General features: G+C 40.4%; 361 protein-coding genes, 1 tRNA gene and 1 pseudogene (2 of these 363 only partly in view). 236 read left to right on the forward strand and 127 right to left on the reverse strand.

Annotated elements, in window-relative coordinates:
- The 5 genes from BV902_RS07480 to BV902_RS07500 form a co-directional block, all read right to left on the reverse strand.
- On the reverse strand, positions 1-1,212 hold the 5' portion of the coding sequence (locus tag BV902_RS07480; protein ID WP_075994665.1) for an alpha-L-fucosidase. 135 nt of this gene lie to the left of the window's left edge; only the first 1,212 of its 1,347 coding nucleotides appear in the window; its start codon is at positions 1,210-1,212; its stop codon lies beyond the left edge, outside the window.
- Between the two features lie 11 nt (positions 1,213-1,223).
- A complete protein-coding gene (locus BV902_RS07485) occupies positions 1,224-2,891 on the reverse strand; it encodes a RagB/SusD family nutrient uptake outer membrane protein (RefSeq protein WP_075991398.1) in 1,668 nt (555 codons plus the stop codon).
- 24 nt (positions 2,892-2,915) lie between these two features.
- Positions 2,916-6,398: a TonB-dependent receptor gene (locus tag BV902_RS07490; protein ID WP_216640439.1), complete on the reverse strand. Its 3,483-nt coding sequence runs from the start codon at positions 6,396-6,398 to the stop codon at positions 2,916-2,918.
- A gap of 181 nt (positions 6,399-6,579) precedes the next feature.
- Positions 6,580-7,683, reverse strand: coding sequence for a FecR family protein (locus BV902_RS07495; RefSeq protein ID WP_083663506.1), 1,104 nt, complete (start codon positions 7,681-7,683; stop codon positions 6,580-6,582).
- 58 nt (positions 7,684-7,741) lie between these two features.
- Positions 7,742-8,329, reverse strand: coding sequence for an RNA polymerase sigma factor (locus BV902_RS07500; protein ID WP_075991400.1), 588 nt, complete (start codon positions 8,327-8,329; stop codon positions 7,742-7,744).
- A 225-nt stretch (positions 8,330-8,554) separates the two neighbouring features.
- Here BV902_RS07500 and BV902_RS07505 point away from each other — a divergent pair, with 225 nt between their 5' ends.
- The 4 genes from BV902_RS07505 to BV902_RS07520 all read left to right on the forward strand — a co-directional run bounded on the left by BV902_RS07505 (position 8,555) and on the right by BV902_RS07520 (position 12,258).
- A complete protein-coding gene (locus BV902_RS07505) occupies positions 8,555-9,109 on the forward strand; it encodes a hypothetical protein (RefSeq protein ID WP_157625932.1) in 555 nt (184 codons plus the stop codon).
- Between the two features lie 362 nt (positions 9,110-9,471).
- Positions 9,472-10,362: a DUF6694 family lipoprotein gene (locus tag BV902_RS07510; protein WP_075991402.1), complete on the forward strand. Its 891-nt coding sequence runs from the start codon at positions 9,472-9,474 to the stop codon at positions 10,360-10,362.
- Between the two features lie 152 nt (positions 10,363-10,514).
- Positions 10,515-11,321 (forward strand): helix-turn-helix domain-containing protein, encoded by an 807-nt coding sequence (locus tag BV902_RS07515; protein WP_075991403.1) that lies wholly within the window; start codon positions 10,515-10,517, stop codon positions 11,319-11,321.
- Positions 11,322-11,472: 151 nt separating this feature from the next.
- Complete coding sequence (locus BV902_RS07520) at positions 11,473-12,258, forward strand: hypothetical protein (protein ID WP_075991404.1); 786 nt, start codon at positions 11,473-11,475, stop codon at positions 12,256-12,258.
- Positions 12,259-12,425: 167 nt separating this feature from the next.
- Here the strand turns inward: BV902_RS07520 and BV902_RS07525 are convergent, their stop codons facing one another.
- From BV902_RS07525 to BV902_RS07545, 5 genes are all read right to left on the reverse strand, one after another.
- Entirely contained in the window at positions 12,426-13,925 is a 1,500-nt protein-coding gene (locus BV902_RS07525) for a SusD/RagB family nutrient-binding outer membrane lipoprotein (RefSeq protein WP_075991405.1), read from the reverse strand.
- Positions 13,926-13,935: 10 nt separating this feature from the next.
- Entirely contained in the window at positions 13,936-17,292 is a 3,357-nt protein-coding gene (locus BV902_RS07530) for a SusC/RagA family TonB-linked outer membrane protein (RefSeq protein WP_075991406.1), read from the reverse strand.
- Positions 17,293-17,317: 25 nt separating this feature from the next.
- Complete coding sequence (locus BV902_RS07535; protein WP_075991407.1) at positions 17,318-18,343, reverse strand: FecR family protein; 1,026 nt, start codon at positions 18,341-18,343, stop codon at positions 17,318-17,320.
- A gap of 42 nt (positions 18,344-18,385) precedes the next feature.
- On the reverse strand, positions 18,386-18,916 hold the full coding sequence (locus tag BV902_RS07540; RefSeq protein WP_075991408.1) for a sigma-70 family RNA polymerase sigma factor: 531 nt from the start codon (positions 18,914-18,916) through the stop codon (positions 18,386-18,388).
- Between the two features lie 79 nt (positions 18,917-18,995).
- The gene (locus tag BV902_RS07545; RefSeq protein WP_075991409.1) at positions 18,996-19,361 is read right to left on the reverse strand and encodes a hypothetical protein; all 366 of its coding nucleotides are present in this window, start codon (positions 19,359-19,361) and stop codon (positions 18,996-18,998) included.
- A 327-nt stretch (positions 19,362-19,688) separates the two neighbouring features.
- Between BV902_RS07545 and BV902_RS07550 the strand changes: the two genes are divergently transcribed.
- A complete protein-coding gene (locus BV902_RS07550; protein WP_075991410.1) occupies positions 19,689-20,084 on the forward strand; it encodes a hypothetical protein in 396 nt (131 codons plus the stop codon).
- A gap of 128 nt (positions 20,085-20,212) precedes the next feature.
- Positions 20,213-20,398: a CsbD family protein gene (locus BV902_RS07555; RefSeq protein ID WP_046672091.1), complete on the forward strand. Its 186-nt coding sequence runs from the start codon at positions 20,213-20,215 to the stop codon at positions 20,396-20,398.
- A gap of 155 nt (positions 20,399-20,553) precedes the next feature.
- On the opposite strand, the pseudogene BV902_RS28025 reads toward BV902_RS07555, so the two are convergent.
- Positions 20,554-20,970 (reverse strand): annotated as a pseudogene (locus BV902_RS28025) (DUF5777 family beta-barrel protein).
- A 420-nt stretch (positions 20,971-21,390) separates the two neighbouring features.
- Between BV902_RS28025 and BV902_RS27260 the strand changes: the two are divergent.
- The 6 genes from BV902_RS27260 to BV902_RS07585 all read left to right on the forward strand — a co-directional run bounded on the left by BV902_RS27260 (position 21,391) and on the right by BV902_RS07585 (position 32,946).
- Positions 21,391-21,552: a hypothetical protein gene (locus tag BV902_RS27260; RefSeq protein WP_157625934.1), complete on the forward strand. Its 162-nt coding sequence runs from the start codon at positions 21,391-21,393 to the stop codon at positions 21,550-21,552.
- Positions 21,553-21,600: 48 nt separating this feature from the next.
- Positions 21,601-22,047: a nuclear transport factor 2 family protein gene (locus BV902_RS07565; protein ID WP_083663507.1), complete on the forward strand. Its 447-nt coding sequence runs from the start codon at positions 21,601-21,603 to the stop codon at positions 22,045-22,047.
- A 507-nt stretch (positions 22,048-22,554) separates the two neighbouring features.
- On the forward strand, positions 22,555-25,755 hold the full coding sequence (locus BV902_RS07570; RefSeq protein WP_075991413.1) for a SusC/RagA family TonB-linked outer membrane protein: 3,201 nt from the start codon (positions 22,555-22,557) through the stop codon (positions 25,753-25,755).
- A gap of 11 nt (positions 25,756-25,766) precedes the next feature.
- Positions 25,767-27,764, forward strand: a complete 1,998-nt coding sequence (locus tag BV902_RS07575; RefSeq protein ID WP_075991414.1) for a RagB/SusD family nutrient uptake outer membrane protein — start codon at positions 25,767-25,769, stop codon at positions 27,762-27,764.
- A gap of 157 nt (positions 27,765-27,921) precedes the next feature.
- Positions 27,922-29,676 (forward strand): family 43 glycosylhydrolase, encoded by a 1,755-nt coding sequence (locus BV902_RS07580; protein WP_075991415.1) that lies wholly within the window; start codon positions 27,922-27,924, stop codon positions 29,674-29,676.
- 87 nt (positions 29,677-29,763) lie between these two features.
- A complete protein-coding gene (locus tag BV902_RS07585) occupies positions 29,764-32,946 on the forward strand; it encodes a glycoside hydrolase family 2 TIM barrel-domain containing protein (protein ID WP_237242014.1) in 3,183 nt (1,060 codons plus the stop codon).
- Between the two features lie 73 nt (positions 32,947-33,019).
- Here BV902_RS07585 and BV902_RS07590 read toward each other — a convergent pair whose 3' ends face one another.
- The gene (locus BV902_RS07590; protein WP_083663508.1) at positions 33,020-37,081 is read right to left on the reverse strand and encodes a hybrid sensor histidine kinase/response regulator transcription factor; all 4,062 of its coding nucleotides are present in this window, start codon (positions 37,079-37,081) and stop codon (positions 33,020-33,022) included.
- A 323-nt stretch (positions 37,082-37,404) separates the two neighbouring features.
- Between BV902_RS07590 and BV902_RS07595 the strand changes: the two genes are divergently transcribed.
- The 4 genes from BV902_RS07595 to BV902_RS07610 all read left to right on the forward strand — a co-directional run bounded on the left by BV902_RS07595 (position 37,405) and on the right by BV902_RS07610 (position 42,074).
- Positions 37,405-38,520 carry a glycoside hydrolase family 88/105 protein gene (locus tag BV902_RS07595; RefSeq protein WP_075991417.1) on the forward strand — a complete coding sequence of 372 codons (1,116 nt, stop codon included), beginning with the start codon at positions 37,405-37,407 and terminating at the stop codon, positions 38,518-38,520.
- A 13-nt stretch (positions 38,521-38,533) separates the two neighbouring features.
- Entirely contained in the window at positions 38,534-39,775 is a 1,242-nt protein-coding gene (locus BV902_RS07600) for a DUF2264 domain-containing protein (protein ID WP_075991418.1), read from the forward strand.
- Positions 39,776-39,843: 68 nt separating this feature from the next.
- Positions 39,844-41,166, forward strand: a complete 1,323-nt coding sequence (locus BV902_RS07605) for a BNR repeat-containing protein (RefSeq protein WP_075991419.1) — start codon at positions 39,844-39,846, stop codon at positions 41,164-41,166.
- Positions 41,167-41,258: 92 nt separating this feature from the next.
- Positions 41,259-42,074, forward strand: coding sequence for a hypothetical protein (locus BV902_RS07610; RefSeq protein WP_075991420.1), 816 nt, complete (start codon positions 41,259-41,261; stop codon positions 42,072-42,074).
- Between the two features lie 38 nt (positions 42,075-42,112).
- Here the strand turns inward: BV902_RS07610 and BV902_RS07615 are convergent, their stop codons facing one another.
- Entirely contained in the window at positions 42,113-44,500 is a 2,388-nt protein-coding gene (locus tag BV902_RS07615) for an ABC transporter permease (protein ID WP_157625936.1), read from the reverse strand.
- Between the two features lie 253 nt (positions 44,501-44,753).
- On the opposite strand from BV902_RS07615, the gene BV902_RS07620 reads away from it, so the two are divergent.
- Positions 44,754-45,344 (forward strand): S41 family peptidase, encoded by a 591-nt coding sequence (locus BV902_RS07620; protein ID WP_083663509.1) that lies wholly within the window; start codon positions 44,754-44,756, stop codon positions 45,342-45,344.
- 46 nt (positions 45,345-45,390) lie between these two features.
- Here BV902_RS07620 and BV902_RS07625 read toward each other — a convergent pair whose 3' ends face one another.
- From BV902_RS07625 to BV902_RS28660, 3 genes are all read right to left on the reverse strand, one after another.
- Positions 45,391-48,027 (reverse strand): hypothetical protein, encoded by a 2,637-nt coding sequence (locus BV902_RS07625; protein ID WP_075991423.1) that lies wholly within the window; start codon positions 48,025-48,027, stop codon positions 45,391-45,393.
- On the reverse strand, positions 47,972-48,862 hold the full coding sequence (locus BV902_RS07630) for a TraB/GumN family protein (RefSeq protein ID WP_075991424.1): 891 nt from the start codon (positions 48,860-48,862) through the stop codon (positions 47,972-47,974). Before BV902_RS07630 ends, BV902_RS07625 begins: the two co-directional genes overlap by 56 nt.
- A 481-nt stretch (positions 48,863-49,343) precedes the next feature.
- Positions 49,344-49,460: a zinc-finger domain-containing protein gene (locus tag BV902_RS28660; protein ID WP_153847003.1), complete on the reverse strand. Its 117-nt coding sequence runs from the start codon at positions 49,458-49,460 to the stop codon at positions 49,344-49,346.
- A gap of 68 nt (positions 49,461-49,528) precedes the next feature.
- Between BV902_RS28660 and BV902_RS07635 the strand changes: the two genes are divergently transcribed.
- Positions 49,529-49,975 carry a nuclear transport factor 2 family protein gene (locus BV902_RS07635; protein ID WP_075991425.1) on the forward strand — a complete coding sequence of 149 codons (447 nt, stop codon included), beginning with the start codon at positions 49,529-49,531 and terminating at the stop codon, positions 49,973-49,975.
- A 494-nt stretch (positions 49,976-50,469) separates the two neighbouring features.
- Here the strand turns inward: BV902_RS07635 and BV902_RS07640 are convergent, their stop codons facing one another.
- Positions 50,470-51,381, reverse strand: coding sequence for a DUF6624 domain-containing protein (locus BV902_RS07640; RefSeq protein WP_075991426.1), 912 nt, complete (start codon positions 51,379-51,381; stop codon positions 50,470-50,472).
- A gap of 285 nt (positions 51,382-51,666) precedes the next feature.
- Between BV902_RS07640 and BV902_RS07645 the strand changes: the two genes are divergently transcribed.
- From BV902_RS07645 to BV902_RS07705, 14 genes are all read left to right on the forward strand, one after another.
- Positions 51,667-52,164: a hypothetical protein gene (locus BV902_RS07645; RefSeq protein ID WP_157625940.1), complete on the forward strand. Its 498-nt coding sequence runs from the start codon at positions 51,667-51,669 to the stop codon at positions 52,162-52,164.
- A 355-nt stretch (positions 52,165-52,519) separates the two neighbouring features.
- Positions 52,520-52,969: a nuclear transport factor 2 family protein gene (locus tag BV902_RS07650; protein ID WP_083663510.1), complete on the forward strand. Its 450-nt coding sequence runs from the start codon at positions 52,520-52,522 to the stop codon at positions 52,967-52,969.
- A gap of 228 nt (positions 52,970-53,197) precedes the next feature.
- A complete protein-coding gene (locus BV902_RS07655; RefSeq protein WP_075991429.1) occupies positions 53,198-55,750 on the forward strand; it encodes a tetratricopeptide repeat protein in 2,553 nt (850 codons plus the stop codon).
- 645 nt (positions 55,751-56,395) lie between these two features.
- Entirely contained in the window at positions 56,396-57,784 is a 1,389-nt protein-coding gene (locus BV902_RS07660) for a DUF4832 domain-containing protein (RefSeq protein ID WP_216640441.1), read from the forward strand.
- A gap of 28 nt (positions 57,785-57,812) precedes the next feature.
- Positions 57,813-59,534, forward strand: a complete 1,722-nt coding sequence (locus tag BV902_RS07665; protein ID WP_216640442.1) for a glycoside hydrolase family 2 protein — start codon at positions 57,813-57,815, stop codon at positions 59,532-59,534.
- 151 nt (positions 59,535-59,685) lie between these two features.
- The gene (locus tag BV902_RS07670) at positions 59,686-62,451 is read left to right on the forward strand and encodes a sugar-binding domain-containing protein (RefSeq protein WP_237242016.1); all 2,766 of its coding nucleotides are present in this window, start codon (positions 59,686-59,688) and stop codon (positions 62,449-62,451) included.
- A 38-nt stretch (positions 62,452-62,489) separates the two neighbouring features.
- Complete coding sequence (locus BV902_RS07675; protein ID WP_237242018.1) at positions 62,490-63,236, forward strand: hypothetical protein; 747 nt, start codon at positions 62,490-62,492, stop codon at positions 63,234-63,236.
- Between the two features lie 200 nt (positions 63,237-63,436).
- Positions 63,437-65,413, forward strand: a complete 1,977-nt coding sequence (locus BV902_RS27670; protein ID WP_216640443.1) for a ligand-binding sensor domain-containing protein — start codon at positions 63,437-63,439, stop codon at positions 65,411-65,413.
- A 4-nt stretch (positions 65,414-65,417) separates the two neighbouring features.
- Positions 65,418-67,502 (forward strand): hybrid sensor histidine kinase/response regulator transcription factor, encoded by a 2,085-nt coding sequence (locus BV902_RS27675; protein WP_216640444.1) that lies wholly within the window; start codon positions 65,418-65,420, stop codon positions 67,500-67,502.
- A gap of 129 nt (positions 67,503-67,631) precedes the next feature.
- Positions 67,632-68,810: a glycosyl hydrolase family 28 protein gene (locus BV902_RS07685; protein ID WP_172840654.1), complete on the forward strand. Its 1,179-nt coding sequence runs from the start codon at positions 67,632-67,634 to the stop codon at positions 68,808-68,810.
- A gap of 436 nt (positions 68,811-69,246) precedes the next feature.
- The gene (locus BV902_RS07690; protein WP_075991433.1) at positions 69,247-72,243 is read left to right on the forward strand and encodes a SusC/RagA family TonB-linked outer membrane protein; all 2,997 of its coding nucleotides are present in this window, start codon (positions 69,247-69,249) and stop codon (positions 72,241-72,243) included.
- Positions 72,244-72,254: 11 nt separating this feature from the next.
- Entirely contained in the window at positions 72,255-73,901 is a 1,647-nt protein-coding gene (locus BV902_RS07695) for a RagB/SusD family nutrient uptake outer membrane protein (RefSeq protein ID WP_237242021.1), read from the forward strand.
- A 123-nt stretch (positions 73,902-74,024) separates the two neighbouring features.
- Complete coding sequence (locus BV902_RS07700; RefSeq protein ID WP_075991434.1) at positions 74,025-75,239, forward strand: SusE domain-containing protein; 1,215 nt, start codon at positions 74,025-74,027, stop codon at positions 75,237-75,239.
- A gap of 44 nt (positions 75,240-75,283) precedes the next feature.
- Complete coding sequence (locus BV902_RS07705; protein ID WP_237242023.1) at positions 75,284-76,849, forward strand: DUF4832 domain-containing protein; 1,566 nt, start codon at positions 75,284-75,286, stop codon at positions 76,847-76,849.
- Positions 76,850-77,159: 310 nt separating this feature from the next.
- Here the strand turns inward: BV902_RS07705 and BV902_RS07710 are convergent, their stop codons facing one another.
- Entirely contained in the window at positions 77,160-77,978 is an 819-nt protein-coding gene (locus tag BV902_RS07710) for a hypothetical protein (protein WP_075991435.1), read from the reverse strand.
- A 432-nt stretch (positions 77,979-78,410) separates the two neighbouring features.
- Positions 78,411-78,752, reverse strand: a complete 342-nt coding sequence (locus tag BV902_RS07715; protein ID WP_075991436.1) for a hypothetical protein — start codon at positions 78,750-78,752, stop codon at positions 78,411-78,413.
- 342 nt (positions 78,753-79,094) lie between these two features.
- Here BV902_RS07715 and BV902_RS07720 point away from each other — a divergent pair, with 342 nt between their 5' ends.
- From BV902_RS07720 to BV902_RS07750, 7 genes are all read left to right on the forward strand, one after another.
- The gene (locus BV902_RS07720) at positions 79,095-79,541 is read left to right on the forward strand and encodes a nuclear transport factor 2 family protein (RefSeq protein ID WP_075991437.1); all 447 of its coding nucleotides are present in this window, start codon (positions 79,095-79,097) and stop codon (positions 79,539-79,541) included.
- A gap of 413 nt (positions 79,542-79,954) precedes the next feature.
- Positions 79,955-80,359 carry a hypothetical protein gene (locus BV902_RS07725; RefSeq protein ID WP_075991438.1) on the forward strand — a complete coding sequence of 135 codons (405 nt, stop codon included), beginning with the start codon at positions 79,955-79,957 and terminating at the stop codon, positions 80,357-80,359.
- An 86-nt stretch (positions 80,360-80,445) separates the two neighbouring features.
- On the forward strand, positions 80,446-80,853 hold the full coding sequence (locus BV902_RS07730) for a hypothetical protein (RefSeq protein WP_075991439.1): 408 nt from the start codon (positions 80,446-80,448) through the stop codon (positions 80,851-80,853).
- Between the two features lie 44 nt (positions 80,854-80,897).
- Complete coding sequence (locus BV902_RS07735) at positions 80,898-81,116, forward strand: hypothetical protein (protein ID WP_075991440.1); 219 nt, start codon at positions 80,898-80,900, stop codon at positions 81,114-81,116.
- Positions 81,117-81,496: 380 nt separating this feature from the next.
- On the forward strand, positions 81,497-81,943 hold the full coding sequence (locus tag BV902_RS07740) for a nuclear transport factor 2 family protein (RefSeq protein WP_075991441.1): 447 nt from the start codon (positions 81,497-81,499) through the stop codon (positions 81,941-81,943).
- A 311-nt stretch (positions 81,944-82,254) separates the two neighbouring features.
- The gene (locus BV902_RS07745; protein ID WP_075991442.1) at positions 82,255-82,524 is read left to right on the forward strand and encodes a suppressor of fused domain protein; all 270 of its coding nucleotides are present in this window, start codon (positions 82,255-82,257) and stop codon (positions 82,522-82,524) included.
- Positions 82,525-83,132: 608 nt separating this feature from the next.
- Complete coding sequence (locus BV902_RS07750) at positions 83,133-83,843, forward strand: hypothetical protein (RefSeq protein ID WP_075991443.1); 711 nt, start codon at positions 83,133-83,135, stop codon at positions 83,841-83,843.
- Between the two features lie 346 nt (positions 83,844-84,189).
- Here the strand turns inward: BV902_RS07750 and BV902_RS07755 are convergent, their stop codons facing one another.
- Positions 84,190-84,393: a hypothetical protein gene (locus BV902_RS07755; protein ID WP_075991444.1), complete on the reverse strand. Its 204-nt coding sequence runs from the start codon at positions 84,391-84,393 to the stop codon at positions 84,190-84,192.
- A gap of 797 nt (positions 84,394-85,190) precedes the next feature.
- On the opposite strand from BV902_RS07755, the gene BV902_RS07760 reads away from it, so the two are divergent.
- The 3 genes from BV902_RS07760 to BV902_RS07775 all read left to right on the forward strand — a co-directional run bounded on the left by BV902_RS07760 (position 85,191) and on the right by BV902_RS07775 (position 89,909).
- Complete coding sequence (locus BV902_RS07760) at positions 85,191-86,006, forward strand: GLPGLI family protein (RefSeq protein ID WP_075991445.1); 816 nt, start codon at positions 85,191-85,193, stop codon at positions 86,004-86,006.
- A 21-nt stretch (positions 86,007-86,027) separates the two neighbouring features.
- Positions 86,028-88,676: a hypothetical protein gene (locus BV902_RS07765; RefSeq protein WP_075991446.1), complete on the forward strand. Its 2,649-nt coding sequence runs from the start codon at positions 86,028-86,030 to the stop codon at positions 88,674-88,676.
- Positions 88,677-89,291: 615 nt separating this feature from the next.
- A complete protein-coding gene (locus tag BV902_RS07775; protein WP_075991448.1) occupies positions 89,292-89,909 on the forward strand; it encodes a hypothetical protein in 618 nt (205 codons plus the stop codon).
- Positions 89,910-89,994: 85 nt separating this feature from the next.
- Here the strand turns inward: BV902_RS07775 and BV902_RS07780 are convergent, their stop codons facing one another.
- Positions 89,995-90,798 carry a type 1 glutamine amidotransferase domain-containing protein gene (locus BV902_RS07780; protein ID WP_237242025.1) on the reverse strand — a complete coding sequence of 268 codons (804 nt, stop codon included), beginning with the start codon at positions 90,796-90,798 and terminating at the stop codon, positions 89,995-89,997.
- 251 nt (positions 90,799-91,049) lie between these two features.
- On the opposite strand from BV902_RS07780, the gene BV902_RS07785 reads away from it, so the two are divergent.
- The gene (locus BV902_RS07785; RefSeq protein WP_075991449.1) at positions 91,050-91,490 is read left to right on the forward strand and encodes a nuclear transport factor 2 family protein; all 441 of its coding nucleotides are present in this window, start codon (positions 91,050-91,052) and stop codon (positions 91,488-91,490) included.
- A 115-nt stretch (positions 91,491-91,605) separates the two neighbouring features.
- Positions 91,606-92,364, forward strand: coding sequence for an NADAR family protein (locus BV902_RS07790; RefSeq protein ID WP_075991450.1), 759 nt, complete (start codon positions 91,606-91,608; stop codon positions 92,362-92,364).
- A gap of 172 nt (positions 92,365-92,536) precedes the next feature.
- On the opposite strand, the gene lepB is transcribed toward BV902_RS07790, so the two are convergent.
- Together lepB and BV902_RS07800 are read right to left on the reverse strand one after the other, a co-directional pair.
- Complete coding sequence (gene lepB, locus BV902_RS07795) at positions 92,537-93,070, reverse strand: signal peptidase I (protein ID WP_075991451.1); 534 nt, start codon at positions 93,068-93,070, stop codon at positions 92,537-92,539.
- Between the two features lie 59 nt (positions 93,071-93,129).
- A complete protein-coding gene (locus BV902_RS07800) occupies positions 93,130-93,444 on the reverse strand; it encodes a DUF5683 domain-containing protein (protein ID WP_075991452.1) in 315 nt (104 codons plus the stop codon).
- A 423-nt stretch (positions 93,445-93,867) separates the two neighbouring features.
- On the opposite strand from BV902_RS07800, the gene BV902_RS07805 reads away from it, so the two are divergent.
- Positions 93,868-94,254 (forward strand): hypothetical protein, encoded by a 387-nt coding sequence (locus BV902_RS07805; RefSeq protein ID WP_075991453.1) that lies wholly within the window; start codon positions 93,868-93,870, stop codon positions 94,252-94,254.
- A gap of 399 nt (positions 94,255-94,653) precedes the next feature.
- Here BV902_RS07805 and BV902_RS07810 read toward each other — a convergent pair whose 3' ends face one another.
- Together BV902_RS07810 and BV902_RS07815 are read right to left on the reverse strand one after the other, a co-directional pair.
- On the reverse strand, positions 94,654-95,184 hold the full coding sequence (locus BV902_RS07810; RefSeq protein WP_075991454.1) for a hypothetical protein: 531 nt from the start codon (positions 95,182-95,184) through the stop codon (positions 94,654-94,656).
- A 405-nt stretch (positions 95,185-95,589) separates the two neighbouring features.
- Complete coding sequence (locus BV902_RS07815; protein ID WP_075991455.1) at positions 95,590-96,096, reverse strand: YfbM family protein; 507 nt, start codon at positions 96,094-96,096, stop codon at positions 95,590-95,592.
- A 493-nt stretch (positions 96,097-96,589) separates the two neighbouring features.
- On the opposite strand from BV902_RS07815, the gene BV902_RS07825 reads away from it, so the two are divergent.
- On the forward strand, positions 96,590-97,342 hold the full coding sequence (locus BV902_RS07825) for a carboxypeptidase-like regulatory domain-containing protein (protein WP_075991457.1): 753 nt from the start codon (positions 96,590-96,592) through the stop codon (positions 97,340-97,342).
- 48 nt (positions 97,343-97,390) lie between these two features.
- Here the strand turns inward: BV902_RS07825 and BV902_RS07830 are convergent, their stop codons facing one another.
- Positions 97,391-97,999, reverse strand: a complete 609-nt coding sequence (locus BV902_RS07830; protein WP_075991458.1) for a hypothetical protein — start codon at positions 97,997-97,999, stop codon at positions 97,391-97,393.
- Positions 98,000-98,352: 353 nt separating this feature from the next.
- Here BV902_RS07830 and BV902_RS07835 point away from each other — a divergent pair, with 353 nt between their 5' ends.
- A complete protein-coding gene (locus BV902_RS07835; protein WP_075991459.1) occupies positions 98,353-98,739 on the forward strand; it encodes a hypothetical protein in 387 nt (128 codons plus the stop codon).
- 105 nt (positions 98,740-98,844) lie between these two features.
- Here BV902_RS07835 and BV902_RS07840 read toward each other — a convergent pair whose 3' ends face one another.
- On the reverse strand, positions 98,845-100,077 hold the full coding sequence (locus BV902_RS07840) for a hypothetical protein (RefSeq protein WP_075991460.1): 1,233 nt from the start codon (positions 100,075-100,077) through the stop codon (positions 98,845-98,847).
- Between the two features lie 833 nt (positions 100,078-100,910).
- On the opposite strand from BV902_RS07840, the gene BV902_RS07845 reads away from it, so the two are divergent.
- Positions 100,911-101,207: a hypothetical protein gene (locus BV902_RS07845; protein ID WP_075991461.1), complete on the forward strand. Its 297-nt coding sequence runs from the start codon at positions 100,911-100,913 to the stop codon at positions 101,205-101,207.
- A gap of 534 nt (positions 101,208-101,741) precedes the next feature.
- Here the strand turns inward: BV902_RS07845 and BV902_RS07855 are convergent.
- Together BV902_RS07855 and BV902_RS07860 are read right to left on the reverse strand one after the other, a co-directional pair.
- On the reverse strand, positions 101,742-102,692 hold the full coding sequence (locus BV902_RS07855; protein WP_075994672.1) for a hypothetical protein: 951 nt from the start codon (positions 102,690-102,692) through the stop codon (positions 101,742-101,744).
- Positions 102,693-102,796: 104 nt separating this feature from the next.
- Positions 102,797-103,657: a hypothetical protein gene (locus BV902_RS07860; RefSeq protein ID WP_083663514.1), complete on the reverse strand. Its 861-nt coding sequence runs from the start codon at positions 103,655-103,657 to the stop codon at positions 102,797-102,799.
- Positions 103,658-104,017: 360 nt separating this feature from the next.
- On the opposite strand from BV902_RS07860, the gene BV902_RS07865 reads away from it, so the two are divergent.
- Entirely contained in the window at positions 104,018-104,464 is a 447-nt protein-coding gene (locus BV902_RS07865; protein WP_075991463.1) for a nuclear transport factor 2 family protein, read from the forward strand.
- Between the two features lie 454 nt (positions 104,465-104,918).
- On the opposite strand, the gene BV902_RS27680 is transcribed toward BV902_RS07865, so the two are convergent.
- From BV902_RS27680 to BV902_RS07880, 4 genes are all read right to left on the reverse strand, one after another.
- Positions 104,919-105,167, reverse strand: coding sequence for a hypothetical protein (locus tag BV902_RS27680; RefSeq protein WP_216640445.1), 249 nt, complete (start codon positions 105,165-105,167; stop codon positions 104,919-104,921).
- Between the two features lie 11 nt (positions 105,168-105,178).
- Entirely contained in the window at positions 105,179-105,832 is a 654-nt protein-coding gene (locus BV902_RS27685; protein ID WP_216640446.1) for a hypothetical protein, read from the reverse strand.
- Positions 105,833-105,883: 51 nt separating this feature from the next.
- Positions 105,884-106,741 carry a helix-turn-helix domain-containing protein gene (locus tag BV902_RS07875; protein WP_075991464.1) on the reverse strand — a complete coding sequence of 286 codons (858 nt, stop codon included), beginning with the start codon at positions 106,739-106,741 and terminating at the stop codon, positions 105,884-105,886.
- 90 nt (positions 106,742-106,831) lie between these two features.
- Entirely contained in the window at positions 106,832-107,737 is a 906-nt protein-coding gene (locus BV902_RS07880) for an alpha/beta fold hydrolase (protein WP_075991465.1), read from the reverse strand.
- 578 nt (positions 107,738-108,315) lie between these two features.
- Here BV902_RS07880 and BV902_RS07890 point away from each other — a divergent pair.
- Entirely contained in the window at positions 108,316-108,666 is a 351-nt protein-coding gene (locus tag BV902_RS07890; protein ID WP_075991467.1) for a DUF3024 domain-containing protein, read from the forward strand.
- A gap of 281 nt (positions 108,667-108,947) precedes the next feature.
- Here the strand turns inward: BV902_RS07890 and BV902_RS07895 are convergent, their stop codons facing one another.
- Positions 108,948-110,630: a S8 family peptidase gene (locus BV902_RS07895; RefSeq protein ID WP_075991468.1), complete on the reverse strand. Its 1,683-nt coding sequence runs from the start codon at positions 110,628-110,630 to the stop codon at positions 108,948-108,950.
- A gap of 354 nt (positions 110,631-110,984) precedes the next feature.
- On the opposite strand from BV902_RS07895, the gene BV902_RS07900 reads away from it, so the two are divergent.
- The 4 genes from BV902_RS07900 to BV902_RS07915 all read left to right on the forward strand — a co-directional run bounded on the left by BV902_RS07900 (position 110,985) and on the right by BV902_RS07915 (position 113,855).
- Complete coding sequence (locus BV902_RS07900; protein ID WP_075991469.1) at positions 110,985-111,431, forward strand: nuclear transport factor 2 family protein; 447 nt, start codon at positions 110,985-110,987, stop codon at positions 111,429-111,431.
- Positions 111,432-111,630: 199 nt separating this feature from the next.
- On the forward strand, positions 111,631-111,966 hold the full coding sequence (locus tag BV902_RS07905; RefSeq protein WP_075991470.1) for a hypothetical protein: 336 nt from the start codon (positions 111,631-111,633) through the stop codon (positions 111,964-111,966).
- Between the two features lie 110 nt (positions 111,967-112,076).
- Positions 112,077-113,255 carry a putative Ig domain-containing protein gene (locus tag BV902_RS07910; protein WP_075991471.1) on the forward strand — a complete coding sequence of 393 codons (1,179 nt, stop codon included), beginning with the start codon at positions 112,077-112,079 and terminating at the stop codon, positions 113,253-113,255.
- 153 nt (positions 113,256-113,408) lie between these two features.
- The gene (locus BV902_RS07915; RefSeq protein WP_157625942.1) at positions 113,409-113,855 is read left to right on the forward strand and encodes a nuclear transport factor 2 family protein; all 447 of its coding nucleotides are present in this window, start codon (positions 113,409-113,411) and stop codon (positions 113,853-113,855) included.
- Positions 113,856-114,249: 394 nt separating this feature from the next.
- On the opposite strand, the gene BV902_RS07920 is transcribed toward BV902_RS07915, so the two are convergent.
- The gene (locus tag BV902_RS07920; RefSeq protein ID WP_075991473.1) at positions 114,250-115,242 is read right to left on the reverse strand and encodes an ADP-ribosylglycohydrolase family protein; all 993 of its coding nucleotides are present in this window, start codon (positions 115,240-115,242) and stop codon (positions 114,250-114,252) included.
- 176 nt (positions 115,243-115,418) lie between these two features.
- On the opposite strand from BV902_RS07920, the gene BV902_RS07925 reads away from it, so the two are divergent.
- The gene (locus BV902_RS07925) at positions 115,419-115,865 is read left to right on the forward strand and encodes a nuclear transport factor 2 family protein (RefSeq protein ID WP_075991474.1); all 447 of its coding nucleotides are present in this window, start codon (positions 115,419-115,421) and stop codon (positions 115,863-115,865) included.
- Positions 115,866-115,988: 123 nt separating this feature from the next.
- Here the strand turns inward: BV902_RS07925 and BV902_RS07930 are convergent, their stop codons facing one another.
- On the reverse strand, positions 115,989-117,230 hold the full coding sequence (locus BV902_RS07930) for a hypothetical protein (RefSeq protein ID WP_075991475.1): 1,242 nt from the start codon (positions 117,228-117,230) through the stop codon (positions 115,989-115,991).
- 404 nt (positions 117,231-117,634) lie between these two features.
- On the opposite strand from BV902_RS07930, the gene BV902_RS27270 reads away from it, so the two are divergent.
- From BV902_RS27270 to BV902_RS07940, 3 genes are all read left to right on the forward strand, one after another.
- Complete coding sequence (locus BV902_RS27270) at positions 117,635-117,796, forward strand: hypothetical protein (protein ID WP_157625944.1); 162 nt, start codon at positions 117,635-117,637, stop codon at positions 117,794-117,796.
- A gap of 99 nt (positions 117,797-117,895) precedes the next feature.
- A complete protein-coding gene (locus BV902_RS07935; protein ID WP_075991476.1) occupies positions 117,896-119,581 on the forward strand; it encodes a tetratricopeptide repeat-containing sensor histidine kinase in 1,686 nt (561 codons plus the stop codon).
- 13 nt (positions 119,582-119,594) lie between these two features.
- Positions 119,595-120,260 carry a response regulator gene (locus tag BV902_RS07940; protein WP_075991477.1) on the forward strand — a complete coding sequence of 222 codons (666 nt, stop codon included), beginning with the start codon at positions 119,595-119,597 and terminating at the stop codon, positions 120,258-120,260.
- 243 nt (positions 120,261-120,503) lie between these two features.
- On the opposite strand, the gene BV902_RS07945 is transcribed toward BV902_RS07940, so the two are convergent.
- Both BV902_RS07945 and BV902_RS27525 read right to left on the reverse strand, forming a co-directional pair.
- Complete coding sequence (locus BV902_RS07945) at positions 120,504-120,692, reverse strand: tetratricopeptide repeat protein (RefSeq protein ID WP_172840655.1); 189 nt, start codon at positions 120,690-120,692, stop codon at positions 120,504-120,506.
- 16 nt (positions 120,693-120,708) lie between these two features.
- Entirely contained in the window at positions 120,709-120,993 is a 285-nt protein-coding gene (locus BV902_RS27525) for a hypothetical protein (protein ID WP_075991479.1), read from the reverse strand.
- Between the two features lie 404 nt (positions 120,994-121,397).
- Between BV902_RS27525 and BV902_RS07955 the strand changes: the two genes are divergently transcribed.
- The 16 genes from BV902_RS07955 (at position 121,398) to BV902_RS08030 (ending at position 134,105) form a co-directional block, all read left to right on the forward strand.
- Positions 121,398-121,973 carry a TerD family protein gene (locus BV902_RS07955; protein WP_046674360.1) on the forward strand — a complete coding sequence of 192 codons (576 nt, stop codon included), beginning with the start codon at positions 121,398-121,400 and terminating at the stop codon, positions 121,971-121,973.
- Positions 121,974-121,981: 8 nt separating this feature from the next.
- On the forward strand, positions 121,982-122,635 hold the full coding sequence (locus tag BV902_RS07960; protein ID WP_075991480.1) for a stress protein: 654 nt from the start codon (positions 121,982-121,984) through the stop codon (positions 122,633-122,635).
- 9 nt (positions 122,636-122,644) lie between these two features.
- A complete protein-coding gene (locus BV902_RS07965) occupies positions 122,645-123,307 on the forward strand; it encodes an HAD family hydrolase (RefSeq protein WP_075991481.1) in 663 nt (220 codons plus the stop codon).
- 3 nt (positions 123,308-123,310) lie between these two features.
- On the forward strand, positions 123,311-124,186 hold the full coding sequence (locus tag BV902_RS07970) for a phosphoribosyltransferase family protein (RefSeq protein ID WP_075991482.1): 876 nt from the start codon (positions 123,311-123,313) through the stop codon (positions 124,184-124,186).
- The gene (locus BV902_RS07975) at positions 124,120-124,674 is read left to right on the forward strand and encodes a TerD family protein (protein WP_075991483.1); all 555 of its coding nucleotides are present in this window, start codon (positions 124,120-124,122) and stop codon (positions 124,672-124,674) included. Before BV902_RS07970 ends, BV902_RS07975 begins: the two co-directional genes overlap by 67 nt.
- Before the next feature lie 3 nt (positions 124,675-124,677).
- Positions 124,678-125,289, forward strand: coding sequence for a TerD family protein (locus BV902_RS07980; RefSeq protein WP_075991484.1), 612 nt, complete (start codon positions 124,678-124,680; stop codon positions 125,287-125,289).
- A gap of 2 nt (positions 125,290-125,291) precedes the next feature.
- On the forward strand, positions 125,292-125,930 hold the full coding sequence (locus BV902_RS07985) for a vWA domain-containing protein (protein ID WP_075991485.1): 639 nt from the start codon (positions 125,292-125,294) through the stop codon (positions 125,928-125,930).
- 2 nt (positions 125,931-125,932) lie between these two features.
- A complete protein-coding gene (locus BV902_RS07990) occupies positions 125,933-126,571 on the forward strand; it encodes a vWA domain-containing protein (protein WP_075991486.1) in 639 nt (212 codons plus the stop codon).
- A gap of 15 nt (positions 126,572-126,586) precedes the next feature.
- Complete coding sequence (locus tag BV902_RS07995) at positions 126,587-127,630, forward strand: TerY-C metal binding domain-containing protein (RefSeq protein WP_075991487.1); 1,044 nt, start codon at positions 126,587-126,589, stop codon at positions 127,628-127,630.
- Between the two features lie 2 nt (positions 127,631-127,632).
- On the forward strand, positions 127,633-129,117 hold the full coding sequence (locus tag BV902_RS08000; protein WP_075991488.1) for a PP2C family serine/threonine-protein phosphatase: 1,485 nt from the start codon (positions 127,633-127,635) through the stop codon (positions 129,115-129,117).
- A 3-nt stretch (positions 129,118-129,120) separates the two neighbouring features.
- Positions 129,121-130,632 carry a helix-hairpin-helix domain-containing protein gene (locus BV902_RS08005; protein ID WP_075991489.1) on the forward strand — a complete coding sequence of 504 codons (1,512 nt, stop codon included), beginning with the start codon at positions 129,121-129,123 and terminating at the stop codon, positions 130,630-130,632.
- Between the two features lie 9 nt (positions 130,633-130,641).
- Positions 130,642-131,679 carry a TerC/Alx family metal homeostasis membrane protein gene (locus tag BV902_RS08010; protein WP_075991490.1) on the forward strand — a complete coding sequence of 346 codons (1,038 nt, stop codon included), beginning with the start codon at positions 130,642-130,644 and terminating at the stop codon, positions 131,677-131,679.
- Positions 131,679-132,266, forward strand: coding sequence for a thermonuclease family protein (locus tag BV902_RS08015; RefSeq protein WP_216640447.1), 588 nt, complete (start codon positions 131,679-131,681; stop codon positions 132,264-132,266). The genes BV902_RS08010 and BV902_RS08015 overlap by 1 nt, the downstream gene beginning before the upstream one ends.
- Positions 132,267-132,332: 66 nt before the next feature.
- Complete coding sequence (locus BV902_RS08020; RefSeq protein ID WP_075991491.1) at positions 132,333-132,569, forward strand: hypothetical protein; 237 nt, start codon at positions 132,333-132,335, stop codon at positions 132,567-132,569.
- Between the two features lie 34 nt (positions 132,570-132,603).
- Positions 132,604-133,653: a type I restriction endonuclease gene (locus tag BV902_RS08025; RefSeq protein ID WP_075991492.1), complete on the forward strand. Its 1,050-nt coding sequence runs from the start codon at positions 132,604-132,606 to the stop codon at positions 133,651-133,653.
- A gap of 11 nt (positions 133,654-133,664) precedes the next feature.
- Positions 133,665-134,105 (forward strand): hypothetical protein, encoded by a 441-nt coding sequence (locus BV902_RS08030; protein ID WP_157625950.1) that lies wholly within the window; start codon positions 133,665-133,667, stop codon positions 134,103-134,105.
- A 199-nt stretch (positions 134,106-134,304) separates the two neighbouring features.
- Here BV902_RS08030 and yidD read toward each other — a convergent pair whose 3' ends face one another.
- Positions 134,305-134,583: a membrane protein insertion efficiency factor YidD gene (yidD, locus tag BV902_RS08035; RefSeq protein WP_075991494.1), complete on the reverse strand. Its 279-nt coding sequence runs from the start codon at positions 134,581-134,583 to the stop codon at positions 134,305-134,307.
- Positions 134,580-134,807: a hypothetical protein gene (locus tag BV902_RS08040; protein ID WP_070570510.1), complete on the reverse strand. Its 228-nt coding sequence runs from the start codon at positions 134,805-134,807 to the stop codon at positions 134,580-134,582. Before BV902_RS08040 ends, yidD begins: the two co-directional genes overlap by 4 nt.
- Before the next feature lie 203 nt (positions 134,808-135,010).
- Here BV902_RS08040 and BV902_RS08045 point away from each other — a divergent pair, with 203 nt between their 5' ends.
- From BV902_RS08045 to BV902_RS08065, 5 genes are all read left to right on the forward strand, one after another.
- Positions 135,011-135,313, forward strand: coding sequence for a hypothetical protein (locus tag BV902_RS08045; RefSeq protein WP_075991495.1), 303 nt, complete (start codon positions 135,011-135,013; stop codon positions 135,311-135,313).
- A 236-nt stretch (positions 135,314-135,549) separates the two neighbouring features.
- A complete protein-coding gene (locus BV902_RS08050) occupies positions 135,550-136,344 on the forward strand; it encodes a type IV toxin-antitoxin system AbiEi family antitoxin (protein ID WP_075991496.1) in 795 nt (264 codons plus the stop codon).
- 71 nt (positions 136,345-136,415) lie between these two features.
- Positions 136,416-137,258 (forward strand): nucleotidyl transferase AbiEii/AbiGii toxin family protein, encoded by an 843-nt coding sequence (locus BV902_RS08055; protein WP_216640448.1) that lies wholly within the window; start codon positions 136,416-136,418, stop codon positions 137,256-137,258.
- Between the two features lie 356 nt (positions 137,259-137,614).
- Complete coding sequence (locus tag BV902_RS08060) at positions 137,615-137,959, forward strand: hypothetical protein (protein WP_075991497.1); 345 nt, start codon at positions 137,615-137,617, stop codon at positions 137,957-137,959.
- A gap of 172 nt (positions 137,960-138,131) precedes the next feature.
- Positions 138,132-138,578 carry a nuclear transport factor 2 family protein gene (locus BV902_RS08065; RefSeq protein WP_083663515.1) on the forward strand — a complete coding sequence of 149 codons (447 nt, stop codon included), beginning with the start codon at positions 138,132-138,134 and terminating at the stop codon, positions 138,576-138,578.
- A 131-nt stretch (positions 138,579-138,709) separates the two neighbouring features.
- Here the strand turns inward: BV902_RS08065 and BV902_RS08070 are convergent, their stop codons facing one another.
- Complete coding sequence (locus BV902_RS08070; RefSeq protein ID WP_075994675.1) at positions 138,710-139,165, reverse strand: macro domain-containing protein; 456 nt, start codon at positions 139,163-139,165, stop codon at positions 138,710-138,712.
- A 237-nt stretch (positions 139,166-139,402) separates the two neighbouring features.
- Here BV902_RS08070 and BV902_RS08075 point away from each other — a divergent pair, with 237 nt between their 5' ends.
- On the forward strand, positions 139,403-139,849 hold the full coding sequence (locus BV902_RS08075) for a nuclear transport factor 2 family protein (RefSeq protein WP_075991499.1): 447 nt from the start codon (positions 139,403-139,405) through the stop codon (positions 139,847-139,849).
- Between the two features lie 108 nt (positions 139,850-139,957).
- Here the strand turns inward: BV902_RS08075 and BV902_RS08080 are convergent, their stop codons facing one another.
- Entirely contained in the window at positions 139,958-141,193 is a 1,236-nt protein-coding gene (locus BV902_RS08080; protein WP_157625952.1) for a hypothetical protein, read from the reverse strand.
- 44 nt (positions 141,194-141,237) lie between these two features.
- Positions 141,238-141,849, reverse strand: a complete 612-nt coding sequence (locus BV902_RS08085; RefSeq protein ID WP_075991501.1) for a Crp/Fnr family transcriptional regulator — start codon at positions 141,847-141,849, stop codon at positions 141,238-141,240.
- Between the two features lie 262 nt (positions 141,850-142,111).
- Between BV902_RS08085 and BV902_RS08095 the strand changes: the two genes are divergently transcribed.
- The 16 genes from BV902_RS08095 (at position 142,112) to BV902_RS08170 (ending at position 157,849) form a co-directional block, all read left to right on the forward strand.
- Complete coding sequence (locus BV902_RS08095; protein WP_070565751.1) at positions 142,112-142,588, forward strand: c-type cytochrome; 477 nt, start codon at positions 142,112-142,114, stop codon at positions 142,586-142,588.
- 59 nt (positions 142,589-142,647) lie between these two features.
- Positions 142,648-144,636: a Sec-dependent nitrous-oxide reductase gene (nosZ, locus tag BV902_RS08100; protein ID WP_083663516.1), complete on the forward strand. Its 1,989-nt coding sequence runs from the start codon at positions 142,648-142,650 to the stop codon at positions 144,634-144,636.
- An 11-nt stretch (positions 144,637-144,647) separates the two neighbouring features.
- A complete protein-coding gene (locus tag BV902_RS27690) occupies positions 144,648-145,262 on the forward strand; it encodes a hypothetical protein (RefSeq protein WP_198386050.1) in 615 nt (204 codons plus the stop codon).
- Positions 145,249-145,698 carry a nitrous oxide reductase accessory protein NosL gene (locus BV902_RS27695; RefSeq protein ID WP_083663517.1) on the forward strand — a complete coding sequence of 150 codons (450 nt, stop codon included), beginning with the start codon at positions 145,249-145,251 and terminating at the stop codon, positions 145,696-145,698. The genes BV902_RS27690 and BV902_RS27695 overlap by 14 nt, the downstream gene beginning before the upstream one ends.
- A 10-nt stretch (positions 145,699-145,708) precedes the next feature.
- Complete coding sequence (locus tag BV902_RS08110) at positions 145,709-146,959, forward strand: nitrous oxide reductase family maturation protein NosD (protein WP_070565743.1); 1,251 nt, start codon at positions 145,709-145,711, stop codon at positions 146,957-146,959.
- Positions 146,956-147,669, forward strand: coding sequence for an ABC transporter ATP-binding protein (locus BV902_RS08115; protein ID WP_075991503.1), 714 nt, complete (start codon positions 146,956-146,958; stop codon positions 147,667-147,669). Before BV902_RS08110 ends, BV902_RS08115 begins: the two co-directional genes overlap by 4 nt.
- Before the next feature lie 7 nt (positions 147,670-147,676).
- On the forward strand, positions 147,677-148,444 hold the full coding sequence (locus BV902_RS08120; RefSeq protein ID WP_075991504.1) for an ABC transporter permease subunit: 768 nt from the start codon (positions 147,677-147,679) through the stop codon (positions 148,442-148,444).
- 29 nt (positions 148,445-148,473) lie between these two features.
- Entirely contained in the window at positions 148,474-149,400 is a 927-nt protein-coding gene (gene ric, locus BV902_RS08125) for an iron-sulfur cluster repair di-iron protein (RefSeq protein ID WP_075991505.1), read from the forward strand.
- A 14-nt stretch (positions 149,401-149,414) separates the two neighbouring features.
- On the forward strand, positions 149,415-150,242 hold the full coding sequence (locus tag BV902_RS08130) for a DUF2249 domain-containing protein (RefSeq protein ID WP_075991506.1): 828 nt from the start codon (positions 149,415-149,417) through the stop codon (positions 150,240-150,242).
- Position 150,243: 1 nt separating this feature from the next.
- A complete protein-coding gene (locus tag BV902_RS08135; protein WP_075991507.1) occupies positions 150,244-151,506 on the forward strand; it encodes a hypothetical protein in 1,263 nt (420 codons plus the stop codon).
- Positions 151,507-151,543: 37 nt separating this feature from the next.
- Positions 151,544-151,873: a metal-sulfur cluster assembly factor gene (locus BV902_RS08140; protein WP_070565732.1), complete on the forward strand. Its 330-nt coding sequence runs from the start codon at positions 151,544-151,546 to the stop codon at positions 151,871-151,873.
- 151 nt (positions 151,874-152,024) lie between these two features.
- Complete coding sequence (locus BV902_RS08145) at positions 152,025-152,471, forward strand: nuclear transport factor 2 family protein (protein WP_075991508.1); 447 nt, start codon at positions 152,025-152,027, stop codon at positions 152,469-152,471.
- Positions 152,472-152,595: 124 nt separating this feature from the next.
- The gene (locus tag BV902_RS08150) at positions 152,596-152,925 is read left to right on the forward strand and encodes a nucleotide pyrophosphohydrolase (protein WP_075991509.1); all 330 of its coding nucleotides are present in this window, start codon (positions 152,596-152,598) and stop codon (positions 152,923-152,925) included.
- A gap of 10 nt (positions 152,926-152,935) precedes the next feature.
- Complete coding sequence (locus BV902_RS08155; RefSeq protein ID WP_075991510.1) at positions 152,936-155,149, forward strand: DNA/RNA helicase domain-containing protein; 2,214 nt, start codon at positions 152,936-152,938, stop codon at positions 155,147-155,149.
- A gap of 107 nt (positions 155,150-155,256) precedes the next feature.
- Positions 155,257-156,906 carry an RNA-binding domain-containing protein gene (locus BV902_RS08160; RefSeq protein WP_075991511.1) on the forward strand — a complete coding sequence of 550 codons (1,650 nt, stop codon included), beginning with the start codon at positions 155,257-155,259 and terminating at the stop codon, positions 156,904-156,906.
- A gap of 403 nt (positions 156,907-157,309) precedes the next feature.
- Complete coding sequence (locus BV902_RS08170; RefSeq protein ID WP_075991512.1) at positions 157,310-157,849, forward strand: hypothetical protein; 540 nt, start codon at positions 157,310-157,312, stop codon at positions 157,847-157,849.
- Between the two features lie 199 nt (positions 157,850-158,048).
- Here the strand turns inward: BV902_RS08170 and BV902_RS08175 are convergent, their stop codons facing one another.
- The 5 genes from BV902_RS08175 to BV902_RS08195 all read right to left on the reverse strand — a co-directional run bounded on the left by BV902_RS08175 (position 158,049) and on the right by BV902_RS08195 (position 169,068).
- Positions 158,049-162,275, reverse strand: coding sequence for an NACHT domain-containing protein (locus BV902_RS08175; protein ID WP_075991513.1), 4,227 nt, complete (start codon positions 162,273-162,275; stop codon positions 158,049-158,051).
- 42 nt (positions 162,276-162,317) lie between these two features.
- A complete protein-coding gene (locus tag BV902_RS08180; protein WP_075991514.1) occupies positions 162,318-164,663 on the reverse strand; it encodes a restriction endonuclease in 2,346 nt (781 codons plus the stop codon).
- Positions 164,664-164,809: 146 nt separating this feature from the next.
- A complete protein-coding gene (locus BV902_RS08185) occupies positions 164,810-166,639 on the reverse strand; it encodes an ATP-dependent helicase (protein ID WP_075991515.1) in 1,830 nt (609 codons plus the stop codon).
- Positions 166,640-166,926: 287 nt separating this feature from the next.
- Positions 166,927-168,480: an AAA family ATPase gene (locus BV902_RS08190; protein WP_075991516.1), complete on the reverse strand. Its 1,554-nt coding sequence runs from the start codon at positions 168,478-168,480 to the stop codon at positions 166,927-166,929.
- 144 nt (positions 168,481-168,624) lie between these two features.
- Entirely contained in the window at positions 168,625-169,068 is a 444-nt protein-coding gene (locus BV902_RS08195) for a helix-turn-helix domain-containing protein (protein ID WP_075991517.1), read from the reverse strand.
- A gap of 673 nt (positions 169,069-169,741) precedes the next feature.
- Here BV902_RS08195 and BV902_RS08200 point away from each other — a divergent pair.
- The 4 genes from BV902_RS08200 (at position 169,742) to BV902_RS08215 (ending at position 176,851) form a co-directional block, all read left to right on the forward strand.
- On the forward strand, positions 169,742-170,116 hold the full coding sequence (locus BV902_RS08200) for a hypothetical protein (RefSeq protein ID WP_157625954.1): 375 nt from the start codon (positions 169,742-169,744) through the stop codon (positions 170,114-170,116).
- A gap of 126 nt (positions 170,117-170,242) precedes the next feature.
- Entirely contained in the window at positions 170,243-172,267 is a 2,025-nt protein-coding gene (locus BV902_RS08205) for a TlpA family protein disulfide reductase (protein ID WP_172840656.1), read from the forward strand.
- Positions 172,268-172,276: 9 nt separating this feature from the next.
- Complete coding sequence (locus BV902_RS08210; protein ID WP_075991520.1) at positions 172,277-175,495, forward strand: SusC/RagA family TonB-linked outer membrane protein; 3,219 nt, start codon at positions 172,277-172,279, stop codon at positions 175,493-175,495.
- Between the two features lie 3 nt (positions 175,496-175,498).
- Entirely contained in the window at positions 175,499-176,851 is a 1,353-nt protein-coding gene (locus BV902_RS08215) for a RagB/SusD family nutrient uptake outer membrane protein (RefSeq protein ID WP_075991521.1), read from the forward strand.
- Between the two features lie 56 nt (positions 176,852-176,907).
- On the opposite strand, the gene BV902_RS08220 is transcribed toward BV902_RS08215, so the two are convergent.
- From BV902_RS08220 to BV902_RS08235, 4 genes are all read right to left on the reverse strand, one after another.
- Positions 176,908-177,291, reverse strand: coding sequence for a hypothetical protein (locus BV902_RS08220; RefSeq protein ID WP_075991522.1), 384 nt, complete (start codon positions 177,289-177,291; stop codon positions 176,908-176,910).
- Positions 177,285-178,028, reverse strand: coding sequence for a MauE/DoxX family redox-associated membrane protein (locus BV902_RS08225; RefSeq protein ID WP_075991523.1), 744 nt, complete (start codon positions 178,026-178,028; stop codon positions 177,285-177,287). The genes BV902_RS08220 and BV902_RS08225 overlap by 7 nt, the downstream gene beginning before the upstream one ends.
- A 385-nt stretch (positions 178,029-178,413) precedes the next feature.
- Complete coding sequence (locus BV902_RS08230) at positions 178,414-179,499, reverse strand: hypothetical protein (RefSeq protein ID WP_075991524.1); 1,086 nt, start codon at positions 179,497-179,499, stop codon at positions 178,414-178,416.
- Positions 179,496-180,191: a hypothetical protein gene (locus BV902_RS08235; RefSeq protein WP_157625956.1), complete on the reverse strand. Its 696-nt coding sequence runs from the start codon at positions 180,189-180,191 to the stop codon at positions 179,496-179,498. Before BV902_RS08235 ends, BV902_RS08230 begins: the two co-directional genes overlap by 4 nt.
- Before the next feature lie 365 nt (positions 180,192-180,556).
- Here BV902_RS08235 and BV902_RS08240 point away from each other — a divergent pair, with 365 nt between their 5' ends.
- Positions 180,557-181,612, forward strand: a complete 1,056-nt coding sequence (locus BV902_RS08240) for a hypothetical protein (RefSeq protein WP_075991526.1) — start codon at positions 180,557-180,559, stop codon at positions 181,610-181,612.
- 39 nt (positions 181,613-181,651) lie between these two features.
- Positions 181,652-181,930, forward strand: a complete 279-nt coding sequence (locus tag BV902_RS08245) for a hypothetical protein (RefSeq protein WP_075991527.1) — start codon at positions 181,652-181,654, stop codon at positions 181,928-181,930.
- On the opposite strand, the gene BV902_RS08250 is transcribed toward BV902_RS08245, so the two are convergent.
- A complete protein-coding gene (locus tag BV902_RS08250; protein WP_075991528.1) occupies positions 181,912-182,535 on the reverse strand; it encodes an outer membrane beta-barrel protein in 624 nt (207 codons plus the stop codon). The genes BV902_RS08245 and BV902_RS08250 overlap by 19 nt on opposite strands.
- Positions 182,536-182,596: 61 nt before the next feature.
- Positions 182,597-183,313: a hypothetical protein gene (locus BV902_RS08255; RefSeq protein ID WP_157625958.1), complete on the reverse strand. Its 717-nt coding sequence runs from the start codon at positions 183,311-183,313 to the stop codon at positions 182,597-182,599.
- A gap of 370 nt (positions 183,314-183,683) precedes the next feature.
- Here BV902_RS08255 and BV902_RS08260 point away from each other — a divergent pair, with 370 nt between their 5' ends.
- The 11 genes from BV902_RS08260 to BV902_RS08310 all read left to right on the forward strand — a co-directional run bounded on the left by BV902_RS08260 (position 183,684) and on the right by BV902_RS08310 (position 199,211).
- Positions 183,684-184,226 carry a hypothetical protein gene (locus tag BV902_RS08260; RefSeq protein ID WP_075991530.1) on the forward strand — a complete coding sequence of 181 codons (543 nt, stop codon included), beginning with the start codon at positions 183,684-183,686 and terminating at the stop codon, positions 184,224-184,226.
- 36 nt (positions 184,227-184,262) lie between these two features.
- Positions 184,263-184,790: a hypothetical protein gene (locus BV902_RS08265; RefSeq protein WP_075991531.1), complete on the forward strand. Its 528-nt coding sequence runs from the start codon at positions 184,263-184,265 to the stop codon at positions 184,788-184,790.
- A gap of 140 nt (positions 184,791-184,930) precedes the next feature.
- Complete coding sequence (locus BV902_RS08270; protein WP_075991532.1) at positions 184,931-185,794, forward strand: AraC family transcriptional regulator; 864 nt, start codon at positions 184,931-184,933, stop codon at positions 185,792-185,794.
- A gap of 393 nt (positions 185,795-186,187) precedes the next feature.
- Positions 186,188-189,349, forward strand: coding sequence for a SusC/RagA family TonB-linked outer membrane protein (locus BV902_RS08275; protein WP_075991533.1), 3,162 nt, complete (start codon positions 186,188-186,190; stop codon positions 189,347-189,349).
- 45 nt (positions 189,350-189,394) lie between these two features.
- Entirely contained in the window at positions 189,395-190,870 is a 1,476-nt protein-coding gene (locus tag BV902_RS08280; protein WP_083663519.1) for a RagB/SusD family nutrient uptake outer membrane protein, read from the forward strand.
- 19 nt (positions 190,871-190,889) lie between these two features.
- Positions 190,890-192,032, forward strand: a complete 1,143-nt coding sequence (locus tag BV902_RS08285) for a DUF4859 domain-containing protein (RefSeq protein WP_075991535.1) — start codon at positions 190,890-190,892, stop codon at positions 192,030-192,032.
- Positions 192,033-192,112: 80 nt separating this feature from the next.
- The gene (locus tag BV902_RS08290) at positions 192,113-193,081 is read left to right on the forward strand and encodes a hypothetical protein (protein ID WP_157625960.1); all 969 of its coding nucleotides are present in this window, start codon (positions 192,113-192,115) and stop codon (positions 193,079-193,081) included.
- A 22-nt stretch (positions 193,082-193,103) separates the two neighbouring features.
- Positions 193,104-194,960, forward strand: coding sequence for a DUF4859 domain-containing protein (locus BV902_RS08295; RefSeq protein ID WP_216640449.1), 1,857 nt, complete (start codon positions 193,104-193,106; stop codon positions 194,958-194,960).
- Between the two features lie 230 nt (positions 194,961-195,190).
- A complete protein-coding gene (locus tag BV902_RS08300) occupies positions 195,191-197,416 on the forward strand; it encodes an outer membrane beta-barrel family protein (RefSeq protein ID WP_075991538.1) in 2,226 nt (741 codons plus the stop codon).
- Between the two features lie 4 nt (positions 197,417-197,420).
- Entirely contained in the window at positions 197,421-198,491 is a 1,071-nt protein-coding gene (locus BV902_RS08305; RefSeq protein ID WP_172840657.1) for a sensor histidine kinase, read from the forward strand.
- Between the two features lie 6 nt (positions 198,492-198,497).
- The gene (locus tag BV902_RS08310; protein WP_075991540.1) at positions 198,498-199,211 is read left to right on the forward strand and encodes a LytR/AlgR family response regulator transcription factor; all 714 of its coding nucleotides are present in this window, start codon (positions 198,498-198,500) and stop codon (positions 199,209-199,211) included.
- 131 nt (positions 199,212-199,342) lie between these two features.
- Here the strand turns inward: BV902_RS08310 and BV902_RS08315 are convergent, their stop codons facing one another.
- Together BV902_RS08315 and BV902_RS08320 are read right to left on the reverse strand one after the other, a co-directional pair.
- Entirely contained in the window at positions 199,343-200,653 is a 1,311-nt protein-coding gene (locus BV902_RS08315; RefSeq protein WP_075991541.1) for a hypothetical protein, read from the reverse strand.
- Between the two features lie 65 nt (positions 200,654-200,718).
- The gene (locus BV902_RS08320) at positions 200,719-201,177 is read right to left on the reverse strand and encodes a hypothetical protein (RefSeq protein ID WP_075991542.1); all 459 of its coding nucleotides are present in this window, start codon (positions 201,175-201,177) and stop codon (positions 200,719-200,721) included.
- A 257-nt stretch (positions 201,178-201,434) separates the two neighbouring features.
- On the opposite strand from BV902_RS08320, the gene BV902_RS08325 reads away from it, so the two are divergent.
- Positions 201,435-201,731, forward strand: a complete 297-nt coding sequence (locus tag BV902_RS08325) for a hypothetical protein (RefSeq protein ID WP_075991543.1) — start codon at positions 201,435-201,437, stop codon at positions 201,729-201,731.
- 226 nt (positions 201,732-201,957) lie between these two features.
- Positions 201,958-202,515 carry a hypothetical protein gene (locus BV902_RS08330; RefSeq protein ID WP_075991544.1) on the forward strand — a complete coding sequence of 186 codons (558 nt, stop codon included), beginning with the start codon at positions 201,958-201,960 and terminating at the stop codon, positions 202,513-202,515.
- 612 nt (positions 202,516-203,127) lie between these two features.
- On the opposite strand, the gene BV902_RS08335 is transcribed toward BV902_RS08330, so the two are convergent.
- Positions 203,128-203,673, reverse strand: a complete 546-nt coding sequence (locus BV902_RS08335; RefSeq protein ID WP_157625962.1) for a type II secretion system protein GspG — start codon at positions 203,671-203,673, stop codon at positions 203,128-203,130.
- A gap of 237 nt (positions 203,674-203,910) precedes the next feature.
- Here BV902_RS08335 and BV902_RS08340 point away from each other — a divergent pair, with 237 nt between their 5' ends.
- The 5 genes from BV902_RS08340 (at position 203,911) to BV902_RS08360 (ending at position 206,621) form a co-directional block, all read left to right on the forward strand.
- Positions 203,911-204,270 carry a hypothetical protein gene (locus BV902_RS08340; protein ID WP_075991546.1) on the forward strand — a complete coding sequence of 120 codons (360 nt, stop codon included), beginning with the start codon at positions 203,911-203,913 and terminating at the stop codon, positions 204,268-204,270.
- A 118-nt stretch (positions 204,271-204,388) separates the two neighbouring features.
- A complete protein-coding gene (locus BV902_RS08345) occupies positions 204,389-204,838 on the forward strand; it encodes a hypothetical protein (RefSeq protein WP_157625964.1) in 450 nt (149 codons plus the stop codon).
- 22 nt (positions 204,839-204,860) lie between these two features.
- A complete protein-coding gene (locus tag BV902_RS08350; protein WP_075991548.1) occupies positions 204,861-205,283 on the forward strand; it encodes a DUF5958 family protein in 423 nt (140 codons plus the stop codon).
- An 83-nt stretch (positions 205,284-205,366) separates the two neighbouring features.
- Complete coding sequence (locus BV902_RS08355; RefSeq protein ID WP_157625966.1) at positions 205,367-206,143, forward strand: hypothetical protein; 777 nt, start codon at positions 205,367-205,369, stop codon at positions 206,141-206,143.
- Positions 206,144-206,207: 64 nt separating this feature from the next.
- On the forward strand, positions 206,208-206,621 hold the full coding sequence (locus tag BV902_RS08360) for a hypothetical protein (protein WP_075991550.1): 414 nt from the start codon (positions 206,208-206,210) through the stop codon (positions 206,619-206,621).
- Positions 206,622-206,699: 78 nt separating this feature from the next.
- On the opposite strand, the gene BV902_RS08365 is transcribed toward BV902_RS08360, so the two are convergent.
- The 10 genes from BV902_RS08365 to BV902_RS08410 all read right to left on the reverse strand — a co-directional run bounded on the left by BV902_RS08365 (position 206,700) and on the right by BV902_RS08410 (position 220,256).
- Positions 206,700-207,737, reverse strand: a complete 1,038-nt coding sequence (locus BV902_RS08365; RefSeq protein ID WP_075991551.1) for a leucine-rich repeat domain-containing protein — start codon at positions 207,735-207,737, stop codon at positions 206,700-206,702.
- Between the two features lie 216 nt (positions 207,738-207,953).
- On the reverse strand, positions 207,954-209,351 hold the full coding sequence (locus BV902_RS08370) for an alpha-L-fucosidase (protein ID WP_216640450.1): 1,398 nt from the start codon (positions 209,349-209,351) through the stop codon (positions 207,954-207,956).
- Positions 209,352-209,368: 17 nt separating this feature from the next.
- Entirely contained in the window at positions 209,369-210,826 is a 1,458-nt protein-coding gene (locus BV902_RS08375; protein WP_075991553.1) for a hypothetical protein, read from the reverse strand.
- A 133-nt stretch (positions 210,827-210,959) separates the two neighbouring features.
- The gene (locus BV902_RS08380) at positions 210,960-211,991 is read right to left on the reverse strand and encodes a LacI family DNA-binding transcriptional regulator (protein ID WP_075991554.1); all 1,032 of its coding nucleotides are present in this window, start codon (positions 211,989-211,991) and stop codon (positions 210,960-210,962) included.
- Between the two features lie 242 nt (positions 211,992-212,233).
- Positions 212,234-212,587 (reverse strand): Ig-like domain-containing protein, encoded by a 354-nt coding sequence (locus tag BV902_RS08385; protein ID WP_083663520.1) that lies wholly within the window; start codon positions 212,585-212,587, stop codon positions 212,234-212,236.
- Between the two features lie 24 nt (positions 212,588-212,611).
- Positions 212,612-214,567, reverse strand: a complete 1,956-nt coding sequence (locus BV902_RS08390; protein WP_075991556.1) for a RagB/SusD family nutrient uptake outer membrane protein — start codon at positions 214,565-214,567, stop codon at positions 212,612-212,614.
- Between the two features lie 11 nt (positions 214,568-214,578).
- A complete protein-coding gene (locus BV902_RS08395; RefSeq protein WP_083663521.1) occupies positions 214,579-217,764 on the reverse strand; it encodes a SusC/RagA family TonB-linked outer membrane protein in 3,186 nt (1,061 codons plus the stop codon).
- A gap of 106 nt (positions 217,765-217,870) precedes the next feature.
- Positions 217,871-218,107: a hypothetical protein gene (locus tag BV902_RS08400; protein ID WP_157625968.1), complete on the reverse strand. Its 237-nt coding sequence runs from the start codon at positions 218,105-218,107 to the stop codon at positions 217,871-217,873.
- 151 nt (positions 218,108-218,258) lie between these two features.
- A complete protein-coding gene (locus tag BV902_RS08405) occupies positions 218,259-219,452 on the reverse strand; it encodes a FecR family protein (RefSeq protein ID WP_075991558.1) in 1,194 nt (397 codons plus the stop codon).
- A gap of 84 nt (positions 219,453-219,536) precedes the next feature.
- Positions 219,537-220,256, reverse strand: a complete 720-nt coding sequence (locus tag BV902_RS08410; protein WP_075991559.1) for an RNA polymerase sigma factor — start codon at positions 220,254-220,256, stop codon at positions 219,537-219,539.
- A gap of 348 nt (positions 220,257-220,604) precedes the next feature.
- On the opposite strand from BV902_RS08410, the gene BV902_RS08415 reads away from it, so the two are divergent.
- Positions 220,605-221,969 (forward strand): tetratricopeptide repeat protein, encoded by a 1,365-nt coding sequence (locus BV902_RS08415; RefSeq protein WP_075991560.1) that lies wholly within the window; start codon positions 220,605-220,607, stop codon positions 221,967-221,969.
- A gap of 6 nt (positions 221,970-221,975) precedes the next feature.
- On the opposite strand, the gene BV902_RS08420 is transcribed toward BV902_RS08415, so the two are convergent.
- Complete coding sequence (locus BV902_RS08420; RefSeq protein ID WP_075991561.1) at positions 221,976-222,977, reverse strand: energy transducer TonB; 1,002 nt, start codon at positions 222,975-222,977, stop codon at positions 221,976-221,978.
- 105 nt (positions 222,978-223,082) lie between these two features.
- Between BV902_RS08420 and BV902_RS08425 the strand changes: the two genes are divergently transcribed.
- From BV902_RS08425 to BV902_RS08435, 3 genes are all read left to right on the forward strand, one after another.
- On the forward strand, positions 223,083-223,472 hold the full coding sequence (locus BV902_RS08425) for a DoxX family protein (RefSeq protein WP_075991562.1): 390 nt from the start codon (positions 223,083-223,085) through the stop codon (positions 223,470-223,472).
- A gap of 339 nt (positions 223,473-223,811) precedes the next feature.
- Complete coding sequence (locus BV902_RS08430) at positions 223,812-224,063, forward strand: hypothetical protein (protein WP_075991563.1); 252 nt, start codon at positions 223,812-223,814, stop codon at positions 224,061-224,063.
- A gap of 53 nt (positions 224,064-224,116) precedes the next feature.
- On the forward strand, positions 224,117-224,716 hold the full coding sequence (locus BV902_RS08435) for a hypothetical protein (protein ID WP_075991564.1): 600 nt from the start codon (positions 224,117-224,119) through the stop codon (positions 224,714-224,716).
- A 95-nt stretch (positions 224,717-224,811) separates the two neighbouring features.
- On the opposite strand, the gene BV902_RS08440 is transcribed toward BV902_RS08435, so the two are convergent.
- Complete coding sequence (locus tag BV902_RS08440) at positions 224,812-225,201, reverse strand: VOC family protein (RefSeq protein WP_075991565.1); 390 nt, start codon at positions 225,199-225,201, stop codon at positions 224,812-224,814.
- Between the two features lie 75 nt (positions 225,202-225,276).
- Between BV902_RS08440 and BV902_RS08445 the strand changes: the two genes are divergently transcribed.
- Positions 225,277-226,446, forward strand: a complete 1,170-nt coding sequence (locus tag BV902_RS08445; RefSeq protein ID WP_075991566.1) for an MFS transporter — start codon at positions 225,277-225,279, stop codon at positions 226,444-226,446.
- 4 nt (positions 226,447-226,450) lie between these two features.
- Positions 226,451-227,200, forward strand: coding sequence for a DeoR/GlpR family DNA-binding transcription regulator (locus tag BV902_RS08450; RefSeq protein WP_075991567.1), 750 nt, complete (start codon positions 226,451-226,453; stop codon positions 227,198-227,200).
- A 166-nt stretch (positions 227,201-227,366) separates the two neighbouring features.
- Here the strand turns inward: BV902_RS08450 and cobA are convergent, their stop codons facing one another.
- Positions 227,367-228,128, reverse strand: coding sequence for a uroporphyrinogen-III C-methyltransferase (gene cobA, locus BV902_RS08455; protein ID WP_075991568.1), 762 nt, complete (start codon positions 228,126-228,128; stop codon positions 227,367-227,369).
- A gap of 200 nt (positions 228,129-228,328) precedes the next feature.
- Between cobA and nirB the strand changes: the two genes are divergently transcribed.
- The 4 genes from nirB to BV902_RS08475 are packed head-to-tail and all read left to right on the forward strand — an operon-like array spanning position 228,329 to position 232,504.
- Positions 228,329-230,845, forward strand: coding sequence for a nitrite reductase large subunit NirB (gene nirB / locus BV902_RS08460; RefSeq protein ID WP_075991569.1), 2,517 nt, complete (start codon positions 228,329-228,331; stop codon positions 230,843-230,845).
- 43 nt (positions 230,846-230,888) lie between these two features.
- Positions 230,889-231,236, forward strand: coding sequence for a nitrite reductase small subunit NirD (nirD, locus tag BV902_RS08465; RefSeq protein WP_075994676.1), 348 nt, complete (start codon positions 230,889-230,891; stop codon positions 231,234-231,236).
- A gap of 47 nt (positions 231,237-231,283) precedes the next feature.
- Positions 231,284-232,096 carry a formate/nitrite transporter family protein gene (locus tag BV902_RS08470; RefSeq protein ID WP_075991570.1) on the forward strand — a complete coding sequence of 271 codons (813 nt, stop codon included), beginning with the start codon at positions 231,284-231,286 and terminating at the stop codon, positions 232,094-232,096.
- A gap of 6 nt (positions 232,097-232,102) precedes the next feature.
- On the forward strand, positions 232,103-232,504 hold the full coding sequence (locus tag BV902_RS08475; protein ID WP_075991571.1) for a hypothetical protein: 402 nt from the start codon (positions 232,103-232,105) through the stop codon (positions 232,502-232,504).
- A 49-nt stretch (positions 232,505-232,553) separates the two neighbouring features.
- Here the strand turns inward: BV902_RS08475 and BV902_RS08480 are convergent, their stop codons facing one another.
- A complete protein-coding gene (locus tag BV902_RS08480; RefSeq protein ID WP_075991572.1) occupies positions 232,554-233,264 on the reverse strand; it encodes a Crp/Fnr family transcriptional regulator in 711 nt (236 codons plus the stop codon).
- A gap of 380 nt (positions 233,265-233,644) precedes the next feature.
- Positions 233,645-234,199, reverse strand: a complete 555-nt coding sequence (locus tag BV902_RS08485) for an SMI1/KNR4 family protein (RefSeq protein ID WP_075994677.1) — start codon at positions 234,197-234,199, stop codon at positions 233,645-233,647.
- Between the two features lie 233 nt (positions 234,200-234,432).
- Here BV902_RS08485 and BV902_RS08490 point away from each other — a divergent pair, with 233 nt between their 5' ends.
- The 3 genes from BV902_RS08490 to BV902_RS08500 all read left to right on the forward strand — a co-directional run bounded on the left by BV902_RS08490 (position 234,433) and on the right by BV902_RS08500 (position 237,488).
- A complete protein-coding gene (locus BV902_RS08490; RefSeq protein WP_075991573.1) occupies positions 234,433-234,957 on the forward strand; it encodes a hypothetical protein in 525 nt (174 codons plus the stop codon).
- Between the two features lie 8 nt (positions 234,958-234,965).
- On the forward strand, positions 234,966-235,775 hold the full coding sequence (locus tag BV902_RS08495; RefSeq protein ID WP_075991574.1) for a helix-turn-helix transcriptional regulator: 810 nt from the start codon (positions 234,966-234,968) through the stop codon (positions 235,773-235,775).
- A gap of 81 nt (positions 235,776-235,856) precedes the next feature.
- Positions 235,857-237,488 (forward strand): serine hydrolase domain-containing protein, encoded by a 1,632-nt coding sequence (locus BV902_RS08500; RefSeq protein WP_083663522.1) that lies wholly within the window; start codon positions 235,857-235,859, stop codon positions 237,486-237,488.
- Between the two features lie 21 nt (positions 237,489-237,509).
- Here BV902_RS08500 and BV902_RS08505 read toward each other — a convergent pair whose 3' ends face one another.
- Both BV902_RS08505 and BV902_RS08510 read right to left on the reverse strand, forming a co-directional pair.
- A complete protein-coding gene (locus BV902_RS08505) occupies positions 237,510-238,424 on the reverse strand; it encodes a helix-turn-helix domain-containing protein (RefSeq protein ID WP_070567478.1) in 915 nt (304 codons plus the stop codon).
- Positions 238,425-238,498: 74 nt separating this feature from the next.
- Positions 238,499-239,347 (reverse strand): SDR family NAD(P)-dependent oxidoreductase, encoded by an 849-nt coding sequence (locus tag BV902_RS08510; protein ID WP_075991576.1) that lies wholly within the window; start codon positions 239,345-239,347, stop codon positions 238,499-238,501.
- Between the two features lie 216 nt (positions 239,348-239,563).
- Between BV902_RS08510 and BV902_RS08515 the strand changes: the two genes are divergently transcribed.
- The 4 genes from BV902_RS08515 (at position 239,564) to BV902_RS08530 (ending at position 242,416) form a co-directional block, all read left to right on the forward strand.
- Entirely contained in the window at positions 239,564-240,115 is a 552-nt protein-coding gene (locus BV902_RS08515; RefSeq protein WP_075991577.1) for an antibiotic biosynthesis monooxygenase, read from the forward strand.
- 270 nt (positions 240,116-240,385) lie between these two features.
- Positions 240,386-240,847 carry a redoxin domain-containing protein gene (locus tag BV902_RS08520; protein WP_070567472.1) on the forward strand — a complete coding sequence of 154 codons (462 nt, stop codon included), beginning with the start codon at positions 240,386-240,388 and terminating at the stop codon, positions 240,845-240,847.
- 2 nt (positions 240,848-240,849) lie between these two features.
- Positions 240,850-241,359 (forward strand): DsbA family protein, encoded by a 510-nt coding sequence (locus BV902_RS08525; RefSeq protein WP_075991578.1) that lies wholly within the window; start codon positions 240,850-240,852, stop codon positions 241,357-241,359.
- Between the two features lie 235 nt (positions 241,360-241,594).
- Positions 241,595-242,416 (forward strand): alpha/beta fold hydrolase, encoded by an 822-nt coding sequence (locus BV902_RS08530; RefSeq protein ID WP_070567467.1) that lies wholly within the window; start codon positions 241,595-241,597, stop codon positions 242,414-242,416.
- 76 nt (positions 242,417-242,492) lie between these two features.
- Here BV902_RS08530 and BV902_RS08535 read toward each other — a convergent pair whose 3' ends face one another.
- The 10 genes from BV902_RS08535 to BV902_RS08580 form a co-directional block, all read right to left on the reverse strand.
- Positions 242,493-244,112 carry a sigma-54 interaction domain-containing protein gene (locus BV902_RS08535; protein ID WP_075991579.1) on the reverse strand — a complete coding sequence of 540 codons (1,620 nt, stop codon included), beginning with the start codon at positions 244,110-244,112 and terminating at the stop codon, positions 242,493-242,495.
- Positions 244,113-244,126: 14 nt separating this feature from the next.
- Positions 244,127-245,497: a sigma-54-dependent transcriptional regulator gene (locus BV902_RS08540; RefSeq protein ID WP_075991580.1), complete on the reverse strand. Its 1,371-nt coding sequence runs from the start codon at positions 245,495-245,497 to the stop codon at positions 244,127-244,129.
- A gap of 10 nt (positions 245,498-245,507) precedes the next feature.
- Positions 245,508-247,730 carry a tetratricopeptide repeat-containing sensor histidine kinase gene (locus BV902_RS08545; protein ID WP_075991581.1) on the reverse strand — a complete coding sequence of 741 codons (2,223 nt, stop codon included), beginning with the start codon at positions 247,728-247,730 and terminating at the stop codon, positions 245,508-245,510.
- Between the two features lie 81 nt (positions 247,731-247,811).
- Positions 247,812-248,477 (reverse strand): YoaK family protein, encoded by a 666-nt coding sequence (locus BV902_RS08550; RefSeq protein ID WP_070567461.1) that lies wholly within the window; start codon positions 248,475-248,477, stop codon positions 247,812-247,814.
- Between the two features lie 4 nt (positions 248,478-248,481).
- A complete protein-coding gene (locus BV902_RS08555; protein WP_070567458.1) occupies positions 248,482-248,955 on the reverse strand; it encodes a Dps family protein in 474 nt (157 codons plus the stop codon).
- A 4-nt stretch (positions 248,956-248,959) separates the two neighbouring features.
- The gene (locus BV902_RS08560; RefSeq protein WP_075991582.1) at positions 248,960-249,394 is read right to left on the reverse strand and encodes a DoxX family protein; all 435 of its coding nucleotides are present in this window, start codon (positions 249,392-249,394) and stop codon (positions 248,960-248,962) included.
- Positions 249,395-249,406: 12 nt separating this feature from the next.
- A complete protein-coding gene (locus BV902_RS08565; RefSeq protein ID WP_237242028.1) occupies positions 249,407-251,293 on the reverse strand; it encodes an amidohydrolase in 1,887 nt (628 codons plus the stop codon).
- Positions 251,294-251,302: 9 nt separating this feature from the next.
- Entirely contained in the window at positions 251,303-252,067 is a 765-nt protein-coding gene (locus tag BV902_RS27530; RefSeq protein ID WP_075994678.1) for a M17 family peptidase N-terminal domain-containing protein, read from the reverse strand.
- 4 nt (positions 252,068-252,071) lie between these two features.
- Positions 252,072-253,469 (reverse strand): alginate export family protein, encoded by a 1,398-nt coding sequence (locus tag BV902_RS08575; RefSeq protein ID WP_237242030.1) that lies wholly within the window; start codon positions 253,467-253,469, stop codon positions 252,072-252,074.
- Positions 253,470-253,507: 38 nt separating this feature from the next.
- Entirely contained in the window at positions 253,508-254,143 is a 636-nt protein-coding gene (locus tag BV902_RS08580) for a hydrolase (RefSeq protein WP_075991584.1), read from the reverse strand.
- 583 nt (positions 254,144-254,726) lie between these two features.
- Between BV902_RS08580 and BV902_RS08585 the strand changes: the two genes are divergently transcribed.
- Positions 254,727-257,963 (forward strand): SusC/RagA family TonB-linked outer membrane protein, encoded by a 3,237-nt coding sequence (locus BV902_RS08585; protein ID WP_070567450.1) that lies wholly within the window; start codon positions 254,727-254,729, stop codon positions 257,961-257,963.
- Between the two features lie 12 nt (positions 257,964-257,975).
- A complete protein-coding gene (locus BV902_RS08590) occupies positions 257,976-259,742 on the forward strand; it encodes a RagB/SusD family nutrient uptake outer membrane protein (protein WP_075991585.1) in 1,767 nt (588 codons plus the stop codon).
- Between the two features lie 106 nt (positions 259,743-259,848).
- Here the strand turns inward: BV902_RS08590 and BV902_RS08595 are convergent, their stop codons facing one another.
- Positions 259,849-261,258: an alpha-L-fucosidase gene (locus BV902_RS08595; protein WP_083663523.1), complete on the reverse strand. Its 1,410-nt coding sequence runs from the start codon at positions 261,256-261,258 to the stop codon at positions 259,849-259,851.
- A 130-nt stretch (positions 261,259-261,388) separates the two neighbouring features.
- Between BV902_RS08595 and BV902_RS27535 the strand changes: the two genes are divergently transcribed.
- The 5 genes from BV902_RS27535 to BV902_RS08620 all read left to right on the forward strand — a co-directional run bounded on the left by BV902_RS27535 (position 261,389) and on the right by BV902_RS08620 (position 265,194).
- A complete protein-coding gene (locus BV902_RS27535; protein WP_075991586.1) occupies positions 261,389-261,646 on the forward strand; it encodes a hypothetical protein in 258 nt (85 codons plus the stop codon).
- Entirely contained in the window at positions 261,627-262,805 is a 1,179-nt protein-coding gene (locus BV902_RS08605; RefSeq protein WP_075991587.1) for a sensor histidine kinase, read from the forward strand. Before BV902_RS27535 ends, BV902_RS08605 begins: the two co-directional genes overlap by 20 nt.
- Positions 262,792-263,502, forward strand: a complete 711-nt coding sequence (locus BV902_RS08610) for a response regulator transcription factor (protein ID WP_075991588.1) — start codon at positions 262,792-262,794, stop codon at positions 263,500-263,502. Before BV902_RS08605 ends, BV902_RS08610 begins: the two co-directional genes overlap by 14 nt.
- Before the next feature lie 26 nt (positions 263,503-263,528).
- On the forward strand, positions 263,529-264,113 hold the full coding sequence (locus BV902_RS08615) for a Crp/Fnr family transcriptional regulator (RefSeq protein WP_075991589.1): 585 nt from the start codon (positions 263,529-263,531) through the stop codon (positions 264,111-264,113).
- 271 nt (positions 264,114-264,384) lie between these two features.
- On the forward strand, positions 264,385-265,194 hold the full coding sequence (locus BV902_RS08620) for a helix-turn-helix domain-containing protein (protein WP_070567440.1): 810 nt from the start codon (positions 264,385-264,387) through the stop codon (positions 265,192-265,194).
- A gap of 2 nt (positions 265,195-265,196) precedes the next feature.
- Here the strand turns inward: BV902_RS08620 and BV902_RS08625 are convergent, their stop codons facing one another.
- From BV902_RS08625 to BV902_RS08685, 13 genes are all read right to left on the reverse strand, one after another.
- On the reverse strand, positions 265,197-266,321 hold the full coding sequence (locus tag BV902_RS08625) for an MBL fold metallo-hydrolase (protein ID WP_075994680.1): 1,125 nt from the start codon (positions 266,319-266,321) through the stop codon (positions 265,197-265,199).
- 232 nt (positions 266,322-266,553) lie between these two features.
- Complete coding sequence (locus BV902_RS08630) at positions 266,554-268,026, reverse strand: TlpA disulfide reductase family protein (RefSeq protein WP_075991590.1); 1,473 nt, start codon at positions 268,024-268,026, stop codon at positions 266,554-266,556.
- A 28-nt stretch (positions 268,027-268,054) separates the two neighbouring features.
- Positions 268,055-269,440, reverse strand: coding sequence for a RagB/SusD family nutrient uptake outer membrane protein (locus tag BV902_RS08635; RefSeq protein WP_083663526.1), 1,386 nt, complete (start codon positions 269,438-269,440; stop codon positions 268,055-268,057).
- A gap of 11 nt (positions 269,441-269,451) precedes the next feature.
- On the reverse strand, positions 269,452-272,802 hold the full coding sequence (locus tag BV902_RS08640) for a SusC/RagA family TonB-linked outer membrane protein (RefSeq protein WP_083663527.1): 3,351 nt from the start codon (positions 272,800-272,802) through the stop codon (positions 269,452-269,454).
- 24 nt (positions 272,803-272,826) lie between these two features.
- Positions 272,827-273,843 carry a FecR family protein gene (locus BV902_RS08645; RefSeq protein ID WP_075991592.1) on the reverse strand — a complete coding sequence of 339 codons (1,017 nt, stop codon included), beginning with the start codon at positions 273,841-273,843 and terminating at the stop codon, positions 272,827-272,829.
- An 83-nt stretch (positions 273,844-273,926) separates the two neighbouring features.
- Positions 273,927-274,517 carry an RNA polymerase sigma factor gene (locus BV902_RS08650; protein WP_075991593.1) on the reverse strand — a complete coding sequence of 197 codons (591 nt, stop codon included), beginning with the start codon at positions 274,515-274,517 and terminating at the stop codon, positions 273,927-273,929.
- A 582-nt stretch (positions 274,518-275,099) separates the two neighbouring features.
- Positions 275,100-276,686: a sulfatase gene (locus tag BV902_RS08655; RefSeq protein ID WP_157625972.1), complete on the reverse strand. Its 1,587-nt coding sequence runs from the start codon at positions 276,684-276,686 to the stop codon at positions 275,100-275,102.
- Positions 276,673-278,076 carry an alpha-L-fucosidase gene (locus tag BV902_RS08660; protein WP_075991594.1) on the reverse strand — a complete coding sequence of 468 codons (1,404 nt, stop codon included), beginning with the start codon at positions 278,074-278,076 and terminating at the stop codon, positions 276,673-276,675. Before BV902_RS08660 ends, BV902_RS08655 begins: the two co-directional genes overlap by 14 nt.
- Complete coding sequence (locus tag BV902_RS08665; RefSeq protein ID WP_075991595.1) at positions 278,063-279,541, reverse strand: RagB/SusD family nutrient uptake outer membrane protein; 1,479 nt, start codon at positions 279,539-279,541, stop codon at positions 278,063-278,065. The genes BV902_RS08660 and BV902_RS08665 overlap by 14 nt, the downstream gene beginning before the upstream one ends.
- 11 nt (positions 279,542-279,552) lie before the next feature.
- Positions 279,553-282,843, reverse strand: a complete 3,291-nt coding sequence (locus BV902_RS08670; protein WP_075994683.1) for a TonB-dependent receptor — start codon at positions 282,841-282,843, stop codon at positions 279,553-279,555.
- A gap of 158 nt (positions 282,844-283,001) precedes the next feature.
- Positions 283,002-284,177: a FecR family protein gene (locus BV902_RS08675; RefSeq protein ID WP_075991596.1), complete on the reverse strand. Its 1,176-nt coding sequence runs from the start codon at positions 284,175-284,177 to the stop codon at positions 283,002-283,004.
- A 45-nt stretch (positions 284,178-284,222) separates the two neighbouring features.
- The gene (locus BV902_RS08680) at positions 284,223-284,816 is read right to left on the reverse strand and encodes an RNA polymerase sigma factor (protein ID WP_075991597.1); all 594 of its coding nucleotides are present in this window, start codon (positions 284,814-284,816) and stop codon (positions 284,223-284,225) included.
- A gap of 146 nt (positions 284,817-284,962) precedes the next feature.
- On the reverse strand, positions 284,963-286,792 hold the full coding sequence (locus BV902_RS08685; RefSeq protein ID WP_075991598.1) for a right-handed parallel beta-helix repeat-containing protein: 1,830 nt from the start codon (positions 286,790-286,792) through the stop codon (positions 284,963-284,965).
- Positions 286,793-287,079: 287 nt separating this feature from the next.
- Between BV902_RS08685 and BV902_RS08695 the strand changes: the two genes are divergently transcribed.
- The 6 genes from BV902_RS08695 to BV902_RS08720 all read left to right on the forward strand — a co-directional run bounded on the left by BV902_RS08695 (position 287,080) and on the right by BV902_RS08720 (position 299,277).
- Entirely contained in the window at positions 287,080-289,683 is a 2,604-nt protein-coding gene (locus BV902_RS08695; RefSeq protein ID WP_157625976.1) for a hypothetical protein, read from the forward strand.
- A gap of 259 nt (positions 289,684-289,942) precedes the next feature.
- A complete protein-coding gene (locus BV902_RS08700; RefSeq protein ID WP_075991601.1) occupies positions 289,943-293,140 on the forward strand; it encodes a SusC/RagA family TonB-linked outer membrane protein in 3,198 nt (1,065 codons plus the stop codon).
- An 18-nt stretch (positions 293,141-293,158) separates the two neighbouring features.
- Positions 293,159-295,132: a RagB/SusD family nutrient uptake outer membrane protein gene (locus tag BV902_RS08705; protein WP_075991602.1), complete on the forward strand. Its 1,974-nt coding sequence runs from the start codon at positions 293,159-293,161 to the stop codon at positions 295,130-295,132.
- A gap of 10 nt (positions 295,133-295,142) precedes the next feature.
- Positions 295,143-295,874, forward strand: a complete 732-nt coding sequence (locus BV902_RS08710; protein WP_075991603.1) for a DUF3823 domain-containing protein — start codon at positions 295,143-295,145, stop codon at positions 295,872-295,874.
- 69 nt (positions 295,875-295,943) lie between these two features.
- Positions 295,944-296,924, forward strand: coding sequence for a family 43 glycosylhydrolase (locus BV902_RS08715; protein ID WP_083663528.1), 981 nt, complete (start codon positions 295,944-295,946; stop codon positions 296,922-296,924).
- Between the two features lie 97 nt (positions 296,925-297,021).
- Positions 297,022-299,277, forward strand: a complete 2,256-nt coding sequence (locus BV902_RS08720; protein WP_075991604.1) for a GH92 family glycosyl hydrolase — start codon at positions 297,022-297,024, stop codon at positions 299,275-299,277.
- Positions 299,278-299,463: 186 nt separating this feature from the next.
- On the opposite strand, the gene BV902_RS08725 is transcribed toward BV902_RS08720, so the two are convergent.
- A complete protein-coding gene (locus BV902_RS08725) occupies positions 299,464-301,950 on the reverse strand; it encodes a glycoside hydrolase family 95 protein (RefSeq protein ID WP_083663529.1) in 2,487 nt (828 codons plus the stop codon).
- A 3-nt stretch (positions 301,951-301,953) separates the two neighbouring features.
- A complete protein-coding gene (locus BV902_RS08730) occupies positions 301,954-303,198 on the reverse strand; it encodes a glycoside hydrolase family 71/99-like protein (RefSeq protein WP_075991606.1) in 1,245 nt (414 codons plus the stop codon).
- A 323-nt stretch (positions 303,199-303,521) separates the two neighbouring features.
- Between BV902_RS08730 and BV902_RS08735 the strand changes: the two genes are divergently transcribed.
- From BV902_RS08735 to BV902_RS08760, 6 genes are all read left to right on the forward strand, one after another.
- Complete coding sequence (locus BV902_RS08735) at positions 303,522-306,635, forward strand: SusC/RagA family TonB-linked outer membrane protein (protein WP_075991607.1); 3,114 nt, start codon at positions 303,522-303,524, stop codon at positions 306,633-306,635.
- 9 nt (positions 306,636-306,644) lie between these two features.
- Positions 306,645-308,261 (forward strand): RagB/SusD family nutrient uptake outer membrane protein, encoded by a 1,617-nt coding sequence (locus BV902_RS08740; protein ID WP_075991608.1) that lies wholly within the window; start codon positions 306,645-306,647, stop codon positions 308,259-308,261.
- 278 nt (positions 308,262-308,539) lie between these two features.
- Entirely contained in the window at positions 308,540-309,247 is a 708-nt protein-coding gene (locus tag BV902_RS08745) for a hypothetical protein (protein ID WP_075991609.1), read from the forward strand.
- Entirely contained in the window at positions 309,207-309,812 is a 606-nt protein-coding gene (locus tag BV902_RS08750; protein ID WP_075991610.1) for an erythromycin esterase family protein, read from the forward strand. The genes BV902_RS08745 and BV902_RS08750 overlap by 41 nt, the downstream gene beginning before the upstream one ends.
- 4 nt (positions 309,813-309,816) lie before the next feature.
- Positions 309,817-310,722: an ABC transporter ATP-binding protein gene (locus BV902_RS08755; RefSeq protein WP_075991611.1), complete on the forward strand. Its 906-nt coding sequence runs from the start codon at positions 309,817-309,819 to the stop codon at positions 310,720-310,722.
- Positions 310,715-311,485 carry an ABC transporter permease gene (locus BV902_RS08760; RefSeq protein WP_075991612.1) on the forward strand — a complete coding sequence of 257 codons (771 nt, stop codon included), beginning with the start codon at positions 310,715-310,717 and terminating at the stop codon, positions 311,483-311,485. Before BV902_RS08755 ends, BV902_RS08760 begins: the two co-directional genes overlap by 8 nt.
- 21 nt (positions 311,486-311,506) lie before the next feature.
- Here BV902_RS08760 and BV902_RS08765 read toward each other — a convergent pair whose 3' ends face one another.
- Positions 311,507-314,260 (reverse strand): hybrid sensor histidine kinase/response regulator transcription factor, encoded by a 2,754-nt coding sequence (locus tag BV902_RS08765; protein ID WP_075991613.1) that lies wholly within the window; start codon positions 314,258-314,260, stop codon positions 311,507-311,509.
- Positions 314,261-314,551: 291 nt separating this feature from the next.
- Here BV902_RS08765 and BV902_RS08770 point away from each other — a divergent pair, with 291 nt between their 5' ends.
- From BV902_RS08770 to BV902_RS08800, 7 genes are all read left to right on the forward strand, one after another.
- On the forward strand, positions 314,552-315,874 hold the full coding sequence (locus BV902_RS08770; RefSeq protein ID WP_075991614.1) for a sugar porter family MFS transporter: 1,323 nt from the start codon (positions 314,552-314,554) through the stop codon (positions 315,872-315,874).
- Positions 315,875-316,073: 199 nt separating this feature from the next.
- Positions 316,074-317,024, forward strand: a complete 951-nt coding sequence (locus tag BV902_RS08775) for a carbohydrate kinase family protein (RefSeq protein ID WP_075991615.1) — start codon at positions 316,074-316,076, stop codon at positions 317,022-317,024.
- 86 nt (positions 317,025-317,110) lie between these two features.
- On the forward strand, positions 317,111-320,236 hold the full coding sequence (locus BV902_RS08780) for a SusC/RagA family TonB-linked outer membrane protein (protein ID WP_075991616.1): 3,126 nt from the start codon (positions 317,111-317,113) through the stop codon (positions 320,234-320,236).
- 44 nt (positions 320,237-320,280) lie between these two features.
- Positions 320,281-321,963 carry a RagB/SusD family nutrient uptake outer membrane protein gene (locus BV902_RS08785; RefSeq protein ID WP_075991617.1) on the forward strand — a complete coding sequence of 561 codons (1,683 nt, stop codon included), beginning with the start codon at positions 320,281-320,283 and terminating at the stop codon, positions 321,961-321,963.
- A 43-nt stretch (positions 321,964-322,006) separates the two neighbouring features.
- Positions 322,007-323,119 (forward strand): hypothetical protein, encoded by a 1,113-nt coding sequence (locus BV902_RS08790; protein WP_075991618.1) that lies wholly within the window; start codon positions 322,007-322,009, stop codon positions 323,117-323,119.
- 77 nt (positions 323,120-323,196) lie between these two features.
- Positions 323,197-324,801 carry a glycoside hydrolase family 32 protein gene (locus BV902_RS08795; RefSeq protein ID WP_075991619.1) on the forward strand — a complete coding sequence of 535 codons (1,605 nt, stop codon included), beginning with the start codon at positions 323,197-323,199 and terminating at the stop codon, positions 324,799-324,801.
- Between the two features lie 66 nt (positions 324,802-324,867).
- Positions 324,868-326,373 carry a glycoside hydrolase family 32 protein gene (locus tag BV902_RS08800; RefSeq protein ID WP_075994685.1) on the forward strand — a complete coding sequence of 502 codons (1,506 nt, stop codon included), beginning with the start codon at positions 324,868-324,870 and terminating at the stop codon, positions 326,371-326,373.
- A 59-nt stretch (positions 326,374-326,432) separates the two neighbouring features.
- Here the strand turns inward: BV902_RS08800 and BV902_RS08805 are convergent, their stop codons facing one another.
- A complete protein-coding gene (locus tag BV902_RS08805; protein WP_083663532.1) occupies positions 326,433-327,581 on the reverse strand; it encodes an alginate lyase family protein in 1,149 nt (382 codons plus the stop codon).
- A 156-nt stretch (positions 327,582-327,737) separates the two neighbouring features.
- Here BV902_RS08805 and BV902_RS08810 point away from each other — a divergent pair, with 156 nt between their 5' ends.
- From BV902_RS08810 to BV902_RS08890, 18 genes are all read left to right on the forward strand, one after another.
- A complete protein-coding gene (locus BV902_RS08810) occupies positions 327,738-328,337 on the forward strand; it encodes an RNA polymerase sigma-70 factor (RefSeq protein ID WP_075991620.1) in 600 nt (199 codons plus the stop codon).
- 84 nt (positions 328,338-328,421) lie between these two features.
- Complete coding sequence (locus tag BV902_RS08815; protein ID WP_075991621.1) at positions 328,422-329,648, forward strand: FecR family protein; 1,227 nt, start codon at positions 328,422-328,424, stop codon at positions 329,646-329,648.
- Between the two features lie 253 nt (positions 329,649-329,901).
- Positions 329,902-330,432, forward strand: coding sequence for a DUF4974 domain-containing protein (locus BV902_RS27095; RefSeq protein ID WP_172840658.1), 531 nt, complete (start codon positions 329,902-329,904; stop codon positions 330,430-330,432).
- Positions 330,433-330,470: 38 nt separating this feature from the next.
- A complete protein-coding gene (locus BV902_RS08820) occupies positions 330,471-333,404 on the forward strand; it encodes a SusC/RagA family TonB-linked outer membrane protein (RefSeq protein ID WP_237242031.1) in 2,934 nt (977 codons plus the stop codon).
- Between the two features lie 17 nt (positions 333,405-333,421).
- Positions 333,422-335,182, forward strand: coding sequence for a RagB/SusD family nutrient uptake outer membrane protein (locus tag BV902_RS08825; protein WP_232475706.1), 1,761 nt, complete (start codon positions 333,422-333,424; stop codon positions 335,180-335,182).
- Positions 335,183-335,315: 133 nt separating this feature from the next.
- Positions 335,316-337,853 (forward strand): alpha-L-fucosidase, encoded by a 2,538-nt coding sequence (locus BV902_RS08830; protein WP_083663535.1) that lies wholly within the window; start codon positions 335,316-335,318, stop codon positions 337,851-337,853.
- Positions 337,854-337,882: 29 nt separating this feature from the next.
- Positions 337,883-338,848 (forward strand): SGNH/GDSL hydrolase family protein, encoded by a 966-nt coding sequence (locus tag BV902_RS08835; protein ID WP_075991623.1) that lies wholly within the window; start codon positions 337,883-337,885, stop codon positions 338,846-338,848.
- A 53-nt stretch (positions 338,849-338,901) separates the two neighbouring features.
- The gene (locus BV902_RS08840; protein ID WP_083663536.1) at positions 338,902-340,743 is read left to right on the forward strand and encodes an alpha-L-fucosidase; all 1,842 of its coding nucleotides are present in this window, start codon (positions 338,902-338,904) and stop codon (positions 340,741-340,743) included.
- Between the two features lie 108 nt (positions 340,744-340,851).
- Complete coding sequence (locus tag BV902_RS08845) at positions 340,852-342,135, forward strand: Gfo/Idh/MocA family protein (protein WP_075991625.1); 1,284 nt, start codon at positions 340,852-340,854, stop codon at positions 342,133-342,135.
- A gap of 831 nt (positions 342,136-342,966) precedes the next feature.
- The gene (locus tag BV902_RS08850) at positions 342,967-343,977 is read left to right on the forward strand and encodes a LacI family DNA-binding transcriptional regulator (RefSeq protein WP_075991626.1); all 1,011 of its coding nucleotides are present in this window, start codon (positions 342,967-342,969) and stop codon (positions 343,975-343,977) included.
- 195 nt (positions 343,978-344,172) lie between these two features.
- Entirely contained in the window at positions 344,173-346,758 is a 2,586-nt protein-coding gene (locus BV902_RS08855; RefSeq protein ID WP_075991627.1) for an alpha-amylase family glycosyl hydrolase, read from the forward strand.
- Positions 346,759-346,769: 11 nt separating this feature from the next.
- Positions 346,770-349,739: a SusC/RagA family TonB-linked outer membrane protein gene (locus BV902_RS08860; RefSeq protein ID WP_075991628.1), complete on the forward strand. Its 2,970-nt coding sequence runs from the start codon at positions 346,770-346,772 to the stop codon at positions 349,737-349,739.
- Positions 349,740-349,750: 11 nt separating this feature from the next.
- Entirely contained in the window at positions 349,751-351,346 is a 1,596-nt protein-coding gene (locus BV902_RS08865; protein ID WP_075991629.1) for a RagB/SusD family nutrient uptake outer membrane protein, read from the forward strand.
- A 166-nt stretch (positions 351,347-351,512) separates the two neighbouring features.
- Entirely contained in the window at positions 351,513-352,532 is a 1,020-nt protein-coding gene (locus tag BV902_RS08870; protein ID WP_172840659.1) for a SusF/SusE family outer membrane protein, read from the forward strand.
- A gap of 6 nt (positions 352,533-352,538) precedes the next feature.
- Positions 352,539-354,398 (forward strand): glycoside hydrolase family 13 protein, encoded by a 1,860-nt coding sequence (locus BV902_RS08875; RefSeq protein ID WP_083663538.1) that lies wholly within the window; start codon positions 352,539-352,541, stop codon positions 354,396-354,398.
- Positions 354,399-354,431: 33 nt separating this feature from the next.
- The gene (gene pgmB / locus BV902_RS08880; protein ID WP_075991631.1) at positions 354,432-355,079 is read left to right on the forward strand and encodes a beta-phosphoglucomutase; all 648 of its coding nucleotides are present in this window, start codon (positions 354,432-354,434) and stop codon (positions 355,077-355,079) included.
- A gap of 108 nt (positions 355,080-355,187) precedes the next feature.
- Positions 355,188-357,497, forward strand: a complete 2,310-nt coding sequence (locus BV902_RS08885) for a family 65 glycosyl hydrolase domain-containing protein (protein ID WP_075991632.1) — start codon at positions 355,188-355,190, stop codon at positions 357,495-357,497.
- A gap of 98 nt (positions 357,498-357,595) precedes the next feature.
- Complete coding sequence (locus BV902_RS08890; protein ID WP_075991633.1) at positions 357,596-358,921, forward strand: MFS transporter; 1,326 nt, start codon at positions 357,596-357,598, stop codon at positions 358,919-358,921.
- 226 nt (positions 358,922-359,147) lie between these two features.
- Here BV902_RS08890 and BV902_RS28030 read toward each other — a convergent pair whose 3' ends face one another.
- Together BV902_RS28030 and BV902_RS28035 are read right to left on the reverse strand one after the other, a co-directional pair.
- Positions 359,148-360,698: a hybrid sensor histidine kinase/response regulator transcription factor gene (locus BV902_RS28030; RefSeq protein WP_237242032.1), complete on the reverse strand. Its 1,551-nt coding sequence runs from the start codon at positions 360,696-360,698 to the stop codon at positions 359,148-359,150.
- Positions 360,667-363,105, reverse strand: coding sequence for a ligand-binding sensor domain-containing protein (locus BV902_RS28035; protein ID WP_237242033.1), 2,439 nt, complete (start codon positions 363,103-363,105; stop codon positions 360,667-360,669). The genes BV902_RS28030 and BV902_RS28035 overlap by 32 nt, the downstream gene beginning before the upstream one ends.
- A gap of 434 nt (positions 363,106-363,539) precedes the next feature.
- Between BV902_RS28035 and BV902_RS08905 the strand changes: the two genes are divergently transcribed.
- The 10 genes from BV902_RS08905 to BV902_RS08950 all read left to right on the forward strand — a co-directional run bounded on the left by BV902_RS08905 (position 363,540) and on the right by BV902_RS08950 (position 383,012).
- Entirely contained in the window at positions 363,540-366,524 is a 2,985-nt protein-coding gene (locus BV902_RS08905; RefSeq protein ID WP_075991635.1) for a SusC/RagA family TonB-linked outer membrane protein, read from the forward strand.
- A gap of 175 nt (positions 366,525-366,699) precedes the next feature.
- The gene (locus BV902_RS08910) at positions 366,700-368,280 is read left to right on the forward strand and encodes a RagB/SusD family nutrient uptake outer membrane protein (protein ID WP_237242035.1); all 1,581 of its coding nucleotides are present in this window, start codon (positions 366,700-366,702) and stop codon (positions 368,278-368,280) included.
- 422 nt (positions 368,281-368,702) lie between these two features.
- The gene (locus BV902_RS08915) at positions 368,703-369,230 is read left to right on the forward strand and encodes an RNA polymerase sigma factor (protein WP_075991636.1); all 528 of its coding nucleotides are present in this window, start codon (positions 368,703-368,705) and stop codon (positions 369,228-369,230) included.
- Between the two features lie 66 nt (positions 369,231-369,296).
- On the forward strand, positions 369,297-370,334 hold the full coding sequence (locus tag BV902_RS08920; protein ID WP_075991637.1) for a FecR family protein: 1,038 nt from the start codon (positions 369,297-369,299) through the stop codon (positions 370,332-370,334).
- Positions 370,335-370,338: 4 nt separating this feature from the next.
- Positions 370,339-373,437: a SusC/RagA family TonB-linked outer membrane protein gene (locus tag BV902_RS08925; protein ID WP_075991638.1), complete on the forward strand. Its 3,099-nt coding sequence runs from the start codon at positions 370,339-370,341 to the stop codon at positions 373,435-373,437.
- 26 nt (positions 373,438-373,463) lie between these two features.
- A complete protein-coding gene (locus tag BV902_RS08930) occupies positions 373,464-375,032 on the forward strand; it encodes a RagB/SusD family nutrient uptake outer membrane protein (RefSeq protein WP_216640451.1) in 1,569 nt (522 codons plus the stop codon).
- Between the two features lie 72 nt (positions 375,033-375,104).
- Positions 375,105-376,589 carry an aryl-sulfate sulfotransferase gene (locus BV902_RS08935; RefSeq protein ID WP_075991639.1) on the forward strand — a complete coding sequence of 495 codons (1,485 nt, stop codon included), beginning with the start codon at positions 375,105-375,107 and terminating at the stop codon, positions 376,587-376,589.
- Positions 376,590-376,751: 162 nt separating this feature from the next.
- Positions 376,752-379,757 (forward strand): glycoside hydrolase domain-containing protein, encoded by a 3,006-nt coding sequence (locus BV902_RS08940; protein ID WP_075991640.1) that lies wholly within the window; start codon positions 376,752-376,754, stop codon positions 379,755-379,757.
- 194 nt (positions 379,758-379,951) lie between these two features.
- Positions 379,952-382,792 (forward strand): DUF5107 domain-containing protein, encoded by a 2,841-nt coding sequence (locus BV902_RS08945; RefSeq protein ID WP_172840660.1) that lies wholly within the window; start codon positions 379,952-379,954, stop codon positions 382,790-382,792.
- Positions 382,793-382,817: 25 nt separating this feature from the next.
- Positions 382,818-383,012: a hypothetical protein gene (locus BV902_RS08950; protein WP_075991642.1), complete on the forward strand. Its 195-nt coding sequence runs from the start codon at positions 382,818-382,820 to the stop codon at positions 383,010-383,012.
- An 82-nt stretch (positions 383,013-383,094) separates the two neighbouring features.
- Here BV902_RS08950 and BV902_RS08955 read toward each other — a convergent pair whose 3' ends face one another.
- From BV902_RS08955 to BV902_RS08965, 3 genes are all read right to left on the reverse strand, one after another.
- Positions 383,095-383,874, reverse strand: a complete 780-nt coding sequence (locus tag BV902_RS08955) for a phytanoyl-CoA dioxygenase (protein WP_075991643.1) — start codon at positions 383,872-383,874, stop codon at positions 383,095-383,097.
- Positions 383,875-384,156: 282 nt separating this feature from the next.
- A tRNA-Pro gene (locus BV902_RS08960) sits at positions 384,157-384,230 on the reverse strand.
- Between the two features lie 160 nt (positions 384,231-384,390).
- Positions 384,391-384,954, reverse strand: a complete 564-nt coding sequence (locus tag BV902_RS08965; RefSeq protein ID WP_075991644.1) for a porin family protein — start codon at positions 384,952-384,954, stop codon at positions 384,391-384,393.
- 358 nt (positions 384,955-385,312) lie between these two features.
- On the opposite strand from BV902_RS08965, the gene BV902_RS08970 reads away from it, so the two are divergent.
- From BV902_RS08970 to BV902_RS08980, 3 genes are read left to right on the forward strand one after another with little or no spacing between them, the layout of a single operon-like run.
- Positions 385,313-385,846: an RNA polymerase sigma-70 factor gene (locus BV902_RS08970; protein ID WP_075991645.1), complete on the forward strand. Its 534-nt coding sequence runs from the start codon at positions 385,313-385,315 to the stop codon at positions 385,844-385,846.
- The gene (locus BV902_RS08975) at positions 385,843-386,811 is read left to right on the forward strand and encodes a FecR family protein (RefSeq protein ID WP_075991646.1); all 969 of its coding nucleotides are present in this window, start codon (positions 385,843-385,845) and stop codon (positions 386,809-386,811) included. Before BV902_RS08970 ends, BV902_RS08975 begins: the two co-directional genes overlap by 4 nt.
- A 47-nt stretch (positions 386,812-386,858) precedes the next feature.
- Positions 386,859-388,649, forward strand: a complete 1,791-nt coding sequence (locus BV902_RS08980) for a hypothetical protein (protein ID WP_157625978.1) — start codon at positions 386,859-386,861, stop codon at positions 388,647-388,649.
- 127 nt (positions 388,650-388,776) lie between these two features.
- Here BV902_RS08980 and BV902_RS08985 read toward each other — a convergent pair whose 3' ends face one another.
- The 3 genes from BV902_RS08985 to BV902_RS08995 form a co-directional block, all read right to left on the reverse strand.
- Positions 388,777-389,226: a KTSC domain-containing protein gene (locus BV902_RS08985; protein WP_075991648.1), complete on the reverse strand. Its 450-nt coding sequence runs from the start codon at positions 389,224-389,226 to the stop codon at positions 388,777-388,779.
- A gap of 55 nt (positions 389,227-389,281) precedes the next feature.
- A complete protein-coding gene (locus BV902_RS08990; protein ID WP_046674232.1) occupies positions 389,282-389,503 on the reverse strand; it encodes a VF530 family DNA-binding protein in 222 nt (73 codons plus the stop codon).
- An 82-nt stretch (positions 389,504-389,585) separates the two neighbouring features.
- Positions 389,586-390,104: an NADPH-dependent FMN reductase gene (locus BV902_RS08995; RefSeq protein ID WP_075991649.1), complete on the reverse strand. Its 519-nt coding sequence runs from the start codon at positions 390,102-390,104 to the stop codon at positions 389,586-389,588.
- A gap of 214 nt (positions 390,105-390,318) precedes the next feature.
- Here BV902_RS08995 and BV902_RS09000 point away from each other — a divergent pair, with 214 nt between their 5' ends.
- The 8 genes from BV902_RS09000 to BV902_RS09035 all read left to right on the forward strand — a co-directional run bounded on the left by BV902_RS09000 (position 390,319) and on the right by BV902_RS09035 (position 400,395).
- Positions 390,319-390,876, forward strand: coding sequence for an RNA polymerase sigma factor (locus BV902_RS09000; protein WP_075991650.1), 558 nt, complete (start codon positions 390,319-390,321; stop codon positions 390,874-390,876).
- A gap of 187 nt (positions 390,877-391,063) precedes the next feature.
- The gene (locus BV902_RS09005; protein ID WP_075991651.1) at positions 391,064-392,164 is read left to right on the forward strand and encodes a FecR family protein; all 1,101 of its coding nucleotides are present in this window, start codon (positions 391,064-391,066) and stop codon (positions 392,162-392,164) included.
- 169 nt (positions 392,165-392,333) lie between these two features.
- Positions 392,334-395,609, forward strand: a complete 3,276-nt coding sequence (locus tag BV902_RS09010; protein WP_237242038.1) for a SusC/RagA family TonB-linked outer membrane protein — start codon at positions 392,334-392,336, stop codon at positions 395,607-395,609.
- A gap of 12 nt (positions 395,610-395,621) precedes the next feature.
- A complete protein-coding gene (locus BV902_RS09015; protein WP_075991652.1) occupies positions 395,622-397,217 on the forward strand; it encodes a SusD/RagB family nutrient-binding outer membrane lipoprotein in 1,596 nt (531 codons plus the stop codon).
- Between the two features lie 68 nt (positions 397,218-397,285).
- Positions 397,286-397,768, forward strand: a complete 483-nt coding sequence (locus BV902_RS09020) for a hypothetical protein (protein WP_075991653.1) — start codon at positions 397,286-397,288, stop codon at positions 397,766-397,768.
- A 228-nt stretch (positions 397,769-397,996) separates the two neighbouring features.
- Positions 397,997-398,554 (forward strand): RNA polymerase sigma factor, encoded by a 558-nt coding sequence (locus BV902_RS09025; protein WP_075991654.1) that lies wholly within the window; start codon positions 397,997-397,999, stop codon positions 398,552-398,554.
- Entirely contained in the window at positions 398,544-399,365 is an 822-nt protein-coding gene (locus BV902_RS09030; protein WP_075991655.1) for a HEAT repeat domain-containing protein, read from the forward strand. The genes BV902_RS09025 and BV902_RS09030 overlap by 11 nt, the downstream gene beginning before the upstream one ends.
- A gap of 97 nt (positions 399,366-399,462) precedes the next feature.
- A complete protein-coding gene (locus tag BV902_RS09035; protein ID WP_083663539.1) occupies positions 399,463-400,395 on the forward strand; it encodes a DUF4097 family beta strand repeat-containing protein in 933 nt (310 codons plus the stop codon).
- Positions 400,396-400,448: 53 nt separating this feature from the next.
- On the opposite strand, the gene BV902_RS09040 is transcribed toward BV902_RS09035, so the two are convergent.
- The 3 genes from BV902_RS09040 to BV902_RS09050 all read right to left on the reverse strand — a co-directional run bounded on the left by BV902_RS09040 (position 400,449) and on the right by BV902_RS09050 (position 403,997).
- The gene (locus BV902_RS09040) at positions 400,449-401,159 is read right to left on the reverse strand and encodes a class I SAM-dependent methyltransferase (RefSeq protein WP_237242040.1); all 711 of its coding nucleotides are present in this window, start codon (positions 401,157-401,159) and stop codon (positions 400,449-400,451) included.
- Positions 401,143-402,324 (reverse strand): nicotinate phosphoribosyltransferase, encoded by a 1,182-nt coding sequence (gene pncB, locus BV902_RS09045; RefSeq protein WP_075991657.1) that lies wholly within the window; start codon positions 402,322-402,324, stop codon positions 401,143-401,145. Before pncB ends, BV902_RS09040 begins: the two co-directional genes overlap by 17 nt.
- Before the next feature lie 164 nt (positions 402,325-402,488).
- On the reverse strand, positions 402,489-403,997 hold the full coding sequence (locus BV902_RS09050) for a DUF6600 domain-containing protein (RefSeq protein WP_075991658.1): 1,509 nt from the start codon (positions 403,995-403,997) through the stop codon (positions 402,489-402,491).
- Between the two features lie 256 nt (positions 403,998-404,253).
- Between BV902_RS09050 and BV902_RS09055 the strand changes: the two genes are divergently transcribed.
- From BV902_RS09055 to BV902_RS09080, 6 genes are all read left to right on the forward strand, one after another.
- Positions 404,254-405,012 (forward strand): MlaE family ABC transporter permease, encoded by a 759-nt coding sequence (locus BV902_RS09055; protein ID WP_075991659.1) that lies wholly within the window; start codon positions 404,254-404,256, stop codon positions 405,010-405,012.
- A 6-nt stretch (positions 405,013-405,018) separates the two neighbouring features.
- On the forward strand, positions 405,019-405,792 hold the full coding sequence (locus tag BV902_RS09060) for an ABC transporter ATP-binding protein (protein WP_075991660.1): 774 nt from the start codon (positions 405,019-405,021) through the stop codon (positions 405,790-405,792).
- Positions 405,793-405,797: 5 nt separating this feature from the next.
- Positions 405,798-406,802, forward strand: a complete 1,005-nt coding sequence (locus BV902_RS09065) for an MlaD family protein (protein ID WP_070567326.1) — start codon at positions 405,798-405,800, stop codon at positions 406,800-406,802.
- 141 nt (positions 406,803-406,943) lie between these two features.
- Positions 406,944-407,645: an RluA family pseudouridine synthase gene (locus BV902_RS09070; RefSeq protein WP_075991661.1), complete on the forward strand. Its 702-nt coding sequence runs from the start codon at positions 406,944-406,946 to the stop codon at positions 407,643-407,645.
- Between the two features lie 27 nt (positions 407,646-407,672).
- Entirely contained in the window at positions 407,673-407,936 is a 264-nt protein-coding gene (locus BV902_RS09075) for a hypothetical protein (RefSeq protein WP_070567322.1), read from the forward strand.
- A gap of 109 nt (positions 407,937-408,045) precedes the next feature.
- The gene (locus BV902_RS09080; RefSeq protein WP_075991662.1) at positions 408,046-408,396 is read left to right on the forward strand and encodes a DUF983 domain-containing protein; all 351 of its coding nucleotides are present in this window, start codon (positions 408,046-408,048) and stop codon (positions 408,394-408,396) included.
- A 20-nt stretch (positions 408,397-408,416) separates the two neighbouring features.
- Here the strand turns inward: BV902_RS09080 and BV902_RS09085 are convergent, their stop codons facing one another.
- Positions 408,417-408,707: a DUF4286 family protein gene (locus BV902_RS09085; protein WP_070567317.1), complete on the reverse strand. Its 291-nt coding sequence runs from the start codon at positions 408,705-408,707 to the stop codon at positions 408,417-408,419.
- 177 nt (positions 408,708-408,884) lie between these two features.
- Between BV902_RS09085 and BV902_RS09090 the strand changes: the two genes are divergently transcribed.
- From BV902_RS09090 to BV902_RS09130, 9 genes are all read left to right on the forward strand, one after another.
- Positions 408,885-410,765: an alpha/beta hydrolase family protein gene (locus BV902_RS09090; RefSeq protein WP_075991663.1), complete on the forward strand. Its 1,881-nt coding sequence runs from the start codon at positions 408,885-408,887 to the stop codon at positions 410,763-410,765.
- A 12-nt stretch (positions 410,766-410,777) separates the two neighbouring features.
- The gene (locus tag BV902_RS09095; RefSeq protein ID WP_075991664.1) at positions 410,778-412,436 is read left to right on the forward strand and encodes a sensor histidine kinase; all 1,659 of its coding nucleotides are present in this window, start codon (positions 410,778-410,780) and stop codon (positions 412,434-412,436) included.
- A gap of 15 nt (positions 412,437-412,451) precedes the next feature.
- Positions 412,452-413,150: a response regulator transcription factor gene (locus BV902_RS09100; RefSeq protein WP_046674214.1), complete on the forward strand. Its 699-nt coding sequence runs from the start codon at positions 412,452-412,454 to the stop codon at positions 413,148-413,150.
- A gap of 143 nt (positions 413,151-413,293) precedes the next feature.
- Positions 413,294-413,767, forward strand: coding sequence for a transcription elongation factor GreA (greA, locus tag BV902_RS09105; RefSeq protein WP_046674213.1), 474 nt, complete (start codon positions 413,294-413,296; stop codon positions 413,765-413,767).
- Between the two features lie 237 nt (positions 413,768-414,004).
- Complete coding sequence (locus tag BV902_RS09110) at positions 414,005-414,421, forward strand: HIT family protein (protein WP_075991665.1); 417 nt, start codon at positions 414,005-414,007, stop codon at positions 414,419-414,421.
- 143 nt (positions 414,422-414,564) lie between these two features.
- Positions 414,565-415,215, forward strand: coding sequence for a DedA family protein (locus BV902_RS09115; RefSeq protein WP_075991666.1), 651 nt, complete (start codon positions 414,565-414,567; stop codon positions 415,213-415,215).
- Between the two features lie 8 nt (positions 415,216-415,223).
- Positions 415,224-415,766 (forward strand): inorganic diphosphatase, encoded by a 543-nt coding sequence (locus BV902_RS09120; protein WP_075991667.1) that lies wholly within the window; start codon positions 415,224-415,226, stop codon positions 415,764-415,766.
- An 8-nt stretch (positions 415,767-415,774) separates the two neighbouring features.
- On the forward strand, positions 415,775-417,088 hold the full coding sequence (locus BV902_RS09125; RefSeq protein ID WP_070567307.1) for a hemolysin family protein: 1,314 nt from the start codon (positions 415,775-415,777) through the stop codon (positions 417,086-417,088).
- Between the two features lie 17 nt (positions 417,089-417,105).
- On the forward strand, positions 417,106-417,822 hold the full coding sequence (locus BV902_RS09130; RefSeq protein ID WP_075991668.1) for a 16S rRNA (uracil(1498)-N(3))-methyltransferase: 717 nt from the start codon (positions 417,106-417,108) through the stop codon (positions 417,820-417,822).
- An 84-nt stretch (positions 417,823-417,906) separates the two neighbouring features.
- Here the strand turns inward: BV902_RS09130 and BV902_RS09135 are convergent, their stop codons facing one another.
- The 3 genes from BV902_RS09135 to BV902_RS09145 form a co-directional block, all read right to left on the reverse strand.
- Complete coding sequence (locus BV902_RS09135) at positions 417,907-418,383, reverse strand: hypothetical protein (RefSeq protein ID WP_070567302.1); 477 nt, start codon at positions 418,381-418,383, stop codon at positions 417,907-417,909.
- Between the two features lie 132 nt (positions 418,384-418,515).
- Entirely contained in the window at positions 418,516-419,910 is a 1,395-nt protein-coding gene (locus BV902_RS09140) for an ABC transporter permease (RefSeq protein ID WP_075991669.1), read from the reverse strand.
- A 47-nt stretch (positions 419,911-419,957) separates the two neighbouring features.
- Positions 419,958-420,599 carry an ABC transporter ATP-binding protein gene (locus BV902_RS09145; protein WP_070567298.1) on the reverse strand — a complete coding sequence of 214 codons (642 nt, stop codon included), beginning with the start codon at positions 420,597-420,599 and terminating at the stop codon, positions 419,958-419,960.
- Positions 420,600-421,045: 446 nt separating this feature from the next.
- Here BV902_RS09145 and BV902_RS09150 point away from each other — a divergent pair, with 446 nt between their 5' ends.
- The 3 genes from BV902_RS09150 (at position 421,046) to BV902_RS09160 (ending at position 425,906) form a co-directional block, all read left to right on the forward strand.
- A complete protein-coding gene (locus tag BV902_RS09150) occupies positions 421,046-423,814 on the forward strand; it encodes a TonB-dependent receptor (protein ID WP_237242042.1) in 2,769 nt (922 codons plus the stop codon).
- Positions 423,815-424,245: 431 nt separating this feature from the next.
- Positions 424,246-425,355 (forward strand): hypothetical protein, encoded by a 1,110-nt coding sequence (locus BV902_RS09155; RefSeq protein WP_237242044.1) that lies wholly within the window; start codon positions 424,246-424,248, stop codon positions 425,353-425,355.
- A gap of 107 nt (positions 425,356-425,462) precedes the next feature.
- Entirely contained in the window at positions 425,463-425,906 is a 444-nt protein-coding gene (locus tag BV902_RS09160) for a hypothetical protein (protein ID WP_075991670.1), read from the forward strand.
- A 106-nt stretch (positions 425,907-426,012) separates the two neighbouring features.
- On the opposite strand, the gene BV902_RS09165 is transcribed toward BV902_RS09160, so the two are convergent.
- The gene (locus BV902_RS09165) at positions 426,013-427,188 is read right to left on the reverse strand and encodes a hypothetical protein (protein WP_075991671.1); all 1,176 of its coding nucleotides are present in this window, start codon (positions 427,186-427,188) and stop codon (positions 426,013-426,015) included.
- A gap of 175 nt (positions 427,189-427,363) precedes the next feature.
- On the opposite strand from BV902_RS09165, the gene BV902_RS09170 reads away from it, so the two are divergent.
- The 3 genes from BV902_RS09170 (at position 427,364) to rlmB (ending at position 430,075) form a co-directional block, all read left to right on the forward strand.
- Complete coding sequence (locus tag BV902_RS09170) at positions 427,364-428,530, forward strand: DNA polymerase III subunit gamma/tau (RefSeq protein WP_075991672.1); 1,167 nt, start codon at positions 427,364-427,366, stop codon at positions 428,528-428,530.
- Between the two features lie 88 nt (positions 428,531-428,618).
- Entirely contained in the window at positions 428,619-429,209 is a 591-nt protein-coding gene (locus BV902_RS09175) for a hypothetical protein (protein ID WP_075991673.1), read from the forward strand.
- A gap of 77 nt (positions 429,210-429,286) precedes the next feature.
- Positions 429,287-430,075, forward strand: coding sequence for a 23S rRNA (guanosine(2251)-2'-O)-methyltransferase RlmB (gene rlmB, locus BV902_RS09180; RefSeq protein WP_046672182.1), 789 nt, complete (start codon positions 429,287-429,289; stop codon positions 430,073-430,075).
- A 59-nt stretch (positions 430,076-430,134) separates the two neighbouring features.
- Here rlmB and BV902_RS09185 read toward each other — a convergent pair whose 3' ends face one another.
- Positions 430,135-431,901 (reverse strand): AMP-dependent synthetase/ligase, encoded by a 1,767-nt coding sequence (locus tag BV902_RS09185; protein WP_075991674.1) that lies wholly within the window; start codon positions 431,899-431,901, stop codon positions 430,135-430,137.
- 179 nt (positions 431,902-432,080) lie between these two features.
- Positions 432,081-433,958 carry a DEAD/DEAH box helicase gene (locus BV902_RS09190; RefSeq protein WP_075991675.1) on the reverse strand — a complete coding sequence of 626 codons (1,878 nt, stop codon included), beginning with the start codon at positions 433,956-433,958 and terminating at the stop codon, positions 432,081-432,083.
- A gap of 263 nt (positions 433,959-434,221) precedes the next feature.
- Here BV902_RS09190 and BV902_RS09195 point away from each other — a divergent pair, with 263 nt between their 5' ends.
- From BV902_RS09195 to BV902_RS09220, 7 genes are all read left to right on the forward strand, one after another.
- On the forward strand, positions 434,222-434,836 hold the full coding sequence (locus BV902_RS09195) for an RNA polymerase sigma factor (protein ID WP_075991676.1): 615 nt from the start codon (positions 434,222-434,224) through the stop codon (positions 434,834-434,836).
- 131 nt (positions 434,837-434,967) lie between these two features.
- Complete coding sequence (locus BV902_RS09200; RefSeq protein WP_075991677.1) at positions 434,968-435,930, forward strand: FecR family protein; 963 nt, start codon at positions 434,968-434,970, stop codon at positions 435,928-435,930.
- Positions 435,931-436,093: 163 nt separating this feature from the next.
- Positions 436,094-436,810: a carboxypeptidase-like regulatory domain-containing protein gene (locus BV902_RS28040; protein ID WP_237242046.1), complete on the forward strand. Its 717-nt coding sequence runs from the start codon at positions 436,094-436,096 to the stop codon at positions 436,808-436,810.
- The gene (locus BV902_RS09205) at positions 436,734-439,448 is read left to right on the forward strand and encodes a TonB-dependent receptor domain-containing protein (protein ID WP_237242048.1); all 2,715 of its coding nucleotides are present in this window, start codon (positions 436,734-436,736) and stop codon (positions 439,446-439,448) included. Before BV902_RS28040 ends, BV902_RS09205 begins: the two co-directional genes overlap by 77 nt.
- Before the next feature lie 220 nt (positions 439,449-439,668).
- Positions 439,669-441,024: a hypothetical protein gene (locus BV902_RS09210; protein ID WP_075991678.1), complete on the forward strand. Its 1,356-nt coding sequence runs from the start codon at positions 439,669-439,671 to the stop codon at positions 441,022-441,024.
- 56 nt (positions 441,025-441,080) lie between these two features.
- Positions 441,081-441,884 (forward strand): hypothetical protein, encoded by an 804-nt coding sequence (locus BV902_RS09215; RefSeq protein WP_075991679.1) that lies wholly within the window; start codon positions 441,081-441,083, stop codon positions 441,882-441,884.
- Between the two features lie 78 nt (positions 441,885-441,962).
- The gene (locus tag BV902_RS09220; protein WP_075991680.1) at positions 441,963-442,277 is read left to right on the forward strand and encodes a hypothetical protein; all 315 of its coding nucleotides are present in this window, start codon (positions 441,963-441,965) and stop codon (positions 442,275-442,277) included.
- 5 nt (positions 442,278-442,282) lie between these two features.
- On the opposite strand, the gene BV902_RS09225 is transcribed toward BV902_RS09220, so the two are convergent.
- From BV902_RS09225 to BV902_RS09245, 5 genes are all read right to left on the reverse strand, one after another.
- Positions 442,283-443,641: a S41 family peptidase gene (locus BV902_RS09225; protein WP_075991681.1), complete on the reverse strand. Its 1,359-nt coding sequence runs from the start codon at positions 443,639-443,641 to the stop codon at positions 442,283-442,285.
- 206 nt (positions 443,642-443,847) lie between these two features.
- Positions 443,848-445,179, reverse strand: a complete 1,332-nt coding sequence (locus BV902_RS09230) for an OmpA family protein (RefSeq protein ID WP_075991682.1) — start codon at positions 445,177-445,179, stop codon at positions 443,848-443,850.
- 146 nt (positions 445,180-445,325) lie between these two features.
- Positions 445,326-446,660, reverse strand: coding sequence for an OmpA family protein (locus BV902_RS09235; RefSeq protein ID WP_075991683.1), 1,335 nt, complete (start codon positions 446,658-446,660; stop codon positions 445,326-445,328).
- A 90-nt stretch (positions 446,661-446,750) separates the two neighbouring features.
- On the reverse strand, positions 446,751-447,593 hold the full coding sequence (locus BV902_RS09240) for a universal stress protein (RefSeq protein WP_075991684.1): 843 nt from the start codon (positions 447,591-447,593) through the stop codon (positions 446,751-446,753).
- Positions 447,594-447,603: 10 nt separating this feature from the next.
- Positions 447,604-448,452: a universal stress protein gene (locus tag BV902_RS09245; RefSeq protein ID WP_075991685.1), complete on the reverse strand. Its 849-nt coding sequence runs from the start codon at positions 448,450-448,452 to the stop codon at positions 447,604-447,606.
- Positions 448,453-448,873: 421 nt separating this feature from the next.
- Here BV902_RS09245 and alaS point away from each other — a divergent pair, with 421 nt between their 5' ends.
- The 6 genes from alaS to BV902_RS09275 all read left to right on the forward strand — a co-directional run bounded on the left by alaS (position 448,874) and on the right by BV902_RS09275 (position 457,664).
- Positions 448,874-451,489, forward strand: a complete 2,616-nt coding sequence (gene alaS / locus BV902_RS09250; RefSeq protein WP_075991686.1) for an alanine--tRNA ligase — start codon at positions 448,874-448,876, stop codon at positions 451,487-451,489.
- Between the two features lie 232 nt (positions 451,490-451,721).
- Positions 451,722-452,819 (forward strand): TlpA family protein disulfide reductase, encoded by a 1,098-nt coding sequence (locus tag BV902_RS09255; protein ID WP_075991687.1) that lies wholly within the window; start codon positions 451,722-451,724, stop codon positions 452,817-452,819.
- A 103-nt stretch (positions 452,820-452,922) separates the two neighbouring features.
- Positions 452,923-453,618, forward strand: a complete 696-nt coding sequence (locus tag BV902_RS09260) for a response regulator transcription factor (protein ID WP_075991688.1) — start codon at positions 452,923-452,925, stop codon at positions 453,616-453,618.
- A 238-nt stretch (positions 453,619-453,856) separates the two neighbouring features.
- Positions 453,857-455,194 (forward strand): dihydroorotase, encoded by a 1,338-nt coding sequence (locus BV902_RS09265; RefSeq protein ID WP_075991689.1) that lies wholly within the window; start codon positions 453,857-453,859, stop codon positions 455,192-455,194.
- Between the two features lie 9 nt (positions 455,195-455,203).
- On the forward strand, positions 455,204-456,259 hold the full coding sequence (locus BV902_RS09270; protein WP_075991690.1) for a S66 peptidase family protein: 1,056 nt from the start codon (positions 455,204-455,206) through the stop codon (positions 456,257-456,259).
- A gap of 1 nt (position 456,260) precedes the next feature.
- Positions 456,261-457,664: a M14 family zinc carboxypeptidase gene (locus BV902_RS09275; RefSeq protein WP_083663540.1), complete on the forward strand. Its 1,404-nt coding sequence runs from the start codon at positions 456,261-456,263 to the stop codon at positions 457,662-457,664.
- Positions 457,665-457,737: 73 nt separating this feature from the next.
- Here BV902_RS09275 and BV902_RS09280 read toward each other — a convergent pair whose 3' ends face one another.
- Positions 457,738-459,207, reverse strand: a complete 1,470-nt coding sequence (locus tag BV902_RS09280) for a RagB/SusD family nutrient uptake outer membrane protein (RefSeq protein ID WP_075991692.1) — start codon at positions 459,205-459,207, stop codon at positions 457,738-457,740.
- Between the two features lie 17 nt (positions 459,208-459,224).
- Positions 459,225-461,373, reverse strand: partial view of a SusC/RagA family TonB-linked outer membrane protein gene (locus tag BV902_RS09285; RefSeq protein WP_075991693.1) — the 3' portion only. It continues 1,058 nt past the right edge of the window; only the last 2,149 of its 3,207 coding nucleotides appear in the window; its start codon lies beyond the right edge, outside the window; it ends in the stop codon at positions 459,225-459,227.

Consider the following 461,373-nt stretch of genomic DNA (forward strand, 5'->3'; position numbering starts at 1 on the left):
ATTTACCCAATTATTATCGATCCAGGCGGCTATGGTGTATTTTCGAATACGCTCGCCACGCTGTATTACCTCACCAAAGATGACCTGATTTACAGTTTTAGGCGTTTTCAGGTCTAGGGTAAAGTCTTTTGCTGCTTTGTTCTTAACGATTGCTATGGGATGGGATATGACAGTGGTCAATGCGCTACCAAACTCTGCTAGTCGATTAACATCCTCTTTTGGAACCAAGCCGCTCGTATCGACTACAATGCCCAGTAACATGTTGGAATTTCTGCCTACACTGGTATAGTAGGAATCCACCAGTTGATCCACCGAAAGGAGCTTCTGTCCATTTTCTTTCCAAAACCAGCCACCTTGCCAACCGGTACGCATTGGGAAATCGGCTTCCCCCGGACACCATATTGCCCCATTTGGATTGCCGTTCAAACCATCGATAACAATTGTCCCCGTAGCTGATGTCGTGAAATCCGAACGGCTCCAATTGGGATATGGTGCTCTTCCTTCTTCATTGCCTATCCATCGGATCAAATTTTTGGCATCACTTGGACCTTGAAAAACGATAGCATCAGGCTGTAGTTTTTTTAGTAACGGAGCAATATCCGGTCCGCCATCTTTTATGGGCAGTATTCCGCCATCAAACCAGATTTCAAACAGCTTACCATAATTTGACCATAATTCGGAAAGCTGCGTTTTCACCACCTCATTGTATTGCTGTTGCGTAAGTGGGCCTCCGGGTTGGACTTTACCTGGATTATTCACATGCAAATATCCATTGGCGGAAGCGCTGGCATAGATGCCAGGTCTGATGCCATATTTTTGACAGGATTGGATAAAATCCTTTACGATATCGCCTTTTCCTGCTTTCCAAGGTGATTTGCTGATATTATAGTCATGTGCTTTGGTAGGCCATAAGCTGAATCCCGAACAATGCTTTGCGACGAGCACAGCATATTTTGCACCTGCAGCTTTGGCAGCCTTGATCCATTGATCTGTGTCCAATTTGCTAGGGTTAAAGACTGAGGCAGGAGGGTGCGAGCCCCATTGTTGCCATTTATAGTCGGGGACATAGTTCACAACATCGAAGTGAAAAATTACCCCGATCTCTGCTTCAGCCCATGCTACATGGGCCGGAGAAGGGATCACTTCCTTTTGTTGGGCGTTACAAAGTAAGCCCAACAAAAGGAAGTGGATCATTAAAATATAGTTCTTCATTTTTATTAGTGTTATTGCCATCCTGTATTCTGTCCCAAAGCAGGATTTAAACTGATTTCCTCTAACGGGATTGGAAATAAATACATTTTGTCATTCCATGATCTTTTTTCTAGTGCAGTGTAGATTCGAATATAAAAATCACTATTGACAGTTATACCATTGACTTGTGCCGCTGGATATTTGGCTCTTAATGCAGGAGTAAGTTTCATCCCTAATATTGTTTCAGGACGTTCGATTCTTTTTCCTGCTTTCCAGCGTAACAGATCGTCAAACCTGAAACCTTCATCAGCGAGCTCGACTCTGCGTTCCCTTCTAATTTCGTCTATCAAAACCGGAACCTCTGGAAAGACCGAATTGGGATCTCTTTTTAGCGATGCAATAATCATATCTGGCATACCTACACGTCTTCGCAGCAGATTGATACTTTTGTCGATATCAGTTTGTTTGATATCACCCAGTTCGGCCCTGGCTTCGGCATAGATCAATAGTATTTCAGCGTATCGGAAGATAAAAAAGTCTAGAGTCGATTGATTGGCTTGCCACATAGCAGGGTCTGAGCTTCGTCCTTTAATCAACTGATACCCTGTATTGGCAGTGTTTGTTCCAATTCTGGGTAGATCAATAATGTCTTTCGATCCGTCGCTGTTTTGTAGTAATACAAAACCTTTGGTTGCAATTGTCTGTTTGGCCCTTGGGTCACGATCCGCAAATTCATCCTCAGGTGTATTGTCTCCTTTATATTTTGTGCTAAGCGCGGTAGGTAGTCCATCTGAACAAAGATAATTTTGGACGAAATCTTTGCTGTAGCCTGTCCCTGTCTCACCCAAAGTCCTACTGATACCATTCATAAGGATGCTTTGAAGGTAACGTCTTCCAAGAATAGACTCGGTGTTGCCATTGAGTTCCTGTTGGATAAAGAGATTGTAGTAATCCGTTGTTGGATTTCCGGTAGAGTATAAGGAGTATTTATTTGATCCCATGATAAGTTCGGCAGCACTGAGCGCTTCGCGAAGATATTTTTCGCTTCCTTCGACGCCAAAATATTTTCTTCGGGTTCCCTCCCATAGACATATACGGGCTTTTAGTGCTGCGGCTGCATATTTATGCAAGCGTCCGGCAGAAACGTTATCGGCAGGAATATTTTCGACAGCAAAATTTAGGTCGGCCAATACCGAATCCATGACGATATTACGAGGAGTTCTCGGCGCATAAAGTTCTTCACTTTTTTCCGTAAGATCCTTACTGTACCAGGCAACGTCTCCATAACGTTTGGAGAGCCCCCAATAAAAAAGCGCGCGAAAAAACCGAATTTCACCGGCATATTGATTTTTAATTGCTGCACTAGCTTCGGCATTGTTGTAGCGCTGTAAGAAATAATTTACATTACGGATATTTGTCCAGTTATAACTGGCATCTGTATTGGGAACAACATATTGACCAGCTAAAAAAGCGTTTATACTACTTGGGACTTTATCATCTGACTGATTGTCCTGGATAAAATTTTGGGTAGGCAGCGAAGTATAAAACTGATTCGCATAGAGCATCAGGTCATTTTCATTCTTGAAGAAGGTTGGTTCGGTGATCGAGGACAAAGGTAATCTATCCAGATAGCTGTCTTTTTTACAAGAAGTAATAAACGCTAATGAACCAAGTATGAGTAGTGTTTTTAAAGTTTTCATAATCTAAAAGCTAAATCTTATCAATTAAAATCCGAGTTGTAATCCAAATGCCACCGATTTACTCTGTGGAGCATCTTGAAAATTGAGGACTTCTGGATCGAAGGCATCAAATAAGCTCGTAAACGTTAGAAGATTCTGTCCTGAAATATACACGCGTGCACGACCGAGTTTGGCCTTTTCAGTCCATCTTTTAGGTAGTGAGTAACCAAGCGTAAGTTGTTTCACCCGAAGGTATGCCGCGTTTTGAAGGTATTTTGTCTGTTGTTGCGAGTTTCCACCATTACCAAATCGTAGCCTCGGAAAATAAGCATCTCTGTTTTCTGGTGTCCAATAATCTGTTGCATAGACAAAAGGGACATTCCATTCGCTCGTAAATCCCCAGAAAGCACTATTGCTGATCCAGGTATCGCGCTTGCCTATACCTTGTAAGAAAGCCGAGAAATCAAAGTTTTTATAATTCAATCCTATGTTAAGGCCAAACGAGTACCGAGGTGTAGAATTTCCGATAATTTTTCGGTCCCCAGGGTTACCGACCGTATTGTTGCCAAAGTCGATCTTACCATCATTATTTAAATCTGCATAGCGGATATCGCCCGGCCTCCAGGTGCCACCCCATACTTGGGTCTGTTTTGGTGCCGAATCGATCTCTTCCTGACTTTGAAAGTAGCCTTGTGTTTCAAATCCCCATATTTCGCCGTCTAATTTACCCTCATACCAGTTATTGAATATTTTGGTTGTATTCAGTGGATATTTCGTGAGCTTGGCATGATTGTCCGATAACGAAAGCATCACGTCATAGGAAAGGTCATCGCCTATGCGATCATTCCAACCTACACTAAGCTCCCATCCCTTTGTAACCAATGTACCTGCATTTTGGCTTGGAGCGGCTGTTCCCAGTACGGATGGGAGCGGAACTCCAGCAACAAGCATATCTCGTGTGCGTCTTTCGTAAACGTCAAAGCTACCTGTCAAGCGGTTTTTAAGTAAGGCGAAATCTAAGCCGAAATTGGTCGTCGCCGATTTTTCCCAGGTAAAGTTTGTGCTCACAAGCCCTGGAGCGCCTACACTCACACCGGTTTGATTACCAAAAATATAACCTACGCTATTGTTTACGGGCATTGTCGGTAGATAGGGATAGAAATTGGAAGCGGAATATAAATCATCACTATTGAAACCTTGGTTAGGTAATTCACCGTATGAACCTCTCAATTTTAAGTCATTGACAACATCCTTAATGCCTTCCATAAAGTTTTCTTCAGAAATTCGCCAACCTGCAGAAACAGAGGGGGTGAAGACATATCTTTTATCCGCAGAAAAACGGGAGGATCCGTCGTAACGACCATTTATTTCCAATAGGTATTTCTTATCGAAAATATAGTTCAATCTGAAAACTGTTCCAAAGAGTGCCCACTCGTTCTCGGCCCCGGTGACACTTGGTCGGGGATCATTATTTAGATTGATCGCTGGTTTGGTAGGGTCAACTAGATTGTTTGCGAATATGCCTAATCGTTTGTAGCGGCTACTTTCTCGATTAATACCAACCATTGCTTTGAAATAATGTTTTTCGGCGAAGGTGTTTTCGTATGTTGCAAAAGCATTTAAGGCAAAGTAATTATGGTTATCTGTTGTTTCTGACACGGATGAAGGGTTTGTCCAAGGAAATGTTCCGAGCAGAATCCCATTCACACCATATTCCTTAAAAGGAATCTGATGGCTTTGTAGAAAGTTGTTGTAAGCATTCCAGGTATAATCAGCGACGACCGAGACATGTTCGATAGGTTTGATTTTTACTCCTCCAGTCAGCCATAAATCATTAGAATATCGTTTTCTTTTTCCGTTGTTGGCCGCTACAGCGAAAGGATTGGTAAAACTGCCTTGTCCTGAAAAGTTACCGTCAGGATGTCGAATAGGCATAGTCGGTCTCAAGTCTCCGGAGATCCATCCAGAAGATGTTCCCCCCGTAACGACTCCGGCTGTTTCTTTATCGTCTATATGTGTGAGGGCGAAATTTCCTGTTAGGGTCAGCCAATCTGTAATTTCCGAGTTTACTTTCATCGATGGGTTCAAGCGTTGATACTTTTGACCAGCCTCTTTAAATAAGCCCTTTTGTTGTAGATAACCTAGGGAGGTGATCACCGAAGTTGCACCGCGGCCTCCTTGTAACGATAGATTGTGTCGCTGCATCGGCGCCCATCCTGGATATTGTTCCTTAATCCAGTCTGTATTTCCAACATAACGATACTTGGCTGGATTGGAAGGGTCTACATACACCGGAAGGTTGTTGATCGGATCATTAAAATAGGCATTGGCAAGAATTGAATCTTGTTCTGTAAAAGATTCTGTTGCTGTAGTTCCACCGTCTTGTCCATTTCGATTTGCCTGGCGGTGCATCCTAATGTAATCGATCGAATTGATGTATTTGGCCATTTTGGTAGGCCTGGAGACGGTGTATTCTCCTGTATAATTGATTTGTGGATTTTGGCTTTTCGGGTTTTTTGTCTGAATCAAGATGACACCATAAGCCGCTCTACCGCCATATATAGCTGCCGCAGCGGCATCTTTTAAAACGGTTACATTTTCCACATCCGAAGGATCAATAGAATTGGGATCACGTTGTACACCGTCTACTAAAATCAGGGGTCCTGCGGTACCGCCATTGATCGATCCTGTACCGCGGATGTTGAACTGAGAACCAGTTCCCGGTTTGCCATTGGCAGAGGTAATGTTTAAGTTTGGTACTAAGCCTTGTAATCCTTGACCCAAATTTGCAATTGGGCGATCTGCCAAACGTTTGGCACTCACGGTTGCGACTGCTCCGGTCAGATTCTCTTTCTTTTGGGTACCAAATCCGACAACAACGACTTCCTCGAGGTTACTGTTTGCTGCCTTGAGAACAACATTGATTTCGTTTTTCCCCTGCGTGGGTATTTCAGCTGTTGCATATCCAACGGAACTAATAATCAATAGGCTGTTTGATTCTGGTACAGTGAGGGAAAACTCCCCTTGGGCATTGGTACTTGTGCCGATGGCACTACCTTTTAAAAGAACATTTATACCAGGAAGAGCTTGCCCATTTTCATTTGTCACTCGCCCTATGATTGTCCTTTTTTGAATATTGTCATTGACGTTTTTAGCGATAGGCTGTATTGCTGGTTTGCGCCCTATCGCGATAGAGCGCCCCTTTATTTGATAATCCAACGATTTCTCAACTAAGAGTTCATCCAATAGAGAGGTGATCGATTTATTGTTTGCACTGATCGTGATCGGTTTAATATTTTTTAGGTCGTTCTCGTCATAAATGAACGTGTAACCCGACTGTCTACTGATCTCAATCAATATATTTTTCAGTTGTGCTTTATGCTGATTGAGGTTGATGCGCTGTGCGCGAACATTTCCCATAGCCACCATAATGGAAGCTAATAGTAGAACAAAGGTTAGTTTCATAGACAGATGTGTCTTGTAAGATTTCAGGTATTGGTAATAATACCTTGGATGATCTTTTTTCATATTCTTTTAAGTTTAATAAACAATGCAGGTTGATACCTATACAGTCCTTGGTTGCGGAGACCATATGAGTCAGATTTACATTGGCGGTTATAGGTTTTCGTTCCGGGTTTTGGCGGAACTAACACAATAATTGGTTTCGGATCTCTTCTCGAATGTCGATGAAAAAGTATTTTTTATCATGTTATCGCATAGCTAAAATCCTCCTTCCTTCTCTTGTGAATTTTACGTCTGACTTTAACTCAATAGCCTGCAACACTTCAGATAATTTGGCGTCCCTTGGGATAATGGCTGAAAATTTACGATCGCCATAGGGGCCTATGTCGACTTCAACATCATACCAACGTTCGATCTTGAGTGCATATTGGCTCAAAGGCTCCTCATGCAGTACATAAAGACCGTCCTTCCAGGCATAACTATCTTCAATACCACTGGTTGTTATTTCAATAGCATCTTTTCCATTGACAATTGCCTGTTGCCCCGGACTTAAGAGGGCCTGATGTTTTGTCTTTGTGTCTGTAACGCGCAGACTGCCACTGACAAGTGTCGTGTATGAACGGCCATTGTCATTATAGGTGTTGACGTTGAAACTTGTCCCCAGCACTTCAATACGCTGGTGTGCTGTTTGTATGACAAATGGTTTGTGTACATTTTTGGCAACTTCCAGATAGACTTCACCTGTCAGCTGGATTTGTCTTTCTTTACCAGTAAAGGCCGCTGGATAAGTGATAGAAGATAAGGCATTCAACCATGCTTTGGTACCATCAGGCAGCACGACTTCAAATTGACCGGCAGCCGGTGTTGAAAGCCGGATTGTTTTTACATCCTCCGTTTCAATGATTGTCGTTCCATTATTGTATCCCAATGAGCCTCCTTTTGAGATAATGCCGCTATTTTTTCCGTCTAGAGCAATTGCTGGTTGTCCATCTATTGATAATAACGCTTTGTTTTTGCCTGGCGCAATGTCATCAACAAACAATTCATGTTTGCTTTCTTGATTATTATTCCGTTGTAGATATCGTATTGTTCCAATTGTAAAAAAAGCGAGGAGAATTGCAGCAATTGCTATAATGTACCCTTTATTATAATAAGGCTGCTCTTTAGAGATTCCCTTTAATCTTTTTTGTAGTTCGATTACATCCGAAATTAGCTCCTTGTCAGATGGAATTTGGTCTTCACCTAGATTAAGATACCATTCTTCAACAAGCGCTTGTTCTTGTGTTGTACATTTCCCTTCCAGATATTTCTTAAGTAAGGAGGGGCCATTTGCATGCTCTTGGTTCATCATGATAATATAGTTGGTTACTTCTATATGACGGACGAGAAGGGGGGAAAGGGGGGGGCGATTAGAAAATTTTACAAAAAAACAGTAAGCTTACCCAAAGCAGGCTTCCTAATTTACTGCGAAGCAGACGTAGGGCTTCTTTCATATAACTGCGAACGCTATGTTCTGATAGATTAAGTTTTTTTGCGATATCCTTGTGACTGAGATAGTGCTCCCTACTCAGTTCAAAGACCTCTCTTACACGTGGGGAAAGTTTATTAAGCACACGATCTATTTGTTCCTGAAGCAATTTCTCCCTTAGGGAATGGTCTGTATCTTTGGTATGATGTGTTGTAATAGGAGGTAATGAAGCCAAATACTTGGTTTTTGATTGTTCCTTGGCGATATGATCTATTACACGGTAGCGTATGGCACTGTGGAGGTAGGCAGATATTTCTCCCTGGATAGCTAATGTATACCTATTTTGCCAAATAGAGGCAAATAAGTCATGGACGATATCTTTAGCGGCTTCGCGATCGTGCAACTTATTGGTTGCGTGAAGATATAATAAGGCAAAATAAGTGTTATAGAGTTTCTGAAAGGCAAGAGAGTTCCCATTCTTTAGCTCTTGCAGCAGATCCCTTTCTTCTATTTTTTGCTTATTGTACATGATCAATGGACAATATTAGTAAACAATGCATAGTTGAGCAAATCTATTCAGCTTTTGTTTGCATGCACACGATTGCGTAATATTTGATCTCCCAACGCTTTCCGATAATTTGATTAGAAAACGTTTATTTCGGTTCTATACGGATGTGTATATTACTAGATTATAAAATGAAATTGATAATTTTGAAAATAGCTAAACCACTCAAAAATCTGTAAATTATCAGCTATGAAAAGAATAATATGTTTTACCATTGGATGTCTACTTTTCAGTGCTATTTATCTGCAAGGTTGCATGAATAGTGGAAGTACTATAGAACAGCGGGGAAACGAGCCCTCAGTCCAGATACCATCTAATTTTGATTCACTGGAGTATTATTTTGTGGATATTGATTTATTTAAAATAGGTGAATTGGAGGACAAAAAGAATAAATCTGAGAAAGAGCGTCTTTTGTTATCAGTACTGGAAGATGATAAGTTGGATCTTTCCCTTTTATCTCATTTGAAGAATATAGGATATGTTAGAGGCTCACTGGATCAATCTCTCTATCGTGCTGTCGACTCACTATTTTTCTTAAAAACAAGAACAGATCATGTCGACACCTCTTGTATTTATGAATTTCGAGATATCCTTGTGTTCTATAAAAATAAGCAATGCATTGGGATCGCTAAGATCTGTTTTGATTGTAAAGCTATGGTTTCATGGAGCGAAAAACCAAATTTCGCAGGTTTCGGTGATTGGGAAGATTACGATAAATTGCATCTTTTACTCGGGAGAAAATAAAATTTCGCCTTTCGAATCCCTTTATTTTCCGATTGTTCTAAGGTGTTAGACCAAAATCCCTTGTACAAATTATCGCTGAGTCAGCGGGTTGTTACCAATAGCGACAGTTGGAAAGTGGCAGTTGGTTGCTACCTTGTGAAAGGTAGCTTTTTGTGTTGAATTAATTTTTAAGATAACGTTTTTTGTATATTTTTAACAGCTCATAAAAAAACTGAATGTTAAATTCTGCGTTCTTATGTTCAGCTTGAACGATATGATGGAATTAGCAGTAAGAGGACGTTCAATTGATTTAAGAACAGCGTTACCTAAGCATTAGCTTTATGCAAGCTTAGCCGATATCTTGTATACTAAAACTATTTAAAATGAAACAATGCATAAAAATCGCACTGATCGGACTATTCTTGACATTATCTATAAGCTCTTGTAGCGAAAGACTAAGTGGAAAGGACGAGTCGTCCTTTGACAGTTCCCGTAAAAAGGTAGAAGCAAAGCTGAATGACAAAGAAAAAGCGAACTTGGAAAAGGCCTTGCGAGTGGCACTATCCGAAGCGATGTGGCTCAAAATGAACGAACCTCAAAAATATAATGAGGAATCAATAAATCGTATTTCGTTGGGTATGATCGATGGAAAATCTTACGGTGCAGTATTGGACCTGGCCGATGACATCCTTCAAAAACAACAGGAAAGGAAAATAGCTCATCTTCAAAATGAGATCGATAGTCTACAAAAACATAAAACTGAATTTGAACAGGTAAAGAAAGAGCTGGCTGTTTTTCAGTTGGAACCGATTGAACTGGGACTCGAAGATTTCTTTGGCGAACCTGTTCCCAGAATTATAGTGACTATGAAGTATATGGGTAAAAAGCCGCTAAAAGGAAGTCAGGGCTTTTCGTATGTGCTGAAAAAACGTTCTTCACAAACTATTATCAGTAATGAGCAGGCTGTTTTTGGCGAATCTGACAGTGTGCTCCAGCCAGGTGAGTTTCGTGTCAATACGATAGTCTTCAATCAGCAAAAAAAAGATTATCCTAAACTCTGGAGCTTTCCTCGCTATCCCGTCAAAGGAATCAATCTGACAGATTACGATCTGGAATTAGTTGTGACGACGCAATCGATCAAATCGAATGACCGGGAGACAGTTCTTCCTGAAGGTAGTATAGCATTGATTGATGAAAACTTAAAAAAATTAGAAAAGGAAATTACTGAAGTAAAGAAAGAGAAAATTAGCCTTGACGATTTGGAATTGACGTAATTTGAGTAGAGTACGTAAAATCTTTTTTTCAAATCGCTGCCCAATTTCCCGTTTAATACATTTGTCGATCCTATTTTCGTAAAAATGTCCCTGAATTAAAAAAGGGACATGAATTACAGTTTTATTTTTGAGGAAAGTACCATTTTAAAAGCATGAAATTAGACTTTTATAAGCCGATTAACGAAACATTAAGAAAATACATTAAAGGATATTATTTCATTGCTAAAAATCAAGATAGTGGGCCTATTAAGTATTGGACTTTTCCAAATAACTACTGTATTTTAACAGTGAATCAGCAGTTTGAGGTGGAAGATAAAGGGGACCTCGTCACGATAAGTTCTTCTGAAACAAATAATATTATGACTTGCGTTGTCTCTAGGTATACCAAACCGATGCAGATTTTCTATAAGGAACTTGTTGATGAATTGACTATTTATTTTCATCCCTTAGGCATCAATCATTTCATTGAAGATCCTGCAAAGCTCTTTATAAGGAAAACACAGATTGATATAAATTTTTTGGATGGATTTAATGATAAAATGAGGACACTCTTTTCTTTGGATAGAACGTCTCAAATTATTGAACTAGAGTCTTACTTATTGTCTAAACTCAAAGCGGATAAAGATCTTACGATCTTTAGACAAATGCTGACAGATCTCGAAAACGAACTTACGGTCGATCAATTAGCTAAGAAGTATCATTTCTCCCGACAGTATATTAACAGATTATTTTTGCGGAATTTAGGTAAATCCCCCTCTGAATACAAAAAAATACATCGTTTTAGACAGGCCTTGAAAATGCAACATAAATCCAAGCGATTTTCACTTTTGTTAAATACAGGGTTTTACGATCAATCGCATTATATTAAGGACTTCAAGGCATTTACAGCTTTAAACCCGAATAGCTTTTTTAAAGATGTTGATGTGAATAAAGAAAATGTTTGGCTAATTGTAGAGTAGTTTCCATTTTTACAATTTTACTCTTTTCTAAAACCATAAATTTGATGATCAGATGTGCATCATCTGTTTTCACTTTAATTTAACCTCGTATTCCCACAACATGAACTGGAAGACACTACATCTTTATCTGTATACATTTTGCCGGTATTTTATGGCAACTGTAATCATTTCGTACGCTGCCGCTAAGCTCCTGGAAACACAATTTACCTCACAACCCAGCGTGTTTGATAAACCGCTTTCAGCGCTTTCAGGATTCGAATTGACATGGTATTATTTTGGCTATTCCAAATGGTACGGCAATGCAATTGCTGTTGCGCAGCTTATCAGCGCGCTATTGCTCTTTTTTCGCAAAACTGCCAGAATCGGTGTGATCCTTTTTCTGACCTTTATCGTCAATATTTTATTGATGGATTTTGCCTTTGACATTCAGGGTGCAAAAGGTATGGCAACCGTTCTTACCTTAATGGCTGTTTTCGTGCTTTTATCAGATTATAAAGCTTTTTATGCCTTTTTTATTGACAGCGCCCCTTTATTTACCGATGCAGATAGACCTAATTGGTTCAATAAAGTCAGTAAAATTAAATTCATCTATATTCCATTGGCAGCGATTGGAATTGTTACATTATTGGCGGTATTGAAAAACAAGTACCTCGCGAAAGATGAATTGTATGGAGCCTGGGAACATGCGATTACGAAGGAAAGATTATATTTTGAGGCAGCCCAGCATTTTCAGTCAAAATTACCCTGTTCGGTAAAAAATGCAACTGACGGATCTTATCGTGTTTCAGCGGACTCATTGTTGTTTTACCCTCCAAAGGGGAATGATGACTTGGGGAAAGACAGCTTAATTTATTACTCCGGAAAATTTTCCATCAGCGGTAATGAGTTGAAAATTATACAGCACAATAAAACGGAACTATTTAAGAGGATCCGATAGTATCGTTTGACTTATATTGTATTGGTATGACCTGACAACCATGCGAATTGGAGATGAGAAGAAATAAGTAGGGCCCTGATATTAATATCAGGGCCCTACTTATTAGCACTTCTTTGAATGATTGTGAACAGCTTTGTCTGTCTATAATCTCGGCTAAAAAAGTGCAGTTACTTCTTGTCCCACCAGACTTTGGATAGGAACGAGTCACCATTTGTCAAGCGTGCTGCAGCCTCTTTTAAATTTGCTGCGTTTAACTCAGCCTCTTCACTGGAATAAATAGCTCTACGCGGTATTTGTCCGTTGGTGGAACCTGGGTTAGGACCGGGGGTTAATCGAGGATATCCTGTACGTCGCCATTCGGCAAAGGCTTCCATGTCCCGGCCAAATAGGTGAATCCATTTTTGTGTCGCTATTTTCTCCATTTTCTGTTCGTCAGTCAAGCCGCTTAGATTGAGCACAGGTTCGTATGCAGAGGGGATTGCCGTCATATTGTATGGCGGAAGTGCCAGCGCAGCTTTGACCCCTTCTGTAAAGAACGTTTGGGTATTTGCAGGTGTAGCACCCCAGCCAAGAAGTGCAGCTTCGGCTTTGTAAAAACAGATATCCGAATAGGTAAAGGCATAGCTTGGGATCGGTGCAAATGAAAGGCTGAACCAAGTAGACTTATTCGCCGTTGAATAGTTGGCACGAATTAATTGTGACAGTTGGTTATCGGTCAACGAAACCCCAATACCTTGATAGGTTGCGACTCCATTGCTAATGACCGGTTCGGCAAGTAAAGGAAGCCTTGGATCATTGTATTCTTTGAGTTTTTCAACCAGGGTATTAGCCAAATAACGTAGATCGGCACTTCCGGTAGTCATTTGACGTAAAATTGGGTTCTGGTTTTCAGCCTGAGCATCGTTGTAGGTCGGTACTGCGGCATTATCACTGTTGCTGGAGAATAGACCTATAGCAGAAGTCATGGCTTCAGTAACCGTTTTCTGGGCCAAAGAAGGATTGGCGTACCGCATGCGCATGCCGAGCTTTAATTTGAGCGAATTGCCAAATTTTTTCCATTTATCAATACTGCCTTTGTAAAAGAAATCTGAAGAGCCGTAAGACAGGTCGCCGCTTGTAAGCTTTGCCATAGCTGCATCGACCTTTTGAACCAGTGCCGGATAGATCTCTTCTTGTTTGTCAAATTTGGGCGTACGGTTAATTTCCTTATTGGATTTTGTGATCTCAGAGTAGGGGATGTCACCAAACAAATCTGTAAGGCGCTGATAGAGGTATGCTTCATAAAGCTCGGCAATAGCCAGTTTACTTCTTCCTTCTGCATTGTCTTCCTTGCCGCTTAATTCCTGTTTGATCTGAACGATATTGCGGAGCAAGGTGTAGTGCTGCGACCAAATAAGATTTTCGGGTCCTTCAAAATATCGAGAAACAGGCACTACCGGTCCCCCGGCCCAATGTTGGATCCAAGAGCCGAACTTGTTGTTGGGTAGTTCCCCAGATTCCTGAAAAGTGCCATCACGTAGAATGCGGGCTATGAGTAAGGAAGGGTCTACAGTGGTGACCGATGTCGGCGGCGTATTGATCCGTTCGAAATCTTTGGTACATGAACCTAATCCTGCCACAGAAATAAGTCCGACGATGAATGTATTTTTAAATAGTTTCTTTTTCATGATAAAGGGTTTACAGACCAACAGTGAGATTAATACCGAATGTGCGCATCATTGGAAGTGAAGTTGATTCAATACCAATCGAGCTATTGTTTACATTGAAAGCAGAAGCTTCTGGTGAAAATCCATCAGTTTTCCGTTGAAAATAAAATAGATTCCGCCCATAGACGCCCAATTTTAGGGAGTTAACAAGTTTATGTGGCATCAGCTTTTTAGGGAAAGAATAGGAGAGACTGATTTCGCGCATGGCAATATAACTCATATCATTGATCATTTCTTCGGATACCATGACTTCTTTGTCACTCGCAACAATGTTCCAGTAATCTTGTGCGGCAACCTGCTTGCTGTTTTTTGTTCCTGTACTTGTCCAGTTCCCTGATCCATCTTTTTGTCCGACCATCCCTTCGGCAACGTAGGTGCCATCACGGCCTTCCAAGGTCTTTTTAGAAGTACCATAAATGATCTGCTCACGATTGGATTGGGAGAAGATCACGCCGCCCTGACGGATATCGACAAGTGCGTAGAGGTTGAAACCTTTATATTTAAAGGTATTGGCAAAACCACCCAGCCAGTCGGGTTGCGCATTTCCAAGATCGGTTTCTACACGTCCGGCTGTGCGCAAAGGGAGTCCAGTGGTAGGGTCGATCAACCTATTTCCCTGATCATCTTTGATCCATGCAAACTGTGTCCCAATTAGCTGGCCAAATGGTTTTCCGACCTCCGCAACAACATTTATCCCGCGGTCTGTAGCGAGTAAAAAGCTTTCTACACCGGGATAGAGTGATTCAACTTTATTTCTGTTGCGGTTGTAATTGAAGGTTGTATTCCATTCAAAACCCGATTCGCTTTTGATTGGTGTTGCTCCCAATACAAATTCAATACCTCTGTTGCTAATTTCTCCAGCGTTGATCCTGTTCTTTACATAGAGACTGGAAGGGGCGATTGGTACGTCCAAAATCTGATTCTTTGTCTTGGCTTGATAGTAGGTAAAGGAGAACGAAAGTCTGTTTTTTAGAAATCTCAGGTCTGCCCCAGCTTCGATCGACGTGGTCAATTCGTTTTTCAAATTCGGATCAGGAATAATTTCTGTATAAGAAGCCATCGGTACACCACCATGGGTATACTGGTTGAGACTATAAGCTCCTGTCAGTTGATATGGGTTTCCTGAACTACCGGCCTGGGCCCATGAAGCTCTGATTTTGGCGAAAGACAGTGCATCAGATTGCCATTTGAAGGCATCCGATAAGACTAAACTGGAACTTACACTCGGGTAGAAAAACGAATTGTTTTCCTTTGACAGGGTAGAAGACCAGTCGTTACGGGCAGAGAAATCAACAAACCAATAGTCTTTGTAACTGAACTGGCCCGATAGATAAGCCGAATTAATCTTGGACTCGATCAGGTCAAATATGTAACTATTTGTCGTGGTGTTATTGATTACAAAGAGATTCGGAACAATAAATTGATTGCCTGAATTTCCTGTCATACGCAAATACCGGCTTTGATGGCTGGCCCCTAAGTTGGCACTGAGTTTAATGTCATCGGTCAATTTGAAGTTGGAGCTAGCGAGGACGTCAAAATTGTCTTCGCGGGCTCTGATGACCTCTTCGCGAATATCACCCTTTCGGTTCAAGCTTTGGTAGGTGTTTATAGGACGGTAGCGAAACCGTTGATCGGTATAGAAGTCCGTACCCCCGGTCGCTGTGACCTTAAGCCAAGGAGCAAAGTCGTAGCTCAGACGGAGTAACCCTATGATGCGGTCCCGACGATCTTCATTGTGGTTTTCATGAATGGTCCAAAAGGGGTTGGCTGTGGAACTATTGGTGGCATAGGTTTTCTCCAATCCTTCCGTCAATCCCGAAAATCCGAGCTGTCTGCTGATCTCCTGTGCGGTCCATTTATACTGTGCCATGATGTCGTTGCCCAAGCTTCGCGGCTGGCTGATAAATAGGTAGGCAGGATTGTCTGCCGCATCGGCCAGTGTTGGCCGGTTTTGCCCCTTTTGTGCAATATAGTTCGCCTTGATGTCAATGTGAAATTTATCGGTTATTTTGGCTTGTGTGCGCAGACCGAAATTGTTTCTCTTCAGCGTATTGGTTGGGATATAACCCTTTACATCTGTATTGGCAAATGAAAAACGGTAGTTTACTTTGTCGGTTCCGCCATCGATACTAAGGTTGTTGACAAACTGTTTCTCCGTTTGAAAAAACGACGAGTAGGTATCTGGTTTCGGTGTTAACTGTAAGATGTTGCCATAAGCATCTTCATAAGTCTGGCCTTCCATTTTTGCACCCCAGCTTGCTCGTGTCGTACGGTCACGTCCGGCGCTCATTTTAGGCATACCACTGTAACCATTTTTCAGCGCTTCACTCATAGAAACAATGGTGCCGTCATCTTTTCTGAAATGTGTAAATGTTCCGTTCAATCCTTGTCCATAGGCATTTTGAAAATCCGGTAAGACCAGCCCATTGCCCAATGAAAAATCTGTACCATAGCTAAAACGGGTCTTACCAGCTTTACCAGATTTAGTTGTGATCAAGATAACTCCGTTACTTCCTCTTTGTCCATAAAGTGCGGCCGCATTCGGGCCTTTTAATACCGACATCGTTTCGATGTCTTCGGGATTGATGTTTCCGATTCCGTCGCCATAATCTGTTCCCCCAGATTGGTTTGGAGATGAAATGTTTTGATTATCAATCGGTACTCCATCAACAACATAGAGCGGCTGGCTATTACCGATAAGTGAGTTGTTACCACGTATCACGACCTTGGATGAACCTCCGGCACCGGATGCGGCGCGGCTTACCTGCACGCCGGCAACTTTACCCGATAAGGCATTCGCCACATTGGTTTCCTTACCCTGCGTCAGCTCGTCGCCTTTGAGTTCAGCGACCGTATAACCGAGCGCTTTTTTTTCGCGTTTGATACCAAGCGCTGTAACGACAACCTCCTGTAGGTTTTGCGCACTCGATTCCAAACTGATATTGATCGCTAGCTTGTCCCTGTCTGTAATGGTGTAATCCAACAGTTCTCTGCTTTTAAAACCGATAGACGATACGCTGATCTGGTAGCCCTGTCCAGCAGGAATCTGGTCGAGTGAAAAAGTTCCGTCAGGCCTGCTGGTTGTTGTTTTTTTCATTCCGCTCGTCGCATTACGTATGGTAACCGTCGCCGAGGGGATGGGCTTTCCTGTTTCATCTTTGATTACTCCGTTAATGGTCGCATTTTGTTGGGCATTAGCGAGAAGATAGCTTGTTGACAAAAGCCCCATGAGGCCAAGACGCAGTGCCCAGTTTACGTCGGCTCGAATGTTGGATCTCAACAATAGCATAGTCAGGATACTATGCTTGGAAGGTAAATAATTGTGCATAATTTGTGGGTTATGTGAGTGAATGTTATTCGGTTTGTACATGAATGGTTATTTTATGGAGTGCTTGGATATCAGCTAACATGTTGACGTATGCAGATGCTGTATTTTTATACGTTCCACTATAATATTTATTTTGTATATCTTTAGGTTCAACGCTTAGTTTAAGGCCATAATTATGACTGATGATGTGAAGTACATCTTGCAATGGGAGGTTTTTAAAGATCAGTTGTCCGCTAGTTTTTAAGTAAGATCCCCTTTTGCTGGATTGAGAAGTATTGACTCGGGTTTCGGCAATGATCTGTTGTAGCTTGCTATCAATGCTGATTTCTTCGTTGGGTTGAAACTGTAGATTTAAGGCCTGTTTATTTTCAGAATGCTGATTGCTTTTGACTTCAATACGGCCTTCATAGAGTTTTATTTTCGTAATCGCGCTACCACCTTCTTCCACACTGAAAACAGTGCCAAGTGCGGTTGTTGTCAAATCGGCCGTATGAACGCGAAAAGGCTTTGTCTTATCCTTTGCTACCGTAAATTTGGCTTTACCTTTTAATTGGATTTCCCGCGCTCTAATAGTTGTGAAATCTGAACTGAATTTTACTTCAGAATTGGGGTATAGGTCGATAGTAGAACCGTCTGGAACTGCAATTTGTTGAATGGTATTACCTGAATTGATATAATATAAATTACTTGGTTGCTCTTGTGGTGTGGGCTGGACTTTCTTTGCGCTACGATATGCGGTGTTATATTTAGAAGAATCGATCTGGTTTAATCCCAGCCAAGCTCCGATTCCAATGAAGAAGATAATAGCCGCATATTTTAACCAGTTGAAACGATCCTTATTTTTTTGCCCTATTTGTTTGAAAATATGCCCTTTTATTTCCTTTTGGTTTTTAAAATCCGAATCCATCTCATATGCTTGCCATTCCGTTTCCGGCATAAAATCCTCCCAATAAAACTCGTTATTGGCCAGCGCATTTTCTACTGCGGCAATTTCTTCCGCACTGGCCTTACCGCTTAGGTATTTGTCGATGAGTGTTTTTGTAATCTTCATGTATAAAGATTACGATTGAAAATGAGGTACCCCCCAAAGAAATTAAAAAATAATTTGCATCAGCATACCGAACAGTAAAGCCTTTCGAATGGTTTTTAGTGCTAGTGTCAATTGGTTTTCCACAGTTTTCGTTGATATGGCCAGCTTGTCCGCAATTTCCTTATGCGAAAGATTAGAAAATCGGCTTAGCATAAAAATCTCCTTGCGTTTCTCCGGTAGTTTATCGACAATTTCATGGAGTGTGGAGGTAAGTTGTTTGGCATAAAAATCATCCTGAGGGCTATGGCGTAAGACAAATGTCTGATCGTGATCCAAAAGTTTCTTACGGTTATACTCTGCCTTGACCAGATCGATCACCACTGTTCGGGTGATACAGAAAATCTGGGATTCTATGGTGGCATCGATATTTTTGTCACTCATATTTTTCCAGAGTTTGATAAATACACGCTGTACGGTTTCTTCGGCTAGATAAGAAGATTTGGTTTTATGGATTGCATATTGGTATACTTTGGAACTCCATAGGTCAAAATATTCCTCGAATCTTCGAACGATAAGCGCATAATTGATTTCCATAGTGTAGGCTTGGAATAAATGAATTTAGCGATAATGCGCTTTTGCTCCAAGTTTTTTTAAAAATATTTTGTCTCCTTTCTTAGTGGATGAGATTTGTTTTCTGAATGATCTTCGATGTATGGTTATAGACTCTCAATTGGATATTAGTTCCTTGATCGGATTGATTTAGGAATACGATGTTCCCTTTCTGGTTGACATTCAGTGTGTATGTTTTGTCCTTCTCCATCTCAATCTCCTCTGATTCATTCAAAATTTTTAGCCGACCGGTCGAGCTTTTTTTAGTCTCAATGGAAAATGGACTGGCATCTTCGGTTGAGATGGCTAAGGAACTATGTGCGGGGATTGATGTATTGATATACAAAGAACCTTTTTCTTTTTTTCCTATCCGCTGAACGGTGCAAGACTGGAGGGCAATAAAAAATAGAAAGACGGAAAATAATTTCATAAATAAGGCTGTTTTTTTTATATGGGATCTAATCATGCATTATACCGGAGGTTTTTCCCACTAGATTGGAGTTAGATTACTCCAATGTGGAGGGAAAAACCAGTTATGGTCTTAAAAATACAAAAAATCATAATGACTTATTAATAGAAATGGGGTATTTAACGGATATCTGCATACGATCGTTGTGTATTTATTCACTAGTTCGGTATTTATACCCCTTCTTAAGTGTTTGATACGGGTGTTTCTAAGGTTGCATTTGCACTGGCATAAAGTTTGAATTTTACCCAGCTGTAATAAAATATAATATTCACATTAACACATCAACGTATGAAAAAATTAATTCAAACACTGGGACTCGGTATGCTTATTTTAACGGTATTGGTAGGCTTTACATCATGTAGCAAAGACGATGATCCGGCCGACAACGATCTTTTTGTTGGTAAATATGAAGGCACTATCTCGTATGATGATATGAATAACAATGACAATGATGTTGCCGCTGCAGAAGGAACAGTTACCGTAACAAAAGTTGGCGATACCTATAATTTCGCTTTTGGAAATGGCATTCCAAATCTCAACGGCGTAGATTTTGAAAAAAAGGATAACGTCTTGGTCAACATTGGTTCGGCAGGTACAGGAGTTATCCGTATTGATGCCGGTAAATTGACAATTGGTTATACAAAAGACAGCAAGGTATGGACAGCCAATTGTAACCGGAAATAATACTAGGAAGAATAGAAAGCGCCTGTTTACCAGGTGAATGTTATAGAATTAACATTTTATAACATTATTTTTTAAACGATTAGCTGTAAGATACTGTTCTATTAATAAACAACGAAAGGAAAATAATTATGAGCGAATTAACATGGAAAGGCCGTTGGAACGAAATCAAAGGTAAGGTAAAACAACAATATGCAGATCTTACTGATGATGATCTATTATATGCCGAGGGCAAAGAAGACGAATTGGTAGGTAAACTTCAAAAGAAGACCGGTAAAACACAAGATGAGGTAAATAAGTGGTTAAATGATTTGTAGATTTAATATTGTGTGATAAAAAAGCGGAAACAGCATTGTTATCCGCTTTTTTGATTTAAGAGCATATCAACCGATGATGCTTTTAAGTATTTTGAATTCTTATTACGTTGGACAGATTATTTTGATTCCAAGTCCACGATGGAGCAATTGCTTTTTTATTTTTTGTTAAAATTGAAACGGCGTGCAATGCTGAATCCCCAACGGAATTGTCCCTTACGCCAGGAGCTATTTGTTTCGCTAATAAACTGAGATTCTTGTATTGCGGTTGCATTGGTAAAATTGAGATGGAAGATATGGCCTCCGGTATCCATTTCCAAACCGACACCTTATGCATTATAATAATGCTGTCCGCTTACATCTTCACGGTATTTTTTGTTCGACGACTTTCGGAAGGGTAATGTATAGTCTGCTACTAATGCGATCCTATTGCTGACCTTGGCCCGCTCGCCAATACCAAGAGCAAATACAGTATTCTGATCGTTATAAGCTGTATAGCTCCGGTGAAGAAAGGTTGGGACCACAACGAGCGATAGATTTGAGCTAAATTTACGGGTAATGATGAGCTGCGTCATATAACTCAATCGATCATTGAAGTCTTCAAAGCTTGCTGCCGAAGACTTATCGGAGCTGGCAGGAAATGTGGACCTGGAATCTAAAGGCGTCGCGTTTACCTTGGGAATGAGTTTGTAATTCCGATATATTCCCTCGAAGATGACCAGTTAAACCTATGTCTCGCGAGCTTGTACCGTGTTACTAGCCTGTTTGTCCCCCCGAAAAAATTTGATGCCTGATCTTTCTGATCAGGCAAACAAGTACGTTTCTTTTTTATTGTATATCGTCATTCACTTCAAAATGTATAGAAAATTAAACTTCTATTTCATTTTAATGTGCTGTACGTATGTGAACAATTCGGATAAGAACTGTTCGCATGCGTACATTTCGTTTTTTGAAGAAAATCTTAGATCGTCCATAATGGGCTTTAAAAGGCATAAATGAACCTTGGGGCCAACTGGTATGGTCTTTGGCACGGAGCTATTAAAATTGATCGTATGTTCTTTATGCATTTTGAAGTTTACTTTTTCATTTCAGTCATTCAGCGACTTCTGCTGGTTATTGATCTAAAATCCGTGGGCGACAAGCATTTGGAGCGATAATTTTGAGTCAAGAGATAAGCAAGGTAAAAAAGCACAAAAAAAGATAGTATGAAAACTCTCGTAAAAACATTCACATTAGCAGCTTTAATGGCCGTATCAACATTTGCTATGGCAGCTGAAGGACCGGGTTCAAAATCAAACCCGGTCAGCGTTAATCTATCAACCGCAGACTTTGCGCTAGAGCACTATGTCGCCGTGATCACTGAAGGTGAGTCGGCTGGAATAGAACAATTGTTTGCTGAAGATTTTAATCTAAAGGTCCAAACGGGCACCTTAAAGTCATATAGCCGCTATGAAGTGGTTAAATCCTTGAAAAAGCAAAAGAATATCCACCTGGATTGCGCGGTTAGCACAAATGTAGTTGAACAGTCTACAGATTATATGGTGGCCAGGGTTACTTTGAAATTTGAAAATTTCACCAAAACCGATCTTGTTACTTTAGTGCGTGAAGGTAAAGACTGGAGAGTATCCAAATCGATCAATTCCTATAAATAGAAGCTCATAATTTGCGGGCCAGCTCAGTTATACCAAAAGCTGATCCCTAGTGAATAACATGTTTATAAATTTAGTTCAGAAGCCACATCCGGAGATGTGGCTTTTTTTGTCTGCCTAAACCAGAATATCCTTTAATGAGGTCAAAAAGCCTAATTTGACGAATTTACCCCTTAAAATAAGAAGATTATACCCCCCTTCCTCTGTAACGTTTTTGATAATATTGCAAGTGTCAATACGACATTTTATTGTATTGACGATGTTAAATAACCAAGAGTGTTTGCCTAATTAGATGAATACCCTCTCCAAATTATATAAAAAATAGGTGTGGGGAAAGTAAGTTGGCTAAAGCTCAAAAACAGCTAAATAACCAAGTTTAATTATGATGAATTTACCAATCAAAAGTGGATTGTTTGATCCTTGAATTCTTAACGAAACGCAATATTGCTACCTCGTATTGCCATGTTACTCTTCATCAAAATATTATTTAATCACTAAACAGTTTTACTTATGAAAAGGAAAATAGTATTAACGCAGCGCTGGCTTTGTTCTATCTGCTTTTTACTTTTAAGCTTACAGCAGACTTATGCACAGTCAATAACTGTACGGGGCCAGGTTACCGAAAATAACAGGCCACTTGCTGGAGTGACCGTTAAAAATATCGGTTCCACAATGCAGGCGCAAACAGATACACAGGGGAAATATACACTCAGTGCTGCAACAGTCACGGCATTAGAATTTACCTTTCTAGGCTATGCGAAACAGCGCTTTGAATTCAGTCAGCTAAAACAGGTCAGCCAAGGGAACTACGAGCTTAACGTGCAGCTTGATGCTTCCGAAGGAGATGTTTTGGATGAAGTGGTGGTCGTTGGTTTTGGCTCGCAGAAAAAAACAAACCTGACCGGTTCTGTTGCGGTGGTAGATGCCAAGCAGCTGGAAAATAGACCTGTAAGAAATGCTATCCAGGCACTGCAAGGACTGGCCCCCGGCCTAAATATTTCCCAAAACTCGGGAACGATGGAAACCAATCCATCTATTAATATCCGGGGTACAGGTACAATCGGCACATCTTCTTCGGCACCATTGGTCCTAATTGATGGCTCTGAAGGATCTTTGGCGGCATTAAATCCACAAGATATCGAAAGCGTTTCTGTCTTGAAAGATGCTGGTGCTGCTTCAATTTATGGTTCTAGAGCCGCTTTTGGGGTTATTTTGGTCACCACAAAATCTGGAAAGGCTGGACGTACTTCGGTAAATTATAATAATAGCTTTCGTATGAACGCACCGACATTGATGCCTAAGATGATGGACTCTTACACTTTTGCTCAATATTTCAATCAGGCCGAAGTCAACGCAGGCGGTTCACCGCATTTCTCCGCGGAGCATCTACAGCGCATCTTGGATTATCAAAACGGAAGCCTGAAAAATTCGACCATTGTCGATCCGAATAATAAGTTGTATTGGGCTGAAGGATATGCCTATGGTAACGATAATAACGATTGGTTCGACGTCATGTACCGGGATCAGGCTTTTGCCCAGGAGCACAACCTAAGTCTCAATGGCGGAACCGAAAAAACAACCTATTACCTTTCTGGCAATTTCATGAAGCAACAAGGATTGATGGCCTTCAATACAGACCATTACGACCGTTACTCTGTTGCGGCTAAAATCAATTCTAAAGTATCTGACATCTTTCAGGTAAATTACAACGCTAGGTTGGTACGTGAAGACTATGACCGTCCTGCAGCATTGACCAATAGTTTTTACGATGATTTAGGAAGACAGGGCTGGCCAACGCTGCCACTTTATGATCCGAATGGATACTTGTTCAGTTCTCCTTCACCTGCACTTGCCATGAAAGAAGGCGGACAGGATAAATCCAGTAAGGATTACATTTATCAACAGTTACAGCTGATCCTTGAACCAATTAAAGGATGGCGTACAACCGGTAATTTTAACTATAGGACCACAACTCAATTTCGTCACTGGGATTCGCAGCGTCTTTACAATCATGACGTGAATGGTGATCCTTATTTGTATAAAAACTCTTCAAACGTCTACGAATTTGGTTTAAAGGAAAACTATTATAACATCAATATCTTTTCTGATTACGATAAAAGCTGGGGCGACCATCATTTTAAAGTTATGGTCGGTGGTCAGATTGAACATACGGCCTATCGCAATCTCGGTGTGCAACGTGACGGAATCATTATCCCGGATCAACCGGTATTGAATCTGACTTCCGGCACAGATATCAATGGAAAAGCAGTAGTACCTTCTGTATCTGGCGAATATCAAAAATGGGCAACAGCGGGTTTCTTCGGCCGATTGAATTACAATTATGCTGAAAAATATCTATTGGAAGCTAATCTGCGTTATGACGGTTCATCACGTTTCCGTAGCGATAGCCGCTGGGGCTGGTTTCCTTCAGTTTCTGCGGGATGGAACATCGCCAAAGAAAACTTCCTTGTAGAGTCGGCACCATTTATTAATATGCTGAAATTAAGAGCTTCCTACGGAGAGCTAGGCAATCAAAATACCGATGTCTGGTATCCGACTTATGTTACGCAACCAACGGGGACAGCCAATGGTGCTTGGCTGATCAATAATGCGCGACCAAATTCTGCATCGGCTCCAGGCCTCGTAAGTGCTTTATTGACCTGGGAATCTATCAATACGAAGAACTTAGGCGTCGATTTCGCCTTTTTAAATAGCCGCCTTTCTGGGTCTTTTGAGGTCTTCGAACGGAAAACATTTAATATGGTCGGCCCAGCTCCACAGTTACCTAATACATTAGGGACGACAGTTCCTCAAACAAACAACACCGACTTAAAAACAAGAGGATTTGAGGCTACCCTGGGCTGGAATGACCGTACTGCCAGTGGTTTTGCATATGGAGCAAAGTTCCTCTTGTCTGATTATACCACAACAGTAACACGCTATCCTAACGCAATAGGGTCATTATCAAACTATCGTGAAGGTCAAAAGCTGGGTGAAATATGGGGGTATCAAACCCTTGGTATTGCCAAGACAGAAGAGCAAATGAGCCAGCATTTGGCGAGCTTGCCCAATGGTGGACAAAATGCATTAGGAACACAATGGGGGGCAGGAGATATCATGTATGCTGATCTTAATGGAGACGGAAAAATAGATGGTGGAAGCAATACAGAGGCCGATCCAGGTGATCGTCGTGTGATTGGAAACAGCACACCGCGTTACTCCTTTGGATTGAATCTGAATGCGGACTACAAAAATTTTGACTTTAGCATTTTCATGCAAGGTGTCATGAAACGCGATTATTGGCAAGGGGGCTACTATTTTTGGGGCGCAACTTCAAAATGGTGGTCAACGGGCTTGGTCGATCATCTTGATTATTTCCGTACTGCAGATAATCCCCTGGGTGAAAATCTTGAAGCATATTACGCACGTCCTGTTTTTGGTACTGCTAAAAACCAGCAGACGCAGACGCGCTTTTTGCAGAACGCAGCCTATATCCGCATAAAAAATATTCAGCTGGGCTATACCTTGCCGAAAGAAACAACAAAACGTTTCGGTGTGGAGCGCTTGCGTGTATACGTTTCCGGAGAAAATATCTGGACCGGCTCAAGTGTAGCGGGAATGTTTGATCCCGAAACTATTGATGGCGGAAGCAACGGAACCGTTTATCCATTGACTAAAGTCTGGTCTGCAGGTTTAAGTGTTACATTTTAAGTCGATTCATTATGAAATTCAATAATACTATTTTTAGATTGATGCAATTAGGCCTTGTCGCTTTGGTAGGTCTAGCTTCCTGCAATAAATATTTGGATATTGCACCCCCTTCGTCCATTATACCTGAAGCTTATCTGGATGAGGAGTCACAACTAGCTGCTTATACCGTAAATCAATATGCGGGCCTATTTCCTTCACACGGCAACTGGTCATTTGGCACTTTCGGCATAGACGGAAATACAGACAATATGGCTATTCCAACACTCGATAACAAGTTTATTCCAGGCCAATGGCGCGTAGGATCGAATGGCGGCGACTGGGATTTTTCAAGTATTTATCAGATGAATTATTTTATAAATACGGTGGTTCCCAAATGGAAAGAAAATCGTATTCTCGGAAATTCAAGTAACATTGCACATTATATCGGTGAAGCCTATTTTTTACGGGCCTACGTTTACTTTGGGAAATTACAGGCCTTAGGTGATTTCCCAATTATTCGCAATGTGATGTCGGATAAGGACAAGAATATTTTGGTAGAAGCAAGTAAGCGTTCGCCAAGAAATGAAGTGGCTCGTTTTATTCTTTCTGACTTGGATTCGGCTATTACCTTGCTGAACCAAAGTTCGCCGGACGGCAAGAAACAGCGGATCTCAAAAAATGTCGCGCAACTGTTCAAATCCCGAGTGGCTTTGTATGAGGGTACATGGCTCAAATACTTCAGCGGAACCGCATTCGTCCCTAAAGGACCAAACTGGCCGGGTGCTGCAAAATCATACAATAGCAATTATGCATTCCCGACTGGAAGTATTACCGGAGAAATCGACTACTTTTTAACGCAGGCCATGGAATCGGCTTCTGCTGTTGCTGACAATATTCAACTGGAAAATAATACCGGAATTATAGAATCTGCCAACAACGAGAATCCTTACTTCAGCATGTTTGGCGCAGTAGATATGTCGAGTTATGGTGAAGTATTGCTGTGGCGTCAATATAATCAAAGCCTGGTGACACATAATGTGCCTGTGTATGCACAACGCGGAAATTATGCGGTTGGTTTGACACGCGGCCTTGTCGAAAGCTTTCTGATGTCCAATGGACTGCCTATTTACGCTTCGGGCAGCGGTTATGCTGGTGATAATTACATAGCAGATGTTCGGAAGAATCGCGATGGCCGTTTACAATTGTTTTTAAAAGAACCTGGCCAAAAGAATGTATTGGTCAATATTGGACAGGGTACTCACTACACGCTCATAGAGCCCACTCCGACTGTATACGATACCGATTGGGAACGACGTTACACAACAGGTTATACAATTCGTAAAGGCATTTCATACGACGGTTTACAAACGCTCAACGGTCAGGGATTTACGGGTAGCATTACCTTCCGAGCCACCGAGGCCTACCTCAATTATATGGAGGCTTGTTATGAAAAGAATCAAAATTTAGATACGAAGGCACAGGCCTATTGGCGCGCACTGCGTACACGGGCTAAAGTCGATCCTGATTTCAATGCGACCATTGCGGCAACGCAAATGGATAAAGAAAAGAAAGATTGGGGCGCGTATTCTGCAGGACAGTTTATATCACCAACATTGTACAATATACGTCGCGAACGCAGAAGTGAGCTTATGGCTGAAGGTCTACGTTGGATGGATCTTAAGCGTTGGCGGGCTATGGATCAACTGATTACAACAGCAGACCATTTTGAAGGTTTTAAACTTTGGGGACCGATGAAAGATTGGTATACACCCGAACAATTGATTTATGGTGCTACCAATGACAAATCTGTCGTTTCAGATCCCGCACGGAGTGAATACCTCAGACCATTGGAGATCCGAAGCAATGCCCTGTCTTATACCGGTGTAAAATTTGCCATGGCGCATTACCTCGCACCCATTGCCACAGAGCATTTCCAGTTGGCTTCGGATGACGGAACAGCAGAAAACTCTGTTATTTATCAAAATCCAGGATGGTCACTTATCAGTGGAACTGCCCCAACCGGACTGTAGAAAATATGAAAATAGATATGTGTCATCTCATTATTACACAAATACGAATATATCCCTCTTTTTGACTCAATATCCCCCTTGATCACGCAGAAAAAGGGGGATATTTTTGTTTACTGATCATCAAGAGCTGTTAGCTCAAAGAAACTTAAACTAAATCATGAAAAAACTTTTATCTGTCTGTCTTAGTTTGCTGTCAAGTTGTTTTGCCGCATATAGTCAAGAGCCCATCCCACCACAGTATAAATTGGTATGGTCGGATGAGTTTGATTATAATGGTGCACCCGACACGGCTAAATGGAGTTACGAAGAAGGTTTCAAACGTAACCGGGAAGAGCAATGGTATCAAAAAGAAAACGCTTCCTGTCGTAATGGCCTGTTGGTTATTGAAGCAAAAAAAGAACAACGTAATCATTCAGGTTTTATTCAGGGCAGTCATGATTGGATTGCCGGCCGTAAAAAGATAACCTATACTTCGGCTTCGATAAATACTTTGGGCAAGCAGAGCTGGAAATACGGGATTTTTGAAATCCGGGCGCGTATCCCAGTTGGTGAGGGCCTTTGGCCTGCATTCTGGACATTAGGCACCACCAAAGAATGGCCATCCAATGGTGAAATAGATATCATGGAATATTACCGTGGCAATATATTGGCTAATATCGCAACCGGTACTGACCAACGCTGGAAAGCACATTGGTTTGGTAAGACGAAAGCCGTCAAAGATCTTGGCGGAAAGGCGTGGGCAGATCAGTTCCATATTTGGCGAATGATTTGGAATGAAGACGCTATTACGCTTTATGTGGACGATATAGAAATGCTTCACGTTCCTATGGATCAACTGGTCAATCGGGATGGTACAGGATTCAATCCGTTTACCCAACCGCATTATCTCCTGTTAAATTTGGCCCTCGGCGGAATAAATGGCGGCACGATAGCTGATAAATTACTTCCTGCAAAATATGAAATTGATTATGTCCGGGTTTATCAAAAAAAGGAACATGCTGAGATGCATAGTTTTACGCCAGGGGAAATATGGAAAGACCAATCCGGTCATGTGATCAATGCGCATGGCGGTGGCGTACTTCATCAAAATGGGAAATATTATTGGTATGGTGAGAAACGTGGCGGAACTACGTCCCAGGGAGTCAATGTGTACTCATCCAATGATTTGTATAACTGGAAGTTTGAAGGATTGGCTCTCACACCTAGCACAGATTCTACAAGCGATATTGCTTGGGGCTGTATTATGGAGCGGCCAAAGGTTATCTATCAAGAACAGCTGAAGAAATATGTGATGTGGTTCCATCTTGAGTTGAAAGGGCAAGGCTATGCAGCAGCCAGGGCCGCCGTTGCTACCAGTGACTCTCCGCTTGGGCCGTTTCAGTTTGTCCATAGCTTCCGGCCAAATAACAATATGTCACGCGATATGGGTTTATTTGTAGACACTGATGGTAAGGCTTACCAAATCTATTCATCGGACGAAAACTATGCCTTACGCCTGGTTCAATTAACCGATGATTACCTGCATGTGACAGCGAAAGATTCCTTACTCTTCCGGAATCATAGGGAAGCCCCGGCTTTATTCAAGTACAAAGATAAGTATTATCTGATCACCAGTGGATGTACTGGCTGGGATCCAAATCGTGCAGAACTCCATGTTGCTACAAATCTTTTTGGCCCTTGGAAATCCCTTGGTGATCCAATGCAAGGACCGAATTCGGCTTTGACTTATGGTGGCCAATCGACATTTATCCTTCCTGTCGCAGGAAAAAAGGATTCCTTTATCTTTATGGCCGACCGCTGGAATCCCAAAGATCTTATGGATAGCAGATATATCTGGTTACCGGTTGATCTCCAGAATGAAAAAGTCCAGATAAATTGGAAGGATCAGTGGGATTTAAGTGTATTTCATTAGTTCGATCATATAGCTGTATTTAACCTAGATTCAGTTAAACAAATCAATCTTTTTTGAAATGATTTATTAATCGATAAATAATAAAAAATGCAATCTCTGAATAAATTAGTGCTTATTCTACTCTATAGCTGTGTCTTCACTTTGGGGTATGCGCAATCCAGTATTACCTTGACTTATGAGCGGAATAAAATGCAACAGCAAGATACTGTTGTCCGAAAAGGGATCCCTTGGTTAGATGAAACGATTACCGAAGAAAATCGGCTGCCCATGCATACAGATTTTGTGACCTTTCCGCATACGTCTCAGATCATCAACAGCGATTGGCGTGAATCCTCTGCGTATTTAAGTTTGAATGGTTCCTGGAAATTTAAATGGGTAAATAGCCCTTCAAAACTACCTGCTAACTTTGAATCATTAACTTATGACGATCGTCATTGGGATAATTTTCAGGTGCCTGCAAACTGGGAACTCAATGGATACGGTTTCCCGATGTATACTACCTCCGGTTTTGAATTTACCTATTTAATCGGGAAACCAAATCCACCAATTGTGCCGATGGATTTCAACCCTACGGCTGTGTATCGCCGTGAGGTAGTTATTCCCGAGGATTGGCAGGGAAAGCCCGTAATTCTCCATATTGGGGCAGCCAAATCGAATCTATCTGTTTGGGTAAACGGCCAATATGTCGGGTATGGGGAGGATAGCAAATTACCATCCGAGTTTGACATAACAGCATATTTGAGAAAAGGAAAAAATCTAATTACAATGCGTGTCATGCGATGGGGAGTCGCAAATTATTTGGAGGATCAGGATATGTGGCGCCTTAGTGGAATTACGCGAGATTGTTATCTGCTGGTTCGGCAACCAGTGCATCTACGTGATATTCAATTGTCGCCGACCCTCAATGATGCCTTTGATAAAGGACAGTTAAATACTAAGCTGATCTTTAACCAGGCCAGTCATGGGGATCTAATGGCAGAGGTTACACTTCATAGAAACGGTCGGCTTGTGTCAATTGCAACTGTTAAAGTCGACGGACAGGAAATGGATATTGAACAGACCATAGACCATCCTGAACTATGGTCGGCCGAAATGCCAAATTTATACCAGGTGACTGTTAAACTTACAGACCCTAAGGGCAAACTCAGCGAGATCGTTCCCCAGCAAGTGGGCTTCCGTAGGGTTGAGATCAAAGAAGGTCTGTTGCTCGTTAATGGACAGCCTATACTTGTCAAGGGAATAAACAGGCACGAAACAGATCCCGTTACTGGTCATGTGATCTCGAAAGAAAGTATGTTGCGCGATATACAGCTCATGAAAAAATTTAATATCAATGCTGTTCGTACCAGCCACTATCCCAATGCCGAATATTGGTTGCAGCTCTGTGACCAATATGGATTGTATGTAATTGATGAGGCTAATATCGAATCACATGGCATGGGTTATGACCTGTCCTATACGATGGCCAATAGGCCGACCTGGGAGAAAGCACATGTTGCTCGTGTTGAACGCCTTATTCAGCGCGATCGGAATCATCCTAGCGTAATTATTTGGAGTATGGGCAACGAAGCCGGAAATGGCTACAATTTCTATCGGGCCTACCTCCGGATGAAAGAGCTCGATAAAAGTCGCCCTGTACAATACGAAAGGGCAGTGAATAATTATGGGGAATTAAGATTTGACTGGAATACGGATCTGATTGTACCTATGTATGCAAGTCCATCCGCAATGAAAAATTATGCAGCGCGTAACCCAAAGCCTCAAAGACCCTTTATTCAATGTGAGTATGCACATGCCATGGGGAATTCATTGGGAAACTTTAAGGATTATTGGGACATCATTCGGGCAAACAAAGGAATATTTCAAGGCGGATATATCTGGGATTTTGTGGACCAATGTTTTGTTAAAACCAATGCTAAAGGCGATACGGTATATACCTATGGCGGAGATTATGAACCTAAAGAAGCCATAACGGACTGGAATTATGCTTCCAAAGGAATTTTTTATGCCAATAGAACACCCTATCCACATGCTTGGGAAATGAAAAAAGTATATCAAGATATCCATAGTAGCCTATTGAACGAGAAAAAGATACAGGTTTACAATGAACGTTTTTTTACTGGACTTGAAAATGTTGAACTTCAATGGGAGCTTATTGTTGACGGAAAAAAAACGCAATCTGGTTTAATCAAGCATTTGAATGTGTTGCCTCAACAATCTGCTGTACTATCGATTCCTTATAAAGCAGATATTCCGGGGGAAAAATTTCTGAATCTGACTTATCGATTGAAAAAAGCCGAGGCTTTACTTCCTATGGGGCATCTTATTGCAACTGAACAGTTACCTCTGGGGGGCTCTTTTCAGCCTAAAACAGCTATTTTGGCACAGGGCAAAATCAAGACAGCGCGAAAAGATGGAAATCTGATTGTCACGGCAAAACAGCTACTGATGGAGTTTGACCTTAAATCAGGATGGTTGGCGAAATATCATTATAAAGGACAGGATTTTTTGGATGAACATGCGCTATTTAAGACTAATTTCTGGCGTGCGCCGAATGATAACGATTTCGGTGCCAATACGCCGGAAAAACTGAAACCTTGGAAACTGGTTGCGGATTCGATTGAACTGCTTGAAATTAGATCCGAATTAATCGATAGCCTGGCCTATGTATATGCGACCTACCAGATGCCTCAGGTATATGGGCAACTAGAAATGAAATACTGCATTAATCAATTGGGTGAAATGCGTGTTTCTCAGTCATTCCTTGCCGACACCACAAAAAAGGTTGCAGTTCTGCCACGTTTCGGTATGCAATGGATTATGCCATCTGGCTTTGAGGCGATTAATTACTACGGTAGGGGACCAGAGGAGAACTACATCGATCGTAATTTTGCATCACATGTCGGAATTTATAAGCAGACCGTTGATCAACAGTATTTCCCCTATGTAATGCCACAGGAGACAGGCAATAAGACCGATATCAGATGGATGGAAATAAAAAATAAACAAGGTCGGGGATTGTTCTTTACGTCTGATTCTACATTTAGTATGAGCGCTTTGCATTACTTTGACAAAGATTTGGACGATGGTCTCAAGCGACAACAACGTCATGCAGCTGACCTTGTTAAAAGAAAGCAAACGCAACTTAATATTGACCTCAGACAAATGGGTGTGGGTGGAATCAATAGTTGGGGAGCATGGCCGCTGAATGAATATACATTGCCTTATAAAAATTATACATTCTCCTTTATCATAAAACCAGTCGAATAAATATAACGCCCTGTACAGCAACAGCTGTTCGTAATTGTTGTACAGGGCTTATTTTATTTTTCGGCAATTCAGACTAAGGCCGATCGACATGGAATTCATTCTGAAACGCTTTTCGATACTTTTTGACATAGTCGGAAGGTGTATGTCCAAACAATTTGCTGAACTGCTGTCTAAAGTAGCGTTGGTCGTAGAAACCTGTTAAGTTAGCTACTTCATTAATTTTTGAATCCGTCAATATGAGCATTTCGGCTGCTTTTTTTAGTCGTACCGACCTGATAAATTCATTGATCGATTTGCCTGAAATAGTTTTAATTTTTTTATAGAGTGAAGAATGACTCATGCCTGTTTTTTCGGCAAGACTTATTACAGTCAGTTCTTCCAACAGGTTCTCTTCAATAATCTCAATGCACCGTTCTATCAATAGCTTGTCTGTGATCGGTATCTTTAGCTCATTGGACTGTAGCGTAATCGCTTTAAAGAAAAAGTCCTGAAGGTTCTTCTTGTTCTGTAGTAATGTTTTGACCCGGAGCAACAATATTTCCGAATCAAATGGCTTATGGATATAATCATCGGCACCATATTGAATTCCGGCCAATTTAGTGCTGTCAGAGGTACTTGAGGTAAGTAGGATGATTTGAATATGGTTGAGTGCAGCATTAGATTTTACGGCTTTGCAAAGTGACAATCCATCCATCCCTTCCATGATAATATCACTTATTACCAGATCAGGTTGTTTTTGCTTGATCATATCGAGTGCCTGAACACCATTATGGGCATTATAGACCGAGTATTCTACCTTAAAAATGTCGGTAAGGTAGCTGCGGATAGCATCGTCGTCGTCGACCAATAAGACACTGAATTTTTTGCTTGATATCGCTGTCGGGAATAAGGGAACGGTTTCCGTCGCCACTTGCGAATCGTATAGCATTTGAATTCCCGACTCGTTGTAAAGCGCTACATCTGCCAAAGGTTCTTCGGCTGGGGTTTGTTTTGCTAAGATAGGCAAAACGAGGTCGAATGTTGTTCCCGCTGTTGCTGAACTCGTGTAACTTATTGTTCCGGCGTGCATTTCAACAAAAGTTTTGACAAGGTACATCCCAATCCCGAATCCTGTTTGTTTTTTGGGACCATTGAGTGGATCCGAAAAATATTTGTCAAATATCCTATCGCCAAGATGTTCGGGGATACCTTTTCCCGAATCTTTGATCTGAATGCTTAATTCCCGACTTTGTTGCGATAAGGCAATATGGATAGCACCATTGGAAGGCGTAAATTTAAAGGCATTTGATATGAGATTGCATAAGATGATCTCAATTTTTTCTTTGTCAGCATTGACATAAATCGGATCGGAATTTTCCAGAAACTGGTAATCTATATTTTGCAATTTTGCCTGAGCAGCGAAATATAGAAATATTTCTTTCATAAAGCTTTGGCAGTCAAAAATACTGATTTTGAGCTGTTCGGCACCGTCCTCTGTTTTTCTAAATACAAGCAGCTGATCCACCAAGCTCAACAGTCTTTTGGCATTTCTATGCACAATCTGAAGGGAAGCGCTGTCCTTGGACTCGTTTTTGGTCTTTAGCAGATCTTTAATCGGATTAATAATTAAGGTCAGTGGTGTTCTAAATTCATGCGATATATTTGTGAAAAATGCATGCCTCTTCTCATTGAGTTCTCTTTCTTTCTGAATGGTAAATTTTGAAAGCTGTATCTCGTAATTTAAAGCGATTTGCCTTTTCCGATAGCGCAGATACCATAGTCCTATATAGGCAATAGCCAGCGTGTAAAGCAGGTAGGCCCACCAGCTTCTATACCAAGGCGGAAGAATTTGAATCTCGAGTTTAATCTGTTTATTCGTCCAGTTGCCTTCCGAGTCGGTCGATTGAATATGAAGGATATAAGTGCCTTCATGCAGACCGTTGTAATTTATTGATCGGGTAGACCCTGCATCGTTCCATCCTTTGTCCAATCCTTCCAATAGATACCTGTATTTTATCTTTTGTGGGGAATCAAACTCCAGGGCTGCAAACTCCAGCGAAAAAGTGGATTGATTGTAGGGGAGCGTCAATTTATGAATGCTATGATCTTTTCCAATATCGACCCGGTCGCTCAGGTCGGCAATCTTTTTATTGTTAATTTTAAGGCTTGTGATAGCTAAGGCAGGTTCATAAATTTTCAGTTTAATGCTATCGGCGTCAAAGATGTTAAAACCGTTGTTCCCTCCGAAAAGAAGATGGCCGTCTTTGAGCTTAAGAGCTGCCCCATAGGAAAATTCGTTGCTTTGAAGTCCGTCAGTTTCTTCGTACCGTACAAATTTTTTAGTGGAAGGATCGAACTTCGAAAGCCCATTAAAGGTGCTTAACCACAATTTTCCAGTTTTATCTTCCAAAATATTAAGTACGGCATTGTTGCTCAATCCTTCATTTGTGGAATAATTTTCGACAATCTTTTTTAAACTGATATCAAATGCCAAGAGCCCCTTTCCTTCTGTTCCCAGCCAAAGTCTGTTATTTTTTCCGAGCTGAATGGCACGAACAGGTTTTCCGATTAAATATCTGGAGATTTTTTTCGTCTGCTTGTTTAGCTGTATAATCTCATTGTAATTCCCCATCCAGATATTACCTTTCTGATCATCAGTCATACAATTGATATCATAGATGTCTTCGCTGAATACTTCAAATTGGTCGCTTGTCGGATTATATGTATATACTCTTCCCTCGGAAAATGTCGCTGCCCAGATCTTTTCATCCTGATCCTTAAAAAGTAACTGTATACTGTTATTTAGAACCCCAGTTGGCGTTCTACAAACATAATATTTAAAACCCGAGCCCTTTATGTAACGCGCAATGCCCATTTCGGTTGCGATCCACAATTCTCCATTAGTTCCAGTCAAAAGATGGTTTACCGTATTGTCTGGCAATTGCTGTGGCCCTTTTTGAAATGACTGAACCTGATTGGTCTTGTTATCCCATGCATAAAGACCATTGCCTTCGGTACCAATCCAGATCTTGTTATCATATTCAACAAAAGAACGGACAAATTTGTGCGCCAAGTTAAATCCCGCATAATGTTTCTGCTGTAAATAATTAAATTTATAGCCATTGTTATCAATCGTCTCAATGCCGCCCTTTCCGGTGCCGATCCATATTTTACGCTGGGAGTCTATGTAAACCGTATAAATGGTCTTGCTATTCAGTGAAAATTGAACAGGCTGTAGATTACTTTTGTTTTCTGCATTTCCATGAGATAGGTTAAGTATAAAAATGCCATTGTTTTGGGTGGCTATCCAAAGTTTGTTTTGTCCTTCCAACGTCAGCATATTGATCTGACTCGATTTAAGCTCCTGCGGATACAATGTCGAAAGCATGCCGTCTTTGATTTTCCAAACAAATAATCCTTCGTAATTACCAATAAAGAGTTCACCGCTGTTTGTACTAACCATAGAGGTTGCACTGGTAATAACCTTTGATACAAGATGCAACTGCTGTGTTTTTTTATCGAAAGCATATAATCCGCTTCCCTCTATAAAAACCCATACCCCGCCTGCCGCATCAATATGTGTGGCGGATACATGGTAGTATAAGCTGGATAGGTTCGATTTATAATCTTTAAAAGCGATTTGCATGGCATATGCTTCTTTATGACTTTTGTAAAATAGCCCCCAGCCGTTTGTGCCTATATAAATATTATTGTCACTATCGATTTGAATGGATTTTGTGTCAGCGTTGAGATGATATAACCGTTTCGATTTTTGGTCTCTATAATTTAAACGGGAGAAGGTATCAAAATTTCGGTCGTAGGTTCCAATCCCTTGACCGGTTCCTATCCACAATTTTTTATTGTGGTCTTCTGCTATACAATAGATATAATTATGCGGAATGCTATTTTCGTTATTTAGCTGGTTTCTATAGGTTTTTATATCGTAACCGTCGAATCTGTTAAGCCCGTCGAAGGTACCGAACCACATAAAGCCCTGACTATCCTGAAATATGGATTTCACCGAACTATTGGATAAACCTCTATTCATCTCCTTGGGAAATTGTGCTAGGCTCAGCATACTTGAGTGAACAAGGATGAGAACGAATACCAGGATTAAGGCCTGACGAGAATATGGGAGTCTGTTGAAACTAGGCATGTTAGCAGTTTTGTTCGTATGGTATTTCCGATATCAGGTAAAATTATCGATTTATCCTTATCATAGGTTATTATCTTGAAAACGACTATTTGCAATTGAAAACAGTCAAATTGAAGATTGTATGGCTAAAGATACGATTGTTTTTTAAAATAAGTGTATATTGTACGTTTATATAAAAGGGCCTGTATTACAGCTAACATTGTTGCTTTATAAAGCAAAAAAAATCGAGAAGAAAGTAATGAGTGTATCCATTAAATAGTGTACAAACCAATTTAAAGTAGCTTTTGTGCTCGTTTATCAAAAAATACTATACATCTAAATATATGCGGATCAATTTAATCTTATGTCTATTGTTTGTAGGACATTTTTCATTTGGACAGCAACTGAACAAAGAAACCGTACTTGCTCAGCTAAGTAAGGCAAATCAATACTGGCAGTCTCATCATAAGCCCGAGGTTTGGGCTTTTTGGGATCAGGCAGCTTATCATACCGGAAATATGGAATTCTATAAGATTTCAAAATCAGCGGGCGACTTAAAATATGCTGAGGATTGGGCCAGATACAATGATTGGAAAGGTGCCAAGTCTACCAATACGCAACTTTGGAAATACAACTATGGGGAAACAGACGAACACGTTCTTTTTGGTGACTGGCAAATTTGTTTTCAAACCTATATCGATCTCTATCATTTATCGCCAAGCCCTGAAAAGATTGCACGTGCTCAGGAAGTGATGGAATATCAGATCCACTCCAATAAACAGGACTATTGGTGGTGGGCCGATGGTTTGTATATGGTGATGCCCGTGATGGCTAAAATGTACAAATTGACAGGCAATTCACTTTATCTGGATAAGATGTATGCTTATTTACAATATGCCGATAGTATCATGTTTGATCGGGAAGAGAAATTGTATTACCGCGATGCAAAATATGTCTTCCCCAAACACCAGAGTTTACATGGCAAAAAGGATTTTTGGGCTCGTGGCGATGGCTGGGTGTTCGCTGCATTTGCAAAGGTTCTTCAAGATCTACCTCAGGAGGATAAACATTATACCTACTATCAGGAGCGCTTTAAGGATATGGCGGCCGCTATCATTAATTGCCAACAGCAGGAGGGATTCTGGACTCGAAGCATGTTAGATCCCGAGCATGCTCCCGGCAGGGAAACAAGCGGAACGGCTTTTTTTACTTATGGGTTGCTCTGGGGAATAAATAATGGCTTGCTAAGCGATTTTAAATTTAAAGATGCTGCGGTTAAAGGCTGGAAATATCTTAGTGAGATCGCTTTACAACCCGATGGCAGAATTGGGTATGTACAACCTATTGGTGAAAAAGCTATCCCCGGACAGGTGGTGGATACCAACTCTACAGCTCCTTTTGGTGTAGGTGCGTTTTTATTAGCCGGCTCGGAAATGTATCGTTATTTAGCTCAAAAATAGATTGGATTTGAAAATGAAAAATAAGATTTTATTGTTCTTTGTTATTCTTCTGATAGGCCATACTGTCTTTGGACAGGGCGTGAAGAAGAAACCTGCATCAACAAAAGAGACGGATAGAGCTTTTTGGCTTAAAGAAATGGATCATATGCTGCGTCCCGTTCTCCGCAGTCTGGCCCATGATAGCCTGCGGTTAACTATGCCACAAATGACTTCTATACACGTGGATAATAAGGAACAGCGCATCAAAGTACAATATGTTGAAGTCTTGGGAAGGGTATTGTCAGGCATAGCACCCTGGCTTTCCTTGGATGGCGGTTCGGCTGAAGAGATAAAGTTACGCGATCAATATAGAGCATGGACTGTTCAAGCACTTAAAAATGCTTTGGACAGCAATGCACGTGATTTTATGCGTTTTGATCTCGGTGGCCAACAGCTTGTTGATGCCTCGTTTATCGCTTTGGGATTTATGCGTAGTCCTTGGTTGTGGGATCATATCGACAATCAGACAAAAAAGAATTTGGTAGCATCTATAAAAATTACGCGCCAATTTCGACCGGCTTATTCAAATTGGTTACTCTTTTCAGCAATGAATGAAGTTTTTTTAGCGAAATATTCGGATGATTGGGATGTGATGCGCGTTGATTATGCGCTGCAGCAATTGGAACAGTGGTATGTTGGAGATGGAATGTATATGGATGGTCCGCATTATGCGTTTGATTACTATAATAGTTATGTTATCCATCCCTTCTTGGCCGGAATTATGGATTTCATACAGTTGAAAACTAAAAACTATGATGGGATGTTTGCAAAAATCAAGCTTCGAAATGAGCGCTATGCCATTATTCAGGAGCGGTTGATCAATGCCGACGGTAGTTTTCCCCCGATAGGAAGGTCTGTAATCTATCGCGCGGCAGCTTTCCATCATCTTGCAGATATGGCGTTCAAGAGACGGCTCCCCGGGGAACTTAGCGAAGGACAGGTGAAGGCTGCCCTGTCTGCGGTATTGAAAAAATCGACCGAAAACCCAAATACGTATGAAAATGGCTGGTTGACGCTGGGTATGTATGGTAATCAGCCGGGCTTGGGTGATCCATACAATAATCAGGGGAGTCCCTATTTATGTTCAGTAATTTTTTTGCCTTTGGGATTACCCGACGGAGATTCTTTTTGGACAAGTGAAGCAAGCGACTGGAGTGCACGGCGTATTTGGTCAGGACAGGACTGGCATAAAGATCAGGGTAAAGCCATTCAATAACCCCAAATTCCGGGAATAAGACTCCTTTCAAAAGGATCTGGTGACTCAAGAAGTGTATAAAAAATTCAATGAAGCAATATCTAAATCAACTAGTAAGAGTGGGGATGCTCACTTGCGCGTGTCTCTTGTTTATTTATAATGCACAAGGGCAGAAAATTAAGAATACGCTTGTCGGAAATGGCTGGGCAAAGAACACGATCAACACAACCGTATTTCGTAAAAATTCATTAACCAGCAATGGTAAATACCAATATATCGCTTATTATGATGAAGCTGGATATGTAGTTTTAGGCCAGCGATTACTTTCTGGCAAGGTATGGAAGTTGCGACGTACCGGCTATACCGGGCATGTGAAGGATGCTCATAATGTGATTAGTATTATGGTGGATAAGGCTGGATATCTCCACGTTTGCTGGGATCAGCATGATAGCAAATTGAGATACGCACGTACCCTTCACCCCAATAGTCTTGTGCTGGGTTATGAGCAAGCCATGCTAGGAAAAAATGAATCAAAGGTAACCTACCCCGAATTCTTAAAGTTACCCAGTGGCGAGTTATTGTTTTTATATCGTGACGGCGGATCCGGCCACGGTAATCTTGTGGTCAATAAGTACGATAGTAAGCAGCAAAAATGGGAGCGGATGCATAGCAATCTGATTGATGGCGAGGGACGCAGAAATGCCTATTGGCAAAGTTATGTGGATCGCCGGGGGACGATACATCTTTCTTGGGTCTGGCGGGAGAGTCCCAACGTGGAAAGCAATCATGATATGGCTTATGCATGTTCAAAAGATGGTGGATTAACCTGGCAAAAGAGTAATGGAATGCGGTACGATTTGCCCATGAAAGAATCTACGGTCGAGTATGCGGCCCATATACCCCAGCAGCACGAATTGATTAATCAAACCTCTATCGCTGCGGATGAAAAAGGGAATCCTTTTATCGCTAGTTACTGGCGTGATGCAGGAACACAGATCCCGCAATATAAGGTAATCTATTTACAAGAGGGTGAATGGAAGATCCGGTCTTTTGATTTTAGAAAAACACCTTTTAGTTTGAGTGGTGGTGGAACAAAGGATATTCCAATCGCCAGGCCCCAGGTGTTGGTTCGCGGAAAAGACAATAAAATAATGTTGACGCTGGTCTTTCGGGATCAAGAGCGCGGTTACCGACCTTCGATACTGCGGTTGAATGGCATGCATCAAGAGGCAAATGACATTATTGATCTTTATGAGCAGTCCGTAGGGGCTTGGGAACCTACATATGATACCCAGTTGTGGCAAAAGAAACGTAAAGTTGCTTTATTTGTGCAGTCTACAGTGCAAAAGGATGCTGAGGGACTCGCTGATGCTCCCGCGACAGCAATACGGGTAGTAGAATGGCGTGATTGAGAAAGAGATTGCTGTTTTTTTTTATATTAGAGAATACTATTAATACCCTAGCGCTAAAATATTAAAAAATCATAAAAAGTTAACCGCACGTTATGAAACATTCAACCGTATTTGTTTTGTTATTTCTAATCTTTACACATGTGTTTGGACAAAAAAGTAAAACAGTCCTATATGTAATCGGAAATATTCACGATAGTGTTCCAAATTATAATGCTCAAATTTTGGTTGGAATTCTTAACCATATTAAGCCTGATATTATTCTTCATGAAGTAGACCGTGAAGGGATGAAGGAATATGAAACTGCTCAGTATAGCCCAGAGGGAAATGAAATAAAAGCAAGCAATCTTTATTTGATGAAGAATCCACAAACCCTGAGATTTCCATTTGATTTTGAAGGAAGAAACAAATACCGTAAAGAAAAAGGCATGGTACCTACTGATAACTTAACCGTTAAATTGATCGACAGTTTGTACCGTGCTCAAAAATTGACCGGCGGGCAAGCCAATATTTACCAAGAATTTCAACGTATCACGGGAGATTTAATAAAAATTGCCACGTTATCTCCCGAAAATTTCAATAATCATACTACGGATAGCATTGCTGAAAAAAGACAATATTATCAATATCAAGAATTACTGAAAATTACAGATGCAAGGTCTGAGTTTTCAGAAAGGTTTGTCACAAAACCCGATGGAGACAAGATCAGTTATAAAGATGGATTCAGATTAATGTCAGACTTCTGGGATTTAAGAAATCAAACAATGGCATCCAAGATCTATGAGCTAGCTCGAATATATCCGGGTAAAAAGATTGTCGTCTTAACGGGTTTTCTACATCGCTATTATTTGATAAGAGAGCTCAATAAGCTCAATAAAAACGATTTTGTACGCAAGGAATTTTATCAATAACAATCTCAACTACGCGAACGTATAGTGGATACAAATTCTTACTCCACTTTTAAGCTGTCGACCGGATTAGCTTTTGCCGCGGCTATTGCTCTGGTACATAGGGTTAGAATAGCAATGACCAGTGCGATCATCCCTGCACCTACAAGTATCCACCAGCTGACCGAAATGCGATAAGCGAACTCTTGCAGCCACTGATTCATCAATAACCATCCGAGCGGCAGTGCAATCAACAGGGCTATACCGACCAGTTTAACCATATCAGAGCACAGTAGATAAACGAGGTTGCTGAGTGTTGCACCTAATGTTTTGCGTATACCGATTTCTTTTATCCGCAATTGGATAGCGAATGTAATTACACCAAATAAGCCTAAACAGGCAATAACGATAGACAACAAGGCGAAAATTAAGAGAATTTGACCCTGTTTTATTTCCGAATTGTATTGCTGTTCAAAGGTCTTATCTAAAAATGTGTATTCTAAAGGATAATCGGGGACATATTTACGGTAAACTTTGTTTATATGCGAAAGTGTATGATCTACATTTGTCGATTTCATGCGAATATAAATATTGTCCATTTCCATTTTATTAGCTGGAAGTTCTAGGATAAGAGGCTCTATTTTGTGCTGAAGCGAATAAATATGAAAGTCGCCGACGACCCCGATAACAGATTTCAGGATGGATTTTCCAGTTGTGTCTCTTCCAAATTCGATCCTTTTGCCTATCGCGTTTGTCCAGCCTTGTTTTTTTGCAAATGCTGCGTTTATAATGACAGAGGCGCTATCTGTTGGCATGGTACTGTCGAAATTTCTTCCCTTAACCAGTTGAATATGCATTGCCGGGATAAAATTAGGGTCGATTTTTAGGGTATTGGCGAGTGTAAAGTTGGGATCAATTTTTCCATTATTTTCAACATTGAAAGTCCCCACGCCAATGTCGTTTTTCCCAATTGGATTGCTGGCGAACGCTACTTCTGTAATATGGCTATCTTCAAGTAAGCTATTTCTGAGCTCGTCACCTTTATTGCGCGTGGATTCATTGTCCAGATGGAAAACCATGACCTGATTTTTGTCGAAACCCAGGTTTTTTGTAGTCATAAAATTCAATTGTAGAAAAATGACTATGGTGGATACAATAAGCAATACTGCGATTACAAATTGAAAAACCACAAGTGATTTTCTCAGTAGATGTTGGAAGCCATGTGTTCCGATCTGATTTTTTAGCGAAGGAATAGTCTTTAGTCCAGCAAGTACTAAAGCTGGATAAATACCGGTAGTGAATACTAGAAATACGATAAATGGAAGTACAAACAGTAAGGTTTTCCCTATTCCAAAATGCCATAAATCCAATTGCTTACCGATCATTTGGTTTAGCCATGGAAGAAAAGCTGACGCCAGCAATATGCTTAACAATGCTGCACAAAAGATGATTAAAGATGTTTCAACAAGAAACTGCTTTGTTAGATTTAAAGTGCTGGATCCGATTACTTTCCGGACGGCAATTTCTCTCATCCTTATTGAAGCCTGAGCCGTTGTGATATTAATATAATTTACGATCGCAATTAAGAGTACTAATGCACCGACAATGGAAAAGATGTAAACATATTTGATATTGCTATTATTGCCAAGCTCATAACTTAGATTAGAATGCAGATGGATATCTGTAATTGGTTGTAATTCGATTTTATAATCAAAATCGAGGTCCCGTCCATGAATATATTTTTTTACGATGTAAGGAAGTTTTTTTTGAAGTTGGGGCAAGTATGACTGATCTTTTAATAGTACGTAAGTATAAAGGTAAAGTTGATTCCAATCAGGATTAAAGTCTTTTGAAAAGGAACGGATAGCTCTGAAGCTGAAATGTGTATTTTGAGGTACATTTTGTATAACAGCCGTGACAAGGCTGGGTTCAGATTTATTGAAATAAAGCGTTTTATTGACTGCTGTTTCTACGGATCCAAACAATTGTACGGCTAAGTCTTCTGTCAGTACAATAGACTGGGGATTAGCCAATGCCGTTGCAGGATTGCCAGCAAGAAAATTATAGTCAAATAGATTGAAGAAATTCTTGTCTGCGAGGAAGATTTCGTTGACTTTTGTTTGTTGATTATCAATGGTAATTATACCACCGCCCTCAATATCGAATCGGGTAGCTTCCTTTACGCCGGGAAATTCATCTTTAATAACATTCGCAAGGGGACCTGCAGTTCCCGTTATATCAAAGGAACCACCATCCCATTTTCCGTGGGAAACAACGCGATATATACGGTCTGCCTGCGTAAAATAACGATCATAACTCAATTCATCATTCACAAATAAGAGGATAATCCAGCATGCGGCTAGGCCCAACGATAATCCTAGTATATTGATTAAGGAGAAGATTTTGTTTCTGAACAATTTCCGCCAACCGACTTTTAAATAATTATACATGATTTCCTAATTTTAATCTTAAAAATTCATTGCATTTCATGTCATTTTTATCTCATACAACATGCTTGTGATCAATTGGTTTTTAACGCATCAATAGTTTTGCCCAAACTTTAAGTTTTTGATATTCAGTGTTTTGTTTGTTTTTTTAGCCGTATTAAATTGTTCGATTGTGAACAATACTGTTCGCTTGCGAACGGAAAATGGAAAATTGGATTACTTCTAGAAGATATGCTGAAAACAACCCAAGGCTTGGATTATTGATTTAACAGAGAATGAAGGTGGTAGTTGTGCTCCGATGATCATTCCCTTTCATGCTCTCATAGATACCACACAGACATTTTGTTATTTTGATGGAACATTGGACAAAGACGGAAAGGAGGTTTTGGTAGATAAATTTCAGATTCCCCAAAATGGTTTATATATAGACAATGATGTGGAAGCAAAGTATTTTAAATTTGATACTGTTCAAGTCTTACCGCTTGTAAATAATAAGATACCAGTAATTGTTTTGATTTCGGGAATAACGGGAAGCTCAGGAGAGATTGCTGCATGTCATTTTTTAGGACAAAAGAATGTGACCGTCATCGGAACAAAGTCAGCTGGTTTAACATCAGGTAATGAACTTTATTATGTAGATAAAGGATATTCCATTAATTTAATGACTGCCTTGTTGCACAATAGAAAAGGAAAATCGTATGATGTTGGAGAACGAATAAATCCAGATATAAAGATTACGTATCCGGAGAATATTCAAAGCCGTAAAGAACAACATCAATATATATTAGAAAATAAATCAATATTTATCAATAAGGCACTTGAGTTTTTAACCTCTGGAGGTATTTAACTTCTATTAGAACATTTTTTCGGTTTTTCGCTATCAGCTTATTGTTTTAATCTTCAATACGCATTTGTTGGATCAATTTGAGAGCTTGTTCTTTCCAGTCTCCGATAAAGGGCTCAAGATCTGAATAACAGTTTTCATAAGTATAAGACCATTCTTTATTTTGGTCATCTGGTAAATAAATTGAGAGATAGCTTTGCTCATCGTTCTCAGTTTTAAATGCATAAACTAAATACTTTTTATTATTCTCGGTCAATTGTCCCAGATAATCAATTTGTTGCGACTGCATATCCCATTCGGATTCCATGTAATCGTTTACAACAATTTTTCCAATTTCAATTTGCTCCTTATACCTGGGGGCTATCAAATCTTCGCGTTTTTTCTCTTTAAGCCCCCTCATCAATACTCCTCTTTGCGATATATTAACATTGATGCTATCCATTAATTTTTGATTCAATGGCAGACCGAGAACCAAAAATTCAGTTGCGGTGGAGGCTCGCAGATAACCTATTTGTGTATTAGCGAGCAACTGATGTTGATATTTTAGTAGTGAATCTTTTTGATCATATAAACCCAGTATTTTCACATAATCGCTTATCCAATAAGGATCGAAACTATCCTCTGATTCCTGTTCGGAAGCAAATTTGGACAGGTCTTTGGCTAGATATTTCATTACATTCGGCAGATAAACCTTTACCATTTCACGGCTATTGCGCACAGTGCTGTCCTTAGCGATTTCTAAACAAATATTCAATAGTGTAGGTCTGTAATTATCGATCGCAAATAATGGAATGACCTGTTCTAAATTCTCAGCTACGTATTTATGGGAAGTGCGTAAAGGCTGTAGTAATTGCCATACTTGGTAATCAACATCGGGTCGATGATGATTTAATGCCTGGAGATACCATTCAAGCTGTGTTGAATCTATTTCATAGATGGTCGGGAAGATTGCGATTTTGATCAGGTCTGGTGTTGTCGGATCCTTAAGTATATTTTTTAAAAGAGGTATGCTCCGTTCATCATGATTCTTTACCAAACTATAGATCAGGTTTCTTCGAAGCCCACTGTTCTGCTCGTCATCGACCTGTTTTCGGACCAATGTTTTATAAATTAGTGCTAGGTCATTTTTATCAAATTTGTAACTGAGCTCTAATGTGTTTTTTGCGTTTTGGCTAACGAGAGAATCAGCGCTATAGATATCTTCAAAAAGAGTTGCTGCTTTTGAGCTATATACGTCAAAGTTCGCTGTAGTACCTGTATAACGGACGGATTTGATAATCCTGTTTATATCTATTTTTTCAACTGTTTCTTGTGTGCCGATAGCATCAAATCCATAGGATATATTGCCTCTGATCCAGATCGCTTTTTTATGATAGTTAGCTGTTAATGAATCGCTACTTGTGTAGATTGCAGCGGTTATATTGTCGGATCGTAGTGTGTCGTAATGGACCATTTTCTCAGATTTCTTTTTTGCAGTAGCCTGTATTTCGGCATATAAACTGTCGGTTTTTTCCAGCCGATAATATTTAGGCAGTTTAGTGATTTCCAAGAGAAAGGATGTGCTTGAATTGCTGTCGGCTGCGGCATAAATATGAGATTCGCTATCAAGTTGCTCAGCTACATCCTCATTTTTTATCTTTATCAACGATGTAGCAGGAAGTTTTAGCTTCATACTGTTTACGGTGAAATCTTTCCAGTCGGCTTCCTTAAAAGGAACCATACGGAAGGAATTAAAAAAAGCGCTATCCATTTCTTTATTATTCTTATCTAGGTTTTCCTGAAGTACCTGATAAATTCGGTTCCCGCGGACCCATGTTTCTGCGAATAGGTTTGATTTGTTCAATTGGGCTTTTATTGCCATGCCCGTTATATTCTCCTTCTCCCTTGGCTCAACAGAGGTAACGGTAAGCGCTGGATTTTTTTTAAGGCTGTTTTTGAGCGTTTTCAGCATCAAGGATCTGTCAGTCATGATATAGCCAATCGGATAATCGTGATACTGAACCATATAATTTATTTTTCGATCCCTATCCATTGAAAAATAATTATGTATGCCATATTGGAGCTGTTTATCTCCGAGCTGCTCTGAACCTGTCTGGTAAAGGTATTGAATTTGCGTCGGCATTTTTATTGCAAAAGCACCAATGTCATTGACAGATTCATCTATTTCAGCGGGGCGGTCGAGAGGAAGGATTGTGAAGCCATTGAAAAAGCGGTCCGACAAATACCTGTCTAATGGACTTTTGCTGGTAAAGGCCGATAAGCTATATAATGTATTGTTCTTTAGCCAGAATTCCCATTTAACCTCCATGCCATTATTTGCGGTGATCAACTGCATACCTTGGGCACCATCTTTTTCAAGAAATTGCTGAGATACAATAGGGAACTTGCTTTTGGCAGTTTTTCTTTCGTATTCTTGTTTTAAAATTTCTTTCGCAGTAAGTCCATTCAGATCACCAACAAATTGAGCCGACACCATCAGTTCTGTTTCTGTGCTCAGATCACCATAGATGATGTTTGTTGCACCCAATGTATTTATCCTGTAGATATAACTTTTTGGTAATTGGACAGTATATCCAAAGATAGAGTCCTTTTGGGGCATCCATTCCATCGTACTGAAGTCTATTTTATATTTAGAAGCCAGATCTGTTTTTTTTTGTCTTAACGGGGCGGAGCTTATAGCCTTCATTTTGTAAAAGGTGGATGAGTCCTAGGTCACCTGCAAGATGAGCGGCCCCCACGACCGCGCAGAGCGTACCTTTATCGAGCTGCAAAATTATATTTTTTAGCATCGTGTTATTCCTTCTTTGCATTTCTTCAAGATCAATATGGGGTGAAATCGCGTTCCAAACACCAGCCAGGTCTCCAGAGCTATACAGTTGCATCATATCCTCCAGATACTTATAGTATTTTGTACTATCACTTTTGTTCGCGAGATGAACCAATTCGTTACTACCATCAACATCCAGTTGATTTTCTATTGGCTCGAGGCCAACAATATATTTTCGTTGTGATTTGGCTAGGCCATAGAGATAAGCATCCAGTACGGCGGTAATATCGTCCGGTTTATCGTTGCTGGGATTCATAAGATATTTAACAATAAGCGGAGAAGCCATTTGCTGGGAATCCGGCATCACACCATACTCCTTTTGATAGCGTTTTACAAACTCTTTTTTTTGTACTTCGGTAAGCGCTATCTTTTTAAGTGTTGATTTTTTGCTGTATCGAAAATCCCATATCTGTTTATACAGCGTATCGGGGTGTACTTCCAAAGCCAGTGCATCTGTATTAGCAATAGCCACAAATATAGAATCATTGCTATTGATCAGACGCCGGTCTTTTAAATGTACAGAGCCTAACAGGTAAGAAGGTTTAGTTAGCCCCTTTCCGGTAATCTCCCATAAAAAGCTTGTGTATTTTGTTTCTTGAGCATTAGCGTTGCTTATAAACGAAGTGAGACAGGAAAAAATAAACACCCATAAAAGGAGTTGCGTGTATTTTGTGGCGCTGACAGATTTATACATTTGGTTGATAGATCAATATTATGGTTCTAAGAAATGAAGCTAAAGCTATTTACTTGATAGCATATCTTACTATGGCTGAAAATTGAATTGATCATATAAGATTCAAAATCAAAATAATCTATTAAAAATAAATAAATTTCAGTAGATGCGCAACAGAACCTCCTTTAAAATCTTTTGTTCACAATTGTTGAATCCTGGTTTTCAGTTTTAATTAAATGAGCGTAATTCAGGAAGTATACAGGAAGTATAATTCATCTTTTAGCCCGCATTTAATAGGGTGTACGCATGTGAACAATATCGCTATAAACTGTTCGCTTCCGTACAGCGACTTTTTCTGAAAAAGATATGGAATATGCTTTAAGAGGCTATAGAAGCCGTTATTGAACGCACAGGACAACTGGTATAGTATTTGGCACGAAGCTAATAAAATTGATCTTATGTTCTTTATGCATTTTGAAGTTCACCTTTTCATTTCAGTCATTCACCGAGTTTTACCCGTTGTTGATCTAAAGTCTGTGAGCAAGAAGCATCTAGAGCAGTAATTTTGAATCAACAAATAAGAACAAAAACCATCATGAGCATCGATGGAAATGCTCATGATAGCTTCATCACAATTGAAGAACAAATTATTTAGATGAAAAACTTACACGATAAAATAAAGATATTATGAAAACGCTAGTAAAAACAATCGCAGCAGCAGCCTTAATCGCAATTTCAACATGTGCTATGGCAGCTGAAGGTCCCGGATCAAAATCAGCAAAAACAAACGTTAACCTATCAACAGCAGACTTTGCTTTAGAGCACTATGTTGCTGTAATGACTGAAGGTGAATCGGCTGGTGTAGAACAATTGTTTGCTGAGGATTTTAATCAAAAGGTCCAAACGGCAAACCTGAAGTCAAATAGCCGTAGTGAAGTGGTTAAGTCCTTGAAAAAACAAAAAGGCGAAAAGCTTAACTGTACAGTGAGTACAGATGTACTTGAAGAATCAGCAGATTATATGGTGGCCAGGGTGACCTTGAAATTTGAGGATTTCAGCAAGACAGATCTAGTGACTTTTGTCCGTGAAGGAAATGACTGGAAAGTGTCCAAATCGATCAATTCGTATAAATAGGAGTCATTTTAATTCAATATATAAGTTGTAGGGCCACATCAGGAGATGTGGCTTTTTTTATTTTATTGCGGACAGTTCGTTTTTCTAACTCTAACTTACGAAACGTGGGCTAACATTCAGCATCGTTATACGTGAATTTGCTAATCATCATTTGCTTCTTTCGGGACAAATGCTCACTTATGGCAGGAACCAAGTTATCTTATAGATACGTATCCCTTTGCTGTTTCTTTGCTTTTTTACCAATGAAACACCAATGAAACACCAATGAAACACCGAAGAAACACCGAAGAAACACCAAAGAAATAGCAGACGAAGCCCAAGCCAATCCCAAAGAAGACCCGAACAAAGAGCAAAGAAACACTAAAGAAAGACCAAGTAAGAAGCAACGAATATGTGCATATGATTTGCCTTGAGAGCTCAGTATTCGTTGATAGATCAATACAAGCATTTGCACTGTATTGTTCGGTCTTTTTTGTTTGAACCGAAATCATCTATTAGTTTTTATAATCCACAGGTAAATCATACCCTCTTTGGTTCCTTAAAAGACTTAGCGGTGGTAATCCAATTTCTTTTCTTCGTGCATCTACCTCATCAATGTTCTCAATCGGCGTAACAATTCTTTTGTTTTGTTTACCCATTTCCCAATACGATCCATAAATCTGTTTTTGACGGATTATGGCTCGGTGTCTATCGATAACTAAGGCCATGTTAAAAGGTGGATACTTGAGGTCTAATACCGCTTTTTTCATTAGTGGCGTCAAAATTTCAATATTTTTGGCATCCTCAATCCCATTATTCAAAGTATGTAATAATAATATAAAGATAGCGTTTACGCCATCCATGCCAACAGTTTCAAGATTCGGGAAACCTGTTCTCGAAATAATTTCCTTGATTACCCTCATATTAGCCGTGTCACTAGCAAAAATAAGAGAATCGGCTTTTTTGTATTCAATAACTCCCAATAAGGAACGCAATGCCTGATCCTTTTCCAACATATTGAGTAAAGTTGTACGGTCCTCCAAATGAGCTATTTTGCTTAGATGTTTTTGACGAAGAGAATCGTAGGTTTTTCTCCAATTGGTATGCTGTTTTAAAAAACTATTCACATTACTGTCAACCTCTAGCATTCCTAAAGAAGCACCGTTTAAAATAGATTGCTTTAAATATTTTTCTGCTGTTTTATTGTCTTTTACTTTTAGTGATAATTTTACCAATTCTATATCAATAAACGGATCTATATCACTAATCTTGACCATTTTTCGATATAACAAATAAGCTTCAGGTGTCTTCTTTTCAAAAATTAAACTATCTGCGGTATTCTTTAAATAAAAATAGGAACTGCTTTTTTGAGCTTTCACATGACAGGAAATAAAAATTAAGAAGAAGATAAAAAATGGCTTAAGCATATGTTATATTTATATACCTAAATATAATATATTGTCATTAATAATAAGAATGTGTTTTTTATTCATCTGGTTGGAAAAGATAAAATGTATTGAAAAATAACGATCCTATTAAAAATTCTCTTTTTTAACTAAATCTTGATCAATAGTGGTGTATCAGATTATTGTTATTTTTATTTATTATTGCTATCCGTCACATTGAAAGGCTATGCTCAAGAAGCATTTGAAGGCGAAATTATTTATCAAAATAGCTTTCAAAGTAAGAATTCAAGCGTCACTAGTGAACAAATGAAGATTCTTCTAGGTGATAAGCAAGAATATTTTATTAAATCGGGGAATTATAAATCGTGCACAAATGGTGTCGGTATAACAATGCAGTTATATATTGGTGAAACCAATAGACTTTACAATAAGACGAGCCGATCCGACACACTTTATTGGTTTGATGCCGATGTGAAATCAGATGCAGTTATAAGTTATGAGCTCGTTAAGAATAAAGAGAAAATATTGGGGGAAGATTGTGATGCCTTGATTTTAAAGACGCAAGGTGGGCAGACAACCTATTTCTACACATCAAAGTACCCTGTTGATTTTACGAAGTATCAGATGCATAGTTATGGAAACTGGAACTACTATTTATCAAAAGCCAAGTCTGTTCCATTGAAAATTGTGGTCGATAATGAGCAATTCAAAATGGAATCGGTAGCTCAAAAGATAGAAGCAAGGGAACTTCCTGACGATTTTTTTGCAATATCAGTCGATACACCGATAAAGAAAACCAAATAAATCAACTTGGTCAGCAGACAGTAATCATTAATCTTTTGCTAGGCTTTTTATGCGGTGTGCGTATGCGAACAATCTATATTGAAACTGTTCGTATGCGCACATTTTCTTTTTCGTAAAGAATCTCGAAAATGCCTTTAAATGTGCTGAGAGGCACAAATGTTTTTATTGTAGCCACTGGTATAGTATTTGGCATGCAGCAGCTAAGATGGTTGTTATATTCACCTTTACATTTCCGCCATTCACCGATATTCAAATACCGTTGGTCTAAAGTCCATAGGCCAGAGATATATTGAACTTTAGTTTTGGATCCCCAAGTAAGGGTATATAGACTAACACAATAGAACAAAAAGATAGTATGAAAGCATTCGTAAAAACATTCACGGCAGCAGCTTTAATCTGCTTATCGTCAGTTGCCATGGCAGCTGAAAAGCCAGCATCAAAACCAGAAAAAATTAGCATTAATCTTTCCACAGCAGACTTCGCTTTGCAGCATTATGTTGCTGTAACGACGGCTGGAGAATCTGTGGGTTTAGAGCAATTATTTGCGGAAGATTTCAGCCAAAGGATCCAGGCTTCCAATATACAGACCTACTACGGACGCCAGGCTTTGATTAAATCTTTAAAAAAACAGCAGGGAGAAATTCTGAACTGTAAAACGCATATCAAGATTGTCGAAAAATCCGCAGATTATATGATTGCAAAAATCGTATTGAAATTTGACAGCTTTAGCATGACTGACCTAGTGACTTTAGTTTATGAGAATGGCAGTTGGCAGGTATCCAAGTCAGTCCATTCCTATCAGTAAGAACCACTCTTTTATTTTTTCTTCTTGGCTCCATTATTGTATAAATTCAGTTGCCGATAGAGCAATGGAATAGCGTGTTTTGTTCTAAATCGTTGAAATGAAGCAACTATGAGGTGTAAATTACCGAATGTGCTTGGAATTCTTTAGTTTTGAATACACTAGTTAGGGATAACCCTATGTCTCCTCGGCAAAGGAACGTTTGGAACAATTCAGAAATACGGACGAACAATGATATTGAAAGAAAGAATCGGTCACAATTACCTGAAATACCTGTTTACTGGGACGCTTTCGGCTTTGCTGGTTACAGGTTATGCGCAGGAAGTGGGGAAACAACAGAAAGAAAAGAAAGAGAAACAACAGCAACAGCAACATAGTGTGCAAGGTGGCGGTGGAGAGGTTCAAACCATGGATTCGATTGATGTCGTACGCGACTACCGGCCTATGCTGGCCGATGCGGTCAAGGTGCGCCGCAGTCCGGATATGACGCATATCAACCGCGATGCTATTGAGACGGAGCTACGCCAGATTGCCACAGCCACCTATTTAGCGCAGCAAAAATATAAACAGGCCTATTATCACGAATTGATGAAACGGCACCCAGACGCTTCGCAAAGTAATATCGATAATTATCGCATCAGCTATCTGGCTTATGGCGCTGGCGAATATAAAAGAGCAAGCGGTATGCTGGAGGCCATAAAACCTTCGGATGCCTTTTATCAGGGGGCGATCATGACATTGGGCCATATCGCTCTGGAGACTGGCGACAAGCAAGCCGCACGAAATGCTTTTGTCAAAGCGACAAAACTGGATTTAGACCAGCAAGTGAAAGCCGATGCGCTATTTAACTATGCTAAAATCTTGTTTGCAATGGACTCCACCCAAGCGGCACAAAAAGTCCTCGAGAAATATATCGAGCAGGAAGTGCAACCTGTCGATCCGGGTTCAAAAAGAAAGGAAAGTGCCGAAACACTATCCGCTGAAATCCTACGTGGGACGACCAACTTCCATGCCGGTGTTAGTATGCTGGAATCGCTAAAAGAGCGCGGTCGGGAGGTCAATGCGATCTATCAAAAGGTCACCTACTACCGCGGACTGGAGTTTTATAACGAGCGTGCTTTCGAAAATAGCATATCCATGTTTATGCGATCTGAAAAGTTTCCGGTCAATGCTGAAATGGCCGCTCTTGCGACCTATTGGAAAGCAGAGGCCATGTATGAAGTGCGCAAATTTGGTGAAGCCGTAGAAAACTTCTCCCAATTTCTAAGCCTGCCCGTCGCTCGGAATAGCGACCTGTATAATTATGCAAATTATGGGCTGGCCTATGCGGCCTACCGAAACAACCGTTTTGAGTTGGCAGCCAATTATTTTGAACGCTTTCTGACTGCTGGAGGAAATGCGGTGGATCAAAATATACGCTATGATGTCATTGCACGTCTGGGCGATTCCTACCTGTGTCTGCGCGACTACAGCCGGGCCAACAAATACTACGATCAGCTGATCAACAGCAAAGCGCCCAATCAGGATTATGCCTTATTCCAGCGCGGTGTTTTATTTGGTCTGCAAGGCGACAATGAAACCAAGCTCAGTACGCTGCGGTCGGTGTTGAAACAATTTCCATCTTCGAACTATGCAGATGATGCGGCCTTTGAAATTCCCTATACTTATTTCACGATGGGTGATTATAGCCGTGCGATCGAAGGGTTACAGGCAATGGTCGAAAAGTACCCTCGCAGTAGTTATATTCCCCGCGCCTTAATGACCATAGGACTCGTGCAGTACAACAATGATGAGCCCGAAGCGGCGAAAGCGACTTTCCAGAAGGTGGTGGAGAAATACACCCGAACTGCCGAGGCGGAGCAGGCGATGCGTTTCATTGAAAACATCTACCTCGATCAAGGGGATGCTTCGAGCTATATTCGTTACGCTGTCGGTACCAATGTCAGTAATCTGAGTCCCGCAGAGCTAGATAACATGGCTTTCCAGGCCGCGCAATCGCTATTCGCCAGGGGAGAATACGGAGCGGCTGTAGAAGCGATCAACGCCTATTTTGATAAATTTCCAAAACCCAGACAAGAAAAATTCGCCCGCTATATCCGTGGAGTGAGTTCGTACCGCACCGGGCATCCACAGGAAGCACTGCATGATCTGAATATCATCCTGAACGACTGGACGAGTAAATATTCAGAGAATACCTTGCTGACGGTTGCTGCGCTATATTTGGATCTTAAAGAATACAATGAAGCCATTGTGCACCTCAAAAAATTGGAGCTCAACGAAGAATATAAAAAGAACTATGGCTATGCGGTAACGAACCTGATGGTGTGTTACTTCGAACTCGGCGATATGGAGCAAATGGCTAAGTATGTGAGTCTGGTCAAAAATTACAACGGGGCAACCGAGGAGGAAATAGCGAAAGCGCATTTGTACAGTGGAAAAGCTTTGTTGAAAGAAAAAAATGTAGCGTCTGCCATGAAAGAATTCAACCTGGCTGCGCTGAAGAGTCAATCGGCTATCGGCGCAGAAGCACGGTATCGCGTAGCGCTTTTGCAGTACGATAACAAGGAATATGATAAGGCGCTGGAAACAGCCTTTGATGTGATTAACAATAGGGAAGCGCAAGAATACTGGGTTGCCAAGAGCTTCCTGGTGCTTGCTGATGCCTATGCGCGCAAGGGCAATGCTTTCCAGGCGAAGAGTACCTTGAAAAGTGTGATTGACAATTATGACAAAAACGATGATATCGTGCCTGCAGCGAAAGAACGCTTACAGAAGTTGAAGTAATACTTCTGAAAATTTGGCATACGCCAGATGTGATAGAATTTTTCATTTCTTTCGAATGAAGAGGATCGTATGGAACATGAACCTAAAAAGCCCGAGAACAATCGGGCTTTTTACATTAAGTAGACTGCTATAAATCTGATAAAAAACCTCCCTAATAGTTATAAACGGTATAAGATCCAAGAAGAAGAGCCATTTCTTTATCACTTAGTCTCCATAAGTGAATGATTTTATTCACATCGTCCTTCATAGCGGATTAAATCCTAATTTTTGTACAAAAACGAACCATTTCTGAACAAATCAATACCATAGCGGTAGCCTGTCGTGGCTAATTTTGTACCGTATCCCAATAAATCAGTTTTGTTGAATCAGCACACTAAATGATAAACTATAGAAGTCGCTGGCACAACAGGAATAAAATAACCAATAGACTTGAAAATATGTTCAAAAACGAAATGATAAACAAACAGCTATTCTCAAATTGGATAATAAATTTTTTTTTTAACGCTTTTATTGTGCACTTCTGGATTGCTTGGTTTTTCTCAAAAAAATGAAGGGAAAAGCGGTTCGGGCAACACCGGGTATATTTTATTAAAGCCAAAATATGATGGTCATTCAGTCTTGCGCAATCCTTTAAATGGTTGGGTAATGTATGCTCCCCGTAATGCCGATGATACGTATTGGGATATCGAATATTTTGTACCAGCATTGGGTAAAAAGGTAAAGGTCATTGATTATGCTTCGGCATGTTATGTACGCACGAGCTGGTCTTCGCTGAATCCCAGTGACGGTGTTTATGCCTGGGATGATCCAAACTCTAAAATAGGAAAGCTCCTTAAAGGCGCACAAACGAGAGGGTTGCCCATAGCACTCCGTATTGTGGTAGATGGTCGCGACCAAGGTCAAAATACACCCAAATTTGTGTTCGACCTCGGAGCCAAATATTATTTGGAAAATGAAAATCATCCCGATAGGCAAACACCTTATCCTCAGGATGCGGTATTTAGAAAATACTATACCAAATTTATCACAGCTTTGGCCAAGGAATTTAATGATCCTGAAAAGACCTCTTTTATTGATGCCTATGGCTTGGGGAAATGGGGCGAAGCACATTATGTTGTCTATGAAGATCCCAAAATGGCAACACCTGAAAGTACTGAAAAAATAAAGGAAGAAACCCTTGAATGGGTGACCAGCTTATATGCTAACACATTTACAAAAGTTCCTTTGGTTATCAACTACCATCGTCTGGTCGGTCATCCCGAAAGTTGGGGAGCAGTCAACCCGAATAGTGAACGCTTATTGGATAAAGCTATTGATAAGGGGTATAGCCTTCGCCAAGATGCTTTTGGCATGACTGGCTATTACCAGAATTGGGAAAAGGATTTTGCCAAGAAATGGAATTTTAAGCGTCCTATCATCATGGAAGGAGGCTGGATTATTGCCCCAGGTAAGCACCGTTATTGGACAGACCCCAGTGGAAAATATAGAGAAGGTCATGATGAGGATGTGAGGAAAGGTGAGTTCGACCTGTCGGCCGAAGCCCATGTCAATATGATGGACTTTAGAGCGGGGGGAGAAACTGAATCCTGGTTTAAGTCCTTTGATTTGGTTCAACGGTTTATTACAGAAGGTGGCTACCGTGTATATCCAGATCAAATCAACCTCCCTCAAGATATCAAGTCGGGAAAGATAGCGCAAATCGCCCATCGTTGGCAGAATATGGGCTGGGGCTATTTACCTAATAATATTCCACAATGGAACTACAAATATAAAGTTGCTTTTGCACTGTTAGATGCCAATGGGAATGTTAAAAAGATTTTTGTAGATCGTCAGAGTGAACCGTCTGCTTGGTTGAAAGGTACTGCTGCGAGTTATAAATTAAATGCAAAAGTAGATCTACCTTCAGGGATATATAGCTGGGCAGTCGCCATTGTTGATACGACCAAGGAAAATAAGCCGGCAATTCAACTTGCCCTTGATGGAGATTTGACGGCTCAGGGTTGGACAAAGCTTTCGGCATTGCAGGTAAAATAGAAAATTTTATTAACAACTAACACCTATTATGATAAAGCTGATCAATCTATCTTTGATATTGTCCCTTTTTTTTAGCCTGATAACCTCCAACCTTGTTGCACAGCAAAATATGGCCAATGTGTATGGTAGGCGAGCTCAATCCTTAAATGGAAAGTGGGACGCTATTGTAGACTTGTACGACCAGGGAAGAAAAAACCAAATCTACCTGAATAAAAAAGCCGAAAGCAAGACTGATTTTTATGAATACGCTTTCGAGAATGGTCTCCGTTTAAATGTGCCTTCAGATTGGAACAGTCAAATGCCTGAACTTAAATATTACGAAGGTACCATCTGGTATGGGCGTAAGTTCGATGTAGTGAAAGAAAATAACAAAAGGTTGTTCTTGTATTTCGCTGCGGTAAGTTACCGTTGTCGCATATATCTCAATGGACAAGAGATTGCACAACATGAAGGTGGTTTTACCCCCTTTCAGATTGAAATAACAGATGCAGCTAAAGAAAACGATAATTTTTTGGCAGTTGAGGTAAATAATAGCCGGCAGGTTGATGCCATTCCGGCAATGGCCTTTGATTGGTGGAACTATGGCGGTATCACCCGAGATGTCTTTTTGGTAAGCACGCCAAAAGTTTTTATCGATGATTATTTTGTTCAATTGGACAAAACCAAAGCCGATAAAATCAATGCGAAGGTCAAACTTTCGGAAACGATGGCCAATTCCTCGGTAACTATCGAAATACCCGAACTACAACTAAAACAAACGCTTAAAACAGATGCTCAGGGGGAAGTAAAAACTTCATTCCTATCGAGAAAAATCAAACGTTGGTCGCCCACTTCACCTAAACTGTATAACGTGAAGATTTCAACGCGCGACGATCAAATAGAAGAGGAAATAGGTTTTCGCAATATTTGGGTAAAAGGGGAAGATATCTTCCTGAATGGCGAAGCTATTTTTCTCAAGTCCATTTCATTTCATGAGGAAATACCTCAGCGCAAAGGTCGTGCTTTTTCACAGGCAGATGCAGTGATGCTGCTTTCAGAAGCGAAAGCTTTGGGCTGTAATATGATTCGTTTGGCGCATTATCCACAAAATGAATATATCGTGAGAATGGCCGAAAAAATGGGTTTCTTGTTGTGGGAAGAAATTCCCATTTGGCAAGGCATCGATTTTGAAAATGAATCGACCAAAGAGAAAGCCGGTAAAATGATGCGGGAAATGGTTGCTCGAGACAAAAATCGTTGCGCACTAGCTTTTTGGGGAGTAGCCAATGAAACCCAACCATCCGAGCCTAGAAATGCTTTTATCAGGCATTTGATTGCTACATGCAGAGCCATTGACACGACCAGGCTTATAACCGCTGCTTTTGATCTTGTTCGTTTCAATAAGGAGAAGGAAATCTTTGTTATGGATGATCCTTTTACGAAAGAATTGGACGTCGTAGCTGTCAACAAATATTTAGGCTGGTACCACTCCTGGCCAGTTTCTCCTGATAAAGCAGTATGGGATGTGGCAAAAGGCCAGCCTTTAATTATTTCTGAATTTGGAGGCGAGGCGCTGTATGGCAAAACGGGCGAAAAGGATGTCGTCAGTTCATGGAGTGAAGATTACCAAGCGACTTTGTACAAAAACAACCTCGAAATGTTTAAGCATATTCCAAACCTGCGCGGAACTTCACCTTGGCTGCTATTTGATTTCCGTTCGCCGTTCCGTTTTCATCCGACCAACCAAGATGCTGGAACCGCAAAGGATTGATCTCAGACCAAGGCTACCGAAAGAAAGCCTGGTTTCTGATGAAGCATTATTATGATAATAAATAAGACTTCAATTACGAAACCGAGCTTAAAGAGGAGTATCACAGTGACACTATTTTTTCGATGCCTACAAAAATAATATACTGAAAAGAATGAAAGCACCTAAACTATCGAAACACAAAATGGATGAATACAGGACAAGCATCTATAAATACTTTAAAATGATGTGCCTAATGGGGCTTTTCCTGCAGGTAGCCTTGTTAAAGGCTCAAGATGCTATCGATTTATCAGGCACTTGGGGGTTCCAGACGGACGTGATGGATTTCCGTAGAGGATCGCTGTCCCCCCGCTATAATCATCTTTTGCAAGAAACAATTAAGCTTCCCGGTATTACCGATGATTATCAGATAGGATATAAAAATCCCTATAAATATATCGACCGCCTGACCCGAAAATACGAATACATGGGACCGGCATGGTACCAACGTGATATTGAAATCCCTGCCGAATGGAAAGGGAAAAAAATATTCCTATACTTTGAGCGTACCCACTGGTTGAGTTCAGTTTTTGTAGATACCAAGGAAGTCAGCAGTATTGATTATGTAAGTGTGCCCCACAACCACGATCTGAGCTCATTTGTAAAGCCCGGAAAGAAGCATCGCATGACCATTTGTATCGATAACCGGTTTCAGTATAATACACATAAATGGAACCATGCGCATACTGAATTTACGCAGATTAACTGGAACGGTATTCTAGGAGAAATAAAACTGCTGGCCATAGCCCCAGTTTATCTGGAAGATCTTCAGGTATATCCAAATATAGCCGATCAGTCCATAAAAGTAAAATTACGGGTAAATAATGCGACCAAAAAACAGATAAAGGGCAAAGTGTCTTTCGTCATCGAGGGAACAAACTACAGTCTTAAGGATGAAGTTGCACTGGTAAGTACCGATTCGGTGACCTTCGTAGAGACCACTATTCCATTAGGTAAGCATATCAAATTGTGGGATGAGTTTAACCCAAACCTCTATCGTATAAATTGTCAACTGAATACCTCCGACGGCAAAAACAGCTACCGACATGAAAAAGCGACAACCTTTGGTATGCGTGAAGTAAAACAAGGAAAAAACCATGTACTGCTCAATAATCGTCCCATCCATTTAAGAGGCAATGTAGAAAATGCAGTGTTTCCAAAAACAGGCCATGCTCCGCTCGACGATGCCTCTTGGGAACGAATCATGGTGCTGATGAAGGCGTATGGCATGAACCATTTACGATTCCATTCATGGTGCCCGCCGGCGGCGGCCTTTCGCATGGCAGACAAACATGGAATATATTTTGAAGTGGAAATGCCTATGTGGGGCAAAGATGCCGAACCCGACGAGTCTAGATATAACTTCTTCCGTAGGGAAATTAAAGCTATTTTAAAAGAATATGGCAACCACCCTTCTTTTGTTCTGTACTGCAACGGAAATGAAATTACCGGGAATTTCGACTTTATCGAGGAGTTGACTGCCGAAGGCAGAAAAGCTGATCCCCGTCATCTTTATAGCGGTTCTACGGCAAGAACACGGGTTAAATCGGATCAATATTACGTTTCGCAGCAAACCAATAAAGGACCGGTGAAGGTGTACGAAGGTCTGCCCAGTACCGATTGGGACAAGAATTTGGAATCTGATGTAGATGTGCCCGTCATTTCACACGAGTCAGGACAACGCTGTATTTATCCAAATTTTGATGAAATAAAGAAATATGCCAACAGTCCCGTAGAGGCCCGCAATTTTGAAGTATTTAGCGATCTATTACAAAAAAATGGCATGTTGGACCAAGCAAAGGATTTCTTCAGAGCATCTGGTGCGTTAACCGTGCTGGAGTACAAAGCCGTGATCGAAGCCCTGTTGCGATCAGGTAAATCTGCCGGATTTCAGCTTTTGTCGATGAATGACTTTCCGGGACAAGGGTACGCGCCCGTGGGGATCTTCGATCCTTTCTGGGATTCGAAAGGATTGGTTACAGCAGAAAAATTCAGCGAGTTTTGCGCGCCAACGGTCGCTCTACTGCGCTACGATAAAAGCAGTTTTTTCAACACAGAAACATTTAGGGGAAAAGCCGAAGTATATAACTTTAGCAATTCTGCACTTGAAAATGCGAAAATTAAATGGTGGTTGACCGATACCGCTGGCAACGTATTGAAAAAGGGAACACTGAAAAAGCAAACCATTGCCAACGAAAATGTATCGCCGGTAGGTGAATTTGAGATTTCCCTAAAAAACATCAGCACCCAAAAAGTTACGGTTCATCTTGCGGTGAACGATAGCATTAAGAATAGCTGGGACATTTGGGTATACCCAAAACATCAACATCTGATGCAGTCTACAGCTAATGTATTGTACACCGATGTCTACGATGATGTTGCAAAAAGGCAGTTGGCCCAGGGTAAAACCGTGGTTCTTTATCCTTCTCCAGACCAGGTGAAAGGTCGAAAGTCACTGTTTCACAATCATTTTTGGAACCCCATTATGTTTGCATGGGCACCGATGACCATCGGCAACCTGGTTCATCATAAGCAGGCCATGTTTAATGATTTTCTTACTTCATACCATACCGATTGGCAGTGGTGGGATATCCTGAACCATGCAAAAGTAATCGAAATGCAACATGCACCACAACAACTGCGTCCATTTATACAGGTCATCGACAGCTACGACAACAACCAGAAATTGGGTATAGGTTTCGAAGCCAAACTGCACGGCGGGAAATTGCTGGTACTGGCATTGGATACCAAAAATGATATGGATAACCGTCCCGCTACCCAACAATTGTTGTACAGTATCGATAATTATGTAAAAAGTGAGAAATTCTCGCCGCAAGTGGCCGTGGACGAAACTTTTATTCAATCATTTTTAGAGAAATAAGAAAGATTTACACAATGGTAAGAACAATGATATTATCTATGATGACTGTTTTTTGGGGTCAGCCCCTCATGGCACAGGAAATTAGGTTAGAAGAGAAAGCGTCTGTAAACCAGGTTTATAATAAGGCTGTCGAGGCGGAAAATGCATTATCTTTGAATGATTTGGACATCGAATCGGGCTATGTACTTTATCAGACCGAGATAAACACTGATGCCGAAAGCGAAGAGCTGGAATTGGAAAACGTACGCGATTATGCCGTGGTCTATGTCGACGGTAAGGTACAGGGTAGCCTGACAGATAAGAGTAAAAAACTAGCCATCAAAGCAAATCCAGGCAAACACTTACTTCAATTTTATGTCGAGAATATTGGCCGGATCACTTACGGACCAGAAATTACAGATAATTCAAAAGGGATATTTGGCACCATTACTTTAGACGGAAACGACCTTCAAGACTGGAAAATGATCCCCTTAACGGTGCGTAATTATCCACTGAAGGATTTGGTTTTTGAACAAAGATCAGTTAATGACAGCCCCGGTTTTTACAAAGGTCACTTCGAACACAATCTGTCCGGAAACAAGTATCTTAATATGACAGGATGGGGAATGGGCGAGGTCTGGTTAAATCAAAAATATTTGGGATCTTACTGGGAGGAAGAAAAACAGCAGTCGATATTAATTCCTTCGGAGGATTTAAAACCCGGAAAAAATGAACTTGTAATCTTCGAACTCAAAAATAATCAGCAAAAGAAGATAAGTTTGTCCCCAACGCCTGTTTTTAAGTAAATTGGTACTGTTGGCTTCGCATGGATCTGCACAGCTGAAAAAGAGCTAAGGCCAGAATTTCGACGAAGCTCATTGCCTAATAGTGTGATAATCGAAGGTTATAGAACCACTGATCAACAATTAGCAGCAGGGTATTTTGATTGAACCTGGCACGCGTAAATCTTGGATAGAAATTTAAACAGCTTTAGTAGCATCGGTAAATGAATAAATACAGTCTGATAATTTGTTTCGTCGTTTTTTGGGGGCAATGTGTTCTCGGTATCGATCTTTCGAGGTATAGGTTTCATCTGATGCCCGAAACTTCCTATTATGGCGGTATACAGAGCATCGCAAAAGATAGTTTAGGGCGTATTTGGTACACGGGGCCCGATGCGCTCTTCATGTACGATGGCAATAGTTTTTATCAGTTAAATGATATCGTCTCTGCGATCAAACCAGCGCAAAAATGGGGTTATGGTTCTTTAATTCGGGATAAAAAGGGAAATCTGTTTCTAGCTTCTGGGCAAGGCTTATTAAAATTCGATTACGAACGGTTTTCTTTTCATGTCGTGGTTCCCGGAATGATCCGTTCGCTTTGTGTACATAGCGATGGTCAGGTTTACATGCTGTCAGACAATAGCATACTACGCTATAATCCGCAAAATAAACAGACAGAAAGCTTTTTATTGCCCAAAAACAAGTCTTTCCAAAATATAATGAGTGCTAAAGATCAGGTGTTTCTAAGCCAAGGCGCTGTCGTGTACCAAGTTGAAATGACGAAAAAACGCCTACTCCAGTTTGCGGATTTTGGTAGTACGACAAATCAGGTGAACGATGCGGTCGCGTACGGGGGGGAATATTACTTTTTAACACAACGAGGGGGAATCCATGTAACAGATTTAACAGGAAACTTAAAACAGAAGATCCCAGTAAGCATAATGGGAAATTCAGCCGTGTTAACCAAAAAATTATATTTGGACCAAACCGGGGTGATCTGGGTGGCTACGCAAGCTGGATTGTATCTTTATGATCCATCCAATGAAAGCAGCAGCGCCTTGCAAATGAACTTGAACGATGCTTATTCATTACCGAATAACTCGATATGGACAATTTATCCGGATCCGGACCAAGGGGCCTGGATAGGTACTTACGGTGGTAAAATAGCTTATTGCTCGCTTTACGATTCCCGAGTACGTTACTTCAAGCCCAGCCCAGGGGGACTCAATCACCCCATAGTCAGTAGTTTTCAGGAAGATCATCTGGGAAATATATGGATCGGTACCGAGGGGGGGAGCCTGAATTACTGGAATAGAAAAAAGGATCAGTTTAACCCTCTAGAAAAATCGAAGGGTAGTTCGTCGAGTCCCCATATGATTAAACGCCTGAAATTTGACCGAACGAGCAAAAAACTGTTTATTTCAGCCTATAACGGCGGTATTGGTAGTTATGATGTGGACAATCAGCATTTCAGCAGTTTCAATTTCCGCTCTCCGGAGAGCCAGCAACCACTCACCGTTTATGATTTTGTAAACGATAAGGAAGGCACCTGGTGGATGACAGATCCCGATAAATTATTTTTATATCGAAAGAAGCCGCTAGATCCTATAGAGATGGTAAGCGTCCTTGATGCGCAGGGCAAAAAAATGAAACTCGAAGTCGAAGCATTATATGTGAATAACCAAGATCAGCTCTGTTTAATTAGCCATCAAGGATTTTTTGTTGTAAATCCCCATACGTTAAAGGTATTGAAACACTACGCGCTCAAAGATGCTTCCTATTCAGCAAATTACCTGTGTAGTTATACAGTAACTTCAAATGGCGAAGTATGGTTGGGGACATTGGGTAAAGGCGTAAATGTACTCAAAAGAGATGGGACATATGTCAACTATAGTGTAAGTAACGGATTCCCGGCGAAAATGGTATTTGGCATATTAGAAGATGTTGCCACGAAAAATATCTGGTTAAGTACCAGTGATGGTCTTTTTTGTTTCAATTGGAAATCCAGTAAATTTGAGAAAGCCAGGTTTTATCAGGAAAATAACATTGGTTCATTTTATATTCATGCCGCTTACAAAACTTCCAGGGGTGAAATGCTGTTTGGCGGTACCAATGGATTTCTACTTTTCGATCCGGCGTACCTCAATAAAAATCTGCAAAAACCGAAAGTTTTTTTTTACAGGATTTCTGGTCAACAATAAACTCGTGAAACCAGCGGATGGCTCATCAGTTTTAACGAAAGACATTGGCAGTCTTTCCAATCAAAAAGAAGACAAGATAAGGCTCTCCAGTAACCAGTCCAATGTAGAAATTAAGTTTTCGGCAAATAGTTATCTATCCGCAGAGAAGAACCAGTTCGCTTACCGGATGTTGGGGCTAGGTGAAGACTGGCAAATCAGTCATGCCAACCAGAAATCTGTACAGTTTCTCAACCTTCCGGGCGGAGATTATATCTTTGAAATCAAGGCTTCCAACAATGATGGGCTATGGGGCGATCAAATATCACGATTATATATCCATGTCGATCCACCATTTTTCTTGTCCTGGTGGGCATATTGCTGCTATGCCGCACTTGTTTTTGCTCTGCTCTTTTTCATAATGAGATATTACAGCAATAAAAGAGTGTTTAAAGAGCGATTAGCACTCGAGCGTTTAAAAGAACAGAATATGCAAGAGCTGAACCAGGCGCGTACCGACTTCTTTACCAATATCTCACACGATTTAAAAACACCGCTAACCTTGGTTTTACAGCCGCTTAAACAACTCAAAGACACTATTGTGGCCAATGATACCGCTTTGGTATACATGGATTTAATAGAGAAAAATGTATCCAGAATACAGCGGATGATTAGCCAATTGCTGCGCTTTCGCGAAATAGAAAGCCAAAAAATTACGCTCAATCCGCAGGTCGGTGATTTTATCAATTTTGTAAGGGATATATTTAGCCTGTTTGAGCTCTATGCCAATAAAAAAGGTGTTGAAACCAATATTTCCGCGTACAAGGACAATTTATATGTTGCCTTTGATTACGATGTTATCGAAAAAATATTGACTAATCTGTTCTCCAATGCCCTAAAATATACACCAGATAATGGGTATGTGGGCGTACGTATCTATAGTGCAACAGCAGAAGAAAAAGAACGGTTTCCTTCGTTAGATCCGAAGGAAGTCGAATACATCTCCATTGAAGTTATAAATACCGGTGATTGTTTTTCTGAAGAACAGATCGCGATGCTTTACACTTCTTTCAACCGCTTATCTTCTCATCGGCCAACTTTTGAAGAAAGTTCAGGACTTGGACTTGCCATTGTGAAAGAACTGGTAGATGTGCTGGAGGGTAAAATATGGATGGTCAATAAGACCGATAAAATTTCATTTACCATTTTACTACCGTTAAGGAAACAGGCCGGGGCAGGCGACATGCAGCCTAATGTGTATGATTACACCGTTTCTGAAATCGACGATATTATTACGCAGGATACTGCAGCCCCAGAAACAGGATCGATCCCTATAAAAAAGACAGATAATATCCTGCTCATTGAAGATGACCAACAGCTGCGTGTTTACCTGGAGCAGCGTCTGGCCGAAAAATATAATGTATATACAGCAAGTGACGGCGAAGAAGGCTTAATTAAAGCCGAAAAAATTTATCCGCAACTTATTATTACCGATTTGATCATGCCAAATCGCAATGGCTTGGAAGTATGCCGTAGCCTTAGGCAAAATTTTAAGACTAGCCATATTCCTATTATTATGATTTCGGGTACGGGAGATGACAACCAGCATAAAATAAAAGCATTGGAATATGGCGCCAATGTGTTTATTGATAAACCGTTTCATGTTGACTACCTGTTGCAACAGACGGAAACCATTCTAAGAAATCAGCGGGAACTAAAAGAAAAATACAGCAAACACGTTCAGGTAGATCCCTCCAATGTAACCGTGACCTCCATGGACGAGGAACTGCTGATTAAGGCTATTCAGGTCATTGAAGAAAATATTGACAATGCCAGTTATTCCGTAGAAGATTTTGTGGCTGATATGAACGTAGGCAGAACCATTCTTTATCAAAAAATACATGATATTGTGGGAATGTCCATCAAAGAATTTATTTTGAATATGCGGCTGAAAAGAAGTGCTTATCTGTTAGAAAAATCGGATTTGACGATAGCGGAAGTTGCTTACCAAACCGGGTTTAACAATGCCAAATACTTTAGCGTCTGTTTTAAAAAACAGTTTGAACTGAGCCCTTCAGAGTTTAAGAAAAAGGTTTCCAGTGGAAAGAAATAAAAATACAGCCAATAGTTGACCGATATACCCTTTCAGATAGGTGAAAGGCCATTCTATATTTTTGAAATCCTAACGATCATGAAAATGACAATTTTTAGAAAAACGCTTCTGCTTACATATTGCTTTTGCTTGTTTAACGTAATTTATCTGACAGCGGCTGTCGCCCAAAAGCTAGATGAAACTTACATCAGCCCCAATAAATACAAAAGTGGTTCCCAGTCAGAACGTATACAAAAAGCCATAAATGAAGCAAAAAAGTCGACTGGGAAAGTAGTGATCCCTAAATACGATGCGGTAACAAAAAAAAGTGTCTGGCTCATCGATCAGGCCATTTTGCTTCCGGGTGATTTTGAACTTGAATTGAATAACTGTACCATTAAGCTATCGGATAAATGCCGGGATAATTTTATTCGTTCTGCAAATGCAGGGCTGGCAATTAAAGATATAGCACCCACAAAGAATATCCGGATTATTGGAAAAGGAAATGTTCTTTTAGAAGGTGCTGATCATCCCAGAGCTACCGGTGACCATAATAAAATCTTGTCCTTAAATCCCAGCGGATTTGGACAATCTTATGGTACGGATGCAGGTAAGCCCGGAGAGAACCAAAAAGGTGGATGGCGGAACCACGCCATTATATTGGCGCACACCGATGTATTTGAGGTTAGCGGCATTACATTAAAGGATTATCATGGGCATGGACTGGTATTGGAACGCTGTACAAACGGTAAGGTAAGCGATATTACTTTTAATGTGAGGCAGGCAGTAACTGTTGATGGAGTAGACAAACAGATTTTGAACCAAGACGGCATGGGCATACGTTTTGGCTGCAAAAATATTATTATTGCGAATTGCAAAGGTAAAAGCGGTGACGACTTTATTAATATAGGGTTGACAGATACCGGAGTGGGAGCAGGTGAAGAAAATGTAAATGTGGTAAGTGGTTCGATTTATAGGGGCGAAATCGACAACATTTCAACTATTTATCTCCAGAACTGGCAGGACTTCTATTCAATTTCACACCGATCCATACGGATTATGCCTGTGGGTAAGCTCCGTATAAGTCATGTTTTTATCGAGAATATGGTCATCAGTCCGCTAGCACAACAAGGTTTGGTGGTCGAGTATGGCGAGCATGTCCAGGGCTTATTTGTACGAAATTTAATCAGTCATCAACCGATAAAAGCCAAAGGTATCTCGCAGGCCAGTTTCCGCGATATCATTTATAAAGGTCGGGGTGAAGCTATCGATGTGCAACCAAGCGATACGGTTATCCTAGATCATCTAATGTGTATAAAAAAAGAATAATAAAGCGCTTTCTAACCCCCATTTTACAGCGAAAAACACATGTTTTTGCCTTTTGTACAAAATCAAACCATTTTCGTACAAAAACGAACCCTACGAATTGGTGATGATTATAGTTTTGTCTTAACCAATTTTAAAAAAGCAAAATATGTGTATGAAAATTCCTCCCGACCACGTGATTAGGCTCACGCAGGGTAATCCGAACTCTACAAAAATCAATAGCAACGCGCAACGGAATTTTAGGTTTCGTCAATAAGGACGAAAACGAAGTCTTGCCGTCTGCATTGCGCATGCATTTGCAGCAATGAGATAGTATGTATCACAAAATTTAAATTAAAAATCCAAGCCTATTGAAGCAGACCTATTTTAAACTCATATTCTTTACGAGAAAGGGAAAGTAAAGGACGCAAGTAAATTTTAAACTAACCATTATAAATCAATGATACAAAAAATACATTTCTGGCTCAGGAGCTGGATAATGAGTGCTACCCTATCGGTGGTGGCGGCTAATTATGCTTATTCGCAAGCAACAGATCAAATAAATGTCAAAGGTCAGGTCACCAATGATGCAGGAGAAGGACTTAAGGGTGTTTCGGTCATGATTAAAGGAGCGAAAACCGGTGTTCAGACAGATGCAAATGGCCGTTATACCATTCTGGCGCCACGCACGGCTACGCTACTTTTTACCTACATTGGTTTTAATAACCAGGAATTAAAGGTCAATCCATCAGGAATCATCAATGTGAAGATGTCAGGAAATAATGTCCTGGATCAGGTAGTGGTCGTAGGGTATGGTACAGCCAAGAAGAAAGATTTAACAGGAGGTTTGGCCGTGGTTGGAAAAGAGCAGCTCAGCATGGTATCTACCTCAAACCTGATGGATCGCTTGGTGGGGCAGGTGGCCGGTTTTTCCATTACGACCGGAGAAGCTGCGCCGGGAGCATCACAGACCCTGTTGATACGGGGTGAAAATTCGATATCGGCCAACAATAGTCCATTGATTATTTTAGATGGTATTCCCTACAGCGGATCCCTGGCAGATATCGATCCCAACAACGTCGAAAACCTTTCGATCTTAAAAGATGCCTCGGCTTCGGCTATCTACGGTTCGCGTGCGGCCAATGGGGTTATTCTGATACAAACCAAAAGGGGGGCGCTGGGTAGAGCTCAGGTAAACTATAAAGGTTTGATCGGCATGGCCGAGCCTATGCAACGCATCAATGTTATGGGGCCAAATGAATATATCCGCTTTCAACAAGATATTGCCCGAATTAGGCAAGGCTATACTGGAGCGCTTTTAGATCCTATCGCCGGGGATATTATTAGCGTAACAGAGCGCGGTAATTATGCGAAAGGCATTACTAACAATTGGCAGGATTACGTCTTTCGAAAAGCCATGACCATGGATCATCAGCTGAGCATTTCCGGTGGTACAGAGAATACAAAATATATGGCTGCCCTTGCAGCTTTGGATCAAGAGGGTGTGGTATACAATTCTAAGTTGTCCCGTTTAAATATTACCACAAATGTGGATCAGACTTTTAATAAATGGTTAACCACTGGTGTTGGCCTGCAATATACCCGGAAAAGCGACGGTGGTATTACGCCAAATTTGGAACATGCCATAAAACAAAGTCCTTATGGGAGCTATAAAGACGAATCGGGGAAGTATGTGCCCGAGCCCATGGAGTATTCATTGATCGTCAATCCGATGCGCAACGTTAATGCGATTCAGGATAGGTATAATAACAACTTCTTTCTTTCTGGCTATGCCAATATTTTGCTGCCGGTGGAGGGTCTTTCCTTACGATCAAATTTTGGTTATAATTATCGGAACGGATTTACCGGAACCTATTACGGGCGCAATACCTTTGAAGGTAGGGATCAGGGTACGCAGGCCGGAGGTAGTGCTTCCATTAATAATTCCAATTATAACGATTATACCTGGGAGAACCTGCTCAAATACGAGCGGCAGATCGGCGATCATCGTTTTGATGTGACGGGTTTATTCAGTATGCAAAAAACGAAAAGCTGGTCAACAGCCCAGAGCGGTGCAGGTTTTGTAACCGATGATACCGAATACTTTATGATCGGTTCGGCCAGCCGTCTTGTTTCCAACAGCGCTTCCTTATCGGAATCTGCGATGCTGTCATACATGGGCCGGATAAATTATGCCTACAAAGGCAAGTATCTATTGACCCTGACAGGACGTACAGATGGAGCCTCTGTATTTGGTATTAACAATAAATATGCATTTTTCCCTGTCGCGGCGGCGGCATGGCAAATCGGAGAAGAACGTTTTCTGAAAGATAACGCCAAATGGCTGGACATGCTGAAAATCCGCCTTTCTTATGGTGCCAACGGTAACCAGGCGATTACACCATACCGCACGTTAGACCGCTTATACTCCAATGTAAAATATATCTGGGGCGATGATGGTACTGCCGTTACGACAGCCTATTTGGCCGGTGATGGTGTGGGGAACCCTAATTTGAAATGGGAAACCACCTATTCGACCAACCTGGGGCTGGACTTTCAGTTATTTAATAACAGATTGGGAGGAACTATCGATGCCTATATCTCTAAAACGAAAGATTTACTGATGACCCGCACTGTACCTATCATGAACGGGTATAATCGCATTTGGGACAATATCGGCGCCACCCAAAATAAAGGTATTGAAGTCACCTTAAACTCGACGAACGTGAAAGGGGAAAATTTTCAATGGAATACGACCGCTGTGTTTTCCTTAAACCGAGACAAAATTGTCGAGTTGAGGGGGGATGGTATCGATGATATTGCCAACAACTGGTTTATTGGTAAGCCATTACGAGTATTCTACGATTATAAAATGATCGGTGTATGGCAAAATGGAGAAACCATTACTGTGGATGGGGCAGCACCCGGAGCTGCCAAGCTGTACGACCGCGATGGTAACGGCAAGATAGAAGCGAGTGACAGGGTGGTCATCGGATCTAAAAATCCACGCTATACAGCATCTTTAGCCAATCGGTTTTCTTACAAAAATTTTTATGCATCTGCGTTGGTAACCGGGGTTTTTGATGTATGGCGCGATGATCACATGGCCAATCTTGGGGCCTGGACTTTCGGGATTACCAACTATGTACACGATGCCAATTATTGGACACCGGAGAATCCCAATGCGACGATCGTTTCACCCGGCTATCTCAATCCATTGGGGCACGGGTACTATAAAAAGGTGAGCTACGTACAGGTGAAGAACATCACCTTTGGTTATAAATTGCCACACAAAATTGCTAAAAAGGTCGGTGTAAATGGTATTGATATAAACGCCAGCGTCAACAATCTGAATACGATTTCTAATATCAGAGAGGTCCTCAATTACGACAACACCTGGATGGCCTCCTATCCGACGGCACGTTCGTATATGTTTGGCTTAAATGTAAACTTCTAATCGATTAGGACATGAAAATGAAAAATATTATCACAACAAGTTTAGGGCTTATCGTATTGTTCACCTTAGGAGGCTGTAAAAAGTTTCTGGAAGAAGAGCTAAAAACCGAACTGGCCCCCTCCAATACCTATACCAGCACCTACGGTTTCGAGGTGGGGAGTGCTGGTTTGTATACACTCACACGTTCAGAATACAATACCTATGGCGAAGGTGGCGCCTTCATCCATAATGGTGCCTGCCCATATGAAGCTTTACAGGTATCTACAGATATCGCCGATGCCATTAATAGCGATGGCTCACTGACGGCTTTTGCAAACCTTACACTTACTGCCTCAGAACGGTTTGTGGGTACTTACTGGAATTGGGCTTACAACCTCATTTCATCGGCAAACCTGATGCTGGTTTATTCCGAAAAAAATACCAATTGGGATACGCCCCAAGATAAAGCACGTTTTCAGGCTGAAGCCCGCTTCTTTCGGGCATATGCTTACCGTACCTTGGTTTATCTCTATGGCGATGTACCCTATGTAGAAACTATCCTGTATGATTTTCAGCTTAATTTTACCCGTACACCAAAGGCCGAAGTCATCGGCCACATGGTAGACGACCTGAAGTTTGCGGTGGATAACCTGCCTACAAATCCGGACGACGTAAAAGAAGGAAAGCTGACCAAATGGGCCGCAAGTCATTTGCTGAGCGAAATCTACCTATTGCAGGGCAATCATGCCGAAGCAGAAAAGGCCGCATTGGCGGTCATCAATAGTGGGTATTATAACCTTATGAAAAACAGATATGGCGTAAATGGCAGCAAACCAGGCGATGTATTTAGCGATTTATTTCTGGAAAATAACCAAAATAGAAAAAGTGGCAATAAAGAAAGTATCTGGGTATTGCAGTTCCAGTTTAACACGATCGGTGGTGGTACCAATTCGGATGACTGGACGCGTAGGGCTTGGATACCAAATTACTCGACGATTACAGGATTTGTTTTGGCTGACACATTGGGCGGCCGTGGTATTGCACAATTAGTGCCAATGAAGTGGTGGGTAGGCACCACAGGTACCAATGCTACAGGCAATGTCGCTGGTATTTTCGAAGCAAATGATATCCGTAATTCAGGTTATAACATTAAACGCAACTGGTATTACAACAACGCGAATGAGACCTCGCTATATGGTAAAAAAGCCAATATTACCGAACAGACCTGGTTTACGACAAAAAGCTTATTTCCAGCGATTACAAAATTCTTTTACGGACGTACTGAAAATTTAAGTTTGACCGGTAGTTATAAAGATCGTATGAAATTCCGTTTGGCTGAAACCTATCTGTTGCTTGCTGAAGCCTATTTGGGGCAAAATATGCCGGATAAAGCTGCCCAAGCCGTCAATGAAGTGCGGAAAAGAGCTGGAGCGTCCGAAATTACCGGCGCTCAGATGAATATGGATTTCCTGCTCGATGAGCGTATCCGTGAATTAGTTGGTGAAGAAAGCAGAAGATTTACCCTGGTGCGTACCAATACTTTGGTGGAGCGGGTCAAAAAATATAATAATGCGATCAAGGATAAAATTACGGACAACAATATCTTATGGCCTATTCCACAGGTGATCAGGGATGCCAATACAGGGGCACCGTTCCCGCAGAATCCGGGTTATAATTAATGGTTATGGGAGGCTGTCCGAATCCTAATCGTATTTTCGGCAGCTTTCCCATCTGATGACAAAAAAGCAGTTGCGCTAGTCAAGCGCATGATTCTATCCAAACGTTAGCAAAAATATAAATCAATGAAAATCATCAATTATTTATACAAAACCTTATTTTTCTTAAGCATGGTACTTTGCCAGTTATCCTGCAAACAGGAAATTCAGGATATACCCAAAGTCAATGAAACGATGGACCTTCAGCCTTCGTCGGAAAACATTACGCTGGACGAGGTCAATTTGACCAAAGATATCGTCACATTTAACTGGAAGCCCGCTAGGGTACAGTCAGATGATCATTTGGTCAGCTACAGTACGATGTTAGATGTGGTGGGGAACAATTTTGGTACCGGTACAGCCATATTTAACTATGAAGACGATAACGTATTGAGCAGAAGCTTTACTTCCGAACAATTACAAAATTGGGCAAATGAAAAGTGGGGCATACCAGCAAATAAGAGCTTTACGCTGGAGTTTAGAGTCGTTGCACAATGGGAGGGCGGTGCTACTTTTGAGGCACCCGAAGTACGTACCGTAAGAATTACAGTAAATCCGATCAAGACGGTTGTTTTTGATGCCGATAAAGTGTTCTTGAGCGGAAGTGCCGTTGGCGGGAGCAAAGTGGAGATGCCAAAAACATTGGAAAATCTGGATCAGTATGCTTATGTATTGAATTTGCAGCCTGGCGAACTGGAAATTCCGGTCGAATTTAACGGTGAAACCAATTATGTTGTTACCTCGGATGGAAGCGCTGAACTAAACGATGGAAATGCCGTTGGCATCAAAATGAGAGAAAACGTATTCTCCTGGAAAATAGCAACTGCGGGCGAGTATCGCGTTGTGGTCAATATGCAAAAAGCGACAGCAACCATTTATTCTCCAGCGAAAGCACTTGCTCCTAAAATAGTGACATGGACAGGGGACCAGCCTTATACGACCACGGTGACGGATTTGTGGATGCACGGAAGTATCAATGGCTGGGGAACTCCGGTAAAAATGGATTGTCAGGTAAGTTTGGCGGATCCGCAGGTTTTGGTCTATACCGGGGGTAAAGTCGGGACCACCAAGTTTATCGTGACCGGAGACAACAGTAATAACAAAAACCTGGCTTATGCTTTTAGTGCTCCGCCTACGACTGAAGGTGTGGCTCAGACCCTGACGCTTACTTTAGGAAAAGTAGCAGAATTGGGCGGAGGTACCGTTGGCGCCAACCGCAATTCTTATTTTACCATTCCTGCCACGACCAATGTGCTGATTTTTGATCTAAGGAACATGACAATTCTGGGGCTAAAACGGTAAGCAATTGTATCAAAGCATTTAAATTAACTTTAACATTTCTGAAAGTGAAAAACAATATAAACTATAAAAAAGCCTGCCTCAGCGCATTTGCTATCATGCTTTGCTTTCTAGCGGTTTCATGCAAGAAAGATAGTGCTGATAACGAAAAAGATATAGCAGGGACCTTGGTGAAACCCAGCTACAACCGCAGTTCCATGTTTCGTAACCCTTTAAACGGCTGGGTCATGTATGCTTCAGCTTCGGGGACTCCTTCCTATTGGGACACCCAATTCTATGTACCTGACTTAGGTAAAACGGTCAAAGCAATTGACTATGCATCTGCCTGTTATATCCGTACCAGCTGGCGAACTTTTAATCCTGTAGATGGCGTATATGCCTGGAGGGATCCCAGCACGGCAATCTATAAAATGATCAAAGGGGCACAAGATAAAGGATTGCCAATCGCCTTTCGTATCGTCGTCGACGGTCGCGATCAAGGAGCAAATACGCCGCAGTTTGTTTTCGATGCAGGCGCCAAGTATTATGTTGCCAATGCTTCTTTTCCGGATAGAAAAACACCCGTGCTGCAAGATCCTGTTTTTCGGAAATATTATAGCAAGCTGATCGAAGAGTTGGCGAAGGATTTTAATGATTTAAATAAAACCTCCTTTGTCGATGCCTATGGACTCGGTTTGTGGGGGGAGGGACATAGCGTCATTTACGAAGATCCTAATAATCCTTCCGGCCAAAATATTGAGGTAATCAAAGAAGAAGTTGTTGATTGGATTTCAGATGTGTATTCCAAGAACTTTACAAAAGTGCCCTTGCTGATCAATTATCACCGCTTAGTTGGCGACCCTGCGGGCAATGGAGCTCCCAATCCTAATTCGGAGAAGCTATTGAATAAGATGATCAATAAAGGGTACAGCCTGCGTCAGGATGCCTTTGGAATGACCGATTATTATCAAAGCTGGGAGAAGAATTTTGCCAAGGTCTGGAATTTTAAACGCCCGATTATTATGGAAGGTGGTTGGATTACGACTGGTACACACCGTTACTGGACTGATCCAAGCGGTAAATACAGGCAAGACCATCCCGAAGATGTTCGGCAGGGCGAATTTGACAGCTCCTTGGAAGCTGCTGTAAACATGATGGATTTCCGTATCGGTGAAATTGAAAGCTGGTTCACCAAATCTTTTACCTTATGCCAGCGTTTTATTTCTGAAGGTGGCTATCGTTTATATCCCGATCGTATTTATTTACCGGAGAAAGTCAATTCGGGTACTGAAACGACAATTAACCACCGCTGGCGGAATATGGGCTGGGGGTATTTTCCGAATAATATTCCTCAATGGAATTATAAATATAAAGTAGCTTTTGCACTCCTGGACGAAGAAAACAGGGTGAAAAAAGTTTTTGTTGATGATAAAGGAGAACCTTCCACCTGGCTTAAGAATAATCCAGTCGCATACGAGTTGAAAGCTAATGTCGATGTAGCTGCTGGAAACTATACCTGGGCCGTCGCCATTGTAGATACAACAAATGAAAATCAGCCGGGAATAAGGCTTGCCGTAAATGGCGATATAACTGATTCAGGATGGTTAAAACTATTGAAAGTACAAGTACAATAAATTTCTTGATGACTCTCGATCAAAAGCGAAATCATCGGATGTTTTTTATGTCAAAAGGGCCTGATAATTGATCAGGCCCTTTGTTTTAGTGTGTACTTGTACAGTAATTTTTATGATCCTTTTGCGCCCTCTTTGTAGGTTTATTATCCAATTTTTATATGCTAAGTCGCGAGTTATGGGCCTATATGTAGCTGAAATTTGAGGAAACAAGTTATGGTTTCTGTAATGTATTCTTTTTATAGCTTCAATAGAATTGACAGAAACAATAGCGATTAAACTTTGATCTAGTTTGCAAGATGATTTAGACCGCCTATCGTATCAGTGAAGAGGCGGTTGTGATATCAGAGTTATTTGACGAAATTATACAGGACATGACATATCCATCCTGTTTGACTTTGAGGTACAGATTAGCGCTTGTTACTTTTTTGCTTACGTAAGTGTATTTGATATTAAATTCGACTTTTCCTGAACCATTGCTGTTGGGTAGGACTTCGATCTGCTCATTTGGACTTTTTAATTGAAATGTTTGCGTAGCATCTAAATAGCCAGTCCCATTTTCAATTTTTTGTAGGGTGTATTTGGTTTTTACCAAAAATTCCTGTTGATCTGCTCCTAAGACTGGAAATGCCACTGTTTCTGTTTTTTCAACTGAATCACCAACTTTCATTGGTTTATTTGGCGTTTTATCTTCAAACTGATTCTGTTCCATTTCGGTTTTTAAATGTTGTTTTTCCAGGGAATCTAGCGTGTTGTTTACGATCGAATCAATCTTTGTTTTGCCATTTTCATCGTAATAGCCATATATCGTAGAGCCACTTAGCGGAGCCTTTAATGGAGTTATTTGCTCGTTAAATTTCATGCTAGTCTCTACAAAAAGTATTTCTGTCTTATAGGGAATTATCTGCTTGACTTCTGCGCCTGTAGCGGTGGTCGATTGGACCTTATTATTTCCTTCCAGATTCATTGTAAAGGGGAATAGTCCCTCCAATTTGCCTGCTGCTTTGGTTTGATATATACCCGTTGTCTCGTACTTTAATTGTGGTTGAGGAAGGTATTTAAAGACAAAGGATTCCTGTGCGTTAACGTACTGCAAAGCAACTAAAAATAATAATGTAAAATAGTAATTCATTTTTGAATTTGTTAATATTCACTAAAGTTAATCAATGGTAGTAGTATTTTTATTGCTTAGTACTGTATTTTTTTTAACGCTCGTTTTCGCTATTTTTCGAGTTTTCCCTATCATGGCTTAAGCGTTGGTTGCTTTTTTAGAGACTATTGAATTTTCACCGTACGATTCCAATTTTTATGTTGATTCTTCATTTTTGAAATGTAGCTAGTAGCCGTTTTGTATAGTAAGAACAACAGCAGATTTGAAGTGGTTTTGTTGAATTTTATTACTCAGTGGAGCAAATAAAGCATTGTAATTGGCTGGAATCTTTGAGCATAGTCCTGTTGGGTTAGCTGCTAACTTGTAGGAAATGATTGAGGTATTATACAAAGCGGGGCCTTGGCCCCGCTTATTTTACAGTACTTATAATTCGAATGAAATATAAGTTGCAGACTATATTCCTAATTCACCCTGGGCAAGCATATGTCTGTAAATCGTTCTGCAGTTGTCGAAGAATCCTGAACAGGAATTTTCAACATAGGTTTGCGAAGTGAAGGTGTCAATCACTTGGCCACTAGTATTGTAGACTGTTAGCGTGTAAACACATTTTCTTAGAAATTTTGCATTGCTTTCTTTTGTTGACTCGGTAACTTCAACTTTGTTGGTGGTTTCGGGTGCTGCCGAAGTACTTGTTTTTACTTCTGCATTTTCTTTGGGTGCTTTTGTGTCCGTGCCTGCAAAAGCCGCTGTCGATAGCGCAGCTAGGGCTACCAAACTCATCAATAACTTTTTCATTGTTTTTAAGTTTTATTTGTTAAATAATGTATGCCTTTTGGGCATGTTTTAATTATCTGAGAATAAAAGTAATCACAAGAAATTGTACTAGGCTGAGCGATTCGTATTCGTGAGAGTTGATCTCATATTCGCGCTTATTTAGTTGATATTTAGTTTTCCCAGTAAACTGAAAGCCGCTCAAAAATTAGACTTGGTATTCGTACATATTTTCACCTCCCGATTTCGGCTATTTACCGAGTTTTCCCGAGCGTTGGTCTAAAGCCCATAGGCCAGGGACCTATTGTGTCGTAGTTTTGAGTCAACAAATAAGAACAACAGAACTAACACTATAAAAAAGATATTATGAAAATCCTAGTAAAAACATTCGCAGCAGCAGCTTTAATCGCCGTATCAACATTCGCTATGGCAGCTGCAGGACCAGGTTCGAAATCAGAGAAAGCAAACGTTAATCTTTCCACAGCAGACTTGGCACTGGATCACTATCTTGCGGTAACCATTGCGGGAGAATCAGCAGGTGTAGAGCAGCTATTTGCTGAAGATTTTAACCAAAAGTTTCAAGCGTCCAATACGCAAAGTCATGGCCGTAGCGAAATCGTTAAATTCTTGAAAAAGCAAAAAGGAGAGCAGCTGAACTGCACCGTAAACACCGATATCCTTGAAGAGTCAGCAGACTTTATGGTCGCTAAAGTAACCTTGAAATTCGAAAATTTTACCAAGACTGACCTGGTCACCTTAGAGCGCGAGGGTAACAGCTGGAAAGTATCGAAATCAATCAATTCGTATAAATAAAATCTAATAGCTAGTGGTCTGTCAGTTCGGGTGGAGGACAAACCACTGGTGAATTATCTATTTAAGTTAAGTTTAAAAGCCACGTCGGGAGATGTGGCTTTTTTTCTGATATACAAGTATGAAACTTTTAAATTAACTTTAGGTATTCGCCATTCGTGCTGAGATTTCGTGCAAATAGCCTGTGGTCGCTAGATTATAGTAATTGATGGAAGAAAAGTATACTTTAATCGGACTGGGCTTAATAGGAACTGATCATTGTACCGATATTGTTCGAAAATCTTCAGTGTCGACCATGGTATAAACCGGAAATAAAATAAGATTAGAATCTCAAGAGTCATAACTATGGCCGATCATATTGTAAAAAAATAGAGCGGTCAGTTAATTAGATTATTGGGCGTAAAAAAGAATAAGTAATGGATATTAAAAAGCACCTACTGGCTTTAAAAAGTTTTGAAGATTCTTTATCCCAAGCATTAAATCAACTTCAGCGTGAAGTTGGTAACGACCTGTCGTTCCTGGAAAATTTTGATCAATTGAATAATTGCTATAAAATGGATTCAAGGTTAAGTCAGCTATTATTGAGCGCTATGCAATTATCCAAATCTGAGGATATATATTCAAGTTTCGAATTGTCGGATATCGAAAAGGCCTATGATTTTATGCTCGAAACGAATACTAATAATTTAAATATTTGGGTTGATGCGATCTATTTTAATGAAATTGTTATGGATAATAAAAGAAAAAGTGAGCTATTGAAAACTCGATTTTATTCTCTATTGGCTAATTTCAAAAAAGAAATTGAAAATTTGGATAGGTAGTCAGATGGCCCTGTAGGACTAACATCAGCGGCCCCATATTGAATTTGGACGAAAAAGTAATAGAAACAAAATTTAGATACTACACGATGAAAGATAAATATGAAAAATGGGCTATTGATTTATTCCTTCCTCAAGATTTATTTTTTTATAAAATGTATGTGGAATACAGTGAAATAGTTATTCTTTTAAAAAACTTAGTTGATCACACTCAAATTCTCGAATTAAAATTTGAGTATTTTGTTTCGTATAAAGTTACGATCGACTTGGCGCTAATGAAGATGGTTAACGAGAACGACGATTTTCGAGGATTTGCAAGATCTACATGCTCGGCTTATTTGGATTCAGTTATTGAGGGCAGCTATGATATTTTAGAAAGAAAAAATATTGAACATTTCGTTATTTATAATTTAGAAAATGCAATTGAGGTGCTTTCGGATGAACCTGCTACATTTCGCTGGTTAAGTAAGGAAGAGGTGAAAACGTTAGTGAGTTAACCAGTTAATAAATTAAAAGGAACAAAATTCAGGTATCAATAGTTATGAACAATTTTATAAAATGGGATCCAGTATCTCCTCCACCAAATGATCTTTATTTTGTTAATTTAACGGACAACGGTGGTAGCATAGAGATTCATCTGGCTGAAATGAAAGATGACCGAATATTAATCTTAAAATTTAAAGGTGTGATGTCTTATCAAGTGACAGATGAAGGTGCAAGATCAAGAGGCCTCTATGAGCACCCAGGTATAGAGGTTTAGTGGTATCGGATAATTCAGACTATTAGATTGGTTTCGTAGAGAAAGTCAAGAAATGTTTTCAGATTGGGATCTGAAACACTATTCTATAGGTAATGTAAATAATATTATCGACATCATAAGCGGTAATGAAATCGAAGTGGTTTGGCAGGCGGAAGTTTATAATTCTTTCATCTACAGATAAATACTTTGTTGCAAAATTTAAAAAGGGCATAACTTAGCCATAAGTTATCCATTTACATCCCCATTCCCGCCATTCACCGAGTTTTCCCGATCGTTAGCCTAAAGCCCGTAGGCTAAGGGCCTATTGTGTTGTAGTTTTGAGTCAACAAGTAAGAACAACAGTAAGAACAACAGAACTAACACAATAAAATAAAGACATTATGAAAGCATTAGTAAAAACATTCGCAGCAGCAGCCCTAATCGCAGTATCTACATTTGCTATGGCAGCTGAAGGGCCTGGAGCAAAAGCAACAAAAGCTAATATTAACCTTTCTACAGCAGATTTCGCTTTAGAACACTACGTAGCGGTAACTACAGAAGGCGAATCAGCAGGAGTAGAGCAGTTATTTGCAGCTGATTTTAATCAAAAGATCCAAGCTACCAGTGCGCAGTCTAACAGCCGTAGCGAAGTGGTTAAATCTCTGAAAAAACAAAAAGGCGAAAAGCTAAACTGTACAGTAAGCACCGACATCTTAGAAGAATCAGCTGATTATATGGTCGCTAAAGTGACGTTGAAATTTGAAGATTTCACCAAAACAGATTTAGTTACCTTGGAACGTGTAGGCAATGACTGGAAAGTATCCAAATCGATCAATTCTTATAAGTAGTATCCAATAACTGGTGGTTTGCCAATAATAAAAGACAAACCACTAGTGAATCATATGTTAAAGTTTAGTTTAGAAGCTAGATCGTGAAATCTGGCTTTTTTACGTCAAAAGACCTGATTATCATCAGACGCTTTCTCTTAGCGTTTATTTGTACAATAATTTTTATGTTTCCCATTGTTTCAATGTTTTTAAAAACTATTGGATTTTCACTGTACTAAACCAATTTTTATATTAAATCTTCTTGTCGAAATGAAGCTTGTTGCCGTTTTGTAAGGATAAAGGTTATATTGAAATAGTTTTATTGGAGTAGTTTGGGACATTGGCATACCATCAAGTGGGGAAGAGGATGGCGCATGGATTCTCCCTGTTCTTATGGCCTTATTGCGCTGCCTTATCTCGACGGACCCAAACTTGAAATTCTTACCTTTGATAACAATAAATCAGTCCATTTCTATTGGTTACTGCCTATCACCGAGGAGGAAGTAGCTTTTAAAAAGGGAAATGGTGCCGAAAAGCTTGAGGAAATATTTGAAGAACGAGGATTAAATTATTTAGATCCATTCAGGGACACGTTGGTTTGAATGAAATAATATCTCGGGATTTAGTAGTCAAAAATACCAATTTTTCTAAAAAATAGATAGCTATGAAACTACTACGAAATTTTGAATTAAACGATATACTGTTTGATTTAGAATCTGGCAAAGAGTTTGAAAATTCAACTATCCTGCGCCATTTGACCATCTAAATGATTTGGAACAGGACTGGGGATTATTCATTCAGGAAATCATTAATAATCCATTACGGAGGAGGAATATGATTTCAAATCTCATGGAATGAGTTAATAATAGGTAATACTGTCCTGCTATTAAAACAGCTTCCACTTCTAGCGACATAAAGATTGCTGCAAGAACATTTAGAATAGTTTAGTGATGAAATTTATCTACAAAAAGTAATTAAACCTAGCGATTTTTCAGCAGAAAACGGGTAAAAGGATTTTCATTATATAAATGCATAAATAGCTAGTCCGAGCATATATTTTAAACTTTTTTTAACCAACAAGTGATATAAAGGTAGCGAGATTGTTATCTTTCAATTAAATTCGTAAATATGAGTCCTCGTAAGGAAGATCATATGGTCCAAGATCTTATTAGTCGGGGGCAAAATATTATCAGTAATAACTTTATACCAAATGAATCAGAGATATTTTTTAGTACTACTTTTTCTCACAGTATGCCAGTTGGCCTCGGCCCAATTTGCAAAAATCATTGACAAAGACGGCTATGTAAATGTGAGGAAACAAGCTACAGTGAATAGTGCGGTTGTTTCAAAAATTGCTGCTGATAAAATTGTTTATGCATTTCCTGATGAAAAGTTCGGCGATTGGGTAATTGTTGATTATACCGACAACCATAACAAGAGCTTCACTGGGTATGTACACCATTCAAGAATTAAATATATCGAATCCTATAAGCAGATCCCTATAGTATTTGCTGATGAAGGCAGCGCAAAATTTATGGCAAAAGATATAACCGTGCAAATAAATTCCGATCGTTTCGATTATGAAAAAAATAAAGGTGATTTTTCATCGACTCAATATGATGGCTATAGCGTTGTAGACAAATTTAGAGGGCAGCAGGTTTGGGGAACAGATGGCGAAATCCCTACAAACCATTACACCTCTATTCAAGCTACTATAAAGGGAAGATTTATTCAGATCCCAGCAAAGGAAATCGAAAACTTATTTAATGTAAACAACGAGTTTGCAACATGCTACTATGATGACTCGAATGATATTTTATACATTACTGCTGTTAATGGCGATGGAGCTGGTGGGTATGCAGTTTTATTTGAGATTAAAAAAGGTAAATATAAAGCACGCGTGGTAACAATGCCATTTTAGCAATAGCAATAATCGTAAAATTACTCTTGTTTGGCTTTTACCTCCCAAAATCGTATTTCATAGAGCAACCGTTATATGAAGATTTTAAAGTTTTTTTTGAAGAATCTATTCCTTTTCGTTTTGATTTTACATTATTTGAATATTGCGTGGGTTTCCTATCAGTGAATGTAGATCGTTATAAAAAAGATTATTACTGTACAATGCCATCGATGCTAACGTTAAGCGATCCATCAAGTAGTTCATCACAGAAGAACTCGTTCTATGGCAATTCGACATATGGGAAAGTAGAGGGAACTAAAAAACTTCTACAACCTAATGTTCTATTAGGTTGTAGAAGCTATAACAATTAGATATATTTCTTTTTCTTAGCCTTAGATACTTCTTCGATACGAGACAGTTGTTGTGCAAAAAACACCCATAAAAAAGGAAATAAAAACATTAGTATAATACTCAAAAAAGGTATTCTCCCTTTTGATTTAGCTATTTGAACGACCACTACTATATAACTAATAAGCCAAAATAAAGCTATTAATATCAAAGAAAATTTCATTTTTAAAATTTTTTATAATTAAAAGTAATCAAAAATTTAATTATAAGCAAGTGTATGTAGCCGCTGCTAACATACTCGTGTGGCATTCAGGTGTCAAATCGAAAAGAGTATCACATGTTGGATCTGATTCACAAGCTTTTTATGTCATCTGCTAGACTCTATTTACACAGTCGGTATAACCTTCTTCTGGAGAGGTCTTTGCTATTTTGCTGGAAGCAACTTTTTTAGCAATACTCCTGTTATCTTCTCCATCAACAATAGTGCATCTAAGTGTAGCATAATAACTGGTGGTTTGCCTGTCGTAAATGGACAAACCACTCGTGAATTATCTATTAAGGCCACTTTGGGAAATGTGGCTTTTTTTCTTTTGTCATATCGAAACGATGCATCGTAAAAGATATGGAGACTATTGCAACATCGAAAAGAAAGAAGATCACTAAAATAGCTCGCCAGGAATGGGGTTTTCGTAAATTATTTTCCGTTTAAAATAACGCAATCGATTGATTTGATTTAATATTTTAATATTCGGTAATGTATATATAACTTGAAGTGTAAATGTGCATTCTGGTGACGCTAGTTAGTATGATTTGTAATTTTTTAACCAAACGAAACGCTTAATTTATGGGTAAATCTGCTCTTTTTAAAGGTAAAAATAGTGATCTAAATTATACTTCTGCATTTTTGCTAGATCCTATTAAGGTAACGTATGCTAAATTAAATGTTAACCCTACATCGGACCAAATAAGAACGGCCTATCAAAACTGTTATAATCCTCTTCAAGTGAATCCGTTTTAATTATGAAAATACTATTTTACCCACTGTTTTTTTTAATATTTCAATTTACCGTTCATGCTCAGGTCAAACCGGTGGCATTCGATATGAAGATCATGTATAAGTTTACTTATCAGAACGATAGTACGTCTAGTGCTTCGCGGAAAAGTATTTTTACACAATTGACGATCGGTGAGCAAGAAAGTCATTTTCAGACCCTATCAAAATTTAGAGCTGATTCAGCATTGGCACTCGAACATGGCAGTAATATGCTTTTCTACAGTTATGGTCGTATAGTACCCAATAACTTTTTAATTGTAAAACGGGGAGATGTCATTTCCACTTACGATCCTATAAACGGCGTGGGGTTTAGTGGAAATAATGAGTTGTCCTACTATGAGGAAAATAAGGCGGATATGCAATGGGAAATACGCCCTGACACTGCTCATATTAACCATTTTGTTTGTCAAAAAGCGACGACGGACTGGGGCGGGCGAAAATGGATCGCGTGGTTTACCATGGATATACCGATTTCAGATGGTCCGTATAAATTTTGTGGACTACCCGGTTTAGTGTTGTCCATATCAGATCAGGATAAATATTTCACATTCGATATGGCCTCCATAAGCAAAGTAAACAGTGTATCGGCCACTTTCGATCAATTACGTCCAGACCTTATTATCCAAAAGACAACAAAAGCTAATTTTTATAAGGAAAGGCAAAAATTAAGGGATAATATGATTGAATATGCGCTGTTGACCGGAGCTATATTATCTGACGAAAGTAAAATAAATATCCGTGCAGAAATGAAAACAGATAATAACCCTATCGAGCGGCATTAATGAGATGTGCAAATAGACGCTATGCTAGCTAAACTTTTTTTCACCATCATATTTATCTGGATAGGTGGCCATTCCTTTGCGCAAACCATTATTACAGGCAAATTACTCGACGAAAATCAAAAACCGATCGCCAATGTCACTGTGTCTTATAAAAAAATCGGTTCTGCAGCCTTGTTGAACTTTTCAAAAAGTGACGCTAGTGGAGCCTTCAGACTTACTGTTAAAGTTAGCGATGTAGATTCACTACAGTTGGATTTTAATCATCTCAGTTATGCCAAACGTAGCGTACATGTTGCCAATGCGACTGCAAACTATGCTTATATTTTAAAAAGTGAGGTGCGGAAAATACAAGAGGTAAAGGTGTCGGATGTGCCAGTGTACAAGCAAAAAGATACGATCAATTATAATGTAGCTTCTTTTACAGGAGCGCAAGATCGTGTAATAGGTGATATCATCAAGAAGCTTCCGGGCGTAGAGATGCGCAACGGTCAGATCTTTTATCAAGGCGAACCTATTCAACAGTATCGGGTCAATGGATTGGACATGATGGGCGGACGTTACGGGCTTATCAATCAAAATCTTCCAGCAGATGCGGTTATGAAAGTTCAGATCCTTGAAAATCATCAACCCATCAAAATGTTGGATAAGTTGGTCTTTTCAAACCGCGCCACCCTTAATTTACAGCTTAAGAAATTTACCACAACAGGTACCGGTAAACTAGGTCTTGGAGCAGCTCCTGCGCTTTGGGATGCTAATATTACACCAATGACATTTGCCAAGACCTTTCAAATGCTCAATTCATTTCAGACGAACAATGTTGGCGATGACGTGTCACAGCAGTTAAAACCATTCTATTCAGGTACTGGTTATTTTACAGCGCGATCTCGCTTTTCAGATGGACCGTCCTATCTCTCTATTCGGGAGGTAGCCACTCCGGGTTTCGATCAGAAAAAATGGTTGAAAAACCAGATCTTTCTAATGAGCAGCAATATGATTCAAAAGTTAAAGAACGGTTTGGAAGTCAAAGGTAATTTTTCTTATTTCCACGATAATCGAAAACTGCAAGGAACAACGTCGACACAATATTTTACAAACAACGAAGTGATCCACAACCAGGAGGTAGTGGACAATCGCTATGGTATCGATGAGTTGAATATTGGGATGCTGGTCGAAAAGAACGAGTCAAACGTTTTTTTTAGTAACAGCACCAATTATCGTAAACATTGGAACAACAGTGCCGGTAATATTCTTTTTAATGAAGACATCCCTATACAGCAGGACAAAAAATTCTCAGACGAAGCCTTTCTCAATTCCTTTTCACTCGGCCGTTTTATAGGCAAGCAGTTGGTCAATATCACGTCTACTTTAGAGTGGCACAGTACGCCTCAACGTCTTACGGTCAATCCCGGTCAGTTTGAATCGTTGCTCAACGGCGGGATGCCCTATGATCAGATGGGACAGATCGTTCGTTTTAAGAGCTTTAATTTTGAAAATGGCCTGAGTTTATCGCGCAAGATCAAAACATGGACTTTTTCACCTAGCATCAACCTGAATTACAACAGCGGTACGTTAAACAGCTATATCGAGCTGCATGATCAGCATGATATTCGCGTCCTGGATACTGGTTATTTCAATGCTATGAATAGCGCGCAGATGCAGCTGCGGATGGCGCTCCAAATTGGGAAAGAAGTGCGCAAGTTTAAATACAGTTTCAATCTACCGTTCAGTCAATATTACTATAATGTCAAACAGCAAGGCAAACAGCGTCTGAAAAATGAATTGCGGAGCAGTTGGAATCCCTCTGCTTCGATGAGCTATCTGTTTAACGGGAAAAATACGATCAGTACAAACCTGAGTGGAGGTCGAAATTTTGGTGGGCTCGACAATTTCTACAATGGTTACATCATCAGTCAGTATCGCAGTATCCAAAAGTATGATGCACGCTTACTTAAGAATGAAGAGCTGCGTACAGGAATACATTATGCGTATAAAAACACCTTGAAGGCAAGCTTTGCCAATCTGGGTTATAATTTTAGAAAAAGTTGGCGTGACTATATGTTCAGTACAGTATTGGATAGTATGGGACGTAGCACGACCAGTATTATTAATCAAAATGCGCAGAGTCTGTCGCATGGGATCACTGGTGGACTTTCCAAACTATTTGTCCGTATCAAAACTGTAGCAAAGTTAAATGGTAATTTCAGTTGGAGTACTTCAGATTATTTGCTGAATGAGCAGTTGGTGAAGCAACGTGTAAGCAGTCAGTCGTTCACACTTGAGCTGATCAATTCGTCTTCAGCGTTAATTTCTGGAGATTACCGGGTTGCCATGGGGCGGACCCACAATAGATTGGCTGCTGGACAGCGCAATGAGCTGTTATATAACAATCATTTTTTTAATCTGGTAGTTGCCCCCCATGATCGACATTTGATCACCTTGTCCAATTCATTATATGCAAATAATGTCAAGGCACAAAAAAGTCAGTATTTTATGGACGCAACTTATCGGTTCAGGCTAAGCCATTGGCGTACCGATTTAGAGCTGACAGCAACCAATATCTTGAACAATAAAAACTATCTGCAGCAATTTTCCTCAGATTATGAGCTTATACAGAGTTATTTCGAACTCAGGCCAAGACAGTTTTTGATTGCAATGCGATTTAAAATCTAGTGTTTAACTCCCAAAGAATTTGTTAACTTAAGGCTCTCAAATGACCTTTGATAATTTAGCTAATTCATATCTTCCAGTGAGGTGGTAGATGGACCTGTTTTCAAGTTATACAACGTACAAATCAATAAATGTTTAAGAAGTGAAAATTAATAAAAAAGTTGTTCCAACTATTTATATTCTGACCTATGTTTGTTTGATCGTGACGAATTTTATTGCGATAGAGCACCAGGCAATTAAAGGATGTTTTAGTCAGTTATTGGCTGATTTTTTTCATTTAGGGCATAAATTTGATGGCTTTCAAATTTTTGGAATATATCTTTTTGGGAATCCATGGATATTGGGATTATTCTATTATGGCTTTAAAATTAAGTGGATAGTATATTGTTTTATTGCCAGTAATATCTTAATTTTTGTATCGCTATTGCAATGTTATATGAAATTAACTTAATACACCTGTCAGTTATTTTACTTCTTTGATGAAATTACGGCTACAATGGAAAATTAGATCTAAACTGCGAGATGATTAGGAAACATTTGTTGTCAGATAATAATATTTTAGTACCCTTATATTAAAAGTGTGATCACTGTAATTGGTAGTGTGGTTATATTAGGTTTATGGTAAAAAGATCAGTCTTAGAAAAACTATCCAATAAGGACCTGTTGCGGTATACTTCAGAAGATACCCGATCAGTCCCTGAAGCTATAGAAATGGCTTTCGACATTCTCAAAAAAAGGGGCTATTTTTTTTCCGAAACAGAAATTGTTAAGATAAATCAACTTATCGCATCAAGGAAAAAAGAGGAACCTGATTACAAATCCCTTAACACATGGGATATTGATGAAGATGCTGAAAAAGCTTCCGTCAGTTTCTATTCACAAAAAGCAATATGGTATTTTAGTATACTATTCGGATTATTTACAGGCGCTATATTGTTAGCGATTAACTTATTCACATTATCCAAGAAAAAAGAAGCATGGGCAACACTCCTATTTGGATTTGGTTATACCTTAGCGTTAATTTTAGTATACAATGAATTTAAAGATTATTTTGATCAGAGTAGATTCACTGGTATTTTGTTGTATGGAATAGGTGCCGCCATATTGCAGTTTGGGTTTTGGGATCAATATTTGAAAGGAATAAAATATAAGAAGAGAAGCATCATTGCTCCACTTATGATCTGTTTAGTTGTTGTTGGTTTAATTATATTACGTATCATAATATTCTTGAGTTGATTCTCCGCAATAATATTGAAAGACCCTATGGTTTTTCAAAGGCCAATGTTGTTATCTTGAGAAGTATACCTTACTACTTACTTACTTACTTACTTAATGCCTTGACGATGGCCATGCCTATGGCCTTGGCTGATTGAGGATTTTGGCCAGTGATCAATCTGCCGTCAATGGTGACATGCGACTGCCAAGGTTCTGATTTTTCATAAATCCCACCTATAGCTTTTAGTTTATCTTCTAGTAGAAAGGGAACAACATTGCTGAGCTTTACAAGCTCTTCTTCTTCATTGCTAAAGCCATTGACTTTTTTCCCTTTTATCAAATATTCACCGGATTTCAGTTTGATATTGATCAAGCCAGCAGGACCATGACACACAGCTGCGACAACGCCGTTTGCTTCGTATATCTTGCTTGCAATCTTTGCGATTGTCGAATCGAAAGGCAGATCCCACATCGCACCATGTCCTCCGGCATAGAAAATGGCTTTATAATCTTCCGGTTTTACCTGAGAAGGTTTAAGGGAATGGGTGATTTTACTGTGGTAGTATTTATCCTCCCAGAATTTTTTGTTAACAGGATCAGTCAGGTCAAATCCATCCACAGGTGGATTCCCTCCCTGTGGACTAAGGAAATCAATCTCATATCCAGCCGCTGTTAAAACCTCCCAGGGATGTGAGACTTCCCCGAGATAATAACCTGTTTTCTCGCCTGTATTACCTTTTGTATCGTGACTAGTTACTACAAATAGAATTTTCGGTTTTCGATTTGTTGCATAGCAATGGGGTACTATTAGGGTGAATAAAGCCAAAAATAGTCCTATTTGTATAAAGAGTTGTTTTGCTTTCATATCGTTGAGATTTTCTTTTTGTTGGAACAAATCTCTCGATTTCATATCGTAATTTAACGTGACCTACATCACATAATTAAAATTCACCTTCCCATTTCCGCCATTCACCGAGTTTTCCTAATCGTTAGTCTAAAGCCGATAGGCTAGGGGTCTATTGTGTCGTAGTTTTGAGTCAACAAATAAGAACAATAGAACTAACACTATAAAAAAAGACATTATGAACCATCATGAGTGTATTCAAAAGACACTCATGATAGCTTTATCATCAAATAAAAAACAAATAATTTCGATAAAAAATGCTAGTAAAAACATTCACAGCAGCAGCTTTAATCGCAGTATCAACTTTCGCTATGGCAGCTGAAGGACCTGGAGCAAAAGTAACAAAAGCAAACGTTAACCTTTCCGCCGCTGATTTCGCTTTAGAGCACTATGTTGCAGTAACGACTGCGGGCGAATCAGCAGGAGTAGAGCAGTTATTTGCAGCTGATTTTAATCAAAAGATCCAAGCTTCCAATGCACAGTCTAACAGCCGTAGTGCCGTAGTTAAACTATTGAAAAAGCAAAAAGGAGAGAAGCTGAACTGCACAGTTAGCACTGATATTTTAGAAGAATTTGCAGATTATATGGTCGCTAAAGTGACCTTGAAATTTGAGGATTTCACCAAGACTGATCTTGTCACTTTGGAGCGTGTGGGTAATGACTGGAAAGTATCCAAATCAATCAATTCGTATAAATAAGAGCCATCCCTAACAAATATATAAGTTGTGAAGTCACATCGAGAGATGTGGCTTCAATTTTTTGCGTATCATTGTATGTCGATGGATAATAGGCGATCAATTTTGAATTGAGCATATGGTACAATATACTATCAAGTGGCTAACAGATAGATTTGAAAATGGAGATAGCTTCAAATTTCTCTTCTTTTGGGGGCATACAGCAAAGCATAATCAGGAAGTTGGAAAATTTGTTTTCAGTCAATGGTATGAGAGTCCGTTTACAGTAGATAATATTACCTATAGGACTGCGGAACATTGGATGATGGCCCAAAAAGCATTGCTTTTTGATGATAAGAAGAATTTTGAGAAAATCATCAACTGTATTAAACCGGGTGAGGCCAAAGAGTTGGGAAGGCAAGTTGTAGGCTATGATGATCAGATTTGGAATGAACGCAAATTTGAGATTGTTAGGAACGGAAACATCCATAAGTTTAATCAACATTGGACGCTGGCCGAATATCTGTTAAAAACAGAAAATAGAGTTCTTGTTGAGGCAAGCCCCGTTGATGCCATATGGGGTATTGGACTTGCACAAGATGACGTCGATATTGAAAACATCTATTGTTGGCGCGGTCAAAATTTATTAGGCTTTGCATTGATGGAAGTACGAGATTTTCTAGGTCAATTTGGACAATTTCGAGCACTTCAAAACGCTATGCCACCGCCTTGGTCGAAGTTTTCCGATAAGGACAGTAGGGATATGTTTTGGAGAATGGGATTGGGTGAGGAATATTTGAGCAAATTCCGTACTTATTATGATAATCTGTCTGAAAGGGAACAAAAGATATATCAACTGACCTATCCTCCTCCTTATTCATGGATGGATTTTTATTAACTTCGTATAAATGGAATTTTACAACTGGTGGTTTGCCAGTAAAAAGACAAACCACTAGTGAATAATCTATTTATTAAGGCCAGGTCGGGAGATGTGGCTTTTCTAATTTTGAAATCAGACAATCAGGTATACTCGGGCTCTTCTAAGTATATATCTGTGGCGTGCTTCCTTGTCAGAATTTTATATTCATTCTTTTGAACCCAGTCTTACCCCAATAACTGTATTTAATCTGTCCTGTAATTTGATTCTTAGCGATGCAACCTATATATCTGCTGTCAAGCGCATGATCTCTGCTATCGCCCAATACAAAAATACTATCTGTCGGAACAACGAAATCATTCATATTCATCATACCATCATCAAACTCTTCTTTACTTTTATAGATGCGATGACTGTGTCCATTTGGAAATGTCTCTTCCAATTCAGAAAAGTTTATACCTTCTATATTTCTGTCTGCAATAAATTTGGATTTACTTAGCTTGTTATTTATCGATACAATATTGTCTTTAAGTGAGATCGTGTCTTTCGGCAGACCAACTATGCGATACATGAATAACTGACCATCTTCTTTAGTAAACGTAACCAGATCTCCAGTTTTAGGTGGATTTTTTTCGTAGGCTTTTGTATCTGTTATAATCCAGTCGCCTTCCAGAATCGTTGGGTTATTGGCTGTTGTTTGAGCAATGTAAGATTGTATGCCTATCATTTTTTTTTATATCAAACACTAAGGTCGTTGTAGAGATAAAGATGGCGATCAATACGTAGTTATACCATTTGTTGTAAGGTTTGAGGATGTAAAATTTTTGTCTTTTTGCATTTATTATAGCATCCACTACCATAAATAAAAGGAATGAAATAGCAATCGTCAAAAAAAATGACCATTCCGGCAAAGGAGGTTGCCCAACGTGTAACAGCAAAAATCACAGGGATTAAATAACTTAGGGCGAAATAAAGAATGCCTTTCTTTATCTGTCCATTATAGACCTGCCCTAGGCCAGGAAAAACTAAAGAAAATACAGCTGCCTTAAAAGCATTTCTTGGATGTGACTGAGGTACATCAATTGTCGTTAGATCTTCCATAAAAGAATAATAGGTATAATATAATTATTAGGTGGTGATTGACTGCCTGCGTATAGGAAGCCTTTCCCTGCATTAAAATTAGTCATTTATTTTTTGAACGTGGCTGGCTATTCTAAAAACTTTATCAGGTATTCTGTGCCGGATTCGTGCTATACGTTCACCTCCGCATTCCAGCCACTCATCGAGTTTTCCTGATTGTTGGTCTAAAGCCAGTAGGCTAGGGGCGTATTGTGTTATAGTTTTGAGTCAACAAATAAGAACTAATAACTAACACAATAAATAAAGACATTATGAACCATCATGAGTGTATTCAAAAAGCACTCATGATAGCTTTATCATCAAATAAAAAACAAATAATTTCGATAAAAAACTTTAGTAAAAACATTCGCAGCAGCAGCTTTAATAGCAATATCAACATTCACTATGGCAGCTGAAGGACCTGGAGCAAGAGCAACAAAGGCAAACGTTAAACTTTCCACAGCAGACTTGGCACTCGATCACTATGTTGCGGTAACGACTGAGGGCGAATCAGTAGGAGTAGAGCAGTTATTCGCAGAAGATTTCAATCAAAAGATCCAAGCTTCCAATGCACAGTCTAACAGCCGTAGTGCCGTAGTTAAACTATTGAAAAAGCAAAAAGGGGAGAAGCTGAACTGTACAGTTAGCACTGATATTTTAGAAGAATCTGCAGACTATATGGTCGCTAAAGTAACGTTGAAATTTGAGAACTTCACCAAAACAGATTTAGTTACCTTGGAGCGTGCGGGTAATGACTGGAAAGTATCCAAATCGATTAATTGGTATAAATAGGAGCGATTTCAAATAAATATTAATGCTGTAGAGCCAGGTCGGGAGATGTGGCTTTTTTACGTCAAAAGGGCCTGATTCTCATCAGACCCTTTCTCTTAGCGTTAATTTGTACAGTAATCTTTATGTTTCTTATCGTTTCCTCTTTTTTGTTTCGTCATCCAATGTTTTTAAAGACTATTGGATTTTTACTGTACGACGCCAATTTTTATGTTGAACCTTTCATTTGAAAGGTAGCTTGTAGCCGTTTTGTATTGTAAGAACAATAGCCAATTTGAAATAGTTTTATCAAAGTGATTTTTTTTTATAAATTGTGTTGGCTTATTTAAACTGTATGAACATCTTGGTTATTCTAATGTCATTCTTTTTCCCTCATATTCCGCAAGCTAACGCTTATAATGACTAGCGGGTTCCTATCGCTGACAGATTGTCGATTGTACGTTGAATAAAAGCATCAGACGCTAAATTTTTAACCGTATTCTTATTGAGTATACCATTCTGTTCTTTTAAGATATATTCACTAGCTTTAAACCACTGCATCGGTATTCCATCTATTTCTTTGTCTGGTAAATAAGAATAAATGAAATTCAGTTTTTCGATGTCGGAGACCAATTTCTTTACTTCATCGGCGTAATTTTTCAGTTGTGACACGCTGAGGCTATCTTCAATCCTTTTTGTCAACAATCGGTCCTCATACAATCTCGATTCGGTGAGCTTGATGACTTCAATAAAAGAAGCGACCGACGAATCATCAAAACCATCCCACCAATAATCACGTAGTTGTTCATTTTCAGTGTCAAAATAAACCCTCCGTTCTTCTGTTGACATTAAGAAGCCTGGTCTTACATAACTTTCTGTTGGAATATCACCCCAAACGGAAGCCCATCGGGTTGTTTTGGAATAATAAAAACATCCAGTAAACTCACTCTCCATATACCTGTCAATTGTTAGTCCTAAGGATAAATAAAAGCCGTTTTCTAGCTTTTTTGAAAAAAAAACCTTGTGCGCTAGATATAGAGTCTTTAAAATAGAGGTACCCCAATGTCGCTAAAGGAGCCTTGACTTTAGTGATTAATTTTGCTTTTGTTAACTTCATTTTTTCAAGAATATTTCTCACCTCAAAAACTTCTCAAACAGTTCTCTTTCTTATCTGTACGCTATCAACATAATAGGTGTTCCTTTTGATGTCTTTGAGAGCTGCACTGTAGTCTGGGCATAACCTAACGAAAATAATGATGCGAAAAGGACAGTAAATATTAATTGTTTCATGTTGATTAATTCACATGAGTTGTTGTCAATATAAGTTATTTCTAAGTTTTGAATAAAACCTAATTATTTTTAACTCAAATACATCACCATAGCATCTCCATTCTCCGCAGCTTTTTTATAGAAGATTTTGAGATCATCGAAGTAATCGAGAAGATATTCCAAGGCATTTTCATCATCTTTCCAGATGTCAGGGTAGATACCTTCTTCTATCATCTTATTCGGATTATAGTTTGCTGAAAGCTCTTCCTTTGTAAGATCTTTTATCGCGCTATATATTTCTTTGGTTTGTTCAGCTGTACTATATGTTGCCGGGCCATAACCCATATCTTGATCGGGGTCAATTTCTGTAGGCCCCATAAGTATACCTAAAAGCGGTGCTTCTTCTTCAACTGCTTCTGCCAAGCTTTGTCCAGTAATTAGGAAAAAAATGCCTTCCCAAGCTTTATCTAAATACAGAAAGTTTTCGCTATCAATATTATTTTGTTTGAATGCAATATCTTCTAAACGTCTACTATCTGCGATAAAGTTATTAAGTGTTTCGTTATCTACACGTAGATAGCTTTGTGTCATTCCCATGGTATAATTTAAAGGTTAAAGTGTTTTTCTGATACCCATGTCTTGATATCTCATTTATATGGCCTTTGTTAAATTTTGTATCTCCATAAAAATAATGAACTACGCTATTTAAAACAATACGATAAATTCAATTATTTGAAATTTTCTTGATGGGCGTGTTATTATTCGACGTCTTCCTTTGTATCAGCAACCACTCATAAATCCAGGGCTCAGTTTCATAAAGGTATTGGGTGCCGTGACCTTCACCTGCGATGCGGTGAAAGATCATATTTACATTGCACTTCTTTAGAGATTCGGCTATACGTTCTGTTTCGTGTATGGCGATTTCGTTATCCGTTCCATGATACGTCAGGATAGGGATGTCTTTAAGTGTACAAATCCGAGTGGTGTCGCTATCGTTTACTCCTTCCTCTAAGCGTCGCGCGTTAAAAAGAGTTAATAACATTGCTAGATGTTTGGTTTTATAATATTTTTATTGTAAAACTAATTGAAAGTGAGTGGACTACAGTTGTTGTTGCTATTGCTCTTTATCGCAAACTTATCTTCTGCACAAGATCTGAAAGGCACGATTAAAGATAAGTATTCGGGTGATATTCTTATAGGTGTTTCGATCAAAGTAGCTTCACGCAGCACCTATTCCGATAGCTATGGCAAATTTATATTGCCAGGCATTAAGCTTGGAGATACAATTACCTTTTCTTCAATAGGATATCGCGAGGAAAAATATATAGTTGATAATAGCAATCTTGATAATTTGGTCATATATATGAAGCAAACAACGATATTGTTGGATGAAGTCAAGATCAATTCTTTAGGAAATTATAAGGCTGATTCCTTAAAGTTTCGGGAAGAATTTGCCAAGACCTTCAATTATAGCAAACCCAAATTTAAAGACATTTTCATCAGCAAAAATTATTCTTCAAATGTCCCGAGACACCCTAATCAAGCTAGCAATAGTACCGCCTCGCTGATTAGTGTTGATGTGCTTTCTGTTATTTCTATGTTAGGGAAAAATAGGACCCCTCAATCCAAGCTCCAACAGAAATTGATAAAGGAAGAAGAAGAACAGTATCTTGATAATACCTTTTCGAAGCGTAAGGTTCAAAATTTGACGGGCCTTAAAGGTGATTCTCTACAAACTTTCATGCAGTTGTACCGTCCGAATATTGACGCCGCTAAATACATGTCCGACTATGATATTATCCTGTACATCAAAAAAAGTTACCATGAATATATCGAGCCTTAAACTTCGCCCCATTAAGTCAATTTGTTAGAAGATATGGCACTTATTATTTTAAGATAAATAGAATAGCGCAATAGAAATTCCTAGTGATGCAATTAATGGTACAATGGAAGATTTGGCTCTATACTGTAGATCATTAGGAAACATTTGTTGTCTGATAAAAAATAGACCAGTTGCACCTATGCCCGAGAGGATGAAGTTAACATAAAATATATTCTGGCTCATTTCAGGATAATTATTTCGAATATAATTTATAATAATTAGTTGAATGCCTATATAAATAATACTATAAAAAGTAGTAATAACAGCTCCTTTTATATTTTTTATTTTTATGAAATTTAGCACTTGAAGTACACCACCAAAAAAGACACCAAATATTACGGAAAGCATCCAAATAAGTGTATTTGTATATAGTTCAATAGCGTTTACGTCCTCTGTGAGCCCTTTGTCCCATCCTTTGTCCACTACTTTTTCACTATCGTTTTTTTTGGCAATTAAAGCTTCGATTCGTGCTGTTTCGGAAGGAGTAAAAGTTCGCCCACGTTCCTGTAGAATCTCGTAGGCATATTTTACAGCATCTGAAACAGATCGACTATCTGGTTCTATATATTTTTCGAGTTCTCTATCTGATAGTTTACTAATAACATTTTTATTAACCATATTTTGAGAAGAATTTAAGATTGAATGCTTTATCAGTAAAGATCTAAATTTAATATTATTTTTAAATAAAAACCTACTGCTAACCTTCACCTCACCATTTCCGCCATTTACCGAGTTTTCCGGATTGTTGGTCTAAAGCAAGTAGGCTAGAGGCGTATTGTGTCGTAGTTTTGAGTCAACAAATAAGAACAACAGAACTAACACAATAAAAAAAGACATTATGAACCATCATGAGTGTATTCAAAGGACACTCATGATAGCTTTATCATCAAATAAAAAACAAATAATTTCGAGAAAAAACTTTAGTAAAAACATTCGCAGCAGCAGCTCTAATCGCAGTATCTACTTTCGCTATGGCAACTGAAGGACCTGGAGCAAAAGCAACAAAAGCAAACGTTAACCTTTCCACAGCAGACTTGGCACTCGATCACTATGTTGCGGTAACTACAGAGGGCGAATCAGCAGGAGTAGAGGAGTTATTCGCAGAAGATTTCAATCAAAAGATCCAGGCCTCCAATGCACAGTCTAACAACCGTAGTGCCGTAGTTAAACTATTGAAAAAGCAAAAAGGAGGGAAGCTGAACTGTACAGTAAGCACAGACATTTTAGAAGAATCGGCAGACTATATGGTCGCTAAAGTGACCTTGAAATTTGAGAACTTCACCAAAACAGATTTAGTTACCTTGGAGCGTATGGGTAATGACTGGACAGTGTCCAAATCAATCAATTCGTATAAATAGAACTTTACAACTTGTGGTTTGCCAGTAACAAAAGACAAACCACTAGTGGATCATCTATTTAATTTTAGTTTAGAAGCCAGGTCGTGAAATCTGGCTTTTTGATTGTTATTTACGAACACTTAATCTTTTTGTATTTACAATCTGATCATTTGTGTTTTTAAATTCAAGAATATAGTTGCCAGGCCTTAAATATAGAAATTCCTTTGTGTTTTTGATGAAAAGCTGGTCTGCTGGTATTCGATGTCCTTGTTTTTCGTCTGCATAATAAGCTTGAACAAAAATCCCTTTTTGTCCGTGCGTATCTAGCTGTATTGACTTTGTAAGGTTATTATCTGACAAGTATTCAGGGCGACTATTTGTAGTTAGATAGCGAGGGTAAAAAAGTGAAATATCCACGAAGTCATCATGCCAGGCTGTACCGTCTTTTAAAGCGACGACAGGTTTGCTAAAGCTAAACGAAACAAACTTGTTTACGGTAAGGAATTCGTCCGTTTCAAATTGGGAATAATATCGTTCAATATGTCGAGTTTGTGATATTGTTAAGGGGTCGATATTGGTCATTTCTTTAAAGAACTGAGCCATTTTTTTCCAGTTGGTTCGTGTATTTTCATGGATATGGTCATATCCTGCATACACAAGCAGTTTCGCATCAGGATCAGTTTTTAGCAATTTTGCTAGGTTGACGGCTTGTAATGAGTCGCGCATGCGATTACTATTTGTATTGTTGGCGTCATAATTTATCAATACAAAATTTTGTCGCAATGCTTCCCTGATCATTTCTGCGAAAAGGGGCTCATGGCTATAATAGCCTGTTGTATCTGTAACGGTTCGTGTCGTGTTAATGTTTTGATCAGCAAGGTCTTCAATAGCTAAATATTTAAAACCTAATTTGCGAAACCCATTTAATAATTGAGCTGCAAATGTGCGATGATAGGGAATATTATGAGCTTCGTTGATCATGACTACTTTTTCATTTTTGGCCTTTTTTAGGATGAACTTTCTGGCATCGACAAAGTCGTGCTGCTTATAAAATTTGCTATCATATTTTATTTCATCGTTTTTGAGCGCGTGGACATATTGCTGATCCCAATAAAATCTGGAGCTATCATAGTTGCCGATAAAAGAATGATAGGTAGATTGGAGTTGATAAAAAAGAGATTTCGTTCTTGCATCCATGCTATCCACTGTTAGCTTGTTGAATTCCTGGATAGCTATCTGGTAGTTTTCTGGATGCTTTTTAAAAAGTTGGTCATTGAGATCAAATAATTTTTGCGTTGTGATTTGTCCTGAGACCAAGTCGCTAATTATAAGTAGGAATAGCGTGAAAAATATCTTCATAACTAGTTTTTTAGTTTTATAACTAATATATTAGTTTGAATCCTGCTTTCAAAATTAATCTGTTAGAAATTGGTTTCCACCGCTGAATTTGCCTTCGAACACCATGTTGCGGTAAAGACCGAGGGAGAATCAGCAGGCGTAGCGCATAGTTACCTTGGAGCGCGAAGGTAATGACTGGAAAGTCTCCAAATCGATCAGTTCGTATAAATTAGGAGCCATCCCTTACAAATAGATAAGTTGTGAAGCCATGTCGTGAGGTGTGGCTTTTTCTATTTTATGTTGTTTTCAAGTCTGAGGTAAGTAGAAGACTTCTCTGCAAAATTGGAGGCTGAAATAGTTTAGAAAATTATGTATTATTGCTAGCGTACATATTATGCAAAGTAGTTTTACGATGAGACTAAAATTTCTCCTTGTTATTTTGGGGCCAAGCTTTTTTCTTGCAAAAACAAGAGTTTAACAAATTCCATTTGGAAAAATTGTGGCGATAATAGTGACCTACAGGATATCCTTGTGTTTAATGATACGAGTAATTTCGTACGGAATGATACCATCTATAGCAGGCTGGTTATTGACTCCCCAATCGCTGTGATTAACCGGATTGATAGCTATTATGGCGAAAGAAGGTTATATCTAAATAGGCTTTCTGATCAAAAAACCTATAGGTACTGTGAGCAATAATCGACCATATTAACATGTTTTAATTTATACAACTCAATAATGATCATCAGTATAATGTCGGTTTAAGAGTGAAAAAGACTAAAAATTGGCCGTTCTTATTTATTGTATTTTTATTGGTTTTGGCAATTGTATATTCACGGTTAATTACTCATTCGATGATTATAGGGAAATATTATTTTAAATATCACGAATGTACTGCTATGGGGAATTTACCGAATAGGGATGATATGCTTACTTTGCTTGATGAAAATAAATATAGAAGTTCTTACTGGGGAAATGGGGAATATCGTATAGAATATGAGTTTTTTAGAACAGTATTAGTTTTAAGCAATTCAGGTGGGACTGTCTCAAATGAGCTAGAAATAAAAAAAGTTGGAAATAAGATCAATATTGTTTTGGATGATACCTGTGATTTTTTTTATGAAAAGGCTGATTGGAAGATATCGGATTAAAGAAGATATCGGATTAAATAGGAGAAATTATATTACCATCAAAATCTAGTTAAAGCATATTAAATTAATCTTTTTTTCAATATTTTATTCTTCAGGGAGCTACGTTTTTTATCATGATATCGTTTGTCTTTTTATTTAACAGGCTGGCACGCTCGCTGAAAGAATATGTTAGCTATATGCTATCTTTTCTGATTGCCTATATCTTTTTAATGCTCCTGCTTGGGCAGATAAATGGCGGGGATCTGTTTGTATTTGTTCAGAAGTATCATAATAATAGAGATTTTTGGGCAATGGTTTTCCCTTTTGCTTTTTCCAATATTTGCATGATGATAAAATCGATGCTAAAAAAATGACGAATTATTTTTTGTGAAAAATATTAAGATTTTATGAATCTGGCTTTTTTATGTCAAAAGGACCTGATTCTCATCAGACCCTTTCTCTTAGCGTTTATCTGTACAGTAATTTTTATGTTTCCTATCGTTTCCTCTTTTTTGTTTTGTTATCCAATGTGTGTCAATAGTTGATGAACGATTATCAAACTTTAAATTCTGGCGCAATCATTACTTTTTCCTCTTTCACATTATTCAGGAAACCGCTATACTTTATGGGCAATTTCTTACGATGAAAATAAAAGTAGAAGTCAAATGAACCACCCACGATCCCTTTTCCCGGCACGTATACAAATCTGTCTATACCTCTATCTACCTCCAACTCATGGTCATGCGTATGCCAGTCTGTATAAGTCCAAAATTGATAACCCATTTTACCATTTTTAAACTTGACGACCTTAGATAAATATTCTCTTCGGTCTCTTAGATAATCGAAAGTGGGATAGTCGTAAGGGGTATTGCCGATAGTGTAAACAGGAAATTCTTCATGCGGATATCTCTTTTTAAAAATAGCTTCCATTTCAGTAATTTTAAGGGGCTCTTGCTCAATATTTATTGTTCCAAACATATTTTGAAAAATGGAAGGCCTATTTCTTATCGCAAAAAATTGTATTAGACAGTGTTTGGACGAATAGTATTTGTTGCCAATTTTCCGGATAATTTGATATTCGTCGAAATATTTAGTTTTTGCACCGTATGTTTTATCAAAATCAGCGTATGTATTGGCTCCTAATAGCCTTTTAAGGTATTGGTGGGGTATCGTATCATTTTTGATACTATCCAGATGAATTTCAGTCCAATCACGGTTCCCTTCCAAATCTGGAAGAACGGCAATAAGAATTAGATTAAGGTCTTTTTGCTGGTCCAATTTATTTCGATCTATAGCTATACCATCGATGAACGTCAGTGAAAATAGCTCAACGCTCTTCTTGATACCATACAAGTTATCTGTAGATAATTTGTAATTATCTAAGATACAGCCCTGTGGCTGATCGGCTAATAAGATATATTTGACGTTGGCAGATAAACTGAGCGAAACAATTAATAGTGGCATCAAAAGCCATAATCTGAACCGTTTAATTACATGTTGTTTCATCTTTTCTTTCGCTATGGTTAATAACTCTATTTTTCTCCGCTTCGCTAAAATCATTTAATGAACCGACTTTGGTGAATAGCATTTTTTAATGTGATGAGCGATCATTAAACTTTAAATTCTGGCGCAATCATCACTTTTTCCTCTTTCACATTATTCAGAAAGTCGCTATACTTTATGGGCAATTTCTTACGATAAAAATAAAAGTAGAAGTCAAATGAGCCACCCACGATCCCTTTTCCTGGCACGTATACAAATCTGTCTATACCTCTATCTACCTCCAACTCATGATCATGCGTATGCCAGTTGGTATAGGTCCAAAACTGGTAACCAATTTCGTTATTTTGGAACTTGATGGTTTTTGACAAATATTCTTTCCGATCTCTTAAATAATCAATAGCGCTACTGTAGGAATAAGGTGTGTCGCCGATCGTATATGGTGGAAAGTTAGTGCCGGGGTATATCTTTTTAAAAATAGTTTCCATTTCTGTAATCTTGAGCGGCTCTTGCTCAATATTTATTGTCCCAAACACATGCTGAAAAATGGAGGGCCTATTTCTGACGGCAAAAAATTGAATTAAACAATGTTTAGAGGCAAAGTATTTGTTGCCAATTTTCCGGATAATTTGATATTCGTCAAAATATTTAGTTTTTGGACCATAAGGGTCATCTAAACCTGAAAGAGTATTTATTCGGAATAATCTATTTAATACCGAAGTAGTAATAATGTCGTCTTTAATAGTATCGAGATTAATTTCTTTCCAATCTGCGCTCCCTAGCAAATCGGGGAGGACAGCAATAAGTATTATATTGAGCTGCGTATTGGCATTAATTTTATCTTTACTTATTGAGTCTGGTCCATTATGGAATGTGAGTGTAAATAACTCTACATTCTTTTCTATACCGTATAGTTTTTCTGTTGATAATTTGTATTGATCAATTGAATAGTTCTCCGGCTTATCCGGCATAACAAAATATTTTGGTCGGCTAAATAAACTAACATTGACAAATATAAATGACAATAAAAGTAAGAATCTGAACAGTTTAATTAGACGTTGTTCCATCATTTCCTTCGCTATGGTTAATAACTTTGTTTTTCTCCGCTTCGCTAAAATCAGTTACAACATCGACCTTGGCGAATCGCGTTTTTTAATTGTTGTTAAAAGATAATAAAAATAATTTCACTTTCCTCGCCGTTCCATTCCTGCCATTCACCGAGTTTTCCCAATCGTTGGTCTAAAGCCCGTAGTCTAGGGGCCTATTGTGTCGTAGTTTTGAGTCAACAAATAAGAACAGATAAAAAACTAACACAATAAAATAAAGACATTATGAAAACGCTAGTAAAAACATTCACAGCAGCCGCCCTAATCGCCGTATCAACTTTCGCTATGGCAGCTGAAGGACCTGGAGCCAAAGCAACAAAAACAAACGTTAACCTTTCCACAGCAGATTTCGCTTTAGAACACTATGTTGCGGTAACGACTGAAGGAGAATCAGCAGGTGTAGAGCAGTTATTCGCCGAAGATTTTAATCAAAAGATCCAAGCTACCAATGCGCAGTCTAACAGCCGTAGTGCCGTAGTTAAACTATTGAAAAAGCAAAAAGGAGAGAAACTGAACTGCACAGTTAGCACTGATATTTTAGAAGAATCTGCAGATTATATGGTCGCTAAAGTAACGTTGAAATTTGAGAACTTCACAAAAACGGACTTAGTTACCTTGGAGCGTGTGGCTAATGACTGGAAGGTATCCAAATCAATTAATTCTTATAAGTAGTATTCAATAACTGGTGGTTTACCAATAATAAAAGACAAACCACTAGTGAATCATATGTTTATTAAGGCCACGTCGGGAGATGTGGCTTTTTTACTTCAAAAGGGCCTGATTCTCATCAGATCCTTTCTCTTAGCGTTTATTTGTACAGTAATTTTTATGTTTCCTATCGTTTCCTCTTTTTTGTTTCGTCATCCAATGTTTTTAAAGACTATTGGATTTTCACTGTACGACGCCAATTTTTATGTTGAACCTTTCTTTCGAAAGGTAGCTTGTAGCCGTTTTGTATTATAAGAACAATAGCCAGTTCAAAATAGTTTTATAATTTTTTACTAACTGCAGTTTTAATTCAAAAAGCTTACGCTCTTAGTGAAGTACTGGTTGTACTAGTAAACATTTGAAACATCCTTTGATTATCAACCAGAGCTTACAACTCGCGATTAATCATGAAGGACCGCTAATCATAAAATACCTTCAGCTGCTCCAGCCTCTTTTTTACCAGCTTACTTTTCATCGGTTCAAAACTCATGATTTCTTTGCTGTTCTGTTTTACGGATACCCGAAACGGCTGGTTTAGCTTTGCTGTCAAATGATAGATAGCCACTAGCTCAGCGAGGTCTTCAAACCATGCAGCTGTACTGTAAAGTGACGCGAAGGGTGTTTTTTGAAGCTCTTTGTAAATTTTAGGTGCATCAGAAACCGGCACCTGCTTTCCGCTTAGGAGCGTGTGGTTGCCAGCAAAGGGCTAATGAACGCTTTCTCGGGCACATTCGCGGCATGCCAGATACCCCGGGTAAATGCTGTAGGTGCCGCAACTGTATCACTTTCGAAGGAGTGAGGTGTAAGAGCCAGCACCGCATCCACTACATGCGTTGCCTCGTGAAGCAATACGTACACCATAGCGTCCAGCTCGCCGGCTTCTATCGTTACCTTCAGTCCGCTGTCTTCAGGAAATGTGTAGTACGAATTCTCCTTCCATGTGGCCCATTGGGAAACAGTTTCATTAATAATCTCTGCACGAAAAGTGATGTTGAATTTTTGGCTTGAATCGGCTGTTTCAACCGGGGATGTAAGTGCCGTATTGGGCATATTATCCATGAAGCTTATACTGTGCAGATGTTGCTTCAGAATTTTACTATGCAGCGGCGACAGCATACTAAAAGCCTTTGCGACCTTGTCTTTTTCTTTTGCTGTCAGTACATGATCCACAGGCTGCATCCCTGCTTCACGAAATTTGTTGAAAACTTCGTCCGGTGCCGGTTGTATTCGTTCTGCCAATGCTGACAAGGACCGGCTTTCTGGACTTTGCGCGCGAAGAGCCATCGGGATAATAAGAGAAAAAAATAAGTAAGTAAAGAATCTGCTTATCATATTGAATTTGTTTTGGAGCAAAAGAGACTGAATTTACAAAAAAGACTGAATTTAATTTATGGCAAGAAATTTTGCCCGGAATGCTGATGGCGTTTCACCTGATTTCTGCACAAATAGCCTGCTGAAGTATGCTGGATCTTCATATCCCAGTTCATAGCCAACCTCTTTTGCCGTCAGATTGGTATGTACCAGCAGCCGTTTTGCTTCTAACAGAATTCTGTTCTTTATCACATCATTTGGCTGTGGCAGATTGAGCCTTTTAAATTTATGGCTAATCGTTTTTGGAGCCATAAACAGCAGTTCGGCATAGTCGGCAACATGGTGCTTTTCCTTATAATGTTCGTCAACCAACAAGGTAAACTTCCTGAAAAACTCCAGGTCGCTGTTCTGTTCAGTAAGTTCTTTATCGAGATTTTGCTTTTTCCACAACCGTGCGGATTTGATGAACAATTGTTTGAGATAGGTACGAAGCATCTCTTCCAGCGAGGTATCGTTCAATCCGAACTCATCCGTAATCTGTCCGAAAATATAGCTAAAGAAAGGAATTTCGCCATTATCCAATTCCACCATCGGCATATTGTAGATGTTACTGAACAGCAATCCGTTACAGGCTACTTCCTCATCGTGTATCTGGATACAATAAAAGTTGCGGTTGTAAAAGATGAAGTGTCCTTCTTCCTTTCCGAGCTTCTTTATATGCAGATGCTGATTGGGGCTTACAAAGAACAGGGAGGGCTGTTTTACGGAATATTCAGCAAGATCAACCTGTAACTCAGTTCCCTTTGAAAGAAGCAGTACTTTTATGTATTGTTTATAACCCGCGCTATTAATGGAGTCAACATTTTCTTCATGCAACGATATAAGTCCTATGGTTTTTAGGTCGTTTCGAAATACTTTTTCACTTGCCATATTGGTAAACTAATGGGGTTAAAAATACTAATCTCAGTTTAAATAGAAACAGGAGAACATAATATTCTTGCTCTCCTGTTTTGCAATTCATCATGATTTTGCAAATTTCTCCAGCTCGGTATTGAATTTTTCCATTTCTTCGACGAACAAAGCATGACCGCTGTTTTCAAAGCGGATAAGCGTTGCATTTTTTATGCCTTTCTGTAATTGTTCGGCCCAAACAAGCGGACAGTTTTTATCATACACTCCCTGAAAGATGGTCACAGGAATATTGATTTTTGAAAGCTGGGGGCGTAGGTCCAAATCGCGGAGTGCGGTGATCGATTCTGTCATGGCATAAGGAGAGGCCTGTAAGTTGATATTCTCCAACCATTTTTCTACGTTTTTAGAGATATTGCCCTCTTTCGCCACGAAGCCTGCACCGAAACTTGCGATCAGATCCTGTCTTTGTGTTTTGGTTGCGTTTATCAATCCTTGTACAGCTGCATCCGGCAATCCGTCAGGAAAACCTTCCCTTTGTTTCCACGATGGTGCTGCCGCTCCAAACAGCGCTAGCTTGCTTATATGGGCGGAGTTATATTTTGTTACATAATGCAGTACTATTGCGCCACCGAGCGAAAATCCTCCAAGCGTAGCATTTTGTATGTCCAGTTTTTCCAGAGCCACTTTTATATCATCGGAAAAAACATCAAAGTCATACTTTCCGTAAGGTTTATCTGATTTTCCAAAACCACGAAGTGTAATTCCAATCACTCTGAATCCTCTGCGGGATAGATATTGGTATTGGTATTCGTACATTTCATCGCTCAATGGCCAACCGTGAATCAATACAATAGGCTTACCTTCGCCAAGGTCGGTTACATGGAGCTTTACTCCCTTTTCTACTTCGATGTATTCTGCTCTTCCGGCAGAAGCTGGTACTCTTTTCCCTTGAGCAAAAATAGAAGTGCTCAATAAAGTCATCACTAAGCTGATTATTGTAATAATTGTTTTCATTTTTTTAATGTTTAAATTGTTTCAAAGTTATGATACAAAGGTATAATCAGCTTGGTTTGAATGGAATGGATAATGGTGGATATGTATTGTACTTTTTTCCCTAATAAAGAATTTGAGGATAATAACCTCGAATCAAAAGTAATGTTGAAATTTGAAGTTTTTACCAAGGCCGATCTCGTGAAACATCTATATATTAAGGTCATGTCGGGCGATCTAGCTTTTTTAGATCATTGTATTTCGATTCGGCGATAATGATAACTTTGAAAATGGTCGCATACTGCAGGAGACCAGATGAAGTAAAGTATGTAATGAAAGGGCTGGTTTAAGTATGGGAATGGTTAAAGAAAACAAGTGTGCCGAAGATTATCAAAGAATTTTAGGGAAACGCTATGCTGATTTTGATCTCATCAATCCATCGTGTAGGGATGAGTTAATCGATAAAATTGTATCGGAGTATCAGCCGTTTGTTTACAAAAAACAACTATAAATAAGCGCAAATAAAAATTTTAGTTCAGCAAAGTGTGTTAGATCATTGGTATGAGATGGAAAAATAAGCCGATAAATTTAAATTTGTAACTATGATGCATAAAAAAGAACTTATTTCAATGATTAAAATTCAGTTGAAAAGCTTTATAGATTCCAAAAGACCAAAAGATGCAGAAGTACGCAAAAAATTGGATTTTGGTTATTCGTGGGATGGGAAAACGGCTTTACTGTTTGAAATTAGACCACAATGGAATGACCCAACGAATATTGTAGAATTACCGTTTGCAAAGCTTCGCTTTGTGAAAGCAGCTAAAATTTGGAAACTCTATTGGATGCGAGGATCGGGCAAATGGGAGGCTTATGAACCGAAACCCGAGTGTACTAATCTGCAATTATTGTTGGATGAAATCGATCATGATGGATATGGATGTTTTTTCGGATGATATCCGGTCATCGAGGAATCGGCAGATTATATGGTCGCTAAAGTGACGTTGAAATTTGAAAACTTCACCAAGACTGATCTCGTTACCTTGGAGCGTGTGGGTAATGACTGGAAAGTATCCAAATCAATTAATTCGTATAAATAGAATTTAACAACTAGTGGTTTGTCAGCTCAGGCAGGCTACAGACCACTAGTGAATCATATGTTTAAGTTTAGTTTAGAAGCCAGGTCTTGAGACCTGGCTTTTTTGAGTCATTACTCCCCGTAGCTTTAATATCCCTATTAAAGCTTTCTTGATTTTTTGATCTCTTTTGCTATTTCCATTGCTTTCTTCATGTCAGGAATACCATAACCATAAGGGATAACCGGAGTATTGATTCGATCTCCTGATTTGCGTATTACATCCATTAGCTCTTTATTGCTCAATTGCGGATAAGCTTGCCATAAACAGGCGGCTAAGCCACAAAGTATAGGACTCGAATAGGAGGTTCCGCTACGTGTTTCACCGACGCCTGATTCCCCGATTACCCATGCTCCTCCACCTAGGGCCATAACATCCGGTTTCATTCTGCCATCTACTGTCACTCCCCAAGATGTAAAATATGCTACCCTACGATTATCATATACCGCACCTACTGTAAGTACATGAGGAGAGTCGGCCGGACTCCCTACCCAGCTTCTGTCATTGCCCGCACAATTGACAATTAAGATACCTTTACTGGCTGCTATGTTAGCAGCCCTTGTGGCAAATGTGGTCTTTCCATCCATCTCTTCAAATTTATAAGCAGGATTGTAGAAACTTTCTGGACCATAATAAAGTGACGAATTAATAATATCTACACCAACACTGTCCGCAAATTCAGCAGCGCTGGCCCAGTAGTCCTCTTCAACATGCTGTTCAGATGATTGATCTTCAGAGCGCAGCAGCCAGTAATTTGCCTCCGGTGCGGTACCCACATATGTTCCAGGTTGGTTGACAGCCATACAGGAACTTACCCAAACTCCGTGCATATCGACCGCATATGGATCATCGTTTTCATAGACAAAAGATTTAGCACCTTTGATATTCACATTTTTAAAAGCTGGGTTATTTTTAAGATTCAAAAAACCGGCATCGATGACAGCAATATCGATACCTGCTCCTTTAAAACCATTCTCGTGAAGCACCTGTCCATTATTTATGCTTATATTGGAGGCAGCTCCGCCATAGTCCAATTTATTATTAGTGGTATTGTTGGATACCCTTTGCGGGATATCTTTATACTTTCCTTTCTCGGTCAAGTTTTCCCTAGGCCCTTCCCATACTTTTTCTGCGGAGTGCACAAAGGGGAGATTTTTATAGTTGTCAATAAGGAAATAATCTACACAATGTACCGTGACGGTATTTAGCCATTTACTTTTGGAGACAATTTTACATCCTATCTTTTCAATTTGATTTAAATAGTCCTCCGAAATCGGAAGATCGGAATTGTCGATTGCGATGTTTCGTTTCTGCCGCCGCTGGATAGCCTTCTCTGATAAGAATGTTTCAGGATTATTCAACGTATGAGAAGATGTCCCTTTGTCCTTTAGTACTAACCTAAACTTGTAGTCATTGGCATCTGTTACAATGATTTTTACTTTTGCTGTTGCCTTGCCATTCGCGAGGGTTGCTATTGCATATGTTTCGCCAGCTCCTTCAGGCCATACTGAAGCTTCTTTTGTTTCTGGATTTTGTGTTAAACTTGCAATTCTTGTGTTCTCGACTGTCCAGTTTATTTCATCTGAGTCACCTACCGGCAGATTCTGTATTTCAGTTGACAGCCTGGCCCCTAAAAATTGTATTTCACGTTTTAAGTAAACTTCATCTGGTTTAATGACAATTCTTACAGGTTCTGGAATGATAGTCTCTTCATTTTTTTTGCATGAATTAAATAAAAAGCACAGTAAAAGTAAGTACGAGGAGATTTTGAATGAATGAAGCATTTATATGTTATAATTCAATTGATTTTTGTGGTATATATAGACTTATTTGTGTTACCAAATAAGTTTTTGTATTTGTAGTGAAATCGAGTGCAAATTAAATAAATATTGACTATTAATTCTCTTTATTTATTATTTAATTTTAGTTTTTGTGTCGATTGCCCTTATATTTCTTTAATTGTGAATATAATTCTCCGTAATCAGTAATTCGTAAACATTCACCTCCCCATTCCCGCCATTCACCGAGTTTTCCCGATCGTTAGTCTAAAGCCCGTAGGCTAAGGGCCTATTGTGTTGTAGTTTTGAGTCAACAAATAAGAATAGATAAATAAACTAACACAATAAAATAAAGACATTATGAGAACACTAGTAAAAACATTCGCAGCAGCAGCCTTAATCGCAGTATCAACTTTCGCTATGGCAGCTGAAGGACCAGGTTCGAAATCAGAGAAAGCAAACGTTAACCTTTCTACCGCAGATTTCGCTTTAGAGCACTATGTAGCGGTAACTACTGAGGGAGAATCAGCAGGCCTAGAGCAACTATTTGCAGAAGATTTTAATCAAAAGATCCAAGCTACTAATGTACAGTCTAATAGCCGTAGCGAAGTGGTTAAATCCCTGAAAAAACAAAAAGACGAAAAGCTAAACTGTACAGTAAGCACAGCTATCATCGAGGAATCGGCAGACTATATGGTTGCTAAAGTAACGTTGAAATTTGAAAACTTCACCAAAACAGATTTAGTTACCTTGGAGCGTGTGGGGAATGACTGGAAAGTATCCAAATCGATCAATTCGTATAAATAGTATTTAATAACTAGTTGTCTGCTCGGTAGCAGACAACTAGTGAATCATATGTTTAAGTTTAGTTTAAAGGCCAGGTCGCGAGATCTGGCTTTTTTCTTTTGCTCAAGTATAAGGCAGACTTTTTGATTAACTTTAAGTATTCATGAGTGATGATGAGTTTTCTTTATGAAGTGAGTATTGCCACAAGGATATATTAATTATGACCGAAAAGTATTATTATAAACTTTATTTACAAATTGTTTTAAAAGGAGCCGATTACGTTTTTGGCTATTTAAATGTCTCTCATATTCCTTATGAAAAATTTTATGAACTTTTTCAGGATCAAGTGACTACTGAAACCTTCTTGTTTAAAGATGTCAGTTATTTTATAGACGAAGAGCTCTACCAGAAGAATAAGGTTTTTCTGGATAAGGAAGTTTCTTTCACATTTGATTTTGATTTATTTGAATATAGTATCGGTCTTACAGGAGATCCATTTAGTCGTTATATAAAAGATTATTACGAAGAGCTGCCACCCGCAATAAAACGGAAATAAAAATGTAGCTGTATTTATAAGAAGAAGAAAATATGCTAAGATGCGAGTACATAAAGATAATGGAATAGATTGGTTGGGCATGATTCCTGAGCATTCGTAAATTCAGATATATGACTAAAATAATCATTCCTCTTATTCTAATCTTTCTATTAATTGGTTGTAAATCGATTACCGATTCGGTAGATTATTTTGGGCAAACCTACCCTGATTCTATCCCTATTGTTTTTGCCCCAGGTACCATTTCAGTAAAAGGCCGACTGGAACATGGTATTTCATTTACACCTAATGGCGGGGAATTAGCATTTGGAATACTCGATAAAGAAGATTTCAGTGGAGCGATATTTCATGCTAAAAAAATCAACAAAAAGTGGACTAAACCTGTAGCTTTTGAACCATTAAGAAATAAGTGTGTCTATTTACCCTATTTTTCACCTAATGGTACATCCTTACTTTTTAGTCAAAGTAATGCTGGAAAGGACAACGCCTCCACAGATATTTGGATACTTGAGAAAGTTAAAGGTGAGTGGGGGATTCCAAATATGATACAAGCTCCAATAAATTCGGCAAGTAGGGAAGCAAACGCCTGCATGACTTATGACGGTACAATCTATTTTTCATCCAACAGAAATTGCGAGGGAAAGGAAAATTGCCACAACGCTGATTTATTCTATTCAAAGCTCGTGGGTAATGCGCATCCAAGCGCAGATATCATACCGGAATTTGCCTCCCCAAATGATGAGGAAAGTGTATTTATTTCTCCAAAAGAGGATTACATAATTTTTTGTAGATATACAAACGATGAAAGTAAAGTTGATCTATATATCAGTTACCGCGATATACACAATAATTGGATTGTGCCGCAAATTGTTCATTCAACAATAAATTCAAAAGATTGGGACAGAAGACCATTTGTAACTATTGATAATAAGTTCCTGTTTTTTACTCGATTGCAAATTGGAGAAAGCGGAGTAACCGAATCTGATATATATTGGGTTAATACTTCAAAACTGTTTAAGCCTTTTGTCTATAATTCTCTTTCTGATACAACAGTTCAAATAGGAAAGAAATTCGAGATATCCGTCCCAAAAAATTATTTTAAAGATATAGATGATGAACGGTTGGTTTACAGTATTAACCAAGACCAATTTAATTGGCTGCATTTTGATAGAGAACAAATGAAATTATCTGGGCTGCCAACTGTCGAGGGGGATTTTGAACTCACTTTTTCAGCAAGAGACCGATATTCAAATATGGCAGACGATAAGATTAACATAACCGTAAAAAAGTAAATACTGCTATAAGACTTTTCACCTCCCCATTCCCGCCACTCACCGAGTTTTCCCGATCGTTAGTCTAAAGCCCGTAGGCTAAGGGCCTATTGTGTTGTAGTTTTGAGTCAACAAATAAGAACAACAGAACTAACACTATAAAAAAAAGACATTATGAGAACACTAGTAAAAACATTCGCAGCAGCAGCCTTAATCGCAGTATCAACTTTCGCTATGGCAGCTGAAGGACCTGGAGCAAAATCGTCAAAAGCAAACGTTAACCTTTCTACCGCAGACTTCGCTTTAGAGCACTATGTAGCGGTAACTACTGAGGGAGAATCAGCAGATGTAGAGCAGTTATTTGCAGCTGATTTTAATCAAAAGATCCAAGCTACCAATGCGCAGTCTAACAGCCATAGCGAAGTGGTTAAATCCTTGAAAAAACAAAAAGGCGAAAAGCTAAACTGTACAGTAAGCACAGCTATCATCGAGGAGTCGGCAGACTATATGGTCGCTAAAGTGACTTTGAAATTTGAGAACTTCACCAAGACTGATTTAGTTACTTTGGAGCGTGTGGGCAATGACTGGAAAGTATCCAAATCGATCAATTCGTATAAGTAGTATCCAGTAACTGGTGGCTTGCCAATAATAAAAGACAAACCACTAGTGAATCATATGTTTATTAAGGCCAGGTCGAGAGATGTGGCTTTTTTACGTCAAAAGGGCCTGATTCTCATCAGACCCTTTCTCTTAGCGTTTACATGTACAGTAATTTTTATGTTTCCTATCGTTTCCTCTTTTTTGTTTCGTCATCCAACGCTTTTAAAGACAATTGGATTTTCACTGTACGACGCCAATTTTTATGTTGAACCTTTCTTTTGAAAGGCAGCTAATAGCCGCTTTGTATAGTAAGAACAGCTGTCGATTTAAAATAGTTTTAAAAATAAATGTTTCGATTTTTTAAATTGACATTTTTGAAATAAGCTCTTACTTGTTAGACATTATTATCGAATTTCTAATCCAAATATCTCTTCGCTATTTTTTCTATTAGCAATTTGATATCATCATAGCGGGCGATGCTCAAAAGCCAATCTTCAGGTATACTTTCCAGCCCATAGTACAAACCAGCTAATCCGCCCGCAATCGCAGCCCCGGTGTCTGTATCTTCACCAAGGCTTACAATAGATAATACAGTGTCTTTATAGTTGTCTTTTTCCATAAAAACCCATAGGCTTGATTCTAGACTATCGATCACATAACCGCTGGACCTTAATTGATTATGTGTCTTAGATCGGATGTCATGCAAAATGGTGCTATTAAAATGAGTTATTTCCGACTCAGGGAAATTGATGTCCGTCCAGAACTTTGAAACTTGATTCCGCATTTCAGCATAAGCCTGCTCTTTGGCCAAACCTAGCAAAATGAGTTCGGCTAATTTAAGATAGATAAAACATGCCATTGCAGCGCGTATGTGCTTATGCGTTAGGGCGGAAATTTCCCAAATTTTCTCGAATTGTTCCGACGGGCTAAGTCCTTTGATCTCAAATAAAAGGGGTAATATTCTCATTAACGAACCATTGCCGTTGTCTTGTTCTCTCGCCCGATATTTTAGCAAATGTAGCTCTCCGATTTGCCCGGATCCGATAATATCTTTAAGCTCACCGATCGATTTAGCCGTGGTGATGCCGATATCAAAGACTTCTCCTCTTGCTGTCCACAGCTTACCTTCCTTCCAAGCTATAAATTTTTTGGAGATATCTACCAAATCATATCCACCTAACAGCGAGTCTGCAAGACACAAGGTTAAAGATGTATCATCTGACCAGGTACCCATAGGTTGATTATGGCTGCCAAATCCGATCATTTCGGTAGCTGGATTTTTTAGCATTTCTTCTTTCGACCTGAATTCAAATGGTACACCAAATGCATCACCAACCGCAATGCCAAACAATGCTCCATACATTTTATTTTTCGCTTGATTAGCAGCTGTATTAGACTGTATATTCATAAATAATTTGATCGTTGATTCATATCAATATAATAAAAAATATTCACCTCCCTATTTCCTCCATTCACCGAGTTTTCCCGATCGTTAGTCTAAAGCCCGTAGGCTAGGGGTCTATTGTGTTGTAGTTTTGAGTCAACAATTAAGAACTAAAAACTAACACAATAAAAAAAGACATTATGAAAACGCTAGTAAAAACATTCGCAGCAGCAGCCTTAATCGCCGTATCAACATTTGCTATGGCAGCTGAAGGACCTGGCGCAAAAGCAACAAAAACAAACGTTAACCTTTCTACAGCAGACTTAGCACTCGATCACTATGTTGCGGTAACCACAGAGGGTGAATCAGCAGGAGTAGAGCAATTGTTCGCCGAAGATTTAAATCAAAAAATCCAATCTTCGAATGCACAGTCTTACAACCGTAGCGAAGTTGTTAAATCCTTGAAAAAGCAAAAAGGAGAGAAGCTAAACTGTACAGTAAGCACCGACATCTTAGAAGAATCAGCTGATTATATGGTAGCGAAAGTGACTCTAAAGTTTGAAAACTTCACCAAAACAGATTTAGTTACCTTGGAGCATGTGGGGAATGACTGGAAAGTATCCAAATCGATCAATTCGTATAAATAGAATTTTACAACTGGTGGTTTGCCAGTAATAAAAGACAAACCACTAGGGAATCATATGTTTATTTAAGGCCGCGCCGTAAGTCGCGGCTTTTTTTGCGTTTGGAAATTTGGAATTAAATAACGGTTATTGTTTTTGCATAATTCCATATTTCTTGTTTTGATCGCTTTTGGCGTTTGCCCCTGCGTAGCTATCTAAAATCCGCGTGGTGGCCGCCTTTAGGGAACGTCCGAATTCTGTGGGATGATAACCCGGTCCAGTAAAAAATTCCACCTCATGATTGATTTTTGAATACCATACTCTTCCTACATCCTTTGGACCTAGGGTATCTGGTCTCGTTATTTTTACAAATCCCTCGAGTTTGTTTTTATCTAAGCCTATCACTTGATATGGCTGTGTCTTACTCTGACAATCTACCTCAATATATTTTTCTCCATTCCAGCACATGCAATCGTTTAGAGGAGGATCAAAGATGATAATTGCTAATGCAGCACAAGTAAGTACACCTGCTCCACACAATAAAAGCTTTTGTTTTTTCTTTTTTAATAGGAAAATATTACCAGGAGTTTTTATTTGATCTTTCTGTCTGTCATTTTCATATTTTTTATCCACTGCGTCAGTTGGATTTATTGGGGACTTTTCAGTGTTTATAATATTTGAATCAGCAGATGTAGAGGGACCATCTTTTGTGCCATTAGTTGTTTCTGTACAAGATTTATTGATATTATTATCTTCGCTCAACTGAGCGCTGTTTTCTCCATATACAGCGCTCGATCCCTTAGTAATCGTATTACTGTTTTTGTTATCGTTCTCCTTTATTGGAAACTGATTGTCTTTTGGTTGGTTATATCTTTCTTCAAAAGAGTCTCTGCTATTTGTAATCTCAGGAGGTTCTACTGAAGGTTGATGGAGTTCGTTGTCTTGAGCAGCAATATCTATATTGACGGTTGCTTCATTTGGAGAGAAATTTTCTTCAGACGTCGTTATTTCAGGTTCGGTTGAACTTTCTTTCCAGTCCTCACTACAGTAAGGCCGGGGTTGGAAATCTATCAAAATAGCAAGTAGTTTTACGACATTTTCCTGTGCTCTATATGTGGTGCTGCCAATTATAAAGTTTCTTAAATTCCTCAGTTTATCTAAGTCGAAAGTATTAACTATACTCTCCAAATCCTTATCTGAATTCTGAGGATTGAAAAAACGATGGAAGACAATGAGATCTTCTCTTGCTAGCCCTTTTACTAAAATTTGATAGCTCCAATCTCTCAAATCTTTGGTTGATGGTCGTTCACGGCTAACAAACACAAGTTTGTTATTCAACTTTAAAACTAAATAGGCATTCCTTACTGCCTTCTGAAATTTCTCAAACATTTGAACAAAATTAAAATAACCCCACCATCGGAAAATACGGAAAACCGTAAGCAATAAATATTACTTCCTTTTTGGAAATTTTGGAAAACGATTCGATCTAGACTGGAAATTTTTGAAACATTGGAAACATCGGAAATCTATGATAAAAAGGCTGTTAACGGCTATAACTTTGTTCTCGAAGTCAGATGATAAATCGATTAAAATATAAACTAAGATACTAATCTGATTTCACAATGAGAAGATCTCGCGGTAGTCATTAGCCGGTTTGGGAAGCAGCTTCTGCCTCCCGCGATTGACACTCTTACTTCCCAAAAAATTCAGAAGGCCTTCTGAAAACATTTGTAGCAATCCCGTGCATGGTGCACGGGGCCTACCAGGTTTTTGACTTTTAAATTTTTTGAGTTATGTGGAGTTTAATATTATATTTTTTATTTGGAATCGGCCAACCGTCTAATGCACAACAAAACACTGGAACACCAACAGTGCAAACGGCAGACACACCACCACCAAATCCTGGTGATGATGGAGATGGGGGAGATAAAGGAAACCCACCACCGAAAGGTTAATTTTTAATATTAGAAAAAGAGAGTTGATGTAAATCACTCTCTTTTTTTTTTGTTGTTGATTTAGATAAGTTTTTTGGATAAATTAGAAAAAACTTAGCCGTGCGAAAACTCATTTTATTCCTATTTTTCATCTTAGGTATATTCTCCTGTTCTGAAAAGAAACAAGGCAAGGTAAAAGGGGAGAGTCGAAATTACTACCTAAAAGCGCTGTCATTCTATAACCTAGGGGTGTATGATAGTTCGTTCGTTTACCTTGAATTGGCAAAAGAACAAGCATTTAAAGAAGATGATAATTTGACGGTTGTAAGAAGTTTAATTCTTATTGGAATCAATGAGTATGATCAAGGTGATTTTTTTGGAGCACAAGAAACATCTCTAAAATCAATCGAATTTCTAGAGAAGAGTAATTTAAAACAAGACACATTGTTGTCCTTTGCTTATAATACTATTGCTAATTCGACCGACGAATTGAAACAATATAATAAAGCTATCCCTTATTATCATCAGGCTATAAAATATTCCACTAATCCCGAAAATACACTAATTTATATAAATAATCTTGCCGTCTGCCTAAGAAATGCAAAACGTTATGCCGAATCAATTAAGCTTTCCGAAGAAATCTTGTCAAAAGTCCCGAGTGGAACAACGGACTACGCCAAGTTTTTAAATAATTTAGCCAAAACAAAATGGATTGCAGACAACAGCTATAATCCCGTACCGGACTATCATAAAGCTTTAGCGATAAGGACTAGTCAAAAAGATCGTTGGGGTCAGAATTCAAGTTATGCGAGTTTAGCTAAATATTATGACCATAAAAACTCAGATTCATCTATTTATTATCTACATAAGCAATATGAAATAGCGAATGTAATAAATAGCGCGGATGATCAGTTGAATGCATTAAGAGGCCTAATTCAAACTAGTTCCTTCAATTCTCAACGGTATCTATCAACCTATTTGGCGCTCAACGACAGCATCCAGCAGGCCCGCGCCGCTGCCAAAAACCAATTCGCCCTTATCCGCTATGAAGTCGAAAAAAACAAGGCCGATAACCTGCGGCTAGAAAAAGAAAATTCCGAAAAGCAAAACCGTCTTGTCAGACAACGAGCCATTACTGGAGCAAGTATCTTTTTACTGCTGTTGGCTGTTGGTGGGGGAACCCTCTGGTACAAACGACGCAAGCAGCGTCTTGAACTCGAAGCCGAGAACAAGGTTAAAGAAACGCAACTTCATCTTTCGAAGAAGGTACATGATGTTGTAGCAAACGATATTTATCATGTGATGACGGAAGTTGAATATCGAGATGATCTGGATCGTGAAGTGCTGCTTGATAAATTAGAAATTATTTACAACCAATCGAGGGATATCTCACATAACGTTGAGCAACGGCCTACCGTTGAAGTTCCATATAATGAGCAAATTTCTACATTACTTAAGCCCTATGGCTCGAACAGTCGTCGTATATCGATCGTTGGAATTGATGCTGAGCAATGGTCCGATGTCAGTAAGCGTATTAAAGAAGAAATAAAACATGTACTACAAGAGTTTATGGTCAATATGAAAAAGCATAGTGGGGCCGAGCGGGTCGTCGTGCGCATTGAAAAATCTGACCAACAGCTTAAAATTTTTTATAAAGATAATGGTGTTGGCCTACCAGCAGAAAGACCTCAGGGAAAAGGTATGGCGAATACGGTTTCCCGTATTGAAAGTCTAGGTGGCGGAATTATCTTTGTCAGTGAACCGGGAGAAGGGCTCAGCATTACTGTCAATATCCCATTAATATAAAGATGATTGTTGTATGTTTAAAAAAGTACTTATTGCCGAAGACCACGATACAGAAAATTTTGCAGTACAAGTAACACTGCGTGACTTGGGAGTAGTTGATCCCGAATATGTTTATTATTGTGATCATGCCCTCGCTTGGATCAAGAATGCTATCCGTGCCGGAGAACCATATGACCTACTTATTACCGATATTAATTTTAAGGATGATGGTTCTGATCAGGAGATTCAGGATGGACTTTCGCTGATTAAAGCAGTTAAATCTATTCAGCCGGATATTAAAGTTGTTGTAATGACCGTGCAAGAGATCACGACAATAGTCCATGAAATGTTCAAGGAAAAACAAATTGATGGTTATGTTTTGAAGGCACGCCGCGGAAGAGAGCATCTAAAAGAAGCCCTCCAGATGGTGTATCAAGGTAGAACATATCAATCTGCAGATAATAAGAAGGCTGTCCAAGATCTAAATGCATTTGAATTCTCCCAGCTTGACTTACAGATTGTTAATTTATTATATCAAGGTATTCCACAATATCAGATGCCTGAAATACTCAAACAGTTAGGTGCTAAAGCTTCCAGCCTGAGCACAATCGAGAAGCGCCTTAATCTGATGAAAGAATCTTATGGTTTTACCAACAATGCCCAGCTAATTGCACACTGTAGAGATGCTGAGCTGATATAACTTTTTCCATTACGGTTTTCCGTAAAGAATCTTGAGGGTATCGTGCTACTTTTGTGAAAGCAAGGTAAATAACGAGGTTGGTTTACTTGCCGAAAATACGATATCTGATGCATTCAGGATATTTAGTGCCATATTTTAACCAATAAGATGATGAGAAAGGGCTATCCACCGATAGCCCTTATTTGTTTTTATGATCATTTGTAACAGCCGACTTATGAGAGATCCAGCTAAATGCGCGATCATTTAATCAGCCTGATTTGAAAAGGTATTGATTGAGTTTAGCGCATAGTAAGCGATTCCATTATCCGGATATTTTTCCAAGATCTCTTCGTAGAGCGCCTTTGCTTTTTCGGCTTGCCCAGTCTGCGAATAACAGAATGCAATATTACAGAGCGCCATTTCCCGATAGCTCATTTTTGAAGCGCTAAACATGGTAACTGCCCGATATTTATCTAACCATTCCTTTTTTGTAAAAAAAATCGACACTCTGTTTAAAATATTCAATCGCACCTTTAAAGTCATTCTGTTTGACTGCTTTCATTCCCTTTTTGTGACTTTTTGGAATGAGCTGTTGCAATGCTGTTACTAAAATGAAAAAAAGAACTGAGGCGACTATCATGCCCTCAAGTTGGAATAAGAATAAGGAAGCTACCACCAGGACCATCCAGAAGGCAATCAGTATTAAAACAGCTGGCCAGGACACTGACCTTACAATAGGAACATTTGCACTCATAGATTAATAAATTGCTGGTTGTTATTTTCTAAAGGTATCAAAATTTCTTAAAAAAATCCTCTTTCAGTATGTCGATTACGTTAAGTTTTAAAGCGGTATTTATCGTATTGCTGCTTATCTCTAGAATATAAGGTAATTGTTTTATCTAAAGTACTTCTGTTGACAAAACTATAAGACAAAATGATGGTAAAAATAGCTTGTAACATACTGAAATGTAGTTTACTATTTTTACGTAAAATCATATTTTGAATTTCATGTTAAGATTCTGATTTAATTTTTATGAGCTACGGTTTCCCGTAAAAAAGACTGCCTTAATCAAGCTAGTTTTGTTTTAAGCGAGTTAGCAATGTTTTAATCAAATGCTTAACTGCTGGAGTTAACGATACATTTATTAGCAGATTAATATGGCTATTAACCTACAAAAAGGACAACGTATTGAAGTTGGACTTACAAAAATTACCATAGGATTGGGCTGGGATCCTAATGAAGGAACAGGGAATGATTTTGACTTAGATGCATCCGCATTTATGATTGATCAATTCAAACAGATACCAGCTGAACCTTTCTTTATTTTTTATGGAAATACAGATTCTCCAGATGGCGCACTTCATCATACAGGTGATGATCCAACCGGTGGAAATAGTGCCGATGGAGATGATGAAAGTATTCAAGTTGATTTATCAAAAGTAGATTCACGAATTACAGAAATATCCTTTGTGGTTACCATCCATGATGCGATTGCCCGCAGGCAAAATTATGGACAGGTAAGAAATTCCTACATACGAATCGTAGATGATAGCAATGGACAAGAAGTTGCGAAATACGAATTAGGAGAAGATTTTTCTCTTGAAACTGCCGTTGAGTTCGGGCGTCTTTATCGTCGCAATGATAGCTGGAAATTTGAAGCTTCTGGTATGGGCTATAAAGAAGATCTAGCCTTCTTCCTGTCAAAATATTATAAAGGACAAATTATAAAATAATATAAATTATGGCTATTAACCTAGAGAAAATCACCCTTGAAAAGAAAGGTGACTCGCATTTTATTGACTTATCAAAAAAAGGTAATCCAATTACACAGGAGATCAATATCAATTTGAATTGGTCAAAAGGAACAAAAAAGGGAATATTTGGAAGTTTATTCAGTAAGGATATCGACCTGGATCTGGGATGTTTCTATGAGTTGAATAACGGAGAGAAAACCGTTATCGATGGTCTTCAGTTTTCCGGTGGCAAGGGAGGGACCAAGGATCGTTTGACCCGGCAAGGACGTTATGTGGCTGAACCCTGGATATGGCATACTGGTGATGATAGAGGGGCTAGCTCGGGTTCTGGAGAAAATATCATTGTAAATCCGGCTGGACTAAAAGACCTGAAACGGATGGTTATCTACTGTTTCATTTACGAAGGGGCAGCACGTTGGCAAGAAACAAATGGTGTTGTCACTGTAAAGGTCCCTGGTAATGCGGAAATAGAAGTACAGATGGGAGCACAATCCAGTCACAACAAATTCTGTGCGATTGCTGAAATACTCTTTTCTCAAAATTCAATCACTGTCAGAAAGCTGGTGACTTTCCATACTTCGCATGGAGACTGTGACAAGGCTTACCGATGGGGAATGCAATGGACGGCCGGATCAAAATAGGAAATCATTATGGTTATTGATACGTCATTATTTGAACACTATTCTTTTGATCTATGGCTTACACTCATCAAATCAAATCCTCATTTCAAACAAAAGAGAAATATGTTGCTACGGGATTTCTTTTGCGTCGATAAAAAGATCGGGGATATAGGTAAAGTCGTCCGGCATTACGATATTTTGAGTAATCAGATCAGTGAGATAACAGGAAAACATATAGATCGTGAGTTTATCTACTGTTTGATTTTAAGTGAATTAGGGGTTGATCTCGATACAGATCTCAAAGAGCGTTTGACGGAATTCACGAGGGAAGTCGATATTCTTTTTTGGGAATATAAGCCTGTTCTCCTGAATGATAATCAGAAAAGCGTATTCGAAGCAATAGTTTCCAAGGGGAAGACCCTAAGTCTTTTAAGCAATACTGCATTTCTAGACGGTACCGTGTTACGTCGGGTACTCGAATATTATGAGCTATCGGATTTCTTCTCTTTTCAACTTTATTCAGATGAAATAGGGGTTTCCAAGCCAAATAATACAGCTTTTGAACTTGTTTTCCAAAAAATAAGACAACAGCGAACGATCAAGAAAAAAGATATTGTCCATATAGGTGATAATCAAAAAGCAGATTATAATGGCGCTATCAATTATGGTTTTAACGCAATATTAATCCAATAAATTATGATGTACAGATATAGCTTACATCATGTTGAACATCAGCATGTATGTCCTTTTTCAGAAATGGAATACAGTCGCTTTAAGTTTGGAGAGACGATTTATGCCGAGAAGTTTGCGAAAGAACTGTGCATGGGTTTTTTGGCAAAGCATAAGAATTTGATTCTCGAACAAGAAGAGATTATTTTACTGCCTAGCCCATATAACTCCATTCCGACAGCATCCAATTTTTTATGTTCCTATTTCAAACGGGAGTTAAATAGATTTTTGTTTCAGCATGGCAAGGCCGCATGCAAAGAAAGTAAGATCCATCGCAAACAGACTTATGTGGAGGACTATGGAAATATGGACTCTGAACAACGCTTGAAACTTATTGCCAACGATACCTATCATTTGGATCGGAATTTTATAGCAGATAGGTTCTGTATTTTTTTAGATGATATCAAAATCACTGGAAGCCACGAACTGACAGTTGAAAAAATACTAAAAGATCATAACGTGCAGGGGACTTTTTTCTTTGTCTATTATGCTGAGCTCGTCAACCAGTCTATCCATCCCAATATTGAGAATAAGTACAATTACTTTGATGTCAAATCACCGGGCGACCTTGTACGGATCATTAACAGTAGTAGTTTTCACTTCAATACACGCTTGGTTAAATATTTACTCTTGTTAAATGAAGTAGATTTTTTCCAGGTCGTCAATCAAATCCCGGTAGAAAAAAGCTGTGAATTGTTCGATCTAGCAATTAGCAATAACTACCATACTATAGTGCATTACCAACAGAATATTATAAAACTAAAACAACATAAATCATGGCAATCAATTTACAAAAAGGGCAAAGAGAAAACATCAATGCACCCAAATTTACAATCGGCCTAGGCTGGGACACCAATAGTTCTTCCACAGGAAGCGCCTTTGACTTGGACGCTTCGGTATTTATTCTTGGAGAAGACAAAAAGATCCTTTCGGATCAACATTTTATTTTTTACAACAACCTAAAATCTCCAAATGAGGCAGTAGTTCATACTGGTGACAATCTTACGGGAGATGGGGATGGAGACGACGAGCAAATCATCGTAGATCTAGCGAAGATTGAAGATACAGCGACAGAAATATGCATCGTCATTACCATTCACGATGCAATATCACGAGGTCAGAACTTTGGACAAGTACGCAATTCCTTTATGCGTATTCTCGACACTGTTTCCAATGAGGAACTATTGAAATACGAATTGGAAGAGGATTTCTCCATAGAGACTGCTGTCGAGTTTGGCCGTATTTATAAACGGAATGGTGAGTGGAAATTTGAAGCTGTGGGTATGGGCATGAAAGGTGGGTTGGAAGATTATTTAACGAAATACAATTAAGAAATGGGAATTAATCTTCAAAAAGGGCAACGTATCAACCTTCAAAAGGGTAATGGTACAGTATTGCAAAATGTTTGTGTAGGTGTGAACTGGGGAGCTATTGAAAGGAAAAATTGGCTCGGCGGAACAGAGAAAGAAGCGGTAGATCTAGACGCCAGTTGTATTCTTTTCGATGAAGCTAAAAATAATGTTGATGTTGTGTACTTCGGGAGTTTACGATCTAGAGATGGAGCCATTAGTCACAGTGGCGACGATTTGACGGGAGACATGGATGGCGATGATGGCTTGGATAATGAAATCATTACGGTTGATTTTTCTAAGCTTAATAGTCAAGTAACTCATGTCGCGTTTGTGCTCAACAGTTATCGTGGGCATGATTTCGGGACTATTCCTTTTGCCTCTATCCGGATTTATGAGGGTACACCTTCCCGGGTCAATGAAGTATTTGCGACCTACAATATTGCTAAAGGTGAGGGCTTTTCTGGGCACGTCTCCATGGTATTGGGCGTATTTTATAAACGCAATGGTGAATGGAAATTTAATGCCATTGGAGAGCCAACTAAAGACCGTAAGTTGGAAGAGACTATTAAAACCGTTCAGCAAAAATTTTTATAGCCATGAGAAGACTTCCCGTATATCTATTATTGGATACTTCTGGCTCAATGACCGGAGAACCAATTGAAGCCGTTAAAAACGGTGTACAGATGATGATGCATTCCCTACGTCAAAATCCTCAAGCGATCGAGACCGCTTTTGTCAGTATTATCACCTTTGACTCTGACGCTAGGCAGATTGTACCCTTGACCGATTTGGCTTCCTTCCAGATGGTTGATATTAAAGCCTCTGGTGTGACTTCCTTGGGAGCAGCCTTGGCCTTACTTGCTGATAAACTGGAAACAGAGGTAACCACGACCACACTGGAACAGAAAGGGGACTGGAAGCCACTGATTTTTGTTATGACCGACGGTATCCCAACGGATAATTGGCAGCAAGGGTATAGCAAACTAAAGGCTGTTAATAAAGGGTTGATTGTCGGTTGTGCAGCAGGACAGGGGGCTGATGATGCTATTTTAAGACAAATTACTAATTCTGTAGTACGTCTTGACAGTGCAGATTCAGAAAGCATCTCAAAATTCTTTCAATGGGTAACGGCTTCCATATCCACTACGTCGACCAAAGTTGAGGAATCAGGCAAAGAGGTAACTGGATTGGATCAGCTACCACCACCGCCATCGGAGTTAGTTATAGTAGCTTAGTTATGAACAGACGATTATTAGCCTACTTTCTGCTCGACACCTCAGGATCTATGCGTGGTGAGCCCATACAAGCATTGAATAATGGCTTTAATGGGCTCATTAGTATGCTCCGTACGGATCCACAGGCGATGGATTCCTTGCATATCAGTGTCATTACCTTTGATCGTGAAGTTCATAATCTAGTTCCTTTGACCGACTTGGCAAGCTTTCAGCCAGTAGAAATACATTGCCCCGAAAGCGGCCCAACTCATACAGGAGAGGCACTCGAAATGCTGCTTAAAATGATAGACAATGAACTGGTCAAGGGATCGACCGAACGAAAGGGTGACTGGAAGCCTCTGCTCTTTGTTTTCACCGATGGAAAGCCATCCGATATTCAGAAATATCGGATGTGCATTCCCAAAATCAAAGCAATGGATTTTGGAATTATTGTTGGTTGTGCAGCTGGTCCTAAAGCCGAAGTTTCTTTTTTAAAGGAGCTGACGGATGAAGTTGTCAAATTGGATACCACCGATAGTAATACATTGACAACCTTCTTTCGATGGGTGAGTTCATCAATTGAAATGGGCAGTAAATCCCAAGGTACAGGTGAAACTCTGACACTTCCACCTCCACCGAACGAATTGAATATTATCATTTAAAACTTTGAATTAATCATGAGAAGGTTACCTGTATATTTCTTGATAGATGTATCTGAATCTATGGTCGGCGAACCTATAGAGCAAGTACAAGATGGTATTGGTACCGTCATTCAGACACTCAAAACTGATCCTTTTGCACTCGAAACTGTATGGATATCCATCATTGGCTTTGCCGGTAAAAGCAAGGTCATTACACCCTTACAGGATGTGATCACTTTTTATCCGCCAAAATTGCCCATTGGTAGTGGAACCTCGCTGTCCAGTGGATTGACAGAACTGATGCGCTCCATTGATAACGAGTTAATGCCGACGACCTATGAACGAAAAGGTGATTGGAAACCCATTATATTTTTGTTTACGGACGGTGTACCGACAGATGATACAGAAGAAGCCATCAAAAAGTGGAATACAGTATACCAACGCAAAGCAAATCTAATCGCGATCTCAATAGGAGATAATACCAACTATGGATTACTGGAGCAACTGACCCCACATGTGTTGCGTTTTAATAATAGCGGTGCGCAGTCATACAAAGAGTTTTTTAAATGGGTGACAGCTTCCATCAAAGCGACAAGTGAGCAAGTGACCAATAGTAATACTGATACAATAAATTTAGCGAAAAGCACTCCTGAGGTGATTGAGAAAGTTGATACAGTTAGAATGCATCAGATCGTGGATGATAATTTTGTCGTGGTTAATGCAAAATGTTCAAATACCGATAAGTCATATCTGATCAAATTTAGGCGTGATATGGAAGATTCAGGTATCATGGACTTATCTACCCGAGTTTATCGTGTACAAGGAGCTTATAAAATAGATGAAAACGCCTATCGTGATTATTCTGGACTTGACAATTCTAACTTGAAGGTATCAACCGACGAGCTGTATGGTAATCCCAATTGTCCTTGTTGCGGTAACCAATTTGGTCTCGCCAGCTGCTCCTGTGGTGGAATACATTGTATCAAAGGTGATGGCGAAAATACATGCCCTTGGTGTGGCAATATTGGCTTTTATGGTGCCTCAGGTGGCGGATTTGATATTAATAGAACTTTAGGTTAATCGTGGAAACAATTTTAAAACAACTGCTGGACGAATTTAACGTAGAGCAGAACAAGGTCGTTGATAATACTCTGGCCAAACTGATGCACAATGCGAAGATCAATGCATTAGCAAGGGATATTAATTCATTAAAACAGCAGATAATAGCGATATTTCAAATGTATAGAGAGAAGGAAGAATTTAAAGAAGCGCAACTGGTCATTACTAATGCTAATGCGAAAAAACACTATGCGTATAGTTTTGACCTAGCTCAATTTCCCAATATTCGCATCCAACAGATCAAAAATCTGGATAAAGTTGGTTTAACCTTTGATCCGGAGACTTCAAGTATCTGTGGAGTGCCAAACATGGCACTTACGATGGATTTGCACTTGGTTTTTATTAATACTCTAGAAGAAAATCCAACGGAAGACATTAAGATCATCCCATTTATTGTCAATGCTGATCCTAAGGACCTTTGGCTGAATAAACCTAGCAATCAAAATGATCTATACGCCAAGGCGGACAGTGATAAATATGCTGGAGCCTTTCTCGACAAGCGGATAGTTGTTGCCTCACAAAGAGGACGCTCGCATGCACACGAAGGTTCTTTTCGCGATGATCATTTTTATGTGTCTGCACTGCCTGAAGCTTGGGCCGTCGTGGCCGTTGCGGACGGAGCTGGTTCGGCTAAATTTTCCCGGCAAGGATCTAAAATAGCTACAGAATATCTTGTTAAAACTTTCGATAACGAGGTTCTTCTACACGAATTAAACGATTTATGCTTGGCTTACTATACTACCGCACCCGCTGAAGCAGTTCCGCCTGCACCAAAAGATGATCAACCTGTTTCCGCGGCCACAACAAATATTGTCAATGATCCGATTGAAGAGGTTGTTAAAGCCGAAATGACTACAGAGGAGTGTTTGCTCAAGGTCAAATCTTCGATCATCAATATCCTTTACAAATCTGTTCGCGATGTACATGCAAAGCTAGTGGAGTTTGCCAAACAGGAAGATATTCTATTGAAAGATCTCAACACCACATTGATTTTTGCGCTTGTCAAAAAATTTGATTTTGGCTACGTGGTCCTGACATTTGGTGTCGGTGATTGCCCGATCAATGTTGTTATTGGCGATCTACAGGAAGTGCATTTACTCAATCTGCTCGATATCGGTGAGTTTGGTGGGGGAACCCGTTTTATTACCATGCCAGAGATTTTCAGTCACAGTGATATGCCATTACGATTTGCGATCAATAGATTTGATGATTTTTCAAAATTGATGTTGATGACAGATGGGATCTATGATGCCAAATTTATTACAGAAAACAAACTGGAAGATAAAGAAAGATGGAATACCTTTCTACAAGATCTAGGTGGGCAAAATGAAGACGGTGCAAAGGTAGATTTTCTGACAGATGAACATATTAAGGATCAGTTATTGACCTGGCTTGACTTCTGGAGTAAAGGTAACCACGACGATAGAACACTAGCCATAATCTATTAACAGATGAAGACGATAACTATAAAATCCATTATTGATCCGTCTCGGACTTACAAGTATATAGATGACGGCAGTCCCAAACAAGGTGGTGTTAAGGATGTCTATTTCGCACCCAATAGAAAGTACGTGGTTGCTTTTTTTCGAAACACCCTTGACTTCAATCAGCGGGATCGGATAAAGCGTATTGTCACTTTATATTTAGACAATATTAAGAATGGTAGTGCAGGTGATTATTTCTTGCAGGAAATCTACCGCTGGCCTTATGATGCGGTAGAACAGGATGGCAAGACAGGCGTCATTGTACCTATCTATGATACCAAATTTTTCTTTGCAAAGGGTTATGGTGCCAATTCGATGATAAAAGGAGGGGAGAAAGTTGGAAAGTGGTTTACTGCACCATCCTTTCGTCATCAACAATATCCGCTCGCCTTGGATAAGTCCGAATTAGGCGATTGGCTAAGTTATTTTCAAATTGCTATTAATATTTGTCGGGGCGTCAAGAAAATGCATCAAATGGGGCTTGCCCATTCAGATCTATCCTATAATAATGTGCTTATTGATCCTGTTAGTAAGTCTGCCAATATCATTGATTTGGATGGTTTGGTTGTCCCCGGATTGTACCCTCCTGAGGTGATTGGTACAGCCGATTTTATTGCCCCAGAGGTATTAAAGACCAAACACCTTAAACTTAATGATCCCGATCGGGTACTGCCTAATCAGAAGACAGATCTCCATGCCCTGGCAGTGCTGATTTATATGTATCTGTTGCGACGGCACCCACTGCGGGGTGGTAAGATTTGGGATCTTGATGCCGAAAAAGATGAACTAATGGCGATGGGAGAAAAAGCACTGTTTGTTGAGCATCCTACTGATCGAATGAATGCTGTTAAGACCGATCAGCTGAGAAAATGGGAATCCTTCTGGGGAAATCCTAATAAGCTTTCCTACACCAAAACGGGACCTTATCTGGCCGATCTGTTTAAACGGGCTTTTATCGATGGCCTGCACAACCCTATGTTGCGTCCCATTGCCAACGAGTGGGAGACTGCATTATTGAAAACAGTAGACCTTATTCAGCCGTGCAATAATCCACATTGTGATGAGAAGTGGTACGTATTTGACAATTCTACCAAACCTATCTGTCCATTCTGTGGTACAGCGCACAAAGGAAGCCTTCCCGTCATCGATCTCTATTTTAAATTTAAAGATACTGTATGGAAACCCGAAGGACATCGGCTAATGGTCTATCACAATCAATATCTTTTCAAATGGCATGTATCCCGTAAAGTGATACGGAATGAAAGCCTTACCGCTGAGGATAAGAAACCAGTTGGGTATTTCACCTATTACCAAAATAAATGGATGCTAGTCAACCAAAACCTGCAGGGGATGAAGGATCTGACTGAGCAAAAAGATGTACCAATTAATTCAATGGTTGAATTGACTGACGGCAAAAAGATTCTACTGTCCAATGAGGAGGGTGGAAGGTTATTATTTATCACGCTAACTAATCAATAATTTATAAAAATGGAACAAAGTATTTTACAATTACATCCTGGTCTAATTTGGGGATTTGGGTTGACAGTCATTATCATGCTGTTACTGGATTTGGGTGTTTTCAACAAAAAGAGCCATATTGTTTCTTCCAAAGAAGCGACTATATGGACAGTGGTTTGGATTTCGTTGGCAATGATTTTCTCCGGTGTTGTCTATTATGTATTTAATCAGGATGCTGGAGGGCATGCCACTGCAATAGAAAAGTTTACCCAGTTTCAGGCAGCTTACTGGATTGAAAAGGCTTTGTCAGTAGATAATTTATTTGTGTTTATCTTGGTGTTTTCTTACTTCAAAGTGCCACGGGAATTACATCACAAAGTACTGTTCTGGGGGATTTTGGGTGCGTTACTCTTTCGGGCGATCTTCATCTTTGCAGGCGTAGGCCTAATTAATTTGACATATCTTAATCCGATACTGGATTTCTTTGGTGTGACCGCTCTACCTTGGAATATCAATCTTGTGTTGACAGCCTTTGGTTTGTTTCTAATTTTTGCAGGGATCAAATCTTGGGGAAGTGGAGATGACGATGAAGATGAGGATTTTAGCGAAACAGCAGGTGCGCGATTGGTGAAGAAATTCTGGAAGGTATCTGATAATTATGATCAAGGAAAGTTTTTTACTGTTCAGAACGGGACGAAACTTGCAACCCCGCTTTTGGTTGTTGTTGCCGTAATTGAATTTACAGACGTGTTATTTGCGGTCGACTCTATCCCTGCTATTTTTGCTATTTCGAAGGATCCTTTTATTCTTTACACATCCAACATCTTTGCCATACTTGGACTTCGGTCACTCTATTTTCTACTGTCCAATTTTATCCATATGTTCAGCAAACTTCCTTACGGGCTCTCGGTAATCTTAACGTTCATTGGTGTCAAAATGATCATCTCGCCTTGGTATCATATCCCTTCACCAGTTTCTTTGGGCATTGTAGGGGGAATTCTTATTTTATCTGTTTTGGTATCCATACTATTTCCTGAAAAGGAAGCAGATGAAAAGATCTCGGCATAATGAAAAAGCTAGCCAGAGTCAGAAAAAGATGGCAAATACTGGTTGCCATCTTTTTCATATTACCTTTATTTATTAATTGCGGAAGTGAACAGCCGACTGAGGTCACTCAACAACATTTTATTAGTGCCTCTAGGGAAGGGAAGTCTACTGCTCCACTTCAGGAGGAAATGATCAACCGGTGGCAACAAAAAGAAGTTTATGTTACGAAGGTCATTGATGGAGACACTTTCTGGGTTAATAATGGTAGTGAAAAATTTAAGGTCAGATTTATAGGAATTGATGCACCAGAGACGCGCAATTCCCGAGGAAAATTAAAGGGACCATATGCAAAGGAAGCAAAAGAATATGTACGACAGCTAACCGAAAATAAGTGGGTTAAGCTTGAATTTGATGTTCAGAAAAAGGACAGATATCATCGGTTGCTGGCCTACATCTATTTGCAGGATGGTACTTTTCTGAACGCTGATTTAGTGAAAGGCGGATTTGCAGTTGTAGATACCTATCCTCCCAATGTAAAACATACAGCCCTTTTTGTGAAGCTTCAGCATGAGGCTAGAGAAAGTAAGAAGGGTGTATGGGCTTATTAAAATAAAATGTGTCACTACGGGAAACCGTAAAATAAGATGCGCTGATCCGATTATTTTTGATGTATTATGAAATTGATAAGCCTATTATTTATCATCCTCTTGCGGTTTGATGGTACCACAGCTTCGCTAGTGAAAGAAAGTTCAGATAAGAATACAGTATACGTTTGTGGTAGTGGCAAAGGGAAGCGATATCACCTCAATGAAAACTGTAGAGGATTAAAGTCATGCGGTGCCAAAACCATCAAGACAACACGGGAGCAAGCACAAAAAGAAGGTAAAACCCTTTGCGGTTGGGAAGATTAAAGAAACCACTTATTGCTAACAAAACTATTTTATTATGGATTTTAAAGATGAGATTCGTCAATTTGCCAAGCGCGTTGACCGACTTTTACCACAGATCAAAACAGAGGAAGCCACAAAGACATCCCTAGTGATGCCGTTTTTGAAGATATTGGGATACGATGTGTTTGATCCGTTTGAGGTACAACCAGAGTTTATTGCCGATATCGGTATCAAGAAAGGGGAGAAGGTTGACTATGCGATATTACGTGAAGACAAACCTGTTATCTTAATTGAATGCAAACATTATGCGGACGGGCTTGATCCGCATAATTCGCAATTGTTCCGTTATTTCCATACCACAGAAGCCAAATTTGGTTTGCTGACGAACGGCGTAGAATACCGCTTTTACACCGATCTGGTTACTCCGAATAAGATGGACGAAAAGCCATTTTTTGAGTTCAAGATTATGGATATCAAAGACAATGAAGTATCCGAATTACGCAAATTCCACAAAACAGAATTTGATCTCGAAAGCATTTCCAGCGTTGCGAGCGAATTAAAGTACTTTAACGAGTTGACTATTTTAGCAATGGGCGAGATGCAAAACCCAAGCGACGATTTCGTTCGTTTTTTTGCGAAGCAAGCCTATCCAAGTGTTGTTACAGCAAAGGTTTTGGAACAGTTTACGCCATTGGTAAAACGGGTGTTTACACAGATTGTGAACGACCAGATCGCCGAAAGACTAAAAAGCGCACTCAAAAAAGAAACTGAAGCCGAAGAAAAGAACGCTGCAATTGCACCGACAGAACCCGATGCCTTGATTGTCACCACGGAGGAAGAGATTGAGGGATACCTGATCATTAAATCTATTTTGCGTAAAGAGATCGAGGTAGGTCGCATATTTATGCGTGATAATCAGTCCTACTGCGGCATCTTACTAGATGATAACAATCGCAAACCGATCTGTCGATTCTATTTTACGCCCAATCGCCTGCGTATCGGGTTGTTTGACAAAGACAAAAAGGAGGCTAAATATGATCTAGATTCATTGGATGATATCTACAAATATTCAGAGCAGATCGTGGAAACCGTCATTAACTATTAATCAGCTGTGTTATGAAAAAGTATCTATTGTTATTTCTTATTTCATTTTTATCTATGGCCTGTAAAAAAGCTGAATCGGAATACGATACATATGGTTATGAAACAGAATGTGATGAATGTGACATTAACTATGTTGATGACCTAGGGACTACGGTGTATTTGAATGGTCATAAAGGAACATGGAAGAAAGATTTTCCGCGCTCGGTATTCACAGAGATGAAAGTGACCGTCACTGGGCGACAATCGAATTCGAATACTGTGTCTGCTCATATTATAAAAGACGGTAAGCGGCTGGTTTCGAAGTCAGGCAATTCCAGTGTTACTGTTAGACATATCGTAAAAAGTTCGGGATCAACTAAACCTGTTTCGGGCATCTGTGGTGCTCCAACTCAAAAAGGAGGACCGTGTCAGCGCAAAGTGTCAGGTGGGGGAAGGTGCTGGCAGCATAAATAAAGATTCAGGACTGAATAAAGGTTGTTCGATAAAGCCTTATTGAACAACCTTTAAAAAGCCAATTACCTACATTCGGAGAGGTTTAACAGATTATTTTTTACAGTGTATATGACTTTCTCAGTTATCTTCGGCTTTTTGTATTTATTTAGTTCGCAAAAATACAGATAGGTATGCTTTTTAAGTTCCATCCCTAAACTATTTACAACAACCTCTCCGCGATCTCCGCCTCGCCAACCACTACACCGCCTTTCAGGTACATCATCCGCTTACCACTTTTATAATCTGTGATTATGTCAAAGTGACCATTACAGGTTCTCATGCGTGAAAGCAATGCTTTACTACCTGCCCTAAAGCCTTCATGTTTAGTTACGTCAAATACATATTTAGAGCAGCTATGCCTAAATATACACTTACGTCTTCTTTCCGGTGGGATGATCAACCAATACAACCGGATCGCGGTCAATAGGAGAGGCTTCATGGCCTTGAAAATACCACCATCTGTCTTGCCGTCGTATATCCAGGTTTATTATTAAAGCAACCATTTTCGGCATGTACATAAGTTGTGACGCTTTCTAGTCTTACATAGTTCCATCCTCCTGATGCACCCTGGTTAATCAGGTTTTCTAATTGTTCTGCTACTTGATCCGATGTGCCTGTCCTTGGGTCTATCGATGCTACAAAAGGTACTACTTTGTATTCCATAATATCAGTATTTGATTGGGTTAATGATTTAATTAAAACTATATAGTAAAACATTGAAAATCAATGTATTTTTAGTTTTATTACAATCCATTTTACAATATTGTCAATTTTAAGAATAAAAAATTACAGATTATTACGGCTTCCCGTAAAAGTTATGCCTATGCGCCAAGGTGGCTAGCTACTGTATTAAAGAACATGTCAAGATGAGGAATGCTTTTGCATTTTATCTGACCTCTGGAGACTGGCTTTTACGAACCAAGATCAGTATTTTTAATACACTGAGTTTTGCCAATGAGAAGTTTTACGATCCTATCAAAGGCACTTTGCAGTTTGATGTGTCCGATCTGGTGCTGATTAAGCCCAGCGGGCGAAATCAGGTCCGCTTGCAAAGGCTGAAAAACAAATTGGATAAGCAAGAGATCGATGGCATCAAAAGATCGATTTTGGCCATTGGCGATGCTCCGGTTGTCTTAGGTGACTGGCAACAATCGGTGTGTTTTTTGTAGAGCGGAGGATCTCGGCGAGTCAATTCAGATAACATGATATCAATATGAGTTTTTTACATCCATTTCTCTAAAATCAGGAATAACGGTATTATGCTTGTTTTTCGAAAAGACATACTTGTTTATGTATTTCTTTATTATCGGCGAAAAACGCCGATAATATAAGTTTTGTTAAATAAATCAGTTTATGTATGTTTGATTTATCGGCGTTTTTGCCGATAAATTTAAATAGTTTAAACATGAATATGTATTCTCAGAGAAGGAAAGATGTGTTAAAATTAGTGCCGGAGGGAGCTTTGGTTACCAGATCTTGGCTACAGCAGAATGATCTCACAGGTCATGCGATCGATAATTTATTGAAGAGTCGACTATTGGAAACTGTGAAAAATGGAGTATATAAACGTGAAGGGGCAGAAGTGGAATGGGGGGATATTGCCTATTTCCTGCAGAAACAGCTAGATACAGATCTAACCATTGGAGGCCTATCGGCTTTAGAACTTCAGAAACTGACCCATTATCTCCCGATGTCTAATCAACGCTTGATTCATTTATATGGCCGGGATAATCTTCCCATATGGATAAATAACCTTACAACAGGGATCAAATTTCTTAAGCATAGTTCTGGCTATTTATTTGGTAATAGTTTTGAAGATGAAAGGCCGCTAGCATTACTTGAGTTTACTAGAGCTTTCAGTTGGAAAAATACAAAGGAAGGCTTACGTATATCCATTCCTGAAAGAGCTATTTTGGAAGTGATGAATCAAGTTCCCCAAAATATATCATTTGAACATGCGGATGAATTAATGCAAGGATTAAATACGCTTTCTCCTAGGACACTCCAAAGATTATTGGAACTGTGCACAAATATCAAAGTTCGCAGGCTTTTCTTTTACCTTGCCGAGCGTCAAAATCATACCTGGTTTACAAAACTTCAATCTGAGAAAATAGATTTTGGATCTGGTAATCGTGTGATCGTCACAGGTGGGAAACTAAATAAGAAATATAAAATAACTGTTCCTGATTTTTATGGGTAAGAAAGAAGAATATGCCGAGCAGGTCCGTTTATTGATCCGATTGTTACCTATAATCGATAAAGAAGACTGTTTTGCACTTAAAGGCGGTACGGCTATTAATTTGTTTTTATAGAGATTTGCCAAGGCTTTCCGTAGACATCGATTTGTTGTATCTGCCAATGGAGGATCGCGACGCCTCTCTTGAAAATATCAGAGCTGCATTAGCGAGAATAACAGATTCCATAAAGAAATCGATTGCAGGTGCCCAAGTTCAAAATACAACACTACAACAGGATAATTCTTTACGAATAATAGTTTCACTTAATGATGTTCGTGTTAAAATAGAACTATCTCCTGTTATACGTGGAAGCCTTTTCCCAGCTGTCAGAATGGAAGTGCGACCGCAGGTTGAAAAAGAATTTGGTTATGCTGAAATGCTAGTTGCATCACACCCAGATCTGTATGCTGGTAAACTTTGCGCTGCCCTAGATCGTCAACATCCCCGTGATTTGTTTGATGTAAAACAGTTATACGAAAATGAAGGATTAACGGAAGAATTACGAAAAACATTTCTTGTATTTTTAATAAGTCATTTTCGACCGATGGCAGAACTGCTTAATCCAAACCGAAAAGATATCTCAGGTATATATGAAATGGAGTTTGCGCAAATGGCAGAAATTGAAGTTTCTTTAGAGGAGCTACTTTCTGTACGGGAGAAACTGATTGCAGATATCAACAAGGAGATGACTGATAGTGAACGTAAATTTTTACTCTCTGTCAAAAATAAGACACCTGATTGGGCACTCTTAGGATTGGACGCAACTTTAGTCTCGGAACTTCCTTCAGTGAAATGGAGATTAATCAATTTAAATAAAATGTCAGAGAATAAACACGTTACCGCTTACAAAAATCTAGAAGCTGTCCTATATCCTTAAAATCAAGCTGAATAGGAGAGATATGGCTTTTTTACGTCAAAAGGGCCTGATTTTCATCAGACCCTTTCTGTTAGCGTTTATTTGTACAATAATTTTTATGTTTCCTATCGTTTCCTCTTTTTTGTTTCGTCATCCAATGCTTTTAAAGACTATTGGATTTTCACTGTACGACGCCAATTTTTATGTTGAACCTTTCTTTCGAAAGGTAGCTTGTAGCCGGTTTGTATTGTAAGAACAACAGTCAATTTGAAATAGTTTTATTGGAGTAATTTTTTTTGTTAACTTGATATGACGGCAGCTGTCTCAATAAAGTATTTTAAAAGTACATAGCATTTCAACCGTCGGATTACTGTTATATGAAAAATCGTTATATCATTACGCCAAAAGACAAAAGGGCAGAAGAGTTATTGGATTTTAATGAAGCTGGAGATCATCATTTGATCCAGTTAGTTCTCTCAGAGTCGCAATTTTATCAATTAGATGCTTTTGGTGTATTTTCAGATTTGAATAATATGCTAGGCTGTTTAATAGATGATTTTGAAGACGATGCTATTACGAATAAGCAACAGTTGGAGGAAGGGTTAAAATATTTAAAAAATGTAAGGTTAAAAGATGATCGTATTCAGGAGCTTATGGAAGAAATTATTTGCCTGTTTGAAGAAGCTTTGAAAAGGCAAACTGGCGTTTATTTTTTCTTTTAATAGGAACTTGGTTATTTTTAAATTGCTAAAATAAAATTCACCTCCCCATTTCCGCCATTCACCGAGTTTTCCCGATCGTTGGTCTAAAGCCGATAGGCTGGGAGCCTATTGTGTTGTAGTTTTGAGTCAACAAATAAGAACAACAGAACTAACACAATAAAAAAAAGACATTATGAGAACACTAGTAAAAACATTCGCAGCAGCAGCTTTAATCGCAGTATCAACTTTCGCTATGGCAGCTGAAGGACCTGGAGCAAAAGCAACAAAAGCAAACGTTAACCTTTCCACTGCGGACTTCGCTTTAGAGCACTATGTTGCAGTAACTACAGAGGGCGAATCAGCAGGAGTAGAGCAGTTATTCGCCGAAGATTTTAATCAAAAGATCCAAGCTACCAATGCGCAGTCTAACAGCCGTAGCGAAGTGGTTAAATCCTTGAAAAAACAAAAAGGTGAAAAGCTAAACTGTACAGTAAGCACAGATATCATTGAGGAATCGGCAGACTATATGGTCGCTAAAGTAACGTTGAAATTTGAAAACTTCACCAAAACAGATTTAGTTACCTTGGAGCGTGTGGGTAATGACTGGAAAGTATCTAAATCGATCAATTCATATAAGTAGTATCCAATAACTGGTGGTTTGTCAATTATAAAAAGGCAGACCACTAGTGAATCATATGTTTATTTAAGGCCACGTCGTGAGATGTGGCTTTTTTAGTTTTGTCCACTTGCTACTAATTGTCAATTATTTTTTTAAATATTTCTATAATTTTCTACAACGATAAGATCAATATCATCATAATCTTTGGCAACCCTGTTAATAGTAGCTTTTACATCGTCCCAAACTAAACCACCTAACCCGGCCCCAATTTTTGGCAGGGCTATTTTTTCGATGCCATTTTGGCGGGCATATACAAGCATTTTGAGAAGAGAATCTTCAATTGCTTTAAGTTCTGCTTTGGTTTTCCAGGTCTTTTGAGTGCCAAGATTGAAAACAGTGCCTTCACCATAGTCGTAAGAAAAAACATCCCCAAGAGAGAAATCACCATCTTTACAACGCTTTTTATATTCCAAATACATTTGATTATATTTTTCTTTGAATTGTAAAGCGATTCCTTTCCCCATTGCTCCAGCGCAATTACAACCATGAGCATAATTTTTTACATCAGGTAAATTGAATATATTTCCAGAATCTAGATATGTGACCATTTTCTTTTTTTTTAATGCGTAATAAAGTCCAATCATTCAGCTTGGAAGTCGAATTGTTGGGAGGATGAAGATGAACAAAATTATCCTGAAATGCAACTTGCTTCACCTCCCTATTCCCTCCATTCACCGAGTTTTCCCGATCGTTAGTCTAAAGCCGATAGGCTAGGAGCCTATTGTGTTGTAGTTTTGAGTCAACAAATAAGAACAACAGAACTAACACAATAAAATAAAGACATTATGAAAGCATTAGTAAAAACATTCGCAGCAGCAGCTTTAATCGCAGTATCTACTTTCGCTATGGCAGCTGAAGGACCAGGAGCAAAAGCAGCAAAAGCTAACATTAACCTTTCTACAGCAGACTTCGCTTTAGAGCACTATGTTGCGGTAACTACAGAGGGAGAATCAGCAGGAGTAGAGCAGTTATTTGCATCTGATTTTAATCAAAAGATCCAAGCTATCAATGCGCAGTCTAACAGCCGTAGCGAAGTGGTTAAATCCTTGAAAAAACAAAAAGGTGAAAAGCTAAACTGTACGGTAAGCACCGAAATCCTTGAGGAGTCGGCGGATTATATGGTAGCCAAAGTGACGTTGACGTTTGAAAACTTTACCAAAACAGACCTAGTGACTCTTGTACGTGAAGGTAATGACTGGAAAGTATCTAAATCGATCAATTCGTATAAATAAGAGCCATCTCAAATAAATATATAAATGTTGTAGAGCCATGTCGAGAGATGTGGCTTATTTTCTAGCTATTTCATGATCGATCATCTCTCATGGCTTATGCTAATAGCATCATTTGCGTAATTGGGTTTGCGTTATCCTGTAGAGGCTGACAACAATAATAGCTGCAGCGACCGTCAGCACATGATGTGTTCCCCTGATAGAATAATGTATAAATCCACCGAGCCCCTGCAACATTAACACAAATTCATTCAAAAAGATTCCAACAAGTAAGCCATAAACGCCATAGTGAATGCCTTTTTCGATTTTTAACATACAAATCTGAAAAGCATACCCAATTAAAAAGAGTGATATTACCACCAAAAGGACGAGGTGAAGATAAGCAATAACAATTGGTCGAAATCCATAAGCTTGTTGGCTCAGAGCAGGTATGACCGATATGCCTTGCAATATCAGTTTGAGAAAAATGGCAAACAGGACACATAACCAAATTTTAGATGTATCGGGGCTTAAGCGGAGTGAAATATTGCTTCGGACCAGTCGGACGACTCGTTGTGCTAATGTTCCCCACAGGACAAATTGCAATCCGACTGTAATGACTATAATAATATATAGCCACAGGGGTAAACCCTTCCACCATAGAACAGATAAGAAATAGGTTGGTATAACAGTCATGACATACACGAGCGAAAAACGCGGACTTATTGGTATTTTACCAGTACGTTTATACAGCCAACTGGCAAACAGAGCAATACAGCCAAAGAAAAACCAGCCATTATACTGAAAATGAAGATAAAAATAGACTGATGCAAGCTGTTTTAATGGATCCAGTTGGTGGCTCACTTTGAGATATGCCAGAAAATAGGCCCCTAGTGAACTAAATATATTGAAAAATAGTGCCGACTTAATTAAGATCGAAATGGCCGGAGGAAGCGTCGATGATTTAAGATCCCGCACTAATTGAAAGCAGAACCAATAAGAGACAAGTATCGATAAAAAGGATAATATAATCGAACATAGGTTATAGCCAGCAGCTGAAAAGGAAATAAGCATGCCTATCGAAACCGTCCAATTAGCCCATAGGATATGCTGATATTTCCTGCACAAAATCTGATTGGTTTTTATTCCCAGAACGGTCATTATGAGAAAAATCATAAGAGCTTGGGATACCCAGGCGGAAAAAGCAAAATGCGAATGCGCATGCATGAGGTTTTTCTGGTCGATCCAAGGAATGGGAAATAAAAATTTTAAGCGCATAATCAACCCGAAAATACCTACAATAAGTAAATTGAATAGGGTGATGACGATCCATTTCCTGATACTTAAATAGCTACTGATTTTATTCATACGTTGATTTCTTTCCGATAGCTGAAACATCGTTGTTTCAAGCTTCAATCAATACCATCGGCCGGAACAAAAACTTTTCCGCGGATAATGTTCAATTTATCTTCCTTGTCCATTTGCTTCATTGTCCGGATGATTGTTTCTACTCTTAACCCGGTCATATTAGCCAATTGTTGGCGCGTAAGCATAAGTCGGTTGCATTCCTGACAAACGAGTCTCTTGCTTTCATTTAACTTTTGGATCAGATTGGAGAGGATCTCCTCCGGTGAACGATTGTAAATTAATTTGATCATAAAGAGTTTAAAGTGTAGTTCGCGCGCCATCTTTTGTGATACCAAACGATGTAGGTTGCCATATTCATATATGATTTCGATGAATTTTTTCGAACTGATCTTCAGTAATGTACATGAACTGTCGGTAATTGCCGTCACTGTATAAACGCCATTGTCCAATATCGCTACTTCTCCAAAGCCCTCATTGGCACAGATAACATTGTGGAGGACCTCCCTACCGTCTGATAAGAAATTAGAAAGACGAACTCGCCCGCTTAACAACTGATAATAAAATGTGGCCATGCTATCCTCATGAAAAAGTATTTCACCAATATCGGCATGTAGGCTGCTCGCTCCCTTTTCGAGAAGTATTGCGGTTGGAATCATCGTTCGATATAAGTTAGTTTTTACTACACAGCGTAAAGATATAGTAGTGTCACAAAATAGATCTTGATGTTGATCACGGGAATGAGTGATGAAAATCAATATGGTGTTAATGTGCTTATATATAGTGTTTTATTGTTTTTGATTGATGGTTTGTTCTCACCGGAATCATTTTATGATTTGCCTCATAAAATGGCTACACGCTTCGATAATACCTTTGGATTAAGTAAAACACAATCAAGTTTGAACACAAAACCAAAATAAGATGAGAAAGCTAATTGTATGTTGTTTGATGGGATTATTTATCTATTCCTGTTCCTCAAACAATGGCGAGAAAAAGACCGTTGCCAACAGTGTTAATGAATCTGGGGCTTCGGCAAATGACGCCAGTGGATATGATCCTCACCGCGGTGAGGGAAAATTTGACAAAGTGGAAATCGCTGACCATTTGGATGCACCAATGGCCGCAGCCGGAAAATTGATTGTTGACCTGAAATGTGCTTCCTGCCACAAGCTAACCGACGAGAAATTGGTCGGGCCAGGATGGAAAGGTGTGACACAACGGAGAAAACCACAGTGGATCATGAATTTTATCACTAATCCTGATCCGATGATCGATAAGGATCCGGAATTACAGGCGCAACTTGAACTATGCATGGTCCGGATGCCTAACCAAAATCTAACGGACGAGGAAGCCCGAAAGGTATTGGAGTTTATGCGACAAAATGATGGTGTAAAATAATAAAAGCTGAATAAGAATCAACAAAGCTGCATAGGTATTAACCTTAAAATAAGAATAGAATGACTTTAACAAAATACATATTGACGAGCCTAATGGCGAGCGCGGTGTTATCGACTTTCCATGCCTGTAAACCCAAAGGAGCGGGAGCCGCCGTGAGTGGTGATGCCGCTGAGAAGGTATATGTTGCCCCAGGGAAATACGATGAATTCTACAATTTCGTATCCGGGGGATTTAGTGGGCAGCTCTCCGTTTATGGACTTCCATCCGGCAGATTATTGCGTGTAATACCCGTTTTTTCACTAGATCCCGAAAAGGGCTGGGGTTTTAGTGAAGAAACTAAACCGATGCTCGAAACGTCCCATGGCAATGTACCTTGGGATGATTTACACCACGTGCAGCTTTCGAAAACCGATGGAAACTACGACGGCCGCTGGGTATTTGTCAATGCCAACAATACCCCCCGTATTGCCCGGGTGGATCTGACAACTTTTCGTACGGCTGAAGTACTCGAACTCCCCAACAGCGGTGGAAACCACTCTTCGCCGTACATTACTGAAAATACCGAATATGTTGTTGCAGGAACGCGATTTTCGGTTCCGCTGGACGGTGAGTCGGGCGATGTACCTATCAATACCTTTAAAAAGAATTTTCGCGGAACATTGAGCTTTGTCAGCGTCAATAAGGATAATGGCAACATGGAATTGGCTTTTCAGATTGAGACACCCGGTGTAAACTATGACCTGAGCCGAGCCGGTAAAGGGATTTCTCATGGTTGGTTCTTCTTCTCCACCTACAATACCGAACAGGCAAATACATTGCTGGAGGTCAATGCATCCAAAAATGACAAAGACTTTATATTGGCCGTCAACTGGAAAAAAGCCGAAGAGTATTTGAAAGCCGGAAAAGGGAAAAAGGTTACCGGGTTGAAGTATGCCCATAACACTTACGACGAGAAATCACATACCGCAAAAACATCTTTTAATACAGAAACGATCGTATTGAAGGCAGAGGAGCTGGAGGGGCTATGCTACTATATCCCTTGCCCAAAATCTCCGCACGGTGTCGACGTTGATCCTACAGGCGAATATATTGTAGGGTCGGGTAAACTGGCTGCGGTCATACCTGTATTCTCGTTCGCTAAGATGCAGAAAGCAATCCAGGAAAAACAATTCGAAGGAAAATTCGGTGGTATCCCAATTATCAAATACGAATCTGCGCTGTACGGCGAAGTCCAAAAACCTGGCTTGGGCCCACTGCATACAGAATTTGATGGCAGAGGAAATGCAATCACGTCATTCTTTGTGTCTTCCGAATTGGTGAAATGGAATATTAAGGATTTAAAGGTGCTCGACCGTACACCAACATTTTACTCAACAGGCCATTTAATGATACCTGGTGGAGATACCAAAAATCCAGAAGGCAAATATGTCATCGCCTATAATAAGATTACGAAAGACCGCTTTCTCCCTACAGGACCGGAGTTGGCTCAGAGTGCCCAATTGTTTGATATCTCGGGAGACAAAATGCAATTGTTGTTAGACTTTCCGACCATTGGTGAACCACATTATGCGCAAGCTATCAAAGCGGAGAAAGTGAAAGACAAAAGTGTGAAGATTTTTAAAATTGAAGAAAATACCAGCCCATTTGTTGCCAAAGGAGACAAAGATGCACGCGTTGAACGTAAAGGTAACCAGGTACATGTATACCTGACATCCATCCGTTCACACTTCACTCCGGACAATATCGAGGGTGTACAACTAGGCGATGAAGTCTATTTCCATGTGACCAATATTGAGCAGGACTGGGATATGCCGCATGGCTTTGCTGTCAAAGGCGCAAAGAATGGAGAATTGCTCATTATGCCGGGAGAGACACAGACATTGAAATGGGTTCCAGATAGAGTAGGTGTATTCCCGTTCTACTGTACGGATTTTTGTAGCGCGTTACACCAAGAGATGCAGGGGTATATCCGTATCTCAAAAAAAGGAAACAATGTTCCGTTGATTTATAGTCTGGGAACCAATCAACCGCAAGAGAAGACCAATTAATATAACCTACAATGATGAAAACTACAAGTCACCTGTCAGCAGTACATCGGATTCTTTTGATCCTGAGTGGCCTGGCCCTGGTAGCGGTCATCTTCCTACCCATCTGGCGTATTGAGCTCGACGCAGCACAATACCCAGAAGGGCTAGAACTACAGATCTATAGCAACAAGTTGGCCGGACAAGTTGATATTATCAATGGACTGAACCACTATATCGGGATGAAAACTCTACATGCGGAAGATTTCATAGAATTTAAGGTCTTGCCCTATATCATCTTATTTTTTGCGCTTGCTTTTTTGCTTACCGGTTTCGTGCAGAATAGAAAACTGCTCTATGGCTTATTCTTTTGTTTTCTGCTTTTTGGAGTCGCAGCCCTGGTTGACTTTTATATCTGGGAATACAACTATGGGCATCAGCTCGATCCATCTGCACCGATAAAAGTTCCCGGAATGTCTTATCAGCCACCACTGATCGGATACAAACAGCTTTTAAATTTTGGCGCCTATTCTATACCTGATATCGGGGGATGGATCTTTATACTCTGTGGAATTATCTTGGCCTTTTGTACAGTGCGGGAGTGGCAAAATAATAAAACCCTAAAACTAAAATCATATGAGAAACTATAAATTATTTGCGTTGATCTGTAGTAGTATATTGATGGTTCTATGTAGTTTGCAGGCCTGTCAGGGCAACAATAAACCCAAGCCTATTAAATACGGTAGCGAGCAATGTGCCCACTGTAAGATGACAATAACGGACGCGCGTTTTGGTACGCAGCTGCAGACAAAAAAGGGACGGGTCTTTAATTTTGATGACGTACAATGTATGATCGCCTTTGTCAAAGGGAACTCGGTCAAAAAAGAAGAGATTGCCGTTTATTACCTGCCGGATTATGTTAGCCATAAGCTCGTACCGGCTGAAGGTGCATATTATCTCAAAAGTGAAGCCTTGAAAAGCCCAATGCGAGGCAATGTTGCTGTATTTGAAAAACGGGTGGAACTGGATAAGGTCAAAGCAGAGATCGGTGGCACGGTGATGACCTGGAATGATCTGTGGAAATAAATGAATAACAATGAAGAATCTAGCTTTAGCGTTGTACTGTGCAATGGCTTGTCTTTGGCTCGTAAACGTGCCTGTATCGGCGACAACCATCCAGGTAGGAAAGGGGCAGTCGGTCAGAACAATAAAGGCTGGCTTAGCACAAGCGAAATCAGGTGATACCGTTTTAGTAGCGGCGGGTGTGTATAAGGAGGGGAATATTGTTATTGATAAGGCAATTTTCCTGAAAGGCCTGGGAAAACCTGTGCTGGACGGCGAGAAAAAATATGAACCGCTCTCGATCAAATCACCGCAGGTTACTGTTCAAGGCTTTTTAATACAGCATTCGGGACATTCTTCCATGAATGATATTGCTGGTATTAAAATTTACAATACAGCGCATATCAAAATTTTTGACAATGAGCTCGTGGACAATTTTTTCGGGATTTATGCGCAGAATGCTACAAACGTTGAAATACGGGGCAATATCCTCAAAGCTTTTGGTACAGCGGAGCAGCTGATTGGTAATGGTATTCATGCTTGGAAATCAGATAGTTTAAGTGTTGAAAATAATGAAGTGTCTGGACATAGGGACGGTATTTATCTTGAGTTTGTGACCCATACTCGAGTACAGGGCAATCTTTCTGAAAAAAATCTGCGCTATGGTCTCCATTTTATGTTTTCCCATGAGAACAGTTACATCTCAAACACCTTTCGCAGCAATGGTGCAGGTGTAGCTGTTATGTATACCAAGCATGTCCATATGGAAAACAATAATTTCGAAGAGAATTGGGGCGATGCCGCCTATGGATTGTTGCTCAAAGATATTTCCGATAGTCAGATCATCAACAATCAGTTTAGCCGCAATACCACGGGTATTTTTATGGAAGGATCGAATCGTATCCATATTGAACATAACAATTTTAAGAGCAACGGATGGGGGCTCAAGATTCAGTCGAGCTGTATGGACAATGTGCTTAAAGACAATAATTTTCTTCAGAATACCTTTGATGTTGCCACCAATGGTACCCTTACACTCAACAGCTTTGTGCATAACTATTGGGACAAATACGAGGGATACGATCTGGACAAAGACGGATTTGGGGATATCCCTTTTCGTCCCGTAAGCCTATTCTCGATGATGGTTGAGCGCTATCCTTCGGCGATGTTACTTTTTCGAAGTTTTATGGCCATGTTGTTCGACCGGACTGAAAAGCTATTACCAAGTCTGACACCCGAGGGGCTTAAAGACGATAAGCCTCGCATGAAATCAATAAAAGTATGATTAGTATCCAGCAGTTAACGAAAAGCTTTGGAAAATTCAATGCATTAAAGGGCATTGATCTGACCTTGAATGGCGGCGAATGCGTTGCCTTAATTGGCCCCAATGGCAGTGGTAAGACTACTTTGATCAAGTCTGTCCTAGGTATGGTCATGCCGAGTGCCGGACGGATCACTTTTGAAGGACAGGACATTGGACAGCAATGGGCTTATCGGAACCATATCGGCTATATGCCGCAGATCGGTCAATATCCTGAGAATATGTCCATCAAACAGGTCCTGGATATGATCAAAGATATCCGTAAACAGCCCCAGACGGATTCGGATCTTTATCAGGCTTTTGGCGTGGACAAGCTGTTGGAAAAACGGATGGCAACGCTTTCCGGTGGCACAAGACAAAAAGTAAGTGCCTGTATCGCATTTATGTTTGACCCCAAAGTACTCATCCTGGATGAACCTACAGCAGGACTGGATCCTCTGTCTACCGAAATTCTCAAGGATAAAATCAAAAAAGAAATCGGACGCGGTAAACTGATCATCATCAGTTCCCATGTGCTTAGTGATCTCGATGAATTTGTATCGCAGATTGTCTTTCTGCAGGAAGGAGAGCTGAAGTTTCATAAGAGTTTGCAGCAATTAAAAGAAGATACAGGTACTGAAAAGCTATCTAAAGCAATCGCTTATTTGATGCAGAACCGCGACCTGTCTAATTAGAGAAAAGATGAATAAAATTATACGCTACGTTTTTGTGGATCTCTTGCGCAACAAGACCATTTTATGCTACACCATATTACTCTTTGTACTTTCCATGACGGTCTATAGCATGGAGGACAACTATGAAAAGGGATTACTCAGTCTACTGAATATTGTGTTGTTTGTAGTTCCGCTGATGAGTATCATTTTTTCAGGCATCTATATCTACCAGAGTTCCGAGTTTATCAATTGCCTTGTCAGTCAGCCTTTGCAACGGCAAAGCATTTGGGGCAGCCTGTATGTGGGTCTGGCAGGTGCACTTAGTTTAGCTTTTTTTATTGGCGTTGGCATACCAACTTTTATCTATGCATTTAGCTCTTCGGGAATTACTTTGGTCGGTTGCGGACTGTTACTTTCTTTGATTTTCGTTTCGATCGCGATGTGGACATCTGTATTGATCAGAGATAAGTCGAAGGGGATAGGATTGGCAATTTTGCTTTGGCTTTATTTCACGCTGCTTTTTGACGCACTGGTGCTTTTCATCCTATTTCAGTTTGCGGATTATCCCATCGAACATGGAATGGTTGCACTGTCCATGCTCAATCCCATCGATATCTGTCGCATCCTTATTTTATTACAGGTCGATCTATCCGCGATGATGGGCTATACAGGGGCGATATTTCGGGATTTCTTCGGTAATACATTCGGCATTGCGACCACCCTGTTGGTCATGTTGCTCTGGTGCCTCATTCCTCTAGGGCTATCTATTCGCTATTTTAAGAAAAAGGATTTATAATAATTTATTGACCATTTAATACTATTATCATGATTAAATCACCGTTATTGGAGGTTTTCAATATAGAACCTCGACTTAAACACCCGACCATATTTGATCACTTCGATGCCCTGGATTCGGGCGAGTCATTTATTATCAAAAACGATCATGATCCTAAACCGCTCTATTATCAGTTGCTGGGTGAACGTGGAAAGGATCTCATTTGGAATTATCTTGAATCGGGGCCCGAATACTGGCAGGTTCGCCTTGGCAAACCGCTCGAAAGCGAAACACTGGAAACCGTTGGCCATATTGCTGCCAAGGATATCCGCAAGGCCGAAGTTTTAAAACAGCTTGGGGTAGATTTTTGTTGCGGTGGTAAGCAGACGCTTAAGGAGGCCGCTCATAGTGTTGGTCTCGATGAAATTGAATTGCGCAGACGGTTAAACCAATCCGAAGAGCTTCCTATAGCCGGCCCACCGCTAAATTTTAAAGATTGGGATATCGATTTTTTAAGTGATTATATTAAGAATGTTCATCATCGGTATGTCCGGGAAAAAGGACCGATTATTCAGGAACTTGCACATAAAGTGGCCGATGTGCATGCACAGCAGCATCCCGAGCTGGTCAACTTGTCCAAAGAACTCGATGCCTTTCTTGATGACCTTTACCATCATTTGGATAAAGAGGAGAAGCAGCTCTTTCCGGCAACCAAGAATGAACAAGAATTGACCAGCAAACAGGTAGAGCAGCTCATTCAATTTTTGATTTCCGAACACGAAGATTCAGGAAAGGAACTTCAGCAGTTGCGCAAAATTACCCAAAATTACACATTGCCAGCCAATGCCTGCAATTCCTACACGTCATTATTTTCACAGATCGAATCTTTCGAATCCGATCTTTTGCAGCATATCCACCTGGAGAATAATATTTTATTTCCAAAGTTGCTCGCGAGCTACGGTGTTCAAATGAATTAAAAACTAGAAAAGCCATGCGGATAAACCAGCATACCAAGATTTCAGAACTGATCAGCTATAATGACTTAAGCATTGAAGCCATTGCAGCTATTGCCAAACCCTTGCGTAAGATCCGGATCCCGGTGTTGCGTCGGATACTGGCCCCTCGGGTCTCCATAGGCGAAGCAGCAAAAATTGGCGGATGTTCGGTTGCAGATTTTCGTGCTGCGCTGGTACCGCTCGGCTTTATTTGGATGTCAGATGGAGCTGAGAAAGTCAATGATCCATTCGATGCAGCAGAGCGGCCAAGTTGGATGGATGATGCAGCAGTGACGGTTGTATTCGATGTGAGACCCCTATTGGAAATGGGGCAAGATCCATTAAAAGATATTTTTCAGTTGTATCGCTCACTCGTCGCAGGAGGGATTCTTTGCATCAGCAATTCATTTGTCCCCATTCCATTAATTAGGCGTATGGAGGAGCGTGGAGTGCCAAGCTATAGCCACGAATGGGCGGAGGGTGAATTCAGAAGTTACTTTTATAAAAAAGATACAGTGCTGTCCGTTCAGCCTGCTGAGGGCGATCATATTTCATTTGTGCCGAAACGACTTTTTGAGCAGAAATTAGCGCGACTTTCCGCGCTTCAACTTGTTACATTGGATGTCAGGACATTGCCTATGCCGCAGCCCATGGAATCAATTCTTGAGGCCCTTGCTCAACTGAAAGCCGATGAGGTTGTCTATGTAAAACATCGGAAGGTTCCGCTCCATTTACTAGAAGAACTGGATCATTTTTCTTATCGGATTTTCATCCATGAACAACATCCTGGAGATGTCCATCTGTTAATTTACCCCGTTAAATAAAATGGCACATATTGCTATTCATAAGAGCCCAGAAGCGTATGCTGTATTGCCGTTTTTTATCACTGCGGGCATTTTTTTTCTACTGTTCAGCTTCCTCTTGGTTTTTAGCGGGGGGCAGCTCTTTGGGCACCATTTTCAACCAAAAGTGCTGGCAATCGTCCATAGCCTAGCACTAGGTTGGGGCACGATGGTGATTTATGGAGCGGCGTATCAGCTGGTGCCGGTTATTTTTGAACGTTCACTTCGCTCTTCCAAATTGGCATTTTTCAGTTATATCCTATTGACATCGGGAACCTGTGTGTTGATTTATAGTTTCTGGTATTTCAAGATCGGTTTACTCATGTGCGTTGGAGGGCTATTGATTACGCTCAGCTCCTACCTGTACTTCTACTTGCTGTGGATGACGACTAAAGATGTGGAGCATCTATTTGAACTACGCCTTTATTTTACGTTCTCGGCCTTCTGGCTTTGTTTTACAACCACCTTAGGCCTTTTGCTTGCCATTAATTTAGCCCATGGTTTTCTAACAAAAAGTCACCTCGATATCCTAAAGCTACACGCCCACGTCGGTATTGTTGGTTGGTTTTTGCAGTTGATCCTGGGAGCGGGAGCGAAGATGCTGCCGATGTTTCTCTTGGGACAATCCACCAAAACAAAGTGGCTTTATGTTTCGGTCATTTTGATAAACCTTGGATTGGTACTTTTTTTATTGGACGGATACAGCCATCCTGTGGGATTAAGATCTCTTACCTTTGGAGCAATAGTGCTATTGGGAGTAGTTTGCTGGGCCGTTTTTGTCGTGGATTGTTTTGTGCACCGGGCGCGTAAGGTACTGGATATTCCGATGAAACATAGTTTCATTTCCTTTTTGAGTTTATTGTTCGCGTTTCTCACCTTACCTATGGTTGTCCGGCAGGAGTCTGGTAATTGGGTGAATTTATATGCCGTATGGGTGTTTTTTGGATGGTTAACGGGTATTATTTTAGGGATGACCTATAAGACCCTGCCTTTTATGATCTGGAATTGGCGCTATAAAGATCTCAATGGCATCAAAAAAATACCTTTGCCCAAGGAACTTTATAGTCAGCGATTACTTTCTATACAATATTATCTTTACCTAGTGGCGCTTGTCGTCATGGCGGTTGCTGTAGCCGGTCGATTCAGGTGGGCATTATACTGTGCAGCCTGGCTTTGGGCAGCACTTGCTGCTGTTTATGTTGTCAATGTCGGAAAAGTAGTTTTTCATCAAAGAAAAAGTAAATAAACTACGCACCTCGCCTATATATTTAATGAAAGATACCATGAAAATTGATCTAACAAAACCGGAGGCTTCCGATCAGTTAAAAGCTGTTCAGGTATTGATGCTTGTGATGGATCCCGAATTGGGGATCAACATCGTAGATATGGGCTTAATTTATGATATTAATTTAACCGATCCCAGTCGTATTGTTGTTACCATGACGTTATCTTCATCCTATTGCCCGATGGGCGACTCTATCGTTCATGGCGTTGAAAAAACATTGCAACAGCAATTTCCACAGCGGGCAATAATTATCGAGCTCGTTTGGGATCCTATTTGGACTCCCGATCGGATCAGCGAAGAGGGAAAGAGCCTATTGGAACGAGAATGATTTCTTGAAGAATAAATTCACCTCCCTATTTCCGCTATTCGCCGAGTTTTCCCGATCGTTAGTCTAAAGCCTTTAGGCTAAGGGCCTATTGTGTTGTAGTTTTGAGTCAACAAATAAGAACAAAAGTACTAACACAATAAAAAAAAACATTATGAAAGTATTAGTAAAAACATTCGCAGCAGCAGCTTTAATCGCAGTATCAACATTTGCTATGGCAGCTGAAGGACCAGGAGCAAAAGCAACAAAAGCGAACGTTAACCTTTCCACAGCAGACTTCGCTTTGGATCATTATGTAGCGGTAACTATTGAAGGAGAATCAGCAGGAGTAGAGCAGTTATTTGCAGCTGATTTTAATCAAAAGATCCAAGCTACCAATGCACAAAGTAACAGCCGTAGCGAAGTGGTTAAATCTTTGAAAAAACAAAAAGGCGAAAAGCTAAACTGTACAGTAAGCACAGCTATCATCGAGGAATCGGCAGACTATATGGTGGCTAAAGTGACTCTAAAATTTGAGAACTTCACCAAAACTGATCTGGTTACTTTGGAGCGTGTGGGTAATGACTGGAAAGTATCCAAATCGATCAATTCTTATAAATAAGAGCCATCTCAAATAAATATATATGTTGTAGAGCCATGTCGTGAGATGTGGCTTTTTCCTTTCATTCCTAAACAATATTTCGGATATTTGGACAAAGGCCAGTTTTTAGTTAAAAGATTTTATCATGTCGGATATTCAGCAGTTAATAACACAGATCAGAGCATTCAGAGATGCGAGAGATTGGGAGCAGTTTCACAATTCCAAGGATCTTGCGGTGGCATTGAGCATTGAAGCGTCTGAACTTCTGGAGCTTTTTCTGTGGAAAGGAAATGAAGATGCCAATCCTGACAAGTTGAAATATGAGCTTGCCGATGTACTCATGTATGCACTATTGCTTGCCGATAAGCACGGACTTGATGTCAAGCAGATCGTGGAGGACAAGATGAGACTCAATAATGAAAAATACCCGGTCGAAAAAGCCAAGGGAACTGCTAAAAAATATAATGAACTGTAATTGATTACGCATGTCAGAATTGGATATTAAAGAAGTTCATATTGTTCCCGTGGGTAGTACAGGAGAGGTTAAGGATACAGATAGCAAACTAGATTTTTATAACAGCGCACTTGTTTATCTGCTCAACGATAAAAGATCAATCTATATAGGTGAATCTATCGATATCAAGAACCGCTTTTCAAGCCACAATAGACACGACAGCAAGAAAGACCTATTAATACGACATGCGATCTATTCGCATTTGTTCAACAAATCCGTTACCCTACATTTAGAAGCATTTCTGATCAATCTTTTCTCAGCAGAAAAAGGTCTGAAACTAATCAATGCCAACCTTGGCAATAACGGGCACTACTATCACCAGAAGAAAGAATATGAAGTATTGTTTCCACAGATCTGGAAACAACTCGAAGAACTTAAAATAGCGCGCACGTCTTTCGAAGAGATCATTAACAGCAACGTTTTTAAGTACTCACCCTACAAGAGTTTGAACCTAGACCAGCAGCAGGCAGTTCTGGCCTGTTTGAAAATGCTCGTGGACGACAAAAAAGGTATCTTTATACAGGGGAATGCAGGTACTGGTAAGACTATCATTGCGATTTATGTACTTAAATTGCTTGTTACGCCCATACGCTATTTTGAACAGTTTGAGATGAAGGATGAATTCTCAATGGAGGCATTCGGGTTGCTTAATGCATATCGAGACAAACATGGTATTACAGTAGAAAATGAAAAAGATCTTAAAGATCAAGTCGCTCTTGTCGTATCGATGACCTCCTTGCGCAGTACCCTGCAGAAAGTGTTCAAAGATATTGATCAGCTCAGTTCGAGTATGGTTATATCGCCAACAGATATTTCAAAACGAACATATAAAGTGGTTTTAGTGGATGAGGCTCACCGCTTGCGCAGACGCAAAAATATATCCGGTTATGGTGATTTTGATAAGAGCAATACGCGTCTCGGATTTGATATCAACGAAGGAACAGAGTTGGATTGGGTATTGAAGCAGTCCGAAAATCAGATTTTCTTTTATGACAGCAACCAATCTATCCGTACCACTGATTTACCACCTTCAAGGTTTGAAGTTTTAAAGAACTCTAAGGCGTATGACAGTGTACGCTTGCAGACGCAGATTCGCTCTGAAGGAGGTGACCTGTTTACTGATTTCGTCCATCGACTGTTTGACTTGGAATTGTTGCCTAACGAAAGATTTGAATCGAATGATTTTGAGCTTAAGCTGTTTGATAGTTTTGTAGCGATGCGTGGTCAAGTTTTCCAGAAGGAAGCAGAGATGGGATTGTCGAGATTGGTTGCAGGCTTTAGCTGGGAATATAAGACCAAGGATAAAAAAAACAGGCATCTGTATGATATGACCATTGAGGGGATAGATCTTCGTTGGAATTCGACAGCTAAAGATTGGATCAATTCAAAAAATGCGATAAATGAAGTAGGGAGTATACATACCGTATTTGGTAATGACCTAAATTATATCGCTATTGTTTTTGGTAAAGAGATCGACTATGATCCTATTGCTAAAACTATAGTGGTGTATCGGGATGAATATAAAGATACGAATGGGAAGAATAGCACCGATGACTTAGATTTATTATTCTATGTTAAAAATATCTACAAGACGCTGATGTTTAGAGGGATTAGGGGCGTATATGTTTATGTGTGCAATCCGAATCTTAAAGCCTATTTGAGTCAACATATGGAGGTTGTGACAGGAAATAGCGGAAACGAGTCAAAAGTCATTCCTTCACGTCTTATTAGTTATGAACCTACAGCGAGTTCTATACCGTATTATGATCTTGAGATTGCAGCAGGCAGTTTTTCCGAATTGCAGCAAAGTGAGACTTTGCAATATGTTGAAGTTGAAGAACGCTATCAGGATCCTCAACGTTATTTTGCCTGTAAGGTTGTGGGAGAGTCCATGAATAAGATTATTCCCAATGGTTCGATCTGTTTATTCGAGCGCTATCAAGGTGGTTCCAGAAATGGTCTGATCTGTCTGGTTGAATCCAGTAGTTTTGAAGATCGCGATTTTGGAGCCAATTATACCATTAAAGAGTATTCGAGTAAGAAGACTATTACGGAAGAGGGCTGGCAACATCAGGAAATTATCCTCTTACCCAAGTCTTCAGACGACTCCTACAGTCCCATTATATTGAAAGATGAGGAGACTGTAGATCTCCAGGTGATCGGCATATTTAGACAGGTGCTATAGTAAAGTTGCTTCAATAATCAATAACAATTGGAAGTATTTCCTTAGCTTTGTATAATTAATCGATGGAAATATATCGGTACATGCCAATTGTAAATTAATTCACTTTAATGAATACCCACATACTTGAATCACTCTTAAGTTTATCCTCGGAGAACGAGGTCGTTGAATTTAAGGAAGCCAAAAATAACTATGACTTCACCAAACTGGGAAAATACTTCTCTGCTATCAGTAATGAAGCTAATCTTTTTGGTAAACCCTATGGATGGTTAGTTTTTGGTGTTGAGGATAAGAAGCATACCGTAGTTGGTACCAATTATCGATCAAACCGTACTGATCTCGATAAGCTTAAGGGAGAAATAGCAAACAAAACTACCAATCGGATTACCTTTATCGAGATCCATGAGGTTATTAAAGAAGGAGGACGTGTGCTCATGTTTCAGATACCAGCCGCGCCACGTGGTATTCCCGTAAGTTTTGATGGGCATTATTATGCTCGAGATGGAGAAGAATTGGTTCCTCTTAATCTTGAAAAGATAGAACGAATTAGAGCACAGGCGACTCAACATGACTGGAGCGCAGCGGTAATTCCAGATGCTACGATAGAAGATCTTGATGAAGAAGCGATAGCTTTAGCAAGAAGAAACTATAAGAGTAAGTTTCCGGACAAAGCGGAGGAAATGGACAAATGGGATGATATCACCTTTCTCAACAAAGCTAAAGTAACCGTCAAGGGGAAAGTCACTCGGACTGCTGTTATCCTGTTGGGTAAAGACGAGTCTGAGCATTTCTTAAATCCAGCGGATGTCAAGATACGTTGGAAGTTAGTGGATACGGAAAATAACGATATTGATTACGATATATTTGGCCTTCCACTCATTCTTTCGGTAGAAAAAGTATTTGCCAAGATACGAAACATTAAATATCGCTATATGCAAGAGGGGACGATTTTCCCTGCCGAGGTTTCTAAGTATGAGCCTTTTTCCATTCGCGAGGCTATAAACAATTGTATAGCCCATCAAGATTACACAAAAGGAGCACGCGTTAATGTTGTCGAAATGGAGGATCAGTTGGTTTTTACCAACTATGGTAATTTTATTCCTGGTAGTGTAGAAAAGGTTGTCATTGAAGATGCACCAGAAGAATTCTATCGAAATAAGTTTTTAGCCACCGCTATGTTCAATCTTAAGATGGTCGATACTGCGGGAGGGGGGATCAAAAAGATCTTTAATTTTCAACGGGAACGCTACTTTCCTCTGCCCGACTATGATCTGTCGGATGACAAAGTTAAGGTCACTATCTCAGGTAAAGTCTTGAATTTGGACTATGCCCGTTTATTAGCGCAGCATAAAGATCTCTCCCTGGAAGATATTATGGCACTGGATAAGGTGCAGAAGAAAAAGCCTTTAAGTAACCACGAGGAGAGTGAGTTAAGGCGTAAAAAACTGATTGAGGGGCGAAAACCTAATTATTTTATTGGCTTACATGTCGCTCAGAAATCTGGTGATAAAGTAGGCTATACGAAAAATAAGGCCTTTGACAATCAATATTACAGAGATCTTATCTTAAAAGCAATATCGCAGCATCATAGTATGTCACGTTCGGAAATAGATGAATTGTTATGGAATAAATTGCCGGACTGGATGACGGATGAGCAGCGGAAAAGGAAAGTCAACAATTTAATAACTAAACTTAAAAATCATAATAAAATTGTCAATAAAGGCACTTTCAAATATTCTATGTGGGAGTTAGCGAATTGATCGCAGTAGAAAGATTAGGAGAAGAACAAGTAGAAAGATTAGGAGAAGAACAAGTAGAAAGATTAGGAGAAGAGCAAGTAGAAAGATAAGTAGAAGAGCAAGTAGAAAGATAAGTAGAAGAGCAAGTAGAAAGATAAGTAGAAGAGCAAGTAGAAAGATAAGTAGAAGAGCAAGTAGAAAGATAAGTAGAAGAGCAAGTAGAAAGATAAGTAGAAAGATAAGTAGAAGAGCAAGTAGAAAGAGAATTAGAAAGATAAGTAGAAGAGCAAGTAGAAAGATTAGGAGAAGAACTAGGAAAAAGATAAGTAGAAGAGCTTGGAGAAAGATTAAGAAAAGAATTAGGAGAAGTTGGGGAATATGATTAAAGGGAAAGAATCGGAATATGTAATAGTATCATATGTTAATGGAAAGTAAGGAATATTTGATAGAATTATTAAAAGAAAAGTATCATTATGAACTTGGTAGAAGAGATAAATTCGAAGATAATTTATCACTGCCGGTCACAGTGTTAGGCTTAATTATCGCTGGGTTATTTTATGTAATCAATGAGGTTTATTCAGACACGTTATCTCCGTGCTCAAAAGCTACTTTTATAGGCATGATCGGATCAATGTTAATAATTATTATAGGTGCTATATTATCACTTGTGTATGTCTTTTTTGGTTTTAAAAGAGAATATTGTACATTTCCAGAAAGTAAAGCAATCCTAGAGAGGTATCAAGAGATTAAGGCATACTCTGCAAAACATAAAGAGGATAATTCTTTTATAACTTCTTCTTTGAAAGAAGACACAATTAAATGGTATTCAGATTGCAATGAGAATAATACGCGTACGAATGACAGACGAGCTAACGCGTTCCATACTTTTAAAATGTTATTTTCAATTATAATAATTTTAGGAGTTTTATTGATGTTTTTAGTATTCTATTTAAAAGTTAATTGATATGAGTAAAAACCCAAAGCCAAGTTTACCACCGCCGCCGCCGGTGCGAAGAGAAAAATCTGAGGAATATCCAGTAAGGCCAAAGACAGATAAAAAATAATATTTAAATTTTTAGATTATAAATTACGGAGTTCTGCTATCATTAAGATATTGATCTCCGTAATTTTAGGTTTCAAGATTTGTATTGATATTAATATTATCAGTTAAAAAAAATATATTCATGCTCTCTATTAAACTGCATGGCGCGTTGAAACGTGTATGGAGTAGAAGTAAGTTTATAAATAACGTCAGTGATATCATTTTTCAAACGTTCATGATAAAACCGGTTGTTATTTTTAGGATCATCAAAAGGCACAATATCCTCAAGACCTTTGAGAATATATTTGCTAGTTTCCAGTCCATTTTTTTTTCCAATACATACAAATACCTCGGAGATTTTTGTGATTGGCTTAAACCAGCCGTTGAAGATATTATCAAGGTCGGGTAACGAAAGGCAATGTTTTATAATTTCCAATAACGTCCGTATAGAATTAGGATTTGAATAATTTTGATATTCTAGATCATAGTAGGTGTCGCCAGCATTTTTTGTTTTAGCTATAATGTATGCCTTCAGTTTTATAAAGGCAAATTCTCCATTTGTTTTCACAAGATGTCTAACAGCGGTAGGCTCATCTAGTAGTTTTTTGTCAATGAGTAATTGATAGTTGTCTGTTATAAAATTTCTAATAAAATCATATTCCCGTAGATCTGATAATGTATTTAAGATAAAGGGGAGAAAGTAATAATCTTCATCTTTCTCAAGATATAAGTTGGCTACCGATTTTAAGATAGGTGGATTATCTATATAACAAAGCTCAACAACTTTCCTTGCACAATCGTAATTCTTTCCAAGAATACTGTTTTTTAGATCTTCTTCAATTCCATATTCATCTTTATCAAAAGAAATTTCTTTTGATCTTAGATAAGCTAGAAAAGGAAGCTTTATCTCAAGATCGGAGATTGATTTCAACTCTTCTAATACTTTTAATACAACTTTCTCTGTTCCTAATATTTCATCAATAAAATCAAAATCAAACAATGTATATTTTGAAAAATCAATCAACTGAAGTAAAAAACTCTCTTCAAATCCCGAAAATTTTAAATAACGGACAAAGTTGAGAAATGAATTAATAGTTCTTAACTCATTAGAAGTTATCCTGGATTCGGGGTTATCTAAAAAGCACTCTATCATTGGCTTAATGTCTATTATCCAGGATTCAATATGTTTTTTTTGAAAATCTTGAACGACAATAGACAATTCGTTATTTTCTGATAGAGTTTGATAAATATCTTCGAAACGATCTAGTCTTCTATTTTCAAGAACTTTGTCAAGATCTTCAATTTTTAGTTTTTGATCCGCCCTATAGTCTTCTCTGAGAATTTTCCAAAGGAAGTGTTTGGCGTATTCACTTATATTCTTTTTCAATTCAATAATATCGTAATACTCATCCCAGAATCTGTCAACTTCCTCAAAAGAAAGAGAGGATGTATTATAGTGTAGAAAGATATTTTCCATTTGCTTTTTTAGCAGTGGCAAGTCAAATTTTACATCAAATTCTCTTTGAATTGAACTTCTATTAAAAGCAATTTCGTCTTGAACAGTAGACTGTTCGATCCGATCTGGAAATATAAATCTTGTATTGTCTTCAATAAATTTTTCAAATTGTATTGCTTTTTCAAAACAGTCGTATTGCATTGTATTGCGAACTTTGATTAGAAAAAGGTCCTCTAAAACACCATTTTTATAAACGTCAACAATATGAGCATAATATTCTGCCTTTAATATCGTCTCCAGAAAATAAATATTACTATTATTTTCTGTTTCTAAAGCTATTAATTTCTTAAATAGTCCTTCATCAACTAAACAGTCTTTTGCTAGGGATGCCAAAAGGTCTTGTTCTAAATGATAAATTCTGTCAGTGGTTATAACATCACAAATTATTTCAGTTAATTTTTCTCCATAGCTTTTTGTTGCTGGACGAATTATCGAAGAACAGTGTTTAATAAATTTTGCTACATATTTTTCTCTTAGTTTGTGGTTGCCTATACGTTTGAGAATAAATTCCAATAAATAAATGAGAGCTTCATTGTCTTTGATTTGGCTAAAAAGTGTAAATATTTTTTCTTTTGTGGAAATTACTGATCCATATTTTGATTTTTTGTTCCATGATATTTCATTGATGGATTTTTTTAGAATATGAAGAATAAAATCTTGATGACGGTCAAAGTTGTTTTCGTTAGTTAGATTGATTACTTGATTGACAAATTCCTTATAATCATAAATAGAAACAAAGCTTTTGATCTGTTCTATTAGTTTCTCTTTTTTATCGTTATCAACTCGTTTTATAAGCGCTATGGTTCTCTCCATAATTTGAAGAAAATCAACCTCGTTGTCCTGAAACTCATTCATTATTTGGAACAAAAGGGATTCTAGCTTTGTAGCATTATCTTTATTAGACAATGACATATGATTGAGTAAAATAATAGCAGACTGGCGTGTCCGTAAATTTAGTTCTTTACTCATCGCCTTATCAAATAAATACTCAATATTTGGTAACGTATCGCTAAATGTTCCAAGTGTGCCATCATCGCTGACCCATAGTGTTTTTTCTATACAGTGATCTTGGAAATACTTTTGCAATACTGTATTTCGAATTTCATCGGACACTAATTCGGTATCTGCTTGGAATACCATTTCGATGTCGTTTTTGATAAGCCAATTAATAAGCTTTTCATAAGCGTTTACTTGCTCAAACTCCATATTTAATAAAAGTGTTACTACGTTATACCATGCAGGATGCACTTTACAGATTTTATCATCTATTTTTATTAGATCAAGAAGTTGGTCAATATCCATTTGGGTCAATATTTGCGCTACGAAATATTCTTGTACGCTTTTCAGTTCAAAGCTCCATTTCTTATCTATAGACTGTTCGATAAATGGATTTTTAGCTAGAGTATCTATTTCTCCCAATATAGCCCGTGCCTTAGAATCCTCAATAGACGTTATTTGCATTGTTTCCATTGCAAAAGCAAGCTTTCTTGCTTGTTCTAAATGAAGACCTTCGCTATAATTTGTATTTCTGAATTTGTCTTTTTCATCATGATCGAGCCTATTTTTGATGTATTGCGATATCAATTTAGAACGTGATATTTCGATAACCCCAGTTTTTAAATAGTTTTCACCTATAAGTTCAAGATAGAAGGGTGTTTCTAAGAGATCTGCATATTTCCAAAAATTGAATTTTCGATGCTCGTTAATAAAGTCTATCCCAAATTTATCCCTTAAGAATCTTATCGCTTGTCCATCCACAATTGGGTTAAGATATGCTTCGGTAAATCCATCTAAGTTTTTGACTATTTTATTGTAAATAGAAGTCCGGCAACTGATGATAAATTTAATGTTGTTTTTCCTCGGCGAAACTTTCTTACTATCGATAAATGATCGCAACTTATTGCTAAAGTCTGTAACGTCATAGACTTCGTCGAGTCCATCTAAAACCACAAGTAGGAAGGGGATTTTCTCATAACGATTGGGTAATATCTCAGAGATTGTAGAATTAGAATTAAAATTTTTGAGTGATTTAAAATAAGGTATGATTTCGTTGCTATTACGTTCATCCCATAGTGAGACAGCCATAAAATTTAATTCCGTTGTTTTTCCTGAACCGGGATTTCCTAATATTACAACACCATTCTGACTACTCGATATTAATGTATCTATTTCTAGAGTATTCTCTGGATTACTCCATAAATATGGATCCCGTAGAGGAGCTGTTCTAAAAGACCTTTCCATATGAAAAGGTTGTTGTTGAATTGAACTTATATAAATATGCTTATCCGTTTCTTCGATTATTATTTTAGCGAGATTCCTATCAGAAAATATAAGTTTATCGAATTTATTTAGTAATAATTGCCGTTCTTTTTCGATAACTTGTCCTATATCTCCATCGTAAACTTTTTTAAACAAATCAGGATACAAGCTAAAAAATTCTTTTATATGGTATTCAGGCGTAAGGAATTGAACTGGACATTCAGGTGCTATTTTATCATAAAACTTTTCAAGTTTGGAAGGTTCGTTCGGGTTTTTAAAATCTTCAAAAGGTGAAACGAATAATAGAAGGTCTATTGTCTTATGGGTAGAAATTATATGAGGAATTTTTTCAAGCGCCAGCGTGTAACTTAAATTGCTATTATAGTCTTTACATTCTGCATAAACAGTGTAGCTTTTATATTTACTTGTTACAATTTCTATCAGTAAATCATATCCGTCTTGTGTTCCAGTTTTCTGATTTCTCCTTCTGGTAATTGTATATCCAAGTTCTATAAAAATTCTTTCTAGGAATTCTAATGCTATTAATTCAAATTCTAAACCTTTTTTAATCATTTGTTGAAATATAATATGGAGATACCTGCTATATTGTTGTATTTATTTTTCAAATAAGTCTTCAATCATTTGAATTTCTTCATTACGACTATAGTCTATATCATGTGTAATTTCCGAGCTATAATCGTCTTCTTCATAGCTATAACGATCTAAAATTTTATGTAATAAACTGTAAGAGTCAATATCTAAATCATGATTGAAATTTTCATAGAAATCTATAAGTCCACAATCACTGAAGAAAGAGTCATATGATTCACAATACTTATCGTTAATATAAGATCTTGTATAGGTTTCATCTGTATCGTGATATGTCTTTAGCACATCATTGTCAGATACTACTAATTCATAATCTTTGACATATTCATCGAACAAGCTGTTGATTTTAAGGGTCAGCTCCTCCTTTATTTCTTGAACACTTATTGTTTTGAATAAATCAATTTCATAAAGTTCATGAAGTTCTCTAACCTCTGAGAGATGATCTGATTCATATGCATTTTTTATTACTAAAAACATTAAAAGATTCCAGTTATCAGTGACTATTTTTATTATATTTTCGGGATAACAGGATTTAACACTTTTAAGAATAGTAATTAGCCGTGGGGAGAAGACATAAGCCTCGTATCCTAAGTTTAATAGGTCGTTGAAATATTTTATGAAAATATTTGTGTCATTAATTGTTTTAGGGCTAAAGAATTGATCTAGGCAATATATTATGTCAAAAATTACATGGCCGTAATGTTTGTTCATTACGTTATTTAAACAATTAACGAACGTTGGATAGTATTCTTTTATAAAATAATCATCGAGAATTATCTTATCTTTTCTTGTTCTGTCGAAATAACCTAGAAGTTGATTGGGCGAACTTATCGAAAATATGACTCTATTTCTTTCCTCTTTGCTTTTTTTTAGATAGTTTATTAAAAAATCAGCGATTGATGGATTCAAAAGTTGATATTCGTTAGTTCCATCTTTTGTTTTTATAGATGAGGCAAAACTTCCTAATAATTTTTTTAAGGATCTATTAAAAGGATCTAATTTTTTATGTATTCCATTTTCCCGAATTTCGTAGTTATATCGACAGTTGAACGCATGCTCTAGTTCATCATGACGTACGCGAGTTTTTGCAAAAGAAAAAAGTGATAATAATAAAAATCTGTCTTCATCCTCAAGTTGCCGTTCGAACGCAACTTTCCATATTTCGCGGGGATTGTCCAAATTTTTAAAGATAAATTCATCCACTGTGGTATAATATTCATGATCATAATTCTTTTGGTCAGTAATGAATTCAATTAACCTTGGGAAATAATTTTTATGCTCAATAATTTTTAAATAACTTTTGTTTTCAAAAAAGTGAATCTTATATTCATCACCCATATTGTTAAAGTAAAGGTGGTTGTATACAATTTTAGCTTTATCTAAAAGAGTGTAATTGTTTAATACAAGTTCATATTTAGATCTTTTATCAAATTTTTGGCGTGCAAAATGCTCATAATTATCTTTAGCTTGATTAAGGATAGTAGTTCTTGAAGTTAAGATAAGAAATTTGTTTTTTGATGATTCTATTTGTTCAATAAGGCTTATAATTTTATTCTCTGTATTTTTCGGATTAAGTATCGCATTAATGTTTGCTCCCAAAAAATCATCAAAAAAAAGAACCTGTTTAGTTTCAGGATCTTCGGACAATAAATGTAATGCGTCGCTGATTTTCTCATCAATATTGATTAGTTCATACCCCTTTCCAAGTAAGTCACAAATTAAGATATAAGCTAGCGTTGTTTTTCCAACCCCGGGTTCTCCTGAAATTATTACAAATTTATTCTCATTTAATTTGTCTATAGCATTTTGTAGGTTTTTCGTAGGTACATAAAGACTGGCATTCTTTAATATTTTAGTTTGGTGAAAATCTGACTGCGACCGCTGTCCGTTATGAAGTATAGCCTTTAAAACATTTGTACTGGTAAGCCAAAGCTTATAATATTTTTTTTCAATATCATGATGATCACTAATCAGCGATTCTATTCTATCTCGCCCATAAATATCTTGAGCTGATTTAATAAATGGATGCATTATGTTGATAATGTCATCGACTTGTTTGGGTGATAGATGGCAGGTTGTTGTTAAGATATATCTTTGAGGTTGCGGAGAAAGCATAGACATTTTTTCTTTCTCCTTTTTTAATGTTGATTTTAAATTAGAATAGGTCGATTTCGTATAGGCCTTGGCTTGAATGATGATCTCATTAATATTATAGGTAGAATATCTTAAATCTATTCCATCATCTTTTCCTGTTTTAAAATTTTGAAGTCGAACTCCTAATATCTTTTCAAGCAGATCCTTCGACATGCTCTCAAATTCTTTATCATTTAATACTTCGAGATTATAATTCATTTTAAGATTCTCTATTATTTATTCCATCTATCCTTATCTTTCCATTCGCATTTCTATAATTTCAAACAAGAGATACTATATAAGGATAGTTTTAGATAACATTTATTAAATATCATTTTTTGTCATAGGGCCTTGCCTTTTTTATCCTAATTTACAAGATTTCTTAAAAACCTAGATATTGTTCTAACTTTAGTATCTCCCCAAGGCATTAACCGTTTCTTAGGATAACTGACATATAGAAACCGTTTTGCTCTTGTGAAAGCAACGTAAGTGTTGTTTTTTTCTTGCTGTAACTCTTCGCCCCCCTTGTTAACGGATCGGTAATCCGGAAATGTGCCATCGTCAACCCCAATTAAGAATACAATTTCACTTTCTTGTCCCTTCATTGTGTGAACTGTGCTTAAACAAATCCCAATTTCTTTGTTTGTAGAAATATTCATCAATCCCAAGGCTAAAGCAGATTTAAAGCCTTCAAGTGTTGGTTTGAGGTTTTGCTTTTTGTATTGAGTTAGTTGATTGGAAAAATCCACTAATTCATCAATTGTCCTTTTCTTCTCATCATCTTCCAAGTTAGCTTCTTGAAATATATTTCTCAATTCGCCAATTTTCAGATGAATATTGTCCATTACGATTGAGTCGAGAATATTTTTAATGTTTGACGCTATTGGAAAATTGGAAGACTTTAACTCCTCGATATTATTTACATCTCTAACTTTTAAAATGTCTTCCAAACGCTTTTGGTGCAATTTGTCCAACGGATTAATTTTAATTCTAAAAAACAAGTCGAATATCTTCATAGCGTTAGAACTAAATTTAATACCAGTATTACTAGACTTATAATAAAACGGGAGGCCCTCGTTAGTTAATAGTTCTTCAATATGTTTGAATACAAACTTATTCCTACCAAGTATTGAAATTTTGTCAACATCAATATTTCCCTCAATATCTCGATGTGATTTAAGATCAAGAAGCTCGTTTATTTTTGTGAGTACAAATTTAGCTTCATCATGCTCAGAGGAAGCTTGATATATCTCAAACACTCCTGGTATAACATAATTGACAGCTTCAATTTTAAGATTCATAAGAATGTTCGATGCCTCAATTACCGACTTGGAACATCTATAATTCTCATCTAGTACAATCTTAATCGCTTGAAATTCATTAACGAAATCCTTCTGCATGAATGAAGATGAAGAACCGTTAAAGCCGTAAATTGACTGATTAGGATCTCCAACCATCATTATGTTTTTTATCATGTTACCACATAAAGATTTTAGGAGAAAGTATTGCAACTTATTAAGATCCTGACATTCATCGATACAAATATGAGAGTAGGATTTCCTGTAAAGATTTGCGACTGACTCATTGTTCGTAAATAATTCATACACCAACCTAATTATATCGTCAAAATCAATTGCATTGTTTGATTTCAAAATGTCTTGATAAGTTTCATACAAATATTGATATTCATTATTTTCTGAGTTTTCCGCCAACTCCTCCGCAGATAATATTTCTCGTTTTACAGTTGAAATAAACTGGAGGGCGTTATACGTATATTCATTCTTTTTTTTAGGGTCTAAATCATTATAAATTGAGTCAAAATAGGGAACAGATTTTATTGCCTGTTTTATTAATTCAATACGATCTGCGTCATCTTCAAAAATGTGTGGCATTTTTGAATAACCTAAAAGTTTAAATCTTAACTCAAGGATTGATTGACAGAAATTATGAAAAGTACCTACAAACACATTTTTCTTTATTATGTCACTTGTGCCTAGTCTCTCCCTGATTTCAGCAGCAGCCTGATTTGTAAAGGTTATAGCTAATATTTTTCCGTAAGATGAATCAGAAAGACGTTTGATTCTTTCTGTCAATACCCTGGTTTTTCCACTACCAGCACTAGCTAAAATAAGAAATGCACCTTCATTCAATTCGACGATTTCCTGTTGTTTTGGCGATAAATTAATCTGAAGCATCTATATTAGAATTTAAAATTACATTAACTCTCTCGAAAAGATCAGCAATTTTTGTCGGTAAAGATTTCTCTGAATTATATATTAATTCTGATAATGAGTCCGGATATTTAGTCTTATTTTGAGACAGTAAATCATTTAAAGCTCTTAAGTATCCCTCATCTCCATCATAGTCTCTCAACTCTTCTTGAAAAATATTTTGACTACATGTTTCACATATATCTTCCGTTTTTACTCGGCCTTTTGAAGTCCCATTTCTGTTAGCAATAAGTTCTTCTAGGTCTTCGATATCAAGGATTTTTTTTTAAGCAATTTTCAATTTCTTCAACGAATCCATTATTAGTTAAATATGATTCAAAATCATTTTCGTCATCAAAGTGAATTATATTAGATGGCAAAATAATATCATTAATATTAGCTCCTGAGCCAGATAATTTTTTATAATCTTTTTTTAACTTTTTTATTATGTTAGCTTCACCGTCACTTAAAATAAACCATTTTAAATTGTGTTTCTCGGCAAAGTGGATAAATGGAAAATAATTCCCTCCACCATCAATGCCAACAATATCAATACCTAGTTCAATTGTACTTTTTCTAAAGTGTTTTTTTATCAAAAGGGGAAGAGTCTGTTCTTCAGTTTCACCTTCGCATAATATTACTACTTTTGAAAAGTAAAGCTCTCCGCGAGTATTAATTACTTGACGATAAATCTTTCTTATTTCTTCTGAGGTCAATTCCGCTTCATCTATTTTACCAATTTTCGTAATGGTCGCAGATTTTATTACACTCCTAACCTCTTTCAATTTGGCACTTCCTGCAATATAAGCAGAATGAGTTGAAATTATTTTCTGACCAACTATGTCATTAATCTGTGAGTATAACTTCTTCTGAGCATTTGGATGCAAATGAGACTCAGGCTCCTCAATTGCGATAATTGGATAATATGCTACTTCGTTGTCATCTGCTAATTTTTTGTTTTGCAGAATAAATGCTTTTAAAATTAAAAGTGAAGACCAACTACGAGTTCCCATCCCATGATATTCCATTGAAAACTGAGAGTAATTTATCTTAACTCCTTTGTTTAAATCTCTGATTTTCTTCGTGAATGGAGCTATATCCACAGTATTTTGAGGATTATCCATCGCTGTGTCCAATTCTGTTAATGTTGTGTGAAGGTTTGTTAGAACTTCACTTCGTTCGATGGTCTCTTTATTGAGGTCTCTAATGAGAGTTTCAATCAAATTTTTATCGTCATTATTGTATGTAATTGAAGACAAAATCTTACCTAGGAAAGACGTTTTATTTTTTAAATCATCGAGAATGTCTCGGTTTGCATCTAAATAAAAAAAAGGAATTTCATCGAAATAAAAACTCAATTCATTGGGATATTCTTTCATATACCAATATTCGTCTGCCTCATCGCAAAATGGTACCCATTCATCAATAATACACTGCTTTTTCTTGTAGGTTTTCCTAATCAGATTTTCTTCAATTACCGTTCTAAAAGCAAGAAACTGGTAACCATTTTCGTCAATTCCAATTCTGTCTGTTGTGAAAACAGTAGCCCATTTATCTTCAAATTCTGCAATATGTTCCCCATCATCATTGTTACTTATGAATAATACGTCAACTATAATTTTGTTTCTGATCACTGCATCAGAGAAATGGAAATCATCATCAGTAATCTGCAATGTATTTGATAAAGCTAATTGCAAAGACTTTAATAGAGTTGTTTTTCCCGCATTATTTGTTCCTACAAGCACCGTTGTTGGCTCAAAGTCAATCTCAATATTGTCCAATCCTCGAAACCCGTGCACCCTCAACTGTTTTAATTGTATTGCCATATAGCTTCTATTTAGCCTAATTTTTTATTACAAAGTCAATGAAAAATTATATTTACTCTTTTGTCAATTTCATTAAATGGAGTTGTTATTAACTGTATACTGGGGTTTCAAGTAGTGTTTTTTCATTACTTAGTGTTTTTCTAATTATTTTCCCTTCAACTTCCTAACCTCATCCGCCAAATCAGCAACTACCTTCGTTAAATCCAGAATCGCTTGTGTCTTAACCTCATCGTCCTGAACGAGTTTCTCTAAAAGTGCCTCCAATTTATTGTCAGATTCATAAGTAATTTTAGGGAAGTGATTAAGACTGTTTTGCTTAGATGAATCTTGGTTATGTTGTATATAATAAATAGCCTTTTCTTCATTGAAGGCACGAATAAATTCGACAGTTACCCCTAAAGCGTCAGCCAACTCCTTTAAGGCTGGTTCTGAAATAGTCCAGGAGTTTTCAAACTCAGAAATGCGTCGTTGGTCAAATTTGCTTTCGCATTTTTGTCCTAAAGCCTCCTGTTTTATACCCATGATTTCACGAATTCTCTTTAGATTTTTTCCTTCGTGTATTTTCTCTTCTTGAAATGCAACGCCCATTTTTTATAGATTTTAATAAGTTCGGTAATTTACCGGTATTTTACCATTTTGCTCTAAATAATTGGTTCCTTACCTTTGATATAAAGATACGATTATTTGTCGATAAAATGAGCTTTATACATAGTCTAAAGCCACTTTTAAAGTGAATTATTTGTCTTTAGTAGATTAAAACAATACATTTGCACCATCTTAGGTGGCTGCACTTATGAGTCTTGTCTGTGAAACGTGAGAAATTTCAAATGGAGCAAGGCGATAAGTGGATCAAAACGCCCGTCAGCAATGGCGCGGCGTCCGCTTACTCGTTCCATCGGCTTCTCACGGCCGCACAGACGGTAGGTTGGATGTCGCGCCATTGCCATTTCTGATACCTGCTAAGGGACTCGTTTTTATAAACAAACGAGTTATGAACAAAAAACAACAATCAAAAAGCATCATCACTGCCCCCGAGTAGCTCGGCTGGTGTGGCCAAATTAGATTTGGCTTCTCTTTGCCATGGACCGCGTAACGCCAATATTATACACCTGTGTGACCCCTCATTCAAACGCGCTCTGGCTCCCAGAATGAATTAATTATTACTAATGTGAACTGAGTAACATCAGGCTCCCAATAAAAAGCTGGTTTCGATCGGAGAGGGGATGCTATGTACTTTCGGTTAAAGATTACAGACTGAAAAATGAAAAGGATTTTAGCGATGCAATTTGCTTTTGATTGGTTTATTTATGAAGTCCATAAGGTTGATTACAGCCCTATAAACGAGATTGAAGCATTTTGGAATCACTATGCACTAGAGACTGTATCTGCTAATATACTCCAGCTTTTGAGCACATATCTTGATGGTGGCTTAGGAGAAAATAGGCTTCTAAAAGATGAGGAAATGCAAGAATTTGCAACCGCATTGTATCGGGTGTTGATCGCCTACAATGTCGCCAATTATCGCAATATAGACCTACGTAAAATGCAGCTGTCAGCAGAAGCTGAAGAGCGCATCGGAAAAGAGCTAGAATTGAGCAAGAAAGTCGCTGAGTTTTTCAGTAGGTTATCGAAATAACCTCCAACAAACTAAATAATGAATATCCTGAAATTTTTAGCCTTTTTAAGGGGCTATATAACCTATATATTTCAAGTACCTGTGAAGCACTACTTAAGCACAGATATAGTACTAATTACGCAAAATTTGCGTAAGAAAATTAGACAAGGAAAAACGTACTTCAAAGGTACTTCGATCCTGCTAAAAAAGCGCTGTGAGATTAGCGCTCAAAATCTTCTAGAAAAAGCAGATTCTTCGGGCAGCCTTCGGCTTTTTTTTGAGTGTCCTTCGACACTGCGTCGTACCAGCGTCGCCTCATCTTCGGGAACGCCTCGACTGTTGTTCGACTGCGCTTCGGGTAGGAGTCGAAGCGTACTCGAAGCCCTGCCGAAGCCCAGCCGAAAGGGTGCCAAGCCTGTCTCGAACATGTCCCGAAGAAGTCTCGAAGCTGAGTCGAAGGCCAGCCGAAGAGGGGGAAAGGCATCACCTTCTTCGGACTTTTGCCTGACCAACTTCGCCCCAACTTCTGCCTTTCATGCAGTCGGCCTTGAGTTTTCATCGGGATCTCATCGGGCCACACCGATCAAAACCCGATGCGGACTCGATGAAAATCCGATGAAATGTAAAAATTCGGCAGGAATTGCTCAAAAGATGGTCGAAGATTTTCAGCAGGTGGGAGATGCTAGATTGACTTATGGAGTAGAATCTGAACGATCTGTTTTAAGGTTCTTTAAGTCGATCTGTAAGGCTTTGGTGTTTCAAGCCAATACTTTGCTTGGATTACTAGGTCCAGTTGTTCAGCGGGCTTTAAAATACTTTTTATTCGTTGCAGATTATAAGCGTGCCTATCTTATGATTTTGACATGCTTGTTTTTATGTTTAGTTTCTATGTTTAGTTTACCAGCTCAGACGCCCCGCAAGGACAGCGGGGCCGATGGGCTATCCAGTCTCGCTGCGCTAAAACCGGGCGATAAGATCCCGGATGCGGTATGGAACCAGCCGCTTGAACTCAATTATTTCAATGGGAAAAAGAAAACAATCAAATTCGCTGATCTGAAAGGGAAGCTGATCCTGCTGGATTTTTGGTCCACTGGCTGCCCAAGCTGCATTGAAGGAATTCCCAAAATGGAATGGATACAGCAGCGTTTTACGGGTAACATACAGATCATAATGGTCAATAGTAAGCGGAATAAAGATACAGCAAAACGGATAAAGACAAGATTTGAGAAATTTAAAGCTGATTTTAATTTTACGCCTTCTCTACCCACAGTATTAGATGATACCATATTTACCGCATTGTTTGCGCATAATACCCTACCTGCATTGGCGGTAGTTGATACATATGGTGTCTTTATTGCCATGACCAGCTCGCATTCTTTGACGGACAAAAATATTCAGGCTTTGTTGGATGGAAATGCCGTGTTAAAGAACGAAGGCAATTATAAAAACCTCACTCGAAGTGCTGCTGAACCGCTATTGGATACTGTGGGGGTGCATTACATTTCTGCATTTGGGGGATATAGAAACCATTATTTGCCTGTTTACCCGAATCTGAATCATAAGAATGGGACAACGTTCCTTCAAATGGGCAATCAGAGTCTACAGTTTATGCTCTTTCAAGCCTATGGGCAGGCGCTCAAAGGATTCCGACAAAATGATCTGGTCATAGATGCTCGTCTCGGCAGACAGTTCAAAGAAAAGTTGTTGAATGTAAATAGCACCCAAAATAAGTATTGGTATCAGTTTTACACCGATGACTCGGTATCCCGCCCACAATTTGCGGATATTTTTTGTCGAGAATTTCAGAACTATTTTAAAATTGCTGTCGCGCGTAAAAGCGACAGCATCGAACTGTATAAAATACGATTCTCCGATAAGATCAAAACCATTCTTACCAGTGGAAAGGCTTCAATTGCACGGTTTCAAGGGATAGGTGAAGAGGCTTTCTATCAGAATATCCCTATCGGTCTGTTTCTGCAGAATCTCTTTTATGCTTTTGATCTTCCGACTGAACTAAAGGAGAAGGAAAATTTTAATATCGATATCACCATACCTGCTGGCTTTGTCCGGTGGACAGAACAAGAAAAGTTAACTTTTCTGAACGAAAGAGGGATAGTGTTTAGTGCTGTGAAAGAATACAGAAGTTATCCTTTAGTTTATCCAATCTACTAGTCCGAAGTAATGAAAGTAGGATTATTAACGCTGCTATGCAGCGTAAGCATCTTGCTGGGCAAGGCTCAGCAGATGCAACGGATGGAGGTTAAAGGACGCGTACTAAATAGTACGGATAGATCTCCTGTGCCAAATGCCAATATTCGCGTGATGAATAAACAGCAGGTAACGCGTACTGATGGCAAGGGGCAGTTTGCTTTAATTGGTGTTGTCGATAGGGACTCGTTGGCAGTCAGTTCGGTGGGATATCACAGCCGCACCGTGGCCGGAGGTTATTTTAGAGATAATGCAGTGATATTGCTTCAAAAGGAAGAAAACTATTTGCAGGAGGTACAGGTAAATACCGGCTATCAGACGCTTCGGGCAAACGAAGTCACGGGGGCTATAAATGTAATTTCCCGAAAAATGTTGGATCAGCAGGTAGGGACCAATATCCTGCAGCGTCTTAACAATGTCGTTCCCGCTATTCGCTTTGACAATCAGCCGATCAAAAATGCTATGCAGCAGAAGCTAAATGTTTCTGTTCGGGGACTAAGTACCATTAACGGTAATCTTGATCCTTTAATTGTGCTGGATGGGTTTATCTATGAGGGTGATATTACCAACATAGACCCTGCGATGATTGAATCGGCTACGGTTTTGAAAGATGCTGCGGCGAGTGCTATATGGGGCGCCCGGGCAGGAAATGGTGTAATTGTACTGACCACCAAGAAAGGTATGATAGGTACAAATACCCGCAATAAAATTACGTTTGGAAGTACGATGATCGTTAAAGATCGCCCAAATCTGTCGCAGCTATATCAGGTTCCGAATGCTGATTTTATAGCTATTGAAAAGATGCTGTTCGATGGAGGACATTATGATGTTTTTCTACAATCATTTCCTTATGTAGCAATGACCCCCGTAATTGATATTTTGGACCGTACAAAAAATGGAAAGATTTCGTCATTGGATTCCACAGAAGCAATCAATAACCTCTTGGCGCAGGACGGTTTGAAGAATTATTCAGACGCTTTTTATAGATCACCGATGTCCATGCAGTATAATTTGCATATCGCCGGTGGCAATGCAAAAAACAGTTATGGGTTAGGATTAGGCTACACGAAAACAACAACTGAATTAGATAGCCGAAATAGAAAATGGAATCTGCTATTTTCAAATAGTTATCGTCCGATCGCAAACTTGCAGGTCGATCTGAATGTGAACTATACCGATCATAGGGATCAATCGGGGAGACCTGATTATTCCAGCCTGAGCTATGGTAGCAAATCGGTTCCCTATATGCAGTTCTTTGATAATGACGGTAAGGAAATATCGTTTGACGGGGATTTTAGAAGGTCGTATCTCGACCAGAATTTTGGTGCTAATTATTTAGACTGGTCTTACTATCCGCTGTCGGAATATAACTATTCGAAGACTACCAAAAACTTGACCGAGCTCTTTGCATCGGCCGGTATATCTTATCAGATCTTGCCCTACCTCAAGTTAACCGCTTCAGGACAATATCAAAAGCAGGCTTCCAAGAGTGAGTTTTTAAGTGAAATGGAAAGTTATAGTGCTCGTCTGTTGATCAATAAATTTACACAGGTGGATCCGGTGACTGGAAAAGTAAGCTATCCGGTGCCGCGTGCGGGAATTAACAAAATTGGTGAAAGTGAGGGACAGTCGTACACGTTGCGTAGTCAGCTCAATTTAGATAAACGATTGAGTGCGCATTACTTAATCGGCATCTTTGGTGCTGAGATGCGGCAGAATACACAGAGCGGAGCAGCCTATACTGTGTATGGATACAACAGCATCCCCCTGACGTCGCAGGCTGTAGACTTTATAAACCTTTACCGCACCAGTCCCGATGCACTATTACAGACAATAGGGGGAAGTCCGGATTTCACAAAAACGGTCAATAGGTTTGTTTCGACATACATCAATTTTTCTGATATATGGAAGGAGAAATATGCCATTTCTTTCAGTTTTAGGCAGGATGGAGCCAATATATTTGGAGCCAATACAAATGATAAATGGTCACCCCTATGGTCTGTGGGTGGTTTTTGGGATCTCGGTAAAGAGCAGTTTATGGAGCTGTCTTGGTTGAATAATCTCAAGCTCAGAGCTACATTTGGTTACAGTGGTAACGTTGATCTGACCAGAACGCCCGAACCCATTGCAAATATTGAGACAGCCCGTTATACGAATTACCCCATGTTAAATATCCGAAACCTAAATGATCCTTCGCTCCGATGGGAGAAGGTCGGAACTTTCAATCTAGGACTGGATTATGCTTTATTTAAAAACCGGATCTCGGGCAGTGTTGACTATTATGTGAAAAATGGAAAAGACCTGTATGGTACCACAGATTATGATTATACAACCTGGGGAGCACAGGCAACAGTGGTCAAAAATGTCGGCGCCATGCGTGGTCATGGACTCGATCTGGCTTTGAATAGTATCAATACAATCAATAGGCTCAAATGGAGTACGAGGCTGGTATTAAGCCTGAATAAAAACAAAACGACCGCATATTATAGAAGCGTGAACCAAGGGCTCGGCAATTTTCTCGGCAATGGGAATGGCATCACGCCGATAGTAGGAAGACCTTTAAATGCAATAGCGGCTTATCGATGGGCTGGACTGAATGAACAGGGGCAGCCACAGGGATACCTGAACGGTGAAGTCAGTACAGAATATCTCAAGATCAGAAATGCGTCCCTACAGAGCGCTTCGGATTCAGAAAGTATTGTCTTTATCGGCTCTTCCAAACCTCAGCTGTTTGGCAATCTCATCAATACCTTTGCGTGGAAAGCATTTTCGATGTCTTTTAACATGAGCTTTAAAGCTGATTATTATTTTCAAAAGCCGTCCACGTCTTACTACTCACTCTTCGAGCAGGGCGTGGCTTATCCCGATTTTGAAAATCGCTGGATGAAGCCTGGCGATGAAAAGCAGACCAGCATGCCTAAAATGGAATATCCGATAAATGATAATCTCAGTACATTTTATACCCAATCGGAAATTCATGTACTCAAAGGAGACCATATCCGCTTGGAATATATTAATGCCGCCTGGGAACATAGGCTACCCGGTAAGAACGAAATGAAATTTAGGCTGTATGGGAATATTGCTAACCTAGGTGTAATCTGGAGGACCAATAGGAAACATATTGATCCTGAATTTGCATATCGTCTAACACCTCCAAAAACATTTTCATTGGGAATTCAAATAGATTATTAAGAGATGAAAACAATAATTATAAGTATAACTCTGGGCTTTGCTACACTAATTTTCGGGGCTTGTGATAAATATTTAGATGTACAATCCAATAATAAATTGGTTGTACCCAAAGAACTGGATGACTTACAGAAACTACTGGACAATGTACGTGTAATGAACAATAATTTTTGTTCACGTGGTGAAAAGGCCTGTGACGATTATTTTATTCCTGAGAGCAATTACAAAGCATTGAATGATGTGGAGAAGCTGGATTATATCTGGGAAGATTCCCAATATAATTTTTCCAACGATTGGTCGAGCATGTACAATGTTGTATATATAGCTAATCTCGTACTGGAGCGTCTTGATAAAATTGATAGAAATGAACAGAATGCTGCAAAATGGGACGGTATTAAAGGCGCTGCCCTATTTTTTCGTGCCAATAGTTATCTCAGTTTGTTATGGACCTATGCCAAGGCCTATCAGCAGAATGCCGCTGAGACGGATCTAGGTATTGTTCTTCGGGAAACATCGGATTTTAATGTGAAATCCGTACGGGCTTCCGTGGAAGATAGTTATAAAAAAGTGATCACAGATCTGGAAACTTCGATTTCGCTTCTGCCATTGGAATCGGATCATGTGGTACAGCCAAGTAAGCCAGCTGTATATGGGGTTTTGGCAAGAGCTTATCTTTCGATGCGTCAATATGATCTGGCATTAAAATATGTTGAGCTGTATTTGGAACGGCGAAACGAGCTACTTGATTATAATAACAGCAATGAGGTAAAATTGACGGCCACTTTTCCCTTTAGTTTATTCAATAAAGAGACTACATTCTATATGGAACTGAAGGCAACGATACTGAGTAATGCATATTCAAATATCGATTCTGTACTCTATCGCTCTTATGATTCCAATGACCTGCGGAAGCAAGCGTATTTTAAAGTGTTAAATAATGTAATCAATTTTAAAGGGCAGTATTCAGGAAGTACGCTTTTATTTGGCGGCGTGGCTACAGATGAAATATACCTGATCCGGGCGGAGTGTCTGGCGCGAGCGGGCGAGTTGATAGAAGCGCAAGCAGATCTTAATAAACTTTTGGCGACGCGATATAAAGCAGGAACCTATAAACCTTATCTTTTGACGGAGGCGGGGGAGGTGCTGAAAGTGATATTAAGCGAAAGACGGAAAGAGCTGGTCTATCGAGGGGTGAGGTGGATGGATATCAAACGATTAAATCTGGAAGGGCAGGAAATCGTCTTAAAAAGAGTAGTCGATGGGAAAGAATATAGGCTTTTGCCCAACGAAAACCGGTATGCATTACCTCTGCCGGCAGATATTGTGAGGATAGCAGGAATTCCTCAAAATCCACGTTAATTTACGATAATAGCGGCCCTGTATAGGGCCACTATTAATTGATGCAAGTCGAATCTCTAATTTCGATTAATCGGATTAAACTGCATAGGGTTAGACCCCGGCTCCAACGATGGAATGTATCCGGAGCTGGTAGATGTCGCTTCGATCGCTATTTTGCTCGAGTCGAAAGAAGTTCCAGAACTGTTAAGGTCTGTTGGATCAACCTGAACTGCACAAGCGAGCTCATCTTGGTTATTACAACTTTTGCCATTAGGAGATGTGCTCCATTGCGGCAAATCTTCTACCTGTGTGAGATCTGTTGGAGTCCCGTGAAAATAAACAGTTACAGGAGCTAAACTTTTTCCTGTATAAGCCTCAGCACCTTTAAATGCTGAGAATCCGATAATCATGGCTCCGCCTAATATCATGTAGCCATAATTGTTTAAAAATTTGGTTAGCATAATGCTACCCTCCTTTCTGTACTGCAAGCCAATAATTGATGAGTAAAGTTTTTGGCCTGCAAACTTTTGGTAAATAATTGTTGTCGGTACGGTTCTGTGTACCGATCGTATCTGTATGCCAGGCTGCCTACTATAGGCCTACTGACGGTGTCATATACTGGAGCATGGTCTATGCTGTCTGGCATATACCAGATTTCATGTGTTGGTTTAATTGCTGCGTTTTTATAGTTTACAATTCCTGTTGCTAGAATAACCGTGAGAAAGAGGCCGACAGCGGTCTTGTTGGTTAAATTGCTTTGGCCGTGAAGGAAAACCTTACGATTGAGTATTTGCCCTGCTAGCGATAGACCAAGAATAACGAGGTTAAAGATCAGATGCGCTGTCCAGGAGATATGACTGAGAAAGCTGGTACACATACAAGGTTTCTTGTCATACACATCGAGGACGCCAAGGGCAATATAAATCGAAAATAAGGTGATCATGATAGTCGATGCTATCCAGCCCCAATGCTGTAAACGGCGTGCAGGCAACCCAAGCAAAGCTCCGATGCTAATTTCCAGCAGCGGAAGCAGCCAAAAAAGTATTGGCGCAAGGATGCTAATGACCGGTTGCTGCTGCAGTGCAATATGAAATGCATTGAGCTGCCAGAGTTTTTCAATACCTACATAAACCCAAAAGAGGATCATGGCCGCCCGGAGGATTTTGTAAATTGTTGTATTGGTTTTGTTCGCTTCCATAGCTTTAATTATTTGTACAGCGTCACTTATTATTTTCTCCGCTGTTTTTTTCTTTCCAAAAACAGGGCGCCATACCTGTGCGCCCTGCTCGGGTACAGCGGCCTGCTACAGCGTCAACTTCTACCTTTCGTACGCTTCAAAACAAAGATAGATCGGATTTTAGCCGACTGCAGGGGTAGTAGATGGGGCATATTGAGCCAGCGAATACCGTTCTAAATAGCTGTATGAATGGGGGCGGGGAATTAGAGACGAAATAACTGCTATGGGCATGGCGGAGCAAAATAGCCGACAGAAATGATTTTAAACAAGATTTAAAACCTGATCAATTCTTTTAGCGCAGGGGTAACGTGGGAATACCCCTGCTTTTTAAAATTTGGATGTATTTTTATCCATTTAATTCGGGGAATTTTTCGTGCAATTCATTCAGCATCGTTTTCAATACTTTGCGTAGATGGACAGCAGCGGGAAATTCGCTGCCTCTATCCATCTTTGTGAGGCTGTGTATCGAAAGCAGTATGCCTTCCTTGGTTTTAACGAGTTTTGAAAATTCTTCCGCAGCTTCCTTTTTCTCGGACGAGCGCATGACTTTGGCCTTCACACATAAATGTAGCCAGAGTTTGAGCTCCTTGCCATTCAGATTGCTATGGATAAACCGATAGGGAACAGCACTGGATGACTTATCATCTGCCGTTTCCATTTCAATATACTGGCACATCAGCATGAGCAGCGTGCTGCGGTTGGGATCATAGGCAAAGCCCGGGATGGCGGAAAAATGCTGCGGATACCGCAATAGATTGTCGGTAGCGGCCGGGTCAGCTTCGTAGAACTCCTTCCAGCGATTTAAAAAGCCGATATGGTTAAAATTAAAATTGATCATCAAGATCAAAAAGCGGGAAGGCCAGTTTTTATGCTGACGCTCGTCCTGAGCCAGTTGCCTGAGTGCATCAATCAGCTGAACAAGGTAGTGCTGATGATGATATTGCAGGTAGGGTATTTTGCCCCGCTGGAAAAGGCTCTCAATGGCGGAATGCACTTCATCCAGATAAGCTTGGGGAATCTGTTTAAGCCTTAACCTCTCTAAGCTGTCTTCGAGGTGAAGATCTATATATTGCCTGATGCGTTTTTCATGATGCTGCGGTAGCGGTGTCAGAGGATTGATATCTTTCTTAAATAAAAATTCTACACTTTCCAGTAGTTCCTCCACCCGATGAAGCGCATTGAGTTCCTCAGAAATGGACCGATCGCAGCAGGTGTATAATACTTCATGCAGGCGAAGTAACTGCGTATGGTAGAGCTGTATGCCGCGGATCGCCTGATCGGCATGGGTATATTGCCGATGGAGGGCCAGGGCGTCGTTCAAATGTTCGGTACAGGCAGAAGCAATGGCTTCCAGTTGTTTGGTTCGGCTGGAAGGGCTGATATGGGCAAAGGTCTCTATTAAAAGCATCAGGGGATATAAGCTTGTGATCATTTGTACCTCCTTTTCATTTCTTTGTGATACCATGGCCAGCCATATACACCCGGATGCAGCGTCATGTTCAGCTTGCCGCCCTCTTTTGCCTGCTCAAAAGTCTTTGGATGTACCTCGACCGGAAATTGGTATTTCTCATCTTCATACGTAAATGACACCAATAATTCATGTATGTCGCAGCAGACTGGGCATTTCTGTACCACTTCGGCCTGAATATAGACTGCTTTGGGGCTATCGACATGTTTGCAATTGTTCATAATAAGGTTCATCCGGATATACCAGGTACAGGCAAGGAGCATCAGTGGAAATTGGAGGGCGTACAGCGTAATCAGGTTGGCACGTTTAAAGAAAATTAAATGGGCTACCGCACAGCTGCCAAGAGCGATAGGGAAGGCATGTTTAAATGCTGGCTTCAGCGGCTGCGAGCTGAGCAGCAGTTCATAGGGTAAGCGGTCATACACCGCTATACTGCAGATCTGAATACAAATAAAAAATAGAGCAAAAAGCTGGAGCACCACATGGTGGCTACGGATTTCCAAAAAAGGAATCAGCAGGACTAGGACACCGATACTATAAACCTTTAGGTAAAATGCCGACGCTAAAAAGGATCCATATACAGTCACCACGATCGCGATAAAAATCAGGATGTGATTTCGGCTGATCCGTCTGAAAAAATGCATGGGAGGTCTCATACGCAGGGCTGTTAAATCAATGATTTGATATCAAATTAAAATTACCTATAACGCATGCTATTTGGTTTGAATATTATCTTTATTTCAATAAGCGTATGTTTTTCGCATCGAACTCCCTTTTTCTGTAACGAAGCATTCATTTTATACAATAAAGAACGTGTTTATTAGCTAAAAAGGTGTGTTTCTGCGTATTTGGCAGGACACAAAAGGGTGGTTTATCGATCTGATGGTACTGTTTAAAAGAATTAATGGCTAAATTTAGTATACAGAAATTTTTTTAATAGGAGATTTTTGGAAAGCATTAGCCTCGCCTGCATTTATCTATCGATCAGTTCAAGGTTAATCGTTGAAATTAACAGTACATTATGGAAAGTAACCAACAGGTCAAGTATGCTAAAGATACGGAGATGCACGTATATTATCCAGATTTCATCTGGGTGTGGATCGCTTCGTTTCTTTTTGGCGGCATCTGTTGGTATATCGGTGCGGTAACAGCGCTGTCAGGTTGGTTTGATAGCAGACCACTGATTGTAAGTTATCTATTTAATGTAATTATCGCGGCATTGACACTCTTTTATATAAGATGGGGGATCAAGCTGTTGGACAAAAAGAAAAGCTGGCTGCTGCACATGGGCGATCGGCTGGGCACACAGTTCTTTTTCTGTGTACTGCTGCCAACCGTAGCCCTATTTGGTATCCTCAAGCCTGTTGCAGCACCTAAAAGTGAATGGATATGGCTGCCTTTATTGGTGATTTTTGTCTGTATACTGCTTTTTAATATGCTCTATATCACCTTTTTTTATTGGAGTATTTATCGGAAAAGGGAACGGTACCTGATCCGCTTGGAACGTACTTTACAAAGGCAGAATAGCATAGCTGTCAATGCGGATGCGCAAATTGAAGCACAAACTTTTGATTTGTATGATACTATAGATCCGGCATCGGCTGATGAGACCATCAAGGAAACAGATGCTGTGGAGGAAATCGATCTGACGCTGCTCAAATCGATAAATCCGGCACTGGAGGAGTTTGTGATCAACAACAAATACCTCACAAAAAAGATTATGTACACGGAGCTGGGGATATTTCTATTTGAGAAGACCAATAATACGCCTATCGTTAAGCTATACCTAAAAGAAGATATGGAAGATAGCAAAGGCTGTGAACAGCGTAGCCTGAACGAAATTGTGCGCGATACCCAGGGCTTTGTGCAGAAAATTGACCGGCATCACGCGATTCCATTGGACATGATCAAGGCCTGCTATCAAATAAAGGGCGGGCGGCTTCGGATCATTTTGCATGTACCGTTTGGTGCTATCGACAGTTTTGTGGTTTCGTCGACCATTTCCCGCAGGATAAAAGACTGGGTCATGCTGCAGGTACCTATTGAAAAAGAGAATACAATAAATAATAACCTTTAACAGATCGATTATGGAAAGCATGAAAAGCAATACTTGGAAATGCCGGGCCACTGGAAAGGTGGCATTTCGTCCCGGATAGAGGCACAGTATGCGATGTTCTGTTTTAAATTACGTTCGCGTGTCAAAAATGTCACCAATGGTAAACGCATCAAACACCGGATGGGAAAACCGGCTTGCCGCAGAGCCTACTATTGCAGGCTCTGTAAAGGATACCATATCACCAAATGGAAAAGGGATGATTTTGAGCGTTATAAAAAAACGGTCATGACCTGGCATGTTTCGTCAAGCATAAGCGATTATTATTTGACAATCCTATAATTTACCCCAACCGTAATTCCCAAAGCCTGCACGCGATCATAATTTCGCTCCGATTGGAAAGGGATGAGGGAGTACATTTTGTAATTAGGCGACAGCAAGACAGCAAACTGTTGGGATAATGGAACCTTTGCGCCTAGTCCAATATGGAAACCTATGCCATGCTGCTTGTCTACATAACTATTTGCGTTCTGCTGGAAGTGTAACATCGGTCCCGCATTTGCGTAGAGATATTTCAAAAATTTTACCCTGGCATCTAAAGGGAATTCCCAAATAGAAAGTTCCGAGGAATATTGCATCCGCTCCACCGATGGATCGACTATTGCCGATGTTGTCGTGATGTTCTGATGGGAATAGCCCACACCTGCACCAAAAGACCATGTTTCATTATAGTGATAGCCTACGCGGAGCAATCCAGCGATATAATTCTTACTGTCGTCGCTACCGGCTCCCATAAGGCTTTTCCGAGGTCCAATAGTACTCTCAGCTAGGGGAGTAATAGAAAGTTCGATGTCATAACTGCCACTATTGTTTTGCTGCGCATAGAGGCCGGTTGCTGATAAAGTTAAAACGGAAAGAAATATCCTGGAAAGTAATTTGTTAAGCATATTGAATGTATGATGATAGATTTTATAATTGTTTTCTCTTTTTAATTGGCGCTAATTCTCACTAGAAATCTAACTGATAACGTGTAAAGCTTCCTTTTTCTGAATTAACAGTGGCGGCCTTGTCGAATTGTAAGGGGTTCGGTCCATTATAGCCTTGCCATTTTAATACAGATTCCATATCGGCAGGAATCGTTATCCTAACGATGGTATCCAAATCATGAGGGACAGGAGCGATAGAAAAACCAGTATTGGATTTCTCTGGACCATAGCTAACCGAAAGCATCTTCAAATCGAGCTTCTTGACATTTTTGAGATGCAACTCCATTTCACCCCTTTTAAAAAGCATTATTCGTTCATCGGTTGGCGTATCATATTTGAGCTCGTCCAAGTCATAATAAGCTACGCTTTGATAGGAATCTGGATGGTATGCATTAAGATAATAACCATTCTTTTTGACGCCAACTATAAAAAAGCCTTCTCGGGATAGGTATTTGCTGGCATCAAATCGAAAACTATATTTGCCTTTGGTATCTGTCTTTGTTTTCCCCAAACTTATAGATGGTTTAAGGAACGAACTGTAATATTGGAAAGAAATCCCTATTTCTACATCAGATAATAATTTGTTCGCAGGAGTATCCACAACAACTCCCGATAGTACAATACAATTCTGCGCACAGGTTGTGCCATCGCGCTCATCTTTTTCGCACCCAAATAGAAAGAATGGTAGGATAAAGAGCAACCATTGCCCTTTATTTACTTTTTGAAATATGTTCAGCATAATAATATAGAATAGGTCAGTAAGACGTATTAAAGGAAAATCAATAAAACTGCGCATTTCGTTAAAATAGGTCTTTTCATAATTTATTTTGATACTATACTATTGCAAACGGAAATAATATGCGTTATGCTACAAACTTAATAAATATAAGTTAATAGTTCGCTCCAGACGCTAAAAGCTGCAATTTGGTTACAGGATGATTGGGCATTTGCGAGAATAATGGCTCCCAATTGACCAATACATAATAAGCTAGTGGAAAATTTATTGGAGTAGTGTAAAAGTTTCCTGCTTGTGTCACCTAGAAATCGAAAAATAAAATGATTGTTGGCCAACTAAGGTATTATTCTTTGATTTTTAATAAATTAGTAGGATGAGATATTTAATAGTCCTATTGTTAGGCTGGTTTACTTGTTATTCGGTCGCTGCACAAAACCAAGCGAAGGGAAATAGTGCCGGTAAAGATGAAAAGACCTATATATTGGTCGCCAATAAGATCAATACTGATTTTAATTATAAGTTGCTGGATGATTTTGAGCAGTCTTTTTCAGCTTTAATCAAGGAAAACAACAGCCGCGAATTAGTATTCAATCCCGTAAATGGCAAGTACCATTATTACAAGTTTATCGCCACCTATAAAGCAAGGGGGATCTCACCAGATAGTGATCCGGCCAAGCCGGAGCAAACCTTCCACAATATCTTGATCATCAAAACCGACGACCAGCAAAAGATCGTAGATGGCTATCATTTTGTGCTCGAATGGAATGAGAAGCCGCTATCTTATCCCTTATTTCGGATGAAAGCTGCCGATTTGCCCCTGAAAGAAGGCCTATCATTGAAGCAGCTGAACCTCAAAAGAGTGACCGATAATACGGATTTTGATAGCGATGGTAAGATCAAACTGTCGAGCTGGTAACGTTTAAAAAAGTTAAGAATAGCTTAGAACAATCGTATGGAACTGGATAGCCTTTACATAAGTATTAAAATAGAAAAATCGAGATTAAACGAGTATTTTTCTTCTAAACCGATTTCCCCGAACAAAGATGATAATTGGTCGCAGTGGTGGGAGAGTCGGCAGATGTACAGCAAAACAACGTTGGAAATTATTCCAAGTTATTCACAGGCGCGCATTCGTGAAGTCTTCGATAATCTGCTCAAGGATCAATTTTATGGTGCGAAGGAGTATTACGATGAGGAAAAGCAACACTGGACATTCGCCGTACTGAACTTCAGTGAAAACTATCTTGAAATATTGCCGATGCTGGCTCTTTTAAAACAATTGGAAGGCTTTGTTTTGGAGGGTTATGCCCTGATTTTTGACTGGATGTGGGGTGGTGATACGGTGATGGCTTATGTTGACTTTACCGCGGGAAGTGTCTTGCTCGAAACCGTTACTGAATCTTATGCGGTCGAACTTAAACGATTTGAAGAAGCTAATCAAGGCTTACAAACGCTGGCTGAAGAGCTGGGGGCTGGCTAACAGCTAGCAGTGGCTGCATTCATGTGCAAATTATAACCAACTATCACCTTATTTTAACCTCTTTTAGTTAAGCATTGTAATCCTAAATTGGCTATAGTATATTTAGTGTCATATTGACATTTATTTAAATCTAAATAGTTATGAAGCCAGTTCAGTTCAAAGTTCCTGCTCCTCAGGATAAATCGATCTATATTCAAGAAGACGTGCTGGATAAATTCTATCCGTATATGCATCGTCATGAGGAATATCAATTAATCTGGATCAAAGAAGGTATCGGCCAGCTCCTCCTTGACGATAATGTACATGAGTTTCAACCCGGCGACATTTTTCTTTTGGGGACAAACCAGGCCCATGTGTTTAAAAGTTTCATCGCAGGAGTATCTGTGCGGTCTGTCTCACTATTTTTTAGCCCGAAAGGAGCACTGTCTACCATGGCCACCATGCCCGAACTTCGCAATCTGCTTGATTTTGTGCATAAATGCCAGCGGGGATTTAAGGTTCCGCCGAAACATCAGGGACAGGTATGCTATTATATTGAAATCCTGCAAAAGTCCGACTTTCTGGATCAGCTCGTCAATTTCTTTTATCTGTTAAAATCACTCAGCAAAGTATTCGCCGAATTGGAGCCGCTTTCTGGTGTTCAACTGGCCAAAAGGGAAATCTCCAAACCTTTCAGAATCGAAAAATTATGTAAATTTTTGGAAGAGCACTTTAAAGAGGATATCAGTTTGGATGAAATAGCCGAAAAGGCAAACCTTACGCCGCATGCCTTTTGCCGCTATTTTAAAAACTGTACGGGGAAAACTTTTGTCGCTTATTTAAATGAACTGCGTATCCGCGAAGCCTGTAAATTATTGGGTTTGGGTAGGCACGACTCGATCTCTTTAATCGCCTATGATGCCGGCTTTAACAGCATCACTAATTTTAATCGTGTGTTTCGAAGTATATTGGGGATATCGCCCAAAATATATGTGCGCAACTACCGAAATTATCTATACGATTAACAAACTTTTTAATCACTTTAGGCTATTTGATCCCATCTGGCAGAAGGTCGCTCAATTTCCTGCGCGATTTCGGCTCTGATTCAATTCCGTCTAACCATAACGGGGAAAATATTCCCGATAGGATTGGACGGAATTGCTGTTTTATGCACTATGCTGCAATCCTACAGCTCGCCAATAGGCCTCTTTTTCTTTTGTTAAAATGCTAGAATGAGTGGGTAAGATCTGACCGAAAACCGCTACTCCGAAGTACTAATTTTGTTACAGAAAGAAGAACTAATCAATTTTTTAACATGCTGTTACAGCCTTTTTTGCAAAAGGAATTCATTTATCCCAGGGATAGATGTGTCATTGACAGTATGCTAAACTGAACACCTGCTTAACGAAATTATGACTATGTATGAAAATCTTCCAAAAAAATGCTTAACGGGTATTTTTATGTTGCTGCTGTTGGTCTGTCAACAGCTATATGCGCAACAACAGAGAACGGTCACGGGGATCGTTAAAGACGAAAAAGGCATACCTTTGTCTGATCTGAGTATTTTAGAGAAAGGCATCCGCAATGCCACCAAAACAGATGCGGATGGAAAATTCAGCCTACCGCTTAAATCGGCAAATCCGACCTTGATTTTTAGTTACGTCGGTTATGTACGGCAGGAGAAACAGCTGCGTGCCGGCGAAAATACACTTCAGATCACCATGAAGGAAGATGGAACGGGGCTGGATGAGGTGGTCGTGATGGGCTATCAGGATGTGCAGCGGCGGAAGACGACAGGAGCTATTGCTACCGTAAAAGGGAAAGATTTTGAAAATACGCCCTATGCAACCTTCGATGCCATGCTGCAGGGACGCGTGGCTGGTCTGACGGTATTGAGTACTTCGGGCGAACCCGGTACCAATAACATTGTCAACATCCGCGGGACGAGCAACCTGGGCTTAGCAGACAACCAACTGCAGGCGCCCTTATATGTGATCGACAATATTATTTACGACGTGAGTGATATCCGGTCGGCTTATGGTAATGCAAGTCCTTTGCAGGCCATTAATCCCAACGACATCGAATCGGTTGACATCCTGAAAGACGCTTCGGCATCGGCCATTTATGGTGCCCGTGCTGCAAATGGGGTCATTATCATCAAAACCAAACGTCCGGCGCAGGGTAAACCCGAAATACGGATCTCGGCTTACAACGGAGTTTCTAGCCGTCCGGCAATGAAGCCCATCACCGTTGGTGCAGCCGAGCGCAGGCTGAAAATGAACTTGCTCTATCAGGGTGGATCGTACGACTGGTTCAATAACGGATCCATTAGCCCCATGTTAACAGATAGTTTAAATCCAGCCTTTAACAACAATACCGATTGGCAGGGGCTTTTTCTGCAGTCGGCCAACATCAACAATGTCAATGTGAGTATCGGTGCCACCATGGAGAAATTTTTATACCGTTTCTCGGCACAGCGTTACTATGAGCAGGGCGTAATGATGGGCTTTGAAAATGAAAACCTAACCCCGCGCCTGATGTTACAGGCTAACCCGACGGACAATTTCCAATTTGAAACAAATTTGTTCGCAGGTTTTACTAAAGCGAAACATGGTTCGGGTGACGATACGAAATATCCCTTTAGCACCTGGGGATTTCCTTCTTCTTTCTATCAGCTTACGGATGTAGACCAGCAGATTTATACAGGGCGCTACGATGGTTTGATGGATCGCGATAACTCCTTCAGCCTGAATGGAAACTTCGCGGGGACACTGAAAAAGTTTCTGATCAATGGCCTGACCCTGCGCTCGCAGTTTTCGTTTAATGTCAATAATAATACACGCGATCTTTTTCGCCCCAAACTGCTTACGGGCTATAGAAACTTTGCACAGAATTGGGTGAACCAAAATAAGCGCTGGGAATGGGAAACCTATTTTAACTACATCAAGAGCATTCGCAATATCCATAATTTTAGTGCCGTTTTGGGTACTGGTATTGAACGCAATACGTCCAATGAAAATTATATGTATGGCTACAACGACAATGGAAATTATGTGAAAACCGTAACCGGTATCCCTTCCGGGCCTGATCTCTATGCAACGACTTCCATCAATGAGCGCTCGCGCGTATCGGTATTCGGTCGTTTTGGCTACGATTATAAGGACAAATACCTGCTTTCTGCAAGCTACAGGATGGACGCATCGTCGCGCTACAGCAAGGATAACCGCTGGGGTATTTTCCCATCCATATCTGCAGGCTGGGTGCTTTCGGAAGAACCGTTTTTCCAGGGAGTCAAAAACGCGATATCCTTTTTCAAAATAAGGGGTAGCTATGGTATTACGGGTCGTGATCCGGGCTCGTACTATGCGCGCTACACAGGACTGACTTTTGACGCATCTTATCCAGGGGCGGTGCTGGAAAATGGCATTGCTGGTTCGGTACTCTCGTATAACGGTAAGCCGACAGTATCTCCTAATTATGCGGCGGCGGCAACATCACCGACGATCCGATGGGAGCGTTCACCGCAGTTTAATGCCGGGTTCGATATGAACCTGCTGCACGACCGGGTTACGGTAACTGCTGATTTTTATGTGCGCGACTCCAAAGAGTTGGTATACGATCTGACGATGCCCGCTACTTCGGGATACAGCACGGTCTCCAACAATTTTATCAGTGTGAGAAACAGTGGTGTGGAAATGACGATTATCTCCCGAAATATGGCCCCTGGATCTGCTTTCCAGTGGACTACAAATTTCAATATGGCTTATAATAAAAATTATGTGACCAGCCTGCCTGACGGTGGAAAGGAAATACAAGTGGGACCACCCTGGATGCAACGCGCCCTGAATGTAGGCCAGCCTATTTTTCCATTCAAAGTATGGGATGTGGATGGCGTATATGCGACCAATGCTGACGTGCCTGTCGATCCATTGACGGGAAGAAGAATAGCGCACTTTAATCGATCGGTCCTTTATCAGGCTGGCGATCCGCGCAGAAGGGATGTCAATGGGGATTATGTGATCGACTATAACGATAAAATTGATATGGGAAATCCAAATCCCGACTTCGTGGGCGGTTTTATCAACCAATTTTCTTACAAGAATTTTAGCCTATCCACACTCGTGAGCTTTGTTTTCGGACGCTCTTTGTGGAATGGTTACCTGTCGGATAAATTACAGGATGCCGGTTCATCTGCCCTTTATTCGACCTGGGGTACCAATTCGGCTATTGCAGGCGATTTTAAACCCAGCGACTTCTGGATGAAAGACGGCGATCAGACCAAATACCCTACTTTGTTTCGCAATACGGTAGACAATTGGCACATCGCTAATAGTACTTTCGTGGAAAATGCCAGTTTTGTACGCCTGAAAAATATTCAGCTGAGCTACACATTCCCGCAGGCCATGATTAAGAAACTTAAGTTGAAAATGCTCCGCATTTATGGGGTCGTGGATAATGTGGCTGTTAAGTCCTGGTCTTCTGTGCCGGACCCTGAAGCAGTGGAAGCCAATGGTTATTCAACGGGCAACGGATATCCGATCCCGAAGAAATGGACAATAGGCTTGGATGTTACCTTTTAATCATGTCAGTTCCATCGGATAACGGTGGCTTAAAATTAGTTAGAGATGAAAAGAAAAATATTGTTTTTAATGCTGAGTGCTTTCATGTATCTCGCTTCAGGCTGCTCCAAGTTTCTGGACATTGAGCCTGTCAGTTCGGCAACCGACGAGAACTTCTGGAAAACGCAGGAAGATGCCAATAGCGCAACCAACGCCATGTATGCGCTGCTGCGCAAGGCCCTAAATCAAGGCAATGGGATGGCCTACTATGCCTATGGCGATTTGCTAACGGACGAAATTACTTCTTCGACCAACGCAGACTTTAATCCGATTGTCAATATGCAGCTCAATACGGCTGTAGCGGCTTCGGAAACCTGGCGGCCCGCGTATCAGCTGCGGCGCTATGATGTCTTCTATCAGGCCATAGACCAGGCCAACCGCGTGATCCAAAAGCTCCCTAAGATGGATGAAAATGCCTTTGACAATGTATCGACCAGGGATTACTATATCGGCGAAGCTTACTTTGTGCGTGCATTTGCCTATTTCTATATGGCGAGGGTATGGGGAACAGTGCCGATTATCACAGAATCTGTGGTGCCCATCAATGCTGTAAATCTCCCGGCAAGTAAAGAGAGTGATGTGCTGGATCAGAGCCAGGCCGATTTAACTAAAGCTTTGACTTTACTGAAATGGAGCAATATTGACCAAGATGATTTTGCCCTGCGTGCAAATACCGGAGCAGCGCTTGCCCTGCAGGCGCACCTGAGTGCATGGCGCGGCGAATATGCGGACTGCATCGAGGCGGCTAAATCGGTATTGGAAAGCGGCGAATATTCTTTTGTGGGAAGGGACAGTCTGAATTACCGCAGTATTTATCAGGGAAAATCCAATGAAGGTATTTTTGAGATTTCCCAAAATGGGGAAAACGAAGGTACAAACTCGGGGATAGGGTACTTCTCGCTAGCCGGGCCTTATTTTCGGACTTTAACAGATCCGATTCTAAGAATCAGTCAGGATTATATTAAAACGCTCTTTAAAGACAGTAACGACAAACGATTTAAAAGTGTGTTTGATATAGTTTATAACGGTAACTATGCGCTGTGTACGAAATATGCGAATGTTAAGTTTTCGAGTAATGCGTCAAATGCCAATGCGATATTTAAAAATAACATCATCATCTTTCGCTATTCTGATATTAAGCTGCTTATGGCAGAGGGATTGGCCGCAACAGGTAAAAATAGCTCCGCAGAAACCATCTTAAATGAAATCCGCACGCAAGCTGGACTGCCTGCCTACACAAATGAGGAACCGCTCATCGAGGCCATCTTTAGCGAAAGAGCGCGCGAGCTTTTTCTGGAAGGCCATCGCTATTACGATCTCGTGCGGTTGTATAAACACTTCAATGTCTATAAATTTCCGGAAGGCAAAATGAACCAGTCGCAATTTAATGCGAAGAAATACCTTTGGCCATTTGACCCATCGTTGTTGTCAACCAATCCGCTGCTGAATCAGACACCATACTGGGGAACCGTCAATATGTAAACCACTAAACCTGAAAAAAATGAAAACCTTATATCGATTTGCGTTGCTGCTGGCTTTTGGACTGACCGTGATCGGTTGCAAGAAAGCAGCTTATCTGACGGATGACGGCCTCCATACAGCCGAAGTCAATCTGTCTACTTACGATTACCTGGCGGCTCATCCCAATGGGATGTTTGATACCCTGCTGCTGGTGATTGACCATTTTAAACTCAAAGACGAAATCAACAAGGCGAAAACCTTTTGGGCGCCTTCGGATTATTCGGTCAACCGTTATTATAAGCAGAAGGCAGACTCGGTGAAGTATGTGGACGAAAATGCACAGTATTCTTTTGATCAGTTTCTCAACGAAATTCCTGTGGATTCGGTCAGGGCATACATCTACAACGATGCCCCTTACAATTTGGAAACGGCCAGTACAGCGTATACGACGATCAGCAATGCGTCCAATGTGGGTGGATTTTTCTATCATAGGCAAAAGCAGCCCAAAGCGGCCTGGTCTTCGCAGCCCGTTTATTATTTATACTACGTCAAAGTGCGTGGCGAGGCGGATCAGATCAGCCCTGACGGTATTGTTACGGTCAAAGAAGATGATCAGGCCGACATGCGTATATATTGTCAGACAACCGGGATTAAAACGGCTTCAGGAACCATGCTAAATGTATTGGCCAATACACATACGTTTATAGGCGATTTTGTGCCACGCTTCCTGACGGGGCCTAAAATCGTGGAAACCGGTTCTACGCTGACCTTTACATACGACCTGAGTATTAAATATGATGCAGCCGGTTATACAGGTACCACAGTGGACCTGCTGTTGCCACGTTTAGCGCGCTTTTATGGCGTGGAGAGCGGCGCAATATCCGCGCTGGTGGGTAAGGATATTACGTATTATGCTGTACAGCCCGATGGCAGCTTAAATGCAAACAGCACTGCCAACGCCCCCGGGCACTGGTTCGATACGAAAGGGCAAACCTGTTCATGGGGCACCGATGCACGCATTGTGTCTGAGCTGGCAACCTCAACGATGACCTTCAATATTCTGCAATATCCAGGGCAAACAACGGTGGGTAGTACCTATACGGTCCGCCAATCCCTCGTATACAAGTCGAAAACAAAGGGTGATTTGAATGCTGTTTTTGTATTCAACATTAAGATCAAATAAATTTTGAAACTAGCTGGATTGATTCCGCGGCAGTGCCGGATCAACCGGATAGCTTCATCACAAATGAAAAAATAAAACAGATGAAAAAACGAAGTTTTATAATCGGCTTAGCAGGTTTATCCCTATTGCTATTGGATTCCTGCAAGAGTGACCAAATAGGTTATTTAAGTGAAAATATACGCTATAATGTGGAGAATCTGCAAGTCAATCAGGGGACGGTGGTGTACACGGATGCCATTGTTGCCAATGGAAGCACAACCCCGCTGACCGTCAATCTGGTTGCGGTACGGAACAAGGAAACCGGCGAGCTCTCAACAGAATTTTCAAAAGAACATGAGATATCCACCTACCTTGCTGAAGTCACCTGGCGGGATACCACCCTGGATCTGTTGAAAGCGAAGATTGGCAAGGCCAAATATCCGCCGATGATGCTCAATGCGACCGGTGGTCGCGTGGGTTTTACACAGGCGACGCAATTTGTGACGCCGGGGCAGTACACGATCGATGTGGAGGTGAGCAATATCGCCGGACAGAAAAAATTTAAGAATATACTGGACTTTAATGTTATCGGTGCCAAGAAGGAAGATATTTTATTTAAGTCGTGCACGAGTTCGGACTACGGTGCCGAATCTAATTTTTTGCCGTATACAGATTACGAGATCAGTGTAGAACATCAGGCTGAAGGGGAAAACAAAATTGTATATCAGTGGGAAGATAAAAACGGCAAGCCCTTCAATCCTAAAAAAGGCGAGATCATCAAGCGTGGCGACCGGCCGACATTCAAAAATTGGTCGCCTTACTATCCGGAGGAAGTTACCGATACGGGCTTGGTGTATCGCTATCCAGATGTTTCGGGGCTGGTGTATCCTATCATGAACGGTACGTATGTAGGCACAGAATTTTGGTCGGGGGATCCCATTTCTTATTACCGCATTGTGGGGACAGCGACTACGCTGGGGCGTAATCTCAATCCGGTATCGACCATCAAATTCTACAGAAGTGGTACCTACATCGTTCGCTTCCGTTTTTTGACCATCACACATAGTTGATCTCTACCTATTAAAAGCGCAAATGATGAAAAGTATAGTATTGCATAAAGTCCTGCTGATACTGGTTTCAGCACTTGTATTCCTTTCGCAGGGATGCAGCAAAAAAGTTGAACTTCCGGTCGAGGAAGAGGTCATCACGCCGCCCGTTACAGTGGGGACAGATTCTTTGAAGATTTATAAGCCAAAGGAATTTGAAGGGATGGATTATAACGATAAAGGGAGTAAATGGTCCTATTCGCGCAGCCGTCAGTCGGAGCATTTTATCGTGTTCTGGGGTGCAAGTTATGGGAAGAATGATCCCAATGCTGACACCGTCCCTGAAGAATACCGTGTCGATATTGATGATCTTTTGGCCAAGGCCGAACAGTTCTATGCATTGAACGTTGGCACGCTGAAGTTTGCAGAACGTAAAGTAAACCGATCCAATCTGGATAAATACAAAATGATGATTTTTGTTCATTATACGACAGAATGGATGGCGTATGGTGGCGGTTACGACGATCTAATCGGCGCATTGTGGATCAATCCGGCGACCTGTAAGCCAGTAGGTGCTGTAATTGCCCACGAGATCGGGCATAGTTTTCAATATCAGGTATTTGCCGATCTGAAAGGCGGACATGGATTTCGCTACGGTTTTGGCGGAACGAGCGGCAATGGGTTTTGGGAGCAGACAGCGCAATGGCAGGCCTACCAAACCTACCCAGATCAAGCGTTCTCAGGGCATGATTTTACAGTCTATACCGAAAATTACTTTCGCCATATTCATCACGAGAAATATCGTTATGCCAGCTATTTCATCCATTGGTATTGGACCAGCAAACATGGGATCGATATGATTGGCCGCATCTGGCGCGAAGCGTTAAAACCCGAAGATCCGGTGCAGGCCTATATGCGTATAACGGGTATCGATGTGAAACAATTCAACAATGAGATCTATGATGCGGCGACCCGCTTTGTGACCTGGGACCTGAACAGCATCAGGGATTATGGAAAGAATTATATCGGTAAGCTGACAACCAAATTTACGCGGCAATCCAACGGTAGTCTTCGCGTTGCCTATGATCGTTGTCCGGGTACTACGGGTTATAATGTGATTCCGCTCGAAGTTCCGGCTGCGGGAACCCAGGTTTCGGTAGCTTTTAAGGGACTACCAAATGCCGCCGGATTCAACGCGGTGGATGCCAGTCGTGCCGGATGGCGCTATGGCTATGTGGCCTTATTGAAAGATGGCACGCGGGTATATGGTGACAGGGCGGAGGGCACGGAGAATACGGTAGCGTTTACTGTTCCGGCCAATTGTAGCAACCTCTGGTTTGTTGTCACAGGTGCCCCATCTGTTTACCAACCACATGCCTGGGATGATGACGACAGCAATGATGAGCAGTGGCCTTACGAAATTAAAATTCAGGGTACAACGGCTACAGGATACAATGAGGTGAGCAGTCAGCCCAAAGATATCGCATTGAATTATGACCTGAGCTTCCCGGCAGATGCCACGGGGTATTCGGGTGCGCAGGTAAGCGTCAATGCCGCTCAGCTAGGGGAGGCTTTGGCCATATCTTCGGCAGACCTTGCGGGTTTGATGAGCAGCGGGAAAATTAAGTTCTATGCCGTGGAGCCGAATGGAAGTTTAAATCCCAACAATACGGCCACAGGTTACGGGCATTGGTTTACGCCTGCTGGGGCTGTCACCAACTGGGGTGCCAATGCGGGCTTGTTTTCGGAATTTAACGCGAGTACGATAACGTTCTCCATCGGACAATATCCGGGCGCTTTGGCCACTGGAAAGAAATACACTATCAAGCAGGCACTGCTGTATACGTACGAAGGAACGAAAACCGTGCAGGCGACGTTCACATTTAATGTGAATATCAAATAAGAGTATGTTAAAACTACAAGATGAGGTGATGGTTCATATGTTTATGTTTAGTTTAAGCCACGTCGGGAGACGTGGCTTTTTTGGTTTTTGTATTGTTGCTATTGTATCGATGCCTCTGGGCTCTGCGCTTAGTTGTGGTCATTCATCCCGAAAATCATACCGTTCGAATAAATTATTTAGGCAACCGCTGTTAGGCCTATACATTCGTATCAAATTAAAGAATACGAATAATGATCCGAAAATTAATCTATCTACAGTTGGCCACAATGCTGTTTGCTTGCCGTACCGCTTATGGGGAGACAGGCCGTTCGTTGCAGGATACCACCACCATTAAACCGATACGCTTGAATGAGGTACACGTGTCTGGACGTTTAAATCCCCTTAAAATTGCTCCCGGCAGGCTGACTTATCAGGTAGCTAAAGGCAGCGCCAGTTCTTCGGGTAGCGCCCTGGAGCTGCTGCGCAAAATGCCTGGTGTGAGCATTTTAGCAAATGGTAAGATCAGTTTAAACGGACAAGCGGGCATTCAACTGCTGGTCGACGGCAAAACAAATTTTATGGATGGCGAAAATCTGATCAATTTTTTGGCCTCCATGCCAGCCGCATCGCTCGATGTTGTCGAACTTATTACGCAGCCAGATGCTACAATGGATGCCAATGGTGATGCCCGCTTTATCAATCTGAAACGGATCAACAGAACGGCCCCTGGCCTCAGTGTTTCTTTATCGACCAATGCCGAACAAGGGAAGTACAGCAGAACCTTCCAAAATATCGCCGTGGCCGCCAATACCGCTAAGTTAGCGATGTCGCATACCTATTCTTATGGAGAAGGGACGGAATTAATTGATGTTAATTCGACCAGGTATATCAGCAAGGAGGGGGATAGGAGGGGCAATGCATTGCGATTGGATATGGACGCCGTTAGAAAGCGAAATTATCGCAATCATTATTACAACGGCACGCTCGATTATGCGCCAAATGATCACGTGAAAATGGGAACTTATGTATTAATCAACAATCATGAGCGGACCAAACAGGAAGCTGTTCGTTCTAATTTCTTTAACAGCTCTTCACAGGTGGACTCCAGCATAGTAACAGGAAATGTGTTGGGACATACCTTTAGGAACTTTAGTACCGGAGCTCATTTGACGGTTCAGTTTGGCGCTGGCTCCAAATGGGAAAATTATCTTGATCGGCAACAGTTTAACCAATCCGAAACTCAAGATCAACTGCTGGACAAATTTGGTGCTGATGGTTCAGTAACGGCCTTGCAGCAAAAACTCCGCGGTGAGACGGGAGGAAAGGTTACTATTACGACCGTGCAATCGAAATATATGCTCGACATCCGTCCAAATATGACGGCCTCTTTTGGTGGAAAATTGACGCAGGTTAATATGCGCACCAATTCATTTTATCAGCAAACTCATGACAACCGCTGGCAGGAGCGCGCCGACCTGACCAATATATTCGGTCATGAGGAGCAGCTGAAAGCGCTATTTATGCAGACGCGGTTTAGCCCTTCAAACCTCTTCCAAATCGATGTGGGACTACGATTTGAGGATGCTGCATTTAAGAGCAGGACCGTCCATGATAAGGATACAGATTTTACCATGCTGAGATCCTATAAAAATTTGTTTCCGAACCTGACCGCTACCTATGCAATGGATGCGGAACAAAAGCTTTCGCTCAATTACCACAGGCGGGTCAATCGTCCCAATTTCAAAGACCTGAGCCCTTTTGTGGAGGTCAACGACCCCTATTTGTACGAGAAGGGAAACTCAGCATTAAAGCCCGAGTTTGTCCATACGATGGAACTGACCTGGTTGTTCAAAAACAGCTATTCGTTGCAGCTGCGCTATAACCTGCGGCAAAATGCGATCAGCAAGAGCTACAACCTGGACGAGCAAAGGCGGACTGTCGTTATGCCGATGAATCTGGAACATGCATCCAATGTGGGGTTGCGGTTTAATGCAGCGAGTATTTCCCCCCTGAAAAAGTGGAACATACAGCTGAACGGGAACCTAAACTATACCTCTTTTGAATGGCGGACGGCAACTGATGTGCATCGCAACAGGCGGCTGGTTCCTTCTTTGCAGGTACAAAATACGGTAAGTCTGCCTTTTAAACTCAGTCTCGAGCTCAATGGCTTCTGGAATGGGTCTACTGCCGAGGGGCAAGCTACCATGGCTTCCCTCTGGTCTATGAATACTGCCGTACGCAAAACCATCTTGCAAGATAAATTAACTTTGTATATTTATGCCAATGACCTTTTCAGGACCAACAGGCCTAAAATAATTTTTAGTAGTGATGCTATGGAAGGGAAGTACAGGGAGTTGTACGACAGTAGAGTTATTGGGATCAACCTTTCCTACCGATTACATCGCGGAATGAAAGATAACCTAAAAAGCGATCGTGCCAATGACCAATTGGAAGAAAATAGCCGGATTAATTACTGATATCATGAGAGCGAACATAGCAAAATTAAGCGGAAACCCCATACACTATCTAGGTCCGGCACTCTGGGGAATCGCTTCTTTCAACATTCTTCGTGTCGTGACAGATATAACCAAGAAAGATGAATTTTGGTCTGGCGGAATTAGGATCCATTCGGTTGGACTGCTTATCTCGGTGGTTTTTTGTTACGTCATAACACTGCTTTGGCGGCGGAGACTGGCGGGGATCTTTGCTGCAAAGCCCACCGTCAAACCAAATGTCGCAGTAGAGTATATCGTTGCTGTTGTACAAATCATGGGGATATTGAATCCAACGGTCTTCGTGTCCGAACGCCTGGGCTGGATCTATATGGGGGATGGTTATATTGATTACATCTTGGTTAATGCGATTTATGTTCCCTTGTTTCTGCTTTACTACATGTTTTTGCGGAACGAGCGCAGCGACAGGAATATGGCCGACAATCGCATCTATGTGGAGCAGATCAAAGCGGACAAGCTAAATACCGAATTGCAGTTATTGAAAAGTCAGTACCACCCACATTTTCTCTTTAATGCGCTTAATACGGTCTATTTTCAAATTGATGAATCCAATACATTGGCAAAAAAAAGTGTCGAACAGCTTTCGGAACTGTTACGTTATCAGATTTATACGGTGGATGAAAAGGTATCGATGGAGCAGGAACTTGCATATTTAAAATCTTATATAGCGTTTCAGCAGCAGCGGTTGACAGCAAGATTGACCGTGCGCACGGACATTGACGGGGATTGGGCAGACATCAGCATCTTTCCTTTGCTTTTTCAGCCTTTAATAGAAAATGCTTTTAAATATGTGCGCGGGCAGTACGAGATCGTAATCTGTCTCAAGCGTCGGCCTACCAACATATGCTTCAGCATTTCCAATAGCCTATCCGTGGCCGCGGCAGTTGAGGCGGCAATTCCCCAGGCTGAGGTAGCAGAGTCGGGGGCTGGACTTACCAATCTGAAAAAGAGATTGGCATTGCGCTATCCGCAGCGGCATACCTTGAATACGCATGCCGATACAACGCATTTTTTTGCTGAGTTAATACTAGATTTATAACTGTTTATGAGAGAGATCAGATGTGCTATAGTGGACGATGAACCTTTTGCGCGCAAAGGAATCGCATCCTACATCGAGAAAATAGATTTTTTGAAGCTTGTTGCTGAATGCGAAGATGCGATCGAGTTGAGTCAATATCTGCGTTTGCATCCCCTTGACCTTATCTTTCTTGATATTGAGATGCCCGAGATATCAGGCTTGGACTATATAGCGAGCCTGAGCAATCCGCCCAAGATAATCGTCGTCTCGGCGTATGAAAAATATGCATTGCGGGGGTATGAGCTGGACGTTGTCGATTATCTGTTAAAACCGGTGCCCTTCGAACGCTTCTTTAAGGCGGCCAATCGGGCATTTGATGTGCTCAGCAGCGCTGCTCCATCTGCAGGTCTGTTGGCAACTTCTTCAGATGCGCATATTTTTCTGAAGGTGGACAAACAATTAAAGAAGATTTTTTTGCACGATATCCTATTCGTGCAGAGTATGGGAAACTATGTGATCGTACAGACGATAGATTCGCAGGAAGTGACGTATTGCAGCCTACAACAGATGATGAGTACGCTGCCAGTCCACCAGTTTATCCCCTGCCATCGATCCTATCTTGTCAATAGGAATAGGATAGCAATCATAGAAGGGAATCAGTTACATGTGGGGGAATACAAAATTCCGATCGCCCGAAATTTAAGGGAGGACGTGATGACATCGATCTTAAATCGCAGTTGAGTATGTACTGCAGTTTGATGATTATATAGGGATTTATAGACTTGTTGAAACAGATGAGCTGTTTTCAAAATAAAAGATTATAATATCTGGGTGTTCCACCGCTTTGAACAATGAGGTGCTGGAGAATTTAATCAGAAATTCCGCTCGCTAGGATGCAGTGCCCTAGCTTGAAGAGCTATCATCCTTGTTTCCAGGTTGCAGTCATAGTGAAGTTCTTTTTCTATCGTATCAGAGAGAACGTTGTTATGCAGTAGAACTTCTATGATATCTTTTCTGTGAAGCGCACAATTCATTTTGCTATACAGAACTTCAAGGGGTTTTTTACAGGATTTGGTTTTGTTTTCATTGAAAATATCTGTGTATATCCCTGCCAATCGCTCAATTTTGTGCTCATTTTTTACCTTTTCCGCGATTTCGGTCAGTAGCTTCGAGTCGCCACTTCTGTAATTAGAAATCAGCAATTCCAAATAGTCAATCGGATTTTTGGCAGTTTGTATTTTGTCCACGGCAAAATCTCTAATGGCTTTGCTTTTTAGATGTTTGAGTGCTTTAATGGCATTTTTAGCTATTCTGTTTTTGCCTGTTTCCTTTTGTTTAGCATAGTCTAAAATGAATTGGCTATCGTAGGGAAATTTGTGAAAGTCAAAAATATCCAAAAGGCATTCAATTTTTGCTTGGTCTGTTTCTTTCAAAAGATGTTTTGCGATAGTGTTTATCTCTTCTTCTGTTAGCTTTCTCATTCTTGCAAAAGAAATACGGGCTTTGCTGTTTAAAACTTCATCAATGATGTCTTTGTATTTTTGGGGTTTTGTTCGCTGTGTATTCTGGTTTATTTCTGTCCGTTGTATGTTGTCAAGGTAAAGACGTATGAACTTATTGGTCCGGGCTTTCTTTTGAAGTTCTTCAGACACCTGTATGCTTTGGTGTTCTGCTTGAAAATGCCGAATGATGCCATCGTCTTGCCAATCGTCATGATGTTGTTCAATGTGTTTTCCAAATTTCTCGGCAACGTAAAATAAGCCATTTAGTCCGTCAAGTTGTGCTATTTCATAAGCGCCGGCCCAATCAGCGCCGGCGATCGGATTGTTTAAAAACCGGTCATAAATAGCTTGTTTTGCCTCGGTGTCATTTTGCTGCGCGAAAAGTTTTGCCAGGGCAAACAAATGTGTCAAGTTCCAGGTGTCATCCTGTTCCCTTGCCAAACCCTGCAAGACGGCTTTACGGATTTTGTCTTTTTGTTTTGAAATAGAAATAATGTCAAAAATATAAGTTGCCCGGTCGCCTTCACATTGCCCGTCATAGGCGAAAATGTTTAATGCACCTTGTATAATTTGATTTGAAAAGTCAATTTCCGGATGCTCTTTTACGATCAGGTATGCTTCACCTGTTCCGCGTTTCAGGGCATGTAGAAATTGTCGTTTTAGGATTCTTAAATCGGGCATAATCGAAAGAATGGGGTTTAAACAACACTCAATGATAGGGGACGTGCCAGAATACTGCTTTTAATTTATCGATTATGATCTTCGGCAATGATTTCGTCGATATCATTAATAATACGGTTAATTGGTTTTGTAAAATAGCTCTGGGCCAGCTGTACCTTTTTTTCTTTCCCATTTTCATCCTTATAGCGTGCGATCAGGGCGACGTTAATTGTGATAAAGCCATATTGTTTAAGCTTGTGGATACTAAAACCCTGTAGGCTCTCCAGCGGAATGGTCACTTCTTTACCCAAAAGTCCCTTACGTGTACGGATCTCCCTATTGTCCATATCAATGATAAAATAGGCTCTAAGCAGGGAAATCATCAAGATAACGACAATACCCAGCATCCACCATTTGAATGAGGAATCAGGCATTTTAATGAAACCTACTAGGGCCATAATGGAAAATATACCAACCAAAGGAACATAGGTTCCTAACTGGGGTTTCATTTTGTATTCATTTCCGTTTCTTTCGAAATTTTTCATGTGTTTATCTCTAATTTAGCTATATCAGTATTCTAATCTGCTGATGTGGTTATCTGGTATGTTAAATAATCGATTTAGAGAATATCATTATTGGGTGGTGCATTGCGCTAGATCTTCATTAAATGATTGTATTTTTTTAAGTCTCCAAGTAAATAAAGTTATAAATTTGCTTTAGAAAAAAAAAAGGCCATAAAAACCACTACATTTTTTATTACGAGGTATCATTAACTGGGAAGAATGAATTCAGACAAAAAAATATGAAGGCATTTTATTTTATATTACTATTGCTAATTGTAAGTTGTACTTATCGTAGTGACCCAAATAGCTGTGAAGAAACTAAACAATATGCTGAAAGTTTCGAGGCTAATGTTGTTCTTTTAAAAAAACCTAAGATCAAGTATCAGGATTTTATCCTGGTTGGAGTTGATCCAACGACCAAGAGAGATACCGTACAATTGCTACCCGGTAGGTGGTTTTTTCAAGCGACTTCCTTTTGTGATTTAGGAGATACTATTGTTAAGCGGCAAGGGAGCGCATATAAACGCGCTATCTAATCGATACAAAAAATCAGATGCACGGATACTGATGGTATATATAAGGATACTGTATTGTTACGAACAAACTGTCGAAATTAGCTCGAGAAGAGAGCCAGATTTTCTATCAAAAGATGGGGTTCAAAAAGAGGGGATTAAAATAGTCGTTTTTTGGGGTTAAGCTCATTTATTGAACACTATAGTGTAATTAGGGCTTGATTGTATTCAAAATTAGTTGTCTGAAGTAATGAATCTGAAGTTAGAAGTGGAGCAGCAACTAGGTTTGCTGAAAAATTATTTTACCGATCAGGAATATAATGGGATGATCAAACAAAAGTTCCAATGGTACGTATTCATGTTGGTCTTTTTTCTGCTGGGCTGTTCCCAAGATCCTAATTTTGATAATACAGTGATGCGAGAATTTCAGCAATGTAAGTCAAATAATGGATGCATTCTGGATATGGAAAAAGCGTTTGATTTTGATTGGGACACCGTCTATTATTTTAGTGGAAAGTATTCTTTAGATGAAATAAATGAAATTTTAGGTTTTAACTTAAGGAGCTATACAGATGTTGGTGCCCGATTTATTTTTGTTTATAAGGGCAGGGATGTCTATTCTTATGAGTGGTTTCCGTCTTCTGACAATCTAAAAGAAAATGTATATATGCTAACAGATTTGGACTTGTTTAAGGTGGATCGGCATAATGCGAAATTTAGCATTGAAAAAATTGATCATAAAATTTTTGTTGAGCATTCTCCTTTTAGTAATGCAAGGGCCGAATTGTTGAAAATTAAAAATCAATAACTATGCTGATAGTGATAAGTTGATGTTGTGCTTTATTCGGATTACCTGATAAAGAAAAATACCAGAGCGAAAAGCTAATTATGAAAAACCTATTTAAAATTATAGCGTGCTTAGTCATCATTCTTCAGCTAATATTTTTGGTCGAAAAAGGCAATGATTTGATAAACTATGATGGATATTTAGGACTTCCAAAAGGTACCTACGGCTACCCCGTTCCATATCACAGTATAGTGTCAATATGCTGTCTAATCACATTATTTACTATAAATATGCTGATCTTAATAATTAAGAAGAGGCGTTTTTTTTATCATACCTCAATTGCGTTTACGACAATATATATGGTAATTATTGGATCTGATCTTTATTTGCATAGATACTCATATCCAGTCCTTTTTAAAGAAATCTTATGCGTTTCTTTAATAGCCTTGATTTTTACTTTATTGATCCCTAGATTTAACGATCTAAATGCAAAGTTAAATGTATATAAGCTAATCCTAATTCTAACGCTTACTTTTAGTATTTTGATGTTTTTGCTTTGGTTCCGAATTATAGGATAATATATCGCTATGATTATGGGGCTAGGTTTTATGATTCGGAGATATATCAGCTGTTTTAATTGCTTTTATATATAATATCATCTTTAGAATTGAATATTTTATCTTTTCCAGCAGAAGTTAAAGTGTAAGAGCTATCATTGTTGGTCGTGTAATATTTATAACTCGTATTCCATCGATCCTTTTTCCATTCTGCTCTTATAGGGTTGTTTCCGATAAGGGAATCTAGACTGCGAGGATAAGGCTTATCATCTTTTTTATAGCTTTCTAAAACTGCAGTAATTTCTGCACAATCACGGATTGTATATTTTTCTTTAAAATAGTTTTTAGTTGAAAGATATAAAGTAGTAAATATTATCATGCAGACAAATAAAACAATACCGGTTAAGCTGATAAGTCTTTTTATCGAATCAATATTAATCTTGATTGCTTTCCATTTTGCATATTTTGTTGAAACGATCAGGATTGCACCGAGAGCCATAAATAGTACATAAACAAGGCTGGGCCAAAGTCCAAAGAAGACCATTCCTATAGTTAAAACTAAGCCAATAGTGAACAGGATATTCCCTATTATAATTATTATTTTTTTTAATCTATTATCCATAGATACCCCGTTAAATATTCTCTTTTAGTTGAATTAAAAATAAAGGAAAATATTTGATTTTTTTCTTTAAATTCCTTAGCGGATGAGGCGTCTGTTAAGGAATAGATGTCGACCTATTAAGCATGGATAAAAAGCTGCTGTTGCAATTTCGGGACGCTAGATATCTTTTAGATAGTAGTAAAAAAGGTGTCGAGACAGATGTAGTTTGGTTGACAGTTTATAAAAAGTAAAAAGGTTATGAAATTTAAAGTTCGATTTCCAGCTCCTTATCAAGTTATCGATGTATATGATGATAACCTTGATGTCAACATTATTTTAGAGAATGATGAGGTTTATTTTGGAACATTGTTTACGTTGACTAATATCGATAAACTGATGGAGAAAAATCGTGAAATTTATTTTTGGTCTACAGATATGCTTATTGTAAAAGAGCTCTCTTACCAGGGGATTCATGCAGCTCTTCAAGCTATATTAAATGAGGGCTATTTTTTCTCCGTTTTCAGTAAGATAGGTGTGGTCAAGGATATTTATTCGCATTTGGAGTGGAAACATTTTTCGGATGTAGTATCGGAGATAAAGGCGCATTTCATTGAATGAAACTAATGAAACAAGGCCCAATGCTGATAGACGGGCTTTGCTATTTACTTCAGGTGGCCCTGTAAAAAAGAGGGTATTTATGTTTAATAATGATTTATCTACATTAACGCGGTAAAAGATGAAGAAAATTGTGCTAATAATTTTAAGTTTTTTTGTTTGCTTTATAGTTTATGGCCAAAGTAAGGACGAATATAAGAGAATGGTTGATACAGCAATTATATTACAAACAAAGTATCTTGATCAAAACCCATATAATGAAGATATTTATTTGATTGATGCCAATGATCGAGCATATTATCTTTCGTTGGATAATAAAAAGAATAAATTCAGCTCAATAGATGTAAATGATAAAAAAAATAAAGGCCGTTTAAAAAAAGGTATTCATGCTTGGAAGATTTTACCAATCCTAAATGGTAATAGATTGACCGTTAATATCGTTGACTTCCGTGTTAGATATAAAAATGATAATTACAGCTTTGCCAATACAGGAGGTGCTATCGTAATATTTGAATATCATTGTGCAACTGGAAAATGGGTACTTATGAAAACAACATGGTCGGGGATATAATCTTATCCTTACTTATATAAATATGAAATTAGAAGACCAAATTTTAGTCAATCGGTTTGGACAAGGTTTGATTGCAATTGATCAATTAACAACAGGTTTTAGATTACTTGAATTGATGACGAAAAAGAAATTTCTAAACGAACTTCTTTTTCTAATTATGCAGTCTAAACCGGAGGAAGGAGATATTGAACCCGCGATTATAAAAAGTGATTTAAAGTCCACTTTTATCCCCTGCGTTCTACTTAAAAAAGGGGTTGCAAACCATAATTTGAAAAAAATTATAAATCTGCCGGAATATGAGTTAACAAAGGCATTTGTGCTGCTTTTAAATTTATTTAAAGTAGCTTATGAGAGAAGATTTATTAATGAAAAAGATAATCCTCACAAATGGTGGTATTGGGATTTGTCTGATCATGAAAAGCTTGAGAGGGTAATGGTATCTTAAGGAAGAAGGGTATGAAGTTGGGCTCGAATAAATCAGCCGAGGGTTATGTCTGTTCTATTAAAATTGGGAAAATAATGAGATTTATGAGAGGAAGCGCATTTATTTGCATGGTCGTCGTAATTTTTACAGTTTCTTGTAATAGTACCCCTAAAGATCATGTTTTGGCTGAGGCCGTAACAGTCAATAGTGATATGTTTGGTGCTTCGGATTACGCTATTGAAATACGAGAAGACTCCTCATATCGGGTAATTGATTATTCCCTAGGTCTTGATTCTGCTACGTTGGAATTAATCGATCCCACAGAAAATCCGCTATTGTTGGCAGAGAATACTATAACGGGTAGAACTAGAATAGATGGAAATACTTTCTTCTTTACTCCTGGTTTTAAACAGGTTAATAAGGCTTTATTACGAAATGGCTTTATGGATTTATATATAGGGGATAGTTTCTTCAGGAGACTACGGTTACAAAAAGGGAACACGTATAGTACAAATTATTTCGATCAAAAGAGGTTTCATGATTATGCAATTTTCAATGCTCCAAAGGATTCTGTTTTTGATAATAGTTATAATCTGAATCAAAGAGATTTAATTTTTATTGATTCTGTTCTAACATCAATTTTGAAAAATAAAGAGGGCAATAATGCATTTTACAAACAATTGAAAGTTTATAGTAATTCAGATAGTGTACTTGTTGACGTAAATATCTTCTTAAAGAATAATAAATCTCTTAAGGATTTTTTTAGGTACTATCCTATAATTTCTTTTGATTCGCCCACATATGAAGGTACCTATGGGAAATTAGAAATTAATCTTTCAAAACGCACTTTCTCCGAATTAATAATGTCTGATGACTTTTGATTTTTAAAATTCAAGGCGAATAAACTGTCAGACTAACATTGCTATTAAATTAAATGTCTGTAATATGGATTTTGAAGAAATAAATAGAATTTTGTTTTTTACATTAAATGATATTTGCCCGATTGGGACAAGTAGAATATCAATGATGTCAATAGATGATCGGTATGCGGGATACCCATTTCTACGTTTCAGATTTAAGGAAAAAGATAAAAATGATGTTATATATAGCAAAATCAGGGATGCTGTAAAAGATTTTAAAGGGCTATTGTCATGGGAAATGATAACCTTTAATGATGTGCCAAATTATTTAATTTTGCCTACTTATGTTTATAGTGAGGGAAGGCGAGCGAGCGGTGATTTAAATGAGCATTTAATAGCAAAATATGGAGAAAATTTATATCGAAAAATGATTGATCAAGCTATTGTTGATATTCCAAATTTAGCAAAGTCGATTAGAGATAAATTTCATGAACAATAATTGTATCGCGTGTAATTTGGAATGAATAATTTCGAATGTTAGCCCAAAAATTATCTTTTGGGCTAACTTTAAAAATGTTTAATCATTCATCTCATCATAATAGACATCCGTCTTGCTGAGGATCTGCTGTACCTGTTCGTACTGTTTTTTGCTAAGCCCTGTATCGTTCAAAAAGAAGAGACCGCTCCATTTTATTTTTTTGACAGAAGCCAAAAATGGTTCCCATTGCAGGGGATTATTCGTAAATGGTACAAACACCAGTTTGGGATTATTGTACAATGCGGCGGGGAAGCTTGTAAATTGATTGAAAGAAAAATTGGCCTTTTCTAGTTTTTTTAATGCAGCAATAGATTTTGGCAGTGTCGATAGCCCCGCATGTTCTATGCCGAGTTCTTTTAGTTCGGGCAACTGCTCAAATAGATCGGGCAGATCTGTCAGCTTGGTCTCACCTTTGTAATTGCCCGAAAGGTATAGGAAAGACAGCTTGTTCAAACTAAAAATTTCTTTGGGAAAAGTGCTGAACAGATTTCCGTTAAGCCCGAGCTGTTTTAAGTTTTTGAGTTGTGCAAAGGATGCCGGCAAACCCGTCAAGGGATTGTTGCAGTCGAATTCTTCCAACGCTGTCAGATTGGAAATACTTGCGGGAAGTACACTGAGATTATTTCTGCTTAACGCGATCTTTTTAAGTTTAGGATGGGCGGCTGTGATTTCAGGAAATGTGCTGATGTCTAGATTGCTAATTTCCAGTGACTCCATTTGATTGCCTTCGTCCATAATCTTTTGCAGGATTTCGCTGCTGAGCTTCTTTCCAGAGATGGAAGAACCCAGGAATAAGGTTTTTACCTGAGCTAGGTCTGTGCTTACCAATTCCTCCAGTTTCTCCAGATTGAATTCTTGCCCATCCGTCTTTTTGATGCGCACCTGATCTGCCGCCCGCATGGGCATGGATATTATAGCCGCAGGCATGCTTTCCGAAGTACCCGCCTGTTCGATCACCTTTGGTGGCTCGGGGATAGGTTTCACCACGGGTGGTGGGCCCTGTTTTTTCTTTTTCTTCTGCGCTGATACGCTTAACGTAAGTAAGGATAGACTGAATACGATAATATATTTTTTCATGTGTGTGCTTTGTCTTTTGTCGTTAAAGCAAAGATGCACATTTTAAGACTAGTCTTTTCTGTGGATTTATATCCGATCGCTTTGGCTTACGATTCGTCGCACCTGGATGAATAATGGTTTGGGTTTCGTTCTGAATCGTAAAAGCTCCCTGATAATTCAATAATCAGGGAGCTTATTGTTAAAGGGAGTAAGACCGTTTGTGAAATAGGCGCTGGGCTATTTCGTTTCGATCTTGTATACGTAAATCGGAATTTCTGGGTCTTTGACAGTGGGTAAAGACAGCTGTAGGCCATCTCTTCCTTGTGTCCATTTCACCTTTGAGGAATTGCCGAGAAGTGCTAAACTTTTGATGTCGAGGCTACTTTTTGCAAGCTCCGGGATGTCGATCGTAGCCGTTGAAGGACTACGCACAAAAAGATAAACACTTTTCCCTTTCTGCGTAAAGCGGTAGTCTGATACGATTTCTTTCGACGTTGCATCATTCACGGCATCTTTCATACTGGCTTTATCCTTTTCGGTTGCTTTATTGTCCGACGGCACGGTATGCAGCGCTTGTTTGACTCCGTTCCAGACCGTAGTACCGTAAATCGCTTCACCATTGGTCTTCATCCAGTGTCCAATGATGCGAAGATTTTCCTGACTTTCAACTGGCCAGGTACCATCTCCTTTGGGGCCTACATTGAGCAGCAGGTTGCCCCCCTTGCTCACGACTTCAATAAGGTTGCGGACCAGCAGCTCGGGGCTTTTCCATTCTGTGTCATGTCTATTGTAACCCCAGTTTTCACTCATCGTGATGCAGGCTTCCCAGTTCTTCCGTGTAGTAGAAACCAGCGACTGCTCAACAACAGCATAATCGCCAAGTCCATTGCCTATCCGGCTGTTGATGATACAATTGGGCTGAATGGAATGGATCAGATCTTTGATTTCCTGACTTTGTTTTTTGGTGATCAGCTCGGGAGTATCAAACCAGATAATGCCGATAGGACCGTATTGTGTCAGCAATTCGCGCAGCTGCGGTTTGACCTTGTTTTCCACGTATTTGTTGAGGTCTTTGGCATCTTCGTCGGGATAGTCCCAGGTATTGCTGCGCCCGGCTTTGGTAGGCCAGTTGGTAGGCACATCGGGGTTTTCCCAGTCGCGGCCAAGGGAATAATAGAAGCAGAGCTTGAGGCCATATTTCTTACAGGCCACCGCAAGCTCCTTCATCGGATCTTTTGCCCAAGGGGTGCGCTTGACGATATTATAGTCGCTGACTGCTGAGTTATACATCGCAAATCCATCATGGTGTTTGGCTGTGATCACCAGGTATTTCATGCCGGCATCGTGGGCTATCTGAGCCCAACGGTCGGCATCAAAGCCTGTTGGATTAAACTGATCGGCGATCTTTGCATAGGTCTTGACGGGTATGCGTTCGTAGAGCATAAAATGCTCGCCACCTTTGGTGGGATGGCCATTCCAGTCGCCCGCGGTCTGGGAATAGAGCCCCCAGTGCAGAAACAGACCAAATTTCCCGTCGGTAAACCAGGGAGTGGGCTGGCCCGACACTTTGAATGCCATTAAGGCGAATACCAGAGCCAGGAAGCTACTCGTGTTTCTTAAAAATAAGTTATGCATCGTATTTCCCAAGTTTTCTAACGGTTTTGTACTTTCATGGATGAAACCTTATCGTTAAAAGTCGAGAGATAGGAAGACGAAGAGGTGACAACAAGACTATCTCCCGTAAAATTGTTGCCGTTGTATAAAGTTACTTTAACATTGGCACCAACTTTAATAGAAGAGATGCTATTGTCTGTCACGCCTTTTGCTAATAAATCCGAAGTAGTATATTGCCCTTTGCCAAAGCTTCCTTTCACACCGGCATAGGACGCATTGGAATAGGTATACACCGAATCTTGATTGGTTGTCATGAGATCATTGACATAGTTAAATTCGTAAACATTAGAAGTTGTGTAGCCATTTTGCAATAATAATTTTAGCTTAAGTTCGTAAGGTGTATTGCCTTTGTAGTAAAGCTCATTCAGATCTATAGTCCCTTGGATGACTCCAGAGGAAACGGGGGCAAATTTCCAGGTAACTGCATTGTAATCTTTGTTGGCTCCTGTGCCTTCGTTGTTTACATTGGGATCCATATAAACCAATATCTCACTCACAGGCAAATTGGACGTATAATTTCCAGTAATAAAGATTTTTTGCTGACTGTTGTCAATGGCAAATTGAGGTTGTACCGAATATGTAGGTGCCTGATAAGGGCTAGCTGTCGTCACTGCAGGTTGAAAAACTTCATTTCTGTTGAGAATTGCTGCATCAGAGCCGGTTAGAAAAGTAGGCTGTCCCTTGCTAAAACTCACATTGCCGCTTCCCATCAATGATGTACCCAGTGTAGGTTCTTCACTGACATATTTAGCGCGGTTATGGGGTAAATTTAATCCATGGCCCAATTCATGTAACATGCCGCCGAGATAGTTTGAGCTAGGGTTTGGAATTCCATTGACAGACATGGAGGAATTATCTACTGCAAAGCAGTATTTCCCATAACCATAGAATGGTTGGCTGTTATCACCATCTGTTCTTGCTGGCAAAAGTACCAAATAGTGATTGTTGGATGAAAATTGGCTTGGATGGGCAGCTTTATATGTATTGATCTCATTTATAATTTTACCAGCGGATACGGCCGAGCTGTAGGGGTAGTCCGCTTGAGCTCCTGCGGCCGGAATTTCTATGATGTTAACTAGGCCTGCAGAATCTTTTGCCAGGCCCAGATAGCTGCTATAACCATAGCGACCCATCTCATTATGCAGCCAGTCCTGGAAATGGACAAATAGCTGGGATAACCGTGTTTTATAGTTAGGCAATGCTGGATTGTCTGTGGGTACAAACATGATTATATTGAGATTTACTGGATTAGTCACAAAGGTAAGGTTGGAAAGTGCGGTGTCTATGGCACCATTCGATGACGCTTTTAAACGTTGAGTTTCTGCTGCATTTTGCTCTACCAATGGCTTTGAACAGGCAAAAATAAGTGATAGGACCGCGGTGGACAATGCAAATCCTTTCATGATCTGCATCCGTCTTTTTGTTTGTTTTGTCATAATTTTTGAAGTAAATAATTTATAATTGTTAATGTATATTGGTGGCTATAGTAAAGATTATATTTTGGTTTACAGTGTTTTGTGTTTAAGTCAATCGTTTGCATAATTCGCGAAAACGTTTCAATTCATATATTTATTCAGAAGACTTGCGTGTTAGGATAGAGGCCTGTAATTCGATGTTCTGATATTGCGTTGTGATCTTGTGATCCGGACTGTCCAAAATTTTATTGAGAATAGCAAAAGCCTGAGATCCGATTTCACGCGAAGGCTGTACTACGCTTGATAATGAGGGTTGAAATATAGTTGTGTATTGAAAATTAGCAAAGCCTAGAAGAGCAATGCGCTCTGGTACAGTAATTCCGATTGCATGTAAAGCTTCTAACGTTAAATAGGTGAGCTGGTCGGATGCGGTAAAAATTGCCTCGGGCAAAGCTCTTGAATCAACGAGACCTGTGAGATGGTTTTTTAATTGATCCAGCACATCTACTCTTTTTCTATTCGTTTCTATCGACAGTAGATCATTTGAATTAAATGTGATGTCAAAATCCCGAAGACATTGAATATAACCACGCTGACGCTCTAGTGATGTGCCCCGCGATTGATTGGAAATAAATAGAATCTTCCTTTTGCCCTGATTGATTAACTGAGAAATCCCTTGGTAAACGACTTTGAAATTGTCTATTCCGATTTTATACGTGTTTATTTCGTAATTGGTTCGGTCAATAAGTACAATAGGTATACCTTTGTCAATTAATCGTTGAAGATACGTTAATGTCGTTTTATCGCCCGTTGCTGCAATCACGACGGCATCTGCTCCCTTTTTATATAACATTTCTAAATGTTTTAATTCAAGCCGGGGGTCGTCTACACTTTGCATAATGATTAGGTTGTAAGTCGTGTCTGACATCTCTCTTTCAATTCCTTCGAGAATCTGTGAGAAAAATGGATTGCCAATCGAAGGAACGATCATACCAATAATATTTGTTCGTCCCGTACGCAATAGTTTAGCGTATTGATTGGATTGATAACCATGCTCATCAGCAAATTTTTGAATTTCAACCTTCGTTATGGCACTGATTTCGTGACTATTTGAGAGCGCTTTAGAGACGGTGCCTATAGAGTATCCTAAAGCTTTGGCGATATCTTTTATAGTTATTTTTTTCATGTTGATGAATTGCCTTTTCGAAAAATCGGAATGGAGAAACTTCAAGTAAACATTGTTAATCGCTTTGATCCCTAGTATTTGTTGTCGGTTGCCTGTTTGACGTTTTTAGCTGTCATATTCCTTCGTCGATAAAACAAGACTATCAGGCAAAACTAAAAACGCCTGATAGTCTAAACTAAACACTAAACTAACAAATGGTCATCTCTTACCATTATTCTTTTGACTTGTTCATATGTCCGCTTTTATTTGGTTACATTGACAATATACCAAACATGGAGTTCGCCAGATCGTATGGTGATGGTATCCTTACCGACTGTTAAGCCGGTAACCAAGCCTGTATTGCTATATGTTGCGATTTCTGGATGTTTGCTGGTATAGGTCGCCTCAGTGACACTGCGGTTTCCCGGATTGACTGCCAGATTGATCTGAAGCGGCGTTCCGATTTTAACAGGAATCTGCATGAAACCTCCAGAAAGTACAGCTTCCCGAACAGTCAAGTTGTCTTTAATGGGCCCCAGGTCCTTTTTGCATGCGTTCAACCCCATAGTTACACATAGGAGGCTAATCGACAGGTAGATATATGCTTTAATTTTCATAATGTTATTTCTTTTTAATACGTATTATTTTGCACCCAGCCATCCCGGATTTTGAACGAGCTGATTACCATCTAAAGTGAGATCGTATAAAGGCAACGGCCAATAGTAGCGGTAGTCTGCCCATAAGGCGACACCATTTGTAATGTTGGCACTCCGCGGATAAGCGATGATAAATCCGTTATTATCTAAAAAGATGTCTTTATTGACTTCTTCTTTTAGGGCAATAACTGGTTTGGCAGTATGGGTACCGTCGTAGAGTTTTCCTTTTTCTGCTGTAAATTTCATACCCCGTAACGGAACCGTCATCAGGTTGCCGGCCTTCCATCGCATCAAGTCTTCATATCGACGGTCTTCCAGGACCATCTCGATACGGCGTTCCCTTCTTATTTCACGGATGATGGGGCTAACGGAATAATCAAGTTTTGCAGCATAGATTTCATCGAGCCTTGGATCGGCAGGGAGGTTGCCAAGCTCGAGTTTGCTGCTCGGATATTTCGCAAAGTCAAATCCCGCGCGTTGACGTAATAGATTGATTGTTTTATCTAGGTCGTTCTGCGTCAATGTACCTAAAATGGCTTTTGCTTCTGCTAACATCAGCAATACCTCTCCATAGCGGAATTCAATAGCCGTTTGTTGTCCGTTTGTTGTCGCTTCATTTTCGGTACGGTCACCCATCCAGTGCTTAATAGGTAAGTAACCGGTTACGGTGGTACCACCACTGACATTGTAAGATAGCCGAGGATAGGTGATGCCGTTTTTTTCGAGGCTGGTCGTCCCATCTGTTCGATTAAACAAGGAGCGATTTTCACCGGGATAATTAATGGTCTGTTTCAGACGTGGATCCCGGTTTTCGAGTTCAGACCAGAGGCCATCGTAACCTTTGAAAAGTGGGTTGGCAGTATAGCTGCCAGCGGATCCTGACGTATAGATCGGTTTACCGTCAATACACAGATATTCATCGATCAGGCCCCGTGTTGCACCTCCAGCAGGTCTTCCGCCCGAAATACTGTTGTTCTGATCCCAATAACGCTGCGTTGCGTGACCGACAACAGTGCCATCATAAACGCGGGCTAAGATAGCCTCTTTATTGCCGTCGGAATTTGGATCTTTCTTGAATGTAAACAATTTCCAGTAAGGAGTTTCACCCGTAGCATACAATTGATAGCGACCTGAGGCGATGATTTTTTCGCAAGCATCCACAGCTGCCTCCAAAAAAGGTTTTGCTGTGCTTTGTAGAGACAGCTCGTTGTGGTAGGTCCTAAAGGAGCCTTCGAAAAGGCCAATTCTCGCTTTTAAAAACAAGGCCATATCCTGATTGATACGTCCGTCTGGACGGCCAGTAATGCCTGCAAGACCTGTAATAGCAAGATCGATTGTCTTCATTAAAGAATCAGCAACCACTGTTCGCTTATCCCGAGGTTTGTAAAGGTCCTTGCTGTCGATATTGAGGTCGCTTGAAAACCAGGGCACATCTCCAAAAAGCATAAGCTTGCGGTAGTAATCCATCGACTTAAAGAAATAGGCCTCGCCCACATATTTGTTCAGTCTGCTGATGTCATTGTTGACGGCGGGCAAAGCATTGCTGTAGTTTTTGAGGAAATAATTTACCGAGCGTAGGTTTTCCCAGGTCCAGTCTACCGACGTACCTGCATTTGGTGGAATAAAGGTGTTGTCCATCATACTGCTGATATTGCCGTAGCGGACCATATTGTCGGTCATAAAGTCGGATGCCAACAAATGGCTGCCGCCGACAACATTGGGGTTTACTTTAGCATCGGCCCAGCCTGAACCGTGTCCTAGAATATAGCGGTTATAGAGATTATTGAGGTATAATGTCAACTCCGTTTCGGTATGTAAGGAGTTGTCCTTCGATAGATCGGTCTCGGGACTTAGCTGTAAAAATTTATCGTTACAAGATTGTGTCAGCAATAAGGAGGATGCTGCGGCAATGACGATTAATCTGGATATATTTTTTTTCATAGTAGTATTAGTTAGAAAACAATTTGGGCACCAAAAGCAATTGATCTCTTTTGTGGATAGTCTGCAGATATCTGGTCGACGTCAAAAATTGTAGGTATTTTTGTGAGCTCAAAAATGTTGTAACCGGCAAGCGTGAAACGCAGGCGCTCCACACCAAATCGTTTGGTCATCTCCTGCGGTAGGGTATAGCCCAATACCGCCTGTTTAAGTCTCAGATAAGCGCCATTGATCAAGTATCTGTCCTGGACATTGACCGAAGAACCGTACATTGGAAATTCAGCATCTGTGCGGTCTGGTGTCCAAGATCTCTCATACATCCATTTTGAGCCTGCTCCACCGCCCCAGTAAGAAGATAGTCCGGCCCAGATATCACGTTTCAGCACACCTTGGAACAAAAAGTCGAGATCGAAATGTTTATATTGGACATTTCCAGTGATACCAAATCGATAACGTGGTGTAGAGTTTCCAATAACGACCCGATCGCCTGGATTTGCCAAGGTGTTCAGTCCGGCATCTATCTTTCCATCAGGAATTCCCTCCGGTCCGCCAAGATCCTGGTACCAAATATAACCTGGATATAGCGTGCCCTGATAGGCCCCGTTGTAGATCCAGTTGCCATTGCTTGGATTACGACCTGCGAAATCACTTTCCTGTAGTATACCACCGGTACGGTAACCCCATATTTCGCCGATCGTTTTACCATCATACATCACCTCCCTGCCCGAAGAGTTGGTGATCATCATGCTGGTGTTGGCAGCGTAATGCTGTACTTTGGTGAGGTAGTCGGATAGGTTGAGGCCTACACGGTAGCGGAGGTCCGCATTGATCGTTTGCTTCCAAAGGAAAGAAAGTTCAAATCCTTTGGTTTCGAGTATACCTGAGTTTTCCAGTGGCGCAGCGGTTCCCAAAGTGGTTGGAAACGAGGCACTGCCATCGGTCAGGATATCGGTGGTCTTTCTATTGTAATATTCAAATGTTACATCGAGCCTGTTTTTGAGAAATGTTCCATCAAAACCGACGTTCCATGTTCTGGCTTTCTCAAACGTAAGGTATGGGGATACGAGTCCCGGAGGATCGATATAGACTATTTGCTGCCCGTTGATTAAGTAAGGCGCTTTGCCGGTATTCATGGTTGCCTGATAGGGATAGATGGATGAAGGCTGATTTCCTAATTTCCCCCAGCTTCCACGCAATTTGAGTTCGTTGAGCCAGCTCTTAGTTCCGGCCATAAAATTCTCCTGCGATATGCGCCAACCGGCAGAGAAGGATGGAAAAGTGACAAATCGGTCTTTTTCCGTAAACTTTGCACTTCCATCATAGCGGAGATTGCTCTCAACAAAGTACTTTTCTGCAAAGTTGTAACTGACACGCCCAAATAGTGCTCGTCCCGCAAGCGTGTAGGCATTTCGGGAGACCGTATGCAGAGATGGGTCCTCAGCGGCATCAGGGTTTTGTATATCTGGCGAGATCAACTTTCTGAATGTGTTCGTGATCTGATTATATTTTGTCTGCTCCTGATTGTAGCCGACTACAGTAGCGAAATTATGTTTCTCTGCCCAGGTTTTCTTATAATCAGCATAGATGTTGACCAGATATTTGTTGGTGTTATTATTGTCAAAATACGCTCTGTTTTCAGCCGCTTCGGCCTGTTGAGAGGTATACTGCCAAGAGTCTACGACTTGGTTGAATTTGGGGCTGTATCGGCTCAAACTATAAGACTGGGGCTGATAACTGAGGTCTGCCTTTAATTTCAGCGCATTCGGTATCAAGGTAAATTCGGGCGAAATCAACAAGGATACTCTTCTGTCCATGGACTGGTTGTTTGCACCATAGCTCAGCCAGGCAAGAATATTGTCTGTATAGGTATTGGGGAGCGGATCATTGGGACCGGTTTGGATAGGCATATTGATGTTTTTGTTCGTCTCACCCATCATAGCCGACCAGATGCTGCCTTTGCCCCCAACGATATAGGGGCTATTGAAATTTGTTTGGTCGAAACCTATTTTTCCAAAAACGCTGAACCAGTTATTCACTTTGGCGTTGATATTCATCAGGGCGTTATAGCGTTTCAGTTTATCGGTATTGATCTTGTACATACCCGATTGATTCTGCATACCACCCGAAATATAATAGTTAATGGACTCGGCTCCACCACTGAGGTTGAGCGTATGTTTTTGCATCGGCGTCCATTTTTTGACGGCTTCCTCAAATGGGTTAACGTTAGCTACCCAAATAATGCTGTTCCCTTCCTGATACCATGCATTTTCGGGAGTGGGATTGTCCATGTACTTTTGGATCATCTCCAGCTTTTTTTCATCGGAAGTACCTGGTTTGCCGTTGGTCCATAATGTCCTGTCCATGCCTGATTTTTGGATCTCATACGCGTTAAGGATATCAGGTAGCCCAGAGGGGGTATCAAAGTTGGAGTCGAAGTTGTAGGCGATCTTGCCTTTCTGATTGAATTCACCCCGCTTGGTACGTACCAGTATTACCCCATAGGCTGCTTTTGTACCATAGATTGCTGCAGCAGATGCATCTTTGATAAAAGACATGTCCATGATATCATTCGGGTTGAGCTGATTCAAGGCACCGGTAGAACTCTCTACGCCGTCTATAATCACCAAAGGGTCTCCGTTTACGGATTCGAATACTCCTGTATTGCCATTGTAATTCATGGAGGTACCACCCCGTAAGTTAAACCCAGGTGTGCTGTTTGGCGAACCATTTCCGAAGGTGATGTTTAGATTGGGAACAAGACCCTGTAAAGCCTGCCCGATATTGGCTACCGGTCGATTTTCAAAGGCCTCTTTGCCAACATGTGAAATGGCTCCTGTTAAGTTGACTTTCTTTTGTGTGCCGAATCCGACAACAACTACTTCCTCCAATGCACTGTCATTCTCCTCCAATGCTATTGTCAAAGCACTGGCTGTTGCACTGTTAAACCGCACAGTCTGTGGTTTGAAGGAAAGGTGCGAAATGGTCAGCGTACCTTCCGCCTGGACTGTTTGCAGGGAAAAGTTTCCTTTACTATCGGAAGAGGTCCTGCTGTTGCCGCCGTTGATGCTGATCGTTGCGTTTTCGATGGGCTTGCCATCTTTTTTTGCTACCAATTGCCCTTTGATGGTAGATTGCTGTTGCAGCGTTTGGGGCATACTCTTTGGCGCACTTGGCAATACAATAATATGGTTTTTGTGCATTTCAAACTGCAGGGGCAACTCGTCTGAAAGCTTTTTGAGAACGTTTTCCAGTTTTTGGTTGGAAACGTCTACATTTACCTGCTTGAGATCATTAAAGAGACTTTCGTCATAAAAGAAATGATATCCGGTCTGTTTTTTTGATTTCTGTAAAGACCGATTTTAGATTTCCTTTATTGATATGCAGGGTAACCTGTTGGGCTTCGGTTTTACCGTAGACACCATAGGTAAATAGTAAACCCAGGAAAAGGGTGGCTTTCACCTTTTTGGAAAAGAGAGGTGCAAAGCTAGGTTCAGCCATTCGGTTCCCGAATAGGTAATCTTTACATTTGATAAAGTAATTCATATTTTCAGTAATAGGGTTGGTTTTTTGTTTAATTCACATATAGATGTTATTCAAGCACTGCCGAATAGAGTAATAGCAATGTTTGTTGGAGTAGGTAAATATTTAAATCATCTTTGGTCCTCCTTTGGTTTTTAAAAATTGGTTTATCTTTTTAGTTTTTGTTCTTTACGGTAACGGTTTTTCTGTCAATTTCAAATTCAAGGCCGGCCCCGCGTTTAATGAGTTCTAAGGCTTCGGCGAGGCTTACACTTCGGCTCATGCTCCCGCCAAACTTTTTCTTACTGATCGGTCCTTTGTAGATAACCTGGATATCATACCAGCGTGCCAGCTGTTCCATAATGTCCTGAATCTGGTCGTGTTCGAAATAGAAATAGCCATGTTGCCAGGCGGTTTCTTTTTCAATATTTGCCTGAGAGACGCGCATGGCGCTGCCGTCGAATTCGACTTTCTGTCCAGGTACGATTTGTTTGGTCGTATTATTTTTATTGGTCAGCTGGATACTTCCATTGATTAATGTGACATTGGAGGCCACATTGCTGTAGGCCGTCAGATTAAAGGCGGTCCCCAGTACTTTAATATCACCGTGTGTCGTGCTGACGATGAAGGGCCGATTTTTTTCGTGGGCCACTTCAAAGTAGGCTTCGCCCCGTAGTTCCACATTGCGGGTCGATTTACCAAAGGCCAAAGGATAGCTCAGCTCGGAAGCTGAATTGATCCAGACTTTGGTGCCATCGGGTAGGACCATCCGGTAGAAGCCCGATTCGGGTACTTTCAATGTGTTCTTTAGGCTTGCAAGTTCGGCCTGTCCGCTGTTTGGTTTGTAATGCAACTGGCCATCTACGATCTGAAGTTGTTCGCCATGCGTTTCCTCTATAGTCGTCTGCTTGTCAGAAAGAGCGACAGTTTTACCATTGGAGAGGGTAAGCGTGGCTTTCTGCCCGCCGGGTAATACATCGTTGTTATACCGATAGACTTGATCGGCGACAATTTGTTTGTCCTGAGGAGCAGAGTTTAGAAACCATGCGACACCTAAAAAGATGAGTAGGCTGGCTGCAAGACTTGCATAGATCTTTAGTTGGCGCATGCCGCGGGTATGTAATGGTCGTTTTGCTGGTTTGGCCGACGCATAGTGTAGTATCTTCGCTCTAGCCTGATCCAGGTCCAGTCTATCCCAGAACTCTGCATCGCTAGATCTGAGCCCCTGACTGGTATATCGTTCCCATTGTTCGCGTAGGGTCGGATCATCTTCAAAGATTTTTTGGAGAGCCTGCATATCTGCTTGACTCAATGTCCGGCTAAAGTGCTTGACTAAGAAATCTACGAGTATAAATTGGTGATCCATCATGTTGTTCAATTGGCTGTATAAAGAGAAGAGCCACGGGGGGCGCAAAAGGATGGAAGGAAAAAAAATAAAAATTATAAATAATTGTTATTCAGTGAGTAAAAATAACAAGAGGAGGAGTGCTCGTGCATCTAAACGTGATCTGAGAAGCTGTATCGCTCGTTTTTTCTGACTTTTGACGGTGTTGATGGAGATGGTCAGGTTGCCCGCAATTTCTTCGTTTGAGAGTTTGTCGAAGATGGCCATATGCAATACCTGTCTGCAGCCCTGAGGAAGTTGATGAATGGCTTCCATGAGCTGGTCTATGACTTCGGCCTGTATCATGGCATCCATGACTGTCTGCTCTTCGATCATATCTTTGTCAAGCTGATCGAAGTATTTACTTTTTATTTTTTCACTGCGGAAGTGTTTGAGGCAATTGTTTCGGATGGCAATGAAGAGATAACCTCGGCGTGTATTTTCATCATCGGGTAGGGTACTGCGTCCCTCGCAGAGCCCTGCGAAAAAGCTCTGAACAACATCTTCAGCCAAAGCTTCGTCGTGTAGGATATTGTTTGCAAAGAGACAAAGCTGTCGGTAGTATTGCTGAAAAAGAAATTCAATATCGTAAGGTAAAGCTATCTGCAAATTTTCCACCTTGTTTGATGATGTATAAAGAAATTGACATAACAGGAGCTCTGGGAGCACGGTATAAATATAGGGAAATATGCTTAGGTTTTGGATTTGAGGAAGGCAGCTGTTCTTATATTTCTTCGAAAACGTTTGAGTACCCGCTACTGTTCTGTTGCCGACATCGATCTGTTCCATAGGGAACGGCCATGATGTGGTAAAGTACCCTTTGTCTATCTGAAAAAGCGGCCTGCTCTTCGTAGATCGGCCGCTGTTTAGCTATCAAAGCTTTTTTTTATCGGTATTTGTCTAGTGGCTTACGGGAACTGCTATTGCAGAGCTTTCTTTTTTTTATTAATTTTTTATATATAGAGTTAAATTCGTTGTGGTTTTTTGCCTGTATTTTATTAGCTTTATACATTCATTTTTGCTATTTAATTGTTCGCTTGGCCTCCCAATTCGATGTCTCTTGAATAGAAGAATTGAAACTTTTATCCAATTCTATAAATTATATCATAAGTTATTGCTAGTTAATTTTCATAGATAATGAATCATTTCAAGTTCCAATCTGCTGTATTCATATTTTTGTGTTGGGTGTTTGTTTACCCTGCAATAGCACAGCAGCAGACATTTCCGCAAAAAGAAGATTATTTACAGCTGCTGGAGCGCGCAGCAAAGGAAAATAAGCCGATGTTCTTGGTGGTTCATCAACGGGACGATCAGTTTATTCCTTTTAGAGGCTCTGTTTCAAAAAAAGCAAAAGATATCCTCAGTACGCAGTTTGTGTCGGGAATTGTTCAGGTGGATCGGGATGAATTTGACCATCCGTTGCAACGGGCTTTCTATTTGAACAAACCGATGTACCTTGTTACTGATAAAGATGGGATTCCTATTTTACGAATAGACAAGGCGGTTGACGGGGGAGATGAGCTGGAAAGACTCATAGACTCGGCAAATACGCTTGCAAAAGCTGAAACTCTCGGTAAGCTTATAGCAGAATATCGAAAGGGGATGCGTCAACAGTCCTTGTTGAGCAAAATACTTCGCTACAATCAGACATTTGATCAATATACAGACCAGCAGCTATTGAGTGACTATATAGCGCAGCTGACGATAGAGCAATTGAATAATTTTGAGACAGTTATATTTTTATTGAGCTGTGGCCCTGTATATAATAGTAAATCTTATTTACTGGCGCGTACCAATAACAAAATGGTGGATAGCCTCTATTCCTCTTTGCCATTGCCAGTTCGTAAAAAGATAAACAACAGGATTATACAGCGGACATTTCGGGAATCGCTCGACAAGAAAAACTTTTCTTTGGCCCAAGAAGTTGGTTATTTTGCCTATACGACATGGACGCCTAATTATTTGCGTGCATCTAATGCGCAAGCTTTTCATCCCTTGGAGTATAAGCGGCTTATGAAAGATAGCCTATCTTACATCCAGATGGCGCGGAACTATTACGATCAATCATTTTATCGGGTTGATCCTGATTCATTGTCCCGAATAGATTTTGCGCAGGATCGGCAGATCCAGTTTACACGAAACCGTCTTTTATTGGACAGTGCGCAAAACGCAGAATTCAAATCCCTAGTGGGGAAAGGGCGTAAATATTATCAGGATGACCAGGCAACTAATTTAAATTACGGTGCGCAACAGATCCTGGCTTTTGAAAAGAATAACCCGGAAGTTATATTTGATGCGATCCGTTGGCAAAAGAAAACAATAGAGCTCAAACCTGATGTGCCCGCATTCCGTTATACGATGGCTTTATTGTTGTATCGGGTTGGCTTTTATGCGCAGGCAGAAGAAGAACAACAGAGAGCTGTGAAATTATCGAAGTCAAATAAGCTCTATCAGGAGAAAATGAAGGCCGTATTGAAGCAGATGCAGTCCAGACTATTATGATCAAGGCTAATTTGGAGCGGGACCTGTATGTAAACGGATTGGAATGGTAAACTGCACACGTACAGGCATACCGTATTGATAACCCGGAGTCCATTTTTCGGCTTTCTTCAGTACTGCTATACCACTTGCTGCTGTTCCATAGCCGAGGTCATTAATCACTTCAAATTCATTTGCCAGACCATTTTTTTCAATGACAAAACTGATGAGAAGTTGTCCTGATACTTTTGCATTTAAAGCTTCTTTGGGATATTTATAATTGTGGGCAATAAAGATCATGAGGTTTTTTATCCCGCCAGGATATTCCGGTTGGACATCCCGCTGCGTATAGGGATGCACATTGCCCATACTATCTGTGCTGGTTCCTTTGCTTAATATGCCTTTTTCGTACCATTCCTCAAACTTATTTTTACCCTTTTTTAGAGTACCCTTCCAATGTCCTTGACGTAAACCATCGATATATTGGCCTTTTTCACTATTTATGCTGTCCTTAAATTCAAACTTGCCGTTTCCATTGACAATCTGTTGGCGGCCTGTTGAATCAGCATAATAGATTAGTCGGCTATGCTGGTCCTGAAAAAGAAATTCGTTGGGACTGGCTTCAGAACCGGAGAAAAATCTAATTTCTTTTAAAAGACCATTTTCGTAGTATCTTTTTAACGTATCGCTCAGTTTATTGTCTTTATATCCGGCTGATACCGCTAGGTTGCCATTGTTGTGATAACTTTCAATAATGCCTTCCAGATATAATCTTCGTGGATCAGCTACTTTGGTCCATCCATGTCTTTTTAAATTGCCATTTGGATAGTAATCGTTTACTTCGTAAAGTCCCAATTCATTTGCTGTTAACCGAATAATGTTCGTGTAAGCGGCTGAATCTTTTATAGCAGTAATACCACGATTTTTCTTCATATAAGTGACAATTGTTTCTTGCGCTTTTGCATGAATCACAATGGCCGTAAAAAGGAGGAAAATAATGTATTTGTGTATATTTAAGGGATAATAGTGCATGATATGGTTAATTTTATTTAATCAAATATATATTTTTTAGGTGAAATAATCCGCAGCGTTGGACAAACTATTTCGAGTGGAATGATGTCCTCTAAGTAAAAGATTATGGATAAATCACCTATGCAGAAGATTGCACGAATTGGATTAGGAGCCTTTTTGGTTGTAGCCGGTATTGGACATCTGTCCTTCGCCCGCAAGGAATTTCAGGCTCAGGTGCCCGACTGGGTTCCGATCGCTAAAGATGATACGGTTGTATATTCCGGTATTGCGGAAATTGCTTTGGGTGCTGCACTGATTTTCGCGCCTGATAAACAGCGATCGAAAGTCGGAAAAATCGCAGCAGCGTTTTTTGCAGCTGTGTTTCCTGGAAATATTGCCCAATATAAAGACCATCGCGACGGCTTTGGATTGGATACGGATGGAAAGCGGCTTGCCCGTTTATTTTTTCAGCCTATATTGGTTGCATGGGCTTTGAAAAGTACATGCAAAAGTTGATCGGATGAAAACTGATGGAAACAAACTGATTTTTTGAGACACCAAACCTAAACGATCGACCCGATGGATGGCCGAGGAAAGAGCAGGTTTGTTCTTTATACCAAATTATACTTAATCACAATATTCAACCAATCTTTAGACAGTGCTTATTCAGTTTACACTGAGCAAGCACTGAATAAACGCTGTAACAAAGACTAATTTGGTCACTCTTCGATCCTGATTTTTAACACCTAAATATTAAATCTAACGGCTATTATTTTTCATTTTCTTCCTGTCCGTTTAAATAATTATATTCGCATCAAACATATAAAATAACTAACCTATAAAAGTACAGACCAGATGGAAGAAAAGAAATTAAATGAACTGAGCAATGAAGAGTTGTTGGTTCTCAAAAAGAAAGCTAAACCCACGAAAATAATCAATGCATCGATTATTGGCTTTTGTTTGGGGATCGCTGCCTACAGTGTATTCGTAGCCGGTTTAACCTGGCCTACAATTTTCCCATTAATATTGGCCATTTTGTTCTTTAAATATTTTGGGAAAAATGAGAAAGCACTGGATGCGGAGCTGAAAGCCCGAAATCTGAAATAGAAAAAGAAAACTATTGCAGCTGCGCTGTTGTTTATTTTAAAAAACAGCTTAAGATGAGAAGGGAACAAATAGAAGCATGGGTAGCGCAAGGTTACAATGTGCTGGAGCACAGGAAGCCCAAAGTTGTACAGGGCGATATCTGGTCGTATCTCAATCAGTGTGATGGCCATGGTACCGATGTATATGCGCTTTCTGAATTGCAGCAATGGTCGGATAGGGAACTTGCAGAAATGGAGCTGAAAAAATATGCCGATCAGTACGGACAGATGGGCGAGAAGCTGTTTCTGCGAAATGAAGCAATCCGAAATAAAGAATTTGATAAGTATGAAGCCTTCCTGTTGCTTTTTTTTCCGGACAGTGTCGAAAAAGAGCTGGAGGAAGCCCGGTTTTTGGCAGAGCGTGTGAAACGTGTTAGCAAGGAAGAAATGGAAAAATGGACGCTGGCCCACACAATCAATGTGCTTATATCTGATCTTCACTGCTTGGACTATGGATCCATTATGAGCGGGATGGTGATGCCATCCGAAGATGTGGTCACTTATACCGACGACGGGCTCAGTGATACCATTGATTGCCATGTTACGCCGATGGAGTTTTTCGCTCATACCAACCATGACTATTACTGGATCGATCCTGTCATAAGAAAATCCTAATGGAAGCCCTTATAAGAGCCTTTTAGGCTTACTTTTCATGCAGAATAAGGTAAAGCATCCCGATCGTGTTCGGGATGCTTTATTTTTTGAACTGTTTAAGCTACAATTTCTATCGAATTTCCCTCCGGATCAAGCACGACGCTTTCATAATAACCATCCCCCGTAGTACGGGGCTCGCTTTCGACGATATAACCATCCAACCGTAATTGCTCGGTCAAATCATCGACAGCATCCTTTCCACCGACGCTAATGGCCAGATGGGTATAGCCTTTGTTCAGGCTCCTATCAGCCGCGGCAGTAGTAATATCAATACGATTCATAATCTCCAAACGTGCGCCGGATTCGCGGAATTTAAGAAAGTAGGATGAAAACCCTTTCTTCGGGTTATGGTACTTTTCTCCGCTTACAGTACCAAAGTATTTGGCGTAAAAAGCACGTGTTTTCTCAAGATCATCGACCCATAGGGCGAGGTGTTCTATTCGCATGGCAAATCTTTTCGTTTAATTATATTGCAATATTATGCAAATTTGCATAATATTGCAATATAAAATTTATCAGGTATGTTGAAAGAATCGATATTAAAGGCTAAGGTAGCGACACAGGTTATGTTTTTGGTATGTGGCCTCGCGTTATCAAGCTGGGCACCGATGGTACCTTTCGCCAAGGACCGTCTTGGTCTGAATGACGGAGAACTGGGGCTTTTACTGTTATGTTTGGGTGGTGGTGCACTATTAACGATGCCGCTTTCCGGATTTTTCATCGGGAAAGTTGGGAGCAGACAAGTGATTTTAATTTCAGGTTTGATAGCTGCCGTAGTGCTCCCTGTACTGTTGATGGTAACCAATAGCTATTTGATGGCCTGTGTTCTTTTTATATTTGGCTGCAGTATAGGTGGTATAGATGTGGCCATGAATGCACATGGTGTGCAGGTTCAAAATGCAATGGGTAAACCGATAATGTCATCTTTACATGGACTGTTCAGTGTAGGCGGGCTATTTGGATCGATCGGCTTGGGTTTTCTGATAAAGATGGGGTTAGTTCCTATTTATGCAGCCATTACTATAGCCATTCTTTTAATACTGCTACTGATCGTACAATATCGAAAGTTGCTGAGCTATCAAAAGGAAAAAGAAATCATTGTCCAGTTTTCCCACATTGATGAAACTCAGGTTTCAAAAAAAGGATTTCAATGGCTTAGGTGGAGTGTGCTGATACTTGGGCTGATGTGTTTCATTGCATTTTTGTCTGAGGGAGCGATGTTGGACTGGAGTGCTATTTTCTTGCGGGATCACAAAGGAGTATCTCCTGAGTTTACGGGAATTGGATATGCGGCATTCTCCGTTGCGATGGCGGTCATGAGATTGCAGGGAGACCGATTAGTAAGTAAACTGAATAGTAAGGTTGTGGTGATAGGTGGTAGCTTGTTGGCTTCGTTGGGCATTTTGATCGTAGTGTGTAGTCCTTGGTTATCGCTAACGCTCATTGGATTTGTCCTTTTGGGACTGGGAGCCGCCAATATTGTACCTGTATTTTTTAGCGAGGGTGGACGGATTGAAGGACTTTCGCCGACGGTAGCCATTCCGGTTATCTCAACAATGGGTTATGCCGGTCAGCTGGCGGGCCCCGCGCTTTTGGGGGCTATTGCGCAGCATTTTTCTTTGATCATTGCTTTCGAAACAATAGCTTTGCTTTTTCTAGTGGTAGCTCTTATCTATAAAATCAGGAAGTAATCGCATGTTAAAAGAAGAACGTTTTGAGATAATCCTCCGCGAATTAGCGGTCCGGAGGAAGGTGAAGTTTGAAGAGCTGGCGGTGTTGTTGGCGGTATCGGAAGATACTATCCGCCGTGATATAGACCTTCTCTATCGGAACGGCTTGCTTTCCAAGACCAGGGGTGGTGCTATACTGCGTGAAAAAGATCCGCTGACTTTCCAGGATAGGCAATCGTTTCTGACCAAAGAAAAAGACATTATTGCATTAAAAGTACAGCCGTTTCTGAGAGATGGCATGACCCTTTTTGTGGATGGTGGCACAACGACATGGGCCGTAGTGAATGCGATGCCATTGGATATCCGGATTCGGATGGTTACAAATAATTTTTCCATCGTGCCGCTGCTCGAGAAGTTCAAAAATGTAGAACTTATTTTTTTGGGTGGTAATTTTGAATCCGATCTGGCTGTAACCTCAGGCATCACAACCTGTATGGAAGTTGCTAAGTATAATGCCGATATCTTTATCATGGGAACTTGTGCTGTAGATCCTGAGCTCGGTGTTTCGGCGGCGTCAGCTGCAGATGGAGAAACCAAAAAGATGATGGTTCAATGTGCAAAGAAAACAATAGCCTTAGCCAGCCAGAATAAGCTTTATCAAGGTGAACTGTTTAGGGTGTGTCCAATAGATTCGCTCACGGCATTGATCACCGACCTGGACTCAAATGATTCCGAATTGAATCTCTTTAGAAATATGGACCTGCAGATTGTCTAGCCAATTGACAGCGACAAATCTGACGAGATTTGATAGATGATATAAAGCTTCCAAATAATAATATTAAAGTCTTCGCAGGTATTGATGACCTTTGTCTGTTTTAGTCCGGCAATAAAGTGGATAATAATAGGCTTTACTTATATTTCAAGTAATGCTATAATCGATCCTAAATAATGCGCCGCTGTTCGGCAGCAACTGTCAATGTTTGCTGCAGATCCACTACGTCGCCGATGATAATGATAGCAGGATGCCCTATCTGATGCTCCTTGCTTATTCTGACGAGATCTTTGACTTTGCAACGCACCTGTCTTTGTTGCGGCAAGCTCGCATGTTGTATAATTGCTGCGGCTGTTTCTCCTTTGCTGTGCAAAACATAGGTGCGTGCTATTTCATCGAGCTTACGCATTCCCATATAGATGACTACAGTAGATCTGCTCTGAACTGCCAGGGCCAGATCGGCAGATAGGGATCCGTCCTTTTTCATACCTGTTAATGCCCATACGCCTTCACTTACACCACGATGTGTCAGCGGAATATCATTGAGGCCGGCGCCTTGCATGCTGCTGATGCCCGGAATGTAGGTCATGTTAATTGATCTGTTTTGTACGGTAAGCCATTCTTCAAAGCCGCGCCCAAAAAGATAGGGATCGCCACCTTTAAGCCGTACCACTCTTTCGTATCTTTCGCAATAGTGAAGGAGGAGCCTATTGATTTCTTCCTGGGGCACGTATTTTCCGTAAGGATGCTTGCCGACATAGTGTTTTAAACAGTTTTTATCTGCTATTTGAAGGATTTCTTTATTAATTAAGTTGTCATATAAGATCACTTGTGCATTTTCTATTGCTTTATAAGCTTTCAGGGTGAGTAATTCGGGGTCTCCAGGGCCAGATCCTACAATAAATAACGATGTTGTGCTTAATTTTTCCATGTTATTGTTGTTTTTGTTGTTGAATTATATGTAAATCTATTAAAAAATCTGATATAAATCATAAAAACTACAATTATTTATAGTTTTTTATTGAAAAAATATTACTAAAATCATATTTATTTTGATTTTTTAATTTTTTATTGCATAAATTAGTGTTGTTAAGATATTAAATTGAATTTTTATCATAAAAAATAGCATTTATGGAAAGAAAAAAGGTTGTTATTGTTGGTAATGGTATGGTCGGTAATAAGTTTTGTGAAAAATTAAAGCAGAAAATAAACGATCTGGAAATAATTGTGTTTTCAGAAGAGCCGATACGAGCTTATGATCGTGTTCATTTGACAGATTACTTCAAAATTTCGTCTATTGACGAGCTTTTCTTGTTAAAAAATGAGTGGTATTTGGAAAATAATGTAAAAATTCATTTAGATGATCCAATTGTTGCTGTAAATCTATTAAAAAAAGAAGTGGAATCTCAAAAAGGTATCACAGTCAATTATGACTATCTGGTTTTTGCGACTGGTTCTGCTCCTTTTGTTCCACCAATTCCGGGCATTGAAAAGGAAGGGGTATTTCTATATCGTACCATCGAAGATCTGGATCTGATCAAAGCTTATGCGGCAAAAGCGAAGCGTGGTACAGTAATGGGCGGTGGACTTTTGGGACTCGAAGCTGCGAAAGCAATGGTGGATCTTGGTCTGGAAGAGACTGCCGTGATCGAATTTGCCCAACGCCTGATGCCGCGTCAGATTGATGATAGCGCCAGTATGTTGTTGCAAAACAAGTTGTCAGAACTAGGCTTGACCTGTTTATTGCAAAAGTCGACAAGCCAATTGCTGGGGGATGATCGCCTGACGGGGATTGCTTTTCAGGATGGTTCGTCGATAGAGACGGATTTATTGGTGATTTCAGCAGGTATACGTCCCCGTGATGAGCTGGCCAAGAAAATTGGACTGGATGTTGGTGAAAGGGGCGGAATATTGGTTAATGCGCAGATGCAGACTTCTGATCCTGTAGTTTATGCTATCGGTGAGTGTGCCTTAGTGAATGATATGATCTATGGTCTGGTAGCACCGGGCTATGAAATGGCTGAAATTGCGGCATCTCATATTGTGGGGGAAGAGAAATCCTTTAAGGGATTTGACATGAGCACCAAACTGAAACTGATGGGAGTTGATGTGGCTAGTTTTGGAGACGCTTTTATCAGCGAGCCTTATGCACGCACGATCTTATTGGAGGATCGTAATAAAGGTATTTATAAACGATTGAACGTAAGTAAAGATGGAACGCGTCTGCTAGGTGGGATACTTGTCGGGGAAGCGGCAAGTTACAACATGTTGCTTCAGATGGTCAATAATAGCCTGCCGTTGGCGGAACACCCTGAACTCCTTCTTTTTGGCCAGCAGAGCGAAAGTAAGTCGGCTTCTGCTGGTCTGGAGGCTCTTCCTGATGCGGCATTGATTTGCAGTTGCGAAGGTGTCACTAAAGCACAGATCTGTGATGCTGTGATAACTGGTCATTGTGAAAATGCAGATGCGGTAAAGAAATGTACCAAGGCTGGATCGGGATGTGGCGGCTGCGTGCCGATGGTCAAGGACCTGGTCAATTATACGATGAAACAGCAAGGAAAATATATACGGAGTACCATCTGTGAACATTTCGATCTGAGCCGCCAGGAACTATATGACCTGATCAAGATCCATGAGCTGAAAAGTTACGATCATGTATTGGATGCGCTAGGCCGCGGACATGGCTGCGAAGTCTGTAAACCGTTGGTGTCTTCCTTGCTAGCGAGCCTTTGGAACGAGATGATTCTTGGCAAGGGTAATGATGTGGCTCAGGATAGTAATGACCGTTATTTGGCCAATATACAGAAGGGCGGGACCTATTCAGTTGTTCCGCGCATTCCGGGAGGTGAAATTACCCCAGATAAACTGATTGTTATCGGGGAAGTCGCTAAGAAGTACAGCCTATACACAAAAATTACGGGCGGACAGCGCATTGACCTATTTGGTGCACATCTCAATGATCTGCCGTTTATCTGGGAAGAACTTATTGCTGCCGGCTTTGAAAGCGGACATGCTTATGGCAAGGCACTACGGACTGTCAAAAGCTGTGTGGGCAGTACCTGGTGTCGGTTTGGGTTGCACGATAGTGTTTCTTTTGCGATACGGATAGAGGAACGTTACCGTGGTCTTCGTGCTCCACATAAGATAAAGTCGGCTGTTAGTGGTTGTATCCGCGAATGTGCCGAGGCGCAGAGTAAGGATTTTGGAATTATTGCGACGGAAAAAGGCTGGAACCTCTATGTGTGCGGTAATGGCGGAAGTAAGCCGCAGCATGCTTTGCTGCTTGCATCGGATATCGATAGTGAAACCTGTATCCGTTACATTGACCGTTTCCTGATGTTTTATATTCGCACTGCCGATCCGCTGACCCGGACTGCTACCTGGCTTAATAAAATGGAAGGTGGAATAGATTATTTAAGGAATGTCGTGGTAGAGGATGGCCTGGGTATGGGGGAGGCCTGGGAGCAGGATATGCAGCTGCTTGTCGATAGTTATCGCTGTGAATGGAAGGTAGCTGTAGAGAATCCGGAAATTCGCAAACGCTTTGTTCACTTTGTAAATGCACCCGAAGAGAAGGATGAAACTGTTCGCTTTGACAGTTTTCGCGGACAGAAAAAAGCTGCTGATTGGAACGTCAGTACTTATTAAATATATTAAATATAAAATCGCTAAACCTTTTAATCGAAATCATATGAATACGCAAATTGACATGAAATGGCTGAAGGCTTGTCGGATAGAAGATGCTATTGAAAATGGTGGAGTCTGTCTTAAATTGAATAACGAACAGGTGGCGCTGTTTTATTTCGCCCGCCGCAATGAGTGGTATGCCACACAAAATGAATGTCCGCACAAACGGCAGATGATTTTAAGCCGCGGCATGCTGGGCTCTTTGGGTGAAACGCCTAAAGTCGCCTGTCCGTTCCATAAGAAAACCTTTGCGTTGGATACAGGTGAATGTCTTTCGGGTGATGAATGTGCCATTAAGACTTATCCTGTGAAGGTGGAAAACGGAAGTATTTTTATTGGGATGACTGCTTAGGAGAAATAAAAATAATTGAATCTAAAACCTTTTAAAACAAAAATACAATGGATTATATTAGCCCTAAAGAGGTAGCTGGTGCCATGATGAACACCGCTATCTACAAATCTTCGCTTCCTGTCAAAGATCTACTGATACGGGGAGCATTGTCAGGTGCCTTATTGGCAATTTCTGTTACACTCGCACTTTTGGCCACTTCGCAGACTGGATTGGGATTAGTCGGTGCATTCGTTTTTCCTGTAGGGTTTGTTATTATCGTCATCCTCGGTTTGGAATTGGTGACAGGCAGCTTCTCTCTCGTGCCTTTAGCCTGGTTTGAAGGTAAAATCAATTTTAAGGCTATGGCCAATAATTTATTCTGGGTTTTTCTAGGCAACTTGCTTGGGAGTGTCCTGTTTGCGATTTTATTTTGGGCAGCTAGTACAGAAACTGGACATTCGAGCCAGCTCGGAAACATCGAACAGAGCCTGATCCTGATCAGCGAAAAGAAAACGCTTGGATACAGCGCCCATGGTGCAGCAGGCTTGTTTTCGGCCTTTGTTAAAGCTATTTTGTGTAATTGGATGGTCTGTATGGGGGTGGTGATGTCCATGACTTCTAAGTCTACTCTTGGCAAAATACTGGCTGCAGGTATTCCGATCTTTATATTCTTTGCATTAGGCTATGAGCACGCAGTGGTCAATATGTTTGTGATTCCTGCCGGGATGATGTTCGGTGCAAAAGTGACTATCTCCGACTGGTGGCTGTGCAATCAGCTGATTGTAACAGCTGGAAATATTGTCGGCGGATTGCTGTTTACAGGGATGGCTATCTATTATACCTATCATCAAAAAGAAAAAGTGTCGACTTCACAAAACTAGATTTTTATGCATCAGATAAAACAATTATTCATGTTATTTCTATTGCTAGCTATTAGCATGGAGTCTTACAGTCAGGAAAAAACAGTCAAAGGGAGTTTATTTGAGGGAATTGCCGTGGCAGGATATGCTGATCATGGTGCTTATATCAATTGTACTGGACCAGCGGTGAAATATATATTCAGCCCGAAAAGTTGCCTGTTGTTGGGTTTATTGCCGAGTTTAAAACTTAAAGAAGATAAGGTTGAAACAGGGAAGCCAAAGAATTCCTGGGTCACCCCGTCTCTAGGCTTTGGTCTGACGGCCGTATTCCGGCATATTGCTATTCAGCTGCCCGCATTTTACGCGGCGAAAACGGGTACTGCTGATGGCAAGTGGCGTTTGGGGGTCGGTTTAGGCTATAAATTTTAGTGTGATGTATTTTTAGGGAAGTATATGGATTGGGGAGTCGTTAGCCGTCTTAGACTGTTTCACTCCCCATATTTTCTTCCGAAAGATCATGCAAAAGCTGGAAGTTTTTAATAAAGATATTTTTTTTGTCCATCGCTATCGCCTCTAGATCGATAAGTTCACCTAGCATGCGGTAGACGGTCTCGTAAGTAGTACCTACATAGGATGAAAGATCTTTTTTACTCAAGGTGAGACCGATATATCCGTCCATGTTTTCCTCGCCAAAAATACGGTAGAGTAACAATAAGCTCCAAGCAAGCCGGTTTTTAACAGGAAGCTGTGTCAGGTTGGTCATTTTTTGCTCAGAAAGATGTAGTTCGTCGGCAAAAAATAACATCAGCCGATAGCTCAATTCGGGATTTATGCGCAGTGTGGACAGAAAAAATGGCAGTTCCACGAAGCAGAGCTGCGTGACATCCAAGGTAGTTGCCGAAATGGGATAGACGGTTTGTTCAGTACTGATACCGCGATGGCCTACGATATCTCCCTTTTTTGCAAAACGAACAATGGTTTCCTTATCTCCAAGATTGCGGTGAACTTTGACAAGTCCAGACTGGACAAAATAAATACCCCGAACCGATTGCCCTTCGGTAATAAACTGCTCGCCTTTTTTCAATCTGATATTTGTTCGGTGCAGGTCGATTTGTCCAAGCCAGTCTTGTAGGACATAACGGCACATAAGGCAGGAGTGGTCGCAAGTATTTACTTTTTTCGATTTCATGAAGGCCTGATTCGTATAACGGACGGTGTGTTATCTGTCCAAAGTTATTATCTATTCGTTTAAATTCCTATTTTACCTTCTATAAAAACAGTATATCTTTTGATTTTAACTTATTAATGTGTGGAACTGGATGAAATTTTGCATCTCCATTATGGTTGGCATCTTGTTGATGCTGTCATTTGAAATCAGCATTTATTGTTTTCTTCGGTTTAGTGTAAAGACCAATAGTATGATGAAGCTAAGGATTTATTTAATTTTTGTTACTCTTTATTGTATGTTGACGCTGTTTTTATCCTGTGGTTCCAAAGAGAAACAGCGGGAAAAGGTATAATAAATTTAAAAATTCATCGATAGAAAAAAATGAGGGCGATGAGTTTCTGTTAGTCCACCTTAAACCGTTTGGGATATTCGCCTGTGGTATCTAGGCTAAAAAAATCATCGAATTTTTCTTTAGGCGTATGGGCATAATAGTCGTTAAGTAGCCCTAAAAAACCTTCGAGGTTAGGTGCAATAACATTCCGGTCATTGTCTTTATTCCAGTATTCAATCAATTGACCTGCCTGTCCGGTAAAGATGCCACCTAGATCATAGCAGATATAACTTCCACCGCCGTTGTGGAATATAGGGATCCAACGTTCATTCCACCAGTTTTCGATTTCAAAGTCCATACCAATCATATTTGTCAATTCCTGCGCTGTATCCAGCGCCTCTTCTAGTGGGATGAAAGTCGAATTGTTAACAAAGGCTTCATAACTTGTATTGCGCTGCCCATTTTTCCAGCGATAGAGTGCTTTAAGATCATGAGGTATTTCAATATCATATTTCTGTTCAAGGGCCCTAAAATCTTCTGCCGATAACGGGGATTGTAGATCGGTATACAGTTCAGGTCTTAGATTTTGGATATAACTGTCTAATGTCGCTAGCGTCTGTTGCATAATCGTCGATTTTTGATGCATTCCTAAAGTTAGTCATAATTGGCTGAGTATGCGAATTATCATGTGCGCTAAGGATCGTAAGAAAAGTTAAAAATGTTAATAATTATTTAATGGGAATTAGTGTAAATTTATGTCAGCATAAAGCTGTAGCTATGTTCATTATTGGATAAAACGATAGCAGATGTTCAAGTGTTATTTATGCAGGTATCCTTTTTATAATTTACTGAATACGGATGAAAAAGATCGAACTAGTCCCACGTGTTGGGATTCAAATTGAAGGTATTGGTCAGGTTAATCTCGGTGCGGGCCGTGCTGACGTTCAAAGTGTACTTGGTGCTCCTTCAGATGCACTGGACGACCAATATTATTATGATGAACTCGAATTGAGACTTGATTTTAATGATCAGGGAACATTGGAATTTATAGAAAGCATCAATGGACCCTATCCAGAAAAAACTGAAATCAGTATCTATGGTGTTAATCCGTTTCAGGTCGAAGCGACCGAGCTTGTAAGTATCCTGAGTGATAAAAACGCGGGTGAGGTTGATGATGCCGAAGCGGGATATTGCTATACATTTTTAAATAGCTCTGTTGGTGTCTGGAGACAGATTACTGAAGAGGATGTTCAGGAGGAGATTGAGGAAATCAAAGCCGATGGCGAATACGAAGACAATGCGGATATGCTGCTGGAGGACCTTAAAAAGTCAAAGTTCTTTTGGACCATTGGCATTGGCGTAGCCGGATATTACGCGGAATAAAGTAAGACGTGGAGCAGCTCAGTGCAGGTACCTACTACGGTGCTATAAATAGGAAATTTAATTCCAATGAACTACTTGTTTCAGATGCTATTTATACACTGGAAAAAGTGGACTGGCATTACCATGAAAACTCTTATTTCACGTTTATTTTGGAAGGGAATTTGCTTGAGGGGAGCAAAAAAGGGATTCATCATTGTACTGCTGGGGACCTGCTTTTTCATAATTGGCAAGACCCTCACTACAATAGAAAACCAGATGGCTGTACCCGGGGTTTTCATATTGAACTAAGTCCACACTGGCACTGGAACGAGATGGCGGCGCTGCATCTGCTGGAAGGCAATATGGATATTCATCTGCCGGAGGTAAGGCTGCTCTTCCATAAACTCTTTTGGGAATCTTTTGATCAGGATAATAGTTCGGGACTTGCAATGGACAGTTTGTTGTTACATGTGTTTTCTTTGTTGCATCGCGATCGGATAGTGAGCGAACGTAAAATTCCGCAATGGGTTTATACGTTGCGTGATTATTTGCGGGCGAATTTTAGCAGTGAGCTGAATCTGACGACTATCTCCCATACTGTCGATCTACATCCCGTTTATCTGTCCCGTGAATTTTCCCGGTATTTTGGTGTAACGATGGGTGATTATATCCGCAAATTGAAAGTGGAAAATGCGGTGCTGCTGCTGCGTGAACCGACTCTCTCGCTAACCGAAATAGGCTATCAATCAGGTTTTGCGGATCAAAGTCATTTTATACGTTGTTTTAAAAGTTTGTTTGGGTCCACACCTGGGGAATATCGCAACAAGATAAACGCTTAAAAAGTTAATTTCATTCTATTTTATTCATTTGGCTAATGCTATTTTTACACAAATAGACTGGAAAAAGCCTTATGAAATATCTTGCTTTATTTTTTTTTATTCTGTTATCCGCTGTTGATTAATGCGCAACAACAATCGAAGCGGGATACTTTACAGGTTCACTTTGATCAGGAAATGCCTGGTGAAATTTTGTTCACAAGCTCGCGGGAGCGGTTGCAAAAAGAAGAGTTTATGCCTAATTATGTGCTCTCACCGAAAAGTGATCTGTTTTTTGCTATCAAACTTCAAAAGCCATTGCTCTATTATCAAAAGATCCTAGCGCCGAAGCTTACGGAGACCGAACTTTTTCAACAGGGTAATTTTCAGTTTACGTTATGGATAGATGGAAAAGTAATTTACAGAAGCAATTTATCTCCTGGCGCACCTCAGCAGGAGATACAGCAACAGGAGACGATCTTGAAACGTCCCCTGATCGATCAAATCAATGGACAGGGATCCTGGTCTGAATCTTTCTGGAATCGTTTTCTTTTTAATGGTGGTGAAAAGGCGTTAACGGATGGAAAACATCATCTTAAGATGGAAATCAGACCTTACGTAAATACTGATAATCTGGTTGTTGGTGGTATCATTGCAAGTGGTGAACTGCAGCTTTCTGTCAGCATGAACCCGGATATAAATCCGGATAAATATAGGCTACAGTTGCCGGAGTCTTATCCTGGGTTGAATTTATCAAAAGCAAAGTTTGACCGCCGTAGGATGCAGCAGCTAAAAGGAATGATTGAAGAGGGGATTTTTAAAAAGGTAAACGGAATTGTGGTATTGGAACATGGAAATCTGTTGATAGAAGAATATTTCAATGGTGAAAATAGGGATAGCCTACATGATCCCCGGTCCGTCGGCAAAACCTTTGCATCGACTTTAACCGGGATGGCCATTGCGGACGGCTTTGTCAAGGACGAATATCAAACACTGGATCAATGCTATGATTTTACAAAATATCAACATCCTGATCCAGGTAAAAATAAAACAACCATTCGTGAATTGTTGACCATGAGTGCTGGCTTTGATGGTAACGATGAAGATCCCAATAGCCCCGGTAATGAGGAAAATATGTATCCCACAACAAATTGGGTAGACTTTACCTTAGATCTTCCTTTTCGAAAATCTCTGCAGCGACAATGGCATTATTTTACCGCCGGAGTCGTTGTATTGGGAGATCTGCTCCATAAACAAGTAGAAGGTGGATTGGAATCCTATGCAGACAAAAGACTGTTTGTTCCATTGGGAATACGGAAATACCGCTGGGAACACACCCCGCAAGGACTGCCAAATACTGCTGGTGGTATTCGTATGAATGCACTTGATTTTGCGAAGTACGGCCAGCTCTATAAGAACGGTGGGCGCTGGAATGGTAAGCAGATCCTTCCGCAAGCCTGGGTTCAAAAGAGCCTTTCGAAACAGCTTATGATTCCTGAAAGGGAGAAAGAATATTATGGTTATCTGTTTTGGAACAAGTGCTTTAATGTTGGAAATAAGGCGTATGAAGCATATTATTGTGCTGGCAATGGCGGGAATTACATTATTGTTATGAACGACATTCCATATGTGATCGTTATTACAGCTAGTGCCTATGGTCAAGCTTATGCGCATAGGCAGGTCGACCGGATCGTCAGCGAATTTTTGCTTCCAGCCTTAATTAATGCTGGTAATTGATCGCTTTACAAAGTAGCTTTTTTACTGAAACAGTTGCCTAAATTCCACGGGGCTTTGTTGGGTATTCTTTTTGAAGACCTTACTGAACGACTGTGGATGTTCGAACCCCAGTTCATAGGCGATTTCACTGATGGAGAGGGAACTTGTACTTAATCTTAATTTGGCATACTCGATCATTTTATGCTGAATATGCTGCTGGGTGTTTTGTTGTGTGTAGATACGCAGCAAACTGCCCAGATAGTTTGGTGATAAATTGAGCTGCTGCGCCAAAAAGCTGACGGTTGGTACGCCATGCTCCACAAGTATGTGTTGCTGAAACTGTGTTGACAGTATTTGCTCAAACTTGGTGACCAGCTCTTGGGTCGATCGTTTGCGAGTGATAAATTGACGCTCGTAAAATCGTTCGGCGTAAATCAGCAAGCGTTCAATCTGTTTGAGAATGAGTTCACGACTAAATTTATCGATATTAGACTGGTACTCTTTTTCGATATTCTGCAGAATATCGACAATGATGGCTTCTTCTTTGTCTGAAAGAAAAAGGGCTTCATTGACCTGATATTGGAAAAAATCGTAGGAGTGAATATGTTTTGCCAGTTCGCTGTTCCAAAGAAAATCAGGATGGATCAACAGGATCCAGCCGCTGGGTTGCGCCTGTACTTCCTGATTGATCTCCACTTTTAGAAATTGTAAGGGTGAGACAAAGGTGAGTATGCCCGAGTCGAAGTCGTAGTGCTGCTGTCCATAATTGAACCTGGCATTTACATTTCGCTTTAAACCGATCGAATAAAAATGTTGTATCCAATTCAATTTGCGATCATTCACAGGGTAATGTACTTGACTATAATCAACCAGGCTGATCAATGGATGTTCGGGTTTAGGTAGTCCGCAAAAGCTGTGGAATTCCGAAAGGGATTGAAAGCGAAATGTATTCTCCATGTTGTAAATTTACTGAATTTCTAATTTGATTATTGTGAAATATCCTTGGAAGCACCTTATGCTGAACTAAGCTGTTATACGGAATGCTCGAAACCTGTTGACACGGTATAACTTTTCCATTTTTCGATTTCTGCCCTAAGCATGTTGATCTTATTTTTGGCCAGTTCATAGGCATCTTCGCCCATTAAAAAATGAACTGGAGGCTGCTCCAGCGTGCTAAGCTCGATTAATAGGGTTGCTGCTTTTTGGGGATCGTTTGCCTGATTCCCGTGGATCTGATGCAGATGGGTGGCTTCGTTTTCTCGGGCAGTTACATAAGCTGCGATCGGATTGGCTGCGGTATGTAAGGATCCTTCAGATAAAAAATCAGTTCTGAAATAGCCGGGATACACCAAGGTCGTGTGTACACCAAAAGGCTCCATTTCGACAGCGAGGGCTTCAGTAAAGCCTGCGACAGCAAATTTGGTGGAGCAATAAACACCAAAAGCTGGGTAATTTCCTGCGAGTCCGCCGATAGATGCTATATTGAAAATATGTCCCGATTGTTGGCGTCGCATATGGGGGGCGATATGCCGGATGGCATTAAGTGATCCAAAGACATTCACTTCAAAGTTGCGACGTGCTTCCAGGTCACTGAGCTCCTCTAGGGTTCCAGTTTGGCCATATCCGGCATTGTTGACCAGTACATCAATTCGTCCAAAATAATCAATGGCCGATAGTACTGCCCGGGCAACGTCTTTGTCATCGGTAATGTCTACTTCAAGCGGCAGAAAATTTTCCTGATCACCCATTTCATCTTCTAGGGCCTGTTTTGTTCGTGATGTGGCAACCACAAGATAACCTTGGGCGAGCAATTCTTTAACGAGACTGAGACCTAGCCCCTTGGAAGCGCCAGTGATGAACCATACCTTTTGTGATTTCATGTTTTTCTGTTTTTAAATAAATTGATGATACAAAGGTGGCCAATCGATCGATTTTGGATGTAGGCAGATCAACGGATCTTGTAGTCAGATCGTGGATGATAAACTCTTCAACGATCAAATATGCCTATTCAACGAAATTTCGCTTGCCTTTAGATCATTCTGCCGTACCTTTAAGACAGGAAAGAGTAATGGCGCAACGAATAAAATCAATTTATTATGGAAACTCAAGGCGCTTCCGCTGTAATCACACATCATATTCTGGATGATAAAATCTATGATTATGAAAAATGGCTTGAAGAGATTATGCCATTAACTAGACATGCAAAGGGCTTTATTGATCTTCAGATCGTAAGGCCTATTCCTCAATTGACTTTTGTATATACGATCATTATTCGTTTTGACACGGTCGACCATCTCAAAATGTGGCTAGAATCGACGGAACGAAAGCGCTGGATTGAAAAGGTTGAGCCACTATTTCGTCGCCACGATCACTATCAGATCCAGTCGGGTTTGGATTTTCTTTTTGAAGTCCCAGAGAATAGTGCAAAAATCCCTCCTCGCTGGAAACAATATCTTGTCACTTGGTCTGCTATTTATCCATTATCCATTTGTACACCCATGTTACTCGTGCCATTATTGCGCGCTTTAAATTTATCCTTCAATCACTTTTCGGATACACTCTTAATCTCTGGTACGATTGTGTTTTTGATGGTTTATGTTGTCATGCCAAAATATACAAAGCTGATTCGTAAATGGCTAAATAAATAGTCTAAAGTTGGCTGTGTTGAACGATAATTTCTGCCTTTTCGAGGAATCCTAAATCTAAGAAATTTATGATGTATGAGGGGATACCTTAACATGATTTTGGATCGGAAATTCATTCCTCGAGGGGCTTCTGGAAAGTCAGATCTTTATCAAACCTGAAACTAAATAAAACAAATATTGCTGTTCAATACTTTACTTTATGTTATTACAGCTCATATAGATTGACTATTGAACTGAATTATCAAATAATGATTACATTTTAAAAACATTGCTATGTTAAAAAAAAATGATGTTGCCCCTGATTTTACCTTGTATGCGACCCCCGATCAGAAAATTAGCTTATCAGAATTCAAGGGGCATAATGTGATATTGGCATTTTACCCCGCAGATTGGAGTCCGGTATGCAGCGATCAGATGGCACTATATAATGAAATGCTCAAGTATTTTAAGAAATATGATGCCGAAATTATGGGTATTTCCGTTGACAGCAAATGGTGTCATATGGCGTTCGCTCAGTCCCGAAAACTACATTTTCCACTTCTAGCCGATTTTGAAGCTAAAGGAGATGTCGCCAAAAAATATGGTGTTTACGATGAAGAAGAAGGTGAGTGCAAGCGCGCACTCTTTGTAATTGATAAGGAAGGGGTTATCGCTTGGAGTTATCTATCTCCGACTGCGGTCAATCCAGGTGCAGACGGTATTATCGAAGCATTGGAGAATCTTAAATTAAAATAATTATGTCATTGAAACCGAAGGTCAGCAATGCTGACCATATATTGGGAAATGGCCAGGCCGATCTGACCATTGTTGAATATGGGGATTATCAATGTCCACATTGCGGTGCAGCCCATCTCATAATAAAAGAAATGATGGCCGAACTGGGAAGCCAGATCAGGTTTGTATTCCGCAATTTCCCACTTTCGGAAATGCATCCTTATGCTCAACCCGCAGCATTAGCGGCGGAGGCGGCGGCCTTGCAGGGAAAATTTTGGGAGATGCATGATGCCATTTTTGAAAACCAGAACTTGTTAAGTGCGAGATTACTGTTGGATATCGCCGAGCAACTGGATTTGGATATGTCGAAGTTCAAATCTGATATGCAGGACGAGGCGTTACAGGATCGGGTAGATGGCGATTTTGAAAGTGGTATGCTGAGTGGCGTTAATGGGACACCGACATTTTTTGTCAACGGACAGAAATTTGACGGTGGCGCGGAAGATCTGGTTCAAATATTAGGTGAAAACTGAATATATGATTACTATTTAAATACAGTTGAGCACACGGCGAGAAGCCTTTTGCAGGAAAATAGAACCTATCTTAAAAAACGGATGAACCGACTGTATAAATAACGATATATCGTTATTTATAAATTTACTTTTTGTTTTATAATGCGTTTAAATACAGTTATATATGTTTGTTGGACTATAAATTGCAATCCAATTAACATATCATGTAAATAATAAAATTCTTAAACTAATCATCATGGCAACATTCAAAGTTCAAGACGGAACAGAAATTTATTACAAAGACTGGGGAACAGGACAACCGATCGTATTTCATCATGGTTGGCCTCTATCCAGCGACGATTGGGACGCGCAGCTGATGTACTTCCTCGAAAAAGGGTACCGTGTGATCGCACACGATCGCCGGGGTCATGGTCGCTCGACACAGACGGCGACAGGAAATGAGATGGATACCTATGCGTCGGATATTGCACAATTGGTAGAAGCATTGGACTTAAAAGATGCCATCCATATTGGCCACTCAACAGGTGGCGGCGAGGTCGTGCGCTACATAACCAATCATGGTACTTCTCGGGTGTCAAAAGCTGTATTGATCAGTGCGGTTACCCCCACAATGGCTAAGAGTGCAACAAACCCTGATGGCGTACCTATGGAGGTCTTTGACGAAATAAGATTGAATACTGCAACACGTAGACAACAGTATTTTCAGGATTTTACCCTCGCTTTTTATGGTTATAACCGCGATGGAGCAAATGTACAACAAGGCGTGATGGATAACTGGTGGCGGCAAGGAATGATGGGCGGTATTAAGGCTCACTATGATTGTATCAAAGCTTTCTCTGAAACTGATTTTACGGAAGAACTTAAAAAAGTCGAGATTCCTGTCTTAGTATTGCATGGTGAAGATGATCAGATCGTACCGATTGATATAACGGGTAGAAGAGCTGCTGAGTTGGTCCAAAATGGCACTTTAATTACCTATCCTGGCTTTCCGCATGGAATGCCTACTACAGAAGCGGAGACCATCAATAAGGATATTTTGGATTTTATCGAGAAATAAGATTTCTGTTGATCTAAAAATAGTTTTTAAATAGTTGTATAAGCCATTTCCATAAACGGGAATGGCTTTTTTCATTTTATTCCTTGGAGTAAGAAAACTTTTTGCCAATGCCCAGCTTTTTCATTTTGGATTGAAGCGTTGTGGCTGGAATACCGAGTATGGTCGCCGCCCCATTTGGGCCAGAAATACGCGCTTTACAGTTGTGCAATACCCAAAGAATGTATTCTTTTTCAAAGTTTGCCAGGGTTTGTAGACGGAAATCCGGAACCTTGCTTTCTCCTACAAAATCAGCGTCAGGCAATAGCGCAATTTTTTTTATAGTTGAATCTTCAGTCAATAGAATCGAACGTGCAATAACATGTTCAAGTTCGCGAATATTGCCAGGCCAAGAATGTAGATGGAGGCGTTGCAATACCTTTTTACTCATTTGCTTAGGTGGTTTTTCTCCGGCATGTTTTAAGAGGAAGTGTTGGATTAAATGAGGGATATCTTCCCGTCGTTCACGAAGGGATGGAAGGGTAATTGGAAATGCACTGATCCGGTAATATAGATCGGATCGAAAGTTGCCGGCCTTCACTTCAGCTTGTAAGTCCTTGTGTGTGGCACAGATTATACGGACATCGATAGGAATATTTTTATTTCCTCCCACGCGCTCAATTTCTTTTTCCTGCAACACACGGAGAAGTTTTGCCTGGAGTGTTAAAGGGAGATCCCCAATCTCGTCCAAAAAAAGTGTTCCGCCGTGGGCTTGTTCGAACTTGCCGATTTTACGCTTTACAGCACCGCTGAAACTACCTTTTTCATGTCCAAAAAGCTCACTTTCGATCAACGTGGGCGCAATAGCCGCGCAGTTGACTTTTATTAGGGGACGAGCCGATCTGAGTGAAAAATGATGTATAATTTGGGTTGCTACTTCTTTGCCGGTTCCGCTTTCACCTTGAATAAGCAGGTTCATTTCTGATAGTGCTACCATTTTGAGCTGCGATTTTATGGCCTGTATCAGATTGCTTTCGCCAATCATCTGAGGATTAGAGTCTTCGGACTTCTTGCCATGCCCCTCGTTCTGCAGGAAACCCTGAGGCTGCGCTGGGCTGCTAGGCATATTTGTTAAGGCTGCATGTGCCGAACGTTCGTGCATCAGAATATTGCCGATGCTGATACCAAGCTGTGGGATAAAGTTTTTTATCCGATACTCAAGCTGAAGATCGATATGTTCCAGCCTTTTGTAGCCTAGACTTAAGATCGCCCAATAGTGGTCATGTACACGAAAAGCTTTGGATACAATTGTTTTATTTCCCTCTTGTACGGCAGAGATAAAGTTTGTCGGAAAGGATTTATCTGCTTTTAAAATTTCGCTGGCTCGGAATAGGGTTGGCTCAGCGGAAAGGATACATTCTTTAAAGAATTTATCTTTACAGCTACGTGTTTCTTCCTTGCCCGTTTTTGACTTATTTTTGGATTGAAAAAGAAGGCTATAATTAACTTCCTGATTATCCGCAATAAATAGCGAAAGCCAATTTTGTCCCAAAAAGCTTTGGATTTCGTTTTGGAGCAAATCCAATGCGGCTAGGGTATGAATAGGAGCCATTTTCTGCTGAATAGCAATTTGAGCAAGCTGCTCTATTTCGCGTTGCTGGATGCGATTATAAATCGCTTGTGGATCTGATCCTACGGCTGTATGCTGCATGATGGTCATCTGCTATCTTGTTATCAATAAAAGTCGGATTTAATTCCGAATTTTTTCATTTTGCTATATAGACTGGATGAACTGATCTGTAAGATTTCTGTTGCTCCACCTGGGCCTGAAATTTTGCCCTTACATGATTCAAGTACACGCAAAATATGCTCTCGTTCAATTTCTTCAAGGGATGCTAATTTTTGAGATGAAAAATCTGAGATTTTACTTTCCAGGTGTTCAGTAAATACCATGTCGTTGATGATAGGGTCTTTTGCAAGCAGAACCGTTCTTTCAATAAGATGCTGCATCTCCCGAATATTTCCCGGCCATGGATAAGCTTGCATATTGGCAAGTACATGAGCAGAAAAGGCTGTGACGTTTTTCTTGAGTTTCGTGGCGTAAAAGGCTAGAAAATAATTGGCCAGCACCTCAATATCTCCAGTTCGCTCTCGAAGTGGCGGAATAGCAATTGGGAAGATGTTGAGCCGATAATAGAGGTCCAGTCTAAAGTTGCCTAAGGCGACCTCCTGTTCCAGGTTGCGGTTAGTCGCCGCGATAATACGGACATTGATCTTGACCGGCAGCTCTCCACCTACACGGTCGATTTCTTGTTCCTGAAGCACACGGAGTAATTTGGTCTGCGCTTCTAACGGTAGTTCACCAATTTCGTCCAAAAAGATGGTTCCCCCGTCGGCAAGTTCAAATTTACCAATTCTTCTATTTTGTGCCCCTGTAAAGGCTCCTTTTTCATGACCAAATAATTCAGACTCCATAAGGGATAATGGTATGGCCGCGCAATTGACTACAACCAAAGGCTGCTGCTTGCGCAACGATAGCTGATGTAATGCCTGCGCAATCTTTTCTTTACCTGTGCCACTTTCGCCGAGGAGCAAGACGGAGGTGTCTGTAGGAGCAACCAATTCGACCTGTGAAAGTACCTCATTAAGGGCTGGGCTTGTACCGATGAGCTGATTTTTTAAGCTTCTGTTTTCAATGGACTTAATTTTCGGTTCCTCGGCTTTGTTTTCCGAATTGAGCCTTTCATTGGCAATATCGAGCATAATGAAAAGATCCTTTTCGCGAAATGGTTTTGTCAAAAAACCATAGGGCCTTGTTTCTTTCACTGCTTCTAAAATACCTTGGTTGGTATTGGCCGATATAAATAGGAATGGTAGCTCCAGCTTGTTCAGTTCGATAGCGAGGTCGATACCTGTTTCACTTCCCTTTAATAGGATATCGAGTAGGACCCAATTCGGTTTTGTTGTCGCGATAATTGTCTTGGCCTGCGACACAGAAGACGCTATACCGACGACCTCATAACCGTTTTTTTTGAGGATCATCCTGAGATCATTAGCGACGATAAATTCGTCTTCTACAATTAAGATCTTGTTTCCTTTTTGCATAAAATTCGTCTTAAATTTCGCCTTCTTTCTGTGAAAATTGAATGGTAATGAAAACACCTTGGTCAGATGTCAGTTTAAATTCCCCGTCAAGCTGGGAAGTTAGCCCTTGCATGAGATTCATGCCGAAGGAGTCACTATCACTACTGCTAAGATCTTTCTGTATTCCGATACCATTGTCGGCAATGCTAAGTAAGAGATCGTAAGGTGTAGCTCTGATTCGCCTGAAGCTGATAAAAACAGTTCCCTCCCTTTGAGCAAAAGCATGTTTGATTGCATTATTGATTGCTTCATTGAGAATAAGCCCAACTGGGACCGCCTGTGCCACATCCAGTGTAATCGGATCTACCTGAATCTCAAATTTAACTGATTTTTCGGATTGAAAGCTATCTTTGAGATATTCGGTCAGTTCCTGGATATACCATTTCATGTCAATGCGAGAAAGGTTGTCTGTTTGATATAGTTTTTGATGGATCAGAGACATCGCATGCATTCGATTTTGACTATTTTGAATTGCGCTGATGGCGTCTTCGTTTTCAAGATAAGCCGATTGTGTATTGAGCAGACTGATAATAATCTGCATGTTGTTTTTGACGCGATGGTGAATTTCTTTTAGTAGCCATTCTTTTTCAGCGATCAGCTGTTTTAGCTTTTCATTCTGGGCATTGATTTCTTCCTGTTTGAGCGTTAGTTTTGCATTACTTCTTTTCTTTATGGCATTTTGAATATACAAAAAGCCTGCAAAGATCAACAGGACGACGAAGCTGCCTATGAACACGTTTCGTATAATAGCCTCCCGTTCAAGTAGTGATTTTTGCAGCTGGCCTTTTTGCTTGAGGAGGACGATATCATGGTCTTTTTTTTCGGTATCATAATCTAATTGTAAGGCGGTAAGCTCCTTGGCTCGCTCTACGCTGTTAATGGAATCGCTGATAGTTTTGAAAGCCGCAAAGTTTTTGAATGCAGATTTAAAATCACCGCGGGCGGAGTCGGCCAGATAATAGAGTTTCCGCAATTCGGAGGCACGGAGCAGACTGCTTTCTTTGGTCATTGATCGCTCGATTTCTTCAAGGTAAGGATACATCTGTTTGATCTGTCCATCTGCAAAAAGATAGCTCGTGATTCCAATCATCATGATATGCCTTTCCTGCCCCGTAATATTACCGGTCTTGTAATAGGTTAAGAGTTGCTGATAATAGGGGTATGCTTTTTTTGTGTTTTTATTTCTTGTGTACAGCATGGTATACAGATAGGCATAGCGTATGGAATAGATGTCAGACGCGTAATCTTTGGTGACATTATCAAGTAGATTCAGTGCATTTGAAACGCGATTGAGACGCGATAGAATAGTCGCTAAATTGAGTGTGATCGTATGGATGCCATATCTGTCACCTTGACTTTTGGCGATTTCAAATGCCTTTTGATAATTTTCTAGGGCTTCTTTATTGGATTTGAGATCGTAATAGATCAATCCCACAATATTGTACACGGCAGCTAAATCATCTTTGGTTGTCGTTGTGTTTTCGTTTTCGACTACCCGACGGGCTTCGAGCGCATATTTTAAAGCTTCTTTGAGGCGCAGGAGCATCCGGAGATTGCCGGCAACGGACACAAGCTCCTGGCTGATATTTTTATCGCCGGTCTGTTTTTTTAATACAGCGGCTCGATGAGCAGTTGCTATGGCACCTTTATAATCCCCATAATTGGAAAGGAAGCTGGATTGTTCCATCAGGATTTTGGGCTCAAGTGATTTGTCACTTGTCTTTTTGGCTTGTTCTAACGCTTGCTGGAATAAGCTGGTCTTTTGATGAAAGTCCACATCTTTGATGTCGTTAGCCATAGACAGGTAAATCATGGCCGAGGCTTTAGCAAGCTGATGGGCGTTTGCAAAAAGTAAACTAGCCTTTTTCTGGCTTTTTGCAAGGTCAGGTTTACCCATTTCCTCTTGTATTCGGGCATCCAGAAGCATATTTAGCGCGGCTTCGGTTTTAAGGTTGACTGAGAGGTGCAGTTTTTGGGATGTTCCATTAAGCCATAAGGCACTGTCTAGGTCTTTTTTTGATTCACCTGGTTTTTCCAGATAACATTTAGCGGCTTCATAAAGCATACGAGCTTTCTGTCCGGGATCCTTTTCATACGATATGCTGTCTAGCAGACGATGAATAGTCGTGTTGTCCTGACCGAATGTATTAAAGATCGAAAGGATAAAAAAGATAAGTATTAGATAGATTCTCATTAAGGTGACTTACGTTATAAGATAGAGCAAGCTATCTTTCTACCGGTAGCTTGCTCTATTTGCTTTATGCCTTTATCCTAATTATTGATCCTTGTCTTTCGAGAGGAAATAACAGACGAGCATCGCTATACCTGCAAATATAATAGAAGTTAATCCAAGTTGTTTACCAAAATAGGCTCCCGCTAAACATCCGATGAAAAAACCTGATAAGGTGATCAGCTGCTTCCCAAAGCTGACGTTGGTGTCTGGATTTTTAAACTTATTGGCGATAAGTACACAGAGGTCTAGCGACGCTTGGGTCACATTTCCGGTCATCATGGTTGTTGGTCCGTGAGTTGCTTTGGCAAATAGTTTTCCGAATGCATTTTGCATGCCCAAAGCGAATACGACGAGCATAACCAAGCTATACATCACGGTTTTGGAAGCCTCTACCGGAAGAACAATTGCCAGCAAACCTGCAATAACAAGTAATAGGGCTTCGACAAAGAGGACGGTATTTTTCTTATGGGAGCGTGAGGAAAGCCATCCGCCTGCCATCACTGCGGTGACGAATACAGGGAAGGTTGCTAATTTGATCCAGGCCGTGATATCTCCGCCATTGATAAGCTGATAGGCGAAGACGATAAAGTTCCCTGTCACATGGGCCGAAAATATTTTGTCAGCTGCGACAAAGGTAACAGTGTCACAATACCCCCCAACAAGTGTGAGAACAAGTGTCGTTATATGTGCTTTGTTTTGATTTTCCATGATTTTATGATAAATGCGCACGTAGCATCCAAGCCATTTTTTCGTGAGTTTCCAGAAGTCCTGTTGCGTAGTCGCTTGTTCCAATGTCCTTTAGTGCCATTGCAAAATGGTCGATGTTTTCGCGCAATGAAACAATAATGCTTTCGTGGTCCATTAATAATTCTTTGATATAAGCAGTACTTTCATTGCCTGACCTTTTCTGTTCGGTTAACTGTGTCAGCGCCAGAAACTGATTTAGGCTGGCAGGTGCATAATGCCCTAGGCTGCGGATGCGCTCAGCAAGACTGTCAATCAGCTCATCGAGTTCGTTGTACTGCGCTTCAAAAAAGAGATGTTTGTTGTAAAAATCGGCTCCTTCAATGTTCCAATGTGCATTCCTCGTTTTCGTATAGAGCAGGTATTCATCGGCTAAGAGTTTAGAAAGAATATGTGCCGATTCAGCTAGATTATTTTCGTGTATTCCGATATGGGGTTTCATATGTTTATTTTGTGAGCAGTTGATAAATGTAATGATCGATTGAATAAGTTCCTGGGCCGGTGAGCAAGAGGAGCAAAAGGCATAGTGTGTACATAAATGGAATATCGCGCACTTCGCGTGAATCGTGACGATGGACGACAAAATAACCAACTGCGGTGACTCCTATTGTCGGTAGTAGCGCTAACCTTCCAAATAAGCCAAGTGCAATAAAAAAAGGAACAATTGTGTCTGCAAACTGGGCTACTGCGGCATTTAGTTTTTCGGGTAGCTGCAAAGGATTTGGGATATGTTCAGGTTCAGCTTGTGGGCCTTTCTGAATTTTTTTGAGACCGTGCACGGTCAATAATTCCCAGGCAAATAGAACTCGAAAGATCAGTATGGCAATGTTATTGGCCGTATTGCCCAAATCGGTGTAAAAAAGTTTTTGAAGTATTTCCATCTTTCCAGTGTCTTAAAATGCAAAACATGAACAGCCTAGGGCTCCCCAGAATGCGGTGTAATTGTTTATCGCGATATTGCTCATTCGGGCTTGATTGTGATCGTGTGCATGTACCTGACAGCTGCCGCTACACAGATGGATGGAATTTACAATGCTACTTTGAGCTGTTGATGCAGTTGTACTGCTTTTTTGAGCTGTTTTTGAAACACTATAATAGCCGCCGTAGCTTTTTGTAGGTGACCAATCGGGTAGAATGGGAATCGGTGGGGGAGAGAAGGAACTGAAATCACCTTCCGCATAGACAATTTTGCCCGCTACGACTGTAAGTTCGGATTCGATCTCCTTAATAGCTTCATCTTCTACCGTAAAATAGTCATTGTTAAGTACCGTTAAATCAGCTAGCATTCCCACAGCAATATCTCCTTTTTTTTGTTGTTCTTGTGAAAACCAAGCACTCCCTTTGGTATAGAGCTGTAGCGCTGTCATGCGGTCAAGCTTGCTATCTTGGTATATCTGGAGTCCACCAACAGTTTTTCCTGCGGTAAGCCAGTACATGGACACCCAGGGATTGTAGCTGCTCACGCGGGTTGCATCGGATCCACCTCCTACAGGAACTTCCATGGCCAGCATTTTTTTGACAGGGGGTGTTTGTTCGGCCGCAGTAGCGCCATATCGATCTGCAAAATATTCACCTTGATAGGCCATGCGGCTTTGGATGGCAATACCACCACCTAGCGCTTTGGTTCGTTCAATATTACGTTCGTCTATTGTTTCGGCGTGGTCGAAAATCCAGGCCAATCCGTCAAACGGAATGTCGCGGTTGACTTTCTCAAATACATCCAAAAAACGGCTGATACTTTCGTTGTATGTGGCATGTAATCTGAATGGCCATCGGTTACTCACGAGTAAGCGAACAACTTTTTCGAGTTCGGCTTCCATATTTTCACTGAGATCAGGTCTTGGCTGCAGAAAATCCTCAAAATCTGCTGCAGAAAAAACAAGCATCTCACCTGCGCCGTTGTGGCGGTACATGTCGTCGCCTTGGTGGAGAGGAACGCTGTCTATCCATTGCTGGAAATCTTCGTATTCGTGCTTGGGCTTTTGTGTAAAAAGGTTGTAGGCGATACGAACCGTAAGCTGGTCTTCGCTATGTAAATCACGGATGACTTTGTAGTCGTCGGGGTAGTTTTGAAAACCACCACCAGCATCGATAACGCTGGTAATTCCAAAGCGATTGAGTTCCTTCATGAAATGTCGGGTCGAATTAACCTGCTCTTCGTAGGGAAGTGTAGGTCCTTTTGCCAAGGTTGAATATAGGATCATGGCATTGGGCGATGCAATCAGCAATCCTGTGGGATTACCATGGCTGTCCCGTTCAATGGTTCCGCCTGGAGGAGCGGGTGTGTCTTTGGTGTAACCTACGGCACGCAGTGCCGCAGCATTTAGCAGTGCGCGGTCATAGAGATGAAGGATAAAAACGGGTGTATCGGGTGCTATGGCATTGATTTCAGCCAAAGTTGGCATACGACGTTCGGCAAATTGAAACTCGGACCAACCGCCCACTACGCGAACCCATTGGGGATGTGGCGTGCGGTCAACTTGCTCTTTGAGCATACGTAGTGCATCGGCTAATGATGGAACACCATCCCAGCGCAATTCAAGATTATAATTGAGTCCACCACGGATCAGGTGGATATGCGAATCGTTGATACCCGGTACAACACGTCTACCGCCTAGGTCAATCAATTTTGTCTGTGTGTTGGCAAGCTTAAGGACATCGCTATCCGAACCGATTGCAACAAATTTACCATCTTGGATCGCTACAGCAGTGACTGCTTCCTGGTTGTGGCCGAAATGGGTTATTTTTCCGTTATATAGAATAAGGTCTGCTTTCATCATCTGGTTTGTTTAATTGTTTAAGGAAGAAATCGCGTTTTTGATGCCTTCGCCAGCAGTTTCAAAAAATGCCGGTCCAGCTAATAACGTGATCTTGTTTAATACCGGTTGTTGATCCATATTTTTTTCGCCCAACCATTTTTGGGTTCTGAAGGCATCGATACAACCGAGAACAACATTCTCTGCGACCAGAGCAGTCGGCGAATCCACACCTGCATCTTTGAGATCACTCGCAAAACTAAAATCTTTGACACCTAATCTAAGCGCTTCGCGCATGGCAACATGGGCTACATCCTTCATCAGTTCAGCATGGAAGTCCTCCCGTTTGCCAAGCCCAATCAACAACAGTTTTTTACTTGCGAGCGTGCCCTTTTGGCTTGGAGTTAAGAGAATCGTCTCAAGTGCATGCCCCTTAAATTTTCCTGTTTTACGTATTTCAGTTAACGTACCATGTAAAGCTTCATCTAAATGTACTAGACCATTCAATGCGGCAGGCAATGCCGGTGGGGAGATAAAGATATCGCCCTCGGTATATTCAAATACACAGGCTACCTGCAGATCACTTGCAGCAGCCGAAGGGCCTTGAACGAGACCTTCAATAGCAAGTCCATCGACATTTCCCCAGATGGTACTTGTGCCTATTGCTGTGGTTTTAATAGGAGCTGTCGCCGTTGCTTGTGCATAGGATTGTATCGGAGTGACCGCCAGGGTGCCAAACAAGGCGATCAGTGCCCATTGACATGTTTTCTTTTGAAAGAGTCTCTTTATTGTTTTCATGATTTTAGAATTTAAAGGCGATCCTGCTATTGAAGAAAATTCCATTTTTTGGTGTGCTAATGATGTCTTCAATGAAAGCGCCGGTTTTGAAATATTGAATACCTGTTACCAGCGACAATTGCTTACTGGCGGCGTAGGTAAAGTTGGCTAGATAAGCTGTGCCGATATAGCGTTTACGCGAAGCAGATCCAGGCAGGTTAAAAGATCCGCTTGGCCTGTATAAACCGTCTTGTAAGGTATGCCGCCAGTTGAAAACTACGTCAACCTGCATCTTGAGTTTGGGAAGAAGGTCTAGCGTGGCATAAGGGTGAATGTCAATCAAGTTGACGGGACCGATCTGTGGACTAAAACCGAAGTATCCGCCTTTGGGGTAAATGGGGTTGAAAGTTTGCAGATTGCCATCTCCAGCCTTTTTGTCCCCTGAAATATAGTCGTTACGTAGATTGATGGATGGTTTGAGTACCGTATTTTCAAAGAGGTAGCCGATATCGACGGAAGCAGTCCATGCCGATATCTTACCTTGGCCAAAAGATCCAAATTGATAAGCCCCTTCAAGGTTGTAAATAAATCCACCGCCATATTTCCAGATCCGGGTTCCTATAGTATGGCGGGTTTCTTGTGCTATACCCTCCTCAAAAGCCGAACGATCGCGATAGATGCCGATGTAATATAAGTCGAGATTGGCCTGTTGAGGAATAATAAATTTACCGTAAGCTCCCCACAGGTTGACCTGTTTGGATGGTTTGTTGTCAAATATGCCCGGTCTAATGGTATCTGCCATCATGGCAAACGCTTCAATATTCACTTTGCTGCTGTTGTAAGCTAGTTTTGCTCCAGTGAAATATCTTCTGGCATTTGGGCCTTCACCTACGGAAATTAAGCGGCCGGAGCCATAGTCAAGCTCCTGCCTGCCAAGGCGAATCAATACTGATTTATCATTTTGTTTGAACAGCGTTCCATCTATAAATAGGTTCTGTACATTCAATTGGTCTTCATCGATCTGGCGTGAACCATTTTTGCGGCCATGCTGCAGGGCTGAGCGAAGTTGAGTGAAAAGACGGAGACGCGTTCCGAAATGTAGATCGGCGTGAAGGCTATAGCGTTGCAGTAGAAAGTTGTTATGCCCAAGTTTTACACGTCCCCAGTCCTCATTGTTAAAATCGACATATTCCAACCGTGCCTCGCCACCCATCGAAAGCCATAATTTTCTGTCAGCAGTTAAAGGGCTATATTTGAGCTTTTGATAACCATGACGTGTACTGTCTGCGAGGGCGCTGTAATCTTCCTCGAAACGCATTAATTTGTAGGTTTGACCCTTGGAAAAATGCGGAAATAGGATGAGTATCGACAATACGACCACCGCTTGACGGATGTAGTTGAATATGGTCTGTTGCTGTTGCACGAGGTACGATTTTGAATGAGTATTTTTTTACAATTGAATTAACCGTGTTTTAGCATATTGTGGGCGTAATGAATCCCTAAGCCATAGCTGCCACCATGCTTTTTCATGAGATCTGTTACAGCCACATAGGTTTCCTGACGGGCCCAGTCGCGTTGTAATTCCAGAAGGTATTGTACAGCAGTGATCGGTTTTACACCCATATGAATCATGCGTTGCATAGCACGCTCATGTGCCTCTTGACTTACATCACCACAGGCATCGGCAATGACATAAACTTCATATCCCTCCGCTAGTGCAGATAAGGCTGGCCCAACAATACATACACCTGTCCATAGACCGGCCAGTACCAGTTTTTTCTTACCTGTGCCTGTTATGGCTTGATAAGCGGCCTCATCTTCCCAGGTATTCATACTGGTTCGGTCGATATAATCTGTACTGGCTTGTGGATAATATGTCTCAATTTCCGGAAAAACAGGACCTGAAAAGCTTTCTTCCGCGACTGTGGTTACGATGGTCGGCACATTGAAAATCTTGGAAGCACCGCAGATTACGGCGACATTATTACGGAGTTCTTCCATGGTAATGCTTTTTGTGGCAAATGCCATTTGACCTTCGAAGTCGATCAATACCAATGCATGGTTGCTTGGCGACAATAGTTCTAGTGATGGTTTCATAAATATGTATTTTATTGTTGTTTGATAATTGTAGAGATTCAAATCTTTTACCTTTTTTCTTATTGTTTTGATTTTTAGTTTTCTATGGTTTTTTGTCGGTTTTTAAAACTGACGATATATCGTCAATTTGTTTTTCGTATTAAAATAATCTGATAAGTCAATGATCTATTCACCGCTTTGGAGTTGCTGTTATCCTTTAGAGATACCCAAAGCATTTGTTGTATACCCAAATTTAGGCGGGCTAATTTTGCTGTTCATTGAACTAGTTCAAGAAAAACAGGGGAAGAAAAAATGTACTAAACAATAGCTATTAAGGAATCCCTTCGCGGTCAATTAGCGTATTTCTGGATTCTGAAAATGGGATTTTAGGTTTTTGAATTGAATAGATTAACTTTTAGATGTCTTAAGGCTTGTTTTTATGATTTATGTTATCTAAAAGATAAATTTTGATTATTTAATGGTATGCTAAACCTGTTTAGGTAGTGATGTTGTTGATATTAATTAAATATTTGTTAACATTACGGTAAATTATAAACCAAGTCAAAGCATCAACTTTGATGCAAAATTCTAAACCAGACTAAAAATGCAAAAAACATTACTAATCAGTATGGCATTGGGTCTCTCATACCCCACTTGGGCTAATGTAGAGCGCGATTATGTCAAATTGAATCAAGAGGTGCACAGTATTGCAGTTCAATCTACCGTGAAAGGGGTGGTAAAAGACAAAAACGGAACAACCTTGTCAGGAATTACCATTACCAATTTAACCAGCCAAAAAACAACCTCAACGAATGTAGCGGGGCAGTTCACGATTGAAGCCACTATAGGGCAAAGACTCAAATTGACAGGGATAGGCTACAGTGAAAAGATCGTCAGCGTGACGGGAGGGCAGATCGATATCATCATGGAATCCAAAGATACCGAACTGGAGGAAGTTGTGGTGGTCGGTTATGGTACGCAGAAAAAAGTGAATCTTACCGGTGCAGTAGACCAAGTGGGATCAGAAGCTTTTGAGGGACGTGTACTGGGTAATGCAAGCCAGATGCTCCAAGGTGTAATTCCCAACTTGAATGTAACTCCTGCAGATGGTAAGCCCAATCGGGCACCAAGTTTCAATATCCGTGGGACAACTTCCATTGGTCAGGGTGGAAGTGCACTTGTGCTTATCGATGGTGTCGAGGGTGACCTTTCGGCGATCAATCCCAATGATATTGAAAGTGTAACTACACTCAAAGATGCGGCTTCATCTGCGATTTACGGCTCCCGCGGTACCTTTGGGGTAGTTTTGGTTACAACGAAACGTGCCAAGTCCGGAAAAACTTCGATCAACTATTCAGGAAGTGGCTCCTTCCAAAAGCCTGTAACGTTGCCCAAATTCGTGACAGATGGTTACGAATATGCTTCGCATTTCTTTACAGCCTATAATGCCTGGAACAATTATTCTTCGATTCCGAGCAAGCTCAACAAGACACAGATCTTTACAACAGATTGGCTGGAAGAATTTAAGAGAAGAAAAGAACAGGGCATTACCGAACAGGTCACTGTCGACGATCAGGGTAATTATGTATACTACGGTAATGAAGATTATTACGGTACGTTGATCAAGGACAATACGTTTGTCCAGGATCACAACCTGTCCATCAGTGGCAATTCAGAAAAAATGGATTACTATATTTCTGGACGTGCTTACGACTACAATGGCCTGTACCGCTACAACAGTGATAAATATAAGACCTATAATACCCGTGCAAAAGCAGGACTTCAGGTCACCGACTGGTTACGGATAAGCAATAATATCGATTTTAATTATGCCAAATACAGAGACCCATCGACTGCTGGTGAAGGTGGAAATATCTGGCGCAATATTGCCGATGAGGGACACCCTTCTTCGCCGATCTTTAACCCTGATGGATCTATGAGCTTCTCTGCAGCCTATACAGTAGGGGATTTTATCTATGGTAAAAATGGTACGAATACGGCTAATCAGGATCTCCGCAATACAACTTCTTTCGAGACTAAGTTTTTCAACAATACGTTCCGCATTAAAGGGGATCTGACTTTTAGAAATCGCGATTTTAATTCGGTAAGAGTCCGTGTGCCTGTTCCGTATAGCACACAGGAGGGAAAAATGTTGCGGTTGGAAACAAGTATGAACGACAATATTTATCAAGTAGACCAACGCTACCGTTACTTGTTTGGAAATCTCTACAGTGAATATGAACGCACAATAGGCGATCATTATTTTAAAGGTTTGCTCGGATACAATTATGAGCAGCGTACGTATAATTCAACCTATATTACCAAAACAGGTCTACTCAATGATGATGTTGAAAATATCAACCTGGCAGTAGGGCAGAATACCACAGCGACAGCGGGATATAACAAGTACCGTAATGTCGGGGTATTTATGCGTGCCAATTATATTTTCAAGGACCGTTACCTTTTTGAATTCAATGGCCGCTACGATGGTTCGTCCAAATTTCCGACAAACCAACGATGGGGATTATTCCCTTCCGCATCCGTGGGCTGGCGTATTTCTGAAGAGCCATTCTTCCAGGTGGACAAAAGAGCACTTTCTGATCTGAAGTTAAGAGCGTCCTATGGTTCATTGGGTAATGGTAATGTCGATCCGTATTCCTATTTGGATATTTACGAGATCAAGATTATGGATCGGGTATTGAACGGACAGAAGCCGGCATATACCTCGGTGCCTAAGGTGATCCCGGATAACTTAACTTGGGAAACAGCGCGTACGGCAAACTTAGGTCTTGATCTATCGTCTTTAAATGGAAAACTGACTTTTACGGGCGATATCTATCAACGCAAGACCTTAAATATGTATACCTTAGGTGTAGCTTTGCCTGACATCTTTGGTGCGGAGTCGCCGAAAGGAAACTATGCTGACATGACCACAAAAGGTTTTGAAGTGAGCCTGACTTATAAGGATAGATTCGATCTGAACGGTAGTCCTTTCAATTGGTCCGTAAGGGGTACTTTGGCTGATTATAGATCCAATATAGACCGTTACGAAAATAAAGAGGGTTTAATCAAAGACGGATCCTATTATGAAGGTCAGCGAATCGGTGAAATATGGGGCTATGTAACGCAGGGTTTATTTCAGAATCAGGCGGAAATTGATGGTGCTGCAAAACAAAAATTGATCAAATCGTCAAACAATGGTACAATATATCCAGGTGACGTACGTTTTGCGGATCTAAATGGTGATGGTGTAATTGATTATGGAAATAATACGATTTATAGCCATGGTGACAGAACTGTAATCGGTAATGCCGATCCACGATATATCTATAGTTTTAACCTTAATCTGGATTGGCAAGGTATTTATTTCTCATCTTTCTTCCAGGGGGTGGGTAAGCAGAATTGGTACCCGAGCAATGAATCTATTTTTTGGGGACAATACAATCGACCTTACAACAACTTGCCGGAATGGCATCTCAACAATTATTGGACGGAAGACAATCCAAACGGTTATTTTCCTCGCTATGCTGGGTACAATGAATCTATTAAAACAACGCCACAGACAAGATATCTGCAGAACGTTGCCTATATACGGATGAAAAATATACAGATCGGATATAGTTTTCCTAAATCTGTAACCAACAGGTTAAAAATTAGTAGTCTTCGGGCTGGACTTTCGGGCGAAAACTTATGGACCTGGTCGCCTCTTTACAAAAAAACGAAGGATCTCGATGTCGGTAATCTGGGCAAATCTGATCCGGAGATCGGAACGGGTTCTGGCGACGGATTTAACTATCCGATTATGAAGAGTGTTAGTTTTAATTTATCTATTGGCTTATAGTTTTTTATTATCATGAAAAAATTATTTTATATACCTATTGTTGCGCTTTTGTTCTCCTCCTGTGAACTAAACGAGCTGCCGAAGGCAGGTGCCACCGAGGAGGATATCTTCGGGAGCGAAAGTGGATTAAAAAATTACAGCAACTCATTCTATCGGAATATTACCTCTGGTAGTGACGCTTATAAAGGTGACGCTATGGCTGACTATTCGGCCGTAAATAGCCTCAATGATTTTATGGTCGGCGGCGCTTACAGTGCTGAGATCAGTTCGGGGTGGTCCTGGACTACCCTGCGTAATATCAACCAATTGATAGCTAAATGTAATAGTCCCAAATTGAGCGATGCCATCAAAAATAATTATATCGGCTTAGCCCGCTTTTTCAGAGCTTGGTTCTATTATGAGAAAGTAGTTCGTTTTGGCGATGTACCTTGGGTAGATCACCCTTTGGCGGTTGATGAGACGGATATTCTTAAAGCACCACGGGATTCGCGCGAAGTGGTCATGAAACACATCATGGAAGATCTGGACTTTGCCTACGCCAATATCACAAATACGGCGGGCGACGGTAGTACGGTTAATAAATGGACAGCACTGGGTTTGAAGACCCGAATCGCGCTGTTCGAAGGAACATTTCGTAAATACCAAAAGCTCAATTTGGCTACACAGCCGGAAGTATTTTTCCAGATGGCGGTAGACGCTAGCAAGATTTTAATGGAAAATGGTCCTTATGGGCTTAATATCTCCGCAGATCCTAAAACATCACAGCGACAGTTGTTTACCAGTAATACTCCAGTGACAAAAGAGGTTATGTTGGCCGTAACTTTCAGTAAAGATCTTGCGCTTTTGAACGACGCCAACTGGTGGTGGACATCTGCAACCTACGGTCCACGTTTAAGTTTGGTAAGGCCTTTTATCAATAGTTTTTTGAATGTTGACGGTACTCCTTATACGGATAGACCGAACTTTCAGACTGAGGAATTCTATGAGGAGTGTCAAAATCGCGACTTGCGCTTGGCGCAGTTGATCCGGACGCCAGGATATTCCCGTAATGGACAGCCTGCTCCCCCAAATTTTGCAAGTTTTACTTATACGGGGTATCAACCGATCAAGTATACTTTAGACGATCCCTATTACGACAATGGCGGTTACAATACTAATGCAGTTCCTTTAATGCGTTACGCTGAAATATTATTAAACTATGCTGAAGCGAAACAGGAACTAGGTACTTTCAATGATGCGGATTGGTCGAAAACTATTGGAGCATTACGTTCAAGGGCTGGAATAACAAGTGGAACGAATACACTGCCAACCAAAGTGGATACCTACTTGAAAAATACATTCTTCCCGGAAGTCAATAGCCCCGTGCTTTTAGAAATACGTCGTGAAAGACAGGTGGAATTAGCCCTGGAGGGTTTCCGTTTCAATGATTTGAAGCGATGGAAACTTGGACCGCTTATGGCAAATTTGCCTTGGACGGGAATTTATATCCCTGCTTTAGATAAGCTGATTGATATCGACCACAATGGAACTCCAGATGTTGTGTTCTATGATGGAAGTAAATCAGCTCCTTCGATAACTGTTCCTGCAGGAGTAGCCAAGGTGGCTATAGGGGGTAAAAGTACCAATTTCCAGACAATGACTTCGGACAATCACCTGGAATGGTTTAAAGCTGTGAAGCGTACTTGGGATGACAACAACAAGCAATACCTTTACCCAATTCCGTCTGCAGCGATTGTGCTGAACGGAAATCTGACACAAAACCCAGGTTGGAGTAAATAGGAATTTAACTTATTAGTCCCAATAAAAGAAGGCTCCTTGCATTGCAAGGAGCCTCTTTTTACTAATAAGGGTGTATTGTTCAGTTTGATGAAAGTTTTTTGGCTTGTTAGCGTCTTTCTTGGTAAACGCCGATTTCGTTTACGACCGCATGACCTTTTTCAGGTTTGATGCTGAAGCGTAATTTTTGTCCCAGTACTTCATCAAAGCGGAAGATCTTGATGCGGCCCTGTTGTACCGCTGTAACCGCGATAGGATGCCATTTTCCATCTTTCAGATAGGATAAGTTATACTGTGAAGGATTGTCTTTTCCTTCGGTAATAACAACACTATTGAAAGCTTTACTACGTTCAAAATCCAATTCATACCATACTTCATCTTTGACTGCCGGATTGGAGACCCAGGCACTACCAAAGTTATCGTCGTTGGCAAAATCCATAATGTTCATATCTTCGCTCCAGCTACTGTATGAAGGTACTTGTTTGGCCATATTGTGGTCGACTATTGGTGCCTGGTAACTTGGTAATGAGTTGTAGCTGGGTTTATTTTTGTATAATGTACCGATTGTCTTCAGTGCATCAAGCGCATTTTGATCCATCAGACCATCACTATTTGGTGCTACATTGAGCATAAAGTTGCAATACGCGTTGTTGTACGGAATTACAAATTTCTCGACCAATTCATTGACATTTTTAACTGGGGTGTTCGGAAACGATGTTTTCCAGAACCAATTTTGCTGTAAGGGAAGACAGGCCATTGCCGGCAATTTGTTATGCTCCTTGGAGATAAATTGACCCGCGCCTTGTTCGTACGATTTGATATCGGTGTAAAACAACGCATCACCGGGGTATTTTGCCGAATTGAGATCCATCAACAAACATTTAGGTTGGAGTGATTTGACAAGATAATAGATGTCATCGAAAGGAACATCATCGTACGAAATACGCGACCAAGGGGCGTCCCATCCATCAATGACCAAGGCGTCGATTTCTCCGTATTGGGTCAACAATTCCGTCAGCTGATCTTTGATCAATTGGATATGCGCTTTGGTAATGGTATGTGGACGTATGCCCTGATGCATATCCAAAATGGAATAATAAAGCATAACACGCAAACCATTTTTGCGGAAAGCATCCGTAAATTCTTTAACAACATCACGATGTAAAGGCGTGTTCATTACATTATAATCTGTTGTTTTGGTATTCCAGATCGGGAAGCCACTATGGTGCTTGGTGGTTAGGCAACCATAGCTCATATTCGCCGATTTGGCAGCTTTAGCCCATTGATCTGCGTTGAGCTTCGGAGATTTGAACAGTTCAAGTGCGGCGTTGGGATCGGACCAGTCTTGTTCCATAAAAGTTGGCATGCCATAATGGATGAACATACCGAATCCAAGATTGACAAAGTCGAGCTGACTCTGCTCAAGGACCTTCTTTGAAAAACCGGATTGTGCCAATAACGTGTTGCCCAGTAAAAGAAAAGATAGGCAGTAAAGTAGGGGCTGTAAAATTTTGGACATAATTTGCTAAGTTGTTATGTTGTAAAGATAGGTCAAGGTTGTGTTATTTAAGCCTAATGGAAACCTAACGAAAGCCTAATAAAAGCCTAATAGATATCTTGATTCGACAAATTGATGTTATTTTTAAACCATGAAGAGTACCGGCAAAAATATATATCCTTGGGCATTTGGAACAAGCTTCTTGATCTTGACGGGGTTGATCGGTTTTCTGATCTTCAATACGTATAAGCTTGAAGACAAGAATTATCAGATTGGACAGCTCAACCGGATCCAGAATGCTTATGGAGCTGTTATTATGGATGATAAGATATTCCCGGGGGGAGATGCCATATTCCAGACAACATTGGTACCCTGTTTGCCGAAATGGTATGAAAAAAAAAATAAATAAGTCCGCAGACGCAGACCAGTACGGTAACCATTGTATGAATGGCTTTCTCGATCAGATGCGGAGGCAACAGTCGTTAGACCGTATTTTTCGTCGGATCGTACATCAGCAAGGGCTCGATACGACACTTGTTTACCTATTCCATTTTGATAAATTGGAAATATATAATGCAAGAGACCGTGCCTGGACGACTTTCTATGCGTTAGCAGCCGATGATTATGCAGGTCTAATTAGTGGCAAACTCAAGCGCGGAACAAATAATAATAGGGTATTCCAACTGTCTGTTAGTGACAAGAATCCTATTCCTTATCGTTTTACCTATAGCCTGTATGTTGATTATGAAAATAGGGACTGGCGTCTTGTCCAACGTATGGTGCCCGTGTTTTTACTCTCCTTAGCTTGTATTGTTGTGATCGTATTATTGAGTTATCGAACCTATCGTAATTGGATCAATCAACGTAAATTGGCGGACCTGAAAACGAGTTTTCTAAATCATATGCGCCATGAATTTAATACGCCACTGACGACAATTTTGATCAGTGCACATAGTTTGATCGATCGTGAAACAGGAAAAGACGATAAGGAGGTGGCACAACTTGGGCGCATCGTAGAAAGGCAAGCCAAACGACTTAAAGCTTATTTTGAACAGGTCATGGGATCTGTGGCATTACAGGAACAAGAGGCTAAAATTGTATCCGTTTCTATTGATCGGCTGACACAGCAAATATTGAAAGAACTTCATTTGCGCTACCGAGGTGAAATTGAAATTCAATATGAACCTTTAGCTGCCGATGTGGAGATGAGTCTTGATGAAGATTATTATTTTTCAATCTTAGATAACCTGGTATCCAATGCGATAAAATTTAACGATAATAGTAAGAAGACGATTCAGTTTAGCTGGGAGCAGCAAGGTCATCATTATAACCTCAAAATAGTGGATAATGGGGTTGGGATCGCTGTTGCAGATCAGGAAGTGATATTTACAGCATTTTATAGAGGGAAACTATCCGCTAATAAACCTGGACTAGGACTGGGGCTTTACTATGTCAAATCTTATTTGGACAGGCTGGGTTGGACGATCCGTGTAGCAGGCGGTAAGTCTGGTTCCGGTACAATTTTTTATATTTACATGAGTAATGTGGCATTCAATGGCAAAAGATAAGATTGACATCCTTTTGATTGAAGACGAACCTGATTTGGGCGAAGTTTTTTCACGTTATTTGCGATACAAAGGCTTTACGGTGCGCTGGGAAAGCACGGCGCAAGATGGCTGGGCGGCTTTTCAGTCCTGTGCCGTTAAATTACTAATTATTGATGTGCAGTTGCCCGATGGTAATGGTTTTGACCTGGCGCAACAAATGATACAATTGAATCCTGGGCAACCTATTTTCTTTTTGACAGCACTTCATGAACGCACATCGCGACTCAGAGGACTTAGTCTGGGTGCTGTTGATTACATTGCGAAACCTTTTGACATGGACGAAATACTGCTCAAGATTCGCAATTTATTGACCGTGGCAAATGCACCCGAAGTGCAGACGAATCCGGAAATCGAACTTGCTATCGGTTGTCTGTTGCTCAACATGGAACGCTATAGTCTGCGTGATGGAATGGGGAGCATACAAAAGCTCACAGTCCGTGAAGCTGAGTTGCTGCGGCATCTGGTCCTTCATAAAAATCTATTGGTCAATAAAAAAGATCTCCTGCTGCAGTTTTGGGGTAATACGGATTTTTTTAACGGTAAAAGCCTGGAGGTTTTTATCTCCCGACTTCGTAAATTGCTGCAGATGGATCGCAAACTTCAGATCGAAAGTATCTATGGAGCGGGTTATATTTTACACGAAAATGAAGGTGTTTAACGACCGGATCTAATTAAAGAAATACTATGCTATACGAAAATATTCTTAAAAATGTGTCCAAGTGCATTGCTTTGACAGCGGAAGAAACCGAACAGTTCACTGGTTTACTGACAGCAAAGAAGGTGCCCAAGAAAACGATGCTATTGGAGGAAGGGGAAATTTGTCAGTTTGAAGGATATCTTCAAAAAGGGTGTGTCCGGATTTATTATCTGGATGAAAATGGTTTTGAAGTAACGCTGGCATTTGCTGTCGAAGATTGGTGGATTAGTGATATTGCTTCATTTCATTATCATACACCATCTAGTTTATACATGGAAACATTAGAAGACAGTGAGTTTTTAATGTTAACACCAGAAACGAAAGAGAGATTATTAGAGACTGTTCCAAAATTTGAGCGGGTTTTTCGTATGTTGGTGCAACGTCGGCTCGCTGTTCTGCAAAATAGGCTGATCCATACAATGGCCAAACCAGCCGCCGATCGCTATCTGGAATTTATTGAACTATACCCGACTATTTCCCAAAGGGTACCGCAATACTATATTGCATCCTACTTGGGGGTTTCACCCGAATTTGTCAGTATTATACGTAAGCGGCTTGCTGCAAAGAAATAACAAGCAGTTCGAATGGCTCCATGTTGAAACACGTAGGTGATGACATGGGCCATTCGATTTAGAAAAAAGAAGGATGCTTTCCAAAAAGTGAATGTATTTATGCGTTGAGTTTTTCGGTAGCTTGATTTGAGCTGTGTACCAACTATATTTTGAGCTTTCGGACAACTAGACTTTGCAAAAGGTATGAGATATTTGCTACCTTTAGGCTGGGACTGATTTTAGCTATCGGTACCCATAATCGCAGAGCCGTTTAAAATAAATCGTATTGAGCATGGAAGAGAAAGATTTTGGGAATGCCTTTTTGTATTCCTGTTATGTCGAGAAAGCATTTGGGCACGAACAGTTCATTCCCGAACATGTCGTTTTTTTTCAGCTATCTGGTGAAACACATCTGGACCATCAGAAAGGAAAATTGGTGGCGACAGAAGGGCAGATTGTGGTTGCCCGTAGAAACCAACTGGCCAAAGCTTTTAAATATCCCGCGAAAAATAATATTTACAAATCTGTTTCAGTATTGCTGGGGGCTGATCGGCTGAAGCAATACGCGATGGACCATCACCTCAGTTCGGACAAAAAGTATCAGGGTGAGTCCAATGTTGTACTGGAAAGTAACCTGTTTATAAAAAGTTATTTTGAGTCATTGACCCCCTATGCGGAAGCCATCGACCGAGTGAGCCCGCAGATGGAAAATATCAAGATCTATGAATTGATCACCTTGTTGTTGGAAAGCTATCCACAGTTAAAAGACCTTCTTTTTGACTTTTCGGAGCCGCATAAGATTGATCTCGAGCAGTTTATGGTTAAAAACTATCGGTACAATGTGCCTTTAGAAAACTTTGCCAAACTAACTGGGCGGAGTTTAGCAAGCTTTAAACGTGATTTTGAGAAAATATTCCAGACCTCTCCCCGAAAATGGCTGCAAGAAAGACGTCTTTCTGAGGCTTATTATCTAATTGAAAATAAGCGACAAAAACCTGCAGATTTTTATCTTGATCTGGGTTTTGAAAACCTTTCTCATTTTTATGCTTCTTTCAAGGAGAAGTTTGGCATAACACCAGCGACTATCAATTCCGTTGCTTAACATTATTTCCGCCACCAGTAGCTAGGTGTTAAAGGGGGCTGATCGAGGTCGATGACCTGGCCGATCATGGGGGTAAGCATAGGCTGTTGTTGTCGTATTGCTTCCTTGGAAATACGTTCTAGAGGTTCATTCCAGGCATGATTGGCCAATACAAACTTGGACGAATGAACCGGAAACAGTAAGGAAGCTTTGAGATCATGTGCCGCTTGGACAACCTCCTCCGGCATCATGTGTATGTGTTTCCAACTGAGGTCGTATTGGCCATTCTCCAATATAGCCAGGTCAAAAGGGCCCAATTGATTACCTATCTCTTTGAAGTGGTTATCGTAGCCGCTGTCCCCGCCTAAATAGAGCCGCATGGAAGGTGTCTGGAGCGCATAGGATGCCCATAATGTGTTGGCAGTAAATATACTGCGGCCTGAAAAATGTCTGGCGGGCGCAACTGTTACACTGAAACCATCATCCAAGTTGATTTCGTCCCACCAATCTTTTTCGATGATCTGCTCAGGACGATATCCCCAATATTCAAGATGGGAGCCAACACCAAGGCCAACAATGACTTTTCCAACCCGGGGTTGTAGTGCCTTTAACGTCTTATAATCCATGTGATCATAATGGTCATGTGATATAAATAGATAGTCAATCGGCGGTAGAGCAGATACGGTAGAGACATCGGCTCCTTTAAACGCTTTTACACTTCCTGGAATAGGGGAAGCACTGCCACTAAGGACAGGATCGACGAGTATGTTCTTACCATCGAGACGAAGGAAATAAGAGGAGTGACCAAACCAAACAAGCCCATGAGGCTGACTTAACAACTTTTCCCAGTCGATATCCACTGTTGGTATAGTGTATTTGGGACTTGTTTCGTTCGAGCGCTTAAAAAAATAATCGTATAGGGCTACGGTCCAGGGCTGCGTGAGCTGTGGTGTAGGGCTGCTATTCTGGAATTTTCCGTCTTTAAACTGTTTCGATAGCTGTATGCGTTGAAGTCTTTCACCCGAGGGTCTTTTGCCGAATTGTGGATGCATCATATATAGTCCGATAAGAGCGATGAGAACTGCCAGTCCTAAGATTGTTCTTTTCAAAAATAGAAGCCACTTCTTCCTGTTGTTTCTTGTTGCCATCTGCATATTGTATAGCAACAAAGATAAGACTGCTGAGACAGATCTATTTTTGCTGATAGCTCAAATTTATGTGCTGTATGGCTCATTTCGGCGGATTCATCCGATCCACAATATAAAGAAAGTCTTAAAGCCCATAAAAATTCTTCTTTTACGCTCGGGAGTTGGTTGGATTATAGTTGGCTGGATATTAAAAAAAAGGGGGCTGTCCGATCTTTTTGGACGCCCCCTTTTTTTACCCTTTGTAAGGTTTTTTAGCGGCTTCGATGAGCTCTTTCATTTCTAATTTAATGTAATCTACATTTGGGGTAGATCCCGTAAGAAAATAACGTATATTTCCTTCCTTATCAATAATAAATTTTGCTGGAATTCCTTTGACTCCGAATTTCGCGGCCATAACTTCTCCGGTTTGTGGATCTTTTTGATCGTCATAGAGCACTTCAAAAGGATAATTATTCTTGGTGATAAAGGATATCACATTTTCCTTATAGTTCTTATCACGCTCCCAGGTATTCATGAATAAGAATTGTACATCCTTATCATCTGCATAAGAGTCCTGTGCTGCCTTCATTCCTGGGAATGAACGGATACATGGCTGACACCAAGTTGCCCAAAAATCCAATACCACAACTTTTCCCTTTAAACTGGCTAGGGATACTTTTTCGCCTTTAAGATTGAGTAATTCAAAATTAGGTGCAGGTTTAAAAGTTGCCATTTCTTTGATATGGTTGCGAATGTTTTGCGTTAACTCTATTTTTAAGGATGCATTAAAATTCTCGTAACCTTGAACAGATCCATTCAATTCAGTATATAATTTTTTAAGATCATTTTCGACCGCAAATTGTCCTTTAGCATATAACTTGGTGAGAATATTATATGCCTCAAGCTTTCTTCCTGTGCCCATTAAAGATTTGTAGTATACCATCGCTAGACCATCCGCTTGCTCTGGTGCTGCATTTAATGCATTTTCTATATAACCTAGTGCTTCTGTAAATTTTTTCTGTGAAACAAGTATATTGACATAAGCTGACATGGAGCTTGCATATCCCATGGCCGCAAACCGAGCCTTATTGTCTTTTTGATTCTCTGGAAGGGTTAAATAGTAATAACTATCATCCATAGCAGTTTTTAAGAGTGGTGCTGCAGTAGTCGTATCACCTGTCCTCAGGAGGATTTGACCAACAGGGATATATCCATTTCCGCGCCAGAATCGTTCTTTCATTTCTCCTAGATAATATATTGCTTTTTGTGCATTTCCATCGTTGGCAAAACTTTGTGCTAAATTAGCCAATACATAATCATAAGTCAGTGGTTCTTCCTTGAAGTTTTTAACTGGCCATTTTTTGATAAGGTCGTTATACGCTTTTTCTTTTTGTACTGGCGTACTTGCATTGTAAAAAATATCTGTGATAAAGGCATCACGGGTTAGTGATCCTTTTGGATATTTTTTCTTAGCCAGTACTTCTGCAGATGCCTGCAGATCTTCCTTCCCTAAAGAACGCAAAATGTTGATTGTAGTACGGTAGTCTTCTTCCGATTTATACGTCTTTAATTCGCTCATTAATACATTAGCAAGCGAATCCTTTTGTACCAACGTACCTTTTTCTATAATGGGGAGATACTGTTGGTATTTGTTTTTTGCTGGTTGTTGTGCAAAAGATGCTGTTAGCGAAAACACCAACGCAGCCGTTAAGATTTTTGTTTTCATTTTTTGTCTGTATGATTTTTTAAATTCATTAATCTTCGTATCCTGGATTCTGTGTCAGTTTATTGTTGATCAAAATCTGGGCTTGTGGAATAGGATACAAGACATCCGTGGCCTGCCAGTTTGATTTGATTGGAGACAATACAGCGGTAGCACGATCGGTCCGCTTGAGGTCGAGCCAACGATGGCCGAACTCACCGAAAAATTCGTGCAGGCGTTCCATTTCTATTGCAGATAGTAATTGTGTTTGGTTTAAGCTTGAATTAAGTCCTGCAAGTCCAGCGCGAGAACGGACAGCATCCACATCTGTTCGGGCTTCGGCAAGTTTTCCCAGTTTAGCCCTCGCTTCCGCGCGAATAAGATACTGCTCGGCTAAGCGAAGCATAATATGGTATTCGGAACCTGTTCCCGAGGATATTTTATATTTGGTTATGGCATAATAGATTTTGTTGGAGACCGTTTTTGAACTTGTCCAATTTGTTTTTCTTAAGTCAACCGTCGGAGATGTCTCAAAGCTATTATACACAGCGTCCGGTAGAGTGTAGCCGGGTGTAGCTGTAGCCGCGGTAATATAATTGGAGCCAAATGTCGTTACTCCCGTTTGATTGCCAAGTTGAAGAATAACCTCATTACTTGAGTTTACAAAATTTTTATCTGGTGTCGGCATGCCATAATCAGATGACTGTAATACTTTGGTCGCATAAGATTCGGCATTTTGATAATCCTTTTGGTAGAGATAAACTCTTGCCAATAGTGCGCTTGCAGCAGTTTTGTTAGCTCTTCCTCTCGGGCTTGCCGTTGCATCATAGGCCGTCGCCATCTTACTTTCCGCATCTTTTAGATCAGCAATAATCTGATCATATACTTGCTGTGCAGAAGTTCGCGGAAGAATTGCATCTTCAAAAGCGTGGAGGTCATCACGTAATTGCAATGGCACATCACCATAGAGGTTGACGAGATAGAAATAGGTATAAGCCCTAAAAAATTTCGCTTCGCCCAGGAGCTGATCTTTTACACTTGGGGTAAGGCTGGTGGATGCGTCGAGACCTGATATAGCATTGTTTGCATTCTTGATAAGTTGGTAGCAATTTGACCAGAAATTAGCGACATTCCCATTTGTGTTTAGCAGGTTATTGCTGGCGAATTCCGAGGTATTTGCATCAGCCGCATTGTATTGAAGGTCGTCTGCAGCGATTCCCGTATAAAAGGTTGAAGTCCCGGCAAGATTGATGCTTAATGTTGTGGTATACAATCCGCGTATGACACTATTTGCAGAAGCATCTGTGGAGAATGCTTCGCCAGCTACAACTTGTGTCGGTGGAGCGCCCAATTCCACAAATTTTTCGCAGGAGCTGGTCAAAAGAGTTCCACTGGTAATTGCTAATAATAGTATATTTTTATTGATGTTTAATTTCATGATCTCTAGTTTTAAAATTGACAGTTAAATCCAAATACAATCGTCCGCAATGGAGGCAATACCTGGGCAATCGTTCCAGTTCCTAAACCAGATGGACCGCCTTGCACGGTCGTTTCGGTATCCAGGACATATTTGTTCTTGGCCCAAGTAAAGAGATTTTGCCCTTGCATAAATACATTACAATTAGACATTTTTAATCTCGAAGTCCAGCTTTTGGGCAGGTTGTAAGATAAATTGACAGACCTCAATTTAATATAGGAAGCATCCCCATAGACAGCATCAGAGCTGGTATATTGATTATAAGAGTTGCTTAATGCAACTCCATCAGCTGAAGATGCCGGTACTGTCGGGATAATTGCTCCCGGGATATTGGTATTGCTGTTATTTGGTGTCCATCTGTCCAACCAGTAATCATTTTGGTTGAGCATAGCACCCGGTCTCGTGTTGAGGATTTTAGTTACTCCAAAGCGGTGGTTAAATTGAAAAAATACGCCGAGCTCGAAGCCTTTGTAGGAAAAAGTATTGTTAAATCCACCATAGAAAGGTGTACCTAAGTTAGCAACGTATCGGTCGTCGCCCGTTATAGCCCCATCGCCATTGCGGTCTTCGTATAACGCTCTTCCTGTTGTGGGGTCTACACCTTGATAGTGATACAAACGGACCATATTGAGCGGCTCACCAACTAGAAAGCTACTTGAATAAAATGTGTTTTCAATTCCAGGAAATTCGACAAGTTTGTTTTTATAAAACGTGAAATTAGCAGATGTTTTCCATGTAAAATTTTCATTTGTAATATTGGTGGTGTTCAACTCCAATTCCAAGCCTGTATTTTGGATCAATGCCGGTAGGTTTTCTTTGTAACTGTTGTAGCCCGTTTGAGTACTTAAAACTAAATCAGTTATCTGGTCAGAAGAACGATTTCTGAAAAAGTTTCCCGTAAACAAAATTCGATCTTTCAAGAAACCTAGATCTAAAGCAAACTCCAGTTTTTTGGTTGTTTCCCACTTGATATATTCATTTGGAAGTGTTCCAATATTCATGGAAGGATTATTCAGATATGCGGTTGTTGAAGAGTAGAGTGGAAGATAAAGGTAATTTGAAATTTGATCATTACCTGTAGTTCCATAGCTCGCTCTCAATTTACCAAAACTTAAAAACGTTAGATTATCTTGTATAAAATCCTCTTTTCCAAAGACCCATCCTAGCCCTATTGCTCCAAAATTTCCGAATCGGTTTTTAGGTCCAAAACGAGATGAGCCATCTCTTCTAAAAGTTCCATTAAACAAATATTTCTCTTTCCAGTCGTAATTTACTTTTCCGAATAGTGCATTGTATTTGTAATATACGAGGTTATTGCTGGCAGTGAATAATCCTGCGGCACTGAGCGAACCTAAAAGTGCATCGTTTGAATAATTAGAACCATTGGTTGTCTGTGAACGGGATGAATTTTGCTGAAAACTTGTTCCAATTAATGCCGTAAATTTACCTTCGCCGATACTTTTTACATAATCCAATGTCGGTTCAATAATCCAATTTTCGGCCTTTGTATTAGAGAAACTGGAAGATCCAAGCGGGTTGGAGACGGTGTTATTTAAGGAAGTAATTGGGCGTTGATTATTTTGGTTCAACTGTGTGATGGTATAGCCAAAATTTGCTTTTGCTGTCAGTCCAGGTAGAATTTTGTAACTCAGATTGGCGTTCGAGATCAGATTATTGGTATTACCAAAGTATTTCCGTTCGAGCAAGGCGATTGGGTTGTCAATAAAAGCTGATGACGGTAACCAATAGTATTTTCCATTGTCACCATAGATTGGATAATTGGGGGGCAAATTGTAGAGAGATGTGACATCAGAGGAAGGCATATCGGAATTGTCGTTGGCATAGCTAACTGATAAAGCGGCATTGAATTTTTTGTCAGAGGAGGTGTGATCCAAGTTTAACCGTGAGGTAAAGCGACTGTTTTTGCTATCTCCATAAAAAACAGTACTCTCGCGTCTATATCCCGAATTAAAGAAAAAACGGGTAGATTCGTTTCCACCAGACATATTCGCTTGAACGTCGGTAATATGTCCTTTGTTTCCAATCAGCATTTTCTGCCAATCTGTCGATTTGTTCTGATCCCATAACATAAGATCTGGAGCGTTATCGGCTGTAGGTGTAACTCCAGCATTAGCAAAAGCCTCTTTTCTTAGCGTGAGATATTGTTCTAGATTCAACATAGGGATAAAGTGGTTGACCTCGGTAAATCCGGTGTTAAAGTTTACACCAATGCGAGTACGACCTGCAGATCCTTTTTTTGTGGTGATCAATACGACACCATTTGCGCCCCGGCTACCATAGATCGCTGTAGCGTCGGCATCTTTCAAGACATCGATACGTTCAATATCCGCTGGATTAATCATGCTGAAGGGACTTAAGCCGCCTGAAGAAGCTGAGATACCAAATGAATTGAGGTTATCTGTTGCAGGTTGTCCGCCGTTAAAATTGGTAAATGGAACTCCATCAACCACGTATAGCGGTATTGAACCAGAGGTTGTTCCACTTAATGACGCTTGATTCCTAATCTGAATCTGAACAGCACTTCCGGGCACACCATTGTTTTGGGCGATCAATACACCGGACATTCTTCCCGATAGTGCGGCAAGGGGATTACTTACAGGTTGAGAGGTAATGTCCTTCGCTGTGATCGAAGCAACTGATCCCGTATTCAGTCTACGTGTTGTCGTACCGTAGCCAATAACAACCACTTCTTCTAAGCTTCCTTCTTCCGGTTTCAGTTTAATAGGAGTAGAATTGGCAATAAGCTGCTTTGCAGTGATATCAACCTTCTGATAACCAATAAAAGAAAAAGTAATAATGACATCGTCATTTGGAATACGCAGTCCCCATTGTCCATTGACATCCGTTGCGGTACTCGTTTGCATATTGCGGTATTCTGCTTTTTGCCAGTCCTTTATGATAACAGATACTCCTGCCAAAGGCGTTCCATTTTCATTGACTACTTGGCCCGCAATGTGTTGCTGATTCTCTTTTTTTTCTTTTATAGCGATAATGTCATTGTCCAATACTTCCCATGTTAGGTTGCTCCCGGCCAGAGACTGGGAAAGAAGATCTTTTACACTGATTTTCTTTCCAACAATATTGATTGTCGAGTTTGGGAGAGTCGATTTGCTAAAGAACATTTTGTATTTGCTCTTGTCATTGATTGTTTGAAATACATCTTCGAGTTTTCCTCCCTGGACGGAGACATCAATTTTTTCAGTTTGAGAATAGGCGAAGCTCTGTATATGCATGGCGCTAAGACAAATGAGCAGTAAAGCCAATCTCGACTCTTTTCTAAATTTGGGTTTTGTTTTGTTCATGTGAGTTATATAGGTTGATTGTTTTTAGAGTAGTTGTATTTGATTTTTCCCCGTTTTTTTAATTTGAAAGTAATTGACAGTTTGTAATGCTTTTAGGATATTTTCTAGTTGTTCGTTTTCGAATGTTGCTGAATAGCGTTGGTTAGCAACTGCTTTGTTTGTAATTTTAATTTCCACGCCATACATGCGTTCTAGTTTTAAGGCGATATCCAGTAATCTATCATCTTGAATGGTAATCCGATTTAATAACCATTCGGTTTCTAAAGCGGATCCGTCTTTTTCAGAGATGGAAAATGGCTGAATAGCTATTGCCATAGGAGCCGATGCGGTTTTAGTAGTTGTAGATGGGAATTCCTTTTCAACTCCATATACCTTTCTGATCACAAACTTTTCTTTGGGCTTTAATATAAATTTCTGATTGTCAGTTCCTTTTTTCCAGATGGATACTTTGCCACGTACCAAAGCTGTTTGGGCATTATTTTCTTCGGCATAATCGCGCACATTGAAAGCGGTTCCCAGTACGCTAATTTCCATTCTTGGTGTATGAATAAGGAAGGGCTTGGATGGATTTTTGGCGACATCGAAAAATGCTTCCCCAATCAAAGTAACTTCACGTGTGCTGGAATCTTTGAATGAGGCGGGATAGATTATTTTGCTCGAAGCATTAAGTGTAACTTTTGTACCATCTTCTAGAACAATTCGCTGCTGTTGTCCGTTTGTTAGCGTAATTTCTCGATTGTTTGGTTGCGCAATTTTGTAAAGATAAAGAGCTGTAAAAGCGATACAGAGGATAGCTGCAGCTGCTGCAATTCTAGGGAAATTGAATGTTTTCTGATTCCTCCGAGTCAGTTTCTTTATAATTCTGCCATGAATGCGTGCTTTGAGTGCTTTCTGTACATGATCGGGTAGTGTTTTGATTAAATTCGGTCGGGATGAAAATGAATCGAAAAAACGTTCCACGACGTCCATTTCTTCCGAATTGGCTTCGCCTTTTAAGTATTTGTCAATTAGCTTTTCGAGCTCTTGGTTAGGATATTGCATATGATTAGTACAATGTTCACTTAAATAGTGCCCCTAAAAAGAAAAAATGTACTAGTCTAAATTGGTGTTTGTTTGTAATTTACTTATTTACAGTTGTATAAAATTATGAGTAGCGTCAAAAAATGTTGGATAACAAGTTTTTTTAATTTTTGAATTGATACTCCGAGGTGATTTTGAACTGTATTTTGGGAAGTTTCTGTCAAATCACTAATTTCTTTTGTGGTAAGTCCATCTAAGTATCTCATTTTAAAGATTTCTTTTCTTTTTTGTGGGAGATGGGCTACCCATTGTTCAATTAAAGATTTTAAATCCTTTTCGGCATACTGATCTCCTTCCAGAATTTCATAACTTCGATAAAGGTGATGATTTTCTTCGATAAGGATATTTCTGCGTTTGTTTTTCTTATAGGTTTCAAAGACTTTGTATTTCATGCATGCAATGAGGTAGGATTTCAGGTTGTGAATCTCTCTACTGGGACAGTGTTCCCAAAGTTCAATAAATACATCCTGAACAATCTCTTCACAGGAAGCTAAATCTTCGAGTCTTTTGTAAGATTCATCTAAAAGTAAAGACCAATATTTATCATACAAAATATTGAAAGCCTCTAAATCGCCTTCTCGGAGCCTAGCTAACAAGCTTGCATCATTATGAGCTGGATCTTTATCGTTTTTCATGATATGATAGTGTGAAGTTGAATTCCTTAGATTGGTAGGGTTGAGGAATGTAACTTTTTTTCAATATTACAGATTTTATTAAATAAGGTCAAGATCTGTACGTATTTTTTATTTTTTGTGTTTAATCTTTTGAAATTCATTAAACATTTGACATCATCATTTGGGCTTATATTCATAAGAAATTGGTTTTTGAGCCGTAATTAACTCAAAATTAGGTTGAATAAAATTAAAATAGAATTCACTTTTAATTTTTCGAATAAATAGTCAAAAGTACATTTGTTTTTGGATGAGTACTGAAATTTATCTTGTTTTATGCTTGCAGAGCCATAAAAAATTCGGTTTTTATTGTCAAGGTTTAATAATATTTTAAATTAATAAAAGACCCCTAATGTTCATTAAATTAGAAATGCGTGAACTGATTGAATCTGCAAAAAAAGAAAAAAAAGGATAGTTGTCAGGATAGCAACAGATTTTGCTAAATCGTATCTTCGAAGGAGAGGATAAACCAGCGAAGCCCCGATATGTACTTTCGGGGCTTCGTTGTATCGGGGCTTCGCTGTATAAGTCATCCAAGCAGGCCCCTTAATCCATCGGCTTAATTTGATCAGGATAGGGGATCTGCTGTCCCGTAGCTTTGTAGGTCGGCAACTGAGCCTTCCAAGTCCGGAGCTGATCAGAAAGTAATTTGCTGAGCTCGCTGGTTTTTCCTTTCATTTTTGGGGCAAGGTTGTTGAGTTCACCGATATCTTGCTGCAGGTTGTAAAGTTCAAGCTTCCCATTTTTCATGTCGTAAAGCAACTTATAATCTCCTTGTCTTATTGCCGAGAAAAAGTTGATTCCAGGGCCATCTGGCACTGTCCACTTGTTGGGGATATTCCATACCAATGGCCGGCTGTTCCAATTGTCGGACCTATTGCCTTCCATTAAGGGCAAAAGATTTTTTCCATCTGGTTTTTCCTGTACGAGCTGATAGTGATCTATTTTGGCTAAACTGAGAATCGTTGGAAAGAGATCTTCGACCATAACAGGGGTAGCATCTGTGCTTGCAGGGTGCTGCTTGGCCTGTTTGATCAACAGAGGAACCCGGATTCCACCTTCGTAAACCGACCCTTTCCCAGCTTTTAATGGTAGGTTCTGTGTATGGCTTGGTCCGGTGCGCATTGGGCTGAGGCTTAGTCCGCCATTGTCGCTAAGGAAAATAATGACGGTGTTATCGTATAGGTTTTTGTCTTTAAGAAATTGAACGATATCACCCATACTTTTGTCATAACCTTCGACCAGTGAAGCATAAGCTGCTTCAGTGGAATCTAAGCCGCGGTCGAGGTATTTTTGTACAAAACGTGGATCGGGTTGGATCGGGACATGCACCGCATAGTTGGAAAAATTAAGGAAAAAAGGCTCCTTACGGCGTATAGGTTCCTCCAGTGCCTTCAGCGCCTCCCGGGTTAAGGCTTCCGTTAGAAATGTGGATGTGCCATGATATTCCATAAGATCGGGAACCGCCTGATAACCTGCTTTGCCAGGAAGGTTACCGTAATTCTGCTCGCCATAGTAGTTTTGTGGGTGCCCGGCGGAGTGTCCTGCAATATTGACCATAAAACCCAAATTTAAAGGACTGGCACCAGGTGTTCCGGCAGATCCCCAATGTGCTTTACCTACATGAATGGTATAGTAACCATTCGCTTTAAGGATGCTTGGAAATGGAGTAGCATATATCGTATGTGGTATATTGGGCACAGGGCTTAGTCCGTTGATATTCCAATCCGGTGGATTCAACAATTCATCTTTGCTATCGGTCGGGGTGTCAGCCTTGGGATGGGTCCAATTGGTGACACGATGATGAGCAGCATTTAAACCGGTCAGAAAGCTCACCCGGGAAGGTGTGCACACCGGTGTTGCATACGCATTGGTAAATTTAATGGCTTCTTTGGCCAATGTTTCCAGATAGGGGGTATGAAACTTTTCGTTGATCGGCGTTTTGACCTTGTAAAATGGTTCGGACATGTCCTGCCAACCGAGGTCATCCACAAAAAACACGACAATATTGGGGCGTTCTGTTGTGGGACCAAGTTGTGCCTTGCTTTGGCTCTGCGCCTGCAGCAATAACCCCATATTTGTAAATAGGGTCGCTAATAGGATAAATTTGCTATTTTTCTTAGAAAGTATCATAAGCATTAAAAGTATGAATAATAGGTTGGCCAATGGCCTTATCTATTGTTAATTTAATTTGTGTACAGCGAATGGGGCCTTTCAATTGAATGATACATTTGTTACCAACGGACGAACCCGTAAATAGTGTTTGCCATCCCTGCTTTGTTTTCGCAGTAATGTGGAAAGCACGTATACGTTGTCCTTGATCAAGGCTTTCTTCAATCATTAACTGGGTAACAGCTTTCGCCTTTTTAAAGCGAATAAGCTCTTGTTTTGGGTCTAGATCCTTTATCGGACTACCATATTGACGTTTGATCTCACTTCCTAGTTCTTCTAATCGCCGCCGATCTATTTGCGGCACAAGCCCCAGGGTGTCGGGTGTAACTCCTAGGATCAAAGTTGCATTTCTGCCGACAGACTTTTGATACATATCCACAAGGTGGTTAAGAGAAAATACCGAATTTTCGTCATTTGGTTCCCAAAACCATTCGTGTCGACCGTTTGCTCCGCGGAGCGGGGCATCAGCCATTGCAGGCATAAAATAGGTTCCATCCGGATCACCGGTTTTTAAGAGTAAGAAATCGTTTGTGGAAATTGCCCTTGGACAACTCTCTCCTGCGCCGGTATAAGGAAAAGGAAACATAGACCAGCATGGATAATGTACTGTTCCAGACTCGGAACCGCCCCATCTTGCTTCTGCCAGTTCGTCGTTATGATAGAAAAGGCAATTAGGTTGATATTTTTTTACAATTGGGAGCACATTTGGAGCACCTTTCTCAGGGCTGCTGGCTCCACCATCAAACCAAATCTCAAACAGTGGACCGTACCATGTGCATAGCTCCTGTACCATTCCCTCGACCATTTTATTATAGTATTTTTGCCGTTCTATTTGCTGCTGTCCAGTACCGATTGCTTTAAAATCGTGAATACCAAGGTAAGCGTTCCAACGAATCCCTACATAAATACCTGGTTTTATCCCGTGTTTGATACAGGCTTTTATAAAATCACCAACAAGATCTTCTTTCCCGTTTTTCCACCCTAAAGCACTCGTGTTATAGGGATTGACTTTTGAGGGATAAAGGGCAAATCCAGTTTCATGAGTCGCGGTAATGAGTGCGAATTTAGCCCCGGCTAGTTTTGCGCTCAGCACCCATTGTTCGACATCCAGTTGTTGCGGCTGGAAAATGTGTATATCAGGAACCGGAACAATACGATTGGATTGCTGTTGATATGCCTTCCGGTCAAAGACATGCAGATCATAGTGAAAGATGATACCAAATTCGGCTCTCTGCCAAGCAAGCTGCTGTTTATTTGGGAGGGCGACAACTTGGGCATATATGCTTGGACAGGAAAGCCCAAGCATGATAATAAACAGCAATAAATCGTGGTATGGTTTAGTAACCCTCATTTTGCGTTAAATTTGGGTTTGCATCAATTTGTTGGAGCGGGATAGGATAAACGACCTGGTATTCTTTGGCTGCATAACCTCGCTCTTTGGCTGACTGGATAAATTTTCCATGTCGAATCAGGTCTTCGCGACGCAATCCTTCAGAAAAGAACTCTCGCCCACGTTCCGCCAGTAGAAAATCACGCAACAATAATTTGTTAGTATAGTCTGCTAATTTGAGCAAAGTTGTATTGGCACGTTGACGAACCTGATTGATGAGGTCGATACTCTCTTGATTAGGACCATTTAGCTCATTAAGTGCTTCAGCACGACTTAAAAGAACATCGGCATAACGTATGTAGACAATATCGTTACCCATATTTTCGCCCACACCGTTTGGATCTGGCCAGTATTTGAAGCTTCGTACATCATTGAGGGCTTTACCATTGTTATCCTCGAGCAATTCCACATTTTTACCAGAGATATCGGTATAGTTTCGTATGAGAAGTTCACGTCTTTTATCGTTCGATTCAAAGGTTTTGTAAAATGCACTATAGGTACGGAATTGTGCACCAAAATTGACCCAGTTGGTGAGAATAGGGTAGTTTGGCGGGAAAGCATGTGCCATGTAGTTATTTTGATAGCCTGCCTGCGCGATACAAGGTGCCCTAAAGATGTATTCTTTATTGCTTTCACCTTCAATGGCAAAAAGCCGTGGATAATTACTATACAGTTCATATTGATGAAGGTCTATAATTTCCTGAGTGACATCGGTCAGCTTTTTCCAATTTTTTTCTTTGAGATAAATCTTCATTAAATACCCAAGAGCGGCACCTTTTGTTGCCCTGCCTATTGGACTTTCTGTAAGCGGTAAATATTGTTTGGCAAATTCAAGGTCACTGATGATATAGTTGACAAAGACATCTCGGTCGGCTCTTTTGGCATTTTTTCCAATTTCTTCGATCTCTTGGGGACTGGCGCCGACGGGGATATCAATCAAGGGGGTAGGGCCGAATAAATTATAGAGGAAATAATAAGATGACGAGCGGATAAACTTGGCTTCGGCTTGTATTTTGTTGAGTTTGGCCGGGTCTAAGCCATTGAGCTGATTGGATAGGATGATAACCGAATTTGCACTGGCAATGGCTTTATACATTTTCTCCCAGAATGAATTTAAAAAACTATTATTGACAGACCAATTAAACTGGATAAATGGAGCGGCATCTTTTTCAAGGCCACCACCCGTTTCAAAGGCAATATCTGTGTTGAACTCATTCATCATATAGGTATAGTTACGATGATCATAAGCAATAATACGGGATTGCGCATAAGCTCCTGTAAGCAGTGCATCAATGCCAGTCTCATCGGCTAAGAATTTGTTGGGGTCGTATTCTGTATATACTTCTTCTTTCAAAAATGAATTGCAGCCTATCGTCGATAGGGACAGCAATAATATGGTGAGATATTTGAGTTTTAATGTTGTCATGTTAGTCGAATTTAGAGTGTAAGATTTAATCCCAATCGAATCGTGCGTGCTAAGGGGTAGCTATTGTAGCTCACTTTGGAAACGGCACTAGTTCCTGTCGCACTTGCGTCAGGATCATAACCTTTATATTTGGTCCAAGTTGCCAAATTCTCTAGTGCCAGAAATATATTGACGCGATTGACTGATTTTCCATTTTTCAATACCTCGTAGTTTAAATTGATATTTTTGAGTCTTAAAAACGATGCATCTCTTACAGTCATTGAATTGATAATATAGTCGCCACCATAGGCTGTAGGGTTTACGCCGCTCGGATATTGATTGGTTGGGTTTTCTGGTGTCCACCTATTCAGGTAGTATTCGGATAACCTGTTGCGATATTCGTTGGTAGGATAGAGGGTTTCGGTGATATTGGCGTCTAACATACTAATTCCGCCTACGTATTGAAGTAGGAAGTCCAGTGAAACATTTTTATACTTGAACGTATTGGAAAGGCTCAGATTGATGGAAGGGAAAGGTTTTCCTAAAATAGTTCGATCTTTTAAGTCTATTTTCCCATCTTGGTTCTGATCTTTAAAGCGAATATGCCCCGGCTTTGCTTCAGGTTGTGCTGAATTTTTTATCTCCGCATCGTTCTGAAATATTCCCTCCGTCTCATACCCATAGAAAGATAACATGGGTTGACCACGTTCTACAAGTTGATAGTTGGAGATAAAACTGGCAATAGATCCCGTAATAAGTTGTGGAATAAAATCTGGTAGCTCTTTGACTTCATTTTTTAGTAAGGCCAAATTAAATAGACTATTCCATTGCCATTGATCACGAATAATATTTTTACTGTTTAACTGAAAATCAATACCACGGTTTTCAACATTTCCAAAATTGACCATGTAATTGCTAAAGCCCACCACTGAAGAAATGGGTTTACTGAATAGTTGATCCTTAGTGTTACGTTTGTAAGCGTCGACAGACCCCGTAATTCGCCCACGCAGAAGCTCAAAATCTAATCCTAGATTTATTTCTTCCGTAGATTCCCACCGTAGATTTTTATTAGGTAGTCTCGCAGGGACAACACCCTGATAAATCTTATCACCAAAGACAGCATTTCCCGACGCGACCAAGGTGTTGATTGTTTGGTAATTGTCTATTCCTTGGTTTCCTAATCGTCCATATCCAAATCTCAGTTTAAGCGTGGTACCATTTTCTTTCAAATGGGAAAGAAAATCTTCATCCGTTAATTTCCAGGCAAAAGCTCCGGAAGGAAAAAATGCAAACTTGTTTTCTTCCGAAAAGCGCGATGTACCATCTGAACGCAAAGAGGCTGTAATAAAATAACGATCGTTAAAATTATAATTGATACGGCCCAATACACCATTGAGTCTGTTTCTGCTTTTACTAGAACTTACATTGTCGCCTTTATCACCATCTCCACTCTGTAAAAGGTTGTAGGAAGTGACGTCAGATAAAAATTTCATTGAACTGGCTCCCACGCCTTCACTTTGAAACTCTTCAAATGTTGTTCCCAATAAGAAAGCCAATTGATGTTTTCCAATTTTTTTATTGTAGTTGAGTAAAAACTCGCCCAACCATTGGTGGCCACTTGACGCATTTTTTGAACCCAATCCGCTATTGGCAAGACCGTTTATGGTCGATCGGTCCGTATAACTGGAGTTCATCATGTTGGCGGTACTTCCGCCAACACGTAATGTTGCTGTAAAATCGGTAAAAGGTTTAATTTCTGCGGTAATCAATCCATAAAATGTATTGGAGATATTTCTATTCTCCTTACCATTGATTAGGGCCAGTGGATTGTCTAAAGCGATAAAATTATTAAGGTAGTATCGACCATGTTCATTGACGTATGCCGGTAGCGTGGGGTCAAATTGCAATGCGCTATTGAGCGGGCCCGCGGCTTCATTCACTCCATTGGATGTATAGATTGCTTGCTGGTTACCACGGGTATAATTTCCGTTTATATTGAATTTTATATAATCCTTTGGTCGAAATTCCAGATTTGTTCTGAAATTAATTTTAGCGTAGCCCGAGTTTTTTACTAGACCATCCTGGTTGAAATAATTTAGAGCGGTATAGAAATTACTCTTATCCCCACCGCCGGAAAAGCTAAGTTGATGATTCTGTACGACCGCATTTTTTCTAAATATTTCATTCTGCCAATTGGTTCCTTCTCCCATGTTGTTGATCTGGTCTTCCGTAAAAATGGCGTCTTTGTTTGCATCTTTTCGGATAGCATTCAGAACTTGCATGTATTGCTTTCCGTTAAGGACATCCAATTTTTTTGATACATTTTGAAACCCGATATAACTATCATATTTCGCTATAGCTGTGCCAGATTTTCCTTTTTTTGTTGTAATAAGCACTACACCGCTAGCCGCACGAGTACCATAAATAGCAGCTGCTGAGGCATCTTTTAAGATGTCTATTGATTCGATATCATCCGGACTTAAACTACTAGGGTCGATACCAGGTAGCCCATCTACCACAATCAGGGCATCATTACTACTGTTAATGGAACCTGCACCCCTGACCTGTATTTTGGTTCCTGCCCCAGGCGCCGAATTGGTTTGGCTGATGGTTACACCTGGTGCCTTACCATTGATCAACTGAAGGGCGTTGATATTGGATCCTTGTGTGAAATCCTTAGCTTGAACGGCAGAAATTGAACCTGTGAGGTCTGATTTTTTTTGAACACCATAGCCCACAACAACGACTTCTTCCATTTCATTGATTTGAGGCTCTAAAGTGATGACGAGCTGTTGGGACCGTTGGAAAGATATTGTTTTCTCTTTAAATCCAATAAAATTAATGCGAAGCTCACCACTGGGCGGAGTCTTGGCAAATTGAAAATCACCATGTTCGTCTGTTGCCACAGATTGTCCGGTACCGACGAGCAGAATAGTGGCTCCGGCAATAGGCTTTCCAGTATTGTCTTTTAATTTGCCCCGAAGATCCTGTTGAAATGTGTTGTCTTTTCCAGCTGTGGTTGAAGCAGAAGCATTGGGATGGATCAAAATTGCATTATTACGCACGCTATAGGTCAATTGCTGATCGGCTAGTAATATGCGTAGAGCTTCGGCTAAAGGCTTGTTGGTAATGCTGAGATTCATTTTTTTGTCTTCATCAATTTGTTGAGAATTGTAAAGAAAGTCTTTGCCACTCTGTTTTCTAATCTTTGTTAAAATAGATTTGAAGCTTTCCCCTTTCACATGTAGCGAAATGTTTTGTCCATAACTATTTGCACTGACATGGAACGTGGCTATTACTAGAAACAGGATAATCAGTTTCATAAAAATCATAGTTTTTACGATAATCCTGGTCGTAGGATATCGAAATGAATAAGAAGTTTTATACATTTGAACTGGATAAATTGATTAATAATTTTCGTTTTGTTGGTCGTTATCTAACTGCGGGAGTGTTGGAGCACTTCCGTTTTTTTATTTAAAGTTTATTTATTGGTTACATAAATGCCTCCTTCTTTTATGTTGAATCTCAGGTTGGAAACTTCCTCTAGATTTTTGAGTAGATCACTTAGATCATTGGTGCGTCGATAGGTTCCTGAAAATCTATCCTCGCTTTGTGAGTTGATCTTAATAAATTTAACATCATACCAGTCTCTAATTTGTTCGGTTAATTGATAAATATCCACATTCTCGAATTTAAAATAACCTTGCTGCCATGCCAGGATATCCGTTGTATCTATTTCGGTTTTTTTAGGTGTTGCAGTTTCTCCGTATGCTTGCTGCCCAGGAGAAAGGTGGATCACAGTCTTTGGACTACTAACCTTTACTTTCCCTTCCAGTAATGAAATCCTTTCTATACTATTTGGGTAACTTTGGATATTAAAATGTGTTCCCAGCACCTTGGTAGTATAATGTAAACCTTGTACAGAGAAGTGCTGTCGATCGAGATGAGTGACCTCAAAATACCCTTCGCCGACTAATTGTACCTGACGTTCCATTTCATTAAAGCTTCTCGGAAACGTAATCTGTGAATTGCTATTGATCCATACTTTTGAACCGTCAGGTAGAACAAGTGCTTGTGTTTGCCCTTTTTGGGTTTGAATAGTCAATTTCGTGTTGTTGGCTAAAACATGTTTGTCGTCTTGTCGAAAAACAAGAGTGCCCGCTGAATCCTTGACAATCCCATAGGTTTTGAAATCGGATTGCTTCAATGGGATGTTGTTGCCGTTAGTATTGTTGCTGGCATAAATAAGACCGCTATGTTTTTTCAGAAAGATTTGATTTACTGTAGTGTCGTGTTGAGGGGTCTCATCCTTATTTTTGTCGGTAAGCGTAAATAAAAGTGCTGCAAGAGAAATTATACCAATGAAAATGGCTGCATAAGGGAGGAAGGTTTTCCAACGGCTATTTTTTATGGCACCGGTCTGATACGGGGTATCTTGAACTAAATGCGCGTGGATATTGGACCAAATCTTGTCTTTTTTATTTTTTTCTAGCGCGACTTCCTTGGAATATTTGAGGTAAAATTTGTCAAATTTAGCCAAAAGATCGGCACTAGGATTAGTGGTCAGTAGAACTATTAATTGTTGTTCCTGTTCTGGACTAAGCTTATTTTCGAGATAGTCTTTGACTAAGTTTTCAAACTCAGAATTGGTCATCATGATATTGGTCTTTATTATAAGAACAATATTGAGTTGGGCTAAGGACTAGTCGATGAAAAAAAAAGTAAAAAATAATAGGGGATAGATGATCGAAGAATCTCCAGGGGTACGCTTGAGTTCTTCTTTGATAAATTTTAAAGAAGACACCAAATGATTTTTTACGGTATTTGTCGAAATGGATAACTGTTGCGCTATTTCCTGATGTGATAGTCCCTCGAATCGACTCATACGAAATACGAGTTGCTGTTTTTTGGGTAGCTTTTGAACCAATTGTTCCAGTGCTTCGTTCACTTCTTTTTCCGCCAAAGGGTCTTGGTCAAAAATGCAATCATGAGATCCTTCGGAGCATAGGGGTTCGAAGAGGCTATGGTATCTTTTAAGCTGTTTGAGCCTATTGAAGCATTTATTTCGACTGATTACATAGATAAATGTTCGAATATTGCTGTCTATATCTATTTTTTCTCTTGAGTCCCAGAGCTGGAGAAAAGTATCCTGTACAATTTCTTCTGCAATGTGCTCATCCTTTAAAATATGAAGCGCAAATTGGTAAACCATTTGCGCATATTTATCATAAAGTACCCTTAGGGCAATTTGATTACCCCGAGATAATTTGTGCAATATGGCAATGTTGTCTTTCAAATGCTGTTCTAAATGTTGTGTATAGCGTGCCTAGATAACCCGACTATTACACCTGGTTAGATGTTTGCTTTATTGAACGTAAGCTATTCTTTACGAAATTCGGCTGTTACGAACTTCGCAAAGAATATACTAAGATAGTAAAATCTCTATTGATCCAAGGTTTGTAAATCACTTTGTTTGCCATTTACCGTATTGTTTGAAATACTGCTATTTGCGACACGTTCAAAAAATAAGGGCTTTTTATTCCAATGAAAAGCAGGGTATTCCTTATTGGTCTTGATTTGGTTGTTGCGAAAGACCAATCCATTGACTGATTTGGCATAAAGAATAGGCTTATCGAAGGTTTCAAAGCGGTTGTCTTCGATGACGATATGGCTATGGAAGTATTTCTGCTGATTTTTTAAATCCGGAATTTCTGGATAGATCGATATAATCGCATTGGTAAATTGGAACATATTGGTCAAGGCATTGATGAAAGTATTGTTCCGGATGCGAATATCGTGACAGCTGCCAGTTTCATACCAACCATTGGCATCGCCACACAGGAGAATAGCTGTACCTGAAGTATGATCAAAGAGGTTGTTTTCTATCAGGGTCTTTTTGGGTGTACTGAATAAAGCACCTCGTGCTCTATTGTGGCGTACGGTATTGCCACTAAATAGTACACGTGGGGTCCACGTAAGGTTTTCGATGCCAATATCCATTTTTGTTGGGTCAATAGCAGGGTCCAAAGCATTACTTAAAGTAATCTTGAATTCGCGGATTGGATCTGAGGCTTTCTCGCGTAAAACGCTAATGGATTGGATCTTATTTTTTTTGTCCCAGAGTTCCATTGTACTGGATCGGATAAATTGGACCGTATCCCCCTGGTAGCCCCAGTCAAATCCGTAGGATTGATCGTGCATATAACGACCGATCAATGTTTTGTCATCTATTCGTTTGGTGATCTTCAGGTAGGTACCATGGATATTGATGGCATCATCCATCATATTTTCATAGAGTCCATTCTTCGATACAATGATGCCCTTGCAACCCGAAAAATGTGTTGCGTCAGCCTGAGCCGTAAAATAACGGGGATCCTGATCGCTGCGAAGTGCAATTCGGAAACCTTCCAATGTGATGTTGTCCGTTAATTGAGCTAACAAACCCATGCCTTCGGCGTAATGGACGGCGATATTTTCAAGTCGTATATTTTTTCCTTTATGGACAAATACGCCCGGGTTGGGACGAAATCCAGCGCGCATGGCAACGACGGTACCTGGTATAAGCTTGCTGTTCTTCCATTGCTGCGCTTGAATAATACCCGGAGAGAGCTCTTTCACTTTGGTTGTGCCTACGCGAATATCGCTTGTATTATAGACAATGCGTTTGGTCTTTTCTTCAAAGGCAATCCCCGATGTCGGTTTCAGTTGCCAACCTTCACCGGTATTGTAAAATATACTGTCTTTGATCGTATAGGTTACCCAAGGTGCAGTTTGATAAGTAATTGTACCGTTGATTGTATCGTTTTGTAAAATCTTGACCTGGCAGATCTGGGGACGCTCAAAATCGATGTGGATATTTTTCAAAGTGAGGTTTTTATTTTCAATCAATGCAATTGGTAACATGCGGCCATGATAGATAAAGTCTGATCCTTGTCCATCAATTGTGATATTGTCGCAATTTTCAAATGCCATACCTACGGTCTTGGGGTTGTCCTGATCGTGATTGGAGATGTAGTATTCGCGGATTATTGCCCCTTCTGGATGAAAGTCATAACGTCCCTTTTTGAATTTTAAAATAATAGGTTCTTTCTTGCCAATCTTGCTGAAGATGGATTGAATAGCTTTATTGACCAATGCAGTACTATTGTTGCCCATGTTGGGAACAACACCATAGGTGGAAAGATCGATAATCTTCGTTGCGGACTGCGCAAGGCAGTTAAAATACATGAATGGTAGGAGAAGGATAAGCAAATAAGGTTTTAGGATGTTCATGATGTCCTGCTATTGATAAATTGGTTTATATCGCACAATTTCCCTATGGGATTTGGCTTGTCGAATATAGGGATAATCGTTCAACATCCAAATTAAGTCGTGAAGCGTAGCGTTTTTTTTTACGCATGTGAAAACATGGTTTTACTCATAAATGGAGGCAAAATACACGATGAAGAAGAAATTTGGTGTTAGGCAAAAGATCGCTACACCCCCTGAGGTAATAGTTGCAGAAATTTTAGATTTCTATTTAAAATTTTATATTTTTGAGATCAGGCTTAATCTAAATTGTGAAGAAAAAATCAAGACATCTTTTTCTGGTTTTATGGTTTGTACTGATCTGTCAGATTGGATCGGCGCAATATGGGTTAGAATTTGCCAGCCACAACATGGAAGCCGATAAGCGGACTAGCCTGCAGATCGGTACCAAGGAATCGATTTCTTTTCAACATAAACTGTCTGTTTCGTTCGATCTTTCCTTTTTGCCACTCCAACAGGATTATTTTGGTTATATCTTTCGACTGATTACGGATGATGGTGTCAATATCGATTTGATATACGATCGGCGGCTTGATCAGGACAAACATTTTAAATTGGTAGTGGGGGAGGACTTTACCCCGGTATCTTTCAATATCACAGCCTTACAGTTGTATTATAATTGGACGCCAATGCGCCTCGAGCTCGATATGGATAAAAAGGAGCTTTATTTTCAGGTTGGAACGGCCCGGTATTCCTATCGGCTCAATAAACAGTTTGCGCCTCAGTTTAAGCTCGTTTTTGGTGCAAATATGATGAAAAACTTCCAGACGATGGATGTTCCCCCCATGCGCTTAAAGGATATTCGAATTGCGGATAATAGCAAACTTAAATACTATTGGCCATTGAATGAGTCTTCAGGGACCAAGAGTTTAGATGAACAAAAAAAGAGTGCAGCGGAAATCGGTAATCCGATCTGGATCAAGCGGCAACGTAGTGAATGGAAAACACAGTCTTCTTTTACACTGGAAGGGCAAGCTAGTGTGGCCTTTGACAAAAATGAAGAAACACTGTTTTTTGTTGGAAATAAGCGTTTAATGATCAGTAAAATTGGTGGTAGTGATTTACGTTCGCAGGAATATGCCGATGGCAAGCTTTTGCTTGTCAATGGTAGCCAATCGCTTTTTGATCCGATCAAAAAGAACGTCCTGAATATCTCCATCGACCAAAAAATCGTTGCTGCTTATGATTCCACCAGTCGAACATGGAATAAACAATTTGATTTTCCTGCTGTAGGCACAAACTATTGGCTGTTCAACAAATATTTTAAGTCGTCCGACACGAGTATCTATATGATCGGGGGCTATGGACATTTTAAATACAAAGCGGGCGTATTGCGTTATCATCTGCCCACACAATCTTGGGATAGCATTCCTTTTACAGGTGATGAAATTTTTCCGCATTATCTTGCGGGAATGGGGCAGGGAAAGGATGGGGTATACCTGGCCGGTGGTTACGGCAGTTCCACAGGAGATCAAATGTTGAATCCCCGCATTTCAAATGATTTTCTTAAGCTTGATTTTAAAAACCACACGTCTCTAAAAGTTTACGAATTTTCATCTGCATTCGCTGATATGGTATGGGCCAATAGTCTGGTCGTTGAAGATAGTAGTGGACTGTTTTATGGATTGATTTTTCCGAACAATAAATTCAAAACACATTTACAACTGGTGGCAGGCAGCCTCAAAGGGACACAATACCAGTTTCTGGGGAGCAGTATACCCTTCGATTTTCATGACATCCGTTCTTTTGCCGATCTCTATTATGCGCCGAAATCTAAGTCCTTCGTTGCAGTTACCTTGTTTTATGATGATAAGACCGATTTGACTAAGGCAACGATTTATACTTTGCTGGCTCCCCCTTTACCGTCTGAACAGGGTATAATACCTTTGGCTAAGCCTGCGCTGCTTAAATACAGCCTTTATGCCCTCGCTGTAATGGGATTATCGCTCTTGATCTGGTGGTATCGAAAAAGAAGCAAGCAAAAAAAACAAACTATTTCCGTCATGGAAACTGATAAAATAGGAGAGCCGCACCTACAAGCAGCTCCCTTGAAGGAGACTGAACAAGATAAGAGCGGGCAATTGGTAGATCTTCCGCAACCCAAGAAAGTGGCCAAGGGATTTGAAACCCGACATGGCGCCGGAATCTACCTTTTCGGTGGCGACTTACAGATTGTGGATCTTGGTGGAAAAGAAATCACCAAGAAGTTTTCGCCATTGCTTAAAGAAATGCTGCTGATTTTTATTCTCTATACCGTACGATGGGAGCGGGGAATTAGCTCAGAGAAGCTGACTGAGCTATTTTGGTCCGATAAGAGCCAGTCCAGTGCGCGAAATAATCGATCAGTGAACATCGCCAAGCTCAATAGTTTACTCGAGCAATTGGGTGATTTTAGGGTGACCAAAAAAAGTGGTTACTGGTGCATTGAGCCAATGGATACAGTATATATCGATTACCTCCGCTTCAGCAGGATGGTATCCAATAAAAAATATTTTACAGAAACTGAAATTAGAGAATTACTCGATATAATTGACAAAGGTGGCTTCCTTTTCGAAGTGGACTATGAGTGGCTCGATAATTTTAAAAGTGAAATGTCTATTCTGGTGCTCACAACGTTGGGCAATTTTATTGAAAATCTGAATGTGCAGGATAATGCTGAACTGATTATTGAGATCTGCAATAAGATATTCTATTTTGATGAAATCAATGAGGAGGCGATGATTCATAAATGTCGTTCCTTGTTACAGCTGGGCTATCACAGCCTGGCCTTACAGTGCTATGAGAATTTCTGTCAGATCTACGCTCGTTTATATGGTGAAGCTTACCCCAAAAGTTTTAAAGACTGTCTAGATTAAGAAAAAATATTTAAAATTTTAATGTATTGATATACAGTTGTTAATGGTGTTTTTGGATGCCTGTTAATCTTCTGTTAATCTTCTATTATACCCCTCGCCAATATATTCGTTTTCATACTTAATAACCAATCAAATGAAAGCGAAAAATTATCTTCAACTCTTCCCTAGGGAATAGCGGTAATGGACTGTTTGTAGCAAACAGGTCCTCCCTAAATACATAAACCTAATACATAATTCAATAACCAATTTAAAACAATACATGAAAACAAACTTCATTTTTAATGAAAGGCCACTGCCGTGGAACAAGCTCCGTAGTTACCCTTGGCAGTGGGCATTGTCCTCGCTGCTGCTATTGTCTCCAATGGCAACCATCGCGCAGCAACAGCAGATCGAAGGTAAGGTGCAGACTTCAAAGGATAAGCCGATCGCTGGGGCTTCCATTACAGACCTCCGTACCGGGCATACCACATCGTCTGATGGTCAGGGACGCTTCAAGATTAGCGCATCGCCGGGAGATAAACTCGTGATCACTTTTGTCGGTTACCGCAAGACTGAAATGATCGTTGGGCAACAACGCCTCATGGATGTGTTGCTCAACGAAGATAATACAAGCTTGGAAGAGGTCGTGGTTGTGGGATATGGCACGCAGAAAAAGGCTTCGTTAACAGGGGCGATATCATCGGTGAACAATAAAGAAATCACAGTAACAAAAAATGAAAATGTGGTCAATATGTTAGCCGGTAAGATGCCCGGTGTCCGTATCAGCCAACAGTCGAGCCAACCGGGATCGTTTGAATCAAATATCGACATCCGCGGAATGGGTGAGCCCCTGATTGTGGTTGACGGAATCCCCCGTGATAAAGATTATCTGTCACGCATGGATGCCAATGAAATCGAAAGTGTATCCGTATTAAAGGATGCTTCAGCAGCTGTTTACGGTGTGCGCTCGGCGAATGGTGTTCTTTTGGTGACCACACGCCGGGGAAGCAATGAAGATGGAAACTTTGAAATAAACTATTCGTATAATCGTGCCTGGCAAAAGTTTCTTTATGTTCCCAATACGGTGGATGCCCTTGCCTATATGCAGCTTAAAAATGAACAGATAGGCCGCGATTTTAATAGTAATTATCCGGCGAAGATGCCTCATATTTTTGGACCGGCAGATTTTGAAGCGTATCAGAACGGCACAAAAAAGACATCCAATTATGTCGATGCGGCATTTGACAAAGTATCACCACAATATCAGCACAATCTTTCCATCAACGGTGGCGGCAAGAAAGTTAATTATTTCTTCAACCTGGGCCATATGGATCAGATGGGTGCTTACAAAAGCAAGAGTCTCAACTATAATCGCTGGAATTTTCGCTCCAACATTGATGCGCAGATCACAGATCGTCTGAAAGCGTCTTTGGATGTGGGCGGGTATGCCGATGAGACCAACCAACCACGTACGGATATCTGGGCCGTCTACAAACAGGCCTGGAGACAAAGACCTATTGTGCCGATCTATGTCAACGACAATCCCCTTTATCCGAATTTTGAGATGATCGATAACGAAAATCCGGTCGTGGTAACGGACTCCAAACAGACTGGCTATCGTAAATTTTTACGTAAGCAATTCAACGGTATTATCTCTTTAGACTATAAGGTACCCTTTGTGGAAGGCTTAAATGCGAAGGCAACCTATAATTATGATTTCAAGTACAGTGACAATACGGATTTCAAAAAGTCCTATTTTTTATATAGCTATACACCACCTGTCTATGATGGTAACGGCCAGATTATAACCCCTGAAAAGTATAATGCACATGAGAAAAATGCTCCTACGACCGTGAGGCGGAGTTCCTATCCGGATACACATTCCCTGATGCAGTTCTCGTTGAATTATAACCGTCGTTTTGCCGAAAAACACCAGGTCTCCGGTTTGTTGCTTTTCGTCGAAGAATATAACAAATGGGATAGCTTCTATGCACAGCGGGAGATCATGGTCAATTCGGAATATCTATTTGCTGGTGAGGACAAGAACCAATTGGCAAATATGGAAGGTATTGGCGAACGTACAGCACGAGGTTTGGTCGGTAAGTTCAATTACGATTACTTAGGTAAATACATTGCCGAATTTAGTTTTCGTTATGATGGCTCATCTAAATTTCCAAAAGAATCGCGCTGGGGATTTTTCCCGGCAGCCTCGGTGGGTTGGCGTATCAGCGAAGAAGGGTTTATTAAAAACAACTACAATTTTATCAATAACTTAAAAATAAGGGCATCCTATGGTAAGCTCGGAGATGACCGTTCGGCAGGTAATTACCCTTCAACCATCGTTGGTTATGCACTGGAACCCAATGAAACGGGATGGATCTTTGGTGGAAACCTCGTGAATGGGGCCCTGCCTACAGCAATTCCCAACCCTAATCTCACTTGGTATACTTCCAAAACTGCTGACGTGGGTTTGGATATGGATCTATGGAACGGCAAGCTGGGCTTGACTTTTGATTATTTTAACCGTAATCGCTCAGGCCTTCTAGCGACAAGCCTTGACTTGATCCCTGGTACTGTTGGTGCCAACCTACCGCAGGAAAATCTGGAAAGCGATCGAACGTTCGGCTATGAGCTCTCTTTGACACATCGCAATAAGATCAATGATTTCAATTATTTTATTAATGCGCAGGTCTCTTCTACCAAGAGTCAATTTGTAAACCGCGTAGAATCAAAAGCGGGTAATTCGTATGACAACTGGCGTAACCGCTATTCTAATCGTAATAAGGATATCTGGTGGGGCAAGGAGTACGCCGGACAGTTTGGATCGTATGAACAGATTTATAACCACCCAACATTGGTAAGCAGCGGCACATTGCCTGGTGATTATTACTATCAGGACTGGAACGGCGATGGAGTGATCAACGATGCCGACAATCATCCTATTGCAACGTACAATATGCCTTTGATCAACTATGGTTTTACATTAGGAGGATCGTGGCGCGGTCTGGATCTGACGATGAATTTTCAGGGTGCTGCAAAAGTGTATGTACAATATAGTGAGGTACTGGCAGGACCACTGCAGTTTGACGGTGGTGCTTTGACGCAGTTTTTGGACCGTTGGAGACCAGCTGATGCCGGTGCCGATCTATTTAACCCAAGCACACAATGGCTTGCTGGATATTATCCTTCTACGGGCTCTGCCATGGCCGAAGGAACCCGGGCAGTTCAAAATGCCTCCTATCTGCGTCTGAAAACCTTAGAACTGGGTTATTCTCTCCCGCAACAATGGTTGAAGACACTAAAAATAAAAAATCTAAGGATCTATGCGAGTGCTTATAACCTGTTGACATGGACAGGTCTCAAATATACCGATCCCGAGCACCCAGGATCTGCCGGAGGTTCTTCATCGGGTGATATTGATGTGTACAAATATCCCATCAATAAAACCTACAACATTGGAGCATCCATTAAATTTTAATCTCAAAACGAACAAAACATGAAAAAATCAATCGCTATAGCAATCATTGGCCTTTTTCTGTGCTCGGGCATGCAATCCTGTAAAAAAATGGATCTGGATCCACTAGGGGTATTAGGTGAAGATGCGCTTTTTGGAAATGAGGCTGGAGCACGTAAATATGTCGCTGGAATGTACAGCTATCTACCCATAGAAGACTTTGTATATCATCCTGAAAGAGGATTTAGATGGGACAATTATTGGCAAAATTCGGAAACGCTTGCGGCCATGAGTGGCGAGATGACCGGACAATTTTGGGGGGTAGCTGGGGCACAGGGCTTTGGTTACTGGCCATATGATCGCATCCGGAATGTCAATACCCTGATTGCAGGCCTACCTAAATACAAAGCCAATTATACCGAGCAGGGGTACAACCAGATCTTTGGGGAAGCCCATTTCCTACGAGCTTTCTATTATTTTGCTTTGGTTAAGCGCTACGGTGGGGTACCTATTATAAAAGACGTGCAGGATCCAACAGCCGATAAAGAACAGCTCTTGGTTAGCAGAAATAAAGAATCTGAGGTTTATCATTTTATCAATGAAGACTTGCAGGTGGCTATTTCAATGATGTCTGGAAGCAGCGAACGTGGCCGCGCCAACAAATATGTGGCAGCAGCTCTACTTTCCCGCGCCATGTTGTATGCCGGTAGTATTGCTAAATATAGTTCGTATAGCAATCTCTCTGGCGATGCCACAGACAAGCAGTTGGTAGGTATCAAAAAGGAAGAAGCGGAATGGTTCTTCAAACAGGCTTATGATGCTGCAACAACCGTGCTGGCAGGACCGTACAGTCTGTACAATAAAAATGCACAGGATAAGGAACTCAACTACGTAAATTTGTTTTTGGACTTAGACAGCCCTGAGGATATTCTGATCAAGGAGTATAGTCTGACCGCACCGCACAACAACCGTCTCAAACATAGCTATGACGCCACACACTTACCCAATCCGACCTTTTCGAGTGACAATGAGTCTGCGGCATACCCCGTATTGAATGTCGTGGAGTTATTCGGTGAACTTCCAATCACTGATGCCGGTGGAAAACCAGTACGCTATACGGACCGTAAACAGCTGTATGCCGATTTGGAACCTCGTCAGCGGGCCACATTTTACTTCTCGGGAATGGAATTGCGCGAAGGCGCCGAAAGACGGAGTTTTGATATTCAGCGTGGACTCTATAAAACCTTTCCCGGTAAGGCTGCTGATGCACAGATGGGCGCGGGTACTGCGGCGATAAATAGCGAGTCAAATCGAATCTTGGCTGGCCCCAAGAATAGCCTGTTTGATTACAATGGTACGAAGATCAACATAACAGGCGAGCATGGCATGTGGAAAGATGGACATGCCAACAATACCCGAACTGGATTTTACATCCGTAAATACATTAACTATAAAATGTCTACCAAGGATGTGAAGTTATATAACAGTACACAACCCTGGAAGGTCTTTAGGCTCGCTGAGATACTTTTGAATAAGGCCGAAGCTGCTTATGAACTTGGCCTGATCAAAAATGATGAAGCACTTAAACAGGAAGCATTTCAATACATCGCGCAGATCCGTAATCGTGCTGGTGCCAAGCCTTATCTCTATACAGCTGCTTCGGCAAACCTCTCCGGTAAATATGGTTATCCCTTGGATGGAAATCTGCAATTTATACGTGAGGAGCGCGAACGTGAACTTTGCTTTGAAAATCACCATTGGTGGGATATGCGGAGATGGCGCATTGCAGATGTGGAGCTCAACAACTTTGTACCCAATTCGCTGATGCCTTACCTTGTATTGGATGAACTGAAATATGCTCCGGGCGGTGAACGGATCAACTCCTTTATTTTTATTCGCGAAAAGGAACCTTGGAACAAGACGTTCAACTTTGAAAAGAAATGGTATTATGAACCTATTCCGGGTGGAGAACTGAACAAAAACCCTAATCTATATCCACAGAACCCTATTTACTAACTGAGCGGAAATGAGAACGATATATTTATTTACAGCATTGACAGGCTTGTTATTTTTAAATGCCTGTTCGAAAACAGATAATTACGATGGCCCGAATGCGAGTATGAAAGGGCAGGTCATTGATAAGGTAACGAATAAACCCTTCCTGACCGGACAGGGCGAATTTAGCATCCGTTTGCTAGAAACCAGTTGGAGTGACAATCCCGCACCGCAGGATATTGCCGTCAAGCAGGACGGATCGTATAATCATACAAAACTCTTTCAGGCGACGTATACCCTCCAGCCCTATGGTGGTGCATTTTGGCCAGCACAGAAGATCGAAGGTTACCAACTGGGTGCTAATGCAGAGCAAAACTTTGAGGTGACACCCTACCTACAGATCAAAAATGTGAAGTGGACCTTAAAAGCGGAAAATAAACTGGAAATCTCCTGTACGCTTGCTGCACCTATTACAGGTGGATTACCGCAAGTGATTGAGGTTCGCCCATTCCTGAGTCTGACACCATACTGTGGGGCTGGCAACCGTATTGATGCGTATTATAAGGATGAATATCGCGCATTGATCAATCAAAACTGGGAAAATATTGGCAATATGCAGACCGGAGAAGGAAAGGAAACTTATACGATCAAGGATATTCCATTGAAATCAGGGTACACCTATTATGTACGGATGGGTGCAAAAGTGCGCGACACCTACGAAAAATTCAATTATTCGGAAGTGGAGGTTATTAAAGTACCTTAAGGAAAGAATCTAAACAATGAGCGGGACTTGGTGCCCGCTACTACTACTCAATACTAAATAATTATTCGGATGAAACAATTTATCAAAGCAGGTTCCAGATGCCTATTGGGCATGACATTATTTTTTGCCACACACTTGCAGGCGCAAGATAATCCATTTATCAAACATATGTATACCGCAGACCCTTCGGCGCGGGTATGGGCCGATGGCCGCCTGTATGTGTACGCTTCACATGATATTGCTCCGCCTCAAGGTTGCGATCTGATGGATCAGTATCATGTGTTTTCGACGGCGGATATGAAAACATGGATCGATCATGGCGAAATATTACGCGCCTCACAAGTCCCTTGGGGTAGAAAAGAAGGTGGATTTATGTGGGCTCCGGATTGTGTCTATAAAAATGGTACTTATTATTTTTATTTTCCACACCCAAGTGGTACCGAGTGGAACAAGACCTGGAAAATTGGTGTAGCTACGAGTAAATCACCAGCAAAGGATTTTGTGGTACAGGGCTATGTAAAGGGGGCCGAAGCACTTATTGATCCGCATATCTTTATCGATGATAATGGACAGGCCTATTTTTATCAGGGGGGCGGTGGTGTCTGTAAAGCGGGTAAGCTCAAAGACAATATGATGGAGATTGATGGTGAATTGCAAAAGATGGAAGGTTTGGAAGATTTTCACGAAGCTTCATGGGTACACAAGTATAATGGGAAATATTATCTGTCCTATTCTGACAATCACGATGAGAACTGGAAAGATGGAGTAAAAGGAGATAACCGTATGCGCTATGCGGTAAGTGATAGCCCAATGGGACCATGGAAATCGATGGGCATCTATATGGATCCGACGAATAGCTATACAAACCATGGCTCCATTGTCAAGTTTAAAGGTAAATGGTACGCTTTTTACCATAACAGTGAATTGTCACAAAAAAATGGCGAATTCAACGATTGGCTTCGTTCCATCTGCGTAGACCGCTTGGAGTACAATAAGGACGGTAGTATCAAGAAGGTAAAGCAGACTGGATTATTGACAGGTCCCAAATAATCGATGGACACGAAGACGATATGTTGCCAAAAAAAATTAACTTTAGGGGCGGAACAACTGTTTCGCCCTTAAACCATCGAACACTTAATTGTTTAAAATGCTAACGAAGAATATCAAACGTAAAACCAATACATTGTTACGCACAATATGTTGCTGTTCTCTTCTTTCGGTCAGTATGCTAAAAGGTTTTTCCCAAGCTAAAATGACGAAAGATTATGTTGACTATGTCAACCCTTATATGGGAAACATCAGCCATTTATTGGTGCCAACCTACCCAACGGTCCACTTGCCAAACAGCCTTTTGCGCGTTTATCCTGAGCGGGGAGACTATACGTCAGACCGTCTGTTTGGTCTGCCGCTTATCGTTACCAGCCATCGTGGAAAATCGGCTTTCAATCTTAGTCCCATGGTGAAATTGCCAAGCAGTTTGAAACCGGTACAACTGTATAGTTACGATCAGGAGGAAATACATCCGTATGCCTATTCGGTGCTATTGGATCAAGAGAATATTCAGGTAGACTATGCGCTGTCGCATCAGTCGGGGATGTATACCTTTACGTTTCCGACAACTTCGACAAAATACCTTCAGTTCAACTCACAGGAAGGGAAACTTCAATGGGATGGACAGGGACTTTCGGGTACACAGGATATTGGTAATGGTACGCACGTGTATATTTATGCTATTCCCGAATCCAAGCCTGTTGCGGTAAAGCGACTGCAAGGCCAACAACTGGAAAATGCAACAGAAGCTGCAGGTAAGAATTCGTGTATGGTATTGGAGTTTAATCAGGCAGGGACTAGCTTGCGCATGAAATATGGTGTTTCATTTATCGATGTCGCACAGGCAAAAGCCAATTTAAAACGTGAAATCAGCGATTTTGATCAAAAGAAGCTAGCTGAAAAAGGGCGTAAAATATGGAACGATGCTTTAGGTAAAATTGCGGTGGAAGACGACAATGAGTCCAATAAGCATGTGTTTTATACCTCCTTATACCGCACCTACGAACGGCCAGTCAATATTTCTGAGGATGGACGTTATTATAGTGCGTTCGACGGTAAGGTACATCAGGACGAGGGCAAATCTTTTTTTACCGATGACTGGATCTGGGACTCCTACCGTGCACATCATCCATTGCGGGTACTGTTAGATCCAGGTACAGAATCCTTGATCCTCAATTCTTTTGTCCGGATGTCTGAACAAATGGAGCAGCCTTGGTTGCCTACTTTCCCTGAGATTACCGGTGATAGTAGACGGATGAATTCCAATCATGGTGTAGCAACTTTGTTGGATGCTTACCGCAAGGGAGTGCGTAATTTTGATATCAAGAAAGCCTATCTGGCAGCAAAAGGTGCGATTACAGAAAAGACACTAGCTCCTTGGTCGGGTAAAGCCGCAGGGAAATTAGACGAGTTTTTTAAGGAGAAAGGCTATATTCCAGCATTATATCCAGGTGAAAAAGAAACGATACCAGAGGTAAACGGTTTTGAACGGAGACAACCGGTCGCTGTAACCTTGGGTACCTCTTACGACTTATGGTGCTTGGCACAGCTTGCTCAAGAATTGGGTATTCAGGCTGATTATGATCTCTTTATGAAGCAATCTTTCAATTATCGAAATCTTTTCAACGAACAGACCAAATTTTTCCATCCCAAAGATGACAAGGGAAATTTCATCATGCCTTTTGATTATGTGTTTTCTGGCGGACAGGGAGCACGGGAGTATTATGGTGAAAACAATGCCTGGATCTATCGCTGGGATGTACAACACAACATTCCGGATCTGATCAAATTGATGGGGGGAAATGAATTGTTTGTCAAGTACCTCGATGAGATGTTTCAGCAGCCTTTGGGTCGGTCGAAATTTGATTTTTACGCACAGCTTCCAGATCATACAGGTAATGTTGGACAATTTTCCATGGCGAACGAGCCGGCTTTGCATATTCCTTATCTCTACAATTACGCCGGACAACCTTGGATGACACAGAAACGGATACATAAACTGATCGGTGAGTGGTTTAGAAACGATCTAATGGGGGTACCGGGTGATGAAGACGGTGGCGGGATGTCAGCTTTTGTGGTCTTTTCCCAAATGGGCTTCTATCCTGTAACACCAGGTCTGACTTCCTACAGCATCGGATCTCCATTTTTTCAGAAAGTGAGCATACAGCTTCCTAATGGCAAGTCTTTTGTAATTATCGGCAAGAATGCATCTGCAAAAAACAAATACATTCAATCGGCGAAATTAAATGGTCAGCCGCTGAACGTTCCACAGCTGACCCATGCCGATGTGCTGAAAGGTGGCACATTGGAATTTGTGATGGGGGATAGCGCAAATCGAAATTGGGGAAACTAACAAAGCTTGCTTACCGGCATGTGTATGTCAGAAAGTAAAAAAGGTAAAAAGCGCTGTTGATCATCGATCAACAGCGCTTTTGTTTATGGATAGCTTTGTCCTATTGTCTATACGCGGTAGGATATTCGCCTTGCTTTAAATCGAATAACCAAAACTTTGATAAGCAGCTCAAATATGGATGCTCCCTTATTGAAACATATCGGGGGTAATCAAGACTGCTGTACCTTTTGTTCCATTCCGTTCGATCTGTTTACCTGCATAGCTGATACAGACCGGACCATTACTGCTGGGTAGGATTTCGGCTTTTTTAAGCTTACCGTTTTCCCATTGTATATTCACCGTACGATTACCTCTTGCTTTAAGTCCGGTTACGCTTCCCTGATCCATGTTGTGGCTTAAAGCGGGTAGCAGCTCGATCAGGTAATTGTTGTTTTTGTCCCTGACCTGGCTTTGCAGCAGCATTTCGGCAATCGCTGCGGTCGCGCCAAAGTTCCCGTCAATTTGGAAAGGTGGGTGATTATCGAACAGATTGGGCAGTGTCTTGTCACTGATCAGGTTATACAATAAGCGGTAGGCATGTTCTCCGTCATGCAATCTATTCCACATATTGATTTTCCAGGCTAGACTCCAACCTGTACCATGATCGCCCCGACTTAATAGCGTCTTTTTTGCAGCTTCGGCTAGTTCGGGCGTATTAACGATTGAAATCTGGTTGCTCGGATGCAAACCAAATAAATGTGAGGTATGCCTATGATTTACCTCTGTCTCTTTATAATCTTCGATCCATTCCATAATGCGGCCTGTTTCTTTGCTGATTTGTGTTGGAATAAGTTTGGTTAAGGCAGCTTGACAGCGTTGTCTGAAATCAGGATCGCAATCTAAGAGCTTTGTGGCTTCAACACAATTTTGCAGGAGGTCGCGGATAATCTGTGTATCCATGGTGGCACCGTAGGTAAAACTGGAAACTTCACCCGATGGTAGGATAAAACTATTCTCAGGGGAATGTGAAGGGTTGGTGGTCCAATAACCGGCAAATGATTTACCTTGGGGGATTTTGACCATAAAATCCAAAATAAATTCAGCCGCTCCTTTCATAATAGGATAAGCCTGGACTTTTAAAAATTCTCGGTCGCCAGTATAGTTATAATGTTCCCAGGGGTGCTGCGCCATCCAGGCCGATCCCATGGGCCAAATGCCCTGTACGCCATCGGCTGGAGCTGTGTAGCCCCAGACATCGGTGAGATGATGTACCACCCAGCCTTTGGCTCCATAGAGCTTGCTTGCGGTACGCTCACCAAAAGGAATTAATGCCTTCGTCAGGTCAAATAGGGGCTTATGCAATTCAGAAAGATTGGTTACCTCGGCAGGCCAATAGTTCATTTGCAAATTAATATTGGTATGAAAATCAGCATTCCAAGGTGGATCCATCTGCCAAGCCCATAAGCCCTGCAAATTTGCCGGCATATGTCCTGGACGTGAACTGCTGATTAAAAGGTAACGACCAAACTGAAAGAATTTGTTGACTAAGGTATTAGGTACCTTTTGCAATTCTTTTGTCAACCGAATGAGTGAATCGGTGGGTAGTTTTGCGAGTTTATCTTGTTCTGGATCAGGAAGATTCAACTTGACCCGATTAAAATACTGTTGGTAATCTTCTATATGAGCTTGTTTTAACTGTTGATAATGCTGTTTGTTCAGGCTACTGATTACCTTGCGGCAGCTTGCAAGTGGATCAATATCCACCGGGGTTTGTGGATAGGCGATATGCTTCAATCCGGGATAATCCGTAGCAGCGGTGACGATGATGGTAATCTCATCTGCTCCGGTAATCGCTACGCGGCCGTCGGCATTGATAAGTTTACCGCCTTTAAGGATTACTTTTGCAATTGCGGCAAACTTTGTTCCGCGCTCATGGGCATGAGCAGATTGGCCAATTTGCCCCTGAAGTAGCAATTGTGTGGGATCTGTCGGATCAGCCGTGCAACTGAAATCCTGGGCTCTTTTCCAGGTGAAGTTTAGATCGAGTGCCTGTTTCTTGTTTGCTGTATAATGGATGACCATCGCGTTGGCAGGAGCTGAAATGAATGACTCGCGAAAGAACTTGACGCCATTATACACGTAGCTTGTTTGTTGCAATGCACGCTCAAGATCAAGCGAGCGCGCATACTGTTCAGCTTTAAGATGGGGCATATCAAACCATAGTTCGCCAAGCGACTGATAGGGTTTGATGTTTTTGGGTAAGCCCATCAAAGTTGTGTCTGCAAGGTCGATTGCTTCTTTATTTTTACCTTCAAAAAGAAGTTGTTGTATGCGGGGCAGATACATTTTCCCCTTGGGATTATTGGGATCCTGCGGATGACCGGCCCAAAGCGTACTTTCGTTCAGTTGGATGCGTTCATCGGCGACACCACCAAAAAACATAGCACCGAGCTGACCGTTACCGAGCGGTAACGCTTCCTCCCAAACTCCTGCGGGGCGTGCATAGCATAACGTTAAAGGGCTTGCGGAAAGACTTGCTGCCGACTGAATCTGTGTGCGGTCTGTCCAGAATTGCGTGATCTTATGTTGCCGCTGACTAGCTGGGGCATCTATTATTTTAGTGGACTGCTGTGCCTTAATTGTTGTGTTGCCCATCAGTAGCAGTGCGCAGTATAGGAGCGTTTTTATTTTCATCTTTTAGTTTCTTTTTGGTTGTTTTACGGGGACTGAGGTTTTGGTTTTTAGGTATTTGCTTGCCTGTCCGGTTAACCAAAGATAATGATCATTGGGAAGATTATCTTCAATACCGACAAATGAACCTGTTCCATTAAGTGGGACATCTTTTTGATGCAGTGTCTTGAATATGGCGGTACCTTCGTCGACTTCATCAAACATGGCGATGTAGAGCATTTGAGCACCAATAGAAAGGTTATACTGTAATTGTTTCCATAAGAAATTTCCGGAATCACGAGGGACAAAGGCACGTGAACTCCCAGTCATGTTCGTCCAGGAGAATCCAGGGAAGCAAAGTGGAGCATAATCGATTTGATGTTGTTTGCACCAGTCCATATCATCTTTGATCAGGGATTTGAACTGATCGAATCCGGCCTGATTATATCGACCAACAAACCAAGGCATAATGATATCTGATTTTTTGATGAGTTCATGCAAAAATGGATCGGATTCAGTATCCTGGCGTAATTCTCGCCAATAAGTCGGTACGCCAAGAAGTACGCTATAGCCGTTTTGTTTGAGGTAATTGACAATACGCTCGGCTGTTTTGAGATTATACTTGCGACCGTCGTTAAATCCGATACCCCAAACGGCAATCAGTGGTTTGCCATGATGAAAAAGATAGGTTTTGGCGCGATCACGCTTTTTGAGGTTCCATTCTTTTTCAAGGGCGGCTACATCGTCCATTAAGATTTTGTCGTCACCATCTTTAATGCCACTAAGGTCGTACATCACGCAGATTGCGCGGTCAAATTCATTGGCTGAATGAATAGCCGAAGTCAACACTGTGTTGAAGTGGTTGCGACCACTGGGGTTAGCGATCTCACCCACGAATCGTTGCATAAATACGCCATCGATTCCGTATTGTTGCATCCATTTAAAATGGAGGTTGACGGAAGAATAGTCATGTGCGCTATAGAGTTTAGCGGGCTTTCCCTCTTTTGTCATAAAAGGACTGTCATAGGTTATTTGATAGGCGCTGACGTCGGGCCAAAAATCGATATTTGTAGAACCGGGTTGGAATCCGTTTTTTCCACGGTAATGGTACCATCCGCGGTCTGCACCATCCGTAGGACTATTGAACCAGCCTTGGTAGCCGGCCATAACAAGGCCGCTATACGAGTCGTATTGTTTTTGTGCGAATAGTAAGCCTACCGAAAAAAGTAGACAGATGCCAAGAAGATGGAATTTGAGCGTTTTAGCTATCATATCGATTTATAATTAAGTTATGCCGCTAAATATCGATTAACCCAATTAATAGTCCATTAATAAAGTATTAATGGAACATATAAGTATTTGTTTTTAATATAACAACAGCGTTCCAGCTTGGATGCAGCCGGTTGCATTGTTTTCTATACTAAAAAAGTGACAAAGTGAATTTCAATAAATAGAAGTCAATCGATTGCGTTATTTACGCAATCGATTTCGTGACACCGTTGTTTTGTTCCCATAAAATATCCCTCTAATTTAACGGGCTGAACCAGTCAATCTAATACTAAACTGACAGACTCAATTTTACTAACTATTTAATTATGATTTCAAAATTTACAAGTAACCAAAAGGTAAGCCTGCTTGCTATTGCTCTTCTTGTTGCGTCTTCGCAAAGTTTGTGGGCCGCAGAAATGCCGATTGCATTTAAACATACAGCAAACAAGGCCGCTCAGAACCAAGTTACCGGGAAAGTAACCGCAGAAGATGGTCCTCTTGCGTCTGCGACTGTTTCGGTCAAAGGAACATCGGTATCGACATCTACAGATGCAAAGGGAACATTTGCAATTCGAGCTAAAGCTGGAGATATTTTGCTTGTTAGTAGCGTTGGCTACAAAACCAAAGAAGTGACAGTTACAGGAACGACCCTATCAATTCAGCTGGAAAGTAATAATGAGGCTTTGGAGGAAGTGGTCGTTGTGGGATTCGCTAAACAAAAGAAGGTAAATTTAACCGGTGCGGTACAAGCGATCACGTCAAAAGATCTACAGGATCGTCCGGTTACCAATGTATCTTCTGCGATCCAGGGTAAATTTTCGGGTGTAACGATTACCCAAAATTCAGGACAGCCCGGTAAAGACAACGGTACGATCCGTATTCGTGGGCTGGGTACCATCAATAATGCGAATCCGCTTGTTATTGTTGATGGAATAGAAAGCTCGATGAATAATATCAACCCCAACGATATTGAAAGTGTTTCGGTATTGAAAGACGGACCTAGTGCAGCAATTTACGGCTCTAAGGCTGCAAACGGGGTTATCTTGATTACGACCAAAAAGGGCGGTAGTGGCAAGCCGCAATTGAATTATACAGGCTATGCCGGTATTCAGGATCCAACACGTCTACCGGAATATATGAACTCTTATGACCATGCTGTTATCTTAAATGAGGCCCTTAAAAATGAAGGGAAGACACAGCGTTTTTCCCAGCAGGATCTTGAACTTTTCAAAAATGGATCTGATCCGGACGGTCATCCCAATACGGATTGGTTAGGACTGCTCTACAAGGGATCGGGCTTTCAACAATCGCATAATTTGCAAGTTACAGGTGGAACAGAAGATGTGCAATATATGGCTTCGGGAGGCTACTTAGGACAAAAAGGCGTTATCAAGGTAGCGAGCTCTGACCGTTATAATTTACGCACAAATGTTGGTGCAAAAGTATCTTCAAGACTTCGATTTGATCTAGGACTGGCGTATAATTATCAACGCATCACCGAACCCGTAAACCCCTATACCGGTGATATGGCGCAGATCTTTAGACAGGTAAACCGTATTCCTAGTTTTATTCCTTATAAATACAGCAATGGAGTATATGGTCGTGGTAGCGATGGTAACCCAATTGCATGGATGGATCTCGAAGCCAAGGATAATATGACCTATAAACATACACAGGTCAATTTCTCCGGTGAATTTCAGATTATGGATGGACTGAAGATCAAGCAGGTTGTAGGCTTTCAACCGATCGACAATATGTCTTCCAAATTTGTCAAAGACATCCAATACTACGCGCCAAATGGTGATTTGGGACCTAAACAAGGGGTGAATAATTTGACTGTTTATAACTTCCAATCTGAACGATTGACTTTTCAAACCTTGTTGACCTATGACAAAAAGATTGGTAACCATCAGATCAATGTTTTAGGCGGTTTTATGGATGAAACATTCCGTGCGGATTACTCCAGTGCTTATGCACAAGGTTTCTTAAATAATGATTTTTCGGAACTGAATTTGGGTAGCAAGGACGGAATGAAAGTCGATGGAGGAGCCAAAAAGCTAATATTACGCTCTTTCTTCGGTCGTATCAATTATGTGTTTGCAGATAAGTACCTATTGGAAGCCAATGTGAGACGTGATGGGACATCGCGATTCTTGGGAAGCAATCGTTGGAGTACATTCCCGTCGTTTTCAGCCGGCTGGCGTATTTCTCAGGAAGATTTCTTTAAAGAATCTTCTTTGTCCGATGTAATCTCAGAATTGAAATTAAGAGGCGGTTGGGGTAAACTAGGAAACCAACAATTAGCGGCAACATCAGACAATTCATATCCTTCTTCCGACGCTTATTATCCAGGCTTATTTACCATTTCTCCTGGTTATAACTATTCTTTTGGTGGTGAGATTAGTTCCGGTGGAGCCATTGTAGAGTCGGCAAACCCAATATTAAAATGGGAGTCAACGACAAGTACCAACATTGGTCTAGACCTGAACTTCAAAAATAATCTGGGCTTTGTATTTGAATACTTTGACCGTAAAACTGATGGGGTGTTGTTAAAACTGCCTGTATCGAACTTATATGGTCTTCCAGCGCCTTACCAAAATGCAGGAAAAGTGCAAAATAATGGGGTAGAGCTACAAGTCAACTATCAAAATAGTATCGGAGATTTCAAATATAGCATTGCCGCAAACGGTTCTTATATCAACAACCAGATTAAAAAATGGGCTAGTGACGAACCACAGGTCAATGGAACTTTCTATATCTATGAGCAGGGACGACCAATCCGTTCGTTTTATGGCTACGAAACTGCTGGAATCTATCGTTCGGACGAAGAGTATAAAAACAGTGGTATTCAAGGCGTGAACGGAACTGTAGGTGCTGGTGATATTATCTATAAAGATCAAAATGGCGATAAGAAAATAGATGGAAATGACCGTGTATATCTAGGTTCGCCCGATCCAAAATTTATCTTTGGTCTGACCTCCAATATGAGTTATAAAAACTTTGATCTGAGCCTATTCTTCCAAGGTGCGGCTAAAGTACAGGGATATCTTTGGGGCGAAGCCATTGGCGGGATCTCGGGATCGGATAAACCGACAACCATTTTTGCAGATCGTTTCAATGCAGAGACCAATCCAAACGGATCTATGCCGAGGGCGTTAACCAGTTGGTCACAAAATAGTCCTTCAGGCACTCCTTCCGATTTCTGGATCCAGAATGCAAGTTATGTCCGCTTGAAGAATATCACCTTCGGTTATACCTTACCAAAAACGTTTACGGATAGAATCGGTATTAAGGGGGCTAAAGTATACTATAGTGGACAAAATCTCTTGACTTTTACCGGATTTGCTAAAGGATTTGATCCAGAGGCTCCAGCGGATTCTAGAGGTAATTACTACCCCCAAGTGAAAACAAATGTGTTTGGTCTTAACGTAAACTTTTAATTGAAAATCATGAAACTTAGAAATATAACGATTGCATTGAGCGTAGCCACCTTACTGTTCTCTTGTCAAAAACTCGATCAGGAACCGTTGGATGCCTATAATGCCGATAATTTTTGGAAAACGGAAGCTGAAACCGATTTTGCTGTAACAGGTTTGTACAGCGGTACAAGGGGAAGCGACGGTAAGCTGGCCGAAGGATCTGCTTGGGAAGACGGTACCCAGATCTTTTACATGGACTGTACTTCGGATAACTCCAATAGTGATTTCCCTTGGGAAGGATTCCAGGCTTTAGGAAATGGCACCGCAACACCGACAAACGCTGGAAATGCAGAGGCACGCTATACGTACGAGCATATCCGTCGAGCCAATTACATCCTTGAAAATATTGAAAAATCGCCGGTTAATGCTGAAAAGAAGAAGCGGCTGACCGCCGAGGTACGCGTTATACGAGCATACAAGTATTTTGATATGGCAACCTTATTTGGGGGAGTACCTATCATTACGAAAACTTTGACGACAGAAAATTCGTTCGTACCTGCAAATACGCAAAAGGAAGTATTGGAATTTGTGGAAAAAGAATTGAAAGAAGCTGCTGCAGATTTGTCGTTTGCTAAGGGAGGCGGCCGTATGTCCAAAGGTGCTGCCCTTGGTTTATTGGCGCGCTGTTATGCTTTTGAGAAGAAATACCAGGATGTCATCAATACAACACAGGAGATCATTTCTTCGGCTAATTATAAATTATTCGATGATTATGCGACCTTATTTGAAGAGGCAAATGAAAATAACAGTGAGGTCATGATGAATATCGAATATTTGGTAAATATTCAAGGATATACTTCACTTGGTATTATGCTGCCCAATTCAATGGGGGGATGGGGGTCTATTGTACCAACACAGAGTCTGGTAGATGCTTACGAAACTGCCGATGGACAGACTATTGGCGAGTCAAAATCTTATGACCCTGCCAGTCCATATGAAAAAAGAGATCCACGCCTGGGCGCAACAATTGTTTACCCAGGAGCACTGTACAATGGTAAATATTTCGATCCATTAAATCCGAAATCGGAAGATTATCCATCTGGTCCAGATAATGCATCCAGCACAGCTTACAACTATAAAAAATATATCCAAAATCCGAGCAGTTATGCGAACATTTGGAACGTAGGTACCAACATTATTGTGATGCGTTATGCCGAAATGCTTTTGTTAAATGCGGAAGCAAAGATTGAATTGGGGATTATCGATAATACCGTATATGATAATATCGATCTAGTTCGCCAGCGCGCTAAGATGCCAAAAGTAGACAAAGCCGTATACAGTGGCCAGAGCAAACTGCGTGAATTGGTACGTCGTGAGCTGCGTGTAGAATTCGCCGGAGAAGGACGTCGTCGCTTTGATATTATTCGTTGGGGAATAGCCAAAGACGTAATGAATGGTCCTGTAAATGGCGCGCTGTCCAAAGGTACGGTGGATCCTAAAACAGGCAAGGTTACCTATACTTCGTTAACTGATCGTTTTTTCTCTGAAAATAGATCGTTCAAAGCTGGAAAAAATGAATTGTGGCCAATTCCACAAGCTGTCATCGATAATAGCAAAGGAACGTTGAAGCAAAATGTAGGGTATTAATTTTCTCCTGCTATATTTTTTACGAAGCAAGCAAGCAAGCAAGCAAGCAAGCAAGCAAGCAAGCAAGCAAGCAAGCAAGCAAGCAAGCAAGCAAGCAAGCAAGGCGGTTAAGTGTTATACTCACTTAACCGCCTTTTTATTGTCATGTTATATTTCTAATTTTTTTTGTGTAATTTTTTATGGAAAAAGAAAAAATGATCATCATATATTAAAATACGTCCTACTTTAGCGTAATACGCAGTAGATAGATCAATTATGAATTATATAAACTGAGATAAATGAGAAGTGTTCTATGCGCACTTGCGGTAACGATTATCTTAATCTTATCGTTTAATAAACTTGTTTATGATGATATGCCCGTAGCCAACGCTACGATAGTATTGACCGAAGTAAATCGTCATAAACAAGACGTCAAAAGTATCTTAATGACCGATAGTAATTTTTCGGATTTAAGTTTTTTTGATGCTATGCTAAAAAACAATAGAATCCTGATGTTGGGCGAAATGATGCACAATGATGGCGAAACTTTTAAAGCGAAAGCCAGGATCATTCGTTATCTCCACGAACAGCTGGATTATGATGTTGTTTTATATGAGGCAGGGCAGTATGATATGTGGATGATGAATGCACAGATGGATACCCTGATGGATAAGTCGCAGGAAAAAACGATCGGTGGTACTGGACTATTCGACTTCTGGTGGCAAAATCAGGAAAATCAGCCCCTCTTAACGTATTATAAAAAAACAAAATCAACAGAGCGTCCAATGATCCTCGGCGGATTTGATATCCAATTTTCAGGCAGGGGCTTATCAAATATACGCGTAAAATTATTGGAAGATTTCCTGCTTAAAAACGGGATAGATTCGACCAAATATCCGTTATTGAAAAAAAATAGCAACAGGCTGGAGTATCTAACTTATGAACCTTTTGCCAGTAAACGGCTCAATGCGAACGAAAAAAAAACAGTTCCTGGCAGAACTGGATGAGTTGAACCGTAGGATCCTCAGCGGCGTAAAAGACTCGGAGCATCTGATCTATAGCCGATATCTGTCTGATATGAAGCACAACTTTGACAAATCTTGGCGCTATAAAACTGGGTCGATGCAGAGCATGCATTTTAGAGATTCACTGATGGCGGAAAATCTAACCTATCAGATCGATTCGCTTTACGCCGGCAAAAAGATTATCGTCTGGTGTGCCAATATCCATAGCTTTTCTGCGCCATACAATAAAGATTATCGGCCCCTCGGGACTTATCTAAAGCGTAAATACGGCGCTCAAGCGTATAGTCTGGATTTTACTTCCTATGGACGATATGATAAAACTGGCCGTGTTGTCGATAGAGTGGGTAAGTTGGCCGTGGAAAATGTATTTCATGCCACTAAATCACCCTATTTCTTTTTGGATCTTCGTCACTTGCCCAACAATAGCATGTTAAAACAACGTTTTAGTTCAGTCATTAATCAGGGGATTGATGAAGAAAGAAAATGGCACGAGTTTATCGATGGCATTTTCTATATCGATATCAATAAAGATCCAATTTACCGCTAACAGCATGGAAAGTATCTTAACACAACAACTTAGCTTTAAAATAGGCGCAAAAACAATCTTGGATAATATTAGCCTACAAGTCCCAAACAGGAGTATTTATGGATATCTCGGCCGAAACGGGGCGGGAAAATCCACAACAATCAAATTGCTTTTAGGTCTTTTGGAGGATCAGGCAGATACGATTTTTATTCAGGGAAATAGTCTAAAGGCACATCCCACAGGTGTTTATGCCAATGTTGGAAACTTGGTTGAGGCCCCATGCTATTATACGAAATTGACCGTTTTTGAAAATTTAAAGTACTTGGATATCATCCACAAAAAAGGCAACAAACGCATTGATGAAGTATTGGAAATGGTAGATCTTCATCGGGAAAAGAAGAAAAAAGCCAGTGCCCTGTCCATGGGGATGAAACAGCGGCTGGGAATAGCGATGGCGATTTTTCATGATCCGCAGTTGCTTATCCTGGACGAACCATTAAATGGTCTCGATCCACAGGGAATTGTCGAAATGCGCAATTTGTTTTGTCATCTCAACGAACAGGGAAAAACGATCTTTCTTTCGAGTCATATTTTGAGTGAGCTTGAAAAAATAGCGACACACATTGGTATCATTGAAGGTGGGAAAATGATTTTCCAGGGAACCAAACAGGAGCTGCTGGGACAGGTTGACCGAGAAGTGTACCTACGTACAGCCAGTCCCGAAGCAACAGCTTCGGTTTTGCGAAATAACGGGTTTTCTGGTGTTAAAACCGATGGAGAAAGCGTTGCCGTCACTATCGGCGATGATCTGCAATTTGGTCTTATGATCAAATCTTTGGTCGAAAAGCAGATTGATATTTATGGATTGGAATCCCGTAGTGCTGATCTTGAACAAATTTTTATAAACCTTATCACTCGTGTCAATGACTAATACATGCTATACCGCTTTCTTGTCGGAAAAGTACAAACTCCTACGCAATAGGGAGATTTTTGGGGTACTGATCGTCCCTATGGTGCTCGTTTTTGCGATTGCCGGTTATATTATTTATGATGTTATAGATTCAGGAGGGGCAGTGGCGGTTCCTAACCCTTGGAAACTTCTGCTTGGCAGATATGTTTTTCAGTTTTTTTACCTGCTCTATCCCATCCTTGTTGCTTTATTCGTCTATGCCTGTTGTGATGTCGAGTATAAGAATAATAATTATAAAATACTCTTTACCCTACCCATCAGTAAATCGAATATTTTCTTTTCCAAAGCCGTCTTTATCCTGTTGACCTTACTGTTTTCAATACTCTTTGCTTACGCTGCATTTCTGATCAGTGGTTATCTGCTCAGTCTGATTTACCCCGTACTGGGGTTTCAGAATTATGATTTTAGGGTCGTAATCTTTTATACGTTTTTGAAACTTTTTATTACGCTCTCAGCTATCGCTATGATTCAGCTTGCCCTGAGCCTATTGTTCAGAAGTTTTATCTACCCAATTGGAGTAGGCATGTTTATGTTGGTCTTTTCCGTGCTTGTCGCACAGAAAAGTTTTTCGGATTTTATCCCTTATACAGGTGCCTATAATGCGGTAATGAATATCTTATCTGAGAATGATTCCTTTGCACGGCTAGACTACAGCAACTTACTGATGCTCGTCATATTTCTATTGATCAGTTTTTACTTATTCAAGCGGAAAGGACAGTTTTAATTTGCAGGCGCACCTGATGGGCTATTTTTTGTCAAGTTCTTTTTTATAAGTACTCGGAGACTGGCCATATTTCTTTTTAAAGGCCGAAGCGAAATAGGATGCGGAGGAAAAACCGACACTGCTAAATATTTCGTTGATGTTTAGTCCTTCAGCCATAAGGCTTTTGGCTTTCTTTAATCTTCGTTCGATAATGTATTCATTGACGCTGCAGTCAAGTAACTGTTTGACTTTACGGTAGAGCTGCACGCGGGAGAGGTGAAGCTCGTTGGCAATGCCATCGACACTCAATCGCGGGTCTGATAATTTGGATTCGACAATCGCGGAAAAATTGTTCAGAAAACGTCTATCGTTATCATTGACCTGCTCCGCTTGAGCGCTATCAAACTGTTCCACATTGCTGCTGTATTTTTCTTTAAGCTGATGGCGTGACTGTAGGATGCTTGAAATCCGTGTCCGCAGTAATTCGGCATTGAATGGCTTAGTCATGTAGTCATCGGCCATCAATTTACTTCCTTCGAGCATCGTATCTTCATTGGCGAGTGCACTCAATAAGATGACGGGAATATGTGCGGTCTGATAAAATGCTTTGATGTCCTTTAGAATATCCAGACCGCTACCATCAGGAAGCATAATATCCGTAATGACTAGATCTGGAAAATGTGTCTTCAACATTCCATTGGCTTGTTGCACATCTTTTGCCAGGAAAAGATTGTAATCCCTTTCTAATAGGGAGCGGAGATAATCTCTGATTTCATCATTATCTTCGACGACCATAATACTTTTTGATTTGTTGGATCGAAAAGAAAGATTGTTGTCTACCATCTTTCGTGTTGCCTCCAATATGTCGTCTTGTTGAAACAGCGGTTTTTCTCCCTTGTCGAAATCGGCCAGTTCAGCAGGCTCGTAGTGACTATTTCCAATTGGCATACGTAGGGTGAATATCGATCCATGACCGGGTTTGCTACTCACAGTGATTTGGCCATGATGCAGTTCGATGATCTGTTTGGTGTAGGCGAGGCCGATTCCGGAGCCATTACGGCTACTGGCACCCTGATAAAAAGGATCAAAAATATGCTCAATATCACTTGGAGCAATCCCCAGGCCATTATCCAATACACGTAGATAGAAATAGTCTTTGAAATTGTTTTCTTCCAATATAATTTCAATTCTGCCACTTGCCGCCGTATGTTTGATCGCGTTGGACAATAAATTGGATAAGACCTGTTCCATGAGGTATTCGTCCATCCAAACCTCTTTCAAGCTTGTTTTGTTGACATAACTGACGGAGATCCTGTTTTTCTTAAACAAGGGTTTGAAACTACCTATTACCTGCTGAATAAATGGGTCAATGTAAACGATGGCCGCATGTAGCTTAATCTTGGATTTACTGATGCGATGGATATCAATGAGGTCGCTGACCAAACGTTGTAGTTTTTTTGCATTCCGTTTGATGCGCGACAACTGTTCTCTGACCTCTTCGCTAAGATCTTTTCGTAATTCAAGGTCCTCGATAGGCGCGATGATAAGGGTTAGCGGGGTTTTAAATTCATGCGAGATATTGGTGAAGAAATTATTTTTGATTTCTGCCGCTTGCTGAATTTGACTGTTCATCTCGACGATCTGTTTTTGTTGCGCAAGAATCTCGCTATTCTGGACTTCCAGATGTTTGTTCTTTTCCCAGTTGCTCCTGATCACGATAATAGAAATTCCCCCAAAGACAACAGCTAGCACCAAGCTAACGACCAATACATTAAGAACGGACTTTTGGCTTTGGTAAATCTTATTCTGTTCCGTAATAAACTCCTGCCTTTTGTCAATATCGAGCTGCTGTTGTTTTATTTTATCCGACTGCAGGGCAAGCAACTCCGCGTTGGTTTTATCGATGACAGAGGTTTCGAGTATATTCTCGCGGCGGTAGTTTTGGTGGTTGATGATAGCCAAGGCCGTTCGAATGGCTTCGGCCCCGCCAGTGGGGTAGAGTATGGAAGCAAACATTTTGCCCTGTATGATCTGTTCAAGGCCATTTCCGGGACCAGGAAGAGCATCAACACCAATGATCTTAATGTCCTTTTTGATCTGGGCTTCGTCCAATGCTTTTTTTACCCCCATGGCCATCTGATCATTGAATGTAAAGATAATATCACTCTGGCTCATGACGTTTATATGCTTACGCATTTCCAGATAGGCTTTATTTTTCTCCCAGCCCCCGTGAATGAGGCCGCTCACCTGAATCGCTGTGGCATCTCCAATTTGCTGGATAAAGCCTTTTTCACGCTCTATTGAAGCCGAGGTGCCCGATAGCCCTGTGACTAATCCGACCGAACCCTTTCCTTCTAAAATCGTGCGGCTATATTGACCGGCCAGTTTCCCGATGGCGAGATTGTCGGCGCCCACATAAGCATTATATTGGCCGGAGGAGGTCTTACGGTCTGTTACGATGACAGGTATATTGCGTTGGAATACAGAATCTACAATTGGCGTGAGTGGCTCGGCCTCATTTGGGGATACAATCAGAAGATCGATATCCTGTTTGACTAATTCGCGAATTTGATTGATCTGTACATTATTGTCGCCATGTGCGTCGCGATAAAGAAAGTCAATATCGGGATTGAAGGAAAGTTCCCTTTTCATTTCCTCGAGCATCGTTTGTCGCCAGGCATCGTTTCCGATACACTGCGAAAAAGCGATGACCTGCTTTTTCTTCCGGACCATTGGTTGACATCCACAAAAAAGAAGCAAGGTCAATAGGCCACTAAAAATGAAATATTTTCCCATGATTTTTTTCCCTTAAATATCCGAATATACATTATTTAGCTTTTTTTGGGTAACAGTGGTTGTGTTAGTGTATATTTTACACTAAAATAGGAGCCTTCAAAAATGTATCATTTTCTAAATTTTCTGTTTAAAAAGTGAAAGTTTTGAAAAGTAAAGTGAATGTAAGTGTTAGATTTTTAGTGTTTTAGTGTTTTTAAAAAAATGTTACATAAATAAATGTTTTTGCGAAGTCCAAATTTAAGTTAAGATGAAGCACGTGTTAAATTTGATTAATCAATTATAGATCATCACATGAACAAAAACACGGTATTAGCTTGGTCCTTTGTAGTGGCTTTAGGCGGATTTTTATTTGGATTTGATACAGCGGTTATTTCGGGAGCAGAAAAGGCGGTTCAGGAGCACTGGCATTTAAGTGAGTTTCAGCATGGACTGACAATGGCCATCGCCTTGATAGGGACAGTTGTCGGCGCAGCATTAGGTGCACTGCCTTCCGATAAATTAGGCCGTAAAAATACCTTATTTGCTGTTGCAGCCCTTTACTTTATTTCAGCGATTGGTAGTGCACTGGCGAATGACTGGACGATATTTATTTTATTCCGCTTTTTGGGTGGCATAGGAGTTGGCGTCTCTTCGGTAACGGCACCAATCTATATATCAGAAATCTCCCCGGCAGCATCGCGAGGTAAGTTGGTAGGGCTTTTTCAATTCAACGTTGTATTAGGTATTTTGATAGCCTATTTGTCCAACTATTTTATCGGTCAGGTTGGCGAAGAGTCCTGGCGCTGGATGCTGGGGGTGCAGTGCTTTCCGTCGTTGTTATTCTTCTGTTTGATCTTCCTCATCCCGGAAAGTCCGAGATGGTTGCTGCTGCACCGAGGGAATTTGGCCGAGGCAACGCGGATTATGAAAAAAATTAATTCGGATGGTTACGAGCTGGAGATTTCAAAAATTCAGGAGTCCAAAAACAATTCCGCAGGAGAAGGCAAACTCTTCGTTCGCGAAAATGCCAAACCTATTTTATTGGCCTTTTGTTTTGCGCTGTTCAATCAAGTTTCAGGTATCAACGCGATTATATATTATGCGCCCCGCGTATTTGAAATGGCTGGTTTAGGCTCACAGAGTTCATTGCTTTCGACAGTTGGTATAGGGGTTGTCAATTTTATTTTTACGTTGCTGGCGATCAATTTCATCGATAAGGTGGGCAGAAGAAAATTAATGTTGGTGGGCTCGATCGGGCTGATTGTTTCATTGGCACTCGTTTCACATGCTTTTTATACCAACCAAACGACGGGTTTTGCGATCACAATCTATCTGATGAGTTTCATTGCCTTTTTCGCATTCTCGCAAGGTGCGGTGATTTGGGTATTTATTTCGGAAATTTTTCCGAACGACGTACGTGCCAAAGGGCAGACATTTGGTAGCTTGACACATTGGGTGATGGCGGCGATTATCACCTTTTGTTTCCCAGCCTTGACAGAAATGCTCGGTGGCGGGGGTACCTTCTTGATCTTTGCCCTATTTATGGTGCTGCAGCTTGTTTATGTGCTTAAGTTTATGCCGGAGACAAAAGGGAAATCATTGGAAGATCTTGGGCATACCATCAATCTACATTAGTCTTTAGCTGGACTACACCAATAGGTGTCGAAGTAGCCATGACGCGACTGGCGCCTATCGAAAGTTATTTAATCAAAGACAATGTGATAACATGTTGTGTGTATCTATTGTCAACATTGAATTTAAAGGGAAATATAATAATCAATTTGTTACTTGGTTTTTGGCGCTCGGCCGAAGCTTCGTATAAAAAGGAGAAAATATGAAAAACGGAGATAAATCAATACAGGGTATTTGTTTTGGCGAGGTTCTTTGGGACAATCTTCCTACAGGTAAAAAATTAGGCGGTGCGCCTTTGAATGTGGCTTATCACCTCAATAAATTGGGGGTTACGACGCGTATGCTAACGCGCATAGGGCGTGACGATAATGGTTACGAGTTGCGTAACGTATGTGAAGATCTGGGTATCCCGACCGATTTCTTCCAGTACGATGACCTGTTACCAACTTCAACAGTAGAGGTTTCGATCGATGCAAAACGCGACGTGCATTACGATATCGTTTATCCTGTAGCTTGGGATAGAATAGCGGTGGACAATGTTGTTCTTGAGGCAGTTGCAGCGGTGGATTTTTTGGTGTATGGTAGTCTAGCCTGTCGGGATGAAGTAAGTTTTCAAAGCTTGCTATTACTGCTGGAAAAAGCCCGCTTCCGGGTGATGGATGTCAACCTGCGTACACCTTATTTTGGTCCGGAAAAAATACATACACTGTTGGGCTACGCTGATTTTGTGAAAATGAATGCCGAGGAACTGCATGTTATTTCCGACTGGAATGGCGCAACGGATGCCTATACCGATCAGCAGCGTGTGGACTTGATCATGGAGCGTTTTGCAATTCAGGAGGCAATTGTAACCTATGGTGCAGATGGTGCGGTATATCATTATAAAAAAGACAATATCAGTTATCATTTTCCAGCCTTGAAAGTTCAGGTAGAAGATACCATCGGAAGTGGTGATTCTTTTTTGGCGGCTTTCCTGACCAAAAGGTTTCAGATGCAGGAAGGTGTTCAGCTGGAGGAAGTACTGGAATTTGCGGCCACCTTAAGTGGATTTGTGACACAGAGCCGGGGGGCTTGTCCTGAATATAACGATGAGGTCATCAATCGATTCCAATGGTTGCATCCGATCTTCAATGGAGCTCAGAAGCAACAGTAGGTAAACTGCTTCTTTACGAAGCAGTTTACCCGCTATCATAATCAAATAATCAATCTAAATCATTAACCATTTACTTATAACCAATTATGTTTACAAGACAGAAAGCAATGCTGCTCCCGTCTTTGGCACTTTTTTCTGTTGTCGCATTTGCGCAACAGACTGAAATCCGGGGAAGAATTACGGATAGTGGGACAGCAGCACCTATAGTAGGGGCATCTTTAGTGGTGAAGGGAACCACAATAGCCACCAAGACAAATGAAAAGGGAGAATTTGTCCTTCAGACTTCGGGCAATCAGGGTACATTGGAAATAAGCTATGTCGGCTATGCCTCCCAGACGATTGCTGTCGCAGGAAGAAAGTTCCTCGATATTCAGCTTGCACCTACCGAAAAAGGGCTCGATGAAGTGGTCGTTACAGGATATCAAACAGAACGGAAGAAGGATTTGACGGGTGCTGTGAGTGTTGTTAATGTTGCTGAGATGATGAAAGCTCCGGAAAATAACCCGATGAAAGCGCTGCAAGGACGGGTAGCTGGTATGACCGTAACTTCGGATGGTAGTCCGAGTGGAGCGGCAACAGTGCGTATGCGCGGAATCAGTTCCATCAACAGTAGTCAGGATCCCTTGTATGTCATTGATGGAACCCCCACACAGGGAGGAATGCATGAACTCAATTCGAATGATATCGAAAGTATTCAGGTTTTAAAGGACGCTTCTTCGGCGAGTATCTATGGCTCGCGCGCAGCGAATGGTGTTATTGTCATCACGACAAAAAAAGGAAAGATGGGTGCCCCTAAACTTACAGTAGACGCCTATGCCACCAGTACGCATTTTAATAATCGCATGAAAGTGCTGGATGCCCAACAATATGGTCGTGCATTGTGGCAGGCCACCATCAATAATGGCGGAAACCCCAACGGAAATAATATTGGTTATCAGTTTGAATGGAATAACGACGCAAATGGCGTACCTCAGCTCAATACTGTTTTTGTTTCCAAGTATATCGACCGTGAACATACCATGTACGCTTCCGATACCGATTGGTTTAAGGAAGTTTCAAAACCGGGATTGCAACAATCTTACAATGCGACATTAAGCTCCGGGACAGAAAAATCCAGTTCCTTTTTCTCCTTAGGTTATTTGCACAACAATGGGACACTCCGTTACACGGATTTCCAGCGGATATCTGCCCGGATGAATGCCGATTATAAATTGTTTGATGGACGCTTGGTGGTGGGCGAGAATTTTACGGTAAACAATACCGGTGAAGTGCAGGTACCGGGCGATGTGCTTGACCTTTCGTTAAAAGCATTGCCCATTATTCCTGTCCATACAGTAGATGGAATAGGATGGGGTGGACCAGCATTGGGAATGAACGACCGCCATAATCCCATGCGTGTACTTTATGATAACCGGAACAATAAATATAATTATTGGCGGTTGTTTGGAAATGCCTATGCGGATCTACAGCTTATAAAAGGTCTGCATGTCCGCACCAGTTACGGTTTGGACTATAGTAATTTTTACAAACGTAATTTGGAAGTATCCTATCGTTCGGGATTTATGAATAGCAGCCGGAGTGGGGTTAATATGGAACAGTCCCATGGAATGAAGTGGACTTGGTCCAATACGGCGACATATCGGAAACAGATTGATAAACATACCTTAGATGTGCTTGCCGGTATGGAAATGAACCGTCAGAATGATATCAATTTTAATGCCTATACTGCCGGAGATGGCGCCTTTGCCATAGAGACACCTGAGTATATGTGGCCAGGTGTGAGTACGGGCACAGCGGCAGTAGGCGGTGGCTCTACGGGATTCTCGCTGTTATCCTATTTTGGAAAGGCCAATTATTCCTATGATGACCGCTATCTAGCTTCCTTCACCGTGCGGCACGATGGTTCTTCCCGCTTCGGTAAAAATAACCGCTTTGCAACTTTCCCGGCGGTAACAGCGGGGTGGCGGATTTCGTCCGAGCGTTTTATGGCAAGTACGAAAAACTATATTTCGGACCTCAAGCTGCGTGTTGGATGGGGGCAGACAGGTAACCAAGGTATAGGTAATCTGGCTACCTATGCGCTTTTCGTTCCCGAATATGGTGTTGCTGATCCGACATGGAACATCGTGGATGGCACAGCATACGATCTCTCAGGCGCAGGAACGGGAAAATTACCGTCGGGATATCGCAAAATCCAAACAGAAAACAATGACCTGAAATGGGAAACCACAACGCAGACGAATATAGGCTTAGACTTTTCATTGTTTAATCAAAGTCTCTATGGTTCGATTGACTGGTATGTCAAAGCAACCAAAGATATGTTGATCAATCCAGCCTATATCGGTGTGGTTGGAGAGGGCGGTTACCGTTGGGCGAATGGTGCCTCCATGGAAAATAAAGGTTTGGACCTATCGGCTGGATATCGCAATAAAACATCGTTTGGACTGGATTATGATGTGATGGCTGTGTTCTCTACCTATAAAAACAAGGTGACACATTTGCCGGAAGCGGTAGAAAACTCCTATGGAGGTCGTCAGGGAGATAATATTATCGGCCGGCCGCTGGGATCATTCTATGGCTATGTCACCGACGGTATTTTTCAGAATCAGGACGAAGTGGATGCGCACGTCAATCAGACCGGTAAGGGGATAGGGCGTTTACGTTACGTCAACGTCTATGATGCGGACAAACAGATTACGGATATGGACCGTACCTGGATCGGTAGTCCACATCCTGATTTTTCCTATAGTCTCAATATTGTGCTGAAATATAAAGGGTTTGACCTGTCGGCATACTTTCAGGGGGTACAGGGGATAGATGTCGAAAACTGGCTGAAAAAACAAACAGACTTCTGGAGTGTGGATGACGTCAATTCCAACAAAGGCCTGCGGTTGCTGAATGCATGGACACCACAAAATCCAACGTCCACGATTCCGGCCTTACAAACGACAAACAACAATGACGAGGGCCGCCTGTCAAATTACTTTATCGAGAATGGATCTTATATGAAACTCCGGAATCTGTCTCTGGGCTATACCTTGCCAACAGCAACAGCCTCACGCCTGCGTATGAGCCGGCTAAGGATCTATGTCACAGGTCAGAACCTATTTACCGTTAAGTCAAAGAATTTTACAGGTGTAGATCCTGAAAATGTAGGTTGGGGGTATCCAATTCCAACGACCTGGACAGCTGGGGTAAATATTGGATTTTAAAAAGGGGAGAAATAAGGCTATACACTTATAAATAATTTATACGGATGAAAAAAATAACCACTAAAATAGCGATACTTATGGTTCTTGCTGGACTACTTCCAGGATGTACCAAATTTTTGGATCAAACACCCAATGGTGTACTGAGCTCCGATCAGGTTAAAGAGCCAGAACGATTATTGACAGCGACCTATGCCGCTTTGGGCAATGATCATTATGACGTCCCTTTTAGCTTATGGCCCTACGGTACGGTTCGGTCGGACGATGCTTATAAAGGCGGATCGGGGCCACAGGATATCCAGACCTTTCATTTTCTTGAGGTCTCAAATAACATTACAACCAATTTCGCGGAGTTGGATAAATTGTGGTTTCAGTTGTACGTTGCAATTTCGCGTGCCAATACAACAATCAAGACCGTACAGGAAATGGACAATTTCGATGGGAAAGAAGAAAAACTGGGTGAAGCACGCTTTCTTCGGGGGCATTTTTACTTTATGCTCAAGATCCTTTTCAAATATGTGCCTTATATCGATGAAAATGTACCAGTAGACAGCTATGAAACCGTATCGAATAGAGCTCTAAGCAACGATGCATTATGGCAAAAGATTGTGGCGGATTTTCAGTATGCGGTAGATCATCTTCCTGCTGTGCAAACGGAGGTCGGTCGGGCCAATCGTATCGCCGCTGCGGCTTATCTCGCCAAAGCCTACCTGTATAAGGGATACCGTCAAGACAATGCCGAACGTAATATGGTGACGGGTATCGATGCGGCAGATTTGGAAAAGGTTGTACAAAATACGGATATTGTGCTTTCATCGAACCATACGCTGGAAACCGACTTTGCATTTAACTTTTTGCCGGGCAAGTATGAAAATGGGACAGAAGCGCTCTTTTCAGTTCAATTTTCAAAAGATGACGGGACAAAATTTGGGCGTGTTAACTTTTCTGATGTACTATCTGTACCTATGGGGCTGGGCTGTTGTGATTTCAATAAACCGAGTCAAAGCCTTGTCAATGCGTTTCGCACAACGGGTAAAGGTCTACCTCTGGATAATTATAATGCGTTGAATAGCTTTAATACCTCCGAGAAGTACGACCCGAGGTTATTCCATACAGTTGCAATTCCGGGCTTACCGTACAAGTATAGTAGCAAAAGAACATACGAAGAAAGCTGGAATCGTAATCCGGCGGAGTATGCTGTTTACGCCTCGTTAAAAGAAAATGTTGATCCCGACTGTGATTGTTTTGTCCCCATGGTACCCTTCTATGCGAATACAAAGAATCGAATTGTATTGCGCTTTGCCGATGTGCTGTTGATGCGGGCAGAGGCGCTTATCGAGCTGCATCGTTCGATTGAAGCACTGCCATTGATCAATCAAGTGCGTACGCGCGCAAAAAATAGTACCTCACTTACGGGATATGCAAATGATAAAACGCTGATCGAAACGTACAAAAATGGAGATAATATTGTATGGACCGAAGAAAATGCCCGGAAGGCGTTACGTTGGGAAAGACGTTTGGAGCTTGCGATGGAAAATGGAAGATTCTTTGATCTGGTACGTTGGGGAATTGCAGACCAGGCCATGAATGCCTATTATGATGTAGAAAAGTCACGTCGATCTTATTATTCCTCGGCACATTTTACAGCAGATAGGAATGAATATCTGCCGATTCCCGAAGCACAGATCAGATTAAGTAAGTATCTGTACAAACAAAATCCAGGCTATTAAACAGGCATTTATTGTTGAACGATTAGTATAACCAATTATTCCAATGAACACATTAAATAATTATATAAAAGTAGGGATTACCATCCTGCTTATCGGGCTTCTCGCTGCCTGCAAGCGTGATGCGGATAGTACACTCAATTTGAGTGCAGATGTAGATGTACTTTCTTTCAAGGTCGGCAATACCATTGGGAAAGTAGATCAGGCAAAAGGTACCATTCTTGTTATGGTTCCTGAAGGTACAGATCTTTCGGCGGTGGCTCCGACAATTGAATTGCCCAGTAATGCAAAGGTTTCTCCAGCTTCAGGCATCGCCCAGAATTTTTCATTTTCTGGCACAACACCGATTACTTACCGCGTTTTTAATGGTAATCTATTTAATACCTACCAGGTAACCGTCAAAGAAATCAAAGCAGAAATAACGGCATTCCGCATCGGAGAAAAAGTAGGGATCATTGATCAGAAAAATAAAAGCATTAAAATTTACCTACCCCTGGGGACAGACCTAAAGAATCTATCACCTGCGATAGAATTTACAGCCGGAGCAAGCATAACGCCCAATCAGAGTGGGCCCGTAGATTTAAGTTCCCCCATAAAATACAGCCTTGCGTATATGGGGCAGACTTTCCAATACACGGTAACTGCCCTATTGGGTACAGAACCCAAACAAATCTTTATGATTTATAATGGTGAAACCAGCGTTCCACATTTCGACGGGTTAGGGGTGAGTACGGTAGATTCACCTTATCCCAATCCGAAAACCACTGGAATTAATGCAACACCCTTCTGTGCGTCTTTTGTACGGGACAATAAAACTGGTGAAGGCTGGCACGGTGGAGCGCTCTGGAATGCAAATAAAGTGACGATCAATCCGGCAGAATACGGGCGTTTCTCGATGATGGTATTGAAAGATGTAGCTGGTGATGTGCAATTGGAAATTCAATCGGATGGCGAACAGAATAAAGATTGGTTGCGTGCCAATTATTCGAAAGATCATGTCGGTGAGTGGCAAGAATTGGTTTTTCAGATTCCTGCCGGAAGAAAGGCTATCATTAACAATATACTGGTAATGCCACATGAGCATCCTAATGGACAGCCCGTGGCATTTCCTACCCAACGGATGTACTGGGACGAATTGAAGGCATTACCTAAAGAGTAATCGAATACAAACAAAACAAGTTATTATAAAAAGCAAAAATGATAGCTAATCCAGGGATTAATAGAAAGATTTAAATCATGAGACCAAAGATATATTTGCTTCCGACAGTATTCTTGCTAAGCTTGTTGACAAGTTGCAAGAATGGGGATGAGAGTTCGACAGGGCTGGATAGGCCCATGGAAATACTGCCTGTGGATAGTTCTACGGCTTGTATTTCGAGGCAGGAGGCGGGCCCCTATCAAAGGTTCTACAGACCCCAGCAGGGGTTTGTGGGCGATCCCATGCCTTACTACAATGCCAACGATAACAAGTTCTACTTGTTTTATCTGTATGAAAATGCCAACAGGCATCCGATTTATAGTACGCGGACAAGTGACTATGGAACATTTGAGGGCTATACCGAAGTCTTGTCGTCGGGTGCTGTGGGGAGTCAGGATGAATGGATCGGAACAGGAAGTTTTATTAAAAAAGGAACATTGTATTACTGTTTCTATACGGGGCATAACAATGTTTTTACGCCTGCGGAAAAGATTATGTTGGCTACGTCAACTGATTTAATGAATTGGACCAAGCAACCAGCAATGGCGCTGCAGGCTGCAGCGGGCTATGATCAAAATAATTTTCGTGATCCACAGGTTTATTGGGATGAAGGCCGCAATGCCTACGTCATGTTAGTCACGACACGAAAAGACGGAAAAGGAACGCTGGCACGTTATCAGTCGACAGATTTAAGCAGTTGGTCTATGATTGAACCGCTCGTTGCGACCACAGGGACAGTAGAGAAATATGGAATCGAAACAGATGCAGAACTATTGGAATGCCCGGATCTATTTAAAATGGGCAATAAATGGTATCTCTTGTTTTCGCGGATCAACCGGGATGAGCATCGCAAGACATTTTATCGTGTTGCGGATTCTCCGGATGGCCCTTGGACGATCTGTCGGGATAGCGAAGGACATCATGAAACCTTCGACGGACGCTATCTCTATGCGGGCAAAACGGCTAGCGACGGTACGACACGTTATCTTTCGGGATGGTGTTCAACCGGGCAAACAGTAAATAATAACAACGAACTGCCCTGGGCTGGAAATTTAATTTCACACCAGTTGGTTCAGGGAGCTTCAGGACGTTTATATCCTAAAATTCCGGAAGCCCTAAACAGTAAATTCAATAAGGAAGTCCCCTTTGAAAAACTGAGCAATGTTGGTCAAGTTTCCGAATCGAATAAAACCTATAGTTTGACAGCGCAATCGGGCGGAAGAAGTTATGCACAATTTAACCGGAACACTTCATCCGTGAAAGTGACAATGACCATTGATGCTTCCCAATCCAGCAAATTTGGTTTTTCATTTGGCGCATGTGATGATCCGACCGAAGTGTATAGCATTGCTTTTGATCTGACTTCATCCAATCGTTGGAATATGCCAGCACTGTTTATGAACAAGGAGGCACGCGATGGCGGCGGAAGCAAAACAGAACTCAATTTTACGCCACTTACAGTACCGACCAACCGGATTTTTAACGTGAAAATTATTATTGAAAAATCGATTGGTATCGTATATGTGAATGACCGTGTTGCTTTTACCAACCGGATCTATAAAATGGATCAAAACCCTTGGACTATTTTTGCGGATCAAGGAACAGTACAAGTGAATGGGTTGAAAATAGAAAAATCTTCCTAACAATTGAGACGATATTTGCCTATTGAAGCGAACAAGAACCTAATTAAAAATGTAAACAAAAGAAAAATGATAAAATTAAAGAAATACGGTGTTTTAATGCTCCTGCTAGGTGTTTTTGGTACAAGTCTGGCACAGACGGGACAGCATAAACAAGGAGATCCCGAAGAGAAGTATCGCCCACTTTACCATTTTACACCACAGCAGGGTTGGATGAACGATCCCAATGGACTGGTTTATCTGGACGGTAATTATCATCTTTTTTTTCAGCATAATCCCGAAAAACCCGTTTGGGGGCCTATGCATTGGGGCCATGCGATCAGTAAAGATTTAATCCATTGGGACGAGCAGAAGATCGCATTGTACCCCGATAGTTTGGGGACTATTTTCTCCGGTAGTGCTGTAATCGATAAAGATAACACGGCAGGTTTTGGAAAAGGTGCTATGGTCGCCATTTTTACCCATCACAATCATCAGGAAGAGGATCGAAAAACAGGATTGCATCAAAATCAAAGTTTGGCTTATAGTTTGGACAAGGGCCTTACCTGGACAAAGTATAAAGGCAATCCGGTATTGCCAAACCCTGGTATATGGGATTTCAGAGATCCAAAGGTGATGTGGCATGTGCATAGCCAGCGTTGGATTATGACCTTGGCTACAAAAGATTGTATTACTTTCTATTCTTCCAAAGATTTGAAAACATGGCAGAAGGAAAGTGAGTTTGGCAAAGAGGTGGGGGCCCATGGTGGTGTCTGGGAATGCCCTGATCTTATCCCCATGGATTACAAAGGAACTACAAAATGGGTTTTGTTGGTGAGCATCAATCCAGGTGGACCCAACGGTGGCTCGGTGACACAATATTTTGTGGGTGACTTTGATGGGCATCAGTTCCGAACAACGGATACTAAAATAAAGTGGTTGGATTGGGGACCCGATAACTATGCCGGCGTAACCTGGAGTAACCTAGGGGATAGGCACCTGATGATTGGCTGGATGAGCAACTGGCAATATGCCAATGTGGTTCCTACCACAAAATGGCGTTCTTCCTCAACCATACCCCGTGTTTTAACTTTAGGAAAAGTTGGACAGTCGTTCTACGTTGCGAGTACTGTGCCCAAAGAAATTGAAACCGCATTTCGTCCGCTAAAAAAATACCATGGCGGCGGAACGAAGGAAGTTTCATTCGAGCAACATCTCCCACAAGCGTACCGTTTGGACCTCAAGGATTTGAAGCGGCAGGCTTTTAAAGTCATCTTATCGAATGAATCTGGCGACGAATTGGTTATTGGGTATCGTGAAGACCAAAATGCCTATTATATCGATCGTTCTAAGTCCGGCGAAGTGTCTTTTAATGGAGAATTTCCAAAGACAGCTTTGGCACAAAGGCTGCTAAATAAGGGTGCACTTTCTTTCAGTTTGTATGTTGATGTGAGCTCTGTGGAACTTTTTGCAGACGAGGGGCTAACGGTAATGACCAGTTTATTTTTTCCGAACAAGCCGATAACCAAGCTGCGTATCGTGGGAGATAAAAAGTTGGAGTTTCAGGAAATCGGTATTTCTGCATTTAAGAGATAAGAGCTGGATTTTTGCCATTAAAGCGATCCTTGATAAGACAAGGATCGCTTTATGCTTCGCTACTTTGTCTTATTTTCGAGATGCAAGTGTGCTGGCGTTAGCGTGGGGAAAGTCCACGCAAAATGATTTTTTTTGTAAACTATTGGACGGTAAATTGAAAGATACGGATCAAATTTCGATGTATGATAAATATCCTTCATGGCCTCAAAGAGATTGGAGGGCCAAACTCCTGCTGTCCGGTCCAGGATGTCAACGTCCGGATTTTTAAACCAAGGCCATTCAGTTGGATGTTGATTGTAATAATATAAATAGTCAAGGGCCTGCGTGACCGATTTTCCGTCCTTCGTGGCGGTAAATAGGTTTTCTCCGGTGGCATTGTGTATGCACCACATGGAGGCTGTCAATGGTGCTAATGAAAAGTAGGTGTACCATAAACCTTTCTCACCCCGTTTTACTTCCTCAATAAGATGACCGTCAGCTGCGATCTTTTCAAAGAGATCAGCCTTGATTAAGGCTATTGTAAAAGAAAGCTCTTTTTGGTCATCAAGAAAGTTTGCCGAAAGTAGATTCGCAAACCTCGCCCAATCCGCAATATTATTGGATTTTTCGCGTAAGAAATGTGTCGCTTTTTGAAAGACATCGATGGTCCAGACCTTAAAATGATCATGATCTTTCTTCGCCCAAAGGGGATCGTTTTTAAGTAATTCGGCAGCAATCATCAATCCGGCTCCCGCATAAGAAAGCACAACTGGTCCGTCAAACTGACTGTATTTTTTATTGATTGTGGCCCAGGAGTTAATGAAATATAAGGCCTTGGATGCATATTTTTGCTCCCCGTTTAAGGTATAGACCAAGGCCGTACAATAGGCAGCAAAAGCATCCGCATGGAGCTTTTTTGCCATAGCACGTTGGCCTTCTTTATCGCTGTAAAAGCCGGGTACACTAAAATCTTCAACAGCATGATGGTCAGTCAATAAAAGAGAATCGGCCAGCCTAATCAACTGCGTGTATGCAGTATATACAGGTTCGGATTTTTTGTTGATTTGCGATTTCACATAATTGACCTGAGTAACTGGGTGCATTAAGGATTGCCCATGACCATGTGAAGGCCAAATAAATAGGCCGACTATAGACAAGGTCAATCCTATTTTTAAAAATTGAGTGGTTTGGGCCTGTAAGCCAAAAAATAGATATATGAAATTTTGCATGGTTCTAAATGGATACGTTTATCGATTGGTTTGATCGCTATGGGGGGATTAGCTACTGCAAATTAAGAAAAAAATAACATAAGTTTACTGGTGTTCAGAAATTTCATTTGAATTATTGCAGCGAAGTAATTAACTTCATGCCTAGAATAATCAATTATGGACATCAATCAAAATCTGCCTGAGAAGGAACTCTTGTGCCAACTCCATCATGGAGATATGCAGGCTTTTGATATCTTGTACCATCGTTATAGCCAGATTATCTATGCCAATATCCTTAAGTTTCTGAAAAATGAAACTAGTGCCGAAGATTTACTTCAGGATGTTTTTCTGCGTATCTGGGAAAATAGGTCAAAAATAGATCCTGAACAATCTTTTGCAGCATTTCTTTTTACCTGTTCGCGTAACATCACATTTAATTTCAAACGACGCCTGAAATTGGAGATGGAATCTGAAGTCCAACTCGCCTATGGTGCATTGGAATCTGAAAATACCATTGATAAGGTGCTCGATTCCAAGGAGGCCATGGTCCTGGTAGAAGACTTGTTGAGCAGATTGCCCAAACAACGCCAAAAAATATTTAGGTTATCTAAGCTTGAAGGTAAAAGCTATAAGGAGATTGCCGAAGAAATGGATATTTCTATTGCTACTGTTCGTGACCATATTGTTAAAGCAAATAAATTTATCCGACATGGTGCATTGCAAGACAATGGCTTCTCGGCCCTACTAATGATTCTGCTTCTGCATGCTGCAAATTAATTTTCTACATGCTGCAAATTATTTTTTTTCTGGAGCAGACCTTTATGCTACGAAGTGTGTATTTACTAGTAAAAATACAGCTCAGTGGAGACCAATAAATCTAAAATAGACCAATTACTTCAAAAATATAAAGAAGGGAACTGTTCGCTTGAAGAGATCGAATGGCTACAGCATGCGCTTTCTGCTACCGACATCGGGGATCAGGATGCCATCGATCAGGCTATAGTCACTAGTTTACTCCAGCCTTCTGCTGCAGGAAAAATGAGTGAATCCAGGCAAAAAATAGTGCTTGGAAATATCAAAAAGCAAATTCAGCAAGGCACAGAGGAGCGCGATAAACCTAAGTTTTCAATCGTTTGGCCCTATTGGGCTGCGGCGGCTTGCCTATTGCTCTTTATTTTTACAATGATATTCTGGCAGCAACAGACGAGTCCTGTTCAGGCAGACATTAACCTCGTTAGGCTGCAAGATACAACGGGTGTTGTTGTAAAGCCTGGTGGAAACAGTGCTACCCTTCGTTTAGCGAACGGCACACTTTTAGAACTCGATAAACAGGCATCGGGGATTGTGATGGGAGAAAGTATTACCTACGAAAATGGAAAATCTATCGCTGCTGCGGCATTAGATAAACAGGGGATGGCGGCAGATCCAAGTAAGGTTGTATTGGAGTTAGCCACTCCGCTAGGGGGGATATACCAGATTACTTTACCTGATGGCACAAAAGTATGGCTCAATGCGGGCTCTTCGCTAAAATATCCGATGAGCTTTGCAAAAAATGAACGAAGAGTTAGTTTGGAAGGCGAGGCCTTTTTTGAAGTGACGAAAGATAGCGCACGACCTTTCAAAGTGCTGAGTAAAGGACAGGAAATTGAGGTGCTCGGGACTGCCTTTAACGTCAATGCTTATCCCGATAATACCGTGATTAAAACGACTTTAGTCAATGGGAAGGTTAAATTATCGAACCATAAACGATATTCAGAAGCAATATACCTGCTACCAGGTCAGCAATCGACCAATTCCAATAACGGAAAAATACAACTCGCAAATGTGGATACAGCACCCTTTACCGCCTGGAAAGAAGGTTTGTTTTATTTTGACGAAACACCGCTTTCGGATGCACTGCAGCAGATTGGTCGCTGGTATAATGTCGAAGTGAAGTATAAAGGCGAGGTACCGCAAACACATTTCTATGGTCGTATAAAACGAAGCAAGCCGCTCCGCGACGTACTTGACGTATTGGAAGAAGGTGGGTTGCGTTTTGAGCTGAGCAAAAGCGATGAAAAGAATATCCTATATGTTAGACCGTTGTAATTAAAACCCTAAATAAAGATGAAAAAAGAAATGATCATGGATTCCACTTAATCCGGAAAAGGGTATAAGCAAAACAAAAAGGGCAGTGCTGGGGGGCACTGCCTTGAATTGGATGCATATACTTACAAGTGTTGCCCAAAGGCAAATTTTTGATAACCATTTATAAATAACATACAAACCGTACAAACATATGATTTTTTATCCATTTGTTAGGCTACACCCGTGGAGTTTAACTTTACGAAGTATACTGATTATGAAATTGATCGTACTCATTTCTTTACTGACCGCGATGCAGCTGTTTGCAGAGGGAAATGCGCAGACCATAAACTTAACCGCAAAGCACGTTACCTTAAATCAGGTGATGCGTGATATCCAAAAACAGAGTGGTGTTAATTTTTTCTTAACTGGCAAGTCATTGGCTCAGGCACGTTTGTCAGTCAATATACAGCATGCCAAATTGGAAGATGCATTAAATGCTATCGTAGCACCTTTGGATCTGGAGTGGATCAAAAAAGATGAGGTGATCGTGATAAAACCCAAAAGAAATCCGCCAAATACCGAACGCAAAGAAGTCCAGCAGCGGAGCATTGCTGGTAAAGTCGTTAATGGTAAAGGACAAGTCCTGGTAGGAACCACCATTACAGTGAAGGGAGCTAATATTTCCACGGTCACGGACCAGGATGGAAGGTTTACAATTCAGTTACCAACGCCAAATGGCACTTTGGTATTTTCAAACGTAGGCTATCAACGTTTGGAAAAAAGTGTCACTGGAATGATGAATTAACCATTGTACTTCAGGAGGAGGTAAGTGGTCTGGATGAGGTGGTCGTCGTAGGGTATGGAAGCCAGAAACGCGCAAATGTAATTGGTGCCGTGTCAACCGTGAACGGCAGTTCGGTAGAGAATAGGTCAACCTCCACACTTAGCTCTTCATTGGCTGGACTCGCGGCGGGCGTTAACGTACAGGCCACAACGGGAAAACCAGGTGCAGACGGTGCTAGTATACTGATTCGTGGAAAAGGAACTTTAAACAATACGTCTCCCTTGGTTGTGATCGATGGTATTGTCGGATCTATGGATGCAGTTAATCCCAATGATGTGGAGTCAATTTCGATTTTAAAAGATGCGGCAACAGCAGCGATCTATGGATCCTTGGGGTCGAATGGCGTTATCTTAATTACGACAAAAAAGGGAGCCAAGGGAAAAAATAATGTGTCTTATACGGGAATGGTTTCGCTGTTGCGCCCCAATAATGTACCCGAATTTATTACCGATTACGCACAACATATGCGCCTTGTTAATGAAGGCTTCAAAAATTTAGGGCAAGCGGCTGTTTATACCGATGCAACAATCAACCTCTGGGAAGAAGCGAAGAAAAATCCAACAGGGTTAACAGAATTTGGTATTCCCAATGAAGTCGCTTATCCAAATACCAATTGGGGCGATGTGCTTTTTGGACAACGCAAACTTTTACAAAATCACAATCTTTCTCTAAATGGTGGCAGTGAGCATACGCAATACCTCTTTTCAGTGGGCTATTTCAACAATCCGGGGACGATGCCCGAAACTGGAGCAGACAAGATACGTCTGCGTATTAACTTACAGTCTAAAGTTGCCAAGTTTTTAACTGTGGGTACCCAGACCTTTGGCGATATGCAGAATTTGAGTGTCGCCGATGTGGTCACAGCATATTCTTACCTGACCCAAACCGTGCCAGGAGTTTATCCTTTCTACAACGGGGTCTATGGTTTCCCGGCTGCGGCCGAAGAATCGGCTACTGCAAACAATGCCCTGGCTTTTCTAAATGGGATGGGTGGAAAGAACCAGGTCAATCGATTCAATACCACAATATTTGCGAAGTTAAATCTCATGAAAGGCTTGGAGTTTGAATCCAGGGTAAATTATAACCATGCCTATACCGAAACGAATTCGCATCAGGTGCCTTATGAGAAATGGAATTTTGCAACCAACAAATTAAGTACTGCGGCGCTGTCTGCGGGACAAATAACCACCCAGTATGGGTTAACCAAGAGCTACAATGTGATCGTTGATAATGTATTGCGTTATTCAGGATCTTTTGGTAAACACGATGTGGGCGGCATCTTGGGGTATAATGAACAGTATTTTAACCAATATAATATCGGAGCGGCCAAACTTGGGCTTGTGCATCCAGACCTGACAACATTTAATTCGGCGACGACAATGAGTTCCATTACCGGTGATGAGCTTGACTACGGTTTGCGGTCCTTTTTTGGTCGTGCAAATTATGCTTACGCTAATAAATACCTTGCGGAAGCGGTGGTACGGTACGATGGGTCATCTCGATTTGGAACCGCCAAACGCTGGGGGCTCTTTCCGGCATTCTCTGCGGGATGGCGTATTTCGGAAGAATCTTTTATGAGTCCACTTAAATCTTTTGTGAATGATTTGCGAATAAGGGCCTCGTGGGGGAAAACCGGAAATAATGCCTCTCCGGGTAATTACGATCATCTTCCCTCGTATAGTACGGTAAACTATTCATTCAATAATCAGGCTGTTCGTGGTTTGGCACAGACTAAACTAGGAAACGATCTTTTACACTGGGAAACGACCACAACAACAAATGTAGGTTTTACAGCCACGGCATTGAAAAATAAATTAACGGTCGAATTTGATGCCTACCGTGCTTATACCGATGGAATCTTATATGTTCCGACCATTCCGGCGACAACTGGAACTGCTACTGCAGCAACCATGAATATTGCCGAAGTTAGCAAGCGGGGGATTGAATTGACGCTGGGATACCAAAATAAAATCAACGGTTTTAACTATGGAATTTCGGCCAACTTTGCCTACAATACCAATCGGGTGGAAAAATATAAAGGAGCATTGTCGGAGGGCTATGTAACGGATGCGGCGGGTAATCGTGTTTACCAGTCCAATATCGGTATGGTTTCCAACGGTGTCAACCAGCGTATTTTAGAAGGGCACGAAATCAATGAATTTTACTTGTACAATGTATACCGAGGTTCGGGAAGCCATTTTTTAGCGGATGGTTCTGTCGATAAAAATGGAGGGCCACGCGACGGTATGATCCGGACGGAACAGGATATGGAATGGTTGAAGGCTATGGTCGCTGCTGGCTATTCATTTCAGCCTGCCGATGGCATAGACCCTACCAAGATATGGTATGGTGACTTGATCTATTCGGATATGAACGATGATGGTATCTACGGGAACGTCTATGATCAAAAGTTTATGGGCAAAAGAGAAACTCCAGCATTCAATTACGGCCTCAGTATCAATATGGCCTATAAAGGATTTGATGCATCCATGATTTGGTCGGCTTCTTCAGGTATGTCGTATTACTGGAATGAACTCTATCTCAATTCATCCATCGTTGCGCAGGGAAAATCGGTACCGGCATTGGTCGCAAATGACCATTACTATTATAATGCCGCAAATCCTTCCGATCCCAACAACCGGATAGCTGGTTATTATCCACGCTTAAAAGGAGTGACAGATGCACAGAATGGACGTACCAGTGATTATTATTTGTATAACGCTTCTTTTGTGAAACTACGTAACCTACAATTGGGTTATTCGCTTCCAGAAAGCTTGGCAAACCGTCTATCAATTGCAAAATTACGGATCTATTTAGCGGGTGAAAACTTGCTGACATTTACGAAATATCCTGGTTTAGATCCTGAGATAGGTTCAACAACAAATTACCCTTCAATGCGGCAATATTCACTGGGTTTGAATCTTACCTTTTAATTCTAATGACAATGAAAATGATGAAAAAAATAATAGCAATTGTATTGCTAACAAGTATATTGGGTTGCAAAAAAGATCTTTTGGATACCTCCCCATATTCATCGGTCTCCACCGCAACGATGTGGACAACCGACAATTTAACTGATTTAGGGATTGCGGGGATCTATAGTTCCTTTCGACTCTTAATGGGGCATAGCGGACTGATCTCACCTTATGAACTTTATCAGTTTGACCGTTTCTCCTATACTGGGCAGGCACGTTTTGATGAACCCTTATTGACAGGTACCATCACCGCCGGCGATCCATTATTTGTGAATGTTTGGAAGATTCAATATGAAGGTATTCAACGAGCAAACGATGCCTTAAAGAATATTCCCCTAAAGTCACCTTCTACAGCAGAAAAGAAAGCGAAATATATTGCGGAAGCTAAATTTCTACGTGCTTACTTTTATTTTCGGCTCAATCAGCTTTACAAAGGGGTACCCATCTACCTTGAGCCGTTTACTGCAGCCGAAGCCGTCAAAGGACGTAGTTCGGAAGATGATGTCTGGAATCAAATCCTAGCTGATTTGAACGATTGTATCGCAGAAACTAATTTTCCTGATCGTTATCCTGCGGGGAATGCGAATTATGGACATGCAACAAAGGCAGCAGCTTATGCCTTACGGGGTAAAGTTTATCTTTATCGAAAAGATTGGACAAAAGCTTCGGCAGATTTTCAAAAAGTAAAAGATGCTGGCCACTCACTCTTCGGAGATTATAAAGCTTTGTTTAAAGAAGCTAATGAACAGTGTCCTGAGATGATTTTTTCTATTCAGCATCGGAGTGAATCAGGCTATGGAAATAATATGCAATTGTTTTGTGGCTGGCCCTCGGTCTATTCGCGTGGCTGGAATTATTACATGCCTTCACCACATTTGGTCGATCTCTATGAAAATAATGATGGTTCTAAGTTTGAATGGGATAAAATTATTCCAGGATACAGTAGTTTAACCGAAAATGAAAGGGAGGTGTTTTTTCTGCGCAACAATCTCACGGAGGCCGAGAAAGCTGCTGCAACGTTGAGAGGTGCAAAGATGAGTCTTTACCTACCGCAAGGCAATGAGGAGCGTATAAAAAAAGCCTATGAAAATCGTGATCCCCGTTTGCAGGCCAATGTCGTGACGCCTTATTCGACTTTTAGGGGTGCCTATAATTTTACGAATGTTGAAAGTCTTCAATTTATGCGCTGGCCATTTCGCGGGCAGGCACAGGTAGACGGCGATATTCAGAGCGATACACAGATCAATTTCTTCTATTTCTATCGAAAATTTGTCGCTGAAGGAGTCAATGAGATTGTGGATCGCAATTATGGTCCTATCGATTTTCCGATTTTCCGCTATGCTGATATTTTATTGATGTGGGCCGAGGCCTTGAATGAAGAGGGCAAACTAAATGAAGCTATAGCAAAAGTTAACGAAGTTCGTCAGCGTGCAGGTGTAGCACTTTTAAATGCTAATGCTTCAACTGCCGTCGGTGGGAAGGAAGACTTACGCCTGCGTATTCGTAATGAACGTCGGGTTGAGTTCCCGAATGAGGGAATCAATTACTTTGACGAATTGCGCTGGGGAACCTGGAAAGAGAAGGTGTTTCAAGCAGGCAATGGACGTAAGCAGGTTTGGGGGACAAATGTTGGGAATTATAGCTATAAGGGTGACTTTTTGAACGTATGGCCTATCCCGACCTCAGAAATACAGATGAACGTAAACCTGGTGCAGAACCCAGGTTGGATCGATTAGTTTTATGGATATAAAATGAACCTAAACATGATTTTTTTTAGATATAGCCTATACTTTATTTATTTTTTGAGCCTTTTTCATCCTTTTTTTCTACGTGCGGATACAAGCGATATGGTAAAAAAAAGGATTTGATTTGGCTCAGCGACAGTACGCTTTGTTGTATAAAGATCATAGCGATCTGCGTAAGTATCCACGATCGGCAGATCCCAAGGGGAAAACAACTTTTACTGATATCCGGGACTGGACGGGTGGTTTTTGGCCAGGCTGCCTTTGGTATGTCTTTGAGTATACCGGCGAGGATCAGTGGCGGGACGCTGCACTAAAATGGACGAATTCATTGTGCCAAAATCAATATAATACACAGCACCATGATATTGGTTTCGTGATGAACTGCAGTTATGGAAATGCCTATCGGTTAACTGGTGATACTACATTCAAATCAATTTTAATCCAGAGCGCCAAATCGCTATTGACACGTTTCAATCCGAAGGTTGGTGCAATTAAGTCTTGGGATACCTTTTCCTCTTGGGATGGTAAACATACGTATGAATTCCCTGTCATTATCGACAACATGATGAATTTGGAACTTCTTTTTTTAGCTTCCAAATTATCTGGGGATTCTGTTTATCGTAATGCCGCTATTCGACATGCAGAAACGACGCTGAAAAATCAATATCGCGCAGATTACAGTTCTTATCATGTGGTTACCTATGACCCCAATACCGGTGCTGTATTGAGCCGGGAAACGGCACAGGGGTTTTCGGACAATTCAGCTTGGGCTAGAGGGCAAGCCTGGGGATTGTATGGGTTTGTCGTGATGTACCGTGAAACGAAGGACCCTAAGTTTTTACAGGCTGCACTAAAAATGGCAGAGTTCTATATAAAGCATCCGCGCCTGCCTCAAGATAAGGTGCCACAATGGGACTTCGATGTAAATCAAGCTGGATTTGTCCCAAACTGGAATTATCGCAAAGCAGATTTTGAGACTATTCCACGGGATGCGTCGGCAGCAGCGGTTACTGCTTCGGCATTGCTGGAACTGGTTGACTACATGGGAACTGGACAACAGCAGGAATATTTGGATGTTGCCGAAACGATCTTGCGTTCATTGGGGTCACCGCAGTACTCCAGTGAGGTCGGAGCAAATGGTTTGTTTGTGCTGAAGCATAGTGTGGGCAGTATTCCGCATAAAGGGGAGATTGACGTCCCGCTAGTGTACGCAGATTATTATTATCTAGAAGCATTAATGCGCTGGAATAAGCGAAACTATCAGCGTGCGCAATTGATGAACGAATGGCAGGAGATGAATAGACAGAAGGCAAAAGCATTAAAAGATTTTCAGCGGCAGAAATTTGGTCTATTTATCCATTGGGGACTGTATGCTATTCCAGCTGGGATGTGGAATGGGCAAAAAATGGAAGATTTGGGTAGTCCGAGTGTTGCTGAATGGATTCAACTGGTTGCAAAAATTCCTCGGTCTACTTATGCAAAATTGGCGGATCAATTCTCCCCGCAATCTTTTGATGCCGATAAAATTGTTAAAATGGCCAAGGGTGCAGGGATGAAGTATCTTGTTGTGACGAGTAAACATCACGACGGATTTGCCCTATATGGTTCAACGGTTAGTTCATTCAATAGCAAACAGGCTACGCCCTTTAAACGCGACATCATTCAGGAACTTTATGATGCTTGTCTTCGGCATAAACTCGATTTTGGTATCTATTATTCACAGAATATCGACTGGCGGGATGGTAGCGACGGGCAATATGCGGTAACAAAGGCACAGCATGATCTTGTTCATGCCAAAACCGATGCTTTCGGTGTCAATCTTTGGGATCCCAGCGAAAATTCTTTCGCTTCGTATCTCAACGAAAAAGCAATTCCTCAGGTAAAGGAAATTTTGACGCGGTTTAAACAGTTGAAATATATCTGGTTTGATATGCCGGGATTGATGACTGCAGAACAGAGCTTTCGGTTCTATAAAACTGTGTATGATTGTAATCCACGTGTTATTGTCTCCGAGCGAATTGGCAATGGTATGGGCGATTATGCCATTCCTGGGGATAATCGGATTCCTGACTCTTCTGAGCGTTTTACCAGACCTTGGGAAGCCATTGGAACATTCAACCATTCCTGGGGCTATAAATCTTATGACCACGATTGGAAAAATGTGGATGAATTAAGGTATTGGCTCCTTGAAATTGTCAGTAAAGGAGGAAATTATATGCTTAATATTGGTCCAGATGCACAAGGAAATGTAGCCACACCGGTAAAGAAAAATCTTGCTATCTTAGGGAAATGGTTGCGGCGCAATGCCGAAGCGGTTTATGGGACATCGCCTTGGACCATTTCGCATGAGGGACCAACAACAGTTCGGATAACAGATACCGAGCAACGGGAAAGGGAAGGATTTAAAGTATCTTTTACAGCCTTGGATTTTTGGTTTACACAGAAGAATGATTTTGTATATGCGATGGCTCTTGTAGTACCCAAAGATGGAATCGTCAACGTACAGTCCCTGAACCAAAATATGGCTAAAGTGAAATCAGTGGAAATTCTAGGGTTTGGTCGGATCGATTTCCAGCAGGATAACCATGGATTGCAATTGAAATTACCCAAGAAGATACAAAACAGCAGCTTGGGCTATGCGCTAAAAATAAAACTAAGCTAATCCCGCTATTAGCTTTATCAATTATAACGATGTTGAATCTATTATTAAAAACAAAAAAAATACGCTTTTTGCCATTATTGCTCTGCTTTAGTATATGGTATGTGCAAGCGGTTGGACAAAAAAAAACGGATAATTTTCGCTGGGACGATGGACAAAAAGTACTTTTTTTAGGCAATAGCATTACTTACGCGGGGCAATATGTCGCTATGACAGAAAGTCTATTCCTGAGCAGTCACCCGAAAAGGAAACCTCAGTTTATTAATTCGGGCTTACCAAGTGAGACCGTTTCTGGACTCAGTGAACCGAATCATGCCGATGGAAAATTTCCACGCCCCTGTCTATTTGATCGACTGGACAATGTGCTTGATAAAATAAAACCTGAGGTTGTTTTTGTTTGTTACGGTATGAATGACGGCATTTATCTCCCTTTTGATGTTATCCGTTTTGAAGCCTATAAAAATGGAATTATCCGTTTGCACAAACGTTTGGTCGATCAGGGCGTCAAACGCATCCTATGGATGACACCTCCAGTGCATGATGATCCGCAGCTTCGGCTCAATGGCTACAATAAAGTATTGGATCGTTATGCCGAATGGCTTATCGGCTATGCCAAGATGCAGTCCTGGGAAATCATAGACCTGCATTTTCCCATGCGTCGTTACTTGGAAGCTAAGATCGAGAAAGACGCTCAGTTTAAACTGGCCGCAGATGGGGTGCACCCCGGAGAGTTGGGGCATTGGCTAATGGCTAAGGAAATAGTACAGCACCTGATGCCTGATTTCCCGATTGAAAGCGCATGGGATGACAATTTGCGCAGTCAACCAAAACTTCGCCAGTTATATACGCTTGTTTTGAAAAGGCAGACGATGATGAAAGACGCATGGCTCACCTATACAGGTCATAAACGACCTGGACTATCCAAGGGAATTCCAGTAGAAGATGCAAGCAAAGCATATGCTGTTATTCAGGATGAAATTAAAGCGTTGGGTTTCTGATCGGCGATAGCTTGCAATCCGAATAAATGAACTTTTATGTATAAATCTATATCATGATGAAAATCAATTTTTTTAAATGGAAATGTGCAGCAGCTGTGGGAATGTTGCTGTGTATGACCGATGTTGCTATTTCACAGACCAAATCGCCACCGTATGAAGGTGTTGCAGGTTGGCAGGAGACGCAAGATAAACGTATGGAATGGTTTAAAGAGGCCCGTTTTGGGTTATTTATCCATTGGGGATTGTACAGTGCTGCAGGTGGTTCTTTTGAAGGGAAACAATATCCACAACATTATGCCGAATGGATACAAACCTGGGGGAAAATTCCCAGTAAGCAGTATGCCGAAGTACTGAAACCAAAATTTACTTTAGGTTCTTTTGACCCAAAGTCCTGGGCACGCCTTGCGAAAAAAACGGGAATGAAGTATATGGTACTGACCTCCCGACACCACGAAGGCTTTAGCCTGTTCAATAGCCAGCAACCTTATGCTTTGAAAAATGATGTTACGGGTACGGCAAATTTATCGCCGAAAGGAAGAGATCTTTACCGCGAAATTATGGATGCTTTCCGTCAGGAGGGAATGAAAGTAGGAGCTTATTATTCGCTCTTGGATTGGCAGCATCCCGATTCTTATGAAGCTTTTCAGCTGAACCCGAATGTGAATAAGCATCAGCCAGATCATGAACGTTACAAAGCCTATCTCTATGGGCAAATCAAGGAACTTGCACAAAACTATGGGCGGCTGGACGTGCTGTGGCCCGATTTCAGCAGTAAACAGCATGAGGGGGAAGCCTGGGGGACAAAGCATATTTTGACAGACCTGATCAAATGGCAGCCTAATATTATTATCAATAATCGATTTTGGAACGGACTCGAAAATAAGAACGGTGATATCGGAACTCCCGAAAAATATATTCCACCAACAGGTTTGCCGGGTATGTACTGGGAGGTAAGCCATACCATGAATGAAAGTTATGGGTATAGCGCCCATGACCAAAATTGGAAAAGCTTTCCCAAGATCATGCAATTATTTGTGGAAACGGTGAGTAAAGGGGGAAATTTCCTGTTAAATGTCGGACCCGATGGTGACGGAGCCATTCCTGAACCTGCGGTGCGGATTATGGAGCAAATCGGGGAATGGATGAAGGTCAATGGCGAATCTATTTACGGTACCACCGCGAGTCCTTTCCAAGCCTTGGATTGGGGGTATTGTACCCAAAAAAATGGGAAGCTGTATCTGCATGTTTTTGATCGTCCGGCCGATGGAAAAATAAATCTGCCCATCAAAAATAAAGTGACGGCTGTCTACGCCCTAGCTTCACCTAAAATGAACTTAAAATCCACTTTAGAAAACGGAAGACCAGCAATTCCTGTCGATATCTTCGACAATAAGAAAGGACCGAAGGTTATTGTGGTCGAAATCCAGGGAAAGCCAATTGTTGAGGAAAGCCTGACCCAAACACAGGCAGATGGACGTATCGTGATGAACGCAAATAATGCAAAATTACAGGAAGGAAAGGGATTAAAAATTATTGGTGCACATACCCATGATCCAAACCGCCCGAACGCCATTGGTCAATGGAAAGACCTTGCGGATAAAGTTTTTTGGGATATCAAAATTCAAAAACCAGGGAAGTATCGTGTGCTCGTCAATTATCTGGCGAATAGCAAGCAGCACGGAAAAATTGTACTCTCGATACTCGGGCAGCAGATCCAGTGGACATTCGTAGCTGAAAAAGAAGCTAAATTTAAGGAAGTGGCTATGGGGATCATTGAGGTATCCCAGCAAGTAATTGGTGAGCCCAGTACCAAGGTGATTTTGCAGGCTACAGCCATCGAAGGCGATACTTTGCCCGAGATTGCTTCGATTACTTTGGTTCCTATACAAGAATAAACTATCTTTAAGAAAACCTGAACAAATCATCCATACATAAACCATTTTGCCGCCAAGAAACGGATAAATACGTATAAGGCAAGCAGAAAAATAAACTATCCATAAAGAATGAAAAGAAGAGAATTTATAGCCAAGGGAATTGTATCCTCTTTGGCTTTTACAATTGTCCCGCGCGTTGTGTTGGGAGGCAATGGATTTCTTGCGCCAAGTGATCGTATCAATCTTGGATTTATTGGTGTCGGAAAACAATCCTATACCTTGATGAATGGCCTCAATCGCTGCAAGGAAATTGCAAGTCTGGCTGCCTGTGATGTAGACCGTAATAAGTTGGCAGCATTTATTGCTGCGACAACGAAAAAACAAACGGAATTGTCAAAAGCACAGACCGACATCAAGGCCTATCATCATTATCGGGAACTATTGGATCGGAAAGATATTGATGCTGTTGTCATTGCTACACCCGATCATTGGCATGCGCAGATTGCAGTTGATGCGGCTAAAGCTGGTAAAGATATTTATTGTGAGAAACCCCTTGCATTGACCATTGCCGAAGGTCGTGCAATGGTCGATGCAACCCGAAAATATAAACGTGTATTTCAGACGGGCAGCATGCAGCGTTCTTCCTATAATTTTAGACAGGCAGCAGAACTGGTTCTCAATGGCTATATCGGCAAAATCGAGGAAATCAATGTTTCTGTGGGCGAACCGGTCAAACAATGTGACCTTCCCTCCATGCCAGCCCCCGATTATCTCGATTGGGATATGTGGGTAGGACCTTCACCATATCGGGGTTATAATCCGATATTAAGCCCACCTTTAGAGGACGATAAATGGGCTTGGTGGCGTGGTTACCGCGATTTTGGTGGCGGTTACATCACCGATTGGGGTGCACATATGTTTGACATCGTGCAATGGGCCTTGGGTATGGATGAATCGGGCCCTGTTCAGTTTAATCCACCCAAGGAGGCCAACAGCAATAGCGGGCTCTCGTTTAGCTATGCCAATGGCGTTCGCGTAAACCATGTGCAGTGGGGAGTACATAATGCGATCCAATTTATCGGTGAAAAAGGTAAGATTGAAGTAAGCCGGGAATTTATCCGATCGAACCCGGAAAATTTGGCAAATCTTAAACTGACTGCTTCTGATCGTCGTTTGTATTATAGTGATAATCACTATCAGGACTGGGTTGATGCGATCAAAAAAAGAAGTAAGCCTATCTGTGATGTTGAAATAGGTCACCGGACGAGCTCAGTGTGCAATGCCATCAATATTGCGTATGAACTTCAAAAGGATTTAAAATGGAATCCACAAAAAGAACAGTTCGACAATGACTATGCTAATCTCATGCGCAGTCGCCCTTATCGCGGGGAATGGGATTTTAGAAAGTTCTAGTCTTTAATATAAGTTTTCGATACAGACCTGACAAGAATTTTTTGTCAGGTCTGTATGTTTATTGATCAATATATCTACAACAATTTAATCCCGAAAGACCCTGTTTTTGGCAGTAACAGGGTGTGGAAATCGAATCGCCTACTTGATAAGTTTGAGCTCCTATTTTCTTATAGTCAACTTCGTTATTTACTCGTTTTATAAACGGAATTTACTCGGAGCTTAGTCGGTATTTATTCGTTCACAACCGAAGAAGCACCGAAGAAGCACCGAGCAAGTACCGAAGAAGCACCGAATAAGTATCGAATAAAGTTATAACTAAACCCGAAAAAGGTATCAAGTAAAACTAATTTTTTGACAGGCCGAAATTGGCATTCGAAGTTGCTACGAATCAGTCCTATTTAATCGAAATTGCTCCTGTTGTGACAAGTGATTTCAAGAACTTACCGGCAGGTAGGTATTTCTTCAATTAGGATGAAGAAGCTGCTTTTGAAATATTCAAATTGACGATTAAAGGGAAAGACGATATATTGGGCTTGATTTCATTTGAAAGAATCCCAAAGGAGATGCGGATCCATGTGAGGTTATTAACCGCATCAATAGAAAATGTAGGGGCAGCTAAAATTGCAGATTGAGGAGTACTTGAACTCCGGTGAAAGTGATATGGAACATCAGTTTACGTCATTTTTAAATGTCTATATAGATCAACGAAACAATGGCACATCAAGATGAGTGGCGAGAAGAACTTGAAAAGAAAATTTGCTATTCTGGACAGATAATTGCTTTATTTGTATCCAACAATTATTACATTCGAACAGCAAAGGGAATCTTGATATGTCGCAATTAACAATAGTAGATCTGGCCAAAAAACTCGGCTTGTCAAAATCGACCGTTTCCCGTGCATTTCGGGATAACGTGGACATTAATCCAGCGACAAAAGCTCGGATTTTGGCTATGGCCGAAGAAATCGGTTTTTCGCCAAATGTTTATGCGAGTAGTCTAAAGGCAAATAAAAGTCTGACGATTGCGATTATTATTCCCGAATTTGGTAATAAATTTTTCTCGCAAGCCATCAAAGGAATTGAGGCTGTGGCGCGCTCCAAGGGTTATCATACCTTGATTTATGTGACGGATCATCAGGTGCAAAATGAAGCCTCAATCGTACGTTCACTAGCCAATGGACGGGTGGATGGCGTTATCATTTCGGCTTCGGGTGAGGGTAAAGACCATTCGCATTTACAACTTTTGGCAGAGCGCGGCATTCCGGTCATGTTTTTTGACCGTGCATACGACGATTGGAAGGGGGGGTATATTACGGGTAATGACTTTGATTCAGCTTACCTGGCAACCAAACACCTGATCGATAATGCCTGTAAACGGATCGCTTACCTTGCGATTAATCCGAATGTCTCTATTGGTAAGGTGCGTAAGGATGGCTACGAAAAGGCGCTGCAGGAAGTGGGGATTCCGATCAGACCAGCGCTTATTTTGGATACGGTCAATGATGCTGATCAGAATATGAAAGATATCGCCGACTTGATCGAACAGGAGAAACCCGATGCCATATTTGCCTCGGTAGAACGTCTTGCTATTTCGAGTATACGGGTGGCCAAACAGCTCGAAATTCGTATTCCTGAAGATCTTAAAATCATTTGCTTTTCTTGTTTGGATATCGCCGATCTAATTGACCCGGCACTGAGCGTAGTGAAACAACCAGCCTATGAAATGGGGCAATTAGTAACAAAATACCTATTGGATAAGATGGAAGATCCCGAAAATACTAAGTTTGCTAATTCGGTTTACCTTGATTCCCAGCTTATTTTTCAAAAATCTAGCCTGAAATAAGAAAAAAAATATTTGTTTTTTGTAATCCCATTATTTAGCTTTGATTACTTTCGGGAACATTCCCGAAAATATTTAAATAATCAATTTGTATAAAATATTGGATAGGGAAATCCAGCAAATCGCCACAAGCGATTTCTTTTTACCTTGATTTCGGGAACGTTCCCAATTTCAGATTCCAAGTAAAGCTAATTATCGATGGGGAAGCATATCTCTCGTTTAATAGGGTATCTCTGGGTGATTGTCCTATTATCATCATGTGCAAATAAGAAAGATATCGTGGATGTCGAGCAACCTCCTGTTATTGAACAGCAAGGATCTGGTTTGCTCAATCTTTCCGCCCCATTTATCTATTGGGATCAGGAAATTACGTTTCAATTTGATCTTTCGAAAGGAAATGCGGCTTTAAAAGGTAGTACTACCGACCTGTACCTACACGCCGGATTGATTCCTGTCAATGGGGGCAGCTGGCAACATGTAGCAACAGATTGGTCAAAGAATGACAATGCTTATAAACTTAAATTTGTTTCTGCTGGTTTATATTCATTCACATTTACCCCCTCCAAATTTTTTAACCTGACTAATGGCGGAGAGTTTGGTCAGATGGCACTTTTAGTCCGCAATGGTGATGGGTCGCTGGTCCAACGAAACAAAAATAATTCAGATCTATTTCTTCCTCTTGTAACGAGCAATACACAGGCCATTCGTTTTGTTTCGCCTACGCTCCAACCCACAGATCCAATTATCCTGGAGCAGATGTACACCGTTGGGGATAATCTGAAGCTAAAAGTACAGGCAACGCAGTCCGGAAAAATCAGTATCTGGGATAATGGTTTATTGCTTGCTGAATCTTCTGCTGGACTGTCATTAGAAAAATCGCTCAGCCTACAGAGCAATGGCCTGCACGAGCTTGAAGCACGTCTTGAGGCCGAGGGCAAAATATATTTCAGTAAAGCACAGTTATTTGTGCAATCAAAACCTACCATCGCTGCACTCCCGATCGGCATCAATCCAAACGGAACAACGATAAACAGGGAAAAAGGGGAGGTCAGTTTTGCGCTCACAGCGCCATTAAAAACGAGTGTGTATGTCTTGGGCGATTTTAATAACTATAAAGCGTTACCAGCCCATGCGATGAGCCAGACACCAGATGGCAAAACCTGGTGGGTTACCGTATCGAATCTGGATTTCTCTAAAAAACAGACTTATCAGTTTTTGGTGGACGGTCAGCTGAATATCGCCGACCCCTATGCTGAGCTGATTCTTGATCCGCAAAACGACGCGGCACTCGGACTGACCGCGGCGGCTGTACCCACTTATCCCGCTGCTGCGCAGGGAGTAGTTGGTGTATTGGATCTTCCAGCCAAGTCTTACTCATGGAAAACCACGCTATTTAATAAGCCAGCTCAAGGTGATTTAGTTATTTACGAACTCTTGGTCCGTGATTTTATCAAACAACATCAATATACCACATTGAAAGACTCTTTGCCTTATTTAAAACGGCTGGGTGTAAATGCGGTCGAGCTTATGCCTGTACAGGAATCGGAGGGGAATTCGACCTGGGGTTATAATCCTTCTTTCCACCGCGCTTTGGATAAATATTATGGTTTGAAAAATGACTTGAAAGCCTACGTAGACGCTTGTCATGAAAATGGTATTGCCGTGATTTTGGATGTTGTTTTTAATCATGCTTTTGGTCAATCCCCGCTAGTACAGCTTTATTTTGAGCAGGGCAACGTAGCTGGCAATAGCCCTTGGTTCAATACGGTTGCCACGCATCCGTTCAATGTTGGCTTCGACTTTAACCATGAAAGTAGCTATACACAGACTTTTGTTAAGGATGTTTTGACCTATTGGATGCAGGAGTACAAGATTGATGGGTTCCGATTTGACTTGTCTAAAGGGTTTACACAGAAAAATTCGGGTACCTCAGAAAGTGATTTAAGTGCATGGAATGCTTACGATGCGTCACGTGTGGCTATCTTGAAGCAATACCAGCAGCATATTCGCAGCATCGATCCCTCGTGTTATATTATTCTCGAACATCTTGGCGGAGATCAGGAAGAGGCCGAACTTGCGCAATCGGGGATGTTGCTATGGAACAACATGAATGCGGTCTTCAATGAGGCGGCAATGGGCTGGAATGCCAACAACGGCTCGGATTTAGGCAGATTATTCCCTTCGGGCCACGGTATGACACAACCTTCGTTTGTGTCTTATATGGAAAGTCATGACGAACAGCGGTTGCTGTTCAAATGCCTGAATTACGGCAATTCGTCAGGTAGCTATAACATCAAGAACCTCATCACGGCATTAAAACGTATGGAACAGGCCGCCGTGTTTTTATTGGCTTCGCCCGGACCTAAGATGATCTGGCAGTTTGGCGAATACGGCTATGATGTGTCTATCGATGAAAATGGGCGCACAGGCGAAAAACCATTGTTGTGGAGCTATCTACAACAAGATGATCGCAAAAAGCTCTTTGAGACCTACGCCAAACTCACGCGTTTCAAAACCAAAAATAGCATTTTCCAAAACGGGACGATTATGACATCGGCTATGAAAGATGCCGTTAAATATTTTGTTCTCGAAAAGGAGGGACAACAAGTAGGGGTACTTGGCAATTTTGGTGTAGAAAGTGTGGACTTTGCCTTGCCAGCAGCGTTGCAGGGGCAGTGGGTCGATAATTTTACGGGAAAAGAGCTCAATTGGTCTGGCCAGTCAAAATTGAGTCTCCTACCCGGGCAGTACCAATTGATAAGCAAAACAAAACTAAATAAATAAACAGTTATTTTATGAACAAACAGCTATCACGTCCATTTTGGGCTCTGAGCATGCTACTCGGTGTAAGTGCTTCGGCATTTGCGCAACAGGCAACGCTAAAAGGGCGAGTAATGGACCAGAAGGGGAGTTCCTTGGTCGGTGCTACACTGCGCTTCGAGGATATTCAAAAATCACTGTCTACCAATGCGAATGGGGATTTTAGCTTGGATAGACTACAAACAGGGAAATTACGTCTGAAAGTAAGTATGGTCGGATACGCGACCCTGGATACCTTGATCCAGGTCAACGATGGACATCAGCCGTTAAACCTTTACCTTAAATCCAATACCAGTGCACTGGAAGAGGTTGTGGTGATTGGTTATGGTACACAAAAGAAAAGTGATCTGACGGGTTCAATCAGCACAGTATCTGCAAAAGATTTTCAAAAAGGACAGATCTCCTCGCCGGAGCAACTCATTATGGGGAAAGTTCCAGGCGTACAGATTACAACAAGTGGTGGGCAGCCGGGTGCAGGAAGCACCATCCGTATCCGTACCGGAGCTTCATTGAACGCCAGTAACGATCCGTTAATTGTCGTAGATGGAATTCCATTGGCAGGTGGTTCTGTATCTGGGGTAGCTAACCCATTAAGTTTGATTAACCCAAATGATATCGAGACATTTACAATCTTGAAAGATGCCAATGCAACAGCCATCTATGGTTCGCGGGCGTCGAATGGGGTTATTTTGATCACGACAAAAAAAGGCAGTCGCTCAGGAACACAGATCAACTTCTCTACACAGAATTCATTGGCTACCGTAGCCAATAAAGTAAAGTTGCTCAACGCCGATCAAATCCGCGATTATGTCAATACAAATGGTAGTGATGCCATGAAAAAGTTGTTGGGAACAGCAAATACCGACTGGCAGGATGTGATTTATGGCAATGCATTTACAACGGATAATAACGTTAACATTGCTTCCAAAGCGGGCAATATGCCTTACCGTATATCTGCGGGCTATATGAACCAGGATGGGGTATTGAAAAATGATAACTTAAAACGAACTACTGCTGCATTGGCATTAACGCCAAAATTTCTGGATAACCATCTTTCATTGGATGTAAATGTCCGTGGTACCTGGTCAAAATCGAAATTTGCGACGCAAGACGCAATCGGAGCTGCCATTCAGTTCGACCCGACCCAACCTGTCTATGTGGATGATAAAAATAGTTTTGGCGGATATTATGAATGGATTCAAGGGGAGAAACCTAATCCCAATGCACCACGAAATCCTTTAGCCTTATTGGATTTACGCAAAGATAATGGCGATGTGTTTAGAAGTATCGGCAATGCAAAGGTGGATTATAGTTTTCATTTCCTGCCGGAGCTGCATGCCAACTTAAACGTGGGATACGATCTGGCGCGTTCGAAAGGGAACACATTTACACCAGCGATAGCTGCACGTAATTTTAATGAAGGGGGTGAAAGAACCCAATATAAAACCGATATCAACAATAAAACGCTGGAGTTTTATTTAAAGTATGATAAGGAATTACCTACAATCAAAAGTACGATAGACGCGACGTTGGGCTATGGCTACTATAAAAATAGCAGTAAGGTTTATAATTTTAACCGTACAAATGCGGAAGGTGATAAGATCCTAAATGAGCCAACGCGACCTTTTGATAAACCCGAAAACCTGTTGATCTCTTATTATGGGCGTCTGATTTATACCTATGACAACCGGTATGTTCTGTCGGGAACCTTGCGGTCGGATGGTTCTTCCCGTTTTAGTCCTGATAACCGTTGGGGATATTTTCCTTCTGTCGGATTCACCTGGCGCGCCAAAAATGAAGGCTTTTTAAAAGATATAGCTGCAGTGTCCGAACTGAAGCTCCGTTTAAGTTATGGAAAAACCGGGCAGCAAGATGGCATCGCCAACTACTCTTATTTGCCTAATTATACCATCAGCGGCAACGAGTCGATGTATCGCTTTGGTGATGAATACTACTATTTAAATTCACCTGTGGCCTACGATAAAGACATTCGTTGGGAAAATACAACAACCTATAATGCCGGAGTTGATTTTGGCTTTAGCAACAATCGGGTCTATGGTAGCGTGGATTATTACTCGAAAAAGACCAAAGACCTGCTCAGCACGATTCCCGTTCCTGTAGGCTCTAACTTTAGCAATTTCCTGTTGACCAACGTGGGTAACATGGAAAACCAGGGGCTGGAGTTTAATGTACACTTCGTCCCGCTAAAAACGGATAATTCGACCTTGGACATCGGTTTTAACCTAACTTATAATAAGAGTAAAGTAACCAATCTGACACAGAGTGATGATCCAAACTTTATTGTAGAGACCGGTGGTATCCGTGGTGGTACAGGCGGAAATATCCAGGCGCATAAGGTTAATTTCATGCCAAACAGTTTCAATGTTTTCCAACAGGTATATGATGAACAGGGGCATCCTGTCGAAGGTGTCTATGTTGACCGTAATGGAGATGGCGTTATCAGCGATAACGATCGCTATCTGTATAAATCACCGTTACCGAAATATCTTTTGGGTTTTACGGCGGCATACAGCTATAAAAAATGGTCGGCAACAACGGTATTGCGCGCAAATCTGGATAATTATGTCTACGACAATGTTTCCTCTAATTTGGGAAGCGGGGCAAATATCAACGATCAGGCCGTTTTGGTGATCAATAATGCACCTGTGGATTTCTTTAATACCAATTTTCTGCTCAAACAGCTAAGAAGTGATTACTACATCAAGAACGCTTCGTTTTTGAAAATGGATAATGTCAACCTGAGTTATAACCTTGGAAAATTTATCCGGAATAGTAACGCTTCAATGTCGATTTCTGCAACTGTACAAAATGTATTTACGATCACCAATTATAAAGGTGTTGACCCCGAGATATCGAACGGTATAGACGATCGCTTTTATCCGAGGCCAAGGACTTATGTATTGGGTGTAAATGTGAGTTTTTAAACGATATAACAATGAAAAAATTAAATAAATATATAGGTGTATGCTTGCTGGCTATAGCACTGAGCAGCTGCCATAAGGATTTGGATCTAAAACCGACCAACGACGTAACTGCAGATGTAGCCTACAGTGATTTTAAAGGCTATACCTCGTCTTTCGCAAGATTATATGGATCATTGACCTTAACCAGTACATCGGGGCCGAATAATTCTGATCTGGGAGGATTGGATGCCGGTACATCGGATTTTTTACGCCTCTTTTGGAACGCACAGGAACTTACGACCGATGAGGCCGCCTGTGCCTGGCTCAATGATTCGGGGATTAGCGGACTGGATTACCTCGATTTTGACGATAGCAATCCCATGCTCCGTGGTCTTTATACCCGCTGTGTCTATAGTGCCACACTTGTCAATGAATTTTTAAGAGAAAGTACAGATGCTAAATTGGCCGAACGCGGTATTTCAGATACCGATAAAAAAGAAATCGCTTATTATCGTGCCGAAGCAAGATTCTTACGTGCTTATAATTATTGGGTGCTGCTTGATTTGTTTGGAAATCCACCATTTGTAACCGAAGAAACTCCTGTCGGAAAAGTGTCGCCGCCCCAGATCAAACGACCTGAACTTTTTGCGTATGTAGAGAAAGAGCTGTTGGAAGTTGCAGGCCAGCTAAAAGGTGCCAAACAGAATGTATATGGTCGTGTCGATCAAGTTGCGGCATGGGGGCTGTTGGCTCGTTTATACCTCAATGCGGAAGTTTACCTGGGTGCTGGAAATAAGAAATATACCGAAGCGATTACATATGCAGAAAAAGTACTGAACTCGGGCTATAGTTTGGGGACAAATTATCGGGAGCTCTTTTACGCGGATAATGATGTGAACAACCCTGAATTTATTTTCTATCTGCCTTATGATGGTACCAAAACACAGAGCAAGGGTGGTACAACTTATCTGATCAATGCAGCTATTGACGCAACCATGGATCCCACTTCTTTCGGTGTACCCGGCGGCGGTTGGGCCGGAAATCGGACACGTGACAATATCGCAACGATTTTCGGAGACTACAGCGGAGCAACGGACAAGAGGGCAATGTTTCACTTAAATACAAGCGTTAAAATTGAAGATATCGCTGTCTATAAGCAAGGGCTGGCGGTTACCAAATTCCGCAATGTGAACAAGGACGGAAAAACTGCTCCTCCGGCAGCTGAAGGTTTCGTTGCTTCGGTGGATTTCCCGTTGATCCGTCTGGCAGAGATGAACTTGATCTATGCTGAGGCTACATTGCGTGGCGGCTCTGGCGGCAGCTTGGCCAAGGCGCTGGACTATGTCAATAAACTGCGTGTACGTGCCTATGGAAACAACAGTGGGAACTTAACGAATCTTTCTTTGGATGATATTCTCAATGAGCGTGTGAAAGAATTATACTGGGAAGGATTTAGACGTTCGGATTTAATCCGCTATGGCAAATTTACGGGTGATAATTACCTCTGGCCTTTTAAAGGTGGTGTACTTGCAGGTCAGGCCGTTGCGGGGTATAGGACGCTGTTCCCACTTCCTGCTTCGGATATTATTGCGAACTCCAATCTTGTACAGAATCCGGGCTATAATTAATCAGCATCGGACAGGAAGAACGGCGAGTCTCTTCCGGTCAATGTAGCCTTACCTGTAATAAGACAATTGTTGACAGATGAAACCGGGCAATATCTATTGTTCGACGCATTGGCGAATGGTCAGTTACCCGGGCTTTCATCAGCTATTGAAAACAAAAATTAAACAGATGAAAATTAGACACTATATCGGAATCATGCTGCTATTTATCGTGGCGTTCCAAAGTTGTAAAAAAGACGAGACGCGCGCTATATTGGCTAGCGGGGAGAGCATAAAGCCGGCAACTTTAAGCCTCGATAAAACGAATGTAACCTTGTCAAAAGATAACGCAAAGGATACGGTACTGCACCTTAATATGATTCAGCCTGACTTTGGTTTTCAGGCCGCAGTAACCAACGTCCTGCAGTTTGGACTTAAAGGAGACAATTTTAAAACAGTAAAAGAAGTTGTCATTCCCAACGGCCGGACACGCCTTGGATTTACAGGTTATGAATTGAACGGCTATTTACTTTCTCTTGGTGTGCCGACGGGAACGGCTTCGGACTTTGATGTACGCCTCAAGTCGAGTATCAATACTAAAATTACGGTGGTGTTTTCTGCGTTAGCTAGTCTTAAAGCAATCCCTTTTGCTTCGACCAGCTATTTGTACGTTCCGGGAGCTTATCAGGGATGGGATCCGGCTACTGCTGAATCAATAGTCTCCCCAACAAGCAACGGCATCTATACGGGCATTATCTCCTTTCCGGAAGCGAATTCGGAATTTAAGATAACGACAGAGCGCAATTGGGCAAATTCCTATGGACAGACTGCAGATGGTAAACTAGCTTTTAATGGCGGTGGAAATATAAAAGCTCCACGTGCAGGAAATCTGGAAATAGAAGTCAATACGACGGCAAATACCATTTCATTTAAAGATCACAATTGGGGCATTATTGGTAGCGCCACGCCAAAGGGCTGGGATGCCGATACGGATATGAAATTCGACAATGCCAATCAGGTATGGAAGCTCACAGTGAGCTTAACTGCAGGCGAGATCAAATTCCGTAAAAACCACGATTGGGGAACAAATTTCGGCGGAGCTAACGGCAGTCTGATTGCCGGCGGGGCCAATATCGCGGTTGCGAATGCCGGTACGTATGATATCGTCGTGGATTTCAATGCAAATACATATACGTTGACAAAGAAATAAAAAACGATGTTTAAACTAAATAAAAAGATTACCACAGTATTCGTGGCACTAATGGTGTTTGGATGGAGCCCCCTAATGGGGCAATCCATCCAACGTGTAGAACCCCTAAACTGGTGGGTAGGAATGGAAAATCCGACTTTGCAGCTTGTCGTCTATGGACCTCAGATAGGGAAAAGCGAGGTACAGGTGGAGGATAAGGGGATAGAACTTGTCAAAGTCAATCGCGTAGAAAATCCCAACTACCTCTTTTTGGATGTCAAGGTGGCTGCTTCGGCCAAACCAGGATGGTCAACTTTTACGTTTAGTCAGGGAAAGAAAAAACTAACCTATCGTTATGAGTTGAAGCAAAGGGATCAAAAAGTAAAAGCACAGGGTGTGAACAATGCCGATTTGATCTACCTGATTATGCCCGATCGTTTTGCCAATGGAAATAGAGAAAATGATCAGGTGAAAGGCATGTTGGATATGAGTTTAAACCGAGACTCGATGTATCTGCGTCATGGCGGTGATCTGGAAGGCATTATCGGAAAGCTGGATTACCTACAAGATCTTGGGGTGACATCCTTGTGGCTGACTCCTGTGTTGACCAATGACATGCCCCAGGCTTCATATCATGGTTATGCCAACACCGAAACCTATCATATTGATCCCCGTTTTGGTAGCAACGATACCTATGTCCAATTGGGTGAACAGCTGCATAAACGTCAGATGAAACTGATTTTTGATGTGGTGCCCAATCATATCGGAAGTTATCATTGGACGGTAAAAGACAAGCCGATGGCCGACTGGCTCAATGAATGGCCTACCTATACGCAGACATCTTACAAAGACCAGGCAGTTTTTGATCCTTATGCCTCGGCAGATGACAAAAAGAAAATGGTCAAAGGCTGGTTTGTTCCCACAATGCCCGATATGAACGAACAAAACCCATACGTTCAAAATTATCTGACCCAAAGCCATATCTGGTGGATAGAGACTGCGGCAATAGATGGATTCCGAATTGATACCTATCCGTACAATGATCTTGATTTTATGGCCAAATGGACAGATCGCATTCTGCAGGAGTATCCAAAATTCACCTTTTTTGGTGAAACATGGGTACATGGTGTGGGGAACCAGGCCTATTTTCTGGGTGGAAAACGAGTTGGTCAGGAGGTCGATTCCAAGCTGATGGGTGTGACGGATTTTCAGCTTAATTATGCCATAGGTGATGCACTCAACCAAAAGACAGAATGGACCGCCGGAGCCAATAAATTGTATTCAACCCTCGCTTCAGACTTTCTGTACCCACATCCCGAGCAAAATGTGCTTTTTTTGGATAACCACGATAAAGATCGTTTTTTCTCCGTTGTCGGTGAAAATGTGCAGAAATATAAATCGGCAATGGCTTGGCTTATGACAACAAGGGGCATCCCACAATTGTACTACGGGGCTGAAATTCTGATGAAGAATTTCTCAAATCCAGATGGTTTATTACGGGAAGACTTTCAGGGTGGTTTCGCGGGTGACAAACTGAACAAGTTTACCGCAGGCGGAAGGACTAAGGCAGAGCAGGATATGTGGACTTTTGTTCAAACGCTAGCCAATTATCGTAAACGACATGCTGTATTACAAACTGGTAAAACGATGCAGTATGTGCCCGAAGATGGTGTGTATGTGTATTTCCGCTACAACGAGCAACAGACGGTTATGGTCGTGATGAATTGCAATGATTCGACGAAAGAGATCAAACTGGATCGTTTTAAGGAAAGAAACAGCAGGGTCAGATCCTATGTTGATATTATCCAAAAACAGGAAACCGCTCCAGCTGACAATACCTTGAAACTGGAAGCTTATGAGACTAAAGTTTTGGAGCTTAAGTTTTAATACAATTTAAAATTCTATAGAATTCATTTTTCAATGATTAATTATACTACTGTAAAAGCCGTAATATTTGATTTGGACGGTGTGTTGGTGGATACGGCAATCTACCATTTTCAAGCTTGGCATAGATTGGCCGAAGACTTGGGCTATTCGTTTTCCATTGTTGACAATGAGCAGCTGAAAGGTGTCAGCCGGATCGAATCCCTGGAGCTTATTTTAAAATGGGCCGGGGTGGAAAAGTCCGAAGCTGAAAAAGCGGATTTACTGGTGCTTAAAAACCAATGGTACCTGGAGTTGATTGAACAGCTGAGTCCTGACCACTTGCTTTCGGGTAGTTTGGAACTTTTGAAAAAACTACAGCAAAAAGGAATTAAGATTGGACTTGGTTCGGCCAGCAAGAATGCAATGGGTATCCTTGAAAAAACCGGAATTATACCCTATTTCGATGCGCTGATCGATGGGAATGTAGTGCAGCTTTCTAAACCCAACCCGGAAGTTTTCCTTAAGGGGGCCGAGGTGCTGGAGATTGCGCCGGCCCACTGCCTGGTGCTGGAAGATGCACAGGCTGGAATCGATGCAGCACGGGCAGCCGGTATGCAGGTAATAGGTATAGGCCTGAAAGAACATCTCAGGGGAGCGGATTTGGTCGTAGCAGATTTAGGGACCTTAGTCGATAAATTTTAAAATTTAGGAGAAATTCAATAGCGGAAAGCATGCTGTAGATGGTATCGGTAAATAGGGCAATCATTTATTTGCCTTCGATTCCGAGCATGCGGTGAAAAAAATAAAAAGATGAAAACATATATCAAACATAACCCTTGGCAAATTATCGAAGATACATTTCGCTCCGAACATAATGAATTTTCGGAAAGTATCTTCGCTATTGGTAATGGTCGGATGGGACAGAGGGCTAATTTTGAAGAACAATTCAGCGGGAAATCTTTGCAAGGGTCGTATTTGGCCGGTATTTATTATCCGGACAAAACACGTGTAGGCTGGTGGAAAAATGGCTATCCGGAATATTTTGCCAAGGTCATCAATTCCATCGATTGGATAGGCCTGGATATTCTGGTCAATGGGCAAGTGTTAGATCTGAATAAAGTTACGGTCAAATCTTTTGAACGCCGACTGGATATGCAGCATGGCGTTTTATACCGCAGTTTTGCCGTGGAAATGCCAGACGGAGCACAGCTTAAGGTAGAAGCAAGCCGGATGTATCATCTGTTTGCTTCCGAAACAGCTTCATTGCAGTACAACATCCAGGCGCTTTCTGGTCCAATTACATTGGAGATCAGGTCGCAGTTAAATGCTGAAGTCGTTAATCGTGATAGTAACTATGACGAGCAATTTTGGGAAAGTACAGCGCAGGGTAGGGATGGTGAAAGTACCTTTGTGGTGGCGCGCACCAAGAAAACGGGGTTTGAAGTCTATGCCATGCTTACAACGAGCGTAACTGGTCCAACAGCGGTCGTGGAAGTGCACGATACCGTCGCAAGTCCGGGCTGTATGACAGAGATCTATCAGACAGATCTTGCTGAATCTCAAATTTGTCGTGTTGAGAAGCGCGTTGCCATTGTCACCTCGCAGAATCACCTGCAAGCTCAGCTAAAAGAAGCTGCTTCGGTTAATCTACACCAATTGAATGGGCTGAGTTATGAGCAGTTAAAGGCTCAACAGGCAGCAGCCTGGCAAGCGATCTGGGCAGAAAGTGATATTGAAATTAGTGGTGATGTCGCAGCACAGCAGGCAATACGCTACAATATTTTCCAGCTTAACCAGACTTATACCGGCGAAGATGAGCGCCTCAATATTGGCCCTAAAGGTTTTACAGGTGAAAAATATGGTGGTGTCACGTATTGGGATACCGAAGCATATTGTATTCCATTTTACCTGGCAACACAGTCACCAAAGATTGCCCGTAATTTGTTGATTTATCGTCATCAGCAATTGGAAAAGGCAATCGAAAATGCGGCTAAACTCGGCTTTAATCGGGGCGCAGCACTCTATCCCATGGTTACGATTAATGGTGAGGAATGCCATAATGAATGGGAGATTACCTTTGAGGAGATTCATCGCAATGGAGCCATAGCATTTGCAATCTATAACTATGTCCGTTATACCGGAGATCAGGATTACATCTGGTCGCACGGATTGGAAGTTTTGGTTGCGATAAGCCGATTCTGGGCACAGCGTGTCAATTGGAGTGCCGAACGCCAGCAATATGTGATGTTGGGCGTGACGGGACCAAACGAGTATGAAAACAACGTGAACAACAATTGGTATACCAATCGGATTGCATCCTGGTGCCTGGAATATACACTGGACTGTTTAAACAAGCTGGCGCAGCTAAGCTCCAACAATGCTGACGCACTGAACACGAAGTTGGCCGTAGCATCGGAAGAACAACAAAAATGGCAGCACATTGTCGATAATATGTATTATCCTTTTGATGCGCAACGGAATGTATATTTGCAGCAAGATGGCTTTTTGGACAAAGAGCTGATTCCTGTGGCAGAACTTGATCCATCGCATCGCCCTATTAACCAGCATTGGAGTTGGGATAGGATTCTGCGTTCCTGTTATATCAAACAGGCCGATGTATTGCAAGGTTTTTACTTCCTTGAGGATCAATTTGACCTGGAGACCCTAGGTCGACATTATGAATTCTATGAGCCTTTTACGGTGCATGAAAGTTCGCTCTCTCCCTGCGTACATGCGATACTGGCCGCTAAATTGAACAAGCCGGAAAAAGCGTATGAATTCTATCTGCGCACCTCACGTTTGGATCTGGACGATTATAATAACGATACCGAAGACGGTTTACATATTACGTCGATGGCGGGTACCTGGATGACAATCGTAGAGGGCTTCGCAGGAATGCGGATTAAGGACGGGCAATTGTATTTAAATCCGATGTTGCCCAAAGAATGGGAAGGCTATAAATTCCGGGTGTTATTTCGTGGAGCGACTTTACTGATTGCAGTAGATGCCGATGGCTATACGATCGAAAATGTCAGTGATACTGCAGTCCATATCCAGACGGTAACCGAAGCTTTCGTGCTGCCTGGGCAAAGCAAAAAACAGGTGCTTCAGCTGAGATAAACCCTAGTTTTCAGCAGTGAAAGAACCTCTTATGCTGCTGAAAATAGGGGTTAAATGGTAATTAAATTGTATTTTGTCTTAAATTTTTATAGCCTATTATGGGAAATAAACCTGAATTAAGCATTAGCCAGGTCATCAATATGAGTTTTGGATTTCTGGGGATACAAATGGGTTTTGCTCTGCAAAATGGCAACGCCTCCCGTATTCTCCAAACATTTGGTGCCGATGTGGAGCATCTTTCACTTTTTTGGCTTGCTGCTCCTATTACGGGGATGATTGTACAGCCAATTATAGGCCATTATAGTGATCGAACCTGGAATAGATTGGGCCGGCGGCGACCTTATATTTTGGTGGGGGCGCTGTTGACTACCCTGACTTTATTTTTAATGCCCAATGCGGCATTATTGACAACATTATTGGCGCCACTTTGGATCGGTGCAGGCTTATTGATGTTTATGGATGCTTCCATCAATGTGACGATGGAGCCCTTTCGGGCGCTGATCGGTGACAATCTGCCGAGCAGTCAGCGGAGTTTGGGCTTCTCGGTACAGACCTTTTTAATCGGGATTGGCGCTGTTCTTGGCTCGCTACTTCCCTTTATGTTGACGAAGTATTTTCATGTAGCAGGGACTTCTGAAGCCGGGCAGGTACCGAGTAATGTTATCTACTCCTTTTATGTAGGCGGTTTTGTCCTGCTTCTAACAGTGTTATGGTCTGTGTTCAAAACAAAAGAGTACTCACCAACAGCGCTTCAGACTTTTTCGGATGCGGTTGCTATTGAACAGGATGCGGCACCAAAGTTTGGTTTGCGTTCTATCTTTAGTGATATCGGTAAGATGCCAGTGATCATGCGCAAATTGGGCTGGGTCCAGTTTTTCTCCTGGTTTGCCCTTTTTATGATGTGGGTGTATACAACTCCTGCTATTGCTGATTCGGTTTTTTACCTGCGGGAAGGAAATCGGCAGGATCTTTATATGGAGGCTGCCAATTGGGTAGGCGTGCTTTTTGGTATTTACAATGGAGTCTCGGCCTTGTATGCCTTGTTTATTCCGCGGATAGCTAAACATTTTGGGCGTGGAAAAACGCATGCTCTTGGGCTTTCCATTGGTGGGCTTTCGTTAATTTCATTATTTCTGATCAAAGATGCCAATCTACTGATTCTTCCTATGATCGGTATTGGTATCGCTTGGGGAAGCATTTTGGCAATGCCTTATGCAATTTTGAGCGATCATTTGCCTACGGGTAAAATGGGAGTTTATATGGGGCTATTTAATTTTTTCATTACCCTACCTCAGATTGTGTGTGGATTTTTTGGCGGAATGATCATCAAATATTTTTTTCATAGCCAATCCATTTACGGCTTGTTGTTGGCCGGCATATTTATGTTGCTGGCGGCATTCTTTGTTCCAAAGCGTAAGAATTAAGTGCGTGCCATTATCGTAGACGTAGGCTAAACCTTCTACGTCTACGTGTTTTTGCCTCGCTCGGGTTCCTCAATTGGATTTTCTTGGTCCCTTCTATTTGTCCCCGATTCTTTCTTTACCTAGGGACGGTTTCTATCTTTATCAGTGCCGATATTCTTTCGGCATCTCGGCAACAGTTTTTACGCCATTGGAATAATCTTTTTCCTGGTACTAGAACTGGTGTTCATCACTTGCTGTTTTCAAGAATATAGCTGCTTGGCGACATGCCATAGTGCTTATGAAAGTCCCTTGAAAAATTGGATTGTACGGTATAACCGACCATCGTTGATACCTGGGTGATGTTATATTCTTTTTGGGTGAGTAGTTCTGCCGCCTTTTTCAACCGTGAAATATTGATCAATTCATTGGGTGTGAGGTCGGAGAGTCCTTTGATTTTACGGTAAAGGGTTGGACGGCTCATATGCATCAATTTGGCCAGTTCATCCACATTGAGATCTATCGTTGAAATATTCTCATAAATAACCGTATTCAGCTGACTGATAAAATCTTTGTCGGGTGCTGAAACGTTAATATCCATTAAGTTGGAATTGGAAGAATTGGTCAGGTAATTCTTGATAATTTTACGGTTTTTGAGGATGTTGCGTATCTGTACCATGAGGAATTCAAGCGAAAAAGGTTTTTCGATATAGGCATCGGCACCATTTTTTAATCCCTGAATTTTTGAATCCAGCGCATTTTTTGCCGTTAGAAAAATAACGGGAATATGGCTATACAGAATATCTGTTTTGATGCGTTTGCATAGCGCCAGACCATCCATAATGGGCATCATTATATCTGTTAGTACAAGTTGTACATTCTCTTGGTCTAATATTTCAAGGGCCTCGGCACCATTCCCTGCCCGTAGAACAGTGTAGCTGGTTTTCAATTCTTTATTGAGGTAGGCCAGTATTTCTTTATTGTCCTCGACGAGCAGAATCACCGGCTTTTCTTCCTCCTGTTCATCGGATTTATCATGCAATACATGATCGTCGTTATCTTCCTGAAAAGATTTGATGTCGAGCGATTGTTCTTGAAAAATTGGGATCGATAGCAGGAAGATATTGCGGTTTTCCTCCAGATGTACAAGAGATAAGTTTCCTTGGTGCAATTCGACCAAGGAGCGGGATAAAGGAAGGCCAATGCCCGTCCCCGTATCTTTATCGGATTCATTTAAGCGATAAAATGGTTCAAATATTTTCTCTCTTTTATCAAAGGGAATGAGCTCACCATCATTCTTAAACTCGATATTGAACATAATATCATCGCTATTAAAAGGGAGGAGTTTGACATAGACTTCTTGATCCGCATATTTGATAGCGTTGTGGATCAGGTTGGTAAAGATTTTTCGAAGGGCTTCTTCATCCACATAAGCCGTGAGACTGATACGCGGGAGACTGAGGTCATAGTGCAACTGTTTATCTTTTGCAAAATAATTTAAATCGTGAAATACTTCGGATAGGAGTGCGTTGATATCCGTTTTAGTAAAAATAAGGCTCATATTGTTAGTTTCTGCTTTTCTAAAATCCAGTAATTGGTTGGTGAGGCGAATTAATCGCGCCGTGTTTTTTTCAATCAGCGCAAGGTCTTTGGCTGTGTCGCGATCGGTAAATTTATGGTTATTGATTATTTTCTCGAGGGGCATTTTGATCAGCGTGAGTGGCGTACGAATTTCGTGGGCCAGGTTGGTGAAGAATTCCAGCTTGAGGTTATATATTTCCTGTTCTTTTTTTTCGTTCATAACTATCCATCTTTTGGGCGTTGTTGGCCTTTATAAGGAGAAAGTAATACCGTAATACGAGCAGTGCAATGGTGCCGAAGCTCAAAAAATAAAGGAAGTATGCCCAACCTGACTGCCACCAGGGTGGCGAAACGATGATGAGCAGTTTTTTTTCATCCGGATTCCAGACGCTGTTGTTATTTGCACCTCTGAACTTAAACGTATAAGTGCCCGGAGGAAGTTTATTGTAATAGATTTTTTGATTGCCTGTAATATCGGTCCAGTCTTTATCGTAACCTTCCATGATATAACGATAAGGATTGCTCTTTGGGGAAACAAAGCTCAAGGCGGCGATATTGAAGCTAATATTGGAATTGTCGTAGGTCAGTCGGATCTCTTCTGATAGGGAGATGGATTCTTTCAGTATGCCATTTTCACGAACCGGTACGCTCACATTGTTAATCTGAATGCCGCTGATGAATATAGGTGGAATAAAGCTGTTCTTAATGGATTTTGTCGGGTTGAAGCTTACCATCCCTTTGATAGTCCCGAAATATAAAGTCCCGTCGCTATCTTTATAAGCCGAATTATAATTAAACTGATCTGCGGGAAGCCCGTCTCTCGATGTATAGATGACCCTTCGAGGGACACCTTCATCCAGTCTGACCAGTCCACCTCCGGTAGATATCCAGATGCTCCTGTTGTCGTCTTCTAGGACCTTGAATACCTGATTGGAAGGTAAACCGGATTCGGTCAGATAATTGGTGAAGCGCCCATCGCGACGGTATTTTGAGAGGCCGCTTTCGGTGCAAAACCACAAGTTATTTTTACTGTCTTCAAATAGACCGTTGACGTAATTATTGACAAGTGTATTTTGTTTACCTTGTTCGGATAACAGATGCTGAATTTCTCCCGAACTGCGGTTATATTGGTAGACTCCACTACCGTAGGTGTTGATCCAAAGTATACCATATTCATCTTCATAAATGCCTTGTATCCATGCGGTAATTGGAAGGAGGTCAAAACTGTCGCTATTTTTGTTGTAGCGGTATAGTGCGCGGTCTGTCCCGACAAACATGCTGTTGTCTTTAGACTTATAGAGGCATACGGCAAAGCTGCTTTGTAAGGGGCCTTTGCCGATACGGTCATAGTGTTTTTTTAGTTTTCCGGTTTTTACGTCGAGAATGTCTAGTCCATGTGTTGTGGAGCCTACCCAAAGATCGTCGCCGATTGTTGCCAGGCCATGAACATTGTTATGCGCTATACTTCCTTTTTTTCCATTGGCAAGGAAATGCTGAATCTGTTGTGTTTGAGCATCTATTTTGTTCAGGCCGCCATCTTCTGTTCCTATCCAGAAATTTCCATAGCGATCTTTTTTGATATCGTGTACAATATTGCCTGATAGGGCCGATTTTCCGAACCCGGATAGATACTTTTTGAAATTGTCGAATTGGTTGCTGTATTGGTTAAAGCCGCCGAAAAATGTTCCAAACCAGATATTGTCTTCACGGTCCCGATAGAAATTCAGGACAGCATTGTCAGATATGGCAAATGGATTGAGCAGATCTTTTTTGATGTGCTGGCTCTGACCCGTGTGAATATCATAGGTATATATTCCAGTTTCTGTTCCGATCCAGTATATCGACTCCGTCTGTTGAATAATACAGTTTGCCTGGATGACTTTATTGGGGTAATGATTTGCAAATAGATTTTTTAACCGGCCATTTTTGAAATCAAACAAATAAGCCGAATTGATTGTCCCAACCATCAATAGGGAATCATTGATGGCGTAAACGGTTTTTGTATTTGCCAATGCTTTTCGATCGATCTTTTTAAGGTCAACTTCGACAAATTTGCTCGTATTTACCTGGTACCGTTGTATGGTACTGTTATTGTCCGTTGTCCACAACCCGCCTTTCTTGCTGCTGGTAATCGCTACAATGGTATTTTTGTTCTGATCAAATGGAATTATTTCTGTTGTATAAGAATTATAGCGATAAAGTTTTCCGTTCGAAAGCAGCCAGATAAAACCGGCGTATTCGTGTATGGCATTTACTTCACCGATTGGTACTCCCCTGAATGGTGTAAAATTTTCTTTAATAGGATCGTAACAATAGGTACCGCGTGTGGTTCCCACCCATAGTATTCCTTTGCTGTCTGTGAGAATACTTAAAATGGACGAACTTCCGATACTTGTAGAGTCTGAAGCATTGTGTCTAAATATCTTAAATTGATTGCCATCAAAGCGATTGAGGCCATTCCTTGTCCCTAACCATAGAAAACCCTGAACATCCTGTGTAATACATTTGACCGTGCTATTGGAGAGACCGTCGTGGGTTTGATAATTTTTAAAATAGATCGATTGTGCCTGCACGCTAATACATGCTAGCAAGATATATAAAAGGAGTATGGTGGTTATTCTTTTCAAAACTGATTACGTTGAACTAAAAATAGTCAATTAAAAGATAAAAAAGAGTTTTACTGATACGCTTTGATATAAAATTGAGACGCTCTGATTGGACTAGCTACAAGGATTTACGCATTTTTATAAAACAATAATAACCAAATATAAACGTATGTTTCGCCCTAGAATTATGACAGGTAAGTCCTGTATCCTTGTTTTTCAGTTTGTTAGGTTTTTGTTTTTACATGTGAGACATGATGTTCACGATGCTTTGGTTTTGAATTTTGGCTTTAAAGTCCTTGATACCGAGCGCTACGTCTTTGCCATTATTGGGGAAGGCTATACGCATTTCAAAAGGGCTTTGGAGCAAAAAAAAATACCATTAAAATCACTTAGTATCATTTGTGTATCCTAGATGCATGATATAAAAATCAATTAAACCACCAATCAAAAAGCGTATGAAAAATAAACTACTTGCACAATGCGTAATGACGCTTACATTTTTGCTTGTATCTTTTATTGTAGTTGCCCAGACGAAAGTCTTGAAGGGAAAGGTTGTAGATGAGACTCAAGGTCCATTGGCAGGAGCTACAATTAAGGTAAAAGGGGGAACCGCGGCTACAACAACAGACACGGAAGGTTCCTTTACATTTACTGTTCCCAGTGAAGCGAAAACGCTGGAAGTATCCTTTATTGGATACACTTTAAAAGAAGTACCCATTGTGGGAAACGATATCACCGTAGCGCTGGCACCTAGTGCCGGTCAGGGTCTAGATGAGGTCGTTGTGATCGGTTATGGTACCGCCCGTAAAAAAGATCTCACGGGGTCTATGGTCACTATTGGAGCGAAAAACTTCAATAAGGGGATCATGACGAGTCCCGATCAATTAATACAAGGAAAGACACCAGGGGTTATGGTGATTAATAATACGGGGCAACCTGGCGGATCAACCACAGTACGTATCCGTGGAAACTCATCGATCCGTGCCAGTAACAACCCATTATTTGTGCTGGATGGTGTGCCTATGTCGGGTAATTCGCCTCTGCCTGAAGGAAGAGGAGGCTTTTCTTCCGACAGAGGAAATCCTTTGACTTACTTGAATCCGGGTGACATTGCTAGTATGGACATCCTTAAAGATGCATCGGCTACGGCAATTTATGGTTCACGTGGGGCAAATGGCGTTGTCATTATTTCGACGAAAAGAGGTAAAGTAGGGCAGCCCGAGGTTTCTGTAGGAGCCTCTGCAGGTGTTTCGACCATGCGGGAATATCCGGATGTGTTAGATGCTGCTCGATTTAGAGAAGCGTTGAAATATTATACACCATCTGAAGTCGCAAATGCTGATTTTGGTGGCAATGAGGATGCCTTTAAAGCGATCACAAGAAAAGCGATCACGCAAAATTACTATGCTGATGTAGCTGGCGGAACCGAGTATGGTAAGTATCGCCTTTCAGGTGGATATTTAAACCAAAACGGTATTATTCGTGGATCACAGCTGAAGAAATACACAGCCAATTTTAACGGGAATTTCCGTTTTCTGGAAAACAAACGATTGGGATTGGATTTTGCAGTCTTTTTGACGCAAATGGATAATAAATACGCACCGATCAATGCGATGGTAGGTTCGGAAGGAAATGTGATTTCCCAAGCCTTACAATGGAATCCGACACGACCATTACGGGACGATCAAGGCAATTTAACCTTTGTCAGTTCAACTACGCGAAACCCATTGACAAGTATTGATGCCTTTAAAGATTTAGCGACAACAAATACCATGGTAATCAACTTGGCGCCATACTATAAAATTACAGACGATTTGGAATATCGCTTTATCTATAGTGCAATGCGACAAACTGGAAACCGTGAAGGGATGTACCGCGCAGGACTTATTGATCCTTCAGCTGTGAACAATGAGCAGGCCTTTATTTCCAATAACGGAGAAACCAACTTGCAAATGACGCATATGCTCTCTTACAATAAACAAATCAATTCAGATTGGAGTGTCAATGCGGTAGCAGGTTACGAGTATTTGGATTATAACTACAACAACAACATTTCCTTTGGCGGTGGATTTCGTTATATGGGACTAGATTATTTTGACTATCTACAATATACACCTGTTTCCACGCGTGAAATATCGTCGTATAGAAGTCCAACCAACCAGTTGCAATCACTTTTCTTGCGTGGCGGATTCAATTACTTGGATCGCTACTTATTGACTGCAACAGTAAGAAGGGATGGCTCGACGAAATTTGGTTCAAACAACAAATACGCCATGTTCCCTTCATTGGCCGTAGCCTGGAATGTGAATCAGGAAGAGTTTTTGAAATCTACCGGTATTTTTGATCAGTTGAAAGTAAGGGTAGGCTGGGGAAAAACAGGTAACCAAGAATTCCCATCTGGGGCATCGTTAAATAGATTGGTTTTTGGTAACCAAAGTGTAAGCCAGGCAAACTATGGTAATCCTGATTTGAAATGGGAGACTTCGACCACGATCAATGCAGGTATTGATTTTGGAATTTGGGGTAACCGTCTGTATGGATCCATTGATTATTTTAATAAGAAGACCACAGATGCACTATTTGAGCAAACTCTTGCACAGCCAGCTCCAGCAGGGCGTATCTGGGTAAATTTGGATGGCGAGATTGTCAATAAAGGGGTAGAGGTCGCGTTGACCGGTACAATTATTAAAAATGACAATTGGACTTGGGATTTGACAGGTAATGCAACTTTCCTGAAAAACAGTGTAAGCGGTCTAGTGGGCTATTACGAAACAGGGGCATTGCGTGGACAAGGTTTTTCAGGTGTATTGGGACAACGTATGGTAAATGGGCAACCATTGAATGTTTGGTACCTGGCCGATTACCAAGGTATTGATCCGCAGACAGGCATGAGCATGTATCGCGGACAGGATGGTAGTATCAGTACGGCCAACGACCCTGCAATTAATAAATTCTATATGCACAGTCCAAATCCGACGACTTTATTGGGTATTTCTACCAACGTAAATTACAAACAGTTTTCTTTGGCTGCCAATATGAATGGTGCTTTTGGACATTATCTATTCAATAATACGGCCGCGACGACTTTGGGATTGAGTAATCTATCATCACGTAATATCGGTTCAGCATTCTTTAATACAGCTGTAAAAGAGTCTACTTCCAATTCGGCTGCGCCTTCGACGCGATTCCTTGAAAAAGGTGATTATCTAAAAATGGCCAATCTTACTTTAAGCTATCGTGTTGGAAATGTAGGTAGAACACTTAAGAATTTAAATGTATCCCTTACTGGACAGAATCTTTTCATCATCACGAAGTATACAGGATTTGATCCTGAGGTGAATACAGATGGTGCAACAAATGGTATTCCTTCGTTGGGTATCGAATATTTACCCTATCCACCGGCAAGAAATATCCTATTGGGGGTTAACTTCTCACTTTAAGCGTATACTGTAGATCATTAGATAATAAAAAGAGGAGAGCATCACGATGGATTTAAACGTATTAGTGAATGAATAAAAATGAATAAATCTGATCGCCTCATTACGAATGAAACACCAAAGGCAGTATGAATGCCTTACAGTCAAAATGGATGAATAAATAATCAAATTTAGACGGATGAAAAAGATGAAATTAAGAACTTTATTATATATCGGAATAATTGGCTCCATTGTAACAAGTACATTTTCTTGTACGAAACTAAAGGAGGAATTTAAAGGAGAATTAGAGGAAGGGACATCCAATGTGGATCCTGGAAGCTTGTTGATCACAGCTTACAATTCATTGAATACCCCTTATCAGCAGGAACAGCGCTGGGTGATGCAGGAAATATCAACGGACGCAGCCATGGCCCCTACACGGGGTGGCGACTGGGATGATAATGGTATGCATCGTGCGATCCATTTACATACCTGGAATGCAGATAATGGCTACATGAATAATACTTTTGTCAGTTTGGGTACAGCCATCTATAATGCGGGCAATGTGTTGCGGTATAATCCGAGTGCGCAGCAAGGCGCTGAAGCGAAGTTTATTCGTGCGTTGGTCATGTTTGATATGTTGGATCTCTATGGCGTAGTACCCGTTCGGGAAGGAGCCTCTTTTGAAGATTTTAGAATCGCACCAGAGGTGTTGCAGCCACAGGCGGCTATTGACTATATGGTGAAGGATCTCAACGAAATTATAGCGAGTTTGCCTGCAAACGGGCCGAGAGCGGCATATGTAGCCAATAAAAATGCGGCGAAAGCATTATTGATGAAGATTTATTTGAATAAGGGAACATTTTTAAATAGACAAGCTCCTTCTTTTGCTGCCGAGGATATGAATAAGGTAGTGACCTTAGCCAAAGAAATTACCGCTTCGGGATCCTATACGATTTCTGCGAAGGGCAAATACTTTGATAATTTTGCGCCGGATAACGACGAGAAGTCTACTGAAAATATTTTCACTTTATACAATAAAAATGGAGATAGAGGTGGAAATGTGGACCGTACCTGGAATACCGTTGCTCACTATAATATGAATCCAGGGGGTTGGAATGGCTGGTGTACCTTATCAGACTATTACGATAAATTTTCGGATACTGATGAGAGAAGGGGAATTTATTATAATTATCCAGCTGATACGACTTCTAACAGAACAAAAGAATTCAAACGTCAAAATGTTGGTTTTTTTGCTGGACAGCAATACAATTGGAGTACAAACAAACCTTTAATGGCGCGGAACCCAGCGAATGCGCCTTTGGTCTTTACGCGTGAAGTGACCATCCGTACCTCGGGTGCAACCCTGGAAACAGCTGGTATCCGTCCAATGAAGTATGCTTTTGATTATGCCGTCACTGGTCAACGAAACAACGACTGGGTTGTATTTCGTTATGCCGACGTATTGCTGATGCAAGCAGAGGCTATTCTGAGAGGTGGAACAGGAACAGCAACAGAGGCACTCGGTTTGGTCAATACTATTCGGACGAACCGTGGTGTTAATAACTTGACGGCATTGACGCTCGATAATTTATTGGATGAGCGTGCTCGCGAGTTATATTGGGAAGGCTGGAGAAGACAGGATTTGATTCGTTTTGGTAAATTTTTATTGGCCTGGCAAGAAAAGGCTGCGGATGCCGATCCCAAAACATTGGTTTATCCAATCCCGAGCCAACAGATTGCCGTCAATCCAAATTTGAAGCAAAATACGGGTTATTAATTTGCTGTATAAGGATCAGTAAAACAAGCAACTTCAAGAAGTTCGTTTTATTTTGAAAGGTATTTAGCTGATAGGAACTTACTCTTATCAGCTAAATACCTTCTTTTTTTGAAACAATTCGTTTCTTACAATTCGTTTCTTTTGACCGGAAAGAACCCGTAGTTTACTTTCACGACGGTTGGTTCTTGTGAGACCAAAAAGCTTTTAGGAAAGAAGGTGCTTAAAATAGAGATAGAAGCAATTGCTCTATTGAAAATATTGTCTTGTTTTTTTGATAAAAAATAATCACTTTAGAGGTGGATAACTAGCCAAAAAGCATGGGTCATTTTGATGGATCAAATTGAAATTCTGTCAGATACCAATTTCGATGTTCTTTGTGAAAAGGATAACAGCATTGAAACAAGACTATCTAAATGTAGATTATGATTAATAAAATCCTACAGCGGGCACCTACTAACGAAAAAGAGTTTTTTTTAGCTTATCGTTATTGGTACAGGAAATTATACTATTTTCTGTATCAGAAGACCCAATGTTCGAATCTTGCTGAAGATGTCGTCCAACAGACTTTTTTAATTGTTTGGGAACGCAAAAATAATGCGAATCAGCAAATCCAATTCAGTACCCAGCTCTTCCAAATTGCGCGCACAAAATTGATTGATGAATTGCGCCGGCGTGCATTGAATAGAAAATATGTAGCGTTTGAGAAACCATTTGTACTGACCCAATATGAAGATCTTGAACGACAAATTGCCTATAAAGGAGAGTTAGAATACGTAAAAGAGCTGATTACACAAATGCCTTTTATGCGGCAACAGGTGTTTTATCTTCATAAAATTGAAGAATTGAGTTATAAAGAAATTGCCGTCAAATTGTCCATCTCCCCGAAGACTGTAGAAAACCACGTTAGCATTGGCCTGAAATTTATTAAAAAATTTTTTAAGTTGTCTTAGGGGACAAGCCCATCACTATGCGTATAACAGTTATATACCTATCCCGCTAAAAGGATAGAAACTGTTATGAATCGCAAATCCTTATTAAATAAATTCCTGGCGAATGAATGTTCTGCTGAGGAAGCGAAACTTGTGTTCACCTGGCTGAATGACGATCCGACATTATTGGACGATCTCATTTCGGAAGATGATTGGGTATCCTATATCAATCAGGAAAATAAGTCAAAACGTGGTGGCGATAGCCTGTTGAGAATTATTACTGTATTTGTTCTGTTTGGTTTCCTGTTCGTTTTATCCAATCTTTTGAGCACATCAACCGATAAACCTATACAAACAGCAAGCTTCATTCATGAAATTTACTACAACCCTTCTGCTCAGCCTAAAGAAATTATTGCAGCAGACAATTCAATTTTAACCTTGGAACCCGGTGCACTGATTCAGCTAGGTATAAAACCGGATCTTGATTTTCGGCGGGTTAAACTATTCAGTGGAAGAGTCAATTTTAAAGTAGCAAAGGATCCTTCAAAACCTTTCATCGTCGAAAGCGGCACGTTGATGACCACAGCGCTGGGAACAGAATTCATTGTGGATTATAATGCGGCAGTTGAACATGTTTTGATCCGATTATTTGAGGGGAAAGTTCGCGTTGAATCTATAGAACCGTCCGTAGTAGAGACAAACATTTTGAAACCTGGCCAACAGATTTATTTTGGCGGGGCGAACAAGATGCTTGTTTCAAATTTCAGAGGTACGCCAAAAATGAGCGCGAGGGAAAGTCTACCAGCCCAGCTTATGCTTTCCGCGACGGAAAAACAATACCGCAATCCGGCAACAATTCACCAGAGCGCCAATTGGCTCCAATTGGAAGAAACCGCTGTATCTGATATTATTCAATATATCAATCATGAGCTTGATGTACCTATATCCTATGATTCATTAATCGTTAAAAACTATCGGATAAAGGGGCGGTTTAGCAAGAATCCAACAATGGATCTGAAAGACAAAACGGATCTTGCGGCGTCTATTCTGCAGTTGATTGTTGAGGTGAATCCGTTTATTCTTGAAAAACAACATAATACATATATACTCAAACCTAAAAAATAGAATCATGGTAAATTTCAACTTAACCAAGAAACCATTTTTTATTTTTCTTGTCTTGACACTGTTATCTTTTCGATGTCTAGCGGGAACAATAAATGGTGTAATCAAAAACTCGTCGGGGCAACGGCTGGCAGGGGTAAGTATAATTTTGAAAAATCCCGGCAGCAGTTTTTCAACAGCAGCCTCGAGTGCGAGTGATGGGAGTTTTCGTTTTGCTGATGTACCGAATGGAAAGGGGTATGAACTGACTTTTTCATACATCGGGTATCAAAGCTATGTAGAACGAAATGTGCAGGTTTCCGCTGATGGAGCCACCACTCTTTCCATTATTTTGGAGGATCAGGTGAATCAGCTAGAAGATGTTGTCGTGATCGGATACGGTAAACAAAAGAAAAGCGATCTGACAGGTGCCATTGCATCGCTTTCCAGCAACGAACTAACGAAAGGAGGAGCGGTGAGCAATGTAGGGCAGGCCCTACAGGGTAAAGCATCCGGTGTCGTTGTAACCCAGAATTCAAAGGCCCCGGGTGGTAGCACGTCTATTCGGATTCGCGGAACCAATTCGATTAGTGGAAGTAATGATCCACTCTATGTGATCGATGGATTTCCAACAAATAATGGAATCAACATCAATCCTGATGATATTGCTTCCATGGATATCTTAAAGGATGCTTCGGCAACGGCTATCTACGGTTCCAGAGGTGCCAATGGTGTTATTATCATTACCACAAAACGTGGACTTACGGATAAAAACAACATTACCTATAGTGGCTATGTGGGGACACAGAAGCCGATTATACCGTTCACCTTTCTCGACGGTAAGCAATATATGAATCTTGCCAATGCACTTTATAAGGAGATTCAGGGGCAAGAAAATCAGGAATATGCAGTCTACACCAAATCACAGCTCGAGTCTGATGTCAATACGGATTGGGTAAAGGAGACCATGCGGAACGGTATTTTGCAAAACCATAATTTACAGTTTTCCGGAGGTGGTGAGAAAACCAAAGTGTTGACGAGCATAGGTTATTTTGATCAAAAGGGTGTTTTGAAGACGACAGACTTTAATCGTATTTCGGGACGTATCAACGTGGATCAAAAGGTAAACGATTATATCCGCACTGGGGCGAGCCTATCCGCGCAACGGGAAAAATCGAATATGCAGGTGTATGACGGAAATATCCTGAATTCAAATGTTTTATACAGCATATTGACCTATGATCCGACGGTACCTGTTTACAATGCAGACGGTAGTTTTGGAAGACCTCCAGGAGGGCAGGGGGATAATCCCTTGGCCAACCTGATGTCACGGATCAATGATGTGCAAAGGGACAAGTTGAATGGAAATATTTTTCTTGAGGTAAATCCGATCAAGGAACTGACCTTGCGCATGGATGCAGGAACAGAAATAACACATGATCAATTGGGCAGTTATCTGACTCGAGACTCTTATCAGGGTGGGATAGATGATGGTGTGGCAAGTCAGGCCGATTATAATGAAACCCATAACCTGATTGATTTTTATGCTACCTATGCAAAGGTGTTTAATGAGAAACACAATTTGAGTGTGATGGGGGGCTATTCGTATGAGAAATACGTGCGCAACAATAAGGGGATCAATGTGAAAGGTTTTTCAACGGATCTGCTGGAATACAATAATTTAGGAATGGCCTCTAGTATTACGGGAGTAAATTCTGCTAAAGCAGAGAACTTGGTCATCTCTTTTTTCGGGCGGGTAAATTACGCCTATGCTGATAAGTACCTGTTGACTGCAACCTTACGTCGTGATGGATCATCGCGCTTTAGTCCCAACCATCGTTGGGGAACCTTTCCTTCAGCAGCTTTTGCATGGAAGGTCAACAATGAGGATTTCATGAAAGAGCAGCAGTTATTTTCGGATCTAAAATTTAGGTTGGGTTATGGACAGACGGGTAATGATCGCGTTGCGGATTATGCTTCTTATGGATTGATGGATAATGGGCACTATACGTTTGATGGTGTGACCAATTCGGGTGGCGTTAAACAAAACCCAACTTATCCTGAAAACGATAAATTAAAATGGGAATCCACGACGCAATATAACGTCGGACTTGATTTTTCATTTTTTAAGAATCGATTAGCCTTTACCGTAGATGCCTATTATAAGAAAACCAATGATCTTTTGATTAAGAGTATATTGCCTTATTACACCGGATATACCTCCGGACAGCGCAATCTAGGTACGATGAATAACAAAGGGTTGGAGTTTTCGGTAACCAGTAAGAATATGACAGGAGCGTTTACCTGGGAGACAAAATTGAATTTAACGATGAACCGCAATAAGGTGTCAAGCTTGGGTGGAGAGCCTGAACAATTGTTGACTTCGTCAAAACCAATGGGTAATGTTTCTGAAGAAGCTTATTCGGTTATTCGTGTCGGGGAATCGTTGGGCTCTTTATTTGGCTATAGATACCTGGGGGTTATTCAACAAGGAGAAAACTATGCGCCACAGCCAAATTCTAAACCTGGCGATCCGAAGTTCGCGGATGTGAACGGCGATGGTACAATCAATTCAGCGGACCGGACGATCATCGGTCGTGGTTATCCGAAGTTCAATTTTGGTATGACCAATACATTCGCGTATCAAAACTTTGATCTGACGGCCTTCATTTATGGGAATGTCGGAAACAATCTGCTCAATATGACACGTATGAATTTGGAGTGGAAACGTACCACAGAAGCTTTAAATAGATGGACTCCGACAAACACCAATACGGAGATTCCAAGAAACGGATTTTACTACATGAACTATGGTGGCTATATCAATGACCATTTTATTGAGAATGCTTCTTTTTTGCGGCTGCGTAATCTGACACTGGGTTATACCATTCCATTGAAAACAAAAGCGGTTCAATCGATACGGGTATATGGTATGGCGGAAAACTTATTTACGATTAGCAATTATTCTGGATGGGATCCTGAGGTGGATACCAAGGGATATGAAAATGATGCGCTGGTTAAAAATAGAGCTGGAAATAATCAGAGTGCCAATGCTGGGGTAGGTCTGGATTTTAATTCATATCCTTCGATGCGCTCGTTTACTTTTGGTGTAAGTGCAACATTTTAATAGCTAATATCTAAATCAGAAATGACATGAAGACGTTTAAAAATAATATAAAATATATCTTGGGAATGGCGGGTTTGGCCGCTGTTTTGGGACTCAGCTTGAATAGCTGTACCAAGCTTGACCCTAAATTATACAGTGATCTGACGACAAAAAATGCCTACTCAACAGAGAGTGATATCAATGCTGCCCTGACGGGTGTCTATACGAGTTTATCGCCTTATCCGGGGGATGCCTATTTATACTATGCGGGTTATTTGGTGATGATCACCGATTACGCAACGGATATAGGCTTTTCTACAGCGGCAGGTGATCCTACACGGATGAGTAACTTTACATATGATGATAATAACAGGTATTTTAAATTTAATTATCAGAATATGTACCAGGTGATCAGCAATGCCAATATGTTGATTGATCGTATTGAGAGTGTAACTATTCCCGACGATCGCAAGAAGAAAATTATCGCACAGGCCAGGTTCTTGCGGTCATTATCTTATATGGATCTTACAGATGCCTGGGGACCGGTACCACTGATAACGACAGTCAAGAATCCGACGGAAAGCTACAATGAACCCTTGGTTGCTGTAGAGAAAATTGATGCACAGATTGCTGAAGATTGTCAGTATGCAATCGATAATTTGCCGGAGAAATGGTCGGACGAACTGGGTATTGGCCGTGCTACAAAAGGCGCTGCGTTGACCTTAATGGGAAAGATGTATATGCGTTCGCACAATTATGAAAAAGCAAAAACGTATATCGATCAGGTTTTAGCGTTACGTGATAAAGGTGTATACACGCTGAATCCAGATTTTAAGAAGGAGTGGTCCGACAATAATAAAATGGATATGGGGCTGATATTTGGCATCTTGCATGAGCCTACATTAAATGGAGGCGAGATTACCAATCACTTTGGTCCGACTGACAACCCTGAAGTACCGGATAGATGGCAGTACTATGGTGTTTCCCTTGATTTTTGGCGAAAATATAGTGATCTCGATCCGCGTAAAAAGTTTTTCTATTATAATTACACCGGAAAGGCTGCACGGGACAAAAATACAAAGTATGGATTTTTTTACATGTTGCCTGCTAAAGGACAGACTACTCCGCCAAGTGATACCGTAAAATTCCTGCAAAATGTTGCGACGAAAAAGTATTCTTATGATATGGTCAATAACTCCTATCTGGATGGGCGCACGATTCAGGTTCTCCGTTTGGCGGATGTTATTTTATGCAAGGCTGAGATTGAAAATGCACTGAATGGACCCGCTGCAGCATTGCCTTATATCAATGAAGTCCGGAAGAGAGCTAGGGCACCTGAATATGGTAAGCATCCTGATTTCCCTAGTCCTGCAAGTAAGGAGGCAATGATTGATGCGCTTGTTGACGAACGTGGTTTTGAGCTTGTCTTTGAATACAAAAGACGTCAGGATCTGATCCGCCTGGGCCGCTATGAAAAAGTAAGCAATGCATATTTGAAAGGCCGCGGACTGAAAGAAAATGTCACTGAAGCCATGCGCTATTTCCCTTATCCATTGGAAGAAGCACGTTTGCATCAAGAAATGACGACGGCTAATCCATCGCGATTGCCTAAATAACCCAAACTAAAGCGCATTATAGTCGGTAATGCGCTTTGTTTGATAGACCAGTGGAATTGAAATTATTTACAGATGAAACCAATTAAAGCAATTATTGCACTGATTGTGGTGGCTATAGCAGTATTTGCTGCTTACTATTATTATGCACATCAGGTTGACATTGAAAATATTGAGGTGAGCTCACCCAATAATTTGCCGCTCAACGCTGCTATTCAGGTGAAACTAAATAAGGCAGAAGCCGTGTATGTGGAGTATTGGAAGGAGGGGGATAAACAGTCTTATAAAACAACTGTTTCAAATGCTGCTGTTCAGCATAACATTCCGTTAATGACGCTTGAACCAAATACAAGCTATAAATTTAGGGTTATCATAGACCGGATTATTCCCATAAAATCCAGCGAACAATCTTTTAAAACAAGAGCGCAATCGCCATGGATGGTGCACGACTGGATCAAGGCCGATCATCCACATGATGAAAAGGCCCTAGGTAATGGTATGGTATTATTATGTTATCGCGGATTTCCGGGCTACATGGCCATGGTGGACGGCAAGGGGACGATTCGTTGGTATTGGCAGGACGAAAAGCTGGGCGTGCGTCTTGCCTCTTTGACCCCAAGGGGTACTATCCTTGCCTTATTGGCTCCAGCGAGTAAAGATGAATTCAACAAACCCAATCAGCCAAGCAAGAAATCGACCAATGCAAGTTATTATTTAAGAAGTGGTCGTATCGGATTTGTCGGTGGGACTGTACTTGTTGAAATTGATCTTACGGGTAAAGAAATAGCACGTATCGATTTGGATAAAAAAGGGATCATCATGCACCATGATGTGCAGATGGATCACAATAATAATATTGTCGGTATCGTGCGGGATTTTAGGATCGACGATCGGCCCAACCATCCAAAAGATACCCTTTGGGGCGATGCTATTTTGACGATGGATATAAAAGGTAATATCTTGAAGAAATGGTCTCCCTGGGAAAAATGGGATATTCAGCAGGATAAAAAATTAGACAGCCTGAAGCATGACCGATTTCATTTTAATACCATTTCCTTCGATCGTGACAACAATTATTTGACTTCTTCACCAATTGAAAATCAGGTCTGGAAAATTGATGCTAAAACTGGTGATATTCTCTGGAAATTGGGAAAGGGTGGCGATTATAAATTAAAGGACCAGGAACTATTTTATTTCCAGCATGCACCGCATATCACAAAAACTGGTGAGCTGTTGCTTTTTGACAATGGTGATTTTTCTCCGCGTGACAGCACAACAGCCAATAAGCAATCACGGGCGATCGCTTTTAGGCTTGATCAAAAGAATAAAACGGCAACAGTAGCTTATGCGGCCCCAATTCCGAAAAAGCAGTTTACAGCAAGAATGGGCAGTGCCTATGAACTGGATAATGGTAATTTACTGCAGACTAGCTCGAAAACAGGTAGTGTACTGGTGACGGATAAATCGGGAAAAGTTCTTTGGGAATTAAACGCTTATTTTATTCCGTATCGCGCTATTTATGTGCCTGAGGAAACCTGGCATAAATACAGGCAAAACTAAGTTAAGATGTTAGGAATAAAACTTAATTTTAGTCCTCTTATTGACCAATAAAAGTAGCTGCACTACGGACTCATGTTGGGGAAGCAGTGCAGCTTGTAAATCGTATCAGGCTTATGGAAAAGCTTGGTAAAGACAAAAATATTTTGAATAAATACTATTCGCATGAAAAAAAGAACAGCCTCTTATAAGCTGGCAATTATCCTTGCCGTATCCTTATGCACAAACTCGGCCCGGGCGCAATTGACCTATCCTCCGGAAACACAAAAGTGGGATGCGGACCAGCTGGGTAATCATCGAGCAGTGCTGCAGGTAAACACGGATCAGAAGGAGGTGCAGGTTACTATTCCGTGGCGAAATCGCTGGGTTGAGGCAAATCAGCAAGTTATTATCGTCGACAGCGTCAGCAATAAGCAAATCGCACCCAGCTCTTATCTTTGGATGAATACGGAATCTGGTGGACTACGGTTTAAGCCGATTTCCGGGAAGGGCGTTTACTATGTCTATTATTTACCGTATCAGATGGGTGGCCGCAGCCGCAATTATCCGGATGCAATTTATCTTAAAAATGCCGTTTCAGCACCAGCGAAAGTAGCACAGCATGCGGCAGGGAACTCAAAAGGAGTTACTGTTGCACGCTTTGATGCCGTAGATAAATACAATAGTAACGATCCGATGGAACTGATCGCGAGTGCCGAAGAAGTGCGAGGCTTTGTGAACAGAAATGCGAATGCCGCTTATTATCTTTTTCCTGAATTGCGGGAGTTTCCGATTAAAATGGAAAGCAATCTTCCGCAACGCTGGCTTATGAAAGGTAAAGCCATGACTAAGTTGCAGGGCACAGGGCAGAAAGGTGAATTTTATGCATTTCAACTCGGGTTATGGTCTCCAAAGCAGGACCTCCATGAAATCCAAATTTCATTCTCGGATTTTAAAGCAAGTGATGGGGCTATTATTCCCGCGAATAGCCTGAATTGTATCAATACCCAAGGTACGGATTATACCGGAAAAGCAATGGCACTCCAGGTTGATATACCAAAAGATAAGGTTCAGGCCCTGTGGTGTGGTATACAGATTCCGGAGGTCACTGCAAGCGGAACTTACCATGGCGTGGTTACCGTAAAGCCAAAAAATGCGGTAGCGAAACAGGTCAATGTGGAAATAAGGGTTTCAGATGCTTCAGGTGATGTATCCGGTGTTGATCAACCTTGGAAAATGACGCGATTACCATGGCTCAATTCGACATTGGCTCAAAAAAATACAGTGGTCGCGCCTTATACAGCTATTGAATTAAAAGCAGATTCTACTTTGCATATTTTAGGCCGCGAGGTGACACTCCATGCGAGTGGTTTTCCAAAACAGATCAGTACGTTTTTTACGCCCGAATTGACTGAAATATCATCCAAGGCGAATAATCTCTTATTTGAACCGCTTCATTTTCATTTTTATAGTGCTTCAGACGGAAAGGAAATTCAACTTAAACCAAGCGGGATCCGATTTGAAACCAAAAGTGACGGTGAATATAGTTGGACGGCCAAAAATGAGTCTTCCGATCTGACAATGGAAGTAGAGGGTAAATTGGAATTTGATGGTTATATGCATTATGTGGTCAAGCTGACGGCGCTAAAGGACCTGTCATTAAAAGATGCCACGATGCATATCCCGATGATGCCCGATAAGACGGATTATTTTATGGGACTTGGGCAAAAGGGAGGAAAGAGGCCCGAACAGCTTACCTGGAAATGGGATGTAGCCCATAAAAATCAGGATGGTGGTTGGATAGGTGCTGTAGATGCCGGACTCCAGTTTTCACTCCGTGACGAGCATTATTCTCGGCCGCTCAATACGAATTTTTATCTTCAAAAGCCACTTGTGCTGCCACAGTCCTGGGGTAATGAAAATAAAGGGGGAATTGATATTGGCCTGAAAGGAAAATCGGTTTTGGTCAATAGTTACAGCGGAGCCCGTGAACTCAAAAAAGGCGATGTGCTTTATTTCAATTTTAACCTGCTAATTACCCCTTTTCACCCGATCAATACGGAAGCGCAATGGAATGAACGGTATTACCATGCCTATAAACCCGTTGATTCTGTTGTTGCAAGTGGATCTAATGTCATCAATATCCATCATGGAAATGAAATAAATCCATATATCAATTATCCGTTTATTGCGACAAAAGAAATGAAGCAATATATCGATCAGGCACATGATAAGGGGTTAAAGGTCAAGATCTACAATACCGTTCGTGAGGTTTCAAATCGGGTTTATGAGCTCTATCCATTGCGTAGCCTGGGCACTGAGGTGTTTTCACCTGGAAAAGGAGGCGGATATTCCTGGTTGCAGGAGCATGTGGGTAAAAATTATATCGCTGCATGGTATGTTCCCCAATTTAAAGACGCGGCTATTATCAATAGCGGAATGAATAGATGGCACAATTATTACGTGGAAGGCATGAATTGGCTGGTAGATCATATCGGTATCGATGGGATTTATTTGGATGATGTTGCCTTCGATCGGGTAACCATGAAAAGAATAAAACGTGTACTGACAAAAAATGGCAAACCTGGTCTGATCGATTTGCATTCGGCAAATCAATATAATAAAAGTGATGGATTCAATAATAGCGCGAATCTGTATCTGGAGCATTTTCCGTACATCAATAGATTATGGTTTGGTGAATACTTTGACTACGAGAATAACCAACCCGATTTTTTCCTTACCGAGGTGAGCGGCATTCCGTTTGGTTTAATGGGTGAAATGCTACAGGATGGTGGAAATCCTTGGCGGGGTATGCTCTATGGCATGACCAATAGGATGCCTTACCAAAAATTGACACCTGCTGATCTATGGAGAGCGTGGGATCAATTTGGCATCAAAGGGAGTAAAATGATAGGTTATTGGTCGCCAAATATTCCTGTTAAAACCGATCATGATAAAGTTCTTACAACTGTTTATAGCCGTGCGGGCAAGGCAATGGTAGCTATCGCTAGCTGGGCGGATGGTGATGTGGATGTAAAATTGGCCATTGACTGGGAAAAATTGGGGATTGATTCTGGAAATGCAAAATTATCCGCACCATTAATTCCTAATTTTCAAAAGGGAGCGCAGTATAAATTAGGCGATGCGATTCCGGTAGAAAAGAATAAAGGACTTTTGTTGATTATTGAATAGCAGTACGATATTGCTACAAGGTGCAATTTATCATAGGCTTTTTGTTGATGCAAAGATGCAAATAACCTATGATAGATTCATTTATGTTGAAATTCGGTGAAGTAAAGGCTTACATGACGGATTTAATCAGATCGGACAAATCAACGATTTGGGGAATGCCATTAAAATTGTGAAATTTTTAAATTAAAATGCCAATGAAAAAGTGGATTATGTTATGGGCAATGGGCAGCTGTGTGCTCGGAGTTTTTGCACAGCATCCGGCAAAGGTTTCTGAGCTTAAGAAACGTTATGTAACCTATCCCTTTACGGATCCGGATCCCATAGCTTCAGCTCAAAAGTTGTATCCTTATTTCCGCTTTGACGGTTTTACAAATACGGCTATTGAAAAGGACTGGAAAACCGTTATCCTGGAAAACGATTATATTCGGGTACAGGTGATGCCAGAGATCGGTGGGAAAATTTGGTCGGCCTATGATAAGGTCAATAAGCGGGACTATATTTACAACAATGGCGTTGTGAAATTTAGGGATATTGCCATGCGGGGACCATGGACGAGTGGTGGTATCGAAGCTAATTATGGTATTATTGGACACACGCCCAATACGTCTACACCGGTCGATTACCTTACGCAGGAAAATGCGGATGGAAGCGTAAGTTGCTTTATCCACGCTTATGATATGCTGAGCCGTAGTAACTGGACCTTGGAGATCCGATTAGAAAAAGACAAAGGTTATTTTTCTACACGCTCCTTTTGGTATAATGCCAATGCGGTTGAACAACCTTATTATACCTGGATGAATCTGGGTGTTGCTGCGGGACAAGATCTGAAGTTTTTGTATCCCGGAAATCAATATATCGGTCATGATGGGGATGCGCATGCCTGGCCTATCGATAGCCAGGGACGGGATCTTTCTAACTATAGCGACAATGCTTTTGGCAGTTCTAAATCATATCATGTATTGGGCGCGCATAGTAATGCTTTCGGGGTTTACTATACAGATCATAATTATGGAATGGCCCGTTATGCCCTCCGTGAAGATAAATTAGGGAAAAAGATATTTCTTTGGTCGCAGGCTGGAGATGGCAAGATCTGGGAAAATTTACTGACTGATCAGAGTGGGCAATATGTGGAAATCCAAAGTGGACGCCTGTTCAATCAAAATGTTCCTTCCAGCAGCCAGACCCCCTTTAAACAACTTGGATTTGCTCCTTATCAAAGTGACAGTTGGACGGAATACTGGATGCCATTTTCAGGGATAGGAAAACCGAAGGAGATACAACTGTCAGCAGCAATTCAGATAAAACGTGAGAACAATAAGCTATTATTGGATCTTGATCCAAAGCGACCTTTAAAAGATAGTATATATGTGCTTGATAGCATAGGTACTGTATTAAATCGAAGTTTTATTGAAGCCCAATTGGGCGAACCTACCAAATTATCCTTGATGGTAGCAACCGACTCAAGACCTCGCTATCTGAAATTGGGACAGGATTATTTTAATCTCAGAACGGATACATCTTGGTCAAAACTGAATAGACCTACTGTAATTTCAACGGAAGTAAGCTTAGATACGGGGCAGACCAAATTATTGGAGATACGTGATCTCATTCGCTTTAGGCAATATACGCTTGCGGAAGTAAAATTAAAGGAACTGATCCAGCATGGCGCTACTTCGCAGACCTACCTTGAAATGGCCAAACTGGCCTGGTTTAAAATGGAATATCAGCAATGTTATGCCTATGCCCGGCAAGCATTGTCTATGGATACTTATGAAGCACAGGCAAATTATTACTATGGTTTGGCAGCGATTAAGCTAAAAAAAGATAACGATGCTTTAGATGGTTTTGAAGTCGCTTCATTAAATCCAACTTGGCGAAGTGCTTCCTTTGTGCAAATGGCCAAATATTACTATCGGATTAAACAATATGAACGTGCAGGGGATTATATCGCAAAAGCTGTGGTTGCCAATCCGCTAAATATAGATGCCTTGCAGATGGACGTGTTGGTTCAGCACAAAAAAGGAGCTGTAACAGATCGTCTTTCCCGTCAGACAATTCTCCAATATGATCCGTTTAATGCCTTTCTCCAATTTGAGGAAAAGAAGACATTTTCATCCCGGCAAGAGTTTGCCGCTGAAAAGCTGATGGAACTGGCGATATGGTATGCTGATCTTGGAGAGTTTGAATCGGCCACCGATCTACTCCGCTCGGGACAGAAGAATACGGAAGCTTTAATTTGGCTAGCTTGGCTGACACGATCGAATAAGTCGATCAGTCAGGAATGGTTAAATCAGGCAACGCAAAGTAAGCCAGCTTTTGTCTTCCCATTTCGAGAAGAAAGTAACCAGGTATTCCAATGGGCAAAAGAGAACAGTAAAAGTTGGACGATCGATTATCTGACTGCACTATTGTATCGTTTCAGGAATCAACCTCAAAAAGCAAGAGAAATTTTGTCGGCAGTAGCACAGGAGCCAACAGATTTTGCCGCCTATTATGCGCTGAAATCAAGTTTGCAAGATACGAGCCGTATAGATCTGGCGGTACAGATGATGCAGCAGGCAACCTTGATGGAACCACAAGAATGGCGATATGGGCTACATTTGGTGGAGCTCCTAAACAATAGTCAGTCTTATAAAGAAGCGCTTAAGGTGAGTACAGCATATCATCGCAAATTTCCGAAGAATTATATACTAACCTTGGCACAGGTACGTACATTGTTATTGGGGAAAGAATACGTGCGTGCTGAGAAAGAATTGGAAGAGGTGACTATACTTCCATTTGAAGGCGCAACTGAAGGCCATCGGTATTATGTACAGACCAAATTAATGTTGGCCTACCAATTTATCCTTGAAAAGAAATATAAAGAGGCAAAGTTGAAAATTGCGGAATCGAGATTATGGCCTATGAATTTGGGCGTTGGGGAGCCTTATGCCGATGAAAAAAATGAAATATTGGCCGACTGGCTTGAACTGCATTTGCAGCAAGGGAATAATCAGGGAAATCCAGATCTTTTGAAAAAAAATTGCCCAGCGTAAACCTTCAAAAAACAGGTATGAACTGATGCTTCGAAAACTTGCAGAAGAACAATTAAAGCTGTCGAAAGGGGAAGGATCTGCCGCGAAGAAGGATGATTTAAAAGGAATGATTCCTTCGGATCAAGATCTTTTCATGCAGATTAAAGAAGGAACCCTTGTAAGTTATTGGCCTGTATTGATCCGAAAAATCTATTTTGAACAGGATCAACGGTTATTCTGATTCGTTGATTATTTAGCCCGTATCTGGTGATAATAATAAAAAGTGGTTGCTTTTGCGACCACTTTTAGTAGGATGTCCTGGACTATTCTAATCCTAAACGGATAGCCTGTTCGACTGGAGTATATCCTTCTGTGGAATCCGAGATTGCCAATTCCCCCCTCAACAGCAAGGGCGGTTGTGCCATAAATTTAGGCAGAGTTCCACTGTGTGGTTGAGCTGAATGGACTAGAAACGGATGGCAAAGATAAACTGTACCTGCTTTACCCGTTGCATACACCTCTTTCCTTTTGGGCAGCTCGTCCAACTTATTCGCAAGCTGCATAAATGAAAGACCAAACTCTCCCTCCTTCGCTAAGAGCTTTGCCACATCGATGTGAGAACCTTCATATATGATCGTAGGCGCATCATTTTCGCTTACGTCCGAATACAACACAAGCATTAATAAGGCTCGACCCTTTGATTTGACATTGACGCGCCACTCAAAATAATTGTTCGGGTCATGGCCAGCGAAACTTGCGTCGACGTGCTTACCCGTATCATTTGGTTTCTGGATAGATGGAAACCTTATAGGGAACGTACCCACATTTCGACAGGGGATCCACCTGTCTTTACCCACCAATTGATCAAAAATTAAATGTATTTTTTTTGTATTTAATGATTCGATAAAAGGTGGTTGAGTATACATACCCAAGCGTATAACTGGTTCGGTCCAAGTTTGCGGATTAGACCTTTCACAGGGAAGGTCATTCCATAGGATATCTAAAACTGCATCCGCTGTTTCTTTTGAAAATGCATTTTCAATGCGAACAAAGCCACTAAGAATGAACTGCTCTATTTCCTTTTTACTTAGTATTTCTGACATAATTCTTCTGATATATAACCTATTTAGGGACAATAATTGCGTATTGACCTATTTGTTTAGATAATGAATAAAATTTTAAAATAGAAATCTACGCTATGTGGATAGTACACAGCGCCTTGCTTAAGAACTAAGCTGAAAAAGGATATTATAACATTACCGTCATTTTCATAGTGCAAATGTAAAGAATTAATTTGAGATCGAAACACATCATACAGGCCGAGTAGTAGGTTTTGTTCCGGCTTAGATACAAAAAAGCTCTAACGGTCGTTAGAGCTTCTCTCGTCGGGATGGCCGGATTTGAACCGACGACCTCCAGCACCCCATGCTGGCGCGATACCGGGCTACGCTACATCCCGTTTATTCCAATTTGATCAAAAGTCCTATTTAAATAGGACGATTAGCTGGAATAATTTTTTGGTAGGGCTAAAATAATAATTATTGACAAAAAATAAAATGTAAATACGAAAAAACGCCATCCGATTTAGAATGGCGTTTTTCTTCGCTAATAGATGCTGATTAGAACTTGTAACCGACCATAATGCCGATTGTTTTATTTTTTGCGTCTAAGGTCTTGTCGATACTCGTAAAACCATGGCTGTAATAAGCATCTAATGTAAGGTGACTGATATCTACACCGATACCGACTCTACCATCAAATGAAAATTTCTTATAATCGGTATTTGCGCTGGACTTCACTGTTTTTACATCATAGTTTAACTGCGGCCCCAATAGCCCACGGAGGTTGAAGTCGCCATTTTCCAAAAATTTATAACCGACCTGTAATGGTAGATTTATTTGATAGAATTTAGGTGTTTTCTGTACATTTTCGAAGGTATATTCTTTACGCAACAGACTGGCACCGATTCCGGGCTGGAAGAAAATGCGATCTCCAATACGGGCAAATCCTGCTACAGATACGCCGACTTTGCCATTATTATCTTTGACAGACTTGTTGCCAAAGGAACTCATATGATAGTTGCTTCCGACCTGTAAACCATAAGTGATATCTTGCGCTTGTGTAGTACCTGCAATTCCTAATAATGTCAATCCCAACAGGGCTACTTTGAATGTTGTTTTCATTGTCAAATTATTTTTTGTGATCAATTGTATGTTGTTCTTTCCTTTATGACAATGGAAAATCCATATACCCTTAGAAAAAAAATATTTTATAAAATAGATGGCTTACCTTTAGTCGTCACAAAAGCCTTTTTATAAAGTTTTTTGGGTAAATATCATTGGCCGATGGGAGGATGTCATGTACTCGCCTGAGCATCTATACGAAAAGAATTACGAATAGGTATAAATAAGGGATTTGAAATTATATGGCGGATGTATCGAAGTTGATATTAAAAAAAGTGAAAAATTTGTAAGGGTAATAGTCTATTGGGGTGTCTTACTAATAAAGTGGATTATTTAAACAATAAGACAGATTTGATCAATGTCGGAAAATAAAGAAAAGAATTTTGAGCAGCTTTTTCGGGCGCACTACAAAGAGTTACATCGTTATGCCTACCGGTATCTAGGCGATAGTGATGTGGCGGAAGAGGTTGTGCAACAGGTGTTTTTGCGGCTTTGGGAACGCGATTGGGAGGAGCAGATACATACTTCATTAAAAGCGTATTTATATCGGGCTATTTATAATGAAAGTATGAATGTGCTGAAAAAAGAGCAACGTAAGCTAAAATATCAATCCCACGAACTGCATAGGCAGGATTTTGTACCTGCGGTTGATGAAAGTACGCGGGATTTGGACGAAAAGCTACAGGTCGCATTGGCGGAATTACCTGAAAAAAGCCGGACGGTCTTTGAGTTAAGCCGTTTTCAGGAAATGAAATATAAGGATATCGCAGTAACCCTGGATCTGTCGATTAAAACTGTTGAGGGACATATGAGCAAGGCATTGAAGCATTTGCGTATCGAACTTATGGATTATTTAACATTGATTATTTGCTTTCTTATCTATACGCTATGAATAAGGAACTGTTAGAAAGATATATCATTGGCGAGACCAATGAAGTAGAGAATATCATGATACACGATTGGTTAGAAGAAGACGCTAACAATAAGGAGGAGTACATAAAAATGAAAAAAATGTGGGATAGTTTGCCCAAACCCCTGGATGTTCCTGATGTGAACGTAGATAAGGCTTGGGCTGACTTCAAAGTTGTGCGAGATAAAAGAGCGGCAGAAGCTGCGGTAATCCCCCCAAAAAAGACTTCTGTAATTCAATGGAGCTGGTGGTTAGCAGCCAGTATCTTGGTCTTTTGTGCTGTAGGATTCTATGTGTTTGATCAATCTCATCGTGAGGAAATGTTTCTTTCGAGTATGGAGCAAGTGCGCCAAGATTCCCTACCTGATGGTTCGGTAGTTACCTTAAATAAAAATACGGAGCTGGCTTATTCCAGCAGGTGGACCAATAATAATAGAAATGTGGCATTGAAAAGAGGGGAAGTGTTTTTCCAGGTCCACAAGGATAAAAAACATCCCTTTGTCATTGAGACAGGGAAAACCAAAATTACGGTATTGGGCACCAGCTTTAATGTGCGCCGAACATCCGATGCGACGGAAGTTATTGTTGCTATAGGATTGGTTAAAGTCGGTTATGCAAAAAAGGAAGTCTTTTTGCGACCACAACAAATGATTACAATCCGGGATAGTGATACAATAAAAGTAGGAAAGGAACCTGTCAAGGATCAGTTTTATAAATATTATGTGGATCGTGTGTTTGATTTTGAGAATACCCCATTGCAGCGTGTTGTTGAGTTGCTAAATCAAGCTTATGCGTATAAGATTATTATTGACCATCCTGCTGATCAGAAATTATTATTGACAGCAAAATTCGAACAAAATAGTTTAACTGAAATTTTGAAAGTCATTTCTAGCACATTTGGATTAAACGTAAATGTGAAAGACAGAGAGATTCATCTGACGAGGTGAGCCAACAGATAGATATATTTTCAGAACAAAATTGTATAGAAAACAACATGATACTATTTTTTATAAAGAGGGTAGAGCTTTATCTCTTAATTTTAATGCTGTGTTCGTTCCATTTGGGAAGGGCACAGCAAAAGCTCGCTGCAACGATTCAAATACCAGCCTTTCCAGAGACTACTGTAGGTGAAGTTTTTCGTTTGTTGAAGGAGCAGCAGGATGTATTGTTCTCCTTTAATGGAAATATCCTACAGACAGACAGTGTGATTCATACTAAAGCCTTCAAAGGGAATTTGTATGATTATCTGGATCGGATTTTGGGCAAGGAATATAGTTTTAAAGAACTTGGACGGCATATTATTATTCAATATACACCTCAGCGGATGTCGGTGGAGTTTGAAGTGAAGACACCTAATAAAAACAAAGTTGTTATAGCGGGGTATATCAAAAATATTCGGACTAATAATCCGATTTCCAATGCCAGTATCTTTGATCGAAGTGCTTTATTGTCTACGTTGACGGACCGAAATGGCTACTTTGAGCTGGACGTAAAGAAAAAAAGTAATCTCATTGCAGTGAACGTTAGTAAGGAGGCTTTTCGGGACACCAGTGTTATGGTGATTTTTCCGATAGAAGCGCAAATTGGCGATAAGAAGAAGCGTGAATATGGCTATTTTGAAGGGTATGAAGAAGATCATGGTCTTTATCGATCTTTTTGGGGACGGGTATTTCTGTCTCCTGCCCAAAAGATCCAAAGTATGAATTTGGGCGGGATGTTTTTGTATAGCCCATACCAAATTTCGATGACACCGGGATTAAGTACACATGGTTTTATACAATCGCAAATTGTGAATAAATTTTCCATAAACATTATTGGTGGATCTACTGCGGGGGTAAAAGGTATTGAGCTTGGTGGCGTATTTAATATTAATCAATATGATATGCAAGGCTTGCAAATGGGCGGTGTTTTCAATGCCGTTGGGGGAAGTGTGCGTGGTGTACAACTTGCCGGTGTAGGAAACCGTGTGTTCGGAGAAATGAAAGGTTTGCAAGTGGCAGGCGTCTTCAATGGTGTAGGAGGAAATGTAAGTGGGGTACAGATCGCCGGTGTGGGAAACCATGTTTCCGGGGAAGTGAAAGGTCTGCAAATAGCGGGTGTTTTTAACAAAGCGGATACGGTTAGAGGTGTTCAAATCGCTGGTGTTGTAAATTTAGCCAATGAGGCTCCAGGAACGACACAGCTTGCTAGCATACTTAACAATAGCGAATCGACTGTTGGAAGTCAATTAGCAGGCATCGCTAATAAAGCTAAAAAAGTAAGCGGAGTTCAGGTGGCAGGTATCGTTAATATTGCCGATAGTAGTGATTATCCCATTGGTCTGCTTAATTTTATTAAAAATGGTGAGAAGAGTCTTTCAGTAGCGGTCAATGAGGATAGCTATCTCGGATTACAATTTCGTTCAGGTGGTCGTGTACTCTATAGTATATTATCGATCAATAGGGCACTCGATGGCAACAGACCGGATAAATATGCCTTTGAAGCAGGTTTAGGAGCAGTATTGATCAATAGGACCAAGTTTAGTCTGCGTACGGAAATAGCTACACGTAATTATCTGACAGAGAAATTTAAAAGCCTGGATAATCATCAGTCCTCGCTGCGGGTAATTCCGGCGTTTAAACTAAGTGAGCGCATGTCTATATTTATGGCTCCCAGCTTGAACTATGCGGAAAGAGACGAGAATTCAATTTATGGTGGTAGTACATTGTGGAAAGCTTGGCGGAGAGACCGTACCCGAAATACGTTTTATGGAGGTGGAATGGCAGGTCTTATGCTAAAATTATAAAACTAAAAACTATTTGGCAATAGCATTGTTCTATAGATAGCTTTTAAACATTTAACATTTTACGTAAACGCCCTATATCAATCTGATAGCGGGCGTTTATCTTTGTATAGCTGAGAAAGAACAGTGTTTAAGCAACTGTCGCAGTCTTTAATACATTGCGGTAAGGATAAGAATGGAAGATGTGTCTACGGGCAAATCGACCTAAAGAATCTGCGTTGACAAATTTAATATAGTCATTCCGCTGAACACCGAAATATTCATATTGACTGCCGTCGTGAAAAGTGATTGTCAATATTTGTGCTTTCCAGTCAATATCCTGAATGCCAGAATTGGTAATTGTCTCCGTGTAGATCGGCAACTGTTGCTCTAATGTTTCTGGACAGATGCTTACCAGGAAATGGTAGGCTTCAATCATTTCCACACTTTTTTGCTCTGCAGCCAAACGACCTTCTTCATCATTGACAAATTTATCTGGATGACATTCTTTCATGATTGTCCGGTAGGTAGATTTTAGGGTTTTAAGATCCACAGATTTCTCTACGTTAAGTAACTTCCGGTAGTCGGCAATTTTTTTCATGGCGGCAAAGATATGCTTAATAATCAGATTATTCGTTATGAAATATGAAAAAAACTTATTTCTTCAACAAGGTTTTTACATAGAGCTGTTCGACCTTCTCTCTAGCCCAAGGTGTTTTCCTTAAGAAAGTTAGGGAGGATTTGACGCTCGGATTCTCATTGAAGCAACGGATGGATATGCGTTGTCCCAACTCTTCCCAACCATAATACTCCACTAAATATTCAATGATCGTGTCGAGCCTTTTTCCGTGTAATGGATTATTAATTTGTTCTTGCATGTCGTAAAGATAATAATCTTCAAATTATGGATTGCGCTAATTTTTATGGTTTGGATGAAAATGGAGCTGAATCTCGTGTGTATTAATCTTCTTTAAGTTGTGTTGCCAGCTTTTCTAGTTCTAAATTGAGCTGTTCGTCCCAAATTGCCCCAGTGGCATCCAGTTTCCCTTTGACTCCTTGTATCAGCAGATTTCGTTTTTCATCAATTTGAGCGCCCAGTCCCTGCAGGATACGTTGTAGTTCGATATGCGCTGTTTCGCCTTGCGCAGCAGCGGTAATGATACTAACGGGTTTATCGGTGAAAACCGTGGTTGCGGCGCACCATTCAAGTAGATTTTTTAATCCACTGGGTACACTGAAAATATATTCAGGGCTACTGATCAATACCAAATCGGCATCGTTGATTACCTGACGAAGTGCAATAATTTCGATTGGTGGATGGGTCTGGCTTTCTTCAGGATCAAAATGAGGCAGTTCTTTAAGACGGTCAAATAGCGTGAAATGGATATTGGCACTAATCTCCTGTTGGAGGTGACTTACAATATGATGATTGGATGAATGTGCACTGGCGCTACCTACAATGGCAAAAATAGTTTTCATGTGAGTTTAAATCTAGTCAACGGCTGTATACTGCTGTTGTGTTTTTACTTTTTATATCCTTAATGAAGGAACTAAATTACAATATTCAATTCAAACGATTTACTTTGTTCTTCGGTTCAATGTAATTTTTCGTTTCTTTCTCCTTTTACCGATTAAGTTTATACTTTTGGAACTGAGGACTTATATTAGCTTTTTTCGGATTATATGCTTTATTATGAGAAATAAAATGGGGTACCGCTTATTGTGGGAACGTATTCGTACAGGAGACGAGACGGCTTTCTTTGATCTATACGCGGCGCTCTATCAAGAGCTTGTCAATTTTGGAATACGCACTTGTGGCGACAGTGACTTGGCAAGTGAAGCAACCGATCAGGTATTTGTTAAAATTTGGGAGAAAAGAGAACAGCTAGATCGGGTAGAAAATGTACAGTCCTATCTCATTACTTTTTTAAAAAGACGTATTCTGCGTCTACTGGAGAAACAACATAAAATCAATACAGCCCTTCAAAATGTGAAAGCTGAAGATGATTGGGTGGAGATGCCCTATGAGGAGTTTGTCATCAAAGTACAGACGAATGAAATTATACAGATCCGTTTGAAGGAGGCGTTGGAGAAGTTGTCTTTTCGTCAGAAACAGCTGGTGAATCTGAAGTTTTTTGAGGGCTATTCCTATGAAAAAATAGCTGAAACAACGCAGATGTCCGTGAAAACTGCCTACAATACACTTTATGATGCTTTAAAGATTCTGAGGGAGGAATTAAAAGATATCTAAGTTTTGTGTCTGGCTTTTTATTTTAAGCCTTCAATAATAACATGCTCGTACGATGTTTGCAAAAGTAGGTGTGTTGATATTTTTTATTTAAAATAATTGATTGATTTTCAGTTGTTTGAAAAATAATTTAAATTTTCCTTAGGAAAAAGCCATGCTTTAGGGCACTATAGAGTAAATACTCAAAAGAATGAGCCAAAAAGATTATAAACAGTTAGAAGATTTTTTGATTGATGATACTTTTCAGAAGTATTGTTCGGGAGAAGATAAAAACTGTATTCTATACTGGCAACAATATAGCCTGAATCATCCAGAACAAGCGGAGACGATTCTGAAAGCCAAACGCCTATTTCAACTCTTGGTTGGTAACCGTAGACCTGTGAATGAGCAATTGGAAAAATTGAAGACAGATCTGCAGAATGCTCCAGTAGAACATCGCGTGTCCTATCGGTTTAACTGGCCTAAATGGGCAGCCATTGCCGCTGTATTTGTCGCTTTGGTATCGGGCGGTATCTGGTATTATGCTCAACCGGGCAAAGTTGATACGACATTACCAATAAGCGCAATTGGCCAGGTCTATCAAACAAAAAATGGTGAAAAAAAGACCTTCGAATTAAGTGACGGAAGTACAGTGACATTAAACTCTGCGAGTAAACTGGAGTTATCGGCAGATTTCAATCAGGAATTGCGTGTGGTGCGGCTTGCGGGTGAAGGTTATTTTCAGGTGGCCAAGAATAAGGAAAAACCTTTTGTGGTACAAGCATCTGATTTTGATATCAAGGTCCTGGGAACAACATTTAATGTGAAGAGTTATTCCGATGAACCTACAGCAGAAGCACTGCTTGTAGAAGGTTCGATTGAAATGACGAGCAAAGGACAGCGTGAAAATTCTGTGGTCATCAAGCCGAATCAAAAAATCACGATCTTTAAGAATCAAGCTGAAATAGCAGTCGCTCGTAAAACCAATAAACCAACCGCGAGCAAATTACCGATTAAGGAGATTGCCATAGAGAACATCCCTACAATAGAATCCAATACAGCTGAAATACCAGATATTGCATGGCGTGAAAATAGGTTAGAAATCGTGGACCAAGATTTTGAATCGCTTCGCCGGACATTAGAACGCTGGTATGATGTGGATATCCAAATCCAAAATGATCAATTAAAACAATACCGTTTTACGGCAACTTTTAGTAGGGAGAATATTGCTCAGGTACTGAGTGCTTTACAGAGCGTTGAACCTTTTAAATTTAATGTATATGGGAGAAAAATAACTATATCAGAAAAGTAAAAAGGATGGTGGACCAACACCATCCTTCATTGAAAAAATGATTAACCAAAAGCAGCAACATTGGGGCGTGCTGCTTAATATTAATTTTAACCAACACTAAAATATGATTAAAAATTGCTTATTGCAAATGCGCAATGGATATATTGTGCATTTTAGATTCATTATCCGGATGAAACTAGCCTTAATTATGACTACGTGTGCTGTTATGAATGTTTCGGCAAATGTATTTTCCCAACAAAAAGTCTCCTTGGATGTCCAAAAAACAAAACTGAGCAAGGTACTTAAAATGATCGAAGAGCAAAGTGATTATTACTTTGTTTATAATTCGACGAATGAAAATTTAAATAAAGAAGTGTCAGTCAATGCGAATAATACCAAGGTATTGGATGTGTTGGCTAAGCTTTTCAATAAAAGTGGATTGGTTTATTCCGTTTCTAAGGAAGGTCTTGTGGTTGTCAGTCAACAGCAGCAGGTGGCTGTCGCAGGTGTCGTCACTGACGATAAAGGCAATCCCTTAGCTGGTGCTACGGTACGTGTTAAGGGAACCGCGGTAGGACGTGCAACAGATATCAATGGACGCTTTATGATCGATGCGGCAACGGGAAACACCTTAATTATTTCTTTTGCAGGTTACACTTCGCAAGAAGTGGCCGTAACCAAAGAGGGTGATCTGAAAATTGTTTTATTGGAAGATAATCGGATGCTCAATGAGGTCGTTGTGACGGCATTGGGTATGAAGAAAGAGAAGCGCTCATTGGGGTATTCTGTTACGCAGGTTGCCGGTGAATCGCTAACCACAGCCCGTGAAAATAATGTGATGAATTCACTCGTAGGAAAGGTGGCCGGGTTGGATATCAGTTCTACTTCTGGCGGTGCCGGAGCTGCGTCCAATGTGACCATCCGCGGGGTATCGAGTTTGAATCAGACAAATCAACCATTATACGTAATTAACGGTATTCCTATGGAAAGTAAGCCGGTAGGTATCGGAAACGCCAATTCCAAAGGAAACTCAGGGAGCCAATGGGATAATGCACCCGATCTTGGCGATGCAATCGGCAATATCAACCCAGACGATATTGAAAGTATTTCGGTATTGAAAGGTGCTGCAGCATCTGCATTATATGGTTCAAGAGCCAAGGCAGGGGTTATCCTTATTACAACAAAATCAGGAAAAGGCAATTCGATCGATTTTAATAGTAACCTTGTTGCCGAGCAAATTATAGACAACACGAATTGGCAAACAGTCTATGGTCAGGGGGCAAACGGTGAGAAGCCAACGACCCAAGCAGGCGCAGCCCAAGTGGGAGGTTCAAGCTGGGGAGCTAAATTAGATGGAACACCCGTCGTACAATTCGATGGCGCATCAAGACCTTATTCATTACAAAAGGGAAATTTAGATCGGTTTTACCGCACTGGTTCGACATGGACTAATACATTAGCGTTAAATAAATCATTTGATGGAGGCTCTATTCGTCTGTCAGGGACAGATGTCAATAACAGATCTGTTGTTCCAAATTCGGGACTGAAAAGACAGTCGTTTAATTTGGTTGGACTTTTTGAGCCACTCAGAGGTTTGACGATTGATGCACGCTATAATATGATTCTGGAGCAAGTCAAAAATCGTCCAATGGTTTCTGACGGTGCTGGAAATGCCAATTACAACGTCATGTTTTTGCCAACGAGCATCAATGTAAACGATTTGAAGCCATGGAAAGATGACAATGGAAAAGAAATCCTTTATAATTCGGGGAATGTGTATGCAACCAACCCTTGGTTTGCAGCAAATGAGTTTATCAATAATACGAACCGGGATCGTTCGATCGCTTCCGTAACAGCAAAGTATACCATGGGTAATGGTTTGTTTGTTCAGGGAAGGGCAGGAAGAGATGGTTATACCGATCATTATAAGAATGTTGTTCCTTCTGGCACCGGCTATTATGAGAATGGTAAAATTGCAGAGCAAGAAACTAAATTTGCAGATATTAATGCCGATGTTTTGGTCGGTAAGTCATTCACTTTCGGAGATTATACCCTTACACCTAATCTTGGAGCGAGTTACCGAAATACTAAAATCAGACAGACGACCAATTTAGGTACCGACTTCGCGATATTTGGTGTGTATAATATTTTGAACGCAAAAAATAAGTCGGTAGCGTATCTCGAAAGTGAATCGGAGACACAGTCTACTTATGGTACCTTAGAATTTGCTTATAAAGATATAGCTTATTTGACTGGTAGTTTACGCTCTGACTGGTTTTCTACCTTAGCCACACCTGGAGTAGATAATAAATTAAACTCTGTTTATCCCGCAATCTCGGGTTCATTTATCTTTTCAGAATATCTAAAACCATCATGGTTGAGTTTTGGAAAGTTGAGAGCAGGTTTTGCTCAGGTAGGACAGGCAACAGATCCTTATCAAACCTTGTTAACCTATAATTTTAGAAGTGAGGTACTTAACGGACAACCTTTAGGGGTTATTAACAATGTGAATATTCCGAACTCTTCTTTAAAAGCTTCTACAGCAACAGAGTTGGAAATCGGAACGGAGTTGCGTCTTTTTAATGATCGTGTAAATTTGGATCTAACATGGTATAACAAAAAGTCGAAAGATGAGATTTCCTTTATCACAACGCCTTCCGCAAGCGGATATGCTGGTGCCGTACTCAATGCCGGTAAAATGCAAAATAAGGGATTTGAAGCATTGATTTCAGCCACAGTTGTCAAAACGGAAGATTTTAAATGGGTATCCTCATTGAATGGTTCTTACAACGACAATAAAGTGATTTCATTGGCTGAAGGAATGGACGAGCAGACGGTAGCGACTTCGCGTTCGGGTGTAGGTTACTTAATGAATAAAGTTGGTATGCCTGCTTTTCAGATCATGGCTTTCGATTATAAATACGATAGTAATGGTGAGATCGTAAAATTGGCCGATGGTTCTCCTGACCGGGGTGAGTTAAAGTCCTACGGTTCGGCAATGAATAAATGGTTTGCTGGCTGGAACAATGAGTTTAGCTACAAAAGGTTCAATTTTTCTTTCTTGGTTGATGGAAAATGGGGAGGAAAGCTTTTCTCGGGAACAGATTACTACGGTTATATTTTTGGATTACATCAGGAAACTGTGGCTGATCGTGAAAGCTTGGGCAGAACAGCTTCTACTTATTATACCAATACGGCAAATAATGTATCTAAGATATTTGTAAACAGCGCTGATTTTGTAAAATTGAGACAGGTCGTTATGGGCTATACTTTCCCATCCAATCTATTTAATAACAAAGTTAAGTCGATTACAGTAAGTGCTGTAGCGCGCAATCTCTGGACGATCATGAAGAAAACAAATAACATAGATCCAGAGTCGAGCTATAATGCAACTTTCCCGGGCCTAGAGCTTGGAGGTGTACCAGCTGTACGTACTTACGGTGTTAATTTAAGTGTTAAATTCTAATTGCAAACAATCATGAAAAGATATATTAAACCGGTAGTTATTAGTTTAATGGCAGCGACATTATTTATGGAAAGTAGCTGTACAAAAGATTTTGATAAGATAAATACAGATCCAGTTGCTTATGGTAAAGAAAATTGGGATCCAAATTATACATTGAGCTCTGCACAATTATTTTATACAGGAAGTTTTGATTTTGCATACGATACATGGCGTGGAAATCTAATTTACTCGTCGACAATGATGCAGGGTCTATCGACTGTAGTGAGTTATTGGGCCGGCGATAAATATATGCTGAATGAAAGCTATACCGCGGCGTATTGGGGTACGGGTACAGTTGGAGCCTATATTGAGCAGGTTCGTAATATTGTGGATGTGGTTGAGTTTACAAAAGACAAACCAAAATATGCAAATCTGTACAATGTCGCACGTATTTGGAAAGCTTTAATTTTTGCTCGCTTAACTGATTTGTATGGTGATGTCCCCTATTCGGAGGCGGGACTGGGGTTTTATACCAAAGTTTATAAACCGAAGTATGATAAGCAGCAGGACATCTATAACGATTTGCTAAAGGAACTTGAAACGGCTACTGCAGCATTAAAGGATGATGGTGATAAAGTCACTGGTGATGTTATTTATAAAGGTGATATTGCGAAATGGCGTAAATTTGGCAATTCTCTGCTCTTACGAACAGCGATGCGTTTGGTTAAAGTAGACGAATCTAAAGCGAAGGAATATGTACAGAAGGCTGTGGGTAAGACAATGGACAGTAATGCCGACAATGCATTTATTTTACATGATGAATCAGGATCTAGGGTTACTCAGAATAGAAATAGCCAGGTTTTATTGGGCGATGGTGGCCAAGAGAATTATTATGTAAAATGGTCTAAAACATTTATTGACTATCTAAAAAGCAATAATGATCCGAGGTTGCAAAAGGTTGCTGTTACAAAACTATATTTATCAGAAAAGGACAAAACACAGAACGGGAGTTTTATCACAGATCCAACCAAGCAAAAGGGGATGCCGAATGGAAAAGATTTGGGATCAAATGCACAGTATAACATTAGTAGCGACCCAAGTTATACGACATTTGCAGAATATTCTTCGCCCAATCCTAATATGATCAAGCGGACCGGTGCGACATTTATTTTGACCTATGGTGAATCCGAGTTGCTGTTGGCTGAGGCAGCCCAACGTTGGGGAATAGGTGGTAGTGCAAGCGATCATTATAAAAAAGGTGTGAAGGCAAGCATTACCTATCTGAATCAGTATGATGGTTCTTTGACAATAAGTGATGCAGATGCTGAGACTTATTTGGCTGCGAATCCATATAATGCTGCTGATGCCTTAAAACAGATCAATACCCAATACTGGGCACATACGATAACGATGATGGATTTTTATGAAACTTGGAGCAACTGGCGCAGAAGTGGGTATCCGGCGTTAACTCCTGTGAATTATCCAGGAAATGCTACTTCGGGGACTATTCCTAGAAGATTCCCTTATCCTTCTACTGAAGCGGCTATCAATGGCGAAAACTACAGAGCGGCTTCAGCCGCAGTACCTGGCGGAGATAAGTTGTCTGGTCGAGTTTGGTGGGATAAATAATTACAATGGTTTGTTTTTGATTGAGGCTGAACTTTCGTAGTTTGGCCTCTTTAAACCTTTTATAAAATATGATAAACCTAAAAAATCAACTGCTATTTGCGATTGCGATTTCCTGTCTTGTTTTTTCCTGTAAAAATACTACCGAAAAGAAAGATGTGGATGCAGTAAAAGCCAAGTCCTTGACCGGTACCTATAAGCTTATTGAAAGCAAAACAATCAAAGGGAAAGATACGGTGACTGCTTTTACGGACACGAGCAAAACCGAAATGTTTAAAATGTTCAATGATGACCATTTTTCCTTTTTTAACCACGATAAGGAAAAAGGTAAAGGTAAGGAACCGTTGTTTGTCGCAGGTGGGGGGACCTATTCTTTTGATGGTGTCAACTATCAAGAAAGATTACAATATTGTTCAATGCGCGATTGGGAAAGTAATAAGTTTGATTTTCAACTTACTTTAAAAGGAGATACATTGGTTCAGACAGGTGAGGAAAACTTACCTGAATTGGGAGTTAAACATACCATTGTGGAGACCTATCTAAAAGTTAAATAATCGATAATCTTATACCTGGAGTTTTAAAATCCTTATTAAGTTTATTTTATTAATGCAGACACTCAAGTTCATTCTTGAGTGTTTTTTGTTGAAAGGAGGCCCTTTAATGGGCTTTTGTGCATTTTTAGAATTATTTTAGAAAAAAAAATAAAATTATATTGCAACATTTTCAGCAGAGCCCCGACTACATAGTAGAAACATAAGAATTAACAGTATTAATTTTAGAACGTGCAAAATCAGCTTAGCGATAAAGATTTATTAGCGATGTGCCAAACGGGCAATGAGTCTGGATTTGCACAGCTCTATCATCGGTATGCAAAAAAGATTTTTAATTCTATTTATCGGATTTTGTCCAATCAGGAAGAAAGTGAAGATATTTTACAGGAAACCTTTGTTGACTTTTTTTCAAGATCAGATAAATGGCATTTAGTTCTCAGTGTGGAAGCCTGGTTGAGAAGGATGGGGGTGAATAAGGCAATCTCACTGTTACGGAAGAATAAGCAATATTTTACGCCGGTGGATGATTTGGAAATTAAGGATGATGGCGAAGACGAATTGCTGGAAAAAGAATGGCGTGAATGTCGTTTGACAGATTTAGAGCATGTGATCGATCAATTGACAGGCGTACCTAAGATGGTTGTTAATCTTTACCTGTTTGAAAACATGAGCCATGATGAGGTTGCGGAAACATTGGGGATGACAGCGGTTGCTGTACGTAGTCAATATCACCGTGCTAAAAAGAAAATTTACGAAGAATTGAAGGAAAGGTATAATTATGCGGGATAATTTAAAAGATTTTGTGAACGCTAATCGGGAGGCATTTGATCAAAGAGAACCTTCGGCTGACTTATGGAATAAAATAAGACCACAAGTAGTTCCCCCTGTTCAGGAAAGAAAGATTAAGCCTTTATGGAAGTGGGCTAGTATTGCGGCAGCAGCTCTGTTAGTTGGGACAGCAACTTTTATTGCTTTTAATCAACAACGAGCAATAGAAGTAGAGAAGCCTGTGGCTGCGGTACATCCTATTACTATTCCGGAAAAAGAAGACAATGCAAAAGCAGTTGATGCTGAGGTGATGGGAATTCATACTGGTACCCAAGAGGCTTCAGCTCCCGTTAAGGCAATCGCCGGTATCGAAAGCAAAGGAAAACAATTGGCAAAAGTAAGCGTATCGGAAACTGCTCATCGTGAAATGGAAGAGAAAATGGATTACGTTCAGATGCTTCAGGATTCGAGTTCCGCAAGCACGCGTTTAAGTGCTGTCTTGGCGATGAAAGATGGGGGTAAGTTAGATCCGAATAGTGTGGGAGCTTTGGAAAAGACAGCTGTGTCAGATCAAAGTAGTAATGTCCGCATGGCTGCAATCGAAACCATATTAAGTGGACTTAGTCCAGAAGAACGTCAGCAGAAAGTTCAGGACTTCTTTGTGGAGCAAAATGACCCCACTTTACAAATGGAACTGATGCAAATGATGGCTCAACAGGAGGATCCGACGATGAAAGCAACAACAAAAGAAAAATTAAATGAAATTGTGGAAGATCCATTTACCCTGAAATTTGTGAAGGAGCAAGCATATGCGGTATTATTAAATCAATAATAGGATATATTAAGGTAGAAGTCAGATTGTGTAGGTTAATCTATGAAAAAGCTTAAAATGCATTATTTGACAAATAATGAAGATAAATTAAAACGAAATGAAAAAGATAAGGATAATGATGATTGGGGTCGCACTGATCTTTGCAAGTGTATTGCAGGCCCAAGTAAATGAAACTGTAGAAAGTGTGGCTGCGCCAAAGCCTCCTAATCCTCCTAAAAAGGCTAGAGCGGTTTCAGGAGTTGTTGTTAGTAATACTAATAATTTTACATACAGTTCTGCCGGATTCGGCCGTAAAAAGGGACCGAAAAACTGGAAAGAAATTAAAGTGCCCAACTTGGGGAATAAACTTTTACTAAAATTGGATAATGTTTATATTGAAGGTTATAAGGGAAACGATGTGCTGATTACAGCCAAGGTAGAGGAAAGTGAAGAAAATGACCGTGCAAAAGGCCTACGTGTGATCAATGGCTCGGGATTATCGGATAATTCAGGACTTGGTATGAACATCAAAACAGAAGGTGGAGTGACTGAAATAAGTATGGTTGGGATGCCCTTAGAAGATTCTATTCGTATCAAGATACCAATGGATTTACCTGTGACGATCAAAGGAGGGCGTGGGGCTATGTTTAATGCTGGAGTTATCGAATTAAAAGATATCCGGGCTGAGGTTGAAGTTGCTAGTACGATAGGCGACGTGAATTTATTGAATGTTACCGGGCCGATCAATGTAAAGGTTTCACAGGGAGATGTTACAGCCAAATTTGTTCAACCTGTCAAAGGACCGATTTCTTTAGTCGCTGCCATGGGCGCCGTAGATGTTGCCTTCCCAAAGAATTTCGGCGCTAATGTGGATGTAAAATCTGCTATGGGGAATATCTATGCTGCGGACGAATTTCAATTCGAAAAACCTGCCGAGGAAGCCAAATCAACTCCGATGGGTAACGCCGTGAAAGGCAAAATGAATGGTGGTGGACAGGATGTTATTTTAAAAACATCCATGGGAGATATCTATATAAGAACACAGAAATAATATATATAATAACATAGAAATAATAAAAAAAATAGCCTGTTATAAACAACAGGCTATTTTTTTAGTTCCATGCGGACGAGGTATTGATCATTCTCATCTTCATACAAAATTTGTACAACCCAACCCAGTTCGTGCGAAATTTTGATCAATAAATCCTGGTCTAAATAGAGCCATTTGAAAAGATTTCCTCGAGTCCCTTTGTACTCATACTGGTATTGAATTTCCCCAAAATAATGCGCTGGTTTTTTGATGTTGTAATCTTTGTACAAATAACTGATGTCTGAAGAGTCAAAAATCAGTTGGCCATTTTCAGTCAGTAACTCTTTACTATGCTGTAATAGTTTTCGAAAACCATCTACGTCACCGGCAAGACCTATTCCGTTCATTAAAAACAATAGCGTATCATATTTTTGGCCTTCGAATTTATAGAAATCTTCGCAGATAATATGTTGTACCCCGCGTTGTTGCATAATATGGCAAGCGGTTTGCGAGAGTTCCAGTGCATCTACTTCAAAACCTTTTTCTTGGAGATACAGGCTATGGCTGCCAACTCCTGCTCCAACATCCAGTACACGTCCATCACATAAGGATAGTCCAATAAATTCCAGTTCAGGAAAATCATCGGGTTCCCGAAAGAAAATCTCAACGGGCATTTCATCTTGGTCGCCATAACTTGTATGGAGTATTAAAGGGAACTTTTCTTCTTGATGTACAAAGTAATCATCTAAGGCCTCACCGTATACATCTCTATGCATTGTCATCATCAATCATTAATACTTTTTTTGCAATATATATGGAGTCCTCATCTCCTGTATGTTTCATTGGTTCGTCAGATAGCTTAATGACCGGGGTCCATTGATCATCTTCTGGTAAAGCGTCAGTCATCTTAATGACGATATTCATGGGTTTGAGCCCCACATCATTGGTGAAATTGGTGCCAACGCCAAAGGAATGCAATATTTTTCCCTCACAGTAGCTCGCGATTCTTTCGACCTTCTCATAGTCTAGGCCATCCGAGAATATGATTGTCTTTGAGAGGGGATTGATTCCATTTTTATTATAGTGTGCAATAACCTTATCTGTAAATTCAAGCGGGTCGCCGCTATCGTGGCGGACTCCATCAAATAATTTGGTTAACTTTTTGTCAAATTGCTGAAAGAAAACTTCCGTAGTATAGGTGTCCGATAGTGCTATTCCGAGGTCACCTCGGTAGACATCAGACCAATGTTCAAGACCAAGTAGATTGGCCATTTTATAACCGTATTTGGCGGCGTGAAACATAAACCATTCATGGGCGTGTGTGCCAATTGGTTTCGTCTCATATTTCATTGCCAAATGTACATTGCTGGTACCTATAAATGTTTTTTCGCCATATTGCTTCAGTGTGCGAACGACCATATCATGGACTTCATAAGAATGACGTCTGCGGGTGCCAAAATCAGCAATTGTGATATTGAGTTTTTTATATTTTTCGATTTTATCTTTGGCTGTGGCGATTACTTCTGCATCCGAGGCACGTTGTAGACCTTGGGATTCATAAAAAAGTTCACATATGAGCGACATCAACGGAACCTCCCAAAGAATAGTACGGTACCAGTACCCTTCGATAATGACTTCAAGGTCGGGGCCATCCTGGAATATTTTGATCTCTTCGGGATCGTAGCGATAACCTTGAAGAAAGTCAAAATAGGTTGGGTCTATATAAGGACATGTTCTAGCAAAAAATGCCTTTTCTGCTTTTGTTAACTTCAAATTAGCCATCTCATTGACGGCTTCGTTCAGGAGCACGTCAAAACCATCGGGAAATTTATGATGTCCGCGGTTAATAAAATGATAACGTGCCTTGGCCTTTGGAAACAACTTAACCACAGCATGCTGCATGGTGAATTTGTAAAAGTCATTATCTAATATAGAGGTAAATGAAGCCATCTTTATCGATCTGTTTTTTTGTTTGAAGCGGTAAATTTACTAATTAACGTGAAAATGTATGGATTGTTCATGATAAATATAAAAAGACATGCATATAAATAAAAGGCGGATAAAATTTTTCATTTTACCCGCCAGATATGAATTATTATTTTACTCGGCTGTCATTATCTTGTTCTAGATCTTTCTGATCCTTGTGAAGAACGTCCAGAGCTACGTTCACCGGAGCTTTCTGAAGACCTTGATCGCGATACGGACGATGAATTGTCTGTATTTGATCTACTTCTTGTGTTTTCGTAGCTCCGATTTTGAGTTGGTTGCGATACCGGTTGGCTCGAACGGGTTCTGCTGCCATCATAATTTCCATTTCGTTGTGGCGTTGTTGTCGGTTGAACTACTCGTGGAGGCACAGTCTGATTAGAGCTGCTTGCATTTGACCGCGAACGTGAATTATAATCTGCGTTTCTATTGTAGTCTGTACTTCTGCCGTTTACAACACCATTATTATCAACGGAGCCATTTTGTCTATTTCTACTGGTAGATGTAGGGTTGTTATTGTTTGAAGCATCCGATTGGCGACCTGATCGTGTTCTAAAATCATAGTTATTCGAATTAGGTTGTGTACCGTTCGTATTTCTATTTACAGTTCCATTGTCGCTGCTTCTCGTATTATTATTTGAACTACGACTCGAGCCACCGCTGTTGGCATCATTACGAGACCTTACAGAAGCATTTCCACTGTTATCGATATATAACTCACGACTTCCTGATCTTGAATCGATGTTGTCTCGATTGCTGATAACACGATTGGTACGATCTGAAATCTCACTATTGTTATTACGTGTTCGGGTAGATGCATCCACGACATTTGTAGGGCGTGCAGAAGATCTTGTATTACGGTCTACATTTGGACGGTACATACTGATTTCATTACTACGATTGCTGCTACTGCGGGCAGATCCAGGTCGATCGGCATTTGCGATTCTATTAACTGTTACGCTTCTTCCTGTCGAACGTTCGATGTCAGATCTTCGAGGGCCACCAACATAATAGTTGTTGTTAATTATCGTTGTATTGTTGATAATGGTGGTTCTGTTATAGATATTATTGTAATTTCTTCGATTAACATAATATCTATCCATATCCCTATTCATAAAGTGATTGACTCCCACAAATGTCCAAAAGTTCATTGGAATATTAACAGATACATTTATACTCATGCCCGGGCCCATTGGTGCCCAACCGTAGTAGTCGTTACTTTGACGCCAATTTACCCATGCTGGCCCCCATTCATAGTCAGGAACCCATCCCCATCCATAACGGTCATTGTAGTTCCAGCGACCATAGTGAAATGGAGCCCAACCCCAGTCATAGTTGGATACCCAGGTATTACCATAGTCGGTCATTGTCCAATAACCATTGGTTGCATAAGGCTGGAAGTTCGGGCCAACGTCCGGAATCCAGACATAACCATAATTGGGATCATTAACCCATTGTCCGTAAGGGGAGAGTTGATCATAGAACATCTGGAACGAAACTCCAGCATTGTTATAATTGTTATAATTGTTATAACCATTATATCCACCCCGTTGGGCCATCGAAGTCGCGCAACTTGAAAAAGAAGCGATACCTATAAAACCAAGTACCCAATATTTTATGTTGCCTAAATTTTTCATGACTGTAATATTTAAAAGTGTGACAAAACTCTATTGTATTGTCTTTGTTATTATGACAGCATAACGTATAAAATGGTTTAATCGGTACACTGGAAATCTGATTTTTTTTATATAAAAGTCAAATTGATGATCTTTTTACATAAACGACAATTTTAGATACATATTTTTTATTTACCTTTACCGCTCGAATTGCTACGTGTTTGTTCAGCATAAGACGTGTTTTATGACACATTAATTTGAAATAGACATCATTTAAATGGCTAAAAAACTTCAGACTTTTTTTCTAGAATTCGCAAACATTCACCGTTTTTTGCTACGGTTTTGGCGCGAATTGGTAACTCCACCATATGAATTTAAAGAAATTGTCCGCCAGTGCTATGAAATAGGCTACAAATCTTTGCCTTTGATCAGTTTAACGGGGTTTATTGTTGGATTTGTCTTTACAAAACAATCGCGTCCTTCTTTGGAAGAATTCGGGGCGACTTCGATGTTGCCTTCGCTTATTTCGATTGCTATTGTTCGTGCTCTTGCACCGCTGGTGACAGCTTTAATAGCTTCGGGTAAAGTGGGCTCGCAAATCGGTGCGGAACTAAGTTCGATGAATGTCACGGAGCAAATCGATGCCATGGAAGTTTCGGGAACTAATCCATATAAGTATCTTATTGTAAGTAGAATATTAGCTACAACTATTGGGATTCCTGTACTATGTTTTTATGTAGCGGGTATAGGTCTTTTAGGCGGTTACCTAAGTATGATGAGTAAAGACGACTTAAGCTTTTTGAGTTTTTTTACGCAAGTATTTGAGACGATAGCATTTAAGGATTTAGGTGCTATGGTTTTGCGTGCGGTTATATTTGGTTTTACTATTGGAGCTGTAAGTTGTTATTGCGGTTATTTTTCTTCAAAGGGGACTGAAGGTGTGGGTAAGGCAGCCAATGCTGCCGTTGTAGCTTCGATGTTCCTTGTATTTATTGAGGAAATAATTATTGTTCAAGTTTTATCGTTCTTTGGATAGCGAGCTATGGAAAAGATTAAATCAACCATCGACCATTCGAAGCCGGTCATTGAAATTAGGGATGTTAGCAAGTCTTTCGGTGATAATCACGTCCTACGTGGTGTTAACCTGGATTTATATAAAGAAGAAAATCTCGTTGTGCTTGGGCGTTCTGGAACGGGGAAATCAGTGTTGATCAAATTGATTTCGGGTTTATTAAGACCGGATGAGGGGACGATCAATGTTTTGGGAGAGTCAGTTCTTGAATTAAATGATCGCGAACTGCGTGAATTACGCTTAAAAATAGGGTTTTCTTTTCAGAATAGTGCGCTTTATGATAGTATGACTGTGCGCGAAAATTTGGAATTTCCATTGGTTCGAAATAAACGGAACTTAACACGTTCGGAGATCAACTACGCTGTAGAAGAGGTTTTGGATGGAGTAGGGCTTTCGCAAGCTATCAATCAGATGCCATCGGAGTTGTCGGGTGGACAACGTAAACGAATTGGTATTGCGCGCACACTGATTCTTAGACCTGAAATCATGATGTACGATGAACCAACAGCAGGACTAGATCCGATCACTTGTTTGGAGATTAATGGATTGATTAATGAGGTTCAGGAGAGGTATAAAACAGCATCAATTATTATTACGCATGATTTAGCTTGTGCGAAAGAGGTGGGAGACCGTATTGTAATGTTGTTGGATGGCAAGTTTGAAAGACAGGGGTCTTTTGAAGAGATTTTTGATACAGATGACGCACGTGTAAGAGCGTTTTATAATTATAATTTTATTCTATAATATACATGAGTAAGGCAGAAAATAAAAGAGCAATCATTGTCGGTATTTTTGTTTTTTTAGGCGTATTGATTCTTTTAGCGGGTATTTTTATTTTGGGTAGCCAGCAAAAGAAATTTACTAGAAATATCGAAATTACGACTTCATTTCCCGATGTCGCTGGATTGAAAGTGGGAAGTAATGTGTGGTTTTCTGGGGTTAAGGTAGGGATCATTAAGAATATACATTTTAAAAGTGTGCAGGATGTTGAGGTGGTTTTGACAATCGAGGAGAAATCTGCCGAATATATTCGTAAAGATGCCGTAACAAAATTGGGCTCGGATGGTTTGATTGGGAACAAGATCGTAGTGATTTCTGGAGGGTCGCAAAATGCGCCAACAGTGGAGACAGGTGATTTCTTGCGTTCGGCGAAGACTGCGGACATGGAAGCAATGATGGAAACATTGCAGGTAAATAATGAAAACTTAGCAAAGATTACTACTGACTTTGTAGAAATATCCCGTGGATTGGCGGACGGAAAAGGAATGGTTGGAGCGATGTTGACCGATACTTCTATGGTTAATACATTGCGTGCTACATTATTGTCAATCAGTGCTGCAATGAATAATGCGAATAAAGCATCTGCTAATTTGGTTACCTTGACAAACTCTTTAAATAGCAATAAGGGCTTGATTCATGATTTAACGACTGATACCGCTATATTCTCTAACCTGCGTCAGTCTGCAGCGCAGTTGCAAGGAGTTTCTCAGACAGCAAATGCATTGATAAACAATTTGAATAATGCTTCAAGTCGATTGAATGATAAAGATAATGCGGTGGGTGTGTTATTGAATGACCCGGCATCGGCAAATCAAATAAAATCGGCAATTAATAATTTAAATTCGAGCACATCCAAACTGGACGAGAATATGGAGGCATTGCAGCATAATTTCTTGTTGCGTGGTTTCTTTAAAAAGAAGATGAAGGAGGATGCGAAAAAAGCTGAGTTGCTTAAAGCGGACACTGCAAAATAAGTTGTGTTAAAAAAGAACATAAGGAAAGGCTGTACGCTTGCGTAGGGCCTTTTTTAATAAATAATAGCACCATTATGGGATCCAACTGAACAGGTCTTAATACTGTATAGCATTTGGATAACCCTTTTAGATTTGAAAGAAATGAATCACAGCGAAATAACCGATAAAGACGTCATTTACGAAGACAATCATCTCATCGCTATAAATAAGAAAGCCGGGGATATTGTGCAGGTGGATGAAACAGGAGACCTATCTTTAGAAGATATGGTGAAAGTATATTTGAAAAAGAAATATGATAAGCCAAATGAAGCATTTGTCGGTGTTATTCATCGATTAGATAGACCTGTTAGTGGTATGATTTTGTTCGCCAAAACAAGCAAGGCGTTAGAGCGAATGAATAAATTTTTTCAGGATAGACATGTGAAAAAGACCTATTTGGCAATCGTTAGACAGCGTCCGCGAAAAACTGAGGGGAAACTTATCAATTGGCTGGTTCGGAATAGACAAACAAGGGTAACAAAGGCCTTTCCACGCGAGGTGAAAGGCGGAAGTTATGCCGAGTTGGATTATACATTGGTGGGTGAGTTGAATGGATTCTATTTGCTGCGCGTAGAGCCTTTAACAGGTCGTACACATCAGATTCGTGCGCAACTTGCAGCGATGGGATGTCCTATTGTTGGTGATAATAAGTATGGATATCCAAGAGGTAGTTCTTTGGGTAGTATTTGTTTACATTCTCGTTCATTGGCCTTTACGCATCCAATAAAAAAGGATAGGATGGAATTGATCGCTTCTTTGCCGAAAGATGGCTTCTGGGATAAATTTGAATCTTTGGCACGCTAATCGTTAAAATTTCAGTACCTTTGTGCTATGAAATGGTTTAAATATTTACTCCTAATATTTACCTTAAGCTGCTCGGCTGTGTCTGTTTCGTACGGACAGTGTGCGATGTGTACATTGAACGCTGAGAATTCTACGAAGGAAGGAAATATGCAGGGAAGAGGTCTGAATGACGGTATTTTGTTTCTATTGGTAATACCTTATCTAGCCGCGGCGGGCCTTGGTTATTTATGGTATAAAAAATACCGCAAGAAGAACCCTGTAACAAAGAAATTTTTAAACGAAATAAAATAGATTCTTAATGCCCACATCCAAATTCCATGCAATGATACATTCCAAATGTCCGAAGTGTCATATTGGTAATGTATTTGTAGGAAAGGTATACAGTTTACACAAGCAGCATATGAATGATACTTGCCCTTATTGTGGTGTCAAGTACGAGGTTGAGCCGGGGTATTTCTATGCTGCCATGTATGTGAGTTATGCTTTGTCTGTCGCTGAGATTGTTACTGTATCTGTTGCTATCGCAATTTTGACAGGAAGCGAGTCTCCTTGGTCTTATCTGATTGGTCTAGCTGTAACCATTTTGGTCTTCGCACCTTTTAATTTTAGATATGCCCGTTTGATTTTACTTCATTTTTTAACGCCAAAAATCAGTTATGATCCGCGCTATGAATTGGCGGCAGAGATAGGTGAAAAGAATAATAAGAACCTTGAAGAAGATGGTAACGATATTAATGAAATAAAAAAATAAAAGAGCTCCACAGAGCTCTTTTATTTTTTTAGATACTTCATGGTACTGTCGAAAAGGAACACCTTGTCTTTATATACTTCCGAAATGAGTTGTTGTAATGGAATTAGATGCACTTGCTGAAAATCTGCTATATGGTCTTCTGTAGGGAGTATAACCTGAATGCAGTAGGTCATACCTTCGTGTGGAGACTGTAGCATTTCCAGAAAATGCACTTGAAATTTTTGGGATTGCACGATATTATCCTGAATCCATGAAACGACCTCTTGATGGATTGTTTCTTCTGCTATAACGGAGACATTGTATAAAAACATATGCAAAAATACGCTATTTTTCTGCGATAAAAAAGATTCTAAAGGACAGAACCGAGATAAGTTTGAATATTACATTTAATTACTATATCTTGTAAAAATAAGGTTGCATTTCATGCAATTCCGTATTTAATTGCAATATTTGGAATAAATGATAAGGATGTATTTGGGATTATGAGGATGAAATTTTGGATAGGTTTGTTTTTTTCTGCCATGATCATGTTGGGGTGTCAACGACATAGTGTTGATCTTATTCCAATTAATCAATTTTTTTCTACACCTGAAAAATCAAATTTTAAGATTTCTCCAAATGGTCGATTCATAGCTTACATTGGCTTAGATAATCATTGCAAAAATATCTATTTAATAGATTTGATCAATAAGGATAGTTCCAAACAGCTTACTTATCAAAATGATATTAACGTAAAATCCTTCGCTTGGAACAATGATTCAAAAATTTCTTTTTTGACGGAACAATCTTCGCAGGACAGTTTACGTTTATATGCTGTGGACATCAACACAGAAAAGATTTGGCCATTGATTAAACCGGTACGAGGTCGGTTTCGATGGATTCATGCTATGGCGACGGGAGGTGATAGTTTTATAGCGGGAATCAACGATAGAGACTCTTCTTTTTTTGACCTTTATCGTATCTATTTAGATGGGAGGCCTCGGGAATTGGTTTTACAGAATCCGGGAAATATGAGCTCCTGGGTTATATCCAATGATGGGCAGGTACGATTGGCTGTGGCCAACGATTCTGTACAGCAATCTGTGCTCTATAGAAGCTCAGAAAAAGAACCATTTAAAGAGATTATACGATGTGATGTTGAAAGTAGTTTTTCTCCACTGGGTTATAAGGATAGTTCAAATGCCATCATTTATGCTTTATCCAATATAGACCGGGATAAACTGGCCTTGGTAAGTTATGATTTAGTAAATCAAAGAGAGCTGGGCGAGCTATATAGTCATAAGGATGTTGACGTGAGCCCTGGGGGGTATTTCACTGAACAGAATAAGCTGTTATTTGTCAATTATAGCACATCAAGACAGAACAGACATTTTTTTGATGAGGCTACCAAAAAGAAATATGATCAATTGTCGAAGCAGATTGATGGCTTTGAGTTTCAGGTATTGAATACTGATATTTCGGGGAACAAGGTCATTATCAAAACCTATACGGACGTAAATCCGGGCGGGATTTATTTTTATGATTTTTCGACTCAAAAATTAACGAAGCTAACAGATAATAATTCCGATCTAAAAGACAAAGAACTTTCTCCAAATGAGTATATCACTTATACCGCGAGAGATGGTATTCAGATTTCGGGTTATTTAACTTATCCCATTCATTCCAATCGCAAAAATCTGCCTATGGTTGTATTGCCCCATGATGGACCTAACGGACGGGAAGTTTGGGGATTCGATAACGAAGCGCAGTTTCTGGCGAACAGGGGCTATCTGGTTTTTCAGATGAACTATAGGGGATCGACCGGTTTCGGTAAGAAGTTTTGGACTGCGGGATTTAAGGAATGGGGTGGGAAGATTCAGGATGATATTACTGATGGGGTGAAATGGTTGATTAAAGAAGGAATTGCTGATCGGGAACGTGTCGCTATTGTAGGGAAAGGTTTCGGAGGCTATTCGGCGCTACACGCTGCTTGTTTTAATTCTGATCTTTATAAATGTGCCGTGTCTTATTCCGGCTATACCAATCTGTTCACTTACTTTAGAGATATACCGCCATATTTTAAATCGTATGTGCAGAAAATGTATCAAGTAGTTGGGAATCCGATTCGGGAGGCTGAGCTATTTAAAAATATTTCACCTGTATTTCATTCGGATAAAGTAAAGATACCGGTGCTATTGGTACAGGGAGGAAAGGATAGGTTTAGTTCGGTAACAGATGCAAATCAATTTGTACAGAAATTAAAGAATAATAATATTCCCGTACAATACATCCTAAAAGAGGACGAGGATAGAACTTTTAAACGGGACGAGAATGTCTTTGGGTACTATAATGAGTTGGAGCGGTTTTTGGCGAAATATCTTGTAGACTAAGGGCAGGAGATTATGAAAGCAGAGAAATATAGCTATCGAAAAAACTACGGATTATTGTTGATGTTTTTCATCGTGATTAGTGGTCTGTATATATTTGCCCTTTTTCTTTCGCGTAGTTATACAGAATCGCATATTAAGAACGAATTTACCAATCGAAAATCGGAGATATTTGATCAAACCTTAGTCCCTTTCAATGATTTTTTTCAGAATAGAATTCCTGAAGTATCTTTTTATCAAGGTTTTTTGGATTCAGTCCAGGCGGGAAAATATGCATATAGTATATTAAGTTCCTACCCATTCGTTAGAGAAATTGGTTTTTTTGATTTACAATTTAATAATGATCATAATTTGAACTATGGTTTTATTGTTAATAACCTTAGAATTCAACCGAAAACCATTACTTTTTTTACCGTTTCCAGGTCTGGCCTGAACAAAAATACGATTCGGGATCGTGGGCAGATGGGCTTGCATTCCGAAGAGATTAATAATATTGGTGTGAAGCTGGCAACTTATATTGATAAATTGCAACCGAATGCCAAGCTTTCTGATAAGGATATCCTGAAGGTTTTTTATACCATAAGACCTGGACAGATTACCTATCTGAATATTCCAAGGGTCAACGACTTAATAGTCTATAAGTCCATTATGGAAGGTAATTTGGATCATACTGTCGGATATGAACAGGATATGTTCAATTTTCAGATTGACCCAATGTATCTGGAAGTAAAAAATAGTTATTCAAATCTTTATGAGAAAGTAGAAATAGTCCCACTGGTTGGTGCTCCGATCACGCCGGAAAATGACGAGATTTCAACGGAGATGCCGTTACCTGGAGCCTTAGCAGACTACAAACTTCTTTTTAGGTCGAGTAAAAGTTTTCTGTCAAAAGAGATAAATCGCAGTTTTTGGCCGGTATTGGGAGGGGTATCCCTGATTTATATTATTTTGATTGCAATATTATATTTAATTTATAGAAATTTAGAAATTAACGGAAGACTTTTTAAATTGCAGTACGATTTCATCAATAATCTTACCCACGAGTTTAAGACGCCTGTGAGTGTTATTAAAATTGCTGGAAATAATATTAAGAGTGCGCAGGTACTCTCTGATGAAGAACGGAAAATGTATGGAAATATATTGGATCAGGAGGCAGACCGATTAAATAACTTGATGAATAAGCTGTTGTCTTTTAGTCAGATCGAAAATAAAACCATAAAATTAAATAAAGAAGAAGTTGATTTGGAGGAATTTACCGAAAATCTAGTAGCTTCGTCAAGAATAAAATATGCGGATTTCAAGATTAGCACAAAAATTGATGTAAGAACATCAATGCTTGCGGATCCGGTACTGTTAAGTAGTGTGTTTCAAAATATGATCGATAATGCCTATAAATATTCGAAAGCGGGGCATAAAATCTTAGATATTGCGATACAACAAAACAAGAAGAATTTTGTTATCACTTTTAAGGATGAAGGAATAGGTATTGAGAAGGCAGAGTTTAACAACATCTTCAAAAAGTTTTATAGAATAAAAAGTCAATATAATCAGCAAGGAAGTATCGGTTTGGGCTTGGCTTTCTGTAAAGAAATTACCGAATTTATAGGTGGTGATATTACAGTAAAAAGTCAATTGGGACAGGGGACCACCTTTACCTTGGTATTTCCGGTTTAAAAAATAAATTTAAATATGAATAAAGACATCACTGTTGCTGTTATTGAAGATGATGAGAACTTACGGTTCTTGGTAAAACATCGATTGGAATCCGAAGGCTATCAGGTCATTCAAAGTGGAAATGGGAATGAAGCGGAAAGTTTGATCTTGGAAAAGAGACCCGATGTGGTTTTGTTGGATTGGATGCTTCCAGGAAAAGAAGGCAACGAAATCTGTGAAGATGTCCGTAAAGCCGGATTTGAGAATATCATTATCATGATGACAGCGAAGTCTCAAGATGTGGACAAAATTGAAGCCTATAGCTTTGGTGTGACTGATTACATTAGTAAGCCATTCAATATGGATGTGCTTATTGCTATGATCGATAATAAGGTGAAATTTTTCTTGCCTAAGAACAGTCCCGAAGTATATAAATTTGGCCAAACGGAACATCATCCGAATATTCATTCCTTAATACGTGACGGAAGGAAAGTTGAGTTGACCATTTTGGAAAACCGAATTTTGCTTCATTTTTTACAAAACTTAGGCCGGGAGATTACACGCGAGGAGTTAATGGAGGTTGTCTGGGGTTATAGCTCAAATGTCAACACACGTACGTTGGATATGCATGTGGTTCGTTTAAGGAAAAAGATCGAAACAAATCCAGATAAGCCACATTATCTACAAACAGTTCGGGGGCTGGGGTATAAATTTGTTGATGAGGAAGAGATTTAATTTTATTTAACGGGTAAGAATTTGTTTTGTTGAAAACAATTATTATCTTCGTATAGATTCAAAGCAAGACCATGTTTCCTGACGAGGGAAATATGGTCTTGTTTCTTTTTTAAAAAGTAGAAAATAAGAAAAAAGATAAAATTATGGCAGAAGTAACTTATTTTACGGAAGAAGGATTGCGTAAGCTTAAAGAAGAATTGGCTTATCTGAAGACGGAAGGAAGGTCTAAAATTGCCAATGCTATTGCAGAGGCTAGAGACAAAGGAGATTTGTCAGAAAATGCAGAGTATGATGCTGCTAAAGAAGCTCAGGGGCTTCATGAAGCTAAAATTGCCAATTTGGAGAATACATTGGCTACAGCACGTTTAATTGATGAGTCCAAATTGGATACATCTAAAGTTTTGGCCTTATCGATTGTTAAGATCAAGAACAAGAAGAATGGTGCTGAAATGACTTATCAATTGGTGGCGGAGTCAGAAGCAGATTTGAAGTCGGGCAAGATTTCAGTTAAATCTCCTATTGCCCAGGGTTTGTTGGGAAAATCGAAAGGTGATACAGCTGTTATTGAAGTGCCTGCCGGTAAAATTGAATTCGAGATCGTAGAGATTTCAAGATAATATATGTCGGTTATGTGCGGTATGCCATAACCGCACATCCACAAATTAACTTTATATTAAGAAGGTCGTGATATAGTAATCGCGACCTTTTTTGTTTATATTTGTTGGCAGTAGAAAAACAGGGTGTGATAAAACTGCAGTTAAATTTTTAATTGTTAACATACCGAAGGCTTTGCATTTTAAAGTCTGTTTTTTGCTAATTATTGTTTAAAAGATTTATTCCAAGATTAGAATAATATGTCGACAATTTTTTCAAAAATCGTTGCTGGGGAGATCCCAGCTTACAAAGTTGCAGAAAGTAATGATTTTCTAGCTTTTTTGGATATCAGTCCATTGGCTAAGGGGCACGTTCTTGTGATCCCTAAGAAAGAGACCGATTACATTTTTGATATAGAAGATGATGAATATATGGCGCTTTGGGTCTTTGCTAAGATTGTTGCTCAAGGTATTAAAAAGGTAATTCCCTGTGTAAAAGTCGGTGTTGCAGTTGTTGGTTTAGAAGTGGCTCACGCACATATACATTTGGTGCCTATTAATAAAATTAGTGATTTAAACTTTGCTGGACCTAAATTGAGCTTGGCAGAGGACGAACTTCATGAAATTGCGACTACTATTCGCGAGTCTATCGTCAGTATAACTGCTCAAAATCAATAATTAGAAAGGATTATATTACACTTGATTTACGTTCGTTTTTTAGAAGAATGCTATATTTGTACCTTGTTGTTTCAAATTTGTACAGAGATAAGCGTGGGAGTTGTTCTAAAAAAGGAACGCAACATTGATTTTTACTAAAGGTTATGCATGAACTCTTGTTGTCATTTCAACAATTATTAAACCCGGAGGAACTATTGAGTTCAGGAGGGTTTTATTTGGTTATCTTAATTGTATTTGCTGAGACGGGCCTATTTTTTGGATTTTTTCTACCTGGGGATTATTTATTATTTCTTGCAGGATTATTTTGCGCGCTAAATAAAATTGACGTTAATATATACACGCTTTGTTTGGGCTTGTTTATAGCGGGAGTGTTAGGGAATTTTACAGGGTATTGGTTTGGTTATCGAGCGGGGCCGATGCTGTTTAAGCGAAAAGATAGTTTCATCTTTAAGCGAAAATATGTGGTCATGGCCGAAGAATTTTATCATAAATATGGTGGAACTGCTTTAATTATAGGAAGATTTGTTCCAATAGTTCGTACTTTTGCACCTATCTTTGCAGGTGTTGTAAAATTAGACTTTAAGAAGTTCGTTCTGTATAATGTTGCCGGAGCTGCCATTTGGGTACTTGTGTTGACCCTGTCTGGATATTTCCTTGGTATTGAGTTCCCTTGGATTATACATTATGTAGAATATGTTGTCGTTGGTATGATTGTGATCGCATTTTTACCAATTGCAATAACGTTGTTAAAAAAGCGTATAAAAGATAAAAGAAACAAACAAAATATACAGTAAAATAAAAAATGAGTAAACAAAACCCTTGGCACATGGTTTCTCCAGGTGAGAATGTTCCAAATGCCGTAAATGCTATCATTGAGATTACAAACGGATCCAAAGGAAAGTATGAATTAGACAAAGAAACTGGTTTGTTGCTTTTGGACAGAGTAATGAGTTCATCTGTCGTTTATCCTGCCAATTATGGTTTTATCCCACAGACTTATTGCGATGACAAAGATCCTTTGGATATTTTGGTCATTTGTTCAGTGGATATTTTACCATTAACATTGGTTGAAGCACAGGTCATTGGTGTGATGAATATGGTTGATGGTGGAGAACAAGATGATAAAATTATTGCGGTAGCTAAAAATGATCCCGTTTTTAATTACATTAAAGATATTGATCAGTTACCTCCGCATACCATGAAGGAGATTGTACAGTTCTTTGAGAGTTATAAAGCACTTGAAAAGAAGCATGTCATTGTTGAGGGTGTAAAAGGACGTGAAGAAGCACAAAGAATCTTGATCGAGGCTATCGATTTGTACAAAAAAGAATTTGTTAACAAATAACCCCAAGCATGGCGCTCGATATATTTTGGACATTGTTTTTAGTATTGGCCAACGGCTTTTTTGTCGCGGCAGAATTTGCTATTGTCAAGGTCCGAGTCTCCCAAATTGAAGTTCAGGCAAAAACAGGTAGCAAAGTTGCTACAATAGCCAAAAGTATAACGGAGCATTTGGATGGTTATTTGGCCGCTACACAATTGGGTATTACACTTTCTTCACTGGCCTTAGGTTGGGTAGGAGAGGCTGTAATGACCCAAATTGTGCAGGGGGTATTAGGTTTTTTCGGTGTTGAATTGACAGGTACAATCGCGACGAATGCAGGTCATGTATTGGCTTTTACGATTATTACCGTGTTACACATTGTATTTGGAGAGCTCGCTCCTAAATCAATTGCGATTCAAAAACCTGTTGCAACAACAATGAAAATTGCGGTTCCACTGCAATTTTTCTACTTTATCTTTAGACCATTTATTTGGATTTTAAATGGTTTCGCTAATTTTCTGTTGAAGATTTTAGGATTTGAAGTTACTAAAGGGGAATCTGCGCACTCTTCTGAAGAGTTGCAATATCTTTTGGATAAAGGTAAAGAGTCTGGTGCTTTGGATATTTCTGAGCACGAGTTGATCAAAAATGTATTTGATTTTAACGAACGTATCGTTAAGAATATTATGGTACCTCGTACCAAAATTGTGGCTGTGGAGGTCACGGCTGATGCCTCTGAGCTGATAGAAACCATGACTGAAGAAGGGTACTCTCGTCTGCCAATTTATGAGGATAATATTGATCAAATCGTTGGTATTGTCCATACGAAAGATATTTTACCCCTCTTAGCTAAAGGAAAAGAGGTTGTCATGAGAAATATCATGCGCAAACCTTATTTCATTCCTGAGACGAAGAAGATCAATGATCTAATGGCTGAGTTCCAGCAAAAGCGTCTACAGTTAGCGATTGTATTGGATGAATTTGGTGGAACTGCGGGTATGGTTACCCTGGAAGATATTGTTGAGGAACTTGTTGGTGAGATTCAGGATGAATACGATGAGGAAACTCCAGTTGTCGAACGTATTTCGGAAACGGAATATATGGTCGATGCAGGAGCTAGTATTCATGATGTGAATGAATTTCTCCCGATAGAATTACCCGAGAGTCAGGATTACGATACGATGTCGGGTCTGGTGAGCGAAATCTTTGATAAGATACCTGAAGTCGGTGAGCGTAAAGAAGAATATGGTTACGTATTCACTATTATCCGTAAGGCTCAGCAGAACATAGAGTTTGTCAAATTGGAATTGGTCGAATCGGCCGATGATGATACAGAAGAATAAAACAATAACGAAAGTACATGCAGTTATTTTTTACACCGGATTTAAACCCTTCATTAGAAAATTTTATCCTTAGTGAAGAAGAAAGTAAACATGCTATTCGTGTGCTTCGTATGGATACTGGTGATCGTTTACATCTCATAGACGGTCGCGGTGGTTTGTACGAAGCTCAAATTATTGACCCTCATCCCAAACGTACTGTTCTCACGATCTTAACTGTTGAGGAGGAGTTTCAGCGGCCAAAATATCATTTGCATATTGCTGTTGGTCCAACGAAGAATATTGATCGCATCGAATGGTTTTTGGAAAAGGCGACTGAGGTTGGAATTCAAGAAATAACTCCAGTTATCTGTGAGCATTCTGAGCGAAAAGAGGTGAAATTAGATCGTCTAAATAAGGTGGTTGTTGCAGCGATGAAACAATCGTTGAAAGCCTATCTTCCGAAGCTAAATCCAGCAGTATCGTTTAAACAGTTTTTGAGGGAAATCCCAACAGAAGGTGTTCAAAAGGCAATTGCACACTGTGTTGACGCTGAAAAGAAGTATTTAAACCAGGTTTTGGAGCCTGCCCAGCATTATATTATCCTCATTGGTCCGGAAGGAGATTTCTCTGAAGAGGAAATTGATTTGGCACTACAGATGGGGTTTCATCCGATTTCGTTGGGAGAAGCGCGTTTAAGAACCGAAACGGCTGCTTTAGCAGCTTGTATGGAAGTTTCCCTGCTGAATAGAGGGTAGGGGATAAAAGACGGACCCTGGCCCACTAAATGGGCTGTGAGAGATCTGCAAAGCCCATTTAATGGTTTAATAATAGACGCTAGTTTATTTTATTGGTTCTGCATCTACAATCTGGATTTCAGCATTTCCTTTAAGCGGATCTTTGGTAAAGATCATTTTCCCTTTTAATTTAATCGGATCTTCAGAGAATTTTATTGCATTGCCCTTTAATGTTACTTCAACCATTGGTGGTATTCCGTTGGATCCACAGAATTGGCATTGCATCACGGGTAATACAGACATCATAAAGTTTTTATGATTACGACCACTATGAAGAGGAACCATATAACCTGGTAATTCAACAATTTTATTTTCAAGCGCTTTAAGTTCCTTTGGGTAGAAAGGCGTATATACTTTCTTTGCTCCATTATAAGTTACTTTATAAGCCATTTTATCAATTGCTTCCCAAGTTTTGTTCATCATAGGTGTATGATCGGGAACATCCGGATTATTGCCTATTTGGGCTTGGGACTGTATGGTACAGAATAATATAAATAAGAATACTGTCAGTGTTTTTTTCATGTGTTATGCTATTGTTATGTATCGAATGTTATGTATCGAGAAGCTGTTCGAATGTATTTTCCGTTTTCCTGCCTAAAGGATAAGCTGCTCTTCTTATTGCGATCTTTTGTCGTTGTGTAATCTTAGTTAAACTTATTTATTTGATAGTGTTCCAGAAATACTTGTCCTGTAGGCCTTGATCGCCGGAATAAGTGCTGCGAAGATACCTATTAGACAAGCAACAAACAAGAAAATCAGTTCTTTCGGATGAAGTGTAAAGGCCTCTATAAAATCGGCGCTTTGACTTGTCTGATTACTGATATAGTAAAGCGCTAGATGTGCCATTATAAGCCCAATTAACCCACCAAGAATCGTAATGATTAGTCCTTCAAGGAGCACAATGGCAAAGAGTTTTCCTTTGGAGGCTCCAAGCGTACGCATGATGGCAAGGTCATATTTGCGTTGCTTTAATGCGTTATATAAATTAATAAAGACGCTTAAACCTGCAATAAACATAATTACATAAGCGAGTATCGATAAAGAATCTATCCCTACGCCTAATAACGCGAATAGACGAGTGCTTTCCATGGCGGGAGATGCGGCCTGCATGTCTGTTTGCTGATCAATGAATTTTGGCAAAATTCCGATCGCTGCAGGGGATTGATATTTTAGTAGAATGGCGGTTATTTCCAATCCATTCTGTTTTACCATGTCGGCACCTATTGACTTCACAAACATGCCTTCCTCTGCGTGCTCATGATGGTCTTCCTGCTCCTGATGCCCTTTTTCGTTCGTTTGGGCTGGAGCAGATGAATTTTCTGCTATATCTTCACCATGATGGTGCAGATGTGCTTTGAGGGTTTCCTCCCGGTCTTCTTGGCGTTCGCGTAATTCTTTCTCTACTGCTGTTTCTTGATGCTCATGTTTATGTGCAATGCCATGTACATCCCAAACACTTTCTAAGTTGGTTAGTATTAAGTTATCGGTAACGTTATTGTTATGTTTTAGAATACCAACAATGGTAAACGGATGTTCGTCATGATGATGTCCATCTTTGCTCAAGCCATGTGAACTATGGATCTGATCGCCAATTTTGAGCTGTTGTTTTTTTGCAACTTGATCACCAATGACTACTTCAAAATTATTTTGCCAGATACGGCCTTCAATTATTGCTGTTTCATAAATCGCTAAGAAAGATGAATCTGTTCCAACAATGCGATGGCCTTTGAAATTGTCGCCTAAAGATAGGGGCACTGCAAGCTGAACAAGGGGATTTTGGCGTAATGATTCCAGTTCGTCCAGTGGGATATTGCCGGTTGGATTGTCAATATGATAAATACTTGACAAGATCAATTGAAGGGGGCTTCCCTTGGCTCCAACAACCAAATCAATATTTTTACTGTTATTGTCAAGCTGCTTTTCAAAAGTTTCTCCGGTAATTGAAAGCACGGCAAGGATGGAAATTCCAAACGCCGTTAACAGAATGCTTAGAAAGACCGAGCCAAACTGCCTACTTAAATTTTTCCAAACCAATTGTATCGTGTTCATAACAAATTCTAAAAACTAAGGGTGACGCGTAAATTAAAGTAAAACAATTATTTTAAAAGGTACATTTTGGAGAACTGATCTTTTATTCTCTTGTCGTGTGTTGTTATCAATAAAGTCGATCCTGCAGTGTCAGCTATCGATAATAATAGTTCTAATACCCTGTAGGTATTGTTGTCATCTAGAGCGGCAGTTGGCTCGTCAGCAATAAGTAGAGCTGGTTTATTGATGATGCTGCGTGCAATAGCAGCACGTTGTAATTGGCCGCGACTCAATTCGTTCGGGTAGGCATCACTTTTTTGATCTAATTGCAGTTGCGTCAATATGAAATGTATTGCATTAAGGTCTATTCTTTTCCCTGCTAAAGACTGTGCCAACTTGATGTTTTCCAAAAGTGTTAAATTTCTTAGGAGGTGGGCTTCTTGGAATATAAATCCGATATATTGCGCACGAAACTGATCCAATTTGCTGTTTGATAATAAGGATAGGTCTTGGTTATTTATTTTGACCAGACCTGTCTCTGGTCGTGACAAACCTCCTAATATATTAAGTAACGTTGTTTTTCCAGAACCCGAATCTCCTAATAACAGCGTATGCTGACCTTTCTCGATGTGAATATCTGGAAATTCAATTGGCGTTGAATTAGGATACTGAAATGATAACTGTGTAGTCGATACGATTGGAGTGCTCATGAGGATCAGAAATTGAAAATATATTCAAACTTAGATAAATTGCTTTTTATATGCAATATAATTGCAATTATATTGCATATAAAAAGCAATTTACTGCAGTGAGTTAACAGTTGGCAATGGAAGATGATCGGTCTCTCTCAACTAGCAGTACCACTTATCTATATAAGGCCGTAAATGGCATTCATTAAAGTGTAATTTATAAAAATAACCTTATTGTGTTAATAAATTAAGTGCTTAATAATTTTATTACACTTCTTTAATATGTTGTCCCATTAAGGGGAGGAAATATTCGTATAAATTGGATAAACAGCTGTTTTTTGCTGAAAATCAAGAAAAATAGGAGGTGAGTAACATTAAATTAACAACTGATTGATGTAATGGTAATTTGTTGTTAATGTTAATCTAATATTCTGCTAATAGATTTGCAGAAACAAAAAACAAATAAATTGAAACCACAATTACAACTTAAAGGAATCGCTGCTGCCATGACGCTTGTAGTAGCTGCATCAACAACAGTTTATGCACAAAGTAGTGGGAAGTTAATGGGGACTATTACTAACAGTAAAACTGGTGAAACAATCACCGGAGTAACTGTTCGTATTTTAGGAACATCAAGAGGTGGAAGCTCTGATGTATCTGGAAAATACAGTATTCCAGCTTTACCGGCAGGTAAATATACTGTAGAATATATTTATATTGGTTACTCGAGGAAGCAAGTTACCGAGGTTGAGATTAAAGCGAATGATTTGACCAATTTGGATATCGTTCTTGATAATTCGGAAGGACAGGTGTTAGATCAAGTTGTGGTTACAGGATCTTTTAAGAAAGAATCTATTGGTGCATTATATTCGCAACAAAAAAATAGTGCATTGATTTCTGATGGTATTTCAAGTGAGCAGATTAGAAGATCGCCAGATAAAAATACATCCGAAGCATTACGTCGTGTCAGTGGTACGACAATTCAAGATAATAAGTTTGTCATCGTTCGCGGTTTGAGTGATCGTTATAACGTTGCTATGATGGACGGCTCGGTACTACCAAGTACAGAAGCCAATCGTCGCGCATTTTCATTTGATATTATTCCTTCGAATCTTATTGATAAAATAACGATCTCAAAAACAGCTACTCCAGATTTACCAGCAGATTTTGCAGGGGGAGCTGTACAGATTACAACAAAAGATATTCCTGATCAAAACTTCGTTTCTTTTGGTTTAGGCTATGGTTATAACACAGCCTCAACTTTTAAAGACTTTTTGCAAACCAAGAAGAATTTTCAAAACTATCTTGGTTTTGATGATGGATCTAGTCAGTTGGCCAAGAATTACCCTTCGCGAGAAGCATTCGCTGCTGGTTTATCGCAAAAGTGGCAACGTTTAACCATGAAATCATTGTCGAATGATTTTTCAGTTGAAAATAAGAAGGCGCTTCCCTCCCAAGCTTATCAATTTTCTTTGGGTCGAGTAAAGCAATATGAGAATAACAATAAGTTTGGGGCACTATTTTCTGTAAACTACCGAAATTCCCAAAATATTTTATCAAATATTGAACGTAAGTGGTATCAGTATGATTATAAAGATAATCAATATAAGTTTACAACGAATTTGGGAGCAATGGCTAATTTCGGTTATTCTTTTGGAAAGAATAAAATCTCTTGGAAGAACTTGTACAATCGAAATTATGATAACGTATATACTGAGCGGACAGGAACACATCTTGGAACGACATCAGTAAATAAATTCTATGCTTTTGATATTTTGCAAAAATCATTGTTCAAATCAACACTGGAAGGAGATCACGTACTTTCTGATCTAAATGATAGAATTAAATGGACAGCATCCTATAGCAACATTAAAAACAATCAACCGAATCAGATGAAAATCAATTATGCAAAAGCGATTGACAAAGAAAATGATTCTACAGTTCCTTATTTGGCCAACATTACAAGCCCTAGTAAAGAGAATACGCGTTTGTTTTCTGATCTTAATGAAAATGTTTTCTCTGGAGAGTTAAACTATGCTAGACCAATGAATTTTCTATCTGCACCAAGTACATTGAAAGTTGGTGCTGGAGCAAATTATCGTCATCGTGATTTTGATGCACGTTTTGTTGGACTGGTCTTAGATGTAATTAAGATGGATTCAAAATTAGCTGACCAAATACGTGAACTTTCTCCAGATAAAATATTTGCTGCAGATTTGATCGATAAAAACTATTTTAAATACGATGAAATTCAAATGCCTGGTGATTTCTATACAGCAAAATCAATGACAGGATTTGGCTACGCCATGATGGACCAAAAGTTTATGGATAAGTTTCGCGTAGTGTATGGCTTGCGTGTTGAAAACTATAATGTTCAAATTGACACAGACAAAAAGGACGTTGATGATACAAAATTAGACTTTTTGCCTTCAATTAATATGACTTATAGTTTAAATAGTAAAACAAATCTTAGAGCTTCCTATTATAGAACAATTGCTCGTCCAGAGTTACGAGAATTAGCACCATTTAGTTTTTATGATTACGAGCAATTTGGAACTATTTCAGGGAATACAAAACTAAAAAGAAGCGCGATCAATAATGCGGATTTGAGATTTGAAATATATCCTAAGGCTGGCGAAATCTTTTCTATCTCTGCATTCTATAAACAGTTTACAGATGCTATTGAAGCATCTCGCTATGATGTGAATTCGACAGTTGATGTTTCCTATTTCAATACACCAAAAGCAACATTATATGGAGCTGAGTTAGAGGCAAGAAAGAAATTGGATTTTATCAATGAAAATAAATTGTTTTCTAACACAACTGCATATTTAAATCTTTCTTATGTGCATTCGAAGGTGACTAATCCAACTGATCAAGATTATAAAGAGAAAACTCGACCTATGGTTGGACAATCTCCCTATACGATCAATGCGGGATTGCAGCATAGCGCATTGGATAATAAATTGAATGTCAATGTCCTTTTTAACCGTATTGGTAAGCGGATAGCACAAGCAGGAGGAATTACCTTTGCGAGTGCTTACGAAGCACCTCGTAATGTATTAGATGCACAAGTTGGCTACAAATTGATGAAGAATAAAGCGGAGGTAAAGGTTAATTTGGGTGATATTTTGAATAATCCTGTAAACGTATATTTTGATAATGAAGCTAAGGAAATTCTATATCGCTATAAGACCGGCGGAAATTATTCAGTATCATTTAATTATACATTTTAGTAGTAATATAAACTTAATATTACTTTAAATGTAAAGACATACTTAAAGTGTTTTTTTGTATCAAGATTTTAAAGCTTAAAAAATGAAAAAAAAGATTTTTATTCTTCTCACTAGCAGCGTTATTATTTGCTGGAGCATGTAAGGAAACAACAATTACGGATGAAGGTGGCGGTACTGAAACTCCAACAAATCCTGAAAATCAAAATGTCGTAGAGATCTCAGGTGAGATAACAACTAATACAACTTGGACATCAGATAAAATCTATGTTTTAAAAGGTTTCGTATATGTAAGTAATGGCGCCACTTTAACAATTGAACCTGGAACTATTATTAAAGGTGATAAAGCTTCAAAAGCTACATTAACAATTACGAGGGGGGCTAAAATTAATGCAATAGGAACAGCAGACAAACCAATTGTATTTACATCTAATTTGGCGGCTGGAGCTCGTTCCCAAGGAGATTGGGGCGGAGTAATCCTTTTAGGCAAGGCTCCTGTTAACCAAGGTACAGATGTTAAGATCGAAGGTGGTCTTGCCGCACCAATAGGCAAGGAAGAAAAAAATTATATTTATTATGGAGGAACTGATGCTGCAGACAACTCAGGAACTTTAAAATATGTTCGTATTGAGTTTGCTGGTATTGCGTATTCTGTAGACAATGAAATTAATGGATTAACAATGGGCGGTGTTGGAAATGGTACAACATTGGAATATATCCAAGTCTACCGTTCAGGTGATGATGCATTTGAATGGTTCGGTGGTACAGTAAATGCAAAACATCTTTTGGCCGTAGGTACTTGGGATGATGATTTTGATACAGATTTTGGGTATTCTGGTAATGTCCAATTTGCATTAGCACAACGTGTACCTACAGTTGCAGATCAGTCGGGTTCGAATGGATATGAATCTGATAATAATGCTACAGGAACAGTTCAAACGCCAAAAACATCAGCAGTATTTTCTAATGTAACTGTTCTTGGTCCTATTCAAAAAGCTGGTGGATCTTTTAATGCAAATTATCAACATGGTGCACAAATTCGTAGAAATTCCTCTATTAGCATCTTAAATTCTGTTATATCAGGTTTCCCGTTAGCAGGTCTGTATATCGATGATACAAAGGTTGCTGTAGCTAATTCAACTTCAAATAACTTTCTAACTGGCTCTGCTGTGTTTGAAAATAACTTGGTATACGGTTCTAAAGATGCAGATTTGAAAGTTAGTTCAACGGACAACGCTGCCGCTATATCAACACTTATAAGGGCGAAGAATGTTTTCGATAATAGTAAATATGCTTCTGAGTTGTTCGTAGCACCTTATAATTTTGGTTCAGATTTCTCTAATACAAGTGCTACTCCAGATTTTAAAGTTTTATCAGGATCTGCAGCTGCTAGTGGTGCGATTTTTACCAACGCTAAGGTTTCGGGAAGTTTCTTCGAGAAAGTGGCCTATAAAGGTGCTTTTGGCACGACAGATTGGACAAGTGGTTGGGCTCATTATGATCCACAGAACTTGGCATATACAACTCCTGGGCAAGTAAAATAATTATAGTTTAGTTAAATAGATAGAAAATCCTGCCTTGTGCGGGATTTTTTTTGTAGCATATATGTTAAATAATTCGTTATTGAAAATAATAAACTAAACTTTAAAATATGAAAAGAACGATCTATCTAGTGGTACTAAGTGTTACCTTACTATTTGTTGCCTGTAAGAAATCAGATGATAAAACTGATTCAGAAACTAAAGGTCTTCATGTAGAAATAAAAGGAATTTCTGGCTGGTGGGGTGAATTTGTAAATATCAGTGTAGATCAAAATAAGACAGAAGTAAAATATGCTCCGGGAACTACTGGTGATACTCAAACTGTAAAAGATAAAAGTTATAAGACAAGTGAAGACACGTTTAGAAAGTTGTCCTCTTATGTCGAAACCTATAACTTAATGGAGGCTAAAATTCAGGAATGCGCACGTTGTGCAGATGGAACAGATTATGTGATCACAATAAAATCTAGTGGGAAGGCAAATACGGTAACCATTGCAGCATACCGAACCGATGGTAAATACGCCGATGTGCTTGATTTTATAAACAAGCTTTAGATCAAACAAAAGCGCTGTGGAGGATTAATTCTTCTTCTGCAAAATGACGATTTTCACCTAGATTCTGTGATATAAAGCGAATGTGAAACCTCGATATAATGTGATACTATCTCGGCTCGTAGTGATAAACAATCTGGTAGGACTGATTTTTAAGCTCCTCAGACAATTGACCTATATCTAGCGTTTGCGCTTGTGGTGTAGGTTCACAGACAGAATAATATTTTCCATTGTACAAAATAGCATCACCGATAGGATGTTCAAATTGGACGGCCATCGTTACATGAGTGGGATAGAGCAGGGTGATCATAGGAAGATTGTAGATTTCCTTTACCAGATAAAAAAACAGGGCAACACGGTCATCACAGTCACTGTATTTATTCAATAGCGTTTGTTCTGCAGAAAGGCGCTTTTCGGATCCGAAATTCTCTTCGTCATTTTCGTATAAGAATGCATATCGCGTAAACCGCATTAAATAATCGACACCTTCCTGCTGATTTTTTCCTTTTAAATTTTCCTTGAGCGCAGGAATCAGTGATTGATAAGTCTCTTTGCTAAGTGGAATATTGAAATAAGTTTCAAAATCTACGCCAGGATAATTTTTAAAAAGATCACTGATATCTTCATTCAACTTGACATTAAAATGGTAGGCTTTATGACCATAATTGAACTCAATTTGCTTCTCCTTATAATTTGCTGGTACAAAATCAGGTAATTTTGTGATTTTATAGCTAAAATCTCCAACGGCTTCTGGTACTTTGATTTTAACGGGAATATAGGTGTCTGCGCGTTGAAAGAGCTTTCCATAGTCATGGAAGTTTAAACAGGTGTATTTCTTGCCATCAATTTCAAAAAAAGGAATATCAGAGATATCTTCTTTGTTCTGAATGAAAAATATGATCTGATTATTACCCACAGCCAAGCGGGCATCATAACCAGATTTACACATTAAAAACCATTTATATAAAGTATAGCGTGTATAATTTTCAGCTTTCGGGGCAATCTGCTGTGCGGTGCGGCGAATCAGCTGATAATAGACCCAATCATTCAAATGATGTTCATCTTTGTATTCGAGCAAACTGTTTACAAGTTGTATGTAATCGGTTTGATCAGCTATTTGATAGAATTTTTGTACATGAGCTATCGTTAAGCTGTCTTTGAATGGAATATTAAAGGAGGGGGGGACATCAATAGACACTTTCCCATCATAAAAATCGAAATCATGATGTTGCGCCCAGAGCTGCTGTGAAGCACAGGTTAACCAAATGAGTATGGTCAAAAACATTCGATATATTTCCCTTAATTTCAATTATTAACAATTTGATAACATTGTAGTAATATAAAATTAATGATAAAATTTGCTTTTTTTGTGCATTGAAGGAATTATTATTAAAAAATTACAATCTATTTTTAGGTTTTAGATTCTCCTTTTTCATTTTTAAAATCCGTATCTTCGTGCAATGGATAATTTTATTGTTTCTGCACGTAAATACCGCCCGATTACCTTTGATTCGGTTGTAGGTCAGCAACACATTACTGGTACCTTAAAGAATGCGATACACAACAATCAGTTGGCGCAGGCATTTTTGTTTTGTGGTCCCCGCGGTGTGGGGAAAACTACCTGTGCACGTATTTTAGCTAAAACAATAAATTGTGAAAATATCTTAGCAGGCACCGAACCTTGTGGCACATGTGATAGCTGTAAGTCTTTCCAAAATGGAAATTCTTTCAGTATTCATGAACTGGATGCTGCATCCAATAATTCCGTAGATGATATCCGCAACCTGATTGATCAAGTACGCATACCACCACAGGCTGGAAAATATAAAATCTATATCATAGATGAGGTGCATATGCTTTCTCAAGCGGCTTTCAATGCTTTTTTGAAGACATTGGAGGAACCTCCTTCCTATGCTATCTTTATCCTGGCGACCACTGAAAAACATAAGATTTTACCAACGATTCTTTCGCGCTGTCAGATTTTTGATTTTAACCGGATCAAAGTGGAAGATATGGCCAGTCATTTGGCCCGTATCGCTGACAGGGAAGGTATTGCTTATGATCAGGACGGATTACATATCATTGCCCAAAAGGCCGATGGTGGCCTTCGGGATGCCTTGTCGATGTTCGATCAGATCGTCAGTTTTTCCAATAAAAATGTCACCTATCAAGCTGTAATCGATAATTTGAATATCTTGGATTACGATTATTATTTTAAGCTAACGGATGCTATTTTAACGGAGGATGCAGCACAAACTTTATTGATTTTCAATGAGATTTTAAATCACGGGTTTGATGGCAGTCATTTCATAGCCGGTCTGTCTGCGCATTTTAGAAATTTGCTGGTTGCTAAAGAGCCAACTACGCTAAAATTATTGGAAGTCAGTGATAGTATTCGTCAAAAGTATCTGCAGCAGTCCCAAAAAGCTTCTCCAGGATTTTTGTTATCTGCATTGAATATTTCCAATCAATGTGAGATCAACTATAAAACAAGTAAAAATCAACGCCTGCAAGTTGAACTTTCACTCCTCAAGACATGTCATATCGCAAGTGCGATTAAATTGAGCCAGCTTGGATCCGTACAGATTCCTTCGGCAACCGAGGGCGTAAAAAAAAAAACTTCCTGAGCCAGTAGTTGGACAAGCGCAACAAACCTCGGTAGTCCCTACTCCGCAAGCGACTTCTCCAGCGAATGCTCCTGTCGTTGAAAATCCTGTGACACCGCGTTCGCAAGCTAACCCCGTAAATTACCAGGCTTCCGAGACTAAGGAAGAGGTGAAAAAAGATCCTATTTCCAACGTGCCTCCTAAAGTAAAAAAAGGCGGATGGGGAGCATCTACTGCAGCAATTATTCCGTCTTTGCCGGATTTGAATACCATATACGATAACAATGCGGTTGCCAAAGAAGGTGATGAGCCAGAATTAATACGTGGAAGCGAACAACGTGATGTTTCATTCGGTCAATTTATTGCTGTTTGGAACAGTTATGCTGAACAGCTGAAAGCGGAAAACAAGATTAACTTGTATACCATGATGACGGCTATGCAACCGCGGTTAAATGGGGTATTGATTGAAATTGATGTCGAAAATGGTGTTCAGATGGATGTATTGCAAAGTGCAAAGGTTGATGTGCTGAACTACTTACGTGTGAAACTCCAGAATTTTTCGCTGGATCTGCAGGGGGTGATGATGGAACATACGATTTCACGCAAACCCTATACTTCCCAGGAGAAGTATCAAGCAATGGTCAACAAAAACCCGCTTTTAGATACTTTGCGGAAGGAGTTTAACTTGGGGCTAAGCTAATTCAAACACGCTAGTTGTTTTTTATTTTTGTACATTTGCAAACTCTTCCATGAAGAGGGAAATATTTAGTATTTATTATGCAAGGAAATTTTCAGAGACGTGATCGCGACCACGGGGAAAGACGTGAAGTGAATCAGATGGTATTTGGTATTCGTGCTGTCATCGAAGCAATCGATAGTGGTAAAGAGATCGAGTCATTATTTATACAACGCGGTTTGAGCGGCAGTTTGATTCTAGAATTGAAAGCCTTGTTAAAGGAACATAATATCGCTTCTCAACAGGTGCCAATTGAAAAATTAAACCGCATAACACGTAAAAATCATCAAGGTGTAATTGCGGTTATTTCTCCAATTACCTATCATGATATAGAAGAACTTCTCCCTCAGATTTATGAAAAAGGTGAAACTCCTTTACTTCTGATGTTGGATGGAGTGACAGATGTGCGCAATTTGGGTGCTATTGCACGTACAGCGGAATGTTCTGGAGTACATGCCATCATTGTCCCTAAAAAGGGCTCAGCTGAGGTTAACCCTGATGCCATTAAAACATCTGCTGGAGCACTCTATAAAATCCCTGTCTGTCGCCATGATAGCTTGTCCAAAGTTGGTAAATTTTTGATTGATTCAGGTGTGCAGTTAGTTGCCAGTACAGAAAAAACAACCTCGAGCATTTACGATGTGGATTATACAGCTCCAACCTGTGTAATTATGGGGGCAGAGGACGTTGGTGTTTCCAATGACCTAATTCGTATTGCCGACCACCTGGCCAAGATACCAATGTACGGTGAAATAGGTTCGTTAAATGTATCTGTGTCGGCCGCAGTAGTGATCTATGAAGCGATTCGTCAACGGATTGTTAAAAAATAAAGAATATAATTTAGTTGATTACAAAAAGCCTTTGTTTTTGACAAAGGCTTTTTTGTAGACTAGTTTTGATAAATATCTTCAATCTCTTGTTCGTATTTTTGCAAGATAACTTTTCTTTTCATTTTTAACGTCGGTGTCAATTCACCGGTTTCAACGGTCATTTCGTCGGGGACTATGATGAACTTCTTGATCTGTTCCCAGCTGCCAAAATTTTGATTAATACGGTTGAGTTCCGATCCCATTTTCTGTTTCAGTTCTAGGCTATTTAGAAAATCTAGTCTAGAAAGATTGGCAAGGGCGGGAAAAGCACTTCTTGACCATTCTAGAAGATTATTATAGTTGGGAACAATCAACGCCGCAGGAAATTTGCGGCCTTCTCCAAGTACCATAGCCTGTTCGATAAATGAAGATTCGACCAGTTTAGATTCGATCTGCTGCGGAACGATATATTTTCCTCCAGAAGTCTTGAACATCTCTTTCTTTCGGTCTATAATTTTAAGAAATTTACCGTCTACCCATTGGCCAATGTCCCCAGTATAAAGCCAGCCATCCTTGATCGCTTCTGCTGTTGCCTCTGGATTTTTATAATAGCCAATCATATTATTCTCGCCTTTAGTCAATATTTCTCCATCGTTAGCAAGCTTTATTTCGATATTAATTAACGGTAAGCCTACAGTACCAATTTTCATACCTCGTTTATAGCAATTTACAGCGATACATGGTCCCGCCTCAGTGAGGCCATAACCTTCATATATTGGAATCCCTGCTGCCATATACAGACGGATTAATCTTTCCTGTAAAGCAGCACTCCCGGAGGCAATCCCTTTGATGTCACCACCTAATGCTTCGCGCCATTTTGAAAAAACTAATTTACGGGCAATGTTCAGTTGAAAGTCATACCACCATGTACGTCCCTCCAGTTTGTATTGTTCGCCGACGCTCAAGGACCAGAAGAATAGCTTACGCTTGACTCCTGTTAATTGCTCTCCTGTAGCCATAATCTTCTCATAAACTTTCTCCAATACACGAGGTACAGCGGAAAAAATATGTGGTTTAACGGATTTAAAATCTTCACCTATCGTATCCATCGATTGAGCAAAGAAGATTGTCAAACCTTTGTACATATATACATATTGGAATACGCGTTCATAGGCATGACAAACTGGAAGAAAGGAGAGGGCACGATCACCCCGTTCGACAGGAAAGGAATATTCACTACTCAACGTATCTGCCAATAAATTTTTATGAGACAACATAACACCTTTGGGATTTCCTGTTGTGCCAGAGGTGTAAATGATGGATGCCAATGTATCGGTTTTTATACCATCACGTAGTTGGTTTAGCGTTTCATCTGTAATGATCTCGCCCTTGGAAACGAAGTCATGCCAATGGTTTAGACCATCCTCTTTGTCTAGACTGTAAATAGCATTTAGTTGCGGACAATTATCTTGTATCGTTAATATCTTTGTGTATAGTGTCTTTGAACTAACAATACACTTCCTGATTTCGGCATGATTGAAGATATACGTGTAATCTAAGGTTGAAATATTAGGGTAGATGGCGACTACTACAGCTCCAATTTGTTGAATGGCAAAATCAAGGATATTCCACTCGATGCGGTTCTCACTAATTAATGCTACTTTCTCTCCAGGCTGAACGCCTAATGCGATCAAACCTTTAGATGTCTCGTTGATCTGTTCAATAAATTGAGTATTGCTTACTTGTACCCATTCGTTATCTTTTCTGAAAGAAAACATTGGGAAATCCGGGGCAATACTATATTGCAGGTATGCTAAATCAAATAATCTTGTTGCTACTATTGGCATGTTAGAAGTCCAGTTCGTATAATACAGCTAATTTACGCTTTTTTATAGAGACTATTATATTGGCAGGAGATATTAGTGCCTGTACTGTTAGGAGAGGGAAAATAAAAGAAAAGACTCTGGCATCTCAAGCTGATCGCTTTTGTGCCAGAGTCTTTAACTCTTATGCTAAGTACTAATAATTAGTATTTGCTTTTTGATTCTTTACGTTTTCCAGAGAAATCACGGAAGCCACCGCCATTGCTGCTACGCTCACCACGATCACGACGCTCACCACTGAATCCGCCTTCACGTCTTCCGCTGCGTTCGCCGCCACCATATCCACCTTCACGTCTTCCACCGCGATCACCACCACGGTATCCACCTTCACGTCTTCCGCCACGATCACCACCACGGCTTCTTCCGCCACGGTCGCTACGACCTTCACCTCTTGCTTCACCAGATACTTCGATACGTACTTGACGACCGTTGTAATCTACACCTTGGAATCCTTGGAATACTTTTTCTACTTCTGCATCTTGAACTTCGAAGAATGTGAACACGCCTTTCAAATCAATTTTACCGATTGATTTTCCTGAAATATTCGCATTGTTACAGATGAAGCCCAACATATCTCCACGAGAGAATTCGTCTACTGAACCTAAATTCATAAATAAACGCGTGTAGCCTTTTGAACCTTCACGTGAACGACCATCACGTCTATCACCGCGGTCTTCACGACCACCGTCACGCGCTTCGATATTTAAATCAGGTGCATTTTTGTAATAATCCAAGAAACGGTTGAACTCAAGAGAAGCGAATCTTTTGATGATATCTTCTTTTGAAAGTGACTCCAAATTTTCCATAATTGCAGGCAAGAATGGGCTGATTTGTTCGTCGTTTACTTCAACATTTTCAATCTTTTTAACGATAGAAAATAATTGTTTTTCGCAAACTTCAGCACCTTGAGGTACTTGTTTTTTCTCAAAAGGCTTACCGATGATCTTTTCAAGATGACGGATTTTGCTTAGTTCTTTTACGTTTACCAAAGAAAGTGAAATACCAGTTTTACCTGCACGGGCTGTACGGCCTGAACGGTGTGTATAGTTTTCTGTTTCATCAGGTAAAGAGAAGTTAATAACGTGAGTTACATCACTTACATCAATACCACGAGCGGCTACGTCTGTTGCGATCAACAATTGTAAACTACGGTCACGGTAACGTTTCATTACTTTATCACGTTGTTGTTGTGATAAGTCACCATGTAATGAATCTGCATTGTAACCATCTTTAATCAACGCTTCAGCGATATCCTGTGTTTCGATTTTTGTACGACAAAATACGATACCAAAGATATCAGGGTTTGAATCCACAATACGTTTGAACGCAGCATATTTATCTTTTGCTTTGATCAAATAATAGTGGTGTTCAATGTTGGCATTACCGGTGTTTTTTGTACCTACAGTAAGCTCAACTGGATCGGTCATATAATTCTTTGCGATACGACGTACCTCAGAAGGCATTGTCGCCGAAAATAACCAAGTTTTTTTCTCGTCAGGAGTTTCTGACAAAATGTTGTTGATGTCTTCTTTGAAGCCCATATTGAGCATCTCATCCGCTTCATCCAATACAACATATTTTACATTTGAAAAATCAATCGCATTTCTGCCGATGATATCCAACATACGACCTGGGGTCGCTACTACAATTTGCACTCCACGTCTAATTTGACGTAGCTGGTCTGAGATATTTGCACCTCCATATACAGCAACAACATGTACGTTGTCAACGTATTTAGCAAATTTTTCTAAATCTTTTGAGATTTGTAAACATAATTCCCGAGTAGGGCAAAGGATTAATGCCTGTGGGTGTTTTTGAGAAAAGTCTAATTGCTCTAATAATGGAAGACCAAATGCCGCGGTCTTTCCTGTGCCAGTTTGGGCTAATCCGACAAAATCGTCGTTACCAGTCAATAAAACAGGAATGGCTTTTTCCTGAATTTCAGAAGGTTTTTCGAAACCTAATTCTGAGATGGCATTAACAACTTCCTCACGGATTCCCAGTTCTAAAAATGGGTTCATGAAATATTTTATACAATAGGCACTATTGCCTAAGGCGTTGCAAAGGTAAGAATAATATTGGAATAAACAAATAATTTAAATAATTGATTTTTAAGGGAATCTGATTCTTTTATACCAGGTGATAATAAATTGAGCGCTGTTATATAGATTTAGCTCACTTTGAAAAGTATTATTTCGAATGTGAAACTATTTTATATACCTACAGTTTCTTTATTCATTTATTAATAGAAACTTAATATCTCAACCTTAATTTTGGTATTAGCATGAATCAAGGACCAGTTGTACATCAGCGTTGGCTACAAGCTATTAAAGAGTTTAACGATACTTCTGCTTATGAGGAATTGTATCGCTATTGCTGGAAAGATCTTTATCAGCACGCTGCCCGTCGGATCCTAGACCGACAGGATGTGGAGGATATTCTACAGGAACTGTTTGTCCAATTTTGGGAAAGGCGGCATACAATCGACATCCAAATGAATCTTCCAGCCTATTTGAAAGGGATGCTCAAATATAAAATTATAGATTTCTTTAATTCCAATAAGGCCAAAGACAGATTGTTGGAGCACTGGAGTAAACATATATTCGACTATGTGCAGCAACATCCAGAGGATCTCAACACGTATTTAGCCCTTGAGAAGTTGTTGGAGGAAGAGCTGGAAATTATGCCACAGAATATGCGGCAAGCGCTTTTATTAAAATGGGAACATTTATCCATTCGAGAGATAGCCATGCGTACGGGGCTGTCTGAGCAAACGGTCAAAAATAATCTTACGGAAGCATCCAAACGACTACGGAAAGCTATTTTGGGCTATCAACATGTTCAAAACGGTAGTTTTAGCCTTCTTTTGGTCTTTATGATAGACGAGCTCGCTAAGTAGCTTACCCACCTTGCCATATTCCTATTTTCTGAACTTTGATCCTTTAACAATTCTTTCATACAACATTAACTATTTCTTGAAGTACTTTGGGGCTTTTTTGCAGACTTGTATATAAACAGCAGGCATAAAAAGTGAAAAGAAGAATTTTTGAATCCTTAATCTATAGATACCAGCATAATAATGCGAACAAGGCTGAGAGGTCCCTGATTGATCGCTGGTATGATACGCTTGATCGGGAAGAACTTTCTGAAGGGGAGATAGATGAGGTTCGATTATGGAATAATATACAGCAACGTATTGGAAGTACTGCGTCTAAAAAATCAGTGGGTCGGAGCATAATCTACTGGAGCGGAGCGGTTGCGGCAAGTCTACTGTTATGTGTTGGCGTTTTATTTTGGACAAAACAGCATGATCTGAATTTCTCCCAAAGAGAAGCGAATTTAAAACCCGGTTACCGGATTTTTGAAACAGGGGCCTCACAACGTAAGCGGATATTTTTGGCCGACGGATCAACCGTTGTAATGAACGCATATTCCAAAATTAAATTGGATACCATCTCTTACAATAGGCGTGATCGAGTTGTGGAACTTATGGCTGGAGAGGCCTATTTTGAGATCAAGAAAGATTCCTCAAAAGCTTTTGTGGTGAATGCCCGACAAATACAGACAAGGGTGCTGGGGACCTCCTTTACCGTGAAAAACTATGCGGAATTGGATGAGATATCGGTGTCCGTATTTACAGGTAAAGTGCAGGTTACTGCCAATAACAATCCGCTGGGTGTACTGACCCGTGGCGAACAGATCCGTTATACCAAAAATAACCACAATAGTCATCAGGAGACTTTTGATCTGACGACACGGAATAGCTGGATTGAGGGAAGAGTTTATCTTAAGCAAAGCAGTTTTGCAGAATTGGCACTGGCGGTCAAAAGTATCTATGATGTGGATATTAAAACTGACGATCAGCGGATTGCCCAACAACGGTATAGTATGCCGATATCAAAGCAGCTGTCCTGGACGGCAACCCTGGAAAGTATCAAAGCAATTCATCACAACAAATCAAGGAAGGAGGGCAGGATAGTGCATATTTACTAATTCGGGAATAAAAAAAGAGAGCTGACGACGGCCATCGTCAACTCTGCATCATGTACCATTTGGAGATGGTATAAATAACATATACAACAACTTAAGAGATATTATATACGCATACAAATTTATGAAATTTAAGCAATACGTTACGCAAAACGATATTAAGTTTATGATAAGGACATCGTTGGTAGGTCTATTTCTTTCGATCGTGTCGGCCGAAATGCTCTTAGCTTCGGGCGCATACGGGCAGTTACTCGATAAAAAGATTACAGTTTCTTTTAGTGAATCTAATATTCCGGCGGCTTTCGAACGTTTGGAATCCCAAAATATACATATCGCTTTCGATGCAGCGAAATATAATCTGGCAGAGAAAAAGGTAAATGCCAAAATTTTTAAAAGTAATAGTGTCCGCGATGTCATGCGTTATCTGCTCAGGGAGACTGACCTAATGGCTCAAGACAACAGTGTCTATATTACATTAGTCGAAAAACCGGTACAGCAGAATGGGTATATTTCAGGTAAAGTTATTGATGATCGCGGTCAGCCTTTGGCTAATGCCAGCATCAAACTGATCGGTACCAATAAATCAACACAGAGCGGTATCGATGGGAGCTATCTTTTGAATGCTGAACCGGGAACCTACATATTGGAAGTCAGTTACCTCTCTTACCAGACCCAACGTATTGAAGGGGTCAAAATACAGTCCGGACAACGGACAGGGTTAAACATTGCTATGAAGACGCAGGTAAATGCGCTAGAGACGGCAGTTGTCAATGTATCGTTTAAAAAAGCTTCCGTAGCAGGTCTGTATGCGGCGCAAAAAAAATGCAGCGTCGGTGACGGACGGAATATCCGCCGAACAGATCGCGCGTACACCGGACAATGATATGGGGCAGGTTTTAAAACGTGTTACCGGATTGACCACTGTTAATAACCGGAACGTCATTGTGCGGGGGATGTCCGACCGCTACAATCAGGCCATGTTGGACGGTGTGGTGATTCCGAGTACTTCGCAGAATAGACGGGATTTTTCCTTTGATATTATACCGACAGAAATGGTGAGCTCGGTGGTGGTCAATAAAACGGCAACACCGGATGTATCCGCTGAATTTTCGGGCGGACAGGTTTCGGTGAATACGATTGATATTCCCGATAAGGATTTTATGACAATACAATATGGGATTGGTGGTAATTCCCGCACAACTGGCAAAGACTTTTATCGGCTGGGGGAGCGGAAAGCATCGGAATTTTTTGGTTTTAATCATTCTTCTTCAAAACAACCTGAGGGGATATTGCCTTGGTATTGGAATGGTGAAGCCCGACGTCTGGATGCCCCCCCTGGGTATGTACTGGACGATCCAAAGTTAAATGAAGAATTTTTAATGCCGGGTTCAGATGTCAAGTATAATGACATTGATGCAATATCCCAATCTAAACAGGTCAATGCAGACGCTATGAAACTATATCGTTATAAAGCCAATCCCAACCAAAATTTTCGGTTTGCATTGGGGCGACGATATAATCTTTCAAATGGATTATTGTTTGGTTTCTCTGCTTCTGCGAATATTCGAAATGAACAAAATATTGTAGCCTTCAATAATGTGAGAGGATCCGCTATTAATGGAGCACACTATATTGACAGTACAGGAGTCGGTTTAAATGGAGCGGGTACTTCTTATCGTTTTAATAGTAGTAGTGGGTTAGTTGCGAATTTTGGGTTACAAGGGCAGGATTTTAAGCTCGCATTCAAAAATATATATGCCCGTACTTATAACAACTCCTATAATGAAAATATTCGAGCGGCCTTTGCAGACCTAAGTAATGCTCCAACAAAAAATCAGTATCAGCTGCCTGAAGCAATGTCTTTACAACAGCATCAATTAAGCGGCGAATATAAATTGCCTTGGAAAATTAAAGCGGAAGGCATGTTTGCCTATAATAAAATCAAACAACAGATTTTAGATGAGCGGAAATTGAGATATAGATTGACTACTGTATTCGATGATCAACATCTATTTCAGACTCCAAATTTGTTAAATCTTTCAGGATGGTCAAATTCATCTGTGCTGGGAAAAGATTCCCGTATGTGGACACAGATCAATGAGGATGATTATAATTGGGCAATGGCATTTTCCCGCATTTTTGGAGAAGGACGATCTGTCAGTACTTTGGTTAAAGTTGGTTATCAGGGCTGGTCTAAGAAGCGAGATTTATCCATATTTCGTTTGTTGCCTTTTACGCGTTCCTATATGCCTAATGATCCGTCAACCGCAGCGCCTGCTATCGAAGCGCCTTATGATGTGTTGTTTTCGTCGGAAAATATTGGCAACGGCATTGGTCAGGCTTATTATTATCCCGAGCTTATTGGCGGAAATGTATATGACGGAAGTATGCAATCGCACGGAGGATATTTTATGTTGGATCAGAAATTATGGAATAAATTGCGCTTGGTGTATGGTGTTCGTGCTGAATATTATAACCTAAAAAATCGTCAGGACGAAATGTTTAGAAAACAGAATGGTGATCCGAATGATGACAAAAATAAATTTATAGCATATAAATTGCTTGTGCGTGAAAATAATTGGAAATTTTTACCATCCATTAATGCCACTTATAGTGTTACTAATACCTTTAATGTTCGAGGTAGCTATTCAAAAACTGCAATCCGTCCAGATTTTCGAGAAACAGGTTTTTTTGGATTTTATGACTTTGAACTGGATGCGATTATTTCAGGGGATAATGTGGAATCGACCTTTATTGATAATGTAGATCTGCGGTTGGAATGGTACCCAAGTCCGGGAGAAATTATATCATTAACGGGATTTTATAAATATCTGGATAAACCCATTGAACTGGTCGAAGATGAATCATTTACGGGTGGGGCCTATTATGTCTTTAATAATATGGAATCTGCTAAAAATAATGGGTTAGAATTTGAAATTCGTAAAAATTTAAGTTTTATAGGTGATAAAGATTGGTTAACAAATTTTTTTATCTCAGCGAATGCAACGCTTTTAAGCTCCAAAGTAAATGTATTGAGTTCGTGGAAGTATAAGATTGTTGACGGAAAGGAGTTGCCTGAGCGGATTAAAGATCGTTCTCCCGGTCAGGATCGTCCTTTGATCGGTCAATCACCATGGTTGTTGAATTTGGGAATTGGCTATTGGGGAAATTCATTCGGAACGACGGTTAGTTATAACCATAGAGGATACAGAACGAATATTACTTCCATTGATCCCAATAGAGTGGAATATGAATTAGCGCCTAAGCAACTGGACCTGCAGATATATAAACGTTTTCTCAACAATAAATTAGAAGCTAAGTTGAATATGGCGAACCTATTAGATGATTGGACTCGCTATTATCAGAATACAGAGGGATACAGTGTCGGAAATGAAAATGGAATTTATACAATCAAAAAATTTAAAGGGGACAATAGATACAATAAAGCTGATGGGGATATTATAACCTATCGAAAAAAAGATGGAAGAAGATTTAATCTTTCATTGACATACAATTTTTAATAAGATAAAACTATCTGCGCGAGGCAGTTTCATATCACTCCTCAATAATGTACATAAGTTCCGGGTTTGTCCAAGTCGCACAACAGGGAAGTAAAATAGAAAAATACAGAAAACGGGTGATTGAAAACAACTATGCAACCTTATGAAATGCTATCCCATAGGGATGCATAGTCTAAAAAATGATCTTGTGATGGCAAAACTAGTAATTATTTAACACAAAATGAAAAAAATCTTAACAGTAGCAAGCGTATGCGCAATCGCATTGGCTTCTTGTAACAAAGACAACGTAGGACCTAATTCAGATTTGAATGCTGGTTTGCCAAACAAACCTCAGGCAACGATTCCAACAGATGCTGCCGGTATTATTACTAAAACTACGCTTTCTGCAGATACCGTATGGAAAATTGATGGAGTTGCTTTCGTAAAACCGGGTGCGACATTGACGATTCAAGCGGGTACTTACATTACTTCTGGTGTAACTAAAGCATACGATGACCAAATCACCGGAATAACTCAAAATATCAAAGGCGTTTTGGTTGTACCTAAAACAGCGAAATTAATCGCTAACGGTACTGCTTCAGCACCAATCGTATTCACTTCTCCAAATGCGGCAGGATCTCGTAACCCTGGTGATTTCGGAGGTGTCGTCTTGTTGGGTAGCGCAACTACCAATCAAGCTGCCACACGGAGAATCGAAGGGATTCCTCAACCTGTGGGTGTAGATGTTACTTATGGAGGTACAAACGCTGCAGATAATTCAGGCTCATTGAAATATGTACGTATTGAATTTGCGGGTTACAACTTAACTGCTGATAATGAGATCAACGGACTAACTTTAGGTGGTGTTGGTACTGGTACCACCTTGGAAAATATTCAGGTATCTTGGGGTAAAGATGATGGTTTCGAGTTCTTTGGCGGTACTGTAAATGCGAAATACCTGGTAGCCTTATCGAATGATGATGATGACTTTGATTTCGATCATGGATACACCGGAACAATTCAGTATGCCTTATCATTAAAGGATCCTAATTCAACAAATAGCACATCAAGTGGTAGTTCGGATTCAAACGGTTTGGAATCGGATAACGAAGGTACAGCGCCATATGCAGCGACACCAAAGACTCGCCCAGTACTGAAAAATTTTACATTCTTGGGAATTAAGGATGCTACTGTAGCTGGTACAAAACTGAAATTTGGTAACCGTTGGAGAAGAGCTTCACAGTATGATATTCAAAATTCGATTATCGCTGGTTATGCAACAGGTGCAGCATTTCAGGATGGTGCAACAGGTACTTTTACAGGTAATGTTGTACATGCTTATACTGCGGCATTCAGTGGTGCTACACCAACAGGAAACCAAACAAATGTGTCAACAGATGCAACGACATATTTGAATTTAGCAGGAGCTGGAAATATTTTTTATCCAACAACATCTACATTTAATCCTGCTTTTTTAAGACCATTGTCAACTTCACCTGCATATGGTGATGGAAGTACAACTTATAAAGGTGCATTCCATCCGACAACTGCTCCTTGGACTGCAAACTGGACTCAATTTGCTCCAAAAACTTATTAATATTGATTATTTAATTGAGTGAGCCATACAATGGCTCACTTCTTTATCCTTTATAGATGATTAAAAATTTATTTCTCTGTTTTATAGCCCTTTGGATTGGATCCCTATTGTCTTCCTGTCAAAAAGGTGAACCTATTGTAGAAACTGAAGAACTGGCCCGGATTGCTTTTAGATCTTATAGCACTGCGTCGGTGGATGTAAAAAGAGTAACGATAGATGGAAAAGTTGCTAATCCAAGCGATGCTAATTTTATTTTTATACGAAATAAAGATGCCGATTCTTCATCGGTCGTTGCATATAATAGTAATGATCAGGTCGTCCTAGAGCAACGGCTTCCGCTCAAATCAGGATTAAATACCTTTGGTGTACATAGTAAAAGTCCCATTGATCCGTCACTCGTTGTTGGGCCAAATCCCTTAGGAGATAATGTCGAATCGATTCCGGGTGTGAGGCAAGTAAAGATCTTAAATTATAATAAAACAATTTCACCTAATGGTGAGCCAATTCGATTGGCGGTTTATCAAGGTAAGCCTGTCTATGATGAAAGTTGGGGAATGGATATGGTCAAGTATGACGAAAATCCAATCCTGATTACCGACTTGATATCAGATAAAATTCCCGAAGAATTTATCAAAATACCGATTGACGCTACTTTTGTGCCAAAGGCGCAAGTATTAGATAAGGATTTAAAACCGATCCTTATAGATGGACAAAAAGTCTTTTTGTTTTTTAATTTTTCGGTAGATATCGGTATTGTATATCTCCCTCAAAAAGAATCCGATGCATATTTTGATGTTGATGCATTCTCAGAAATTGGAGGGATAGGCTATGGTTTGGATAATATCTGGCTACAGAAATAAAACTCATTACAAAACAAACACAGATACCCGTCAACACTTACATCAATGGTAAACCATTAATTCAAAAAAATAGTCATTATGAAAGGCATCAATGCTATAAAACATCGCAATTTATTCGCTATCTCCCTGAGAATTCAGGGAGATGTAGATCAGTCTGTTGATGCGGCTGCGCTGCTAGCCTTAAGGAATGAAATGGCGGAGCTGAATGAACTTTATCGGCAATATTTGGAAAAGTTGCAGCAGCTGGAAGACATCGTACAGGACTATGAATCGAAGGAGCGAACCATTCGTTCGGAAATCTTGTCGCCTTCTCTTCGCAAATTAGCCAAAAATGGACAGACTGGAGCCGATCTACGTATGATCATCACCTCGTTAAATTCTTGTGCACACTGATAAAATTATTTTTCGGTCTTATCCTGTGTACTCACTTCGATAGGTATTACCTGATAAGTACTTCCTCTATATTTGGGGGATAAAATGTTCGTCTTTTCTGTTGTATTGATAGTGCCCTTGACTCTGGTGTTTTTATCACTAATTGTTCGTAACACTTCCCGGATCAATGGATCTCTGGTGTCACCTATTGGGGTCAAAGGTAAAAAGGCAAACTCGTCGATCTTGGTAGAAGGAGTAATTCCGTTGCTATAATCTCCCTGTCCCATTTTATTGTATATTTTATAGATAATGGGAATCAAATGCCAAGCACGTTCAGTGCCATGAATTTCCTCAGGTGTAGATAGCGTTGTCGATGCCATGTCTTTTCCATAGGTTTTATCGCCAACCTGTACAACCTGTACATAGGGATGTAATCCATTAATTAACATTTCGGACGCGGATGCCGTGTTTGGTCCTGTGAGTATATAAATTCTTTTTAAATGTAAACCTTGTTTTAAAACATCTTTTGCTGAAAATGAATAGCCATCGGGCTGACCTTGCAGTGCTGCTGCGAAGCTGTCTTCTCTATTTTTGATGTTTTTGTTGCCTTGGTATTTGGCAAAAATGTCGTTTTCCTTGATGTCTGCCAATAAGAGTGCGCAAAATGAGGCGAAAGCAACCTGTCCACCGGGGTTATAACGTAAATCGACAATAAGTTCTTGTACCTGCTGGGACTTGAAATTTTGGACCGCTTCCAATAATGAATATGCCCCACTAAAGTCAAATTGACTTAAAAATATATAGCCTACCGTGGGGGAGGAGGAGATGAGTTTAGCGGTATAGAGGACAGGCTGGGAAATATAGGAAGAAGGCAGATGAAAGATTTTGCCATCGTTTCGCGTCAAATGCATTGCCGGTAAAATCAAGGATTTGCTTAGTAGCGATTTCAGGTTGCTGTGGTCGATAGGCTCGTTGTTGATGTGGCTTATGCTGTCTCCCCGTTTGAGTCCCATTAAATCTCCTTCGCTGAAGGGAACAATCTGGGTGATCAGTTGGATGGTTTTACCTGTTGTTTGGAGTTGTACCATATCAAATCCAAAAGTATTTGTTAGCGTATTTCCATAGGTATCACTATTTAGGGTTTGTAAGATAGTGGAAAAATGATCTTCGGGGTATAGGATATTTTTGAAAAATAAATCTGGACTTTGTTGGTAATCTTGGGTTGATCCAATTTTATCATTCCAGTAGTAATAGCGTTTCATTTGGTCTAATGCCCACTGGTTGATGGTTTCATTTGAGCCGGGTTCGTGAAGTGGTGGATCCTTTTCACAAGAGGAAAAGATCAACGAAAAGAAAGCCAATACAAGAGCATGGGGTCTACGCATTTTTTAAATTTTGCTTTATTAAAAATACGTGTTATGTTGTTTGTTCGGAAGTTATCTTTTTGTTGCTCAAATGTTTATTTACTTTAAATAGGGTGATCTTTTTACGTTTACCTTATCAAAGAATAAGATTTCGATAAGAAAAGGAGTAATAAAAAAGGCATCACGTGAAGTGATGCCTTTGGCTTGTATAAATCAAAGAATATCGATTAATAAAGCGTGAACTCTACGCGACGGTTTTGTTGACGACCATCAGCGGTTTTGTTTGATGCGATCGGTTGGTCAGGGCCATAACCTGTCGCTTCAATACGTGATGCATTAGCACCTTGAGATACTAAATAGGCTTTTACCGATTCAGCGCGTTCTTTTGATAAACGCATGTTCAATTCACGTGAACCTGTATTATCGGTGTGACCAGCTAGTTTTAAGCTAAAATTTTTCTCGATTAACAGTTCGGCTACTTTATTTAATGTCGCGTATGACGTAGGACGTATGGTTGCTTTTCCTAAATCGAATTCCAGGTTTTTGATTGCGTCAGCAACAACTTTCCGGTCAGCCTCTGTTACAACAACCTTCTCAACCACTCTTGTTTCGTTTTTAACAACAATTGGACATCCTGCACCGTCTACCTGAACACCTGAAGGTGTGCCTGGGCATTTGTCATATTTGTTAGCTACACCATCACCATCATCATCTTTCAGGTCACTGTTTAGGCCATCCAATTGATTTTGTAGTGCTTGGTTTTTAGCATTTAAAGCATCATTTTGTGCTTTAAGATCATCATATTTCAATGTGTAGTCGTTAACTAAGGTCGCTACTGGATTTGAATTGTTCAAAGCTGGTTTGCTACCATTACCCAATGCAAATTCTAAACCACCATGGATGTAAGTAAACAAGTCATTCTTATATTGACCACCTTGAATACCGTCAAAGTTTTGGTTAACCCAATTTAACTGATAACCCAACTCGAAGTTGATCCCTTTGGCAACAGCAAATTTAAGTCCCATGTCCAATGGTACGTAAATTTTGGAAATGCCATCCGCTTCTTGGGAAGTTGTTCCTGTCGTCAACGTAGTTTTGCTGTTCATCACACCAACACCTATTGATGCATAAGGTTTGATGAAACTGTTAAAGAATCTCCAGTTGGTATTGGCTGCTTGGAACTCTCCAGATAAGGCTAGTGACCAAGGGGTCTTTGCCTCGAATGACTGATCTGCTGTTTTCGTTAAGAAAGCACCTCCTGTTTTACCTCCGAAATAACTTCCTTTAATACCGAACGAAGGAGAAATTTGTTTTTTAATATAGGCACTGTAACCAAGGTTCCATGCCAAGTCTTCATAACCTGCACGATTGAAACCAGCAATATTGGTTTGATTAGTCACCCCTGCACCGATACCAATAGACCATGTTCTGTATTGCGTAACCGGACCAAATGGTGTTGTTCCTTCAATGGATGATCCCTTCGCATTTTGGGCAATTGCATTATTGGCAAATAAGCCCGCTGATGCTAGAGCAAATACTAATTGTAATTTTAGTTTCATATAATTTGTGTTTGTATAAACCGATGCAAAAGTAATAAGTTATAAATTAAATTCACTATAGGTTTGTAGTTGAAATATGACATTTGGTAAATAAAAAGGTGTTTCTGTTTAAAAAACACCTTTTTATTAGTGTAATTTGTTAGTTATTAATAAAGTGTAAATTCAACACGGCGATTCTGTTGACGGCCCGCTGCGTTTTTATTGGATGCAATCGGTTGGTCTGGACCATATCCAGTTGCTTCGATGCGCGACGCGTTAGCACCCTGAGATACTAAATATGCTTTTACAGACTCTGCACGCTCTTTAGATAAACGCATATTTAATTCACGTGAACCTGTATTGTCGGTGTGACCTGCGAGTTTTAAACTAAAATTCTTCTCGATCAATAATGCAGCAACTTTATTCAATGTTGCATACGAAGTGGAGCGAATCGTTGCTTTACCTAAATCGAATTCTAAGTTTTTGATCGCTTCAGCAACAACTTTTCGATCGGCTTCAGTAACCACTACTTTTTCAACAACTTTGGTCTCGTTTTTTACAACAATTGGACAACCTGATCCATCCACTTGCACACCTGAAGGTGTACCTGGACATTTATCATATTTATTGGCCACACCGTCACCGTCGTCATCTTTTAGATCATTGTTTAGACCATCCAATTGACCTTGCAAAGCTTGGTTTTTAGCATTCAATGCGTCATTTTGAGCTTTCAGATCATCGTATTTTACGGTATAGTCATTCACAAGGGTTGCTACAGGATTTGAATTATTCAACGCAGGTTTGCTGCTGCTGCCTAAGGCAAACTCTAAGCCGGCATGTGCGTAAGTAAATAAGTCATTTTTATATTGTTGATCAACTGTTCTATTGTCAAATCTTTGGTTTGCCCAATTCAATTGGTATCCCAATTCAAAGTTAATACCTTTGGCAACAGCGAATTTCAAACCAAAATCTGCGGGAACATAGATCTTAGAATAAGAATCTCCATATTCACCTTTGTTACCACCAGCGATTGCAGCAGTTTCAGCATTCATTACCCCAACACCAATCGATGCATAAGGTTTAATAAAACTGTTGAAAAATCTCCAATTCGTGTTGGCCGCTAAAAACTCACCAGATAAGGCAACTGACCAAGGAGTTTTGGTTTCGAATCCAGTTTGCTTGTCGCTGTTATCATAACCAGCTGTCTTTCCGCCAAAATAAGTTGCTTTTAATCCGAATGATGGCGAGATTTGTTTCTTGATATAAGCACTATATCCTAAATTCCAGTCTAGTTTGTCATAACCACCATTGTTAAACTTGGCGATATTCTGCAAACTTGTTACACCGGCCCCTACACCGATAGACCAGGTTCTATATTGTGTTGCCGAACCTAATGGAGTTGTGCCTTCGATTGATGCTTCTTTTGTGCTTTGCGCAAAGGATGCGGTGGATAAAATTCCTGCCGCAACAAGTAATCCTGATTTTTTAAGGCTAATTTTCATAATGCGTGTTTGTAAAATTATCTACTATAATACTGTTGTTAAATTAACTCACTGAACACTCTTGCAATAAATTTGCCAAAAATTATTTGGTTACTCTACACGCCCAAAAAAGTTTGGCACCTCAATTTCAAAAGCCAGATGCTTAACAATATTTTCAGTAAAAATGTTTTGGAAAAAAGTTTTTCTGCTTTTTGTGATCAAAATAACATCGACATCTTCATCCCGGATAATCGTATGAATGCCGTTAGCGATATTCTCTCGAGCACCGGCAAAATAACTTGGCGACTTGATGATATAGGAAATATCCTCGATGCCGGTCTCAGCAATGATCTGTTCAATCCAATTTTCAAGTTTTTCTCCTAATGCATTGATATCTAGGTTGTTTTTGTTGATGTGGATAAGCTGTAAATGGAAATTTTTCCCATATAATGGTATCGCTTGTTTAAGCACTTCAAGTTCACCGGGTTTGAAATTTGTCAATAGAGCGATGTTGTCATTTTTGAATTTTGTCACGTTTTTCGGGATGGCCAGAACAGGGATCTTCGACTCTTTAATGACATCATATGTATTGCTTCCAATCAATACAGATTCAAGTCCGGTCACTCCTTTTGTACCCATAATCACCGTTTGATAGACCTCTTTTATCTCTTGTTTATCCAGTGTTTCAGCCAAAATACCGTTGGCAAATAAGGTAGAAATTTTAAGCGAAGGATATTCCTGTAGAAGTTCAGCTACAAGTTTTTCCATCTGACGGCGAGCTTCTCCCTCGCTGGGGTCTACTAAATGCTTCGCATTTGCAAATTTGTTGATATGCGAAGTGAACGAATGAAAGAGTGTAATCTCATCATTTGTTGTCGTCGCGATTTGAGCTGCATAAAATGCGGCAACTCGTGCGTTTTCGGAATAATCTACTGGTATTAATAGTTTAGACATGGCTATAAGGTTATGCTTTAGTAAAAAATATTGGAACTAAGGGATGACTAAATAATGCTTTTGCAACGGAACGCGTAAAAACACGTTCAAAGAACGATTTCCTCGATCGTGTCACCAGTAATATTTTAATCTTTTCCTCATGGATCATCTCATTAATCACTTCCGGAACCGTATCTAAGTCCTCAATGTCGCCTTGTATTGAATCCACTTCTATAGCAATATTGGTCACACCAATATATTTTTTGATCTTATATTTCCATACTTCAAGCTTGTCTTCGATTCTGTTTTCTGATGAATGATCGTAATGAACATGCATAAGTTTTAGTTCAAAGTCTTTGCCGATGATGTTGACAAAATCTTGGACGGTCTGGACCTCTTCTTCTTTAAAATTAGACAGTAAGCCAACTTTGTCAATAGGTGTAAAGGACGCTTCAGTGGGGATGGCCAAGACAGGTATTTTGGCTTTTTTGCTAATGACATAGGTCGTGCTGCCAATAAGTTGGCTATCGTCATTGGTGATGCCTTTAGTCCCCATGATGACAAAATCGAATCGACTAGGAGTGGCGAGCTCCGGTAGTGTTTCTGTAATCATACCGCGCTCACATTGGGTGGTTATTTCAAACGCAGGATGCTTTAATTTTATTGATTCTGCCAGATTTTTAATAAGGATATCAGCTTTGAATGTTGGAGAATTAGTCTCATTACGGCCATTTTCGTCCTCAAACACAGCAGAAGCCGAAGTATAATTGTGGTAAAGATGGATAGAATACCCCTTTTCGAGGGCAAGGTCCACTGCGTAATTTACAGCATTATTAGAATGAGCCGAAAAATCTACCGGTAGTAGAATGTTTTTTTTCATTAGAAGGAATTTAATCTACAAAATCTAATCTTATTTATTTTGCATTTAGGGAATGTGCGTGAAAGTGTACTCGATTCCCTATTTTACTATCAAATGTAATAAAACAAATGTAATTGTGAATGACCTTAAGTCAAATAGTTTTTGTTGTTTTACGTGTTGAATTTGACGCGCTTTAGACAAATATGAATAACTAATAACAGTTTTAAAATGTTGTATTTAATATCAGTTTGTGATTTCTGTCACATCTAAAATAAGTGTACCCTAATTGTCTGTATGTTATCTCCTGATTTTTTTGTTTGAAAAGTCAATATTGATTTTTGGTCGTTTAGAGAAAACAGTCGTTTCAAGGTCAATATATGGAATTCTACATTGCATAACCTACCAATTTTGAGTAAGTTTGCACATATTTTTAGATAATTAAATGACAAGTAGAGAAATTCGTCAAGCCTTTCTGGACTTTTTTAAAAGTAAAGGGCATCAGATAGTACCTTCAGCACCAGTAGTTGTAAAAAATGACCCGACATTAATGTTTACCAATGCGGGGATGAATCAATTCAAAGATTTGTTTCTTGGTGAAGCACCCATCAAATTTCCGCGTGTTGCCGATACGCAACGTTGTTTGCGTGTTTCCGGAAAGCACAATGATTTGGAAGAAGTCGGGATCGATACCTACCACCATACGTTGTTTGAGATGTTGGGAAATTGGAGCTTTGGTGATTACTTTAAGAAAGAAGCTATTGCTTGGGCTTGGGAGCTGTTGACAGAAGTTTATAAATTAGACAAAGATCGTTTATACGTCACTATTTTTGAGGGGGATGCAAAAGAAGGCTTAGAACGTGATATGGAAGCTTTCGATTTCTGGAAAGAATGGATTGGTGAAGATAGAATTCTCCTTGGTAACAAAAAAGATAATTTCTGGGAAATGGGCGAGACAGGGCCTTGTGGACCTTGTTCCGAAATCCATTTCGATATGCGTAGTCCGGAAGAGCGCGTACAGACTTCAGGGCAGAGTTTGGTCAACGCAGACCACCCTCAAGTAATTGAGATCTGGAACCTTGTCTTCATGCAATTTAATCGGTTGAAAGATGGTTCACTTCAGTCATTACCAGCTAAACATGTGGATACGGGAATGGGCTTTGAGCGTTTGGTGCGATGTATACAGGGGAAGACCTCCAATTATGATACAGATGTATTTACGCCTACCATTGATTTTATTGCTGAGAAGTCAGGTATAAAATACGGTATAGATGAAAAGTCTGATATTGCCATGCGGGTAGTGTCTGATCATATTCGTGCGGTTAGTTTTGCAATTTCCGATGGTCAACTGCCATCCAACAATAAAGCTGGCTACGTGATCCGTCGTATTTTACGTCGTGCAGTACGTTATGCGTATACATTTTTAGGTTTTAAGGCTCCTTTTATCAATGAACTTGTACCTGTATTGGCAGCTCAGTTCGCCGGAGTATTTGACGAATTGATCCAGCAGCAGGATTTTGTGCAGAAAGTAATCTTGGAAGAGGAGGTTTCATTCTTAAGAACGTTGTCTACGGGCGTCCAACGTTTTGAAAATTATGTGGAGGACCACACCGTAATTAATGGGGATTTTGCTTTTGAATTATACGATACTTATGGATTCCCGATCGATTTGACGGAATTGCTAGCGCGCGAAAAAGGTTTAACAGTTGATATGGAAGGTTTCAACCAAGCTCTTCAAATTCAGAAAGATCGTTCTCGTGCTGCCACTGCTATAGATACGGGTGATTGGGTTGTGGTAAATGATGATGATGGATTTGAATTTGTAGGCTATGATACGTTAACTGCCGTTACTGAAGTTATTAAATACCGTAAAGTTGTTGCGAAAAATAAAGAGCAATTCCAATTGGTGCTTTCTGTTAGTCCTTTTTATGCCGAAGGTGGTGGCCAGGTCGGCGACTCTGGAGAATTGGTTTCCGAAGAAACTGGAGAAAAGATTTATATCACAGATACGAAAAAGGAAAACGGTCTATTTGTACATTTTACAAACAAATTGCCGCTGGAATTGAAAGGAACATTTGTTGCGCAGGTCGATAAAACTAAAAGAATCGATACTGAAAACAATCACTCCGCAACACATTTGCTGCATGCTGCACTTAAGCAGGTGTTGGGAAGTCACGTGAATCAAAAGGGATCATTGGTCAACGCTGATATTTTGCGCTTTGATATCTCTCATTTTGCAAAAATGACAGAAGAAGAGATCAAACAGGTGGAAGATATTGTCAATGCCAAAATTCGTGAAAATATTCCATTGAAGGAGGAACGAAATGTACCTTATCAACAAGCATTGGATTCGGGCGTAACAGCACTATTTGGTGAGAAGTATGGCGATTTTGTTCGTGTAATCACCTTCGAGGATCAATATTCTAAAGAATTGTGCGGTGGTACACATGTTAAAGCAACGGGGCAAATAGGTTTTTTCAAAATTGTTTCTGAATCTGCTGTAGCAGCTGGTGTACGTCGTATAGAAGCGATCACTGGAACTCGCTCTGCAGCTGTTATACGCGAGCATTTCGAATTGGTTCACCACCTGAAAGAGCTCATGAATAATCCGAAAGATTTTGTTTCTGCACTGGGTAAAATCATCGATGAGAATGGTGCTTTGAAAAAAGAGGTAGAGAAAAGTATTACAGAAAAATCCTTAGCGTTAAAGTCAGATCTGGAAGCAAAGATCCAGCAGGTCGGCGAGATTAATTTCTTGTCCACAATCGTCGATCTACCGAGTGCAGAGGCGGTGAAAACCTTGGCTTATGCGGTAAAGGGGGCTGTTAATAACTTGTTCCTGGTGATCGGTGCTGAATTTGATGGTAAGCCAAGTTTGACCGTTGTCATATCAGACGAATTGGCCAAAGAAAAAGGGTTGAACGCAAGTAATATTGTGCGTGATTTGGCTAAGGATATCCAAGGTGGCGGCGGTGGTCAGCCGTTCTTCGCAACAGCTGGAGGTAAGAACCCAGCCGGATTAAAAGGTGCAATTGAGCGAGCAATAGATTTCTTGAAATAAATTTTAGGGGTAGTTGAACAGGCTACTTAGCTGAACTAGGATGTAAATAGATGATTTTATTTCCTAAATATACAATACGAAACCATCAGATTTATTCGACTTCTTCCTTGGAAGATCCGAATAAATCTGATCGTTTTCACGATTCTTTAAGCTGCGACATGTAGCGTGAATCAAACAGAGCAAAGCCATTTGCGTAATTGGGAATAGGTACTTAACAAATAAAAATAAACGGATGAAAAAGGCAGTTTTTTTAGCAGTAGGGATCGTTGGTTTGATGATGGGTTGCCAAAATAAAGAACAGTTTACCATCGCTGGAAATGTCGAAAATCCTGGCAATATCAAAGTTATTTCATTGTATGAAGGTGATACCAAGCTGGATTCTATGTTTTTTGGCGATAATAACAAATTTCAGTTTGTACGACCTGCTAGCCAATCCAGATTGTTGTCCTTGCGTGTCGGTAAAAATCGGTACGATTTAATTGCTTCTCCGGGGGAGACAATTACATTTAAGACAGATTTGCATAAAGATGTAAATGATTACCAGGTTGATGGTTCTGAATTGTCAAAGACTATACAGCCTTTTGCCAAAGAGCGAAATTATCGCGATTATCTACAGGACTCATTGCAGACGGTGTTTTCAAAGCTAACGGCCAATTCCACAGCAGCTGAGATCGAAAAGATTCGTGCTGAATATAAATCAAAGTTTGCAGCAGAATTGCGTGCATATACAAAAAAAGCAGTCGATTTCTCGAATAAGCACAATGATCTTGCAGGTTTTTATGCAATCTCTACCTTAGATCCTGAAGTAGCCGAAAATGAAATCATTACCTATGCAGATAAAATAAAAAATGAATTTACGGAGAACAGATATGTAACACAGTTTAAAGAGGAGACCCAAAAACTGAAAAAAATGGCAATTGGGCAACCTGCTCCTGAGTTGACTTCTTTTACACCATCAAACAAAGAAGTTAAATTATCGAGTTTTAAAGGGAAATATACTTTGGTGGATTTTTGGGCTTCATGGTGTATGCCCTGTCGCCAGGAAAACCCTAATCTCGTTAGGTTGTACAATACCTATCATGGTAAAGGCTTTGATATACTCTCCGTTTCATTTGATGATAATCCTGGTTCCTGGATGCGTGCTATCGAAGATGACAAGTTAACTTGGACACATGTGTCAGATTTGAAGGCTTGGAGCTCACCGGTTGTCATTGATTACCGTGTGAAAGCCTTGCCTACCTCATACATTCTCGATCCGAACGGCATTATTATAGCAAAGAACTTGCGTGGAGAGGAGCTGGAGGCATTTTTGAAGAAAACAATTAAGTAATCAATGTGTTATTGTTAAATATTATATTACTTAATAATTTGGTAACATTAGATTAACTGATTGTTATCATTTTGTTTATAATTTAGCAAAAAAAATAAGACAAATGAGTTCTTCGAAACAAAAGATTTTAATTGTTGATGACGAAAAGGATATCTTGGATTTAATTGCATTCAACTTAAATCGTGAAGGTTATCAGGTCTCTACAGCGCAAAATGGGGAAGAGGCAATCAACGTTGCTAAACAAGTAAATCCTGATCTTATCATCTTGGATGTGATGATGCCAAAGATGGACGGAATTGAAGCTTGTCGCATCATGCGCGCAATGCCTGAATTCAAAAGTACATTCATGGTATTTTTGACTGCTAGAAGCGAAGAGTATTCGGAGATCGCAGGATTTCATGTCGGTGCAGACGACTATATAGCAAAGCCAATTAAGCCGCGTGCTTTAATGAGCCGCATCAATGCTATCTTAAGAAGAAATGCTTCCGAAGAGTCAGATGCCTCTGTTCAGGATAAAATTGAAATTGCCGACTTGGTCATTGATCGAGATTCTTTCTTGGTATATAAAGGGGAACAAAAGATCGTTCTAGCAAAGAAAGAGTTTGAACTATTGTATTTATTGGCATCAAAACCGAACAAGGTGTTTACACGCGAACAGATCTTAAAGAGTATTTGGGAAGATTCTGTTGTGGTAACCAATCGTACAATTGACGTCCATATCCGCAAGCTGCGCGAAAAGATAGGTGACGATTATGTAACCACTGTAAAAGGAGTAGGATACAAATTCGATAAAGAATAAAAAAAGAGGCTAAAGCCTCTTTTTTTATGCGATTAACTTTCCGGAGTTTAGATTTAATGCAATTCGTTTTGCGCCAAATCTAGACAAATACGAGTAGGATATTTCAAATTTGACATAGGAGGAAGGAGAGAATTTAAGGAAAAATTTGTCCTCCATATAGGCAACTCTTTATCGAGATAACTTGATATCACCACAACAAATCTTTACTTTTGACCTAAAGCAAAGTAAAAATTTCAACATGTCATCTATTCTTATAAAATCTGCGCAACTTGTCAATGAAGGTAAAGTTGAGGTTGCTGATGTATATATCAGCAATGGTCGAATCGAAATGATTGCTCAGGAAATTAATCATCCTGCTGATCGGGAAATAAATGCTGAGGGGCTACACTTGCTACCTGGACTTATTGATGACCAGGTTCACTTTAGAGAACCCGGTTTAACTTATAAAGCGGATATATGGCATGAGAGTCGCGCCGCAGTTGCCGGTGGGACAACCTCCTTTATGGAAATGCCTAACACTGTTCCTAATACGTTGACCCAACAATTGCTTCAAGATAAATATGATATAGCGGCAAAAAATGCGCTGGCCAATTATTCATTCTTTATGGGGGCAGCTAATGATAATCTTGAGGAGGTACTTAAAACGAATCCAAGAAATGTCTGTGGTATAAAAGTTTTTATGGGCTCCTCTACTGGCAATATGCTGGTTGATAATGAAAAAGCGTTGGAAGGTATTTTTGCGAATGCTCCGACCTTGGTGGCTACGCACTGTGAAGATGAGGCAACGATAAAGGCGAATTTGGCCCTATTTAAGGAAAAATATGGCGAGGATGGATTAAAAATTGAGATGCATCCATTGATTCGTTCCGAGGAAGCTTGTTATTTGTCTTCGTCGAAAGCTGTCGAGCTGGCAAAAAAGCACAATACACGCTTGCATATCCTTCATATCTCAACCGCCAAAGAAATTGCATTATTTAATAATGATATTCCACTAAAGGATAAAAAAATAACTGCTGAAGCCTGTATTCATCACCTTTGGTTTTCGGATCAGGATTATGCCTCAAAAGGTAATTTTATCAAATGGAACCCAGCGGTAAAAACTGCCAATGATCGCGATCAGATTTTAAAAGCTGTACTGGATGGACATATCGATGTGATAGCGACAGATCACGCTCCGCATACAATTGAGGAGAAATCTCAACCCTATACTTCAGCACCAAGTGGAGGGCCTCTTGTACAACATGCGTTGCAAGCCTTGTTAGATATGGTCAAAGCAGGAAAAATGACCCTGGAACAATTAGTGCAAAAATCTGCGCACAATACGGCTACATTGTTTCAAATCGAAGATAGAGGATACATTCGTGAGGGATATTGGGCGGATCTTGTGTTGGTCGATCTCAATAAACCTTATACGGTATCGAAAGCGAATATCCTGTCGAAATGTGGCTGGTCACCATTTGAGGGGCACACGTTTAGTTCAACGATTGAACATACTCTCGTATCAGGTAAACTTGCTTTCTCCAACGGACAACTTATTGAAAAGGGTGCTGGTGAACGTCTGTTGTTCAACCGATAGTATTTAGCAATGGAAAAAAGAGCCTTTCTAAAATCGATTGCTTTAAGCGTGTTGTCTATTCCTGTACTGGGAATGGGGCAGCCAACCAGAGATAGAGACGAATTGTACGGTCAGGCTGTTTTGCTTGCAACGAGGTTAAAATTGGGGGATACCATAGGTTTAATAACGCCCGCAGGTGTATTGGATGATGAAGAATCAATTAGTATTGCACGTGAGATATTTGAGACCTTAGGTTTTAAAGTAAAAGAAGGTAAACATATACGCAGCCGCTACGGTAATTTGGCCGGTACAGATCAGGAGCGTATTGCAGACATTCATGATATGTTTGCAGACAAGACCGTCAAAGCGATTGTTTGCATCAGAGGAGGTTCGGGTACATCACGTCTTTTAGATCGATTAGATTACAGACTGATCGCCAATAACCCCAAAATTTTATTGGGATATTCAGATATAACAGCATTAATTTTGGCATTATATGCCAAGACAGGGCTTATAACGTTTCATGGTGCAGTGGGTATCAGTACCTGGACTAAGAAGCTTGCAGAGGCTTTCAATGCCCAATTTGTAGCCAATCAGCCAGCAATATTTGAAAACCCCAAGTCCAAAGGTGATAGCATTGTGCAGACCAAAGACCGAATTGCCACAATTCATCCTGGTATAGTAGATGGGGTATTGCTGGGTGGAAATATGACCGTGTTGACCGGCTTATGTGGTTCACCTTATCTGCCAGATTTTAACGATAAAATTCTTTTTCTTGAAGAGGTCGACGAAGATATGGAACGTGTTGACCGTATGTTCTGTCAATTGAAAAATGCGGGTGTACTGGGTGCGATTAAGGGTTTTATTTTTGGCAAGTGCACCAATTGTAAACCATCCGGTGGCTATGGATCCGTAACACTTGACCAATTGTTCAATGATTATATCAAACCGTTAAAAATACCTGCTTATACAGGGGCTGTCGTTGGGCATATTGCCGAACAGTTTATTTTGCCCGTAGGAGCAAAAGTCCGTGTAGATGCTTCGCAAGGAACGATTGCTTTAATGGAGCCTGCATTAAAAGATTAATATGAAATTAGTAAAAGTTGATTTCATCAAAGCCTTTTCTTTATATGAAGAAAAGGCTTTGATGCATAGAAGATTTAAACATGCTGATATTTTACCGTTATTAGAAAATATCCGGAGCTATGGACGTTTCACTGTAGCGGAAATTGGGAAGTCCACTGAAGATCGTTCGATCTTTCGACTACAATACGGACAAGGGCCAATCAAGATACTTTTATGGTCACAAATGCATGGTGATGAACCTACGGCGACAATGGCCCTGTTTGATCTATTTAATTTTTTCAACGGGAAAAATGATGATTTTGATGCCTTTAGAGATGACATCGCATCAAAAATGACCCTATATTTTATTCCGATGCTAAATCCTGATGGAACCGAAAGGTTTCAGCGTAGGACAGCCATGGATGTGGATATGAACAGAGATGCAAGGGCAGCAGCAACAGTGGAAGGAGCCTTATTGAAGGCGCAAGCCATGTTGCTAAAACCTGATTTTGCTTTTAACCTGCATAACCAAAACAATTACTACAACATTCCCGGAACAAATACGCCAGTGACAATTTCCTTATTGGCGCCTGCTTATGACTATGCGCGGAGTATCAATAAAACTCGGGGAGATGCGATGCGGGTGATTGTCGGAATAAACAAGATCCTTCAGGAATTTGTTCCAAATGCAGTGGCAAAGTATGACGATGAGCATACACCGCGCGGTTTCGGTGATAATTTTCAAAAATGGGGCGCCAGGACGATTTTAATTGAATCAGGAGCTTATGTTGGTGATACCGAAAAAATGCTGGTCCGAAAATATAATTTCGTGGCTTTGTTAAAAGCATTTGAGGAAATTGCTGACCAATCCTTTAAACAGCATTCGATTACCGATTACGATGCAATTCCCTTCAATGATGAAAAGCTCCATGATGTGTTGCTGAGAAATTTGACCATTGAGCGGAGTGGAAAAACATTGCTTGTCGATGTTGCCATTCGGCAGAATGAAAAGACAATTGGATCAGACTATTACGTAGAGGGTATTGTTGAAGATATTGGCGATCTGCAAGATTTTTATGGTTATGTAGATATTGATGTTGCAGGAATGGAGTTTGGCCCAGCCAAGATGTATATGGAGCCATTTGCTTCGTTGGCAGATTTAGATGATGCCGTCGTGATGGGATTACTTGAAAAAGGCTATGCCGCTGTTATGATTGAAAATGTGATCCCGGGAGAAGTTTTGCATAACCTTCCAATTCGTGTATTAACTAAAAAAGCTATAGAATTTTCACAACAATTAGCTCTCGGAGCTCAGGCGGATTTTTTCCTTCGGAAAGAAGGTAAGATCATTTACGCCGTAGTTAATGGTTGGGTGGTCGATTTGAAAAAACCAAGGCAACAGCAGTATAAAAATCAGATAAGTTAGGAATGCTTAATATAGCTCAAAAAAGAAAAAAGGTCACAGCATAGGCTGTGACCTTTTTTCTTTTTTGAGACTACTAGTAGCCGGTATTCTGTTGATTTGCTATAGCTGGGTTTGCATTCATCTCATCCAGTGAAATAGGAAGAATGGTTTTAAAGAAGGTTCTATCGATCGTTTTTTGTCTATTTGTTGTGCTTATATTTCCTAAATCATCGTCAAAAGTTATCGATTTGTTCCAGCGCATCATATCAAAGAAGCGATGACCTTCTCCAAGGAGCTCTTTGCTTCTCTCATCGGCAATCATATCTAAAGTAATCGTGCCTGAGGTCGCGACATCTAATTTTGGAGAACGTTGGCGTATTGCATTCAGGTAATTTGCTGCAAGGACCTTGTCAGGAGATGATTTTAGTAGAGCAGCTTCAGCAGCGATAAGATATACTTCGGACAAACGGATGACCTTAATATTGACAGCGGTACTATTTGCTGTTGAATTTTTATCACCGGCAAGCGTGGTGCTACCGCTATATTTATAAACCGCTCCTAAATGGGTGGTGCCGACTTCATCATACGCCATAACACCCCATCTGACATCTGTCTCGTCTTTCTTAAGTTTGGCCAAGAATGGATCTGCGGCTATAAAGTTTCCCAATATGGCTGTACTGCCATGTCCTTTTCTGCGGAACATCGCACCCAGTGAACTAGTCCCTGCATCAGCTTCATTCGGATAAACACCCAATTCTAGAATAGATTCAGTTCCAAACATACCTGTCCAGGATTTTACCCAGTTTTCATTGCTATACAATGTGTAGACTTTGGAGTCTATGACTTCCTGTGCTGATTTTAACGAGTTATCATAATCATTCATATAGAGGTACACACGAGCTTGCAGTGCTTTATTGGCGAAAAAACTGAAATATCCATCCGATTTGGATTTTGGCAATAAGCTTTCTGCATCCTTTAGATCCTGTACTATTTGTTTGTAGTTTTCCTCAACGGAGATACGTTTTTCCTGCGTACTATATTCGAGGACTTTTGTCACATTAGGAATACCAAGGGCAGATTTTTCCATGTTGTAGGGTTTGCCATACAACCTGACAAGATCAAAATTGATGAGGGCTCTTGCGGTCAATGCTTGTCCTTTATACGTATTAAAATTTTCTGTCGAACCGGCAGCGATTAGTTTATCGATATTTGTCAAAAGATTATTGATCTGCACGAGTGTATGAAACCCTTGTGTCCAGATGCCTGAATAGGGATTGGAAGAGGCGGAATGATTGAATACATAAAGATAGTCATAACCGCGGCCTTGGGATGCAATCGTAAAGTCACCCCCTTTGGCATCAGCATAGAGCGGAAAATTTCGTCCATAGTAGGCCACATTTGCCATTTTACTCATTAATCCATTCATAATAACCTTTGCGTCAGCAGCAGTTTGGATGGAGGTATTGGAGTCCCCCATATTGGTCGGTGTGACATCCAAAAAATTGCTACAAGAGCTGATTGCTAATGATATTGTTATGCACGAGGCAATAAAAAGCTTTTTCATAATACTGTTTTTTTTCGTTAAAAACTAAATTCAACACCGAAAGTGTACGTTTTTGCCAATGGTGTTTCCCAGCCCCGCGTACCAAATTGGTTAACTTCTGGATCCATATACTTGTATTTCGAAACAGTCAATAAATTGCTTCCATTGAAAAATACCCTTGCATTGGAGATGCCAGCTCGTTTTAAAAATTCATTTGGTAATCTATAGCTCAACGAAATGTTCTTTAATCTAAGATATGACGCGTCAAACAGTTGTCTACTGCTGATCTGGTTCACATCTTCCAGATCTCTTCCAGTAACCATTGGGTAAGTTCCTTCCGTATTTGAAGGTGACCAGCTATTTTCTGTAAAATAAGCGGCATGAATTCGTTCCCAATAATAGCCGTCATCGGCAACATCTTTGGATGTCGCATCATAAAGTTTGCCGCCAATTTTATAAGCAAAGTTCAATCCCAATGAAAAGTTTTTATAATCGATGTCAGAATTTATACCGCCATATAGTTTAGGATTAGCATTTCCGATGATGGTTTGTTTAGCTTTTTTGTAATCATAACTTGCAGCTTTTCCGTTGAACAAAAAATCGCCATCAGTACCATCGTTAGTATACCAGACGTTTTTGCCATTGGTTTGATCGGTACCAGCCCATTCTAAACCAAAGAATGATAAAGACGATTCTCCTTCACGATAAATAAATCGAGCTCTATCGTCTCCACCTGTGGGATCATACCAGACGATATCACGTCCACCATATAATTTTGTAATCTTGGATTTGATGATTGCTGCATTTGCACTTAATGTCCATTTCCAATTTTCATTTTTAACAATATCTGAGCCCAGTTCAATCTCTATACCTTTATTGTTCATTTCGCCAACATTTCGCAATATGGAACCGAAACCGGTAATTGTCGAGATCGGAACATTCTGTAAAAGATCCTTCGAGTCTCTGTTAAAATATTCAATTGTACCGAATAGTTTATTGTGGAACAGACCAAATTCCAAAGCGATGTTTGTGGAGTAATTTTTCTCCCAAGCTACATCCGGATTGCCTAAATTATTAAGCCCACCACCTGGCTGCGTCATATATTTGTTGGAATAACTTGTTAAATTGCGCCAAGCAAAAAGATCCGTAGGTAATGTTCCATTTACCCCATAGGAACCTCTAATTCTTAGGTTATTGATTTCCTCGATCTGTTTAATAAAAGATTCCTTGGCTAAATTCCAGGAAGCTGCTAAAGACCAAAAGTTGCCCCAACGAGGACCTGGTGCCAAGCGGGATGAACCGTCCCTTCTAAAAGATGCTGAGGCAAAATAACGTTCATCGTAGTTATATTCCGCCCGCGATAGTACAGACATCATATTATTGCCCCAGGAATAGGCCGACGCATCCAATATACCTGCAGTGGCGACGGTATGAAGTGATGAGGATGGTAAATCTTTACCTGTAGCACGGATAAAATCAGTCGTGTTTTTTTCAGCTTCGAAACCAGCTAATAACCCAATATTATGCAAGCCAAAGCTCTTGTTGTAATTGGCTGTTGTGGATGATACCAATTTTTCAATAGACGTAGACACCTCTGTGACCCGGCCATTGTCTGCCATACCGTTATAATGTTTAGCGCTATAATAGATATGATCTTTGACCTCGGTTCTGTCATAGGAGAAAATGGTCTTCAATGTAAGTTCAGGTAACAGCTTTAATGATAAAGATTCTATAGCTGATAATTTGCTTGTTTTCGAAGAGTTTTCCCATTCCTTGTTGTAATACAATGGATTATAAGCGAGACTGCCATAACGAGCTGTATATTCGTTACCTGTTTTATAATCAGTTGGCCAATACATCTGCCATAATAAATTACTCGCTTGATACAGGTAATTTGTTCCTGTATTCCTGGTGTCATTCATCCCGATAAGCTTGTTTTTAGCGTAGTTGACGTTTGAGCCAAATTCAAGATATTTGCCAATCTTTTGTGTTAAATTAATCCGACCATTGATTCTGTCGAAGTTATTCTCAATAATCCTGCTTTTGTCTTGCGTGTATCCTAAAGACGCATAGTAATTGGTTTTTTCTGTTGCTCCGCTTACCGAGATATCGTTGCTGTTGAATATCCCGGTTCTAAACAATGCTTTGTTCCAGTCATAATACTTACCATCTCGATTCTCTACACCA

The organism is Sphingobacterium sp. B29 (assembly GCF_001952815.1).
GTDB classification, from domain to species: Bacteria; Bacteroidota; Bacteroidia; order Sphingobacteriales; family Sphingobacteriaceae; genus Sphingobacterium; species Sphingobacterium siyangense.

What these genes read in the sequence shown, in the direction of transcription:
- BV902_RS08050 (WP_075991496.1), top strand. Translation starts at nt 135,550, where the DNA reads ATGAATATGTATTCTCAGAGAAGGAAAGATGTGTTAAAATTAGTGCCG.
- BV902_RS08405 (WP_075991558.1), bottom strand. Translation starts at nt 219,452, where the DNA reads ATGATGGATCACCAATTTATACTCGTAGATTTCTTAGTCAAGCACTTT.
- BV902_RS08235 (WP_157625956.1), bottom strand. Translation starts at nt 180,191, where the DNA reads ATGAGACCTCCCATGCATTTTTTCAGACGGATCAGCCGAAATCACATC.
- BV902_RS09190 (WP_075991675.1), bottom strand. Translation starts at nt 433,958, where the DNA reads ATGAACCCATTTTTAGAACTGGGAATCCGTGAGGAAGTTGTTAATGCC.
- BV902_RS08020 (WP_075991491.1), top strand. Translation starts at nt 132,333, where the DNA reads ATGAAATTGATAAGCCTATTATTTATCATCCTCTTGCGGTTTGATGGT.
- BV902_RS09260 (WP_075991688.1), top strand. Translation starts at nt 452,923, where the DNA reads ATGAGTTCTTCGAAACAAAAGATTTTAATTGTTGATGACGAAAAGGAT.
- BV902_RS08655 (WP_157625972.1), bottom strand. Translation starts at nt 276,686, where the DNA reads ATGATACTTTCTAAGAAAAATAGCAAATTTATCCTATTAGCGACCCTA.
- BV902_RS08920 (WP_075991637.1), top strand. Translation starts at nt 369,297, where the DNA reads ATGAATCGCAAATCCTTATTAAATAAATTCCTGGCGAATGAATGTTCT.
- BV902_RS08280 (WP_083663519.1), top strand. Translation starts at nt 189,395, where the DNA reads ATGAAAAGAAAAATATTGTTTTTAATGCTGAGTGCTTTCATGTATCTC.
- BV902_RS07655 (WP_075991429.1), top strand. Translation starts at nt 53,198, where the DNA reads ATGATATTGAAAGAAAGAATCGGTCACAATTACCTGAAATACCTGTTT.
- BV902_RS08045 (WP_075991495.1), top strand. Translation starts at nt 135,011, where the DNA reads ATGAGGAATGCTTTTGCATTTTATCTGACCTCTGGAGACTGGCTTTTA.
- BV902_RS07815 (WP_075991455.1), bottom strand. Translation starts at nt 96,096, where the DNA reads ATGGGAATGACACAAAGCTATCTACGTGTAGATAACGAAACACTTAAT.
- BV902_RS07780 (WP_237242025.1), bottom strand. Translation starts at nt 90,798, where the DNA reads ATGAAATCGAGAGATTTGTTCCAACAAAAAGAAAATCTCAACGATATG.
- BV902_RS08365 (WP_075991551.1), bottom strand. Translation starts at nt 207,737, where the DNA reads ATGAAAAAATATATTATCGTATTCAGTCTATCCTTACTTACGTTAAGC.
- BV902_RS08315 (WP_075991541.1), bottom strand. Translation starts at nt 200,653, where the DNA reads ATGCCCGATTTAAGAATCCTAAAACGACAATTTCTACATGCCCTGAAA.
- BV902_RS08115 (WP_075991503.1), top strand. Translation starts at nt 146,956, where the DNA reads ATGATTAGTATCCAGCAGTTAACGAAAAGCTTTGGAAAATTCAATGCA.
- cobA (WP_075991568.1), bottom strand. Translation starts at nt 228,128, where the DNA reads ATGGAAAAATTAAGCACAACATCGTTATTTATTGTAGGATCTGGCCCT.
- BV902_RS08250 (WP_075991528.1), bottom strand. Translation starts at nt 182,535, where the DNA reads ATGCTTAACAAATTACTTTCCAGGATATTTCTTTCCGTTTTAACTTTA.
- BV902_RS08060 (WP_075991497.1), top strand. Translation starts at nt 137,615, where the DNA reads ATGAAAAATCGTTATATCATTACGCCAAAAGACAAAAGGGCAGAAGAG.
- BV902_RS07830 (WP_075991458.1), bottom strand. Translation starts at nt 97,999, where the DNA reads ATGGTTAATAAAAATGTTATTAGTAAACTATCAGATAGAGAACTCGAA.
- BV902_RS08415 (WP_075991560.1), top strand. Translation starts at nt 220,605, where the DNA reads ATGAATCATTTCAAGTTCCAATCTGCTGTATTCATATTTTTGTGTTGG.
- BV902_RS08585 (WP_070567450.1), top strand. Translation starts at nt 254,727, where the DNA reads ATGCAAAAAACATTACTAATCAGTATGGCATTGGGTCTCTCATACCCC.
- BV902_RS08285 (WP_075991535.1), top strand. Translation starts at nt 190,890, where the DNA reads ATGAAAACCTTATATCGATTTGCGTTGCTGCTGGCTTTTGGACTGACC.
- BV902_RS09275 (WP_083663540.1), top strand. Translation starts at nt 456,261, where the DNA reads ATGAAATTAGTAAAAGTTGATTTCATCAAAGCCTTTTCTTTATATGAA.
- BV902_RS09235 (WP_075991683.1), bottom strand. Translation starts at nt 446,660, where the DNA reads ATGAAAATTAGCCTTAAAAAATCAGGATTACTTGTTGCGGCAGGAATT.
- BV902_RS08795 (WP_075991619.1), top strand. Translation starts at nt 323,197, where the DNA reads ATGAGACCAAAGATATATTTGCTTCCGACAGTATTCTTGCTAAGCTTG.
- BV902_RS08200 (WP_157625954.1), top strand. Translation starts at nt 169,742, where the DNA reads ATGAAAAGGATTTTAGCGATGCAATTTGCTTTTGATTGGTTTATTTAT.
- BV902_RS08845 (WP_075991625.1), top strand. Translation starts at nt 340,852, where the DNA reads ATGAAAAGAAGAGAATTTATAGCCAAGGGAATTGTATCCTCTTTGGCT.
- BV902_RS07855 (WP_075994672.1), bottom strand. Translation starts at nt 102,692, where the DNA reads ATGAAACAACATGTAATTAAACGGTTCAGATTATGGCTTTTGATGCCA.
- BV902_RS08640 (WP_083663527.1), bottom strand. Translation starts at nt 272,802, where the DNA reads ATGAACAAAACAAAACCCAAATTTAGAAAAGAGTCGAGATTGGCTTTA.
- BV902_RS07760 (WP_075991445.1), top strand. Translation starts at nt 85,191, where the DNA reads ATGAAAATACTATTTTACCCACTGTTTTTTTTAATATTTCAATTTACC.
- BV902_RS08075 (WP_075991499.1), top strand. Translation starts at nt 139,403, where the DNA reads ATGAAAGCATTAGTAAAAACATTCGCAGCAGCAGCTTTAATCGCAGTA.
- BV902_RS08010 (WP_075991490.1), top strand. Translation starts at nt 130,642, where the DNA reads ATGGAACAAAGTATTTTACAATTACATCCTGGTCTAATTTGGGGATTT.
- BV902_RS08380 (WP_075991554.1), bottom strand. Translation starts at nt 211,991, where the DNA reads ATGAAAAAAATAACTATAAAAGATATCGCCAAAGCTTTAGGATACTCT.
- greA (WP_046674213.1), top strand. Translation starts at nt 413,294, where the DNA reads ATGGCAGAAGTAACTTATTTTACGGAAGAAGGATTGCGTAAGCTTAAA.
- BV902_RS09265 (WP_075991689.1), top strand. Translation starts at nt 453,857, where the DNA reads ATGTCATCTATTCTTATAAAATCTGCGCAACTTGTCAATGAAGGTAAA.
- BV902_RS08625 (WP_075994680.1), bottom strand. Translation starts at nt 266,321, where the DNA reads ATGGCAACAAGAAACAACAGGAAGAAGTGGCTTCTATTTTTGAAAAGA.
- BV902_RS08135 (WP_075991507.1), top strand. Translation starts at nt 150,244, where the DNA reads ATGGCACATATTGCTATTCATAAGAGCCCAGAAGCGTATGCTGTATTG.
- BV902_RS07525 (WP_075991405.1), bottom strand. Translation starts at nt 13,925, where the DNA reads ATGAAAAAGAAACTATTTAAAAATACATTCATCGTCGGACTTATTTCT.
- BV902_RS09140 (WP_075991669.1), bottom strand. Translation starts at nt 419,910, where the DNA reads ATGAACACGATACAATTGGTTTGGAAAAATTTAAGTAGGCAGTTTGGC.
- BV902_RS08325 (WP_075991543.1), top strand. Translation starts at nt 201,435, where the DNA reads ATGAAGGCATTTTATTTTATATTACTATTGCTAATTGTAAGTTGTACT.
- BV902_RS27670 (WP_216640443.1), top strand. Translation starts at nt 63,437, where the DNA reads ATGAATAAATACAGTCTGATAATTTGTTTCGTCGTTTTTTGGGGGCAA.
- BV902_RS27525 (WP_075991479.1), bottom strand. Translation starts at nt 120,993, where the DNA reads ATGAGTGCAAATGTTCCTATTGTAAGGTCAGTGTCCTGGCCAGCTGTT.
- BV902_RS09205 (WP_237242048.1), top strand. Translation starts at nt 436,734, where the DNA reads ATGCGGCGCAAAAAAAATGCAGCGTCGGTGACGGACGGAATATCCGCC.
- BV902_RS07915 (WP_157625942.1), top strand. Translation starts at nt 113,409, where the DNA reads ATGAGAACACTAGTAAAAACATTCGCAGCAGCAGCCTTAATCGCAGTA.
- BV902_RS07670 (WP_237242016.1), top strand. Translation starts at nt 59,686, where the DNA reads ATGAAAGCACCTAAACTATCGAAACACAAAATGGATGAATACAGGACA.
- BV902_RS07605 (WP_075991419.1), top strand. Translation starts at nt 39,844, where the DNA reads ATGAAGCAATATCTAAATCAACTAGTAAGAGTGGGGATGCTCACTTGC.
- BV902_RS08395 (WP_083663521.1), bottom strand. Translation starts at nt 217,764, where the DNA reads ATGCACAAAAACCATATTATTGTATTGCCAAGTGCGCCAAAGAGTATG.
- BV902_RS07985 (WP_075991485.1), top strand. Translation starts at nt 125,292, where the DNA reads ATGAGAAGACTTCCCGTATATCTATTATTGGATACTTCTGGCTCAATG.
- BV902_RS09170 (WP_075991672.1), top strand. Translation starts at nt 427,364, where the DNA reads ATGGATAATTTTATTGTTTCTGCACGTAAATACCGCCCGATTACCTTT.
- nosZ (WP_083663516.1), top strand. Translation starts at nt 142,648, where the DNA reads ATGACTTTAACAAAATACATATTGACGAGCCTAATGGCGAGCGCGGTG.
- BV902_RS08425 (WP_075991562.1), top strand. Translation starts at nt 223,083, where the DNA reads ATGGATAAATCACCTATGCAGAAGATTGCACGAATTGGATTAGGAGCC.
- BV902_RS08170 (WP_075991512.1), top strand. Translation starts at nt 157,310, where the DNA reads ATGGAAAGTAAGGAATATTTGATAGAATTATTAAAAGAAAAGTATCAT.
- BV902_RS07695 (WP_237242021.1), top strand. Translation starts at nt 72,255, where the DNA reads ATGAAAATGAAAAATATTATCACAACAAGTTTAGGGCTTATCGTATTG.
- BV902_RS07875 (WP_075991464.1), bottom strand. Translation starts at nt 106,741, where the DNA reads ATGGCAAGTGAAAAAGTATTTCGAAACGACCTAAAAACCATAGGACTT.
- BV902_RS08505 (WP_070567478.1), bottom strand. Translation starts at nt 238,424, where the DNA reads ATGGAGAATACATTTCGCTTTCAATCCCTTTCGGAATTCCACAGCTTT.
- BV902_RS08755 (WP_075991611.1), top strand. Translation starts at nt 309,817, where the DNA reads ATGGAAAGTATCTTAACACAACAACTTAGCTTTAAAATAGGCGCAAAA.
- BV902_RS07665 (WP_216640442.1), top strand. Translation starts at nt 57,813, where the DNA reads ATGATAAAGCTGATCAATCTATCTTTGATATTGTCCCTTTTTTTTAGC.
- BV902_RS08745 (WP_075991609.1), top strand. Translation starts at nt 308,540, where the DNA reads ATGAGAAGTGTTCTATGCGCACTTGCGGTAACGATTATCTTAATCTTA.
- BV902_RS08670 (WP_075994683.1), bottom strand. Translation starts at nt 282,843, where the DNA reads ATGAAACTGATTATCCTGTTTCTAGTAATAGCCACGTTCCATGTCAGT.
- BV902_RS08660 (WP_075991594.1), bottom strand. Translation starts at nt 278,076, where the DNA reads ATGAGGGTTACTAAACCATACCACGATTTATTGCTGTTTATTATCATG.
- BV902_RS08270 (WP_075991532.1), top strand. Translation starts at nt 184,931, where the DNA reads ATGAAGCCAGTTCAGTTCAAAGTTCCTGCTCCTCAGGATAAATCGATC.
- BV902_RS09050 (WP_075991658.1), bottom strand. Translation starts at nt 403,997, where the DNA reads ATGAAAAATTTAGGCAACATAAAATATTGGGTACTTGGTTTTATAGGT.
- BV902_RS09080 (WP_075991662.1), top strand. Translation starts at nt 408,046, where the DNA reads ATGAATGATACTTGCCCTTATTGTGGTGTCAAGTACGAGGTTGAGCCG.
- BV902_RS08480 (WP_075991572.1), bottom strand. Translation starts at nt 233,264, where the DNA reads ATGAAATCGAAAAAAGTAAATACTTGCGACCACTCCTGCCTTATGTGC.
- lepB (WP_075991451.1), bottom strand. Translation starts at nt 93,070, where the DNA reads ATGATAGGCATACAATCTTACATTGCTCAAACAACAGCCAATAACCCA.
- BV902_RS08145 (WP_075991508.1), top strand. Translation starts at nt 152,025, where the DNA reads ATGAAAGTATTAGTAAAAACATTCGCAGCAGCAGCTTTAATCGCAGTA.
- BV902_RS09130 (WP_075991668.1), top strand. Translation starts at nt 417,106, where the DNA reads ATGCAGTTATTTTTTACACCGGATTTAAACCCTTCATTAGAAAATTTT.
- BV902_RS08305 (WP_172840657.1), top strand. Translation starts at nt 197,421, where the DNA reads ATGAGAGCGAACATAGCAAAATTAAGCGGAAACCCCATACACTATCTA.
- BV902_RS07900 (WP_075991469.1), top strand. Translation starts at nt 110,985, where the DNA reads ATGAGAACACTAGTAAAAACATTCGCAGCAGCAGCCTTAATCGCAGTA.
- BV902_RS08140 (WP_070565732.1), top strand. Translation starts at nt 151,544, where the DNA reads ATGAAAATTGATCTAACAAAACCGGAGGCTTCCGATCAGTTAAAAGCT.
- BV902_RS08720 (WP_075991604.1), top strand. Translation starts at nt 297,022, where the DNA reads ATGCTAACGAAGAATATCAAACGTAAAACCAATACATTGTTACGCACA.
- BV902_RS07865 (WP_075991463.1), top strand. Translation starts at nt 104,018, where the DNA reads ATGAAAACGCTAGTAAAAACATTCACAGCAGCCGCCCTAATCGCCGTA.
- BV902_RS07710 (WP_075991435.1), bottom strand. Translation starts at nt 77,978, where the DNA reads ATGAATTACTATTTTACATTATTATTTTTAGTTGCTTTGCAGTACGTT.
- BV902_RS07810 (WP_075991454.1), bottom strand. Translation starts at nt 95,184, where the DNA reads ATGGAGAGTGAGTTTACTGGATGTTTTTATTATTCCAAAACAACCCGA.
- BV902_RS08295 (WP_216640449.1), top strand. Translation starts at nt 193,104, where the DNA reads ATGATGAAAAGTATAGTATTGCATAAAGTCCTGCTGATACTGGTTTCA.
- BV902_RS08340 (WP_075991546.1), top strand. Translation starts at nt 203,911, where the DNA reads ATGAAATTTAAAGTTCGATTTCCAGCTCCTTATCAAGTTATCGATGTA.
- BV902_RS08560 (WP_075991582.1), bottom strand. Translation starts at nt 249,394, where the DNA reads ATGGAAATACTTCAAAAACTTTTTTACACCGATTTGGGCAATACGGCC.
- BV902_RS09240 (WP_075991684.1), bottom strand. Translation starts at nt 447,593, where the DNA reads ATGTCTAAACTATTAATACCAGTAGATTATTCCGAAAACGCACGAGTT.
- BV902_RS07700 (WP_075991434.1), top strand. Translation starts at nt 74,025, where the DNA reads ATGAAAATCATCAATTATTTATACAAAACCTTATTTTTCTTAAGCATG.
- BV902_RS08195 (WP_075991517.1), bottom strand. Translation starts at nt 169,068, where the DNA reads ATGGGCGTTGCATTTCAAGAAGAGAAAATACACGAAGGAAAAAATCTA.
- BV902_RS08510 (WP_075991576.1), bottom strand. Translation starts at nt 239,347, where the DNA reads ATGAAATCACAAAAGGTATGGTTCATCACTGGCGCTTCCAAGGGGCTA.
- BV902_RS08330 (WP_075991544.1), top strand. Translation starts at nt 201,958, where the DNA reads ATGAATCTGAAGTTAGAAGTGGAGCAGCAACTAGGTTTGCTGAAAAAT.
- BV902_RS28040 (WP_237242046.1), top strand. Translation starts at nt 436,094, where the DNA reads ATGATAAGGACATCGTTGGTAGGTCTATTTCTTTCGATCGTGTCGGCC.
- BV902_RS07910 (WP_075991471.1), top strand. Translation starts at nt 112,077, where the DNA reads ATGACTAAAATAATCATTCCTCTTATTCTAATCTTTCTATTAATTGGT.
- BV902_RS08565 (WP_237242028.1), bottom strand. Translation starts at nt 251,293, where the DNA reads ATGATGAAAGCAGACCTTATTCTATATAACGGAAAAATAACCCATTTC.
- BV902_RS07640 (WP_075991426.1), bottom strand. Translation starts at nt 51,381, where the DNA reads ATGCTTAAGCCATTTTTTATCTTCTTCTTAATTTTTATTTCCTGTCAT.
- BV902_RS08590 (WP_075991585.1), top strand. Translation starts at nt 257,976, where the DNA reads ATGAAAAAATTATTTTATATACCTATTGTTGCGCTTTTGTTCTCCTCC.
- BV902_RS07495 (WP_083663506.1), bottom strand. Translation starts at nt 7,683, where the DNA reads ATGATGAACCAAGAGCATGCAAATGGCCCCTCCTTACTTAAGAAATAT.
- BV902_RS09185 (WP_075991674.1), bottom strand. Translation starts at nt 431,901, where the DNA reads ATGCCAATAGTAGCAACAAGATTATTTGATTTAGCATACCTGCAATAT.
- BV902_RS07490 (WP_216640439.1), bottom strand. Translation starts at nt 6,398, where the DNA reads ATGAAAAAAGATCATCCAAGGTATTATTACCAATACCTGAAATCTTAC.
- BV902_RS08085 (WP_075991501.1), bottom strand. Translation starts at nt 141,849, where the DNA reads ATGATTCCAACCGCAATACTTCTCGAAAAGGGAGCGAGCAGCCTACAT.
- BV902_RS09135 (WP_070567302.1), bottom strand. Translation starts at nt 418,383, where the DNA reads ATGAAAAAAACACTGACAGTATTCTTATTTATATTATTCTGTACCATA.
- BV902_RS08525 (WP_075991578.1), top strand. Translation starts at nt 240,850, where the DNA reads ATGTCATTGAAACCGAAGGTCAGCAATGCTGACCATATATTGGGAAAT.
- BV902_RS08890 (WP_075991633.1), top strand. Translation starts at nt 357,596, where the DNA reads ATGGGAAATAAACCTGAATTAAGCATTAGCCAGGTCATCAATATGAGT.
- BV902_RS08430 (WP_075991563.1), top strand. Translation starts at nt 223,812, where the DNA reads ATGGAAGAAAAGAAATTAAATGAACTGAGCAATGAAGAGTTGTTGGTT.
- BV902_RS07835 (WP_075991459.1), top strand. Translation starts at nt 98,353, where the DNA reads ATGGCAACTGAAGGACCTGGAGCAAAAGCAACAAAAGCAAACGTTAAC.
- BV902_RS08485 (WP_075994677.1), bottom strand. Translation starts at nt 234,199, where the DNA reads ATGCAACAGACGCTAGCGACATTAGACAGTTATATCCAAAATCTAAGA.
- BV902_RS07960 (WP_075991480.1), top strand. Translation starts at nt 121,982, where the DNA reads ATGGCTATTAACCTAGAGAAAATCACCCTTGAAAAGAAAGGTGACTCG.
- BV902_RS08770 (WP_075991614.1), top strand. Translation starts at nt 314,552, where the DNA reads ATGAACAAAAACACGGTATTAGCTTGGTCCTTTGTAGTGGCTTTAGGC.
- BV902_RS08870 (WP_172840659.1), top strand. Translation starts at nt 351,513, where the DNA reads ATGAAAATTAGACACTATATCGGAATCATGCTGCTATTTATCGTGGCG.
- BV902_RS08130 (WP_075991506.1), top strand. Translation starts at nt 149,415, where the DNA reads ATGCGGATAAACCAGCATACCAAGATTTCAGAACTGATCAGCTATAAT.
- BV902_RS08230 (WP_075991524.1), bottom strand. Translation starts at nt 179,499, where the DNA reads ATGATCACAAGCTTATATCCCCTGATGCTTTTAATAGAGACCTTTGCC.
- BV902_RS09020 (WP_075991653.1), top strand. Translation starts at nt 397,286, where the DNA reads ATGATAAACCTAAAAAATCAACTGCTATTTGCGATTGCGATTTCCTGT.
- BV902_RS08240 (WP_075991526.1), top strand. Translation starts at nt 180,557, where the DNA reads ATGGAAAGTAACCAACAGGTCAAGTATGCTAAAGATACGGAGATGCAC.
- BV902_RS07735 (WP_075991440.1), top strand. Translation starts at nt 80,898, where the DNA reads ATGAACAATTTTATAAAATGGGATCCAGTATCTCCTCCACCAAATGAT.
- BV902_RS09115 (WP_075991666.1), top strand. Translation starts at nt 414,565, where the DNA reads ATGCATGAACTCTTGTTGTCATTTCAACAATTATTAAACCCGGAGGAA.
- BV902_RS07485 (WP_075991398.1), bottom strand. Translation starts at nt 2,891, where the DNA reads ATGAAAACTTTAAAAACACTACTCATACTTGGTTCATTAGCGTTTATT.
- BV902_RS08950 (WP_075991642.1), top strand. Translation starts at nt 382,818, where the DNA reads ATGCTTCGAAAACTTGCAGAAGAACAATTAAAGCTGTCGAAAGGGGAA.
- BV902_RS07600 (WP_075991418.1), top strand. Translation starts at nt 38,534, where the DNA reads ATGAAAAATAAGATTTTATTGTTCTTTGTTATTCTTCTGATAGGCCAT.
- BV902_RS27530 (WP_075994678.1), bottom strand. Translation starts at nt 252,067, where the DNA reads ATGAAAACAATAAAGAGACTCTTTCAAAAGAAAACATGTCAATGGGCA.
- BV902_RS08475 (WP_075991571.1), top strand. Translation starts at nt 232,103, where the DNA reads ATGCATCAGATAAAACAATTATTCATGTTATTTCTATTGCTAGCTATT.
- BV902_RS07595 (WP_075991417.1), top strand. Translation starts at nt 37,405, where the DNA reads ATGCGGATCAATTTAATCTTATGTCTATTGTTTGTAGGACATTTTTCA.
- BV902_RS08800 (WP_075994685.1), top strand. Translation starts at nt 324,868, where the DNA reads ATGATAAAATTAAAGAAATACGGTGTTTTAATGCTCCTGCTAGGTGTT.
- BV902_RS08470 (WP_075991570.1), top strand. Translation starts at nt 231,284, where the DNA reads ATGGATTATATTAGCCCTAAAGAGGTAGCTGGTGCCATGATGAACACC.
- BV902_RS09010 (WP_237242038.1), top strand. Translation starts at nt 392,334, where the DNA reads ATGAAACTAGCCTTAATTATGACTACGTGTGCTGTTATGAATGTTTCG.
- BV902_RS07515 (WP_075991403.1), top strand. Translation starts at nt 10,515, where the DNA reads ATGAAATTAGACTTTTATAAGCCGATTAACGAAACATTAAGAAAATAC.
- BV902_RS09095 (WP_075991664.1), top strand. Translation starts at nt 410,778, where the DNA reads ATGAAAGCAGAGAAATATAGCTATCGAAAAAACTACGGATTATTGTTG.
- BV902_RS09110 (WP_075991665.1), top strand. Translation starts at nt 414,005, where the DNA reads ATGTCGACAATTTTTTCAAAAATCGTTGCTGGGGAGATCCCAGCTTAC.
- BV902_RS27690 (WP_198386050.1), top strand. Translation starts at nt 144,648, where the DNA reads ATGATGAAAACTACAAGTCACCTGTCAGCAGTACATCGGATTCTTTTG.
- BV902_RS09280 (WP_075991692.1), bottom strand. Translation starts at nt 459,207, where the DNA reads ATGAAAAAGCTTTTTATTGCCTCGTGCATAACAATATCATTAGCAATC.
- BV902_RS07535 (WP_075991407.1), bottom strand. Translation starts at nt 18,343, where the DNA reads ATGAAGATTACAAAAACACTCATCGACAAATACCTAAGCGGTAAGGCC.
- BV902_RS08860 (WP_075991628.1), top strand. Translation starts at nt 346,770, where the DNA reads ATGAACAAACAGCTATCACGTCCATTTTGGGCTCTGAGCATGCTACTC.
- BV902_RS09060 (WP_075991660.1), top strand. Translation starts at nt 405,019, where the DNA reads ATGGAAAAGATTAAATCAACCATCGACCATTCGAAGCCGGTCATTGAA.
- BV902_RS08180 (WP_075991514.1), bottom strand. Translation starts at nt 164,663, where the DNA reads ATGAATTATAATCTCGAAGTATTAAATGATAAAGAATTTGAGAGCATG.
- BV902_RS27270 (WP_157625944.1), top strand. Translation starts at nt 117,635, where the DNA reads ATGTGGAGTTTAATATTATATTTTTTATTTGGAATCGGCCAACCGTCT.
- BV902_RS07725 (WP_075991438.1), top strand. Translation starts at nt 79,955, where the DNA reads ATGGATATTAAAAAGCACCTACTGGCTTTAAAAAGTTTTGAAGATTCT.
- BV902_RS08995 (WP_075991649.1), bottom strand. Translation starts at nt 390,104, where the DNA reads ATGAAAACTATTTTTGCCATTGTAGGTAGCGCCAGTGCACATTCATCC.
- BV902_RS08790 (WP_075991618.1), top strand. Translation starts at nt 322,007, where the DNA reads ATGAACACATTAAATAATTATATAAAAGTAGGGATTACCATCCTGCTT.
- BV902_RS08955 (WP_075991643.1), bottom strand. Translation starts at nt 383,874, where the DNA reads ATGTCAGAAATACTAAGTAAAAAGGAAATAGAGCAGTTCATTCTTAGT.
- BV902_RS07520 (WP_075991404.1), top strand. Translation starts at nt 11,473, where the DNA reads ATGGCAACTGTAATCATTTCGTACGCTGCCGCTAAGCTCCTGGAAACA.
- BV902_RS07740 (WP_075991441.1), top strand. Translation starts at nt 81,497, where the DNA reads ATGAAAGCATTAGTAAAAACATTCGCAGCAGCAGCCCTAATCGCAGTA.
- yidD (WP_075991494.1), bottom strand. Translation starts at nt 134,583, where the DNA reads ATGAAGCCTCTCCTATTGACCGCGATCCGGTTGTATTGGTTGATCATC.
- BV902_RS09040 (WP_237242040.1), bottom strand. Translation starts at nt 401,159, where the DNA reads ATGATGACAATGCATAGAGATGTATACGGTGAGGCCTTAGATGATTAC.
- BV902_RS08160 (WP_075991511.1), top strand. Translation starts at nt 155,257, where the DNA reads ATGAATACCCACATACTTGAATCACTCTTAAGTTTATCCTCGGAGAAC.
- rlmB (WP_046672182.1), top strand. Translation starts at nt 429,287, where the DNA reads ATGCAAGGAAATTTTCAGAGACGTGATCGCGACCACGGGGAAAGACGT.
- BV902_RS08675 (WP_075991596.1), bottom strand. Translation starts at nt 284,177, where the DNA reads ATGATGACCAATTCTGAGTTTGAAAACTTAGTCAAAGACTATCTCGAA.
- BV902_RS09090 (WP_075991663.1), top strand. Translation starts at nt 408,885, where the DNA reads ATGAAATTTTGGATAGGTTTGTTTTTTTCTGCCATGATCATGTTGGGG.
- BV902_RS07630 (WP_075991424.1), bottom strand. Translation starts at nt 48,862, where the DNA reads ATGTATAAATCTGTCAGCGCCACAAAATACACGCAACTCCTTTTATGG.
- BV902_RS08015 (WP_216640447.1), top strand. Translation starts at nt 131,679, where the DNA reads ATGAAAAAGCTAGCCAGAGTCAGAAAAAGATGGCAAATACTGGTTGCC.
- BV902_RS08710 (WP_075991603.1), top strand. Translation starts at nt 295,143, where the DNA reads ATGAGAACGATATATTTATTTACAGCATTGACAGGCTTGTTATTTTTA.
- BV902_RS07940 (WP_075991477.1), top strand. Translation starts at nt 119,595, where the DNA reads ATGTTTAAAAAAGTACTTATTGCCGAAGACCACGATACAGAAAATTTT.
- BV902_RS09065 (WP_070567326.1), top strand. Translation starts at nt 405,798, where the DNA reads ATGAGTAAGGCAGAAAATAAAAGAGCAATCATTGTCGGTATTTTTGTT.
- BV902_RS09075 (WP_070567322.1), top strand. Translation starts at nt 407,673, where the DNA reads ATGAAATGGTTTAAATATTTACTCCTAATATTTACCTTAAGCTGCTCG.
- BV902_RS09000 (WP_075991650.1), top strand. Translation starts at nt 390,319, where the DNA reads ATGAGAAATAAAATGGGGTACCGCTTATTGTGGGAACGTATTCGTACA.
- BV902_RS08155 (WP_075991510.1), top strand. Translation starts at nt 152,936, where the DNA reads ATGTCAGAATTGGATATTAAAGAAGTTCATATTGTTCCCGTGGGTAGT.
- BV902_RS07510 (WP_075991402.1), top strand. Translation starts at nt 9,472, where the DNA reads ATGAAACAATGCATAAAAATCGCACTGATCGGACTATTCTTGACATTA.
- BV902_RS08775 (WP_075991615.1), top strand. Translation starts at nt 316,074, where the DNA reads ATGAAAAACGGAGATAAATCAATACAGGGTATTTGTTTTGGCGAGGTT.
- BV902_RS09255 (WP_075991687.1), top strand. Translation starts at nt 451,722, where the DNA reads ATGAAAAAGGCAGTTTTTTTAGCAGTAGGGATCGTTGGTTTGATGATG.
- BV902_RS09030 (WP_075991655.1), top strand. Translation starts at nt 398,544, where the DNA reads ATGCGGGATAATTTAAAAGATTTTGTGAACGCTAATCGGGAGGCATTT.
- BV902_RS08715 (WP_083663528.1), top strand. Translation starts at nt 295,944, where the DNA reads ATGAAACAATTTATCAAAGCAGGTTCCAGATGCCTATTGGGCATGACA.
- BV902_RS08805 (WP_083663532.1), bottom strand. Translation starts at nt 327,581, where the DNA reads ATGCAAAATTTCATATATCTATTTTTTGGCTTACAGGCCCAAACCACT.
- BV902_RS08725 (WP_083663529.1), bottom strand. Translation starts at nt 301,950, where the DNA reads ATGAAAATAAAAACGCTCCTATACTGCGCACTGCTACTGATGGGCAAC.
- BV902_RS07840 (WP_075991460.1), bottom strand. Translation starts at nt 100,077, where the DNA reads ATGAAGATATTTTTCACGCTATTCCTACTTATAATTAGCGACTTGGTC.
- BV902_RS08985 (WP_075991648.1), bottom strand. Translation starts at nt 389,226, where the DNA reads ATGAAAAAAATTGCCGACTACCGGAAGTTACTTAACGTAGAGAAATCT.
- BV902_RS07945 (WP_172840655.1), bottom strand. Translation starts at nt 120,692, where the DNA reads ATGTTTAGCGCTTCAAAAATGAGCTATCGGGAAATGGCGCTCTGTAAT.
- BV902_RS08750 (WP_075991610.1), top strand. Translation starts at nt 309,207, where the DNA reads ATGCGAACGAAAAAAAAACAGTTCCTGGCAGAACTGGATGAGTTGAAC.
- BV902_RS08645 (WP_075991592.1), bottom strand. Translation starts at nt 273,843, where the DNA reads ATGCAATATCCTAACCAAGAGCTCGAAAAGCTAATTGACAAATACTTA.
- BV902_RS08420 (WP_075991561.1), bottom strand. Translation starts at nt 222,977, where the DNA reads ATGCACTATTATCCCTTAAATATACACAAATACATTATTTTCCTCCTT.
- BV902_RS08440 (WP_075991565.1), bottom strand. Translation starts at nt 225,201, where the DNA reads ATGCGAATAGAACACCTCGCCCTATGGGTCGATGATCTTGAGAAAACA.
- BV902_RS08630 (WP_075991590.1), bottom strand. Translation starts at nt 268,026, where the DNA reads ATGAAAACAAAAATCTTAACGGCTGCGTTGGTGTTTTCGCTAACAGCA.
- BV902_RS07580 (WP_075991415.1), top strand. Translation starts at nt 27,922, where the DNA reads ATGAAAAAACTTTTATCTGTCTGTCTTAGTTTGCTGTCAAGTTGTTTT.
- BV902_RS07880 (WP_075991465.1), bottom strand. Translation starts at nt 107,737, where the DNA reads ATGAAAACAATTATTACAATAATCAGCTTAGTGATGACTTTATTGAGC.
- BV902_RS08580 (WP_075991584.1), bottom strand. Translation starts at nt 254,143, where the DNA reads ATGAAACCATCACTAGAACTATTGTCGCCAAGCAACCATGCATTGGTA.
- BV902_RS08990 (WP_046674232.1), bottom strand. Translation starts at nt 389,503, where the DNA reads ATGCAAGAACAAATTAATAATCCATTACACGGAAAAAGGCTCGACACG.
- BV902_RS07615 (WP_157625936.1), bottom strand. Translation starts at nt 44,500, where the DNA reads ATGTATAATTATTTAAAAGTCGGTTGGCGGAAATTGTTCAGAAACAAA.
- BV902_RS08925 (WP_075991638.1), top strand. Translation starts at nt 370,339, where the DNA reads ATGGTAAATTTCAACTTAACCAAGAAACCATTTTTTATTTTTCTTGTC.
- BV902_RS07540 (WP_075991408.1), bottom strand. Translation starts at nt 18,916, where the DNA reads ATGGAAATCAATTATGCGCTTATCGTTCGAAGATTCGAGGAATATTTT.
- BV902_RS08345 (WP_157625964.1), top strand. Translation starts at nt 204,389, where the DNA reads ATGAAGAAAATTGTGCTAATAATTTTAAGTTTTTTTGTTTGCTTTATA.
- BV902_RS27260 (WP_157625934.1), top strand. Translation starts at nt 21,391, where the DNA reads ATGAACCTTGGGGCCAACTGGTATGGTCTTTGGCACGGAGCTATTAAA.
- BV902_RS07610 (WP_075991420.1), top strand. Translation starts at nt 41,259, where the DNA reads ATGAAACATTCAACCGTATTTGTTTTGTTATTTCTAATCTTTACACAT.
- BV902_RS08400 (WP_157625968.1), bottom strand. Translation starts at nt 218,107, where the DNA reads ATGAATTACTTTATCAAATGTAAAGATTACCTATTCGGGAACCGAATG.
- BV902_RS08185 (WP_075991515.1), bottom strand. Translation starts at nt 166,639, where the DNA reads ATGCTTCAGATTAATTTATCGCCAAAACAACAGGAAATCGTCGAATTG.
- BV902_RS08515 (WP_075991577.1), top strand. Translation starts at nt 239,564, where the DNA reads ATGGAAACTCAAGGCGCTTCCGCTGTAATCACACATCATATTCTGGAT.
- BV902_RS08665 (WP_075991595.1), bottom strand. Translation starts at nt 279,541, where the DNA reads ATGACAACATTAAAACTCAAATATCTCACCATATTATTGCTGTCCCTA.
- BV902_RS08765 (WP_075991613.1), bottom strand. Translation starts at nt 314,260, where the DNA reads ATGGGAAAATATTTCATTTTTAGTGGCCTATTGACCTTGCTTCTTTTT.
- BV902_RS07975 (WP_075991483.1), top strand. Translation starts at nt 124,120, where the DNA reads ATGGCAATCAATTTACAAAAAGGGCAAAGAGAAAACATCAATGCACCC.
- BV902_RS07565 (WP_083663507.1), top strand. Translation starts at nt 21,601, where the DNA reads ATGAAAACTCTCGTAAAAACATTCACATTAGCAGCTTTAATGGCCGTA.
- BV902_RS08915 (WP_075991636.1), top strand. Translation starts at nt 368,703, where the DNA reads ATGATTAATAAAATCCTACAGCGGGCACCTACTAACGAAAAAGAGTTT.
- BV902_RS08980 (WP_157625978.1), top strand. Translation starts at nt 386,859, where the DNA reads ATGATACTATTTTTTATAAAGAGGGTAGAGCTTTATCTCTTAATTTTA.
- BV902_RS08635 (WP_083663526.1), bottom strand. Translation starts at nt 269,440, where the DNA reads ATGAAATTAAACATCAATAAAAATATACTATTATTAGCAATTACCAGT.
- BV902_RS07765 (WP_075991446.1), top strand. Translation starts at nt 86,028, where the DNA reads ATGCTAGCTAAACTTTTTTTCACCATCATATTTATCTGGATAGGTGGC.
- BV902_RS08245 (WP_075991527.1), top strand. Translation starts at nt 181,652, where the DNA reads ATGCCGGGCCACTGGAAAGGTGGCATTTCGTCCCGGATAGAGGCACAG.
- BV902_RS08825 (WP_232475706.1), top strand. Translation starts at nt 333,422, where the DNA reads ATGATGAAAAAAATAATAGCAATTGTATTGCTAACAAGTATATTGGGT.
- BV902_RS07500 (WP_075991400.1), bottom strand. Translation starts at nt 8,329, where the DNA reads ATGTACAATAAGCAAAAAATAGAAGAAAGGGATCTGCTGCAAGAGCTA.
- BV902_RS08095 (WP_070565751.1), top strand. Translation starts at nt 142,112, where the DNA reads ATGAGAAAGCTAATTGTATGTTGTTTGATGGGATTATTTATCTATTCC.
- BV902_RS07980 (WP_075991484.1), top strand. Translation starts at nt 124,678, where the DNA reads ATGGGAATTAATCTTCAAAAAGGGCAACGTATCAACCTTCAAAAGGGT.
- BV902_RS08885 (WP_075991632.1), top strand. Translation starts at nt 355,188, where the DNA reads ATGAAAACATATATCAAACATAACCCTTGGCAAATTATCGAAGATACA.
- BV902_RS08175 (WP_075991513.1), bottom strand. Translation starts at nt 162,275, where the DNA reads ATGATTAAAAAAGGTTTAGAATTTGAATTAATAGCATTAGAATTCCTA.
- BV902_RS07905 (WP_075991470.1), top strand. Translation starts at nt 111,631, where the DNA reads ATGACCGAAAAGTATTATTATAAACTTTATTTACAAATTGTTTTAAAA.
- BV902_RS07660 (WP_216640441.1), top strand. Translation starts at nt 56,396, where the DNA reads ATGTATGCTCCCCGTAATGCCGATGATACGTATTGGGATATCGAATAT.
- BV902_RS08080 (WP_157625952.1), bottom strand. Translation starts at nt 141,193, where the DNA reads ATGAATAAAATCAGTAGCTATTTAAGTATCAGGAAATGGATCGTCATC.
- alaS (WP_075991686.1), top strand. Translation starts at nt 448,874, where the DNA reads ATGACAAGTAGAGAAATTCGTCAAGCCTTTCTGGACTTTTTTAAAAGT.
- BV902_RS09270 (WP_075991690.1), top strand. Translation starts at nt 455,204, where the DNA reads ATGGAAAAAAGAGCCTTTCTAAAATCGATTGCTTTAAGCGTGTTGTCT.
- BV902_RS09220 (WP_075991680.1), top strand. Translation starts at nt 441,963, where the DNA reads ATGAAAGGCATCAATGCTATAAAACATCGCAATTTATTCGCTATCTCC.
- BV902_RS08110 (WP_070565743.1), top strand. Translation starts at nt 145,709, where the DNA reads ATGAAGAATCTAGCTTTAGCGTTGTACTGTGCAATGGCTTGTCTTTGG.
- BV902_RS07790 (WP_075991450.1), top strand. Translation starts at nt 91,606, where the DNA reads ATGGTACAATATACTATCAAGTGGCTAACAGATAGATTTGAAAATGGA.
- BV902_RS08685 (WP_075991598.1), bottom strand. Translation starts at nt 286,792, where the DNA reads ATGAACATCCTAAAACCTTATTTGCTTATCCTTCTCCTACCATTCATG.
- BV902_RS08905 (WP_075991635.1), top strand. Translation starts at nt 363,540, where the DNA reads ATGAAAAATAAACTACTTGCACAATGCGTAATGACGCTTACATTTTTG.
- BV902_RS09085 (WP_070567317.1), bottom strand. Translation starts at nt 408,707, where the DNA reads ATGTTTTTATACAATGTCTCCGTTATAGCAGAAGAAACAATCCATCAA.
- BV902_RS09195 (WP_075991676.1), top strand. Translation starts at nt 434,222, where the DNA reads ATGAATCAAGGACCAGTTGTACATCAGCGTTGGCTACAAGCTATTAAA.
- BV902_RS07645 (WP_157625940.1), top strand. Translation starts at nt 51,667, where the DNA reads ATGAAGATTCTTCTAGGTGATAAGCAAGAATATTTTATTAAATCGGGG.
- BV902_RS09230 (WP_075991682.1), bottom strand. Translation starts at nt 445,179, where the DNA reads ATGAAACTAAAATTACAATTAGTATTTGCTCTAGCATCAGCGGGCTTA.
- BV902_RS09215 (WP_075991679.1), top strand. Translation starts at nt 441,081, where the DNA reads ATGATTAAAAATTTATTTCTCTGTTTTATAGCCCTTTGGATTGGATCC.
- BV902_RS07545 (WP_075991409.1), bottom strand. Translation starts at nt 19,361, where the DNA reads ATGAAATTATTTTCCGTCTTTCTATTTTTTATTGCCCTCCAGTCTTGC.
- BV902_RS08615 (WP_075991589.1), top strand. Translation starts at nt 263,529, where the DNA reads ATGCTATACGAAAATATTCTTAAAAATGTGTCCAAGTGCATTGCTTTG.
- BV902_RS08005 (WP_075991489.1), top strand. Translation starts at nt 129,121, where the DNA reads ATGAAGACGATAACTATAAAATCCATTATTGATCCGTCTCGGACTTAC.
- BV902_RS07775 (WP_075991448.1), top strand. Translation starts at nt 89,292, where the DNA reads ATGGTAAAAAGATCAGTCTTAGAAAAACTATCCAATAAGGACCTGTTG.
- BV902_RS09120 (WP_075991667.1), top strand. Translation starts at nt 415,224, where the DNA reads ATGAGTAAACAAAACCCTTGGCACATGGTTTCTCCAGGTGAGAATGTT.
- BV902_RS07785 (WP_075991449.1), top strand. Translation starts at nt 91,050, where the DNA reads ATGCTAGTAAAAACATTCACAGCAGCAGCTTTAATCGCAGTATCAACT.
- BV902_RS08040 (WP_070570510.1), bottom strand. Translation starts at nt 134,807, where the DNA reads ATGGAATACAAAGTAGTACCTTTTGTAGCATCGATAGACCCAAGGACA.
- BV902_RS08865 (WP_075991629.1), top strand. Translation starts at nt 349,751, where the DNA reads ATGAAAAAATTAAATAAATATATAGGTGTATGCTTGCTGGCTATAGCA.
- BV902_RS08310 (WP_075991540.1), top strand. Translation starts at nt 198,498, where the DNA reads ATGAGAGAGATCAGATGTGCTATAGTGGACGATGAACCTTTTGCGCGC.
- BV902_RS09165 (WP_075991671.1), bottom strand. Translation starts at nt 427,188, where the DNA reads ATGTTTTTGACCATACTCATTTGGTTAACCTGTGCTTCACAGCAGCTC.
- BV902_RS27685 (WP_216640446.1), bottom strand. Translation starts at nt 105,832, where the DNA reads ATGATAAGCAGATTCTTTACTTACTTATTTTTTTCTCTTATTATCCCG.
- BV902_RS08385 (WP_083663520.1), bottom strand. Translation starts at nt 212,587, where the DNA reads ATGAAAATTAAAGCATATATCTACCTGTCGATTAGCCTCCTATGTGTA.
- BV902_RS08355 (WP_157625966.1), top strand. Translation starts at nt 205,367, where the DNA reads ATGAGAGGAAGCGCATTTATTTGCATGGTCGTCGTAATTTTTACAGTT.
- BV902_RS08605 (WP_075991587.1), top strand. Translation starts at nt 261,627, where the DNA reads ATGAAAAAAAAAATAAATAAGTCCGCAGACGCAGACCAGTACGGTAAC.
- BV902_RS08450 (WP_075991567.1), top strand. Translation starts at nt 226,451, where the DNA reads ATGTTAAAAGAAGAACGTTTTGAGATAATCCTCCGCGAATTAGCGGTC.
- BV902_RS08735 (WP_075991607.1), top strand. Translation starts at nt 303,522, where the DNA reads ATGATTTCAAAATTTACAAGTAACCAAAAGGTAAGCCTGCTTGCTATT.
- BV902_RS09100 (WP_046674214.1), top strand. Translation starts at nt 412,452, where the DNA reads ATGAATAAAGACATCACTGTTGCTGTTATTGAAGATGATGAGAACTTA.
- BV902_RS08150 (WP_075991509.1), top strand. Translation starts at nt 152,596, where the DNA reads ATGTCGGATATTCAGCAGTTAATAACACAGATCAGAGCATTCAGAGAT.
- BV902_RS09015 (WP_075991652.1), top strand. Translation starts at nt 395,622, where the DNA reads ATGAAAAGATATATTAAACCGGTAGTTATTAGTTTAATGGCAGCGACA.
- BV902_RS07750 (WP_075991443.1), top strand. Translation starts at nt 83,133, where the DNA reads ATGAATCAGAGATATTTTTTAGTACTACTTTTTCTCACAGTATGCCAG.
- BV902_RS07970 (WP_075991482.1), top strand. Translation starts at nt 123,311, where the DNA reads ATGATGTACAGATATAGCTTACATCATGTTGAACATCAGCATGTATGT.
- BV902_RS08940 (WP_075991640.1), top strand. Translation starts at nt 376,752, where the DNA reads ATGAAAAAAAGAACAGCCTCTTATAAGCTGGCAATTATCCTTGCCGTA.
- BV902_RS08875 (WP_083663538.1), top strand. Translation starts at nt 352,539, where the DNA reads ATGTTTAAACTAAATAAAAAGATTACCACAGTATTCGTGGCACTAATG.
- BV902_RS08935 (WP_075991639.1), top strand. Translation starts at nt 375,105, where the DNA reads ATGAAACCAATTAAAGCAATTATTGCACTGATTGTGGTGGCTATAGCA.
- BV902_RS08780 (WP_075991616.1), top strand. Translation starts at nt 317,111, where the DNA reads ATGTTTACAAGACAGAAAGCAATGCTGCTCCCGTCTTTGGCACTTTTT.
- BV902_RS08360 (WP_075991550.1), top strand. Translation starts at nt 206,208, where the DNA reads ATGGATTTTGAAGAAATAAATAGAATTTTGTTTTTTACATTAAATGAT.
- BV902_RS07860 (WP_083663514.1), bottom strand. Translation starts at nt 103,657, where the DNA reads ATGCCGGATAAGCCGGAGAACTATTCAATTGATCAATACAAATTATCA.
- BV902_RS08215 (WP_075991521.1), top strand. Translation starts at nt 175,499, where the DNA reads ATGAAAACAATAATTATAAGTATAACTCTGGGCTTTGCTACACTAATT.
- BV902_RS08520 (WP_070567472.1), top strand. Translation starts at nt 240,386, where the DNA reads ATGTTAAAAAAAAATGATGTTGCCCCTGATTTTACCTTGTATGCGACC.
- nirB (WP_075991569.1), top strand. Translation starts at nt 228,329, where the DNA reads ATGGAAAGAAAAAAGGTTGTTATTGTTGGTAATGGTATGGTCGGTAAT.
- BV902_RS08965 (WP_075991644.1), bottom strand. Translation starts at nt 384,954, where the DNA reads ATGAAAACAACATTCAAAGTAGCCCTGTTGGGATTGACATTATTAGGA.
- BV902_RS07930 (WP_075991475.1), bottom strand. Translation starts at nt 117,230, where the DNA reads ATGTTTGAGAAATTTCAGAAGGCAGTAAGGAATGCCTATTTAGTTTTA.
- BV902_RS08445 (WP_075991566.1), top strand. Translation starts at nt 225,277, where the DNA reads ATGTTGAAAGAATCGATATTAAAGGCTAAGGTAGCGACACAGGTTATG.
- BV902_RS08225 (WP_075991523.1), bottom strand. Translation starts at nt 178,028, where the DNA reads ATGGAAGCGAACAAAACCAATACAACAATTTACAAAATCCTCCGGGCG.
- ric (WP_075991505.1), top strand. Translation starts at nt 148,474, where the DNA reads ATGATTAAATCACCGTTATTGGAGGTTTTCAATATAGAACCTCGACTT.
- BV902_RS09210 (WP_075991678.1), top strand. Translation starts at nt 439,669, where the DNA reads ATGAAAAAAATCTTAACAGTAGCAAGCGTATGCGCAATCGCATTGGCT.
- BV902_RS08320 (WP_075991542.1), bottom strand. Translation starts at nt 201,177, where the DNA reads ATGAAAAATTTCGAAAGAAACGGAAATGAATACAAAATGAAACCCCAG.
- BV902_RS08595 (WP_083663523.1), bottom strand. Translation starts at nt 261,258, where the DNA reads ATGTCCAAAATTTTACAGCCCCTACTTTACTGCCTATCTTTTCTTTTA.
- BV902_RS08535 (WP_075991579.1), bottom strand. Translation starts at nt 244,112, where the DNA reads ATGACCATCATGCAGCATACAGCCGTAGGATCAGATCCACAAGCGATT.
- BV902_RS09125 (WP_070567307.1), top strand. Translation starts at nt 415,775, where the DNA reads ATGGCGCTCGATATATTTTGGACATTGTTTTTAGTATTGGCCAACGGC.
- BV902_RS08785 (WP_075991617.1), top strand. Translation starts at nt 320,281, where the DNA reads ATGAAAAAAATAACCACTAAAATAGCGATACTTATGGTTCTTGCTGGA.
- BV902_RS09055 (WP_075991659.1), top strand. Translation starts at nt 404,254, where the DNA reads ATGGCTAAAAAACTTCAGACTTTTTTTCTAGAATTCGCAAACATTCAC.
- BV902_RS08260 (WP_075991530.1), top strand. Translation starts at nt 183,684, where the DNA reads ATGAGATATTTAATAGTCCTATTGTTAGGCTGGTTTACTTGTTATTCG.
- BV902_RS07555 (WP_046672091.1), top strand. Translation starts at nt 20,213, where the DNA reads ATGAGCGAATTAACATGGAAAGGCCGTTGGAACGAAATCAAAGGTAAG.
- BV902_RS07730 (WP_075991439.1), top strand. Translation starts at nt 80,446, where the DNA reads ATGAAAGATAAATATGAAAAATGGGCTATTGATTTATTCCTTCCTCAA.
- BV902_RS07755 (WP_075991444.1), bottom strand. Translation starts at nt 84,393, where the DNA reads ATGAAATTTTCTTTGATATTAATAGCTTTATTTTGGCTTATTAGTTAT.
- BV902_RS09160 (WP_075991670.1), top strand. Translation starts at nt 425,463, where the DNA reads ATGAAAAGAACGATCTATCTAGTGGTACTAAGTGTTACCTTACTATTT.
- BV902_RS07720 (WP_075991437.1), top strand. Translation starts at nt 79,095, where the DNA reads ATGAAAATCCTAGTAAAAACATTCGCAGCAGCAGCTTTAATCGCCGTA.
- BV902_RS27095 (WP_172840658.1), top strand. Translation starts at nt 329,902, where the DNA reads ATGAAATTGATCGTACTCATTTCTTTACTGACCGCGATGCAGCTGTTT.
- BV902_RS07805 (WP_075991453.1), top strand. Translation starts at nt 93,868, where the DNA reads ATGGCAGCTGAAGGACCTGGAGCAAGAGCAACAAAGGCAAACGTTAAA.
- BV902_RS08810 (WP_075991620.1), top strand. Translation starts at nt 327,738, where the DNA reads ATGGACATCAATCAAAATCTGCCTGAGAAGGAACTCTTGTGCCAACTC.
- BV902_RS08065 (WP_083663515.1), top strand. Translation starts at nt 138,132, where the DNA reads ATGAGAACACTAGTAAAAACATTCGCAGCAGCAGCTTTAATCGCAGTA.
- BV902_RS08730 (WP_075991606.1), bottom strand. Translation starts at nt 303,198, where the DNA reads ATGATAGCTAAAACGCTCAAATTCCATCTTCTTGGCATCTGTCTACTT.
- BV902_RS07800 (WP_075991452.1), bottom strand. Translation starts at nt 93,444, where the DNA reads ATGGAAGATCTAACGACAATTGATGTACCTCAGTCACATCCAAGAAAT.
- BV902_RS08620 (WP_070567440.1), top strand. Translation starts at nt 264,385, where the DNA reads ATGGAAGAGAAAGATTTTGGGAATGCCTTTTTGTATTCCTGTTATGTC.
- BV902_RS09005 (WP_075991651.1), top strand. Translation starts at nt 391,064, where the DNA reads ATGAGCCAAAAAGATTATAAACAGTTAGAAGATTTTTTGATTGATGAT.
- BV902_RS07570 (WP_075991413.1), top strand. Translation starts at nt 22,555, where the DNA reads ATGAAAAGGAAAATAGTATTAACGCAGCGCTGGCTTTGTTCTATCTGC.
- BV902_RS07990 (WP_075991486.1), top strand. Translation starts at nt 125,933, where the DNA reads ATGAACAGACGATTATTAGCCTACTTTCTGCTCGACACCTCAGGATCT.
- BV902_RS07590 (WP_083663508.1), bottom strand. Translation starts at nt 37,081, where the DNA reads ATGCCTAGTTTCAACAGACTCCCATATTCTCGTCAGGCCTTAATCCTG.
- BV902_RS08850 (WP_075991626.1), top strand. Translation starts at nt 342,967, where the DNA reads ATGTCGCAATTAACAATAGTAGATCTGGCCAAAAAACTCGGCTTGTCA.
- BV902_RS08435 (WP_075991564.1), top strand. Translation starts at nt 224,117, where the DNA reads ATGAGAAGGGAACAAATAGAAGCATGGGTAGCGCAAGGTTACAATGTG.
- BV902_RS28660 (WP_153847003.1), bottom strand. Translation starts at nt 49,460, where the DNA reads ATGAGCATTTCCATCGATGCTCATGATGGTTTTTGTTCTTATTTGTTG.
- BV902_RS08555 (WP_070567458.1), bottom strand. Translation starts at nt 248,955, where the DNA reads ATGAAACCCCATATCGGAATACACGAAAATAATCTAGCTGAATCGGCA.
- BV902_RS08740 (WP_075991608.1), top strand. Translation starts at nt 306,645, where the DNA reads ATGAAACTTAGAAATATAACGATTGCATTGAGCGTAGCCACCTTACTG.
- BV902_RS08945 (WP_172840660.1), top strand. Translation starts at nt 379,952, where the DNA reads ATGAAAAAGTGGATTATGTTATGGGCAATGGGCAGCTGTGTGCTCGGA.
- BV902_RS08290 (WP_157625960.1), top strand. Translation starts at nt 192,113, where the DNA reads ATGAAAAAACGAAGTTTTATAATCGGCTTAGCAGGTTTATCCCTATTG.
- BV902_RS08540 (WP_075991580.1), bottom strand. Translation starts at nt 245,497, where the DNA reads ATGCAAAAAGGAAACAAGATCTTAATTGTAGAAGACGAATTTATCGTC.
- BV902_RS08120 (WP_075991504.1), top strand. Translation starts at nt 147,677, where the DNA reads ATGAATAAAATTATACGCTACGTTTTTGTGGATCTCTTGCGCAACAAG.
- BV902_RS08975 (WP_075991646.1), top strand. Translation starts at nt 385,843, where the DNA reads ATGAATAAGGAACTGTTAGAAAGATATATCATTGGCGAGACCAATGAA.
- pgmB (WP_075991631.1), top strand. Translation starts at nt 354,432, where the DNA reads ATGATTAATTATACTACTGTAAAAGCCGTAATATTTGATTTGGACGGT.
- BV902_RS08370 (WP_216640450.1), bottom strand. Translation starts at nt 209,351, where the DNA reads ATGCATAACTTATTTTTAAGAAACACGAGTAGCTTCCTGGCTCTGGTA.
- BV902_RS28030 (WP_237242032.1), bottom strand. Translation starts at nt 360,698, where the DNA reads ATGAACGAAAAAAAAGAACAGGAAATATATAACCTCAAGCTGGAATTC.
- BV902_RS08840 (WP_083663536.1), top strand. Translation starts at nt 338,902, where the DNA reads ATGATGAAAATCAATTTTTTTAAATGGAAATGTGCAGCAGCTGTGGGA.
- BV902_RS07585 (WP_237242014.1), top strand. Translation starts at nt 29,764, where the DNA reads ATGCAATCTCTGAATAAATTAGTGCTTATTCTACTCTATAGCTGTGTC.
- BV902_RS07575 (WP_075991414.1), top strand. Translation starts at nt 25,767, where the DNA reads ATGAAATTCAATAATACTATTTTTAGATTGATGCAATTAGGCCTTGTC.
- BV902_RS07845 (WP_075991461.1), top strand. Translation starts at nt 100,911, where the DNA reads ATGATTATAGGGAAATATTATTTTAAATATCACGAATGTACTGCTATG.
- BV902_RS08610 (WP_075991588.1), top strand. Translation starts at nt 262,792, where the DNA reads ATGGCAAAAGATAAGATTGACATCCTTTTGATTGAAGACGAACCTGAT.
- BV902_RS08835 (WP_075991623.1), top strand. Translation starts at nt 337,883, where the DNA reads ATGTTGAATCTATTATTAAAAACAAAAAAAATACGCTTTTTGCCATTA.
- BV902_RS08490 (WP_075991573.1), top strand. Translation starts at nt 234,433, where the DNA reads ATGAAAAAGATCGAACTAGTCCCACGTGTTGGGATTCAAATTGAAGGT.
- BV902_RS07890 (WP_075991467.1), top strand. Translation starts at nt 108,316, where the DNA reads ATGATGCATAAAAAAGAACTTATTTCAATGATTAAAATTCAGTTGAAA.
- BV902_RS08275 (WP_075991533.1), top strand. Translation starts at nt 186,188, where the DNA reads ATGTATGAAAATCTTCCAAAAAAATGCTTAACGGGTATTTTTATGTTG.
- BV902_RS07955 (WP_046674360.1), top strand. Translation starts at nt 121,398, where the DNA reads ATGGCTATTAACCTACAAAAAGGACAACGTATTGAAGTTGGACTTACA.
- BV902_RS09245 (WP_075991685.1), bottom strand. Translation starts at nt 448,452, where the DNA reads ATGAAAAAAAACATTCTACTACCGGTAGATTTTTCGGCTCATTCTAAT.
- BV902_RS08300 (WP_075991538.1), top strand. Translation starts at nt 195,191, where the DNA reads ATGATCCGAAAATTAATCTATCTACAGTTGGCCACAATGCTGTTTGCT.
- BV902_RS08530 (WP_070567467.1), top strand. Translation starts at nt 241,595, where the DNA reads ATGGCAACATTCAAAGTTCAAGACGGAACAGAAATTTATTACAAAGAC.
- BV902_RS08335 (WP_157625962.1), bottom strand. Translation starts at nt 203,673, where the DNA reads ATGGATAATAGATTAAAAAAAATAATAATTATAATAGGGAATATCCTG.
- BV902_RS07895 (WP_075991468.1), bottom strand. Translation starts at nt 110,630, where the DNA reads ATGCTTCATTCATTCAAAATCTCCTCGTACTTACTTTTACTGTGCTTT.
- BV902_RS07625 (WP_075991423.1), bottom strand. Translation starts at nt 48,027, where the DNA reads ATGAAGGCTATAAGCTCCGCCCCGTTAAGACAAAAAAAAACAGATCTG.
- BV902_RS08700 (WP_075991601.1), top strand. Translation starts at nt 289,943, where the DNA reads ATGAAAACAAACTTCATTTTTAATGAAAGGCCACTGCCGTGGAACAAG.
- BV902_RS08190 (WP_075991516.1), bottom strand. Translation starts at nt 168,480, where the DNA reads ATGGCAATACAATTAAAACAGTTGAGGGTGCACGGGTTTCGAGGATTG.
- BV902_RS07995 (WP_075991487.1), top strand. Translation starts at nt 126,587, where the DNA reads ATGAGAAGGTTACCTGTATATTTCTTGATAGATGTATCTGAATCTATG.
- pncB (WP_075991657.1), bottom strand. Translation starts at nt 402,324, where the DNA reads ATGGCTTCATTTACCTCTATATTAGATAATGACTTTTACAAATTCACC.
- BV902_RS08545 (WP_075991581.1), bottom strand. Translation starts at nt 247,730, where the DNA reads ATGAGAATCTATCTAATACTTATCTTTTTTATCCTTTCGATCTTTAAT.
- BV902_RS08265 (WP_075991531.1), top strand. Translation starts at nt 184,263, where the DNA reads ATGGAACTGGATAGCCTTTACATAAGTATTAAAATAGAAAAATCGAGA.
- BV902_RS07635 (WP_075991425.1), top strand. Translation starts at nt 49,529, where the DNA reads ATGAAAACGCTAGTAAAAACAATCGCAGCAGCAGCCTTAATCGCAATT.
- BV902_RS07715 (WP_075991436.1), bottom strand. Translation starts at nt 78,752, where the DNA reads ATGAAAAAGTTATTGATGAGTTTGGTAGCCCTAGCTGCGCTATCGACA.
- BV902_RS08550 (WP_070567461.1), bottom strand. Translation starts at nt 248,477, where the DNA reads ATGGAAAATCAAAACAAAGCACATATAACGACACTTGTTCTCACACTT.
- BV902_RS08970 (WP_075991645.1), top strand. Translation starts at nt 385,313, where the DNA reads ATGTCGGAAAATAAAGAAAAGAATTTTGAGCAGCTTTTTCGGGCGCAC.
- BV902_RS07650 (WP_083663510.1), top strand. Translation starts at nt 52,520, where the DNA reads ATGAAAGCATTCGTAAAAACATTCACGGCAGCAGCTTTAATCTGCTTA.
- BV902_RS08930 (WP_216640451.1), top strand. Translation starts at nt 373,464, where the DNA reads ATGAAGACGTTTAAAAATAATATAAAATATATCTTGGGAATGGCGGGT.
- BV902_RS08220 (WP_075991522.1), bottom strand. Translation starts at nt 177,291, where the DNA reads ATGCTAACCAAATTTTTAAACAATTATGGCTACATGATATTAGGCGGA.
- BV902_RS27695 (WP_083663517.1), top strand. Translation starts at nt 145,249, where the DNA reads ATGAGAAACTATAAATTATTTGCGTTGATCTGTAGTAGTATATTGATG.
- BV902_RS08255 (WP_157625958.1), bottom strand. Translation starts at nt 183,313, where the DNA reads ATGCTGAACATATTTCAAAAAGTAAATAAAGGGCAATGGTTGCTCTTT.
- BV902_RS08350 (WP_075991548.1), top strand. Translation starts at nt 204,861, where the DNA reads ATGAAATTAGAAGACCAAATTTTAGTCAATCGGTTTGGACAAGGTTTG.
- BV902_RS08375 (WP_075991553.1), bottom strand. Translation starts at nt 210,826, where the DNA reads ATGACAAAACAAACAAAAAGACGGATGCAGATCATGAAAGGATTTGCA.
- BV902_RS07550 (WP_075991410.1), top strand. Translation starts at nt 19,689, where the DNA reads ATGAAAAAATTAATTCAAACACTGGGACTCGGTATGCTTATTTTAACG.
- BV902_RS08410 (WP_075991559.1), bottom strand. Translation starts at nt 220,256, where the DNA reads ATGGAACAGATCGATGTCGGCAACAGAACAGTAGCGGGTACTCAAACG.
- BV902_RS07505 (WP_157625932.1), top strand. Translation starts at nt 8,555, where the DNA reads ATGAAAAGAATAATATGTTTTACCATTGGATGTCTACTTTTCAGTGCT.
- BV902_RS07690 (WP_075991433.1), top strand. Translation starts at nt 69,247, where the DNA reads ATGATACAAAAAATACATTTCTGGCTCAGGAGCTGGATAATGAGTGCT.
- BV902_RS09145 (WP_070567298.1), bottom strand. Translation starts at nt 420,599, where the DNA reads ATGAGCACTCCAATCGTATCGACTACACAGTTATCATTTCAGTATCCT.
- BV902_RS07530 (WP_075991406.1), bottom strand. Translation starts at nt 17,292, where the DNA reads ATGCACAATTATTTACCTTCCAAGCATAGTATCCTGACTATGCTATTG.
- BV902_RS08855 (WP_075991627.1), top strand. Translation starts at nt 344,173, where the DNA reads ATGGGGAAGCATATCTCTCGTTTAATAGGGTATCTCTGGGTGATTGTC.
- BV902_RS27535 (WP_075991586.1), top strand. Translation starts at nt 261,389, where the DNA reads ATGAAGAGTACCGGCAAAAATATATATCCTTGGGCATTTGGAACAAGC.
- BV902_RS08760 (WP_075991612.1), top strand. Translation starts at nt 310,715, where the DNA reads ATGACTAATACATGCTATACCGCTTTCTTGTCGGAAAAGTACAAACTC.
- BV902_RS08705 (WP_075991602.1), top strand. Translation starts at nt 293,159, where the DNA reads ATGAAAAAATCAATCGCTATAGCAATCATTGGCCTTTTTCTGTGCTCG.
- BV902_RS08910 (WP_237242035.1), top strand. Translation starts at nt 366,700, where the DNA reads ATGAAAAAGATGAAATTAAGAACTTTATTATATATCGGAATAATTGGC.
- BV902_RS09070 (WP_075991661.1), top strand. Translation starts at nt 406,944, where the DNA reads ATGAATCACAGCGAAATAACCGATAAAGACGTCATTTACGAAGACAAT.
- BV902_RS09035 (WP_083663539.1), top strand. Translation starts at nt 399,463, where the DNA reads ATGAAAAAGATAAGGATAATGATGATTGGGGTCGCACTGATCTTTGCA.
- BV902_RS08210 (WP_075991520.1), top strand. Translation starts at nt 172,277, where the DNA reads ATGAAAGTAGGATTATTAACGCTGCTATGCAGCGTAAGCATCTTGCTG.
- BV902_RS07675 (WP_237242018.1), top strand. Translation starts at nt 62,490, where the DNA reads ATGATGACTGTTTTTTGGGGTCAGCCCCTCATGGCACAGGAAATTAGG.
- nirD (WP_075994676.1), top strand. Translation starts at nt 230,889, where the DNA reads ATGAATACGCAAATTGACATGAAATGGCTGAAGGCTTGTCGGATAGAA.
- BV902_RS07965 (WP_075991481.1), top strand. Translation starts at nt 122,645, where the DNA reads ATGGTTATTGATACGTCATTATTTGAACACTATTCTTTTGATCTATGG.
- BV902_RS08390 (WP_075991556.1), bottom strand. Translation starts at nt 214,567, where the DNA reads ATGAAAAAAAATATATCCAGATTAATCGTCATTGCCGCAGCATCCTCC.
- BV902_RS08650 (WP_075991593.1), bottom strand. Translation starts at nt 274,517, where the DNA reads ATGAAAAACGATAAAGATCCAGCTCATAATGATGCAAGCTTGTTAGCT.
- BV902_RS07925 (WP_075991474.1), top strand. Translation starts at nt 115,419, where the DNA reads ATGAAAACGCTAGTAAAAACATTCGCAGCAGCAGCCTTAATCGCCGTA.
- BV902_RS08025 (WP_075991492.1), top strand. Translation starts at nt 132,604, where the DNA reads ATGGATTTTAAAGATGAGATTCGTCAATTTGCCAAGCGCGTTGACCGA.
- BV902_RS08070 (WP_075994675.1), bottom strand. Translation starts at nt 139,165, where the DNA reads ATGGTCACATATCTAGATTCTGGAAATATATTCAATTTACCTGATGTA.
- BV902_RS07920 (WP_075991473.1), bottom strand. Translation starts at nt 115,242, where the DNA reads ATGAATATACAGTCTAATACAGCTGCTAATCAAGCGAAAAATAAAATG.
- BV902_RS09225 (WP_075991681.1), bottom strand. Translation starts at nt 443,641, where the DNA reads ATGCGTAGACCCCATGCTCTTGTATTGGCTTTCTTTTCGTTGATCTTT.
- BV902_RS08030 (WP_157625950.1), top strand. Translation starts at nt 133,665, where the DNA reads ATGAAAAAGTATCTATTGTTATTTCTTATTTCATTTTTATCTATGGCC.